The sequence below is a fragment of the Prosthecobacter fluviatilis genome (genome assembly GCF_042655725.1).
In the GTDB taxonomy this organism is placed as follows: Bacteria; Verrucomicrobiota; Verrucomicrobiia; order Verrucomicrobiales; family Verrucomicrobiaceae; genus Prosthecobacter; species Prosthecobacter fluviatilis.
The window spans coordinates 287,294-675,737 of sequence record NZ_JBHSMQ010000003.1 but is presented as its reverse complement, the minus strand read 5'-3'; the positions used below and the strand labels follow the sequence as shown (position 1 = coordinate 675,737).

At 61.7% G+C, this 388,444-nt stretch carries 282 protein-coding genes, 2 tRNA genes and 1 pseudogene (1 of these 285 only partly in view); 160 read left to right on the top strand and 125 right to left on the bottom strand.

Annotated features, from left to right (window positions below):
* Positions 1–951 precede the first annotated feature (951 nt).
* The 4 genes from ACFQDI_RS11410 to ACFQDI_RS11395 all read right to left on the bottom strand — a co-directional run bounded on the left by ACFQDI_RS11410 (position 952) and on the right by ACFQDI_RS11395 (position 5,050).
* Positions 952–1,524 (bottom strand): hypothetical protein, encoded by a 573-nt coding sequence (locus tag ACFQDI_RS11410; protein WP_377166573.1) that lies wholly within the window; start codon positions 1,522–1,524, stop codon positions 952–954.
* An 89-nt stretch (positions 1,525–1,613) separates the two neighbouring features.
* Positions 1,614–1,688, bottom strand: a tRNA-Cys gene (locus ACFQDI_RS11405).
* A gap of 193 nt (positions 1,689–1,881) precedes the next feature.
* Positions 1,882–2,958, bottom strand: coding sequence for a tRNA epoxyqueuosine(34) reductase QueG (queG, locus tag ACFQDI_RS11400; RefSeq protein ID WP_377166581.1), 1,077 nt, complete (start codon positions 2,956–2,958; stop codon positions 1,882–1,884).
* A 328-nt stretch (positions 2,959–3,286) separates the two neighbouring features.
* The gene (locus ACFQDI_RS11395) at positions 3,287–5,050 is read right to left on the bottom strand and encodes a dynamin family protein (protein ID WP_377166571.1); all 1,764 of its coding nucleotides are present in this window, start codon (positions 5,048–5,050) and stop codon (positions 3,287–3,289) included.
* A 161-nt stretch (positions 5,051–5,211) separates the two neighbouring features.
* Between ACFQDI_RS11395 and ACFQDI_RS11390 the strand changes: the two genes are divergently transcribed.
* The 6 genes from ACFQDI_RS11390 (at position 5,212) to mdoH (ending at position 16,793) form a co-directional block, all read left to right on the top strand.
* Positions 5,212–6,210: a hypothetical protein gene (locus ACFQDI_RS11390; RefSeq protein ID WP_377166569.1), complete on the top strand. Its 999-nt coding sequence runs from the start codon at positions 5,212–5,214 to the stop codon at positions 6,208–6,210.
* Between the two features lie 158 nt (positions 6,211–6,368).
* Complete coding sequence (locus tag ACFQDI_RS11385) at positions 6,369–11,762, top strand: beta strand repeat-containing protein (protein WP_377166567.1); 5,394 nt, start codon at positions 6,369–6,371, stop codon at positions 11,760–11,762.
* A gap of 80 nt (positions 11,763–11,842) precedes the next feature.
* Positions 11,843–12,469 (top strand): tetratricopeptide repeat protein, encoded by a 627-nt coding sequence (locus tag ACFQDI_RS11380; protein ID WP_377166565.1) that lies wholly within the window; start codon positions 11,843–11,845, stop codon positions 12,467–12,469.
* Between the two features lie 129 nt (positions 12,470–12,598).
* Positions 12,599–13,936, top strand: a complete 1,338-nt coding sequence (locus ACFQDI_RS11375) for a DUF1501 domain-containing protein (protein ID WP_377166563.1) — start codon at positions 12,599–12,601, stop codon at positions 13,934–13,936.
* Between the two features lie 137 nt (positions 13,937–14,073).
* Positions 14,074–14,652 carry a hypothetical protein gene (locus tag ACFQDI_RS11370; protein ID WP_377166561.1) on the top strand — a complete coding sequence of 193 codons (579 nt, stop codon included), beginning with the start codon at positions 14,074–14,076 and terminating at the stop codon, positions 14,650–14,652.
* Positions 14,649–16,793: a glucans biosynthesis glucosyltransferase MdoH gene (gene mdoH / locus ACFQDI_RS11365; protein ID WP_377166559.1), complete on the top strand. Its 2,145-nt coding sequence runs from the start codon at positions 14,649–14,651 to the stop codon at positions 16,791–16,793. Before ACFQDI_RS11370 ends, mdoH begins: the two co-directional genes overlap by 4 nt.
* Before the next feature lie 340 nt (positions 16,794–17,133).
* On the opposite strand, the gene ACFQDI_RS11360 is transcribed toward mdoH, so the two are convergent.
* Positions 17,134–17,445 carry a hypothetical protein gene (locus ACFQDI_RS11360; RefSeq protein WP_377166557.1) on the bottom strand — a complete coding sequence of 104 codons (312 nt, stop codon included), beginning with the start codon at positions 17,443–17,445 and terminating at the stop codon, positions 17,134–17,136.
* 132 nt (positions 17,446–17,577) lie between these two features.
* On the opposite strand from ACFQDI_RS11360, the gene ACFQDI_RS11355 reads away from it, so the two are divergent.
* From ACFQDI_RS11355 to ACFQDI_RS11335, 5 genes are all read left to right on the top strand, one after another.
* Complete coding sequence (locus ACFQDI_RS11355) at positions 17,578–18,675, top strand: alpha/beta hydrolase-fold protein (RefSeq protein ID WP_377166555.1); 1,098 nt, start codon at positions 17,578–17,580, stop codon at positions 18,673–18,675.
* A gap of 213 nt (positions 18,676–18,888) precedes the next feature.
* The gene (locus ACFQDI_RS11350; RefSeq protein ID WP_377166553.1) at positions 18,889–19,644 is read left to right on the top strand and encodes a DUF899 domain-containing protein; all 756 of its coding nucleotides are present in this window, start codon (positions 18,889–18,891) and stop codon (positions 19,642–19,644) included.
* A gap of 41 nt (positions 19,645–19,685) precedes the next feature.
* Positions 19,686–19,937 carry a hypothetical protein gene (locus ACFQDI_RS11345; RefSeq protein WP_377166551.1) on the top strand — a complete coding sequence of 84 codons (252 nt, stop codon included), beginning with the start codon at positions 19,686–19,688 and terminating at the stop codon, positions 19,935–19,937.
* Positions 19,934–20,293 (top strand): YciI family protein, encoded by a 360-nt coding sequence (locus ACFQDI_RS11340; protein ID WP_377166549.1) that lies wholly within the window; start codon positions 19,934–19,936, stop codon positions 20,291–20,293. Before ACFQDI_RS11345 ends, ACFQDI_RS11340 begins: the two co-directional genes overlap by 4 nt.
* Before the next feature lie 3 nt (positions 20,294–20,296).
* Positions 20,297–21,568 carry an RNA polymerase sigma factor gene (locus tag ACFQDI_RS11335; RefSeq protein ID WP_377166547.1) on the top strand — a complete coding sequence of 424 codons (1,272 nt, stop codon included), beginning with the start codon at positions 20,297–20,299 and terminating at the stop codon, positions 21,566–21,568.
* Between the two features lie 5 nt (positions 21,569–21,573).
* On the opposite strand, the gene ACFQDI_RS11330 is transcribed toward ACFQDI_RS11335, so the two are convergent.
* From ACFQDI_RS11330 to ccsA, 4 genes are all read right to left on the bottom strand, one after another.
* Complete coding sequence (locus ACFQDI_RS11330) at positions 21,574–21,816, bottom strand: hypothetical protein (protein ID WP_377166545.1); 243 nt, start codon at positions 21,814–21,816, stop codon at positions 21,574–21,576.
* A gap of 115 nt (positions 21,817–21,931) precedes the next feature.
* Complete coding sequence (hemC, locus tag ACFQDI_RS11325; protein WP_377166543.1) at positions 21,932–22,879, bottom strand: hydroxymethylbilane synthase; 948 nt, start codon at positions 22,877–22,879, stop codon at positions 21,932–21,934.
* Entirely contained in the window at positions 22,876–23,952 is a 1,077-nt protein-coding gene (gene hemA, locus ACFQDI_RS11320) for a glutamyl-tRNA reductase (RefSeq protein ID WP_377166541.1), read from the bottom strand. The genes hemC and hemA overlap by 4 nt, the downstream gene beginning before the upstream one ends.
* The gene (ccsA, locus tag ACFQDI_RS11315; RefSeq protein ID WP_377166539.1) at positions 23,945–24,724 is read right to left on the bottom strand and encodes a cytochrome c biogenesis protein CcsA; all 780 of its coding nucleotides are present in this window, start codon (positions 24,722–24,724) and stop codon (positions 23,945–23,947) included. The genes hemA and ccsA overlap by 8 nt, the downstream gene beginning before the upstream one ends.
* A 116-nt stretch (positions 24,725–24,840) precedes the next feature.
* On the opposite strand from ccsA, the gene ACFQDI_RS11310 reads away from it, so the two are divergent.
* From ACFQDI_RS11310 to ACFQDI_RS11290, 5 genes are all read left to right on the top strand, one after another.
* A complete protein-coding gene (locus ACFQDI_RS11310; RefSeq protein ID WP_377166537.1) occupies positions 24,841–25,374 on the top strand; it encodes an adenine phosphoribosyltransferase in 534 nt (177 codons plus the stop codon).
* Positions 25,375–25,385: 11 nt separating this feature from the next.
* The gene (gene glnD / locus ACFQDI_RS11305) at positions 25,386–28,181 is read left to right on the top strand and encodes a [protein-PII] uridylyltransferase (protein ID WP_377166535.1); all 2,796 of its coding nucleotides are present in this window, start codon (positions 25,386–25,388) and stop codon (positions 28,179–28,181) included.
* Between the two features lie 45 nt (positions 28,182–28,226).
* On the top strand, positions 28,227–29,570 hold the full coding sequence (locus ACFQDI_RS11300; protein WP_377166533.1) for a sulfatase-like hydrolase/transferase: 1,344 nt from the start codon (positions 28,227–28,229) through the stop codon (positions 29,568–29,570).
* Positions 29,571–29,722: 152 nt separating this feature from the next.
* A complete protein-coding gene (locus ACFQDI_RS11295; protein WP_377166531.1) occupies positions 29,723–30,109 on the top strand; it encodes a BlaI/MecI/CopY family transcriptional regulator in 387 nt (128 codons plus the stop codon).
* Positions 30,110–30,116: 7 nt separating this feature from the next.
* A complete protein-coding gene (locus ACFQDI_RS11290; protein WP_377166529.1) occupies positions 30,117–33,731 on the top strand; it encodes a penicillin-binding transpeptidase domain-containing protein in 3,615 nt (1,204 codons plus the stop codon).
* An 11-nt stretch (positions 33,732–33,742) separates the two neighbouring features.
* Here ACFQDI_RS11290 and ACFQDI_RS11285 read toward each other — a convergent pair whose 3' ends face one another.
* Together ACFQDI_RS11285 and ACFQDI_RS11280 are read right to left on the bottom strand one after the other, a co-directional pair.
* On the bottom strand, positions 33,743–34,756 hold the full coding sequence (locus ACFQDI_RS11285; RefSeq protein WP_377166527.1) for an NHL repeat-containing protein: 1,014 nt from the start codon (positions 34,754–34,756) through the stop codon (positions 33,743–33,745).
* A 127-nt stretch (positions 34,757–34,883) separates the two neighbouring features.
* Entirely contained in the window at positions 34,884–35,732 is an 849-nt protein-coding gene (locus ACFQDI_RS11280) for an alpha/beta hydrolase (RefSeq protein ID WP_377166525.1), read from the bottom strand.
* Positions 35,733–35,892: 160 nt separating this feature from the next.
* Between ACFQDI_RS11280 and rpmH the strand changes: the two are divergent.
* The 6 genes and pseudogenes from rpmH to ACFQDI_RS11250 all read left to right on the top strand — a co-directional run.
* A pseudogene (gene rpmH / locus ACFQDI_RS11275) lies at positions 35,893–36,027 on the top strand (50S ribosomal protein L34); the annotation flags it as partial.
* A 78-nt stretch (positions 36,028–36,105) separates the two neighbouring features.
* Positions 36,106–36,477: a ribonuclease P protein component gene (rnpA, locus tag ACFQDI_RS11270; RefSeq protein ID WP_377166523.1), complete on the top strand. Its 372-nt coding sequence runs from the start codon at positions 36,106–36,108 to the stop codon at positions 36,475–36,477.
* A complete protein-coding gene (gene yidD, locus ACFQDI_RS11265) occupies positions 36,474–36,710 on the top strand; it encodes a membrane protein insertion efficiency factor YidD (RefSeq protein WP_377166521.1) in 237 nt (78 codons plus the stop codon). Before rnpA ends, yidD begins: the two co-directional genes overlap by 4 nt.
* A 148-nt stretch (positions 36,711–36,858) precedes the next feature.
* Entirely contained in the window at positions 36,859–38,661 is a 1,803-nt protein-coding gene (yidC, locus tag ACFQDI_RS11260; protein ID WP_377166519.1) for a membrane protein insertase YidC, read from the top strand.
* A gap of 202 nt (positions 38,662–38,863) precedes the next feature.
* Entirely contained in the window at positions 38,864–39,319 is a 456-nt protein-coding gene (locus tag ACFQDI_RS11255; protein ID WP_377166517.1) for a Jag family protein, read from the top strand.
* Positions 39,320–39,458: 139 nt separating this feature from the next.
* Positions 39,459–41,063, top strand: a complete 1,605-nt coding sequence (locus ACFQDI_RS11250; RefSeq protein WP_377166515.1) for a PTPDL family protein — start codon at positions 39,459–39,461, stop codon at positions 41,061–41,063.
* Between the two features lie 208 nt (positions 41,064–41,271).
* Here the strand turns inward: ACFQDI_RS11250 and rplS are convergent, their stop codons facing one another.
* Positions 41,272–41,631: a 50S ribosomal protein L19 gene (rplS, locus tag ACFQDI_RS11245; protein ID WP_377166513.1), complete on the bottom strand. Its 360-nt coding sequence runs from the start codon at positions 41,629–41,631 to the stop codon at positions 41,272–41,274.
* Between the two features lie 148 nt (positions 41,632–41,779).
* Here rplS and nadC point away from each other — a divergent pair, with 148 nt between their 5' ends.
* Positions 41,780–42,616 (top strand): carboxylating nicotinate-nucleotide diphosphorylase, encoded by an 837-nt coding sequence (gene nadC, locus ACFQDI_RS11240; protein WP_377166511.1) that lies wholly within the window; start codon positions 41,780–41,782, stop codon positions 42,614–42,616.
* 177 nt (positions 42,617–42,793) lie between these two features.
* Here nadC and ACFQDI_RS11235 read toward each other — a convergent pair whose 3' ends face one another.
* The 3 genes from ACFQDI_RS11235 to ACFQDI_RS11225 are packed head-to-tail and all read right to left on the bottom strand — an operon-like array spanning position 42,794 to position 45,195.
* Positions 42,794–44,347: a BTB/POZ domain-containing protein gene (locus ACFQDI_RS11235; RefSeq protein ID WP_377166509.1), complete on the bottom strand. Its 1,554-nt coding sequence runs from the start codon at positions 44,345–44,347 to the stop codon at positions 42,794–42,796.
* A 48-nt stretch (positions 44,348–44,395) separates the two neighbouring features.
* A complete protein-coding gene (locus tag ACFQDI_RS11230) occupies positions 44,396–44,692 on the bottom strand; it encodes a hypothetical protein (protein ID WP_377166507.1) in 297 nt (98 codons plus the stop codon).
* Positions 44,689–45,195: an RNA polymerase sigma factor gene (locus ACFQDI_RS11225; protein WP_377166505.1), complete on the bottom strand. Its 507-nt coding sequence runs from the start codon at positions 45,193–45,195 to the stop codon at positions 44,689–44,691. Before ACFQDI_RS11225 ends, ACFQDI_RS11230 begins: the two co-directional genes overlap by 4 nt.
* 148 nt (positions 45,196–45,343) lie before the next feature.
* Between ACFQDI_RS11225 and infA the strand changes: the two genes are divergently transcribed.
* The 3 genes from infA to ACFQDI_RS11210 are packed head-to-tail and all read left to right on the top strand — an operon-like array spanning position 45,344 to position 46,688.
* The gene (infA, locus tag ACFQDI_RS11220) at positions 45,344–45,715 is read left to right on the top strand and encodes a translation initiation factor IF-1 (protein ID WP_377166503.1); all 372 of its coding nucleotides are present in this window, start codon (positions 45,344–45,346) and stop codon (positions 45,713–45,715) included.
* 23 nt (positions 45,716–45,738) lie between these two features.
* Entirely contained in the window at positions 45,739–46,290 is a 552-nt protein-coding gene (locus tag ACFQDI_RS11215) for a ribonuclease H-like domain-containing protein (protein WP_377166501.1), read from the top strand.
* Complete coding sequence (locus ACFQDI_RS11210) at positions 46,287–46,688, top strand: DUF2238 domain-containing protein (protein ID WP_377166499.1); 402 nt, start codon at positions 46,287–46,289, stop codon at positions 46,686–46,688. The genes ACFQDI_RS11215 and ACFQDI_RS11210 overlap by 4 nt, the downstream gene beginning before the upstream one ends.
* Before the next feature lie 108 nt (positions 46,689–46,796).
* On the opposite strand, the gene ACFQDI_RS11205 is transcribed toward ACFQDI_RS11210, so the two are convergent.
* Positions 46,797–47,027, bottom strand: a complete 231-nt coding sequence (locus tag ACFQDI_RS11205) for a hypothetical protein (protein WP_377166497.1) — start codon at positions 47,025–47,027, stop codon at positions 46,797–46,799.
* Between the two features lie 164 nt (positions 47,028–47,191).
* On the bottom strand, positions 47,192–50,116 hold the full coding sequence (gene alaS, locus ACFQDI_RS11200; RefSeq protein ID WP_377166495.1) for an alanine--tRNA ligase: 2,925 nt from the start codon (positions 50,114–50,116) through the stop codon (positions 47,192–47,194).
* A 248-nt stretch (positions 50,117–50,364) separates the two neighbouring features.
* On the opposite strand from alaS, the gene ACFQDI_RS11195 reads away from it, so the two are divergent.
* From ACFQDI_RS11195 to ACFQDI_RS11180, 4 genes are all read left to right on the top strand, one after another.
* Complete coding sequence (locus tag ACFQDI_RS11195; RefSeq protein WP_377166493.1) at positions 50,365–50,727, top strand: hypothetical protein; 363 nt, start codon at positions 50,365–50,367, stop codon at positions 50,725–50,727.
* An 88-nt stretch (positions 50,728–50,815) separates the two neighbouring features.
* A complete protein-coding gene (locus ACFQDI_RS11190) occupies positions 50,816–54,217 on the top strand; it encodes a DUF1553 domain-containing protein (RefSeq protein ID WP_377166491.1) in 3,402 nt (1,133 codons plus the stop codon).
* Between the two features lie 101 nt (positions 54,218–54,318).
* The gene (locus tag ACFQDI_RS11185) at positions 54,319–55,977 is read left to right on the top strand and encodes an autotransporter domain-containing protein (RefSeq protein WP_377166489.1); all 1,659 of its coding nucleotides are present in this window, start codon (positions 54,319–54,321) and stop codon (positions 55,975–55,977) included.
* 65 nt (positions 55,978–56,042) lie between these two features.
* Entirely contained in the window at positions 56,043–57,494 is a 1,452-nt protein-coding gene (locus tag ACFQDI_RS11180; protein WP_184339516.1) for a DUF1501 domain-containing protein, read from the top strand.
* Between the two features lie 200 nt (positions 57,495–57,694).
* On the opposite strand, the gene moaD is transcribed toward ACFQDI_RS11180, so the two are convergent.
* Both moaD and hpt read right to left on the bottom strand, forming a co-directional pair.
* On the bottom strand, positions 57,695–57,940 hold the full coding sequence (moaD, locus tag ACFQDI_RS11175) for a molybdopterin converting factor subunit 1 (protein ID WP_184339517.1): 246 nt from the start codon (positions 57,938–57,940) through the stop codon (positions 57,695–57,697).
* Positions 57,937–58,494, bottom strand: coding sequence for a hypoxanthine phosphoribosyltransferase (gene hpt, locus ACFQDI_RS11170; protein WP_377166486.1), 558 nt, complete (start codon positions 58,492–58,494; stop codon positions 57,937–57,939). Before hpt ends, moaD begins: the two co-directional genes overlap by 4 nt.
* A gap of 73 nt (positions 58,495–58,567) precedes the next feature.
* Here hpt and pdxH point away from each other — a divergent pair, with 73 nt between their 5' ends.
* The 7 genes from pdxH (at position 58,568) to ACFQDI_RS11135 (ending at position 65,701) form a co-directional block, all read left to right on the top strand.
* On the top strand, positions 58,568–59,221 hold the full coding sequence (pdxH, locus tag ACFQDI_RS11165) for a pyridoxamine 5'-phosphate oxidase (protein ID WP_377166484.1): 654 nt from the start codon (positions 58,568–58,570) through the stop codon (positions 59,219–59,221).
* A 213-nt stretch (positions 59,222–59,434) separates the two neighbouring features.
* Positions 59,435–59,956, top strand: coding sequence for a GbsR/MarR family transcriptional regulator (locus ACFQDI_RS11160; protein WP_377166482.1), 522 nt, complete (start codon positions 59,435–59,437; stop codon positions 59,954–59,956).
* A 72-nt stretch (positions 59,957–60,028) separates the two neighbouring features.
* On the top strand, positions 60,029–60,445 hold the full coding sequence (locus ACFQDI_RS11155) for a hypothetical protein (protein WP_377166480.1): 417 nt from the start codon (positions 60,029–60,031) through the stop codon (positions 60,443–60,445).
* Complete coding sequence (locus ACFQDI_RS11150; RefSeq protein WP_377166478.1) at positions 60,442–60,909, top strand: hypothetical protein; 468 nt, start codon at positions 60,442–60,444, stop codon at positions 60,907–60,909. The genes ACFQDI_RS11155 and ACFQDI_RS11150 overlap by 4 nt, the downstream gene beginning before the upstream one ends.
* Positions 60,906–61,340: a thiol-disulfide oxidoreductase DCC family protein gene (locus tag ACFQDI_RS11145; RefSeq protein WP_377166476.1), complete on the top strand. Its 435-nt coding sequence runs from the start codon at positions 60,906–60,908 to the stop codon at positions 61,338–61,340. Before ACFQDI_RS11150 ends, ACFQDI_RS11145 begins: the two co-directional genes overlap by 4 nt.
* 281 nt (positions 61,341–61,621) lie before the next feature.
* Positions 61,622–64,837, top strand: coding sequence for a PVC-type heme-binding CxxCH protein (locus tag ACFQDI_RS11140; protein ID WP_377166474.1), 3,216 nt, complete (start codon positions 61,622–61,624; stop codon positions 64,835–64,837).
* Positions 64,838–65,137: 300 nt separating this feature from the next.
* Positions 65,138–65,701, top strand: coding sequence for a golvesin C-terminal-like domain-containing protein (locus ACFQDI_RS11135; RefSeq protein WP_377166472.1), 564 nt, complete (start codon positions 65,138–65,140; stop codon positions 65,699–65,701).
* Positions 65,702–65,944: 243 nt separating this feature from the next.
* On the opposite strand, the gene ACFQDI_RS11130 is transcribed toward ACFQDI_RS11135, so the two are convergent.
* A complete protein-coding gene (locus ACFQDI_RS11130) occupies positions 65,945–66,841 on the bottom strand; it encodes a sigma-70 family RNA polymerase sigma factor (RefSeq protein ID WP_184339525.1) in 897 nt (298 codons plus the stop codon).
* Positions 66,842–67,243: 402 nt separating this feature from the next.
* Here ACFQDI_RS11130 and ACFQDI_RS11125 point away from each other — a divergent pair, with 402 nt between their 5' ends.
* Complete coding sequence (locus tag ACFQDI_RS11125) at positions 67,244–68,239, top strand: alpha-ketoacid dehydrogenase subunit beta (RefSeq protein ID WP_377166469.1); 996 nt, start codon at positions 67,244–67,246, stop codon at positions 68,237–68,239.
* A gap of 54 nt (positions 68,240–68,293) precedes the next feature.
* Complete coding sequence (locus tag ACFQDI_RS11120; protein ID WP_377166467.1) at positions 68,294–69,586, top strand: pyruvate dehydrogenase complex dihydrolipoamide acetyltransferase; 1,293 nt, start codon at positions 68,294–68,296, stop codon at positions 69,584–69,586.
* A gap of 232 nt (positions 69,587–69,818) precedes the next feature.
* Here the strand turns inward: ACFQDI_RS11120 and ACFQDI_RS11115 are convergent, their stop codons facing one another.
* Both ACFQDI_RS11115 and ACFQDI_RS11110 read right to left on the bottom strand, forming a co-directional pair.
* The gene (locus ACFQDI_RS11115; RefSeq protein ID WP_377166465.1) at positions 69,819–70,718 is read right to left on the bottom strand and encodes an HTTM domain-containing protein; all 900 of its coding nucleotides are present in this window, start codon (positions 70,716–70,718) and stop codon (positions 69,819–69,821) included.
* Positions 70,715–71,287, bottom strand: a complete 573-nt coding sequence (locus ACFQDI_RS11110) for a hypothetical protein (protein WP_377166463.1) — start codon at positions 71,285–71,287, stop codon at positions 70,715–70,717. Before ACFQDI_RS11110 ends, ACFQDI_RS11115 begins: the two co-directional genes overlap by 4 nt.
* 107 nt (positions 71,288–71,394) lie before the next feature.
* Between ACFQDI_RS11110 and ACFQDI_RS11105 the strand changes: the two genes are divergently transcribed.
* On the top strand, positions 71,395–71,748 hold the full coding sequence (locus tag ACFQDI_RS11105; protein WP_377166461.1) for an MmcQ/YjbR family DNA-binding protein: 354 nt from the start codon (positions 71,395–71,397) through the stop codon (positions 71,746–71,748).
* 108 nt (positions 71,749–71,856) lie between these two features.
* Here ACFQDI_RS11105 and ACFQDI_RS11100 read toward each other — a convergent pair whose 3' ends face one another.
* The 3 genes from ACFQDI_RS11100 to ACFQDI_RS11090 are packed head-to-tail and all read right to left on the bottom strand — an operon-like array spanning position 71,857 to position 73,837.
* Positions 71,857–72,102 carry a type II toxin-antitoxin system Phd/YefM family antitoxin gene (locus ACFQDI_RS11100; protein ID WP_377166459.1) on the bottom strand — a complete coding sequence of 82 codons (246 nt, stop codon included), beginning with the start codon at positions 72,100–72,102 and terminating at the stop codon, positions 71,857–71,859.
* Positions 72,103–72,132: 30 nt separating this feature from the next.
* On the bottom strand, positions 72,133–73,023 hold the full coding sequence (locus ACFQDI_RS11095) for a DUF2971 domain-containing protein (protein ID WP_377166457.1): 891 nt from the start codon (positions 73,021–73,023) through the stop codon (positions 72,133–72,135).
* A gap of 58 nt (positions 73,024–73,081) precedes the next feature.
* Entirely contained in the window at positions 73,082–73,837 is a 756-nt protein-coding gene (locus ACFQDI_RS11090; protein WP_377166455.1) for an exodeoxyribonuclease III, read from the bottom strand.
* 501 nt (positions 73,838–74,338) lie between these two features.
* On the opposite strand from ACFQDI_RS11090, the gene ACFQDI_RS11085 reads away from it, so the two are divergent.
* The 4 genes from ACFQDI_RS11085 (at position 74,339) to ACFQDI_RS11070 (ending at position 77,876) form a co-directional block, all read left to right on the top strand.
* Entirely contained in the window at positions 74,339–74,974 is a 636-nt protein-coding gene (locus tag ACFQDI_RS11085) for a class I SAM-dependent methyltransferase (RefSeq protein WP_377166453.1), read from the top strand.
* A 147-nt stretch (positions 74,975–75,121) separates the two neighbouring features.
* Positions 75,122–75,979: a transporter gene (locus ACFQDI_RS11080; protein ID WP_377166451.1), complete on the top strand. Its 858-nt coding sequence runs from the start codon at positions 75,122–75,124 to the stop codon at positions 75,977–75,979.
* 259 nt (positions 75,980–76,238) lie between these two features.
* Positions 76,239–77,258: a DUF5077 domain-containing protein gene (locus ACFQDI_RS11075; RefSeq protein WP_377166449.1), complete on the top strand. Its 1,020-nt coding sequence runs from the start codon at positions 76,239–76,241 to the stop codon at positions 77,256–77,258.
* A gap of 6 nt (positions 77,259–77,264) precedes the next feature.
* Complete coding sequence (locus tag ACFQDI_RS11070) at positions 77,265–77,876, top strand: YdeI/OmpD-associated family protein (protein WP_377166447.1); 612 nt, start codon at positions 77,265–77,267, stop codon at positions 77,874–77,876.
* A gap of 145 nt (positions 77,877–78,021) precedes the next feature.
* Here the strand turns inward: ACFQDI_RS11070 and ACFQDI_RS11065 are convergent, their stop codons facing one another.
* The 3 genes from ACFQDI_RS11065 to ACFQDI_RS11055 all read right to left on the bottom strand — a co-directional run bounded on the left by ACFQDI_RS11065 (position 78,022) and on the right by ACFQDI_RS11055 (position 82,199).
* On the bottom strand, positions 78,022–80,274 hold the full coding sequence (locus ACFQDI_RS11065; protein ID WP_377166445.1) for an FAD-dependent oxidoreductase: 2,253 nt from the start codon (positions 80,272–80,274) through the stop codon (positions 78,022–78,024).
* A gap of 60 nt (positions 80,275–80,334) precedes the next feature.
* Positions 80,335–81,597, bottom strand: coding sequence for a tyrosine--tRNA ligase (gene tyrS / locus ACFQDI_RS11060; protein WP_377166443.1), 1,263 nt, complete (start codon positions 81,595–81,597; stop codon positions 80,335–80,337).
* Between the two features lie 89 nt (positions 81,598–81,686).
* Positions 81,687–82,199, bottom strand: a complete 513-nt coding sequence (locus ACFQDI_RS11055) for a hypothetical protein (protein ID WP_377166441.1) — start codon at positions 82,197–82,199, stop codon at positions 81,687–81,689.
* Positions 82,200–82,292: 93 nt separating this feature from the next.
* On the opposite strand from ACFQDI_RS11055, the gene ACFQDI_RS11050 reads away from it, so the two are divergent.
* Positions 82,293–84,374, top strand: a complete 2,082-nt coding sequence (locus ACFQDI_RS11050; protein ID WP_377166439.1) for a sulfatase-like hydrolase/transferase — start codon at positions 82,293–82,295, stop codon at positions 84,372–84,374.
* Here the strand turns inward: ACFQDI_RS11050 and ACFQDI_RS11045 are convergent.
* From ACFQDI_RS11045 to ACFQDI_RS11030, 4 genes are all read right to left on the bottom strand, one after another.
* Entirely contained in the window at positions 84,349–85,659 is a 1,311-nt protein-coding gene (locus ACFQDI_RS11045) for an O-antigen ligase family protein (RefSeq protein ID WP_377166437.1), read from the bottom strand. The genes ACFQDI_RS11050 and ACFQDI_RS11045 overlap by 26 nt on opposite strands.
* On the bottom strand, positions 85,656–86,096 hold the full coding sequence (locus tag ACFQDI_RS11040) for a DUF3592 domain-containing protein (RefSeq protein WP_377166435.1): 441 nt from the start codon (positions 86,094–86,096) through the stop codon (positions 85,656–85,658). The genes ACFQDI_RS11045 and ACFQDI_RS11040 overlap by 4 nt, the downstream gene beginning before the upstream one ends.
* A gap of 77 nt (positions 86,097–86,173) precedes the next feature.
* Entirely contained in the window at positions 86,174–86,818 is a 645-nt protein-coding gene (locus tag ACFQDI_RS11035) for a class I SAM-dependent methyltransferase (RefSeq protein WP_377166433.1), read from the bottom strand.
* Complete coding sequence (locus tag ACFQDI_RS11030; RefSeq protein ID WP_377166431.1) at positions 86,818–87,948, bottom strand: BtaA family protein; 1,131 nt, start codon at positions 87,946–87,948, stop codon at positions 86,818–86,820. Before ACFQDI_RS11030 ends, ACFQDI_RS11035 begins: the two co-directional genes overlap by 1 nt.
* Before the next feature lie 206 nt (positions 87,949–88,154).
* Between ACFQDI_RS11030 and ACFQDI_RS11025 the strand changes: the two genes are divergently transcribed.
* Positions 88,155–88,946: a phosphatase PAP2 family protein gene (locus ACFQDI_RS11025; protein WP_377166429.1), complete on the top strand. Its 792-nt coding sequence runs from the start codon at positions 88,155–88,157 to the stop codon at positions 88,944–88,946.
* Here ACFQDI_RS11025 and ACFQDI_RS11020 read toward each other — a convergent pair.
* From ACFQDI_RS11020 to nrdR, 5 genes are all read right to left on the bottom strand, one after another.
* Entirely contained in the window at positions 88,936–90,654 is a 1,719-nt protein-coding gene (locus ACFQDI_RS11020) for an ArnT family glycosyltransferase (protein ID WP_377166427.1), read from the bottom strand. The two genes, ACFQDI_RS11025 and ACFQDI_RS11020, sit on opposite strands and share 11 nt — an antisense overlap.
* 77 nt (positions 90,655–90,731) lie before the next feature.
* Complete coding sequence (locus ACFQDI_RS11015) at positions 90,732–91,160, bottom strand: hypothetical protein (RefSeq protein ID WP_377166425.1); 429 nt, start codon at positions 91,158–91,160, stop codon at positions 90,732–90,734.
* An 83-nt stretch (positions 91,161–91,243) separates the two neighbouring features.
* Positions 91,244–92,485 carry a porin gene (locus tag ACFQDI_RS11010; protein WP_377166423.1) on the bottom strand — a complete coding sequence of 414 codons (1,242 nt, stop codon included), beginning with the start codon at positions 92,483–92,485 and terminating at the stop codon, positions 91,244–91,246.
* A gap of 141 nt (positions 92,486–92,626) precedes the next feature.
* The gene (locus tag ACFQDI_RS11005; RefSeq protein WP_377166421.1) at positions 92,627–92,980 is read right to left on the bottom strand and encodes an HIT domain-containing protein; all 354 of its coding nucleotides are present in this window, start codon (positions 92,978–92,980) and stop codon (positions 92,627–92,629) included.
* Positions 92,981–92,989: 9 nt separating this feature from the next.
* On the bottom strand, positions 92,990–93,478 hold the full coding sequence (nrdR, locus tag ACFQDI_RS11000) for a transcriptional regulator NrdR (RefSeq protein ID WP_377166419.1): 489 nt from the start codon (positions 93,476–93,478) through the stop codon (positions 92,990–92,992).
* Positions 93,479–93,583: 105 nt separating this feature from the next.
* Here nrdR and ACFQDI_RS10995 point away from each other — a divergent pair, with 105 nt between their 5' ends.
* The 4 genes from ACFQDI_RS10995 (at position 93,584) to ACFQDI_RS10980 (ending at position 99,533) form a co-directional block, all read left to right on the top strand.
* Positions 93,584–94,126, top strand: coding sequence for a flavoprotein (locus ACFQDI_RS10995; RefSeq protein WP_377166417.1), 543 nt, complete (start codon positions 93,584–93,586; stop codon positions 94,124–94,126).
* Positions 94,127–94,218: 92 nt separating this feature from the next.
* The gene (locus tag ACFQDI_RS10990) at positions 94,219–95,943 is read left to right on the top strand and encodes a hypothetical protein (protein WP_377166415.1); all 1,725 of its coding nucleotides are present in this window, start codon (positions 94,219–94,221) and stop codon (positions 95,941–95,943) included.
* Positions 95,940–97,640 (top strand): metal-binding protein, encoded by a 1,701-nt coding sequence (locus tag ACFQDI_RS10985; RefSeq protein ID WP_377166413.1) that lies wholly within the window; start codon positions 95,940–95,942, stop codon positions 97,638–97,640. The genes ACFQDI_RS10990 and ACFQDI_RS10985 overlap by 4 nt, the downstream gene beginning before the upstream one ends.
* Positions 97,641–97,943: 303 nt before the next feature.
* Positions 97,944–99,533, top strand: a complete 1,590-nt coding sequence (locus tag ACFQDI_RS10980) for a reverse transcriptase domain-containing protein (RefSeq protein ID WP_377166411.1) — start codon at positions 97,944–97,946, stop codon at positions 99,531–99,533.
* Here the strand turns inward: ACFQDI_RS10980 and ACFQDI_RS10975 are convergent.
* The 4 genes from ACFQDI_RS10975 to ACFQDI_RS10960 form a co-directional block, all read right to left on the bottom strand.
* Complete coding sequence (locus ACFQDI_RS10975) at positions 99,499–100,395, bottom strand: hypothetical protein (RefSeq protein WP_377166409.1); 897 nt, start codon at positions 100,393–100,395, stop codon at positions 99,499–99,501. The genes ACFQDI_RS10980 and ACFQDI_RS10975 overlap by 35 nt on opposite strands.
* Before the next feature lie 13 nt (positions 100,396–100,408).
* Positions 100,409–101,737: a DUF1552 domain-containing protein gene (locus tag ACFQDI_RS10970; protein ID WP_377166407.1), complete on the bottom strand. Its 1,329-nt coding sequence runs from the start codon at positions 101,735–101,737 to the stop codon at positions 100,409–100,411.
* Positions 101,738–101,742: 5 nt separating this feature from the next.
* The gene (locus tag ACFQDI_RS10965) at positions 101,743–104,331 is read right to left on the bottom strand and encodes a DUF1588 domain-containing protein (protein WP_377166405.1); all 2,589 of its coding nucleotides are present in this window, start codon (positions 104,329–104,331) and stop codon (positions 101,743–101,745) included.
* Between the two features lie 82 nt (positions 104,332–104,413).
* Complete coding sequence (locus ACFQDI_RS10960) at positions 104,414–105,421, bottom strand: SMP-30/gluconolactonase/LRE family protein (protein WP_377166403.1); 1,008 nt, start codon at positions 105,419–105,421, stop codon at positions 104,414–104,416.
* An 89-nt stretch (positions 105,422–105,510) separates the two neighbouring features.
* On the opposite strand from ACFQDI_RS10960, the gene ACFQDI_RS10955 reads away from it, so the two are divergent.
* The 3 genes from ACFQDI_RS10955 (at position 105,511) to ACFQDI_RS10945 (ending at position 108,073) form a co-directional block, all read left to right on the top strand.
* Complete coding sequence (locus ACFQDI_RS10955; RefSeq protein WP_377166401.1) at positions 105,511–106,989, top strand: glycoside hydrolase family 10-like protein; 1,479 nt, start codon at positions 105,511–105,513, stop codon at positions 106,987–106,989.
* Positions 106,990–107,091: 102 nt separating this feature from the next.
* A complete protein-coding gene (locus ACFQDI_RS10950; protein ID WP_377166399.1) occupies positions 107,092–107,682 on the top strand; it encodes a PAS domain-containing protein in 591 nt (196 codons plus the stop codon).
* Between the two features lie 100 nt (positions 107,683–107,782).
* A complete protein-coding gene (locus tag ACFQDI_RS10945) occupies positions 107,783–108,073 on the top strand; it encodes a hypothetical protein (protein ID WP_377166397.1) in 291 nt (96 codons plus the stop codon).
* On the opposite strand, the gene ACFQDI_RS10940 is transcribed toward ACFQDI_RS10945, so the two are convergent.
* The 4 genes from ACFQDI_RS10940 to ACFQDI_RS10925 all read right to left on the bottom strand — a co-directional run bounded on the left by ACFQDI_RS10940 (position 108,074) and on the right by ACFQDI_RS10925 (position 112,894).
* The gene (locus ACFQDI_RS10940) at positions 108,074–108,916 is read right to left on the bottom strand and encodes a serine hydrolase (protein WP_377166395.1); all 843 of its coding nucleotides are present in this window, start codon (positions 108,914–108,916) and stop codon (positions 108,074–108,076) included.
* A gap of 109 nt (positions 108,917–109,025) precedes the next feature.
* Entirely contained in the window at positions 109,026–109,982 is a 957-nt protein-coding gene (locus ACFQDI_RS10935; RefSeq protein ID WP_377166393.1) for an SRPBCC family protein, read from the bottom strand.
* 109 nt (positions 109,983–110,091) lie between these two features.
* Positions 110,092–111,771, bottom strand: a complete 1,680-nt coding sequence (rpsA, locus tag ACFQDI_RS10930) for a 30S ribosomal protein S1 (protein ID WP_377166391.1) — start codon at positions 111,769–111,771, stop codon at positions 110,092–110,094.
* Positions 111,772–111,961: 190 nt separating this feature from the next.
* Entirely contained in the window at positions 111,962–112,894 is a 933-nt protein-coding gene (locus ACFQDI_RS10925; RefSeq protein ID WP_377166389.1) for a hypothetical protein, read from the bottom strand.
* A 3-nt stretch (positions 112,895–112,897) separates the two neighbouring features.
* Between ACFQDI_RS10925 and ACFQDI_RS10920 the strand changes: the two genes are divergently transcribed.
* Positions 112,898–113,113, top strand: coding sequence for a hypothetical protein (locus ACFQDI_RS10920; protein WP_377166387.1), 216 nt, complete (start codon positions 112,898–112,900; stop codon positions 113,111–113,113).
* Positions 113,114–113,167: 54 nt separating this feature from the next.
* Here the strand turns inward: ACFQDI_RS10920 and ACFQDI_RS10915 are convergent, their stop codons facing one another.
* Complete coding sequence (locus tag ACFQDI_RS10915; protein WP_377166385.1) at positions 113,168–114,766, bottom strand: sensor histidine kinase; 1,599 nt, start codon at positions 114,764–114,766, stop codon at positions 113,168–113,170.
* A 133-nt stretch (positions 114,767–114,899) separates the two neighbouring features.
* Between ACFQDI_RS10915 and ACFQDI_RS10910 the strand changes: the two genes are divergently transcribed.
* The gene (locus ACFQDI_RS10910; RefSeq protein ID WP_377166383.1) at positions 114,900–115,532 is read left to right on the top strand and encodes an RNA polymerase sigma factor; all 633 of its coding nucleotides are present in this window, start codon (positions 114,900–114,902) and stop codon (positions 115,530–115,532) included.
* 19 nt (positions 115,533–115,551) lie between these two features.
* Here ACFQDI_RS10910 and ACFQDI_RS10905 read toward each other — a convergent pair whose 3' ends face one another.
* From ACFQDI_RS10905 to ACFQDI_RS10890, 4 genes are all read right to left on the bottom strand, one after another.
* Positions 115,552–116,601 carry an MlaD family protein gene (locus tag ACFQDI_RS10905; protein WP_377166381.1) on the bottom strand — a complete coding sequence of 350 codons (1,050 nt, stop codon included), beginning with the start codon at positions 116,599–116,601 and terminating at the stop codon, positions 115,552–115,554.
* 36 nt (positions 116,602–116,637) lie between these two features.
* A complete protein-coding gene (locus ACFQDI_RS10900) occupies positions 116,638–117,444 on the bottom strand; it encodes an ABC transporter ATP-binding protein (RefSeq protein WP_377166379.1) in 807 nt (268 codons plus the stop codon).
* 3 nt (positions 117,445–117,447) lie between these two features.
* A complete protein-coding gene (locus ACFQDI_RS10895) occupies positions 117,448–118,251 on the bottom strand; it encodes an MlaE family ABC transporter permease (protein WP_377166377.1) in 804 nt (267 codons plus the stop codon).
* A gap of 133 nt (positions 118,252–118,384) precedes the next feature.
* Positions 118,385–119,134 (bottom strand): hypothetical protein, encoded by a 750-nt coding sequence (locus ACFQDI_RS10890; RefSeq protein ID WP_377166375.1) that lies wholly within the window; start codon positions 119,132–119,134, stop codon positions 118,385–118,387.
* Between the two features lie 170 nt (positions 119,135–119,304).
* On the opposite strand from ACFQDI_RS10890, the gene ACFQDI_RS10885 reads away from it, so the two are divergent.
* The 3 genes from ACFQDI_RS10885 (at position 119,305) to ACFQDI_RS10875 (ending at position 124,967) form a co-directional block, all read left to right on the top strand.
* Positions 119,305–119,745 carry a 23S rRNA (pseudouridine(1915)-N(3))-methyltransferase RlmH gene (locus ACFQDI_RS10885; RefSeq protein ID WP_377166373.1) on the top strand — a complete coding sequence of 147 codons (441 nt, stop codon included), beginning with the start codon at positions 119,305–119,307 and terminating at the stop codon, positions 119,743–119,745.
* Between the two features lie 131 nt (positions 119,746–119,876).
* Complete coding sequence (locus ACFQDI_RS10880; RefSeq protein WP_377166371.1) at positions 119,877–122,816, top strand: PAS domain S-box protein; 2,940 nt, start codon at positions 119,877–119,879, stop codon at positions 122,814–122,816.
* A 60-nt stretch (positions 122,817–122,876) separates the two neighbouring features.
* Complete coding sequence (locus ACFQDI_RS10875) at positions 122,877–124,967, top strand: hypothetical protein (RefSeq protein ID WP_377166369.1); 2,091 nt, start codon at positions 122,877–122,879, stop codon at positions 124,965–124,967.
* A gap of 134 nt (positions 124,968–125,101) precedes the next feature.
* Here the strand turns inward: ACFQDI_RS10875 and ACFQDI_RS10870 are convergent, their stop codons facing one another.
* Together ACFQDI_RS10870 and ACFQDI_RS10865 are read right to left on the bottom strand one after the other, a co-directional pair.
* Positions 125,102–127,264 carry a hypothetical protein gene (locus ACFQDI_RS10870; protein WP_377166367.1) on the bottom strand — a complete coding sequence of 721 codons (2,163 nt, stop codon included), beginning with the start codon at positions 127,262–127,264 and terminating at the stop codon, positions 125,102–125,104.
* Complete coding sequence (locus ACFQDI_RS10865; RefSeq protein WP_377166365.1) at positions 127,261–127,977, bottom strand: YebC/PmpR family DNA-binding transcriptional regulator; 717 nt, start codon at positions 127,975–127,977, stop codon at positions 127,261–127,263. The genes ACFQDI_RS10870 and ACFQDI_RS10865 overlap by 4 nt, the downstream gene beginning before the upstream one ends.
* Positions 127,978–128,100: 123 nt before the next feature.
* Here ACFQDI_RS10865 and ACFQDI_RS10860 point away from each other — a divergent pair, with 123 nt between their 5' ends.
* Positions 128,101–129,198 (top strand): hypothetical protein, encoded by a 1,098-nt coding sequence (locus ACFQDI_RS10860; protein WP_377166363.1) that lies wholly within the window; start codon positions 128,101–128,103, stop codon positions 129,196–129,198.
* A gap of 16 nt (positions 129,199–129,214) precedes the next feature.
* Here ACFQDI_RS10860 and ACFQDI_RS10855 read toward each other — a convergent pair whose 3' ends face one another.
* Positions 129,215–134,824 carry an excinuclease ABC subunit UvrA gene (locus tag ACFQDI_RS10855; RefSeq protein WP_377166361.1) on the bottom strand — a complete coding sequence of 1,870 codons (5,610 nt, stop codon included), beginning with the start codon at positions 134,822–134,824 and terminating at the stop codon, positions 129,215–129,217.
* A gap of 123 nt (positions 134,825–134,947) precedes the next feature.
* Between ACFQDI_RS10855 and ACFQDI_RS10850 the strand changes: the two genes are divergently transcribed.
* Together ACFQDI_RS10850 and ACFQDI_RS10845 are read left to right on the top strand one after the other, a co-directional pair.
* Complete coding sequence (locus ACFQDI_RS10850) at positions 134,948–135,454, top strand: hypothetical protein (protein ID WP_377166359.1); 507 nt, start codon at positions 134,948–134,950, stop codon at positions 135,452–135,454.
* Positions 135,451–135,759, top strand: a complete 309-nt coding sequence (locus ACFQDI_RS10845; protein WP_377166357.1) for a hypothetical protein — start codon at positions 135,451–135,453, stop codon at positions 135,757–135,759. Before ACFQDI_RS10850 ends, ACFQDI_RS10845 begins: the two co-directional genes overlap by 4 nt.
* A gap of 15 nt (positions 135,760–135,774) precedes the next feature.
* On the opposite strand, the gene ACFQDI_RS10840 is transcribed toward ACFQDI_RS10845, so the two are convergent.
* Positions 135,775–137,952, bottom strand: a complete 2,178-nt coding sequence (locus ACFQDI_RS10840; RefSeq protein ID WP_377166355.1) for a thioredoxin domain-containing protein — start codon at positions 137,950–137,952, stop codon at positions 135,775–135,777.
* A 75-nt stretch (positions 137,953–138,027) separates the two neighbouring features.
* The gene (locus ACFQDI_RS10835) at positions 138,028–138,942 is read right to left on the bottom strand and encodes a hypothetical protein (RefSeq protein ID WP_377166353.1); all 915 of its coding nucleotides are present in this window, start codon (positions 138,940–138,942) and stop codon (positions 138,028–138,030) included.
* 93 nt (positions 138,943–139,035) lie between these two features.
* On the opposite strand from ACFQDI_RS10835, the gene ACFQDI_RS10830 reads away from it, so the two are divergent.
* Positions 139,036–139,941, top strand: coding sequence for a LysR family transcriptional regulator (locus ACFQDI_RS10830; RefSeq protein ID WP_377166351.1), 906 nt, complete (start codon positions 139,036–139,038; stop codon positions 139,939–139,941).
* A gap of 94 nt (positions 139,942–140,035) precedes the next feature.
* Positions 140,036–140,698: a hypothetical protein gene (locus ACFQDI_RS10825; protein WP_377166349.1), complete on the top strand. Its 663-nt coding sequence runs from the start codon at positions 140,036–140,038 to the stop codon at positions 140,696–140,698.
* A 42-nt stretch (positions 140,699–140,740) separates the two neighbouring features.
* On the opposite strand, the gene ACFQDI_RS10820 is transcribed toward ACFQDI_RS10825, so the two are convergent.
* Positions 140,741–141,778, bottom strand: a complete 1,038-nt coding sequence (locus ACFQDI_RS10820; RefSeq protein WP_377166347.1) for a hypothetical protein — start codon at positions 141,776–141,778, stop codon at positions 140,741–140,743.
* 173 nt (positions 141,779–141,951) lie between these two features.
* On the opposite strand from ACFQDI_RS10820, the gene ACFQDI_RS10815 reads away from it, so the two are divergent.
* The gene (locus ACFQDI_RS10815; protein WP_377166345.1) at positions 141,952–142,377 is read left to right on the top strand and encodes a thioredoxin family protein; all 426 of its coding nucleotides are present in this window, start codon (positions 141,952–141,954) and stop codon (positions 142,375–142,377) included.
* A gap of 40 nt (positions 142,378–142,417) precedes the next feature.
* Here the strand turns inward: ACFQDI_RS10815 and ACFQDI_RS10810 are convergent, their stop codons facing one another.
* Both ACFQDI_RS10810 and ACFQDI_RS10805 read right to left on the bottom strand, forming a co-directional pair.
* Positions 142,418–143,203 carry an NIPSNAP family protein gene (locus ACFQDI_RS10810; RefSeq protein ID WP_377166343.1) on the bottom strand — a complete coding sequence of 262 codons (786 nt, stop codon included), beginning with the start codon at positions 143,201–143,203 and terminating at the stop codon, positions 142,418–142,420.
* A 65-nt stretch (positions 143,204–143,268) separates the two neighbouring features.
* On the bottom strand, positions 143,269–144,177 hold the full coding sequence (locus tag ACFQDI_RS10805; RefSeq protein WP_377166341.1) for a sugar phosphate isomerase/epimerase family protein: 909 nt from the start codon (positions 144,175–144,177) through the stop codon (positions 143,269–143,271).
* A gap of 176 nt (positions 144,178–144,353) precedes the next feature.
* Here ACFQDI_RS10805 and ACFQDI_RS10800 point away from each other — a divergent pair, with 176 nt between their 5' ends.
* From ACFQDI_RS10800 to ACFQDI_RS10790, 3 genes are all read left to right on the top strand, one after another.
* Positions 144,354–145,106 carry a hypothetical protein gene (locus ACFQDI_RS10800; protein ID WP_377166339.1) on the top strand — a complete coding sequence of 251 codons (753 nt, stop codon included), beginning with the start codon at positions 144,354–144,356 and terminating at the stop codon, positions 145,104–145,106.
* A 65-nt stretch (positions 145,107–145,171) separates the two neighbouring features.
* The gene (locus ACFQDI_RS10795) at positions 145,172–145,417 is read left to right on the top strand and encodes a ribbon-helix-helix domain-containing protein (RefSeq protein ID WP_377166337.1); all 246 of its coding nucleotides are present in this window, start codon (positions 145,172–145,174) and stop codon (positions 145,415–145,417) included.
* A gap of 45 nt (positions 145,418–145,462) precedes the next feature.
* A complete protein-coding gene (locus ACFQDI_RS10790) occupies positions 145,463–145,723 on the top strand; it encodes a type II toxin-antitoxin system RelE/ParE family toxin (RefSeq protein ID WP_377166335.1) in 261 nt (86 codons plus the stop codon).
* Positions 145,724–145,760: 37 nt separating this feature from the next.
* Here the strand turns inward: ACFQDI_RS10790 and ACFQDI_RS10785 are convergent, their stop codons facing one another.
* The 3 genes from ACFQDI_RS10785 to mutS all read right to left on the bottom strand — a co-directional run bounded on the left by ACFQDI_RS10785 (position 145,761) and on the right by mutS (position 150,604).
* The gene (locus tag ACFQDI_RS10785; protein ID WP_377166333.1) at positions 145,761–146,930 is read right to left on the bottom strand and encodes a serine hydrolase domain-containing protein; all 1,170 of its coding nucleotides are present in this window, start codon (positions 146,928–146,930) and stop codon (positions 145,761–145,763) included.
* 167 nt (positions 146,931–147,097) lie between these two features.
* Positions 147,098–148,075 carry a leucine-rich repeat domain-containing protein gene (locus ACFQDI_RS10780; RefSeq protein ID WP_377166331.1) on the bottom strand — a complete coding sequence of 326 codons (978 nt, stop codon included), beginning with the start codon at positions 148,073–148,075 and terminating at the stop codon, positions 147,098–147,100.
* 27 nt (positions 148,076–148,102) lie between these two features.
* Positions 148,103–150,604, bottom strand: coding sequence for a DNA mismatch repair protein MutS (gene mutS / locus ACFQDI_RS10775; RefSeq protein ID WP_377166329.1), 2,502 nt, complete (start codon positions 150,602–150,604; stop codon positions 148,103–148,105).
* A 103-nt stretch (positions 150,605–150,707) separates the two neighbouring features.
* On the opposite strand from mutS, the gene ACFQDI_RS10770 reads away from it, so the two are divergent.
* Together ACFQDI_RS10770 and ACFQDI_RS10765 are read left to right on the top strand one after the other, a co-directional pair.
* Positions 150,708–151,829 (top strand): metallophosphoesterase family protein, encoded by a 1,122-nt coding sequence (locus ACFQDI_RS10770; RefSeq protein WP_377166327.1) that lies wholly within the window; start codon positions 150,708–150,710, stop codon positions 151,827–151,829.
* Positions 151,830–151,879: 50 nt separating this feature from the next.
* Positions 151,880–152,242: a hypothetical protein gene (locus ACFQDI_RS10765; protein WP_377166325.1), complete on the top strand. Its 363-nt coding sequence runs from the start codon at positions 151,880–151,882 to the stop codon at positions 152,240–152,242.
* Between the two features lie 10 nt (positions 152,243–152,252).
* Here ACFQDI_RS10765 and ACFQDI_RS10760 read toward each other — a convergent pair whose 3' ends face one another.
* The 4 genes from ACFQDI_RS10760 to ACFQDI_RS10745 are packed head-to-tail and all read right to left on the bottom strand — an operon-like array spanning position 152,253 to position 157,423.
* Positions 152,253–153,188, bottom strand: a complete 936-nt coding sequence (locus tag ACFQDI_RS10760; protein ID WP_377166323.1) for an alpha/beta hydrolase fold domain-containing protein — start codon at positions 153,186–153,188, stop codon at positions 152,253–152,255.
* 38 nt (positions 153,189–153,226) lie between these two features.
* Positions 153,227–154,117 carry a hypothetical protein gene (locus tag ACFQDI_RS10755; RefSeq protein ID WP_377166321.1) on the bottom strand — a complete coding sequence of 297 codons (891 nt, stop codon included), beginning with the start codon at positions 154,115–154,117 and terminating at the stop codon, positions 153,227–153,229.
* A 5-nt stretch (positions 154,118–154,122) separates the two neighbouring features.
* On the bottom strand, positions 154,123–156,117 hold the full coding sequence (locus ACFQDI_RS10750; RefSeq protein WP_377166319.1) for an SUMF1/EgtB/PvdO family nonheme iron enzyme: 1,995 nt from the start codon (positions 156,115–156,117) through the stop codon (positions 154,123–154,125).
* Positions 156,118–156,136: 19 nt separating this feature from the next.
* Positions 156,137–157,423, bottom strand: coding sequence for a hypothetical protein (locus tag ACFQDI_RS10745; protein WP_377166317.1), 1,287 nt, complete (start codon positions 157,421–157,423; stop codon positions 156,137–156,139).
* 205 nt (positions 157,424–157,628) lie between these two features.
* On the opposite strand from ACFQDI_RS10745, the gene ACFQDI_RS10740 reads away from it, so the two are divergent.
* The 5 genes from ACFQDI_RS10740 to ACFQDI_RS10720 all read left to right on the top strand — a co-directional run bounded on the left by ACFQDI_RS10740 (position 157,629) and on the right by ACFQDI_RS10720 (position 163,341).
* Positions 157,629–158,744, top strand: a complete 1,116-nt coding sequence (locus tag ACFQDI_RS10740) for an anthranilate synthase component I family protein (RefSeq protein WP_377166315.1) — start codon at positions 157,629–157,631, stop codon at positions 158,742–158,744.
* 35 nt (positions 158,745–158,779) lie between these two features.
* Positions 158,780–159,562 (top strand): NIPSNAP family protein, encoded by a 783-nt coding sequence (locus ACFQDI_RS10735; protein WP_377166313.1) that lies wholly within the window; start codon positions 158,780–158,782, stop codon positions 159,560–159,562.
* Between the two features lie 41 nt (positions 159,563–159,603).
* On the top strand, positions 159,604–160,950 hold the full coding sequence (locus ACFQDI_RS10730) for an SBBP repeat-containing protein (protein WP_377166311.1): 1,347 nt from the start codon (positions 159,604–159,606) through the stop codon (positions 160,948–160,950).
* Between the two features lie 164 nt (positions 160,951–161,114).
* On the top strand, positions 161,115–161,624 hold the full coding sequence (locus ACFQDI_RS10725) for a 3D domain-containing protein (RefSeq protein ID WP_377166309.1): 510 nt from the start codon (positions 161,115–161,117) through the stop codon (positions 161,622–161,624).
* A 145-nt stretch (positions 161,625–161,769) separates the two neighbouring features.
* Positions 161,770–163,341, top strand: a complete 1,572-nt coding sequence (locus ACFQDI_RS10720; protein WP_377166307.1) for a long-chain-fatty-acid--CoA ligase — start codon at positions 161,770–161,772, stop codon at positions 163,339–163,341.
* A gap of 173 nt (positions 163,342–163,514) precedes the next feature.
* Here ACFQDI_RS10720 and ACFQDI_RS10715 read toward each other — a convergent pair whose 3' ends face one another.
* On the bottom strand, positions 163,515–164,303 hold the full coding sequence (locus ACFQDI_RS10715) for a ThuA domain-containing protein (RefSeq protein ID WP_377166305.1): 789 nt from the start codon (positions 164,301–164,303) through the stop codon (positions 163,515–163,517).
* Positions 164,304–164,585: 282 nt separating this feature from the next.
* Here ACFQDI_RS10715 and ACFQDI_RS10710 point away from each other — a divergent pair, with 282 nt between their 5' ends.
* Positions 164,586–165,626: a hypothetical protein gene (locus ACFQDI_RS10710; protein ID WP_377166303.1), complete on the top strand. Its 1,041-nt coding sequence runs from the start codon at positions 164,586–164,588 to the stop codon at positions 165,624–165,626.
* Between the two features lie 7 nt (positions 165,627–165,633).
* Here ACFQDI_RS10710 and ACFQDI_RS10705 read toward each other — a convergent pair whose 3' ends face one another.
* Positions 165,634–167,274, bottom strand: a complete 1,641-nt coding sequence (locus ACFQDI_RS10705) for a fumarate hydratase (protein WP_377166301.1) — start codon at positions 167,272–167,274, stop codon at positions 165,634–165,636.
* Between the two features lie 96 nt (positions 167,275–167,370).
* Between ACFQDI_RS10705 and ACFQDI_RS10700 the strand changes: the two genes are divergently transcribed.
* A complete protein-coding gene (locus ACFQDI_RS10700; RefSeq protein WP_377166299.1) occupies positions 167,371–167,598 on the top strand; it encodes an addiction module protein in 228 nt (75 codons plus the stop codon).
* Positions 167,599–167,603: 5 nt separating this feature from the next.
* Here ACFQDI_RS10700 and ACFQDI_RS10695 read toward each other — a convergent pair whose 3' ends face one another.
* The gene (locus tag ACFQDI_RS10695; RefSeq protein ID WP_377166297.1) at positions 167,604–167,993 is read right to left on the bottom strand and encodes a molybdopterin synthase catalytic subunit; all 390 of its coding nucleotides are present in this window, start codon (positions 167,991–167,993) and stop codon (positions 167,604–167,606) included.
* A 183-nt stretch (positions 167,994–168,176) separates the two neighbouring features.
* Here ACFQDI_RS10695 and ACFQDI_RS10690 point away from each other — a divergent pair, with 183 nt between their 5' ends.
* From ACFQDI_RS10690 to ACFQDI_RS10680, 3 genes are all read left to right on the top strand, one after another.
* The gene (locus ACFQDI_RS10690; protein WP_377166295.1) at positions 168,177–172,856 is read left to right on the top strand and encodes a PVC-type heme-binding CxxCH protein; all 4,680 of its coding nucleotides are present in this window, start codon (positions 168,177–168,179) and stop codon (positions 172,854–172,856) included.
* A gap of 70 nt (positions 172,857–172,926) precedes the next feature.
* Positions 172,927–173,280 (top strand): hypothetical protein, encoded by a 354-nt coding sequence (locus ACFQDI_RS10685; RefSeq protein WP_377166293.1) that lies wholly within the window; start codon positions 172,927–172,929, stop codon positions 173,278–173,280.
* Entirely contained in the window at positions 173,277–173,531 is a 255-nt protein-coding gene (locus tag ACFQDI_RS10680) for a hypothetical protein (protein ID WP_377166291.1), read from the top strand. Before ACFQDI_RS10685 ends, ACFQDI_RS10680 begins: the two co-directional genes overlap by 4 nt.
* Here ACFQDI_RS10680 and ACFQDI_RS10675 read toward each other — a convergent pair whose 3' ends face one another.
* A complete protein-coding gene (locus ACFQDI_RS10675) occupies positions 173,532–175,013 on the bottom strand; it encodes a PLP-dependent transferase (RefSeq protein ID WP_377166289.1) in 1,482 nt (493 codons plus the stop codon).
* Positions 175,014–175,118: 105 nt separating this feature from the next.
* Entirely contained in the window at positions 175,119–176,282 is a 1,164-nt protein-coding gene (locus tag ACFQDI_RS10670) for a trans-sulfuration enzyme family protein (protein WP_377166287.1), read from the bottom strand.
* 77 nt (positions 176,283–176,359) lie between these two features.
* On the opposite strand from ACFQDI_RS10670, the gene pyrH reads away from it, so the two are divergent.
* The 5 genes from pyrH (at position 176,360) to ACFQDI_RS10645 (ending at position 182,526) form a co-directional block, all read left to right on the top strand.
* Positions 176,360–177,097, top strand: a complete 738-nt coding sequence (pyrH, locus tag ACFQDI_RS10665) for a UMP kinase (protein ID WP_377166285.1) — start codon at positions 176,360–176,362, stop codon at positions 177,095–177,097.
* Positions 177,098–177,132: 35 nt separating this feature from the next.
* Positions 177,133–177,699, top strand: coding sequence for a ribosome recycling factor (gene frr / locus ACFQDI_RS10660; protein WP_377166283.1), 567 nt, complete (start codon positions 177,133–177,135; stop codon positions 177,697–177,699).
* A gap of 94 nt (positions 177,700–177,793) precedes the next feature.
* The gene (locus ACFQDI_RS10655; RefSeq protein ID WP_377166281.1) at positions 177,794–178,471 is read left to right on the top strand and encodes an acyltransferase; all 678 of its coding nucleotides are present in this window, start codon (positions 177,794–177,796) and stop codon (positions 178,469–178,471) included.
* Between the two features lie 55 nt (positions 178,472–178,526).
* On the top strand, positions 178,527–181,547 hold the full coding sequence (locus tag ACFQDI_RS10650) for a DUF6600 domain-containing protein (protein WP_377166279.1): 3,021 nt from the start codon (positions 178,527–178,529) through the stop codon (positions 181,545–181,547).
* Positions 181,548–181,653: 106 nt separating this feature from the next.
* Positions 181,654–182,526 (top strand): alpha/beta fold hydrolase, encoded by an 873-nt coding sequence (locus tag ACFQDI_RS10645; RefSeq protein ID WP_377166277.1) that lies wholly within the window; start codon positions 181,654–181,656, stop codon positions 182,524–182,526.
* A 2-nt stretch (positions 182,527–182,528) separates the two neighbouring features.
* Here ACFQDI_RS10645 and ACFQDI_RS10640 read toward each other — a convergent pair whose 3' ends face one another.
* Together ACFQDI_RS10640 and ACFQDI_RS10635 are read right to left on the bottom strand one after the other, a co-directional pair.
* Positions 182,529–183,353, bottom strand: a complete 825-nt coding sequence (locus ACFQDI_RS10640) for a hypothetical protein (protein ID WP_377166275.1) — start codon at positions 183,351–183,353, stop codon at positions 182,529–182,531.
* 147 nt (positions 183,354–183,500) lie between these two features.
* Positions 183,501–185,126 carry a porin gene (locus tag ACFQDI_RS10635; protein WP_377166273.1) on the bottom strand — a complete coding sequence of 542 codons (1,626 nt, stop codon included), beginning with the start codon at positions 185,124–185,126 and terminating at the stop codon, positions 183,501–183,503.
* 308 nt (positions 185,127–185,434) lie between these two features.
* On the opposite strand from ACFQDI_RS10635, the gene ACFQDI_RS10630 reads away from it, so the two are divergent.
* The 8 genes from ACFQDI_RS10630 (at position 185,435) to ACFQDI_RS10595 (ending at position 193,887) form a co-directional block, all read left to right on the top strand.
* Positions 185,435–186,250 (top strand): PstS family phosphate ABC transporter substrate-binding protein, encoded by an 816-nt coding sequence (locus ACFQDI_RS10630; protein ID WP_377166271.1) that lies wholly within the window; start codon positions 185,435–185,437, stop codon positions 186,248–186,250.
* 91 nt (positions 186,251–186,341) lie between these two features.
* Complete coding sequence (pstC, locus tag ACFQDI_RS10625; protein ID WP_377166269.1) at positions 186,342–188,276, top strand: phosphate ABC transporter permease subunit PstC; 1,935 nt, start codon at positions 186,342–186,344, stop codon at positions 188,274–188,276.
* On the top strand, positions 188,273–189,454 hold the full coding sequence (pstA, locus tag ACFQDI_RS10620; protein WP_377166267.1) for a phosphate ABC transporter permease PstA: 1,182 nt from the start codon (positions 188,273–188,275) through the stop codon (positions 189,452–189,454). Before pstC ends, pstA begins: the two co-directional genes overlap by 4 nt.
* 15 nt (positions 189,455–189,469) lie before the next feature.
* Positions 189,470–190,258 (top strand): phosphate ABC transporter ATP-binding protein PstB, encoded by a 789-nt coding sequence (gene pstB, locus ACFQDI_RS10615; protein WP_377166265.1) that lies wholly within the window; start codon positions 189,470–189,472, stop codon positions 190,256–190,258.
* Between the two features lie 2 nt (positions 190,259–190,260).
* Positions 190,261–191,049, top strand: coding sequence for a phosphate ABC transporter ATP-binding protein PstB (pstB, locus tag ACFQDI_RS10610; protein ID WP_377166263.1), 789 nt, complete (start codon positions 190,261–190,263; stop codon positions 191,047–191,049).
* 415 nt (positions 191,050–191,464) lie between these two features.
* Positions 191,465–192,199 carry a hypothetical protein gene (locus ACFQDI_RS10605; RefSeq protein WP_377166261.1) on the top strand — a complete coding sequence of 245 codons (735 nt, stop codon included), beginning with the start codon at positions 191,465–191,467 and terminating at the stop codon, positions 192,197–192,199.
* Positions 192,196–192,936 (top strand): type III pantothenate kinase, encoded by a 741-nt coding sequence (locus ACFQDI_RS10600; protein WP_377166259.1) that lies wholly within the window; start codon positions 192,196–192,198, stop codon positions 192,934–192,936. Before ACFQDI_RS10605 ends, ACFQDI_RS10600 begins: the two co-directional genes overlap by 4 nt.
* A 12-nt stretch (positions 192,937–192,948) precedes the next feature.
* A complete protein-coding gene (locus tag ACFQDI_RS10595; RefSeq protein WP_377166257.1) occupies positions 192,949–193,887 on the top strand; it encodes an ROK family protein in 939 nt (312 codons plus the stop codon).
* A 71-nt stretch (positions 193,888–193,958) separates the two neighbouring features.
* Here the strand turns inward: ACFQDI_RS10595 and ACFQDI_RS10590 are convergent, their stop codons facing one another.
* From ACFQDI_RS10590 to ACFQDI_RS10560, 7 genes are all read right to left on the bottom strand, one after another.
* Complete coding sequence (locus ACFQDI_RS10590; RefSeq protein WP_377166255.1) at positions 193,959–195,149, bottom strand: 3-keto-disaccharide hydrolase; 1,191 nt, start codon at positions 195,147–195,149, stop codon at positions 193,959–193,961.
* 260 nt (positions 195,150–195,409) lie between these two features.
* Positions 195,410–196,657 (bottom strand): response regulator, encoded by a 1,248-nt coding sequence (locus tag ACFQDI_RS10585; protein ID WP_377166253.1) that lies wholly within the window; start codon positions 196,655–196,657, stop codon positions 195,410–195,412.
* A gap of 14 nt (positions 196,658–196,671) precedes the next feature.
* Entirely contained in the window at positions 196,672–199,356 is a 2,685-nt protein-coding gene (locus tag ACFQDI_RS10580) for an ATP-binding protein (RefSeq protein WP_377166251.1), read from the bottom strand.
* The gene (locus tag ACFQDI_RS10575) at positions 199,349–200,797 is read right to left on the bottom strand and encodes a class I SAM-dependent methyltransferase (protein WP_377166249.1); all 1,449 of its coding nucleotides are present in this window, start codon (positions 200,795–200,797) and stop codon (positions 199,349–199,351) included. The genes ACFQDI_RS10580 and ACFQDI_RS10575 overlap by 8 nt, the downstream gene beginning before the upstream one ends.
* Before the next feature lie 139 nt (positions 200,798–200,936).
* Entirely contained in the window at positions 200,937–202,196 is a 1,260-nt protein-coding gene (locus tag ACFQDI_RS10570) for an OmpP1/FadL family transporter (RefSeq protein ID WP_377166247.1), read from the bottom strand.
* Positions 202,197–202,213: 17 nt separating this feature from the next.
* Positions 202,214–202,861 (bottom strand): response regulator, encoded by a 648-nt coding sequence (locus ACFQDI_RS10565; protein ID WP_377166245.1) that lies wholly within the window; start codon positions 202,859–202,861, stop codon positions 202,214–202,216.
* Positions 202,862–202,885: 24 nt separating this feature from the next.
* A complete protein-coding gene (locus ACFQDI_RS10560; RefSeq protein ID WP_377166243.1) occupies positions 202,886–203,596 on the bottom strand; it encodes a hypothetical protein in 711 nt (236 codons plus the stop codon).
* A gap of 348 nt (positions 203,597–203,944) precedes the next feature.
* Between ACFQDI_RS10560 and ACFQDI_RS10555 the strand changes: the two genes are divergently transcribed.
* Positions 203,945–205,615 carry a response regulator gene (locus ACFQDI_RS10555; RefSeq protein ID WP_377166241.1) on the top strand — a complete coding sequence of 557 codons (1,671 nt, stop codon included), beginning with the start codon at positions 203,945–203,947 and terminating at the stop codon, positions 205,613–205,615.
* Between the two features lie 442 nt (positions 205,616–206,057).
* Positions 206,058–209,753, top strand: a complete 3,696-nt coding sequence (locus tag ACFQDI_RS10550; protein ID WP_377166239.1) for a PAS domain S-box protein — start codon at positions 206,058–206,060, stop codon at positions 209,751–209,753.
* Between the two features lie 11 nt (positions 209,754–209,764).
* Here ACFQDI_RS10550 and ACFQDI_RS10545 read toward each other — a convergent pair whose 3' ends face one another.
* The 3 genes from ACFQDI_RS10545 to ACFQDI_RS10535 are packed head-to-tail and all read right to left on the bottom strand — an operon-like array spanning position 209,765 to position 214,378.
* A complete protein-coding gene (locus ACFQDI_RS10545; RefSeq protein WP_377166237.1) occupies positions 209,765–213,706 on the bottom strand; it encodes a PAS domain-containing protein in 3,942 nt (1,313 codons plus the stop codon).
* On the bottom strand, positions 213,681–213,905 hold the full coding sequence (locus tag ACFQDI_RS10540) for a PAS domain-containing protein (protein ID WP_377166235.1): 225 nt from the start codon (positions 213,903–213,905) through the stop codon (positions 213,681–213,683). Before ACFQDI_RS10540 ends, ACFQDI_RS10545 begins: the two co-directional genes overlap by 26 nt.
* Positions 213,906–213,916: 11 nt before the next feature.
* Positions 213,917–214,378, bottom strand: a complete 462-nt coding sequence (locus ACFQDI_RS10535) for a response regulator (RefSeq protein WP_377166233.1) — start codon at positions 214,376–214,378, stop codon at positions 213,917–213,919.
* An 82-nt stretch (positions 214,379–214,460) separates the two neighbouring features.
* On the opposite strand from ACFQDI_RS10535, the gene ACFQDI_RS10530 reads away from it, so the two are divergent.
* The 4 genes from ACFQDI_RS10530 to ACFQDI_RS10515 all read left to right on the top strand — a co-directional run bounded on the left by ACFQDI_RS10530 (position 214,461) and on the right by ACFQDI_RS10515 (position 219,267).
* The gene (locus tag ACFQDI_RS10530; RefSeq protein ID WP_377166231.1) at positions 214,461–215,657 is read left to right on the top strand and encodes a hybrid sensor histidine kinase/response regulator; all 1,197 of its coding nucleotides are present in this window, start codon (positions 214,461–214,463) and stop codon (positions 215,655–215,657) included.
* A 90-nt stretch (positions 215,658–215,747) separates the two neighbouring features.
* A complete protein-coding gene (locus ACFQDI_RS10525; protein WP_377166229.1) occupies positions 215,748–216,797 on the top strand; it encodes an ABC transporter substrate-binding protein in 1,050 nt (349 codons plus the stop codon).
* Complete coding sequence (locus ACFQDI_RS10520; RefSeq protein ID WP_377166227.1) at positions 216,794–218,545, top strand: PAS domain-containing sensor histidine kinase; 1,752 nt, start codon at positions 216,794–216,796, stop codon at positions 218,543–218,545. The genes ACFQDI_RS10525 and ACFQDI_RS10520 overlap by 4 nt, the downstream gene beginning before the upstream one ends.
* Positions 218,546–218,565: 20 nt before the next feature.
* The gene (locus ACFQDI_RS10515; protein ID WP_377166225.1) at positions 218,566–219,267 is read left to right on the top strand and encodes a response regulator; all 702 of its coding nucleotides are present in this window, start codon (positions 218,566–218,568) and stop codon (positions 219,265–219,267) included.
* A gap of 6 nt (positions 219,268–219,273) precedes the next feature.
* On the opposite strand, the gene ACFQDI_RS10510 is transcribed toward ACFQDI_RS10515, so the two are convergent.
* Entirely contained in the window at positions 219,274–220,434 is a 1,161-nt protein-coding gene (locus tag ACFQDI_RS10510; protein WP_377166223.1) for a hypothetical protein, read from the bottom strand.
* A 422-nt stretch (positions 220,435–220,856) separates the two neighbouring features.
* On the opposite strand from ACFQDI_RS10510, the gene ACFQDI_RS10505 reads away from it, so the two are divergent.
* The 5 genes from ACFQDI_RS10505 to vccD all read left to right on the top strand — a co-directional run bounded on the left by ACFQDI_RS10505 (position 220,857) and on the right by vccD (position 246,040).
* On the top strand, positions 220,857–238,697 hold the full coding sequence (locus ACFQDI_RS10505) for an autotransporter-associated beta strand repeat-containing protein (RefSeq protein WP_377166221.1): 17,841 nt from the start codon (positions 220,857–220,859) through the stop codon (positions 238,695–238,697).
* Between the two features lie 462 nt (positions 238,698–239,159).
* Complete coding sequence (gene vccA, locus ACFQDI_RS10500) at positions 239,160–243,725, top strand: Verru_Chthon cassette protein A (RefSeq protein ID WP_377166219.1); 4,566 nt, start codon at positions 239,160–239,162, stop codon at positions 243,723–243,725.
* Between the two features lie 21 nt (positions 243,726–243,746).
* The gene (vccB, locus tag ACFQDI_RS10495) at positions 243,747–244,286 is read left to right on the top strand and encodes a Verru_Chthon cassette protein B (RefSeq protein WP_377166217.1); all 540 of its coding nucleotides are present in this window, start codon (positions 243,747–243,749) and stop codon (positions 244,284–244,286) included.
* 36 nt (positions 244,287–244,322) lie between these two features.
* The gene (vccC, locus tag ACFQDI_RS10490; protein ID WP_377166215.1) at positions 244,323–245,390 is read left to right on the top strand and encodes a Verru_Chthon cassette protein C; all 1,068 of its coding nucleotides are present in this window, start codon (positions 244,323–244,325) and stop codon (positions 245,388–245,390) included.
* Positions 245,387–246,040, top strand: coding sequence for a Verru_Chthon cassette protein D (vccD, locus tag ACFQDI_RS10485; protein WP_377166213.1), 654 nt, complete (start codon positions 245,387–245,389; stop codon positions 246,038–246,040). Before vccC ends, vccD begins: the two co-directional genes overlap by 4 nt.
* 72 nt (positions 246,041–246,112) lie before the next feature.
* On the opposite strand, the gene ACFQDI_RS10480 is transcribed toward vccD, so the two are convergent.
* Positions 246,113–246,194, bottom strand: a tRNA-Leu gene (locus ACFQDI_RS10480).
* A 52-nt stretch (positions 246,195–246,246) separates the two neighbouring features.
* Entirely contained in the window at positions 246,247–247,185 is a 939-nt protein-coding gene (locus ACFQDI_RS10475) for a CPBP family glutamic-type intramembrane protease (protein ID WP_377166211.1), read from the bottom strand.
* A gap of 33 nt (positions 247,186–247,218) precedes the next feature.
* Between ACFQDI_RS10475 and ACFQDI_RS10470 the strand changes: the two genes are divergently transcribed.
* On the top strand, positions 247,219–247,515 hold the full coding sequence (locus tag ACFQDI_RS10470; RefSeq protein ID WP_377166209.1) for a hypothetical protein: 297 nt from the start codon (positions 247,219–247,221) through the stop codon (positions 247,513–247,515).
* Positions 247,516–247,524: 9 nt separating this feature from the next.
* On the opposite strand, the gene ACFQDI_RS10465 is transcribed toward ACFQDI_RS10470, so the two are convergent.
* A complete protein-coding gene (locus tag ACFQDI_RS10465; protein WP_377166207.1) occupies positions 247,525–248,262 on the bottom strand; it encodes a hypothetical protein in 738 nt (245 codons plus the stop codon).
* 218 nt (positions 248,263–248,480) lie between these two features.
* On the opposite strand from ACFQDI_RS10465, the gene nuoD reads away from it, so the two are divergent.
* Together nuoD and ACFQDI_RS10455 are read left to right on the top strand one after the other, a co-directional pair.
* Entirely contained in the window at positions 248,481–249,740 is a 1,260-nt protein-coding gene (gene nuoD / locus ACFQDI_RS10460) for an NADH dehydrogenase (quinone) subunit D (RefSeq protein WP_377166205.1), read from the top strand.
* 38 nt (positions 249,741–249,778) lie between these two features.
* Positions 249,779–250,279, top strand: coding sequence for an NADH-quinone oxidoreductase subunit NuoE family protein (locus ACFQDI_RS10455; RefSeq protein WP_377166203.1), 501 nt, complete (start codon positions 249,779–249,781; stop codon positions 250,277–250,279).
* A gap of 71 nt (positions 250,280–250,350) precedes the next feature.
* Here ACFQDI_RS10455 and ACFQDI_RS10450 read toward each other — a convergent pair whose 3' ends face one another.
* A complete protein-coding gene (locus ACFQDI_RS10450; RefSeq protein ID WP_377166201.1) occupies positions 250,351–251,025 on the bottom strand; it encodes a type II secretion system protein in 675 nt (224 codons plus the stop codon).
* Between the two features lie 314 nt (positions 251,026–251,339).
* On the opposite strand from ACFQDI_RS10450, the gene ppdK reads away from it, so the two are divergent.
* Positions 251,340–254,294: a pyruvate, phosphate dikinase gene (gene ppdK / locus ACFQDI_RS10445; protein ID WP_377166199.1), complete on the top strand. Its 2,955-nt coding sequence runs from the start codon at positions 251,340–251,342 to the stop codon at positions 254,292–254,294.
* 161 nt (positions 254,295–254,455) lie between these two features.
* On the opposite strand, the gene ACFQDI_RS10440 is transcribed toward ppdK, so the two are convergent.
* Positions 254,456–255,040, bottom strand: coding sequence for a hypothetical protein (locus tag ACFQDI_RS10440; RefSeq protein WP_377166197.1), 585 nt, complete (start codon positions 255,038–255,040; stop codon positions 254,456–254,458).
* 74 nt (positions 255,041–255,114) lie between these two features.
* Between ACFQDI_RS10440 and ACFQDI_RS10435 the strand changes: the two genes are divergently transcribed.
* Genes ACFQDI_RS10435 through ACFQDI_RS10410 form a run of 6 tightly spaced genes read left to right on the top strand, consistent with a single transcriptional unit; the run spans position 255,115 to position 260,615 of the window.
* Positions 255,115–255,567 carry a DUF2452 domain-containing protein gene (locus ACFQDI_RS10435; RefSeq protein WP_377166195.1) on the top strand — a complete coding sequence of 151 codons (453 nt, stop codon included), beginning with the start codon at positions 255,115–255,117 and terminating at the stop codon, positions 255,565–255,567.
* The gene (locus tag ACFQDI_RS10430) at positions 255,567–256,820 is read left to right on the top strand and encodes a valine--pyruvate transaminase (RefSeq protein ID WP_377166193.1); all 1,254 of its coding nucleotides are present in this window, start codon (positions 255,567–255,569) and stop codon (positions 256,818–256,820) included. Before ACFQDI_RS10435 ends, ACFQDI_RS10430 begins: the two co-directional genes overlap by 1 nt.
* The gene (locus ACFQDI_RS10425; RefSeq protein ID WP_377166191.1) at positions 256,798–257,763 is read left to right on the top strand and encodes an SAM-dependent methyltransferase; all 966 of its coding nucleotides are present in this window, start codon (positions 256,798–256,800) and stop codon (positions 257,761–257,763) included. Before ACFQDI_RS10430 ends, ACFQDI_RS10425 begins: the two co-directional genes overlap by 23 nt.
* A 9-nt stretch (positions 257,764–257,772) precedes the next feature.
* The gene (locus ACFQDI_RS10420) at positions 257,773–259,191 is read left to right on the top strand and encodes a TonB-dependent receptor (RefSeq protein ID WP_377166189.1); all 1,419 of its coding nucleotides are present in this window, start codon (positions 257,773–257,775) and stop codon (positions 259,189–259,191) included.
* 51 nt (positions 259,192–259,242) lie between these two features.
* Positions 259,243–259,548, top strand: a complete 306-nt coding sequence (locus tag ACFQDI_RS10415) for a hypothetical protein (protein WP_377166187.1) — start codon at positions 259,243–259,245, stop codon at positions 259,546–259,548.
* Complete coding sequence (locus ACFQDI_RS10410) at positions 259,545–260,615, top strand: HD domain-containing protein (protein ID WP_377166185.1); 1,071 nt, start codon at positions 259,545–259,547, stop codon at positions 260,613–260,615. The genes ACFQDI_RS10415 and ACFQDI_RS10410 overlap by 4 nt, the downstream gene beginning before the upstream one ends.
* Here ACFQDI_RS10410 and ACFQDI_RS10405 read toward each other — a convergent pair.
* Positions 260,612–261,712, bottom strand: a complete 1,101-nt coding sequence (locus ACFQDI_RS10405) for a site-2 protease family protein (RefSeq protein ID WP_377166183.1) — start codon at positions 261,710–261,712, stop codon at positions 260,612–260,614. The two genes, ACFQDI_RS10410 and ACFQDI_RS10405, sit on opposite strands and share 4 nt — an antisense overlap.
* The gene (locus ACFQDI_RS10400; RefSeq protein WP_377166181.1) at positions 261,709–263,574 is read right to left on the bottom strand and encodes a SulP family inorganic anion transporter; all 1,866 of its coding nucleotides are present in this window, start codon (positions 263,572–263,574) and stop codon (positions 261,709–261,711) included. The genes ACFQDI_RS10405 and ACFQDI_RS10400 overlap by 4 nt, the downstream gene beginning before the upstream one ends.
* Before the next feature lie 115 nt (positions 263,575–263,689).
* On the opposite strand from ACFQDI_RS10400, the gene ACFQDI_RS10395 reads away from it, so the two are divergent.
* On the top strand, positions 263,690–263,986 hold the full coding sequence (locus ACFQDI_RS10395; protein ID WP_377166179.1) for a Smr/MutS family protein: 297 nt from the start codon (positions 263,690–263,692) through the stop codon (positions 263,984–263,986).
* 6 nt (positions 263,987–263,992) lie between these two features.
* Here ACFQDI_RS10395 and ACFQDI_RS10390 read toward each other — a convergent pair whose 3' ends face one another.
* Entirely contained in the window at positions 263,993–264,403 is a 411-nt protein-coding gene (locus tag ACFQDI_RS10390; protein WP_377166177.1) for a hypothetical protein, read from the bottom strand.
* A gap of 227 nt (positions 264,404–264,630) precedes the next feature.
* Between ACFQDI_RS10390 and tig the strand changes: the two genes are divergently transcribed.
* The gene (gene tig, locus ACFQDI_RS10385) at positions 264,631–265,980 is read left to right on the top strand and encodes a trigger factor (RefSeq protein WP_377166175.1); all 1,350 of its coding nucleotides are present in this window, start codon (positions 264,631–264,633) and stop codon (positions 265,978–265,980) included.
* A 63-nt stretch (positions 265,981–266,043) separates the two neighbouring features.
* Here the strand turns inward: tig and pelA are convergent, their stop codons facing one another.
* Together pelA and ACFQDI_RS10375 are read right to left on the bottom strand one after the other, a co-directional pair.
* Positions 266,044–267,285, bottom strand: a complete 1,242-nt coding sequence (gene pelA, locus ACFQDI_RS10380; protein WP_377166173.1) for a pectate lyase — start codon at positions 267,283–267,285, stop codon at positions 266,044–266,046.
* 123 nt (positions 267,286–267,408) lie between these two features.
* Positions 267,409–267,585, bottom strand: a complete 177-nt coding sequence (locus ACFQDI_RS10375; protein WP_377166579.1) for an energy transducer TonB family protein — start codon at positions 267,583–267,585, stop codon at positions 267,409–267,411.
* A 201-nt stretch (positions 267,586–267,786) separates the two neighbouring features.
* Here ACFQDI_RS10375 and ACFQDI_RS10370 point away from each other — a divergent pair, with 201 nt between their 5' ends.
* Together ACFQDI_RS10370 and ACFQDI_RS10365 are read left to right on the top strand one after the other, a co-directional pair.
* Entirely contained in the window at positions 267,787–269,733 is a 1,947-nt protein-coding gene (locus tag ACFQDI_RS10370) for a RecQ family ATP-dependent DNA helicase (RefSeq protein WP_377166171.1), read from the top strand.
* Between the two features lie 58 nt (positions 269,734–269,791).
* Complete coding sequence (locus ACFQDI_RS10365; protein ID WP_377166169.1) at positions 269,792–271,042, top strand: SGNH/GDSL hydrolase family protein; 1,251 nt, start codon at positions 269,792–269,794, stop codon at positions 271,040–271,042.
* A gap of 9 nt (positions 271,043–271,051) precedes the next feature.
* Here ACFQDI_RS10365 and ACFQDI_RS10360 read toward each other — a convergent pair whose 3' ends face one another.
* Positions 271,052–272,611, bottom strand: coding sequence for a phospholipase D-like domain-containing protein (locus tag ACFQDI_RS10360; RefSeq protein WP_377166167.1), 1,560 nt, complete (start codon positions 272,609–272,611; stop codon positions 271,052–271,054).
* 72 nt (positions 272,612–272,683) lie between these two features.
* Here ACFQDI_RS10360 and ACFQDI_RS10355 point away from each other — a divergent pair, with 72 nt between their 5' ends.
* The 3 genes from ACFQDI_RS10355 to ACFQDI_RS10345 are packed head-to-tail and all read left to right on the top strand — an operon-like array spanning position 272,684 to position 275,883.
* The gene (locus ACFQDI_RS10355) at positions 272,684–273,442 is read left to right on the top strand and encodes a creatininase family protein (protein ID WP_377166165.1); all 759 of its coding nucleotides are present in this window, start codon (positions 272,684–272,686) and stop codon (positions 273,440–273,442) included.
* 5 nt (positions 273,443–273,447) lie between these two features.
* A complete protein-coding gene (locus tag ACFQDI_RS10350) occupies positions 273,448–274,692 on the top strand; it encodes an MFS transporter (protein WP_377166163.1) in 1,245 nt (414 codons plus the stop codon).
* Between the two features lie 6 nt (positions 274,693–274,698).
* Positions 274,699–275,883: a sialidase family protein gene (locus ACFQDI_RS10345; RefSeq protein WP_377166161.1), complete on the top strand. Its 1,185-nt coding sequence runs from the start codon at positions 274,699–274,701 to the stop codon at positions 275,881–275,883.
* On the opposite strand, the gene ACFQDI_RS10340 is transcribed toward ACFQDI_RS10345, so the two are convergent.
* Both ACFQDI_RS10340 and ACFQDI_RS10335 read right to left on the bottom strand, forming a co-directional pair.
* Complete coding sequence (locus tag ACFQDI_RS10340) at positions 275,884–276,324, bottom strand: hypothetical protein (RefSeq protein ID WP_377166159.1); 441 nt, start codon at positions 276,322–276,324, stop codon at positions 275,884–275,886.
* A gap of 49 nt (positions 276,325–276,373) precedes the next feature.
* Positions 276,374–278,686: a hybrid sensor histidine kinase/response regulator gene (locus ACFQDI_RS10335; RefSeq protein ID WP_377166157.1), complete on the bottom strand. Its 2,313-nt coding sequence runs from the start codon at positions 278,684–278,686 to the stop codon at positions 276,374–276,376.
* Between the two features lie 217 nt (positions 278,687–278,903).
* Between ACFQDI_RS10335 and ACFQDI_RS10330 the strand changes: the two genes are divergently transcribed.
* The 8 genes from ACFQDI_RS10330 (at position 278,904) to ACFQDI_RS10295 (ending at position 287,626) form a co-directional block, all read left to right on the top strand.
* On the top strand, positions 278,904–279,302 hold the full coding sequence (locus ACFQDI_RS10330) for a hypothetical protein (protein ID WP_377166155.1): 399 nt from the start codon (positions 278,904–278,906) through the stop codon (positions 279,300–279,302).
* A gap of 175 nt (positions 279,303–279,477) precedes the next feature.
* Positions 279,478–280,023, top strand: coding sequence for a NuoI/complex I 23 kDa subunit family protein (locus ACFQDI_RS10325; RefSeq protein WP_377166153.1), 546 nt, complete (start codon positions 279,478–279,480; stop codon positions 280,021–280,023).
* On the top strand, positions 280,023–280,601 hold the full coding sequence (locus tag ACFQDI_RS10320; protein ID WP_377166151.1) for an NADH-quinone oxidoreductase subunit J family protein: 579 nt from the start codon (positions 280,023–280,025) through the stop codon (positions 280,599–280,601). The genes ACFQDI_RS10325 and ACFQDI_RS10320 overlap by 1 nt, the downstream gene beginning before the upstream one ends.
* Complete coding sequence (gene nuoK / locus ACFQDI_RS10315) at positions 280,598–280,915, top strand: NADH-quinone oxidoreductase subunit NuoK (RefSeq protein WP_322279491.1); 318 nt, start codon at positions 280,598–280,600, stop codon at positions 280,913–280,915. The genes ACFQDI_RS10320 and nuoK overlap by 4 nt, the downstream gene beginning before the upstream one ends.
* 9 nt (positions 280,916–280,924) lie before the next feature.
* Positions 280,925–282,811 (top strand): NADH-quinone oxidoreductase subunit L, encoded by a 1,887-nt coding sequence (nuoL, locus tag ACFQDI_RS10310; protein ID WP_377166149.1) that lies wholly within the window; start codon positions 280,925–280,927, stop codon positions 282,809–282,811.
* A gap of 12 nt (positions 282,812–282,823) precedes the next feature.
* Positions 282,824–284,284 carry a complex I subunit 4 family protein gene (locus ACFQDI_RS10305; protein ID WP_377166147.1) on the top strand — a complete coding sequence of 487 codons (1,461 nt, stop codon included), beginning with the start codon at positions 282,824–282,826 and terminating at the stop codon, positions 284,282–284,284.
* Positions 284,285–284,291: 7 nt separating this feature from the next.
* Complete coding sequence (locus ACFQDI_RS10300) at positions 284,292–285,764, top strand: NADH-quinone oxidoreductase subunit N (protein WP_377166145.1); 1,473 nt, start codon at positions 284,292–284,294, stop codon at positions 285,762–285,764.
* Between the two features lie 692 nt (positions 285,765–286,456).
* Complete coding sequence (locus tag ACFQDI_RS10295) at positions 286,457–287,626, top strand: hypothetical protein (protein ID WP_377166143.1); 1,170 nt, start codon at positions 286,457–286,459, stop codon at positions 287,624–287,626.
* Positions 287,627–287,630: 4 nt separating this feature from the next.
* Here the strand turns inward: ACFQDI_RS10295 and ACFQDI_RS10290 are convergent, their stop codons facing one another.
* Positions 287,631–288,062, bottom strand: coding sequence for a DUF5069 domain-containing protein (locus ACFQDI_RS10290; protein ID WP_377166141.1), 432 nt, complete (start codon positions 288,060–288,062; stop codon positions 287,631–287,633).
* A gap of 49 nt (positions 288,063–288,111) precedes the next feature.
* Positions 288,112–288,834, bottom strand: a complete 723-nt coding sequence (locus ACFQDI_RS10285) for a LamG domain-containing protein (RefSeq protein WP_377166139.1) — start codon at positions 288,832–288,834, stop codon at positions 288,112–288,114.
* 67 nt (positions 288,835–288,901) lie between these two features.
* Here ACFQDI_RS10285 and ACFQDI_RS10280 point away from each other — a divergent pair, with 67 nt between their 5' ends.
* Together ACFQDI_RS10280 and ACFQDI_RS10275 are read left to right on the top strand one after the other, a co-directional pair.
* Positions 288,902–289,996 (top strand): dienelactone hydrolase family protein, encoded by a 1,095-nt coding sequence (locus ACFQDI_RS10280; protein WP_377166137.1) that lies wholly within the window; start codon positions 288,902–288,904, stop codon positions 289,994–289,996.
* Positions 289,997–290,012: 16 nt separating this feature from the next.
* Positions 290,013–290,399 (top strand): hypothetical protein, encoded by a 387-nt coding sequence (locus ACFQDI_RS10275; RefSeq protein ID WP_377166135.1) that lies wholly within the window; start codon positions 290,013–290,015, stop codon positions 290,397–290,399.
* Positions 290,400–290,479: 80 nt separating this feature from the next.
* Here ACFQDI_RS10275 and ACFQDI_RS10270 read toward each other — a convergent pair whose 3' ends face one another.
* Entirely contained in the window at positions 290,480–291,628 is a 1,149-nt protein-coding gene (locus ACFQDI_RS10270; RefSeq protein ID WP_377166133.1) for a 6-phosphofructokinase, read from the bottom strand.
* Positions 291,629–291,787: 159 nt separating this feature from the next.
* On the opposite strand from ACFQDI_RS10270, the gene ACFQDI_RS10265 reads away from it, so the two are divergent.
* Complete coding sequence (locus ACFQDI_RS10265) at positions 291,788–292,642, top strand: EamA family transporter (RefSeq protein ID WP_377166131.1); 855 nt, start codon at positions 291,788–291,790, stop codon at positions 292,640–292,642.
* Positions 292,643–292,676: 34 nt separating this feature from the next.
* Here the strand turns inward: ACFQDI_RS10265 and pbpC are convergent, their stop codons facing one another.
* The gene (pbpC, locus tag ACFQDI_RS10260; protein WP_377166129.1) at positions 292,677–294,932 is read right to left on the bottom strand and encodes a penicillin-binding protein 1C; all 2,256 of its coding nucleotides are present in this window, start codon (positions 294,930–294,932) and stop codon (positions 292,677–292,679) included.
* A 406-nt stretch (positions 294,933–295,338) separates the two neighbouring features.
* On the opposite strand from pbpC, the gene ACFQDI_RS10255 reads away from it, so the two are divergent.
* Genes ACFQDI_RS10255 through ACFQDI_RS10245 form a run of 3 tightly spaced genes read left to right on the top strand, consistent with a single transcriptional unit; the run spans position 295,339 to position 298,252 of the window.
* The gene (locus ACFQDI_RS10255) at positions 295,339–296,172 is read left to right on the top strand and encodes a prephenate dehydratase (RefSeq protein WP_377166127.1); all 834 of its coding nucleotides are present in this window, start codon (positions 295,339–295,341) and stop codon (positions 296,170–296,172) included.
* Positions 296,173–296,217: 45 nt separating this feature from the next.
* Positions 296,218–297,237, top strand: coding sequence for a BPSS1187 family protein (locus tag ACFQDI_RS10250; RefSeq protein WP_377166125.1), 1,020 nt, complete (start codon positions 296,218–296,220; stop codon positions 297,235–297,237).
* Between the two features lie 40 nt (positions 297,238–297,277).
* Positions 297,278–298,252, top strand: coding sequence for a 3-keto-disaccharide hydrolase (locus tag ACFQDI_RS10245; RefSeq protein ID WP_377166123.1), 975 nt, complete (start codon positions 297,278–297,280; stop codon positions 298,250–298,252).
* Between the two features lie 51 nt (positions 298,253–298,303).
* On the opposite strand, the gene ACFQDI_RS10240 is transcribed toward ACFQDI_RS10245, so the two are convergent.
* Positions 298,304–299,128: an FHA domain-containing protein gene (locus ACFQDI_RS10240; RefSeq protein ID WP_377166121.1), complete on the bottom strand. Its 825-nt coding sequence runs from the start codon at positions 299,126–299,128 to the stop codon at positions 298,304–298,306.
* Positions 299,129–299,607: 479 nt separating this feature from the next.
* Here ACFQDI_RS10240 and ACFQDI_RS10235 point away from each other — a divergent pair, with 479 nt between their 5' ends.
* Positions 299,608–300,048, top strand: a complete 441-nt coding sequence (locus ACFQDI_RS10235; RefSeq protein ID WP_377166119.1) for a hypothetical protein — start codon at positions 299,608–299,610, stop codon at positions 300,046–300,048.
* 15 nt (positions 300,049–300,063) lie between these two features.
* Here the strand turns inward: ACFQDI_RS10235 and ACFQDI_RS10230 are convergent, their stop codons facing one another.
* The 5 genes from ACFQDI_RS10230 to ACFQDI_RS10210 all read right to left on the bottom strand — a co-directional run bounded on the left by ACFQDI_RS10230 (position 300,064) and on the right by ACFQDI_RS10210 (position 306,960).
* Entirely contained in the window at positions 300,064–300,810 is a 747-nt protein-coding gene (locus tag ACFQDI_RS10230; RefSeq protein WP_377166117.1) for a TVP38/TMEM64 family protein, read from the bottom strand.
* Positions 300,807–301,976, bottom strand: a complete 1,170-nt coding sequence (locus tag ACFQDI_RS10225) for an outer membrane protein assembly factor BamB family protein (RefSeq protein ID WP_377166115.1) — start codon at positions 301,974–301,976, stop codon at positions 300,807–300,809. The genes ACFQDI_RS10230 and ACFQDI_RS10225 overlap by 4 nt, the downstream gene beginning before the upstream one ends.
* Before the next feature lie 38 nt (positions 301,977–302,014).
* The gene (locus ACFQDI_RS10220; RefSeq protein WP_377166113.1) at positions 302,015–303,124 is read right to left on the bottom strand and encodes a hypothetical protein; all 1,110 of its coding nucleotides are present in this window, start codon (positions 303,122–303,124) and stop codon (positions 302,015–302,017) included.
* A gap of 63 nt (positions 303,125–303,187) precedes the next feature.
* The gene (locus ACFQDI_RS10215; protein WP_377166111.1) at positions 303,188–305,605 is read right to left on the bottom strand and encodes a CapA family protein; all 2,418 of its coding nucleotides are present in this window, start codon (positions 305,603–305,605) and stop codon (positions 303,188–303,190) included.
* Between the two features lie 8 nt (positions 305,606–305,613).
* Entirely contained in the window at positions 305,614–306,960 is a 1,347-nt protein-coding gene (locus tag ACFQDI_RS10210) for an NADase-type glycan-binding domain-containing protein (protein ID WP_377166109.1), read from the bottom strand.
* A 125-nt stretch (positions 306,961–307,085) separates the two neighbouring features.
* Between ACFQDI_RS10210 and ACFQDI_RS10205 the strand changes: the two genes are divergently transcribed.
* Together ACFQDI_RS10205 and ACFQDI_RS10200 are read left to right on the top strand one after the other, a co-directional pair.
* Entirely contained in the window at positions 307,086–308,939 is a 1,854-nt protein-coding gene (locus ACFQDI_RS10205; protein WP_377166107.1) for an ABC-F family ATP-binding cassette domain-containing protein, read from the top strand.
* A gap of 78 nt (positions 308,940–309,017) precedes the next feature.
* The gene (locus tag ACFQDI_RS10200) at positions 309,018–309,695 is read left to right on the top strand and encodes a L,D-transpeptidase family protein (RefSeq protein ID WP_377166105.1); all 678 of its coding nucleotides are present in this window, start codon (positions 309,018–309,020) and stop codon (positions 309,693–309,695) included.
* Positions 309,696–309,710: 15 nt separating this feature from the next.
* On the opposite strand, the gene ACFQDI_RS10195 is transcribed toward ACFQDI_RS10200, so the two are convergent.
* A complete protein-coding gene (locus ACFQDI_RS10195) occupies positions 309,711–310,715 on the bottom strand; it encodes a phosphotransferase enzyme family protein (protein ID WP_377166103.1) in 1,005 nt (334 codons plus the stop codon).
* Positions 310,716–310,898: 183 nt separating this feature from the next.
* Here ACFQDI_RS10195 and ACFQDI_RS10190 point away from each other — a divergent pair, with 183 nt between their 5' ends.
* Positions 310,899–311,282, top strand: coding sequence for a hypothetical protein (locus tag ACFQDI_RS10190; protein ID WP_377166101.1), 384 nt, complete (start codon positions 310,899–310,901; stop codon positions 311,280–311,282).
* An 85-nt stretch (positions 311,283–311,367) separates the two neighbouring features.
* Here the strand turns inward: ACFQDI_RS10190 and ACFQDI_RS10185 are convergent, their stop codons facing one another.
* The 5 genes from ACFQDI_RS10185 to ACFQDI_RS10165 form a co-directional block, all read right to left on the bottom strand.
* Positions 311,368–312,039, bottom strand: a complete 672-nt coding sequence (locus ACFQDI_RS10185; RefSeq protein ID WP_377166099.1) for a DUF6348 family protein — start codon at positions 312,037–312,039, stop codon at positions 311,368–311,370.
* A gap of 62 nt (positions 312,040–312,101) precedes the next feature.
* On the bottom strand, positions 312,102–313,004 hold the full coding sequence (locus ACFQDI_RS10180) for a hydroxypyruvate isomerase family protein (protein ID WP_377166097.1): 903 nt from the start codon (positions 313,002–313,004) through the stop codon (positions 312,102–312,104).
* Positions 313,005–313,339: 335 nt separating this feature from the next.
* Complete coding sequence (hisF, locus tag ACFQDI_RS10175) at positions 313,340–314,098, bottom strand: imidazole glycerol phosphate synthase subunit HisF (protein ID WP_377166095.1); 759 nt, start codon at positions 314,096–314,098, stop codon at positions 313,340–313,342.
* 97 nt (positions 314,099–314,195) lie between these two features.
* The gene (gene tal, locus ACFQDI_RS10170) at positions 314,196–315,134 is read right to left on the bottom strand and encodes a transaldolase (protein WP_377166093.1); all 939 of its coding nucleotides are present in this window, start codon (positions 315,132–315,134) and stop codon (positions 314,196–314,198) included.
* Positions 315,135–315,176: 42 nt separating this feature from the next.
* A complete protein-coding gene (locus tag ACFQDI_RS10165) occupies positions 315,177–316,325 on the bottom strand; it encodes a lactonase family protein (RefSeq protein ID WP_377166091.1) in 1,149 nt (382 codons plus the stop codon).
* Positions 316,326–316,450: 125 nt separating this feature from the next.
* On the opposite strand from ACFQDI_RS10165, the gene ACFQDI_RS10160 reads away from it, so the two are divergent.
* The 3 genes from ACFQDI_RS10160 to ACFQDI_RS10150 all read left to right on the top strand — a co-directional run bounded on the left by ACFQDI_RS10160 (position 316,451) and on the right by ACFQDI_RS10150 (position 318,440).
* Positions 316,451–316,597 (top strand): hypothetical protein, encoded by a 147-nt coding sequence (locus ACFQDI_RS10160; protein WP_377166089.1) that lies wholly within the window; start codon positions 316,451–316,453, stop codon positions 316,595–316,597.
* A gap of 78 nt (positions 316,598–316,675) precedes the next feature.
* The gene (locus tag ACFQDI_RS10155) at positions 316,676–317,788 is read left to right on the top strand and encodes a D-TA family PLP-dependent enzyme (protein ID WP_377166087.1); all 1,113 of its coding nucleotides are present in this window, start codon (positions 316,676–316,678) and stop codon (positions 317,786–317,788) included.
* 187 nt (positions 317,789–317,975) lie between these two features.
* Complete coding sequence (locus ACFQDI_RS10150; RefSeq protein WP_377166085.1) at positions 317,976–318,440, top strand: EVE domain-containing protein; 465 nt, start codon at positions 317,976–317,978, stop codon at positions 318,438–318,440.
* A 193-nt stretch (positions 318,441–318,633) separates the two neighbouring features.
* Here ACFQDI_RS10150 and ACFQDI_RS10145 read toward each other — a convergent pair whose 3' ends face one another.
* From ACFQDI_RS10145 to ACFQDI_RS10135, 3 genes are all read right to left on the bottom strand, one after another.
* A complete protein-coding gene (locus tag ACFQDI_RS10145; protein ID WP_377166083.1) occupies positions 318,634–319,224 on the bottom strand; it encodes a hypothetical protein in 591 nt (196 codons plus the stop codon).
* Complete coding sequence (locus tag ACFQDI_RS10140; RefSeq protein ID WP_377166081.1) at positions 319,221–320,702, bottom strand: sulfatase family protein; 1,482 nt, start codon at positions 320,700–320,702, stop codon at positions 319,221–319,223. Before ACFQDI_RS10140 ends, ACFQDI_RS10145 begins: the two co-directional genes overlap by 4 nt.
* 78 nt (positions 320,703–320,780) lie before the next feature.
* Positions 320,781–322,328 carry a sulfatase gene (locus tag ACFQDI_RS10135; protein ID WP_377166080.1) on the bottom strand — a complete coding sequence of 516 codons (1,548 nt, stop codon included), beginning with the start codon at positions 322,326–322,328 and terminating at the stop codon, positions 320,781–320,783.
* Positions 322,329–322,604: 276 nt separating this feature from the next.
* Between ACFQDI_RS10135 and ACFQDI_RS10130 the strand changes: the two genes are divergently transcribed.
* Both ACFQDI_RS10130 and ACFQDI_RS10125 read left to right on the top strand, forming a co-directional pair.
* Positions 322,605–338,654 carry an autotransporter-associated beta strand repeat-containing protein gene (locus tag ACFQDI_RS10130; RefSeq protein WP_377166078.1) on the top strand — a complete coding sequence of 5,350 codons (16,050 nt, stop codon included), beginning with the start codon at positions 322,605–322,607 and terminating at the stop codon, positions 338,652–338,654.
* 941 nt (positions 338,655–339,595) lie between these two features.
* Entirely contained in the window at positions 339,596–353,884 is a 14,289-nt protein-coding gene (locus tag ACFQDI_RS10125; RefSeq protein ID WP_377166076.1) for a beta strand repeat-containing protein, read from the top strand.
* A gap of 296 nt (positions 353,885–354,180) precedes the next feature.
* On the opposite strand, the gene hflC is transcribed toward ACFQDI_RS10125, so the two are convergent.
* The 3 genes from hflC to ACFQDI_RS10110 are packed head-to-tail and all read right to left on the bottom strand — an operon-like array spanning position 354,181 to position 357,225.
* Complete coding sequence (hflC, locus tag ACFQDI_RS10120; protein ID WP_377166074.1) at positions 354,181–355,239, bottom strand: protease modulator HflC; 1,059 nt, start codon at positions 355,237–355,239, stop codon at positions 354,181–354,183.
* Entirely contained in the window at positions 355,239–356,219 is a 981-nt protein-coding gene (gene hflK, locus ACFQDI_RS10115; RefSeq protein WP_377166072.1) for an FtsH protease activity modulator HflK, read from the bottom strand. The genes hflC and hflK overlap by 1 nt, the downstream gene beginning before the upstream one ends.
* Positions 356,220–356,256: 37 nt before the next feature.
* On the bottom strand, positions 356,257–357,225 hold the full coding sequence (locus ACFQDI_RS10110; protein ID WP_377166070.1) for an NAD-dependent epimerase/dehydratase family protein: 969 nt from the start codon (positions 357,223–357,225) through the stop codon (positions 356,257–356,259).
* A 56-nt stretch (positions 357,226–357,281) separates the two neighbouring features.
* Between ACFQDI_RS10110 and ACFQDI_RS10105 the strand changes: the two genes are divergently transcribed.
* The gene (locus ACFQDI_RS10105; RefSeq protein ID WP_377166068.1) at positions 357,282–358,154 is read left to right on the top strand and encodes an NAD(P)-dependent oxidoreductase; all 873 of its coding nucleotides are present in this window, start codon (positions 357,282–357,284) and stop codon (positions 358,152–358,154) included.
* A complete protein-coding gene (locus tag ACFQDI_RS10100; protein ID WP_377166066.1) occupies positions 358,147–358,974 on the top strand; it encodes an ATP-grasp domain-containing protein in 828 nt (275 codons plus the stop codon). The genes ACFQDI_RS10105 and ACFQDI_RS10100 overlap by 8 nt, the downstream gene beginning before the upstream one ends.
* A 34-nt stretch (positions 358,975–359,008) precedes the next feature.
* Here ACFQDI_RS10100 and ACFQDI_RS10095 read toward each other — a convergent pair whose 3' ends face one another.
* The 3 genes from ACFQDI_RS10095 to ACFQDI_RS10085 form a co-directional block, all read right to left on the bottom strand.
* Complete coding sequence (locus ACFQDI_RS10095; protein ID WP_377166064.1) at positions 359,009–360,319, bottom strand: hypothetical protein; 1,311 nt, start codon at positions 360,317–360,319, stop codon at positions 359,009–359,011.
* A gap of 27 nt (positions 360,320–360,346) precedes the next feature.
* Positions 360,347–361,102: an SDR family NAD(P)-dependent oxidoreductase gene (locus ACFQDI_RS10090; protein WP_377166062.1), complete on the bottom strand. Its 756-nt coding sequence runs from the start codon at positions 361,100–361,102 to the stop codon at positions 360,347–360,349.
* Positions 361,103–361,350: 248 nt separating this feature from the next.
* Positions 361,351–361,629, bottom strand: a complete 279-nt coding sequence (locus tag ACFQDI_RS10085; RefSeq protein ID WP_377166060.1) for a hypothetical protein — start codon at positions 361,627–361,629, stop codon at positions 361,351–361,353.
* 207 nt (positions 361,630–361,836) lie between these two features.
* Between ACFQDI_RS10085 and ACFQDI_RS10080 the strand changes: the two genes are divergently transcribed.
* Complete coding sequence (locus ACFQDI_RS10080; protein WP_377166058.1) at positions 361,837–362,478, top strand: 3-keto-disaccharide hydrolase; 642 nt, start codon at positions 361,837–361,839, stop codon at positions 362,476–362,478.
* A gap of 35 nt (positions 362,479–362,513) precedes the next feature.
* Entirely contained in the window at positions 362,514–362,840 is a 327-nt protein-coding gene (locus ACFQDI_RS10075) for a hypothetical protein (protein WP_377166056.1), read from the top strand.
* Positions 362,841–362,971: 131 nt separating this feature from the next.
* Here the strand turns inward: ACFQDI_RS10075 and ACFQDI_RS10070 are convergent, their stop codons facing one another.
* Together ACFQDI_RS10070 and ACFQDI_RS10065 are read right to left on the bottom strand one after the other, a co-directional pair.
* On the bottom strand, positions 362,972–364,867 hold the full coding sequence (locus ACFQDI_RS10070) for an ABC-F family ATP-binding cassette domain-containing protein (RefSeq protein ID WP_377166054.1): 1,896 nt from the start codon (positions 364,865–364,867) through the stop codon (positions 362,972–362,974).
* 459 nt (positions 364,868–365,326) lie between these two features.
* Entirely contained in the window at positions 365,327–366,115 is a 789-nt protein-coding gene (locus ACFQDI_RS10065) for a glycerophosphodiester phosphodiesterase (RefSeq protein ID WP_377166052.1), read from the bottom strand.
* Between the two features lie 46 nt (positions 366,116–366,161).
* Here ACFQDI_RS10065 and ACFQDI_RS10060 point away from each other — a divergent pair, with 46 nt between their 5' ends.
* The 10 genes from ACFQDI_RS10060 (at position 366,162) to ACFQDI_RS10015 (ending at position 382,706) form a co-directional block, all read left to right on the top strand.
* Positions 366,162–367,547 carry an alkaline phosphatase family protein gene (locus tag ACFQDI_RS10060; RefSeq protein ID WP_377166050.1) on the top strand — a complete coding sequence of 462 codons (1,386 nt, stop codon included), beginning with the start codon at positions 366,162–366,164 and terminating at the stop codon, positions 367,545–367,547.
* An 842-nt stretch (positions 367,548–368,389) separates the two neighbouring features.
* Positions 368,390–369,226: an IclR family transcriptional regulator gene (locus ACFQDI_RS10055; protein ID WP_377166048.1), complete on the top strand. Its 837-nt coding sequence runs from the start codon at positions 368,390–368,392 to the stop codon at positions 369,224–369,226.
* Positions 369,223–371,751: a DUF1592 domain-containing protein gene (locus tag ACFQDI_RS10050; protein ID WP_377166046.1), complete on the top strand. Its 2,529-nt coding sequence runs from the start codon at positions 369,223–369,225 to the stop codon at positions 371,749–371,751. Before ACFQDI_RS10055 ends, ACFQDI_RS10050 begins: the two co-directional genes overlap by 4 nt.
* A gap of 95 nt (positions 371,752–371,846) precedes the next feature.
* Positions 371,847–373,046, top strand: a complete 1,200-nt coding sequence (locus tag ACFQDI_RS10045; RefSeq protein WP_377166044.1) for a DUF1552 domain-containing protein — start codon at positions 371,847–371,849, stop codon at positions 373,044–373,046.
* 92 nt (positions 373,047–373,138) lie between these two features.
* Positions 373,139–375,034 carry a discoidin domain-containing protein gene (locus ACFQDI_RS10040; RefSeq protein ID WP_377166042.1) on the top strand — a complete coding sequence of 632 codons (1,896 nt, stop codon included), beginning with the start codon at positions 373,139–373,141 and terminating at the stop codon, positions 375,032–375,034.
* Positions 375,031–375,663: a response regulator gene (locus ACFQDI_RS10035; protein WP_377166040.1), complete on the top strand. Its 633-nt coding sequence runs from the start codon at positions 375,031–375,033 to the stop codon at positions 375,661–375,663. The genes ACFQDI_RS10040 and ACFQDI_RS10035 overlap by 4 nt, the downstream gene beginning before the upstream one ends.
* A gap of 55 nt (positions 375,664–375,718) precedes the next feature.
* The gene (locus tag ACFQDI_RS10030) at positions 375,719–378,655 is read left to right on the top strand and encodes a DUF1553 domain-containing protein (protein WP_377166038.1); all 2,937 of its coding nucleotides are present in this window, start codon (positions 375,719–375,721) and stop codon (positions 378,653–378,655) included.
* 48 nt (positions 378,656–378,703) lie between these two features.
* Positions 378,704–379,675: an alpha/beta hydrolase gene (locus tag ACFQDI_RS10025; protein ID WP_377166035.1), complete on the top strand. Its 972-nt coding sequence runs from the start codon at positions 378,704–378,706 to the stop codon at positions 379,673–379,675.
* Positions 379,672–380,943 carry a PQQ-binding-like beta-propeller repeat protein gene (locus ACFQDI_RS10020; RefSeq protein WP_377166033.1) on the top strand — a complete coding sequence of 424 codons (1,272 nt, stop codon included), beginning with the start codon at positions 379,672–379,674 and terminating at the stop codon, positions 380,941–380,943. The genes ACFQDI_RS10025 and ACFQDI_RS10020 overlap by 4 nt, the downstream gene beginning before the upstream one ends.
* Positions 380,944–381,053: 110 nt before the next feature.
* Complete coding sequence (locus ACFQDI_RS10015; protein WP_377166030.1) at positions 381,054–382,706, top strand: L-lactate permease; 1,653 nt, start codon at positions 381,054–381,056, stop codon at positions 382,704–382,706.
* Between the two features lie 9 nt (positions 382,707–382,715).
* Here the strand turns inward: ACFQDI_RS10015 and ACFQDI_RS10010 are convergent, their stop codons facing one another.
* Positions 382,716–384,302 carry an MFS transporter gene (locus ACFQDI_RS10010; RefSeq protein WP_377166027.1) on the bottom strand — a complete coding sequence of 529 codons (1,587 nt, stop codon included), beginning with the start codon at positions 384,300–384,302 and terminating at the stop codon, positions 382,716–382,718.
* 122 nt (positions 384,303–384,424) lie between these two features.
* Here ACFQDI_RS10010 and ACFQDI_RS10005 point away from each other — a divergent pair, with 122 nt between their 5' ends.
* Entirely contained in the window at positions 384,425–385,858 is a 1,434-nt protein-coding gene (locus ACFQDI_RS10005) for a DUF1501 domain-containing protein (protein ID WP_377166025.1), read from the top strand.
* Here ACFQDI_RS10005 and ACFQDI_RS10000 read toward each other — a convergent pair.
* Entirely contained in the window at positions 385,855–386,766 is a 912-nt protein-coding gene (locus ACFQDI_RS10000; protein ID WP_377166023.1) for a LysR family transcriptional regulator, read from the bottom strand. The genes ACFQDI_RS10005 and ACFQDI_RS10000 overlap by 4 nt on opposite strands.
* Before the next feature lie 87 nt (positions 386,767–386,853).
* Here ACFQDI_RS10000 and ACFQDI_RS09995 point away from each other — a divergent pair, with 87 nt between their 5' ends.
* Entirely contained in the window at positions 386,854–387,093 is a 240-nt protein-coding gene (locus tag ACFQDI_RS09995) for a ferredoxin (protein ID WP_377166022.1), read from the top strand.
* A gap of 55 nt (positions 387,094–387,148) precedes the next feature.
* Positions 387,149–388,444: the 5' portion of a hypothetical protein gene (locus ACFQDI_RS09990; protein ID WP_377166019.1), read on the top strand. 48 nt of this gene lie beyond the right edge of the window; the window shows 1,296 of its 1,344 coding nt (coding positions 1–1,296); the start codon lies at positions 387,149–387,151; the stop codon falls past the right edge of the window.

Here is a 388,444-nt window from a genome sequence, read left to right as displayed (position 1 = left end):
AAGTGGAGTTCAAGCATCGTTGGAATGTTCAAATAATGTTACACAAAAATTTTAATACATATGCCTGTAAATGAACCTGCCAAAAAACGAATCCTGCCCTTAATCAAGTGCCATTCATGCCTGGCATCTTATTCACGCCGGTATTGAATTAGTTATATCCATCTTGGCCCTAATCAGGAGTCATTGCCTGCATTTTTTATGTACCGCAACATGCTTATCGAGGACGTATTCCCACGTATCGCAGTGGAATCTTCCAAGTCCTCGCTGCATACGCGAGTGAGTCAGAGTCAGGGTGCCAGTATATTTCTGTCACCGGTTCTGATTCAACGATAGGGGCAAGCAAAATAACCTTCGTCTCCCGCTGGGTAAGCTTACAATCGACCAAAAAGAAGTGTTCGAGGAAAGTATTAGCAACTCTGAAACAAGTCAGGGCATCCTGTATAGTCCAACCATCCATTGCTCGGGAAATTTTCAATCTGCTTGTCACATCCTTCTCTCCATGTTGCTCGGTGTCGGTGATGTCAGTCCATACAACCCGTGACCGCTTTGGGTGTACTGTGCAATCTCGAAGCACCTTCAAGTCCGCTGCGTCCTGTGCATATTTAGCCCTCCGATCGATGGCCCGTTTTCCACCGCTTCTGGTAAACAAGTAGAAGTCAAACTTCGACATTGTGGGGAGCTTGTCTAAATCGTTGTACAATGCGGAGGGCAACTTCAACGACATCAGGCAACAGTTGGCCGCCGCCTCGAGCAGTAGCGTCGAGAAGAGGACAACTGTCCGAGAAATACTCCGCTCTTTGAGAGTCTGCGACCAATGAAGCAAGGTTGCAGTGGTCTCGAGTAATTCTTCAAAGGCCTTATCGTATTCAGTTTCGGTCGCCATGGGTTAGACTCGGTTTCTTGGCTTCACTACTTTGCACCCTCACCCATTTCCCCTTTCTCTGTTCGGGGTCACGCCTGATACAGACTGGCAAAGTCCGCGGCGGAAGAGAAGGACAGGCGAAACAGGCCCTGGAGGCCGACGGTGGTGGTGAGGCGTCCGTCCGCCACGCCGCTGACGGGCCTTTCGACTTTGTTGAAACGGAGGGTCATGCGCGTGAGCATCTCGGAGGGGAGGACGGTTTCGAGGCTGAAGGGGGTGGAGCGCTCTGCGAGCAGGACGTGATCTGAACCGGTCCAGTTGAGGGCGCGCAGCCAGGGGTGGAGCTGGACGCCGAGGTCGAGGATCTCGAAAGCCCGCCGCCCCTGACGCTCCTCGGGAGGATAGAGATCGGGGTGCTCGGCGATGAAGTCATCGACCGTGAGGATGGCCCTGACGCGTATCTGGGAGAGGATGTGAAGGGCGCCGTCTCGAACCGCCACGGGATAGATGATCTCTCCGGCCTTGACCCCGGCGCGGATGAAACTGGGCTGGGTGGTGTGAGGGCCGCCAAAGAGAAAGTCGATGCTCCTGCCGATGAGGTCGTGCTTCCGGGCGATCCTGATGCGGTCGCTGTTCCAAAGCACGGTGTAGGCATTGCTCATATCACCAAGTGAGGCGAGAGAGTTAGATCATGGTGCGCACTTTTGCCAGAGCTTCGTGGGAGACTTGTGCAACCTTTTGAGAAGGTTGGTGGAGGCGAGGGCGGGAATTGAACCCGCGCATACCGGTTTTGCAGACCAGTGCATTACCACTTTGCTACCTCGCCGTTCTCGATGTCGAGAGCAGGCGATGGTAGCAGGGACGGGAGGGCTGTCAAGGATGGGGGCGCCTGTGGCGCGTTTGCGATGGTTGGCTGTGGTTGGCGATGGCTGCCAGAGAGCCTGAGACGGAGACGCCGGGGCGTTCGTTTCAGGGAGGGCGGCTACGGCACTGGTTAGGCTCTGGAGAACCACCGCCAACTACGGCAAACCATGGCCAACGGCTTGGCCGCTGGCTTCCGCGCGCGCCATGATCTCCGCGATGGCCCACGCCGCGTGTTCGGAGATCAGCGGGTTCTCATCCCCCGCTGCTTTCTCCAGCGCGGGCAGGTCCTCGGGCCCGCCGGTGTTGCCGAGGGCAACGCAGACGTTGCGGAGGAAGGCGGGGCGTTTGATGCGCTTGATGGGGGATTTGGCAAAGAGGGCGCGGAAGGTCTCGTCGGTGAGGGAGAGGAAGTCGCGCAGGGTGTGCGCAAAGATGCTGGCGCGGGCTTGGAAGGTGGCTTCGTGGGAGGCCTGGGCGTGGCGGTTCCAGGGGCAGGCATCGAGGCAGGAGTCGCAGCCATAGATGCGGTCTCCGATGGCGCGGCGGAATTCCAGCGGGATGGCGCCTTTGCTCTCGATGGTGAGGTAGGAGATGCAGCGGCGCGCGTCCAGGCTGCGTGGGGCGGTGATGGCCTGGGTGGGGCAGGCGACGATGCAGCGCGTGCAGGTGCCGCAGCGGTCGGGGCCGGGGCTGTCCGGCGGGAGCTCCAGCGTGGTGAGGATGTCCGCCAGGAAGAACCAGGTGCCCAGGTGGCGGTGGATCTGCATGGTGCTTTTCCCACCCCAGCCGAGGCCGGCGAGGCTGGCGAAGTCGCGCTCGAGGACGGGGCCGGTGTCCACATAGGGGCGCTGGGTGCCGCCGTGGGCGGTGAGGAAGTCACTCAAGGTGCGGAGTTTGTCCTGGATGAGGTCGTGGTAGTCGTTGTTCCAGGCGTAGCGGGCGATCCTATACGGAGTTTGCGGTTGTTGGCGGTTGTTGGCAGTGGTTTGCGGTTGTTTGCCGGAGGGGTACGCGGTGCCGCCTTGGTAGTAGTTGAGCGCGAGGACGATGACGCTCTTGGCGCCGGGGAGTACGAGCGTGGGGTCGGTGCGGCGCTCGGGGGTGCGGGCCAGCCAGGCCATGTCGCCGTGCTTGCCGGCGGCGATCCACTGCTCAAACAGCGCACGATGCGCCGCCGGCTGCGCAGGGGCGATGCGGCAGTCGTCAAAGCCCAAGGCGCGGGCCTCGGCGATGAGGGCGGCTTTGAGCTCCGAGGCGGAGAGTTGGCTGTGGTTGGCGATGGTTTGCTGTGGTTGGCGGTTGTTTGGAGGGCCGGAGACGCTGAGGAGGGGGAGGCGCGTTTGGGGAGATACGGGGGGCGTTGAGTGGGGCGGATAGGTCTGACAGGACCGCTACGGCACATCATAGGAGGTAGCCGACGGCACGGCCGAATTTACTTCAGCGCGGGCTCACTGGCTACTGATTCACCGATCCACGGACGCACCAGTCTTCCTGCTCTGCTGGGAAACCATTGCCAACAACCGCCAGCTATCGTCAACAACTGCCAGCTTCCCCTTTCCTCTACTTTCCGCCGGCGGGCATGAGGACGCGGATCTGCTCTTCGATCACGCTGAAGGAGTCCGAGAGCTGCTGCAGGCGCGCGACGTGCGCGGCCTGCTCGTGCTCCAGCTGCGCGGCGCTGGCCTGGGCGGGGTTGAGCGTGTCGAGAAATTTGGTGAAGCTGTTCGTCACGTCTTCGGTCACCTGCTTGGAGAGCATCTCGCGCAGCTTGGCGGAGGACTCCTCCAGCTTGTCCAGGATGGCGTTGCGGGCGGTGGCCAGCCTCACCTGGGTGAGGAGGTACACCACGGCCATGAGCAGCAGCCCGGCACCGAGGGCGATGCCCGCGCTGGTCAGGTCATCCAGCCAGCCGCACAGGGCGGTGCCGAGAATGACGGGGACGACCAGCCGGGGCAGCCAGCGCGCGGTCACGCGGGCGCTCTCCAGCCCGGGCTCGATGTCTTCATCCAGCTTCAGCCCGATGACAAAGCGGCGCAGCGAGGAGTCCACATGGGTGCCAAAGCGGCGGCGCAGCTCGCTCTCCTCCTCGCCGTAGTCGTGGGCGGGGAGGGAGACGTCTGGGGGAAAGAGGGTGCCGCGGCCCTGGGCGTAGAGGTAGCGCTCGAACTGGTGCACATCCTCCTCCAGCACCAGGGAGACCTGGCGCCAGCGGTCGCCGGTGCGGTGCTGCAGCTCCTGAAAGAGGCGGTGGTCCAGGCTTTGCGGCCGGGCGCTGTTTTCACTCTCGTCATCGGCGTCTTTGCGCTGAAAGGCCTTGCGTGTGGTCAGGGCGTCATTGGCCAGGCCGGCCACACGCAGCACGGACTCGTGGTAGTCGCGCTCGGTGGCATCCAGCGCAGGGAGGATTTTTTTCAGCGTGCGGTCCACCTGCATCTCGCGCTCGGTCTGCAGCTCCTGCAGCACCACGGTCCTGCGCTTCGCCTGGTGCATGCTGGCCACGTGGCGCTCGCGCATGTCGCTCAGGATCTGGCGCGCCAGGCGCATGGTGCTGGCCAGCTTGTTGAGGCGTGCGGCGTTGTGGCGCACGATGGAGGAGATGTGCGCCTCCAGGTCGTGAAAGCCGCTGTCCTGGAGCAGGCGCTCGCGCTCGATGCCGGCATCGCGTGCGAGGAAGGCCTTCTTCGCGGAGACCGCAAAGAGCGGGAAGTCGCGGCCAAAGCGCTGGCGTGTTAGCTGGCCCATGTAGTCCGTGATGACCTGGATCTCCTCCGGGCTGCGCAGGTCGCTCTGCTGGAGCACGAAGATGACGTGGCGCATCCAGTCCCGGTGGACTTTTTCCAGGAACTGCCACGCAGAGGCGCCCCAGGGGTTCATCGCCGAGAAGACGAAGATCACGAGGTCAGCGATGGGCACAAAACGCTCCGTGATGAGCTGGTGCTCGTTTTCCACGGAGTTGGTGCCCGGGGTGTCCACGATGTGGAAGTCGCGCAGGAAATCGACCGGGGCATACACCTCGTCGAGCGTGGGCGTCACGGGCTGGACGCTGTGCTCTTCGCCATGGCGGAAGAAGAGGATCTTGCCCGTCGTGGGCACGACGCCCGTGCTGGAGAAATCCTGGCCGAAGAGCGCATTGAGAAAGGTGGACTTGCCCACATTGACCTCGCCGACGACGACGAAAACGAACGGCTCCTTGAGGCTCGCGATGAGGTTGTCCAGGATCGCCGCAGATTCGGGGTCGCCACCGGATTCACGCAGGGCGGCCGTCAGAGCCAGGAGGTCTGTGCCGATGCGTGAGCGCAGTTCGAAGTAGTCGTCGCCTATCATGAAAGGGGGTGGGTGCAAAGTGCCGCGTGCCATCGGCACCGCAACTCCACTTCGGATGCAGCGCGAAGTTTAAGCTGCCAAGCATAAAGTTTGGCGCAGGTCCTGTGGGTGCGGTCGGTTTTCCCTTTTCACTTTGGCTGCTGCGCACTACAGGGGAGGCCTTGACTGCCGAAACTCCAGCCCGCGAACCCGCAGACGTCCGGCGCACGCCCTGGTGGCTGTGGCCGCATGTGCTGAGCCTGGAGGCGCCCGTCGTGGCGGTGCTGTGGCAGGCGGCGCTCGCGCATGCGCATGGCATCCGTCTCACGCCGCTGCTGGGCGCAGGCCTGGCGCTCGCCTGCTGGGTGGTTTACCTGCTGGACCGCACGCTGGACACCCTGGCGGTGAAAAATGTCGCCGAGCTGGATGTGCGGCATGCCTTTTACCACCGCCACCGCCGTGTGCTGCTGCTGGGTGTCATTCCGCCGGCGCTGCTGCTTTTGGGGTGGATGGCTCTCTGCGTCATTCCCCAGGGCGTGCTGTGGCAGGCGCTGGCGCTGGCGCTTCTTGTGGCGCTCTACCTGGCCTCGTGGTCCGCGCAGGGCAGCCGGGTCTCGCGGGATGTGTTTGTATCCTGTGCCGGGCTGGGCGGCGTCCTGCTCCTCTCCCGCATGCCGATCTCCAGCGGAACCAAGTTCACGCTGAGCCTCTTGGTGCTGGGGGTGATGGTCCTGTCTTTTCTGCGGCAGCTCGACATCCGCATGGGCAATGTGCTGCCCAAGGAGCTCACGGCCGCGCTGCTCTTTGCCATGGGCTGCACCACCAGCACGCGCTTTTTCGCCATGCCGGAGACCATCGCCGAGCCCGTGCTGGAGTGCCTGCTGCTGACGCTTCTCTTTGGGTGCAATCTGCATGGCATCACCTGCCGCGAGGCCGGGCTGCAGGACGAGCACAGGCATGCACGGCTGGTGCTGGGCACGCTGGGCTTTGTGCTGGCGGTGCTCTGGGGTGTTGAGCTGGGCCTGCTGCAGCACTCGTTGTTTGGCCCCGCACGCGCAGCCCTCGGCGCGGTGCTGCTGCACTCCGTGGTGCAGGCTGCGCGCCGACGCTATTCCGTGGAAGCCTACCGTGTGCTGGCAGACGTGGCGCTCATCCTCCCGCTGCCGCTGGCATGGTGGTGAAAAGGTCGGGATAAAGGAGTGGAGAAACGCCTCGTAGCGGAAGCCGCCACAGGGAATTTCCTGCGTTTTCAAACAAGGTTGAACACCCGGGTTGGAAGGACTATGGCGAAAGTCCCCTCCCCCACTGCGCGTCCCCCGCGCATTCCGAAAAAGCCCCCATGTCCGTCGTTTCGCGTCTTCGTCGCCTCGTCCTCGCATTCTCCGCCTCCAGCCTTCTGCTTGCCCAAACCGCCGCACCTGCGGCGGTGCTGGTATATGCAGACTTGGACGGCACAGCCAACTGGAACACCTCTGAGCAGGCCTGGACAGATTCCGGCACGCCCAGCGTGTGGATCTCCACCAGCAGCGCCGAGTTTTCCAATGGCAACGCCGCCAATCTGGTCACGCTGACCGAGGCCATCAATGCAGCATCCATCAGCCAGTCCGGAGCCGGGACGAAGACGACCATCGGCGGCAGCGGCCAGACGCTCACGCTTTCCGGTGGCGGTGCGAATCCGGTGGTGGCCAACAGCAGCGGGGCAGACCTCACCTTTGCCTCCGGCCTCACCATCCAGCAGAACCCGGCCACCGGAGGAGCGGCGCAAAGGTGGAATGCAGCGAGCGGCTCCAACATCATCGTCAATGCCACGCTCAGCGGCGCGCTGAGCGGCGGGCTGATCAAGGAAGGCGCAGGCGTGTTGCAGCTCAATGCAGCGAACAATTACTCCGGCGCCACCTATCTCAGCGCCGGCGTGCTGCAGGTGGGAAATGCCACCGCGCTGGGCACCAGCACGCTGACGTTTCAGGGCGGCACGCTGCGCTACGGCGCGGCCATCACCGGCGGCCTTTCCACCCAGTTTGCCGCGCTCTCTGGCAGCGCCGCTATTCTCGACACCAACGGCTTCAGCATCACCCTCGGCAGTGCGATCACCGGCACCGGCGGCCTGGTCAAGCAGGGCAGCGGCATCCTCACCACGACGGCAGGCAGCACCTACACCGGCGGCACCACAGTGGAGGCGGGCATCCTGAGCAGCGGTGCGGGCACGGGGGCCAATCCGTTTGGTGCCAATGGCAGCATGATCACCGTGAAAAACGGCGCCACGCTGGACCTCAACTGGACCAACGCCGCCAACTACGCCTCAACGTATCAGCTCACCATCGAGGGCAAGGGCGTGGCGGACACCTCTGGCACCGTCTTCGGCGGCTACGTCGGTGCGCTCACCTCCTCCGGCAGCTACAACAACACCTCCACAGCCTTCAGCAGCATGCTCCTCACCGGAGACACCACCATCTCCGGCCGACTTGGCACCACCGGCACGCGCTATGGTGTGCCGGCCAACATCGACGCCCGCGTGCGCGACTCCGGCGGCAATGTCATCGCCAACCAGTATTACACGCTCACGATTGTGAACGGCAACGCCGTAAGCTGGCGCGGAGCCGCCGCCAACAACGTGTATGTGGGAGACATCCGCCTGGAGCAGGGCCGCCTGTGGGCGGACCAGGACAACTTCGGCGACAACAATTTTTCCATTTACATCAATGCCAACACGCTGGGCTCGACCACCATCTGGGGCGAGCTGGGGAACTGGCTGGGCACCCGCACGGTGGCCAAGAAGACCGTCATCACCGGCGGCCTGGTGGCGCTGGAGGGTTATCAGGGTTCCAGCGGGGTGAAGATCGACTACGGTGCGGTTTCCACCTTCACGCTGAGCGGCCAGATGACGCTGAATGTCTCGGCGCTGGCTGACAACCGCATCTCCGCCACCTATTCCGTGCGTGATGCCAAGGTGACCGGCCAGATCACCGGCTCAGGCGGTTTCCGCTACATCGGTGCCACCGCTGCGCTCACGGACTGGGACCCCACCTACACCACCTCCGCCACCATCAATCGCTACAGCGTGCTGTACCTCACCAACAGCACCAACAACTTCACCGGCACCATCAAGCTGGACAGCGGCGTCATCCGCATGTCCGACGGCACCGCCAGCGGCAAGCTCGGCGGCGGCAGCAATGACTTCAGCTTCAACACCACCACCGCCCCGGCCATCCTCGACTTGTTTGGCACCAGCCAGAGCATCGGCGCGTTGAACGGTGCCAGCGCCACCTTCCATTTTGTCCAGAACAACCGGCAGAACACCACCTCCACCCTCACCGTGGGGAGTGGCGGCGCCAGCGGCAGCTTTGCCGGCGTGCTGCGTGACTACGCCGCACTGCCCGCAGACAACACGGCCATCACCAACGAAGGTGCCACGAACGCCAGACTCGCCCTCGTGAAGACCGGCGCGGGCCAGCAGGTGCTGACCAATGTGAGCACCTACACCGGTGGCACCACCATCAACGGCGGCTCCTTGCAGATCGGCACCGGTGCCACCGGGCAGAGCACCGCACGCTTGGGCTTTGGCTCCTTCACCGTGAACAATGGCGGCATGCTGCAGGGCAACGGCATCGTCGGCTTCGCCGGACTCACCAGCACCATCGCCTCGGGCGGCACCCTCAGCGTCGGCACCTCCACCCAGACCGGGCTGCAGTACCTCACCGTGGACGGCACGCTGAATGTGGCCGGCACGCTTTCCTTTGACCTCTGGGGCGCCAGCAGCGGCTCCGGCAGCCTGGCCAACAGCGACTTCCTCACCTTTCTCGCAGGTTCCTCTTTCAGCCTCGGCAGCACCGGCGTGCTCAACATCACCGTCAAGGCGGGCGCGGGAGACTCCACCACCTGGGCGGCGGGCACCTGGTTCCAGTTGTTTGATTTTGGCAATGTTGCTTTGGGCAACCGCAGCGTGGCACTGGACAACACCGCCAGCTGGGTGCTGCCCGCGTTGAACAGCGGACTCGTGCAGTGGGATTTCTCCCGCCTCGCCACTGAAGGCCGCATCTACGTCGTCGCCAAAGCCGCCACCCCGACTCTAGTGTTCGACCCCGCAGATTCCTTCACCGGAACCGCCGAGTGGAAGACGACCCCAGGTTACCTCGCCTGGGATGATGCTGGCGTCGCAGGTGTCTCGCTGCAGGAGTGGGTCACAGGTGCCAACGCTGTCTTCAGCAACGGTGCGTCGAACTCCCTCAGTGTGGTCGAAAACATCTCCGCCAGCAGTCTTTTCCAGTCCGCCACCGGCACCATCACCACGATTGACTCTGCCAACGGCAGCGTGCTCACCCTGAGCGGCACGAACCGCGTGGTGTCCAACACCAGCGGCACCACGTTCACCTTGGGCAGCGGCCTCACCGTGGACCTCACCGGCACCGAGAAGGAGTGGTATGCAGACGCCACCTCCCCCATCGTGGTGAACGGCATCATCATCGGCACCGTAGGCAGCTATGTGACCGGCACTGTCACCGGTGGCCTGATCAAGACTGGCGACGGCGTGCTGGAGCTGCGCGGTGCCAACACCTATAGCGGTGTCACCCGCCTGCAGGGGGGCACGGTGCTCGCGACGACGACTGCCGCCTTTGGCACCAGCAAGGTGGTGTTTGAAGGTGGCACCCTCAGGTACGGTGCGGCCATCACCGGCGGCTATTCCAGCCTGTTTGCCCCGCTTAACTACGGGTACATGGCGAGGCTGGACACGAACGGCTTCAATGTGACGCTGGACACCGCGCTGAGCGGCAGCAGCGGCCTGACCAAGCTGGGTACCGGCATCCTCACCGTGGCCGCAGGCAGCAGCTACACCGGCGGCACCGTGGTAGAGGCTGGTATTCTGAAAAGCGGTGCCACCGCTGTGAACGCCACCAATCCTTTTGGAGCCAACGGCTCGCAGATCACCGTCAAGAACGGTGCCACGCTGGATGTGAACTGGGCGGACGCCAGCAACTACAGCTCCGTGAAGTACAACCTGCTGGTGGAAGGGAAGGGCGTTGCAGATTCCTCCGGCACCATCGCAGGCGGCTACGTCGGCGCGGTGGTCTCCTCGGGCGCTGCCAGCATGACATCGTCCCCCTTCAGCCTCATCACCATGACGGGAGACACCACCTTTGCCGGCCGCTACCTGAGCACCGGAGCGCGCTGGGGCATCACGGCCATCAATGCCAACGGCTACAACATCACCTTCGTCAACGCCAACGGCCTGAGCTGGGCGGTCAGCACCGCAGGAAACGCGCAGAACGTGCGGGACATCTACATCGAGCAGGCCCACGTCTATGCGGACAGCACCTACTTCGGCGACGACAACTACAGCATCATCGTCGAGGCCAGCAAGCCTGGCGCCACGCTGTTCCGTGGTGAGCTGCGGCGCTACAGCAGCTCCGGCACCATCACCAAGAAGATCACGCTCAATGGCGGCATCGTGCAGTATGAAGGCGAGCCCACCAACGGCCTCGTGCCACGCACCTTCACCCTCGCCGGGCAGGTGACGCTGATGGACAACAACGCCATCGCCGCCAACCGCTTCAACAGCAGCGGCGTCAGCCGCGACATCAAGATCACCGGCAAGCTCACGGGTGCGGGCGGCTTTGAATACCAGGGCAGCACCGGCACTTACAACTACAACAACACCACGCCCACCGACCGCTACAGCGTGCTCACGCTGACCAACTCCGCCAACGACTTCACCGGCGCGGTGAACCTCATCCGCGGCATCATTCGCATGTCAGACGGTTCCGCCAGCGGCACCCTGGGCGCAGGCAGCAATGACTTCAACTTCACCACGGCAGCAAACATTGGCATCCTCGATCTCTTTGGCACCAGCCAAAGCATCGGCGCGCTCAACGGCAGCAGCGCCACCAACCACTTTGTGCAGAACAACCGCGCCGGCACCACCGCCACCCTGACGGTGGGGAATGGTGGTGCGAATGGGAACTTCGCCGGCGTGCTGCGCGACTACGGCGCACTGCCAGCGGGCAACGCCTCCATGAACGAGTCCACCTACACCGGAGACGGTGCCACAGGCGCAAAACTCGCGCTGGTCAAGACCGGCACCGGCACGCAGGTGCTCACCGGCGTCAGCACTTTCACCGGTGGCACTGTGGTGAATGGCGGCGTGCTGCAGGTTGGCTCCGGCAACACCGGCCAGAGCACCGCCACTCTCGGCAGTGGCGGCTTTACTGTGAACAGCGGCGGCACCCTGGCAGGCAATGGCATCGTCGGCGTGGCCGGCACCCTGAATCTGGTCAATGTCGGTGGCACCCTCGCTCCCGGCACCAGCACGCAGACCGCCGCCCAGCGCCTGGACATCTACGGCGGCCTCACCAGCAGCGGCACGCTGAGCTTCAATCTCTTCAGCGTGACCCTCGGCTCCGGCAGTGCGAGCAACAGCGACACCCTCAAGTTCCTCTCCAATGAGCAGATCACCCTCGGCGGCACGCTCACCCTCAGCAACAACACCGGCACCCTTTCCACCACCTGGACCGAAGGCACCTGGTTCCAGCTGGTGGACTGGAATGTCGTCACCACCGGAAACCGCAGCGTGAACTTCACCGACATCAGCCTTCTCCCCGCCCTGGCCGGCGGCCTGCAGTGGGATGTCAGCCAGTTCGCCACCGACGGCCGCATCTACGTCGTCGTGCCGGAGCCCGGCCGCGCGGTGCTGGTGCTGATGGGGCTGGCGCTTTGTGCGGTGAGGCGCCGCCGCCCCTGATGTGGCACGGATGACATCTTGCGTCCGTCTGCATGGTTGCATGAGTTCATGACGTCTTGTGTCATGTTCTGTAAATCCCCATGAAGCCTCTGCTAGCCCTCATCACCGCCCTTGTTCTTCCATCGCTGCTCCGCGCCGAAGACACGCCCAACGAGCTCTTCCGCCAGGGCGTGGACTTCTTCTTTGCCGCAAAGCCAAAGGAATCCGTGGCGGCGTTCGACAAGCTCATCGCGCTGGTGCCGGATTCCAAGCCGCAGCTCTGGCAGCGCGGGCTCTCGCTCTACTATGCGGGCGATTTCAAAGGCGGACGCGAGCAGTTTGAAGTGCACCAGACGGTGAACGGCAACGACGTGGAAAACGCCGCGTGGCACTTCCTCTGCATCGCCAAAGGAGAGGGCGTGGAGGCGGCACGCAAGGTCTTCATCCCCATCGAAGGCGACAGCCGCATCCCCATGAAGCAGGTGCACGAACTTTTCGCCGGCAAAGGCAGCGAGGAGGCCGTGCTGAAAGCCGCCGAGGAGGGTGAAGGCGAACGCCTGCGCAATCACCGCTGCTACGCCCACCTCTACCTCGGCCTCTACTATGAAGCCACGGGGGACAACGAGAAGGCAAAGGCGCACATGCTCAAAGCCGCGAAGGATTTCTCCATGGACCACTACATGGGCCGCGTGGCCCAGGTGCATGTGAAGCTGCGCGGGTGGGAGTGAGCGGGGGTTTCCCCACCCCTTGCGCCTCCCTTGCGCATCATTGCGCCTGTCTTGGCAGAGTGGCCTGCGGGCGCAACATGCCCCTCTCTCCCGTGGTAGGTTCGGGTGTTAACTCACCTCATCCGTCCCATGAAAATGCACCGTCTCTGCTCCGGCAATCACAGCAACCTTTTCACCACCCCTCAGGGTCGGCGTGACTTCTTGCAGGTGGGTGCCATGGCCGGGCTGGGCCTCACCCTGCCCAATCTGCTCAAGCTGCAGGCGGCGGATCTGGCCATGCCGGCGGTGGAAAGCTACAAGCCCATCGCCACCTCCATCATCCATATCTATCTCCCCGGCGGCATGGCGCAGCATGAGTCCTGGGATCCCAAGCCCTTTGCCTCGCCCGATTACCGCGGGCCTTTCAGTCCGGTGAAAGGCTCCACCGGCGAGTACGTCGGCGGTCAGTTTGTCAACATCGCCAAGATCCTCGACAAGATCACGCTCATCCGCTCCGTCACGCATGGGGAGGCGGCCCACGAGCGCGGCACGCACAACATGTTCACCGGCTACCGTCCCAGCCCGGCCATCAAATTCCCCAGCTTCGGCTCCATCATCTCGCACGAGCAGGGGCCGCGCAACAACCTGCCGCCCTACGTCGCCGTCCCCAACATGATCGCGCCCGACCAGGGCAGCGGCTACATGAGCAGCGCCTACGGCCCCTTTGCCCTCGGCAGCGATCCGGCGGACAGAGGCTTCACTGTGCGCGATCTCGCCTCGCCAAAGGATGTTGATGCGAAGCGTTTTGACCGCCGCCGCAATCTCCTCTCCGCCGTGGACGAGCACTTCCGTACCACGGAGAAATCCGACGGCCTCAGCGCCATGGACAATTTCTACCAGGCCGCCTACAAGCTCATCAGCTCTGACAAGGCCCGCGAAGCCTTCAATCTCAACGCCGAGCCCGACAAGCTGCGCGACGAGTACGGCCGCAACGCCGCAGGCCAGCGCTTCCTGCTCTCCCGCCGTCTCGTCGAGGCAGGCGTGCGCATGGTCTCTGTCAACTTCGGCAGCTGGGACCACCACTCCAACATCAAGAGCGCCTTTGAAAGCCAGGCCCCGCAGTTTGACGTGGCCTTTGCACGCCTCATCAAAGACCTCGATGAGCGCGGCATGCTCGACACCACGCTCGTGCTCGTCAGCTCCGAGTTTGGCCGCACCCCGCGCATCAACAGCACCAACGGCCGCGACCACTACCCGCGCGTCTTCTCCGTGGCCATGGCCGGTGGCGGCGTGAAGAAAGGCTTCGTCTATGGCAAGTCCGACGCCCTCGGCGGCGAGCCCGATGAAAACCCCGTCGGCCCCGAAGACCTCGCCCGCACGATGTACCGCCTGCTCGGTATCAACGCCAGCAAGCGCATCGTCGTCGAAAACGTGCGTCCGGTGGACATCGTCAACGGCGGCCGCCTGATCCAGGAAGTCATCGCGTAGGGCGTTGCGGAGGCATTCATTCTGCCCGGTTGCCTGCCTCCTGGCGCTGACAAGATCAAAAATGCGGAAACCGCAATCCCGGGCTTTCCACGGCATCAAAACTGCGCATTCTCCATGCGGTTCGGATTTGAACCTCCATGGAAGCAGTCAACATTCAGTTTGCCCCCGCGACAGGCACCGAGGAAGAATGGAACGAGGCGTATGCACGCCTCGCGGATTATTTCCGCTCGTATCAGCTTCACAACCGCATCCGCCGCACGCAGCTCATTCTCGAAACCCTGCGCAACGCGGCCAAGGCCCATGCGAAGGATCCCACGCGCACGCCCACGGCTCACTCCATCGAGCAGGCCCGGGTGATGCTGCGCGAGTGGCTCGGCTCCATCTACAGCGACCTCAATCTCAACGAAGCTCAGCTCGAGGCCACGGGCCGCCTCGGCTTCCACCTCGCCGGCGGCCCTTCGCGCTGGCCGCAGTTCTTTCTGGACGAGAAGAACATGCCCGAAGACATGGCCGAGGCCATGCGCTCCGCCATCCGTACCTCCGGCCCCGGCATGCAGGTCAGCAAGATGACCCCGCGTGACATCGACCTCGGCATGTTCACCGACGTGGCCGACGACACCTTTGACCGCCTCGGCCGTCATCCCATCCTGCGCTACTCGGTGCTCGTCATCATTGTCGGCAGCGTCTTGGGCTACCTTTACTCCCTCTTCGGATGAGCACCCCCGTTGGCAGCCAGACCGCGAACATTGCGATGACCGCCGGCATGCCGCCCAAGCACGTATCACGCACACGCCGCGCCACCTTTTTCTCCCTCGTCGGCCTCGGCACCATCGTGGGCGCCTGGCTTTCCTACATCTTCCTCTCGGAAAACGGCATGCGCCTTTCCGAATGGGGCCTGCTGCTGGTCTTCATCCCCCTGTATTACCAGCTCAATGTCGGCTTCTGGACCGCGCTCTTTGGCGTGTGGCTGATGAACCGCCCCAAGCCGGACCCGCTCAATCTCTGGCTCTCCCTCAGCGCGGATGACTTCGAGCAGCCCATCACGGCCAGCACCGCCATCATCATGCCCGTCTTCAATGAGGATGTGACGCGCGTCTATGAGGGCCTGCGCTCCATCTACCTCTCCCTGGAGGCCACCGGGCAGTCCAAGCACTTTGACTTTTTCATCCTCAGCGACTCCGACAAGGCCAGCCAGTGGATCGAGGAGGAGACCGCCTGGCTGGAGCTCTGCCGCCAGCTCAAGGCCTTCGGCCGCATCTTCTACCGCCGCCGCCGCAAGCAGATCAACCGCAAGAGCGGCAACGTCTCCGACTTCTGCCGCCGCTGGGGCAAACGCTACCGCTACATGGTCGTGCTCGACGCGGACAGCCTCATGTCCGGCGCACTGCTCACCAACATGGTGCGCATCATGGAAAAGAATCCCGGCATCGGCATCGTGCAGACGTTTCCGAAGCAGATCGCCGCAGACACGCTGCTCGGGCGCGTCATGCAGTTTGCCCAGGCCCTCTATGGCCCGCCCTTCATGGCCGGGCTCGACTACTGGCAGTGTGGCGAGGCCAATTTCTGGGGGCACAACGCCATCCTGCGCCTCGCACCCTTCATCGAGCACTGCGCGCTGCCGCCCCTGCCTGCAAACGCCCCCTTCGGCGGCCACATCCTCAGCCATGACTTCGTCGAGGCCGCGCTCATGCGCAAAGCCGGCTACGCCGTGCGCCTGCTGCCCACCACGCGCGGCAGCTATGAGGAAGGCCCCCCCACGCTGGTGGACATGCTCAAGCGCGACCGCCGCTGGTGCCAGGGCAACATGCAGCACCTGTGGCTGCTCTTTGCCAAAGGCTGGCACCCGATGAGCCGCATCAATTTCCTCCACGGCATCCTCAGCTACGTCAGCTCGCTGCTGTGGTTCTTCTTCCTGGTGCTGGCCACCTTCCTGGCCGCCACCCGCACGCCGCACGTGCAGCCGCAGGCCATCCTGGCCGAGCACATTCTTCTGGCCGTCACCGCCATGCTCATCTTCCTGCCCAAGACCGTCATCCTGCTGGATGAAGTCATCACCGGCCGCATGTTCAAGCCGCTCCGGCTGCGCTTCCTCACCTTCTTCAGCAGCCTCCTCGACACCGTGGTCTTCACCCTCATGGCTCCGGTGCTCATGATTTTCCATTCGCGCTTCGTGGTGTACACGCTCATCGGCAAAAGCGTCAGCTGGGTCACCCAGCGCCGCAAAATTGATGGCGGCCTGAACTGGAGCGAGATCCTCTTCACCTTCCTCAGCGTCACGCTGCTCGGCCTCGCCTGGGCGGTGGTCGGCTGGTTTGTCTCCAAGGCCTTCCTCATCTGGATCAGCCCCATCCTCTTCTCCCTGGTCATCTCCATCCTCGTGGCCGCCCTCGTTTCCAGCGGTCGCAGCGGGCGGCGCCTCGGCCTCTTCCTCACACCGGAGGAGCACGAGCCGCCCACCGTGCTGAAGACCATGCAGCAAAATCTGGAGGAGATCAAAGACCGCAGCCAGCTCCCCCCGGAGCTGGAGCGCCACTACGGCCTCATGCAGGTCTGCCTGGACCCCTACGTGAACGGCCTCCACGTCAGCCTGCTGCGCCGCCGCCGCACCATCGAGGTGTCATCCGCCTACCTCAAGGAGATCAGCCACAGGCTCATCACCCAGGGGCCTCAGACGCTCAATGCCCAGGAGCTCAAGGCGCTCATGCACGACACCGACACCGTCACCAATCTGCACTACAGCATCTGGAGCGCCGCCGACCATGAGCTGGCCCCCTTCTGGGCCACCGCCATCCGTCAGTACAACCTCGCCTCCACCAGCCCCTTTGCGCACACTCTCGCAAAGCAGGAGCTGGAATAGCTGCACGGCGGCCCGGAGATCATTCTCCGGAGAGCCATCTCAGACATCACGTTCTAGAAGCCGCCGAAGTTCCCGCCAAAGCCTCCCCCCTGGCCGCCTCCACGATAACCACCCAAGCTGCGGCGAACACGAGGACCATCATCATCGTTCCTGCTCGGGGTAGTCATGCACGCACTGAAGGTGCTGAGAGAAAGAACGACCGTCAGGAGAGCAAGCAGTTTGGTTTTCATGGGGGCAGTGGTTCGCATGAGATCCATCCGGATCTCTTCAGGCACAGCAAGCAATGACAGGTGAGTCAGAAAATACAACTTTGGCGCCCTAGGTCGTCCGCCGATTTTGGTTAGTGGTGGTGACCGCCAAAGCCGCCCCCGTGAAAGCCTCCCATGTGGCCGCCAAAACTGCCGTAATGGCCGCTGATGCCGCCGCCATGGAAGCCGCCAAAGCCGGGGTGGGCGTGGCTGTACAGAGGCCCGCGGTATCCGCCATAGGCGTAGCCCGGCCTGCCGTAGTAGTTGTTGTAAATGCCGTACCCGCCGCCGTAGTACCACGGCCGGTAGTAGTTGTAGCCGTACCCGTAGCCGCCGTAATAGCACGAACTGAGCGACCCCAGCGAGAGGATCGCTATGAGGAGGAAAAGGAGTTTTGTTTTCATAATCGCATTGGGTTCACCTGAATTCGACGCCACCCCGTCGGCAGCATTCAAAAATAATGCCTCCTCCCGGCCCACCCCGGCGCTGCATTCACGCTTCCCATCCGCCGCCCTTCATGCCAGCATCGCCTCACCATGAAGCTCCTTCCCGGTCTCGCCTTTGTCTTTGTCACTGCCAGCACCGCCCTCGCACAGCAGAAAAACGGGCCGGTCATTTCGCCCGAAGTGCTGGAAAATCACAGCGTCACCTTCCGCCTGCGCGCGCCGAAAGTCCAAAGTGTGGCCCTGCGTGGCCAGTGGAACAAGGAACCCGCCGAACTGACCAAAGACGCCGAAGGACTCTGGACCCTCACCCTGCCGGCTGTCCCCGCAGGTGTCTGGGAGTACAGCTTCATGGTTGACGGCCTTACGATGATCGACCCCGCCAATCCCGCGCAAAAGCCGCAGCGCAGCCCCACCTCCAGCATCCTGCACATTCCCGGCACACCGCCCAATCCCTGGGACTTTCAGGACGTGCCCCACGGCACCGTGCACCAGCACACCTACCTTTCCAAAGCCCTCAACAAGCAGCGCAGCGCCTGGGTGTACACCCCGCCCGGCTATGAAGCAGGCACACAGAAGGAGTACCCGCTCTTCGTCCTGCAGCACGGCTCCGGCGACCGCCACGAGACCTGGGTGCAGCACGGCAAGGCGCACTGGATCCTCGACAACCTCATCGCCGCCGGCAAAGCCAGGCCCATGATCATCCTCATGATCGACGGCCACCCCCTCGGCCAGGTGCCGCGTGACATGGCCGACCGCCGCGCCCTCTCGCTCGCTGCGTTTAAAAACGAACTCTTCACCGATGCCGTCCCCCTCGTGGAAAGTCACTACCGTGTCTCCAAAGACCCCTCGCAGCGCGCCCTCGCCGGCCTCAGCATGGGCGGCTGGCAGGCCCTCAGCATCGGCATGACCAGCCTCGACCGCTTCGCCTGGATCGGCTCCTTCAGCGGCGCGGTGGATGAAAATGAGATCAAACCCGCCCTCGATGACGCCACCGGCACCAACGCCAGACTCAAGCTTCTCTGGATCGCCTGCGGAGAGAAAGATTTCCTGCTCGAGCGCAACCACCAGCTCATCGAAAAACTCAAGACCACCGGCGTGAATCACGAATGGCATGAAACACCGGGAGATCACTCGTGGCCCGTGTGGCGCAATTATCTCACGGAGTTTGCGCCCAGGCTGTTTCGGTGAGGCAGTGTCTTCTGGAGCTGTCAGCGCTTCCAGGCGTGGCCGTCTTTGATCACATGGTCGCCATCCGCCACGGCCTCAGGAAAACATTTTCATAAATCTTGTCCTCCCCTGTCCTCGGCGGGCGGGTTCGTTGGTCGTGTCATTGAACGGAACGCTGCAGCAGACCGGGACAAACCAAAAACGAACACGCACACTCCCCCACCACCAACGACCATGAAAACGAAACACACCATCGCATCGCGGGCCGAATGGCTTGAAGCCCGGAAGGCGCTCCTCGCGGAGGAAAAGCAGCTCACCCGGCAGATGGACGCCATCAGCGCCAAGCGTCGCGCCCTCCCCTGGGTGAAGATCGACAAGGACTATCGGTTCGAAAGCAGCGGTGGCCGCGTTTCGCTGGCGGATCTCTTCTGCGGAAAGAGCCAGCTCGTCATCCAGCACTTCATGCTCGGGCCCGGCTGGGAGGAGGGCTGCCCCAGCTGCTCCTACATGGCCGACCACACCGACGGCATGCTGCCGCACCTGGCCGCGCGAGATGTCACGATGCTGGCCGTCTCCCGTGCGCCGCTGGCGGAGATCGAGTCCTTCAAGAAACGCATGGGCTGGAGCTTCGGCTGGGTGTCCTCCCACGGCAGCGACTTCAACCACGACTTCCACGTCTCGTTCACGGAGCAGGAGGTGGAGAGCGGCAAGGTGGACTACAACTACACCGCGCAGCCCTTTGGCAGCACGGAGGCGCCTGGCATCAGCGTTTTCCAAAAGGAGACCGATGGCACCATCTACCACACCTACTCGGTGTATGGCCGTGGCGTGGAGCTCATGATGGGCACCTACCGCATTCTCGATCTGGTGCCGAAAGGCCGTGACGAGGACAGCCTCGAATGGACCATGCAGTGGGTGCGCCACCACGACCGCTATGACTCTGGCACAACCTCCAAATGCGGCTGCCGCTCTGAGGAGGCCAGAGCATGAGCTTCCGGCGCTGCTGTCAGAGCACGAGACCTGCTGGGCGCATGAGAAAAGTTGCCGGCTGGCTGCTCCCGGGCACGGTGCTCGCTCTGATGCCCAAGTGCCCCATGTGCCTCGCGGCGTATGTGGCGCTCGGCACCGGCTTCACGATGTCCTACGCTTCAGCACACATCCTCATGCGCTCCCTCACCGTGCTTTGCATCAGCGCATGGATCATTTGCGCAGCGAAGCTGCTGCTGAAACACCTGCGCCACAAATCCTCGCTCAAACTTCGCCCCATCTGCTCAGACCCATGAAAACCGAACCCACCCATCAGTACATGTTTCTCGTCCGCGGCTGCTCATGCAGCGCCGGACACTCCGCCGAAGAAATGCAGGCCCACATGAAGACGGTCTATGACTGGATCGATGACCTCACCCAAAAAGGCATCTTCAGCGCCGCACAGCCGCTGACCCCGGAGGGAAAAATCGTCTCCGGTCCCGGCCTCGTGTCAGACGGCATCGCCGCTGAATCCAAGGAGTCCGTGGGCGGCTTCTTCATCCTCAATGTGGCATCGATGGACGAAGCCGTGCGCATTGCCGAGTCATCTCCCATGTTTGGCAACGGTGGCAGCCTGGAGGTCCGCCGCATCGCCGCGCTCACCTGTGACTGAGCCATGAGCCGGCAGGGCACCAGTGCAGGTGAGGTGGCCGCCCACTTCTTTCGCCACGAAGGCGCGAAGGTGGTCGCCACGCTCACCGCGCGCCTCGGTACACACCGGCTGCAGCTGGCGGAGGATGTGGTGCAGGAGGCCCTGCTGCGCGCGCTGCAGACCTGGTCATACCGTGGCGTGCCTGAAAATCCCGCCGCATGGCTCACGCAGGTGGCGAAGAACCTCGCGCTCAATGCCCTGCAGCGTGAGCAGCTCTGGAACGAAAAGCAGGACGGCATCGCCGCGGAGCAGGCGCGCTGGCTTGCCTCACCGGCCCAAGACATGAAGCACGAAACCTTTGCCGACGACACACTCCGCATGATGTTCGTCTGCTTTCATCCTGAGCTCGCAGCAGAGGCGCAGACGGCGCTGGCGTTGCGCACGCTCTGCGGCTTCAGCCCTGCCGAGATCGCCGCCGCCTTCCTCACCAGCGAGGCCGCAGTGGCCAAGCGCCTGGTGCGCGCACGGCAGCGCATCCGCGAGCTCGCGCTCCCCTTTGCCGTGCCGGAGCCGGCGGAGCTCTCCGCACGCCTAGGCGGTGTGCTGCACACCCTCTACCTGCTTTTCAATGAAGGCTACAAAGCCTCCACCGGCGACCGCCTCGTGCGCGATGACCTCTGCCACGAGGCCATCCGGCTTCTCACGCTGGTTACCGAGCATCCCTCCACCCAGGAGCCACGCGCCCTCGCCCTTCTTTCGCTCCTGCTGCTCAATGCCGCACGCCTGCACACGCGCACCGATGATGCGGGGCACCTCCTGCGCCTGCATGAGCAGGACCGCTCGGCCTGGGATCAGGCCATGATCCGGCGCGGCATTGCCTGCCTGCACCAGGCCTCGCAGGGTGGCGTGCTCAGCGTGTATCACATCGAGGCCAGCATCGCCGCCACGCATTGCCTGGCGGCCACGGCTTCCTCCACCGACTGGCCGCGCATCTTGCATCTCTACGATCAGCTCCTCGCCATCACCGGCTCTCCAGTCACCGCCATGAACCGCGCCGTGGCCGTGGCGCGTGTGCATGGCCCGCAGGCCGGGCTAGATGCCCTTCAGAGCATCAGGCAGCGCAGCCTGCTGGAGATCTCCCATCTCTACCACGCCATCCGTGGCACCTTCGCAGCCGAGCTCGGCCAGACCGAGACTGCGCTCGCCGATTTCAGGCAGGCCCACAAGCTCGCCACCCTTCCCGTGGAGCGCGCCTTCATCTCCCGGCGGATCGCGGAGTGCGGAGGTTCTGGCTAGGGGGCTCAGTGGTGATGCCCGCCTCCATAGCCGCCGTGGTGGCTCCCGTGACCGTAACCGTGGCCGTAAGAATGTGGGCGATAGCCATGGCTGTACCGCGAGTAGCCGTAGCCGCTGTGGTATGACGGGCGGTAGTAGGAGCGGCCGTAGCCGTAACCATAGCCGCCTCCACAGTAGGGATCGACACAGGAGCTCAGCGAGCCCAGGGCAAGCACGGCGGTGCAGAAAAGCAGCAATTTCGTTTTCATAGTCACTGAGTCCGACGCAGGTCCTCAGGATCTATTCAGCCATCACGGCGGATTACAAAACGGGCCGCGAATCGCACGCTGCGGCTGCGCCTTCTTCACAGCATGGGGTGGCGCTTTACGGCAGCATCCCCGCCAGGTCCTTCGCGAGCTGCGCAGCCTCAGCCACGGGGCGCTTGGCCTCGCGCTCCACAGGCGGCAGGGAAAGATCGGCTTCGTTGAAGACGCGCACGCTCATGTGCAGCTCCCCTTCGGCGATCCACGTATGCGCACCCACGGGGGTCTGGCAGCCGGCGCCGAGGATCTTCAAAAACTCGCGCTCAGCGGTGATACGGGCTTCCGTTTCGGCATCGTTCAGCGCACGGATCGCGGCGATGGCGGCCTCATCTCCCGCGCGGCATTCGATGGCGATGGCGCCCTGCCCGGCGGCGGGGAGAAATTTCACGGGGTCGAGCACCAGACCGTAGAGCGTGTGCGTGTCGATGTGGATGCGGCTCAGGTTCGCATTCAGCAGGCCCAGGCGCAGCAGGCCGGCGGCGGCCAGCAGCACGGCATCCAGCGCGTTTTCTCCCAGCACCTTCTTCACACGCGTGGGCACGTTGCCACGGATCTCCACGATCTCCACATCCGGGCGCAGAAACTTGAGCTGCGCGGCACGGCGCACGCTGCTGGTGCCCACACGCGCACCCTGGGGCAGCGTTTCGAGCGTGTAGGGATGCGCGCTAACGAGCACGTCCTCAATGGCCGCACGCGGGAGCACGGCGGCGATGGTGAATCCGGCGGCGAGGTCGCTGGGCACGTCCTTGAGGCTGTGCACGGCGGCGTCGATCTGCTTGTCTGCCAGCGCGATTTCCAGCTCCTTGATGAAGATGCCCTTGTCCACCTGCGCCACATCGCTGAACTCGGAAAAACGCAGATCCTGACGCTTGTCACCGCTGGTTTGGATGATCTGGCGCTCGATCTGCAGGTGCGGGTGCGCGGACTGCAGCGCGGCGGTGACCATGGTGGTCTGTGTCAGGGCCAGTTCGCTGCCACGGGTGCCGAGGATGATTTTGGAGATGCTCATGAAACGAGAAAGCTTTGCTGGGAGTGCCCAGGAGGGGTGAGAAAGCCGTATTTTTCCAGCTGCTCTTCAATGATTCGTTCGCAGGAGGCCAGCTGCCGCTCGCGCTCGCGGCGGCCTTCGTCAGCGATGGCCTGCAGGGCGTCGATGTCGTAGAGATACACGCCCTCGATGTTGTTCACCGCCGGGTCCACATCTCGCGGCACGGCGATGTCGATGATCAGCAGCGGCTCCCAGCGGCGCTTGCGCATCACCTGCTCGATCTGCTCGGGCTTGATGACGAAATGCGGCGCGCTGGTGCTCGAAATGATCACGTCCACCTCATGCAGGGCGTTCTCCCATTCGTCGAATTTCATCGCGGTGCCCTTCATCTCCGTGGCCAGCTCCACGGCCTTGTCGTAGCTGCGGTTGGAGACGATGATGCTCTTGGCGCCACGCGAGAGCAGGCTCTGCGCGCAGGTGCGGCTCATTTCCCCGGCGCCCACCAGCATGACACGGCATTCCTTGAGGTCGTGCACCTTTTCCGCCAGGTCCACCGCCACGCTGCCCACGCTTGTGGAGCCGCGCTGGATGGTGGTCTCGTTGCGCACCTTTTTGCCCACGGTGAAGGCCTGCTGAAAGAGCTTGTTCAGCGCGCGGCTGGTCGTGCCGGTGTCCAGCGCCAGCTTGTACGCCGCCTTCACCTGGCCAAAGATTTCCGTCTCTCCCAGCACCATGGAGTCCAGGCCGCTCACCACGCGGAAGAGATGCCGCGCCGCCTCGGCGGAGTCGAGGTTGTACAGCACCAGCGCCTCGGCATGCTCGGGCTGCAGCTCAAAGCGGCGCACCAGGTAGTCGCGCAGCGCAGCGTGGCCGTCCTTGCCGCTGGCCAGCCCATGGGTGGCATAGAGCTCCACACGGTTGCAGGTGCTCAGCACCACGCATTCCTCAAATCCCGGCAGCCCGCTCACCTGCTGCACGGCGTCCGGCACCTGCGTCTCGGGAAAGGCCAGGCGCTCACGCACCTCCACCGGGGTGGTTTTGTAGTTCAGGCCCACACAGACGAGGCCGCTGCGCTTGTCCGTCGGCTCAGGCATGTGTCACGATCCACAGGGAAATGAACGGCAGGATGAAGCCGACGACCGCCAGCCAGGCCGTCCGGCGGGGCGAGGTGAAGTGTTTCCACATCAGAAAGGAGATCACCGCATACAGCCCCCACACCGTCCACGCGAAGACCACGTGCCCGGTCTTCGTCATCGGCAGGTGCAGCGCAAAGGAGATGCCCAGCGCGATGCTCAGCAGCAGCAGTCCCAGCCGCACCAGGCGCTGGATGGCCTGCGCCAGCCCCTGAATGGGCGGCAGTTGGTAAAACAGTCCGCCGATCTGATGGCGCTTCAGCAGCCGCTCCTGGATCAGGTACATCACCCCGGTGATGCACGCCAGGGCAAAGGCCGCGTAAGAGATCAGCGCCAGCGCGATGTGCAGCTCCACCAGCGCATTGATGGGCCCCTTCGGCGGGTAGGGCGCGAAGCCGTTCCCAAACGCCATCCCCTGCATCAGGGTGACCAGCGGCGCCGTGAAGACCCCCAGCAGCGAAAGCCGGAAAGCCGGCCCCACGAGAAAATAGAGCAGCACGATGCTCCATGCGATGAAGACCAGGATGTCCGGCAGGCTGCGGATGGGGCACTGCCGCACCTCCTCCCCGCGCAGGTAGATGAAGCCCGTCTGCAGCGCAAATCCCAGCGCCATCAGCACAAACTGCGCCCGCCCCTGCCTCCAGGCTCCCGCCTTCAGCGCCAGCAATGCCTGCACGACCGCGCTCACAAACAGGAGCGTGGCGGCTAGAAGCAGTTGCTGGGAGGACGGCATCGGATCGGGGGGCGGATACTCGCGGGCTTACGGCGTTTCTGCAAGGGTGAAGGCAATTCCGGGCGCAATGTTCCCATCGCTTGCGCATCCGCGCATCTCCTCCATGATCGCAGGGCATGGCCCCAGACACCCTCGACAGCATCCGTCGCACGATCCGCGACGTGCCGGATTTCCCCAAACCTGGCATTCTCTTCAAGGACATCACCCCCGTGCTGGCCAATCCCGCCCTCCTCGCACAGACGATTGATGGCATGATCGAGGCCACCGGCATCACCAAGGTGGACAAGGTGGTCGGCATCGACGCGCGCGGCTTCATCTTTGGCGCGCTCATCGCCGCACGCCTCGGCGCGGGCTTCATTCCGGTGCGCAAGAAGGGCAAGCTCCCCTGGCAGACACGGGGCGTTGATTACGCTCTTGAATACGGCACGAATTCCGTCGAGATGCACCTCGACGCCATCACCCCCGGGGAAACGGTCCTGCTCGCGGACGATCTGCTCGCCACCGGCGGCACCGCCGCAGCCGCCCTGCATCTCATCGGCCAGGCGGGCGGCAGGGTGCTTGGCAGCACCTTCTTCATTGAGCTGGCCTTCCTCGGCGGGCGGGAAAAGGTCAGCGGCCCCGGTCCGGTTCACTCTTTGATCACCTACTGACCTCCGCTGCGATGACCGAACGCGACTACCTGCGCCACCTGAACAAGAGCGCGCAGAAATTTTTCCCGCCTGAGGACAAACTGCCGCGTGGGCGCGCCGAGACCCTGCGCCAGGCCAGGCGCTTCCTCAAGATCAAGGAGCAGCGCATCAAGCAGCGCCACCGCACCGGCAGCTTCAGCGGCGCGGAGATCTGCCGCATGCGCTCGGACATGATCGACCTCCTGGTGCGCATCCTCTGGGATGAAAGCGTGGCCGCCCTCCCGGCCGCAGCCCGTGCCAAGCTCAACGTCAGCGTGATCGCCCATGGCGGTTATGGCCGCCGCGTCATGAGCCCCGGCAGCGATGTGGACCTCACCTTCATGTTTCCCGGAAACAGCGGCAAGGTCTCCACTGACGTGGTCCAGCTCATCCGCGACTACCTCCTCTACTTCTACGATCTCAAGTTCAAGGTGGGCCACGGCTCCCGCTCCGTGGGCGAATGCATCAAGCTCGCCAACGACAACATGGAGACCAAGACCGCCCTCATGGAGGCCCGCTTCATCACCGGCCAGAAGCAGGCCTATGAGGAATTCCGCGCGCGTTTTGACAAGGAGTGCATGGACGGCCAGGAGGCGGACTTCCTCAGGCTGCGGCAGATCGACCTGAACACACGCCACACCCGCTACGAAAACACCCCCTTCGTGCAGGAGCCGCATGTGAAAAACGGCTGCGGCGGCCTCCGCGACTACCAGAACCTCATCTGGATGACCTACGCCCGCCACCGCACGCTGAACCCGAAGGATCTCGTGAATCTCGGCCTCATCTCCAAGGCTGGCTGGAAGGAGGTCGAGCAGGGCTACGACTTCATCCTCCGGGTGCGCAATGAGATGCACTACACCGAAAAGCGCGCCGAGGACCTGCTCACGCTCCGCCTCCAGGGCCCCGTGGCCACCAATCTCGGCTACCGCCACAAGCGCATCCTCCGCCGCATCGAGGCGCTGATGCACGAGTATTACACCGCCACCCGCGACATCCTCCAGCGCAGCAACGAGGTCATGGACCGCTTCCACCTCCAGGCGCTGGAGACCAGCAGCAAGGGCAAGCTCATGAACTTCATGGCACGCCGCAAGGCGGAAAAGCAGCAGGAGAGCTTTGACGGCTTCCAGCGCAAGCACGAGCGCGTTTACGCCGACGGCCCCTCCATTTTCAAGGATGACCCGGAGCGCCTCATGCGCCTCTTCCTCCACACTCAGCAGCGCCACCTCCGCCTCAGCCCGGACCTCTTCCAGCTCATCCAGGACAACTTCCGCCTCGTGGACACCAGCTTCCGCTACAGCAAGGCCAACCGCGAGACCTTCGAGACCATCCTTTCCAACAAGGGAGATGCCGCCCGCACCCTCCGGCAGATGCACCGCGTGGGCTTCCTCGGCCGCTACATGCCCGAGTTTGGCGCGCTCACCACCCTGGTGCAGCATGAGTTCTTCCACCTCTACACCGCAGACGAGCACACCCTCCGCACCCTCGACAAGCTCGACGAGCTCAGCGACCCCAGCCTCAAGGGCGTGGAGCTCTTCCAGCAGCTCTTTCACGATCTCCAGCAGCCCTACGTGCTCTACCTCGCCCTCCTCCTGCACGACGCCGGACGCGCCGCCAACAAAAAGACGCACAGCGACGAAAGCACCACCCTCGCCGCCGCCGTGGCCCGCCGCCTCCAGGTCAAAGGGGAGCGCCGCCGCCTGCTCCTCTTCCTGGTGGACAACCACCTCCTGATGTACCGCACCGCCACCACGAAAAGCCTCGATGATCCTCAGGTCATCGAGGACTTCGTCAACATCGTCCGCACCAAGGAAAATCTGGACACCCTGCTCCTCATGACCTACGCGGACTCCAAAGGCACCAGCGACAAGAGCTGGTCCGGCTACAAGGAGGCCTCCATCCGCCAGCTCTACCACAGCGCCCTGCGCTTCATGAATGCACCGGCGGACTTCATGCGCCAGGTGCAGGTCCCTCTGGAGGACCTCCAAAAGCAGGTCCAGCGCCTGCTCGGCTCCGGCTACGAGGCGGAGGTGGACGCCCACTTCCGCCACATGCCGCCCTCCTACTTCAATTTCCGCGAGGCCGACCTCATCGCCACCCACCTCCGCCAGTTCCGCCAGTTCTTTGAGCAGCTCATCCGCGAGGAGGCCGCCGCCGGTCTCCTCCCCGTCATGGCCTGGGTGGACCACGTGGACCAGGGCTACAGCGAGCTCACCGTCGTCTGCTGGGACCGCCACCTGCTCCTCGCGCGCATCTCCGGCGCCCTCGCCGCCGAAAGCATCAACATCCTCAGCGCAGACCTCTACCAGCGCGCCGACCACCTCGTGCTCGACACCTTCCGCGTCTGCAACACCAACTTCGCCGCCGTCACCACCAAAAGCGCCCGCAACCGCATCGAGGAGTCCGTCCGCAAGGCCTTCAGCGGGCAGATGTTCGACTTCAGCGAAGCCATCACCCAGAAGCTCGGCAAGTCCATCACCATGCTCGATGAGATCGGCGCCGAAATCCCGCAGCGCATCTACGTCAACAACAACCTCTCCCCCGACCAGACCGTGCTGGAGCTCCAGCTCGTGGACCGTCTGGGGCTTTTGTATGACATCTTCATGGCCATCGGCTGCCTCGGGCACAACGTCACCCACGCACGCATCAGCACCGAAAAAGGCGTCGCCATTGACGCCATCTACGTCCAGGACGCCCACAACCAGAAACTCACCGACCGCGAGCAGCTCGATGAGCTGGCCGCCGCCGTGACTCAGGCCGCTCACCTCCGCCTCCGCTCCGCCAAAGCGTGATCCGCTGATACATTCTGCCCGCCTCGTCGTTCGGAGAGCGCTCACATGAAGTTCTCCGCACTCCTGCCGCTGTTTCTCCTCTCCATCCTCGCCCCTCTCTCCGCCACGGCGGCGGAGGCCAGCCGGCCCAACATCCTCATCTTTTATCTCGATGACATGGGCTGGGCGCAGCCAGGCGCCTACGGCGGAAAGATGGCCCCCACGCCCCACATGGATGCGCTCGCCGCAGGCGGCGTGCGCTTCACCCAGGGCTACTCCTCAGGCTGCGTATGCTCTCCCGGCCGCGTCGGCCTCATCACCGGCCGCTATCAGGCCCGCACCGGTCATGACGCCAACCCCACCAGGGCAGGCCGCGAACTCCTCCTCAGCGAGACCACCATCGCCCAGCATCTCAAATCCGCCGGCTACACCACCGGCATCATCGGCAAATGGCACCTCGGAGACACCAGCGCCGAGTTCATGCCGGCCGCACGCGGCTTTGACTACGCCATGGGCACGGTGGGAAATCTCGGCGAAGGCAAAGGCCCCTCCTTTTACCGTGGCAAAGACCTCGTCCAGGAGATGCCTGGAGAACCCGTCACCTCCCCCGTGTATGCGCGGGAGTCGGCGGCCTTCATCGAGTCAAACCGCGACAGGCCCTGGTTCCTCCTCATGTCCTTCAACGCCGTGCATTCCCCGCACGTCGCCTCGGAAAAGTGGCTGGAGAAGTTCAAGCACCTCTCCAAGCACGACGCCCCCTACGCCGCGCTCGCCGCCGAGGCGGACGAAGCCGTCGGCACCGTCATGGCCAGGCTGCGTGAGCTCAAGCTGGAGGAAAACACCCTCATCTTCCTCCTCAGCGACAACGGCGGCGCCTATCAAAACGCCGAGATGGGCGGCCTGCGCGGGCACAAGTGGTTCGTGTGGGAGGGCGGCATCCGCGTCTCCTGGCTCGCTGCCTGGAAGGGCCGCATCCCCGCAGCTCGTGTGAGCGACGAGCCCGTGATCCAGCTCGATGTGCTGCCCACCGCCCTCGCCGCTGCAGGCGCCAGCACCAGCATCCCGCTCGACGGTGTGAACCTCCTCCCCCTGCTGGAGGGCAAGACCGACCACCTCGCCCCGCGCGAGCTCTACTTCCGCTTTGGCGTCCAGCAGGCCGTGCGTCAGGGAGACTGGAAGCTCGTCAAAGCCGGCAAGGACATGCAGCCCATGCTCGTCAATCTGCGCACCGACCCCGGCGAGCAGACCGACCTCACCGCCACGGAGCCCGCGAAAGCTCAGGCCCTGCAAAAGCTCTTCGACCAGTGGAACGCCACCATGCAGCCCCCACGCTGGGAGGACCAGCGTTGGAACGGCGAGGAAAAACGCAAGGAAGGCAGGAAGGAGAAGCGGAAGAAGCAGGGGAAGTAGCTCGGGCAATCTTGCCCGAAACGAGCGTTGGCTTCGTGGGCTGGATTGCCCGCGCTAACCCGGGTGGTCTCCGTCACGGCATCACATCATTCGCTAAAAATTTCACGTTTCATCTTGCATTGCCGGACCTCATTCGTTAAAAATATAACGAAATGTCCGACTCATCCCAGCTTTCACGCCGCGAGCGCCAGATCATGAACGTCCTGCACGCCGAGGGCAGCGCCACGGTGGCCACGGTGCAGGCCCGTCTCCCTGAACCGCCCACAGACATGGCCGTGCGCCGCCTCATGCACATCCTGGAGGAGAAAGGGCACGTCAAGCGCCTGCGCAAGGAAGGCCGCGAGGTCATCTACGCCCCCGCACAGTCCAAAGCCCGCGCGGGACTCAGCGCCCTCAGGCAGGTGCTGGACACCTTCTTTGGCGGTGCCGTTGACGAGGCCCTGGCCGCCCACCTCACCCGCAAGGACGCCGCCCTCACAGACGAGCAGGCGCAGCGCATCCAGAAACTCATCGACGAAGCCAAACGCGAAGGCCGCTGATCCTGCCATGAACACAAGTCCTCTTCTCGATTTCCTCTCCCACACCGCCATGAAAAGCGCGGCGGTTCTGCTCGTGGCGCTGCTGCTCGGCCTCATGCTGCGCAGGCTGGCCGCCGCGCAGCGCTATGCCCTGTGGATGACCACCGTCGCCACGCTGGCCCTGCTGCCGCTGGCCATGGGACTCCTCCCCGCATGGCGCGTGCTGCCCCAGGCTTCGGGAGAAATGGAGTGGCCGGTGATGGAGCCGCCACAGTTCAGCATCAATGCCGAGGCCGCCATGCCGGCAGAAGGCAGCCCAGCCACCACGCCTGCCGCCGGTCCCGCCCTGCCTGTGCAGGCACCGGCCCCACACGCCATTTCTTGGAATATTTCATGGCAGGATGTGGTAGAGGTGTTGCCCATGGCCTGGATGCTTGTCGCAGGCCTGCTGCTGCTGCGCCTCGCGCTCAGTGCGTGGCGGCTGCGGCGTCTGGAGTCTTCTCTGCACCCAGGTGCATGCTCCATGCTGGAGCAGTCAGCGCGTGAGCTGGGGCTGCGGCGCAGTCCGCGCCTGCTCATCGGCCCCGCCGATTCCGTGCCCATGGTCTGGGGCGTCTTCAGGCCCCGCCTGCTCCTGCCACAGGGCTTTGACACATGGCCTCATGAAAAGCAGCGCGGCGTCCTGCTCCACGAGCTGGCCCATTTGCAGCGTGGCGATCCCTTCGCTCTCTGGCTCGCCCAATGGGTCAAGGCCCTGCACTGGTTCAATCCTCTGGCCTGGCTGACCCTGCGCCAGCTCCGCGCCGACCAGGAACGCGCGTGCGATGATGCCGTGCTGCGCCAGGGCGTACGTGCCAGCGACTACGCGCAGGCCTTGCTGGACCTCAGCCGCCACAACCGCATCGCCCCGGGCCTTTCGCTCTGCGCATTGACGATCACCCGCTGCGCTCCCGTGGAGACACGCGTCAAAGCCATCCTCGACCCCGCTTGCCGGCGTGAGGGACTCACCCTGCGCTGGCTGGTCGTGCTGATCAGTGGCGCCCTGCTCTTCACCCTGCCTGTGGCCATGCTTCACGCCATTGAAGGCTCCCTCCAGCGCGGACGCATTTTGGACCGCAACGGCGTGGTGCTGGCGGAAAGCTCAAAGGAGAAAGTGCGTGTGTATCCGTTCAAGGCGCAGGCGGCGCACATGATCGGCTATGTCCGCAGCTCCGGTGAAAAGCACGCGCTGCTTGAGGGAGGCGCGGGCTTGGAAAAGCAGCAGGATGCCGCGCTCACGGCGGGCAGGGACGTGGCTCTCACGCTCGACATGCGCATTCAGTCTCTTGCGCACCGGGCCATGAAAGAAGCGGGTGTCACACGTGGCGCCGCAGTCGTGCTGGACCCCCGCACCGGAGAAATCCTGGCCGCCGTCTCGCTGCCCTCGTTTGATCCAAATCTTTTTGTTCCAGCGATCACCCAGGAGAATTGGGACAGATATTTGAGCGATCTGGATGTCCCTCTGCTCAACCGCAGCCTCAGAGGCTTCGCTCCGGGCTCCACCTTCAAATTGCTCACCGGCCTTGCAGGCTGCGCAGCGGGCATGGGCGGGCAAAAATACAGCTGCACCGGCTCCGTGACCTATGGAAACAGTGTCATGAAGTGCTGGATCCACGAGCAGAACGGCGGCGGGCATGGAATGCTGGGCATGAGCGACTCGCTGGCCGTGAGCTGCAACTGCTACTGGTACCGGCTTGGCAATGCCGTGGGCATAGAGCAGATCGAGAGCATGGGCCGCAAGGTCGGTTTCGACAGCGCCTATGGAATCGTGGATGAAGAAGATGAGGGCATCTTGTATGGCCCTTCCTGGATGAAACAGCATCATCCGCAGGAAAAGTGGACCGCCAGACATACGGCGAATGCGTCCATCGGCCAGGGCTACATGCTGTCCACGCCGCTGCAGATGGCGGTGCTGGCGGCCACGGTGGGGAATGGCGGCAGGGTGCCGCAGCCCGGCATCATCAAACAGAAGGAAGCGGGCCCATGGCGTGAGGACCTGACCCAGGGCGTGATGAGCGCCGCTGATGTGGAGCCGCTGCGCGAAGGCATGCGCCTCGCCGTGAACGGCGGCTCCGGCACCGGCCGCCTGGCCCGGAGCGACAAGGTCATCATCGCCGGAAAAACCGGCACCTCGCAGAACTGGCGCATCAACGCGGACAAGCAGCGCGTGGAGGACAATCTGGGCTGGTTTATCGGCTTTGCGCCGTTTGAAAACCCGCAGCTTGCCTTTGCCATCGTCAAAAACGGGGCCAAGACCGGCGGCGGTGACTGCGGCCCCATCGCCAAACGCATCGTGGAGGAGGCGCTGGCACTGCCAGCGGATGGTTCTGGGCAGGTGCTGCCAGCAGGAGCTGAAGTCGGCGGCCTCCATGAAAAATCGAAACAGGGCCAGTTTGATTCCATGGCCGGTGCATTGCGCGTTGCGATCGAGCGCATCAGGCCAAGCGCTGAGACAGGCTTTCACCTGGATCAAATGTTTGTAAAAAGCGGCCAGGTGATGCTGAGTGGCACCGCCTCGGGAGTCACCCAGGCTCTTGAATTTCGTGACAAGGTGCTGGCTGTTTCCTTTGAGGACCCTCTCGAATGGACATGCCCCGTGCCATCCATGCTGGCTGACGGGAAGCGCGTGAAATTCGAGATGCTGGGCCTTCTGGTTTGGAAGGATAAAAACATGACGACTCAGGAAGCGGTGAAGGCTGCCCGTTCGAGACTGAGAGATCCCCGCTCAAATGTGTGGGATGCCGTGCGCACGAGTGCGGGCCTGGCCGAGGTTCCTGGCGGCAGAGTCGCTTTCCTGGACGGTTCGGGCGACACCACTGTGTACTTCTATTTGCTGCGCCAGGAAGTTGCAGACTGGCTGCGCAAATCTTTTGGAGAAAACGGAGATCTCAGCTGGCTGGGCGGCGATGCGCAAAAGACCAGGAGGCACACGGCGAAGGACGGCTGCGAGATCGAGATAACGCCCCTGGAGTCCTCAGCCGTCTTCAAGGTGAAGGTGAAATCCTCGCGAAAAAATACTGCTGCCGCACCTTCCACCCAGGCTCAAAGCCGGCAGCTGGCCGATGCCGAGATCCGGATGAACCCCGCGCTGGCAAAGCAGTGGTCTGCGTTGAAGAGGGTCGGCCTCCTTGCAGACCTGCCCGCCGGAGCGCAGCCCTTTGGCCTTGGTGACATGCACCCGGAGCGGCAGTTGAAAAGCGTGCTGACGTTTCGTTTTCGGGCTTCGCGGGAGGAGGTGCGCCGTTGGTTGCTGGAGTCACACTGTCTGCCCACGAAGGAGAATTTCCTTTCGACGCGATCAGGAAGCCTGGCTTCCGCACTCTCGCAGCCCGCAGTCGAAGACATTGCGGCAGACTGGCCGGCCTCTCCACAGTCATTTCAGCGCACCTTCATGGCGGCCAGCCATTGCCAGATCGGCATCCATGTTTCGGAGGGTGAGCATGTGACTGTGACCGTCTCCCGAAGCTCTCCCTCCATCCTCATCGCGCCGGAGGAGTCACGGGAGCCACGGCCTGCTGGCAGGCTCTCACCCGATCACAGAAAGGATCGATTCACCTCGGCTGTGCCCTCAGTCCCTGCGCTGGCTGCGACCGCCCCTGGCTGAGGCCCGGGCTTTCATTCCCAAACACCCATCCATCCCTGGCTGGTTTTGCCAGCAAGGTCGATCTTCACGAGTGTTTCTCCCCTGGCGTTCAGTTTGCGGATGTCCGTCTTGGTCATGGCCCACACATCTCCGGAACGAACGGTCTGCACCGACACCGCGTGCACAGCGCATTTCATGAGAGGCTTCCCCTCGGAGGAGTATTGCTTCAGCTCATCTTGGAAGCAGGCCACCCAGACGCTGCCATCCTGCGGGGCCACTGACACCTTCGTGGGGTCTTTTTCACCCAGCGCTGTCTCGGCAATCTTGTTGCCGGCACGGTCAAACTTCAGCAGCTGGTTGCTGCTGCCCTCCACGTTGGGGTGCTCCCGGGTCGCGACCCAGACGGCTCCGGTTTGCGGATCCACATCCACGCTGACACCGCACCAGGGCGTGATACGCTGGGAAAAATCCACAAAGCCGTCGGTGGCATAGATCTTCTGCAGCTGGTTTCCCACGACCCAAAATGCGTTGTCTCTGCCGCTATGGACGATGTCAACGCCGCTGGCGTCGTAGGACATCCGTTCCGTTCCCTTTTCGTCAAACACCACCGTCCTGCTCCGGGTGAAGTCGCCGGTCTCGGACACAAGGGCCCACACATGGCCGGTCTCAGGATGCACCGCGATGGCCCCGCAGCCCTTCGCAGCTATGGTGGCGGTCACCTTGCCATGCAGGTCATACCGCTTGATGCAGCCGCCCACGTTCTCAGACACCCAGACGCACTGGCGCTGCACATCGGCCGCGATCACATGCTGGCTGCCCACCGATTCGCACATGTTGATGCCGGTCACCTGAAAGCCCGGCTTTCCGGCGGCAGTGACAAAGGTCAGATGGTCCTCGTATTTTTCTTTGCCCTGGTATGCCTCGTCGCAGTCATCGAGAACCAAAATGCCCCTGGGCACGCTGGCCTCAGGCTCTGCGGCCGGCGTGCTCAGCCACCCAAGCCATGGCGCCATGAGCAGGAGAACCGAGCGAATGCCGTGGCGCATGAAAGGTGTGAGGTGGGGAGCCGCTGAGACTGAAGAAAGCCTTGGGAAGCCTTCCGCTTTGACGCACACCTAACGAACCGAATGCCAGGGGCATTAGCCTCTTCCGCCTGGCATGCCCGCCTGGCCCTTACTTTTCCTTCAGCAGCCCGCTGTCCGTGAGCCACTCCGTAAACCGCGTGGGCCAGCGGGAGGCGGCGGTGGGTTTGGCATCGTGTTTGTAGCCAAAGCCGTGGCCGGCGTTGGCAAAGAGGTGCAGCTCCGCCTTCACGCCCGCTGTCTTGTATTTCAGATACAGCGTGGCCATGCCCTCGGAGATGTCCTGACGGTCGCTGTAACCGGCGGCGATGAAGAGCGGCGGCATGCCCTTTTTCGCATCAAACAGTCCCGACGTGCCGGGATAAATAAGCGCCTGAAAGTCCGGACGGCTGCTCTGCTGCTCGATGGCGTCGGCAGACTCCTTGTTCCCGGGGTCGTTCGTCATGGCGGCAAACGCCGCCAGCTCTCCACCTGCGGAAAAGCCCAGAATGCCGATGCGGTCCGGCTGGATGTGCCACTCCGCCGCACGGGCGCGCACCGTACGGATGGCGCGGCGGGCATCCGCCATCGCATGTTCTTGGATCGTGTAGGTGCTGCCTTTCTCCCGCGCCAGACGGTACTTCAGCACAAAGGCAGCGATGCCGTGGTCCCGGAACCACTCTCCCAGCGCGTATCCTTCATGGCCCAGGCAGAGCTTGGAGTGGCCTCCGCCGGGGCAGATGATCACAGCCGTGCCCGTGGCCTTGTCTGCCGCCGGCACAAAGGGGGTGATCGAGGGGTTGTGCACGTTGCACACATTGCTGCCCTCGACCGTCTCCGGCTCGGCGGTGCGTGCCTCCGAGCCCGGGGCGCCCTTGGGCCACAGCGGGAGGGCTGCGGGGGTGTCGGCGGCGCTGAGAGCGAGGGGCAGAAAGAGGCTGGCGAGGAGGTGGCGGTTCATGAGGTAAAATGTAACGCTGAGAAAACCGAAGTTTACTGGAAATCATCGCATGATTGACAAATCGAAGACTCCCGCTAGTTTCGCGCCCCCTTTTCAAGGGGAGGCCGTGATTTGTCCGGTCTGAATCCACTGCTTCCCACTTTCACCACCCCACAAGCCCATGCCAAAGACATTCAGGACCTACCAGCCTTCCAAGCGCACGCGCAAGCAGCAGTTTGGATTCCGCGCCCGCACGAAGACCGCGAATGGCCGCGACATCCTGCGCCGCCGTCGCCGCGCCGGACGCAAGCGCCTCCTGCCCAAGGGCGTTGAGGTCCACTTCAAGCGTCACACCCAGCAGCACTCCTAGTCCCGCTGCGGCGCGCTCCTGCCCATGCGCCTTCCCTCAAACCTGCGGATGAAGCTCGCGCGTGATTTCGCGCGCGTGAAGTCCCAGGGAGTCAGCCAGGCTGGAAAGTATCTGGTGCTCGGGGCATTGCCTGTGGAGGAGCTCGAAGGGTTCCAGTTTGGCCTCATCACCGGGGGCAGGCTGGGCAATGCTGTGACAAGGAACCGCATCCGTCGGCTGCTGCGCGAGATCGTGCGCGCCCATCAGGCGGAGATCTCCCCGGGCTGGCAGATGGTGATCATCGCCCGCTGGCGTGCCCCTCAGGCCACGCTGGCTGAACTGGAAAACGACTGGCTGCGGCTGGCGCGGCGCATGAACCTGATCTCTCGGAAGCCTCCTGCCCCACCCGCGCCATGAAATGGATCATCCGAATTTTCATCCGCGGCTATCAAGTGTTTATCTCCCCCGTCATTCACGCCATTGGCGGTCCCGGCTCCGGATGCCGCTACACTCCGACCTGCTCGCGCTATTTCCTCGAAGCCGTGGAAACCCACGGCGTGCTTCGCGGCTCCTGGCTGGGCCTCTGCCGCATCGGCCGCTGCCACCCCTGGGGTGGTCATGGGCATGATCCGGTGCCCGCCAAGAAATGACGCCCCCACGAAATCCCGAATGACGAATATTTTCAGACACTGTAATCGCAAACCCGGGATTGCTCGTCATTGATCCCCGCCCCGCGTCTTCGGCCTGACCCAGAAGCGCGCTTCCAAACCCCCTCTCTCACCCAAAGCTCAATTTTTCATGGACCGTAAAAGCTGGATCATCGTGACACTCTGCGTCATTCTCGCGGGTGTAAACCTGTACTACGTGCAGGAAAACCAGAAGCTGGCGCAGGCCGAGGCGGCGCGCAAAAAGCAGGAAGAGGCCGCCAAAAAGGCCGTCGCAGCACCCGCCGCAGCCACGCCTGCGGCAGCGCCCGCCACCGGTGCCGCCCCTGCGGCTCCCGCACCTGTCGAAACCCCGGAGGAGACCCACTCCCTCAAAGTCGGCACCGTCACCTATGAGCTCACCTCCAAAGGCGGCGGCATCGCCCGTGCAGCCCTGGCTGGCACGGACCGCGTCCTCCTCAACAAGAATGGCCTCGAACCCGTCGGCGCCCTTCGGCGCGAGGCCGCAGGCATGGACTCCATCGCTTACAAGCTCACCGCAAAGAGCGACAAAAGCGCCACCTTTGAAGGCACCACCTCCGAGGGCATCGTCGTCACCAAGACCTACACCCTGACCGAAGGCGCCGAGGGGGACGAGCACCTCGTTGACCTCAAGATCACCCTCAAAAACACCGGCACCGCCCAGCATCGCTCCGAGGAGTACTACCTCTACGCTGGCGCCGCCACCGCCCTCAAGCATGACGACGGCCGCTACGACGGCTTCTTCTGGAACAACGCCGGAGACGCCGCCTATGAGCTTTCCAAATACTTCGGCAAAGGCTTCTTCAGCGAGGCCCCCACCGAGTACCGCCACTCCTACAATGCGCTGCGCTACGGAGGCGTGATGACCCGCTTCTACACCCACATCCTCTCCCGCATGGCCGAGAAGGATGCCCCGGCCAAGTTCTGGTCCTCCCGCCGCAAGCTCGCCCAGCCCATCGACGCCGCCAACATCGGCAAGGCGGACATCGAAGACTTCGCCTATGACGCCGCCATGAGCCTGCCGGTGGTGGATCTCGCGCCCGGCGCCTCCGTCACCGAGCATTATCAGATCTACCTTGGTCCCAAGGAATACGACCGCCTCAGCCGCATCGGTCACCAGCGCAGCTACGCGATGTTCTACGGCTACTTCAAGATCGTCAGCATCGCCCTCTCCAAGGTCATGCGCTGGATGCACGACATCAGCGGCAGTTGGGGTCTCGCCGTCATCCTCCTCACCATCTTCGTCCGTCTCTGCCTCTGGCCCATCCATGCCAAGTCCACCATGACCATGAAGCGCATGGGCCTCCTCGGCCCGCTCATGAAGGAGCTGCAGGAAAAGTACAAGGACAATCCGCAGCAGCAGCAGCTCGAGACCATGAAGCTGTACAAGGACTACGGCGTCAATCCCCTCGGCGGCTGTCTCCCGCTCTTCCTCCAGTTCCCCATCTTCATCGGTCTCTACAGCGTGCTGGAGGTGGCGGCGGAGCTCCGCGGCCAGTCCTTCTGGTGGGTGCAGGACCTCGCCGCCGCAGACACCCAGGGCCATTTCCTTGGCATTAGCATCAATCCTCTGCCCCTCATCATGGGCCTCACCATGGTCGCGCAGATGAAGCTCACCCCCCAGCCCGCCACCGTGGACAAGACCCAGCAGCGCATCTTCATGCTCATGCCCCTGTTCTTCCTGTGGATCAGCTACGACTTTGCCGCCGCCCTCGCCCTCTACTGGTCCACGCAGAACATCTTCAGCATCTTCCAGACCCGCATCATGAAGCTCTACATGCCCGAGCCCAAGCTGGAGAAAGTGGCGCACAAGCCTGCAGCAGCCGCCGCCACAGCGCAAAACCCCTTCTTCAACACCGGCGCCCCCGCCAAGGACAAGAAAAAAGGCCCCAAGCCGCCACGCCTCGGGGGCTAGGAAATAACTGGCGGCGGCTGCCATCCCGCCCCGTCCTGCTCAGCGCGGCAAGACCGGTCTCTCAAGCTGTTGCAAAAGGCTGGCACACTCGCGCAGTGTTCCAGCCTCTGCCTCCGTCATTTGTCATTCTTCCCTCATTCGGATTTATTCATTCGTCATTTCCCCCGCATGACGCTTAAATCAGAACCCGCGTAGCAGTGCCATGACTCCCCTCGAACACGCCCACCACATTCTCGACACCATGCTCGGTTACCTCGGGTTTGTGGTGCAGATCGAGGAAGACAACGGCCCCGACGGCCCCACGCTCCAGGTGCTCACGGACGACTCCGACGCCCTCATCGGCCGTCGCGGGGAGACGCTCGAAGACATCCAGTACCTCGTCAACCGCGTGCTTCAGCGCCACATCAAGGACGCCCCGCGCGTCCGCGTGGACGTCGAGTTTTACCGCTCCATGCGCGAGGACAAGATGGTCGCCCGCGCGAAGGAGCTCGGCGACAAGGTGCGCGCCACCGGCCAGAGCGCCGACCTCCCGCCCATGAACAGCTACTACCGCCGCATCATCCACAATGTTTTTGTGAATGACCCCGAGGTCATGAGCGTCAGCCAGGACGGCGCCGCGCGCTTCAAGCGCATCCTGCTCAAACGCCGCGCCAGCTAGTCCCGCCTCACCCTGCGTACGGAGGAAAATCAGCTTCGTTCTTTACTCGTGGTGCCGTTTTGAGTTATTTCTCAAAACCCGCGAAAATTGCCGCGTGCCTGCCACCATCGCCCGTACCTTCATCCCACCCCGTATCCCCATGAAATTGAGCCGCTACCAGTGTGTCTTCCTAGCCCTTGCCAGCAGCGCCGGCTTTTTGCATGCCGACATCGTGACCCTTAAAGACGGCAAGAAGCTGGAAGGCAACATTCTCTCCGAGACGCCCACCTCCATCCGCATGCGTTATCACCTGACGCCCAAGATCATGGATGAAAAGGACATCCCTCGCAGCGACATCGCCGAAGGCGGTATCCTCAAGCAGAAGCCCGAAGAGGTCGAGATCCTCGAAATCCGCAAGTCCTTCCCCACACCGGACCTGATGACGGCGGAAAAGTACGAGCAGCTCATCCAGGACCAGCTGCGCCCCTTCGTGAACCGCTATCCCGGCACCAAGGAAGCCGCTGAGATCGAAGCCCGCATCAAGGAGGTTCAGGAGGAGAAGGAAAAAGTCGTCGCCGGCGGCGCCAAGCTCGAAGGCAAATGGCTCACCCGTGAAGAGGCCAAGGCCGAAAGCCTCAACATCAAGGCCTACACGATCCGTTCGGCCATGCTTGAGAAGATCCAGGCCAAGGACTACACCGGCGCCCTCAAGGAGTTCGACAAGCTCGTCGACCCCAAGAGCGGCAACACCGCCTCCGTTTACTACCCCAAGGCCGTCACGGAGATCCTCGACGTCCTCACCAAGTATGACAAGCAGCTCGGGCAGATGATCCAGGAGCAGCCCGCCCTGCAGAGAATTCGTGAGGAAGGGCTCAAAAAGCTCATCGAGCCCGATCTCACGCGCGTGAATGACGCCATCAAGCGCGAAAAGGAAAACTGGAGAACCACCTACGAGCAGGAGCGCAAGAACAGCAAATGGTACACCCCCTACAAGTATGATCTCGAGAGCCTGAAGACCCTCAGCAAAACCGTCGCTGAAGAAAAGGAATACCTCTCGGGCCTCGATGTGGGTGTCATCTCCAAGGTCAACGAGATCATTGCACGCATGATCCGTGCAGACGCCAAGGCCGGCAAGGACAAGGAGGCGCTCACCAAGATGGGAGAGGCCATCATGGAAGGCGAAGCCGCCGCCGGTGCCGCTGACGAAAAGACCAAGGAGTTCTACCGCGCCGTCTTCACCAACTACCGCGCCCGTCATGCCTACTTTGCCCAGCAGGTCAGCACGCCGCAGCAGACCCAGCCAGCCGCCGCCGGTGCCGCTGGCGGTTCCTCCGCCATCGGTGGCACAGGTCAGCCGGGTATGGATGACAAAGTGGCCGCCGCACTCGCCGCCGCCGCCGCAGGCACCACTCCGGGAGCCGTCGCTCCAGGAGCTGCCCCGGCACCAGGGGCCATGCCTCCCGCACAGCCCGGCTACCCAGCCCAGCAGCCCGGTGCCGTGCCGCAGCAGCCTGGCTATCCGCAGCAGCCCGGTCAGCCTGGTTATGGTCAGCCTCAGCAGCCTGGCTATCCACAGCAGCCCGGCCAGCCTGGTTATGGCCAGCCCCAGCAGCCCGGCTACCCGCAGCCTCAGGCAGCAGCCCCGGCGGCTCCTGCTGAGGAAGAGGGCATGAGCATGATGAACATGATCCTCATCGGCGTCGGCGTGGTCGCCCTCGTGCTTCTGCTCACCCTCCTTGGCGGCGGCAAGAAGAAGAAAAAGTAACCGCAGTTCCCAGCATTCGAATCAGCCAGCCCCGGGTTCTTCAGAGCCCGGGGTTTTTTTCTCCCGATTGCCTGCCGAAAAGGCCCGGCGCAGGCGCACCTGCAGGCCGCTTGGAGGTACACTGGCAGCCCCCGCAGAGATGCACGCAGGCACAAAAAAGGGAGGGCTTTTTCAGCCCTCCCTCTTTGGAAAACACACACGGTTAAAATCAGCCTTCGTTCTGCGTCTGCTCCTTCACGGACATCGCTTCCTTGCCCTGGCGTTTGCGCAGGTAGTGCAGGCGGGCGCGGCGCACGCGGCCGGACTTTGTCACTTCCACCTTGGCCACCTTCGGGCTGTGCAGCGGGAACACACGCTCCACGCCTTCGCCGTAGGAGATCTTGCGGACGGTGAAAGCTTCGTTGATTCCGTGGCCTTTGCGGGCGATCACGATGCCAGCGAAGATCTGGATACGCTCTTTGTCACCTTCCACGACTCGGGTGTGGACCTTGACGCTGTCACCCACGGTGAAAGCGGCGACTTCCTTCTTCAACTGCTCTTGATTGATCTTTTCGATGATGTTGCTCATGACACACTCCTAAATCCGCGCTGCGCAAGGCCTTCAAACAGTCCGGCCGGGGGCGAGGGGCATGGAAGATGGAGAGTTCCTACAATTTGGCAACCTGTTTTTCCCCGTACTGGAAACCTCTCCGCTCCGGCCTATCCTCCGCACATCCATGGAACCCTCTGTTTTAGCCCTGATCCGCGCCGCCATCGCCGAAGATGTCGGCACCGGAGACGTCACCTCCCTCTACTTCATTCCTGCAGACTCCCGCTCCCGGGCCGAGATCGTCGCCCGCGAGCCCGGCATCGTCTCTGGTGCTGAAATCGCCGTCACCGTCTTCAAAGAAATCGACCCCGCCCTCGAAGTGGAGGTCTGCATCCCTGACGGCAGCCCCTTCGTGCGCGGCAGCGTCCTCATGAAAGTCGCCGGCAGCACCCGCTCCCTGCTCACCGCAGAGCGCACCGCGTTGAATTTCCTGCAGCGCCTCTGCGGCGTCGCCGCCCAGACGCAGCGCTACGTGCAGGCCGTGCAGCCCCACCCCGTGCAGGTGTGGGACACCCGCAAGACCACCCCCGGCTGGCGTCTGCTCGAAAAAGCCGCCGTAAAGCACGGCGGCGGCACCAACCACCGCATGGGCCTCTACGACCACGCCATGGTCAAGGACAACCACCTCGCCGCCTGCAGCGACCTTACCGCCCTCCAGGCCGCCATTCACAGGCTCCGCACCGATCGCCCCGGCGTCCGCATCCAGCTTGAGGCAGACACCTTGGACCAGGTCGCCGGCTTCCTCACCCTCGAAGGCGTGGACATGCTCCTGCTCGACAACATGGGCCCCGAAAAGCTGCGCCAGGCCGTGAAACTCGTGAACGGCAGGTTCTGGCTGGAGGCCAGCGGCGGCATCACCCTCGACACCATCAAGGACGTCGCCGCCACCGGCATCAACGCCATCTCCGTCGGCGCTCTCACCCACTCCAGCCGCGCGCTCGATCTCGGGCTGGATTTTGATTAAGCGCCTTCGGAGCGCGGAATTGATTCCGCAGCAGGTCGCCTGCGCTCAGCGGGCGGAACTTGCATGGAGAACTTTGCCAGTACGAAGACCTCGGCTGAGAGAAAGAAAGAGCGGCAGGAAAGTTTCGGAACTGTGTGCGATTGCGGAGTGCTGCGGAATCAATTCTGCGCTCCACAGCTACTTTTTGGCATCCGTCTTCACCGGTTCGTAGCTCCAGGTCCAGTCGCCCAGGTAGGCTTGGCTTCTCATGGCCACGCCGTTCTTGTTCACCTGGCCTTCGTCATCTTTGCCGTCGATGCCCACGCACCACAGCGTGTAGCGCCCTGCGGCCGTGGTGTGGTAGTTCATTTCCCTGCCATTCAGCGGGTCCGGCGGTACGGCCGGGATCCATTCCGGCACCAGCTCGCGCAGCGTGGCGGGGTACTTCCCATGCTTCAGAAAGAAGCGCTCCAGCGCGATGGCCGTCAGCACCTGGCGCTGGCGCGCCTGCACCATCGCGGCATTGGCGCATACCGTGGAGAAGGCCGGCAGCGCCATGCGGGGCAGGTAGTAGTCCGGCCTGCTTTCGTGGGCATCCAGTTCCGCCTTCATGGCGCCGCCCTCCTTGAGAGCCTCCCTGATTCCCCCGTCGCGCAGAGGGCGAACCGCGTACTTCCATTCCATTTCCGCGATGACGCTCATCCAGTGGTGGAACAATCCGTCCGGCACAATCTTGATCCGGCGCAATGAGAGACCGAAGATCTCATTGGCAAACTCAGGGAACTCCTTTGAGGGCATGGTTTTTCTGCTGCCCGAAGCGTTCTGCATCCAGCCCAGGGAGCTCACCGCGCAGGCACGCTCCCCGCGGAATGCCTGCAGCAGGACCTTGTCCAGATCATGGGAGCCGATCAGGCTTTGCAGCGTCTGCAGTTCCGCGTCCGTAAAGAGCCTCTGGCGCAGGCCTTCCCACAGGCTCTCATTCACCATCGTCTCCGCAGCGAAGCCCACAAGGCAGCCGATTAGCAGGGGCTCTGACTCGCAGGCGATGGCGATCTTCTCCGCGGCCAGCAGGCTGCGCATGGCCTCCGCCCCCAGCTTCGCATCCATGGCGGCGCGTGCGCGCAGGCAGAGAAGGCGTGCGAGATTTTGCGCACCGGCGTAGTGCCGCAGGGCCAGCGCGAAGAGCATTTCCGGCAGCTCACGCTCACGCATTCCCGGTGTGAACATGGCCTGGCTGCGCTGCGGGGCCAGAGCCGCAAGCTGCCTCAGCACGGGAAACCGGGCATCCAGCGCCTTCAGCACCGCCGCACCGGGCTCGGGGATGGTGGCGGGCTCCGCGGGGAGATCGAGAAACTTCGACTCGCGCAGGTAGGTGGCCCACCTCTGCATGTCCGTTCCGCTGCCGGTCTCCACGCCGCGCGAGTGCGGGGCCACGGAATTCAGCTTCATCTCTGCCAGGGCTTTGCGTTTCGCGCCCGGTGCCCCCTTGGCTTCATCGTGATCAACAGCTTCGGTGATGCCGTCCAGCGGCTCGATGGCCAGCAGGTTTTGCGCCGGCGGCGGGGTCTCGGGCAGCAGCTTGCGGAAGTCGAGGGTTTCGCCTTCGCGTTCGAGCATGGCCGTCGTCGCGGCCCAGCGGCGGCGGCCGCTCCAGTTTGTCCAGACATAGAGGAGGACGAGGACGGTGACGAGGGTGATGAACATCCAGAGGAGGATGCGGATAAAGCGGCTGGAAAGAAGACGGCGGATCATGGTAGGAGATGGTATGGGGTGGAAGGGAGGGGCAGATGAAGGAGAGAATCAGTTGGCGGCCAGCAGGGCCTCTATGGCGGCGGCACGCTCCTGCCAAAGCCTGGGGGGTGTGGCTTCACTCGGGCTGGACGCCTGCGCTGCCTCCTGCTCCCCGGGCATGGTGCAGTGCATCGCCAGCGTGGCCGTCCAGGCCAGCCCCCAGCAGGCCAGCAGCCAGCGCGGTGTGCGCATCCCCCGTGGTTTCTGCACGGCAGCCTGCAGCATTTCCTCCCGCCACTCCGCAGGCAGAGTGCGCCGCCGCAGGGCGCTCAGGTCGTTTTCAAAAGCATCGCGATTCGTTTTCATGACGGTTTCAGTTCATCGTACAGCGGTCGCAGTTCGCTGCGCAGCTTCTCCAGCGCATAGCGGTAGCGGCTGGCCGCCGTGTTCAGCGGGATGCCCTGCACCTCCGCGATTTCTTCAAAGGTCAGGCCGTCCCAGAGCTTGAGCTGGGCCACGCTGCGCTGCTCCAGAGGCAGCAGGGCCAGCGCACGTGTCAGCCTCCGTGCCAGCTCCGCCTGGTCCGGGTCCGCGTGCGTGGCAAAGACCTCCACCGGAGCGGCCTCCTCGGCGTCCCGCCGCACGCGGTGCCGCCGCAGCCAGTCGATGGCGTGGTGGTGCGCCAGCCGCAGCAGCCAGGCGCGCAGGTTGGCGATGCCCGCCGGGATGGTCTGACGTGCCAGTTTGATGAAAAACTCCTGCAGCAGGTCCTTCGCATCCGCCTCGTTGCCGGTGAAACTGGTGAAATAATGAAACAGGCCCGCCGCGTGGGCATCGTAGAGTTCGGGCAGTGTCGGGGCGGCGGGCATACGAGGGGAGTTTCACGGACAGGACGCAGGGCGGCGAGATTTTTGTCTGCCCGAAATCCGCCCGCTTTGCTTTCCTGCCGGTCACGGCACAAAATTACTCTTGTAATCCCGCCTGCTGGCAGCATCCTCACGCCCTACTTTTTTTTGCATGTCACGTCCCCCTAATCGCGGCCCATCACGCAGTGGCCCCTCCAATCGCGGCCCGTCACGCGGCGGCCCACCCAATCGCGGCCCGTCACGCGGCGGCCCGCCCCGCTACGCAGCACCACCTCCGCGCCCGCCTGAGCCGGAGGAAACCGGAAAGCAGAAGGAGGAGGCCATCGAGCTCGAAGGCACCATCGCCGCCGTTCTCGCCGGCACCATGTTCCGCGTCAAGCTTCGCAACGGTCACGAAGTGCTCGCCCACATCTCCGGCAAGATGCGCAAGAAATTCATCCGTCTCGTCATCGGCGACGCGGTGAAGATCGAGATGTCGCCTTACGACATGGACAAGGCGCGCATCGTCTATCGCATCGGCTAAGCCTCTGCTGCGCCCTCGCGATCATGGCTGGAGACATTGTTTATTTCGACCTCGAAACACGGCGCACGGCGAACGACGTCGGCGGCTGGGGCAACAAGCATAAGATGGGCATCTCCGTCGCCTGCACCTACAGCACAGGCCGCGGAGAGTACAGCATCTACACCCAGGACGAGACACCCCTCCTTGTCCGTCAGCTCAAGGAGGCCGACCTCGTCGTCGGCTTCAATCACATCGGCTTCGACTACGAGGTGCTCAAAGGCTACGACCTTCTCTTTGACCCCTCCGACCTCCCTCACAGCCTCGATCTCCTCATCGACCTCGAAAAAATCCTCGGCCACCGCATCAAGCTCGACGCCGTCGCCGCCGCCACCCTCGGCATGGGCAAGACCGCAGACGGCCTCGACGCCCTCAAGTGGTGGCAGCAGGGAGAGGTCGCCAAGATCGCCGAATACTGCTGCTATGACGTCAAGGTCACCAAGTGCGTCCACGAATACGGCATGGAGCACGGCCACGTGAAGTATCATGACCGCAACGGCCGCGAGCAGCTCGCCAAGGTGAACTGGAAGCCCGTATGAAGCCGCTGCCCAGCCTGCTCCTGCGCGCCGGCTGGGCACCTCTGGTGGTTCTCATCTTCCATCACGAAATCCAGCACACATCCTGGCGTCAGCGGCTCGACTTCCTCATGCATTACAGCGGCGGGGTTGCCATCGGCTTCTTTCTCTGGCATGCGCTCGACTGCTTCGCGCACTGGCTGGGCAGCCTCACCCCCTTCGCCCGCTACCTCTTCACCTTTGCGCTCGCCTGCACCGTCGGTCTCTTCTGGGAGTTCGCAGAGCTCTTCTCAGATGTCTTTTTCCACACGCGCATCCAGTTCAGCGTCCGCGAAACCATGCGCGACCTCATCGCAGACGCCACCGGTGCCGCCACCACGCTGACCCTGACGTGGCTGGTGCGCTGCTGCCGGAAAAAGTAGCCTTGTTGCTGTGCCACAAGGAAGAGCTCCGCAACGCCCAAGGTCATCGGCCACCGGAGAGGCCGGTTGCTGCAGAGCGGCTCCTTGTTCTGCGGGACAAGGCCGCTTTCAGCCCCCCGCCAGCCACGCCTGAAACGCCGCCTCCACGCGTTGCAGCATCTCCGCGCGGTTGCGCCTGACATCGCTGAACTGGTTCCACCGCGTCGAATCTTCATCCCGGCCTTCGATCTCCGCGATGAACTCCATCACCAGCCCCAGCTTGTCGCCATGCTGCTCACGCAGGTAGGCCGTGCAGGCCTGGGCCGTCTCCAGCAGCCGGTTCTTCGTTCCTTTTCCCATGGCGGCACTCATAAAAGCAGCCCCCTGCCTGCGCAACATCAGACCCGCATGGCATCAGCCGCTTCCGCACAGTACGCGCACCGTTCAGGCCGTGTGAAAACGTCTTCACACAGCCTTTCCGTCCACTCCCACCGGCTGCGAATGCCTCTCCGGCTTGGAAACCGCTACGCTCCCACCAGCTTCCGCGCCTCGGTCAGCGCCGCGTCCACCTTCGTCACATCCTTGCCGCCGCCGCGGGCAAAGTCCGGCTTGCCGCCGCCCTTGCCGCCCACGATCGGCGCGATGCTCTGGATGATCTTCCCGGCCTGCACCTTGCCCTGGTGCTCCTTCGCCACGCTCGCGATCAGCGCCACGCTGCCGCCACCCGTGGCTCCCAGCACCACGATGCCGTTGAACGAGGCCTTCAGCGCCTCGGCCACGCCCACCGCATAGTCCGCATCCACATCGCCCAGGTTCACCACGATCGCGTTGTTGATCACGGCTTTGGCCATCAGTTCCCGGGCCTTCGTGGAGGCTTCGCGCTGCTGCGCGGCTTTGAAGGCCTTTTCCAGTTCCTTCTGCTGGGTCAGGATCTGGTCCAGCTTCTTCTCCAGATCCGCAGCGCCCTGCGCGCTCACCTTGCCGGCCAGCAGCTTCAGCAGCTCCGCATCAGCGCGTGCGGCATTGTAGGCTTCCAGTCCGGCGATCGCTTCGATACGGCGCACCCCGGCGGCCACGGCGCTTTCGCCCACCAGGCGGAAGAGGCCGATCTCGCCCGTGCTCCGCGTGTGCGTGCCGCCGCACAGCTCCATGCTCCAGCCGTCCAGCTTGTTGCGCTGGCCGCCGATCTGCACCACGCGCACCAGGTCGCCATACTTCTCGCCGAAGAGGGCCATGATGCCGCTGTTCGCCTTCGCTTCCACGTACGGCACTTCGGTCCAGGACACCGGTTCGTTGGCCACGATGCGCTCATTCACCAGACGCTCGATGTCGCTGATCTGCTGTGCAGTCAGCGCACCGCTGTTAAAGTCAAACGTCAGCTTGTCCGGAGTGACGGAGGAGCCCTTCTGCGTGGCGTCCTTGCTCACCACTTCATGCAGCGCCCAATGAAGAATATGCGTCACCGTGTGGTGGCGCTCAATGGCATGACGACGCGGTGCATCCACGATGAGTTTCACCGTGGCATCGACGGCAGGTGCTTCATCGCCTTCCAGGAAGTGCAGCCAGGTGTTGCCCACCTTGGTCGTGGCACTGATGGGATAAGTGTTCGCACCGAGAATCAACTGACCCGCATCGCCAATCTGGCCGCCCATCTCCGCGTAGCAGGTGGAGACATCCAGCACCACGGCCGTCTTGTCCTTCATCTCAACGACTTCGAGCACGCGCACGTCGGCTTCGAGCTGGTCATAGCCAATAAACTTCGTCGGAGCCTTCGTCTCGATCTCAGACACGGAGACAACCTGCTTGTTCTTCTTGCCAGCTTCGCGGGCGCGCTCCTTCTGCTCTTCCATGAGCTTGTTGAAGCCTGCGGTGTCAACGGTCAAGCCGCGCTCGCGGGCGAGAAGTTCGGTGAGGTCGATTGGGAAACCAAAAGTATCATAAAGCTGGAAAGCGAAGTCTCCAGCAATTGGCGGAACCTCAGAGGCGGACCAATTAGGGGACATCGACACGATCCATTTGACGACAGCTTGCCAGTTTCGCACGTCCGCACCTTGCTCCAATGCAAGAACACGATTTAAACCACCTTCGAATGAGTCATCATCGGGAGCAATGCTCTGCACCGCAAGATTGCCGACATAGCCATCAAACTTCTCTATCCCACGATCCAGCGTCCGGTTAAAGCTCTCCTCCTCCAGTTTCAGCACGCTCTTGATCTGTTCCTTCTTCGCGCGCACTTCGGGGAACACATCACCCATCTGCGCCGCCAGCACATCCACCAGCTTGAAGAAGAACGGCTCTTTAAACTCCAGCGTGCGGCCATACTTCACCGCGCGGCGCAGGATGCGGCGCAGCGTGTAGTTGCGGTCGCTGTTGCCGGGCTGGATGCCATCGGCAATTGCAAAGGAAAGCGTGCGCAGATGGTCGGCGATGACGCGGAAGGCCACATCCGTCTTCTCCTGCTCCGTCACCGGCACCACGTGGCCCTGCTCATTGGCCTTTGGCAGCGTGCTCTGGTACACTTTGCCGCTCAGCTTCGTCAGCTCGTCAAAGATCGGCTTGAACACATCCGTGTCGTAGTTGCTGATCTTGGCGTTTTCAAAATCAGTAAAACCCTTCGTGCCCTGGATGATCGAGCACACGCGCTCAAAGCCCATGCCGGTGTCCACATGCTTCGCGGGCAGCGGCTCAAAGGTGCCTTCAGGCGTCGCGTTGTACTGAATGAACACGTTGTTCCAGATCTCGATGCAGCTCGCGTCGCTGCCGTTCACCAGCTTCGCACCGGCTTTCTGGCGTTCTTCGTCGAGATCGCGCGGTCCGGGGGTCAGGTCGATGTGGATCTCCGTGCACGGTCCGCAGGGGCCCGTGTCGCCCATCATCCAGAAGTTGTCCTTCTTGTTGCCGTTGACGATGTGGATCTCGGGATCGAGTCCGATGCTGCGGAACTTCTCCGCCCAGATGTCCCAGGCCTCCTGGTCGCGCTCGGCCGGGTCGCCCTTGGACTTGTCCGGCTGGTAGATCGTGGCATACACGCGGGTCGGCGGAAATTTCCAGCGCTCGATGACGAGCTCCCAGGCCCAGGAGATGGCCTCCTTTTTGAAGTAGTCACCAAAGCTCCAGTTCCCCAGCATCTCAAAGAGCGTGTGGTGGTAGGTGTCCAGGCCCACGTCCTCCAGGTCGTTGTGCTTGCCGCCGGCGCGGATGCATTTTTGAGTGTCCGCCGCACGGGTGGGCAGGCCTTTGTGCAGCACGCCCGGCCAGGTGTCCACGTCCGCGCTGCGCTCGCCGAGGAAGATCGGCACAAACTGGTTCATCCCCGCATTGGTAAAGATGCGCGCTCCGTCGCGGCTGGTGTAGCCCACGTTGTCACTGGGCACGATGGTGTGCTGCTTCTCCTTGAAGAAATCGAGGAAGCTCTGGCGGATCTGGGCGGCGGTGGGAACGGCGGACATGATTTGGCTGGGGAAAAGGGCGCGCATGGTAGCGGGCGCTGGCAGAAGGTAAAGCCGGGGTTTGCCCTCTTGGCGTTGAAGGGGCGGGCATCCCGCTGGAAATCAGCTTTCTGCAGACGGTGGTTAAGGCCGTTGGCAAGAAAAAGTTGTAAAAATACCATAAATAAAGTAATATTTAGAATAATTCAGGGCGAACAATGACAACCAAGGTCTCCAAATCCTGTAAATCATGCCCTTCCGCTCCCGGCATGAGCCTCATGGAGTTGCTGATCACCATCATCATTCTGTCCATCGTCATGAGCATCGCCATCATGTCCATGGGCAGTGCGCGGCAGGGCGCTGAAGACCAGAAGGACAAGCGCAACGCTCAGGAAATCGCCAGTGTCGCCGCCATGGCCAGCGCCGCCGGCGCCGATTTCATCGTGCCGGGAGATGAACACGCCACCATCGTCAACCTGTGCGATGGCACCACCCCCAGCAGCGGAGTCTTCAGCGGCCGCGTTTTCAAGATCCCCAGCATGCGCGACGCCGAAATCACCGGGGCCATGCGTTTTCTCGCCCTGAACGACTCCGATCTTCAGTACCGGATGGACGGCAGCAGCAGTCCGTAACCGGGGCTGCGCCTGAAAACCCTCCGCTCCCTGCATGGAGAATGCCGCTGTGCATCAAGAATGGCGCACCTGTGGCGTATCTCACAGCGTGACCCGCGTTCCCTTCATCGTTCTTCTCGCCGCCGCAGCCACCGCCTCTGCGCAGCAGACCCCGCGTCCCATCCACTTCTCCCGGGAGATCCGCCCCATCCTCAGCGAGAACTGCTTCTTCTGCCACGGCCCGGATGAAAAGAAGCGCGAGGCCGGACTCCGCCTCGACGACGAAGCCAGCGCCAAGAAAAACAACGACGGCACCACCGCCGTCGTCCCTGGCAAGCCCGAGCAGAGCGCCCTCCTGCAGCGCATCCTCAGCAAGGACCCGGACGAGGTCATGCCCCCGCCCAAGCAGCACAAGACCATCCCACCTCAGCAGATCGCACTGCTCACCGAGTGGATCAAACAGGGCGCGCCCTGGGGAAACCACTGGAGTTATGAAAAAGTGGTGAAACCTGCCGTGCCCGCCGGCCCCGCCAATCCGGTCGATGCCTTCCTGCAGCAGCGGCTCGCGCAGGAGGGCCTCAAATCCTCCCCGCAGGCAGACAAGGCCACGCTCATCCGCCGCACCGCGCTGGACCTCACCGGCCTGCCACCCACACCCGCAGAGCTGGAGGCGCTTTCCTCCCAGCCGCAGGACAAGATCGTTGACCACTACCTCTCCCGTCCCGCCTACGGCGAGCACTGGGCCCGCCAGTGGCTCGACCTCGCCCGCTACGCCGACAGCTCCGGTTACCCCAGCGACCAGCCACGCGAGATCTGGGCCTACCGCGACTGGGTCATCCGTGCGCTGAATGCCAACATGCCCTTCGATCAGTTCACCATCGAGCAGCTCGCCGGCGATCTCCTCCCCAAGCCCACCGACGATCAGCTCATCGCCACCGCCTTCCATCGCAACACCATGACGCAAAACGAAGGCGGCACGGACGACGAGGAGTTTCGCAATGCCGCCATCATCGACCGCGTCAACACCACCTTCGCCGTCTGGATGGGCACCACCATGGCCTGCGCCCAGTGCCACACCCACAAATACGACCCCATCACCATCAAGGAATACTTCCAGTTCTACGCCTTCCTCAATCAAAGCGCCGACAGCGACAAGAAAGACGAGGTGCCACTGCACAGCTTTGAGACCCCGGAACTCGCCCAGAAACGCGCCAGCCTGAAACACGAGATCGATTCGCTGGAAAAGCAGCTCTCCTCCCCAGCACCCGAATGGCTCGCCGGTCTCGACGTCTGGGACCAGGGCTTTGCCCGCGATCTCGGCTGGCAGACACCGCCGCCCGCGAAGGTGAGTACGCAGTCAAAACAGACCGCTGCCATCGCTGCCGACGGTACCGTCTCCATCCCCAAAAACACCGACACCGATACCTACACCGTCGAACTCCCCGCCACCGGCGACAAGCTCAGCGCCCTGCGCATCGAGACCCTGCCAGCCGCTGGTTTCGGCAACTTCGTCCTCACCGACGTGAAGGCGGAAATCGTCCGCGCCGATGCCGCTCCCCCTCCTCAGGCCCGCTATGTGCGCGTCGAACTGCCCGGGCAGAAAAAGATGCTCCAGCTCGCCGAGGTGCAGGTCTTCAGCGGCAGTCAAAACATCGCCCCCTCCGGCAAGGCTTCGCAGAGCAGCACCTACACCGATGCCGCCGCCCGCCGCGCCAACGACGGCGGCACCGAAGGTGATTACGCCAAAGGCAGCGTGGCCCACACCGCCGGCACCGACAACGACCCCTGGTGGGAGGTCGATCTCAAAGAATCCAAGCCCGTGGACCGCGTCGTCGTTTGGAACCGCACCGACGGCGGCACCGGCAAGCGCCTCGATGGCTTCCGCGTGCTCCTCCTTGATGACAAACGCCAGACCCTCTGGAAAAGCGACCCCACCCCTGCGCCGGACAAAGACAAGACCTTCGCCACCAGCGGCCCCGTGGCCGTCACCTTCACCACCGCGCTGGCGGACTATGAGCAGGCCGGCTTCACCGCCAGCTCCATCCTCAAGCCCAAGGACAAAAAGCAGCAGGGCTGGGCCGTCGCCGGAGCCACCGACAAGCCCCACACCCTCACCCTCCTCGCCGCCACTCCCGTCATGATTCCGCAGGGCGCGCGCCTGCGCATCACCCTCGCGCAGAAAAGCGAGTTCAAGCAGCACACCCTCGGCAGTTTCCGCCTCGGCTACACCGGAGACGCCCGCGTGCAGCAGGCCGCCAAGGTCCCGCAGGAGGTCGTCGCCGCCCTCGCCCAGCCCAAGGACAAGCGCACCCCCGCGCAGCAGCACACCGTGGTGGACTACTTTGTGCGCAACATCTCCAAAGCCTCCGCCACACCGCGCACCCGCCTTGCCGCGATCCAGAAAGAGCTCGCCGCCATCAAGCCCGTCACCGTGCCCATCATGCGCGATCTCGACCCCAAGCAGCGCCGCATCACCAAGATCCAGCTCCGTGGCAACTGGCAGGCGCTCGGAGATGAAGTCACCGAGGCCACCCCCGCTGTCTTCAATCCCCTGCCCAAAGACGCTCCGCGCAACCGCCTCACCATGGCCAAATGGATCGTCAGCCGCGACAATCCCCTCACCGCACGCGTCACGGTGAACCGCCTCTGGGAAAGCATCTTCGGCACCGGCATCGTCCGCAGCAGCGAGGAGTTCGGCAGCCAGGGAGACCTTCCCGTGCACCCCGAGCTGCTCGACTGGCTCGCCGCCGAGCTCATGGACAGCGGCTGGGACCTCAAGCACATGCTCAAGCTCCTCCTCACCACCGCCGCCTACCAGCAGACCTCCAAGAGCACGCCCGAGCTCAACGAGCGCGACCCCGACAACCGCTTCCTCGCACGCGGCCCGCGCTTCCGCCCCACCGGCGAGCTGCTGCGCGATCAGGCCCTCGCTGTCAGCGGCCTCCTCAGTCCCAAGATGTTCGGCCCGCCCGTGCGCCCCATGACGCCCAATCTCGGCCTCACCACCGCCTTTGGCCGCAGCAATGACTGGACCGTCAGCCCCGGCGAAGACGCTCACCGTCGCAGCCTCTACACCGAAGTCCGCCGCAACAGCCCCTACGCCAGCTTCACCACCTTTGATGCCGGCAACCGCGAAGTCTGCATGATCCGCCGCAGCCGCACCAACACCCCGCTTCAGGCCTTCGTCACGCTGAACGACCCCGTCTTCATCGAGACAAATCAGGCCATGGCCCGCCGCCTCGTCGCCGAGGCCAAAACCACCCCCGAGCGACTCGCCCTCCTCTTCAAGCTCTGCCTCTCCCGCGCCCCCGCCGCGCATGAATCCGCTGCACTCACCAGGCTCTACGAAGAATCCCTCACCACCTACCGCGCCGACCTCCCCGACGCCACCAAGATGGCCACCGAGCCTCTGGGTGCGGCACCGAAAGGTGCCGACATCCCTGAACTCGCCGCCTGGACCGCCGTGGCAAACGTGGTCATGAATCTGGATGAGTTTTTGATGAGGAGGTGAAAAAAGCGCCGCTTTGTGCAGGCCCCGTGAGTTGGACTTGAACAGTCACAACTCCCGGAATTATAGAATCGCTCCCCCCATCTTTTCTATACATCTCATCCATGCTGTTTGATCGCATCCCCGCCATCGTTGCCGCCACTGTCCTTGTCCTGGGCGGTTCCAGCCGAGCACAGGTCTTTGATACCTTGATCTCAAACTATGGTCAGCCCAACCAGCTGCCCAATGTGGATCTATACGACCAGTCGCAGCGGATTGCCTGGGACTTTACCACCGGCGCAGACGCTTACTCAGACCTCTTTCTCACCGTGCAGGCGAGCAACAATGACGGCGGCGGCCGCTACCTGACGGCAGAATTTTTCACCTCCGCCAGCTCCGCGCCGGACACACTCGTGGGCAGCCTGCAGATTCGGGTGGGCTTTACCGAGGGCACCTTTCAGGACTTCAGCAATGACCTTCCCGCCGCCGTCTCACTGGCTGCCAACACCACCTACTGGGTGGTCCTTTCCCTCACCGATCCTCTGAACAATGTAGGCCCGCCGGGCATCCTGTTCCGAAACATCGCAGACGGCACCACCGACGCCGGCGGCATCTACTCCAGCGTTAGCGGCACCTCTCTCCTCACCTCGTCAAACAACGGCAGCACCTGGGCGGCGCAGAGCGGCACCGACGCCGTGAAATACCTGCTCGAAGGCATCAAGGCGGTCTTGGTGGTGCCCGTGGTGCCGCCAGATGCGGTGCTCACCGCGCAGAGCCTGCAAAGCCTCGCCCTCCAGAGCACCAGCGCCTTGCTGGAAGACTTCGCCATGCGCCTCTTCCGTGCTCGCTCCGGCCAGGGCGGCAACGCCAGTCAAAACACCGTGCTGGTGGATCTCGCTGGGGAAGATGAGCAGGTGGTGCTTGGCGAAGGCGACGGCCCCGGCTCGCCGCCCCGCATCGTCGGTCTCACCACCGGTGCTCGCGCAGGTCAGCTCCGCATCTTTTCCTCCTTCGACTATGGCTACGCCGGCCTCAGCAGCGCTTCTTCCCTCCGCAGCAACACCTACGGCGGCACCCTGGGCATGGAGCTGACCCTCACCGATCATCTTTCCCTCGGCGCTGGCCTGGGCGCGCTTACTGCTCAGACCCGCGTGTCTGGCGGCATCGCCTCCATCAATACCGACGGCCTCACCCTCGCCAGCTATGCCACCTATCAGCGCGGCGGCACCTACCTGGACCTCCTCTACGCCGCCACCATGCTGGACAACAGGGTCATGCGCGCCGCCGCACTCTCCAGCCCGGACAGCACCGTGCACACCGTGCAGTTCAACACAGGCCACAACTTCACCTCCGGCCGCTTCACTCATGGCCCTTTTGTCGGTGTCAACTACGCCCACGCCAACACCAATCCCTACACCGAGAACGGCCCCGGTGCCGTGACCGTGGACCGCCAGCGCTCAGACACCATGCAGGGCCGGGTGGGCTGGCAGGGCAGCGCACAGTTTGATCGCGGCTGGGGCGTCATCATTCCTCAGGTACGCCTCTCCTGGGACAAACAATATCTCAATGACACCAGCGCCGCCAATGTGGCTCTCGCCGGCGTGCCGGGCGTCGTCACCCGCACCAGCACTGGCGGCGCGTCGCAGAACGGCCTCGGCCTCGGCGCAGGTGTCATGCTCAGCCTGAACCGCGGCTGGGCCTTCGGCCTGAACTATCAGGGGCACATGCTCGACGGAGCCGCCAACCTGCACAATGCCATGGCCTACGCCTCCTACCGCTGGTAGGCATGGTAAATCCTGCTCGGCTGGCAAAGGAGCTGCACCTCCGTGCGTATCTTTGACACGCACGCATGAACCCCATCCTCCACGACTCGCTCCAGCTCAAAACCCGCCGCCAGTTTCTCGGCCACGCGGGCCAGTTCAGCCTCGGGGCCATCGCCATGCATGCCATGCAGCAGAAGGCCGGGGCCGCCATGGTCGCGGACAATCCGCTCATCCCCAAAAAGACCCACTTCGCTCCCAAGGCCAAGCGCGTCATCTACCTCCACATGTCAGGTGCGCCACCCCACCTGGACCTCTTTGACTACAAGCCCGAGCTGGTGAAACGCAGCGGCCAGGACTGCCCCGACTCCATCCTCAAAGGCCGTCGCTTCGCCTTCACCACCGGCGTCCCCAAGCTCATGGGCACTCCGCGCACCTTTGCCCGCTACGGCAAGGCCGGCATGTGGATGAGCGACGCCTGCCCCAATTTTCACACCATCGCCGACGAGATCTGCATGGTCCGCTCCATGAACACGGACCAGTTCAATCACGCCCCCGCAGAGCTGCTCCTCTTCACCGGCCACGCACGCCAGGGCCGCCCCTCCATGGGCGCCTGGGCCACCTACGGCCTCGGCACAGAAAATCAGGACCTCCCCGGCTTCGTCGCCCTCATCTCCAGCGGTACGCAGCCCAGCGGCGGCCAGGGCTGCTGGGGCAGCGGCTTCATCCCCAGCGTCTACCAGGGCGTACAGTGCCGCAGCAAAGGAGATCCCGTCCTCTTCGTCAGCGACCCCGCCGGCATGAACCGCGCCATGCGCCGCAAGACCCTCGACGCCCTGCAGGACCTCAATCAGCAGCAGGTCGCCGAATTCGGCCATCCGGAAACCGTCACCCGCATCGCCCAGTACGAGCTCGCCTTCCGCATGCAGACCAGCGTGCCCGAGGTCATGGACATCTCCCAGGAGCCTCAGCACGTCATCGAGGCCTACGGCGCCAAGCCCGGCGAATCCAGCTTTGCCAACAACTGCCTCCTCGCCCGCCGCCTCGTCGAGAAAGGCGTGCGCTTTGTGAATCTCTTCGACTGGGGCTGGGACTTCCACGGCACCAGCGAGGGCAGCGGCATCACCACTGGCCTCACCGCCAAGATGGCTGCGACTGACAAGCCCGTCTCCGCCCTCATCAAAGACCTCAAGCAGCGCGGCCTGCTGGAGGACACCCTCGTCATCTGGGGCGGCGAATTCGGCCGCACCCCCTTCCGTGAAGGCCGCACCGCCGCCAGCGCCGTGCTCGGTCGCGACCACTACCCCGACTGCTACACCCTCTTCATGGCCGGCGGCGGCGTGAAGGCCGGATTCGACTACGGCAGCACCGACGAGCTCGGCTTCAGCGTCGCTGAAAACAAAGTCCACGTGCACGACTTCCAGGCCACCGTCATGCACCTCCTCGGCTTCGACCACGAGCGCCTCACCTACCGCTTCCAAGGCCGCGACTACCGCCTCACCGACATCCACGGCCATGTCGTCAAAGACCTGCTGGCGTGAAATCCCAACGCGTGAAAAAGCTAAGATAGCGCCCGCAATCGCAGCGCTTTAGGAGCGCGGAATTCATTCCGCAGCAGGTTGCCCGCATCCTCGCGTGAGACAGGGTTTGGCACGTCGCAAACACACTGGTTCCGGGACGCCGAGGAGACACAGATGATGCACAAAACGCGGTGATCTGCACAACTCACTTCCCCTCCTCCTTACCCCCCCTGCACCGGCGGCATGATCGCCACCTCACCCCCGTCATGCAGCGGCTCATCCCGCTTCACATACGTCTGGTCCAGCGCCAGCAGCAGGCTTCCCTGCCACTCAGCGATCTTCGGCCACCGCGCTTCCACCTGCGCCAGCAGTTCGCCCATCGTGGCGCCGGCAGGCACTTCCACAGAGATCTCATCCGTGCCGGTGATGTCCCGCAGGACGGAGAAAAACAGCACGCGCAGCTTCATGCGGCAGGGTCCAGGTTCAGGATTCCGATGCACGGCAGGTTCCGGAAGCGCCCCCGGAAGTCCATGCCGTAGCCCACCACAAATTCATCATCGATCTCAAAGCCCGCGTCTGCCACCACCACCTCGCGCAGGCGTGGGCGGCGCTTGCTCAGCAGCACGCAGGTGCGCAGGCTCGCAGGCTCCTGCTCCAGGATGCGCTCGGTGATCGCCCCCAGCGTCAGCCCTGTGTCCAGAATGTCATCCAGCAGCAGCACATCCTGCCCGTGCAAGTTCAGGCTCGCGGGCCAGTTCACCTTCACCTCGCCCGTCGTCGCCGTGCCGCCCTGGTAGCTGCTCGCGCTCAGCGTGTGCAGGCGCACCGGCATCTCCAGCTTGCGCAGCAGGTCTGCCACAAAAAACAAGCCGCCGTCCATCAGCGCCACCACCGTCACCACACGCCCCGCCAGGTCCACATTCAGCCGCGCCGCCATCTCAGCCACCCGCGCCCCGATCTGCTCCGGGCTGAGCAGCACGCGTTCGAGATCTTGGATGACGCCGGTGACGTTGGAGGGCATGGAGCAAAAGAGTGCGTAAAAGGCCAAAGCTGACGTAGCGCAGGCCGCTTGGTGTGCGTTTCTTTTAACCCGAATGAACCCGACTGACAAACCGAACCTGCCTGACCTCCGCGTCAGCTACAATCAGGGCGAGCTCGACGAGCACACCGCCCCCGCCGATCCCGTGGAGCTCTTCACCCTTTGGATCAAGGACGCCCTCGAGCACAAGCTCCCCGAGCCCAACGCCATGAGCCTCGCCACCAACGGCCTCGACGGCACCCCCACCGTCCGTACCGTCCTCCTCAAAGGCATCGACGAGCGCGGCTTCCACTTCTACACCAACTACGAAAGCCGCAAGGGGCACGAGATCGCCGCCGACTCCCGCGGCGCCGCCTGCTTCCTCTGGGCCAGCCGCCACCACCAGGTCTGCCTCAAGGGCCGCATCTCCAAGCTCGACCGCGCCGATGCCGAGCAGTACTTCGCCGTCCGCCCCTACGGCCACCAGATCGGCGCCTGGGCCTCCAGCCAGAGCCAGGTCATCCCCGGTCGCGAATGGCTGGAGCAGCGCGATGCCGAGATCAAAGCCCAGTACCCCGAGGGCTCGGTCCCATGCCCTCCCCACTGGGGCGGCTACACCCTCCTCGCCGATGAGATCGAATTCTGGCAGGGCCGCGTCAGCCGCCTCCACGACCGCATCCGCTACCGCATGGAAAACGGCCTCTGGGTCAAAGTGCGCCTCAGCCCGTGAGTCCCACGGGCCAGTGCAGCGCTGAGTAGACCAAAGGCTCTGGCGGAGAGGGATCGTCCCGATCCCTCACGCTCACGCACCGTCCAGCCCTCTCTCCCATGCTTCCACCCTCAGACGCAGCCCCAGTGCGCGGCTTCCCACAGGTGCATCCCCCCGCCCGTAAATAAACCAAAACCCTCTTGCCTTTCGGAATTTTCAGTTTTCATTGAAACCGTGAGCAAGGAACTGCCAGAATGGGAAAAAGCCCGCGAGGAATTCGTCATCCAGTGGGGCTCTCTCGGCACCCAGTGGGGCATCAACCGCACCATGGCCCAGATCCATGCCCTGCTCATGACCGCGCCGGAGCCCATGTGCACAGACGAGGTCATGGAGCGCCTGGAAATCAGCCGCGGCAATGCCCACACCAATCTGAAAGACCTCGTCAGTTGGAACCTCGTCCGCATCATCACCAAGAAGGGCGACCGCAAAGAGTACTTCGAGGCTGAAAAAGACGTCTGGAAAATCTTCATCACCATCTCAAAAGAGCGCAAGCGCCGCGAGATCGAGCCCGCCATTCAGCTCCTGCGCGACTGCGCCGCCCGCACCAAGGACGAAACCGCCGGCCCCGGCAAGGAGTTCAACCAGCAGATGAAGGACCTCGACGAGTTCCTCAGCTTCGGCGTCAAAGTGGCCGACACCGTCATCTCCATGAAGCACGCCTCCGCCCTGCAGTGGGCCATGCGCCTCCTTGGCTGATTTTTTCATACCTTTATGTTTCAGAAAATACTGAAACTACCGAACAAACAGAACACAAACCAACACACCGCCATGAACCACACCGTCATCACCTACAGCCTCTACCTCATCCTCGCCGTCAGCATGACGGTCTGGGTCGCGCGCACCCTCCACAAAAGCGGCCGCATCTTCCTCGTGGACTGCTTCCACGGAAACACCGACCTCGCAGACAGCGTCAATCACCTGCTCGTCGTCGGCTTCTACCTCATCAACATCGGCTTCGTCTCGCTCTACCTCAAGACCACCGAGGAGATCGAGGCCGCACGCGGCGTCTTTGAAGCGCTCAGCGGCAAGATGGGCGTCGTGCTCCTCATGCTCGGCGGCATGCACTTCTTCAATCTCTACGTCTTCACCCGCATGCGCCGCCGCGCCACCCTGGCGAATATGCCACCGCCCGTGCCTGCCATGAACCGCGTCAGCAAAGCCAACGACATTCTGGACACACTGTGAAAACATTCTTTCGAAAACTGAAGCTGTCGTTCCTCGCGATGTTGTGGGGCTTGAACGCGTGCAACATCGCCTGGTGGACATGCCATCTCCATCATTCGACTCAAGACTTGTCATTTCTGGGGCCTGTGCTGCTTCTGTGGCTCAACCTTTACACGAGTGCCGTGATTGCAGGCGCATGTTTCCTTGTCTTGATGACTCTGGACCTTTTGATTCCAGAAACCTCGCCTTTAAGGAAACCTGGCACAGCCGCTGCCTTCGGATTTTTGGTGTCCCTTGCTTTGGGCGTGGCATTCACTCTTGCGCGTCTGTCGGGACATAGCATCCAGGCTTATGGCCTCGTGGAGGCAGCCTGGAAGACTTTGGGCCGCACTCTTCCTTACACTCTGGGAGCCTGCGCTGCGGGAACAGTGGCGGCATGGAGTCGCGCTTTGATGGACACCCCCAGCCCACGCCAAACACCATGACTGCCCTCACCATATTCTACGACGCCCGCTGCGGCCTCTGCTCGCGCTTCCGGCGTTGGATGCTCGGGCAGCCCGCCTATGTGCTGCTGAACTTTGTGCCCTACGATTCGCCGCAGGCACTGCGTCTCTGCCCCGCTCTTCCCAGCCTGCGTGCCGATCAGGAAATCGTCGTCATGGGAGATGACGGCTCCCTCTGGCAGGGCGCAGGCGCCTGGGTCACCTGCCTGTGGGCGTTGTACGACTTCCGCGAATGGTCGCTACGCCTCGCCAGCCCCGCATTGCAGCCCATCGCCCGCAAGGTCGTGCATTGGATCTCGACCAATCGCATCACCCTCTCACGCCTCCTCCGCCTGCACAGCGACGACGACATCAAACGCCAGGTCACCGACGTCACCTGCGACACCGGCACATGCGCTCTCCAGCCCTTTTGAATGAACTCTATTTGCGCCTCTGCGCGGCATTAGCACACGGCACTCCGCGTCTGGCGCCAGCATAGTGGTCCGCACCCCGCGAAGCGAGCCGAAGGCAATCCTCTGTGCGGGCTCCGCCGCACCCATCAATCCGCAGATCCAAATCCCCTCGTTCCACCCACAGCCATTCTCATTAATTCGCGGATATTCGCGCGCATTCGCGTTGCCAGCCTCCCCTCATCCACACCCTCCCCCCGAATCCCTTCTTGAACGAACCCTCGCACCTGCGCTGTAATGCCTTCATGCCATTCCTCCGCAGCCTGCTCATCCTCGGCATCCTCACCACCAGCCTCCACGCCGCCGAGGACAAAATGCGCCTCGTTCGCGAAACCGACGCCCTCACCCCCGAGCAGGAGCGCGCAGGCCTCCACGTGCCCCCGGGCTTCACCGTGCAGCTCTTTGCCAGCGAGCCCATGATCAACAAGCCCATCAACATGGCCTTCGACGCACGCGGCCGCCTGTGGGTTTCCTCCACCGTCGAGTACCCCTACGCCGCAGACAAGGCCCGCTGGTCAGACCCGCAGGGCACCCGTGTCAAAGACAGCCGCGATGCCATCAAGATCCTCGAAGACACCGATGGCGATGGCCGCGCAGACAAAGTCACCGACTTCGCCGACGGCCTCAATATCCCTACCGGCGTCCTCCCCTGGCACAAGCCCGGGCACAAGGCCGGATGCATCGCCTGGAGCATCCCCAACATCTGGTATTTCGCCGACACCGATGGCGACGGCAAAGCCGACCACCGCGAAATCCTCTTCGGCCCCCTCGGTTATGAAAAAGACACGCACGGCATGTGCAGCAGCTTTCGCATGGGGCTGGACGGCTGGGTGTACGCCACCCACGGCTTCAACAACACCAGCCACATCAAGGCCAGGGACGGCAGCACGCTCGATCTCCACAGCGGCAACGTCTTCCGCTTCCGCCCCGATGGCTCACGGGTGGAAATCTGGACGCACGGCCAGGTCAATCCCTTCGGCCTCTGCTGGGATCGTTTTGGCAATCTCTACAGCGCCGACTGCCACAGCTCGCCCATCTACCAGCTCATCCGTGGCGCCTGCTACCCCAGCTTTGGCAAACCGCACGACGGCCTCGGCTTCGCCCCCGTCATGTGCCAGCACAGCCACGGCTCCACCGGCATCTGTGGCATCGTCTATATCGACGGCGGCGTCTGGGGCCCCGAGTGGGACGACCACATGCTCGTCGGCAACTGCGTCACCTCCCGCGTCAACCACGACACCGTCACCTTCACCGGCTCCACCCCCAAGGCCAACGAGCAGCCCGACTTCATCACCAGCGACGACCCCTGGTTCCGCCCCGTCGATCTCCAGCTCGGCCCCGACAACGCCCTCTACATCGCCGACTTCTACAACAAAATCATCGGCCATTATGAGGTGCCGCTGGATCATCCGGGACGGGACAAGGAGAGAGGGAGGATCTGGCGGGTGGTGAAGACGGACAAGGTTTCCAAGCCAGCAGATCTTGCCAGTGCCGGCCTGCCCGAATTGTTCAAGCATCTTGATTCCCCCAATCTGACGGTCAGACACAACACGGTCCCAGTTCTTGCAGAACGCTTGATGGAGATGCCTGAAGAACAAGCCGTTCAAGCGTCGTTGGAGGCAAACTGCCAGTCCGCATTCCAAAAGGCTTACTCAGTCTGGGTCACGCATCAGGTATGGCTGCGCAGCGGTCGCAATTTGTCGTTCATGGGGAATAACACAGACGACTTTGTGGATGTGCACTTGCTGCTTCGTGAAGCTGAAGGCCCGAGTCCTCAATGGAAGTTGGCCGTTTTCTACACAATGTCCTGCCTGGCTCCAGACAATAAACAGTTTGTTCCTAGGACACAGCTCGCCGCCACATGGGCACTTACCAATTGCCGTTCTGACGTCCGTTCTGATATGGCGGGCGTCATGGTAGCCATGCTTCAGCATGTACCTGCTGACGACTTGACACTCAGGCAGGCTTTAAAAATAGCTTCACACAAGATGCTGTCTGATCCGGCGGTGTTTACGAAGGAAGTTGAGGGGTGGGCAATCGAGCCCCCCACAGATCCCGAAGGAAAAGCGGAAAGGCAGGTCTATGAGCGCGACTTCCGAGAGATCGCCCTCGCACTCAAAACATCTGCGGCCAGTGAATGGTTTCTGAAGCAGCTCGAAGGTTTGAATGAGCCACCTTCAGACCTGAACAGGTGTCTCGCTCAGATCGCCAGATATGTGAATCCAAACAGTCTGCAAAAGGCGATTGGAACAGCCAGACGCCTGACCAAAAACAATTTCAAACAGCAGACGGATGCACTCTTTGAAATCCACAACGGCCTCAGCGAGCGCGGCGCTCCCGCCAATCCCGAGCTGCTGCAATGGGCGCAGCAGCTCGCCTCACAGCTCCTCGAATCCACAGACAAACAACCCACACTCGCCTGGACCTCCTCAGGCGATGCCCCATGGTCCCTCCAGCCCCGCAAATGCACCGACGGCACCGAGGCGCAGGTGCTCCAAAGCATGGCCAAAGGCGGCGGCGATGAAGAAAAGCGCACAGGCATTCTCAAATCCAAAGACTTCGCCGCACCCGCCAAACTCATCGTGTGGATCAATGGCCATCGCGGGCCACCCAACAGCAAACCTCACGACAAAAACCTCGTTCGCGTGGTGGATGCGCAGAGCGGCACCACACTCGCCAGCGTCTTCCCACCACGCAGCGATGTCTGCCAGCGCACCGAACTGGACCTCTCCGCACACACCGGCAAAACCGTGCACCTTGAGATCGTCGATGGCGATGACGGCAAAGCCTACGCTTGGCTCGGCATCACCCGTATCGAGCCCGCCGTCATCAGCGTGAACGATTTCCAGAGCGAGGACAGCACCCGCAGTGCCCTCAAAACCCTCGCCATGCTGCTCCAGCACACCGCACCCGCTGCGCTGCGCGAACAACTCTCTGCCTACCTGCCACCACGCCCCGCACCACCACCGCTGCCGGTATCACCACAGCAACGCCAGCAGCTCGATGCCCTCATCACCACCCGCTCCGCTGCCTACGCCAAAGCCAAGCCGGACATCGCCGCAGGAAAAACCGTCTTCATCGCGAACTGCGCCGTCTGCCATCAAATCCGCGGCGCCGGCGGCCTCATCGGCCCGCAGCTCGACGGCATCGGCGCACGCGGCCCAGAGCGCTTGTGCGAAGACATCCTCGACCCCAACCGCAACGTGGACGCCCACTTTCACCTCCACACTCTCACCCTCAAAGACGGACGCACCCTCAGCGGCTTCCTCAAAGGCGAAGCCGGCCAGGTCCTCATCCTCGCCGACGCCGCCGGCCAGGAGCACCGCGTGTCCAAGAATGATCTCGCCAAAGATGACACCACGCCCATGTCCCTCATGCCCCCCGTCTTCGGGCAGACGCTCGATGAGAAAAACTTCATCAACCTCCTCGGCTATCTCACGAGTGAAAAAGCTGGCAAATGATCCCCGCCATGATCGGCGCACCGCAAGGCAATGTTTTGTTGGCATGGCTGCTGCCTTCTCAGCACCAAAGGTGCGGCCTATCGCAGCCCAGGGCCAGCCGAGCCTCAGCGAGGCCGCCCTGGGTCCAGACCTAGCAAGCCGGGCAGCAAACCCAGCGGCCCCTTCATGCAACGTGGGCGCCAGCAGCGTATGCCTCGCCGCTTCGCAGTCGTCAGCATATCCCAGCGCGCGCATTCCACGATCCATGTCCTCCCTATGTTCCCCAGCCATGACAAACCATTTCACAACATGAGACATTTTATGCTCGCAGTGTTGCTCCTCAGCGCCGCATTGGCCTCGGAAGCCCTCAAGCCCCACCCCAAGGCTCTCCCCAACATCCATCCTCCCGGCGAGGTGGACCGCCCCGAGATGGTCAAATACATCGTGGTAGATCCGGCTACACTGCCGGGCATCGTCGTGGACGAAACCAGCGCCGAGCTCGTCGGCGACTGGCAGTACTCCACTCACACCCCGCCCTACGTCGGCCTCGGCTACCTTCACGACATGAAAGCCGGGAAGGGGACCAAGTCCGTCACCTTCACCCCCACGCTGCCCGCATCAGGCTGGTATGAAGTCCGCCTCGCCCATTGCTACAACATCCGCCGCTCCACTCAAACCCCCGTCACCATTCACCACGCCGATGGCGACACCAAAGTCGTCATCAATCAGCAGCAGGAGCCCGAGCACGCCCGCCTCTTCCGCACCCTCGGCACCTTTCGCTTTGACTCCGGCCGCACCGGCTGGGTCCGCATCTCCACCGAAGCCACCGAACCCGGCAAAGTCGTCATCGCCGACGCCGTTCAGTTTCTGCCCGTAAAAAAGTAGCCTTGTTGCTGTGCAACAAGGTCCCGCCCCGCCACACCTCGCTTCTCATCAGCCCCAAAGGGGCGGTGGATTCAGCCCAAGGCGCCGCGATGCACGAGCAAGCTCTGGGTCACCTTCTCAGCCTCAAGCCTCCTCGCACCCTCCGCTCCTTTGCCCCTCTGCGGCAAAACCGGGCAGCCCTGCCGCCATCCCACCCCACAAAAAAGCCGGGCATCTCTCGACACCCGGCTTCATCGTTAAATCTTAATCCTCCTCGGCTTCCGCAGCAGCAGCGGCCTTCTTCCGCTTCTTCTTGCCACCGGCATTGCGCAGCGCCTTCGGGATCGGGTCTTCCTTCTTCTGCAGCGCACGGCGCAGCTTGCGCAGTGCGATGTTCTGCAGCTGGCGGATACGCTCGCGCGTCACGCCAAATTCCTGGCCCACCTCTTCCAGCGTGCGCGGCTTCTGGCCGGCAAGGCCGAAACGGGCGTCGATGATCTTGCGCTCACGCTCGTCCAGCACCGTCAGCAGGCCGTCCAGCTGGCTGTGCATGTTCTTGTGGGAGAGCAGGTCAAAGGGCGTCTGGGCGTTTTCGTCGCCCACGATTTCGCCAAACTCCGTGCTGTCGTCGTCGCTGATCGGCGCATCCAGAGAGGCCGGGCGCATGCTGGCCACCTTCAGCTGGCTCAGCTTCGCGCGGTCGATGCCGATTTCCTCGGAAAGTTCGTCATCCGTCGGCTCGCGGCCCAGTTCCTCGGACATCGCCATCGCCACACGGCGCATCTTGCTGATCTTGTCCACCATGTGGACCGGCAGACGGATCGTCTTCGACTGATTCGCGAGCGCACGCTTGATGGACTGCTTGATCCACCACGCGGCGTAGGTTGAAAGTTTGCCACCCTTGTTCGGGTCAAATCGTTCCACCGCCTTCATCAGGCCGATGTTTCCTTCAGAAATGAGGTCGAGAAGCGGCAGACCGTAGTTGGCGTAATCCTGGGCGATCTTCACCACCAGCCTCAGGTTCGCACGGATCATGTGCGAACGGGCCTCCGGGTCGCCTCGTTTGATGCGTTCGGCAAGCTCAACCTCCTGGTCGGGAGTCAGCAAGTCTGTCTTGCCGATCTCACGCAGGTAAATCTTGATGCCTCCGTCGAGTTCCATATTGAGCGTTCTAGTTGGGTAATACGATACAAGGACCAACGTCCTTGCCCCCGGCTGAGACGCAGGGGGTGGTCAGTATAAAGGCGATTTCACACTTCGCTCGTCTTTTTTGAGCAAGTTTGCGGCCAGTAAGAAAGGATGGACCGGAGAAAAGTGGCACAATCGTTATTATATGACAGCCATCGTTGAACTAAACTTTCAGCGCCTCGTCAACATCATTTGTGAGAAAAGTTAAGATTTATTAATAAAAATCACCTGCAAACAGGCACTTTTTCAGCTTTGAGAGTTCCCGGGCCGAATTTTTCGCTTTTCTCGCCGTTGCCGCTTTGTCCCTTCCTGATGCAGCCGCCCGCTTGACACCGCCCCGCCCCGCCCCGACTTACTGCCCCCTCAAAACCTGCCATGCCCCGCCGAATCACCTACCGCGACGCCGTCCGTGAAGCCCTCGATGAAGAAATCGCCCGCGACCCCATGGTCGTCGTCATGGGTGAGGAAGTCGCCCAGTACAACGGCGCCTACAAAGTCACCCAGGGCCTCTGGGACAAATGGGGCGACAAGCGCCTCGTCGACACCCCCATCAGCGAGGCCGGTTTCATCGGCATGGGCATCGGCGCCAGCATGCTCGGCGTCCGCCCCGTCATGGAGCTCATGTTCTGGAGCTTCTACACCGTCGCCTGGGACCAGATCGTCAACAACGGCGCCATGGTCCGCTACATGAGCGGCGGCAAGATCAATTGCCCCATCGTCATCCGCGGCCCCGCCAATGGCGGCACCAGCGTGGGTGCCACCCACTCCCACACCCCGGAAAACATCATGGCCAACTTCCCCGGCATGAAGTGCGTCTGCCCCAGCAACGCCTACGATGCCAAAGGCCTCATGAAAGCCGCCATCCGCGACAATGACCCCGTCATGTTCATGGAGAGCACCAAGCTCTACGGCGAAGAGTGGGACGTCCCCTCCAACGACGAACTCCCCGGCGGCGAGCTCTTCATCCCCCTCGGCCTCGCCGATGTGAAACGCGAAGGCACCGACATCTCCCTCATCGCCCACGGCAAGGCCGTCATCACCTGCCTCGAAGCCGCCCGCATTCTTGAAGAAGAGCACGGCATCCATGCCGAAGTCGTCGATCTCCGCTCCATCCGCCCCCTCGACGAGGACACCATCCTCGAATCCGTCGCCAAGACCCACCGCGCCATCTACGTCGAGGAAAACAAGCCCTACTGCGGCATCGGCGCCCAGATCGCCTACATGATCCAGGAGCGCATCTTCGATGAGCTCGACGCCCCCGTGCAGCGCGTCTGCAGCCTCGACTCCCCCGCCATCTACAGCCCGCCCCTCGAGGCCATCCAGCTCCCCACCGCCGACGTCGTCGTCGCCAAGGCCCTCGGCATCTGCTGATCCTCCGCTCCCACCCGCCCCCTTTTTCAAAACCCGCTCATCCCGTTTTTCGCCATGCCCAAATTCATCGAAATGCCCAAGCTCAGTGACACCATGACCGAGGGCACCCTCGCCAAGTGGACCGTCAAGGAAGGGGACAAAGTCTCCGTTGGCAAAGCCATCGCCGACATCGAGACCGACAAGGCCACCATGGAGTACGCCAGCCCGTTTGAAGGCGTCCTGCACAAGTTCATCGCCACTCCCGGCGGCAAGGTCCCCCTCGGCGCTCCGCTCGCCGTCATCCTTGAGGAAGACGAAGCCCCCCCGGCGAATCTGGACGAGCTCATCGCCAAGGCCCAGGCCTCTGCTGCGCCCGCCCCTGCGGCCGAGAAAAAGCCCGCCGCCTCCGCTGCCAAGACCGCTGCTCCCGGTGCCCGTCTTCCCCTGGCCCCCCAGCATCGCAGCCGCGCCGCCTCCGCGGGTGCCGCCCTCCGCGTCAAAGCCTCCCCGCTCGCCAAAAAGATCGCCGCTGAGCGTGGCGTGGACCTCAATTCCCTCATCGGCACCGGCCCTGGCGGTCGCGTCGTCCGCGCCGATGTGGAAAACGCCCCCGTCGGCGGAGCCTCCGCAGGCCGCGTCGCCGCCACCCCCGCCATCCGTCCCGTCGTCGGTCCGGAAGACGAGCGCGTGCCCACCAGCAGCATGCGCAACATCATCGCCGAGCGCCTCCTCGCCTCCAAGACGCAGATCCCCCACTTCTACCTGCAGATGGAGATCGACGCCGGCCCCCTCATGGCCTTCCGCGCTCACCTGAACGCCTCCGCCGAAAAGACCAGCGGCAACAAATACACCGTCAACGACTTCATCCTCAAGGCCGTCATCCGCGCCGCCGAGGCCCAGCCCGCCATCAATGCCGCCTGGGATGGCGATGCCATCGTCAAGTTCAAGTCCGTCGGCCTCAGCGTCGCCATCGCCATCGATGACGGCCTCGTCACCCCCGTCATCAAGCAGGCCGAAAAGAAAACCCTGCTCGAGATCAGCCAGAGCGTCAAAGACCTCGCCGGCAAGGCCAAGAACAAGAAGCTCAGCCCCGACGACTTCGCAGGCGGCACCATCACCGTCTCCAATCTCGGCGCTTACGGCATCGACCAGTTCTCCGCCATCATCAATCCGCCCCAGGCCGCCATCATCGCCATCGGCAGCATCCGCTCTGCCCCCGTCGTCAATGACAAGGGCCAGATCGTCGTCGGCCAGCGCATGTGGGTCGGCCTCAGCGGCGACCACCGTGTCGTCGACGGCGCCGTCGCCGCCACCTTCCTCGCCGAGATGCGCAAGCTCCTCGAAAATCCCGCCCTCATGCTGGTGTAGTCATCGCATCAAAGGAACCCATCCCAAACGCGCCTGCGGCCTCAAGCCCAGGCGCGTTTTTGCGCACCAGCAGTCCACAGCTTGAGAATGCTTGCTGACGCAGCGCCACCACATGGGCCTGCTGCCCCAGCGTTTCATGTCCTGTCGTAGGATGGGTGTGGCGACAGCCCGCCCGTCCCACAGCGGATGGCAAACATCACGACGTACCAGCCCACCTGAGGCCTTCCTGTTCCTACCTTCTGCGTCCCAGCTTTCGCTCCAGCCAGTCCATGTCCTCCTTTTGCAGAAAGCTGAGGTACAGCGTCAGCATCGCGAGAAAGAACAGCATCAGGTTGTAGGACATGAGGCTGATCCCCGCGTGCAGCAGGATGCCCGTGGCAAAGCCGTACCACCGCCAGCGGCGCACCATCAGCAGAAACGGGATCGCCAGCTCAACCAGCAGCACCAGATACGTGACCACCTTCAGCAGAAAGCCAAAGTTCAGCACCCACAGGCCCGGCCAGCGCGCATTGTGGGAGAGCAGAAAGAAGCTCATGAAGTCCCCGCCCATCCAGTACTCGTTGTCCAGCCGCGCCAGCACCGCCTGCAGGTAGATCACCGCCAGCTGCACCCGCATCAGCGTCAGGCCATAGCACGGCGCTTCTTTTTCCGGTGCTGCCTGTCTGCGCGCTTTGCGGGACTTCCAGCACCAGCAGTCAGGCAGCGGCGAGATCATCACCAGAAACGCCGTGCAGCGCAGCACCTCATCCCAGCCCACTAGGATCAGCGGCGCACGCATCGCATAGCTCACATACCACACGTACACGATCACCGCCGCCAGCCGGGACCACACGCCAAAAAGCAGCAGCAGCATGGCCGCCCCGCTGAACATCAGGTACGTGCTCACAGACGACACATCACGGCACACGTCAAACACGGACACATAGGCCCCCACCGTGAACTTTCGCACCACCTCCTGGTCCACCATACCGGCATCGGTGAAAAAGATCGCCCTGTCAGGCCAGATCTGCATCAGGTTCAGCAGGGAAACGAATGCAAACGCGATTCGTACACACGCATAGATGCGCGCGTCCACCGGCGTCAGAAACAGGCCGCAGAGGCGGGATTGAAAACTCTCTTTGCCAGCCGTCATGGAGTTGTCTGGGCCGGGGTTGTTTGGGCGGCCAGAGTCCCGATTTCAAAGGGACCCAGCACGGATGGCCGCTCGACCGCGATCTCCTTCAGAGAGCGCACCCCCAGCAGGCTTCGGGTGTAGTACGGCACCACCTCCAGGCTCACCTGCGTTCTGGGTCCGTAACGTCCGGAGCGCAGCAGCGCCTCCGCCGCACTGCGCATGTAGGACTCCCGAAACACACCCCGCGTGGGGTTGAAGATCACATTCACCATCCAGTTGTTCAGCCGCACCTGGTCATGCTGGCGGAATTTTCGCAGTCCTGGCAGCACCATGCCCAGCTCACGCGGCCTTTGCCCCTTCTCCTGCACGATCAGCCGCGCCTCCAGCCGGTTCATGTTCGGGATGGTCTCAAACATGTTCCAGAGCTGGTGGCAGCGCGTCACACGCTCATACCTGTTGAACACCGGAGACACCAGAATCTGGTCCCGCCAGCGGGTGGGCAGCACGCCAAACAGCAGAAACACCAGGTGCACCGAGGCAAAAACCACGATCACTTTTCCACGGCGGGTTGGGGGAATGGCAGGCATGAGCTGTTCCCCCAAGAAAGAACCGTGATGCCCCATTCATCAAACGAATACCGCAGCATTCGCCGAACCGTTTGCAGGGCCCGTCCCGCTTCGCCTATCATCCCCGCATGGAGCTCCCAGACGTCATCGCCCAGTGCCTCAGCCTCCCCGGCGCCGAGGAGACCCAGCCCTTCGGCCCCGAGGCCCTCGTTTACAAGGTCTGCGGCAAGATGTTCGCCGTCACCTCCCCCGACGACTTCCCCGCCAGCATCAACCTCAAGTGCGACCCCCAGCGCGCCATCGAGCTGCGCGACGAGTACATAGGAATCAAACCCGGCTGGCACATGAACAAGAAGCACTGGAACACCGTCATGCTCGACGGCACCGTCCCCCCCTCCCTCATCCGCGATCTGGTCAAACACTCCTACCAGCTCGTGGTGGACGCCCTCCCCAAGAAAGCCCGCGAGTCCCTCAAAAAGTAGTCCAGTTGCGCCGCAACTGGAGCCCTCTGGAGGTACGACAGACACTCATGTCTGTCGGTCAGCGCTCACGCAAAGGCCCATCACTCATCACAATACCGCTGATGGACGCTAACCCACCAGCCCAAGTTCCTGCATGCCAGCTTCATTCAATGCCTCAAAAGATTTGGAGTCCCAACGAACAGGGGCCGAAGTGCGTTCACCAAATCGGGGGCGTGCCAGTGGATGCGATGAAATCACTGGCACAATACGAGCCACTGCCACGGTGCCCTGGCGCAGCAACACCTCTTCGCCCCGTGCTACCTGCTGCAGCAACTGGGAGAAGTGCGTCTCACCGTAGTCGAGAGTGGTTTCCATCAACGATTTTTATTGTCCGATATTTGGGCGTCAAGAAGACAGAGAAGAAAGACCCTCAAAGTCTCTAAGGTATGACGAAGATACTCCACATGCTCTTATTTCATCAGTATTTACTTCATAACGTTTCAAGCTGAAATCATCGTCGGACTCATACACACCGTAAAATTTAATCTGGCGATGATCGTTATCGAAAAGTTTCACCAAAGCAGTTTGGACGGCAGATGAACATCGTAGCCCAAAATAAACTCCGCTAATCGTAAATGGAGAAAAATCCAAGCCTGCTTTCTTGTTGATTGCACGCCACTCCTGCTCGTATTTCCAAGGGTTAGCTTTAGAAAAAAAGAAAGTGTCCCTAATAGCATTTTCAGCTATTACTGAAGCGTTGAATTTCCAATCAATAAGATCGCTGACCTTGATAGCTCTTGGTTTGTTGTAGCTGACGGCGTTGATCTCCACAGGAGTAGGATTTCTTGTGGAATATTCAATGCAGATGCCTTCATGCTGATTTGCGTAGTGACTCCACATCAGGGGGCAATTCCAGCGTTTCGCTAACGCCAAAACTCCAAATTTACTCATCAGGCGCGTGAACCCATCGAGGATTGCTGAGGCGAGAGTCCGATCATAAAATTCCCCCGCTTCAATATTCGTCCGGTAATCACCAAATTCCGAAGATAAATAACGGCATTCTTGCAGACGACGAAGAGCTTCTGTTTTGCCGCTTTCATCGGCTAACATTTTCACAAAAAGTCTTTCCAGTGAAGATCTGTCCACATCCACTTTGATGGTCGGCTTGCAGTCCAGTGGATCGTTGAAACTAACGGGGTTAGCAAAATAAACCTCTTCGCGACTCAGTATATGCAGCGTCTTCGCATTAAAGGAGCAATACTTATACAGTTTTGCAGGGAGTTTTGATTTTTGCATGAGAGGAAGTCGGGATAATTTTAAACCCGTGATTGTCGAAGCTGAAATTTGTCTGCCCTCACCCCACCACCAGCTCCACCGGGCAGTGATCGCTCCCATGCACATCATCACGGATCGTGCATGACTTCAACGCTGGCTTCAGCTTCTCAGACGCCAGCCAGTAGTCCAGACGCCACCCGATGTTTTTCGCCCGCGCATCCGGCGTGCGCTGCGTCCACCACGTGTAGCGGCCCGGGCTCGGGTCAAACTGCCGGAACACATCCAGGAAACCGGCGTCCAGATGCTTCGTAAAGCTCGCGCGCTCCTCATCGCTGAAGCCCGGATTCATCCGGTTGCTCTTCGGATTCGCCAGATCAATCTCCTGGTGCGCGCAGTTCAGATCCCCGCAGGCGATCACCGGCTTCTTCTTCTCCAGTTTCTTCAGGTGCGCACGGTACGCATCGTCCCACGACAGGCGGTAGTCCAGCCGCGCCAGCTCCGCCTGCGAGTTCGGCGTGTACACATTCACCAGATAAAAATCCGGAAACTCCACCGTGATCAGCCGCCCCTCGCGGTCATGCTCATCCACCCCCAGCCCCAGCGTGCTCGTTTGAAACGGCACACGGCTCAGCACCAGCGTGCCCGAGTATCCTTTTTTCACCGCGCTGTTCCACACCGCAGAGTACCCGGCAAACCACCCCAGGTCCACCTGCTCCTGCTGCGCCTTCGTCTCCTGCAGGCAGATCACATCGGCATCGCCGTTGAGCATGTATTCGCGGAGGCCTTTGCCCAGGGAGGCACGAATGCCGTTGACGTTCCAGGAGGTGAGTTTCATGGGGAAAAAAGAGGTGGCAGATAGAAGCCGGAAACCGCGCGCAGGAAAGGAAGGAATCAGACAACGTGACGAAGCTTCACGACCTTCGGCAAGCCGCCAAAAGTAGCCTTGTTCCTGCGGAACAAGGAACGCTCCGCCTAGCCCTGGACACTCAGAGCGTTTAAATAATCACGCAGCCGATCATCCCAACGCGGCAAACACGATTCGCCCTCTCCCCGCCTCTGGCGTACATGACAAAGGAGTGTGGGTTGCCTTCGGGGAACCGTAGCGAAGCGGAGATAGACTGCCGCAGGCAGCCCTAAGGGCGCTAGTAGTGAGCCAAAGGTCGGGGTGTGGTGGCCGATCAATAGCCTTCGCAGACATGACCCAGCCCGCCAAAACACCTCCTCGCTTTCGCCCTGCCAACCCACGGAAACCGCCACACACATCGTACTCTCATGTGTCACCGCGTAGCTGTGACACAAAACTTGATCCTCACACGCTTCACACCTTCACTCCCCCATGAGCTTCGACCTCCTCGCCCCGCACTACCGCTGGCTGGAGGCGCTCTGCGCAGGCGGCCAGTTGCAGCGCTGCCGCACCGCCCTGCTCCCGGTCATCCAGCCTCCACAAAAGGTGCTCATCTACGGCGAGGGAAACGGCCGCTTCCTCACCGGGCTCTGCCGCCGCTTTCCAGCCGCCGAGATCACCGTGGTCGAGGCCAGCTCCGTCATGATCTCCCTCGCCCGCACACGCCTCCGGCGCGCAGGGCTCGCAGCCGCGCGCGTGGACTTCGTGCATGCAGACGCCCTCACCTGGCAGCCCCCTGCGGCCGTACATGACCTCATCGTCACCTGCTTCTTTCTCGACTGCTTCCGCGCAGACCAGCTCCGGTCGCTCGTCCCGCTCATCGCCGCTGCTGCTGCACCGCATGCCCAATGGCTGCATGCCGACTTTCAAATCGCGGCCTCAGGCCTGCGCCGTTTTTGCAGCCGCATCATCATCGCTTTTTTGTACGCCTTCTTTCGTCGCGCCACAAAGCTCGCCGCGCATGAATTGGTGGACGTGTCACCGCATCTCACTGCCGCAGGCTTCTCCAGATTCGAGAGGCGCGAGTTCGTTTGGGGGCTTCTGTTTTGCGAGCGCTGGCAGCGCTGAGAGATTGCGTCTCAGGATCGACGCATAACTTGACCAAAGGATGCCAATCCACGCGGATCATTGCAGATCAGACTGTGCATTATTATACGCATGGACCCTACACCACACTCCCAAAATCGGTGGTTGCTTGCGCTGAGCTTCAGCGTCATGGCAGCCGTGTCACTTTCCACCGCCACCGCCGGCTCGCCCGTCTCAGGAAAAGCCCCCGTGGCAGATGCCTTTGACTGGAAGGAGAACACCATCTCCCCCGTCACAAACCCCATCTATTTTGAAGATCCGGTCATCCGCTCCGAAATCCGCCCCATCTTCATCTACCACAACTTCGACAACCAGTTTGTGACAGGTCGTGGCAGCGCCCGTGTTGGCGCCGTTCAGTTCCGCTACGCCATCACGGACCGCCTCGCCTTCATCGCCACGGAAGACGGCTACATGAACATCAACGGCACCGGCGTGAAGGGGAATGGCTGGCTCGACCTCGCCGCCGGCTTCAAATACGCCCTCATCAATGACGTGCAGAACCAGTTCATCCTCACCCCCGGCTTCACCTTTCAGCTCCCCACCGGAGACAACAAGGTCTTCAATGGCCGTGGCTCGGGTCAGTTCAATCCCTTCATCTCCTTTGCCAAAGGCTTTGGCGACCTGCACTTCACCGGCAACCTCGGCGTGCTCATCCCCATGCTGCGTGCTGAGCAGAACACCATGGCACACTACAGCCTGATGGTGGACTACCGCGTCAGCAATTGGTTCATCCCCTTCGCCACCGCGAACTTCTGGACCACGCTCAACAACGCCTCCAACATCCCGGGCCTCCGCAGCAACGGCTATGACGTCATCAACTTCGGTGCTGGCAATGCCAGCGGCGTCACCCAGGGCATGCTTGGCATCGGCTTCCGTTCCAACATCCAGAAAAATCTCTCCCTTGGTTTTGCGTATGAAATGGCCGTCGTGAAGCCCTACGGCCTCGCCAACACCCGCTTCACCATGGACATGTGCATCCGCTTCTGATCTGTTTCTGTTAGGTTGAGTCAGAGGTTAAGTTGAGTCGCGCACGGGGACGCCCAGTCCCCGTGCGTTTTATTTTCGCCCCTTGCTCACGGCTCGGGCGTTGGAGGATGGCCGTCCCGGCTGTCCACGGGAGACAGCGCCTCCGGCCTGTCCTTCCCGCCCACGACTCCGCTTCGCCCCCTCTCCCCAGCAACAGAATTCCAAGAACCGGTCTAAGTTGCCGTGGCTCCCCTCCGTTGCATCTTATCCCCATACAACCATGACCCGCCACCCTCTTTCCCACGCCGCCGGCGCGCTCGCGCTGCTCCTCGCTCTCAATTCCTGCGGCAAGCAAGAGCAGCCTCCCGCCGCCTCGGCACCCGCCGCAGCGGCCCCGGCACCCGTGGCTGCCAAGCCTGCCGCTCCAGCACCGCCCCCCGCACCTGCCAAACCCGCAGAGCCCGTCTTCTCCGCCACCCCCGTGGATCTGAACGGCTTCGGCAGCGACGACCCCGTTCTCCGCGCCGATGAGCCCAAACGCGGCGTCATTGTCATCAGCCCCCAGGACCTCAAGCACACCACCCAGCAGCACTGGGACCAGTATGACTGCACCAGCTTCAACCCCAAGCGCTGGGGCCGCTACGAAGTCCGCGTCACCTACACCCTCCGCAGCACCACCCTGGGCACCCAGTTCCGCTTCGCCCAGCAGCCGCTCAAAAAGACGCTCACCGCCACCAGCCAGCCCAAGTGCGCCATCTACGGCACGGTCTATGTGGAAAAGCCCATGACCTACCCCTTCTCCATCTTCACTGCCGCCACCGGCAGCGGCGAGCCCGGCTTTGAAGTGCACGAGATCGCCTTCGTCCCCGCCCCTGAAGGCCCCTCACCCGTGCAGGCCGCAGACGGCAGCATCGTCCTCGAAGCCGCCAGCGCCACCACCTGGGCCGAAAACATGCGCTACGAGCCCAAGTCCGAAAAAAACTGCCTCGGTTTCTGGACCAGCGAGGACGACTTCGCCGAATGGGACTTCGAAGTCACCAAGCCCGGCCGCTACAAAGTCACCGTCGTCCATGGCTGTGGCACCGGCAACGAAGGCAGCCAGGTCGCCGTCAAAGTCGGCGCGCAGGAGTTGAAATTCACCGTCAAAGACACCGGCGGCTTCCAGAAATGGGCCGAGGAATCCGTTGGCGAGGTGGACATCAAGGCCCCCGGCAAAATGCGCCTCGTCATCGACCCCGTCTCCAAGGCCAAGAGCGCCGTCCTCGATGTCAGCAAGGTCGTGCTCAAGCCCGTAAGCTGAGACCGCATGGACGTAGCGCGCACCTCCACCCGCGACCCCGAGACCTGGCTCGACCTCGCGCCGGACTTCTCCCAGCGCATGGCCCGGCAGGTGCGCACCTGGATCCAGCACTGGGAGCCCGACCTCGCCGAATCCATCAAGTGGAACATGCTCTGCTTCAGCGGCCGCAAAAACATCTGCGCCCTCAGCGCCTGCCAGAAACACCTCGGCATCACCTTCTTTCGCGGCACCGAGCTCCGGGACATCACAGATCTTTTCGAAGGCGGCGAGGCCAATACCAGCATACTGACCATCCGCGTCACCAGGCTGGAAAAGCTCAACGTGAAGGCCCTCCAGCGCCTCGTGCACGCCGCTGTCGCGCTCGACTCCGACGAATCCGCCAAACCTCCGCCGCCCAAAAAGCGCGCCGAGTGGCCCATGCCGCCCGCACTCGCCAAGGCGCTCAAGCAAAACAAAGCCGCCGCCGCAGGCTTCAATGCCATGAGCATCTCCTGCCAGCGCGAATACAAAGTCTGGATCAGCTCCGCCAAACAGGAGGAAACCCTCCAGCGCCGCCTCGCCGAAACCCTCCGCGCCCTCGCCTCCGGCAAAAAGTGGGCCCAGCGCAAAGAAGCCTGATCCACCGGCCTCTTTTAAACAATCACATAGCCAAACCGGTTCCAAGGGCTTCGCAAATGCGCCAGCATAGTGGTCCGCACAGTCCCTGTGCGGCACCCCGCCATCACACACCACTCTTATCTTCCCAGCTCCGCCTTCCCCCCGCTCACCTCACAAACTCCAGCCTGTCCGGCACCCCGTTGTTGTTGCTGTCAAAGGGCAGGGGATCATCCAGATCCTTCCTCCCGTCTTCATCGTGGTCATGCTCCTTTTGCAGCCACGCATCATCTTCGCACAGCCACTCGCCCTGCTGCTGCAGCGCATGCCAGAGCTGCACCACCGCATCCGCGCGCGTCAGCGCACGCTGCGCCACGTCCTTGCTGAAAAGCCCGCGATCCACCTTCAGCTTCAGCGCCGTGCACCAGCGGTACAGCGTGGCCCAGTCAGCCCGCTCTTCAGGATGAAAACTCCTGTCCGTCGTGGTGATCCCCCACGCGCACACAGACTCGATCGCCGCCCGGTCCGCGTCTTCCTGCCCCACATCGCCAAAGCGCGGCGTTGCAGCCACCTGCCACTCCGGCGCATTCGATCTCGCGCGGACGACCCGTGCCAGCACCCGCGCCAGCTCCCGGCGCGTCATCACATGCTCCGCATCAAACAGCACGCTGCCCGCATCCGCAGGCCACAGGCCACGCACCGCCAGCAGGTTGGCCGCTTCAAAATAGCCCGCCTCCAGCGGCAGATCCTGCCACGGCCAGAGCAGCATTCCTGGCCCGCCCGTGCCACGCACCAGCCTTAGCTGAATCTCCCGCCAGCTTTTCTGCGAGCCCGCCGCCGCTCGCGGCTGCACACCATCCCGCAGGCACAGCCACGCCAGCGTCGCGCTCGCCTGCCCCACATGCATCATCTGCCCGTGCAGCCGCAGCGCGCTCTGCACCACGCTGCTCACACCGATGTTCTTGGAGCACCCCAGCAGCCCGTCCATCTCCACCGGCACCAGACCCCGCAGCGGAAACATCGCACGGTCCGTGTCCGTGTGCCAGCCACGCGAGGGCGTCTGCACAAACTGCCACGCCCCATTGCGGTCATCCCCCAGAAACTTCCGCCGTGTCGGATGGAAGTCGATGTTGAACTGAAACCCAAACACACCATCCGGCACCATCACCTTCGCCCACTTCGGTTCCCGCGTTTCCGCGCGGATGTCCTGCTCCCGCAGCATGTATAGCGCTTCCAGCCGCAGCCCCTCGCGCACATACGGCTTCGGCGGCAGCTGGTCCGCCGTGCCAAACTCCTTGGTCAGCTCCATGTGCCGGAAGCTCTGCGGGAAGTCCCCCACGCGCTCATGCACCGCCGTCTGCAGATGATAAAGCATCCCCAGCGCATGCTGCTTCGCATCATTGAAAATGATCTGCCGTTGCGCCGGCGTCAGATCCACGATGTTCTTCTTCGACGCCCCCGCCTCCGTCTTCTCCAGCGCATCCACCACCCGCTGCGGCAGCTGGCACAGCGGATAGTCCTGCACCGGCCAGTTCAAAAACGTCGCCTCCGTCCCAACTGCCAGCCCGTTGTGCCAGCGGTCCACCAGCCTCCGGTGCGTGTACACACTCCAGCCCGACTGGCTGTAAGGCCCCGTGCTCATGTCGCTGTCCACCCACGGTGGCGTCTTGTCCAGTTGCGCAAACGACCTCGCATCATACGTCCCCGGTTTGGCCACCACGTTGTCCTTGGCCGCCTCCCTCAGCACCACACACCACGACAGCGGGTTCATCTCCTGCCGGCCCGCATCGTCATAGGCCTCAGGCGCGCTGGCCTCCCCAAACCGTGCTTTGAGGTCCGCGCCAGCGCCATATTTCGCCCCGCTCATCTTCACCACATCACCCCAGTCCGAGGAATCCAGCGTCAGCTTCGCCCGAATGTTAAGCGTGCTTGAGGAATTGCGGAAAAAGACACAACCCGCGACTCTTTTCTCCTCCACAATCACCCTCTGCAACTGCCACCCGCGCTCAATCCGTAGCACCCCCGAGTCCACATACGGCTTGAGCAATTCCTCAAAAATCCTCGCCGCCGCTGACGGCTCAATCGTCTCCGTGCCACAAAACGAGTTCCCCGGCGCTGGCATGCCATAAACCTGCGAATTATGCGCCCGGATGCGCTGAATCACCTCGCTGTAGATCCCGCTGCGCGGAAAATTCACCCTTCGTCCGTTCACCGCCGTCCACTCATCCGGACACCCCACCCCCTCCGCGCTGAACTGCCCGCCCAGCCACTCAATGTCATTCACCAGCACAATCTTCCTCACCCCCAGCCTAGCCGCCTGCACCGCCGCCGCACATCCCGACTCATTCCCACCCACGATAAGCAGTTCAGTTTCAATGTCTTCGGAAAACGCGGGCGCGAGAAAGCCTGCGAACAGGAGCATGATGATTCGCCTCATGGAAGTCGTGATGTTGCGTCGTTGCCGACTGGTTTTGCGCTGCTCTTACATTCCCGCTCTTACCGTCGCATAGCTCTTCTTACCTTTGCGCAGGATGCAGAGCTTGCCGTCGAGAAAGTGCTCGGCGGTGAGCACGGGGACTTCACCAGCAGGCACCTGTACATTGTTGATATAGAAGCCGCCGCCCTTCATGAGGCGTCCGGCATCACCCTTCGAAGTGGCGAGACCGAGGGTGACCAGCAGATCGGCAATTCCTGGGATAGCCGCAAGATCCACCGTGGTGCTCGGGGCGGAGGCGGTGGCCTCGATGAGCGTATCCACGTCAGCAGAGGCCAGATCGGCTCCGCCAAAAAGAGCCTGCGAAGCCAGGATGACCTTCTGCAGCTCTTCCTCGCCATGCACCATGCGGGTCACTTCTGCCGCCAGGCGCTTGTGGCCGCTGCGCTGCCCAGGGTTCGCATTGTGCTCAGCCTCAATGGCTTCGATCTCTTCATGCGAAAGCAGCGTGAACTGCCGCAGGAAGCGCGGCACGTCCGGGTCCTCGGAGTTCACCCAGAACTGGTAGAAGGCATACGGGCTGGTCTTCTTCGGGTCCATCCAGATCGCGCCCGCTTCCGACTTGCCAAACTTCTTGCCCGAACTGGTGGTAATGAGCGGGAAGGTGACCACATGGGTCTGCTGGCCACGCATTTTGCGAACCAAATCAATGCCAGCGGTCATATTGCCCCACTGGTCGCTGCCGCCGATCTGCACGGTGCAGCCGTGGCGCTCATTGAGCACCACGAAGTCGTAGGACTGCAGGATCATGTAGGTGAACTCGGTGTAGGAAATGCCAGTCTCCAGGCGGGAGCTGACGGAGTCCTTCGCCAGCATCCAGGCGATGGTGAAGTTTTTGCCCACGTCACGAAGCAATTCGATGGCGCTGAGCTTGCAGAGCCAGTCGGCGTTGTTTTCAATGATGGTCTGCTCGGGAACGAGGATGCTGCGGATCTGCACTTCGATGCGCTTCACGAACGCCGCCACGGTTTCGGGGGTGTTGAGCGTGCGCTCGTTGGCCTTGCCGCTGGGGTCGCCGATCAGGCCGGTGCCGCCGCCGACGATGGCGATGGCCTTGTGCCCATGCTCCTGCACGCGACGCAGTGCCATCAGAGGCAGCAGGTTGCCGATGTGGAGGCTGTCTGCCGTGGGGTCAAAGCCGCAATAAAAGGTCTGCTGGGTCTTGAGGGCTTCCTTGAGGGCTTCGAGGTCGCTGCACTGCTTCAGCAGGCCGCGCCATTCGAGATCGGCGATCAGGTCGGTCGTGGGCATGAGATAAAAGGATGAAAGTGGAGACGGCCGTTGGATATGACGAGGGGGGTGTGCTTCGTCATTTGCCGTTTGGTGGTGACGTTCCGCCTTTAGGGCGTGGTGCCGGGTTCGGCGCGCAGGAGCTGGCTGCCGTTGAATCTTTCGTTGGGCTTGAAAAGCCAGCCGGGGCTTTCGTTGCGGACTTCCCAGCGGCGCAGTTCAAATTCAGGCAGCACCAGGTTGCTGTTAGGGTCAAACACCTTCCGGCCGGTGAAGCGGCCATAGAGGGTGTACTCGGTGTTGTGGTCATCACCGTAGGCGTAGCCGCCGTCCGTCGGCGCCTCAGGCAGGCGGTAGGGAATCTTCTGGTAGCGCTCGTTCATGATCACGAGCTTGGAGCTCTCCCAGCCCTGTCCCGGGCTGCGCACATAGCCCCAGAGGTGGGTGTGATTGATGTAGAAACGACGGCCGATGAAGTAATCACCGCGCGGCTCCATGGCGATCTGGCGGCGGCGTGCCTCCACGGCCGCAGACTGCTGCTGGGTGAGGCCGGAGGTCTCGCAACCGGTCATGATGAGGCTGAGAGCGCAGAGCAGGATGGAGAAAAGGGCACGGCTAGGCATGGCAGCCTGCATTGTGAATGCGTGCCGGGGCCGTCGCAATGGGAAAGGCGTAACTTGATGAAAGTCCGCCCGCGTCGTCTTCGTCAACGCGGCATGCGTTTTCTGCTCCTCCTCGCTTTCTTCGTCTCCTCTGCGCTCGCCGCAGACACGCCCAATATCGTCATCATTCTCGCCGACGATTACGGCTATGGCAGCGCGGGGTGCTACGGGGCGGACGGCAGCCTGGTGCAGACGCCGAACATCGACCGCCTGGCGCGAGAGGGGCGGCGGTTTACGGATGCCAACACCACCTCCTCCGTGTGCTCTCCCACGCGCTATTCGGTCATGACGGGCCGCTACTGCTGGCGTACCTCGCTTACGCACGAGGTGCTGGGCACCTTTTCCCCGCTGCACATTGAGACGACGCGGCTGAACATGGCCTCGCTGCTGAAAAAGCACGGCTACCAGACTGCGGCGATTGGCAAATGGCACCTCGGCTACGGCACGGACGACGGCTCCTTAAAGTGGCGCACGGACTACACCGCCGAGCTTTCCCCCGGCCCGCTGGACATCGGCTTTGACTACCACTTCGGCGTGCCGAGCAATCACGGCGACCTCACAGGCGTGTTTGTGGAGAATCGTTTTGTCTATGGTCTGCGCAGCGGGAAAATCCCGACAGGCATGAAGTTGAAAGGGCCTGATTCCGACGATCCGAACTTCAAGGCCACCTACGGACCTGAAGATACGGAAAACGGCAAGGCGACGATTCTGGATCTGGATGCGCCGAGGCGCGTGAACCAGCGCGTGATGCCACTGCTGACCACCAAGGCCGCCGAATGGATTACGCAGCAGAAAAAGGGCACGCCGTTCTTCCTCTACTACACTCCGGTGGCCGTGCACAATCCGGTGACGCCGGACAAGGACATGGCCGGCAAGAGCAAGGCCGGGCTCTACGGCGACTGGATCCAGGAGCTGGACCGGAGCGTGGGCGGCGTGCTCAAGGCGCTGGATGAAAAAGGCGTGGCGCAGGACACGCTGGTCATTTTCAGCAGCGACAATGGCGGCGTCTTCACCCCCACGCGAGACACCGTGCAGACGCAGGCCTACAAGACCGGGTTGAAGGTGAATGCCGACCTGCGCGGCGGAAAGCACGACGTTTGGGAGGGCGGGTTCAAGGTGCCCTTCATCACCCGCTGGCCTGCGAAGATCCCTGCCGGCACGGTCTGCGATGACATGATCAGCGTGGCTGACATCCTGGCCACCACGGCGGCGATCGTGGGCGAGCCGCTGCCCGCCGCCGCCACGGCAGCTGAGGACAGCTTCAATGCCCTGCCCGCCTTCCTCGGCACCAAGGATGCGGCACCCACGCGCGACCACATGTTCATTCACAGCGCGGACGGTGTCTTCGCCATCCGCAAAGGACCGTGGAAGTGGATCGAGGGCGTGCCCGTCAGCGAGATCAAGCTTGGTGTCCGCAAGTCGCGCGCCAGCCAGTTCAAGGCGCAGCTTTACAACGTGAAGGAAGACCCTGCTGAAACGGTGGATGTCAGCACGCAGAATCCGGAGGTGGTGAAAGAGCTGAGCGCCCTGGTAAACCGCTACCGTGACGGCGGCTACAGCCGCGAGATGCCGCCCATCGTGGAGAAGAAGCTGCCGCCCGCCCTGCCACCGCTGGCAGGCAAAGAGGTGCTGGCTCAGGACTTCAAGGCGCTGCCGGCCAAGCCTTGGATCATGACACGCGGCACCTGGCAGGTGCGCGACGAGGCCATTTGGAACCCGACGCCTAAAACCGAGGAACAAGGCGCGACACTGACCGGACCACTGCCCATCACCGATGGCACCCTGCAGTTTGAAATGAAGCTGCACACCGCCGGGCGTGTCTCGCTGCGCATTCATACGGCAGGAAAGCACTCCTTCCGCATCGTCGTCAGCAGCACGCAGATCGAGATCACCAAGAACCCCGATGCCGGCCAGGACAAGAGCCAGACGGAGCCGCTGGCGCGGCAGAAGCTGAAACTGAACGCCGGGGAATGGCAGGCGGTGCGCATCACCTTCAAAGGCGATGAAGTCACCGCTCAAATCGCAGGCGTGACGGCGAAAGGCCGGCATGCCGTGATCGCGGAGGCGAAAGAGCAGCTCAACCTCATCGCCTTTGACGGCGAGGCAGGGTTCAAGAATCTGCGCGTGGTGCAGTAGCGGAACCACGCGCCAGCGCCACGGTGAGAGGCAGCCAGAAAAGCAGCCCCTCAAAGCGTGGTGCCGTGGCCAGCGAGGCCAGGGACTCGCCATCAAACAGCAGGCCGCCGCAGCCAAAGGCCAGCAGGGAGATCCAGGTGGCATCCCCTGCCATGGCCAGACGATGCGCGCAGCGGATACCACGACCTAGCACCCCCAGCAGCAAGGCTGCACCGATGATGCCGCCATGCACGAAGGTGGCAAAAAAGGCGCTGTGCAGGTGTGACATCATCATGATGCTCGTTTTTGACTGCAGCTCGCATTGCCAGAGCCCGCGCACGCCCCACTGGCCGGTGCCCAGCCAGACATGGTCCATGGCATGCCATCCGGCGCGGTAGATGTCCAGGCGGTTGTTGTCCGCACGCTCGACTATCTTTTGAAACGGGGGCGTGATGGCTTGAGTGACTGCAGGTTCAACGCGCCAGCGCTGGATGTGTGCAAACAACGGTGCGCTGGTAAAATAAAGCACGGTCGCAGTTAGAAACACACAGGCCGCAGCACCACCGCGCCGCCAGCCACGCGTCAGCAGCAGCACCAGATGACCACAGACCATGGCCAGCATGGCACCACGGCTGCCGGAAAGAAACGCCGCGAAATGCAGCAATCCCACAACGGCCCAGCCCAGCCAGCGCGGCAAGGGTATTGGCTTTGCCTCCATCAGAGCCGCGAGCCACAGCGCCGCGAAGCCAAAGATCAGCCCCGTGCACACCTGGTTGAGGCCGCCGTGCACGAGCAGGTTCATGAGCCTCTCTCCCGCCTGGTGGCCGGGCAGCACGAAATAGGAAAGCACGATGCTGATCAGCGCCGCAAGAGCGGACGTGAGCCCCATGAACCAGCCCATGGCATGAAAAAATTCGTCACTTTTCGCCTGCTGCCAGACCAGCATGCAAAACATCACCAGCAGCAGCATGCCGAAAATGCCGGAGATCACTTCATCCGACGCACGTTCGGCCATGAAGGGAATCTGCACAGAGGAGCGGATGAGCATCCACGAGAGAAAGCAGACGATGGAATGCACGCCTGCATCTGCCTGCCACTGTCTGAGCAGCGCGGGCCAGTCTGTCCAGGCCAGGGCCCAAGCGCCTGCGATGAATAGCCAGCCGAGATGCAGCCAGCGGTTGGGCAGAAAGGAATGACCGGCCACAAAACCCGCCACGGCGATCTGGGCCGCCCACATTCCACCCACCAAGCGGCGCAGCTCTGGTGCGGCGAACCCGTTTGCGAAAGCAGGCGTCAGGCTTTTCACGCGGCCCAGAGGAAGGCTGCCAGCACGACCAAGAGCAGTGCGCAGGAGAGCGCCGCCATGGCCGAGCCCTGCCACGCAGGCGGCTGCACCACGGCTTCGGCGGGATTGTGCGGATGATAGTACACGGGCACCTCGGAGCCCTGGGTGAGCCGGGCGATGAACTGCGTGAGGCGACCTGCGTCTTTGTCTGCAGTCTTGTGTGAGTAGCGGCTGCCTTCAAAGGTGCGGCCGCCCACGCTGTAGGAATAGCGCAGCACCGGGTCATAGAGCAGGCAGCCGTCGTGGGTTTTCTGTTTGCTGCGCCGCATCTCCGCCGTCGTTACCATGCCCTGGGTGCGCTGCCAGCGGCGCATGGCCCAGGCGGTGCTGAAGCGACGGAGGAAGTAAATGAATGCGGACAGCGCGAGCACCGCGCCGAAAAGCAGGAGGTGTGTCATGAGGAATGAAATGCCTGATGGCACCTCATGATGAAAGGGCTTCGCGGAACTGCACGAAACAGTATCGCCACACACTCTCAGGACTGTTTGCGTCCGAGAAAGATGCCATACTGCCACACGCCGCCGTAGGCGGAAAAGCGCTCGTCCAGCAGCGGTGCAAACTTCTGGCTGAGATACGGCCACAGATGGCCCTCCATGCGCACGTGGTTCACGCCCATCCAGTTGCGGAACCAGGAGAAGCGCGTGTGGGAAAAATCCACCACGGCAATGACGCCACCTTCTTCGAGATCATTCCATGCGGCATCGATGGCCTGCTCCCAGCCGGGATTAAACATGCTCAACGCGTATGAAAACAGCACGAGGTCGAAACGGCTGCCGCCTTCGTGCACAGGCGCGCTGTAGGAGCGCCTCAGCAGCGTGACGCGGTCGTCCTTCATCTTGGTGGCGGCGATGGACAGCATCTGCTCGGAGAGATCCACGCCGGTGATCCGTGCCTGAGGAAAGCGGCGGCGCAGGCCGGGCAGATTGCGCCCGGTGCCGCAGCCCACTTCCAGAATGCGCTGGGCTTTGCTCACGCACGCGGCGCGCATCAGCACCTCCTCGCGGCCAAAGAGAAAGCTCCAGCGCGTTGCGTCATAGATGCGCGAGTGAAACTGGTAGTAGCGCTCGAGCGCAGTGCCCGTGCCATGCGCGGCGGCTGTGGATGCGTGCGCCGTGCTCATCACAGCACCTCCGCAAAGTGAAGGCTGCCGTAGGTGCCCACGCGGTCCAGCTGGTGCAGGACCTCGGTGCGTTCGGGGAAGAAGCGCAGGCGGGCGCGCACGGACTCCGGCACAAAATCGAGATTCACACCCGCCGAGCGCATCAGCACTTTCGCGCCGGGGGCGCTGTTGGCCAGGATGAGCTCCCATTCATCCAGCAGCGCGGCGGTGTCGTGCGCGGCCAGCCAGTCCTGGTGATCCAGCAGCACGAAATGCGTGTATTTGCCGGGATATTCGCGCAGGAAGCCGGAGAGTGTGGTGGTGTAGCTTTTCAGACGATCCACACGCTGCTGCAGCGTGGGCAGGTTTTCCTGCTTCAGATAATTGGGGCAGCAGCCCAGCGTGTAGGAGCCGGTCATGTACACACGCCAGAAATAGTTGTCAGCGATGGGCAGCTCGGTGAACACATGGCGCAGCTTGTCCTTCACATAATCGGTGAGGCCGCCGGGGTAGGAGTCCTGGATGAGCTTGATCTGCGGACGCGGTACACCGAGCAGCGTCATGAGCGTGGGCTGGCGCAGCAGCCAGTTGCTGAAGGGGCCCCAGATCTCGCGCTCAAAGAGCTCATACGCGCTGCGCTGCTCCTCGAGCGAGCGCGCATCCAGCAGACAGGTGGCGAAGTTCTTCACATTCGGGCGCAGCTTGAAGAGCGCATTCCCCATCACATACGCGGCGATGCCGGAGGTGCCGTGAAAGTAGAAGGACTTTTTGAGGCTGGTGGGATTGAAGAAGCCGATGCGCTTGTCCCAGAACTTCCGTGCAGGGTCAGACAGCGTGCTGCGCACACGGGCATAGACGCGGGCGTAGTCGGCATGAGAGCCGAAGCCGAACATCTCAAAGAGCTCTTCAAAGTCGCCACGGCGGATGAGCGCCTGCTTGAACTCCAGCAGCGCATTCTGCCGGTAGTTCATGTCCACCGCATGAATGGCGGCCGGATTGTCGAGCAGGTAGTCGAGCGCGTTGCAGCCTGCGCTGGTGATCATGACCACGCGGCTGTCGGAGTTCAGCTGCATGAGCTGGCGGTCGAGCCGCGGATCCTCCCAGGCTGTGTTGTAGATGAGGTTTGAATTGTGAACATGGCGGAAAACCATGTCGTGGGCCGATTTCAACATCTGAACCGGACGGCGGGGTGGGGACTCTTTGAGCATGATCGCAGGAGGAGTGAGAGAGTCTTCCTTCCAATGTGACAGCGGGCCAGCAGGCGAGTGTGTTTGTTTCGTCACACAGTCACGAGGCGAAACAAATTCGTTTCAATGCACGCCGTGGCATTTTGATGATCTTGTTTTGATTGCCGCTGATGAATGACAAACACGGCCTGCTGCCGCCCTATGCGGCCTCCTGGGATGAGCTGGCAAGTGAGGACGCAGCCTCATGGCTCCCCGCAGGTCTGGATCATCGCACGCGGCCCATGCTGGCCTGCTGGTGGGCGGATGTATTGTGCCTCTGCCGCAGCGCTTGGGCCATGCTGGCGGCCAATCGGATCAAGCTGTGGACTTTCATGGTGGCGGGTGCGGTGCTGATCTGTCTGCTCATGCCGCAGGATCTTGTGCTGCTGGCACGGCTGCGATGGGCGGAGGACTCTCCGGACAATGCAGCCATTCATGGCGCGGCGAGGTGGCTGAGCTACTGGGGAGATCTGGCGGGGTTTAACATGTTTGTGTTCGTCACACTCACCTGCTTTGCGTTTGTGCGGCGCTCGCCGTTCTTCCGCAGGCTGACGCTCGCGGCTGTCGTGGGCACGGTGCTCACGGGAGGCGTGGCGAATGTGGTGCGCGTGAGCACCGGGCGTGCGCGGCCCGGCAGCAACGTGCCCGCTGGATTTTACGGCCCCACCTTGAGCGCGCGCAAACAGTCCTTTCCCAGTGCGCACACGGCCACGTCATTCGGTGCCTGCGTGCCGCTGGCGGTGGCGTTTCCACCGGCGGGTGTGCCGCTGCTGGCGGTGTCTGGAGGGGTGGCGTGGTCGCGCATGCAGAACAACTGCCACCATCCGAGCGATGTCATCACCTCGGTGATGCTGGCGTGTGTCTTTGGGGTGCCGCTCGGGCTGACAGTGCGGCGCATGCGGCGTGCGGCGGCTAGCGTCTGACGAAGAGCTGGACCTCCGCCCAGCTGAAGCGCGCCATGTTGAAGCCTTCGAGGGTCAGCGTCTGCGTGCTGCTGGACTCCGGCTTCAACTGATCCACGAGCGCCGTATTGTCTTTGGCGGTCTGGCCTTTGGGTGCAGTGCCGAGCAGTGATTTGAACCAGCGGTCGAGAGTCCACTCGCGCCGCAGCATCACGACGGCCTCCGGGCCGGACTTTTGCAGCAGAGCTTTGGCGGAGCTGAGGTCATCGGTGAAGAGCCATGGATGATCGGTGTAGAAGACGAGGCTGGGTTCGGTGTAGCCGCAGCCGTGGAATGTCATGTCGGGCTTGATGGTGCCGATTTCTGCCGCCACCTGCACGGGGATAGAAGTGGCGAGCAATTGGCGGCCGAGGAATGAAAGGCTGGCGCTGGTGAGCAGCAGTGTGAGGCCGACGAGCGCGGTGTTTCGGGCTGTCATGCCGTGCTTCCATAAAGCGCCTGCGACAAAGCCGCCCAGCAGGAGCACGCAGGTGAGCGCCAGCAGTGCGCTGCTGAGCAGGGTGCGGAGGCCAGCATTTGGAATCGGCACTGCTGCCACCAAGCCCCAGCCTGCGAGAACAAGCCCTGAAAGCGCAAGCGGCAGCCACTTGGCAGCACCGGGCAGTTCTGCCGCATGATCAGGAGTGCGCTGCCACCAAGCCCAAGCGAGCAGCACGATGAAGGCGGGATAGCCCGGCATGACGTAATGCGGCAGCTGCGTGGCGTAGAAAAAGAAGATGATCTGCGGCGCGAGAAACCATGCGGCGAGGAAGGAGGTCTGCGCCGACCAGTTTGCACGCAGACTGCGCCACACCGGCAGCGCAAAGCCCATCCAGGGAAAGAGGCTGAGCCAGGAAGTGAGGAGGTAGTAGCCGGGCACGAATTTGCGGCCGTTGAAGACAGCGGTGCCGCGCTTCACCACATGCTCGCCCATGCCGGTCTGCCAGAAGGCGCCGTTGGTTTCGATCAAAGCAGGCACACCCCATGCGGCCACCATGGTCAGTGCGATGCCCAGGCCTGGCAGCACCTGCAGACGCTGCCAGGGCAGGGGCTTCTTCCACAAAACCCAGCGCCACAGGAGCAAGGTCAGCGCAGGCACGAACCACGCGACGGGGCCCTTGGCCAGAAAACCGGCGCCAAGAGAGAGCCACAGGCACCAGAACCAGCCACCCCAGCGGCGGGAGGGAACCTTGGTGAGCAGCTCCAGCAAGGCGCGGCAGGCCAGCGCCACCAGCAGGATCATGGGCATGTCCGCCACGCACAGGCGACCGTGCACCAGCGACTGCAGGCTGGTGAGCCAGGCCGCACCCGCCAGCAGTCCTGCACGTGGTTCTTGCGTGAGTCTCCGCGCCATGCCAGCCACCACCAGCGCGGTGAGATAGACGGCCGCCACGCTGTGGAGACGTGCTGCCAGCTCATTCACGCCCAGCAGGGCGTAGTGCAGGCGCATCCACCAGTAAGTGAGGGGTGGCTTGTCAAAACGGTAGGCACCATTGAACCAGGGGATGGTCCAGGTGCCGCGCTGCATCATCTCCACTGTGGCGTGGGCAAAGCGCGGCTCGTCGCGGTCCATCAGTGGAATGGTGCCCGTGCCCGGCAGGTAGAGCAGGAGTGCGAGCACCAGCAGCAGCCACCAGCTGTGGCGCCGACAGCGCTGATGATTCCAGAAGGTCGAGGCGGGCAAAGCCATCCTGCCATTTGGCATGGCGGCTCAGTTCGTCCGGCGGCAAGTTCCGACGTTTTTGTCACACGGGTGTGACAGGGAGCTCAATAGAGCAGGAAGCCAATCTCACTGTCGGTGAGCTGGGAGGTGTCATCCACGGCCAGGAGAGCCTGGGTGTCGAAGGTGGCCTCCCAAGGAGTCTCGGCCGCAGCCGGGAGCAGGGGGAGGTCTGGCACAGACATCACAGGCACTGGCTTGCCGGCCATCTGGACTTGGGCGGTGGGCTGAGTCTGGAAGATCACCAGGGCGAGCACCATCACGGCAATGCTGACGGAGGCAAAGGCCCACTTGCCAGCCGGGGAGGCAAAGGAAACATCCTCCCACCAGGTGCGAAGAGATGCGAGCCAGCCGCGATCCTGGGGCGTCTGCCGGGCGGCGCGGACGACGTTCTGGGCAAAATTGGAACGAGCCTCGATCGCGCGGGCCTGAGCCAGCAGCTTGGCGACGGGGTCTTGAGGTGAGAGCGGTTCCATGGCGGACGGAGGGATTGACAATGATTCTAACACCTAACATACGCCAAAGTTGCACCTGGGCCGGTTTTTTTGCCTGCCGGAGGCTAGAAATACAGGCGCAGGGCACTGGACCAGCTCCAGCCGTTGTAGCTGCCACCGTGGCCGCCGCCGCTTAGAGTGACGAATTCCAGGCCGGTCATCAGCTTCAGCTTGTGGCCGTAGATGTAGTAATTCGCCCCCAGGTATAAAGCATGGTACTGGCCCCCATGTCCTTTGTCGGTGATGCCGGTGGCCAGGCGGTCGTAGCGGCTGGAGAGGCGCAGGCCGTCGTTTTCAGCCACCGCGTACTGGTAGCGCCCCACAAACTGCAGCTTCTGGGTGGCAAAAAAGGCGGGCATGAGGATGAGGCCGGAGACATCTCCCTGGGACTCCCGGCCATGGCCATGAAGAATGTCCGTATAAAACGCGCAGGGGCCTTTTTCCCAGCTGCTGTTCAGGGAGAGGGCGCTTTCAAACTCATAAGGAGCCGGCGCACCCTCAAAGGTGCTGCCCTTGACGGAGGTGTCCGCCGTGGCTTTCTGGTAGTCGAAATTGATGGAGGCGCGGTCCAGCCCTGTGGCCTCCTTGAGGTCGTAGCCGAGGCCGGCCTGAATGATCGCGCCACCGTTGAAGGTGGTGAACTCCCGTTCGTCATCGCCTGCATATGCGGCCAGTTCCCACAAAAAATGGCGCACCTTTCCGGTGGCCCAGATGCCGGTGTACCAGCCGGTCCACAGGACGTCTGTGAGCAGGGAGCGTTCGATGGTGAGGAACTCCCGCGAGGATGTGGTGCGCTCCAGTCCGAAATAGGCCTGATGTTTGCCAAAGCCCACTGTCAGCGCCTCGGAAAACGCGTACTCAAAGAAGAGGATGTTGATGCGGCCGTAGAACGGATTGAAGTCGGCGTTGATGTCGATCAGGCCGTCCAGGCGGCCTTTTCCGTCGAGCCACTTGGATTTGAAGCCCAAGCGCAGGCGGCGCACTTCGAAGTCGCCCCAGCGTGAATCCTGCGGGCGGTCGCGGCTGCCGAAGTCCCCACGGTCTGACCAGCCCTGGTCATCCTGAAGCTGCAGGATGCCCTGAAGAGCCAGGCTCGTGAGAAAGCCGCTGTGAGCTTTGTAGAGCACCGAGCTGCCCCAGATCTGATCATAGATCGAGGCCGGTTTCTTGGGGGTGATTGCGGCAGCGGGCGCTGCCAGAGCCCCGTAGCCAGACGCGGCCTGCAGCGCGCCTTTCACCATGACGGAGAGCAGCAGCGCTAACAGGAGCTTGGGAAGTGAAAACGAGGGGTGGGAGCGTTGGACCATTGAGGGCGGGGGGAGGGGTCCAACGAATGCAATTTATTCATTGTTACGATATTGTCACAATGTAGGGCGCAGCATGACAGAGACTCTCTGCCTTGGTTGCAGCAGGACTGTGAAGCCAGTCGGCTTGCCGCCTATTTGGGATCAGCCTGGTGGCCAATCGAGGCTGCGGCCCGCGAGCAGGTGCACGTGCATGTGGGGCACGGATTCACCGGCATCTTTGCCGTGATTGATCACGAGGCGGAAGCCCTTGCTGCGGTCTGAGATGCCGAGCTTTTCAGCGATCTTGCCTGCGGCCAGCAGCAGTGCGCCCAGTGTGGCCCGATCCTCCGCCACGGCCTCGCCCACACGGGGGATGAGCTTTTTGGGCACGATGAGCACGTGGATGGGGGCCTGGGGGCTGATGTCGTTGAAGGCGGCCACGAGGTCGTCTTCGTAAACGAGCGGGGCAGGGATTTCGCGGTCGATGATCTTCTGAAAAATGGTCTTTTCGCTCATGGGGAGAAATTAACGGAAAAGCTCCGGCTGCCGCCCGTCGCGCGGGCTGCGCTCTCCGAGGCTCTTGATCTCGTCGATGAACTCGCCCACGTCCTCAAACTGGCGGTACACCGAGGCGTAGCGGACGTAGGCCACGTGGTCGATGGTTTCGAGGCGGCGCATGACCTTGGCGCCGATGACGGTGCTGGGGATCTCGCGGTAGCCTTCCTCCTCCAGCTCGTTGGCGATGTCGTCCACGAGCTGCTCGAGCTGCTCCATTTTGACGGGTCGCTTTTCGCAGGACTTGCGGACGCCGCCGAGGAGCTTGTCGCGGTTGAAGTTTTCGCGGGCGCCGTTGCGCTTGACCACGCGCAGCTCCTCGCGCTCCACGATCTCGTAGGTGGTGAAGCGGAAGTCGCACTTCATGCACTCCCGGCGGCGGCGGATGGCGTGCCCCTCCCGCGCCTCGCGGGAGTCGATCACTTTATCCTGGGAGCTTCCACATTTGGGGCAGCGCATTCTGGCAGGGGGTTACGCCTGGGAATGTGCTTTCGTGCAGGCAGAATGGCAAGCAGCTTCGTAGTTCGGGCTTTTCGGGTGGATTTTCGCGCCTATGGTCCATTTATGTCCCGCATTATTCTCGGCGTCACCGGTTCCATTGCAGCCTACAAGGCGGCGGACCTCGCCAGCCAGCTCACCAAGGCCGGCCACAAGGTGACGTGCGTGCTGACCAAAGCGGCCCTGGAGTTTGTCACCCCGCTGACGCTGGGCACGCTGTCGAAGAATCCGGTGATCAGCGATCTGTTTGCCGAAAAGGAGGGCTGGCAGCCCGGGCACATCCAACTGGCGGATGAGGCGGATCTGCTCCTGATCGCTCCTGCCACGGCCAATGTGCTGGCGGCCATGGCCAATGGCTTCGCCCATGATGCGCTCACTGCCATCGCCCTGGCCACGCGGGCGCCCATCCTCATCGCCCCGGCCATGAACGGCAAGATGTGGCAGCACCCCGCCACGCAGAAGAATGTGGAGACCCTGCGCGGCTACGGGGCGCAGTTTGTCGAGCCCGCGTCCGGGATGCTGGCCTGCGGGTATGAGGGCGTGGGGCGTCTGGCGGAGGTGGAAACTATTCTGCAGGCGGTGGCGGCAATGCTTGCAAAGGGAGTGTGAATTTTTTGCATTGATGCTCCGGTTTTTATTGACGCTTTTTCGCTTCTTTTACAAACTCCGCGCACGTGGAAAAATCGAGCGATCAACGGGGCATGCATCTGCTGGCTGAGGAACAACTCAGCGCAGGTGCGGATGCGTTTCTGGAGACGATTCGAGGCATGAGGGAACCCAAGGCGCTCGCGGGTCTGGCGGACAGGTGGAAGAATGATCCGCGCCCCTGGGCACGCACGATGATGCAGCGCTATTTTGAGCTGCCGTTTGACCAGGCGGGGCATCAGGTGGTGGTAAAGCGCCTGTTCAAGGCGGCCGAAACCCGGGGAGACGACGCCGTGATGGCACGCTGCCTGATGGCATTTGACCGGCTGGTGCGGCGGGTCCGCGGCAGGAGTTTTGAATGGGACCGCGCCACACGGGTGATGATCCAGTCCGAGGTGCTTCAGACGCCGCGCAATGTGCTGGCAAAAACGATGTCGAAATACATCACTCCAAAGAAGCTGGAGAAGTTTCGGCTCTTCAAATACCGCACCCGCCACTACCTGCAGCGGCGGGTGTGGCGCTACTTCCGCAAACTGGGGTTCAACGACGGGTCGCGCTACCTCGCGGCTGTGGTGCCTGGACTGGCGGCGTTTCAGGATGCAGACCTCGCAGCGGGGGAAAACCTGCTGGACAGCTGGAGCCTGATGCATGCGCTGCATGGTGAGAGCCCGGCAGTGGAGTTCAGCAGCCTGAGGGCCGTGCTGAAGGAAGGTCGCACGCTGGCGGATCTGAAGCCGGAGCCGGCGTTTTCGCAGCACTGGCGCACGCCCGCCGGAGTGGTGGCGGCGCTGGAGCTCATCGTGATGGCGCAGTCGCGGCTGGTGCGCGTCTGGGCACTGGCTTGGCATCAGGAACTGGCCAGAACGATTTCAGCAGCGCCAGCAGCAGACATTTTGACACGCATGCTCGCGCATGACGATGAAGAGGTGCAAAGCTACGGCGCGCGTCTGCTGGCCGAGTGCGCGGATGCGGCCAGCTGGCCGCTGGAGACCTGGCTGAAACTGCTGAAGTGCGAAAACCCGCGCGTGGCGCAGCTGCTCTGTGATGCCATGCTCAAGCACGTTCGTGACGAGCGCATCACGCTGGCGCAGCGGGTGGAGATCGCACTGGCGAAGGCCACACCGATTGCACGGCTGGGGCTGCGTCTTCTGGAAAAGACAACTCCACGAGATGGCAAAGAGCGCGAGGTCATCACGGGTCTGTGGCGCGCCCAGTGTCTGGGGATTGGCGGTGACATCGCACGCTGGGCATTGGCTCAATTAGGGACGGCGGAGGTGTATCAGATGCCTGCCGTGTGCCGCTTTTTTGACAGTGCGAATGCAGGCATTCGCGAGGGTGCCTGGGCCTGGATGGAGCAGGAAAATTCTCCCGGCTGGCCGGACGCCGCGCTGTGGAGCCGGCTGGCGGAGACGCCGTATGCAGACCTGCGCACCCGCATGATTGATGCGCTGGCCCTGCGTGCCAGCAAGCCGCCGGTGGGGGCGGATGATCTGGCGCCCGTGTGGACCAGCGTGCTGCTGGATGTGAACCGCGGTGGCAGGCAGAAGCTGAAGGCGCTGCGGCAGATTGCGGCGACTCTGGCAGCCACGCCGAATGAAAAACTGCTGCCGGTGCTGGTGGCCACGGTGCGCTCCATCCGCGGCCCTGAGGCGCGTGCGGCGCTGGCGGCGGTGATGTCCCTTCTCGCCAGAAGGCCGGAGCTGGAAAGCGCGATCGCTGCGGCACTGCCAGAACTGGTGCTGCAGCCTGCGGCGGAAACTCTTCTCAAGACCGCCGCATGAACATCACCTTTGCATACCGGGGTCGAAGTCATGTCGCTGAAGCAGGCGGCGGGCAGATCGTGTCTCTGGCACCGAATTTGAAGCGGGACGTGGTGGCCTTTGATGCGGCGCTGAAAAACCCGCTGCACTTCCGCGAGGCGATCTCCGCACTGCATGATGTGGTGATCAACGATCTGCGCTTCAAGCCGCGTGACAAGACCGCCTATGAGGAGTGGAGAAAGGGAGAGCAGCAGCGGCTGACTGCCATCCGCACCGAAGCGGTGCGCGAGGCCCGGCAGGAAATGGAGACGAAGCAGCGGACGCCGCTGCCGCGTGATTTTGAGCGGCAGTTTGACAAGGCGCGCAAACGCTACTGGAACGCACGGCTGAAATACGCAGACCATCTGCGCCGCCATGATCAGGAGCTTTGGCGCCTGCTCATGCCGTGTGATCCGGTGATCACCGTGGCACCGGATGTGGTGTTCTTTGAATGCTTCAGCGCGGATGAGTCGAGCTACGGCTGCCTGAGCGTGGAGCGCGATGAATGCTTTAGCTCAGCGGCGGGCGTGCAGTGCGGCACCACGAACGTGGACTACTCCTGGGATCTGTTTCACCATTTCCAGACGCTGCGCACCTACCAGCCGGCGCGTTTCCACGTGGACCCCTCCGGCTTTGAGGTCAAAGTCCAGGGAGGTGAGGATTATCGTGAGGAGAAGATCGATCTGCCCACTGGCTGGCTGCGTGGTTTCATGCAGCTCCAGGGTGCGATGACGCTGCCGATGCGGCGCGTCACTCTTTCGCGTCAGGGGCTGTATTCTCTGCTGGCCTGGCTGCGTCGGCACAAGGCCCCGCGCAGCCCGCGCGCGCTGCGATTTGAGATTGTGGAAGGGCGCGCGCCGGAGCTGGTGCTGGAGCCGTGGGAGCAGCGCATCACCGACCGTGGCGCGCCACCGTGTGCGCAGTCGATGGAGCCCATCCGCGTGTGGGGCGTGCGCCGCCTGCTCACACTGGCGCGCCTGCTGCCGCTCATTGATCGCGTGGAGGTTTGCCTGCTTGGGACCGGGCTGCCGTCCATGTGGATCGCGCACATGGGGCCGATGAAGCTCACGCTGGGGCTCTCCGGCTGGACCACCAATGACTGGACGCGTGGCAGTGCGCTGGATCTGCTGCTGCCACCGCAGGAGCCAGGGAAAGATTTGATCGACAAAGCCGCCGCCGCGCTGAGGCAGCAGCAGTCGGCTTCTCTGGCCACACTCGCCAGTGCCTGCGGTGCCGCAGAGGCCATGACGACTGCGGCGCTGAAACATCTGGCGCATTCCGGGCAAGTGATCTACGACCTGCCGCATCAGGTGTACCGCTGGCGCCAGATCATGCCGCAGGTGCTGGGAGAGGAGCAGATGGGGCCGCCGAATGCCGAGGCCGAAGCTGCGCGTGACATCCCAGACCGTGATGTGCGTGTGCTGAGCAGCACTGACGCCCCCAATGACACCAGGCTGCACACCGGCACCGTGCAAAAGCGCGAGGTCGAGCTGCTGCTGGACCGCGATGGCATGATGCGGCGCGCGAAGTGCGACTGCTCCCACCATTTCAAAGGAGGGCTGAGGAAAGGGCCGTGCCGCCACCTCATCGCCTTCCGCCGCAAACTTTTGAACCCCGTTGACCCAGGCGCGCCGTCTCTGTATGAGAGGCTCTGGTCGGGGTTTCGCACGAACCCCTAACCACGGAGGCCGCCACCACCGAAACACGATCTTTCCACATTTCCCGAGAGGGGACGCATGCTCACTGAGACCATCCTTGCGGTGTTCCGCCGCGAATGAAGCTGCCCGTCCATGCATCCCCAAGCCCGTTGTTCGGATGGCCACTGTCGCTACCCGACGCTTGGCCACGGCAACCCGAACGTTCTCACGCGTCGGGTAGCGACAGTGGCCTGAGTGAACGGACTTGGTCCTGAGCAAGTAGTCAGTGACGCATGCGCCCCTCCCGGAAAATCTCGAAACATCAGCCGTCGGTCCGCGCACAGCATGGGACTCCTCAGCTTCATCAGACGACTCCTTGGGCGTGATCAGCCCGGCCAGCCGCCGGCTCATCCCCGGCCTTCCACCAGCCCCCGGCACAACACTGTGCCGCAGGTGAGCGCCACTCCGCAGCCGGTCAAAAAGAAGACTCTGGCGCAGCTCGACTCAGACGTCTTTGCTGGCATTTCCACCGCTGAGACGAAGAAGCAGGCGAAGGCGATGGGGAGGCCTCTCTGGAGCAATCTTTTTGCCTTTGGCCGTCAAAGCGTGATCCCGCCCGCCACCGATGAGCGCACGCTCATGATCGACCGCGCCATGGTGGGCGAGGGGCTCATCACGCCAGAGGAGCTGGCGGAGATCCACGAAATCGGGCTGAAGATGGAGGAGCTGCGGCCGAGTTATGATGGCGTGCGCCATCAGGGCCAGGCCGCCGTCAATGCGGACAAGGCCGCCAAGGCTGAGCTGAAACGCCAGAAGAAGGCCGAATCCGCCGCACGCAGGGCGGAACGTGAGGCCGCCATCGTACAGCGTAGGGCCACCGACATCATCTTTCTGGGGCGCGGTGTCTCGGGAGGTCTGGCAGACCGCAGATCTCATGTGGAAAAACTTCAGGAGGCAAAGCTGCCGGTGCTCGCGACTCCGGCGGAACTCGCCGCTGCCCTGGAGCTTCCCATCAAGCGCCTGCGCTGGCTGGCTTTCCATGCCGAGGTGGCTGTGGTCACGCATTACATCCGGTTTCAGATTCCCAAGAAGAGCGGTGGCATGCGTGAGATCTCCACACCGCATGCGGATCTCGCGCGTGCGCAGCGCTGGATTTTGCAGAATATTCTGGAGCGTGTGCCTGTGAGCGGTGTGGCGCACGGCTTTGTGCGTGAGCGCGGCACGCTGACGAATGCACGCTCGCACACTGGCAAAGACGTGGTCTTGAATGCGGACCTGAAGGACTTCTTTCCCAGCATCACCTTTCCGCGCGTGCGGGGCATCTTTCAGCAGCTCGGATATTCGCCCGCAGTCTCCACCGTCCTCGCCCTTCTGTGCACGGAGTGCCCGCGCCGCACCGTGTCCTACGACGGGCAGACATTTCACGTAGCCACTGGTCCGCGCGCACTGCCGCAGGGAGCCTGCACCAGCCCGGCGCTGAGCAACCTGTGCGCACGCAAGCTGGACCTGCGCTTTGCTGCGCTGGCGGCCAGGCATGGCTGGACCTACACGCGCTACGCAGACGACCTCACCTTCTCCGCCCGGGGTGAGTCTGCGAAGGCAACCGCGCTGATTCTCAGCCGCCTGCACAACATCGTGAAGGACGAGCACTTTGAGGTCAACGAAGCCAAGACCCGCATCCAGCGACGCAACGCACAGCAGAGTGTCACCGGTGTGGTGGTGAATGACCGCTGCAACGTGGACCGCAAAACCCGCCGCCGTCTGCGCGCCATCCTGCATCAGGCGCAGAAGACCGGCATTGCCGCGCAGAACCGCATCGGGCATGACAACTTTGCGGGCTGGGTCAGCGGCATGCTGGGCTACGTGAAGATGATCAACCCGCAGCAGGGCATGAAGCTCTTCAAGGCCTGGGATTTGCTGGGCGGCCAGAAATGACGCGGTTCAACCACTCACGCGCTTTCTCCCTCGCCGGGCTTGGCCGCAGCGTCCAGGCGTCGTTGTGATTGAGGAAGCCGGTGCTGAGGAAGGTGAGGTCGGCGTCTGGCAGGAGAGGGCGGAGGTAGGATTCGGTTTCCTGGGCGTTGGAGCCTTCGCCGCAGATGAACTGGGGCCGTTTGCCAAGTCGTTGGAGACGGGTCAGGGCGGAGTTGCGGTCTGAGTTTGGATAGGGCCATTTGCGGACGCCGTCGTAGTGGCTGTAGGCCAGGAAGCCGCACCAGAGGCTGGCGGTTTCGTCGTCGTGGAGGCCGAGGTAGTTGCAGGCGATGGCTCCGCGCGAGAAGCCGCAGAGGAGGACTTTGGATGAATCGCCGCCGAAGTCGTGGCACACGGATTTCACGGCCTCGCGCAGGTGCTTCAATGTGGGCTGCGGATCGTAGGTGGGAGGCGTGCCCCACCAGGTGATGGCGATTTCATCGCCCTTGCCGTTCAAATAGGGTGCGCAGAGCCAGATGAAGCCTTTGCCGGCGGAGAGGCCGTAGCCGAGGTTGCTGCCTTCGGGCACGCCGGTGCTCACGTCGCCCTGCTTGCTCTTGAAGTTGCCGTTGCCTGCGAGCTCGACGATCACAGGCATTTTGGCGTCGGGTTTCCAGTCGGTGGGAAGATAAAGCACGTTGTAAACGCCCGTGCCTTTTTGGGAATCCAGCGTGAGCTTCACGCGTTTGCCGGGAGCGGGCGGACCATCGCTCAAGGTGGGCGCTTCGAGATCTGGCGGCACGCTGCGGATGTCCGGAAGCTCCTGCGCCTGCAGGCAGGGGCTGCCAAGCAGCAGGAGGGCGAGAGCGTGCGTGGCATTCATGGCGTGTGAGGCATCACACCAGCTCCAGGCCGCGCATGGTGCCGGTGCTGCTGGCGAAGGGGTTTTCTTCGAGGCCGAGACGTTCCAGCATGGAGGCGAAGAGGTTGGGCAGGGGGTAGTTGCGCTCGGTGTCGAAGACGAGGTGCTGGCCGTGTTTGAAACCGCCGCCGGCGAAGAGCACGGGGAGGTTGGTGGTGACGTGGGTGCTGGCGTTGCCGAGGTTGCTGCCGTAGAGGATCATGGAGCGGTCCAGCACGGTGGCGCCGCCTTCCTTGGTGGACTTGAGGCCGGTGAAAAGCTGGCCCAGCAGGCGCATGTGCTCGCGGTCGATGCTTTCGAGCTGCGCGAGCTTCTTGGGCGACTTGCCATGATGTGACAGGCTGTGGTAGCCGTCGCTGATCTCGGCACCCTCCACCTCGATGGTGGGGGAGTTCACGCTGTCCAGCATGAGGGTGATCATGCGGGTGCGGTCGGTCTCAAAGGCCAGGCGCGCCATGTCGTACATGAGGCGCGTTTTCTCCATGTAGTCCACCGGGCTGGCGGGGTCGGCGGGCTGCTTGGTTTTCACGGCGGGCTTGGGCTTGTGCTCCCACTCGCGGGATTTGCCGAGGCGCTGCTCCAGATCGCGCACGCCGGTAAAATATTGATCCAGCCGCTCGCGGTCATGCGCGCCGAGATCGCGTTCCAGGCTTTTGGCCTGTCCGGCCACGGCGTCCATGATGCTCTGCCCCAGCGCGAGGCGGCGCTCCTGCTCGGCGATCTCCTTGGGCGAGCCCTGCAGGAAGAGACGGCGGAAGACCTCGGAGGGTTTTTCCTCGCAGGGAATCAGCGCGCCGCTGCCCGTCCACGAGAGACTGCGGCTGCCCTGCGAAACATTGACGCCGAGTGTGAGCGAGGGAAAGCGCGTGAGATGGCCTATGCGCTCTGCCGCGAACTGATCAAAGGAGATGGTGTTGCGAAAGCCGCCGCTGCCCGGATGCGGCGCGGCGGTGAGGAAGCAGTTGTCCGCCGGATGGCCGCCATCCACGTCCGGATGCGAGACGCCGCTGAAGACGGTGAAGTCATTGCGGTGCGCCTTGAGCACCTCCAGGTAAGGCGAGAGCTGGTAGTCGCGCCCGGTGGAGGTCAGAGCAGGAAAGAACTTTTCCGGCAGCAGGCCGAGATTGTTGCACACACCGAGGAAGCGGCGCGGTGGCTCCTGCTTGGCAGCAGCACGGGAAAACGCGGGCTGCATGGCCTCCAGAAACGGCAGTGCCATGCCGATGCCGGAGGCGCGCAGGAACTGCCGGCGTGAAACACCACGCTGCGTGGAGATGAAAACCGAGGGGGTGGGGCTGCTCATGGGGATTACTTGCTTTGAAACAACGTGCTTTGCACGATCTGATGTATCAGGGATTTCACGCCATGGCCTTCAGCCTTGGTGGCGGCGAGCATCTGCTCGATGGCCGGGCGGTCGCCAAACTGAACGGGTGCGCCGGTGGCGTAGGTGACGAGCTGGCGCAGCAGATTGCGGGCGATTTGATCTTCATCGGCAAGCAGCAGCTGTTTGAGCTCGCGGATGTCCTTGAAGTTGCGGCCATCCGGCAGCGTGCCGCTGGCATCGACCGGCTGCGCGGGGTGGAAGGTGAAGGGCTGGCCGTTCTTGCCGTAGCCGGGAGGAGGAGTGCCGCCTTCGCCGAGGGCGCGGTAGTTGTCGCGCCAGCCGCCCATGACGTCGAAACTTTCCAGTGCAAATCCGGCGGGGTCGATCTTGGCGTGGCAGGCGGCGCAGGTCTCCAGCTTGCGATGCGCGGCGAGCTGCTCGCGAATGGTGTGGGCACCGCGTGTATCAGGCTCGATGGCAGGCACGCTGGCCGGTGGTGGAGGCGGGGGCTTGCCCAGCAGGCGCTCCATGATCCACGCACCGCGCTGCACGGGGCTGGTGGTGGTGCCGTTGGCGGTCACTTTGAGCACACTGGCCTGCGTCATGAGTCCGCCGCGCGGGCTGTCTTTGGGCAGGGAGATCCGCTGCAGCTTCACACCATCCACCGCAGGCAGGCCGTAGTGTGCGGCCAGGCGCTCATTGAGCATGGCAAAGTCTGAGGCGACGAGATGGCGTGCAGGCAGATTGTTTTTCAGCAGCTCGGCAAAGAAGAGCTGGGTCTCCTGGGTGGCGGACTCCACCAGCAGATCGTCCAGGTAGTAGTCGGGGTAGAGCGTGGCGTCGGGAGAGGTGGCGTTGGCTTTGCGCAGGTCCAGCCAGTAATCGAGGAAGGCGTCCACAAAGCGGCGCGCACGCGCATCGGCCAGCAGGCGCTCGGTTTGCGCGCGCAGCACCTCGGGCTTGCTCAGGTCGGCGGCACGCAGCTCGTCATCGGGAGCTGAGTTCCAGAGGAAGCAGGAGAGACGGGTGGCGACGGCGGCATTGTCCAGACGGCCGGGTTTTTCTTCGAGGCAGACAAACTTGGGCGAGCACAGCACGGCGGTGTAGCCGGCGATCATGGAGTCGGCAAAGTCGCTGCCTGCTTTGCGCGCGGCTTCGATGACGCGAAGAAACCGCTGCACCTCCTCATCGGCGAAGGGTTCGCGATAGGCGCGCTGCATGAAGCGGCGCAGCAGGCGCTCGGTATCGGCGGCATCTTTGGGGGTGACCTCCACCTTGGCGTTCTTGTCCTTGCGGCGGATGGGCAGGTCATCAAACAGCACGTGATGCCCGGCCATGGGCCAGCTTTCGAGGATGGGGCCCTGGACTTCCATCCACTGCATGGCCAGTCCGGGCTGGCCTTCGTGAGTGGCGAGGGGATTGTGAAACGCAGGAGGGCGTGAGCGGAAAAGGCGCACCGCGTCGTAGCGGATCAGCTCGCCCTTGAGCAGGTAGGTGTCGATCTCCTGCACGGTGGGGTCCGTGCCAAAGTCAAAGCTGCCGAGCAAACGGAGCTGACGCGGTGGCAGCTCGGAGTAGATCGTGACAGGCTCGGGGCGGCGGCCTTTGGAGACCACGTCCAGATTGGGCCGCCACCAGCTCTTGGCAGGTCCCGGCCCCACCCACACGGAGTAGCCGCTGAAGCGCAGCTTGTAGTGCCCGGACATGGGGGCTTTGAACACGGTGAACTTCAGCTCGATGGGCTCGTAGCTGCTGGCCACGGTGCCGATGGCCTCCTGCTCGCGCACCTTGGGGTCCTTGGCTCCGACGGTGGGCGGTGCGGTGCCTGCGCGGACGTCTGGCTGCGCCTGCGTGCCCAGTACGGGGAAGGTGGCGCGCTCAGGGCTGCGGTTGAACTCGCTGAACTTCATGCGCCGCACCAGCGAGGAGTCAGAGCGTGTGTAGTAGCGCTTGGTCTTTGACTCCGGGCGCGAGAGCTGCGAGGCCATGACCTCGCGCAGCGCGTAATCAGCGGCGCCGAGATAGCGCGCCATCTGCACGTGGGAGACATCCAGCGCGTCGCCGATCTTGTTGAAGCGGCTGGCCTCGCCGTCCTCCGGCAGCTTGTCCTTGATCTGCAGCCACGGGGCGGAAAGGAGATCGCGCAGGGTGTTTTCATACTCCAGACGGTTCATGCGCCGCCAGGTGGTGCGGCCTTCCTTGGTGGTGCGCTCCTGATCGGCGGCGGTCATGGGCTGCGCGAGGTCTTTGAGAAAGGCCGTCACCTCCTGCGGTGCAGTCTGGGTCTTCTTTTTCTTGGGTGGCATCTCGCCATCGCGCACACGATCATGCACCTTCACCCATTCCGCGAAGGGCTTGGGGTTCTTGAGGTCAAACTTCAGCGCGGTGAGGTCGAGGTTGCCCTTCTTAGTATCCGCGTCGTGGCACTCCACGCAGTACTGGTCCAGAAAGGCCTCCCGGCCTTTGTCAGCAGCCGAGGCGGGTGGTGCAGAGACAAGCGCCAGACACAGGCCAGCGGCCCGTGGCAGCAGCGGAGAATGGCGACACGAAAACAGACGAGAAACAAAAGGCATTGGGGGAATGTAGGAAACGTCCTGGATCCGCCAAAGTACCGCAAATTTGACGCGGGATCATCTGGTTCCTGCCCCCTCGGCCTCAGCGCAGCGGCACGCTCCAGAGATGGCTGCCGGAGGTGATGAAGAGCGTCTTGCCATCCTTGCCACCAAAGGCGCAGTTGCAGCATTCGTCCGGAGCCACGGGGATGAAGTCAAGCAGGCGGCCGGAGGGAGAGAGGATGTAGCAGCCTGCCTTGAAGCTGGTGTTTTCGAATTCGGTGGCCTTGTTCGTGCCGGCGGCGACGTAGATGCGGCCTGCGCTGTCCATCTTCATGCCATCGGGGCCACGGCCGTCTTTCCAGTCGAAGAGGACTTTGCGGGAGCCGGGCTTGACGTCGCCGTTTTTATCCAGCGTGTAGCGCAGGAGTTTGCGAGAACCGCCGTGGGTGTTGTTGTTGTTGTCGGCGATGTAGAGGTAGCGGTCGTCAGGGGAGATGAGGATGCCGTTGGGGCGTTCAGCATGATCGCAACGGATGCGGGTGACATTCGGGATGTCATAAGCATAGGCACATAGGCCATCCGGCAAATGAGCTTCCCGATTGATACGATAGATACCCTCGACGGGCAGCGGAGGTCTGTTCAACAGCGCTGTAAAAATGGTCTCTTCCAGGATCTCCATTCCCTCGCGAGATCCATATCGCGGATCCGTGAAGTAGATCCGCCCCTTGGAGTCCATGCAGAGGTCGTTCGGTGAATTGAAGCGCTTCCCTTCAAACCGGTCCGCCAGCACGGTGATGCTGCCATCTTTCTCCGTGCGTGTGACGCGGCGGTTTTTGGTTTCGCAGGCGACGAGGCGGCCTTCTTTGTCGAAGAGGAGGCCGTTGGAGGAGTTGTGGCGGAAGACGGTGGTTTTGCCGTCGGGGCCGAGGCGGTTGATGTGCTGGCCATCGGTGAAGTAGAGGGAGCCGTCTTTCCAGGCGGGGCCTTCCGTCGCGCCTATGGCTCCGTGGTCCTTGGGCTTGGCCCCAGGAACGATGGGCGAGCGCATGGAGGTGCAGGAGGTCAGGGCTAAGCCGAGCGCGAGGATGGGGAGGACAGGGTGGGACATGCGTGGTGGCTGGAATGATGCCGCAGGAATACGGCGGGTGGTGGAAAATTTCAGCGACACATCGTCGTAGCAGCGTTTTCTAACAGCACATGCGTTCAACCCTCCTGCTCACCCTCTTCCTGCTCTCCGCCGCCATACTGCATGCTCAGAGCGGCGTGAGCGTGCCGCCGCCTGCGCGTGAGCTGCGGGGATCGTGGATCGCGACGGTGCGGAATATTAACTGGCCCTCCGAGCCGGGCCTGCCGGTGGCCAAGCAGAAGGCCCAGCTCCTCACCCTCATCGACTCCGCAGCGAAGGTGGGGCTGAATGCGCTCATCTTTCAGGTGCGCCCCGCTGGCGATGCCATGTACGAGTCGAAGCTGGAGCCGTGGTCGCCGTTTCTCACGGGAGAGATGGGCAAATCCCCCGGCTGGGATCCGCTGGAGTTTGCGGTGACGGAGGCGCACAAGCGCGGCATGGAGCTGCATGCGTGGTTCAATCCCTTCCGCGCTCTGGCGGGCGAAAAGCACGCGCCGAGCGCTGACCACATCCGCCGCAGGCACCCGGAGTGGACGATGAAGTACAACATCGACTGGTGGATGGACCCCGGCGTGCCGGAGGTGCGGAAGCAGGCGGTGGACGTGATGCTGGATGTGACGCGCCGCTACGATGTGGATGGCATCCACATCGACGACTACTTTTACCCGTACCCCATCATGGACGCGGCGAAGAAGAAGGTCCCGTTTCCCGATGACGCCTCCTATGCGCGCTACCGTGCCACCGGCGGCACGCTGGAGCTCACGGCCTGGCGGCGGCAGAATGTGGACGAGGTGGTGCGCGCGACGTACGAAGGGATCAAGGGCATCAAGAGGTACGTGAAATTTGGCATCAGCCCCTTTGGCCTTTGGCGGCCCAACTACCCAGAAGGCACCGGCGGCGGGCTGGACCCGTATGAGGATCTGGGTGCGGACTCGCTCAAGTGGCTGCAGCAGGGCTGGGTGGACTACTTCACGCCGCAGCTTTATTGGACGATCGACCGGCCGAAGCTGGGCTTCATCACCTACTACGACTGGTGGCTGGAGCAGAACACGCAGGGCCGCCACATCTGGCCGGGGATGAACACCTCTAAAATCGGCGACGACCGCAATGCGGGCGAGATCCTGCACCAGATGAGTGTGCTGCGGGAGCGCGGGCTGAAGATGACACCCGGCCACTTTCACTGGAACTTTGGAGCGCTGCACAAGGACATTGGAAAGATCGGCACGTATGTGAAGCAGCGGGCCTACACCCCGCATGCCATCCCGCCGTCATCGCCATGGCTCAGCCAGACGCAGCTGCCTGCGCCCATCGTCGGCAAAACGGTGCCAGGTGGCAGGCTGACGGTGGAGTGGAAACACAGCGATGTGCGCTGGATGAGCGCCACTCGCTGGTGGGTGATGCAGGCGCAGATCGGCGGCAAATGGCTCACCTGGGAAACCTTTTTCAAAGACCAGCTCAGCGCCCCCTGGCCGGAGAATGCCACCGCTGTGGCCATTCGTGCAGGCGGCCTTGGCTGGGAAGTGGGAGAGGCGGGAGTCGTGCTCAAATGACGGGGCAAAACGAGCGCCTGACATGGGCAATGAAAGAAGGCGAAGTTTGAACGATTACTCAATATGAAAGTGTCGGAGCGAGGACCGACACAGCTATCCTGAATGGACATCCAATCTGCAGACCCAGCCCAACTTGCCCTGAGAGCGGTCAATCAAATTTCAGCCATGGTGGCCTACTGGGATGCAGAGCAGCGTTGCCTGTTCTCCAATGAGGCCTATCGCGAGTGGTTTGGAAAAAGTCCGGCGGAAATGCTGGGCATGTCCATGGAGGATCTTCTGGGGCCTTTGTATGCATTGAATCTTCCCTACATCCAGGGTGCGCTCCGTGGTGAGCCCCAGCAGTTCGAACGGCATATACCCCTTCCACAAGGCGGGGCCAAAGACAGCATCGCCACCTACACGCCGGATGTGGAGGGCGGAGTGGTGCGGGGATTCTGGGTGCACGTGGCCGATGTGACGCCTCTGCGCATGCGTGAGGCCCAGCTGGAACGTGCCATCACAGAAAGAGACGAGGCGCTGGCAGAAGTGCGCACCCTGCGTGGTCTGCTGCCCATCTGTGCTGCCTGCAAAAACATCCGCGATGGCAGCGGGGATTGGCATGGGCTTGAGGCCTATGTCTCGGCACACACGGAAGTCAGCTTCACGCATTCCCTCTGTCCTTCGTGCCTGCCCATCTACTTTCCCGAAAGCTGAATGATCGTGGAGAAAGCAGACTACAAACTAGCCTGCGTTCTGGAACCGCCGGAGGCCACATGCGGGTTGTCATCCCGCGTGCAGGCCGCATCTTGTCATCATGAGACCGAGGACATTTGAAATCCGGGGACTGCCCGCCATGCTGCTCATGGGCCTGCTGGCCGTGGGTGCGGTGGCCTTTCTCGCGCTCCTGCTCATGGTGGGAGCCGCCGTGGCTGTGGCCGGGCTGGCCATCTCCGCCGGTGCGGCGCTGTTTTACACCCTGCGGCGCAAGCTTACGTCTGGCACGAAACGCTCTCCCTGGCTGGAGCCTGCTCCTGTTTCTGCGCCTGCAACGAGTGCCCTGGAAGTGCGGGAGATCGAGGTGGAGGTGCTGCCGGGCAGAGAGTAGTCACGCGCAGTATTCCCAGAACAGGCCGCCCATCATGCAGCCGAGTTCATTGCGCGGGGCGAAGCCGCCGCGTGTGTAGAGGACGATGGCGTAGGGGGTGTTGCGGTGATAGAAGAAAAGGGATTCGTGGTCCCACTCGCCGTAGTTGCCCGTCTTGCCGCCGATGTAGGTGATGCTGGCGGGCATGACCCAGCGGCCGAGGCCGTACTGGTCGCGGCGCATCGCCTCCAGCAGCAGCTCGCAGCCGTAGTCGAGGCGGTAGTTCACGCAGCGCTCGTAAAACTCGGCGTAAAAGCGCGGTGACTGCGAGTTGTTGAGGATCTGCACATCTGGCAGGTGGTACTTCCGCTCAAAGTAGCGCTCGTCCGCAGATGTGAGACGGGCCATGAGGTAGTACCACGACTCGTTCCTGCTGAGGTCGCAGGCATAGACGACGTTTTGGAATTCCTCGCGAGTCAGGTGGCCGCGTCGTTTTTCCAGCAGCACTGCGGCCACGGCGGGCTTGGGCATCGAGCCGCCGACAAAGAGTTTGTCGGCCTGAAACTCCGCGAGGTATCGCCCGGTGGCCAGATTTTTGACCGCGTAGCCGATGCGGGGATCGCGCTTGTGAGTGCGGTACACGTACTCCATGCCGGAGGTAAAGGGGCGGCCATGCGCGCTGTGGGAGCGGAAACGCAGGCGTGCGCCGGAGGCGAGAAAGCGATTGTGGTACTCCCACTGTGCACGGTTTTTGCGGGCTGAGAAACCGAGTGCCGAGCCTGCCGGAGCCACGCACCCTGCAAGCGCCGCTGGCAATGCCAGCAGGCCACGCTGCAGCCAGCGGCGGCGTGTCTCTTGAGGCATCCACGTGGGTGACGGGCTCTCGGGTGGCATTCCGCCCCATTTTACCCCCTCATTTGGGGGTGTCAGAGGGAAAGTGTCAGAAGATTGTTACAGCATGGCAGGCAGCCTGTCAGCTCGCACGGGCTTCGCAGCGTTTGCGGATGACTTCCAGGATGGAGCCTTGGATCTGGTTCATGACCCACTCGCTCCACCATCCGGCATAGCTGTTGAAGCGTGTGGAGAGCCGGTGGGTGCTGCTGAGATGCAGAATGCAGGTGCCGTCACTGTGTGGCTCGATTTCATAGGTGCCATCGAGCACGTCGTAGAAACGACCGCCGACGATGATGTGGCGATCAAACGCCGTATGCGGGATGAAGTCGGGGTCGGCCTTGATGGTGAAGGAGAGCTTGTGCCGGGGCTCCCAGGTGGTGACGACTTCAAAGAACGATACATCGCGCTCAAAGGTGGCATGCCGGCGTCCGCCCACACCCTGTCTGTCGATCACAGCTGCGAGAGGCCGTGGGAAGCCGATGACATAAATCCATTGGGCGGGAAGCTCGCTTTTCTGAATGGCCGGCACTTGGTAGATCTGATCCCAGACCGTCTGTGGCGAGGCCTTGATGGTGACTGCATTCCGCATGACGCGTGTTTCATGCGGTGCCTGCCACATCTGCTTGATCGGGGAGACTGCATAAGGCAGCAGGACAAAAAAGGTCATTGAAAGCCTGCCGCGATCCGCCCTTTTCAAGATCAGGCTCATGATCAATCCTCCGACGAAAGCCATGAACATTAAAACCGGCGTAGCCACCACGACGCAGAGCAGCGCCTCCATCCACAGCAGCCAGCTGCACAAGCCGGGAAGGAACATGCTGAGCGCAGGGGCGAAATAGGCCCAGAAGTGGCTTGGCCTGTCGAGCTTGCAGCCCAGAAAGCACACCAGCGCCCCCACGCTGCAGGGCAGGGTGTAGATGAAGGAGACCGAGACGATCTGCAGCCACTCCAGCCGCCGGGAGGAGAAAGCAAGCCATGAGGCCAGCGCATGCGCCGAGACGATCAGGGCGATGATGAGAAGCGGGCGGCGGTTCACAGGCATGGTTTAAACTGCCGAGCCTGCCATACGTTCACCGGCACAAAAAAGAGGGCACCTCGCGGTGCCCTCTTCGTGGTTGATTGGATGTTGAGTCTCAGATCGCGGATTACTGGCCGCCTGGACGCCACTCTTCGGTGGCGAACTTGAAGGCCTGCTCCAGACCGACGAGGTCGGTGCTTGGGCGCAGAGCTTCGAAGGCCTGGCTTTCCTTCTGGATGTCGGCTTCGCTGTAGTTCATGGCCTTGATGGAAAGGCCGATGCGGCGCTCCACCTTGTCCACCTTGATGACGCGTGCTTCCACTTCGTCGCCAACGTTCAGCTTGTCCTTCACCTTCTCGATGCGGTCTTCGCTGATCTGGGAGATGTGCACCAGGCCGTCGATGTCGTCTTCCAGTTCGACGAAGGCGCCGAAGGAGGCGATCTTGGCCACGCGGCCCTTCACGACGTCGCCCACCTTGAAGCGAGTGTCGATGATGGACCATGGGTCGGTGTCCAGCTGCTTCATGCCGAGGCTGATGCGCTGGTTGGCCTTGTCGATGCCGAGAACGACGGCGTCCACTTCCTGGCCCTTCTTGAGGAGCTCGGAAGGATGGTTGATCTTGCGGGTCCAGCTGAGGTCGGAAACGTGGATCATGCCATCGATGCCTTCTTCCAGCTCCACAAACGCACCGTAAGCGGTGAGGTTGCGGACCGGACGCTTAAGCTGCGTGCCGATCGGGTAGCGGCTGTCGATGTCGTCCCAAGGATTGGTGTCCAGCTGACGGACGCCAAGGCTGATCTTGCGCTCTTCCTTGTTGATGCCAAGGACGGAAGCCTCGATCTCCTGACCGACGGTAAGAACGTCGGAAGGACGGGCGATGCGCTTGGTCCAGGAGAGCTCGGAGACGTGCACGAGGCCTTCGACGCCTTCTTCCACTTCGACGAATGCGCCGTAAGCCACCAGCTTGGTGACCTTGCCGCGCACGCGCTGGCCCACGGGGTAGCGGGCTTCGATGTTTTCCCAGGGGTTGTTCTGGAGCTGCTTGAGGCCGAGGGAGACACGCTCCTTCTCGCGGTTGACTTCGAGGATCTGGACCTCGATTTTCTGCCCAATTCCGAGCATTTCGGAAGGATGGTTGAGGCGGCCCCAGGACATGTCCGTGATGTGAAGCAGGCCGTCCATGCCGTTGAGATCGACGAACGCACCGAAGTCGGTGATGTTCTTGACGATACCGATGACTTTGTCGCCAGGGGTGACGCCGTCGAGGAACTTCTGGCGCTGTTCGGCGCGCTCTGCCTCGATGACTTCGCGGCGGGAAAGGACGATGTTTTTGCGTTCGTCGTTGATCTTGACGATCTTGAATTCGAACACCTTGCCGACGTACTCGTTGAGATCCTTCGGCGGGATGATGTCGATCTGGCTGCCGGGGAGGAAGGCTTCGACGCCGACGTTGACCATGAGGCCGCCTTTGACGACGCTCTTGATCTTGCCTTTGACGAGACCGCCGTCCTTGAAGACGTTGTAGATCTTTTCCCAGTTCTGACGGTGGGCTGCCTTCTCCTTGGAGAGGACGACCATGCCTTCGTCGTTTTCGAGGCGTTCGAGGAGGACTTCCACCTCATCGCCGACCTGGATGTCTTCATCTTCAAACTCGTTCGCCGGGATGGCTCCTTCGGACTTGTAGCCGATATCGACGAGGATGACCTGGGGTTTGATTTCGAGGATCTTGCCTTTGACGATGGATCCTTCGGAAAGCTCGCGGAAAGAACCTGCGATCAGGTCTGCGAGTGTCGCTGTTGCGCTCATTATCTGTTGTTTACGGGTTGCGAGTGTTTGGGTGGGAACCGCACGTGCACCTCCACTCCTGAGGCACCCGGCGGGCTTTCGTCCTGCAAAGCCAAAAGGCCTCCGGACAAGAGGGGCGGGAGTCTCGGAGAAGTTACGTGTTTGGCAAGGGGGAAAGTGGGGGAAATCAAAGGCCAGGCAGCCCCAAGGCTCAACGGGTGGCCGAGGAGACGGGCGTGCGCGTCTTGATGGATTGCACCGTGACCTCGGAACCGTAGGCCAGGATGCTGACCGGGCGGTCGATGCCGGCATAGTCCCCCTGATGCTCAAACCGCTGTTTGCCATCCACCGAGATGGTCTGGCGGTCTTTCGTCACGCTCCACCGGATCACGGCAAACTTTTTCTGGGGAAACTCCCCCATCATGGGGGTGTAAATCCGGTCTGCCGGACCGCCGTCGATGCGCAGCTCATCGGGCCTTCTTTCCCAGTTGAAAATGAGCTGGTCGGCCGCATAGCCGAGGCGGAGGTCGAGCTTCTCGATTTTGGCCACCACCTCGATTTCGACCGGCGGTTTGAAACTCATCACGGTGCTGATGGAGTCGCCCTTCTTGAGTACGATAGGGAAGTTTTTGGGCTTGGGGGTGACTTTTTTGGTCTGATCCTGCCATTCCCCATCCAGGACCCCGGGCTGCTCCGCATAGTCTTTGGCCAGCTGTCTTGCCTCCAGAGCCGCATCGGTCTTGCCTGCACGCACCATTTTGACCGCCAGAGCTTCGAGCTGCCGCACCAGTTCCTTCTGCAGCGGTTCCAGTTTGCGCTGCATGCTGGTGCGTAGCGCCTGAACGGCGTCCTGGTATTTTTTTCTCAGTGCGGCCATTTCCCGAAGTTTCGGCGGAAGCGCAGGCAGATCGCCTCCGGTGTTTGCCGCCACGGCCGACTTTTCCGCACGCAAGGCTTCTGCCTCCTCCAGCTTTCCCTTCAATGTGGCGTCCTGCTGGGCGCGATCCAGCGCCTGGGCGTAGTTTTGGTCCAGCTCCATCTGGGCTTTGGACAGCGGTGTCTGCACATCCTCTGTCACTCTGGTTTTATAGGCGAGCAGCAGAGACGCCAGCTCAGGGTCTGCGGGTGGCTGCTGGGCTTGCAAGCCATGAGAGCAGAGGGCGAGGGCGCAGGAAAGAACCCCAAACTTTCGGAAACCAAGGATCATGATGAAGATGAGCAGGTGGGAACGGATGGCGGGCTGTTTCTTATCAACCTCTGCAAAAAGCCTGAAGACAGCATGTTAGAGGAAGGCGAGGTTTTAAGTCAACTCGGTAAAAACATAAAGATATTACGTATCAATCATAAGATTGTGTTCCTATGACTGGATTGACACCGAAGGTCTCAGCCAAGCCGTGGGTGCCGGTCTTGTGATGCCTCAGACACCTTCTTGCACCGCCATCCGCACCTCAAAAACGGTTTCATCTTCTTTCGAGCTGACCAGCCTCAGCTCCGCGCCGTTTGCGCGGGCCAGTTCCATGGCGATGTTGAGCCCCAGGCCAAAGCCGTCTTTTTGCCGAGTGTGGGCTTTGTCGCCGCGGAAGAAGCGTTCGAAAAGGCGCTGCTGGTTTTCCGGCGGGATGGCGGGGCCGGTGTTGGCGACGCTGAAGATGATGTGGCCGTCCTGCTGGGACAGCTGCAGTGAGACGCGCCCCTCTGGGCGGTTGTACTTCACCGCGTTGCTCAGCAGGTTTTGAAACACCTGCCGCAGCAGGGCGCGGTCCGCATGGGCGATGATGCCGGGTGTGATGTCGTGTGCGAGGGCGAGCCCGGCCTGCTCGCAGAGGATTTCCCCGTCTTCAATGAGGCGCTCAAGGTCGGCGCTGAGATCGTAGCTTTCCGGGTGGGTGGGCAGCCGTCCGGCATCTGCCTGTGAGAGCAGCAGGAGGCTTTGCGTGATCTGTTTGAGGCGGGAGGCTTCCGCAAAGAGCGAGACAAAGCGCTCGTGCTCCGTGCTGCCCGGGGTGGAGTGGCGGACGGCATCATCGAGATCCGCCAGCATGATGGCGAGCGGGGTTTTCAGCTCGTGGGAGGCATCTGCGGTGAAGCGCACGGCCTGCTGAAAGCTGCCCTCCAGCCGCTGCATCATGCCGTTGAGGACATCGATGAGCTGGGCAAACTCACGGTTGTCATCCTTCTGCAGGGGGATGCGTTCGGCCAGATCGCTTGCCGTCAGGTGCTGGGCGGTGCTGACCACGCGCTCCAGCGGTCGCATGGCCTGCCGGGAGGTCCACAGCGCGCCGAGTCCTGCCAGCGCAAGTCCCAAGGTGCCTGCGCCAAAGTACCACCAGGCCATGCGGTTGATCTCCGCATAAAAATCCGTGAGCGAGAGGCCGATGAAGATGGTGTAGGTGGGGCTGCTGAAGGCGCCAAAGCGCCAGTCAATGCCGCCTGAGCGTGCGGTGAACGTCGTCGGCTCACGAACCATGGGCATCTGCGGGCGGAAGGGCAGTTCGCGTTCCGGGGGTGGTGGCCTGTGGAAGCCGGGTGTGCCGAGGAGATCGCCCAATTCATTTTCCCTGCGCGGTGGCGGTGGTTCGCGCCGCCGCACACCTGGCGGCCCAGGGCCTCCACCGGGTGGCGCGACCGGCGGTGCACGGCCTATCTCATCCTGAGTGGGGAAGCAGCTGCGGAAGTAGGCGTTGAGGTCTTTGGGGGCGTTGGGGGTGGAGAAGAGGGTCTGTCCTCGCTCATGCTCCTGCACCACGAGCACGGCATGAGTGGCGCTGCGGTCTCCCGAGGTGCCAAACACGAGGTCGGCGATCATTTTGAACTGCTCGTCGGTCGTGTATGGGTCGATGCGGTTCCATACGCGCTGGGCTGGGGCGATGATGCGATCGTCCACGCTACGCTCCAGGGTCTGGCTGGCATACCACCATGCAGCGGCGCCGAAGCCCGCCACCAGAGTGCCTGCGACGATCATCGTCTGCAGAGCCAGGCGGATGCGGAAGCTGCGGGTGTTGGCCGGGGCGCTCATGCCGTGAGGTGCATGAGCAGACTCTCACGCCGAGTGAGGCGGGACGCACGAAGATAAATGCCAATTAATGTCCGCCCGCAGGCGGGTGTCATGCGCGACGGCTCCAATGCATTCATCACAACCCCACACCGTCATGCACCTTGGAGAAGACCACGCCGCCAGCCACACCACGGATTCATCCGCCTGCAACGCAACCTCAATGCTCTACCGCCGGCACTGGCCGGTGCTCTGCGCCTTCGCACGCTCACGCGGCTGCGAAGTGCACGATGCCGAGGACGCCGTGCAGGAACTGTTTGCCAAGCTCGTCGCGCAGGGGCAGCACGAGCGCGCCGCTGCCATCGCCGATCATGGTGAGCAGGCCGCCTTTCTTTTTGCGCGTCTGCGCACGCACCTCATCAAGCGCTGGCAGCACCGCACGCGCCAGCGCCGTGGCGGCGGTGCCCTCTGCTTTTCATTGACCGATGAAAATGGCGGCGAGATTGACGTCGTGGATGCACGACCCACGCCGGACGGGGAGATGGACCGTGACTGGGCGAGAGGGGTCATCGAGCGTGCGCTGCATGCCTGCAGCCTTGAGCTTCACGCGCAGGGACGGGCCCAAGTGTGGGACTGCCTTGAGGAAAGCCTCGTCAAAGGCTGCCGTGCGGCACACCCTCAGAGCGGCGCGCTGCGCACGGCCCTGCACCGTGCGAAGCGGCGGCTGCGGGCGCTGATCCTGGCTGAATGCCGGGAGGATGAAAATGCGCTGCACGCCGTGCTGGCATGAGTGTGTGTGGCGGGGCAGATCAGCGGAAAATGCCGCGTTTCGGCGGTGATTCTTCGAGCTGCTTTTTGGCCTCTTCAGCGCGCAGCTTTTCCGCCGTGTCCTTGTACCACAGCGGGCCGTTGACTTTGAAGTTGTAGATCAAGTCACGAAAGTCGTTCATCAGACGCTGGTCGTGCATGAGCGCGCCGAGCAGGCCTTTGCCTGTGGATATGTGGTCGGCCGCGAGGGCGAAGCCGTTGGCGGCCTTTTTGATCGACTGCAGGGACTCATCGGCAGCGGTCATGACTTTGTCAGCCTTGGCGATGGCGGGGTCGAGCTTGTCAAACATGGGGCCGATTTTTTTGCTCGACTCCTCGATGTTTTTGGCCGCGTTTTTGAAGCTGGTGGCGGCGTCTTTGAGTTCGCCGAGGGCGGTCTTGAGGGTCTGTGCATTTTCATCTCCCAGCACCTTCTCGTCCACCCGCTTCAGGGTGTTGTTGAGGTGGTCCATGCCCTCTTTGAAATTCTGGATTGTGGCGTCGGAAAGCGCGTCCTTGTTGACCTTGCCCATGGAATCTTTGACGTCCTTGAGCGCTTCACGCACGTCATCGAGCACGACATCGACCTTTTTGCCGACCTTCTCGGCCTGGCTTTGCAGGTCGTTGAGCCCGCCGCCTTTTTCACCTTCGATGATCTTGTTGTAATCATGAGGCAGGAAGACATCCGTCTGCTTGCCGGTGGGCTTGATTTCGACCAGGGCATCGCCCATGAGACCAGCAGAGCCGATGGCAAAGGAGGCGTCTGCGGGGATCATGACATCCTTGAAGAGCTCCAGGTCGAGAATGACGCCTGTGAAAGTGTCGTTGAGCTGCGGTTTTTTGTCCACCTTGCCCACGCGTGAGCCGCCGAGAAAGACGGGTGAGCCTTCCTTGATGCCGGAGGCGTTTGGAAAGGCCACCTGGAGGTGATAGGTGTCCTTGAAGACTTCACGCACGCGCCCGAACATGAGGATGAGACCACCGAGGAGCAGCAGCCCGACGAACAGAAAGAGCCCGACGAGCATTTCGGTTTTTTTATCGCTGTCGATCATGAGATGAGAAGAGTGGGGGTGGAAAGAATGACGGGGTTAGCCGGTGATGTCTGAATGGCCGTTGATGAAATCCTGGACGACCTGGTCCGGGGAGTCGCGCAGCTCCTGCGGTGTGCCGAGGAAACGGATCTCTCCACGATAGAGCATGGCCACGCGGTTGGCGATCTTGAAGACGCTGCGCATGTCGTGGGTGACGATGATGGAGGTGATGTTGTAGCGGCGCTGCATGCGCAGGATCATCTGGTCGATGATGTCTGAGCCGATGGGGTCGAGGCCTGAGTTGGGCTCATCGTACAGGATGCACTCGCTGTGGTCGATGATGGCACGCGCGATGCCTGTGCGCTTGCGCATGCCGCCCGAAAGAGCGGTCGGGAATTTATGCCGGTGCTCATCCAGATCCACGGCCTGAAGGGCTGCACGCACGCGGCTGTCGATTTCGGCCCGGTCACGCACACCGTGCTCCAGAAGCGGGAAAGCCACGTTTTGCTCGACCGTGAGATTGTCAAAGAGTGCAGCGCCCTGGAAGAGCATGCTCACCTTCTTGCGAATGGGGGCCATTTCACGTTCCTTGAGGCGGTTCACATGCACGCCGTCCACGTAGATCTCTCCGCTGTCCGGCTTGATCAGGCCGATGATGTGCTTGAGGGTGACGGTCTTGCCCTCGCCGCTGGGGCCGATGATGCACAGAGTCTCACCATGCTGGAGGGTGAGGTTGATGTTCAGCAGCACCTGCTGGCTGCCAAAGCGCTTGCACACGTTTTTCAGTTCAATGAAAGCATGCTGGCTGCCGTTGGCGGAGGCAGGCGAGGAGGCTGGAGTCGTGCCGGTGGTTGGTTCAGCCATGACTTAGACAGTGCCGATGGGGAAGACGTAGTTGAGCAGGATGGAGAGGAAGAAATTGACGATGAGCAGCACGAGCGAGGAGATGACCACCGCGCGTGTGGTGCCTGCGCCGACGCCCACGGCTCCGTTTTCGGCGGACAGGCCCTGGTGGCATGAGATCAAGGTGATGAGCATGCCAAACACGAAGCCCTTGATCATGCCGATGCTGAGATCCTCCATGTTGGTGTGGTCCAGCATGTGGGTGAGATACCACGCGGAGGGCATGTCGTAGCCGAAGCTCGTCACCAGGTAGGAGGCAAAAAGTCCGAAGGAGATGCTCTCCGCCACCAGGAAGGGCATGGAGACCATCATCGCCAGGAAGCGTGGCAGCACGAGAAAATCCACCGGATGCACACCCATGACGCGCAGGGCGTCCACCTGCTCAGTCACTTTCATGGTGCCGATGTCAGCGGCCATCGCAGCACCCACACGGCCTGCCACCATCAGCCCTGCCAGCACCGGACCCAGCTCCCGGCACAGAGCCACGGAAACCACCGCGCCCACGGTGGTCTCAAAGCCGAAGTCCTTGAATTTGGCGTAGCTTTGGAAGGTGAACACAGCGCCCGTGAAGGCACCCGTCACAATCACCACCGCCTGTGAGCCGTAGCCGATGGCTACGATCTGCTGTGCCACGAGCCTGAGGCGCCACACCCTTGAACGAACAGCAATAGACAGCTCGCGCATCAGGTCGGCGAGCTGTCCAAGATAGACCAGAAAATGTAGAAAGGTGCGGCCGGGGAGAGTCAGCAGGCCTGAGGGTAGATCCATTAAGCTTTTATCATCGCATGTTGTGGCGTGAAGGCAAATCAACGGAGCCGTTGAAGATGAAAATGAAAAGCCCCGTCATGGATTTCTCCACAACGGGGCAAAGAGGGGCTGACGTTGCTGGCTGCCGAAGTGCTTACTGTGGTGGCACGCGGAAGAGCTTGCCGGTGTAAGGGCATTTGACTTCCATGCCCACAGGCAGGCCGGTGACGTCCACCAGCTGATGCTTGGCGGCGAACGGGCTGTTCACGAAACCAGGGCGGCCGGGGATGGACGTTCCGTAAGGAAGGTCGGCAGCTGGGGCGGGAGCTGTGGGAGCCACCGTCGGAGCGCTCGGGGCGGGCGTGGTCATGGCAGCCACATTGCTGTTGGCGGTCACAGGAGGTGTGGTGCGGGGGCGTTCAGGGGCTGCGGGAGCCTTTGGACGGGTGGTGGCAACATTGGTGGGCGCCACCGTCACGCTGCCAGGAACCAGGAAAGGACGCTGTGTGTAAGGGCAGACCACCTTGGAGCCCGCAGACATGCCGCGGACGTCTACCAGACGAGGCGGATTGGTGAAAGGAGTGCGGACATAGCCAGGAAGATCCGGCACGGCCTGCGCGACAGGCATCGTGGATGCATTCAGCATCGCAGGAGGAGGCGTGGCGGGGCGGTCTGGCCCCACGACCGGAGCTGGAGTCTGAACGGGAGTCGTGCTCTGAGCCAAGGCTGGCGAGCCGGAGGAAGATCCCAGAGGACGGCTTTCCTTGCCCATGTAGTAGGTGATGAGCCCACGAGTCTGAATCGCCTGCCAAGCCTCACGCGGAGGAACGGCACAAGAAGCCAGCATGACCGTCACAAGACTGGTTGCGACGAGATGAACCGAAGTATGAGATGCTTGAGACATAGGCTTGGCTAACGGTTAATTTTTTGAAGTGACATTCTCATTTTAACGATCTTTTTAAATTATGCAACAACAAGGACGGCAAGGGTACGCAACAAAATCTATCTTTATTAAAATGACAATAATATCATGCTAGCCTTGTATATCTTAATGAGATGTGCGCATTTGGAGTCATGCAATGGCGCATCATCACGGTTGGAAAGCCTGGGCACTCCTGGGTGAAAGAGGCTGTCGATCTCTACTGGAAGAGGCTTCAGCACTACAGCCATTTCGAGCATGTGATCATCAAGGAAGCTCCTCAGGAGAAGGTGGAAAAACAGATCGAGGCCGCATGCGGGAGTGATCTTTGCATCCTGCTGGATGAGCGCGGGCGTCAGTTGCGAAGCCTGGAAATGGCAAAGTGGATTGAGAATGAAGAGGTTTCTGGCCGCAAACGTGTCTGTCTGGTGATCGGCGGTGCGGATGGGCACTCGCCCCAGTTCCGTGCCAGATCCAGAGTGTGCTGGTCGCTTTCCACGCTCACCATGCAGCATGACATCGCCTGGGTGATGCTGATGGAGCAGATCTACCGTGCATACACGATCATTCGGGGGGAGCCCTATCACCGGGAATGATTTCGCATGAGGGGTGTTGAAATTTACGTCTCGGGTCATTAATTGCTGAACTGAGACGCAAATCTCCGTATTTTCGCCTTGCTGATAACTTGAGAGAACCTAAATTTCAAATTTTCTCAACTATCCACGACATGTCCTCCTCGGTCCTCAGAAACGTCATTCATCCCAAGGCGCAGACAGCGCCTCTGGAGAAAGGGCGTGAGGAGGTGGGAGATCAGCGCACGAGTGCACCTGTGAACCCAGATGCTCCCAGGCATGAGTCAGAGGACATGGAGCTGGTGCTGGGCGTCTTGGTGGAAAATGCGCCGGTTGCGATGGCCATGTTTGACCGTGGAATGCGCTACATGCTCGCCAACCGTCAGTGGATCAGCGAGTTCGGGCTTCAGCAGGTGCAGCCGCTCGTCGGCAAGAGTCAGTATGAAATTTTTCCTGGCCTGCATCCGGGCTGGAGGCAGGTGTACGAGCGTGCGCTGCAGGGACACATCGTGCGCAGCGAGCATGATTCTCTCAACGGCCCAGACGGCCGTCATCTGGTCTATCGCTGGGAAGTGCGGCCCTGGCGCAAAAAGCGTGATGCTGCCGTGGGCGGCCTGATGGTGACGTGTGAGAAATTCACTTCTCCGCAGTCTTCGGACGCAGAGACTGCCAAACCAACGGCTTCAACTGAGGAGCAGGAAAACTCCGTGCTGCAGGCCAAGACGCCTGATCCGCTGGACTGCTCCATCCCGATGCTGGTGCTGAATGTGGAGGGGGTCATCATGCGTGCGAATGTCGCTGCGGCGCATCTGACCCTGGACAAAGGCATCCAGGAGGGCGTGACTTGCTTCTGGGAAGTCTTTGCCGAAGGCCGTGACTACAGCGCGCTGCGCCAGCAGACACTGGATGCGCTCACGCGTGTGAGCATGGCGCAGAATGTTTCGCCGGGCTGCATCGTCACCCACCCGGACGCCTCTCCCTATTCTGCGGCGCCCTCGAGGTGGCTGGTGTCCGCACTGGCACACAAAGGTGAAGATGAGTCTTCCCGGCAGTACATGCTTATGGGCTTCTCGCCCCAGACGGCGATGGAGGGCATGCCACCTCCGCCTCCGCCCGCAGTTCTGGCACCTGCAGCCGTTGCCCCGCCAGCTGTGGTGGCCACGCCCCCGGTGGACGACGGCGTGCGCCAGCGCCTGGAGAATGAGCTCTCACGCGCAAAGCAGGAGCTGCGCACTCTCGCCGAGGCGCAGCAGGCCTTTGGCAGGCGCGAAGCGAGGCTGCGCAGCTATCTCGAAGGCATCCCCTGCGGGGTCTTTGTTCTGGATGAGCGCGGTGTTCCGGTGTTTCAAAACGAAGGTCTGGCCAAGCTGCTGGGGCGACCGCTCGAAGCCGACCAAACCGTCGAGAGCTGGCTGGCGCATGCCTGCCCTACCGAGGAGCATCGTGCGCAGGTCGTGCTGGCCTGGCGTGAGAGCGTCTGGCGGCGTCAGCTGACACGCACGGTGTCGCTGGCCACGGCGGATGGTCTGCTCAAGGAGCTGGAGTTTCATCCCATCGCGCTGCCCGGCGGCGGGCTGCTGGTCAGCATTCAGGACGCGACTGAGCACACGAGGCATGAGGAGCAGCTGCGCAGCATGGAGGCCAAGCTCCGCACGCTCATGCAGGGCAGCCCCGTTGCCATTGTCATGACCGACAAGGCCGGAGTCATCTTTGAAGTCAACGAGCATGCCGAAGAGCTGCTGGGACAGGCGAAGTCGGAGCTCCGCCGCTACCCGCTGGATGCCTGGCTGGATCCTGAGAGCGCTGCCGCAAGGCGTGATGCGCTGCGCTCGCTGCAAAGCAGCGGCCGCCAGGCCGAGGCTCTCGGAGTCCGCATCAAGCGCGTGGATGGCAGTTTCTCGCGCGCGATCCTGCACCTGGCCTCTGTTCCTGATCTGCAGGGTGAAGCACACTGCACCATTCATTACCTCCAGGATGTCTCCGAGCCTGCGGCTGCAGCCCACCCAGCGCTGAGGGCTCCTGCGGCAGCTTTCACCCAGGCACCTGCCGCCAGCCGAAGGCCGGCGAGCGTCGTGCTGCTCACCACGGATGCCAATGGCCGTGTGCGCACCTGGTCGGAGCATGCGCAAAAGCTTTTCGGCCTTGAGTCTGCTGCTGCGATCGGCCGGCCGCTACATCAGTTTTTCCGGCCTTCGGACGCCACCGGTTTCTTTGCGGATCTTGCCGAGCAGGCCTCGCGTCCGCACAGCGTGATGCCGCGTCCGATATTCGGCGGCAACGGCCGGTGCGGTGAAGCAAAAATCGGCGCACGCATCCTTGCAGATGGTGGTTTTGAGCTCTCCTCGCATGAAGCGGAAGCCACTGAAACACCTGCGGTGCCCTCAGTGCCTGCGGCGATGCTCAAGGCGGCTGTCCCGCTGGCCTTCCAGGTGGTGTCTCCCGCGCGCCAGCGCTGGCCGGTGGTCGATCTTGAGCGCGAGAAGCTTCTGCTCACCGAGACCCATCATCGCATCAAAAACCATCTCCAGATCATCTCCAGCCTGCTGAACATGCAGATCAACGGGGTGAGTGATCAGGATGCCCGCAATGCCCTGCGCTCCAGCCAGAACCGCGTGCGTGCCATCGCGGCGCTGCATCAGCACCTGTATCAGGTCGCGCTGGGGAAGGGGGACACCTTCAGCGATTTCTCGCACGATCTCGTCGCCCACCTGCGTGAATGCTACGAGGTGAAGCCGGATCAGATTCAGGTGCACCTGGAGGTGCAGGAAGGGCCCATTCAGCAGGAGTGGCTGATGCCGCTGGCACTCACGCTCAATGAGGCGCTCTCAAACTGCTTTGAGCACGCCTATCCGCATGGCCGGCAGGGGCGGGTCACGGCGGTGCTGAGCTACAGCCAGGGCGCGGGGGAGCTTGTCATCGGTGACGACGGCGTGGGCCTGCCCGCCGGGTTTCACCCCGGAGAGGGCAGCGGTCTCGGGCTCAAGATCCTTGCTGTGTTCGCAGATCAAATGCGGGGGCAGCTCTTCGTCAGGGGCAACCCCGACCAGGGCACCGAAATCAAGCTGCGCTTCCCACTGGCGTCGGCCGAGGGTTAAACCCTGTGCGCCGGCGCATATTCTTTTTGCCAATGGCGGCTCAGCCATGAGTATAGCTGCGTGCTGACCCCACCCACGGCCTGCCTGAGCCTCCTGGCGTTTTTAACGCTTGGGCTGGCGGACGTCGCCGCACAGCCGGTGACCACGCGCACGGACAGTGTCGCCGTGCTGCTCAATGACTGGTTTGCGAACGGTACCGCAGCAGGTCTGCAGGCCATCATGTATGAAAACCGTGACGGCCAGCATTCGCCGCTGAACACGGCGGAGTACCCTCAGCTTCAGGTCTTCAAGGGAAACGAAAAAGGTGCCGCCACTCAGGTGCGGCCCCAGCCCACGCTGGGAAACTGCTCCATGGCATCTGCCGCCACGCAGCTCGGCTGCCTGCCGCGCATCTACATGATGGACCCTGGCGGCAACCGCTTCCTGGCCCAGCAGTACCTTTCCAACAACCTCTTCATCTACCCGGAGCATCAGGACTATGACATCGGGGGAAATGGTGCTGACGGTGGCGGCTATGGCGATCTCCTGCCGCTGAACAGCCCCTGTCTCCTCATCTCCCAGGGGTCTTCATTCACCGACCAGCCTTTCCTGAAGGCCCTGCTGTCCACCACCGCCGCCTTTCCTCCGGAAACGCAGAAGCTGCTCATCGAAAAACGTCTGCTCGCACCCACGCTGCAGGCCATCTTCCGCCGTTCAAACAGGATGGTGCAGACGGCCGAGGACTACTTCACCGGCAAAGCGCACCCGCCTGTCTTTGATGGTGCGCAGATCGATGAGGAAAAAATGGTGCGCACCGCCCATGACATGACGCCGGCCAAGATCCCGCCGCTGGTGCTGCTGCGTGTGATCGAAGAGTCCAAGATCGAACCCGGCAAAAATTTCTTCGAGCTTGCCAGCCCGCACCCGTGGCAGCTTTCGGACACCCCTGTCTCCATCGCGCGCATCCTGCGTGGGAATGAAGACGAGCACGTCATGCTCGTGGGCTTTGAGAAAACGATGAACCTCGTCAAAGCGCCGCTCCAAATGCGCGGCGCCGTGCTTCAGGGAGACACACGCTTTGTCCGCATCGAGTCCCAGCCCGGTGGTGATGTCATGCGTCTCCGCATCCGCTGGGCGCCGCCCGTCATGACCGCCACCGGCCTCCGCAGCCATCGGATCGACATCGGTGTTTTTGCAGACAACGGCTCCAGTGCCAGCACCCCGGCCATCATCAGCTTTTACATGCTGCCCAACGAAATGCATTTCTATGACGAGAAGGGCCGTGTCTCTGAGATCCACTACCAAACGCACAACCCGGACTATGGCCTTCCGGCTGCGGATACGGACCTGCGCTGGGTGAAGGTTCTGCTGGCCTTCAGCATGAAGGACACCAATCTCCGCAGTCGGCTGCTCGATCAAATCCTCACGCCTGAAGAGCGGGCCGGACTGCAGCAGCACTATCTTGTGCTCAAGCCCCTGCTGGAAGCCCACGCTGCAGTCGAAAACAATGCCCAGCGCAAAGAGCAGGCCGCCAAGCTGAGGTCCAAGCTGGGCGAGGCCATCAGCGGAGCCTTGAAAAAGAAGGTCACGGAAAAATCAGAGCTCAGCGTGCGTGACACCATTGAGAAAGTGCTCAACGCCATCGCCAGTTTTCATCTTCTCTACCTCGGCTCTCAGCGTGAGCTCGATGCCCTGGCCGCTGCTTCGCCCAAATCAACGGCCATTGCCGACGTCCGCGCCGAACTGCACCGCCTCATTCTGCAGGGGGTGCTTGTCGAGCAGGCTTCCGGCCAGATCGACACGATGTCCCCGCCGGAAAAGCTTTCGCTCGGAGAGCGCTACATGCTGCGGGGCCTGAACCTCACCCTCCTCAGCCAGGTGATCTTTCCGGATGTCCTCGAGCGTTCCACCGCTCCTGCCTATGTCAGTCCGCGTCTCACGACACCGAAGCAATGGCGTGATGTCTATCGCTACGATCCCGCTTCTGGTGCACTTCAGGGCTGGATTCGTTATGCTGATTCCCGGATTGCCAATTTTGACGCTGAGGGCCGTCTTCTGCCGGATGGCCCGCAGGGCAAGTCTGTTCCCGTCCTTTATCTGATGAATGAAAAAGGCCTGCTCACCTGGCGTGCTCAGGCCGAGCCCACGCCTGTGTCATCGTCCACCAAGTGACAAATGGCGGCACCCTTTCTTCACTGCGATCGCTCACGAGCATGAGCTTTGCCCTTTGCCAAACAGCAAGGGAAAAACCAAGGCAGACGGGCCGTGGCCTGCATGAGTGACTGGCGTGAGTCCGGGGGCCTGCATCAGTCATAGCTCAGCACATCGTGCATCTGCCATGAGAGGCGCCCTCGGCTCATCCCTTCCTCGCTCCAGAGACGCAGGTCCATCGTCTCCAGCGGTTCCAGCCATTTGAGCATTGCCTTCAGATCTCCTGCGCCACCGTTCTGGGCCCGCGCGTTCGCAAAGGCCTTGAGAAACTCACGCAGTTTGGAGATGCTTGCCTTGGCCCGCATCCCTGTGGCCGGGCCTGGGCCGGGTCGCCTGAGGACTTCCGCCAGATGGCTCTGCTGCACACGCGATGTGCCGAGCATGAAGACCTGGTCATTCAGCGAGGCACAGGGTGCCAGCTCTCTCGAATCAAACGGCAGTTCATAGCTGTAGCTCGTCAGGTCTCCGCTGCGCTTCACCACCACCCGCGGCAGCTCAACCGGCTGCGGTGAAGGCACGTTTTTCAGCAGCTTTTGCAGGGCTGCCTCCATGTTGGCCCATGACACACCGATCAGCGCCCGGTTTTTGATCTGATGCACGCTGGCAAAGCGTGGCAGAGGCACGGACTCCCCGCCTGGCGGCAGGCCTGGCAGCAGCGGCATTTTTCCTCCCACATCCACGATGAAGGCGCCGTCTCCGCTCAGCGCCTTCTGCCAGATGGTTTTTGTGCCGTCATAAAGCTCCACGATGCCCGGCAGCACGGCATGCTCTGCCAGCTTGTACAGTTCTGCTGACTTCTCGCCGCCCACCCCCGCTTTGATCAGCTCATGGGCCGTCGCATGCAGGGTGCGCATCCACGTTTCAAAGTAGGCTCTCCCTGTACCTGTGCCGGACCCCTGACCGCTCATGCCGAAGACCAGATCAGGCTCGTCCAGCAAAGCCGAGAACTGCGATGCCTTTGCCAGATCTGCGGCTCCGGCAGTGGAACACCCACCGGCCATTTCCAGCTGCAGCCCGCCCTGCCACCATGCCACCAGCGCACCGTTGGCATGCTCGCTCCGGTAGTACGCGCGCTCAGCAGCAGCCAGCTCGACCACCTGCGGCTCCAGGGCGCGCGCCACACCTGCGAATGTTTTTTCCGCCTGCAGGCCTGTCAGCACTCCACGCACAATCGGCTGGAACGGATGGTCTGACTGCAGTGCATCCCAGAACTTGCCATCCCAGCATGCGATCAATCCCAGACCTTTGCGCGCATGAGCGTCCAGCGGCCGCATTTCAGGCCGTGCCAGCAGTGACTCCTCCACAGAGCTGGCCAGCCGGATCTGATCCTTCGACCTGCCCACGGCCACATACGCACATTGACTGCCCATGCCCAGAGCCAGCACCCATTTTTTGCGTGCCAGGACTTCCAGGCCGCGAGAGATCCTGTCCTTGGTCTCCGGGGTGATCCCCGGCACAGCTTTGACCAGCAGGTCCACCCAGTCGCGCCGCCTGTCCGCCGTCAGCACCTGGTCCATGGCAACCTCGTTCACCGTGATCTTTTCCCCCTGGGCTGTCACGATGCGTGACTGCGGTGCATTGCCCAGCCATTCCGCCAGCCGCAGTGTCTCGCTCATTTTTCGCAGCACCAGCGCTGGCTCGGGCGATGCCACGCCGATCATGACCGGCGGCATTTCAAACCGTTCCAGCAGCAGGATGAGCGCCTCCAGCACCGCAGGGTCACGCAGCGCGGCCTCCATCAGCTTCTTCGCATCAAAGCTTGTGCCCAGTCCCGCCAGTGCGCCGCCGCTCATCATGCCGCGGTAGGCTGTCTCGTTGTAAAGATCATTGAGCTGTCTCAGCAGCACCAGGCTCTGCACACTGTCTTTCCCGAAAGCGAGAAAGGCCTCGTCCACCGTCACGACGTCTGTCTTGTCAGCCGCGGGCGCTTTGTCCTCCAGAAACGCCATTGCCTGGCCCCACCATCGCGAAGCCTGCAGTGCCTGCGCGTGCTTCTTGAACTGCACGCTGCTGATGCAAAACTCCACATCGCTGACCACCCGGCCCGCAAGTCCCAGATTTTCTGCCTCGGTGAGCAGCGTGGGCTGCACAACGACGGGGGTTTCTGCCTTGGGGACGAGCGAGGTTTTTTTCTTTCCGCAGCCGCAGAGCAGGAGTGCGGCGGGCAGAATGCAGAATGACGAAGCCCGAAAGGCGCGCTGGAGGAGACGGTGCCGCCCCCATGCCTCCCTCGGGCTCTGGCATTCGAGAGTTATCATTTCAGCGCGGCGTAAACCCGGTGCACATCATCATGCCCGTCCAGCGCCTGCAGGAAGTTTGTGATCTCCTCGCGCTGCGCGTCGGTCACTTCGGGGTACTCCTTGGGCACGTAGCTCATTTCGGAGGTGGTCACCTGCCAGCCAGCGGCTTTGAGGGCCTTCGTCACGGCATCCAGCGTCGTCGTCTGGGTGAAGAAACGTGCGCCGATGTGGCCTGCGGCTTCCTCGTCTTCGACTTCCATCGGCTCCACGTTTTCCGCTTCGGCCTCCAGCGCGGCCACCTCGATGTCCAGCGTCTTGTCTGCGTGATGCGCCTCGACCATGCCCACATGGTCAAACATCCACAGCACCTTGCCCATGCTGCCGGCACGGAAGAGCACGCGGATTTCCGAGGAGGTGCGGTTGTTGTTGTCCGTCAGGCATTCCACCACCACCGGCACGCGGTGCGGGGTGAATCCTTCATAAACCGTCGTCTCATACTGCACGGCATCCGGCCCGGTGCCCGAGCCTTTGGCGATGGCGCGCTCGATGGTGTCGCGCGTCACGCTCTGCTTCTTGGCATTCGCCACCGCAGCGGCCAGACGGGCGTTGTATTCCGGGTGCGGGCCACCGAGCTTGGCCGCCACCTGGATTTCACGCACCAGCTTGCCCGTGATCTTGCCCTTTTGGTCCGCGGCCATTTCCCGCCATTTCTGTTTCCATTGTGCGCCCATGATGATGTGTCGTTCAGTTCAAAGTTAGGCCGCATCAAAGGTGGGAGCGGGGGGAATGCAAGCTGCTGAAAGACTTAACCATCGCTCTTGCGAACAGGATACCCTGTCGGCAAGATCCGCGCCATGTGGCCCTTCAAAAAAGCAACGAATACCAACCCAACGCTCAAACAACGGGTCACAGAGTTTTGGAATTGGTATGCGGAAAACGCAGACCGCTTCTACAAAACGATCGAAAACAAAAGATGTTCAGACCTGCAGTCCGAGGTTTCCGCTGCCGTCGATCGCTGGCTTACCGGCATGGCATGGGTGTTTGGGCCTGGCGAAAACAATCAGGGGCATTCTTTCACGCTTTCAGGAGAGGGAATTATCTTCAAACAGTTCGTTGCAGAATACTGGCAGCAACAAGCGCCCCGGCTTGAGGGATGGACGTTTTATGCCTCTCGCCAAGCTTCGGATGAGCCCAAAGGATTCACTTTGCGGTTGGATGAAAAAGAAAATTTCCAGCCTGAAGAATTCTGGGTCTTTCCTTACGTCGATGTTCAAGACGAGGCAATAGACATCGCTGTCTGGCATCCAACCATGCATCGGCTTGAGGAACACACACGTTTGCAGGCTTTATTTCTGATGCTAGACGAGCTACTGGGAGAGCACGGAACTCAAAACTGGATAGGTGAGATTAAGTTCAGCGAAGATCAGCTCAAACAGTCGATCCCCATTGCGGAGCTCCCTGAAATGATTGACCAAGTCCAAAAGGAGCATGGGTGGAAAAAATGCCCTCCAACAGAAACCTATTCAAGCTATCACCTGAAAGAGCAGGAAACGGAATGGCTCCGCAGCGATACCGTAGCTGGATCGTCACGTTGCTTTCGACTTCTACGGGGCTACTTCGAGGCACATGGCCCGTGCGAACATCCGCTATCTGGCATCGGGGTGGACTATGTTTTTGTCGCGGTTCAAACCAGCTTCTTCCCCAAGGGGTCTGAAGTCGATGGTCGGGGCAAGATCGAAGATGAGATCATTGAAGCCTTCGAAACGGCGGCCAGCGGCATCTCAATTGGCGGCGCCACGGGGTTCGAAAACTGCTACATGGATTTCATGATTTTTGATGGCGAAAAGAGTCTCAAAATCGTGAAGGAAATCTTGAGAAAGCACAAGGTTCCCAAAAGCACAAAGATACACTTCTTTACCTCTGATCGAGCCAAAGATGTGATCTCAATTTAGAGTCAGCCAGCACAAATCACAAAAACCGCGCCGTCTGGCTCGCCTTGCACTTCTTCACCTGCTCCGGCGTGCCCGCTGCCACGAGCTTTCCGCCTTCGGGCCCGGCTTCGGGGCCGATGTCGATGAGGTAGTCGGCCTCGGCATAGACGTCGGGGTGGTGCTCGATGACGATGACGGTGTGGCCTTCATTCACGAGGCGATGCAGCACGTCGATGAGGCGTGCCACGTCCTGCATGTGCAGTCCGATGGTGGGCTCTTCGATGAGATACAGATTGCGTTTTCCGGCCACGGTGATGCCCTTCAGCCGCTCCTTGGCTGTGCGGCCGTCTCCGCTGCGCAGTTCGGTCACCAGCTTGATGCGCTGCGCCTCGCCGCCGCTGAGCGTGGGGCTGGGCTGGCCTAGCTGGAGGTAGCCCAGGCCGGTGTCCGCCAGCAGCTTGAGCGGGCGTGCGATCTTCTGCACGGAAGCGAAGAACTCCGCCGCTTCGGTGATGCTCATGCGCAGCACATCGCCGATGTTTTTGCCGTTGTACTCGATCTCCAGCGTGGAGGCGTTGAAACGCTGGCCGTTGCAGGTCTCGCAGTGCACGCGGGTGGTGGGCAGGAATGCCATCTCCACTTTGATCTCGCCATTGCCGCCGCAGGTCTCGCAGCGACCGCCTTCAGTATTGAAGGAGAAACGGCTGGCCGTGTAGCCACGCGTACGCGCCAGCGGCACCTGGGCGAAGAGCGCACGGATGTCATCCAGCACACCCACGTAGGTGGCGGGGCAGGAGCGGCTGGTCTTGCCGATGGGGGACTGATCCACCTCATGCACGGTCTGCAGGTTTTCGCAGCCAGTGAGGCTCTTCCAGGTCTTCGTGAACTTCTGCTTGGTCTTGCTGATCTTCTCACGCACCGCAGGTGAGAGAGCGCCATGCATCAGCGAGCTCTTGCCGCTGCCGCTGACGCCCGTGAGCACGGTCAGGCGGCCCAGCGGGAAGGACACATCCACGTCCTTCAGATTGTTCACCGTGGCGCCGGTCAGGTGCAGCCAGCCGTCCTTGGACTTGGCCGCAGGCAGGGGGCGGCGCTTGCCATGGACCGGATGCTGCATGGGGGTGCGCAGGCTGGCGCCGGTGACGCTGTGCTTGTTCTTCAAAATTTGCGGCAGTGTGCCCTGTGCCACGATCTGCCCGCCGAACTTGCCCGCGCCAGGCCCGAGATCGAGGATGGTGTCCGCACGCTTCATCGTCTCGTCGTCGTGCTCCACCACGAGCAGGGAGTTGCCCTTGTCCCGCAGCGCGCTCAGCGTGTCGAGCAGCCTCTCGTTGTCACGCGGATGCAGGCCGATGGTGGGCTCATCCAGCACGTACAAGACACCGCGCAGATTGCTGCCGAGCTGCGCGGAAAGGCGGATGCGCTGCGCCTCGCCGCCGCTGAGCGTGTCGGCGCTGCGGTTGAGCTGCAGATAGCCAAGACCGACCTCCTGCATGAACTGCAGGCGCTGCGCGATCTCCTTCACAATATCCCGCGCGATGATGGCCTCGGTGCCTTCAAATTTTAATTTGGCCAGCAGCCTGCCCGCGTCTCCCGCCGTGAGTCCGGCGAACTGCTGAATGCGCGTGCCCTGAAGCTGCACGGCGCGGCCGATCTCATTGATGCGGCTGCCCTGGCAGCTCGGGCAGATCTCGCGTGGTTTTTCCTGCTCGTCATCTGCGCTGGCAAAGCGGCGCTCCTCTTCCAGCTCCGCCTCCAGCACGGAGACATCTGGCGCACGGTCGCTGTGGTCGCTCCTGTGCCCGGTGACGCCAAAGCCGCGGCAGTCTTTGCACCAGCCGTGCGGGCTGTTGAAGCTGAAGAGGCGCGGGTCCAGCTCTTCAAAGGACAGGCCGCAGGAGGGGCAGCTCATCTCCGTGCTGAGCACGTGCGTGGTCTTGTCATTGATGCGCAGCTTGATGGTGCCCTTGCCCATTTTGAGCGCGGCCTCGATGTGGGTGCGGAGCTGGTCGGCATCGTCCTCTTTGGAAAAAAGGGAGATGACCGCGTCGATCGTGTGCTCTTTGAAGCGCTCGAGCTTCTTGAAGCCCATCGTGTCGCGGAACTCACCATCCACCAGCAGCGTCTCGATGCCGTGCTTGGCCGCGTTTTCGGCCACGTCAGTGTGGAAGCCTTTGCGCGCCTTGATCAGCGGCGCCATCAGGTGGCCGCCACCGCTGCGCAGGTGCTGCTGCACCGTTTTCAGAATGGCCTGCACGCTCTGCTTCTTCACCGGCACGCTGCAGGCGGGACAGTACTGCGTGCCCAGCTTGGAAAAGAGCAGGCGCAGGAAATGATACACCTCCGTGACGGTGGCCACGGTGGACTTGCCACCGCCGCGCGAGATGCGCTGCTCGATGGCCACCGTTGGCGGCACGCCCGTGATGAGGTCCACCTCCGGCTTTTCCATCTGCTCCACAAACGTGCGCGCATAGACGGACATGCTGTCCAGAAAGCGCCGCTGCCCCTCGGCAAAGATGAGGTCAAACGCCAGTGAGGACTTGCCCGACCCGCTCAGCCCCGTGACCACCACAAATTCATCACGCGGAATATCCACCGAGATGTTTTTCAGATTGTGCTCGCGGGCTCCGCGAATGCTGATGGTGTTCGTTGTCCGTGTTTGAGCCCGCTGTGGAATGCTCGCACGGGGTGTTTCCCGAACGACAGACCCGGAGCCAAGCACCTGCTTGAGATATGTGCCGGTATGTGACGCACTGCATTCCGCCACCTCTTCCGGCGTACCCGCGACGACGAGCGTGCCGCCCGCCTCGCCGCCATCCGGCCCGAGATCGATGACCCAGTCGGCGCATTTGATCACCTCCAGGTTGTGCTCGATGACGAGCAGGCTGTGGCCTTCGTCCACGAGGCGCTGCATCAGCTTCACCAGCAGCGCGATGTCGTCAAAGTGCAGGCCCGTGGTGGGCTCGTCCAGCAGCAGCAGACTGCCCGCAGAAGTACCTGCGGGGTTTTCAATGAGGTGCCCGATGAGCTTGAGGCGCTGCGCTTCACCACCAGAGAGCGTGTTCAATGGCTGGCCAAGCTTCAGATAACCGAGGCCGGCCTCATTGAGCAGGCGCAGCTGCGTGACGATCTGCGTTGCTTTCTTGGAAGACTCAAAGAGCGGGCTGCCAAACCACTCCACGGCGGCCTCTGCCGTCATGCCCAGCACGTCGTGAATGCTGCGGCCATGCAGCAGGATCTTGAGTGCATGCGGCTGGTAGCGCCGCCCCTCGCACTCGGGGCAGGTCACATACAGGTCGCTGAGGAACTGCATCTCGATCTTTTCAAAGCCATTGCCCGCGCAGCGCTCGCAGCGCCCCTCGCCGGAGTTGAAGCTGAAGAAGCCGGGCATGATGCCCTGCGCCTTGGCATCTTCCGTTTCGCTGAAAAGCGTTCGGATGTGATCAAACGCGCCCAAAAACACCGCAGGTGTGGAGCGCGGCGTGCGTGCCAGCGGCGACTGGTCCACCATCACCACCTGATGCAGCTTTTCGTGACCTGAGATCTTGCTGACCTGCCCCGGCTCCTCCTCGCATACCTCGCCACGCAGGCGCTGCAGGTTTCGGTACAGCACCTCATGCACCAGCGTGGATTTGCCTGATCCGCTCACACCCGTGATGCAGCAGAAAACTCCCAGCGGGATGTCCACATCCAGCTTCTTGAGATTGTTCTGCCGCGCGCCGTGGATGGAGAGAGTTCCAGGCTTTGGGTTTGCAGCCACTCCTTTGCGACCACCCTTGTTTTTGGCGGGAACTTCATCTGCTGGTTGCGCAGAGGGCTTTGAAATCGTGCGCCGCTTCTCCGGCACCGGCACGCTCTTTCTTCCAAACAAGTAATCCCCGGTGAGCGACTTCACCTTTGCACCCAGCTTCTCCAGCGGGCCGCTGTACACCAGCTCGCCGCCTTTTTCGCCACGGCCGGGGCCGATGTCGATGAGGTTGTCGGCGCTGCGCATCACTGCTTCTTCGTGCTCCACGACGAGCAGGGTGTTGCCCTTATCACGCAGGCCCTCCATCACGCCGATGAGGCGGCCGATGTCGCGCGGATGCAGGCCGATGCTGGGCTCGTCCAAAACGAAGAGCGTGTTTACCAGCGAGGCCCCCAGACAGGTCGTCAGGTTTACGCGCTGCAGTTCGCCGCCGCTCAATGTGCGCGTCTGGCGGTCCAGATTCAGGTAGCCCAGGCCCGCGCGGTCCATGTAGCTGAGACGGCTGACGATCTCTCCGCGCAACATGGTGGCCACGTGGTCGCTCTCCTTGATCGGCCAAGACAGCGCCAGTGGATGCAGCTCGCTTACCGGCAGGCGCGAGAGGTCGGCGATGGTGTGCGTGCCGATGCGGAAATTGTACGCCTCCTTTTTCAAGCGCCCGCCGCCGCAGTCGCCACACTCCGTGTAGGCGCGGTAGCGGCTGAGGAAGACGCGCACATGCATCTTGTAGCTGCGTGACTCCTGCCATTTGAAAAACCCGCGCACGCCGTACCACTCGCCACGGTTGTAGGCCTCCTCGGGATCATCCCGTGTGCCTTCGATGAGCCACTTGCGGTCTTCCGCTGAGTAATCCTCAAACGGCTTGTGGATGTCCACACCGCGCTTGCGTGCCGCACGCTCCAGATCGAGCTGGGATTCGCCATACGTGCTGCCCTGAAACGGGCGCACCAGCCCCTGATTGATGCTCAGCGACTCATCGGGAATGGCCTTGCGCATGTCCAGGCCCAGCGTGCGGCCAAAGCCACGGCAGGTGGGACACGCGCCGATGGGGCTGTTGAAGCTGAAGAGCCCCGGCGTCGGCGCAGGAAGCGTGATGCCGCAATCCGCGCAACTCCAGTCGGTGGAAAAGTGCAGCGTCTTATCGTCGATGCTCACCGCCACCTTTCCCTTGCCGTAGCGCAGCGCGGCCTCCAGCGCCTCGCTCACACGAGCGCGTTGCTTCGTTTCCAGCACGATGCGGTCCTGCACCACCAGCACCTGAGCGGGCAGCTTACGGCCTTTGAGAGCGTCCTCATCATCCAGACGAATCACATTCCCATACAGCCACACGCGCAGAAAACCCTGCGACTGTAGAAACGCGGCAAAGTCCGCCGTCACCGTGTTCTTCGGCACCGGCACAGGAAACAGAATCAGCGCCTGTTTGCCCGTATGCCCGCTCAGCAGCTCGTTGAGAATGCTCTCCGGCGACTCCGGCCTCACCGGCCGCTGGCAGGACGGGCACGTCGCCTCCGCCAGACGCGGGAAGAGCATCTTGAGGTAGTCATTGATCTCCGTGATCGTGCCGACCGTCGAGCGCGTGCTGCGCATGTTGTTCACCTGCTCGATGGCAATGGCCGGCGGGATGCCCTCGATGGCGTCCACCTTCGGCTTGTCCATGCGCTCAAAGAACTGCCTCGTGTAGGGAGAGAATGTCTCCACATAGCGCCGCTGCCCTTCCGCATAGATCGTGTCAAAAGCCAGCGATGACTTCCCCGAGCCGCTCGGCCCCGTGATCACATTCAGCTTCCCCAGCGGCAGATCGAGATCGATCCCCTTCAAATTGTTCTGCCGCGCCCCGCGAATGCGAATGACATCATCGAGAGACTTCCTGGCGGCGGATTTTGGAGCGGCACGAGACATGAGGGTGCGAGAGTAGCGATACGCCCCGTGGTGGCAAATAGGCGCTCGGGATGATGAAAAGAAAGCGCTACGAAGTGGAATTTGCCTCTAGCCAAGGATCCAAAGCTGTTTGTAGTCCATTTGATGAGTTCTGAGCCAAAACATCCTACAGCAGAACAGCTCAAACGAGCGGCTATCTGGGGAATTGTAATTATTGTTGCATTATGGGCCTTATCCGGATTTTTAATCACATGGGGGTCATCCAACCCCGGCACATTCGGAGACATGTTCGGTGCGGTGAATGCCCTTTTCTCGGGGTTGGCGTTTCTCGGCGTTATTTTCGCCATCGTTCTTCAATATCAGGAATTGAAAGAGCAACGCATGGAAATCGAGCTTTCTCGAATTGCGCAGCAGGAGTCTGCCAAGGCTTTGACTGCTCAGTTGAGAGCCGCAGAGACGAGAAGCCGGTTAGATTCATTAAACTTGCTCATCGAAGCTCAGCGACGAATCTTGGACCGAATAGGAGAGGGAGATACAATTGCTGAAGCAAAGCTACGGACCAAATTAGAACGAAGGATAGCGGGATATGAGACCAAGTTGGAACGGTTATTGGAAAACGAAATTGAGCATTACAAAAAAGAAGCCTCATGAATACTGATGGACTAGATGTACAACTGTTGATCTCTAAAACGCTAGGCTTTACCAAAGCAATTTCGAAGCTCTCTCCAGAAGAACGCAGCCAATTTCCATCGCAAACATTTGGAGACGACTATAATTCTTTACGCACCTTGGTTCTAACCCGTTTTCCAGAGCTTCAAAAATTCATGCCGCCAGTGGCCCTTAGTGACATGATTAATACTGGTTTTTTGGTTACTCTTCAGCGATATGGTGAAATCTTAACTTTCTGCGAGCAGATTTATCAAATGCTTGCAGTGGTTAATGAGGAAAAAGAGTGAGCAGATATTATTTTATCATCTCCCCAGCACCCTCTCCAGCCCCTCCGCCGTCGTCACCGGTGCCTGACACGTAAAATCCCGGCACACATACGCCGCAGCCTGTCCATCCACCGGCTTCATTCCCGCGAGCACCTCATTCTGCGTGCCGAGCCACTGCTGCCCGGCCCCGCCATCGGCGCAGAGAATCACCGCAGTCGGCAAAAACCGCCGCTGCACGTTCGCGGCCAGCTCTTTGAACGCCGCGCTTCCCGCATCTCCCGCCAGCACGATCTGCTGCTTGCCACGGTGGTGCAGATCAAAAGCAATCGCCATCACCGGCACCGATGACGGACTGCTTTGCAGCGTAGATCCAAACAGCGCAAAAATCCTCTCCGCCTCCTTCTTCCACTCATCCTTGGCCAGCAGCGCGCTCAGCCGTACCAGATTGAGCGCCGCCAGCGAGTTCGGCGAAGGCTCGGCACCGTCGTAATCTTCCTTGATGCGCAGCACGCTGTTTGGCATGTCAGTGTGCACGCTGTAGTAGCCGCCGTCTTTCGTGTCGAGGAAGTGGGTGTCCATCTCGGTCTGCAGCGCAGCGGCCCATTGCAGCCACTTCACATCAAAGGAGGCCTGGTAGAGATCAATGAGGCCGTGAATGAGACAGGCGTAGTCGATGGCAAAGGCGCGCGGACCGCGCACGCCTTCGCGCCAGGAGCGGTGCAGCTCCTTGCCGGGTGTGGTGCAGAGCTGGTCGTGCAGGAACTGCGCGGCACCGGCGGCCAGTTTGATCATTCCCGCATCGGCAAACGCGGCTCCGGCACGGGCGAGGCCGGAGATCATGAGCCCGTTCCAGGCGGCGATGACTTTGTCGTCCAGATGCGGGCGCGGACGTTTGGCGCGGACCTCATAGAGCTTGGCGATGCTCCGGTCGATGATGACTTTGACCTCCTCCGGGGACTTCTTGAAGTACTCCCCGGTCTTCTTGAAGGAGACGGCACGGTAGAGGGTGTTCAGGCCTTTGAGCTCGCCATGCGGATCGCTCTCTGGACGTGCATTCCCATCGCGGCGCGCGCCATAGGCATAGCGGAAGATGTTGCCGTCTTCCTTGCCGAGGACCTCGTCGATCTCGGCAGCCTTCCACACGTAGAAGGCGCCCTCGGTTTTGTGCTCGGCATCGGTGGTGGCCAGGCTGTCGGCGTCTTCGGCGGAGAAGAAGCCACCCTCCGGGTGCCGCAGGTCGCGCTTCACATAGTCCACGGTGCTGCGCACGATGTTTTCAAACAGCGCGTTCTGCGTGAGCTGCCAGGCCTCGGTGTAGGCGTTGAGCAGCTGCGCCTGGTCGTAGAGCATCTTTTCGTAATGCGGGATGTGCCAGTAACCGTCCACGCTGTAGCGATGGAAGCCGCCGCCGATGTGGTCGCGCATGCCGCCATTGGCCATGCCGCGCAGCGTTTTCACCGTCATCTCCATGGCCCATACGCTCTCGGACTGGCGGTCATTGTCTTTGCGCTCTGCCAGGATGCGGTGCACGCGCATGAGCAGGTTCAGCGTGGTGGGGCGCGGAAACTTGGGAGCGCTGCCAAAGCCGCCTTCATGATAATCGAAGGAGCCGGAGAGGTCATCGTAGGCCTTTTGCACCAGCGTCTCGTGATTGATGTCCGCCAGCGAGGTGTTCTCGTTGTCGAGATGCTCCTGCAGCTTGTCCACGGAGCGCGCGGCACGTTCGTCGATGCCCTTGCGGTCCTCCGTCCACACCTTGTGCAGCTCATTGAGCAGGTTTTTGAAGCCGATGCGGCCCGGCGAATTTTCCGGCGGGTAGTAGGTGCCGCCGTAAAAGGGCTTCAGCTCGGGCGTGAGGAAGACATTCATTGGCCAGCCGCCGTGCCCACTCGCCGCCTGCACATAGGTCATGTAGGTCAGGTCCACGTCCGGGCGCTCCTCGCGGTCCACTTTGATGGGGATGAAGTGATCGTTGATGATTTTGGCCGTCTCCTCGTTCTCAAACGACTCGCGCTCCATCACATGGCACCAGTGGCAGGTGGAGTAGCCGGATGAGAGAAAGATGGGCTTGTCCTCGGCCTTGGCTTTTTTAAAAGCCTCCTCGCCCCAGGGCAGCCAGTTCACCGGATTGTGGGCATGCTGCAGCAGGTAGGGAGAGCGCTCCTTGGCGAGGGCGTTGGTGTACTTGGGGGGCTGGGCAGACGTTTCGCTCATGGTTGGTGGTACAAGGATAACGTCCGCATGCAGGCGGGGGTTGCAAGGAGGGGCTTCAAGGGAAAGCCCCCGTTCTCATCCTCCTCCTGCCTTCCTTTTTGGCAGCTTCTTTGCCGCCAGCCAGAGCAGTGCGCCTGCGGCCAGTGCCAGCGCGGACCAGAGCCAGGGGCTGCTGCCTGATGCTAGGCGTGAGCCGACGGCAGAACCGGCCAGCCGCTCCTCGGTGCCGAGCGTCGCGGCGACCTGGGAGGCGGTCTCATATTCAAAACGCGAGAACTGGAGATCATGGCGCGTGTAGGGGGCGCCCTGGTTGCCATAGCAGAGATGCACTGGCGTGGTGTCCGGTACACGAAAAAGCAGCTGCACGACTGGATACACCACGCGGGCGGAGGTGATCTTCAGGCGCGGATTGCTGCCGTTGTCCGTGGCAATACGGATCGAGCCAGCACGTGGGGCCGAGAAAAGACCCAGATGAAAAGTGCCTGCGGGCTGGCCGCTTTGGCGCTGCCAGTTTGTCTGGCTCAGGATGCGTTCAAAACGCCCCTGCTCCGTCTCACGCTGCTCTGAGACCACGAGCGTGCGTGCAAATACAGCCGTGGGGGACTCCAGCAGCAGCTCGCTGGCGGGAAAGTTGGGATACGGCATCTGCAGCTCCCATGCGGACCATGTGGGTCCCTGTGCGCCGGACACTTCCGCGATGGGGACTTCCATCTCGCGTTCCACGCCAGGCTTGGTGGCAATGAAGGGAAGCTGATGGCCGTCGCGCACCACGCGCATGTCGTGCAGATCATTGGCCGCACGAGCCAGGACTTCCGGCGGGATCTCCACCATGATCACTCCGGCTTGCTTGAACTGCACCTGCCGCTGGAACGACCACGGTGAGACATCAATGGCCGGACCCACATCACCGATTTTGGGCTCGGCGCTGGTTTCGGCGCTCCCGGCAGCCGTGGACAGGCACAGGACGAGCAGCAGCAGATGCGGTTTCATAAATGAATGTGACGCCCGAGGGGCGAAGCCCAAAAAAGAGCATGGATGCGTAAGCCGCGCATCCGCGAGAAAGGAATATTTCCACGTGGCATCATGGGCAAACGGTATAGCCTTGTCGGCGGCATGAATGTCCATCACCTCGAACTTTTTTATTATGTGGCACACCATGGCGGTGTGAGTGCGGCGGCACGGGCCATGCCTTATGGCATCCAGCAGCCGGCCATCAGTGCGCAGATTCTGCAGCTTGAGGACGCGCTGGGAGTCACCCTGTACCAGCGGCGGCCCTTCCAGCTTTCACGGGAGGGGCAGACGCTCTATGATTTCATCGCACCCTTTTTCGACGGCCTCAGCGAAATGGCCGACCGCCTGCGCGGCGGCGGCGAAAACCGCCTGCGCATCGCCTCGGCGGAGGTCGTGCAGCGTGACTACCTGCCCGAGCTGTGCGTGCGCATGCGAAGGCGCGTGAAGGGCTTTCATTTCACGCTCACCCATGGGCGCCAGCAGGAGATCGAGACCCTGCTGGCCGCGCAGGAGGTGGACATTGGGTTTGGCACGCTCACGGAAAAAACCACCGCCAACATCGAGTCGCGCGAGCTGCTGCGGCTGCCAATGGCGCTGCTGGTGCCGGAGAAAAGCGGCATCACGAAGGCGGCGCAGATATTTGAAAAAGACCGCATCGACCTTCCGCTGGTGACCCTTGAGGCCAGAGATGTGGTGTCGCGGTCATTCCAGTCCGCTTTGCGCCAGCGTGGTCTTGAATGGCTGCCCAGCCTCGAAGTGGGAAGCTTCGATCTCGTGCTGCGCTACGTTGTGGAGGGTTTCGGTGCGGGATTGGTGCTGCGCCACCCGCGCATGGAGCTGCCGGCCAGCGTGAGGGTGCTCGCGTTGGATGATTTCCCCATGCTGTGCTTTGGCGCGCTCTGGACAGGGCGCCTCTCACCGCTGGCAGAGGCGTTTCTAGCCGAAGCAACTGCGCTGGCGGGCGAGCTGGTGCGGTGAAGTGTTTTTCGTGATGTTGCATCTGCGCAGTCATCTCACGGCATGCCACAATCGAATGAATAAGCCCGGGGCCTATGCGTCCGAAGTGGGGAACATGAAAACCACATCGCTTCTTTGGCTCGCCTCTCTGACTGCCGCTGCTTCGCTCTCCTCCTGTGTCGACGGCCCTTACGTTTCCGGTTATGGCTACGGTTCCGGTTATTCGTCCCCGTCCGGCTACTATGGCGGCGGCTACGGCTCGCGGCCGGTCATGACCTACAGCAGCTTTAACAGCTACACCTCACGGCCCTCCTCCGGCTATTCACACCGCTCTTACTCCTCGCCGAGCTTTGCTTCATTCTTTGGCGCTCCATCACAGCACTCCAGCCACGGCTACTCTTCACCTGGCTCCTCTGTCCATCACCAGCACCACTCCACCAGCCGCCCGGGCGGAGGTTTTTCCGGCTCTCCGTTTTCGTTGGGCGGCAGCTCCCATCATTCCGGTGGCGCTGCACATTCTTCAGGCGGCAGTGCCGGGAGCTTTGGTGGCGGATTTGGCGGCGGCACGACGCATCACTCCGGCGGTGGCTTTGGTGGTGGCTTTGGTGGTGGGCATGGCGGAGCTTCGGCGGGCGGTTTCGGCGGCAGCTCCCACCCCGGTGGCCACCCCTCAGGCGGTGTCTCACACGGTGGCTTTGGCGGTGCTTCATCAGGGGTGGCTGGGGGCGGCCACTCCGGCAGCGGACGTCACCACGGCGGTCGGCATGGCATGCACTGATAAGCGGGCCGCTCTGCAAAGGATCTGATCGCCTGCTGAAGGCTATTCCTGGGGCAGATGGCCGATCAGACGTGGCTTGCCTGCGCCTTCCCACAGCATCATGCCAAGGCCTTTGTCTTCATCCGCATCACCGTAATAAAACACCCGTGGCCTGCCACGCACCTCGGTGGCGCAAAAGCCCGCGGCAAATTCCATGTCCTCGGCGATCACTTCTGTCTGGTTCAGCGACCGGGACATGGCATCGATCTGATCTTTCAAACTGGGGGAATCCTCGGACGTCGGGGCATAGAGAGGCCTGGCAGGCATGGGCAGGCGCATGATCGCCGCCATGTGGCGTCCGCGCAGCTGGGCGTAGATCCACTTTCCTGCGGGGGCCACATGCTCCACCCACAGGCTGCCGCCATTCGCCTCGTCTGTGTTCAGGATGCCCAGCGGGGCGATGCGTGCCCCGACCAGCGTTCCCAGCCGCTCCATGCCTGCGTCATCATTCATCTCGATGCCGCCCTCCCACACATCTCCCTGGGTGATGAAAAACAAACGGCCGTCGCTCGAAAATGCACCGCCTGTGGCATCGCTCACGCGCCGGCAGAAGATGGGCAGAAAGGCGTGCTTGCCGCCTGGTTTTCGGCCGTAGAAAGTCCCCATGCTCGTCGCGTCAGCCGTTTCATTGCCGCAGACAAAAAGGCAGTCCTTCAGCGGCGTTCCGGGAGCGGTGGCCACAAAAAGGTCCGTGGCTCCCACCACGGGTGCGGTGGTGCAGACGCGCCTGACTGGCGTGGCGGCACCGGGCGTCCATACCCACACGCCCTCTTTGGCAAGAAACAGCGTTTCACCGTCGCTGCCCGCGGCGACGCTTTCGATGCTCTCATCCTTCAGCTCCGCCGGTAGCGGGGCCTGTGTGATCTTTCCGGTGGCAACGTCCACCTGCACCAGTCCGGTGCGACCTCTGCCTCCCAGCCCCATCGTCACCGTGCTGCCATCTTTCGAAAAAAACGCCTCATTGGCCGTGGCCGGGTGAGGCGAAAAAGCGAGTGACAGTGAGGCGCAGGCCAGAAGTGCCGGAAGTCGGAAGCTGCTCATGGCGCACCGCTTAGGTCGCTCTGATGGCAAGTCAATGCCCATCGGGTGTCCATGAAGGGTATGCGGGCTCCTGGAAACAACGGGCGATTTTTTCGCAGCACCCAGATTCTGGGAATAAAAATCGCTGCCGGCACATCTCAGAAATCGTACCTCTGTTACCCCCCCAAACACGCATGAAAAAAACCATCCTCCTAGTTCTCGCCGCCGTCACGAGCCTCGCCCTGGCCAGCGATTTTCCGAAAGGAAGCCCGCCCTTTCAAGACAGCAGCACCGGCGCCATGAGCGCCGCGAAAGCATCTGGCAAGCCGGTCGTGCTGATTTTTTCCGCCGCCTGGTGTCCGCCCTGCCAGGCCATGAAACATGACGTCTATCCCAGCGCCGAGGTGAAGGCCTTTCACGACAAATTCGTCTGGGCCTACCTCGACATCGACGATCCTCGCAATGAAGGCGTCGCCAGCAAATACGGCGTCAATGGCATTCCGCACATTGAGTTTCTCAATGCTGCCGGAAAAGAAATCGGCAAACAGGTCGGCGGCGTTTCCACCGAAGACTTTGCCAAAACGCTGGAAAGCGTGCTGGCAAAGGCGAAGAAATCCTAGCCGTGAAAACTCGAAGAGCCGGGAGCGGTCTTCCGGCTCTTCAGATCTGCGAATAGGGCGCAGGCACCAGCACGATGTTGGTGATGCGGGAGACGATCTCCTTGTCCGTAAAGCCCGGCGTGGTCTTGAGCTTGGTCCAGTCTGGGTCCACCCGGAAGGTGCCCCAGGCCTTGTCCTTGGCGGCGGCATCGCTGAAGCTCAGCATGTAGGTCAGGTTGGGCATGAGCGGGCCGATGATGGTCTCGCCAAAGAAGACGGCGTTCAGGCCGCTGCGCTTGAAGATCTCCAGCTCGCCGATGTTGAACATCTCGATCTTCTTCTTCGCCGTTTTCTCCGTCGGGCTCTCGTAGATGCGGAGTTGGTACACCTGACTGCCCTTGGCGGCCAGCTCCATGGCAGGCATGCCGGAGATGCCCTGCGTCAGCCAGCTTTCCACACGGTCAAAGACCACATCCGTGGCCGGAGCATTGAGGTGGGCCGCGCCCTGCTGCTGCAGCGCGGTGTCTGAAAGCAGCTCCACCGTTTTTGCCATCTGATCCAGCGAGCTGTAGCGCAGCACCACATACATCACGGGGGAGCCCTCCTGTTTTTCTGGCAGAAACACGCCCACGTTTTTCACACCCAGGCGGTTCAGCGCAGGGATGGCGGCGTCCTTCAGGTAGGCCTCCAGCACGGCCTGCTTCTCCGTGCTTTTCAGGGTGTATTTGCGGATTTCAAAATACTCGCGTGCGGCACCGGCTGGAGCATCGGCGGCGGCCAGGGTTTGAACAGCACTGGCAAGGCCGCTGGCGGCCACGGTGGATTTGAGGAAGGAGCTTCGGGTCATGGGGTCGAATTAAAAGTGGGCAGGTTGACAAAGGAAAGCGCGGATCCAAAAAGAAGGGGCAAGGATTACACCACCTTCGCCAGCGCACCTGCCAGCGCCACGTGGCATTTCTTCGCCGCGGCCACCGGATCATAGCCGGGCTTGCTGAAGATCTGCCCGCTAACCTCCACCACCACGGGGCCGTGGTAGCCGTGCTGCTTGAGGGCGGTGAAATACTTCACGTAGTCGGTTTTTCCTTCTCCGGGCAGGAGGAACTGAAACTTGGCAGCGTCTCCGCTCGCGTCTTTCACGTGGATGAACTGGGTGCGCGGCAGCAGCAGCTTCATGCTTTCCTCCATGTCGATGCCCTGCAGCTCAAAGTGGCTGTAGTCATACGTCACCTGGATGGCGGGGGACTTGACCTGCTCCAGCAGCCAGAGCAGGCGTTCGGGGGAGTTCACCGCGCTGCCCACATGCGCCTTGATGGCGATGGTGGCCTTCTCCTTTTCCGCCACTTCAGCCCAGGAGTGCAGCCGCTCCACCATGCCGGCCTTCTGCTGTTCCCACGTCGCCGGCTTGCCACCGCAGACAGTTTCGATGATGGGAGGCTTGGCGGCATTCATGTCGCGCGCGACCTGTGCGGCATCGCGGATGGTTTGCAGGGCCAGCGCGTGGGCCGTGTCATCGGCGGTGAGGCTGATGTTTACCATGAGGCAGGGCAGTTCCAGCTTGAGGGCGGAGAGCTGCTGCACGGCCTCCTTGCGCGCTTCAGGAGTGAAGACCTTGGGCTCGGTGGGAAAGCCGGCATTCAAGGCCAGTTCCACATTGGAGTAGCCGATCTCCGCACACGTTTTGAGCGCGTCTGCCAGCGTCAGCGTCTTCATGCCATACAGGCTGAAACCCAGGCTGACCCCGCCGGGAGAGGCCGCATGCGTGAGCTGTGGCAGAGCGGCAAAGCCGAGGGCGGTGTGCAGAAAGTGGCGGCGTGTAGGCATGGGGAGGTGTCGGTTGATGGCGTGTTTGCTAAACTAGCGGGCGCCGGATTCCTTGCATGAGAAGTTTCGCCTTTGGCAGGCATGCCACGCTGGCGGCGAAGCCCATGTCAGGGGGAGTGTCAGATTTTCGGCTACCTGGATGATCGTTCCTCCGCGTCCCCGCCGTACTTCCCCCCATGAGTCGTCTGCTCCAGGAGAAAAACGCGCATGCCCCCCGGCGGCTGTGTGCGGTACTCCCGCTCCTCATGCTGGGTTGCTGCCTCGCCGCCGCCAGGCTGCCCGCCGCAGAGGCCATGCCCCAGGCGCAGCAGGCGGAAGACGATGGCGCCATCCCGCGTGCGGTGCACATGGAGGACTTTGACGCCCTCGTGACCAATTCCCCCTTCACCCGCTCCCTGGGTGTTTCGGACTCGCTCATCCTCACCGGCGTCGCGCAGTTTCAGCAGGATGTCTATGCCACGCTGCTCGACACCAAGACCTTCGAGTCTCACGTCGTCTCCAAAACGCCCAACTATCAGGGCTGGCAGCTCGTCGGTGTGGGCGGTCGCAGCGAGGAGATGCAGACATGGTCCGCCAAAATCCAGATCCCCGGCGGCGAGGTCATCTCCGTGCGTTATCAGAAGCCTCCGCCTCGGCCCGCGAAGTCAAAGGCAGGCAGCAGTTCGGGTGGCGGCAGCGCTCCGGCCATCAGCTCCGCTCAGATGAACGAGGCCAAATCCGCCGCCGTAAACTACAAGGAGGGCTTCTCATCCGACGGCTACCCCAAAGCCCCGCCCCCTGAGATGGTCGCCAAGCTCTCCCGACTCAGCACCTCCCAGCGGGAAGACATCAACCGCCAGATGTTCAACTACCGCAACCAAGGGCTGGGGCTGGACGAGCGCCGCAAGATCTACGAGGGGCTGGTGGAGAAGTCGCTGCAGCGGCGGTAGCGGGGCATGTGCCGGGGGCTCTGGACCCGGTTGCATCTCGGAAGCCAGATGTTAACTTTGCCACCATGACCATCACCCTACCACCGGCTTTGGATGCTCTTCTAGCCAGGAAGCTGGCCACAGGGAAGTATGAGGATGCGGGAGATGTTGTACGCGAGGCACTGCGGCAGATGGATTCGCGTGAAACAGCGCTTGAGATCCTGCGCCAGGAGGCTGCGGTGGGCTTTGACCAACTGGATCAAGGAGACTCCCTTGAAATGGATCGTGAAGCCTTTATGAACCACTTTCGCAGCCGCAGGCAGGCTGCATGATCTTCCGTCTGGCCCACGCAGCCATCGGAGACCTTGAGGCCATCGATGACTATACCATTCGCGCTTGGGATGCTGAGCAGGCAGACCCGTTATCTGGCCATGCTATGGGAGACCTTTGAGAACATCGCCGCCGACCCGGCCCGCTGGCGTCGTCGTCCCGAGCTTCATCCAGACTGTCGTGTTTGCCTGGCTGGCAGGCATGCCATCCTGTTCCGCGTGAAGAACGACCAAGTGGAGATCGCCCGTGTGCTGCATGACGCGATGGATTTTAAACGTCATGCGCAAGGACTGTTTGAAGAGAGCTGACCATTGAACTCAGCATCTTAGAGGTGATGAGTCTTCTTCACTTTCCCAGCGCCTTCGCCGCCGCGTTTTGAAACGCCTCGCGCACGGGGCTGGCGTCGCTGTTGGGGAAGTTGGCGCGTTGCACGATCAGTACGTAGATCACCTCCTTCTTCGGGTCGATCCAGGCCTGCGTGCCCCAGGCGCCGCCGTGGCCGAAGGTGCCGGGAGAAAGCATGGTGGCCAGGCCTTCATGCGGTTCCTTCAGCACGCAGGTGCCGATGCCCCAGCCGTAGTTTTTGCCGTGGCTGCCAAACTCGGGCTTCTGGAAGAAGCCGCAGGGCAGATCGCCCGTGTGCACCGATGAGAGAATCTTCACCGCCTCGGGGCTCAGGATGCGTTTGCCCTCCAGCGTGCCGCCATTGAGAAGCATCCGGCAGAAGCGGGTGTAATCTTTCGCGCAGGAATACAGGCCGCCATTGCCCTGCGGCGGGCGGCCGCGTTTGCCGAAGTCGGCACGTGGCGGCACGGCCTCCAGCTTGCCGGTTTCCTTGTTCTTCGCGTAGCCGGTGGCAACGGTGCTCCACTGCGCATCCGTGGGATAAAAGGTGGTGTTCTTCATGCCGAGCGGATCAAACAGGCGCTTCTGCAAAAACTCGTCGAACGTCATCCCGCTGATCACCTCCACGATGCGTGATGCGGCATTGATGCCGGACTGGCAGTACTGCCATTTTTCGCCGGGCTCAAACTGCATCGGCGTCGCCAGCCAGATGGGCACCAGATCCGCCAGCGTGTGCGCTTCGTCTGCCTTCGGCCCCTTCGCCTCACCGAGGCCCGAGGTGTGCGTCAGAATTTGCGTGATGGTGAGATTCGCCGACTTGCCCGAAGGCGTCTTCAGCGCGGCAAATTCCGGCAGATACTTCGCCACCGGGTCCGCGATGTTCAGCTTCCCCTCATCCTGCAGCATCATGATCGCCGTGCCCGTGATCGGCTTGGTCATCGAGGCGATCCAGCCCATCGAGTCCACGCTCATGGCCTTCTGCTTTTCGATGTCCGCCATGCCGTTCGCTTCCAGGTGCAGCACCCCATCCTTCTTCGCCACCACCGTCACCGCCCCCGCCACCTCACCCTTGGCGATCATCTTCTGCATCGCCTCGCCAATGCCAGGAAGTTTGGGTGTATCCGCGAAGGCGAGTGACGAGAGGAGGAAAGGAAGGAGAAGCGTACGCATGGTGGTGGGGCAGTTAAACGGAGCGGCGGCAGCAATGTTGCTGGGGGTTTCCGCTCCATGCCCTGCCCAGACTCTCCCGCTTCAGCACTTGCCAATGTAAAGAGATCAAGTGCGAGATGTTCAACCACTTCTGGCAAGCAGTCTGGTGAATGCCTCATCCACGTAACTCAGAATTCTCTCAAATTTAGTTGCGGGTAGGTGACGTCTGGAAGTTCCGTCATCTCGGCAACGGCCAACTTCTTTTTCCTTGATTTGAATCCTGAAGTGAGACGCTGGAGCGCGGGATGGCCGACTAGACAGCGATAATCGTCCACAGTCAGCTGATCCATGGCCGAAAGATGCACTTCAGCCAGCCCGCTTGCCGCTGCCAGCCAAGAGAGCGATGTAAGCCCCTTCATCTGATCCATCCGAACCCGGCGAAGTTTGGTTTGTTTTTTGAGTGGTGGAATGTCCCTGACCTGAATCTGCCCTCCTATCTCCAATTGCTGAAGCGGCACCAGTTCCGCCAGCCAGTCGAGACTCGACAAACCGCGAATCCGCCACAAAAAGACATCTTCAAGCCTTGGCAGCCCTCCCAGCACGCTAAGGTCCGAGTTGCTTCCGTGGTAGACGCTGATTTTTTTCAGGCCTTTGAGGCTGCCAAGAATGGCGATATCTGGCAAGGTACTCGTGTTCAGCAGCAGGCTCTCCAGTTTGCCCAGCCCGGCCAGCACCTCCATATCGGCCAGCGTGCCCGTCACCTGAAGATCTTTGAGATTCTTCAGCCGTTTGACCAGGCCAAGGCTGAGCTTAGAGTTGTTCACGCTCAGGGTCAGCTTTTCCAGATCGTCTGGGAGGTGGTCCAGTTCTTCCAAGCCCGTTGCTTTCGCATACCAATGACTGTGTAGACATACTTCATGGATGTTGGAGAAAAATTTCAAGAAGCAGAGGTCCAGTCTTACGCCCTGCCTCACGCTGTAGACTATAGTTACATTTTTATACCTGGCTGCGCACTCGGCCAGTTTCTGCCAGTCGCAGTCCGTGACTTCTCCTTTGACTATTAAGCGCAGGAGCTCCCCGCCAGGAGCCTCCAATTTGCACGGTGGCAGCGGAGATGCGACGTCTGTGATGACATCGTAGAGATAGGTTATGGATTCTGTGCTCATGGTCAAAAAGCCAGAAATGGCATCCTACTACCCAAACAACACCATCTGCCCCTTGTCCTCATCACTCACTACCTTCTTCCTCGTCTTGGCAGGCACGCTGGTGGCGACGGGGACTTCCTTCACGCTCTCCGCAGGCTGATGCCCCGCCTCAAGCTGCTGCAGCACCTCCTTGGCGCGGTCGATGACATTCTCCGGCAGCCCCGCGAGTCTCGCCACCTGGATGCCGTAGCTTTTTTCGGCGGAGCCGGGGAGGATCTTGTGGAGGAAGATGATCTGGTGGTTCCACTCTTTGACGGCCACGTTGTAGTTCTTTACGGCGCTGCGGCTTTGGGCCAGGGCGGTGATCTCGTGGTAGTGGGTGGCAAAGAGGGTGCGGGCGCCCACTTTGTCGTGCAGATGCTCGGCCACGCTCCAGGCGATGCTGAGGCCGTCGAAGGTGGAGGTGCCGCGGCCGATCTCGTCGAGGATGACGAGGCTGCGCTCGGTGGCGTTGTTGAGGATGAGCGCGGTCTCGTTCATCTCCACCATGAAGGTGCTCTGCCCGCGTGCGATGTCGTCGCTGGCGCCGATGCGGGTGAAGATGCGGTCCACCAGGCCCACCTCGGCGCTGTGCACTGGCAGATAGCTGCCGATTTGCGCCATGAGCGTGAGCAGCGCCGTCATGCGCAGGTAGGTGCTCTTACCGGCCATGTTTGGCCCGGTGATGAGGATGAGGCGGCTCTCCTCGGGCTCAAGCGTGATGTCATTCGGCACGAAGCGCTCGCCGCTGGTGAGGTTCTGGTCCAGCACCGGGTGGCGGCCTTCGCGGATGAAGAGGTTGCGCGTCTCGTTGAGGACGGGGCGGGTGTAGTTGAAGAGGCGCGCGGTTTCAGCAAGCGAGCCCAGCGCATCGAGAATGGCGATGGTCTCGGCGGTTTCCTGAATGTGTGCCAGATGCTCCAGCACACGGCCGCGCAGCGCGAGGAACTCCTCGTACTCCAGCGCCTTGCTGCGCTCCTCGCTGCCGAGGATCTTGTCTTCCATGCGCTTGAGCTCATCGGTGATGTAGCGTTCGCCGTTCACCGTCGTCTGCTTGCGGTGGTAGTCCGGCGGCACGCTGCCCACGTTGGCCTTGGTGATCTCGATGAAGTAGCCGAAGACGGCGTTGTATTTGATCTTGAGGCTCTTGATGCCGGTGCGCTCGATCTCGCGGTTTTGCAGGTCGGCGATCCACTGGCGGCCGAGGGTGGAGGCATTGCGCAGTTCATCCAGTGCGGGCAGCCAGCCCTCGCGGAAGACACCGCCCTCCTTGATCTGCATCGGCGGCTCATCCGCAATGGCACGCTGGATTTCCTGGGAGATGGCGGTGAGGTCGTGCAGGCGCTCCAGCAGCAGGTTGAAACCGGGGCTGCCAAAGGTCTCCAGCGCGGTGCGCAGGGCGGGCACGACTTCGAGAGAAGAGGCCAGCATGAGGAGATCGCGGCCATTGCCGCTGCCCTGGCTGAGGCGGGAGCTGGTGCGCTCGAGGTCGCGCACTTCTTTGAGCAGGGTGCGGATCTGGCTGAAGATGACGGACTCATCCAGCAGCGCGGCGATCATGTCCTGCCGCTGCGTCAAGGTATCGAGATCCCGCAGCGGATGCAGCACCCAGTGGCGGAGCTTGCGAGCGCCCATGGGCGTGCAGGTGCGGTCCAGTGCGCTGAGCAGCGTGTGCGAGCTGCCACCGCGTGCCGTCACCAGTTCCAGATGGCTCTGGCTGGCGGCGTCGATCAGCACCACATCGCTCGTCTGCGCATGGCGCATGCGCTGGATGTGCTCCACACTGCGGCGTAGCTGAAACTGCAGGTATTGCAGGATGCAGCCTGCAGCGCAGATGGCGGCGCTGAGTCCCTGGCAGCCGAAGCCATCCAGAGACTGCACTTTGAAATGCTGCGTGAGGCTGTGCTGTGCCTGATCCAAGAGGAAAAGATAACCTTCCACGGATTGCGCGCAGGCCGGGCTGCCGAGAGCGTCGATGAGTTCACGCTGGTCCTCGCTGTAGAGAAGCTCGCTGGCCTGCAGGCGCTCCAGTTCATCGACAAGCTCCGTGGTGTCCTTGAACTCGGCCACTTCAAACTCACCCGTGGTGTGGTCCACATAGGCGAGGCCGAGTTTTTTCCCCTCGCGAAACACGGCGGCGAGGTAGTTCGCACGATTTGAGTCGAGCAGGTTCAGGTCGTTGATCGTGCCTGCGCTGAGGATCTGCGAGACGGCACGCTCCACGATCTTTCCGGGCACGGGATCGGTGGTCTGCTCGGCGATGGCCACGCGCTTGCCCGCCTTGATGAGCTTGGCGATGTAGCCTTGTGACGAATGATGCGGCACGCCGCACATCGGCACGCCGTTGCGCTTGGTCAGGGCGACGTTGAGGATGGGGGAGGCGGTCTTGGCGTCCTCAAAGAAGAGCTCGTAAAAGTCCCCCAGGCGGAAGAAGAGCAGCACATCCTCTGGCAGCTCGCGCCGGATGGCGAGGTACTGCTTCATCATGGGAGTGGTGCTGGCGTCAGACATGGGCGGTGGCAAGGAGTCGAGAGGTTGGACGGGAGGTCAAGATGGAGCAATGACGAATGACGATTTCAGCAGGACGAAAGGCCGTGGCCGCGTTTGATGGGGCATGACCATCCGCCGCCGATTTTTGCAGACCTGCAGCGCCGCTGCCCTGCCGGCCTCCCTTTTGCCCGCCGCGCAGGCTGCGAGCCCGTTTTCCTTCATCCTCCTGGGAGATCTGCACTACGACAGCCTTTCCCATCATGACCTGAAATGGCTGGACGAGCATCACGCAGGCGATCTGAGCCAGATCAAAAACTACTCCCGCCTCACCACCGAGACGATGCCGGGTCTGTTTGCTGCGGTGAAGCAACGCATCGCCGCGCTGAAGGACAGCGCCGCACCGCCTGCCTTTGTGCTGCAGGTGGGAGATCTGGTGGAGGGCCTGTGCGGAAGTACGGAGCTCTCCGTGCGGCAGAACCGCGAGGCGCTGGCCTTTGTGGCGCAGCAGCAGCTCGGCGTGCCGTTTGTTTTCACCAAAGGGAACCACGATGTGACCGGCGACGGCGCGGTGGAGGCCTTCGATGAAGTGCTGCGCCCTTTCATGGAGCAGGAGACGCACAAGGTGGATGCCGCCGCCGCACGCACCCAGGCCAGCCACACGATGACCTGCGGCGAGGCGCAGTTCGCCTTCTTTGACGCCTACGACAAAGCCAGCCTGGAGTGGCTGGAGGCCGTGGCAGCCCGGCGCACGGCACGGCATTTCTTTGTGATCATCCATCCGCCCGTGGTGCCCTATGGCGCGCGTGCTTCATGGCATCTCTATGCCGGGGAAAAGCTCAAGGCGCAGCGCGAGAAACTGCTGGAGGTGCTGGGCCGTCAGGAGGCCATGGTGCTGGGCGGGCACCTGCACAAATACAGCGCGCTCACCCGCATGGCCGGGGGCCATAGCTTCACGCAGCTCGCCGTCAGCAGCGTGGTGTCCGCCTTGAACCAAAAGCCGAAGGATGTGCTGCATGGCATGGACTCCTACACCGGAGATCAGGTGAACCTGGAGCCCAAGCACGCACCCGAGACCGCACAGGCACGCCGGGACATCTATGCCGCCGAGCGCAAGGTCGTCACCGCCTTTGATTACGCAGACACAGCGGGCTATGCCGTCGTGACCGTCAATGGCGCGCAGGTGGAGGCAGCCGTGCATGCAGGCACGCAGGCCGAGGCCTTTCAGACGATGAAGATTTCTGTGTGAAGAAGTGTGTGCTTGATCCGCTGCCGCATGCTTGCCAAAATTAAAACACCATGACCCAACCCCAACGCGAAGCCCTGTTTGATCTGCTGACCCTGTCCATCTACGCGGACGCCCACATCTCGCTGACCGAGGAGCGCCTGCTGGAGTCCGCCTTCATCGCCGAAGGCTGGGACTCCGAGTACCCCAAGAGCCTTTTCATCGACGAATCCTTCGCCCGTGCCCGTGAGATGGCCGAGAGCGACGACTCGATGTTTGACTACATCAATGAACGCGCCCAGGCCTTCACCACCAAGAGCGCGCAGAAAGAGGCTCTCGGTGTGGTGAAAAACATCCTCAAAGGTGACGGCGAGACGCCGGAGGAAAACGAGTTCTACAGCCTCCTGGTGCAGGCGCTGCCGAAGGTGGGGAAGTAAGCTCCAACGCTTACTTCAGCGCCGGCTCGCCCAGGTGCTTTTTGAAGAAGGCCGTGGCGATGTCCACCGTCTCTGCACACCACGGATCTTTCATCCAGAAGGGGTGAGGTGCATCCTTGAGCGTGTGCACGGCGGTCTCGATGCCCAAGGCCTTGAGCTTTTCCATCATCTCCGCGCGGCCCACTTTGAGCGTGTCCTTTTCACCTTCGATGTAGATCGTAGGTGGCACACCGGCGCGCACGTGATTGATGGGAGATGCCTCCTTGTACACCTCCGGTTTCTCCAGCGCATTACCGCCAAAGAAGAGGATCGCGCTCTCGTTCTTCTGGAAGTAGTTCGAGTCCACCAGGTTCTGCGTGGCCGCCATGACGATGCAGGCCTTCACCGCGCTGGACTGGTCCTTGAAGGGGCCTTCGCCTTCAAACTCCGCCAACCCGGTCGTCATCGCCGTCAGGCCGGAGAGATGCCCGCCAGCGGAGCCGCCCATGCAGCCGATGCGCTCGGGATCGATCTTCAGTTCTTTGGCGTGTGCCCGCAGGCAGCGCAGGGCTGCCTTGCAGTCATGCAGTGCGGCAGGGTACCTGGCCTGGGTGGAGAGGCGGTAGCTGACCAGTGCGGTGACAAAGCCCCGCTGTGCCAGGCGCTCCATCATCGGCTTGTCGGCCTCCACCTGGCGTGCCTTCCAGCCGCCGCCGTGGATGTCGAGGATGCAGGGCCAGGTGCCTTGGGCGTCCGGCACATAGACATACAGCTCCACGGTGTGCTCCGGGTACTTCGCCACCTCCAGCGTCTTCAGCGTAAAGCCCACAGGTGTCTCCGGTTTGAGGGCCTTCGACTTGGGGCCGCTGGCGACGGCGTTCGGCTTAGCCTCCTGCTTGGGGTCGGCGGCCCGCAGAAAGTTCAGCGAGAGGAAAAGAGCCAGGCAGAGCGGGAAGCGAAAATGCATGAACATGCATAACGCCCTTCCAGTGCATGACCCTAACGCTATTTTTTCGCTTTTGGCAGCGTGCCCATCACGCTCGGGCGTTCGGAGGCTTTGCGGATGGCTTTCTTTGCCGGAGGCGGTGCGCCGGGGTCAAAAGACTGTCCCCCGATCACGGCTGCCCCGCTGTTGGTCATGACCAGCGAGGGGCGGTTGCCTTCCGGGTCACGGTAATAGGTGCGCTGGTGGATCTTGCCGTCCGGATTGACGACCACGTGGCAGAACACATGCGGCATGGCCAGAAACAGGACATGCAGCTTGTTATGCACGTCGATGCTGATCTGCGGCTGCACCGCCATCATGGCAGGACCAAGCAGGAACGTGGCGATGTAGGCTCCGCTGCGGTCATCGGTGAGGCGGCAGTAAAGCTGCAGATCATCGAGCTCACGGAAGAGAATTACCTGGTAGCGGCGCTGGCGCCCTGCGTTGGGGAACCCCTGTGGCACACCGAACGGCTGGTCAAACATGTTTGGCTTGGAGTCTGTGATGGTCATGCGCACCTTGTTCGACATGAAGAACTGGCCGGAAAGCGGATGCAGCACGTTGGCAAGGATGGTGAAGGTGCCCAGGCTGGCGGTGGAGTAGCCCCCGGAGATTTCCACAGTGTGCTTTGTCGTGCCGCCCGCAGGCAGGGTGATGGCTTCCTCAGAACCAATCGTGACAGGGGCGAGCCGCTGCCCGGTGGACTGGGTGATCTCAAACTGCAGCCAGTCACGCGCACCATGACCGCCGACGATCACATCGCCCCCCGAACGGTTTGTGACGCTCACGACGGCCACGACCGGCTCGCCGGTGAGAAACTGGTTCTTCAAAAGGGTGAGATTCGTCACGTACTGGGCACGCGCATGGCTGCAGCACAGGCAGAGGAAGATCAGCAAAAAGATGCGGTTCATAGGCTTCAATGATTGTTTTTGGCTGGAGAAATGGTGCTGGAGGCAGGAGCTGTGCTGGTGGCGGTGCGGAAGCCACGTGCCAGTGTAGCCTCGTTTGCGGATTCAGGAAAGCGTCTGTCGGTGAGCAGCTGGTCGTTGCTCTTCAGGCCAAAGTGTCCGCCACGCACGACGGGCACCTTGATGTCGATATAGTCCGGGTGCGAGGGCCACTCGCCGGCCTGTGTCTCGCCAGCGGTCCATTCGCTGACGTTGCCAGCCATGTCGCACACGCCATAGGGGCTGACGTCCTGTGTTTCGCGGGTGATCGGTGCCCAGAGATTGTAGCCGTCGATCTTGCCGCCCTTTCCTTTGGGGGAGGCGTCGTAGTCGTCTCCCAGATTTGCGGCCTTGCTGTTGGGCTGGTTGCCCCAGGGGTAGATGAGGCCATGCTCACCCCGTGCCGCCTTTTCCCATTCCTGCTCGGTCGGCAGCCGCTGGCCGTTCCATTTGGCAAAGGCGTAGGCGTCCCACCAGTCCACCTGCGACACGGGAGTGTTCAGCGTGATGCTCTCACCGTTGAAGGTGGTGCCCGCTTTGGCTGCGGCGTAGTACTGGCCCCACTTCACCGGTTCATGGCTGGTTTTGGTCTTGGGCTGCAGCGAGTGGTCAAAGGCGTCTGCCTTCGTGGTTTTCAAGGCCTTCAGGAAATTGGCATACTGGCCGATGGTGACTTCATGCTTGCTGATCCAAAACTCCGGCAGCTTCACCTTTTCATTTTTTTGGTACACGAAGGTGCCTGCAGGGATGCGCACCATTTCGATGGGGAGTGCAGACGCATTGGCGGCCCGTGGTGCATGGCTGCCGTTCATCATCGCGCCCAGTGCCGCCACGACGACGAGAATGACCACTGTCACCGCCCAGACCCACCAGGGCTTCTGACCGTTGACGTTCACCGGCAGAGTCTCAGCCTCGATCTTGCGCACGATGCTGCGCTCGCGCATGTCATCACGCACATCATCCAGAGCGTTCAGCAGGCCGTTCCAGTCGTGGTTGGCGGCCGCCAGCGTCTGCAGCAGGCCGCGGGCCTTGCCCTCGGCTGCCACGGGGCGCATCAGGTCGAGAAACGACTTCACATCCGCCTGGGCATCCCTCTTTTTTGGCACGGCGGGACGGAAGAAATTCACAATGCTCGACTGGTGGTCTGCGTCGATGTAAATGTCCCGCGGCGAGATGCTGCGGTAGTGGTAGCCGCGCTCCGTGGCAAACTGCATGGCCTCCGCCACCCCGAACAAAACCTCCGCCAGCCGGCGCTCGCTGAGCATTTCATCCGTCAGCTCGATTTCCGACAGGCTCCGCCCGCGTGGCAGCTCGCGCGTGTAAAAGAGCCATCCGTTTGTTTCTCCCGCCTCATACAGCGGGGCGATGCGCGGATGCATCAGCGAGGCTTTCACACGCTCACGCTCTTTGAATTTGGCCACCACGTCCGGCTGCTTCAGGTACTCCGGTTTCAGCAGCACCAGCGCCACCGGGCGCTGTACCGTGATCTGCAGCGCACGGTAGGTTTCCGACTCGCGTTCGATGTAAAGCCGTTCCAGCACCTGGTAGTTTCCCAGCACCGTCCCGGGCACCATGACCGGCGGCGGCTCATTCGACTCCACCGGCAGCGATAGCAGCGCGCGCACACGCTCCAGCAGTTTCTCCGGCGTGTAGGGGGCGTCTTTGAGCACGAGCCCGTCGGCTATCTGGTCCTCAAACCCCGTCAGATCATAGCGCGTGCTGAAAAGCACACGCGTTTGCGGAAAGCGCGCACGCACCGTGTCGCGCAGCGCGAAGCCGGTCTCCTGCGTTTCAAAAATCGCCTCGGTCACCAGGATGTCCAGAGAGTCGGCTTTTGCGACCCATTCGGCTGCGAGTGCGGGGGTGGGAAAATCGACCACCGTGTAGCCGGGGAGGTTGTCCCTCAGCCAGGTGGCTCGTGTGCCGCGCAAGGCGGTACTGGAATCGACAAACAAAAGAGTCATGTGGGCATGTCAGTGGCGATCATCGTCCCATCGGTGGGAGCAGCGGATTGACACCTGCAGGAGCAGTGCCAGGGGTCGATCCGTACTCCAGGAGATCGCGGGGCTCGGCAGCCACATCCTGGAGTTTGTTGTTGTAGTAGAGCCGGAGCATGTAGCCGTAGTATGTGCGGCGTCCATGCTGCTGGATTTCGGCGGCAGAGAGTGCGGGCAGGTGGTAAACGACGTCCAGGATCTCTTCCCCCGTGCCGTTCCAGTCCACCGGAGCGGACTGCCAGGATTCGACGGGTTCAGGCGCCACCGTCAGGGCCACTTTCTCGTTGTTGACGCGGTCAAAGAAGAAAACCTCGAGGTTCAGCGCCTGAGAATTGATGGGTTGGTTTCCCACCCGGGAAATGGGCACGCGCAGCACATAGCGCTCCCCCGAGGGGACCCGGAAATCGCGTACAGCCTGGCAGGCCCCCAGGCGGAGGACCTTTTCGCTGTCAGCTCCGGATGCAGGCATGGCAGGCGTCGCCGCCCCTGCCGAACCCGCGCCAAGCCGCCTTGAGGCAAGCTCAAAATAGATGCCCGCTTTCGTGGCTCCGAGGAGCTGGATGCGGCGCCAGGCGTCCGTGGCCTTGGCCATGATCCCCATCTGTTCATACGTCTCCGCCATCTCGGCAATGATCGCCGGATGGTCAGGGGTCAGCTCGTCCGCTTTGCGCAGCAGCTCCAAGGTGCCCTGCATGTCGCTCAGGCCACGGAGGTCTTTCGCCGCAGTGACCACGTAGTTGACGTCGCGCAGCAGTGCCGTGGCGGCGTCCGGCTTTGAGTTGGGTCCGGGCGGGGCGGTGGTCTTGAATCCAGCACCAGCCGGGCCGGTGGCTGCGGGCGGTGCGGAAGTCTGAGCAGGGGGCTTTCCTGTCATGGGCTGCACAGGCGCAGCTGAGATCAGTGGCGGAGGGGGGGCCGGCGGAGTCTGGGGGGCATACGTGGGCGCGGGCATCGGCACCTCAGATCCCGGCCTGCTGAAAGAACCAATCGGTGGCGGAGCCGTGGATACGATGGGCGCAGATACAGGCGCAGGCATGAGCGAACCTGGCAGCGGCGGAGCAGTGGCAGTGGAGGGCAGGGCTATCTGGCCGATTTCCGGCACCATGCTGGGCACCGCCGTGATAGGCGGGTTTTCTACTGCTGGAGAAGAGCCGAAAGTCAGCAGCTTAAGCGCAATGACGGTCTGCACCGTCGCCAGCACACATAGCGTTCCCCAAGCGATCACTGAGGAACGGTCACGCTCTGAGGCTAGAATGGTGGAAGGAGGAGTCACGAGTTGCTGAAAAAGACGCTCATGGTACGATTTGGGCTTCCTAGTGTCAATGTTTCAGGGTTCTTCGTTCAAAATGCCGGAAGGGCACTCCCTCCCGTTGTTTTCTCATGCCCTTGAAACGTCACCACACTACCGCCCGTGTGCATTTTCCTTCTCCCCGCCTGAAATTGCGGCACAACTGTGCCAGCGCGAAGGCTTTGTGTGGATGGACTCCTCCCTCGTGGCTCCGGGGGCCATCTCCCTGCTCACAGCAGAGCCCGTGGCAGTGCTCCAGGGGCACATTGACCAGGACTGGGAGCTGGTGCGCAGCGCCCTGCGCACCCCCCGTGCCTCCGCCGGCGGGCTGTATGGCTGGGTAGGGTATGATGGCCGCTTCGTTTTCGGCATTTACCCGCATGGCCTTGTGTACCGGCACGACAGCGCCCGCTGGTATGAATTTGGCGATTTTAAATGGCAGCCCGTCGCCAGCAGGCCCGCACCTGCCGCAGCACCGCGCCTGCAGTTCCAGCCCGGGGTGCGCAGCGTGGACTTCATCCACATGGTGGAGCGGGCGCAGCGCTACATCGCCTCCGGAGACATCTACCAGGTGAATCTCTCCTACCCCTGGCGTGCGGAATGGCCCTGGGAGGCCGATGCCCTGGCGCTCTATTTGAAACTGCGCGCCATCTCCCCCGCGCCGCACGCCGCCTTCATGCGTCTGGCAGGCACCACCGTGCTCTCTGCCTCGCCGGAGCTCTTTCTCCGCATGCAGGGCTCGCGCATCGCCACGCGCCCCATCAAGGGGACTCGTCCGCGCTTTGTTGATGACCCCGAGCGCGACGCCGCCGCCGTGCGCGAGCTGACATCCTCGGTGAAGGAGCGCGCCGAGCTGCTCATGATCACCGACCTGGAGCGCAATGACCTCGGCCAGGTCTGCGAATTTGGCAGCGTCTCCGTCCCCGAGCTCTGGCGCGTGGAAAGCTACGCCCAGGTCTTTCACCTTGTCTCCACCGTCACCGGCACCCTGCGCCCGCATGTCGATCATGTGGATGCCTTCCGTGCCTGCTTTCCTGGCGGCAGCATCACCGGCGCTCCGAAAAAACGCGCCAGTGAGATCATCGCCGAGCTCGAGCACCACGCTCGCGGCCTCTACACCGGAGCCATCGGCTGGTTCGGCTTCGACGGTCGCAGCCAGTGGAACATTGCCATCCGCACCGCCGTGCAGCAGGGAGATCAAATTTCCTTCCACGTCGGCTCCGGTATCGTCGCCGACTCCGTACCCCGGTACGAATACGAAGAGACCCTGCACAAGGCGGCGGGGATTCTCGCAGCGGCTTCTTGATAAGCATTCCTTCCTGCGGCGTTTGTTCCACCCTCATGAAGCGCCTCACCTTTCTCGCCCTTGCTCTCGCCAGCCTCGTCGCTCCGCTGCTCCACGCTGCTGACTCACCGGTGTATGAACTCCGCATCTACACCTGCAACGAGGGAAAGCTGGATGCGCTGCTGGCGCGCTTCCGTGACCACACCTGCAAGCTGTTTGAAAAGCATGGCATGAAAAACATCGGCTACTGGGTGCCGGTGGACGAGGAGAACGGCTCCAAGACCACGCTCATCTATGTGCTGGAGCACAAGAGCCGCGAGGCCGCCAAGGAGAGCTTCAAAGCCTTCGGCGCAGATCCCGAATGGCAGGCGGCACGCAAGGCCAGCGAGGAAGGCGGCAAAATCCTGGCCAAAGCGCCGGAGTCCATCTTCATGACGCCCACGGACTACTCTCCTCCAGTGGCCATCGCCAAAAGCGGGAAGCCGCGTGTGTTTGAAATGCGCACCTACACCTGCAACGACGGCAAGCTGGACGCGCTCAACGCCCGCTTCCGCGACCACACCTGCAAGCTCTTTGAAAAGCATGGCATGACCAACCTCGCCTACTGGACGCCCACCGATGCCGACAAAGGCGCTGGCAAGAAGCTCATCTACATCCTGGCCCACGACAGCAAGGACGCCGGTCTGGCCTCCTTCACCGCCTTCCGCGCCGACCCCGACTGGGTCAAGGCCAAGGCCGCCAGCGAAGCTGCCAACGGCGGCTCCCTGACCATCATGCCGCAGTCCGAAGGCGTGAAGAGCGTCTATATGAAGGCCACGGATTTCTCGCCGATTCAGTAAGTGCGTAATAGCTGCGCCCGTGCGCCCGTATGCTGCGGGCCATGATCTCGCTCCGCACGCTCTGCCTCGCCCTGTTTGCCACCTCCCTCCATGCCGCCACGCCCACCTTTGAATGGGTGGCCGGAGGCGGCGGGGCCAAGAGCGACAAGACCCGCGCCGTCACCTTTGACCGCGAGGGCAATGTCTTCATGGCGGGCGAGACCACGGACGACGGCACCTTTGGCGACCAGAAGCGCACGGGCCTGGGGAGTACGGATTTCTTTCTCACCAAGCTGTCCAAGGACGGCAAGTTCCTCTGGGTGCGCAGCCTTGGCGGCAGCCTGGTGGACCGCGGCTACGGCGTGGCCACCGATGCGGCCGGAAACGCCTATGTCACCGGCCATTACCAAAGCACGGATGCGCAGGCGAATGGGCAGACCCTGCCCAATGCCGGCGACTACGACATCTTCATTGCCAAATACGACACAAAAGGAGCGCTTATTTGGATCAAAACCGCTGGCGGAAAAGGCTACGACTACGGCCACGGCATCGTCGTCGATTCCAAGGGAGACATCGTCGTCACTGGCGCAGTGGCCGGGGAGGCCAAATTTGGCGACGTCACCGTCAATGCGGGCAGCACCACCCGCCCCATCTTCTGCGCCAAGTATGACGCCGCAGGAAATCTGAAGTGGGTCAAGACCACCGGCGGCAAGTTCTCCGGCAGCGGTCATGGCCTTGGAGTGGATGGCACCGACTCTATTTATATAGGAGGCAGTGGTGGCGGTACGGGCACGATGGATGGCGTGGCCCTGGACTCCAAGGCGCAGGCCGGGGTGGTGCTGAAGCTCACGCCTGCGGGAGAGGCCGTGTGGGCGGCCTTTCTGCCGGGGGTGCCGAGCGCAGGCTTTCATGAGATCGCTGTGGACACCGCAGGCCGCACCTGGTGCGCAGGCATGTTCAAAGGCGTGCTCAATGGCGGTCCGGCGCACAGCACCGGTGACAAAGACAACGATGGCGTGCTCGCGCATTTCAGCCCCGAGGGCAAGCTGGTCTGGAGCCACGTCCTGCAAGGGCCTGCCACCGACTACTGCCTCGGCGTCGCCACGGATAACACTGGCCGCTGCTTTGTGACGGGCGAGTTTTCAGAGACCGCCACCTTTGCCGGGCAGACACTCAAGACCCAGGGCGCTACGGACATTTTCACAGCTGCATTTGACGAAAAAGGAGGCCTCGAATGGCTCCTGCCCACCGGGGGGGCCAAGGGAGACAACGCCTATTGCATGGCCTGGCACCCCTCTGGAAGGCTAATTTTTTCGGGGGCCTGTGTCGCACCTGCGACATTCGGCGGGCAGACCATGACATCACCCGGCGGGGCGGAGGCTTACGGGGCGGTTTTGCTTCCAAAGTGACAAAACGGCGCTGAAATTGCCTTTAGAGCGGTCTAAAGTCCAGTTTTCAGGCACAAATCGGCTACAAATCCCCGCGTTGACAGGGGTGTCGAACTCGACACCCTGCGCGCCCCCCAACCCGGACCCCCATTCGGGAGGGCGTGCCCAACAACCAACCCCACTGTTTGAATCCAACCATCCTTCTGTGCTTTGCTGCCTTGTGCGTTTCCGCTGCTGCGGAAGAAGTAGTCAAAAGCTCCTCCACGACCACAACCCCAGCTGGCACTCCAGGCCAGGTCATCTCAGGCGTCAAAACCACCGCCTACACCCACAACGAAGGCGACCACATCGAATACGGTGCGCGTACCGCCGCCGGCACCCCGCTCAGGCATGGGCAGATCCGCAGCGCTGCGGCTGACTGGTCCATCTACCCGGTGGGCACGGTGTTTCAGATCAAGGGAGATCCTTCCCTCTACGTTGTGGATGACTACGGCTCTGCATTGGTCGGCACGAAAACCATCGATCTCTACAAGCCGACCTTCGGCATGATGCACAGCTGGGGCACGCGCCACGTGACCATTCACGTGCTGAAGTGGGGCTCTTTCTCCCGCAGCCTCGCCATCTTGAAGCCTCGGGCTTACAAAGCCTGGCACGTGCGCGAGATGGTGGCTCGCATCCAGAGCCGCCAGGCGTAATCTCCCCCCAAAACCTGAATCCAGGCTGAGCCACGCAGGCCGTTTGTCGGTCGCGTGGCTTTTTGTTGCCCACAGGTGGTGGCGGCCGGGTTCTTTTCTCTCGCCTTTCTCAGCGGCCTTCGGCTAGGGTTTGCGTTTTCTTCTCATGGAAACGCCGCTCTCGCCCCTCGACTTTGCCCGCCGTGCCCGCCGCCTGTATGCTGACCGCGAGGCCGTGGTGGATGGGGGCCGCCGCTTCACCTACCGAGAGTTTTTTGAGCGCTGCGACCGTTGGTCGGCGGCCCTTCAGGGGCTGGGCGTGCAGCCGGGAGACCGGGTGGCCACCATCGCGCCCAACACGCATTCCCATCTGGAGGCATTTTATGCCGTGCCGCAGATCGGCGCGGTCATTGTACCGATCAATTTCCGCCTCACCGCCGCTGACTTTGCCTACATCCTGAACCACAGCGGCGCTCGCATCGCCTGCGTGCATGCGGACTACCTGGATGCCGTGGACTCCATCCGCGCCCAGGTGCCGGGGGTGGAGCACTTTGTGGCGCTTTCTGGGGAAAAGGCGGGCTGGACGAGCTACGAGGCGCTGCTGGCAGCCTCTACGCCCGAATTCACCGCCGCTGAAATCAGCGAGACCGACATGATCGCGCTGAACTACACCAGCGGGACCACGGCGAATCCGAAAGGAGTGATGGTTTCCCACCGCAACACCGCCTTCAACATCATGGGCCACCTCATGCACACGCACCTCACCAGCGCGGACCGCTATCTCTGGGTGCTGCCCATGTTCCATGCCAATGGCTGGACCTTCGTCTGGACCGTCACCGCCGTGGGCGGGCGGCATGTGTGCATTCCCAAGGCGGACCCGAGGCTCATCTTTGAGGCGATACGGAAGGAGGGCTGTACCCTGCTGTGCGCGGCCCCCACCGTGCTCATCGGCATGGCCAATGCACCGGAGGAAGTGCGCCGGGATGTGCCCCGTGGCGTCCGCGTCATCACTGCCGGCGCACCACCCGCCGCCGCTACCATCGAGCGCATGGAGGGCGAGCTGGGCTGGGAGATCACCCATGTCTATGGCCTCACGGAGGTCTCCCCCATCGTGACCATTAGCGAATCCCGCCCCGAGCATGCGCAGCTCAGCGCCCGCGAGCGTGCCGTCATCAAGGCTAGGCAGGGGGTGGAATACCTGGCCAATGCCGAGGTCCGCGTAGTCGATGACGACGGCAAAGAAGTTGCCAAAGACGGCGCCTCCATGGGCGAGATCATCATTCGCGGCAATGCCGTGATGAAAGGCTACTACAACGACCCTGCCGCCACCGCCAAGGCCATCCGCAATGGCTGGTTTTACAGCGGAGACGCCGCCGTGGTACATCCGGACGGCTACATCGAAATCCGCGACCGCTGGAAGGACATCATCATCAGCGGCGGCGAAAACATCTCCTCCGTGGAGGTGGAGGGCGTGCTGCTGCGCCATCCCGCCGTGCAGGAGTCCGCCGTCGTCGGCCTGCCTCACGAAAAATGGGGGGAGACGCCGCAGGCCTTCATCGTCCTGCGGCCTGGTGCCACCGCCACCCCCGAGGAATTGCGCCTCTTCTGCCGCGAACACCTGGCGCACTTCAAGGTGCCTCATGGTTTTGAGTTTATTGCGGAACTGCCCAAGACCGCGACAGGGAAGATCCAGAAGTATGTGCTGCGCGGCGGGCGAGCGAATATCGTGGCGCAGTAGCGGCGGAATCGCCGCTGTGGAGCGCGGAATTGATGACGCAGCACTCCGCTGCAGATCCAACTCCGCTTTTGCCTGCGCTCTTACAAGCCAAGAGTCAGCGTGTTTGCGCACTCTGAGATGAAAAAACACCCGCCAGGCGCGGCCGACCTGCTGCGGAATGAATTCCGCGCTCCTCAATGCCCGGCCAGCTTGCCGTCTTCCACATGCACCGTGCCGCCGCGCACCTCGATCTTCTCGCGCGCCTGCTCCACCGGCACGTGGCGCGGTGTGTTGGCGGCTTCGCCTTGTGGGCGGGCCCAGCGGATGCCATTGGCAATGACGCGCTGCACGTCCGGCAGGTGGTAGATGGGATACACTTCGTGGCCGGGGCTGAAGTAAAAGATGCGCCCGCTGCCACGCGTCCACGTCGCACCGCTGCGCAGCACCTCGCCGCCTTGGAACCAGGAGACAAAGACCAGCTCGTCCGGCGTCGGGATCCCGAATGGCTCGCCATACATTTCTGACTGCTCGATCTCGATGCAGTCGCCGATGCCTGCGGCGATGGGGTGGCCGGGATTGATTTTCCAAACGCGTTCGCGCTCGCCCGCTTCGCGCCAGCACAGCGCGCAGCTCGTGCCCATGAGACGCTTGAAGACTTTGGAGAAATGGCCGGAGTGCAAAACGATCAGCCCCATGCCGGCGAGCACCCGCTCTTGTACACGGGTGACGAGTTCATCACTCACTTGATCATGCGCCGCGTGGCCCCACCAGATGAGTACGTCGGTTTGATCCAGCACCACAGGCGGCAGTCCCTGCTCCGGCTCGTCCAGCGTCGCAGTGTGGACGACGAGGTCGCCATGTTTGGACAGCGACTCCGCCAGCGCCCCGTGGATGCCCTGAGGATAGATGGCGGCCACGGTGGGATTCTGCCGTTCGTGGACAAATTCGTTCCAGATGGTGACGCGGATGAGGGGATTGTGCATGGATGATGGGAACGCGGCTTGGGAAGAATTCAAACTCACTTTTTCGGACAACCAAACCATACGCACTCAAACCAACGTCGTCCTCGGAAAGGAAGCGAGAAGGTGTCTCTGCATTATGCGGCGCATGTCGTGGGGGGATGCGCACACTTCTCGCGCCCCTACCGGGCGCGTCCTTCAGGTGCGCGGGATGATGGGCGTAGATCCGGTGGTTCCCGGTCGCTGCGCTCCCTTCACCACCGGCTAATTTCCTGCGAGCCTCCGGCTCATAGTGTATAAATCGCCATGATTTCTGAAAGTGACCTGCTGGCAGCTTTGCATTATGGATACGAAGGGTACATCTCTAATGGGTATCTGAGGCGCGATGAACTGCCGGGTTACGCGAGCCAATTGAAAGAAGACTTGGATTGGATTGGTCTAGAGAGTTTTAAGCTCTTACCGCCAAAAAAAATTCGGGTTCGAATCGGAAGCGGTTTTTATAAGATTCCGATCGTCCGTTATCATTTTGGGGAAGACAGAAACTCTTTTGAGAAAGCGTTACCATTTTCCAGCAAGTTTGAGCTGCTTACAAAAGCAAACACAGAAGGGACGGGCTTTAATAGCGAGGACCTGCGGTGGGTTTGCGATGTGTTTAGGACAGCAAGAAATAAACTGCCACACTTGTGGCTTAAGGACAAAAGGTTGAAAAATGACCTGCAGCATCCTCGCAAACACATCAACGCGATAGCCGAATTGTTCTGGCTGGGTTTATGGAATGACGTTGTTCCGGAGACCATTGCCCATGAGCATAGTCTGCTTCCAAAACCGGATGATCTTGCAACATACTCCAAAACTGTCGACTGGAGCATGCTAACGATTCCAATTGACCAGTCGGGTAGACAACATCGCGTGAATTTGGAGGTAAAGAACTTAACTTCGAGTGTTGAGTATGCGTTGTTCAATCAACATCGAAGTGAAGCGGCAAACCAAATGGATCTTGATCGCTTTGTAACAGATGCATTGCGTGGAACAGCCAAATTTCCGAATGTGATTTCAGACGATATAAACTTGGTATGCTTTTCTACTTTTTTGAACGTTCCGTGCGCATTGCAAAGCCTGGCTAGCGCTGTTCTGAACAAATACCCATCTGTGGACGCGGTGCTATTCTGGATTGTATTTGGGGACACTCATCAAAACTGGCAGGTGTTTTCAAGGCAATTAGACGAATGGCAAAATCGGAAATCTTCGATCATTGACCGCTTGTTCGAACGGCCAAGTTATCGACAGGCAAAACCGCTTTTGTTCACTCATCCCTTGTGGGGCTTATTACCGTGGCAACAATATTAAATTAGTGTCAATGCTTCACCGAGCAGCCCGGACCCACGGTCTGGAAGAAGTCGTTGCCCTTGTCATCGATGAGGATGAAGGCGGGGAAGTCTTCGACTTCGATCTTCCAGATGGCCTCCATGCCGAGCTCGGGGAACTCGACGACTTCGACCTTCTTGATGTTTTCCTTGGCGAGGATGGCGGCGGGGCCGCCGATGCTGCCGAGGTAGAAGCCGCCGTGCTTTTTGCAGGCGTCGGTGACCTGCTGGCCGCGGTTGCCCTTGGCGATCATGACCATGCTGCCGCCGTGGCTCTGGAAGATGTCCACGTAGCTGTCCATGCGGCCGGCGGTGGTGGGGCCGAAGCTGCCGCTGGGCATGCCTGCGGGTGTCTTGGCCGGGCCGGCGTAGTACACAGGGTGGTTCTTGAAGTAGTCGGGCAGGGGCTTGCCGGCATCGATCATCTCCTTGAGCTTCGCGTGGGCGATGTCGCGGGCGACGATGATGGGGCCGTTGATGAGCAGGCGCGTGGTGGTGGGGTACTTGCTCAGCTCGGCACGGATCTCGGCCATCGGGCGGTTGGTGTCGATGCGCACGGCGTTGGTGTCCTTGCGGTGGCGCAGCTCCTCGGGGATGTACTGGAGCGGGTTGGTTTCGAGCTTCTCGATGAAGACGCCCTCCTTGGTGATCTTGCCCTTGGCCTGACGGTCGGCCGAGCAGGAGACGCCAATGCCGATGGGCAATGAAGCGCCGTGGCGTGGAAGGCGGATGACGCGTACGTCCAGCGCGAAGTATTTGCCGCCAAACTGCGCGCCGATGCCGCACTCGCGCGCGGCCTGCAGCATCTGGGCTTCGAGTTCGACATCGCGGAAGGCGCGGCCGTGCTCATTGCCGGTGGTGGGGAGGTTGTCGTAGTACTTGGTGGAGGCGAGCTTGACGTGCTTCATCGTCGATTCCGCCGAGGTGCCGCCAATGACGAAGGTCAGGTGGTAGGGCGGGCAGGCGGCGGTGCCGAGAGAGGTCATCTTGTCGCTGAGAAACTTGACGATGCTCTTCGGATTGAGCACGGCGCGGGTTTCCTGGTAGAGGAAGGCCTTGTTGGCCGAGCCGCCGCCTTTGGCGATGAAGAGGAACTTGTACACGTCGCCGTCGGTGGCGTAGAGATCGAGCTGAGCGGGCAGGTTGGTGCCGGTGTTCTTCTCGTCGAACATGTTCAGCGCGGCGTTCTGGGAGTAGCGCAGGTTGTTCTCCGTGTAGGCGAGATAGACGCCCTTGGACAGGGCAGCCTCATCACCGCCGCCAGTCCAGACCTGCTGGCCTTTTTTGCCCATGATGATGGCGGTGCCGGTGTCCTGGCAGAAGGGCAGCAGCCCTGCGGAGGCCACGTCGGCGTTCTTGAGCATGGTCAGCGCGACCATGCGGTCGTTTTCGCTCGCCTCAGGGTCGTCGAGGATGGCGGCCACCTGCTTCAGATGCTTCGGGCGCAGGAAGAAATTGATGTCATGAAAAGCCTGGTTGGCCAGCAGGGTGAGTGCTTCGGGATCGACGACGAGGACGTCCTTCTCGCCAAATTTCTGCACGGAGACGTGCTCCTTGGTCAGCAGACGGTATTCGGTGTCGTCGGTGCCGAGTTCGAGGAGTTCCTGGTAGTGAAAGGGGGGCGTTGGCATGGGGAGGGGAATGTGAAAGGGATACGAGTTCGGGCAACGAGGGAAAGGAGCATTTTGCACGTTGTCAGGAGATTCCGGGAGAGGTAAACTCCCTGCGTGATTTTGGAAACGTTGCCCGCTGTCCGGCAGCTCAGTTCCCGTGACAAACGGCGACTGGCCGAGGAACTGCTGAACTCAGCCGATGCCGAGGATGCTGAGGCATTCGACGAGGCTGCAGTATTGAAACTGCTGGACCGGCGCCTCGCAGACCATGAGGCCAGTCCGGAAGCCCTTGCCGCGTGGGAGGAGGTGAAGTCACGCGTCTTTGCGGGACGCGAAAAGTAGGGCGCTCACCCCACAAAAACCGCGCGCTTCCAGATCGGCACGCTGGTTTTGATCTCCTTCAAATACCAGCGGCACAGGTCAAAGGACTCCGCGCTGTGCTTGGTCTGCACGCGAATGACGATGCTCGGCTGCTCCGCAGCCACGAAGCCGAGGCGGTGCTGGATGAAGACACGGTGCGGGCCGTGCTCACGCTGGCCGCGGTCAACGAGCTCTTGCAATGTCTTTTCCGCCATGGGCAGGTAGGCGCTGTAGTCGATGCCGGAAATGGTCCGCCCGTCCTCCTGGCTGCGCACCACGCCGAGAAACTGCGCCTCGGCCCCCTCTCCAGGCTGAAACTCGGAGGGGGTGGTGGGAATGGGGGCTGGGCTGAGGACGAAGCTGGCGGGGGGCGTCATGGAGGGCCGAGAGAACTACCACAGAGTTCACAGAGAGGCACAGAGATATGAATCAGGAGCTTTGTGTTTCTTTGCGCTCTCGGTGGTGAATCCGGCATGGCTGGATTTTCACAAAGCATGGCCGATTCCTCATAAAACTTGTCCGCTCGCACCGGTTTCTGATAGCGTTTGGTTCTCACAACCATGAAACGCCTGCTCCTTCTCGCTTTCGCTGCGGCCACGACCGTTCACGCTGCCACCCAGATCACCTGGAAGCGCCAGCAGCTTCACGGCGACTTTTATTCCGAAGGCGCCACCATCGGCGACATCAATGGCGACGGCAAGGCGGACGTGGTCGCGGGGCCGTTCTGGTGGGAGGGGCCGTTGTTTGAAAAGAAGCACGCCTACTACGAGCCGAAGATTTTCAGCATCAACGGCTACTCGGACAATTTCTTCGCCTACGTCCACGACTTCAACGCCGACCAGAAGAACGACATTCTCATCCTGGGCTTTCCCGGCAAGGAGGCGAGGCTGTACCTGAACCCCGGCGTGCATGACGACAAGCCCTGGCCCATGCACATCGTGGCGGATGTGGTGGACAATGAGTCGCCCGTTTTCACCGACATCACGGGAGACGGCAAACCGGAGATCGTGTGCAGCACCGGGGGCAAGTTTGGCTGGTTCGCGCCGAACTGGGAGAAGCCCACGGAGAAGTGGCCTTTTGTGGCGGTGAGTGATGACATGAAGGTGGCGAAGTTCACCCACGGTCTCGGCATAGGTGATGTGAATGGTGATGGGAAGCTCGATCTTTTGGAAGCGCGCCGCTGGTGGGAAAACAAGCCCGGCAGTGCGACGTGGGAGCAGCACAACTTCGCCGCAGGCGTGGGCGGTGGCGCGCAGATGTTTGCGTATGACTTTGATGGCAATGGCACGAATGACGTTTTCACCAGCCTTGCGGCGCATCGCTATGGCGTGGCGGTGTTTTTGCAGAACAAGCCTGCACCTGACCAGCCGAACTGGCAGCGTGTGATGCTGGCCAGCGAGCAGCCGCAGGACAACGACTACGGCATCGTCTTCTCCCAGCCGCATGCGGCGTATCTGGCGGACATCGATGGCGATGGCATCAAGGACATCGTCACCGGCAAACGCTACTGGGCGCACAACGGGCATGATCCTGATGAGCACGGGCATCGTGTCATTTACTGGTATCAGACCAAGCGCGATGGGAAGGGCGGGGTGGATTTTGTGCCGCACCTCGTCGATGCCGAGAGCGGTGTGGGCGTGGACGTGCAGGTGGGCGATGTGAACGGCGACAAACTGCCGGACATCGTGGTGGGGAACAAGGCGGGGGTATTCGTCCTCACGCAGGAGCGCAAGGAGACGACGGCGGACCTGACGCCGAAGAAGATGTACGGACCGGGGCTGAAACCGCAGAAGGATTATGCGAAAGGCCAGTCTCCCCAGGATGCGCTCAAGGCGCTGCAGCTTCCCGGCGGCTTCAAGGCGGAGCTGATCGCCGCGGAGCCGGACCTCGTGCAGCCCATTGCGTTCACGTTTGATGAACGCGGACGCATCTGGGTGGTGGAGGGAAACAGCTACCCCAAACCGCGTGAGGTGGGTGCGGGGCAGGACCGCATCAAGATTCTTGAAGACAAGGACGGCGACGGTGTCTTTGAGACGAAGAAGATCTTTTGTGAAGGACTGAATCTAGTGAGCGGGATCGAGCTGGGCTTTGGCGGTGTGTGGGTGGGGGCGGCACCGTATTTGATGTTTATTCCTGATCGAGATCATGATGACAGACCCGACCCGATTGGCGGAAGCATGATAAGCCCGGTTCCTGGTTTGAGCTTCAATGCACAAATTCTCCTCGATGGCTGGGGCAGCCAGGACACGCATGAGACGCTGAACAGTTTCATCTGGGGACCGGACGGGTGGCTGTATGGCTGCCACGGGGTCTTCACTCACAGCCGGGTGGGCAAACCGGGGACGCCGGATGATCAGCGCAAGCCCATCAATGCAGGCATCTGGCGCTACCACCCGGTGAGGCATGAGTTTGAAATCTTTGCCGAAGGCACCAGCAATCCCTGGGGGCTGGACTACGACCAGTACGGCGAGTTCTTCGTCACCGCCTGCGTCATCCCGCATCTCTACCACATCGTGCCGGGCGGGCGCTACCAGCGGCAGGCCGGGCAGCACTTCAATCCCTACACGTATGAGGACATCAAGACCATCGCCGACCATGCGCACTATGCGGGCAGTGCGCGTCCTGATGTCGCTTTCGACAAAACCACGGGTGCCGGAATCGTGAATGATGACACCAACGCCCTCGGCGGCGGCCACGCGCACTGCGGACTGGCCATTTATCAGAGCAGCCTTTTTCCGCCGACGTATCGGAATCAGCTCATCTTCGGCAATCTTCATGGGCATCGCCTGGTGACGAACTACACGGACCCGCATGCGAGCACGTATGTGGGCAAGCACGGCAGTGACTTTATGCGTGCCAATGACATGCACTTCATCCCGGTGACGCAGAAGGTGGGGCCTGATGGTGCGCTGTATGTCAGTGACTGGAGCGATGAACAAATCTGCCACCGAGGGAGCAATGCGGTGGAGAATTGGGACCGGAGCAATGGGCGCATCTATCGCATCAGCTACGACGGCTGGAAACCGTGGAAAGGCGATCTGGCGAAGGAGAGTGATGAGGCGCTGGCGAAGCTCGCGGTGCAGACGGAGAACGAGTGGGAGTCGCGGATGGCGAGGAGGGTGCTGATGGAAAGGTTCCAATCGGATCCAGCGTCAGAAGAAAAAATAACATCCTTGCTGGTTAAGATCTTTTGGTCTGACGAAGAGCCCCCACAGATATTGACTCAAGAGGAAGCCATCCGTTATCAATGGCTTGGATTCATTTTAAAGCCCCAGGCATATCTTCAAAAGCCAATCATTGCTGTTCAGGATGCGTGGTTCGATGCGCAGCGCGTTCGACTGGCTGCATCACAGGTGGGTTTCGCGGGCACAGATCTTCGAATTTTGAATGACGCAGCTCAAAAACATCCTTCACCCCTCGTCCGCCGCGAAATTGCCTCCGCGCTCCAGCGACTGCCGCAAGACCAACGCAAATCCCTTGCCACTGCTCTCCTCAAGCATGGCGAAGACAAGGACGATCCCATGATCCCGCTGCTGATCTGGTATGGCATCGAGCCGCTTGTGGGTGCGGATCCGAAGGTGGGGCTGGAGCTGGCTGCGGTGTCGAAGCTGCCGAAGGTGACGGAGTTCATTTATCGCCGTCTGTCGTCAGATGATGCAGGGCGGGCTTCGATGCTTTCGGAGCTGACGAAGGAGCCGGATGCGGCCAAGCGTGAGGCGACGCTGGGGATGATCCTGAGCAGTGCACGTGGTGCGGGCAAGCTGGCGATGCCGCAGGATTGGGCGGCGACTGCGGCGAAGCTTAAGGCCGGCGTGCCGGCTAAAGCCGGGACTACGGAACAGCTGGTGACCGAGCTCAGCGCTTTGTTTGGCGATGCGGACGCACTGCAAACATTCCGCGAGCGGCTGGCACTAGCGAGTGCACCGGTGAATGAGCGCGAGAAGGCGCTTGGTGTCCTCATCCAGACTGGCGATGGGGGCACGGCTAAGCTCCTGCAGCAGATCCTCACGCAGGACGCTCCGGCTTCGCTGAGGCGCAAGGCGATTCAGGCGCTGGCCTCGCTCAAAGATGCGGGAACGCCGAAGGTGCTGGGGGCGCTGCTGCCGAAGCTCTCTGCGAATGAACTGCCGGATGCGGTCAACACGCTGGCTTCGACGAAAGAGGGCTCCAAAGAGCTGCTGAAAGCCGTGGAGGCCAAGGCGGTGCCTGCCACGGCGCTTTCTCCCTTCCTGGTGCGCCAGCTCACGGCTTTTGATGACAAGGAGATCAATGCGCTGATCAAATCGGCCTGGGGTGATGTGAACGCGCCGAAGGCGGACCTGGGCGAGCGGACGAAGAAGTATCGCGAGCTGCTGACGGCTGCGGCTTTGTCGAAGGGGGATCTGGCGAAGGGCAAGATGCTTTTCACCATGACCTGCGGCCAGTGCCACAAGCTCTTTGGCGAAGGCCAGAGCGTGGGACCGGACATCACGGGCAGCAATCGTGCGGATCTGAACTACCTGCTCGAAAACGTGCTCGATCCGAATGCGGTGATCGGCAAGGCCTACCAGCTCAACCTCTTCACCATGAAGGATGGCCGCGTGATGAGCGGCGTCATCAAGGAGGAAAGCCCCGCCGCGGTGAAGATCGCGATGATGGGCGGTGTGGAGTTCACCCTGCCGCAGCCGGACATCGCGAAGCGCGAGGTGTCCAAGCTCAGCACGATGCCCGAGGGGTTGTTTGATGCGCTCAAGCCGGAGCAGGTGATTGATCTGGTGAAGTATTTGCAGAGCGGGGCGTCCGGACCGGCTAAAGCCGGTATTACAATACCCGGAGCGATCGAAGGCGAGTCGCTGAAGGTCTTGAACAAAACGGGCGGCAATGCCAAGCCGCAGGGGATGGGTGGCTTTGGAGCCGAGTGGAGCGGGGCCTCACAGCTTTGGTGGACGGGGGCCAAGCCGGGGCAGAAACTGACGCTGGCACTGCCGGTGCCGGAGAAAGGGAAATACGCCCTGAAAGCCGCGCTTACCCTGGCGCGAGACTACGCCATCATCGATGTCTCACTCGATGACAAACCAATAGCCACCGCATGGGATGGGTACAACGGCTCCAAGGTCATCCACAGCGATGAGCTCGACTGGGGCACCCACGAACTCGGCGCCGGGGAGCATCAGCTCACCTTCACCATCACCGGCAAGCATGCGGATGCGGTGCCGGGATACATGGTGGGGCTGGATTACGTGAAGCTGGAGAAGAAGTGATCGTTCGACATCGCGGAGCATCGGCTTACGGTTCCGCACCATGGATGCGGTAGGCGACATTTTCTCTGCCTTGGCTCAAGCAGCGGTGGAGCTGGTGATCCGGCTTCTGCAGCTGCTGTACTATGTGGTGGAGAACATCGTTTACGGCGTGCTCTGGCTATGCCGCTGCACGAAGTTCGCCGGGCCACGACGACAGAGAAAGCTGCCGGAGGAGACACGGTATCTCATTCGCAGCTGCCTGCATACGACGCTGGCGCTGAGTCTGCTGTCCGTGGTTCTTTATTTTGCGTGGCCGAAAAAGCCTGCGGTGCCAGAGCCATCGACTTCGCCACCGCCCACGACAAAAATCGAAAAGGCGCAGAAGGTGATCGAAAAAGCCAAACGCATCAAAGAAGTGCTGCTGCCACCCAAGCCCCATCCATGAAAGACCTGCAATCCACCAAGGCCATGTGGCTGAAAGGCTGGCTCTTTCTCGTCATTGGCCTCATGTCTGCGTCCATCCTGCTCATTGAAAACTGGAGCTGGCGCACGGCGCTGCTGCTGGCGTTGTGCGTATGGGGCTTCTGCCGGGCCTACTACTTCGCCTTCTATGTCATCGAGCGCTGGGTCGATCCGCAGCACAAGTTCAGCGGGCTGGGGCACTTCCTCAGCTACTGGTGGCGGTCACGCAAATGATCAGACCTTGGCGAGCGCCTCATCAAACCGCGCGATCAGATCCGTCGTGTCCTCCAGTCCGGCGGACACGCGGATGAGCCAGCGGCTGACACCGCAGCTTGCGGCCCAGTCGAGTTCTTCGTAGTGGGCCAGCAGGGTGTAGGGACACACGAGGGTGAAGTTCGTGCCGAGGCTCGGCCCTTTGCACACACGCAGGGCGTCGTAGAAGGGCGCGCTGGTCTGCTCCGGATTCTTGAGCGTGAAGGAGAAGAGGCAGCCGTAGCCGCCATCCGCGCGGCGGATAAATTCATAGCCTTTGCCGCCCTCGCGGCTGGCGTGCCAGACGGCGTCCACCTTTGGATGCTGGCGCAGATGATCCGCCAGCGCCTGCGCGTTCTGGCTCATCTTGGCGGCGCGTTCGGTGAAATCCCGGCTGTTCAGCTCCAGCGCCACGGCATCACCACGCCAGAGTTCGTGGTCGGCATGCGCCGTCAGGAAAGCCGAGAAGGCGGCATGATGGGGCGAGTTGCGGTTCAGCACCACGCTTCCGGCCAGCACATCGCCCACGCCGGAGAAGCTCTTGGTGAGGCTGGTGGTCACGACATCGGCCACGCGGTGGGCATTCGCGTGGGCCACGGTGGAGATGGTGTCGTCCACGATGATCGGCACGCCCGGCTGCGCGGCGGCGCGGATGGAGAGCAGGCGCTCGAAGTCCACGCAGCGCAGCAGCGGATTGCTCGGCGCTTCGCAGAAGATGCCGGCCACCGCTTCTTTTTGCAGCAGGGCGCTGAGGTCCTCGTACTCGCTGTCTTTCACCAGCGGCAGGAAGTGCGCGCCGCTGCCGAAGAACTGCTGCAGCTTCAGCACATCCACGTAGGGGAAGTCGAGCTGCACGGTCTTGCGATTCGGGAAGCAGTGCGTCAGCATGCGGTGCACGGCGTAGTTGGCCGCCATGCCGGAGGGGAAGAGAAACACATCCTCAGGCTGCTGCCCGGCCAGTTTGGCGATGCGCTCGCGGATGGTGCGGTTCGCGGCCTTGCCTTCTTCGGCGGTTGCGGTGCTCTTGTGCTCGCCCAGGGCATCGCAGGCCTGGCGGGTGCTGACGCATTCGCCGCAGAAGCGCCAGAACTTGCGGGCCTGCACGTAGTTGTCTGCCGGAAAGATGGCGACGCCGAGGTTGTGCGCGGTCCATTCCACCGCGCGGCCGGTGCCGATGAACTTGATGCAGCGCTCCGCATGCACGGGGCGGGGGAAGACCAGGCAGCGTTCTCCAGATGCGGCAAATTTCTTTTCCGCTGCTGCAAAGAGTCGCGTGATGGCGGGCGGGCAGCAAAAGCGCGGGTAGCCGGATTTGAACTTGGAGACGATTTCCTGATCTCCCTCCTCATAGCCGATCACATGCTTCCACAGCGGCAGGCACACGGACACGCCGAGCTCGTGATCAGGGATCGCCTTGCCGAGGTCTTCGGCATTGCAGAGAGGATGGGTAAACAGATCGGTCATTGGGGGCGGCACTTTTCTTCACACCTGCGCAAGTGCAAGGGAATGCGGCTATTGCCGGGGGGGACAATCAAGGCTGTGCCGGCGTGGCACAAAACATGGTCGAGATCACTTCCCCTTCAGCGCCCGGTCGATGTCCTTCCACAGGTCCTCCACGTGCTCGATGCCGACGGAGAAGCGGACGAGGCCGTCGGTCACACCGGCGGCTTCGCGGGCGTCTTTGGGGATGGAGGCGTGGGTCATGCTGGCGGGGTGGGCGACGAGGCTTTCGATGCCGCCGAGGCTCTCGGCCTGGGTGAAGAGGCGCAGACGGCGGATGAAGGCCAGGGTGTCCGCGTAGCTGAGGCCGAAATCGGCCAGCAGCATGCCGCCACCAGCGGACATTTGCTTCTTGGCCAGCTTGTACTGCGGGTGGCTCTTAAGGAAGGGGTACTTCACGCTCTTCACACCCTTGCGGCCTTCCAGGCGTTGGGCGAGTTCGAGGGCGTTGGAGCAGTGGCGCTCCATGCGCACGGCCTCGGTTTTGGCACCGCGGGAGGTCAGCCAGGTGTCAAAGGGGCTGGGCTGCAGGCCGATGGCCTTCTGGGCGAAGATCATTTTCTCCTGCCACTCATCCAGATTGGTGCAGACGGCACCTCCGAGGGCGTCGCTATGGCCGTTGGTGTACTTGGTGGTGCTCAGCAGGGAGAGGTCGGCACCCAGATCGAGCGGCTGCTGCAGCAGGCTGGAGGCAAAGGTGTTGTCCACCGCCACCACGGCACCCGCCTTGTGCGCGGCCTCACTGATGGCCTTGATGTCGAGGATCTTCAGGAGGGGATTGGTGGGGGACTCCAGCCAGACCAGTGCGGGCTTGAGCCGGGCGATCAGATCGTAGTTTTCCGGGTTGGTGAGGTTGGCGTATTTGATTTTGACGCCGAAGCGCTTGAGCACCTTCTCAAAGATGCGGTAGGTGCAGCCGTAGATCTGCTGCTCGGAAAGGATGGTGTCGCCGGTCTTGAGGGAAAACAGGATGGCGGAGATGGCGCTGAGGCCGCTGGCGAAGACGGTGCTGTGCTTCGCGTTTTCCAGGCTGGCCAGGGTAGTCTGCAGGTTGCGGAAGTTCGGGTTGCCGGAGCGGGTGTAGTCAAAGCTCCCGGGATTTCCGCTCTCAAAGGTGGAGGTCATGTAGATCGGCGGTATCACCGCGCCGGTCTCGCTGCGGTAGTCCTGGCCCACATGAATGGCACGCGTTTCGAAGCGCGCGTCGGCGGGGATGGTTGGGTCTTCTTTCATGCCGTGATGAGTGCCATGCAGAATTAGCTTTGCAAGGCCCCTGCGCTCATGCTTTATGAGTTATACTCTGATCTTTCATGTCCGACTCCACCGCCCCTAGAAAATTCCGTCGCGTTCTGCTTAAACTCAGCGGTGAAGCGCTGAGAGAGCCGGGCAGCCAGGAAAACATCTCCCCCCCCATCGTCGAAGACATGGCGGCGCAGATCAAAGCAGCGCACCAGACCGGGCTCGAAATCGCCCTCGTCGTGGGCGGCGGAAACTTCTGGCGCGGCATCACCGCCAGCAACAAAGGCATGGAGCGTGCCACCGCCGACTACATGGGCATGCTGGCCACCGTCATGAACTCCCTGGCCGTGCAGAGCATGCTGGAGGCCATGGACGTGCCCACCCGCGTGCAGAGCGCCATCAAGATGGACAACGTGGCCGAGCCTTTCATCCGCCGCAAGGCCATGCGCCATCTGGAGCTGGGCCGCGTGGTCATCTTTGCCGCCGGCACGGGCAATCCCTTCTTCTCCACAGACACCACCGCCGCGCTGCGCGCCAGCGAGATCAATGCCGAGATCGTTCTCAAGGCCACCAAGGTGGACGGCATTTACGACTGCGATCCCGCCAAAAACCCCAACGCCGTCAAGTTTGACCGCGTGAGCTTCCACGAGTGTCTCACCCGCCAGCTCAAGGTCATGGACTCCACCGCCTTCTCCCTGTGCATGGAGAACAACATGCCCATTGGCGTCTTCAGCATGAACGAGCCCGACAACATCCGCCGTGCGCTTGTGGGCGAGCACATTGGCACCATGGTGGATGCCAAAGGCTGAGCTGTTCCCCACTCCAACCCTAGACTGATCTGCATATGGACCCCGAATTGACGATGATGGAGGCCGACGAGGCTATGACCAAGGCCGTGGAGCATGCCATCCACGAATTTGCCACCGTGCGCACCGGCAAGGCCTCCCCCACGCTGGTGGAAAACATGGATGTGCACGTGATGAGCTACGGCAGCCACATGAAGATGAAGCAGCTCGCCATGATCACCACGCCGGACGCGCGGCTGATCCGCATCGAGCCCTTTGACTCCTCCACACTCCAGGACATTGACCGCGCCATCCGCGAGTCGCGTCTAGGTTTGAATGGCAGCATCGAGGGCAAGGTCATCCGCCTGCCCATCCCCGCCCTGTCCCAGGAGCGCCGCGAACAGATGGTCAAGATGTGCAAGTCCCTGGGGGAAGAAGCCCGTGTGCGCGTGCGCTCCGCCCGCCGCGAGGCGCTTGAAACTCTCAAGAAGGGTGAGAAGGACGGCCACATCACCGAGGACGATCTGCACCGCATGGAAAAGGAAATCCAGACCCTGACAGACAAGAAGATCGCCGAAATCGACCAGCACGTTGTCTCGAAGGAAAAAGAAATCATGACCGTTTAGGCCGGTCTGCTTTCAAGCTCAAGGTTTCAAGTCCAGCCCGAAATGAAACCTTCTGAGACTTGAACCTTTCACTCTGACATTTGGAACTTTGCTGATGTTTTCTGCGCGCGACTACCTTGACCTCAGCCACACGAAGCATGGCATCCTTTTTCCGGATGGCTCGCCCGTTTGGACGGCACTGGCGCGGATCGAATCTTACCTCGACTTCCGGCTGCAGCGGGAAATCCGCGTTCAGGTGCCCCCGGGCGCTTTCATCGGCGAAGACGTCTTCATTGATGAGGGCACCACGATCGAGCCCGGTGCAGTCATCAAAGGGCCGGCCTGGATCGGTCGCAACTGCCAGATCCGCGCCGGCTGCTACATCCGGGAAAACGTGATCATCGGTGACGGCTGCGTGCTGGGAAACTCCTGCGAGTTCAAAAACTGCGTGGTCTTCGACGGCTGCGAAATCCCGCATTACAACTACGTCGGTGACTCCATCCTCGGCCACAAGGCGCATCTTGGGGCAGGGGTGGTTCTTTCGAATGTGCGCCTGGACCGGCTGGAGGTCACGGTCAAAACAGACACGGATGTCATTCCCACCAGCCTGAGAAAATTTGGGGCAGTCCTCGGAGATTACGCCGAGATCGGCTGCAACAGCGTGATCAGCCCCGGCAGCATCATCGGCCGGCGCTGCGTCGTTTATCCGCTGACACACTTCAGCGGCGTGCTGGAGGCAGATCTGATGCTGAAGACGCGGCAGACCCAGCAGGTGGTGAAGCGGCGGCGTTAAAAAGAGGGATTGAATACAATCTCAGTGGTGGGAGTCAGAGCAGCAACCCACATTTATGAAACCGTCTTTTCGCTGTCTTTGTGTCGCCTCGGCTGTCCTTGCGCTGGCAGGCTGTGACAAACCCACGCCGCCTGCGGCTGTCACGCCACCTGCGGCAGAAACAGACGGGCAGCTCGCCGAAGCCCGCGATGCCCTCCAGCGCCAGGCGTTGGAGATCGAGACCAAAACGGCCCTGATGGACAAGCAGCTGGCCGAGATGGCGCAGTCCCTCAAAGATCGTGAGAATGCGCAACTGCGGGATTCGCTGGACACCCTGAAGCGTCAGAATGACGATCTGCGTGCTCAGGCGGATGCTGCACGGCGTCAGAGTGACAGCATTGCGCAGCGCATGCATTCCACGCCACCGCTCAAGACGCCGCCGCCCGTGGCGCTGCCGGATTATTCGCTCTTCTACGAGCGCCTCTCGCCCTATGGCCGCTGGTTTGAAGTGAACGGCTACGGTTACTGCTGGCGGCCGACGATCACTGTGGCGGGCTGGAGGCCGTATGTGGATGGCTGCTGGGTCTGGTCGTCCCTTGGCTGGGCATGGCAGTCAAACGAGCCTTTTGGCTGGGCCACCTACCACTACGGCCGCTGGCTGAACCTGGCACGTTATGGCTGGGTCTGGGTGCCTGGCAGCGAGTGGGCTCCGGCGTGGGTGGCGTGGCGTCAAAGCCGCGATTGCGTGGGCTGGGCGCCTCTGCCGCCAGAGCCGGGAGCGTGCAGCGGCGTGTATCGCGACTGTGACTCACGCTATGGCCTGGGGCCCGCAAGCTATACATTCATCGAGACCACGCAGTTTGTGAGCCCGACCTACATCAACGTCTATGCACCGGTCACACGGCAGACCACCATTTTCCAGCACAGTGTGAATGTGACGCAGATTGTCCCCAGCCGGGGGCAGGGACATGCGTTCACCAGTCATGGCGGGCCTCCCCGTGTGCAAATGGAGCAGGCCTGCGGGCGCTCTGTGCCGCAGCGGCAGGTGGAGGCAGTGCGTGCCGACCAGGTGCCTCTGCAGCGGCATCCGCATGGAAGGATGGAGCCTGCGGCGCCTCTGGCCATGGTTCAGCTGCCAGCTGCACAGCCGGGAGCCCGCATCGTGCGTCCTGAAGTCAAAGACCGCATCCAACAACCGACCCGGATGAGCGGATTTGAGGGCGTGCCGCAGCGGGAAGTCACGGAGATCCGCGAGAGCCTTGCCAGGGAGAAAGAAGCCGCCGCAGTGCAGCAGCGGCCCTTCCATGGGCGTATGCCGAACCTGCCCTCACAACAGGCGGCCGATGTTCCGGCGGTCGTCAATGGCGCGCCAGCGCCGCGCAATGAACCGCCGCAGGAAACCAGAACAGCTGCTGTGCAGCCGACGGCAGCTGCACCCGTGACGCCAGAGAAGACCACGGAGGCAGAGCCGCGGCGCCCAGGGTATGGGAGCACGCAGCCGCATTTTTCGCGTCGTGCTGGCGGGCTTCAGGTCATCCCTGCGGTGCCTGCTGCACCGGCTCAGGAAGGGGTGCGCCCGGAGAGGGTTCCCGAGTCTGGCTCAGGCGCAAAGAGGGAGCCTGAGCGTCAGGCGCAGACAGCCATGGACGCTCCGCGCCAGCCGGAGGTTCGGGCTGAGAGCAAGAATGCGGACAGCAGCGTGCCTGCTGCCACGCCTTCAGTCCCACCTGTGGCAGCCGCGACCGCAGCTGTGCCTGCTGCCGAGCCTGGAACGGTCACACCTGCCGTCCCGCCACCGCCTGCAATGACAGAGACTAAGGCAGCTGAGCCAGCACCGGCCACTGCGGCTGCCGAAGCTGGCATCATCAGCACAGATGCTGCCCGGGAGAGGACCCGCGCCCATGAGCGGCGGCAGCGTGAAATCCCGGACCGTGCCATGACAGAACCCAGGACCGCTGAGCAGGCTGCCGCAAATGCCGAAGCAGAAAAAAGCCGTATGCAGGCCGCTGCCCAGCAGGAGGCACAGGCAGCCCAGCAGCAACGCATGGCTGCCGATCAGGCAGCTGCCGCCGAGGCAGAAAAAGTACGCCAGCAGGCCGAAGCTGCCGCCGCGCAGCAGCGAGCGGCCGCTGAGAGGATGTCTGCCGAGCAGGCCGCGACTGCCCAGGCTGCTGCCGTGCAACAGCGCCAGCAGGAGGAAATGCAGCGTGCTGCGCAGGAGCAGGCACGCCGTGCCGCTGAAGGGCAGCAGATGCGCGCCCAGCAGGAGACCGCGCAACGGGCGCAGGAGATGGCGCAGCGCCAGGCTGAAGAAACTGCCCGCCGCCAGCAGGAGGCCGAAATGCAGCGTGCACAGGAGCAGGCACGCCGCGCCGCTGAAGAGCAGCAGATGCGTGCCCAGCAGGAGACTGCGCAACGGGCGCAGGAGATGGCGCAGCGCCAGGCTGAAGAAACTGCCCGCCGCCAGCAGGAGGCCGAAATGCAGCGTGCACAGGAGCAGGCACGCCGCGCCGCTGAAGAGCAGCAGATGCGCGTCCAGCAGGAGGCCGCGCAACGGGTGCAGGAGATGGCGCAACGCCAAGCTGAAGAAACCGCCCGCCAAATGCAGCGTGCACAGGAGCAGGCACGCCGTGCTGCTGAAGAGCAGCAGATGCGCGCCCAGCAGGAAGCCGCGCAGCGAGCGCAGGAGATGGCACAGCGCCAGGCGGAGGAGCAGGCACGCCGCGCCGCTGAAGAGCAGCAGATGCGCGTCCAGCAGGAGGCCGCGCAACGGGTGCAGGAGATGGCGCAACGCCAAGCTGAAGAAACCGCCCGCCAAATGCAGCGTGCACAGGAGCAGGCACGCCGTGCTGCTGAAGAGCAGCAGATGCGCGCCCAGCAGGAAGCCGCGCAGCGAGCGCAGGAGATGGCACAGCGCCAGGCGGAGGAGCAGGCACGCCGCGCCGCCGCAGAGCAGCAGATGCGTGCCCAGCAGGAGGCTGTGCAACGGGCGCAGGAGATGGCACAGCGCCAGGCCGAAGAGCAGGCACGCCGTGCCCAGGAAGAAGCCCAGCGCGCAGCAGCAGAGGCGGCGCGCAACCGGCCGCCAGGAATGTGATGGGACTCCGTTGGTCGGAACCATTTCAGTCTTGTGGCCAGACAAGCCCGGTGGGAAGATGCTCTGCATGCGCTGGCTGCTTCCGATAGTCCTTCTCCATGGCGCCATGTCGTTGTGTGCAGATGAAGTCGTCCGCATCACCTGGAAGACGGCACATGCTGCACCACCACCTGAGTTCAGACCTCCGGCGTCAGATCTTCTGCCCATGTTTCGGCTGGCGCTGAACACGCTGCCAGAATCTGCCATCGTCGCCCTCGCTTTGTCACAGCCCTCGCTGCTCAGCCTCACGCCAGCGCAAGCTGCCAAGATGCGCCCCTTGGTGGCGGAGCGTTACACACAGATCTCCAGCTCGCCGGCATACTCCGGCGTGGAATCCGCCCTCCCGTATTGTTTTGCCGAAAAACATCCACTGGAAGGCCTCGCGCTGGTGCATGTCCCCGACGGTGCGGATGCCCGGACGCCCGTGCTGCTGTTTCTGCACGGCTACGGTGGCAGTTTTTTATGGTATCAGCATCTTCTGGCCGAGCATTTCGGCAATAGCATCATCATCTGTCCCGCCTATGGCATCAACACCTCCACCATCTCCGGCGAGTATGTGGAGGAGTGTGTCCAGGCAGTAGGCGCACGGTTGGGGCGGCCGATGCTCAAGCCGGTTTTAATGGGGCTCTCTGCAGGCGGCTTTGGTGCCTGTGACATCTACACGCGGCACCCGGAACGTTTTGACCGCCTCATCTGCATCGCGGCCTATCCGCCGGAAGACCTGCTTGAGAAGTTTCCCCGCGTTGCCAAGGCGGCGTTCATCGCAGGTGGTGAGGAGCACTTTGTGAAATCGGGAGATTTCGCCCGACGCATCGGAAAGCTGCGGCAGCTTGCCCCTCTCACACAGCAGTTCACCGTGCCGCAGGCAGATCATTTCTTCCTGCTCACCCACACGGCGCTCACGATGGCCAGGCTGCGCGAGTGGCTGCCCCGCCCCTGACATTACACCCGCAGCATGTCTTTCACCACCTGCCAGTAGAGAAAGATGCACCCGCGCCAGGAGTAGCGAAATTCACCGTTGCCCGTGGGCTCGATGACGCCGGCGGTGATGTTGTGGTCAATGAGCACGCTCATGTCACGCTCGATGTAGGCGTGCAGGTACTCGGTGTCCTGCAGTGCCAGATCTTCGAGGCGGATGCCTTCGTTTTGGAGAAATTGCTCGTGGCGCTCCAGCAGGTCGGCAAACGAACCTGCATGGGTGAAGCGGTTCAGCCGCTGCTTGGGCGAGTGCTTCATGGTGGCGGCAAACGGGTAGTTCGTCGTCGTGAAGGTGACTCCGCTTGTCGCACGTGAGGTCAGGCTGACGTAGGAAAAGCCAAACTCCCCCTGCTGTGCCAGCGCGATGGCGGCCTGCATGCGTTTTTCCGCATGGTAAAACAGGCGCATGAAGTAGTCCGTCTGGCTGAACTGCCAGCCGGTGTCCCCGACTTCGCTGAATCCGTCGTCCTCCGCCTCGCTGCTGAGTTCAGAGAGTTCCGGAAAGATTTCACGTGAAGGGGGGAAGCGGTGTTTGACCTCACTTTTGATGGGAAATCGCAGCCGCCGCACGCGGAAGACGATCTCCATCCACGGCAGCATGAACCAGGCGCCGACAAAGATGGCCCCCCCGACGTGTGTGTCAGTCAGGAAATAGCCGCTGAGGTAAGAGGCGCCGAGCAGGGAGAGCCACCCCAGCTTCTGAATGAAGCGGTTGTGGAAGGAACGGCAGGCGATGGCAAAAACGATGGCCGCCGCGACATACAAAATCTGCTGGAGAGTGGTTTCCATGAGGCCCTCGGGGGTGGAGCAAGGGGAAAGCTAAGGGAAGTCTCAGACAAAGCAACCTTGCATCCGTTCGGCCTAAGTGCCGGAAAATGAAGAGGCCGGACGCACTCCCGATGCGTCCGACCTCCGTCTCAACCTCAACCTAAAGGCTTAGAAATTGACCTGGGCCTGAATGCCGAGGTAGTCGTAGTTCACATTGTTGTAGGGAGCCACGTTGGTGTTGGTGCGCATGCCGTGCATGAACATGGCCGTGAGCTCAAGCTCCGGATAGGGGATGAAGCGCACGCCGACACCCACTTCGTTCACCTTGTCCTTGGGTGCGTTGACGGCGAATTTACGACCGCCGTTGTAGGTCTGCCAGCGGACGAAGGGGATGACTTCCTTCTGGCTGGCAAACACGTGGCGGTAGTTTGCCTGGACGTAACCCCCGCTCAGGCTCGCGGAGGTGATGGTGCGCATGTCGTTGGAAAGCTGAGGCCCCTTGCCCCAGTTCCATTCTGTTTCGATGCCGAAAGGCTGCGGATACAGCACGGCGGAAATGCCGACGCGTGCGTCAGTGATGCCGCGGTTGTTGCCATTGCCGTTGTTGGGCGTCACACCGTTGATGGGCGCCGTGGTGGTGTTGAACTTCCCGGCGTAGCCCTGGATGCCGATTTCGAGGAACTGGCCGTTGTCGAACTCAAAGGGATAGGTGGCACGGGCCACCCAGTGTGGCTGGCCGTTGGTGTCCGGCTTGTTGATGCCCTGACCTGAGTAGGCTCCGAAGGCGATCATTCCATAGTCACCCGAACCGCGGAGACCCATCTTGACGAGGTTTTTGAAACGTTCACGGATCTCATAAGGTGCATACATGTAGTAGATGCCAAAGTCACGCTCGCCTTCCACAGCCGTGCTGATGGCTTCAGGGCGCTCCAGAGCAAGACGGTTCTGGGAGGACTGCATCGTGGCATAGCCATAAGGCACTTTGGACAGACCCATGCGCACGCGATGCTCGCGGGCGGGGTCCAGGGAGACGTCGGCGTAGTAGTCGCGTGCCTGCACCCCGCCGTTGCCATTGACGCCGCCAAACAAGTCGGCCTGGAAGTAGAGATAGACGTGGTTGGTCAGGTCACCGCTGAAAGCCAGGCGCCCACGACGGATGCCGATGCTGGACTGGTCATTGGCGAAGGGGTCATTCTGAATGTGAAGCTGGCCGCCGTCCTCGTGCATGACGGAATCTGTGCGCACCTGGAGGTAGCCCTTCATTTTCAGACGTTCATACCACTTGTCGGCCAGCAGGCCGTCCAGCTCTGCGGCGGACATGGTCGAGGGGGAGGTGTTGTCAGTGATCTTGGAAATGTCCTCGATCTGCCCGCGGGTGGTGGTGAGGGCGTTTTCGAGGTTGCCCACCTTGCTTTCGGTCTGTGACAGGCGTTTTTCCAGCGTGGTGCCTCCGGCGCGATTGAGGGCGGTTTCGAGGTTGCCGAGCTTGCTCTCTGTCTGGGCCAGGCGCTTTTCCAAGGCGGCGGTGTTGGCAGGCTGGCCTGCGGCAGGCGCCGGGGTGGTGGTGGCCGGAGCGGCAGCCGCCGCAGCTTTGTCCCTTTGCTGGTCCTCTTCGCGGGAGGCGGCCACGAGCATGTCATATTCCTCCTGGCTCAGGGTGCCTTTGGCCTTCATGATGAGAAAGAGCTTCTCCATGGCCGGGCCCGCAGTGAGAGGCAAAGTTGGAGGCAAGGCGATGGAGACGGCTGCAAAAGCAGCCAGGACACGGGAGATGCGGGAATGTTTGAGGCGCATGTGTGAGGTGTTCAGGTGAGTTCAGGGAGCTCCCCATGGCGGGTCAGACACCCCTGAGAAGCAATGTCACATGCCTGTAACCTGATTCCCCCGCGAGGTTCTTAATGTGACGCTTTCGTCACGAATGCAGGTTATTCACAGTTCAAAAGCTGCTTGAGCCTCGGCAAGGCGCTGATTATCTGTTTTGTGACGCTTTCGTCACAGTGCGCATTTTGACCGCCCGTCCCCTTCCTTCAATATCCGCCCCGTCTCCCGCGATGAACCGGCGGCGGGACCAGCACAAAGCCCTCCTATCCTACAACCTCCACATGAAGATCGTCTTCCTTACCCTTGTCACCACTCTGGCCGCCGCGCTTTCGCTTCAGGCTCAGACCACCCTGCGCATCCGTGGATCCGACACGCTCGGCGCCAAGCTCGTGCCACAACTTGCCGAGTCCTTCAAAAAGCAAGGGGGCAAAGTCAGCTTTGACATTGCCGCGGAAGGCTCCTCCACCGCATTCACCAACCTTGCCTCCGGCACCGCTGAAATCGGCATGTCCAGCCGCAAGGTGAAGGCGGACGAGCGCACCCTCTGCCGCAGCAAGGGCGTCTCTCTCACGGAATATGAAGTGGCCTGGGACATGATCTCCGTCGTCGTGAACAAGAACAACCCCGTCGCCGACCTCTCCAAAAAGCAGCTTCTGCAGATCTTTGCCGGAGACATCAAGGACTGGAGCGAAGTCGGCGGCACTCCCGGCCCTATCTCCGTCTACACCCGCAACACCTCCTCAGGCACCTACAAGGACTTCATCGGCCTGGCCATGAAAGGCCGCGAATACGGCAAAAACAGCCAGAAGATGGCTGGCAACGAGCAGATCGCCGCAGAAGTGGGCTCCAACCCGAACGGCATCGGCTACGTTGGTTACGCCTACTCTGGTGCGAAAGGCATCAAGGTCGTCTCCATCGCGGGGGCTTTCCCCAGCCCTGCGGCAGTGAAATCCTACCCGCTGTCCCGCCCTACCTTCCTCTACACCAGTGGCGAGCCCACCGGCACCACCAAGGCCTTCATCGACTTTTGCCTCAGCCCGGCCGGGGACGCCATCGTGAGCAAAGCGGGCTTCGTTCCTTTGAGCATTGCAAAGTAACTGTTGATTGACCGGTTCAGCAGTCCGGCGGAAGAGACATGCTCTCGACCGCCGGATTTTTTTGCTCCGGCGCCCACAAGACTCCCACCCCATGAACAGCCTTTCGACGCCCAGCAGACCTCCGCTGCGCAGTGTCCTGCTCAGGAGTCGCAAACGCACCATTCTCGGGCTCGATCCGCAGAAGGTGATCAAATACTTCTTCGGCAGCAACGCCAGCGTGGCCATCATCGTCCTCGTGCTCATCATGGTGTTTCTGCTGCGTGAGGGCATCGATTTTCTGCCCACCTATCAGCGCGAGCTGCAGACCTACCGCCGTGCGGGGCTGGAGTTCTGTGACATCATTGACCAGCCGCTGCAGCGGAACCAGGCTCTCTCCAGCAGTCTCCGGCAGGCGGTGGGCGCTTCCTTGGAAACCATCAGCAAAACGGCGCGCGACCGGCGCGACGCGGCGTTTTTGCTCAAGCGGCAGCTGGAGGACAAAACGGCCCGGCCTCGTGAATCGCTCACGCAAGCGCTTGAAAAGACACCCCCTGCAACAGAGCAGGTCGAAATTTTGCGCCGTGAGCTGCAGGCGGCTTCCGCCAGCGCTGCAAAAGAGCTGGATTACCCCGCGCTGTTCAGCACGGCGGAACGCGAGCAGTTGCAGCAGGAGTTTGCTGCACTCACGCCGGAGGTCCCAGACCTGCCGCCGCTGCTGCAGGCACTCGTGGCGGAGTTTGCGGCCAAAGACCGTGAGGCGCGCGCCAAGTTTGCTGCGCTGGTGACCGCCCAGGAGGAGTTTGAAGAAGCCACGGAGCCGCTGCAGGAGGTGGTGGACGAACTCAAGGCCAAAGCGTTGGAAACGAAGGAAAAGGCCGTGGAGTTTGAGGTGCTCGAGACCAACCGCTTGCGCCTCCTGGAGGCCGCCGCCAAAGAAACCGACCCGAAAGAAAAAGCCAGCCTGACCAAGGAGGCAGAGGAGTCCGTGTCCGAAGCCGTCAATTTGGGGGACAGCATCAAGGAGATCACCGCACGCACGGCTGAACTGCGCGAGCAGGTGGAAAAATACGCCGTGGTCATTGAAAAAGCGGCCACTGCGCTGCCTCAAGAAGCCGGGACCAAGGCCGCTCTGAAGCTGGTGAATGAGGTGCGGGAAAAGATTCCGGCACATGCCCGTGAGATGAGGTCTGCGGCAGCAAGGCTGGAGGGGTGGCACTGGGACAAACCGGTCTCGATTTTCAGCGTTATCGGCGCTTTCTTCTTTGGCACCCAGTGGATCACGAACAGCTCCTGGCAGGACTTCTTTGGATTTGTCCCTCTGCTCACGGGATCTCTGGTCATTGCTGCGATTGCCATTCTCATCGCGACGCCCGTCAGTGTGGTGGCCGCCATCTACACGAATCAGTTTGCCAGCGACCGGGAGAAGGAAATCATCAAGCCCATCATCGAGTTCATCCAGGCCATCCCCTCCGTCGTGCTGGGTTTCATCGGCATCTCTCTTGTCGGCAATCTCATCAAGGACGTCAGTGAATGGGGCTGGCTGCAATGGGTGCCCGGCTTTCCCATCCAGGAACGCCTCAACATGTTCAATGCCGGCTGCCTGCTCGCCTTCATGGCGGTGCCCACCATGTTCAGCCTTTCCGAAGATGCGCTGAACAACGTGCCGCGTGCTTACATCGACGCCTCCGACGCCCTCGGCGCCACCAAGCTCCAGACCGTCTTCCGCGTCATTGTGCCCGCTGGCATCTCCGGCATCCTCTCCGCCATCCTGCTCGGTCTCGGCCGCGTTGTCGGTGAGACCATGGTCGTCCTGCTCGTCGCGGGAAATCGCATCGCCATTCCTGATTTCAGCGCCGGACCCGGCGTCATTTTCCATCCGGCACACACCCTGACCGGCATCATCGCCCAAGAGCTGGGAGAAGTCTCCCGTGGCAGCTCGCACTGGCAGGCGCTCTTCATGGTCGGGATTGTGCTTTTTGCCATCTCGCTGCTCGTCAACTGGTGCGCGCGCGCCGTGGCACGCCGCTTCGAACCCCACAAGGCATGAACCCTGCCCCCACCAACGAAAACCCTTTTGCCGGAGACAGCTCCGGCATCCAGCAGCGTGAGACCGCTGCGCGCTGGGGCCTGCGCATCGGCAGCTACGTCGTCGTCCTCATCACGCTGGCGATCATGCTGCACATCTTCATCAAAGGGGCGCCTGTGGCCTTCCAGTCGAAATGGCCGTTCGTGAACACGAAGTTTCTCACCGAACTGCCCGCCACGCTGCACGTCATCGAAGACCGGCAGGGCAACCACATTGAAACAGATGTGAACGGATCTGACGCGGTCAAAAAGAAGCTGGGCGACAACTTCCGCGCAGAGAAAACCATCTCGTACTCCGGCGGGGGAATTCTGGGGCCCATCGTTGGCACCGCCCTGCTGGTGATCGTCAGCGTGGGGGTGGCGCTGTTTCTTGGCGTCGCCTGCGCCATCTACCTGAGCGAGTATGCCCGGCACGGCAAGTTTCTCGAAACGGTGCGGCTTGCCATCCTGAACCTGGCTGGCGTGCCTTCCGTGGTCTTCGGCCTGTTTGGTCTGGGGGCCTTCGTCCTGACCGCGCCGACCTTTGTCGATGTGCCCGCAGAGCGCTCCGTGTTTTCCATCCCGCTGGGCTTCACCACCCTGAGCTTTGAAGGCTGGGACACCTGCGTGCTCTCCGGTGGCTTCACGCTCGCCTTTGTCATTCTGCCCGTCATCATCACCGCCAGCGAGCAGTGCCTGCAGGCGGTGCCGCAGGGTTTCCGTGAAACCAGCATGGCGCTCGGGGCCACGCGCTGGCAGACCATCCGCTACAGCGTGCTGCCTTTTGCCACACCCGGCATTCTGACCTCCAGCATCCTCGGCATCGCCCGTGCGGCCGGTGAAACGGCCCCCATCATGTTTACCGCCGCGCTGGCGTTCAAAGACAAGCTGCCCTGGCAGAAAGACCTGCCGCCGCTCCCTGCAGACGCCTCCATCTTTGCGCACTGGGAACAGAGCGTGGAGCGCTTCCTAGGCATCTTCACTGAGTCGGTGCAGGCGCTGCCTTATCACATCTACACCCTGGCCGCGAAGATCCCGCAGAACGAGTATGCGGAGCGTGCGCAGTATGGGTCCGTTTTCGTGTTCCTTGTCCTGGTTGCCTCACTGGCCGCCAGCTCCGTGATGCTGCGCAAACGCCTGCGCGCCAAGTATCGCTGGTAACTGCTTTCTCCTTTCATGTCCGCCGATCCCACCGCCCAGTCCGCACCGCCGCCTGTCGTCCAGGTGCGGGACATGGATTTTTCCTACGGTGCCAGCAAGGCGCTGCATGACATCAATCTGAAGGTCGAGTACCACCGCGTCACCGCGCTCATCGGCCCCTCCGGCTGCGGCAAGAGCACCCTGCTGCGCTGCATCAACCGCATGAACGACCGCGTCACAGGTGCGCGCGTGACCAAGGGGGAGGTGCTCGTCAAAGGCAAAAACATTCACGACGCGGACGTCGATCTCACCCAGCTCCGCAAGCAGGTCGGCATGGTGTTCCAGAAATCGAATCCCTTCCCCAAGAGCATCTACGAAAACGTCGCCTATGGTCTCCGCATCCACGGCGAGAAAAACAAAAGCGTGCTCGATGAAGCCGTCGAACGTTCGCTGACCCACGCCGCTCTCTGGGAGGAACTCAAAGACCGCCTGCATGCGAATGCCCTGGCGCTCTCAGGCGGCCAGCAGCAGCGCCTCTGCATCGCCCGTGCCATTGCCACGGTGCCCGATGTGCTGCTGATGGACGAGCCCTGTTCCGCGCTTGATCCCATCTCGACCCTCAAGATCGAGGAGCTCATGCACCAGCTCGCGAAGGAGTTCACCGTGGTCATCGTCACCCACAACATGCAGCAGGCCGTGCGCGTCTCCGACTACACGGCCTTCCTCCACCTCGGCAAGCTGGTTGAGTTTGCGCCCACGGAGGAGCTCTTCACCAATCCGCGCGAAAAGCTCACCGAGTCTTATTTGCGCGGCACTTTCAGTTAAAAATGGCCGCCGAAACCCCAGCTCCCACCGCCGCAGAGCCGCTCATTCAGGTGGAGAAGTTCAACTATGCCTATGGTGACAACCAGGTGCTCTTTGATGTCGATCTGAACATGCGCAGCGAGGACGTGACCGCCCTCATCGGCCCCTCCGGCTGTGGCAAAAGCACCCTGCTGCGCTCCATCAACCGCATCAACGACCTGGTGGAATCCGCCCGCGTCGTCAGCGGCAAAATCAAGATCGACGGCGTGGATCTCTACGCGCCTGAGGTCGATGTCATCAGCCTGCGCCGCAACGTGGGCATGGTCTTCCAAAAGTACAATCCCTTCCCGCGCTCCATCTTTGAAAATGCGGTTTACGGCCTCCGTGTCGCCGGCGTCAAAGACCGCCACGATCTCGAAGAAGCCGCAGAGCGCAGCCTGCGCTCCGCCGCTCTCTGGGACGAAGTGAAAGACCGGCTCCACGAAGTGGCCACCGGACTCTCCGGGGGGCAGCAGCAGCGTCTGTGCATCGCCCGCGCCATCGCCCTGCAGCCGCGCATCCTCCTTATGGACGAGCCCTGCGCCGCTCTGGACCCCATCGCCACCGCGCGTATCGAGGAGCTCATCCACCAGCTCCGCGGCCAGTACACCTTCATCATCGTCACGCACAACATGGAGCAGGCCAAGCGCATCGCCGACCGCACCGCCTTCTTCTACAAAGGCCGCCTTATCGAGGAAGACGAGACGATGAACATCTTCAATCATCCCCGTGATGCCCAGACCGAGGCTTACATCACCGGCCGGCTGACGTGACGGTCCGCTCTCGTCTTGCATCCTGGGTTTGAACACACGACCGGTAGCGGCTCGGGTGTGCCATGAATCGCTTTCTTATCATCATCTCCGCTCTCCTGTGTCTCACCACCGTCGGGAGTGTGGGGCTTCTATGGCGCACGACCTTGGGCTCCATCCATGAGACAAGAGCTCCTTTTAAGTTCATGGCCGAACACGACAGGCGTGACCCCCGTTACTTCCAGGAGTTGGAAAGGCTGACCGGGCGTCTGCTAAAGGACATGGACGCGCGCGCTGAGGAAAGAAACCGCTGCACTCTCATCATTGGCTGTGCCACGGTCCTGCAAGTTCTCGTGGCCATCGTGTTAGTCAGGCGGCCACGTCAGCCCGCCCCACCCCGAAGTTGAAAAAAACGTTTCTTGCAGCACTGTGCGGAGTCATGAATCTCCGCCCCCTTGCCCTGCTGCTTCTCATTGCCAGCGCCGCCCGCGCCGGCGTGGAGGTGGATGTTGAAAAATTTGGCGAGAGTCTCGGGGGCTGGAACAAAGAGAAGCACAAGGCAGCCGAGTACAAATTTTCCGAGGTCGACTACCGCACCTACAAGCCGGAAGTCACCACTGCGCCGGATGGCGGCGTCTTCATCTCTGTGCGTGTGGACCATCTGCGCGGCATGTTTTCGTCTGACGATCACGCCAGCCTGGAGATGAGCTTCGCGCCAGACGGCACCCTGCTGTCCTCCCAGGCCGCCATCTCCATTCAGTCACGACGCATCAGCAGCGACATGTTTCGCAGTGGCGGCAAACAGGTGGCCGGAGCCGCAGGGCAGGTGGTCGGCGGCACCGTGGCCCAGGCCGCCAAGATCGGCGGGGATGTCTTTGGCAGCCTTGCCAGCAAGCTGCTGCGTGAAAACGTCACAGAGCCCGGCCGCATCGCCTACCCGGCCGCGCTGCGCCACAATTACAATCTCCTTTATCAGTGCGTGAAATACGTGAAGGATCCGCCCAAGGCCCTCGTCGTGGAGGGAGATCCCCTTCGCCCCAAGCCTCCGGAACCCAAGACCGCGCCTGAAAACATGTTCAACCTGAACACCTTTGGCGAGGCTCCCAAGGAAAGGGACAAGGAGAAAAAGGAAGAGCCCAAAAAAGACGCCGCTGCGGAAACGCCCAAATCATGAGCCGGATGCAGCTGCTCATCGACGTCGGCAACGGGCGCACCAAATTTGGCCTCGCCACAGATCAGGAAATTCTGGAACGCCGCGAACACCCCACGCGCGAGCTTTCGCCCGCCGCCGTGCGTGAGGTGGTCAAAGGCTGGCAGTTTGAAAACGCCGTCATCTGCAGCGTCGTGCCTAAAGTCGTCCCCGCCTTCCGCGAAGTCTTTGGCAGCACCCTCATCGAGCTGCGCCATGACGCTCCTCTCGGCATTGGCATCCGCTACCCCAAGCCTGAGAGCATCGGTGCTGACCGCCTTGCCAACGCCGTTGCCCTTGCCCACATGCACGGTGCCCCCGGCATCGTCATCGACTTCGGTACCGCCGTGACCTTTGACATTCTCTCGGCCGACAAGTTTTACATCGGCGGCGTGATCGCGCCGGGGTTGCGGCTGATGACGGACTACCTGCACGAGCGCACCGCCCTTCTTCCCAGCGTGGATCTGCGCGAGCCCACCACCGCCATCGGCCAGTCCACGGAGGGGGCTATCCTCGCCGGTGCTGCCATTGGCTACCGCGGCATGGTGAAAGGCATCTTGGAGGCTCTCAAAAAGGAGCTCGGCGGCTCAGACATCCGCATCGTCGCCACGGGTGGCGATGCCGAATGGATCATTTCCGGCATGGGCGAAGACATCGCTACCGACCCGGATTTGACCTTGCACGGACTGCGTTTGGTGGGCAATCTCCGCGCCCCGCTCTGAAGGCGGGGCTTTATGGCTGAAACTGACAAAACTTCCATCGGCATCGACTTTGGCGGCACTTCCGTGAAACTCGGTGTGTGCCGTGGCGATGAACTTCTCATCACCGACGAGCCCATCCCCACCGCACAGTTCCACGGGCCTGCTGCGCTCATAGGAGAAATGGCGGCACGTGTGGCGAAACTCCAAAAGACCTATCCCGCCATCTGCGCCATCGGCGTGGGTGTTCCCGGCCTCGTGGATTTCGATCATGGCTTTGTGCATGAGCTGACGAACGTCCCCGGCTGGAAGCATGTGCCGCTCAAGGCCATCCTCGGTGAAAAGACCGGCCTGCCTGTGCTGGTGGAAAATGACGCCAATGCCATGACCTATGCGGAGTTTCGCCATGGTGCGGCGCGCGGCCTGAAAAACGTCATTGGCATGACCCTTGGCACCGGCATCGGCGGCGGGCTGGTGCTGGACGGCAAGATGTTCCGCGGCAGCGGCTTCGTGGCCGGAGAGATCGGTCAGATGAGCATCGACTACAACGGCAAGGCCGGCCACTACGGCAACCTGGGCGCGCTGGAAAAGTACACCGGCAACCAGCAGATCGCCGAGCATGCCGTGCTGCGCTACTCCGAGGCGGGCATCGAGAAAGACATCGCTGACTGCACGCCGAAGAAGATCGCAGACGCCGCGCAGGCCGGAGATGACATCGCGCGTCAGATTTGGGCCGAGGTGGCCGACTGGCTTGGCACCGCCATTTCCAGCATCGCCTGGCTGCTCAATCCGGACGCTTTCGTGATCGGCGGCGGCGTGGCCCAGGCCGGAGACCTGATTTTTAACCCGCTCAAGAACAAGGTGCAGAGCATGCTCAGCACCGTGGTCTGGGAGCGCCTGCAGATCCTGCCCGCACGGTTTAGCAACGAGGCCGGCATCATCGGCAACGCCGCCCTGGCAGCAGACGCGGTCTGATCCCAGCGGCGTCTGAACGAAAAAAGGCCCGGCTCTTTCGGAGCCGGGCCTTTTTTGTAATTCACTGAAGACTACTTTTTCTTTCCTTTGGGCTGCGGCTTGGGCTCCCAGTCTTCCACCTTGATGATGGCTTCCAGGTCCTTCTTTGCGTCGATGTCTTCCGGCAGGATTTTGAACTTGGTCAGGTAACGCAGCGCCTTGGTCACCTGAAGGATTTCGTTCTTCTTGGATTCGATCTTGCCGGGGGGCACCTCTTTCATGGCGCTGGCGAAATCGCGCACGGCTGCGGTGGCAAATTCACGCGCCTCGGCATTGTCCGCATAGCAGAGGGACTCAAAGAAGTGCAGCATCTTTTCGATGCCATCGAGCTTGGCCGCAGATTCGCGGATGCCTTTGGCGATTTCCTCGCGCTTGGCAGTTGTGGCAGCTTCGCTCATGTGGCTGGCTTCACCGCCGTCGATGGCGCGCTTGGGCAGCGGGCGGTACCAGATGTTGCGGTAGCGCACGGGGTTGCCGTGGTCCTGCAGCTTGAGGGGGCCCTTGTCCGGGAAGGCTTTCGGGGAGGAGCGCTTCATGTGGCCGCCGCCGCCTTCGAGGGGGGTGTGGTCCTGCGTGAGCACACCGTTCACGAAGACGGTGATGTAGCCGGGATCAACCTCCTTGCCGTCTTTGAAAATGGGGCGGCGGAAGACGATGTCGTAGGTCTGCCATTCCCCGGGAGCGCGCAGCGGATTCACCATGGGCGGATTGATGCCGTAGATGGATGACGCCATGCCATCGGGGTAGCTGGGGTTGTTGTAATTATCCAGAACCTGGACCTCCACCTGGCCCATGAGGAAGACGCCGCTGTTGCCCCGGCCCTGGCTGTTGCCTTCGACCTTGGAGGGGGCGCTCCACTCAATGTGGAGCTGGCAGTCGGAGAATTCCTGCTTGGTGCGCACATAGCCACTGCCCGGCACGCATTGCAGCACGCCGTCTTTGACTTCCCATTTGGTGGGTTCAGCCGGAGTCTTGTCAGCCTGCCATTTTTCGATTTCCTCGGGCTTCCCGCCGAAGAGGATGATGGCATCCGAGGGCGGGGTGCCCGGCTTGTCCTGGGTGCTGAAAGTGCCCGGCTCCACGCGAGTGGGCTGAGGCCGGTTCATGTCATGGATGGCCCAAGGGTGGGTGGCGTCAGGCGGATCGCCGTAGAACGCGCCGTCTGCAAATACGGCGGTGGTGAGCAGGGGCAGAGCGAGAATGTGAAGCGTGGTACGTTTCATGGTGGTGGAGAGAGGTAGATGGAAAGAGGAGGGGAGCAAATGAGGATTCGCAAAGGTCTCATCTCACCCAGATTTGGAGCTCGGAGGCATCCATCTCTGCCTCCCAGGCTTTGAGTTTGGCTTTTAAGTCGGCGTGGCGGTTGACGTTCGGAGTGGCGATGCCCGTGCTGGAGAGGAGGCAAAAAAGAAGGTGCGCATGGCCGTCATAAAACGACGGCAGCAGGCGCACCTTCCAAAGGACGGGCTGTTCAGAGGAACGATCAGCCGTTGGGGAGCAGGCGCTCCCAGAGGATGTCGTTCATCAAAACGTTGGTGATGAATTCGCGGCTGCCCTCCGCCGGGGCGAGCGGGGCGGGTGTCGCAGCGGGCACCACGATGTCGAGCACGAGGCCCTTGGCGCTGCGCTGCGAGGTGATGCGGCCACCCAGGTGATAAGCCAGGAAGAAGGCTCCCATGAGGGTGAGTCCGGGGCCTTCTGTGCTGGCGTCTGCGTGGGTGAAGAAGGGATCAAACACGGAGCGAAGCACGTCGCCTGCCAGGCCGGGTCCGGTGTCAGTCAGTGTCAGGTGCAGACCGCCGGCATCTGCGGCGCCGGTCGCAGCCTTGGCGGCGAGTGTGACGTGCGTGCCGGAGGCAAGCAGGGAGAGCTCCGTCTGCAGCAGCAGGTGCAGCATTTTTTCAAAGGCAGGGCGGCTGGCCTGGACTGCGGGAAGAGCGCCGTCAGCCTCAAATTTCAGCTCGATGCCCTTGGCGGTGAAGGCTGAGCGCTGCTGATCCAGCAAGGACTGGATGACATTGGCGGCATCCATTTTGTGCTCTGCGCCGGCGGCAGACTGGAGCTCTCCCAGCAGGTCCGCGATGCGTGAGGCCTGGCGCACCACATGGGCGTGGAAGTCACGCCAGAAGGTGGCCTGCCGCAGGCGGTCCAGGTCGAAGTTCTGCTGGCCCAGCCTTCCGGTCATGTCCAAGAAGGCATGCACGGCACGCAGTGGCTGGTTCAGGTGCTGGGTGAGCCCGGCGGCGACGACGCCCAGGCTCATCACCCGGTCAGTGATGAGGAGGTTCTGCAGCACGGAGAGTTTTTCCTGCAGCAGGCCGTCGCGCTCCTGCTGGAGGATGTAGAACTCCATGGCGCGGTGCAGGGTGTTGCGCACATCGTCCATCTGGATGGGCTTGGAGATGTAGCGGAAGATGCTGCCGAGGTTGACCGCATCGACGGTGACATCGTAGTCGGCATAGGCGGTGACCATCATGCGCACAAGGCGGGGGCGGAGCTGGCGTGCGCGCTCGAGGAGCTGAACGCCTTTTTCCCCGGGCATGCGCTGGTCGGAGAGCAGCACGCCAATGTCTTCACCGTGCTGCTCGATGAGCTTGAGGCCGTCAGCGGCGTTGTTGGCGGTGAGGATGCGGAATTCGTCCCCGAAGGTCTTTTCGAAATACTTCAACGCCTTCTCTTCATCATCAACATAGAGAACGGCATAGCGTTTGAGGTCGTATTGGTTTTGCATATGGTGAGGTCCTTCTAAGTATCGGCGTGGTTGTTGTTAGGGCTGTTGGTAGAGGGCATTTCCAGGATGAACTCAGTAAACTGGCCGGGCTGGCTGCGCACTTCAATGCGCCCGCCATGGTCGGCGATGATACGGTTGCAAATGGAAAGTCCGAGCCCCATGCCCTGGCCCACGTCCTTGGTGGTGAAGAACGGGTCAAAAATCTTGTCCCGGATCTCCTGAGGGATGCCCGGCCCGTTGTCCTTGATGGAGAAGAGGATCCTGTCCCCGCGTGCAAAGGCGGACAGCTTGATGCAGGCGGACTCTCCTTCTGGGTACTGCTTGGTGGACATGGCATCCAGAGCGTTCTGGATGAAGTTGATGAGCACCTGGACGAACTGGTTGCTGTCTCCCCGGATTTCGAGGTCGTCCGGGATGTCCACCTCACGCTGCATGCCGTCCTTCCAGACGTGGGAGAAAAAGCGCAGGCCGGTGGCGACCACGGTTTTCAAGTCAAAGGCGTGATTGAGCTGGTTGGTGGTGCGGGTGAAGCCACGCAGGTCGGAGATGATCTGGATGACGCGGTTGACCCCTTCTTCCACATCCTTGACGGTGTCGGCGAAGTCGGCGCGTTCTTCCTCGGGCAAGAATTTGGCGGAGCGGCTGATGATGCCAAGGCCCTGGCGGGCGTAGTTGAGGGGGTTGTTGATCTCGTGGATCAAACCAGCGCTCAGGCGTCCGAGCGAGGCGAGCTTTTCGTTCTGCACTAGCAGGGACTCGGTCTCCTTGATCTGCTCCAGGGCATTTTCGAGCTGCTGCTTCTGCGCGACGAGCTCTTTCTGAAAGAGGCGCGAGTCCACGAGATTTTTGAGGCGCACCATGATCTCCGTAAGCGAGAAGGGCTTTGGCAGGAAGTCGTTGGCGCCGGCGGCAAGGCATTCAAGCTTGGTTTTCTCATCCGCACGCGCAGTGAGCAGAACTACGGGGATGGAGCGTGTGATGCTTCGTTCGCGAAGCTCACGGCATACCTGGAGGCCGTCTTTTTCCGGCATCATCATGTCGGAGAGAATGATGTCGGGAAGGAACTGGGCGGCCTTTTCCACAGCCTGCTGGCCGTCAACAGCCTCGAGAACTTCAAACGTGTCGCTGAGCTGGCTTTTGAGGAAGCGCAGCATGTCGGGTTCGTCGTCGGCAATGAGCAGCTTGGGCTTGCGGCTGCGTCCGACCCCTGTTTCCACGGGGCGCAGGGTGGCCTGCAGCGAGGTCATTGCAGGGAAGAGTTCGGCGCGGCGGTAAAGGTCAGCGATCCAGTCCTTGTTCTGGGTGGACTCGGCTTCGATCTCTTCGGCCGGTTCGTCAGCAGAGTCTTCAGCGGGGGCCGAGTCTCCCTGAAGCAGAGGGAGCCTGATGGTCATGGTGGTGCCTTTGCCCACCACGCTGGCGGCGGACACGCTGCCACCCTGTGCCTCGGCGAGTTCCTTGACCAGGGCAAGGCCGATGCCCATGCCCTGGAATTTGCGCTGGGAGGAGGTGTCTGCCTGCCAGAAGCGGTTGAAGATATGAGGGAGCTGGTCCGGCGGGATGCCCATGCCGGAGTCACGCACTTCCACGACCAGCCACGTGTCATCCTTGAGCGCGCTGAAATTGACGGTGCCGTTGGCGGCGGTGAATTTGAGGGCGTTGAACAGCAGGTTGAAGCAGATGCGTTCGAGCTTTTCCGGGTCAGCCATCACGGTGCCGATGCCTTCGTCCACATGAGTCTGAAGGTGGATGCGCTTGTCCTTGGCCACGGCGCCGACTGCGGTGGCCATGCCATTGATGAAATCTCCCATGTCAACACGGCGGGCGCGAATCTGGGCGCGGCCGGACTCGAGGCGGACGAGATCGAGCAGATCATTGATGAGCTTGAGCAGGCGCATCGCGTTGCCGTGCATGGTGTCCATGAGCTCGCGCTCTTCCGGCGAGCGGGTGGAGGTGACGCGCTGGATCAGGCTTTCCAGCGGTGCGATGAGCAGGGTCAGCGGGGTGCGGAGCTCATGGCTGATGTTGGCGAAGAAGCGGCTTTTGGCTTCGTCGAGCTCCCGCAGCTTCTGGTTGCTGGCCTCCAGCTCGGCACGGTTGAGGTCGAGGTCATGACGCAGCTTGAACTCGGAGAAGCGGATGGTGTTGTAGAACCAGGTGCCTGCGGTGGTGAACACGCCCGTGACAAACAGGAAGTACAAGTTGTTGAAGAAGATGCTGCGGTTGGCGATCGGGCCATGGTAGTAGCAGGCCAGGAGGTAGGAGGCCATGGTCAGCACAACGACCAGGATGCTGTCCTCCAAAGTCCAGCGCATGAGGATTGCAGCGCCGAGCATCACGAGGTTCAACCCGGCATAGTAGGGCGACTCAGCGCCTCCTTTGGCATAAATCATCCATGCGATCCCGACAATGAGGGGCATGGCCATGAGCAGTCCGAGGAGGCGGTGCAGACGCTTGCCCCAGGCCGTGTTGAGAGCGAGCCATACCAGAATGCTGACAATGGCGGAAAGGACACGGGCCGGGAAAAAGCGCTTAACGCCTTCTTCCTGAAACACCACCCAGTCCAGCGTACTGCCCGCGAGCATGAACACGACGGCGAGAATGCCGCAGAGCTGATAGTTGCGGACTCGGATGTCCTGCTCGTAAGCCTGGAAGTTTCCCTTCAGGCCACCAGCTAAAACTGGAGAGGCATCAGGCATCGAGAGGTTTGCGCACTTCGAGGAAGATGTTCACGCCGGTGGGGTCTGGCTTGACGAGGAAGGAGCCAGGTGGGGCGCGATCGGGTGCGAGCTTGAGGAACTGCTCCTCGTCGCGGTAAACGAGGTGCCACTCCGCCAGGTATTCCATCCAGTTCCGCCAGGGGTTGCTGGGATGCACGTTGGTGGCGATGAGCAGGCCGCCAGGGGCGAGCAGGTCGTAGAAGATCTCCAGAAGGCGCCGGCAGATGCGGTCTGAAAGGTAGTCGAACAAGCCGGCGCAATAGACCATGTCGTAGGTGCCGGCCTGTGCGGCCGCCCGTCCGGACTCCTTCAGCACCTGATGCACGGATTTTTTCTCAAAGCGCAGGCCTGTGCGGCGGCGGTGCCTGTTGCGCAACTCTTCCAGAGAGCGCGTCGTGTGCATGATGGTTTCATCGTTGAAGTCCAGCAGCAGGAGGTCGGCCGAGTCGGAGATGGGCTCGTGAGTGAGGAAGTTCTGAATTTCCTGGGCCGGGCCGCAGCCCAGGTTGTAGATGCGGGCCACTTTGCCCTGGGCGGCCATGCGCTCTGTCTCTGCCTTCAGCTGCTGTACGAGGTAGACAATGCGGTTGCGGTGGGCGATCACCGGCGGGATGTCCAGGTAGAGCTTGTTGAGCAGCTTGGCAAAAATGGAGCTGCCTTCATAGGGGTCGCGCAGCATCATGCTGACCATCTCGTAGTCCCCTGCATAACCCAGAGGCTTGTGATAGGTGCGGTAAACAAACGGCGCGCAGAGCACCAGCGGGTGCAGCTGGCGCTTGATGTAGCTGCGGTGCACCGGCTGCTGATCCATGGGGATGACAGCGGCGGACTCCTCAAAGCGTTTCATCAGCGGATAAACCGTGGGGACGATGGGCTCCTCCATCTGCAGGAGGACTTCGCGCTCCGCCTGGATTCGGTCTCCTGTGGGGAGGGAGCGCACACCGAGCTCCACCTGCTCCATCCAGCGACGGAGGTCGGAAAGCATGGTGTGCATGTCCGCCACCACGATCTTGAACTCGGGCACGACGCGGTAGCTCTTTTCCGTCTCGCGGAGGAACTCGGCAAACTCTGTCAGCAGGCGGCCTTTGTTCTGAGCGGGGGAGAGGATGTCGATGTCGATCCAGCCGTCATCCGAGAGGGAGGCCTCGCAGATGAGCATGATGCCGGTGTTCACCAAATTGGCGATGGTGGCCCTGCCGGTGTAAACGACGCGGTCGTTCATCATGATCCTGAAGTCATTCAGGACTTCAGAGAGCTGTACAATGCTGTAGGGATTGTAAACCTCAAATACACCCAGGTAGCGCGTGAGCCGGTGCAGCGTACCGCGCACTTCAGCCCCTTGGCTGTTGCGGCAGATGATAAAACTTAGCCGCTCCCCAGAGGAAGCGAGGTTGGGCAGTGCGTTGTCGGTGTTCTCCATGTTACGAATCCTCTGCTAAAGCGGGTTGCAGCTTGATGACAACACAAGCCTTGTTGAAAAAGACCTCCTCACGGTCTGGCATGGTGCCACGAAGGCGCTGGAGACATGCGAGGGGAAAAAGCACGGTGTCATTTTTGAGTTAAAACCTCTGCGTGAAGCTCAGCGCCAGCACCTGCCACTGATGCTTGTAGGTGCCATCATACTGGTTGGGAGGGTTTGACGCCGCCCCGCTGATGACACGGGCGGGGTAGTAGACGCAGGAATACGTGAGGTCCACGCCGCGAGTTTTGCCCCGCCAGCCCACGCCCAGGCTGAAGACATGCCTGTCATTGCCGGGAACCAGGGGGGTGTAGCTGTTCGCCGGCTGGGAATTTTCCGAATAGAGATAACCGCCGCGCAGCGCCCAGTGTTCATTCAGCTGGTAGGACATCCCGGTGCCGAAATCGAGCGAGTTTCTCCACCCAAAGACGGTGCTGGTCGAGCCGCCGAGCAAAGCTTGGTTGTTGCCGATCAAGAGGGGTAGGACATCGTGGGAGGAATTCTGCGCCCATTTGAAGTCAAAGCCCACGGTGAAGCGGTCTGTCACGTCAAAACCATAGCCGACGGAGATGGAGGCAGGAAAGGTCATGTCGGATTTAAAGCTGCTGGACTCGCTGAAGGTGCCAATCAGCGCCGGCGGCATGTTGGAGGCTTTGAAATCGCCACTGAGATTGACCTTCACCGGCAGCCGCCCAATGATTGCAAGGCGATGTCTTTTGGCAAAGGTCCAGTTGATGCCTGCATAAGCGCCCAAGCCCCAGCCCTGGCCATGGATTTTGATGTCTCCTTCGGCCGCGCCCGGAATGATATTGTTCCAGGCGTAGAACTGCTTCATCGTCAGGTCGGCGTACAAGATGTCGAGGCCGATGGCAAAGCTGAGATCGTCTGTGATCTTCACTGCGAGAGCCGGGGTGATGTCCACCGTCATCAGGTTGGCCTCGTAGGGCAGCGCATAGCGCAGGCCGCCGCCCATGCCCTTGGGGTAGTAGGCGGCAAGGCCGTACGGGGTGCTGACACCGAGGCCAAAGGACAGCCTGCCGGGCAGCAAGGGCTGCACAAAGTACATGCTGGCGGGGAAGACCCAGGGCCGGTTGATCCGTACGTTCTGGCCACCGTTCTGCTCAAAGCGGATGTCTGAATGCCACATGGCCGTGTTGATCAGCAGCTCGCTTTTCTCCATTTTCAGGATGTTGGCCGGAGCGACACGCACGGCTGAGGCATCGCTCAGATTGGCATATCTGCCGCCCACGATGCTGAGCGCCTGGGCGGAGTCAGGTATCACAGAGAATGTTTCGGATGCCTGCGCTGCCGCTGTGGCCAGGCCCAGGGCGAAAATGACATAAGCGTAGCGTGTTTTCATGGTGGAGCGGGGCGGAGTTATGCCAGGCCGTTGGACTGGCAGTAGCGGAGAATTTCGACAGTTCCCTTGAGCCCGGTCTTGCGACACAGGTTGTGCTTGTGCACAGCGACGGTGCGCGGGCTGAGAGACAGATCCAGCGCGACCTGCTTGAGGCTTTTGCCCCGTGCGAGCTGCATGAGGACTTCGAGCTCGCGGTTGGAAAGCTTTTCGTGCACCTGGCCGGCGGAGCCTTTGCGGATGGAGCGGTCTGCAAATTTCTGCGCCAGTTCGCGGGAAATGTAGCTGCGCCCATCCAGGGTGCAGCGGATGGCATCAAAGAGCTCATGTGGAGGTGCGTCCTTGGTCACATAGGAGCGTGCGCCGAGCTGCATGGTGCGGGAGACGAAGGTTTCCTCCTGGTGCATCGAAACGGCGATGATTTTGGGCGGGGTGGGCAGGGTGCGCAGCTCCGTGGTGAGCTCCATGCCCGAGCGGTCGCCCAGCTCGATGTCCACCAGGGCGATTTCATAATTGTGGATGCGTGCTTCAACCATGGCCTCCGCACAGGTGCCTGTGGAAACCACGGTGGCCTGGGGGAATTCACTTTTCAGCATGCTGGTGAAGGCCTCGCGCACGAGAGCGTGATCATCGACAATCAAAATGCGGAATGGAGGTGGGGATTGCATATGAGTATTCAAAGTCGTGGAGGTTTATGCAGCAGACTGCAGAGGGGTTGGGAGCGCCGTGATAGAAATGCGTGAACTGCCGCCCGGGCCGGAACCGATGAGCTGCATGCGGGAGCCGAGCAGGAGGCATCTGGCTTCGACGAGGGCCATTTCTGAGCCGTCCACGTTTTCTGTCCAGACGCTGTCTCCGCCATCGTGGTCGATGGTGATTTCGAGCTTTTCGGCGGAGGCCCGGCAGCTGACCTCAACCCATGAGGTGTCTGCAAAGCGGACGCAGTGCTTCAGCAGCGACTGCATGATGCGAAAGAGATTGAGGCGGCTGGCGAGATCGAATGCGGGCTCGTCACCGCTGATGTGGAGGACGATAGAGCCGGCAAACGTTTCACCGATGTTGCGCACGAGCTGCTGCAGGGCGACGTGAAGTCCGAAGGCTTTCAAGACTGGCGGGAACTGCTTTTCGGTGAGGTCGCGCACCAGCTGGAGTGTCTGCCGCAGGGTGGAATCCAGGCTGCCGAGCAGCTTGGTGACGATGGCGGGATCTCCGCCGTTGGCGAGTTCATGGCGGACCATTTCACCCAGTGAGGCGCAGGCGACCAAGCCGCCGGCCATGTCTTTGTGCAGCACGTGGGCCAGATCCACTCGCTGAGCATCCTCCTCTTGCAGCAGGCAGCTTAGCGATTGCAGCAGCGTTGAGGCTGAATTTCTTTCTATTTCGTCGAGGGAAGGGGGATGCATTGGTCCTAAATAATTAAATCAATTATGTCGCTGCATTTAGGAGAACCACAGTTCGCTGAACTCGGCACCTAAATGTTGATTTAATATTTAGGCTAATCCTAAATGACTCTCACATATTCATGTTTGTGAAGCGGATCCAAACTATGATTTATCATAAAAATAAAGCTATTTTTATTAATTTTATAAAAATATGAAACTAACATTAGTCACATGTATCTAAATACCATTCAGCACAACTCTACTGCCTGCAGTCGGATTCTGATTGTGACCGAAGAGAGATCCTTGCAAGAGGACCTGCACATTTCGCACTCGCTGCAGAATACGGGTCAGGCTGGCAGTTCATCGGCCATGCTGGGTTTTGATCATGGCAGTGCCAAGGCCAAAGCGGCCGTGCCGCCCCCAGAAGTGGTCTGCACAGCGAATGAGAAGGAGGCACTGGCTCTGGTGGAAGCTGCCGCACAGGGGCACAAGCCGTTTTCTCTTGTGATTATGGACGGCCGTCTTTTTTACGGCAAGGATTACCGGTACGTGATCAACCGCCTGTGGCAGTCTCAGCGCGACTTGCACGTGGTGCTGCATGCTGTTTCTCAGCTGGAGGCATTTGAGCAAATTCCGATCGACCTTGGTTCCAATCCGCACCTGCTGGTCTTCAAGTTCAGGCTGGTCCCCTTTGAAATCACGCAGCTCATCCGCACGCTGACGTTCAGGCACAGTGCGGAAAACCAAACGTCGCACCGGAATCTGAGCCTGAATGCGCAGCTGCTGGAAGTCACCTCACGTTTTGAAGATGTCAGCAACCGGCTCCGGCTGGAGCAGGACCACCGCAAGCAGCTGGAGGATCAGCTCTGCCGTAATCAGCGTCTAGAAACGGTGGGGCGTTTTGCAGATGCGATGGCGCACTTTTTCAACAACTACCTGACGGTGATCCAGGGGCATCTGGAGGTGGCGCAGCACACCCAGGGGGCCGGTGGCACGAGCTCGCTACCATCTTCATCTTTGAAGGAACTGATCCTCGCCACGCAGCGTGCGGCTGGCTTTACCTCGCAGTTTGTTTCGTTTAACAGGCGCGACTATTTGGAGCCTCAGCCGATGAATCTCGGCCAGGTCATTGATGGGCAGGCGGCGATGCTGCAGAAGGCGCTGGGAGAGCAGATCTCCATCCAGATCAGCCACCAGCCGGATCTGCCCGGGGTGATGTCTGACCAGGCGGCGTTGGAGCAGATTATTTTCAACCTCCTGATCCACGCGCGTGACTCCATGCCGGGCGGTGGCAGGGTCATGATCCAGACCCGGCAGGTGTGCATCCCAGACGCAGACACGGCCAGCCAGATTCACGCGGAGGCAAAGCCTGGGGATTTTGTGGTGATGACGATTTCTGACACGGGCAAGGGACTGACCCCGGCCGAGATGGCTGCTTTGCTGGATGCGTCCAAACTCTCTCTGGAGAAGGAGGGGGGGGCGGACATCGCCATGATTCTCGTGCAGGGGCTGGTGCGCATGCAGGGCGGCTGGCTCGAAGGGCGCAGCGTGCTGGAGGTGGGGACGGAGTTCTCGGTGTATCTGCCGGTCGCCACTGGAACCGCGTCTGCGGCAGCAGTGCCAGAGAAAAAACTTCTCAACCGCGGCGCAGCGGAGGAGTCATCGACCATTTTGGTCGTGGATGACGAAGATTCGGTGAGGCAGGTGATGGAATATGTGCTGACAAGCCAGGGACACAAAGTGCTGACGGCCGCCGATGCGAATGAAGCGTGGGCCATCTGGCGCGAGAAGGCCGCGGTGATCAAACTCGCACTTATCGACGTGAAGCTGCCTGGCGGTGTCAGCGGCTTTGACCTTGAGAAGGCGCTGGCAGCCGAAGATCCGACGCTTCCTGTGATTTTCACCTGTGGCTACTCGCCTACCACGCTCAGCAACGCGAAGGAGCTGAAGGCGGGCGAAAATTTCCTGCCGAAGCCCTTTGGCATGGTGGAACTGCTCAACATCGTGGGGCAGGCGCTGCTGCAGCCAGCGAGGCTGTGAACAGGTGGGGTGGGTGGTTGCCTGCCAGCCTGTGCCCGGTACCTATAGACGAAGCTGCCAGCTCGTTTCGAGGTGGGGCAAGGGAGGCTGAGATTGCCACTCAAGGTGAGAGGCGATGGCGGAGGCAAAATTTCAGCCTGCATAGTGGGCGTGGAATTTATATCGCGAGGCTGCTGCCGGATAATTTGATGCGCAGAGTATCTTGACCACATCCGGCGATGACCGAAGGAACGGTATGGTCACCATCCTATTCTATTGCGCTTCTGCTGCTTACGGGGGCAAATCCGTTTCAAGGTTGCAGGTCTCGTGATCGTTGTTTTTCGATCATGCGTGCTCTTGTGGCTAGACTTGTCGAATGCAAAAAGGCGGGGTGCATTGTCCACGCTCTGATGGAAACGCCATGGCATCCTGAGGAGGCGGGAGATCTGGCTGTGCTGTTGTGATGAAGTCTGACCCTTCAGATGGTGTGCTGAGTCTGCAGCGGCAGACGATTGCCTGCAGCCTGGTCATTATGGTGGACTGCTGCGGTGTCATTCAATCGGTGGATGGCGGGCAGGATCGCTTTTTGGAGGTTTTTGGCCGGGATCTGATTTTGCCGAAACGAGGGAGCAGCTGTCTGGATTTTTTCACCGGGGCATGTGACCTGCGTTTTGAGGGGGCGGCGAGATGGGCGAGTGCCCTTCAGGAGGTGCTGGAGCGGCGGTCTGCGGGGGCGAGGATCGAAGCGTGCGAGGTGGGTGGCGGTGGCGGGGGCTGGCTGGAAATCACGATCATTCCTCTGCCTGTGGGGGGGGGCGCCGGGGCGCTGATCACCTGCATAGACGTCACTTTGCGGAAGCATGCGGAACTGGAGCTGCGCCACCGGGAGGCGCAGGGGCGGGCGATTGTGGAGCTTGAGTCAGAGAGGCGAGGGGCCGAGGAACGCCTCCGGCAAAGCGAGGCGACGATGGCGGACGCCCAGCGCATTTCACATTTTGGCAGCTGGGAGCTGGACCTTTCGCTGGCGGCCGGGCCAGGCAACCATCCGCTCCGATGGTCTGAAGAAGCTTTCCGCATCTTTGGCCATGAGCTGGGGGGCATTGAAACGACGCAAGAAAACTTTTTCCGTGCGGTGCATCCTGACGACCTCGAGATGATTCGCGGGGCAGTCAGCGAAGCGATCCGCACCTGCGGGCGTTACTCGACCGATTACAGGATCATCCTGCCGAACGGCGAAGTCAGGCATGTGCACGAGGACGCGCAGATATTTCTTGATGAACAAAGCGGGCAGCCGGTGCGCATGGTGGGGACGGCCCATGACATCACGGAGCGCAAGCTGGCGGAGGAGGCGTTTAAAAACAGCGAGCTGCGCTTCCGCCGTGCGTTCACGAATGCGAGCGTGGGCTTTGCGATCACGGACATGAGGGGCGTGGTTCTCCACATCAACAGGCACTACTGCAACATCACCGGCTACAGCGAAGAGGAAATGGTCGGGAGATCGTTTGCCACGATCACGCATCCGGAAGATGTGTCACGCAAGCTGAGGCTGAACCAGAGGCTGATCGAGGGGGAGATCAACGATTTCGTCGTCGAGAAACGGTACCTGTGCAAAAACGGGCAGGTGGCCTGGGTGGAAAACAGCGTGTCGGCCATCCGGGACGAAGGCGGGCGGGCTCTGAACATGGTGGTGCTGTGCAAAGACATCACGAAATCACGCCACAACCAGGAGCAGCTGCGTCTGCTGGAGGCTTGCGTTGCCCATCTCAATGACATCGTGCTGATCACAGAACCGTGGCCGCTGGATGAGCCCGGCCCGCGCATTGTGTTTGTCAACGATGCATTCACGCGAGTGACCGGCTACACCAAGGAAGAAACGCTGGGGCGAAGCCCGCGCTTCCTGCAAGGGCCGGGGACGGACCGCTTTGCCCTGGGGCGGATGCGGGCGGCTCTCGCGAAGGGGCTGCCAAGCAAGGAGGAGGTGATCAATTACAAAAAGGACGGCTCCGCCTTTTGTGTTGAGATAGACATTGTCCCGATCTCCGACCTGGCGGGCCGGGTGTCTTATTTTGTGGCTGTTCAGCGCGATGTCACCGCGCGCAAGGAGGCGGCAGACCGCCTGCGGAGAAGCAACCTGCGTTATGAGAGGCAGCACGTTGCGCTGGCCCGGATGATACGCAGTGGCGTGATGCAGGCCGTTCATCTGGAGTCTGCATTCCGTCTGATCACCGAAGAAATTGCCCATGCGATGGAAGTGGAGCGTGTGAGCATCTGGCGATATGACCAAAACCGCAGCAGCATCGTCTGCCAGATGCTGTTTGAGGCTGGCGCGCGGCGTCATTCCTCCGGCTTGGAGCTGCGTGGCGGGGACTACCCGGCCTACTTCCGTGCCATGGAGCAAAATGAAGCGATTGTGGCGGATGATGCGTGCGGTGATCCGCGGACCTGCGAGTTTGCCGAAAGCTATCTCATGCCGCAGGGCATCACCTCCATGCTGGATGCCCCGCTGCATGTGGGCGGGGTGCTGGCGGGGGTGCTTTGCCAGGAGCATGTGGGCCCGCGGCGCACCTGGCTGCCGGAAGAGAAAAGCTTTGCGACATCCATGGCCAACTTCATCTCCCTGGTGCTGGCGCAATGGGAGCGCAGACAGGTGGAGGACATGCTGCGCCAGCAGGCTTCACTGCTCGACAAGGCCAATGATGCGATCATAGTCCTAGATCTTGACCATAACATCACCTACTGGAACAAGAGTGCTGAAATCCTCTATGGATGGACCGCCGGGGAGGCAAAAGGGAGCAAGGTGACCGAGCTGCTCTACACCGACGATGCGCAGTTTGAGGAGAAGAACAGCCGGGTGCTGACCGAAGGCGAATGGGCTGGTGAAATCCAGCAGGTGACCAAGACGGGCGAAGAGGTGACGGTGCAGGGGCGCTGGACGCTGGTGCGGGATGCCGAAGGCCGGCCCAAATGCGTGCTGGCCATCAACACGGACATCACTGAGCAAAAGCGGCTGAAGGATCAGATTCTGCGCTCTCAGCGCATGGAGAGCATCGGAACGCTGGCGGGCGGCATCGCCCATGATCTCAACAACGTCCTCACGCCGATCATGATGTCGGTGGATCTGCTGAACCTGCGTGTCAAAGATGAAGCTAGCAGGGAGACGTTGGAAACGATCTCGGCGAGCGCGCGGCGAGGCGCTGACATGCTCAACCAGGTGCTGTCCTTTGCCAGGGGGCTGGAGGGGCAGAAGGCGCCGGTGAAGATCAGCCGTGTGCTGCGGGACATGGCGCGCATCGTCGGAGACACCTTCCCGAAGAACATCCATCTTCGGCTGAAGGACGAGCTTGCCGCCGGCGACGCTGTGTCAGGGGACCCGACGCAGATCCACCAGGTGCTGCTCAATCTCTGTGTGAATGCGCGGGATGCGATGCCTGCCGGAGGCACGCTCACCATCAGTGCGGCGCAGGTCATGATCGATGCGCAATACGCCGCGATGAACATTGAGGCGCGTGAAGGGCCGCACATCAGGATCAGCGTCGAGGACGACGGGCTGGGGATCGCGCCGGAGGTTTTACAAAAGATCTTCGACCCCTTTTTCACCACCAAGGATACGGGCAGGGGGACGGGGCTGGGACTGTCCACCGCGCTTGCCATCATGAAAAGCCACGGCGGTTTTTTCCGGGTTTACAGCGAGCTGGGGCATGGCTCGAGCTTTCATGTGTACCTGCCGGTGCAGGCGGAGCAGGCCGCGGAGGAGCCTGTGGCCGAGGATCTGGTGCTGCCACGCGGGAATGATGAACTCGTCCTCCTGGTCGATGACGAGGCTGCGGTGCGTGAAATCACGCGTCAGACTCTGGAGGCGTACGGCTACCGTGTGCTGCTGGCTGCAGACGGGGTGGAGGCGGTGACGCTCTACTCAAAGCATCAGCACGAAATCGCCCTGGTGCTGACCGACATGCGGATGCCGGTCATGGACGGCTCCACCACGATTCAGGTGCTGATGAAAATGAACCCCCAGGTCCGCATCATTGCTGCGAGCGGCATCAATTCCAACAGCAGCATTGCGAGGGCGGCAGGTGCAGGGGTTCGGCAGTTTCTGCCCAAACCCTACACGGCCGAAACCATTCTGCGGGCGCTGCATCACGTTTTGAACGAGCGCTGAGGCTTGCAGGGTCAGGCCGCTTTTCGTGACTGCTGCAGGACATCTCCCAGCGCTTCCAGCAAGGCGTCGGCGTTGTAGGGTTTGCGCAGGAAATGCTTCACCCCCAGGCTGTTGACCTGCGCCTGCATCTGATGGCTGAGGCCGCTGGCGCCGATGATCGGCAGTTCGGGATGGATTTTGAGCAGGGCCTGGATGAGCGTCGGTCCGTCCATGTTGGGCATCATCATGTCTGTGATGAGAGCGATGGGCTTTTCGGGGCTTTTCAGGAATGTCGCGATGGCGTCTGTGCCGTCACAGGCGGCGACGACACGGTAGCCGAAGGCCTCCAAGGTGTGCTTGGTGGCGGTCAGAATGGCGGCTTCATCATCCACGACCAGGATCAGCTCACCCTTTCCAAGGCTGCGCTTGGGCTCGGCCGCCTGGATTTCCCGGTGTTCGATGTCTGTCTTGGCGGGGAGATAAATGCGGAACACGGTGCCTTTGCCCATGCGGCTTGTGAGGTCGATGAAACCATGATGGGATTTGACGATGCCCAGGGTGGTGGCAAGGCCGAGGCCGGTGCCTTTGCCCATTTCCTTGGTGGTGAAGAAGGGGTCGAAAATGCGGTCCCGCACTTCGAGGGGGATGCCGGTACCGGTGTCCCGCACTTCAAAGACGACATGAGGCCCCATGTTGGCGTCCGGGTGCATGCTGGCGAACTGCTCATCGACGACCACGTTGCTCATGGTGATGTCCAGCTCACCTCCTCCGGGCATGGCGTCCCGGGCGTTGACGCAGAGATTGAGCAGCACCTGATGCAGCTGAGTGGGGTCTCCTTCGACGTTCCAGATCTCTTCAGGGCAGGAGATGCGGCATTTGATGAACTTGGGGAAGGTCTCGTGGATGAGCTGCTCGATTTCCTGCAGCACATCCTGAGGCCGCAGGCGCATGCTGCGGCTTTCGACGCCGCGCGCAAAGCTGAGGATCTGCTTCACCATTTCGGCGCCGCGGTTGGCGCTGTTTTCCATGGCATTGAGCAGCTCGATGTCCCGCGGCTGCTGCAGTTTCATGCGCAGAATTGTGAGGGACATCAAAATGGGCGTGAGCACGTTGTTCAAGTCATGCGCCACGCCGCCGGCGAGCGTGCCGATGCTTTCCAGGCGCTGATTGCGCAGCGACTGCGATTCCATGCGGCGCTTTTCCGTCACATCAGTCATGAAGCCTTCGATGTGGCGTATCACACCGTCCTCGGAGGGAATTCCCTGGCCGCGCTCCCAGATCCATTTGACCGCGCCCTCTGCCGTGCGGATGCGGTAGCTGACCTCGAAGCGTTTGCCGGCGGCCACAGCTTCGGAGACCGACTGCCGCACATACTCGCGGTCTTCGGGGTGGATCAGGTCGGCGAAGAAGACTTCGCCGTTGCTGGCGAAGACCTCGGCCTCATAGCCGGTGAGTTCCAGGCAGCCTTCGCTGATGAACTCCAGCGTCCATTTTTCGTCGATGAGAGCGCGGTAGGCGGCGCCAGGGAGGTTGCCCATCAGGGTTGAAATCATGCGCTCATTTTCACGCAGCGCCTCGATGGCCTGCTGGCGCTCCTTCTCCCGCTCAACGGTTTCCATGGCGAAGGAGAGGTCGTTGGCCAAGGCGCTGAGCACGCGTATTTCCTCTTCCTGGAAGCAGTCGCGTTCGTCGGCATAAATGAGCAGCACCCCGACAGGAACGTTGCCTGGCTTCAGGGGGAAGGCCGCGCAGGAGCGGAACCCGCGCTCGAGCGCCCGCTCCCGAAAGTAGAACGTTTCGTCGTGCTCGATGTCATTGGAAATTTGATGCGTGCCGCTGTTGAATGCGCGGCCCGCCGGGCCCTGGCCTGAGGGGTGGTCTCCGCGTATGATGAGCGTGAGGCCGTCCAGGTAGTTCTGATGGCTGCCGGCACAGGCGGCGGGCTTCAAGCTCTGAGAGGCTTCGTCGTAGAAGGCGATCCAGGCCATCTTCATGTTGCCCTTCTCCACGGCGATGCTGACTGCAGACTCGTAGAGCAGCTGGGGCTCGCGGATGCGGACGATGGCCTCGTTGATGCTGCTGGACATGGCATGCAGCCGGTTCAGGCGGAGCAGCCGCTGCTCGTCCAGCTTGCGTTCGTGAATGTCCAGCGCGGATCCTGCCATGCGGTAGGGCTCACCGTGCTTGTCCCACAAGGCCTGGCCGCGGGCTTCGAACCAGCGATACCCGCCGGATTTGACCAGGATGCGGTACTCGATGCAGAACTCGGTATGCTGCTCCAGATGGCTCTCCAAGGCCGCACGCACCAGGGGCAGGTCATCGGGGTGCATTTTTTGCTCCCAGGCGAAAAACAGGCTTGGAAACTCCTCGTGGTTGTAGCCGAGCAGTTCACGAAAGCGTGCGGAGTAGTAAACGCCTCCGGTACGGATGTCCCAGTCCCAGACACCGCCGGTGGAGCCGGTGGCTGCGAGTGCGTAGCGTTCTTCGCTTTGCCGCAGGGCGAGTTCAGCCTGGTGGCGTTCCATTTCTGCGGCGGCACGCACCGCAAAAAGCTGAAACATGGCCTGCAGACGCTCCCGATGGTCCAGCGCATTGTCACTGAAAACCGCGATCATGCCTATGACGCGTCCGTCGGTGGCGTGGAGGGGCATGCCCATGTAGCTGTTTGCGCCCAGTTCCTGCAGGATCTGGTCGTCCGGGAAATGCGCTCTGACATTGCTGCCATAGTAGCAGATCTCGCCGCTGGTCACATTGTAGCATGGGGTGCCGATCAGGGAGCAGGTCTTGTTTGGCAGCACTTTGCCGTCTGCGCAGAAGCCTAGAGTCCTGACCATCCGGTCGCGCTCTGGCAGGAGCATGGCCACCGTGGCATATTTGGCCTCAACGGTGCGGGCCATCTGCAGGCAGAGCGACTGGAAGAAGGTCTCGCCGCTGCGTGCGTCCACACCTTCGGCCATGGCCCGCAGGGCCTCCTCCGTTTTTTTCTCCACGGTGATGTCTGAAGCCAGGGAGAGGATGGACTGGAGCTCGCCTTCTTCGTTGAGGAGGGCGGAGTTGTGCCATTCACAGACGATCACGCGCCCGTCGCTGGTGAAATTGCGGTTGATGCAGGTGTTGCGGGATTCGGAGCGGTCCAGCAGCCGGCCGAGTGTGGCCTTTACCCGCGGCAAGTCCTCGGGGTGAACAAAGTTCGAGGCTGCGAGATCGTTTCCCATGACGGCTGTCTCGGTCCAGCCAAAGATTTTTTCAGCCTGGGGGGACCAGCGGCAGATGCGGCTGTTGGTGTCGCACTCCACGAGCGCGAGGGAAGTGTTTTCCAGGTGGTAGAGGAGTGTGGCATGGGCCTGCTGCTGCAGCGCCTCCTCCTGTTCGCGCCGCGTGGTGAAGTCACGCAGGTTGCCAATGATGGCCACCGGCCTGCCTTCGCTGTCTCTGACGATGGAGCGGTTGTCACTGATCCAGCGGTAGGTTTCATTTTTGTGCTTGAAGCGGTATTCCAGCACGGGCTGGAAATCACCGCTCAGGTCACGGGACATGACTTTTTCCAGCCGTTCGCGCTCTGACTCGTAGTCCTCCGGGTGGATGCGCGACAGCATGAAGCGAAGCCCGCCGGCGATGCATTCCTCGATGCTGAAGCCCAGCACCTGCTCCACCGCAGGACTGATGTAATCATACGTGAGCGTGGGCAGGCTGAGGCAGTAGACCGGGTCCTTTGAATTTCCGAGCACGGTCCGGAAACGTTCTTCGCTGCGCCTGAGCTCGCTTTCAGCATGCTTGCGTTTGGATATGTCCCGAACGGTGACGACCAGCTTTTCTTTGCCGACGATGTCGGCCTTTCGCATGCTCACCTCCACCCAGAACACCCGTCCAGAGCGGGCACGTGCCTGCCACTCGAAGAGCTGCGGGCCTTCTTCAACGGCCTTGCGCATCCAGTGGTGCGACTCTTCCTCAGTGTAGGGGGGGGGTGTTGGCACTGAGCGCTGCTGTGGAAAGCCGCCGCATTTCATCAGCGTCGAAGCCATACATTTCGCAGGCGCGCTGGTTGACTTCCAAGATGTCACCCGTGACGACGTCGTGAATGAAAACAGCATCATTGAGACAGTCAAAAACGCTGCGGAACCAGTCGCCCTGCCCTTTGATGCCCATATCATCGTTGGCCGCGCCGGTCTTCATGGATGGAATGATCATGCAGAAGTAGGATCAGTCATTAACAAAACCTTTTCCAATGCCATTTCATCCGATTCTGGGCGCAAGGCGGTGATTGTGTCTGCCAGTGTCTTCAAGCCCTGCTCCTTTGAGACGAAGCCATGCACGTCGCTACGGCTCAAGACTGGCAGCATATCGGCGCTGGAATGGCTGCTTAGCACGATGACTTTGATCCCCTGCTGGATGAAATATCCGCTTTTTTCAATGAGATCAATGGCGGATCCGTCCGGCAGGGTCATGTCGATGACCATAATGTCCACGTGGTGGGAATGGAGGACGGGGAGCGCTGCCGCCACACAGTCTGCCTCCAGAAGATCAAACTGGGGCAGATATCTGGCCAAGGCGGCGCGAACGACGTCACGGTAGAGATCATGGTCCTCCACAAGCAGGATCACCCCGGATTTTCCTGAACGATTGGAATGGCAATTTGCCTGCTGCATGAATGCTCGTTATTTTCTGGTTATGACTGAAATCAGCAATAGCATACAGCAAATCTGGCACCTGTGGCGGTGAAGCACGATAATGAATATTGATTTAGACTCGCCTAAAGCTCGGCAGGATGACCCGGTCAGACCGGGTCTCTCTTTTACTGAGGGCTCGGCTGCGGAGAAAAATGAATTTCTCGGCAGCATGGGGCATGAGCTACGCAATCCGCTCGCGAACATCACAGCGCAGGTGGAAACGTTGCTGGAGGGGATCTACGGGCCTTTGGAGAGTCCGCAGAAAAAAGCTGTCGCGGCCATTCAGGACAGTGCACGTCAGCTGCTCCAGCTCATCGCCGACGTGGTGGATCTGGGCAAAATTGAAGCGGGGGTGTCCGTGCTCTCTGAGACCCCATGTCTGGTGGCTGACAAGTGTGCCGGCAGTCTGGCCGTGGTTGCGGGGCTGGTGCAGTCGCGATCCATTCAGGTCAGTTCCGAGGTGGTGCCACCGGAGCTGACGGTGTTTGCCGATGTGAACCGGCTGCAGCAGATCATGACGGAGCTGCTTTCGGCGGCTGCTTTATCCATGCAGACAGGCGGCCGGCTCAGGTTTCGCGTGAGCTATGGTGAGGGCGTTTTGCAGCTTCAGACTTTGGGCGGCATCAGCCAGCCTGTGCCTGAACCGCATCACCTCCTGAAAAGGATGGGGAAGGTCAAGCCCATCGGCATGGCTTTGCTGCAGCGGCTGGTGAAACTGCACAGCGGCACTTTTGAGGTGGGAGAGGCAGCCGGGCAGGAAGTCCGCATGACGATCCGCCTGCCGATGGTTTTGGCTTCGGCGACGGTTCCGGTGCGGGAAGAGCGCCTTGGTGACGAGGCGACGTGCAGAGAAGCACCGCCGCCACCGCTTTCACGCCAGCCCACCATTTTGATCGCCGATGATCAGCCGGCGCTCATTTTCGTCACAAAGAACTATCTCGAGAGCGTCGGCTTCCAGGTGATTACGGCGCGGGATGGCAGTGAGGCCATTGAGCAGGCCTGCGCTCTGCTGCCGGATCTTATTCTGATGGATGTACGCATGCCGGTGGTGGACGGCCTGAGTGCCATCCGGCAGATCCGTGCTTCTGCAGATCCCAGGACGCGGAGCATCGCGATTGTCAGCCTTTCCGGTCATGCGAGTGCGGCGGACAAAGAGAAATGTCTGGCTGCGGGGGCCACTGCCTACCTGAACAAACCGTTTGGAGTCCGGGAGCTGGACCGCATCATTTCGGACCACATCCGTCTGGCGCGTGGTTAGCCCGGTGTCTTTAGGCAGGTCTTTAGCTGTGGGCGTTTGGAAGCATTAAGCTGGTCTGCGAGCAGAAAAGATAGGATACTGGGAGCTCTCATGAGCAAATCCATCCAGATCCGCATGATTCCCGCCGCATTTCTGGGTGTGCTGCTGTGTGCGGCAGGGCTGCTATGGCCGGAGTCTGAGCATAAAAGGCCGCTGACGGTGGCGGTCAACATCTGGCCGGGGTCTGAGCGTCTGGTCATGGCCTGCGATGCCAGCAAGGCAAACAACCTCCGGATCAATCTGGTCGAGATGTCATGGTCCACGGCGGTCCTGACGGCATTCCGCAAGCGCGTGGTGGATGCGGCGGTGGTGACTCTGGATGAGCTGATCCGCCTGGAGGCTGATGGCGCGATGCCACGTGCGGTGATGATCCTTGGCATTTCCAGGGGGTCCGACGCGATCATGGCCCATGCGGGGCACCGATGGCGCTGGGATGAACACCGCCAGCCTAAAGGGGCGGATGCAAGCAACAGGCAGGCTGCGCCGCCCACGATGCAGAGCCTCAGGGGCAAGCACATCGGTGTGGAGCTCAGGTCTTCGAGCGAGTACCTGCTGAGGCATGCGCTGGCGGCGAGCGGGATGTCGCTGGAGGATGTGGAGGTGGTCCCGCTCAATCTGGCGGAGACAGAGACTGCGTTTAAGGAAAGGGGGATAGATGCTGTGGTGACAGCAGACCCGTGGTACACGCGCCTGACGGGAAAAGGCGCCACGGTGGTCTATGACTCGGGCAAGATGGATCTGGAGTGCAGCCGCGTGCTGGTGGTGAGCGATGAGGTGCTGCGGGCTTACCCGCACGAACTGCGTGCGCTAGTGTCCGCCTGCCTGGGACTGAGCACGCAGGCAGGCTCGCTGGACGCCCAAAATGACCAGGACGCCACATTGCGGCGCGAAGGCCTGACGATGGAGCAGTGGCAGCGGGCTCTGCAAAAAATGCACCTGCCAGGCGCAGCGGAAAACAGGCGGCTGTTCAGCCAAAAAACTGGCGGGCTGGAGGAGTGCCTGAAAAAAATGAGCGCGGAGATGCTGCGAATGGGCATGCTGCAGCATGAGGTCGGGGTCAGCGGCCTGTTCACTTCTGAGTTTCTGGAGGAAGCCCCGTGAAGCGTTTTTTCAGCCTGCAGTTCCGGGTTTCCGCGATTGTGATGGTGTTTGGTCTTCTGATGATCATCCTGAACATCAGCAGGCAGTACCAGCATGATGTGAACGGGCGCTTTGAAGAGATGCGGCTGCAGGCTTATGAGGAGGGCACGCGGCTGTCGAGCTTTGCCCAGCACTTTCTGAGACGGCACCTTTCACAATCGGCCGACCTGGCGATCAGCTATGCCTCGGTGAATCCGGATCTCCGACTGGGGGTGATCTCTGACGGCAGCGACATCATCTGCAATGCCACGCGCAAGCAGTGGCGCGGTGTTTCGATCTGGAACTGCCCGCTGTCCATCAGCCCCAACCTGATGCGGCAGGCGCAGGAGTCCGGTGAGGGCATGCTGCACGAAGATCTCGAAAAAGGACGGCTGACTGCGGTCTTCCCCTTTGTGGATGTGAGCACGGCTTCGAAGACGGGGCTGGTGGTGCTGGAGTATGACCTTAACTGGTTCATCGCTGTCGCGGTCGGCCATGCGCTGCATGAGTCTCTGGCGCAGGCCTGTGTGCTGCTGGGGAGCTGCCTGCTGCTGTGGGCCCTGCTGCAAATGCTGATCACCGAACGTGTGGTGGCGATCGTGGAGCAGGTGAGGCACATCGGGCCGCATGAGGTGGTGCCAGAATCCATCGGGGGAGGGGATGAGCTGGAGACGATCTCCAAAAGCATCGCGGATGCAGCCCACCGGCTGCAGGAGTCCGAATGGCGCTTCAGCCAGATCGCCTCCAACATGCGGGACATATTCTGGGTGGCGCCTCCGGACCCCACGGAGCACATCTACGTGAACCAGGCGTATGAGGACATGTTTGGCCGGCCGGCTGAAACGCTTTCGGTGAGGCGCTGGGACTGGCTGCGAGCCGTGGTGCGCCAGGACCGTGCGGCCGCCTTGAAAATGCTGCGGACCCTGCGCGGTGCCCCATTGGAGGAGGAAGTCGAGATACGTGTCCGCACCCGGGGCAGGATCGAGTGGCTCCGCTGTCGCGGCTTTTCGACCCGGCGCATCCCCAATCAGGCCGGCCTGCTGCAGGTGGCGGGCATGGCCAGCATCATCACCGCAGAAAAGGAGATGGAGAAGATGCAGGTCGAGGCGGCGGAAAACGAGCGGAGGCGAATCGGCCAGGATTTGCATGATGATGTGTGTCAGCGCCTGGCGGCCGCGCAGCTGAAAAGCGGGGTGCTGGGAGGCAGCCTGAAACGGGAGGGGCACCCGCAGTGTGTGCTGGCGATGGATGTGGCGCGTGAGCTGGCCGAGGCCTCCGATCTCGCGAGGAGCTTTGCGCGTGGCCTGGCGTCTGTGGCAGTCGGGCCGCAGGAGCTGCCGGACGCGGTGGCCGACCTGTGCAAATTCATTGAGCGTGCGTTTGGCATCAGCTGCCGGGTGGAGTGTGAGGATTACTCCGGGGTGCTGAAAACCGAGGAGGCGGCTCTGCTTTTCCGCATCACCCAGGAGCTGGCGACGAATGCGGCCAAACATGGGCGGGCCACGTGGATAGACATCAGTTTCATCAGGGACCGTGACATGCTGCGTCTGGAAGTGGCGAACGACGGTGTCAGCTTTAACCCAACGCCGGGTGCACGGGGGAAAGGCATGGGATTGTTCATGCTGCGTCAACGTGCCGACGCCCTGGGTGCAGTGCTGTCCTTTCAGCCGCGGGATGTGGCGGGAGGCGGGACGCTGGCGGTCTGTGAAATGCCACTTGCATGCCGATGAGTTCTCGGGTTTCAAAACATATGAGCACAAACACCCATAAAGCCTCCAACGAAACACCGGCTGTGCGTAAGAGAGTCGCCTTGCTCGATGACCATACCATGATGCGCGGCGGTGTGAAGGTTTTCATCGACAGCCTGCCGGATTTTGAATGCTGCTGGGAGGCGGCAGACTGCAAGACGGCGCTCGAAAAAGTGGAGTCCGACATGCCGGACATCCTGCTGGTGGACATCACCCTGCCGGACCGCAACGGGCTGGAGTTCATCAAGGATGTGCATTCAGTGCATCCCGATCTGGTGATGATGGTCATTTCAATGCACGACGAGGCCTACTACGCGCACCGGGCGCTCAAGGCCGGTGCGAAGGGCTACATGATGAAAAACATGGGCTATGACCTTTACGAAGCCGCACTCCGCAAGGTGGCCTCCGGGGGCAGCTGGCTGAGCGACGCGGTCTCCGAGCAGATACTCAAGGCGTACACGAGCGGCAGCAAGCCGCGCATGGAAGGCGGGCTGGATGCCCTGACGGACCGCGAGTTTGAGATTTTCCAAATGATGGGTGATGGCCGGGGCACGCATGAAATTGCCGAGTCGCTGCGGATCAGCCCCAAAACGGTGGACGTGCACCGGATGAACATCCGCACCAAGATGAAGCTCGAAGACGGCGCCGCAGTCACGCGGTTTGCCATCCGCTGGGTGGAGTCACGCAAGCTGGGGCAGGGCTAGCGGCGGTTATTTCTTGTGCCGAAAGCCCACGATGCGCGCCTTGCCGGGCTCAACATCATAGAGCTTGGAAAGATCCTGAAGCCGCATCAGCAGCCAGGGGGTGAGGAGGTTGGAGCCGTTTTTGGTAAACAGGAGGTCGTCTGCCAGATAGGTGGCCGAATGTACGGCGCGCCCGTCTGGAGTGATGAACATGAGAACATCGCCATAACGATAAGGGGGCTCCACCTTGTCGAAATCCTGTTTGACCAGGCTGGTGGCTAGCCGTGTGTCCAGCAGGAAAGGCTGGGGGGTGAGGTTGTAAAAATTGAGGCTGGTCCAGTGGCAGTCTGGCAGGCGGCCTTCGGAAGTGTAGCTGATGTCGGGATAGGTGTAGAGGAGCTTCCGTGGCAGCGGGGGCACGAGGTGCAGGATGTCCAGGTGTGAGAGCCCCTTGGTATGAGTGATGGCGTGCATGAGAGGCTCGAGCTCTTTCTGGCGGAGGCCGAGACCGGTGGACCAGTAGTTCAGGAGATCGGGAATGGAGTCCTCCTTGGAAAGCTCCAGCTGGGCCATCAGAGTGCGCACGCGTGTGAGCTTGCGCATGATGAAGCGTGCCTCGGCTATGTTTTCAGCCTGACTGAGCAGCAGGGGGATGTCTGCAAAAACGAGGGCGTTGCCCGCCTTGTAAGAGAGGCTTGAGATTTTGCTGACGATGGAGGCCGGCAGCCCTGACTCACGGGCCCATTCCTCGACCGAATCTGTCAAAAAGAACACGGGTGAGTACTGAAACACATTGGCGGGAAGGCGCGCAAGGTCTGTGTAAATGAGCGCCCTGTTTTCCGGGGTCAGGTTTTCCAGGTCGGAGGCGGAGGGAAAGACATAAGCGTACTGAGCGTCTTTGACCACACGCCTTGGGGCCAGAATCTGGTCCAGGCGCTCCTGGGGCATGCCGGCTTTTCTGAGCAGGGGCTCGACGCGGTCCAGCTCGCCAAGATTAAAAACCCACTTCGTGGTCGTGTTGGGCAGAGGGAACTTTTCCACCACATAGTCAGGCGCCTCCAGGTAGAAGTAATAGTAGCTCACCCGCCCCCAGGGCCCAGGGGCGCAGGAATGGAGCTCGTTTTGCGGAGGAGAGGAGGACTCCTCCGCACCGGCCGGGATGAAGGCAGGACTGAGCAGCAGAGCCATGGCTGAAACCCTGATGGCAAGAACGAAGGGATGGGGGCGATGATTGCCCAGCCTCGAAGGAATGAGAGATCTCAACGATGAAGATAAATGCATGCTACTGCAGGTGCTAAGAATGTGTGCGGTGATTGAAGCCCGAGTGTCAGCGGGGCACCAACGTGAAAGCCCAATTCCTACGTCAGGAAAAGGTTAATTGTTCCCTGAATCACAACCACAAAGGGCCGTTGGCGTGTGGATGATGCCGGGCTGTTCCAATCTAAGCAGATCCTTCAGTTTCGTGTCTGGTGAAAGTGTAATGAGGGACACGGTCAAACCGCATTGATGTCCAAGCCGCGGCCCCAATAGGCAGAAATATTCGTTCAGTCAGAATGAGTGGCAAATCACGGAGCTGTGCCCGGCAGCGCCGCCCAACCTCGTCCCCACTCATGAAAGCCAAGCTACCACAAAATAACCGTCTCCACGGCATTTATTTCCGCTCCGGTGCCGGAGTGCTGAAAGCCAGGGCCGGGTGTTCTCTCATGGCGCTGCTGACCGGATTTTTGGTGCTATGTGTGATTCCGCATGTCAATGCGCAGACTCCCGGTTTCAATGGGCATTGGAAATTGAACGGCAACGGCAACTGGAGCACGGCTGCCAACTGGAACAATCTGGACGGTGGCACCGACTACCCAAGCGGCCAGGACGCTTTTGCCAACCTGAGCACCATCGACATTACGGCCAACCGCACGATCACGCTGGATGTGCCGGTGACTCTGGGTGAACTCAGCATTGGTGACACCACGGGCAACAACAGCTACACCATTCAGGGCGGCACGCTGACGTTTGATTCTTCCGGCGGCGTCTCGACACTGACCAAAACGGATGGTGGCAACAACGACACCATCTCCTCCGCCATCGTGCTCAACAACGAGCTCGACATCTACAATTACGACAGCTCCAACAGCCAGGGGCTGCTTCTCACCGGAGTGATATCTGGCGGCACTGCAGGCCAGGTCACCCTCAGGTTCAATGATTTCTCGCCGACCGGTGTGAATGGGTCTTTGAACTTCTTGTACCTCAGCAACGGGGGCAACACGTTTCAGGGGCAGCTGGTGGTGGAGTCCGGCCTGCTGCGCTATGAGTCGAACCCGCGTGCCGCCGGGGCACAGGGTGTGGGCAATGAGACCATCGCCACAGGGGGGGGGGGCATCGACCTGCGGGGCCTGGCCTTCAATTATCAGTCCGATGACACGGAAATTTTCATGATTGCCGGCCGGGGGCCCAATGGCCTCGGTGCTCTGCGGAACACGACGGGCACAGCTTTCCTTTCCCACCTTGTCGTCACGGATGATGCGGTGCTGGATTCTCAGGGGACGATGGTGCTGGAGCGGCGCCTCAACACGGCAGGCAATGCCGGCATAGCGTCCATCCTCGATTTTGGCGGCAAGAACCTCACCAAGATCGGTGCTGGTGATTTCATCGTCCGCGGTGCCGATGTGCTGAACGCAAACGGGGCGTCGCTCACCATCAATGAAGGGGAGATGCGCTTCGAGTCGCGCGGTTTGCTCAATGGGACAGGTGCTTCCACCGGCATCAATCTGGACGGCCTCACGGTGAACCTGGCCTACAACCGCAACCCCTATGACAACTTTGATCTGGCCAATGGCAGCCGCACCACCAATGACCTCTACGGCGTCAACATCTACCAGACGGCGCTTCAGGGCAATGCGGTGCTCGATGCGCGTTTTTCCGTGGGTTCCTACTGGGGTGCGAGTGTTGGGGGGACAGGCAGCCTGGCAGAGCAGACAAAGGAGACGCTGGTCTTTGACGGCATGACCTTCAATTTTAACAACGGTGTCTTCCAGCGTGAGGGAAACGGCGAGGTTGGCCGCACGTTTGACCACATCTTCACGAACGTCACCATCAACCTCGTGGGTGGCGGCATCGGCCCGGATGACCGTGGCAACGGCAACCTGTTTGACATCGGGGGTGGCTCCGCGAGCTACAACAGCACCACCGGTGTCTTCGACAATCCTGGAGTGGAGCAGTTTGACGGTGTCTTTGACAACACCAGCGCTGGCAATGCCGGCACCGGCTTCACTGTGCGCGGCTCTCGCGAGATGCGCGTCACCGGCAACAGTGTCAACTTCAACGGTGACATCCTCATCAAGCAGCCGACCGGCCGCTGGGTGAGCAACAGCTTTGACCGGAGCAACGGCGGCCAGGCTGCCTCTGTCATTTTCAACATGTCGCTCGCGGGCGCTGACGGCAGTTTCAGCCATGCGAACTCCATCACCATCACACGCTGGGGCTCGCTGGCGCTGCTGAACAATTCGGCCAGTCCGCTGTATGCCAGCGCGAACAATGACGACCGAATCAACGACTTCGGCTTCACCAACCTGCGCAACGGCAACCTCCTGCTGGAGACTGACGCCACCGTGACGAACCAGGAAAACTTTGGCAATGTGGTGGCTGACTTTGGCACCAACTTCCTTGTGCTGGACACCCGTGCCGGCGGCAGGTTTGACGGCGCGTTCCAGAGCTTCACCCGGAACAACGGCGGCGTGCTGAAAATCTACGATGCCAACCCGGCGCACACCTGGGGCACAGGGGCCGGGGACGACCGAATCGCTCTGGTAGATGCCACCGGCCTGAACACCGTGGGAGCTAATGCGCCTGGCACCACGTCCCAGCGCATCGTTGTGGGCCTCTTTGGTGGCGTCATGCCAAACCTCATCACCCCCGCCTTCGGTTCCAATACGCGTCCACTCTCATCCACCCAGGGCAGCTACATGTACAGCGGCATGGGCATGAACCTCATGACCTATGACAACGGCTACCTCCGCCCGCTGACGGCCGCCGAGTTTGACACCAGCATCAACCCGGTCTCCGGTACCAACTGGCTGGTGAACCGCTACATCGCCCCCGTCACCGGCGTGGAAAATTATGGCGACGCAAACAACTACGCCGGGCGCAATGTGACCGCGGACACCGCCATCAATTCCCTCACCATCAGCTTTGACGCAGTCGCCTCCTCCCAGGTCATCGGCACCTCCACCAAGGACTACATCATCATTGAGCAGGGGAAGACGCTGAAGATCAATTCCGGCGTCATCAACATCAACAGCTTCGTCCAGGCCGCCAATGCCAACATGGAGGGCGTCATCCGCGGCGGCTTTCTGGACATGAACGGCCAGTCCACGCTCATCAACTCCAACGCCGGATGGAACGACACCGACCGCGATTCGGGGAACTGGTACGAGTTCATTGTCGGAAACAGCTCCTACATCCGCTCCCACATCATCAACACCACCGACCTCGTCAAGACGGGGCGCAACACGCTCTACCTCGACACCTGGAACACCATCACCGGAAACATTTATCTCAGCGATCAGGGCGTGCTGGACGTGCGTCACGCCGGTGCTTTGGGCGCCGGGGGCGCAGGCCGTGAAGTCCTCGTCGGCGGAAACTCCGCGCTGCTTCTCGAGTACGGCACCAACATCACCGGCATCAATCTCCGGGCTACCAACACCTACCAGGGCTCCACCACCTTGCTGCGCGCGGAAGGGGCCACGCAGAGCACCTGGGGCGGGGACATCATACTGGACGTCGCGGATGCGGCAGGAAGCTCGGAATTCCAGTCCTATGCCGTGACTGCACGCAACAACGGCACGCTCTCGATCTACGGCAACATTTACACTGCCAACAATCAAAACTTCACCGACAGCGATCCTTACGCCGATCCGCCTGTGGTCACCTCAAACTTCGGTGAGGCTTACACGATCAACCTCTACGGGCAGTACCGGGACGTGGCCACTGGCAATCTTGGCACCGACCCCGCCAATGCCTCGATCACTTCCATTTTCCGCACGGGGGACTCTGAAACGCGGCTGGACGCCAATCACTCGCTGCGCTTTCAGATGACTGGGCATGACGAGGGCAATGTGAACGTCTTCCAGCAGTGGGACGCCACAGGCAGGCTTGATCTCAACCGTGGCTACTTCCGCATCCTGTATGATCCGAACGCCGCTGGCAACAACGGCACGGGTTTCCTCACGGATGGAGCGGACACCCTCATCCAGCTCAACGATTACTGGACACGCCTGGCCTTGGGCGCCGATGGCGCGGGGACCAACACCTATCACACCCATCTGATGCTCACGCGTGACGGACAGGTGATGAACTGGTCCAACCAGATTTATGTGTACAACAACAACCGCGACGGAACCATCAGCATAGGTGGTGAGAACCAGAGCGGCACTGTTTACATTGGCTCTTCAGACGGCGCGGCGAGCTACAGCATCTATTTTGAAAACCAGGGGGGGGACCGTGATCTGCGCTTTCTGCAGACACGGGGTGGCACGACGGTGGTCAACTCGCGCCTTTTTGACAACGGCACGAGTGTGAACTCCAGCGCTACGATCATCGGCCCAGGAACGGTGATCTTCAATGCCAACACTGCCGGTGCCTCCACCGTGGAACGCTGGAATTTCATGGGAGGGAGCGCCGTCTGGCAGGGGAATGCAGCGAGCGGCAGCCTGCTGGGCAATGACTACTTTGGCATTGCCGCAGCCCAGGCGATCTTCGGTGGCGGCTCGCTCACCTACATCGGCGACACTGTGGCCAGCCGCACGGAAAACCTCACTGGCAACTTCCGCATCCTCAACGGTGAGTCCGGCATCCATGTCATCTCCGGGGCCGGCTTCACAGCCACGCTCAATTTTGGTGCCGCTGCCGCCAGCTTCTCCAAGAGCCAGGGGGCCACGCTCAGCTTCATCGAAACCGGTGCCGGAACGGCGGCTGTCACGCTTCAGGCTTCAGGGCTCACGAATACGGGGCTCATGTCCTACGCCACCTATGGCAGCGCGCTGGGCGTCGTCACAGACTTTGCCAGCAATGGCGCTTCCGGAGCCATCAGCGCCTATGCCGGCTATGTCTCCGGTGCTGCGGAAAGTGACTTCACCGCAGGAAACACGGTGGATGTGAGCAGCGATGTTGCTTTCACTGGTGCCGCTGCTCCGGACAACCTGCGCTTCAATGCCCCTGCAAGCCTCACTCTGGACGGCCAAAGCATGACCTTGGGCGGCGGCGCCATCCTGATCTCCTCGCTTAACACAGGAGCGAACACCATCAGCGGTGGCACGCTCACGAGCGGCTTTGATGCGGACCTCAGTGGCAGCGGCACCAGCTACGACCTGATGATTCACAACTACGGCACCGGCACGCTGACCCTTGGTGCCACCATCACGGACAACGGAGGCACCCAGACAAACCTCGTCATGGGCGGCACCGGCACCACCATCCTGACGGCCGCCAACACCAACACCGGGGAAATCTACCTGAACAACGGTGTGCTGAGCATCTCCAGCGAGAGCAATCTGGGCGCGATCAATGGCAGCGTCGTCAAGCTTGTCCGTGTCAACAACGGCGGCAACGGCAATTCAGGCCTCACCTCGGCCTATTCCGCCAACACGAATGCCTCCATCATTTTCACCACGGCCAATGCGCCCATCACCGCTGCCGTCGGCACCTTCAATTCCAATACCACCGTCGTCACCGCCACGTCATTGATCAGCGGCGGTGTCGGCTACACCACCGGCATCTGGGCAAACTTGGATGACCCGAACAGAACAACGGAAAACCCGGCAGGTGTCTGGGCCATCCTCAACAGCGGCAATCTCCACTTTGACGGCGGTACCCTGGCAGTGACGCAGGATGTCACCCTGGACGGAGCGCGCACCTTGTTTCTGGGGGCCAACGGCGGCTTCCTGGATGTGGCGGCTGGAAAGACCCTCACCATCAACGGCTACATCACCAGCGAGTACAGTCAGATCAACTCCGCCAACGGCTACACCGCCAATCAGCTCGGCCTTGTGGATGATCCCGCCAGCAATGGCAATCCTGACATAGGCGACCTCACCATCAGGGGGGGCGGCACCGTTGTGCTGACAGGCGCACCGGACAACATCATCCGCTCCAACATGATGAACACCTATGGGGGGCTTACGTGGATCAGTGAGGGCACTTTGAAAATCGCAGGTGCTGGGACCTCCGCCACTTCTGCGCTGGGCACCAACCGTTCATGGATTGACGGTACCATCGTCGGTGCGAACGGCACACTGGAGTTTGCCACGACCTCCGACCCTTCCATTTATGAATGGATCACCTTTGGCGGGACCGGCTATGAAGGGCGCGGGGCGGTGCTGACCACGGGCACCGGCCGTGTGGTGCGTCTCAACGGCCAGATGCAGGTGGACAGCCCCACTCTCTTTAATCTTGCCTCCAACACCTATGGCTACGTCCGGCTTGGAGAGCAGGGCGGTGCACTCTATGGCAGCGGCGACATTCTGCGCACCGGAGCCAATGAGTTCTCCTTTTATGTCAACGCGCCTGACTGGACCGGGCGCTTTCTCAGCGGCAGCGGCACCAGCCGCGTCACCGGCGCCGGCAGCCTGCAGGGCATGCTGGGCATGGCGCTGGACCGCAACTCCTTCTTCCTCTACAGCGCCGGCAGCACTGGCATTGACGAGTTCCGCGACCGCCTGAACGACAACCTTGTGGTGACCAGCAATGGCTACACCCGCATGCGCATCGAAAACGGTGCCGGCGTGTTTTCAGGCCAGGAAAAAATCGGTGTCGTGAATGTGAACAGCGGTGTTTACGGCATTGAGTTTGCCCTGGGGGGAGACGTCATCAATGGCACCATCCGTCTGCAGGGAGACTATGCGGCCTGGCACTTCACGGACATCGTCCGCAGCCAGGGCTCCATCGTCATGGTCCGCAATTTTGACCCCGGCATGGACATCTCCTCAGGTGTCACCGATCTGACCAACCGCGCACTGGTGCTGGTGGACAATGCGCCCACTCTGAGCGGCACCGGAGACGGCACCAATGGCAACACCGCCATCATCGCCGGTTTCTTTGGCGGCACCCGTCCCGCCCTCCTGAACACGACCACGGGCATTGCGTGGGATGAAGACCGCACCTCGCGCTTTCTCATGACGTCGGTGCTCAGCACAGATCCCATCACCGGAGCTCCGGTGTACTACCTGCGCCCGCTGTCAGACGCACCCGGCTCCACCGACTACAAGATCATCAGTGACGCTGGTACCACGACGGCCTCCGCCGGACCTCTGGATCTCACGACGGCAGGCATCAGTGCCGATCAGAATGTGCGTTTTGTGGGCATCACCGACGATGCCATCGGCCACGGTTTCACCTCCCGCATCAATTCCATCCTTACGCTAGACACGGTGCTGGAGACCAACTCGGTGACCTTTGCCACAGACGCCACCGCCACCAATGTCAACGGGGCCGGCAACCAGGTGAATCTCCTCATGACCCAGGGGGGGACTTTGAAGATCAACTCCGGGGTTCTGATGTTTGCCAGCATGGGAACCATGGACCGTCTGGGGGCCGCTTTTAACGCGGACATCAACCTCGACATCAACAACTACATCATTGGTGGCAATCTCGATTTCAACGGCAAGGAGGCGATCATCTACGCCGGCAGCGAATGGGCGCATTACAACACCTCCGACCAGCTCAACGCCTACCGCAGCACGGACGGGGACAACACCACCGCCATCATCCGCAGCAGCATCTACAACACCGGAGGCAACGGGCTGACGAAAACCGGCGCCTCCAGCGTGACCCTGGAAGCGGCCAACTACTACACCGGCGACACCACCGTGACCTACGGGAACCTCTACGCCCGGCATGACCAGGCTCTGGGCCAGAGCACGCGGCTGAACATCACCGGCGGCGGCAATTTCATTCTGGGCTACAACTCCCGCATCACGGGGGTGGACGTCTATGTCGGCCAGATCTCTGGAAACAACCTCGTGATGTATGCGGAAGGTGACGGCGCGGAGTGGGGCGGCGACATCATCCTCGACAATGTGGACTCCACCGGCAGCGCAGGCGGCATCACCCGTAACTTTGTGGCACGCATTGAGGCGGCCAGCTCAAACACGGTCTTTCACATGAATGGCAACATCTATGGCGGAGACACCGCCGTGATGAGCGGTGCCCAGGCCACCTCACGGGTTTTCACCACCTACACAGGAGCCTCCCTTTCCACACTGGACTTCATGGGGCAGATCCGGGACAAGGCCAATGGCGCCATCAACCTCAGTGCCGGAGACACGCTGAATGACGCACTGCGCATGGAGGTGGCGGCCACGACGGACACGGCCAATGTGCACCTCTACCAGCAGTATGATGCCGCGGGCCGCATCAGCATCGTGCGCGGTGTGCTGCGCTACATGGGTGCCGGCAATTTTTACACCGACGCCGCCGCACTGGCCCAGGATCCGAACAGCGACCTCTCCGGCTTCCAGATGGGCGGACGCTCGCTGATTGACAGCAATGTCGGCATCGGAGCGGCTGATGTGTCCTTCTTTCTGCACAACAGCGGCACCACCTTCAACCTGTCCAGCTGGAATGTGGGGGTGGACACCAGCGATCCTGACAACAGTCTGGGGAACAGCAACTACGGTTTTGGCAACACCACTGGAAACACCAGCCTCGGCGGTGAAAACATCAGCGGCACCATCACCTTTGGCACGGGCACTGGCAGCATCCGATTTACCCAGGCGGACACGCTCTATGACCGCAATCTGAACCTCTATGCGGCACGCGGCGGCACCGTGGACATGAGGGTCAACTTCCTGGATGGCGGAGATCTGGTGAACTCCTCCATCACCAAAGTGGGCGCGGGCACCGTGCGGCTGCTCGGCTCCAGCGCCGGAGACAGCACGGTCGAGGCGCTCAAGATGCTCGGCGGAACACTCATGCTCACCGGGTATGAGGTGAACGCCGGCCGCCGTGTCGGCAATGGCGCTGCGCTCACCCTCAGCGGCGGCTATCTGATCGTGGACGCCACCCTGGGAGTGGCACAGGAAGATTTCAGCAACCTGACGCTCAACTCCGGAGGCTCGCGTCTGGCTGTGATTGGCAGCGCCACTGTGAACATCAATTCTGGCATCACGCTCAATCCCGCTTCAGGGGTCACGATGGCTTTCATCGAAAGCAGCGGCGGTGTCATCAATATCTCAGCCCCCGGGCTCACCACCACAGATGGTGCGCGCTTTGGCTACTGGGCTGTGTATGGCAATGCACTCGGCCAGGTCACGGACTGGGCGGCACGCGAGGGGACTTCCGGTGTGAAGGCTTTCACGGCATATGACGTCAATGATTTTACCAGTGGCAAAAACACGGAGGTCACTGTTTCAAACACCTTCTCCGGTCCCGCCGTCACCAATTCCGTCAAATTTGCCACGAACGCCTACCTGGACCTGGGCGGCAGCTCGCTCACCGTTGAAAATGGCGGCATTCTCGTCAGCTCCAGCGTCGGCGGAGCGGTGGACATTTTCAACGGCACCCTCACCCGCAATGGTGCCGGGGACATCCTGCTCTACAACTACGGCGCAGCCATCACCACCATCTCCGCGGCCATCACCAACAGCGGCGGCGGCATGGTGAACCTGGTGACCAGCGGCACCGGGACCACAGTGCTCAACGCTACCAACACGTACACGGGAGACACCTACATCAACGGTGGCACCCTGCAGATATCCAGTGAGTCGGCTCTGGGGAGCATCAGCGGCTCCGTTGTGCGGCTCGTGCGTGAGTATAACGGCACCAACACGGGAGTGAACCAGAGCAATGCCTCGCTCTATTTCCTCGGTGGCGGCTCCGGCTCCGGTGCTGCTGGGAAATACTCCTCCAACAGCGGCCAGAACGTGACAAGCACCACGCTGACCAGCGGCGGCTCCGGCTATACCAGCGGCATCTACGTCAGCACCAATGCCGCCGGCACCAACAATGCCGGCATCTGGGCCATCCTGGACAGTGGCAATCTCCACATCGACGGAGGCACGCTGGCGACCACGGACGACATCAACCTGAACGGGGCACGCACTGTTTTCATCGGGGCCAGCGGTGCCACATTCAATGTGGCCGCAGGCACGGCGCTCACGGTCAACGGCTACATCGTAAGCGACGTCACGGACCTCCCCGCCGGAGACGCCCCCATCGATCTCACCCGGCCCTTGATCGGTGGCCTGGCGGTCGAAGGTGGCGGCACTTTGGTGCTGAGCGGCGCGCCAGACAACACTCTGCGCGAAAACATGTACAATGGGTACAATTCGCTCACCCTGATCAACAACGGCACCATCAAGATCAACGGGCTCGCCTCGTCCGCCTCCAACGCTCTGGGGACCTATAGCGGCTGGGCGGACAGCACCTACATCGGCCCCAACGGGACTTTGCTGATGAACGTGACCAATGCGGACGTCGGCCTGTATGAATGGCTCACGCTGGATGGGCAGGGCTACCAGGGAGGCGGGACTTTCCAGACCGTCACTGGCAACACCGGCACCACCCGCGCCTATTATCTGCGCGGGCAGATCCATGTGCTCAGCGACGCGGTCTTCAACCTGCGCAACGGCAGCAACATCTACCTGAACAATGGCGGCGGCGAGACCTATGGCTCCGCCAACATCATCAAGATCGGCCAGGGTGATTTCCGGTTTTATTCCAACGAGTCCAACTTCACCGGCAGCTTTATCAACGCCTCCGGCAGCGCCCGTGTGTATGACGCCGGCCGCATCATGAGCATGGCCAGCATGGTTCTGGAGCGTAACAGCTTCTTTGGCCTGAACAACGACAGCACCTCCGCCGACGAAACCCGCAGCCGCCTGGGCGACGACATGCCGGTGTATACCAACGGCTATGTGCGCATGCGCTTTGAAGGCCCCGCTGGCGTTTTCTCAGGGATCGAAAAAGTGGGGACTGCCAATGTGCTGGGCGGGCAGCTCGGCATCGAGTTCGACATGGGGGCCACCCTCGCTGGCGGCGCACCCGTGCTCAAAGGCGAGTACCTCGGCTGGCACTTCACGGAGATCGTGCGCAATCCGGGAACCAGCGTGCACCTGCGGCTGCTGGACCCGGGCACCTCGTTTGCGGACAAAAACTTCAATCCCGCCGTGCCCTCGAATTCAAACGGAAACATCGCGGCGGTGCAGGTGGATGTGCTGCCCACCCTCATCGGCAGCGGAGACGGTACCAATGGCAATGCCGCAGTGGCCGTCGGCTTCTTTGGAGGGGTGCGTCCAAACTGGTACAACGTGGCGGGGACAGGCAGCCTCTTCAATGAGGACTACATCGCCAACCGGCTGGTGACGGTGGACACCAACAGTGCGGGCGACCACTTCCTGCGTCCGCTGCTGGATTCTGAATACAAGGTCGTGGGCAGCCCTGACGACGCGCAGACGACCTCCATCAGGCTGGAGGATCAGGGCATCAGTGCGGACCAAAACCTCAAGATTGTCGGCGTCACCAGCGACTCTCTCGGAGGCAGTGAATTTACCAGCCGTCAGAACTCGCTGCTCACGCTGGGATCAGTCGCAGCCGACTGTTCACTGCCCAGCGGCATTAACATGATCATCAACTCCCTGACGTTTGCTTCGGAGTCATTCGGGGCCGGAACCAACGGCAACGGGAACTGGACCGCCCTGATCATCGCAGACGGCGCCACTCTCCGGATCAATTCCGGCATGATCCAGATGTACAACACCGGTGTGCAGAACATGCAGGGAGCCGCCTACAATTCGGGCCTCAACATGGACATCCGCAGCTCCCTCAACGGCGGCTACACAGACTTCAACGGCATGGATGCGCAGTTCAACATCGGCAGCCTCTGGGTGCATTACAACACCACGGACGCCATCAACGCCTACAAGGCCACGGACTTCGACAACAACTACTTCTCCATGAACTCCAGCATCATCAATGCCACGGGACTGGTGAAGTCTGGAGGCTCCTCCCTGTTCCTGAACGCCGTCAACTACTACACAGGGCTCACCACGGTGAGCTACGGCAACCTGTATGCGCGGCATGACCGGGCGCTTGGGGCCAGCCCGCAGTTGCAGATCACCGGGTACGGGAATTTCGTGCTCGGGCTTGGCTCGCGCATCTCCGGTGTGAATCTCTACATCGGTGCCATCAGCGGTGTGAACAACGCGCTCCAAATCGAGAACAACTCCGTCTGGGCCGGCGATATCATCATCGACAATGTGGACTCCGGCGGTGCCACGGCCTATGCGCGCAGTTTCCTGCCACGCATTTTCAGCAACACCACCGGCCTTGCCAGCATTGACGGAAACATTTACGGCGGCTCCACGGCCATTGGTTCCGGAGCGCGCACGGACTCCCGCATCTTCAGCACCTACACCGGCGCCCTGGGCCTGCTCTACCTCAACGGCGTGGTGCAGGACAACGCGGCGGGCGCTTTCACCGGGCCGATCGACATCTACAGCCAGTCTCAGGTGCTGCGCATGGAAGTGACTGCCAACAACGACGAATCGGCGGTGCAGATCGGCCAGCAGTACAACGCGGCAGGCCGCATCAACATCAACCGTGGCACGCTCTACTACTCCGGGAACGGAGATTTCTACACTGCGGCAGCGGCCGCTACGGTGAACTCCGCTCCGTTGAATCCGATGATCGGCCTGCAGATGGGCGGCCGGTCGCTGACTTCCGACAATGGCCGCGGTGCCGCGAATCTGGCTTTCTTCCTGCTCAATGCGGGCTCAAACTTCAACCTCAGTTCCTGGCAGGTGGGTGTGGACACCAACGACCCGTACAACCTCGCGGGGAACTACGTGTACGGAGAAGGCAACACCACGGGCAACACGACTCTGGGCGGTGTGAACACCACGGGCACTGTCACCTTTGGCACAGGTGAGGGCAGCGTCATTTTCACGCAGGCCAACGCCGCCTACACCCGGGATCTGGGCCTCTTTGCGGCCAAGGGGGGCACGGTAGATCTCAAGGTGAACTTTGTGGACAGCGGCAATCTCGTGACCTCCTCCATCACCAAGCAGGGGGGCGGGCGGGTCAACCTGCTGGGGTCCACGGCCGGAGACAGCACCGTGGAAGGCGTGAACGTCATGGGCGGCATCCTTGCGCTGGCAGGGTATGACATGAACCTGAACCGTCGCGTGGGCAATGGGGCGCTGCTCACTCTGGCAGGGGGCACGCTGGTGATGGATGGCACAGGGGCTTCCTTCACAGAAAATTTTGGCAGCCTCAAGCTCAACCAGGGCGGCAACGGCATTGCTGCCGCAGGCGATGGCGTTGCAAATTTCGGCACCATCAGCATCGCGGGTACGTCCATCAACCGTGCTGCGGCATCCACCATCCACTTCCAGTCCATCGCCGGTGGCATTATCAACTTTTCCAATGCCGCCATGAAGGGCAAAGCGCGGATTGGCTCTTTCGCCACCTATGGGGCGAACGCAGCCGCCTCGGGCTACGCCACGGACTGGGCCGCCACGGACGCGGCGGGAAATGTCATCGCCTACACGGGCTACTCCACCGACAGCTTCGGTGCCGGTTTGCAGACGGATGTGCTGACCGCCGGCCTCACGGCTGCTGCCACAAATTCAATCCGCTTCAATGACGCTGCTGGCACGATCACTGGTGGCAACCTTATCCTCAATGACGGAGGGCTGCTTTTCACCAGCAACTACACCACGGGCACCCCCATCGCTGCGGGCGTGGGGGTTACCACGGGCGGTAGCGGTATTGATTTGCTGATCCACAACTATGCCTCCGGAGTGGTCCATTTTGACGGCAGCATCACAGGTGCGCAGAATGTTGTGTTCACCGGCACCGGAGAAATTGCGTTCACCTTGCCCAGCAGCGTCAGCAGCATCGTGGTCAGCAGCACGATGACCACGACCACCACCACCTCAGCTCCAATCACCAACCCATACACTGTCAAAGTGAGCAGCACGGCCGGACTCAGCGTGGGAATGGACGTGAGCGGGATGAACATCCCGGCCGGCACCAAGATTCGCAGCATTGTGGATGGCACGACCATCACACTTACCCGGCTGGTGACCGGCTCGGGCACCTTCGATCTGACCTATTCCTCGACGACTTACACACCTGCCAATACATACACCGGGGCCACGCACATCACAGGTTCGGCCGTCGTTTCATTCAATAATGTCGGAGCCTTTGGCGCCACCTCCGGATTCTTCCTCAACGGCGGCACGCTGAACTACTCCGAGATCGGCGCCACCAGCGCCGCGATCACGCAGAACATCACGCTCGGCGGCAACAACGGCATTCTGAGTGTTTCGGATGCGGGCAGTGTCCTTGTCATCCGCGGTGCGGTGAACCAGATCTCGTCTGAGGCAAGCAACATCATCGCCGCCTACGGCACGAACAATCCCAACGCCGGCGGTCTGCAGATCGTGGGTTCCGGCACGGTGCAGTTCGGTGACCGCAGCGGATTTACCAACAGCACCACGGAGGATCTTCTCGGCTTGGTCAACAACTACACCGGCCTGACCATTCTCGGGGACGGAGTCAACGCATTGCGCGTTGATATCCAGGGCAAGGGTAACAACAACGCGCAGTACGCTCCGTTCGGCACCACCCAGTCCTGGGCGGACGGCACCATCATCAAGAACAACGTGACGGTGGAGTTTTCCATGGTTCGGGATGCCAACCGCACCGGGCAGCTTCGCTTCCGGGAGTGGTTCCAGATCGGTGAAAAAGCGGGCGATCAAATTCTCTTTGATGGCAGCACCCAGCGCCAGCCGACATTCGACGGCATCCTCAACATCATCGGTGATCTGACCTTCCAGACCCAGGGCAACCGCTACGGTGACGCTGGCAGCACAGGCAACTCCGAATTTCTCATCAATCCCAATGAAGGCGGCATCATGGGCACAGGAAACATCATCAAGCTCGGCGATGGCAACCTGCGCTTCTACACGCCCATGCATGAGTGGACGGGAGACCTCGACATCCAGGACGGCTTTGTCGGCCTGCAGATGAACTCCGGCGCCATCTTCAACCCGAACGGCAAGATCTATTTTGGCGACCCGACATCCGGGCAGACATCTGCGATCCAGATGCGCATCGAAAACCGCTACTATGGCAACAACAACATCGGCATTGATGCGCCAAACATGGACCTGACCGTCAACCGCGACATCGTCGTGCGTGACAACATCCGGCAGCTGGTCAGCATTGCCGCAGGCTATCTGCCCACCAGCGGCACGATTCATTTCACTAATCAGATCAATGTGGGCAGCGGGTCGTCCAGCTATGTCCGCTTCTATTACGAAGATGGCACCAACACCCCCACCTCGCCCTACCGCACACAGCTGGACCCGGATCTGGTCGGCCACGTGCAGGAAACGGTTTTCGACATCTCCGGCAGCATCATTGGCAGCAACCGGGTCGTCATAGATGCAAACAACTACGGCGTATATCCCGCAGGCGCACCCATTGGCGACGGCGCTCTCTTCATCCTGCTGCTGAACGGCGACAATTCGGGCTACAGCGGCATCTTCAGCATCGGCAACGACAGCTCAGGCACACACACGCCAGGCCGCGACTCCATCCTGCGGATCGGCAGCTCCACGGCTCTGGGAACCGCCGGCCAGATTGACTTCCGCAACGGCGGCACCTTCCAGATCGGGGGCAACAGCATGACCTTCACGCAAAATTTCCTGTTCTACGGCGGTGCGGGCATGGTCACGACAGCAGGCATTGAAAACGCCTCCGGCACAGCGGCGGCGATCACCTTCGATTCAGGCACGCAAACGGGGACGAACTTTCAGGACATCGGCGTCGGACTGCGAGACGGCGTCGCACCCGGGCTCTTCGGCGGCGGTGCTTCGGCGCTCTCTGTGGTGAAAATCGGCGCGGGTGGAACCGTCTTTGGAGCCAGCACGGGAGGAGGCGACGTGATCGACTCCTTCAGCAGCTACACCGGCACCACGCAGATTTTGGAAGGCACCCTGTTCGCAGGGACGAACAACTCCTTCTCACCTTACTCACGCTTCATTGTCAGCAGCGGGGCGACTCTCAGTCCTTACTGGGATTATGCGGGCACCGGCTTTTTGGTGACCATCGGCTCGCTCTCAGGCGTGGATGGCTCCGTGACAAACATCGACCAGTCCACGCTCAACATCGGCTGGGACAATACCACGGATGCAGATTTTGCCGGTGCCATCATCGGGTATGGCAATCTGAACAAAGTCGGCAGCGGTGCCCAGACCCTCTCAGGGGTGAACACTTTTTCCGGCAATGTGGGGGTGATACAGGGAACCCTCATTGGCACCAATAACACCGCATTTGGAGACGCCTACAACGCCATCAACCTCGGGGGCCTTCCCATCATCGGCGGCACTCCGCTGCTGGATGCCAAGGTGGAGCTGCTGCTGGCCGGCAACGCCACGGACGTGGTGAACCCCGTCTCCATGAATTACTTCAGCGGCAATGACGAGGGCATCACGGTGATCGGCACCCGCGAAACCAGCGGCAGCTACGGCTTTGGCCTGGGAGGGACGGTGTCCCTGTATCAGGATCAGCGTACGGACGATTCGTATAATCTCATCCCGAACTCGGGAACCAATGTGTTCTTTGAAGCGCGCGGAGCATCTGTCTTCAAGTTCGGAGACCGTGTGCAGAACGGAGGTTCCGACCCAGTGACCAATCTGGTCAAGATCGGGACCGGCACGGTGGAGCTGCGCGCTTCAAACAGCTACGGCCGCATCGGCTCAGCTGGGGCTGCGATCAATGGCGGCACCGTGATCCGCCACGGCACCATCAGCATCTTTGACGGCTATGCGCTGTCTTCCACGGTCGTTGAAATGGGGGACACACGGCATGAACTGGCCGGAGCCTATCTGGCCACGACCTCCTCTCTCATCACGAGAACCAGCGGCAGCTACGATGCAGCAGGCAACGGTGCGGGCGGCCCTGGCAAAGGTGCCTTCCTCAATGTGAATGCCACCGTGGACGGGGTGGCGATCACGGCCGCTGACATTGGCAAACGCATTCTGGTCAAAGACGAAAGCGCGCATCCTGAATACAACGGTGTGTATCAGGTCGTCAGCGTGGACGCTTCCTGCGGTCAGATGAATCTCGTCCGCGTATCCGACTTTGATGAGGCCGGTGAAATGCTCTACGGCAGCAGCATCGCCGTCAGCCATGGCACGACGCAGGCGGGGCTTCAGTTCTTCCAGGCCTCCACGGATGTGGCCAGTGTGAACACCGCCAGGACAGATCCGGTGCACTGGCTGCAGGATGTTCCCAACGCCGACGTGTCCCTGGTGGCCGCCAACGGTGGGATGACGATCTACAATGACATTGACATCAATGACACCAACGGCAGCGGCAAGACCACCCTTGGCGGCACCTTCACCAGCGACACCACCTACTTCTACGGCAACGTGACGCTGCAGCATTCCAGCCTGCCCGGGGTGGACAATGTCCGCGAACTGATCCTCCTCTCTTCTTCGAACGATGACACGCTTGTGACAGGGGAAAAGGGCGTGGTGTTTTCCGGGGTCATCTCCGAGGCCCAGTCCGGAGACACGCTAAGCGTGAACAAGCAGGGTTCCGGCACGGTGACCTTCACCAATGACAACACCTACACGGGCAAGACCACTGTCAGCGAGGGCACCCTGGCGCTGGCCGGTGGTGGCGCGGTGTCCGGCACCCGCTGGATCGAGGTCAACAACGGCGGCACCTTTGATTTTTCCGCCAGCACCGCAGGCGACTTCACCTTTGACGGCACCTTCAACGGCTCCGGCACCGTGGAGACGGGTTCGGGAGACCTCATCATCGGCACCAGTGGTGGTGCCGGAGTCCTCCGCCCTGGCATGTCTTCAGACCCCTTCAGCATCGGCACCGCCGGCGACGGCATCGGCGCTTTGACTGTGAACGGCAATGTCGTGCTCACAGGAAGCGCGACGGGTGTGGATCGCCTGGTTCTTCAAATGGGCGGCTCAAATGGCGCCGACTACAACGACGCGGCCAACATAACCATGCAAATGGGGGCGGGGAATCTGACCGCTTATCTCAACTCACAGGGCAGCTTCTATGACACTCAGACCGGCGGCAATCATGACCGCCTTGTGGTCAACGGTTCGTTCACGCTGAACAGCGGCGGTCACATCACGTTCAGCCGGGGCAGCACCGACTACCAGCCCGTGGTGGGAGATGTGTTCAATTTGATCGACTGGTCCTCGGTCACGGCGAATGGGTTCAGTGCCGGAGGCACCACCCGTGGTGGCGGACTTCTGGGAGATCTGGCGCTCCCTGACCTGAGCCTTTCCGGGCTGTACTATGACACGACCCTTTTTGCGAGCTATGGCATTGTGGTGGTGGTGCCGGAGCCCGGGCGCATGGCTTTGCTGCTGTTCGGCCTGGCGGCTTTGCTCTGTGGCCGCCGGCGCAGCCGTCGTTGATCGTTGGGTGCATTGGGCAGACGGGTTGTTGAGTCTGCGGTTGATGATCCTGCGGGCGCATGAAAACCATGCGCCCGCAGGTGTGTCAGCCTCAGGTGGAGGCAGGAATTTTGCAGCGCCAGCGCATGCATGGTTGTTACTTGGTAAAATTAGGGCAGCCTCTCTGACAGCAGGACTTTTTTAAATCCTGATCTTTTTCGGTGGGTTTCCTCCGGAAGCTCCGGCTTGCAGATTTCACCGCGCGAAGCGCTGCGTCGGTGTAAAATCAGAGCCTGCCAAGGCTGGAAACGCGTGGGTAAGCAAAAGCTGTATTTCAATTTGAAATGAAGCTTTGAGGGGTTGCACGCGAGCGTCGCACACCTGCATCAACCACGGCCTCATAGGAAAAAATGCCGCTGCCCGGCAAAATGCAGCCAGCTCAAAAAATGCTGTGAAACAAGCGCAGCGCAATTCATCCAGATCATGAATACAACATCCATACAAGGCATATCATCGCAGCGTGGTCATGCGGTCTCAGGCCGCATGCTGCGCCGCCGGCGTGCGGTGGCGCTTATCACCGTGCTCAGTGTTCTGGCATTGGCCATGGTCCTGCTGACCGCGCTGCTCAGCGCAACGCGCATTGATTACAACTCCACCGTGGCGCAGGTCGAGATCGCAAAGGCGCAGCTGCATGCCGACTCCGTGATCAATCTGGCCATCAGCCAGATCCAGCAGGGCATCCACCAGGACACCAAAGCATCGGGGGTTGAAATATGGGCCTCCCAGCCGGGCATGATCCGCCAGTACAAGCAGGACGGCACGCTGCTGCGTGGGCTCAAGCTCTATTCTGACAGCAAAATGGTGGCTGCAACCGAGACGGAGATCGCCGCAGACACGCCGCCTGCGGACTGGGACAAGCAGCCGGCGCAATATGTGGATCTCAACGAACCTGTCGTGCGCAGCGACGTCACTAACCCCACCGGCCCGCCCCGGCTGTTTTTCCCCATCATTGATCCCAGGGCCTACTCGCAGACTCCGAGCCGCTCCGTCGAAGGCTTCAGCTACTCCACGTTTGCAAATGGCACTTCGGGACAGCCGCTGGACGGTGTGGTAGCTCCTACCAGCGGAGGCAACGAAAGCCAGCAGCGCCTGCCCATGCCGGTCGAGTGGCTCTACATGCTCAAGGATGGGACGCTGGGGTATTTGGACGCCAGCGGGAAATTTGTCAGCAGCAGCGGCAGCGGGCAGACCGCCACGAGGGACAATCCCATGATCGCCCGCGTGGCCTTCTGGACGGATGATGAGTCCGCCAAGATCAACATCAACACCGCCGGGGAAGGCACTCCCTGGGACACGCCGCGGCTGTTTCATGAGCGCGATGGCGAGTGGGCGAGGTACCAGCCCATGGCCTATGAATACCAGCGCTACCCAGGCCATCCGGCCACCGTTTGCATGAGCACCGTTCTGTTTCCCGGGCAGGACATGAATCCGCTCGTTTCAGACACATCCGCCTTTGCCAAAGCGCTAACCTACAAGGAGGCCATCTACGATCTGATGCCCAAAATCCTGCCGGGCGGCTCCAAGGCCGGCTCCGTGCTGGTGCCGGTCAATCACAACTTCTCCCCCACCAATTTCCAGGCGGTTCAGGACGCCCTGGCAGAGCGCCTGTTTCCCAGTGTGGACGAGTTTTTGCTGAGGGCCACCCCCCAGGGGGACGGCAAGCGCAGTGAGATCAATCTCGGCACAAGCCAGATCTGGTCAGGGCTGCAAAACTATGAGGTGGTGGAGCGCCTGCGCCCGTTTCTGACCACACGCAGCCGCTCTTCCGAAGCCAATCCATTTGGCTATCCCAAGATCAGCATGTGGCCGGTGCACCGCACCAATTCCACGCGCACCCGCACGGTTTTTGACAACTCCATCGTGAACTGCTCCCAGATCGCCGGGAAGGATTACTTCTTCACCCGGCAGGACCCCCGGAGCCAGTCGGAGCTGACCACCATCACGCGCAACCAGCAGCTCTTCACCTACCTCATGAACCTGACCGGGCAGCCGATCCCCGGCTTTGGAGCTTCCAATGCTTCCTTCCTCACTAAATATGGCGACAACCGCCAGCAGATCCTGGTCGAAATTTTTGACTACATCCGCTGCACCAATTTGTACGATGACAATATCGCGGAGCGCAATGTCGGCGCCAATCCCTCCATCACCGGGCTGCCTGATGCGCGGCTGACGGCGAGCTCTGCCGGCATGGCGGCAGGCACCTTCACCCCCATGCGTGACTCAAACGGCAACAGTTTCCCGGGGCATGGCCAGGTCATGCCCACCGTGCTGCCGAAAAGCAAAGACCAGGTGTACCGCGGCATGGGGCGCTTCCTCACCATCAGTGAGGCCGGCCTGCACTTCATTGCCTGTGCCCAGGGGACCAATCAGGCGGGAGGCATGAGCGCTGTCAAAATCCAGCCGAAGGGTGCGCCCGGCTACACCCCGCCGAACTGGAGGGGTGGCGGCAGCGACACCGTGCTGGGCTGGGACAACTCGGCGTACTGGTACTCCAACTTCCCGCCCCTGAGCGCCGCCAACCAGGATCCCAAAAAAGGCTTCTACAAGTCCAGGTACCCCACCGCTCACAAACTCGAAGGCGTTGATGGGGACAAGGTCGGCCATCCTGGCTACAACCCCATGAACTGGAACTGGACGCTGGACACGGACACACCGCTCGACAACGGCGTGAAGCGAGTGCAGGCGACCTTTCTGCTGGAATGGTTCTCACCTTCTGCCGGATGGGCGCTGATCAACCCAGACATCGCCATCGAGATTGACGCGAGCGCGCTGACGGCCGGAGGCAAGCGCATGTTCCCCGTCAACAACGGCAAGACCCTGGTCCGCCCGTTCAAGCACATGAGCAACGCCTGGGGCGTGTACCAGCGCGGGGGCACCATTTCTTACCGCGCCTTTCTGCAGGAGCGCAAGCTGCCAGCCGTCGGCAGAGGGATCAACGGCTACACGTCCGGCAGCATTTTGTACCCAGACACCAACATCCCCGGCAATGACAGCCAGGCCCCATACAGCGGCGGTGTTCACTACAGCTATTATTCCAACCGGCCAGGGGCGCTGGAAAACTGCAATCAGTACAATCTGGTCAGCGACTTCATCGATGTGCCCGGGGGCGACAATGGAACCATTCCATTCTCCGGCGGCACCGTCGTGGTGAGGATACTCAGCAACGATGCCAACCCGCAGGTGCTGCAGACTTTCAATTTCAACTTCCCCGCCGCCCGTTTCCCATCCCCTTTTCTGGCAACAAAAAGCGAGGACACGACCTACGGGTACAATTCTGACGGCTCCATCTGGATACACCAGCCCGTGCCTGCGCCCTACTGGTGGGCTTTTCATTCGGATGGAGCTCTCGGTCGTGACAAAACCGGCCACATCACCAAAATCGCGGCCATACCTGGCAGCCGCATGGGCGGCAGGTTCCGCTACATCGGCAACGAAATCGGGAATTACGGGGATGTCCCGTTTGGCGGCACCTATTACCGCGGCAATTTGGTGATTCCTGATGACACTCTGCAGTCTCTGGTGCTTCGCCACGGTGATCCGCGCCTGACCATGGGCCAGTATGTGGTTCCTTCCACCGAGTTTGAACAGCACCGCTATTACGGCAGGCAGCGCCTGGCGCACAACATCGTCCTCGCGAACTGGAGCCAGGGGCCGGGGCTGGACCGCGGCGAAGACAAGAAAGGCTGGCGCCTGGTCAAAGATGCCGCTTACAACGCGTCCTTCCTTCCGGATCATCCTTACACTGCCGCCACAGGGGCCGGGCTGCAGAAGTATGGAGACTTTGACCGCGGCATCGCCAACCAGACCGACGGCGCCTACATTAACAAACCCGACGAGGGCAACACCTACAGCGTCACTGCCACCAACGGCCAGCAGCTGGTGCCCTACTTCTCCAATTCATGGGTGTCCTGGCTCGGGGGCTCGACGTACTTTTCGCCCAACAGGCAGGTGGCATCGCCCGGCATGTTTGGGTCTTTGCCCACAGGGGTGCATGACGCCGGTGGCGCAGGCGGCATGCGCCGCGAGCCCTGGCGCACCCTGCTCTTCCGCCCGCAGACATGGAGTGCCAAGCAGGGGCAGCAGTATCACATCGGTGCGCCAAGGCTGCTCAAAGGCTATGCCAAAAACGGGCTTCCCGTGCAGGGCATCGATCCTCCCGACTATCTTTTCATGGACTTCTTCTGGATGCCCATGGTCGAGCCCTATGTCATCAGCCAGCCGGGCTCTTCCGCAGGCAAGATCAACCTCAACTACCAGATGGCACCCTTCCGCCACATCCGCCGTGCCACCGGGCTTGCGGCGGTCATGAAAAGCGAGCTCATCACGGCCGTCTCTGTCCGGGATGCCAATGACTACCTGCGCCGTCCGGCAGGTGCGCCGGCCACTCAGACGGAGTCGTGGTTCTGGAAAAACGACACCAGCGCCCAAGGAAACAAATACTGGCACCGCCAGATCGACATCGAGTCCACACTGAAGTTGTTCGATGAGCGCTTCAGCTCCGGGTTTGCCTTCATCTCACCCGCGCAGATCTGTGAGATGTACCTGCTGCCGAAACCGGTGAACAGCTCTGACACCCTCGTCCCGACCAGCTGGCCGACCACCATGAGCGCTCTCACCAGGCCCACCGGCAACAGCATCCTGGCCTTCTGGGAAAATCACGCTCTCACGGCCGACAACCTCAAGGAGCGGCCATACACCAACATGTATCCGCGGCTCACGACGCGCTCAAACACCTTCCAGATCCACATGCGCATTCAGACCATTCGGAAAGCGCGCTCCACAGATCCTACCCAGTTTGTCACCGGGGCGGACAGCATCGGATCTGAGTACCGCGGTTCGGCGATCATCGAGCGCTACCTTGACCTCAATGACCCTGCCTTGGATGCGTCTAAAAACCTCGATTACGCCACGGGCAATCCTCTTTCCAAGACGCCCCTGGATGAGCTGCACCGTTTCCGCATCATCTCGCAAAAACGCTTTGATCCCTGAACCACCAGCCCCGTCAAACTCATGAAAAACTTGGCCAGAACCCAGCCCCGTTTCCTTGGCACCAGCCGCCAGCCAGCCGGCTTCTCACTGGTGGAGGTGACCATTGCCGTCGCCATCTCAGCCCTGGGCTTCATCACCCTTCTGGGGCTGCTGCCACAGGGAATCAACATGGCCCGAAATTCGGCTGAAATGTCCGTCGGCTCCAAAATCATGCAGAAGCTCAGCGGCGAAATGCAGTCCATGTCATGGAATCGCATCACATGGACAGGTTACGGGCCGCTGCGCTACTTCACCAACGAAGGCAGGGAGATGACCACGGCAGACACCAGCCAGGATGACCTGGCCGCCTCACTTGCGTTTGTGGCCTCGGTGTATGTGCCGCAAAAGCCGCTGGACATGTACCTCCCCACAGGCACCAGCGGCGGCAGCACGCCTGAGACTTATCTCCGCCGCGTGAAAATCTGCGTCGCCACCTCTGCAGATCCTTCCTTCGATTTCAATGCGGCGTCCCCCATGCGCATCAGCTCCGTTTACGCCCTCATCGCCAGGATGGGGGACTGAGCATGCCACATCCAGCCACTCACCCCACTCTGTCCTATGAAAGCAAAGCATGACCAACAATGGCGGCATGGCTTCACCCTGATTGAAGTGTCCCTCTCCATGGTGATCCTCTCCATCATCCTGCTGATTTCCGTCCAGGTGCTCGGGCTCACGCAGCGCGCCTGGAAGCGCGGCGTGACCCGCGTGGAGCAGTTCCGCGAAGCACGCATGGCGTTTGACAGCATCACCGAAAATCTCAGGCAGGCCATCTTGAACACCTACCAGGCCTATCAGTACAACAATGGAAACAGGCCCACGATCCCCACGTCCCAGACTCAGTCCCCCACCAAATACATCCGCCAGTCGGAGCTCCAGTTCGTCACCGGCCAGGCTCAGACACTGCTGCCTGGAGCCCAGGCGTCACAGCTCGTCACCCAGGCGATGTTTTTTCAGGCGCGCCTCGGTCTGAGCGACCGGATCGGCTACGAGGGGCTCAACCGGCTGCTCTGCGGCCGGGGCTATTTCATCATGTACAGCGGCAATGATGCCTTCCGCCCCCAGCATGTGACCGCCCAGAGCCTGCGTTTCAGACTCTGGGAGTACCGCCCGCCGGCGGAGGAGAACACCGTGTACTCGGTCAAGCCCGGCCAATGGTTTCTCAAAGCACCGGCCAGCGTCGTCACGGCCAGTGAAACGATCACCACGCCAGCGGACACCAGACCCATCGCGGAAAACATCATCGCCCTGATCATTTCCCCCCAGGTGACGGCGGACGACGCCGCCCTGAAAAAGACGACCCCGTGGTGGATCGCGCCCAAGTATGCCTATGACTCCACGCAGCTGCTCAATGTGACGACCGACAGCCCGCAGGGCACCCAGCATATGCTGCCGCCCAGAGTGGTGGTCACCCTGGTCGCGATTGATGAAGCGTCCGCCCGCAAGCTGGCGCTGAAATATCCTGACACCATGCCTCAGCTGATCCCCAGCGGCGCCTTTACCCTGGCTGACAACAGGCAGAAAGACCTCAAGGACCTGGCGGACAAGCTGCGCGCCGAGCAGCTCAACTACCAGGTTTTTTCCACCACCATCAGCATGCGTAACTCGAAATGGGGCCTCCTCAGATGAACACACACATTCCCACCCAGCCTTCGCCCACTCACCCAGGCAGGAATGCCACTCCGGCCGGCTTCAGCCTGGTGGAGATGGTCATCGTCATCGCCATCGTGACCATGCTCATCGCTGTGGCCACGCCCTACACGCTGGCCGCACTGCAGTCTGCCAACCTCACTTCGGCAGGTGACACCCTGATGCAAAAGCTGGCCGCTGCCCAGCAGCGGGCATTGACGGAGAACCGCCCCATCGGGCTGGATTTCTACCACTACACCCATGATGACATCAAAGGCTGTCATGCCATCCAGATGATCACCTACAACCCAGCGACCAACCAGGCGACGCCGCTGGAGCCGCCGGTGTACTGGAGCAAGCAGAGCGTGGTACTTGTGGAGGGTGCGCTCTCGCCCATGTTCAGCACCAGTCAGACTGCCGCCAGCACCGGTCAGGCCACGCAGAATCCCTTTCAGTCACTCGGTGCCACATTCCACCGCGTCATCTTTTATCCCAACGGCTCCACCAGCCTGCGGGTCCCGCTCCGCACCGCCTACCTGACCCTGATCTCCACCAAGAGCTATCAGGCGGATCTCTCCACGGCGCCGCCCAATTACTACACGGTCCAGATCGATCCTGTCACCGGGCGTGGGCACTCCTACCGTCCGTGAAGCCGCTGCCAAGGGGAGCGCTGGCAGAGCACTTCGCCTTCATGCCGCATCGCGGCCTGTTCTTTGCGCAAGTGCCGGAGACAGGACTCGAACCTGCACTTGTTTCCAAACCAGATCCTAAGTCTGGCGCGTCTACCAATTCCGCCACTCCGGCATGGAGCTGCATGTCAGCATGATTCCGTGCGGATGTTCATGCTGCAAATGAATTATCGCGCACGCAGCAGGCGGGTGGCCGCCCAGCCGGTGAGCAGCACGGTGCACAGCGGCATGAGGCCGACTTTCAAATTGGCTCCGATCCAGGGCAGCCAGTGTCCGGAATAGGTGGTCAGGGCGCTGAAGTACTTCAGGCCGAAGACCCAGCCGCCATGAAGGCCCATGCCCGCCCAGAGCGCACCGGTTTGCATGCGCGCCTTGGCCAGCACCCAGCCGACGGCGAAGAGGGTGGCAAACTCGGCCAGGAGAAAATGCACATCGCCAAAACCTGCGGCGATCTGCTTCAGCACGAGGAATCCGCTGCTCCAGGTGACGGCGGCATCGCTGATCTGCCAGCCCTCCGGCGGCTTGAGAAAGTGCACCAGGGCAAAGACGAAGGTGAGCGCGAGGAGCGCACGGGGCTCCTTCATGCTCCGCAGCAGCAGGCCCAGCAGCAGGCCGCGGAAAAAAAACTCCTCCACGAGGCCGGCTCCCAGCGCCGCAGTGACCGGCTCCCCCAGCTTCCACCAGCGCGGGTCCGGGCGCAGCTGATACGCCCCCATCTTGAGAAAGATGAACCCCAGAGCGAGCAGCAGTCCGGCGGCCAGCAAAAAGCCGACACCCCACTGCCTGAAACCACGGCCAAAGGGACCCCAGGCTGGCAGCAGCGAACGCTCCAGCCGCACCCAGCGCATGAAGGGCCAGATGAAAAGGATCGCGCAGACGAGCACCGCCCGGTTGAAGTAGCGGGTGAACTGCGCCCGCTCGATCTCCGCCAGCAGCCACCTGACCGGTCCTGTGTCGTGCAGGGAAGAGGCCGAGAGCCAGCCGTGGGCTGCTTTCCCGAGGTGAAAGAGCGGCACAGACAGCAGCGCCCCGCCGAGCATCACGGCGAGGAGGTAGAGCAGAAGTTTGGGCAGGGCAGGGGAACTGCCGGGGCTGGCGGCTTGCATGGGGGCGATACTAGCGCATCCTGAGCGCTCTCAATGACCAAAAACCAAATCCACGAATGGCACGAACGTCTCGAAGATGGCCGCAAGCAGTACATCCGCGCCTATTGGAATTCGCGTGAATGGCAATTCCGCTACGCCCATCCCGACGGCGAGCAATGGACTCCGCTGGAAAATCCGCCGCCGCAGCGCTGGCTGGAGCTGCGCGATCTTCTGTTCCGCAAGTACCAGCGCAAAAAGCTGCCTTGGAAATACGTCGAGCAGCTTGACAAGAAGCTTGAGGACATGGGGATCAAGCCAGCGGGGGATGAGCCTCTGGCGGACGAAGAGTGACACCTGGTGTCAGTGGGCTCCGGCATTGGTTTTGATCTCAGACGTCACCCCTCCGCCGTAGGCCGCGCCGAAACGCATGCCCACCTGGACATCAGGGAACAGAAAGCGCCGGCCTTCGCGGGCGCTCCGCCTTCGTGACATGAATCCTAGCAGGGCTGCGATCACCGCGCCTCCTGCGAGCATGGCAGGAATCGTCACGGCAAATGTCTTTTCACCCCGTTGCAGCCACAGGGACTGCCTCAGCCGCACACTCTCCATGCTGCGTAGCCGGTCGACCCAGTAACGTGTGGCCAGGGCCAGCCGTTCATCCAGTGCGAGCTTGGTGTCTGTCTGGATGCGCCGTGTTTCCTGCATGATCTCGACAAGCTCGGCAGCCGGGTAGCGGTCCCAGAAATCGGGGGAGAAAGACATGGCGGTGCCGTTGCTGGCGCGGTCATAGGCCATCAAAACGGCAGATCGCGCCGCACTCCACGCATGCCTCGTGGCCTGGGCCTGCCTGCGGACAGTGGTTCCTGCGGGGGGAAAGCTGGACGCCATGAACCATGCGTCACACTTCAAATCCTGGGAAAACTCTCTGAGCTCCTCCGCCAGCTGCCGGTGAGTCTCGGGGGTGAGTGCCCGGGTGTCATCCAAGATGCCGTCTGCCGGGGGGGCGGGCTCGGCCAGCCCCAGCGCGGCGGCCGCCAGCCAAAGCACGGCACACGCCGGCAACAGCAGTCGGTGTTTGAGGCATGGGGCGTGGTTCATGTTTTGGGGCAATCTGCCTCACACCCGGCCGGAGGGCAACTTCCGCCGTGCCTGCCAGGGCGGCTGCGCCGCCCTGGCAGACGTACATTCGGGTTCCAAAAGGGCCGTTTTGTGCTGGAATTGGGATCGCTTGTGAAATTTTTCACAAAATCGCCTTGCCGCTCTTTGGGCAGCGTAGATAGATACTCCTCACGCACGCTACCAGCCCCCTGCTTTTCATGCCCACTGTTACCCGAGAATACGAGGCCCCGGATACCGCCGCCAAAGTGGCCCGGCAGCTCGAAGCCGTGGAAGAAGCCACGACGGACATCGTCGGAGAGAAACTGGTGCTCAACATGGGCCCCAGCCATCCTGCCACTCACGGGGTGCTGCGCCTGATCCTGGAACTGGACGGCGAAATCATCACCAAGGCGGATCCGGACGTGGGCTTCCTGCATCGCGGGGATGAAAAGATCGCCGAGAACATGCACTACAACCAGTTCGTGCCCTACACGGACCGGCTCGACTACCTTGCCCCTCTGGCGAACAACGTGGCCTACGCCCTTGCCGTGGAAAAGCTCATGGGCTGGGAGGTGCCTGAGCGCGGCCGGGCCATCCGCGTCATCTGCTGCGAGCTGGCGCGAATCTCCGCCCACATGCTCGGAGTCGGGGTGTTTGCCATGGACGTGGGAGCGATGACGGTCTTCCTCTACACCTTCACCGAGCGCGAAAAGATCTACAACCTCTGCGAGCAGCTCACGGGAGCGCGCTTCACCACCAGCTACACCCGCGTGGGTGGCCAGATCCGCGACTTGCCGGACGGTTTTGTTGGTGCCGTGAAAACCTTCCTGGATGAACTGGAGCCTGTGATCGACGAGATCGACAAGCTGCTTTCACGCAACCGCATCTTCATCGACCGCACGCAGGACATCGGTGTCATCACCAAAGCAGACGCCATCAGCTTCGGTCTCACCGGCCCCAACCTGCGTGGTTCCGGTGTGGAGCATGACCTGCGCAAAGCCCAGCCCTACCTCGACTACGAGAAGTACGAGTTTGACGTGCCCGTGGGCACCAAAGGCGACTGCTATGACCGCTACCTCGTGCGCATGGAAGAAATGCGCCAGAGCGTGCGCATCCTCAGGCAGGTGCTCGCTTCTCTGCCCGGAGGCCCCATCAATGTGGCTGACGCCAAGGGGCTTCTGCCCAAGAAGGAAAAAGTGCTGATGAAGATGGAGGAGCTCATCCACCACTTCATCATCGCCACCCAGGGCATTGACGCTCCTGCCGGCGAAGTCTATTTCGCTGCCGAAAATCCCAAGGGCGAGCTGGGTTTCTACATCAACAGCACTGGCGGCGGTGTGCCGCACCGTCTGAAGATTCGCAGTCCTTCGTTCCTCAATCTCAGCATCATCTCCAAGCTGATCCCCGGCCACATGCTCAGCGACATTCCCGCGGTGCTTGGCAGCCTGGACTTCGTCATGGGCGAGTGTGACCGCTGATTTTTCATCCTAACCTTTTCATCCGAGACACCCCACGCATGGCCTTTGAAGTTCCAGCCGAATTGGAAAAACGCATGGACGAGGCGATCTCGCATTATCCCGTTTCCAAACGCAGCGCCGTCCTGCCGCTGCTGCATCTCATGCAGGAGCATTTCCGCTTCATCAGCGACGAGGCTGTGAACTGGGTGGCCGCCAAGCTTTCTCTGGAGCCGATTCAGGTTCTCGAAGTGGTCACCTTCTACCCCGGCTTCCGCCAAAGCGCCCCCGGCAAGTTTCACATCCGCGTCTGCCGCACCCTTTCCTGTGCCATGGCGGGAAGCTATGAGCTGATGGATGCCTTCTGCAAGGCGGGAAACATTGACCGCTCTCACACAGACCATCATCACCCCATCGCGGTGAGCGCAGACGGCAAGTACAGCATTGAATTTGCCGAATGTCTCGCGAGCTGCGGCTTTGGCCCGGTCTGCATGATCGAGGACGACTTCTATGAGAAGGTCGATCCCGCCAAGGTGGGCGAGCTTCTCGCGCAGCGAGTCTGATCAAAGCACAAAAAAACGCAGCGGTTTCAGCCGCTGCGTTTTTTTGATTCAGGAGGGATCTCTCAAAGGTCTTATTTGGAGCGCCAGGACACCACGTCATCAGGCGTCTGCTGCTTCAAGTCCTGGCCCCAGCTGTAGATGGCGACTTCCAGAGGAAGCATCTTTGGTGGAGGGCTGATTGCATTTGCGGAGATTCTGGGGTCCGAGTTGTTCAAGTCTGGATTGGCCACCTGCAGGTCGCCGTTGGTGTCGAGCAGCACATAGTAAAGGGTGCCCCAGAGATCGACCAGACGATAGGGCGGTTGGGCGTTGACCAGGCCAAACTTGCCATTTTTGGCAATGGGGAGGTCGATGAACTTGATGTTCTTGGGGTTCAAATTGACGCTGCCGCTGCTGCCACCGCCGCCAGCTCCTCCGCTCGAGGAAGTCGTAATCGCAGTCAGAGCGCCGATGATGCCGGTGTTCTCATCCGTGGGCAAAGCCTGCACGTCCTGGCCGGAGGATGCTGCGCTGAGAAGGCTGGGGTTCACCGGCCAGCGGTTGTAGTCGACCTGGTAGCTTGTGATGGCCACGCGCAGGTCTTTGAGAACAGTCTGCACCTGCAGCTTTCTCCCATCCTCCATGAGCTTGTTGGCCTGAGAAATGACAAGGCTTGCCAGAACGCCAATGATGGTGATTACCACCAGCAGTTCGATGAGCGTAAAGCCCGGTCGTGCGTGAGAGTTGGGACGAGAGTTGATTTTCATGATCTACGGTTGGGTTTATGATTGGCAGGCGCCGGGGAACGAAAGGGGTTCAAAATACAGTCGTCGCTCCGCCGGATTATTTAATCGATTTTGCAATGCGGCGTCAATACTTGTGATGAACAAGCGCGAACTTACGCGCGTGGGACATGATTGAAACAGGGCCTTGGCGGACCGTGTGGCGCCGTCTGCAACACGAGCTTTTGATTGTCAACTAATGCTTGCATCATATACTTCAGCGATTTAAATCCGCGCTTCAATCCCCACAGAACCCACAAAACAACCACGGATCGCACAAGACGATCTGAAAAAACAATATGGCAAAGACAGCATCCAAGGGCAGCGCAGATAAAACAAAGTACGTGTATTCATTCGGAGCAGGCAAGGCAGACGGCGACGGCTCCATGAAAGCATTGCTGGGCGGCAAAGGCGCCAACCTGGCAGAGATGAGCCGCATCGGTCTGCCCGTTCCTCCCGGGTTCACCATCAGCACCGAAGTGTGCACCTACTTCTACCAGAACAAGAAGACTTATCCCGCCGCCCTGCAGTCCCAGATGGAAGCTGCAGTGAAGAGCATGGAAAAGATCATGGGCTACAAGTTCGGCGACGCCAAGGGCTTCCCGCTGCTGGTGGCCGTGCGCTCCGGCGCCCGTGACTCCATGCCTGGCATGATGGACACGATCCTCAACCTCGGTCTCAACGACGACACCGTGCTCTCCCTCGTGGCCGCCACGAACAACGAGCGCTTTGCCTGGGACTGCTACCGCCGCTTCATCCAGATGTACGGCGACGTGGTGCTCGGCGTGCAGAAGCGCGAAGGCGAAGACCATGAGCCCTTCGAAGTCGTGATCGAAGAGTACAAGCATGCGACTTACCACAAGGACATCCTGGACAGCGACCTGACCGCTGCTGACCAGCAGGAGCTGGTGAAGCGCTTCAAGCAGCTCGTCAAAGAGCGCACTGGCAAGGGCTTCCCGAGCGATCCGTGGGATCAGCTTCGCGGCGCCGCCGGTGCTGTGTTCGGCTCCTGGATGAATGACCGCGCGATCGTGTATCGCCGCAAGTACAACATCCCCGCCGAGTGGGGCACTGCCGTCAACGTGCAGGCCATGGTGTTCGGCAACACGGGCCCGACCTCCGGCTCTGGAGTGGCCTTCACCCGCAACCCTGCCAACGGCGTCAACGAATTCTATGGTGAGTTTCTCATCAATGCCCAGGGCGAAGACGTCGTCGCCGGCGTGCGCACTCCTGAGCCGGTGATCCAGCTCAAGAAGGAAATGCCGAAGTCCTATGCGGAACTGCTTCAGGTCCGTCAGAAGCTTGAAAAGCATTTCAAGGATGTGCAGGACGTCGAGTTCACCATCCAGGAAGGCAAGCTGTTCATGCTGCAGACCCGCAACGGCAAGCGCACCGCCGCCGCCGCTCTGAAGTTCTCCATCGACATGGTGAAGGAAAAGCTCATCGACTGGGAAACCGCCGTGCTGCGCAACCCTGCCGACCAGCTCGAGCAGCTCCTCGCTCCGATCTTCGACGCCGCTGACGTCAAGAAGGCCAAGGCTATCGCCACCGGTCTTCCCGCCGGCCCGGGCGCTGCCTCCGGCAAGATCTACCTCAACGCCGACCGCGCCGTCGTGGCCGAGCAGAAGGGTGAGAAAGTTCTCCTCGTCCGCAACGAAACCAGCCCGGAAGACCTTCGCGGCATGATCGCAGCGGAAGGCATCCTCACCGCCCGCGGTGGTGTGTCCTCCCACGCGGCCCTCGTTGCCCGCCAGATGGGCAAGGTGTGCATCTGCGGTGCCGCTGCTCTGGAAATCGACTACGACAAGAAGACCGTCAGCGTGGCAGGCCAGACCTTCAATGAAGGCGACTACCTCTCCATCGACGGCACCAGCGGTGTCGTTTACGGCGGCCAGCTGAAGACCGCTCCTTCTGAGATCATCACCGGCATGATCCATGGTGACAAGGCCGCCCAGTCCACCGAGAAGTTCAAGAGCTTCCAGCAGCTCATGAACTGGTGCGCCAAGTCCACTCGCCTGCAGGTCCGCACCAATGCCGACAACCCGGAGCAGACGCAGAACGCGATCGCCTTCGGTGCGCAGGGCATCGGCCTCACCCGCACAGAGCACATGTTCTTTGAAGGTGACCGCATCGACGCCGTGCGTGAAATGATCCTGGCTGACAACGTGGCCGACCGCAAAAAAGCGCTCGCCAAGCTGCTGCCTTATCAGCGCGAAGACTTCACCGGCATCTTCACCGAGCTCAAGGGCCTTCCCGCCACCATCCGTCTGCTCGACCCTCCTCTCCACGAATTCGTGCCGCATGACGAGAAGGCCCAGGCCGAGCTCGCCAAGAAAATGGGCGTCTCCGTTGAGAAGGTCACCGCACGCGTGGCAGCTCTGCATGAGTTCAACCCGATGCTCGGACATCGCGGCTGCCGTCTTGGCATCGCGTATCCTGAGATCACCGAAATGCAGGCCCGCGCCATCTTTGAAGCCGCAGCTGATGTGGCCAAGAAGAAGATCAAGGTGAAGCCCGAAGTCATGATTCCGCTCGTCGGGTTCAAGAAAGAACTCGACCTGCAGGTGGAAATCGTGCATAAGGTAGCAAAAGAAGTGATGGCTGAGAAAAAAGTGAAGCTCGACTATCTCGTCGGCACCATGATTGAGGTGCCGCGTGGAGCACTCACCGCTGATGAGATCGCCGAAACGGCGCAGTTCTTCAGCTTCGGCACCAACGACCTGACGCAGACCGCGCTCGGCATCAGCCGCGACGACATGGGCAGCTTCCTGATGCCCTACACGGAGAACGAAATCTTCAAGAAGAACCCCTTTGCCACGCTGGATCAGACCGGTGTGGGTCAGCTTATCAAGATCGCCATCGAAAAAGGCCGCAAGACCAAGCCCGACATCAAGCTGGGCATCTGCGGTGAACACGGCGGTGATCCTGACAGCGTCAAATTCTGCCATCGCGTAGGCCTCACGTATGTGAGTTGCAGTCCTTTCCGTGTGCCCGTCGCCCGCCTTGCCGCTGCGCAGGCTGCGATCGAAGAAAAGCGCGCCGCTTCGGCCGCCGCAGGAAAAAATGTCCAGGGAGGCGCCAAAAGCGCAGCCGTGGCAAAACAAAACAACAAAGCAACCAACAACAAACAGAGGATAAACACTATGGCTAAGAAAGCTGCAAAGAAAGCCGCCAAGAAGGCTCCTGCCAAGAAGGCCGTCAAAGTCGCAAAGAAGGCTGCAAAGAAGGCCGCCAAGAAGGCTGCAAAGAAGTAACGCATTGACCTCCTAGGGAGGTCAATGTGGCGGAGAAATCCGCCGCCAAAAGCCCTGTGGGGATCACTCCTCACAGGGCTTTATCTTTTTTAACTTTCGTTCTTCCGGGCGCTCTCGGACGCGCGATCTCCCGCCGCCTCCCTAGACCGGTGTGCCCCGGCTCAGCGCTTCACATCCTGATCGTAAACGGAGCCGGGAGGCGGCGCGGAAAGATAGGTTCCCCCGGCGGACATGGCATCATTGCGGATGTTTTGCATCTTGCCAAGCTGGTCGCTGGCACCACGAATGCTGCCCATGCCTGCGGAGCCTCCCATGCCGGAAACGGCGCCGTAGTTTTGATATGAGGGAGTGTAAAAGGAACCCATGCCGCCGGACCCGACCGCACCGATCATGCTGCCACCCACCTGTCCAGCAGTCAGGACCACCGGCTGATCCGGAGTCGGCACACCGTCAGACTTCCGTTCCGACTCGGCAAGGTAGTGTTTGTTCCATGCCGCATTGTTGACGCTCTCGGCCACTTTGGAGTCGAGCCTGCGCTTTTCCTCCTCGTAGTCGGCTTTGCTGATCGCTCCGCTGGCACGCTTTTTGTCCAGCTCATCGTACATTCCCTGATATCTTGCGCGGACGACCTTTTCATAGGCATTCAGGTCAGCCAGCGTCGGAATGCTGTCCATGGTCCTGCTGGCGCATGAGGCGAGCAGTCCGCAGAGCAGTGCGGCCAGCAGTGGTTTGGAGACGTTCTTCATGCGGCATTCTAAGCCCCTGCGGTGGCTTTTCAAATCAAAGCACCGTTGCATCCCCCGTGCCCGCAGACCAAACTATGACAGAAAACGCCCCCGCTTTGGACCCCATTGACGCAGCTTTGCAAGCCCCGGAGCCCCGCGGCAACTACCTGCCTTACCCAGTTTCACGCCTGGCCGCCAAGATCATCCCGCAGGATCTCACCAACTTTAAAAGCCGGGGAGTCTCCCGGGTGGAGCGTGAACTGCAGCAGGAGATGCTGGAGATCCAGGAGCGCTACATGGAGGTGATCGACGCCTTCAACTGGAACAAGCTCATCTACGAGAGCCACTTCGGTTTTGAGCCCGTCTGCGGTGAGGTGTACCACCTCTATGAGGTGGAGGGGAAGCGGCAGCTCAGCATGATCTCGCCGGACCAGTGGTATCAGCGCTGGATCGGGAGTTTCAGGCTGAATGCAGACGGCCGCTGGCAGATTGAGAAATCCGCGCCAGATTTCAGCATACGCGACTGGGTGCGGACCTCGGTCGCCTGATGATGCAACCCACCTTTTCAGACATCGGCCAGCGGCTGGCCGGCCCCAGCGGCATCCAGGAACTCATGGATGACTGCGGAGCCGCGCTCACCACCCATCCGGACATGCGCATGCTCGGCGGCGGGCAGCCTGCGGCCATTCCCGCCGTGCAGCAGCTCTGGCGCCAGCGCATGCATGCCATGCTGGACGACGGCAGCATCGACCGCACGCTGCTGAACTACGATCCGCCCGGTGGCAATCCGCTCTTCCGTGAAGCCTTCGCCGCCTTTCTGAAGCGCGAGTGCGGCTGGGAGGTGACGCATGAAAACATCGCGGTCATGCCCAGCTCGCAGTCCGCGTGCTTTCTGCTTTTCAATCTCCTCGCCGGTCAGACCGGCACAACGAGGCGCCGTATCCTTTTCCCGCTTTTGCCGGAGTACATCGGCTATGCCAATCAGGCGCTCGCGGCCGGGCAGTTCACCGCGTGCCTGCCGCGCATCAGTGAAACCGCGCCGAATGAGATCAAATACCACGTGGATTTTGACCGGCTGCGCATCACGCCGGACATCGCGGCGATGTGCGTCTCCTGCCCGACCAACCCGACGGGGAACGTGCTCGCGCAAAATGAATTTGAGAGCCTGCGCGCGCTGGCAGACGCGCACGGCATCCCGCTCATCATCGACAATGCCTATGGTTATCCTTTCCCCGGCGTGATCCACAACGGCTTCCAGCCCAAGTGGCAGCCGGGCATGATCTTCAGCATCAGCATGAGCAAGGTGGGCCTGCCGGGCGTGCGCACCGCCATGATCGTGGCTGATCCTGCCATCGTGAAAGCGCTCTCCAACATGAACGCCATCGTCTCGTTGGCGAACGGCAACCTCGGCCAGGCGCTCCTCATGCCGCTGCTGAAGGACGACAGTCTCATCAGGCTGGGCCCCGAAGTCATCCGTCCATTCTACCGTGAGCGTTCGGACTTTGCCAAAGGCGTGCTGGCCGGTGCGCTGGGAGAGCGCGTGCCATGGGCGCTGCATGCGCAGGAGGGTGCCTTCTTCCTCTGGCTGTGGGTCAATGGGCTGCCCATCCCCGCCTCGGAGCTGTATCGCAGGCTCAAGGAGCGCAAGGTGCTCGTCATTCCCGGGCATTACTTCGCCTTTGGTCTGGAGCAGGAGTGGCGGCATCCGCATGAGTGCTTGCGCCTGACGTACTCGCAGCCGCAGCACATCGTGCAGGAGGGGCTGGAAATCATTGCCGATGAAATCATCCGCTGCTTCTGAGCCCTTTTCGGCCTTCATGCAGCGTGCGCTGTTTGATCCGGCGCGTGGTTACTACACGAGAAACATCCGCACTGTGGGGCGCGGAGGAGATTTCTCCACTTCCGCCACACTCTCGCCCAGCCTGGGGCGTGCGGTGGCGGCGTGGCTCAAGTCAGAGTCGAGTCTGCAGCCGCAGGTGCGGCATGTCATTGAGGTGGGTGCTGGCGATGGCTCGCTCATGCACACGGTGCGCCGAGCACTGGGCTGGTGGGCGCGCAGGAGCTTCACCTTTCACATCGTGGAGACTTCCCCCGTGCTGCGGCAGGAGCAGGAGAAGAAACTCGCAGGCCATGTGGTGTGGCACTCCACGCTGGAGTCCGCGCTCGCCGCCACCCAAGGACGCGCCTTCATCTACCACAACGAACTGCTCGACGCCTTTCCCGCCACGCTGGTGCAGTGGAGCACCGCCGAGCAGCGCTGGCTGGAGGTCTGGGTGCCGGAAGGGCTGCATCCGCATGCGCTGGATGCCGCGCATTTCAGCGCCCTGCGGCACAGCCGTTTTGCAGACGGGCAGCGCTGCGAGCTGCATGCCAGCGTGCGCGACTGGCTGCGGCAGTGGACACCGCACTGGAAGAGCGGCTCCATGCTGACCATCGACTACGGCGACTCCTTTCCGCAGCTTTATCATCGCCGCCCGCAGGGCACACTGCGCGCCTATCTGCTGCATCAGCGGCTTACCGGCGCTGAGATTTATGCCAATCCAGGCAGGCAGGACATCACTGCGGACATTAATTTTACCGATTACACGGACTGGTTGCAGGCGCTCGGCCTGTTTCAGGTCTCGCAGCAGACTCTGGCCCAGTTCCTGCATTCACACGCAGCGCCAGAGTGGCTTACCCATCCCGAGGGTGCCGGAACTGCCTTCAAATGCTTCGTGCATCGCAGGCAGGATGGCGCATCGTAAAATCATCACATGAATTCTGTTCACGACCGTCCAGGCACGCTTGAAAAAGCGCTCAAGATCAACCTTGCCCACACCATCTACGGTACCTTTGCGGAAATCGGCGCCGGTCAGGAAGTCGCCAACTGGTTCTTTCGCGCCGGCGGAGCTTCCGGCACCGTCGCCAAAACCATGTCAGCCTATGACATGACCATCAGCGACGAGATTTACGGCAAATGCTCCCGCTATGTCTCCCGGCAGCGCATGTGCGACATGCTGGAGCACGAGTACCCCATGCTCATCCAGCGTCTGAATTCGCAGCGCGGCACCACCACCACTTTCTTCACCCTGGCCGATACGGTGCGTGCGCGCTCCTACCGCGACACCACGGAGGAATGTCACGGCTGGATCGGCCTGCGTTTTCAGACGGAGCCGGGCGGTCCGGCCAATGAAATCCAGATGCATGTGCGTCTCTTGGACGACACCAATGCACGCCAGGCAGACGCCCTCGGAAAGCTGGGCGTCAATTTCATCTACGCCGCTTTTTACCTGCGGGGAGATCTCTCCGTGTTTCTGCAAAGCCTGCTTGATGATCTGGGGCGCAAGCGTGTTGAAATCGACATGATCGACTTTACCGGTCCGGCCTTTGCGGCGTCTGAGTTTCAGGACCGTCTTGTGGCACTGAAGCTCGTCCGCCTCGGACTGGCTGACGCTGCGCTCTTCGGTGCCGATGGCGAAATCTGGCAGGCTTCTGACGTGCTCTATAAAAAGCCCGTCTTTCTCAAGCGCGGCAGCTTTGATCCCATCACCAAGCTCAACCTCGACATGATCGAACGTGGTCAGGCGGCCTTTCAGGCAGACTTTGGCGATGCCGCCCGCAACAACATCGAGATCCTCGAAATCACCATGCACAACCTCCTGGCCAGCGGCGCTGAGGTGCCAGACAGCGAATTCCTGGCCCGTGCAGATGTGCTGCAGGCGCTTGGCAAAAACGTGCTCATCTCGAAGTACCCCGAGTTTCACCGCGTCAGCAGTTACCTCGCACGCCACACCCGGTGCCCCATCGGCATCGTGCTTGGGCTCCCGCTCTTCCAGGAGCTGTTCAACGAGCGCTGGTGCACCGACCTCGAAGGCGGTCTGCTTGAAGCCTTCGGGCGTCTTTTCAAAAACCAGGTGCGGGTTTATGTCTATCCCATGGGCGATCCCATGAACGGACAGGTTCTCGGCCTGAATGACGCACGCGTGACACCCGAGCAGAAGCATTTGCTCCGCTACCTGGTCGAAACCAAAAGCGTGCGCGCTCTTGAAGAGCCCAACCAGAACTTCCTCTTCCACACCAGCGCCGAGGTGCGCAACATGATCAACGCACGCGATCTCCAGTGGCAGTCGCTCGTGCCTGAAATCGTGCTTAAGCAAGGGCCTTGGCGCGAGATCGGGCAGCCGGTGATGTAGAGCAGCATAGTAATTGCTTTTCTTTGAGCCGTCGCTTGAGTTTGCGGTGCCATGCCAGAATTAAAATTCACCAGCACAGAGCCGCTTTGGATCGCTGCCTGGGCCGTTTACCTCCTGGTTTACTGCGCTACCCTCGCCTACCTGCTCAACCGCAGGCGCTTTGGGACTCCTGAGCGCATCCTTTGGTTTGTGGTCGTCACATTCGCGCCGGTGATCGGTATTCTGCTCTTCATGCTCATCAGCGAAGACGACAAAATTCCTGCCGCAGTCGCAGCGAAAAGCCGCGCTCCGCTTTCAGACACCGCTGGCACACCCTGGCAGCGCAACCCCGGCCATACCAAGGACGCCTCATCATGAGCGACCTGTTGCCAGACGACCTTGACCTGGTCTCCATCACCCAGCTCCGGCAGGTCGCCAATCAGTCGCCTCAGCCTTACCGGCTTCATCTGCAGGTCGAATCACGCATCGAAAAGACCACCAGCGCGGGCAGCCCGTTCTTCGAAGTGAAGCTGGTGGATGCGGCGGACTCTTTCATCTGGCGTGTTTTTGACAACAATCCGCTTTTTCAAGACGTGGCCAGGCTCGCGCGCAACACCTTCATCCAGCTCGCAGGACAGTGGGTGGAGGGCAAGTACGGCCTGGAGCCCCGGCAGGTGCAATGGCGCCCGCTTGCCGATGATGAGGCCAGTGCGCTGCTGCTGGGCGATCCCGAGCTCGCCTCTCGGCAGCATGCCGACTACGCAGACATCACCGCCTTTGTCAGCTCCATGCGGGACCCGCGTCTCTTGAAGCTCTGCCAGGTGTTCCTTGAGCGCCATGGCGAGCGCTTTCGCCGTACGGGCGCCGCGCGCAGAAATCATCATGCCCGCCGTGGCGGCCTCGTGGAGCATGTGGCGCAGATGATGCGCTGTGCGGCGGCCATCGCCGGCGTTTATCCTCAGCTGAACCGGGATCTGATGATCGCGGGCGTGCTGTTCCATGACTGCGGCAAGCTCTGGGAGAACGCCTATGTCGAGTCCGGCTTCGTCATGCCCTACAATCTCACGGCTGAGATGCTCGGCCACATCCCGCTGGGACTGGAGCTGGTGAACAAGCTCTGGCGGGATCTGCTGGAGGCTCCTGAGGCCGTGGGATGGACGGCTTTGGAGCCTGCCTCTGAGGTGGTGCGCCTGCACCTGCTGCATCTCATTGCGTCACATCATGGCACTCATGAGTTCGGCTCGCCCGTGCTGCCAAAGACACCGGAGGCCGTGGCGCTTCATCATGTGGACAACATTGACGCCAAGCTGGAAATGTTTCGGCGCGGGTATGCTGGCAGCAAGGAGCTTGCCCCCGGCATCTTCGAAAAGTTTGTCCCCTGGCCGGTGAACATTGTCGCGCCGCTGCCTGCGGTGCATCTGCCGCCGACGGAAAGCGTGCCTTAGGCGCGCAGTTTCATCAGCGCTGCACGCACCATGAGTGTCTCGCCCACGTTTTCGGTGGTGAGCAGGCCCACGAGCTTGTCGCTGATGGGATCCAGCACCGGTATGGCCGGGCCGTCGCTAGCATTCAAAGTTTCCAGCGCCTGGGCCAGTTCGCTCCCGGGCCGGGTGGACTCAGGGCAGGGGCGCATCACCTCCACCACCGGCTGGCCCGGTCCCTTTTCCGCCAGCGCAGAGATCAGATCATGCCGCGTCAGCATGCCCTGCATTCCGCCTTGGCCGTCGAGCACGGGAAAGTCCTGCTGCGTGCCGGCCAGCAGCAGCTCCACACCGTCTCTGAGCGTGGCATCCGGCGGCAGGCTGCGAAAATCCGTCAGCATGGCATCACGCACCCGCAGATTTCGGGTCGCCTCCTGCTGCGTGACCATCGCCGCCTCCTGGCCGGCAGCCATGAAAATGAAGAAGCAGATCAGCAGGATCATAGGATGAATGGAGTGGTTCAGCAGCATGTAGATGGCCACCATCATGGCGATGCCCTGTCCTATCGCCGCCGCACGCCGTGTCGCAGCGCTGTATTCCATAAACATGGCCATGGCAGCGCGCAGTACACGCCCTCCATCCATGGGAAAAGCGGGGATCAGGTTAAAGGCCACCATGAAGATGTTCCACATCATGAGCTTCTCGAAGAAATAGCCCGTCTTGAGAAAGTTGTAGTCCGGGTTGAATGCTGCGGTGATGCCCAGGCCCAGCCAGATGGCCGCCGCGATGATCACATTCACCAGCGGCCCGCTCACAGCTACCACCAGCTCCTGCGAGGGCTTGCGTGGCATGCGCTCCAGACGGGCCACGCCGCCGATGGGTAGCAGCGTGATGTCTGGCGTGCGAATCCCGTACCCCCTCGCGGCCAGCACATGGCCAAACTCATGCAGCACCACGCACGCAAACATGGTGGTGATGAACAGCGTCGACTCCAGGGCTGCGGCAGGCCCCTGGCCGGTGAAATAGCTCTGGCTCGCCACAAAAAGCAGCAGCAGCAGGAAGGTCACATGCACACGGACTTCCGTGCCGGCAAAAGTGAAGAGGCGGTAGGACCATTTCATGAGGATGCTGGGGATTGGGGGGATTTGGATGGGTCGTAGTAGATACGTACGTCGGCATCTTTGATGCCCAGAATCTCCTGGGCGCGGCGCAAGGCGTTGCGGGTGGAGAGATTCGGGTTGGACGGGCTGGCAGGGAAGAGATTGTCCTTGCCGATCACCTCCACCATACCCGCGCCTTTCAGCACACGGTACAGATCCTTCGACACACCGCTGACGATGAGATCACGCCCGTCCGCACGCAGGGCCCTCACCAGCTCCTCGATCGCCATGGCGCATGTGGCGTCGAGATGGCGGGCGTTTTTGAGCCGCAGGATGACAATTCTGAGGTTGGGATCCGTGCAGGAGCCCTGGATCTGCGTGCGGAACAAATCGGCCGAGGCAAAAAACAAATCCCCCTCCACATGCACGATCGAGATGGCCGGATGCTGCCTCCCCCCCTGGTTGGCTTCCGCCAGATTGCCTTCTGCATTAAAGACGTACTCCACCAGCGAGGGCTGGCTGGCCTTGTGCAGGTAGAGGATGATCGAGATGCCCACCCCGGTAAAGATCGCCACATGCAGCGGCACCAGCAGCGTGGCGATGAAGGTCGTGAGAAACACCACGGCATCTGCACCCGTGGCCCGCAGGGAGATGTGAATCTGCCGTTTGTTGATGAGCGCCACGGCCACGCAGATCACCATCGCGCCCAGTGCGGCTTTCGGGATGAAAGCCACCAGCGGGCCGATCGTCAGCGCCGCCACCAGGCACACCACGCCACTCACGATGGCAGACACCGGAGAGACCGCCCCGCTCTCATACGCTGCCAGCGAGCGTGTCAGTGAATGGGAGGCGGGCATGCCGCTGAGATAGGCGCAGGCCAGGTTTGCCGCGCCCAGGCTGAGCATGTCCTGGTTGGCGTCCACACTGTGCCCGGAGCGGCTGGCCAGCGTGCGGGCCATCGCCGAGTTCTCCAGCATGGCCACAAACGCCAGGGAAAGTGCCAGCCCGAAAAGCTGGCTGAACTGCGCCGAGGCCCTGCCGCTGGTGAAATCCGGAAACGGCGGCAGCAGCGTGCGCCAGGTAAAGGACAGGTCCGAATACGTGGCGATCTCCAGCCCTGCCTTGTTCATCATCAGCGCCAGCAGAGACATCAGGATCAGCGTCAGCGTCAGCGCCGGGAAGCGTTTGCCGAAGCGCTTCAGACCGTAGTAACAGCCGATGGCCAGCACGCAGATCAGCGCACTCGGCCAGTGGATGGCCTGCAGATTTCCCAGCACCTCGTGCAGATCGGAAACGAGCGTGCGCGCCGCGGGTTTGCCCGGTGGCGTGGCAATCTGCTGGCCCAGCACGACTGGCAGCTGGTGGGCAAACATCTGCAAGGCGGCGCCCGTCAGATAGGCCACCACCACCGCCCGGCTGATAAACCGCGCCATGTCCGCCACACGGAAATAGGCCCCAAAGATGAGCAGCGCGCCCACAAGAAACACCAGCATCGGCATCGAAGCCATCTGGTTCAGGTTGGGAAAAGAGGCGAAATAAGATGATACCATGAACGCCGTCGCATTCGTGGGCCCGTAAATGGAATGCCGCGAACTCATCAGCAGCGCGCCGACCACACACGCCACTGCCGAGCAGGTGATGCCATAGGCCAGCGGCAGCCCCGCCACCACGGCAAAGGCCATGCCCTGCGGGATGGCCAGCAGCGCACCGTCCAGCCCGCTCCGGCAGTCTGCCTTCAGCATTTCCCCGTCGTAACCCTTCAGCGTCTGCCTCAGCGGAAAAGGATCGAGATCACTGTCGGCTGCCACCGTTTGAATCCACGTCCGCCCCTGGCGTGCGAAGTCACGCAGCTGCTGAAACCATTCTCGTAGGTGGGAAAGCAAAAGAATCTCCTTGGAAGCGCTTGCCCCCAAGCTAGACCTCTCCGCAAAGATCACAAGCGCCGTGCACAGATACGATTGCTGCTGGACGCACGCCGCCGCCAAACCACCTTTCGGCATGCCTGCTGACGCTGATGAACCAATCCCCGAGGTGGTGGAGCACCCCATCGGTCCAGAGCTCGATTTGCATGCCTTTCTTCCTGCCGAAGTCGGCAGCCTGCTGCCTGAATACTTCGCCGAATGCCGCAAGCGTGGCATCCTCCGTGTACGCATCATCCATGGAAAAGGCAGCGGTTCCCTCAGAATGGGCGTGCATCAGCTGCTTCGGAAATCACCTGCGGTTCAGCAGTTTATCTGGCCTGCCGATGAAACGAGCGGCTCCTGGGGGGCGACGTGGGTGATTTTACAGCCCTGAAGAGACTCAAAGTTTCCAGTCCGCGCTTGTCCACACCCTGGGTTTGGCATTCTCCAGTTTTTCCAGATCCATAGGGGTGCTGTTTTTCACCTCCAGCCTCTGGCCACGGATTTCCAGGGTCAGCGTACCGGCCAGGTCGGCTTTTTCCAGCCAGAAGCGCAGGCGGATGTCTCCGGTGGTCTGTGCCTCGATGCTGGGTGGGCGCTCCACAGGGAGAATGAAAGGCGGCACTTCCTTGCCGGCGGCGTTGAGCAGGCGCACGTCTGGCGGCTGCATGGAAAGCGGCCGGGGGCTGGCATTCTTGTACCTCACTTCCAGATCCAGCCGGGCATTGCCAAAATCACGCTCCAGTGTGCAACGGCGCAGCCCCAGGGGCGCATCTGAGCTCATTTCGGCTTCGGCAGGGCCGGATTCCATCGGCTTTTGGGTCGGTTCAAACGACCACCAAATGGCGATTCCGCCTGCGATTAGCAGCAGCCAGACCTCAAATCTCTGAAAAATACGCATAAATGGTTGGATCGTGGACCTCGTTCTCTGTTTGTCAAAACCGTCAAACTGTCTATCATGCGCGCCCCTCCGGCCCGGACGCGGCTCCCACCGCCCGGCTTTTGGGATGGAAAACACCTCGCCCTAACCTCTTTCTCATGAACATCAACGTCGAACATCAGCCCAACTGCCGCGCCGTCGCCCACGTCCGCGTTCCTGCCGACCGTGTCGGTAAAGAACGTGACGAGATCATCACCTACTTCGCCAGCATGGTGCGCCTCCCCGGCTACCGCCCTGGCAAAACCCCCAAGACCATTGTCGCCAAGCGCTATGAAAACGAGGTGAAGGACGAACTCGAGAAAAAGCTCATCAGCGAAGGCCTGCGCCAGGCCGTCAAGAGCGAAGGCCTCGAGCTCCTCAACGTCCTCGCCGTGAATGACAAGATGTATCACGACACGGACAAGAGCTTCAGCTTCACCATTGAGATGAGCCTTGCTCCCAAGTTTGAGCTGCCCGAGTACACCGGCATTCCGGTCAAGCTCCCGCGTATCGAAGTCACCGACGCGGATGTGGACCACGATCTTCTTCACCTGCGCGAGCACCAGGCCACCTATGAAGACGTGGACCGTGTCGCCGCCGTGGGTGATGTCGTGGTGCTCAGCGTCACCGGCAGCCTGGACGGCCAGCCACTCGGCGAAGCCATGCCGGACGCCCCCGCTCATCTCAAGGAGATGAAGGAAAACTGGTTCCTCCTGGCTGAAGAGGACGATTTCCTCCCCGGCTTCTACGCAGGCCTTGTCGGCATCGCCAAGGATGATGAGCGCACGCTCAACATCACCCTTGCGGACGACTTCGGCTTTGAGGCTCTGCGCGGCAAGACCATCGCCCTCGCGGTGAAATGCCACGGCGTGAAGAACAAGGTCGTGCCTGAGCTGACAGAAGAGCTCATCAAGAAAGTCGGCGGTGATGAAATGACCCTCGAAACCCTGCGCGAAGAAGTGAAGAATGCCATCCGCCGCCGCCGTGAGCAGGCCCGCGATGCCGCCAAGTCCAACCAGGTCATCGCCCATCTGTTTGAGAAGGTGGAGTTTGAGCTTCCCCAGGAAGTCGTGAATCGCGAAGCCCAGCGCCGCACCAATGAAATCGCCCAGCGCGCCATGCAGCAGGGCATCGGTGAAGAGGAGCTGGTGAAGCAGCAGGACGAAATCCTCAACAGCGCCACCAATCAGGCCCGCCAGAATGTCAAAGTCAGCTTCATCCTGGAGCAGGTCGCCAAGAAGGAGGCCCTCGAAGTCCCAGGCCAGAAGATTGCCATGGCTCTGGCCCAGATCGCCGAGCGTCAGAAAATGCCCGCGAAGAAGTTCATGGCCGAGGCGCAGAAGAACGGTCTCATCGACAACGTCCGCGCAGATCTGCTCCTGCAGGAGGCCATGGAGTTCATCAAATCCAAGGCCGTCGTTGAAGAAACCGATCCCGAGCCGGAACACTGCGACGTGCACAGCAAGTAACCCTTAGCGACCCGTCAAAGGTCAATCCATGGCCAAGGTGGCTGCAAAGCTGCCTTGGCCATTTTATTTGGCTTTTTCGAGTCGCTGTTTCCAGCGTGCAGACTCTTTCTCCATCAGTTCCTTCGGGCGTGTGCTGAAGAAATCGTAGGCCACTTTGTTCTTGACGGCCATCTCGTGGAAGGTGGGATAGACGATGCCGTCCTCCGCACCGGCAAAGATGGGCTTGCCGGTTTTGAGATCGTAAAAGCGTGACCAGATCACGTCGGTGCAGGCCGGGTCGTCGATATAGTCGGTCTTGCCGTCGGCTGTTTTGCTTTTGCGCAGGCCGGTGAGCTTGTGGCTTTCAAACCACTTCATGGCGGAGTCGACTGCGGCGACGACTTCAGGCGTGGTGGGGCCGCTGCGCATGAGAAACTTCACCAGGTTGGCGGACTCTCCGCCGCTCAGGGAGGGCGGTTCTTTGGCCCGCGCTTTGACCGGTGCCAGTGTCAGCGGATGGTGCTGCGCACACCAAACGGTAGGCGTGCCGTCGATTTTGACCTGCATGGCGACGATGTTGGAGACGCCTTTGTCGAACGCTGCCCGCGCGCGCTGTTTCAGGGTATCGTCCGCGAAGGCGAAGAGCTTCTCACCCTTCGCCACTGCCAGCAGCAGCTCCAGCACGTGCACCATGGCGTCATCGTTTAGCGTGATGGCCTCGTGGTACCCGCGTTCAATGGGGTAGTTCTGCGGCCAGCCTCCGTTGGGATATTGAGCGGCAAACACATAGTCCAGCCCCTTGAGCAGCGCCGCTTTCACATCCTCGCGCTTGGTGGCGGTGAAGACGCCTGCCAGGAATTTCAGCTGCTCGGTGGTGGTGCGGTTGTCAAAGGTGCCGCAGTAGTGCCAGGCATCGCCTTTCTGCGCCGTCCAGTGCGTGCCGGGCTGGCGTGGCCCCTGGGAGTAATCGACCGCCTTTGACCAGCCTCCCGTGGGTGTCTGGTAGCTGATCACGATCTCCGCCAGCTTCTGGTTCTCGGTGCTGCCAAACCACTCGGCGGGCGTGTCGCTGTCGAACTCAAACTCCTTGCGGTTGCCCGGGGCAGGCACGAATTTTTCCATTCCGGCCTTCTGGCATTCCTCGGCGAGGATGCGTCGCTCGCTGGCGGCGGCTTCGCGGGATTTGGAGATGTGGGAGGTCCACTGCGCGCGCTTCGCCTCCGGCAGCTGGGCCAGCAGTTCGTCCGTGAGCATCGTAAACGGTTTTTCCTCGGCCACGACGGCGGTGACAAGCACAAGCTGCAGGAACAACGAGCGTAAGATCATGCAAAAAGCGTAACCGGTCCTTTCTGCGGCACGAATCGTATTTTCTGATGCCCGCCATTGCGTCGGCTTATCCTGGACTGGCGGGAGCGCAGCCCTGTGATGCAGCAGCGTTCGCTGACCGCATCACTTTAAGGTAAAGTTCATTGGAACTGTGTAGGCGCCGGCCTTGCCGGCTGGCCAGCGCCAGTTCTTCCGCACCGACTCCATTGCCTGGTGGTCCAGCGTGTCGGATCCCGAACTCCGCTCAATTTTAACGGCGGTCGGAGTCCCATCCTCTGCAACTTGGATGCGTAACCTCATCTGTCCCGGCGGGTGTGGCTCTGCAGGGAGTGCCGCTTTTGAAGCTGCGGAGTGTGCTCGCTTCTGCGGGGCGGTACACCCCATGCCGGAGACGGCCATCATTAGCAGAATTGAAATGGTAAAATGTTTGAGCATGGGAAGAAGTCGTGGTGGGCAAGGTTTGCATTGCAAGCTGAAGTCCGCACGTGCCATGTGTGCTGCATGCCCCACGATCTCCACGCCGCCCTCAAACAGCACTTTGGCCACAAGGCCTTTCGTGCTGGGCAGGAGCAGGTGATGGAGTCCCTGCTCGCAGGAAGAAGCGCGCTGGCGTTGTTCCCGACCAGCGCGGGCAAATCGCTCTGCTACCAGTTGCCCGCGCTGCTCATGGAGGGCGTCACCCTTGTCATCTCTCCCCTCATTGCCCTCATGAAGGACCAGGTGCAGGCCCTGCGTGCGCGTGGCATTGCAGCCGCACGTCTGGACTCCTCTCTCTCAGCCGATGAAGCAGCACAGGTCTTCGACGACATGCGCACCGGCACGCTGAAGCTGCTCTACATCGCCCCGGAGCGGCTCATGAACGAAAACTTCGTCGAGCGGCTCAAGCGCCTGCGCATCGCCATGATGGCGGTGGACGAGGCGCACTGCATCTCCGAGTGGGGCCACAACTTCCGTCCGGAATACCTGCGCCTCGCGCTCGTGGCAAAGGAGCTCGGCATCAAGCCCGTACTCGCCCTCACCGCTACCGCCACACCCTCGGTCGCTGCGGACATTCGCAAGGCCTTTGGCATCGAGCAGGAGGATCATGTGCAGACCTCCTTTCTGCGGCCCAACCTTCATTTTCGCATCACGCCCTGCGCCGCGCCGCAGCGCCTGCCCGTGCTTACCAAGCTCCTGCTCAAGCGCAAGGTGCCCTCCATCGTCTATGTCACCCTGCAAAACACCGCCGAGCACGTGGCCACGCATTTGCAGAAAAATGGCGTGAACGCCCTGGCCTATCACGCCGGGTTGCCTGATGAGCACCGTCACGCCGCGCAGGATGCTTTCATGACGGGGCAGACGGATGTCATCGTCGCCACCATCGCCTTTGGCATGGGCATCGACAAGGCGGACATCCGTGCGGTCTATCACTACAACCTGCCCAAGACCCTCGAAAACTACTCGCAGGAAACCGGCCGTGCCGGGCGCGATGGCAAGACCTCCGTCTGCGAGCTGCTCGCCTGCGCGGACGACTGCATCGTGCTGGAAAACTTCACCTTTGGCGACACCCCCACACCGCAGGCCATCCGCCAGCTTCTCGATCATCTGCTGCTGCAGGGCACGGAGTTTGATGTCTCCATGTACGATCTCGCCCATGCCACGGACATCCGCCCGCTGGTCATCGAGACGGTCATCACGAATCTTGAGCTCGATGGCATCCTGCGCCCGCTCGGCTCGTTTTACGCCAGCTATCAGTTCCGCTTCATCCAGCCGGAGCAGCGCGTCCTGTCCGGTCACAAGCCGGAGCGTCAGGCCTTCCTGCGCCGGCTGTTTCAGTGTGGCAAACGCGGCACCAAATGGACCACGCTCAATCCGGATGAAGCCGCCGCCGAGCTCAATGAACCACGTGACCGCGTGCTCAAGGCGCTGACCTGGCTGCAGGAGTCTGGCGATATCGAGCTCAAGCCCAGCGGCAGCCGCCAGAAGTATCGCCTCGCCGAAGACGCCAATCGTCGCGACCCCAGGGAGATCACCAAAAAAATGCAGCACCTCTTTGCCGAGCGCGAGCGCCGCGATGTCGAGCGCTTGAACGAGGTCCTGAACTTCGCCCGGCACCGTGGCTGCCTGACCCGCTGGCTTCTTCATTACTTCGGCGAAGAAATGGCTGCCGACTGCGGCACCTGCACCAGCTGCAAGGAGCGTGAAAAGGGCATCGCTGCCGACGCACCACGTGACATTCCGCAGTCCGCCCCGCCGCCGATCACCGTCCAGCATGTGGCGGCCATCCGTGAACTGGTGGATGAAGGTCACGCCGCGCTGCGCAGCTCCCGCCAGCTCGCCCGTTTCCTGTGCGGCCTCACCAGCCCGGCCACCACCCGCGCGCGCCTCGGCCGGCATGAATCCTTCGGCCTGCTGGAGCGCATCCCGTTTGGCGATGTGCTCGCGCAGACGGAAACCATGCTGGGATAAGATTTTCTTGCCAGATCACCCGTTTTTCGGAGGTATCACCTCTCTCCATTCAACCATCATGCGCATTCTCCCGCTTCTTTCCCTCTTCCTCGCCGCCGTCAGCCTTCGCGCCGAGTCCATCCTGCCGCCTAACGCCCGTGTCGCTGTCATTGGTGACAGCATCACCGAGCAGAAGATCTATTCCAAATACATCGAGACCTACCTGCTGGCCTGCACGGGTCGCAGCGACATCAAAGTGTTCCAGTTCGGCTGGAGCGGCGAGCGTGCCGGCGGTTTCGCCGCGCGTCTCGAAAACGACCTCGCCGTCTTCAATCCCAATGTCGCCACCACCTGCTACGGCATGAATGACGGCAGCTACCGGCCCTACGCCCCCGAAGTCGGTGCCGAGTATGAGAAGAACATGCGTCTGGTGATCGACGGTCTGAAAAAAGTCGGCGTGAAGGCCATGGCCATCGGCTCACCCGGCGGAGTGGACCCGGATTACTTCAAGAAAAACGTCACCGGCCAGGACTACAACGACAACCTCGCCCACCTGCGCGACATCGCCAAAAAGCTCGCCGAAGAAAACAAGCAGCCCTTCGCCAACGTGCACGACACCATGATGAGCGCCCTTAGCAAGTCGAAGGCCGCGCTTGGCAAGGAGTACGGCCCCTTTGGCGGCGACGGCTTCCACCCCGCACCTGCAGGCCAGCTCCTCATGGCGCAGGCCTTCCTGAAAGCACTCGGCTTTGACGGCGACATTGGCCGCATCACCATTGACATGAAAGGCCCCAACACCGCCAGCACCGGCCACACGGTCAAAGGCCTGCAGCTTGGCAGCGTGACGCTGGAGAGTACCAAGTGGCCCTTCGTGTTTGACGCAGACCCCAAATCCGCAGGCAGCAATCGCAGCATCCTTCCTTTCACCAGCTTCAACGAGGACCTCAACCGCTTCACGCTGCGGGTGGTGAATCTTGCCACCGACAAGGCGAAAGTCACCTGGGGCAGCCAGAGCAAGGAATTCACCCGCGACCAGCTCACGGCAGGGGTCAACCTCGCCGCCGAGTTCGCCAAGACGCCGTTTGATGACGCCTTCGCCGGCCTGACAGCCGCCATCACCCAGAAAGAGGCCTTTGAAACCGTCCTGGTCAAAAACCTCGTCACCCATATGCGCGTGATCGCCGCTGAAGCTGCCGAAGATCCCAAAGTGGCCGAGGCGCTCACAAAGTTGAAGAAAAAGCTCGCCGATGAGCACGCCAAGCAGGACGCCAACGTGCGCAAGTTCATCAAGCCCGTCACTCACACGATCAAGGTCGAGGAGATCCGCTGAGGCGGGCGCTTACAGAAAGTCTTCCCAGGGCAGGCAGCGGTAAAAGCAGTACACCAGCCGCCGGAGCAACGGTGCATCCGGCTCCATGCGGTGAACCGAGCGCCAGCCACTGGGAAGCTGCCCCGTCCAGAGAATGGAGCCGTTGGCCGCGCGTCTGACGCGCCAGCTGTTTTCCGGCTGCAAATCCTTCATCAGGTAAGCCTTCATGCGGGCCGCGAACGCCGCACTGCGGATGATCACCCCCGTCTCCGTGTTGATGTATTTGGAGCGGGGGTCCATGTTGTAAGAGCCGATGAAGGAGACGCTGTCGTCCACGACAAAGCCTTTCGTGTGCATGCCCAGGGGAGTGAGCCTGCGGGCGTGGATGTAGTCTTTGCGGCCGGCCGCATGCGCGTTGAGCTCATGCAGGCTGACACCGCAGTCCAGCACCCCTGCGCGCCGGTTGGCTATGCCCGCCATCGCAGCCACTCCGTCGATGGAAGCCAGGGAGTTCGTCAGCACCTGCACCTGCACTCCCCGTTGGGTGGCTGATCTCAGCAGCTCCAGCGTGTCGTTTTGAGGGATGAAGTAGGCGGCATGCATCACCACTTGAGACCTGGACTTTCTCACCGCAGTTTCGATGCTGCGCCACACCGGCGAGGTGGTTTGTCCCTGACGCATCATGCGCTCCGGCGGGTCCGCCACAAACTCGTATTCCGCCCAGATCATGCGGTTCACGAGTTGGTGCAGAATGTCCAGAGACTCTGTCCGGTTCAGCGCGAGCGGGTAGGGGCGTCCGCTTTTGGAGGCCAGTGCGCGCTTCTTGCGCATCACGTGCCTGCGCAGGTCGCGCAGCTTTTCACGTTCACGCTCCGTGATTTTGGCCTGGTCCCCCATGCGCGTCAGCGGGGACTTCCAGTACAGCTCAAACGATCTCGCTGCGGCGCCCACCACCGGTCCGGCGCCGATGAAGTCCAGATCACGCATGTTGTGCTGACGGTGGATGCCAAAATACGTGTCACCCAGGTTGCGGCCACCACCCATGACAAGGGTGCCGTCTGCGATCATGATCTTGTTGTGCATGCGGCTCTGCATGCGGTCGATCTCACCGATCACCGGGATGGGGTTTCCGGCAAAAATCCCCTTCAAATCTGTGAGCGGATTGAAAAAGGCTACCTGGATGTTCGGGTGCGCGGCCAGCGCCGCCGAGCTGACCTCCACCTGGGCGTCATAGGTGTTGTCCAGCAGCAGCCGTATCTTCACGCCACGGTCAGCCGCCGCCAGCAGGCGGTCGGCAAAGGTGGTGCCGGTTACATCGTCTCTCCAGATGTAGTACTGCAGATCCAGCGTGCGCTGCGCAGCCTCCACCATCGCCAGCCTTGCGGTAAAAGATTCGCGCCCGTCTGGCAGCATTTCAAATCCTGACGTGCCCCGTCGGCGGACCGTGTGCTGGCGGCAGGCATGCGCGATGGTTTCCTGGCTGACCAGTCCCACCGTGGGAAGGGCGGCGGCATGGGGATCGGCTGTCCCGCAGGATGCCAGGACCAGAATGAGTGTTCCACAAACCAGCAGACGGGGCCACGATGTCATTCGCTATGATTCCAGTTCGCCACAAAGACGCAAGTTCATCAAAAAATGAATCACCAGCGGCGTTTAAATCGCATGCTCTTGGCAGATCTCTCCTGGCCCGCAGTGGCCGCTCTCGACAAAAACACCCCCATCATCTTTCCCGTTGCCGCTCTGGAGCAGCACGGGCGGCACATGCCGGTCTTTACCGACAGCATGCTCACCAACGAACTCGTCCGCCGCACCGAGGCCGCGCTGGGAGAGCGTGTGCTCATCGCGCCGCTGACGTGGCTGGGAAACTCCCACCATCACATGGACTTCCCCGGCACGCTCTCGGCGGAGCCGCGCCTCTATCTCGATCTTCTCAACGGGCTCATGGAAAACTTCATCGCTCATGGCTTCAAGCGCCTCGTCTTCCTCAACGGCCACGGCGGCAACGACATCCCCGGCAAGCAGGCGGTGTTTGAGACTCGGCAGAAGTACCGCGACCGCAAAGATCTCCTCCTCCTCTTTGCCACCTACTGGAACCTCGGCGCCGAGCCCTGGACCCGCGACCCTTCCATCCAGCAGCGCGTCATGGGCCACGCCTGCGAATGGGAGACCAGCATGGTGCTGCGTCTGCGCCCCGAACTCGTCGGCGATCTGACCAAGACGAACGACGTGCCCTTTGGCAATCCCTTCGAGCCCGCCTCACGCGGCTGGATCATGACGGACCGCAGCGAGCCCGGCCATGTGGGAGATCCCCGCTCCGCCACAGCGGAAAAAGGCGAGGTGCTCTTCCAGTGCTTCAGCGAGACGGTGGTCAGCCTGTTGGAGCGTGTCATTGCCTGGGATGGAAGGAGCTGGGAAGGATAAACCGCATGAGTGCCGCCCCTCGCTCCTCCCTTTGGAAATGGTACCTCTGTGGCCTGCTGCTGCTGGCCACGACGATTAATTACATGGACCGGCAGACGCTGGCAAATGCGGCCACGCGTGTGACGAAGGAGTTTCATCTCTCGCAGGAGCAGTATGGCGATGTGGAGCTGGCCTTTGGCTGGGCGTTTGCCGTGGGCTCGCTGTTGTTTGGCTTTCTCGCGGACCGGGTCAAGGTCTACTGGCTCTACCCCGTGGTGCTCAGCGGCTGGTCGCTCATGGGCATCGCTTCGGCTCATACAAACGGCTACTGGCCTCTGCTGCTGTGCCGGGTGCTGCTGGGCTTTTTTGAGGCGGGTCACTGGCCCTGCGCACTGAAGACCACCTTTGCGCTGCTGGAGCCCAAGGACCGCACCATGGGCAACAGCGTGCTGCAGAGCGGCGCCTCCATCGGCGCGGTGGTCACTCCGCCTCTGATGATCTGGCTCATGACGGACGAGCTCTCCAGCTGGCGGCGAGCCTTTGAGGCCATCGGCTACATCGGGCTGGTATGGGTGGTGGTGTGGTTCCTGTCCATGCGCAAAAACGACCTGGATGTGAAGGTGGAGGACGACCCCTCCAAGCGCGAGAGCCTGTCGGATATCCTGCTCGGAGGCCGCTTCTGGGCGCTGGCGCTGCTGATCTTTGGTGCGCAGACCTGCTGGCACCTCTTCCGCGTGTGGCTGCCCAAGTTCATGCAGGAGGGGCGTGGCTACCCCGAGGTGGAGGCGCTGGCCTTCAATTCGGCCTACTACATCGGCACGGATGTCGGCTGCATCATGGCGGGGTTCATCTCCCTGTGGTTGGCGCGGCGCTTTGGCCTCTCGGCGCATGGTGCGCGGCGTTGGGTGTATGCGGGCGCGTGCGTGCTCACCTCCTTCAGTGTGCTGCTCTTCTGGCTGCCCAAAGGCTGGCCGCTGATCGGTGCGCTGCTGTGCGTCGGCGCCGGCGCGCTGGCGCTTTTCCCCTGCTACTACAGCTTTGTGCAGGAGCTTTCAGACCGGCACGTGGGCAGGCTCACCGGCCTGCTGAGCACCTGGGTGTGGGCGGTGTCCTCACCCATGCACAAGCTCTTTGGCAGGCTGGTGGACGAAACCAAATCCTTCGACCTCGGCATGGCGCTCGCAGGCCTCGCCCCATGGCTCGGCGTCATCGCCATGAAGCTGCTGTGGGACAGGCAAACGCCGAAGGACACAGCGGCGTCAGCACGTTGAGTGCACATGATCCGTCACCTCCTCCCTGCGCTCCTGGTCGCCTCAGCGCTTCACGCTGCCGACCCGTATGATCTGAAGCTCGAAACCATCACCCAGGGCTACGATGGCAAGACGTGCTGGGTGCACCCGCGCGCAGGCGCCATCCCCGGCAGCACGCCGCAGGTAGTGCTGACGATGCAGAAGCTGCTGCTCACCGGCAGCGATGTGTTCTACGCGCTGAACCACGTCAGCACAGCGGACATGGCCCGCACCTGGACGCAGCCTGTCGAAAACACGGACACCTTGGGCCGACGTGAAGAAGCGAGCGGCGTCATCGTGGCGGCATGTGACTTCACTCCCAAGTGGCACGCCAAATTCGGCAAGCTTCTCGGCATCGGCCACACAGTGCGCTATTCGGACGACAAGGTCATTCACGAGCGTCCGCGTGAGACCTGCTTCTCCGTCTATGATCCCCAGCGCAACACCTGGTCTCCCTGGGCCACGCTCGCCATGCCCGCAGATCCCAAGTTTTACAACGCAGGCGCGGGCTGCGTGCAGCGCGTGGACCTGGAAAATGGAGACATTCTGCTGCCCATCTACTTCAAGGGCCAGGGAGACAAATACTACCGTGTGACCGTGCTGCGCTGCAGCTTTGACGGCAGCACACTGCGCTTTCTGGAGCAGGGAAATGACATCGCTCTGGAATCCGGGCGCGGTGTGTATGAGCCTTCCCTGATCCGCAGCGGCGGGAAGTTCTACCTCACTCTGCGCAACGATACCGCCGGATACGTGTGCAGCAGCGGCGACGGCCTGCACTTCAGCACGCCGAAACGCTGGGACTGGAGCGACGGCGGCGATTTGGGAAACTACAACACCCAGCAGCACTGGGTGGCGCACAAGGACCGTCTCTATCTCGTTTACACCCGCAAAGGCGCCCATAACGACCACGTCTTCCGCCATCGCGCCCCGTTGTTCATGGCGGAGGTGGACAAAGACATGCTCACCGTGAAGCGCGAAACCGAACGCATTCTGGTGCCCGAGCGCGGCGCACGCCTCGGTAACTTCGGCATCTGTGAAGTCAGTGAAAACGAGACCTGGGTCACCGTGGCCGAGTGGATGCAGAAAAACGGCCCGGACTACGTCATCAAGCCCGGCAACAAGTACGGCGCGGACAACAGCGTCTATGCCGCCCGCATCCTTTGGCGGGACTGATCATTCCAGATACTCGCCCTCCACCACTTCCTCCTCCGCCTCGCCGTCCTGGGTTTCGTGAATGGCGCTGGAAATCACACGCTCGGTCACTTCATCGAGGTAGGTTTGCAGCACCTTGCTGAGCTCCAGAAACTCCGGCCACAGCGTCTCCTCCACAAAGCTGCGCGGCACGCGGACCATGACAGTGTTCCGGCGCTGGCGCGTGTAGCGGTACGGCCTGAGCTCGTAGCGGCGCAGCAGGGCGGTGAAGAGTTTTTTCGACCACCCGTCGGTCAGGGTGAATTTGTACTCGATGGGCCGTTCCACCCTGGCGGCTTCGCCGATGCGGCGCTTGATGCGTGCCAGGGCATCTGCCGCCGCCTCCTTTTCCCCCGGCGTGGCCGCGCCTGCATACAGGCGCTCGATCTTGGCAAGTTTGTCGAGGAGGTCCTGTTCGCGCATGCAGGTTCTTTCTCAAACCTGGTCCGGTTGTCAATCCGGGCCGTCTTTCCTACGATGAAGTGCGGCGGATGCCCCGCGTGGCCAGGATGTTGCGCACCAGCCGCAGCATGTCCGCTGGTTCGTAGGGCTTGGGCAGCACGGCGGCAAAGCCATAGGCGGCAGGATTGGCCATCACCGGGTCGTCCGAGTAGCCGCTGGAAACGATGGCAAAGACATCCGGGTCGATGGCTCGGAGCTTTTCCATCGCGCGCACACCGCCCATGCCATTGGGAATGCTGAGATCGAGGATGACGAGGTCAAACGCCCTTCCCTGGGTCACGCTTTCCTGATACATGCGCACCGTTTCACTGCCTTCGGAACTCTCGGCCACGTCAAATCCGTTGCCGGTGAGATTGCGCACGATGAGCGAGCGCACCAGCGGATCGTCCTCCAGCACCAGGATGCGCGGATTGACCGCGCTCAGCTCCGGCGGCGCATCAAACACCTTGCTCAGTCCAAATGCGTCAGCCTCTTCGCCGTCGGAGTCCAGCGGCATGTAAAAGCGCACGGTGGTCCCCTTGCCCTGCTCGGAGCTGACGGTCAGCGAGCCCCCGTGAGCTTTGGCGATGGATTCACAGACCGTCAGGCCCAGGCCCGTCGCGTTGTCAGCCTTGCGCGTGCTGAAGTAGGGCTCGAAAATATGCGGCAGGTGCTCTGTCGGAATGCCCTCGCCCTTGTCCTCCACTTCAATGGCAAGTCCGGACGGCTGAAAATTCGTGTCGGTGACCATTTCGCCTGGAAACATCTCGGCATGATCAGGCGCGAAGCAGCGCACGGTGATCTCACCACCATCCGGCTGCGCTTGTTCGGCGTTGCGGATGAGATTGCTCAGCATGCGGCGGATTTGGGCGCCATCGATCGCGATCTGCGGCAGGCCGGGCTGCACCTCCAGGCGGTACTCCACGCGGTTGGCACGCGTGTGATGCATGAAGAAGGTCTCGATCAGGTCGCCGAGGCGGAGCTGTGTTTTGATCGGCGCTCCGCCGCGTGCGAAGGTCAGCAGCTGCTGCACGAGATTCTGCGCCTGCAGCGTGGCCTGCTTGGCCGTGTGCAGTTCCGGCAGCGTGATGGCATTGCGCAGGCGCATCTCCGCGAGTGAGATGTTGCCCAGCAGCACGGTCAGCAGATTGTTGAAATCGTGTGCAAAGCCGCGCGCGAGCAGGCCCAGGGATTCCAGGCGGTCGATGCGGTTCCGGCGCTCGGCTTCTTCGCGCCGGGCCGTCACATCCTGCACCAGCAGCAGCAGCCCTTCCCCAAAGGGGTAGCCGCGCAGCTCCAGCCAGATTTGCTTTTCGTCTAGGTAAAGCTCACGGTTCACCGTCTCGCGGTGCAGCATGGCATGGGCAAAGGCCTCATGATGCAGCTCCCGGGTGGCGCTGGGCATGATGTCCCACAGCGAGAGGCCCAGCATGTTCTGCAGGTTGCGGTCAAACAGCCGCAGGGCGCTCGCATTGGCATACGTCACACGCCAGCGGGCATCCAGCGCAAACAAGGGGTCTGAAATGCTCTCCACCACGTCCACCAGCGGCGCCGTGCTGCGGTTAGGCATTCCCGTGGCTTCCACCGGTGCTGGCACCGCGCTGGCCCTGAAGAGAATGATCAGTCCCGTCAGGTGCCCCTGGGCATCACGCAGCGGAGCTGTGCGGTCTTGGATCGGGATGCGTTCGCCCGCCAGGGTGGTGAGATAGACCGTGCGCTCCGCACTGTGCGCTGCAGCTTCCGCGGAGAGGATCTCCGCCGGCTCGCCCGTGCTTTGATAGATGCGAAAAACTTCATTCAGGGAGCGGCCGACGGCTTCCTGGGCATTCCAGCCGGTGGCTCGCGCAGCGGAGGGGTTCATGAAAACCACACCTCCAGACAAATCCGCGGCGATCACGCCATCCGCCAGGCTTTGGAAAGCCTCAAAATAGCTCTGCTCACGGCGCAGACGCTCGTTTTCCTCAAAATGCCGCTGCGCAGCCACTTCCACGGCCAGGCGCAGTTCATCGTGATTGAAGGGTTTGAGCAGGTAGCCGTGCGGGTGCGTCTGGCGCGCACGGGCCACGGTGTCCAGGTCTGCACAGGCCGTGACATAGACGATGGCCACACGGCTGCGGCGCTGCAGCTCACGCGCGGTGTCGATGCCGTCCAGCTGCCCGGCCAGGTGCACATCCATCAGCACCAGATCCGGGCGAAACTCATCCAGCCGCTCCAAGGCTTCTTCCCCGGAGGAGCAGATCGCCACGACCACATACCCCAGTTTGCCAAGGGTTGTGGCCATGTCACAGCCCACAAGGCCCTCGTTTTCGACGATTAAGATTCGAATGCGGTCAGAATTGGTCATTTCCCCGTTAGTGAAACTATTCTAACCGATATGAATTAGAAACGCCATAGGAATTCTAACTCCTTTTATCTGAATGTTGAGAATGTGTCAAAATGGCGCTTGGTCGGGCGCTTCTGGCAAGGCCGTTCGATCAAAGAGAAGGCATCGGTAAAAATTGTTCTCGCCATCAATCCTGTTCTTTTAATAAACTTCCGGGGTTGTTTAATCATTCTATCTTATGAAGCGCCTTTTCACGCTCCTTGCCGTCCTGGCTTTCAGCCTCTCGCTCTCTGCTGCTGACACCATGCAGCCAAAGAAAAGTCCGCCCAAGCCTTCGGCCAAAGTGGAGGCTGTTGCCAAAACGCTGACACCAGAGCAGAGGGCCCAGCTTCTGACTTTGCTAAACCAGGGAGACGAAGCGGCGCTCATGGCCATCCCCGGCATTGGAGAGGTCCGCGCCAAGGCCATTCAGAAAGTTCGTCCTCTGGCAGATGTGGTCAACGTGGTGAGTGCAGACGGCGTCGGGGAGGGGACTTTTGCCCAAATGGTGGCCTATGCGAAGGCGGGATTTCAAAAAACGACCCCGCCCAAAAAGAAATCCGCCCCCAAAAAGGCAGACGCCCCGGGCTCAAAATAGCCTCCAGAGGGGAGTTTTCGGGCTTTCGCCTCCCATCCTAGCCCTTCCAGGCGTGTTTTTGAGCATTATTGACGCCTTCGGCCCGACCTTGTGAAATTTTTCACAAATAGCGGTTGCTGCGTTGCGGGACGTTCGGATAATCAAAACCGACTCTCCTGCGGTTCCCTGCTCATACATGGCCACTATCACTGTACAACGTCCAAAACTTGCCTGGCATGAACGCTGGTTCATATCCACGCTGCTTAAAGGGCTGAAAATCACGATTGGCCATGGCATCAAAACCTTCCTCCAGATCGCCGGCAGCAAGCCCAAGGTCACCATGGAGTACCCGGAGCAGAAGTGGGACGAGCATCTGCCCGCCCATTACCGCGGTGCCCCCGCTCTCGTCACGGACGAGCAGGACCGCGAGCGCTGTGTGAGCTGCCAGCTCTGCGAGTTCATCTGCCCACCCAAGGCCATCAAGATCATCCCCGGAGAGATCCCCAGTGACGATCCCTGGGCCAAGGTCGAGAAGCGGCCCAAGGAGTTCGACATCGACATGATTCGCTGCATCTACTGCGGCATGTGCGAGGAGGTCTGCCCAGAGCAGGCCATCTTCCTGCGCAAAGACTACGCCATCACCGGTCTCTCCCGCAAGGAGATGGTGCACAACAAAAAGCGCCTCTATGAAATCGGCGGCCAGCGCGTGGGGCTGGTGAACAAGTGGAACGAGCTCAAGTAATGCCCCCGCTCCTCTTCTATCTCTTCGCATTGATCACCCTGGGCTTCGGCTTCCTGGTCGTCACCGGACGCAACCCGGTCACATGCGCTCTTTCTCTCGCGGCCAGCTTTGTCGGTCTGGCAGCTCTCTTCCTCAGCCTGGATGCCTACTTTATCGGGGTCATTCAGATTCTCGTGTATGCCGGCGCGGTGATGGTGCTTTTCCTCTTCATCATCATGTTGCTGGACATCAAGACGGAGGAAGGAAAAAGCCTGAACCTGCCAGCCATCGTCTCCGGCGTGCTGCTCGCTGCGCTGCTCACTTTGCAGGTTGTTCTTGTGGCTGGCGGCACAGACCTCGCCAGGAAAAGCGCTCAGAGTGCCCCTCTTGAGCTGGCTGAAGCAGCTGGAAAGCTGGGCAAGGCGGCACTCCCCACCATCACGAACGATCTCAAGGCCGGCACTCTCCCGGACGCCAAGCTGATCGGTTTCACCCTCTTTGATCAGTATGGCTTCCACCTTCAGGTGGTCGGCCTGCTGCTGCTGGTCGGCACGATCGGTGTCGTCGTTCTCAGCAAACGCGAAAGGAGCGCCCCATGATCACTCTCGGCCACTATCTCGTCGTCAGCGGCATGCTCTTCGCGCTGGGGCTTGCTGGCGTCATTGCCCGCAGAAACATCATCATTGTCTACATGTGCCTGGAAATGATGCTCAGCGCCGCCAATCTCGCGCTGGTCGGCTTCTCCCGCTTCCATCTCGTCAACGGCCTGCCGGATTACACCGCGCAGTCGCTCGTGTTCTTCACCATCACCGTGGCTGCCGCTGAAGTGGCCGTCGGGCTGGCCATCATCGTGGCTCTCTTCCGCTCCAAGCAGAGCGTGGATGTGGAGTCCGTCACCAAACTTCAAGGATAACGCGCCCGCATGCACGCCAGCATCATCCTTCTGCTGCCATTCTTTTCGGCGCTCGTCATCCTCCTCGGTCATCGCCAGCTTAAAGGCGCGGCTGTTCTCATCTCGGTCGGCTCTTCGATCATCTCCTTCATTGCCTGCCTGTTCCTTCTGGCTGCGGCGGATGACAACAAGGTGCAGATGCTCCTGCCTTTCCTCGATATCGGTCATCTGCATGCCAATATCGACGTCCTCATCGACAAGCAGAGCCGTGGCATGATGTTCATCGTCAGCTTCATCGGCATGCTGGTGCACATTTTCTCGCTGGGCTACATGAAGGATGACGAGGCAAAGCCCCGCTTCTTTGGCGCTCTGTCCCTCTTCATGTTCTCCATGACCGGCATCGTGCTGGCAGGGAACCTGATCATGATGTTCATCTTCTGGGAGCTCGTCGGCCTGAGTTCCTACCTGCTCATCGGCCACTGGTATCAGAAAGCCAGCGCCGCCGAAGCCTGCAAAAAAGCCTTCCTCACCAACCGCATCGGCGACTTTGGTTTCATGATCGGCATCCTGCTGCTCTTTGGTGCCAATGGGGGGAGCGTGAATCTTGACGACTTGAAGACCGCTTTCGCCACCGGCGGCCCGCTGGGAGTTGGCGCTCCAGGCTATCATGCCGGTTTCACCACGGCTGCGGCCCTGTGCATCTTCCTCGGGGCGGTGGGCAAGTCCGCACAGTTCCCCCTTCATGTCTGGCTGCCGGACGCCATGGAAGGCCCCACGCCGGTGTCCGCTCTGATCCACGCCGCCACCATGGTCGCCGCGGGTGTTTACATGCTGGTCCGCGTGAGCTTCCTCATCGAGGCCTCTCCGCTCGCGGCGGAAATCATCGCTGGCATCGGTGCCTTCACCGCCTTGATGGCCGCCCTGATGGCCACGCAGCAGAACGACATCAAGCGCGTTCTTGCCTACTCCACGCTCTCCCAGCTCGGCTACATGGTCATGGCTGTGGGTGCCGTGGCCATGCACATTCAGCATGGGCATCAGTTGCATGGCCCCAACCCGGGTCACCCGGCCATGTTCCATCTTTACACGCACGCCTTTTTCAAGGCCATGCTCTTCCTGGGCTCCGGTGCTGTCATTTATGCCTGCCACCACGAGCAGGACATCTGGAAGATGGGCGGTCTGCGCAAGCACATGCCCGTCACCTTCTGGACCTTCCTCATTGGCACCCTGGCGCTGATGGGGCTTCCATACATCACCAGCGGTTTCTACAGCAAGGAAGCGATCCTCGGCGCCGCCTATGACAGCGGCTGCAGCATCCTCTTCCACTCGGCGTCGCTCACGGCTCTCCTGACCTCATTCTACATGATGAGGCTCGTCATCATCGCCTTCTTCGGCAAGCCTCGCACCGACTCTGCTCATCACGCCACCGAGGTGCCTCTCATCATGCTGCTCCCCTTGGTGCTTCTGGCGGTCTTCTCGGTTCTTTCGGCCTGGGATGGTTTTGCCACGCCCCTGCAGGCTTACAAGCCTGCGCATGAGCCTCCGCATACCACCGTGCTGGCTGCGTCCATCCTGGCCTTCCTCATCGGCACCGGCGGCGCGATCTACCTCTATCGCGGCAAGGACAAAGACCCGCTCAGCATCAAGCTCTTCGCCAACAAGTTCTACTTTGACGAGATCTACACCGTTATCGTCCGCATCTGCCAGGACCGCCTGGCGTGGATCGTCACCGCCTTGGAGCGTGTGCTTGTTGATGGCCTCATCGCCCGTCTGCCCACAGCCATCGTTGCCCGTCTCGGTGCCGCCACCCGCATGCTGCAGGGCGGTCACATGCAGGGCTACACCTTCCTCCTGGGCGGAGGAGTTATTGGAGTGATTTATCTGGTCGTATTTGTGCTGCCCCGTCTGGGCCATTGATGGAGAAACTGAATGAGCGTTCTTGAACTAATCATCGCACTGCCGCTGCTCGCCGCCCTGGCGGTCTGGCTCGGTGCGCCTGCCCGCGCCGCATCGCTTGGTGCCACCTTCGTCAATCTCGTGCTGGTGTTGTACACGGCCGGGCAATACTGGGGCAAAACAGGCCTGGCCTTCACCCACTCGCGCCAGATCCTTGAAAATCCTTCGCTCAGTTTCGCTGTCGGCGCAGATGGTGTTTCCATCATCCTCGCGCTGCTCACCTCGCTGGTCATGCTGGCCGCCATCTGGCAGATTGAAGATCGTCCGCCGATCTTTTTCATCTCCTCGCTTCTCATCGGTGGCGGCGCACTGGGCGCTTTCCTCACCACAGATGTTTTCTTCATCTACGCATTCCATGAGCTCGCGCTGATCCCCACCTTCCTCATGATCGCGCTTCATGGCCGTGCCGAGCCCGCCCAGCGCAAGGCCGTTGCCTGGAAGGCCACCATCTATCTCGGTGCTGGCAGCCTGGTTTTGCTCGCCGGTCTGGTCTGGTTGGTGCTCGAATTCAGCGGTGGTTCCAAGCTCACTTTTGACCTCGAAGCCCTCCGCAGCCAGGCCAGGCTCACGCCTCTGCCAGATGCGAAGCAGGCGCAGATCTTCTTTGTGCTGCTGCTCGGTTTTGGCTCCCTCGTCAGTCTCTTTCCCTTCCATAGCTGGGCTGCGCCTGCTTATGCCACCGCGCCCACTCCGGTCGCCATGCTTCACTCTGGCGTCCTCAAAAAGTTCGGCCTCTATGGCCTCATTCGCATTGCGCTGCCGCTGCTCCCTCAGGGTGCCCATGTGGAGTGGGTGCAGAATGCGCTGCTGGTGATGCTGCTCGGAAACATTCTCGTCATGGGCCTCGTCACCATCCACGCGGGCCGTCTCGACGCCACCCTGGCAAACTCCAGCGTCATGCACATGGGCTACATCTTCCTCGGCATCGCAGCTGGGACGGAGATCGCTCTGAAAGGCGCGGTCATCCTCATGTTTGCGCACGGCATATCCATCGCTCTGCTCTTCGGCCTTTGCGGCCGCATGCGCAATCAGCTGGGCACCCTGGAATACAACAAGCTGGGAGGCCTCGCCACGCATGCGCCTGCTTTCACAGTTCTCTTTGCCTTTGGTGCCTTTGCCTCCATCGGCCTGCCCGGCCTCACCAACTTCGCCGGAGAAGTCCTGATCTTCATCGGCAACTTCACTGAGTTCAAATCGGGCGCCCTCACCAGTCTCCAGTGGACGGTCATCCTGGCGCTCTGGGGCGTGGTGATGTCCGCTGTTTACATGCTGCGCGCCTACCGCAGCATCTTCCACGGCAGTCCTGCCACCGGCCTGTTCATGATTGATCCTGCGTTCTCACAGCGTGTGCCCTTCATCATTCTTGCCGCCACGCTGCTCGTCACCGGCTGCTGCCCATGGCTGCTGCTCAACCTCATGAAATCCGCGCTGTAGTCCTGCCATGAGCGTTTTCACCATCGAAGCCGGCCTCGCCACACTTGGACTCGCACTGCTGCTGCTCGAGGCCTTCAATCCCGCCATCTCCCGCCGCACACTCGGTCTCACGGCCATCGCAGGCACCGCGCTCGCGTTCATTCTGCTCCTCGTCGTGCCGCATGACACCGCCAGCCTCCCCGGCTTCATCCAGCCCTGGCATCAGCTCGACAGCCTCGCCCTGTTCTACAAGGGCTTCGCGCTGGTCATCACCATGCTTGTGCTCTGGCTCACGCTGGAATGTGCGCCGTATCTCACGCGCTTCACGCTGGACGGCAAGCTGGCCGAAATGTTCAGCCTGCCGCTCATCGTCTGCACCGGCATGATGTGGATGGCGTCCGCCCGTGACCTGGTAACTGTCTTCGTGGCGCTCGAGCTCGTCACCGTTTCTTTCTACGTGCTCGTCGCCTTTGCCCGCAAGAGCGCCTTCAGCCTCGAAGCAGGGGTCAAATACCTCATCCTCGGCGCTCTCTCCACCGGCGTGCTCGTCTATGGCATCGCCTGGATCTACGGCGCCACCGGCACGATGAGCTTTGATGGCATCGCCAAGGCGCTGGCCAATCCTGCCACCAGCAAGACGGCAGCACTCTTCGGTGCCGCTGTGTTGCTCTGCGGCCTCGGTTTCAAAGTCGCCGCCGCTCCCTTCCACATGTGGGTGCCGGACGTTTATCAGGGCGCTCCCACACCTGTCACGGCCTTCCTCTCGGTGGGTTCCAAGGCCGCCGGTTTCGTCGTCCTCACCCGTGCTCTCGAAGCCTTCATGGCCGAAGGCTCCATCATCGGCAGTGAGATCCAGGGACTCCTTCTCGTCATCGGATCGCTGACCGTTCTTCTCGGCAGCCTGCCGGCCATGTTCCAGACCAGCGTCAAGCGCCTGCTCGCTTACTCCAGTATCTCACACGCGGGCTATCTGCTCCTCGCGCTGGCCTGTTGTGAAAGCGCCCGCTTCAGTCTCTCCTCCGGAGGCGTCGTGGCCTTTTACCTTGCCACCTACCTGCCCATGACCGTCCTCGGCTTCCTCGGCCTAGGCCTCATGCGTGCCAACGGCCTTGGCGAGGACATCAAGGACTTCACCGGCCTCGCCAAGCGCAATCCGCTTCTCGCCTTGCTGATGACTCTCTCCTTTGCCTCCTTGGCTGGCTTGCCGCTCACCGCAGGCTTCCTCGGCAAGCTCTTCGTCTTCCTTGGCCTGGCTGACCACGGCTGCTGGGGCGCCCTCATCTGCGCCATCATCGCCGCCGCCGCCGGTTTCTACTACTACTTCAAGACCATCCTCGCGATGTACACCACCGAAGGCACCGACGTCCCCGCGCTGACCTTCTCCGGTCCCGCCAAAGCCGTCGCTGGTGCGCTGGCTCTCGGTATCCTGATCCTTGGTGTCTATCCCAAGCCGTTGCAGAAGGTGCTGATATCAGATCGGCCCGCTGTTGTGGCGAAGTGATGGGAAGGAAGATTTGTAGGTGGATTGACGGGGTGTCTTGCCAATAAGCATTGACAGAAGCAGGCCGGGTCAGATAAATGAGCTGCATGAAATCGCGGCTGCTTAACGGCATGGTGTTGCTCACATGGTTGGCCTTTCAGGATGCAGCCATCGCACAGGCCGCAAAGCCCTCGCCTGCATCCTTTGATGATTTGATCGACTGGTCTGATCCACTGGCTTTGACGCAGCAAAACTTGATCGACTTTTTGGACGCTCACAGGAAGGATCGGAGCAAGCCTCCCAACTATAGCGTAAGAACAGAAAAATCCGGAAGCCTTGTGTTTGTGCACGCTGCGAGTGGCGGGCTTTTGGAGAACACTGTTTTCGGAGGCCTTTTCGAGGTCCAACGCATGATGTTTTATTTCTCTGCTTTCAGACCTTCTGTAAGCCTGGTGCTCAGCACCAAGAACGTCACAAAGAAAAAGCTGGAGGCATTGGACATCTTTCTGGCACAAAAAACGGGAGACTCAAATCCCAACGAAGATCCCGGTGCCAGCATTGTTTGGAAGGGACCGCATTGGGTGCATCCTAAATACACGGTCAGTTACAATGTCGGTCCTTCCTCCATGAGTCTGTCAATTCAAAGCCCTTTTGGCAGCGGGCCTCCCCCGCCCCAGCCCACGGTGGAAAACCAGCCTGTTGAATTGCCGGTATTGTCAGCCGATTTGGATGCCCTGCTGAACTTTAACGCCCTATGGCTGTGGACCCCTGCCGAGCTGGAAAAGACCTATGTGCTGAAGACAAATGATCAGGGCGATCAGCCGAAGCCTCCCCAGTTCGAATGGATGAGCGCCGGCAAAGACCGCGCCCGTTTCTCCCGCCACATGTTCAGCAATGTGGAGACAAAGCTCACCATGTTTGGCGGCTCCATCAATGTCGAGGAGGCCATTCTGGAGTTTGTGAACGGCAAAGCCGCGCGTGCCACCATCTCCTTCTACAATCGCGGCGACTCGGGCGATATCACCACGACGGAATTCGACCGCATTTTCAAACTCATTGGTCAAAACCTCGGCCAGGTGATGAAGGTCTCTCCCAAGCGTCAGATCTTGTCCTCCAATGCCGCGCTGCCAGTCACAGGCTGGAACTGGACGTCCCCGGGCGGCATTGCGCTTCTCGAATACAACGAGTACAACACACCCGGCAAGGTCACGAAGCCCGAGTTCCTGCGTCTGAAACTTGCCGCACCCAACCAGGCGGACTGGAGCATGGGCAAGATGGCCACAGGCGTCCAGCGCATGGAGCTGCTCCAGCGAATCAAAAAGACCCCGGAGGGCGATGTGTACATTTCTGGCGTGCCGATGGTGGATCAGGGCCAGAAAGGCTACTGCGTCGCCGCGAGCTGCCAGCGCCTGTTTGAGTACATGCGCATCCCCTGTGACCAGCACGAGATGGCAAAGCTCGTCAGCGTCGATGCAGGAAGTGGCGCGGACATCACCACCATGCAGAAGAGCCTCGCCAAAATCGACGGCGCTTTCAACGTCACCTTCAAGCCCTTGATCAATCCCGAGCTGTATTACACAAACGGCCGCAAGCGCCGTGTCTCCGAGAAAGCCTTCCTTTCCATCGTCAAGGAATACACCGACAAAGGCGTCCCTCTGCTCTGGGGGCTTTTCCTGGGGCAGAAGCCCGAGGAGCCTCCGCTGCCCGCCGGCGGGCAGATCAGCGGCGGGCACATGCGCATGATCATCGGCTACAACCTCGCTAAAAATCAGATCCTCTTCACCGACTCCTGGGGCGCGGGCCACGAGCTCAAGCGCATGGCCATGCTGGATGCCTATGATGTGACCCTGGGCCTCTACTCCATGGCACCACGCGGATTCTGATGAATCACGGCGCGCGGCCTTCCTCGACATCCATCATGTCAAAGAAGGTCACCAGATCTTCGCGGTGCGCGAGGCCGGCCTCGGCACGCTGCTTGATCAGGCCTTCGCTGGCCGCATCGCGCCAGCCACGCTTCAGCATGAAGCCGTTCCAGATTTCGATCTGCTCGGCTGTGGGGCGGTTGCCGTTCTGGCAGCACCATTCCAGGATCTCTTCGTCGGTGCCACCGGCCAGCGTGCGCTGCGTCAGCTCATAAAAATCCACGCCGAGGAATTTGCACACGCGCTCGTCAAAGGTGCGGCTCCCGGACAGGTAGCCCAGGTGGTAGCCCTCAGGCAGGCTGCCCTCTTTGTCGAAGAGGCGGATCTTGTCCAGGATGCGGCCAAAGACCATGATGCCGCCGACCATGTCACGAGGGGAACGAATGGGAAATGCCATGCGCCTCATTAGCAATGGGCGCATGGCAAGTCAATGCAGGCTGGCAGGCTTACTCGGCCTTCTTCTTGGCCTTGGCAGCACCTTTGGCGGCAGGTCTGGCCACAGGGGCCACTTTCTCGCCAGGCTTGGGCAGGGTGCCCATCACGGCATCCCAGCCGGGATTGAGGGTGGCTTCCTTGAGGCTGAAATGGCGGAAGTCCACCGACTGGCCGCTGACGGTGAAGCCAGGAGAGGCCTTCTCCGTGAGGAAGAGGTCATTGGCACCCCAGGCTACGAGGTCGTCCACCTTGCCCAGCATCTTGTCCCCCACCATCTCCAGACGGACCTTGTGCCAGCCTTCTCCCAGCTCGGCGGGGAAGCGGGCAAAGACCACCGCCTTGTCCGGGCCTTCATGGTCGTTGTCGTCGCGCTGTACCGTCACCGACTTTGGCGTGATCATGATGCGCGCCATGTGGTCCTTGATGGCATTGATGGAAAGGCTGGTGGTCTTGGCACCGGAAAACTTGAACTCATACTCAATGACGAAATCCTTCAGCTTGTTGGGCAGCCGGATCACCGCGCCGTGCTTGTCGGCTTCCAGCTCAGAGCCATGCAGCACGCCGTCCACGGCCTCCCATTTGCCTTTGGCGGCCTTCCACGGCGCACCGGCTCCTGAGGCGAGATTGTTTTCATAGATGACCTTGCCAGGGATGGCGAGGAGCGGCTTGTCCTCGGCACGGATGCCGAAGGCGGCCAGGGCGAGGATCAGGGTGAGCAGGGAGGTGTGTTTCATGGAGCGGTGGAAACGAAACCGCAGCATCCATGTTGCGTGAAAATTCCCGGCCTGATAGAACCGGCGCATGCGCACCGCCGCCGTCTGTCTCATTCTCCTGCACACGCTCATGCACGCCGCTGAACCCGACCCCGCCGCCGATGCCTGGCTGGCAAAGACCCAGCTCGCCCCACCACTCCAGGTCCCTGCCACACTCCAGGCATGGCAGCAGCAGCGGGTGCAGATTCGGGCAAAGCTAAACGCACTCCTCGGCGACCTCCCCCCACGCCCGCCCATCTCTTCCTTCCAGGTGATCAGCCGTGAGGACAAAGGCGGCTACACGTTGGAGACCCTCCAGTTCGACAACGGCGCTGGCGAGATCGTGAAGGGCTATGTGTTTGTCCCCAAGACGGCCACACCACAAAACAAAGCCCCCGCCATCCTCTGCTGTCACTGGCATGGCGGCCAGTATGACATCGGCAAACAGGAGCTCCTGCAGACCAATGCCACCCCCGTGGCCGCTGGCCCCGCGCTCGCGGAGGCGGGTTACGTTGTCCTCGGCATCGACGCCCCATGCTTTGGCGAGCGCAACGGCCACGGCCCCGACGGCCCCCAGCAGAAAGGCGGCAATGGCGAGATGACCGCCGCCAAGTTCAACCTCTGGGTCGGCCGCACCCTCTGGGGCATGATGCTGCGCGATGACCTCACCGCGCTCGATTATCTCTGCACCCGTGCCGAGGTGGACGCGCAGCGCATCGGCGTTACCGGCATCAGCATGGGCTCCACCAGAAGCTGGTGGATCATGGCATTGGACGACCGCCCGCGCGCCGCCGTGTGCGTCGGCTGCATGACGCGCTACGAGGAGCTGATCCGCGCCGGCATGCTCAAGGCCCACGGCATTTATTACTTCGTCCCCGGCATGCTCAGGCACTTCGACACCGAGTCCGTCATCGCCCTAGGCGCCCCGCGCCCCATGCTCTTCATGACCGGGGATCAGGATGGCGGTTCACCCGCCGACGGCGTTCGCCACATCGGCGAGATCGTCAGCCAGGTGTACTCACTGCACGGCGGCGATGCCTCGACACATTTCGAAAACACCATCTACCCCGGCGTCGGCCACGTCTATCTCCCCGAAATGTGGGAGAAGACCGTGAAATGGATGGACCGCTGGGTGAAGAATTGATACAAGCAGTGCAGCCATGAACTACCCACCCAAGGCCATCAGCGTTCTGATTCTGGTGCAGTGCCTGTTTATCGGGATGGGCTATGCGCTCTCACGGAAAATGGTGAACGTGATGGAAAAAGTGGAGTCGCCACTTTTACTGCTCAATGCCCTGCCAAATAGCATGGAGTTCGTGCTCAAAACCGGCCTATGGGCATGGATGATTCCGTTGCTCTGGGCAGCATGCATCAGCCTGCGTTCTGAATCTCATCAAGGCATCCCAATGGCACAATCCACGGATGCCAAAATAACGGTTGGCCTGACTTTGCTGGTGGTTTGTGTATGGTCCTATGGTGCCATGCAGGCCGTAGATGCGGCATTCGGTTACAATGGGCCGCTGACTGTGGTGAATTTCACGAACTGAAGGGAGAAGTCGAGCTGGTCAGGTAGTAGCCAAGGTGAGCGTGACGCCCCCTTGACCATTCCTTGAGGCTTGCCCTCTCCTTACCACGAGCTCAGGTCATCGTGCAGCTGCTCCATCTCGCGGGAGAAGGCGGCGCGCTCGGGCATGTCCGGTTCGCCGTAGGGGACGATCTCGACCACGTTCTTGCGCAGGGCGGTGATGCCGCTGCCGCCATCGGGCTGCTGGATGGTCTTCCAGGCATGGTCGGCAAAGCGTGCCGCCAGGATGCAATCTCCCGGCGTGGTGTGGCCGCCGCGCTGCAGGTGGCCCAGCACCGAGGGGCGCACTTCCAGGTCCTGGAAGGGGGCTCCGGCGCGCTGGAAGTACTGCTGGAAGGCGTCCATCAGCACATAGGCGCGGTTGCGCTTCTGCGGCGGGTCAAACTCCACACCCTCCGCCACCAGTACGATGGCGTGGCCTCGGCCGCGGGTCATCGCTCCTTCGATCTTGGCGGCCAGTTTCTTCATCGCTTCCTCGTTCAGCGGTCCGGCCTCGGGGGTGATGATCATCTCCGCACCGGAGGCCAGGCCGGCCATGCGGGCCAGGTCGCCGCTCGCACGGCCCATGGTTTCCAGCACCATCACGCGGCGGTGGCTGCGTGCGGTGTCGATGAAGTGGTCCACCGCCCAGACGAGCGTGTTCACGGCGGTGTCCACGCCCAGCGCCATGTCGGTAAACTGCAGGTCATTGTCGATCGTGGCAGGCACGCCGATCACACGCAGGTCACTCTCCTGGGCCAGCAGGCGGGCACCGGTGAGCGAGCCGTCACCTCCCACCACCACCAGGGCGCGGACGTTCAGGCTCTTGAGCAGCTTGATCACGCTGTCGCGCACCTTCTTGTCATGAAACTCCAGGCAGCGTGCGGAGCCCAGAATGGTGCCGCCTTTGCCCATGATGCCGCTCACGCTGGCGTGGTCCATCTGGATGATATGGAGCTGCTCGGAGATCAGGCCGGCGCGCCCGGTGTGAGTGGCGATGTCGTTCTTCAGGCGCACCAGGGCTTCGGCGTCGTCATTCACGGCGCGGGCGGTGCGCACGAGACCACGGTAGCCGTCGCGGATGCCCAGCACGGCGATCTTCTCGCGGTTCAGGCCCAGGCGTACAACAGCGCGCAGAAAGGCGTTCATGCCGGGCGCGTCGCCTCCGCTGAAAAGTACGGCGACGGATTGTTCGGGGAAGGTAGCGGTCATGGGTTGGAAAAAGTGGGGTCATTTGCTTAGCAAGCGCCGTGCTCGTGGCAAGTGATGGCTGAAAGCCCGCCGCCGCATTCCTTGGGCTCGGGCTTGCCACCGGGTGTGGGCGTGATAATGGCACGGGTGCCCCCAGCCCTCGCCACCACGCTCTTCCCCTTGCTAGCAGCCCTCTTGTACGCCTTTGGCGCGCTCGTGCTGAAACGCTCCAGCGATCTTGGGGTAGGTCTCTGGCGCACCACTTTCGTGGCGAATCTGATCGTGGCAGGCCTGTTTTCTTTCCTATGGCTTCTCGGCGGCCCGCCTATTGAGCGCGACATGCTCTGGCAGCCCGGCATCATCGCCATGTGCCTTTTTCTCGGTCAGCTGGCCCAGTTTCTGGCGCTGGACAAGGGGGACGTCTCTGTGGCCGTGCCCGTGTTTGGGCTCAAGGTCATCCTGGTGGCCTTCCTGACGCCGCTGCTCATCGGCGAGGCCGTGGGCGTCAAGCTCTGGATCGCCGCCTTTCTCAGCGTGCTCGGCATCACCTTTCTCAATCGCAAAGATGCCGGGCAGCCGCCACGTCATCTGCTGCTCACGTTTGTCTCAGGCGGGTTTGGTGCGGTGGCCTTTGCGGTGTTTGATGTGCTGGTGCAAAAATGGGGTCCGTACTGGGGTGTCGGCCGTCTGCTCCCCTGCATTTTCTGGATCAATGCGCTGCTCTCCTTTGGGCTCATCTTCCGCTTCTCCGCCCCGCTCAGCGCCATCCGTCCGCAGGCCTGGCCGTGGCTCGCTGGCGGCTCCGTGCTGCTCGGTACTCAGAGCATCATCTTCGTCAGCACCCTCGCCGTCTTTGGCAAGGCCACCTCCGCCAACATCGTCTATGCTTCGCGCGGCCTGCTCAGCGTGGCGCTGGTGTGGATGATCGGCCACTGGTTCAAGAATGCTGAGCAGCACCTCGGCCCCCAGGTCATGCGCTGGCGTCTCGCCGGTGCGCTCCTGATGATGAGCGCGATCGTTCTTGTGGTGGTGTAAGGTGCCCAGGAAGCCCCTGCGCTCGCCGCATCTCCTACTCCTCTTTGACGATCACAAACGTTCGCACGCTCTGCCCGCCGCCTTCATCCCTCGCCTCGATCTCATGCCTGCCCGGTTTGAGAATCGCAAACACGTGAGCCCCCTCATTTCGCAGCTCCAGCGTTTCACATTTCCACCTCACCCGCTCTCCGCCCATCGCCTGCAGCAGCAGCCGGTTCCCACCATTCCGAATATCCGGATCTAGAATCACCACCGTTCCCGGAATCGGATTCGTGATCCTCAGCACCGGCCTCGCTTCTGACTCAGCCGTCGTCACCAGATCCCCCAGCCAGTTCCCGCTGCTGCCGATCCACGCCGCATACTCGCGCGGCAGTATCGCTCGCCCCCTCGCATCATAATCACCCGCCTGAGCCGGAGGCGGGAGCTTGCCCGCCACAAAAAACTCCTCGCGGCTCATCCGTGCCGGAGGCGTCTGCGGCGTGAGACGTTTTCCAGTTCGCGGATCAATGCGCGCATGCGTGATGCCTTGTGGCATGTCATACCACGTGGCAGCATGCTTTTCATGCAGGTGCAGCATCACATCGCGAAAGATCGGTCCTGCGCCCGTGACGCCGCTCACGTCCTGCATGGGGGTGTTGTCAAAATTGCCCGCCCACACGCCGACGGTGTGCTCCGGCGTGTAGCCCACGGTCCAGTTGTCGCGGAAGGTGGAGCTGGTGCCGGTCTTCACCGCGCAGCGGAAGGGCAGGCGGATCACCGACCAGCTGCCAAAGGCCATCTCGCGCGCCTGATTGTCGCTGAGGATGTCGGCGATGAGCCAGCTCTCGCTCTCGCCCAGCAGGCGGCGCTCCTCGGAGGCGGTGGTTTTTTGCAGAAGCGTCCACGGCTTGAACTTGCCCAGCCGCGCCAGACACGCATAGGCATTCGCCAGTTCGATCAGCCGCACGGAGGCATTGCCAATCGTGAGGCCCAGGCCGTAGTGTGCCGCATCTTCCGTGAGCGTGCTCAGCCCCAGCTCGCGCAGCTTCGGCAGCAGCGTCTCCGCACCGCCGATGGAGTCCAGCACGCGCACGGCCGAGATGTTCAGCGAATTTCCCAGAGCCTGACGGTACGTCATCGGGCCATAGCTGCGCAGGGAGTAGTTCTCCGGGCGGTAGGTGCCCGATGCCGTCGCAAACTCCACCGGCAGATCCGCCACGAGGCTCGCAGGCGTGGCCCCGCGCTCAAACGCCAGCAGGTACGTAAACGGCTTCATCGCCGAGCCAGGCGAATGCGGCGCCCACGCCCCATTCAGCTGCCCGCCATCCTTCGCAAAGAAATCCCGCGAGCCCGCCAGCGTCAGCACCGCTCCTGTCGCATTCTCGATCACCACCACCGCCGCATGCGTCACATGGCGGCCCTTCAGCACCTCCAGCCGCTGCGCGATGATCGTCTCAATATGCTGCTGCAGCATGGCATCCAGCGTGGTGCGCACGGTGCCATTCTGCGCGGCACCACGCAGCATCTCCACCGCATGCGGGGCCTCAAATCCTCCGCTGAAGCGCTGCAGCACGATCTTCTGGTCCAGCGCCACGCGGTGCTCCTCATCGCTCAGCCAGTGCAGCTCGTGCATCTTGTCCAGGATGTGCTGCTGCCGTGGCAGCACGCCCTCCAGATTCCGAAACGGGTTCAGCCGCGCCGGAGCCTGCGGCAGCGCGGCCAGCAGCGCGCACTCCGCAGGGGTGAGATCGCCCAGCGGCTTGTGGAAATAACCCGACGCAGCCGTGGCGGCGCCCGTCATCAGATTGCCAAAGGAGACACGGTTCGCATACGCCGCCAGCACCGACTCGCGGCTCCATGTCATGGCCAGCCTGCGCGCCCGCAGCGCCTCGGTCAGCTTGGCCCACAGAGTGCGCCTGCCGTGCTGCGGCGTGGTGTTTTTGATGAGCTGCTGATGGATCGTCGAGGCCCCGGACACGATGCGGTGGCTCCTCAGATTGCTCCATGCCGCGCGCGCGATGGCCAGCAGATCGACACCGCCGTGGGAGAAGAATCGCTTGTCCTCCGCCGCCAGCAGCGCATGCACCAGATGCGGCGGGATCTCCGCATAGCTCACCGCCGGTGCCGAGCGCGTGCCGTCTTCGTTTAAAAGATGCCGGAGCGGCGTGCCATCGCGTGCCAGGTACAGCGTGGAGGCCGGCGGCGGCCTCAGCAGCGCCTCCGGCAGCGGCAGCAGCCACGGCAGCCCCCACCACCCGCCTGCCGCCAGCAAGGGCAGTACGAAGAGGGTGATTTTCCAGCGGCGGATCATCCACCAATCAAGCCCCGAGTGGCGGTGAAATCCAGAGCGTGATGCTTGCCAATCAGCGGCTGGCACATACAAGCATCGCGCCACCGTCTTGGAGTGCGATGGGAGGCGCAGCGCCACACCGCCTTCGTAGGCCGGAAGGTACGCGAGAATCAATAGGCTGCCCGAAAGCACCCACCCGCGGGCCGGACGGCGGGCTGCGGCCGAAGTCCGTACGATACCTCGCGAAAGCGGTGTCGCCGATGCAGGCTTGCGCCGTGCATCTCTGCAACCGCATTGATTCGCTTTGCTCACCCTTCGGGCAGCCTGCGGTTGTCTATCTTCGCTGCGCTGCTCCTCTCATCCCTGCGCACTCTTTGAGAACGCGCCCGCTTGACCATCCGCCCCAGCGGCGGAGCATGCGCGGCGCATGAATCCACCGCCTACCATCGCCTGCCTCGGACCCGACGGGAGCTTTTCGCATCTCATCACCCAGATGCGGTTCCCCGGCGCGGCGGTGAGCCTGCGCGACAACGTAGGCGATGTCTTCGACTTCCTCGCCTCAACACCCGACGCCCTCGGCATCGTCCCCATCGAAAACTCCTCCGGCGGCTTCATCATCGACACCGTGGACCGCCTCGTGGATGCGCGCTGCGGGCTGCGCATCCTGGAGGAGCTGACACTGGATGTGAAGCTGGCCCTGCTCGGCAGGGCAGGGGAGCCCATCACATCCATTCACTCCCATGCCATGCCCTTTTATCATGGCGACGAATGGCTCAAGGCCCACTACCCCAACGTGAAGCGCGTGGTCGAGCCCAGCACCGCCAAGGCGGCGGAGAAAGCCGTGGCTGTGTCCGGCGCGGCGGCCATCGGCCCGCGCCAGAATGCGGAGCGCCACGGTCTGCAGATCCTCCATTTCCCCATCGCGGGAGAGGTGCCCAACATCACACAGTTCTACCTCATCGGCCACACGGCCAATGTGCCCTCTCTGGAGCACAACCGCACCGCGCTCGTCGTCGAGCTGCCAGACCGCTCCGGCAGCCTGTGCCGCTTCCTCACGCCACTGAGCGAGGGCGACATCAACATGAAGCGCCTTGAATCCCGTCCCATCCGCGGCCAGCCCAACAAGTACCGCTTCTACATCGAGATCGAAGGCTCCACCGCCGACCCGCGCGTGCAAAAGGCGCTGGATCAAACACGCGCCGATGGCGCGACGATCCGCAGCGTGGGCTCCTACTCCGCAGGGCTGCGCTTCGAATCATAACAGGGCCATTCCTGGCCCTTCCGGAAGCAGATCACCACCAACCTTATGAAACACATCCTCCCCTGCCTGTTGGCGCTCTGCGTCAGCGCTCATGTCAGCGCCGCTCCCACCATCTCCAAGCGCGCCAGCGAGATCGACCCGCGTGCCAAGGAGCATCCCGAGATCGACTTCGTCTTCACCGACAAAAAGGGCAAGCCCCAGGACATGCAAAACGCTAGCGTGGATACCAGCGTCAAGCTCCAGGGCAAGCTCGTCATCTGGCTCATGGGCCACAGCGCACCGTTGTTTGAGCGCCTCAACAGCTACGGCCTTCACGCCATCCAGCCGCATTACGCCAACAAGTGGTTCGGCATCATCCCAGCCGCACGCCGCGACGATGGCAAGACGCTCGGAGACATCCGCCTCGAAGCCTGCACTGGCGAGGATGTGAGCGATGTTGTGAGCATCCCGCAGCCGGACAGCATGATGGAGCGCTCCTTCCAGTTTGTGAAATGGCTTGCCAAAGAGCACCCCGAAGGCAAGTGGGAGCAGTTCATCGCCCAGGACGGCAAAGGCCTGCGCTGGGACAAGGTCATCGTCTCCGGTGCCTCCCACGGCGCCACCACCTCGGCCCGCTTTGCCAAGCATCAGAAAGTCGATCGCGTCGTCTGCTTCTGCGGTCCGCGGGACAACTACGACTCCTGGCAGGCCCTGCCCTCCGCCACGCCGGGAAATCGCATCTTCGGCTTCAGCCATGTCCTCGATGGCGGCTGGACAGCCGACCACTACTGCCGCTCCTGGGAGATGATGGGTCTGAACCAGTACGGCCCCATCGTCGATGTTGACATCAGCGCCCCTCCGTTTCAAAACACCCGCCGCCTCATCACCAATGCGGATGTGAAGGGCGATGACAAACGCGCCCACAGCAGCGTGACCCCCGGCGGCGCGGCGGTGAAAGACAAGGATGGCAAATTCATCCACGAGGCCGTCTGGCACTACCTCTTCAATCATCCTGTGGACCAGACCGGATCTCCCACGCCCGCCGATCCCGACTGCGTGAAGGATCAGCGCAAATCATCCCGTTAATTCCAGCTCGTTCAACATCCTACCCATACCACCCGCCATCATGCTCCCGCTTCGTTCCCTTTCCATCGCCGCCGTGTTCAGCCTCGGCACTCTTCTCCAGGCCGCAGACAGTCCCTTCGTCGGCCGCTGGGCGCTCACGATTCCCGGAGGCGGCGCAGGCTGGCTCGGCGTTGAGTCCAAGGACGGTGCCCTCAGCTCCAGCGTGCTCTGGGGCGGCGGCAGCGTGGTGCCCACCGCCGGCACCAAGATCGAAGGAGACACACTCTTCGTGACCCGCGAGCAGAAGAACAAGGAGGGCAAGCTGGCCGCCATCGAAACCATCACCGCCAAGATCGAAGGCGAAAACCTTAAGCTCACCACCTCCAAGAAAAACGCCGAGGGCAAGGACATCGGCAAGCCGCAGGACTTTGCCGGCAAGCGCATCCCCGACGTGCCGCCTGCACCTGACCTTTCCAAGGTGAAATTTGGCGCCCCCATCCAGCTCCTGAACGGCAAGGACCTCACCGGCTGGCGTCTGCTCAAGGAAGGCGTGGACAATGGCTGGAGCGTCGTGGACGGCGTGCTGCAAAACCGCGTCGTCAAGGCCAAGGACAAGCACTTCGGCAATCTGCGCACCGACGCCGAGTTTGAAGACTTCAATCTCAAGACCGAAGTCCGCACCCAGGAGGGCAGCAACAGCGGCATCTACCTGCGTGGCATCTATGAAGTTCAGGTCATGGAAAGCTTTGGCCAGCCGCTGGACTCCCACCACATGGGCGCGCTCTACAGCCGCATCACCCCCAGCGTCGCCGCTGAAAAGCCCATCGGCGAATGGCAGACCCTCGACATCACCCTCGTGGATCGCCACCTCACCGTCATCCTCAATGGCAAGACCATCATCGACAACGCCCCCGTGCTCGGCTGCACCGGCGGCGCCATGACCAGCGATGAGTTCAAGCCCGGCCCCATCTACCTCCAGGGCGACCACACCAACGTCGACTACCGCAACATGGTGCTCACCCCCGTGGTGAAGTAATCCTAAAACGTTTCTTTGCTGGTGCGAGGCGGAGGCCACCAGGCTTTCGTCTCACACCCCCAGGCGTTCCTTCACGGCCTTGATGGCCTTGTGCCGGTTGTCCACGGCCAGCTTTTTGAAAATGTGTTCGTTGTGCCGGTTCACCGTGTGCAGCGTCACATCCAGAATCTGTGCGATCTCAGGGTTGTTCTTCCCTTCGCACACCCAATGCATGACCTCGGCTTCACGCTCGGTCAGGCCAAGGCTCTGCAGACGTGCGATGGAAAACATGAGTGACTCCACACGGCCCAGAAGATAAAAGCGGTCTTCTTTGCACCGGGCCAGCGAGAGCACGATGCGCTGCCCCTCCTGCTCCATTTCCAGCGGCGGGAAAATGTTTTCGTTATTGTCCGCCAGCTGATGCAGCCACTGGCGCACGGCCGGTGGCAGAAAGTAATGCTGGGCTCCGGGCGCACGCTCAAGAGTTTTGCCAAAGAACCAGTGGGCCGCCTTGTCCCCTTCGAGAATCTCCCCATGCTCCGTCACGATGAGAAGTTCGCACGTGACTGCAGATAGCGGCCCGTCGCTTACGGTCTGATATGCGAGCTCCGTCGTCTTGCCCATGATGGAGCTGTGATGCGGGGCCGACTGTGCCGAGTTGCAGAAAGTCAGCCGCTGGTTGGCGATGCGTATTTCATCACCGTTGCGCAGTTTGCGCGCGCAGCTCAGGCGCATGCCGTTCACGATCACTCCGTTGCGGCTGCCCAGGTCATTGATCCACCAGTCATCGCCCAGCTGCATCAGCACCGCATGCCTTCGCGAAGCCTGTACATTGTTGATGGGGATGTCGTTGTCCGAACGACGGCCAATGAAACACGGGCCTGTGAGCGTGTGCACGCCTCCACTCCATTTTAAAAGGGCTGGTTGATCCTTCATCCCGGCATTCACTGGCATGGGGAATTCTGCGCAGGAGCATGCGATGTGCAACGTGAGCAAAAAAAAGTTCACGTATTGGCAGGTCTGCCAATAGCGCGTTTTTCAAAAGCGCCCGATGCGTTGGAGCACTCATCTACGCATTCATGAAAACTGATGTTTTGGAACTCAAACAGACGCGCTCTTCCAGGGCCTGTGCTGCTTCATCCGACAGTGCTGCCAAGAGGCAGCCCTGCACTCCCGGCGTAGCTGGCACACAGCGTCCGTTTTGCATGCTCTGCGTTCATTGTCCCAAGTGCCTTGAGAATCCCCACTCGGTCAGCTGCGACCTCTGTGCAGGCTGCCGGGCCTGCTCCATGCACGGCAGGGCTGGCTGAGATTTGCGGAGTGTTTGTGCCAGAAGCCAGGGGGATGGTTCGTATTATATCACAACCATCACGCCTATGAACACGATCCCTGCTCCTCTTCAAGGGCAGGCGGCCTCGTTTCAGGAAGCCGCCAGTGCCCGCAACGCCGAAGCGCGTTTTGTCATCCGCAATCTTCACCGCATCTGGCAGTTTCGCCGCATGCAGGCCACCTTCCTCAGGCCCTTCCGCCAGGCTCTGCGCCCCCTGCTCGTCTGGCTCCGGCAGGACCACGTCTGGGTCAGAAGCGGCCAGCAGGGCATGCCTCCTGTCGGACTCAAGCTGAAGCAGTTCGGCTGGGAGACCTTGGCTCTCAGCCTCGTGCTCGGCCCGCTGGCTTTCATCATGCTGCTGCCGCTGCTGATCCTCATCTTTCCGGCGGCGGTTCTCATTGCTCTGGCAGCCTTCGTCGTGGCTGCCGTGCGCAATGAAGCCGCAGATGCGGAAAATCATACGCTGGCATGGCATGCCATGCACTGAGCCGGGTCCGCTGCTTCAGCCGTTCGCCTTCTGTTTCTTCATCACCTTGTACACCAGCCATGCGGCGATGTTGATCACAGCCATGGCGCTCAGCAGCTGTGTCAGAGTGGTGGTCAGGCTGCCTTTGCCAAGGCCGCTTCCCACCAGGCTGAAGGCCACATTCAGCGGCAGGTAGCCCAGTGCGGTGCCGAGCAGAAAGCGCGTATGCTTCACCGGCGTCATGCCCAGCAGCACATTCAGCACCAGTCCCGGCACCATGAGCTGCCGCACCCAGAACACCCTGAGCACAGATGGCTTTTTCAGCAATTTTTTGAGCCACGGCCATTTCTCCGCCCGAGACTCAACAGCTCTCCGAAACCCATGACGTGATAAGATAAAGGCTCCATAAGATCCCAGCGTGGATGATACCAGCGACAGCACCAGACCTTCGCCAAATCCAAACACCAGCCCCGCAGCGGCACACAGCGGCAGGCGCGGCACGCCCAGCATCACACTGCCTGCGCAGGCGGCCATGAAGATCGCATGCGCGCCCCAGCCAAACTGGCGCACCATCTCCTTCCACGTCTGCACGTTGGTGACCCACGCTTTCAGCGGCGTGATGAACTGCGCCAGCACCATGAAGGCGGCCACCAGCAGCACGGCAAAGAGCACCTGGCGTGTCTCCTTGCCCAGCGCCCGGGAGGTCTCCTGCTCCACCGTTGTGGCGGTGGAGGCGTCCAGTTCTTCCAGCTCTTGAGGCGGCTCTTCAGGTGTCGCCATCATTGCAGCTTCCACAGTTTCGCGTCGCTGCGCACATAGATCGCACCTTTGGAAATCGCCGGCGTCGTCAGCACCGTCTCCTTCAGTTCCACCTCCTTCAGCACCTTGCCTTCAGGTGCCTCGGGGTCGATCACCTGGAAAATGCCGCGCTCATTCACGATGTAGATGCGCTTGCCCGCCGCCACCGGCGATCCGCTGAAGGGCCCCTTCAGGCGCAGCTTCCACGCTTCATCGCCGTTTTTCAGGCTCGCCTTGATCAGCACGCCCGCGCCGTTCACCACATAGATGGAGTCTCCCAGCACCAGCGGGCTGGCAGTGCCCGGGTTCAGCTTCTCATTGCGCCACAGCTGCGTCACCGCGCCCTTTTCCGGAGCCAGTGCCGTGATGCCATGAGACACCGCATACAGCGCCTCGCCCGTGCCCACGCTGGAGGGGATGGTGCTCGCGCCGTCGCTGTAATCCCACACCGTTTTGCCAGTCGCAGGCTCCACGGCCAGGATGCCCTTGCTCGACTGCAGGGCCACCACGTTTTTCCACACTGTGGCGCTGCTCCAGTTGGCTGCCTTGGGGCGCTCCAGCTTCCACTTGTTGCGGCCGGTGGCCACGTCCAGGCCTGCGGCAAAGGACTCGCTGTCATTCTCGCTCTGCACCACCAGCGTGCCATCCACCACCACCGGAGACTGGGACATGCCCAGGCTGTTGCTGGCATTGGCGTAGTCATACGTCAGACCGCGCAGCCAGAGCAGCTTGCCGTCGAGATCGAAGGCAAACAGGTCGTTGGAGGAAAACAGCGCAAACACATGGTCTCCGTCGCTGCACGGGGTGTTGGCCGCCACGCAGGTCTTGTTGTGCGTCATCGTGCGGCCGGTGGTGCGCATCACGCGTTCCCAGCGCTTGCTGCCATCCGCTGCATTGAAGCAGAACACATGCAGCGTCTCCTGTCCTGGGCCGCTGGAGCACGTCACAAACACACGGTCTCCCACCACGATCGGTGCCGAGAGCCCGCGCCCCGGCAGATCCGCCGACCACGCCACCTTGAGGTCATCCCCCGGTGTCTCGGCCTCGGTGGAAACCGCCGAGGCATTCGGTCCGCGAAATTGCAGCCAGTCGGCGTGGGCGAAGGAAGAAAGATAAAAGCTAAATGCTAAAAAAAGGGAGGTGGTCTTCATGACTCGGTCAGATTCTTGGATGTTTCAGATTTCATCTTTTAGTTTTTGGCCAGAATCGCCGTGCCCGTGGCATCGCACACGCGCAGCTGGAATTCCCACTCCACCGTCCACTGCTCCGTCTGCTCGTTCTGGCAGCACTTCACCAGGATGGTGTTCTTGCCCTTCTTGAGCTGGCAGGGCAGCTTGTACTGGTCCAGCTTGGCTCCGCGGTGGTACTCGTCACGGGCAAAGAGCAGCTCTCCGTTCAGCCACACCTTCCAGCCGTTTTTGCAGCCGATGCGGATCTCCGCCGGGCGGTCCTCGGTGCTGTAGAAATCGGTGGCCGCATAGCCCACCACGCTCTTCTCCATGCCAAAGGGCTTGTTGAAGTCGATCTTGCCGTACTCATCCGTGCTGGTGAAGTCCACCCACTTCGCCTCCTTGGTCTTGCCTTCGTAGGCCGCGTCAAACTTCAGCTCCTTCTCCGGCGGATACTCCGTGGCAAACCCACCGCGGTCAGCGTTGCTGAAAGGTGCGATCATCTTCCAGCTCATGAGAAAGCCGAAATGCTTGGGCAGGTCCACCTTCTGGCCCAGCTCCCGCAGCTTCTTGGCCAGCGTCTTGATCTGGTCCTCGTCGCGTGCCGCCGCCAGCCCTTTGCCAAAGGCCGAGACCGCCGCATCCTTGTCCTTCTTTTCCAGCGCCGCAGTGCCGGCGTCGATCAGCTTGGCCACCGGGTGGCGGCGCAGGTCAGAGCTGGGGTCTTCCAGCAGAGTCGGGGTCAGGTCCTCCGCAAGCTTTTCATCGGCTCTATGGATCAGGTCATACGCCACCACTCGAGCTCCGGGGCTGTTGTGCGTGTCTTTGAGAAACGTCACCAGCGCCTCCACCGGCAGCTTCTTGGCCTGCAGCGCCTCATCCGCCAGCACGCCCACGGCGGCACGCAGCCAGTTTTCCGCCAGCGGATTGGCCCCGTTCATGCCCTTCAGCACCTCCGGCAGCGCGGCGGGGTCCGCCTTCACGATCTCCTGCCACGCCTGTCCCGCCGCCTCATTGCCCTGACCCTCCCGCTGCACCGCGCGCAGCGTCTCGATGGGTTTCGACAAATCCTCCGCCGCCTGCAAAGACACGGCGGCAAGGGTGAAGAGACAGACGGATTTCAGTTTCATACAGTGGAACGGCAAGCTTTCACAAAGAACGCACCGAGCCAAGCTTGAGTTTCGTCACCTTTTTCACTCTTGCGGCTGCGCCCGCACCTCGATCATGCGCATCCTCACCGGGCGGCAGGTCCTGGCATCCAGTGTCACCTCCAGCACCGCGCCCCGGTCCCACTCCGCATCCGGCCCGGGGCCGTCAAAAACGGTGTTGCCCAGGGAGAAGGCCACACTCCCGGCATACAGATGCTCCAGCGGCTGCAGCGCATGCGGCCCGCTTCCGGCGATGAGCTGCACCCCGCTTTGCATCAGCCGCGCCGCCATCTCCCGCTGCCGCGCCGTAGGCACTGTCCGGTGCTCTCTGCCCCAGTGCGGCAGGGCGATGACGTAGTCCGCCTGGATGCCGGGCTCAGTCACCGTCGCATCTTCCCGCGAATCATCCAAGGCCAGCACCGCAATCCGTTTCCCCTTCACATCAAAGATGCGAGCCGCTGTACCGATGGGCACCAAGTGCTCCCTCCGCAGTGCTTCCTCAGTGGCTGCGCGGCCCTCAGGCCCGAGGTCCAGCGCATGGTTGTTCGCCACGCTCAGACCATGCAGCCCAGCCTCGCGCAAAAGGTTGGCGCATTTCGGCGGGGCGATGAGCTGCAGCCGGTCGCGCGGCTTGGTCGTGCCGATCACGCATTCGAGATTTCCCAGCGCCAGATCCGCGCGCTTCAAAATCGGGGCCACATTCTTGAGCGGGTCTGCCAGACTGGCGATGCTGCGCCCGAGCATCAGATCCCCGCAAACCGCGATGCGGATCACCTCTTCCGGCTCCCGTATCGTCATCAGAACGGGTTTGCGCCTGCGCTGGCGCAGCTTCGCATAAGGAAGAATTTCCGGCAGCCCTTCAAGCTGATGCACGCACAGGTCCGCATCGTCCAGCTGGCCCACAGGAGGCCTGTCCTCCCACACAGCCGCCAGATGCGAGCCAAAGTGCAGCAGCAGCGGTGTCTGCGCAGCATCGCAGCGGGTTAGGAATGGTCGCACATCCTCCGGGCTCCCCCACGGCAGCAGCCAGCCATCCGCGCGCAGAGCTGCCGTGATGAAGTTGGCGCAGTCCGCACCGTACCTTGCCTCAGCCCCAGTCTGAGTGCCACGCTGTAGCAGGCGCGAGTCAAACACATACGGCAGTCCAAACTGCCGGCTCCACCCCGCTCGCGCTCCCGTCGTCCCCGGCTTGCTCACCCGCACGATCTCCGCCGGCGTGCGTGTGCTCTCGCCATCACGAATGACCTCCGCATAAATCTCAAACGTGCCGCAGTCCGCACCACGCATCAGCTGCTCGAGCTTCAGGCGTCCCAGCGCCGGACCTTCCGCCAGAAGCCTTCGCTTCTGCCACATCCAGCGCGGGGCATGTGCCGCGAATCCCAGGTTCGCATCGCTGATCCGGTAGCTCGTCTCTGCCGCACTCAGTTGCCACCAGCGCACGCGCGCTCCGATGGGTGCGGGCTCGAGTTCCAAAATCGCCTCTGGATCAAACTCCAGTTCCCAGCTGCCATTGGGTGCCTTGAGTTTCCCAGGCACCTGGATGCGGTGCTGAAACGGCTCCCCGGCCCACTTCTCCAGCAGTTCCTCACCCTGCGGGTGCCGCCAGTGTTGCAGCAGCACACTCCGCAGCTCCGGCCCCGCCTTCGTCACATCAAACTCCGGCAGCCTCTTGCCCTGCCTCTCCAGCAGCCGCGCCATCAGCGAGCGGTCCGGCCCCGTTTTCGCAAAGGGATCAAAATGCACCTCCGCATTCGGAATCCGCCACGCTGCATCCAGCGCCAGTGTCACCAGCCTCTCCCCTTGCGCAGCATCTCGCAGATAGGGCGAGGAAATCGCAAAGCTCAGCCCCCTCAGCGCCCGCAGGTGCAGCAGCATCTCCATCATCCCTTCCAACTGCGCTTCCAGCTCTGCATCCGCCGTCTTCGCAAAATAGTCCAGATCCACGCTCGCCACCACCGGCTTCGCTTCCGGCCAGCTCTTCGCCTCATGCGCAAATCCCTCCAGACTCATCACCCGGTACCGCGGCCCCAGCGCCCCCGCCTCGCGTGGTAGCGCCTCCTCATGCGCATCCAGGTACTCGCGCGCATCCGTCTCCAGCGCCACCCGCTCCTCTTCACTCAGCCGCGCCCTCGGAATCCAGATCACCTCCGCGATGGGCGCCGGCATCAGCGGCTCGATCCAGTTGTAGCACTGGATCTTCCCCGTACTTCGCCACTCTGCCAGCATCTCCGCCCGCTGCTTCAGCGTCGGCCCACGCCGGATCGCCTTGCGGATCTCATCCGAATTTGCCATCCCATTCGCATCACAATGCGCATCGATCAGCACCAGCGTATGTGCCTCGCTCAGCGGCAGCGTTTCCACCAAATGGTAAAACACCCCTGCATGCGATTCCTCAATGTGGACCGGCAGCGTCTGCGCCAGCGCCTGACCGGCAAACAAGCAGGCGATCCACGCGGATTTCATGGCGTGAATCAGCGGATTGGCAGGATCTTCGGCGCTTTGTCGAGTGGTTGCACCAGCACGATGCGGCTGATCGCCGTGTCATGAAATTTCGACCCAGGATACACCCCCGCGATGGTGAGTTTGATCGTTTTCACCAGTTCTTTGGACGCTGGCAGGTCGATGTAAAACATGCGGGTGTTCAGGCATTCGTCAGGTATCAGCACACGAAACGGTTTGCCTCCGTTCACGCTGACATCCAGCGCGGACACCCGCCCGTTGGTTTCGTAGAGCTCATCGGATTTGACATACCCGTTCACTATGCCGAGCTGCCGGATGTGCGCGGGTTTGTCGGGTGTGATGACAAGAGACTCGCCCAGCCCCTCTCCGGCCACACCTTCGATCCATGCGTGCTTTGCATCTTCCTGTCGCAGGTTTTCCGCCTTGTAGCTGATGCCGTTCTCATCAGGCAGTTCGGAACTCGCGCTGACCTGAAAGCTGTTGTGGTGCAGGGCCCAGCTCTCGGCGCGGTAGCGGTCATTCACCCATTTGCCGTTCTTGGCCGCATAGACACTCTTCAGCCCGTTCATCGAGTCGGTTTCACTGGACTCATTGATGTCAAAGAGAACGATTCCTTTGCCTGAAGGCTCCTGGATTTCCAGATCGTCCTCCAGAGTCGGCTCGAAATCGTGGAAAACCCATTCCCAGTGGTCTTCTTTCCATTCGAACCGTTTCGGATGGTTGAATGCGATTTCCGCCTTCGGCCGTCCCATGGGACGCACCGTGACAATGCCGTCACGAATCGGCCCCTTCCACATTCCTGCCGCAGAAAAGAGGTAGGTGAACCTCCAGATGGAGCTCTGCTTGTACTTCACGACCAGCTTGCGTGCCTGGCCTGCGTCAAAATTGAACTTCACCTTGTACCAGCCGGTGACTTTCCGGTCCGCTCCTGCGGGACCAATCTTCTTGAGCTCCAGCTTGTCAGGGATCAGTTCAAACTCCAGCGGCTTGCCGTCGAGCGTGGCCTCAAAACCTTGCAGATGCTCGGTGAGGGCGGTCGCAAGCCGGGCCTTTGGATTCACGGCAGGCGCGGGTGCTCCCGGCATCACGTAGTTGGGGGGCGTCTCGGAAACGGGAAACCCCGCCTCGATCTTGACCTTCTTCCCAGGGTTGTGCAGCAGGTATTCCACCCGGATGGCCGCGTGTTCGATCTGCAGATCGATATTCAAACGCTCCGAAAGCATCTCCACCTGCTCGATGCCTATGGGTTGGAACGGTCCTGCTGTGGTGATGCTGCTTGCGTAACCTCCCCCGTTGGCCAGTGCTGTCGACGCAACAAGAGGCAGACTGAAAAGAAGGGGGAAAAAGAACCTCGTCATGGACATCGGATAATATCCATGAGTTTTCTTTTCCAAGGTCGGATTTTACTGCCTGCGCGCGCTCCGTCTTGCCTGCGTCCTCGACACCGCCCAAATCACCGCCACTATACGCGCCCTCTTCCCTCATGCTCTCCGTCTCCAATGTCAGCAAAACCTACGCCGGCCGTACCCTCTTCAGCCAGGTGTCGTTTCACATCAACCGTGGCGAAAAAATCGGCCTCATCGGCCCGAACGGAGCCGGCAAGTCCACCCTCTTTTCCCTCCTGCTGCAGGACACCGTCCCGGACGAGGGCAAGGTGGTGATGGAGCGCGGCATCAGCTTCGGCTTTCTGCCACAGGAGAGCGCACCCATTGACGACGTCACCGTGCTGGAGCTGGCCACCGGCCACATCGATGAGCATCAGCGTTGGGAGGTCGAGCCCAAGGCCAAGCGCATCCTCAGCGGCCTCGCCTTCCGCGAGTCCGACTTTGAGCGCAACGCCCGCACCCTCAGCGGCGGCTGGGTCATGCGCGCCCACCTCGCCCGCCTGCTGGTGCAGGAGCCCGACCTGCTCCTGCTCGATGAGCCGACCAACCACCTCGACCTCGAATCCCTCATCTGGTTCCAGACCTACCTCCAGAGCTACCCGGGCGCGATCCTCATGATCTCCCATGACCGCGAATTCCTCAATGCGCTGACAGACTGCATCCTCGAAATCGCCCACAGCAAGATCACCCGCTACACCGGCAACTACGACGACTACGTCCGCGAAAAAGCCGCCCGCATGGAGCAGCTCCAGGGTGCCTATGACAATCAGCAGCGCGAACTCGCCAAAATGCAGGCCTGGGTGGACAAGTTCAAGGCCAAGGCCAACTTCGCCTCCCGCGCCCAGGACAAGGCCAAGATGATCGATCGCATCGAGAAGATCGATGCCCCTGTGGCCGATGCCAAGACGGTGAAGTTCCGCTTTCCCCAGCCCCCGCGCAGCGGCCAGCGAGTCATCCGCATGAAAGAGGTCGACTTCGCCTACGGCCAGCAGCCCGTTTACACCGGCCTCGACCTCGAAATCGAGCGCGGCCAGCGCACCGTCCTCGTCGGCCCAAACGGCGCCGGCAAATCCACCTTGCTGAAGCTCCTTGCCGGAGCCCTGAATCCGCAGGCCGGCACACGGGAGCTCGGCCACAACGTCAAGCTCGGCTACTTCGCCCAGTATCGTGGTGATGTGCTCAACATGCGCCACACCGTCCTGCAGTCCGCCATGGACCTCCCCAGCCGTCCCGGTGAAAACATGTGCCGCACTCTCCTCGGCTCCTTCCTTTTCCATGGAGACGACGTCTTCAAGCCCGTCGGCGTTCTCAGCGGGGGTGAAAAATCCCGCCTCGTCCTCGTCCGCCTCCTGCTCGATCCGCCCAACTTCCTCCTCATGGACGAGCCCACCACCCATCTCGACATGGGCAGCATCGATGCCCTCATCGGCGCGCTCGAGCAATACGAAGGCACCCTCGTCTTCATCAGCCATGACGTGCACTTCATCCGTCAGATGGCCAGGAGCGTCCTCCACGTCAGTGCCGGCGTCATCACCCCCTACGCTGGCGACTACCAGTACTACCTCGACAAGTCCAAGGCCGGTTCCGCCCGCGAGGCCCTCACCGCCACCCTCCACAACGCCCAGCCTACCAGCTACAGCGCCGCCCCTGCGGCGAAAGAGCCGCCCAAGAGCAAGCAGCAGCGCCGCGCCGAAGCCGAGGCCCGCAACGCCTACAGCAAGGCCAAAAAGGAGCTCGATCTCCGCATATTCAAAATCGAGCAGGAGCTCGCCACACTCGACAAACGCAAAGTCGAAATCGTCGGCCTCCTGCAGGATGAAGCCACCTACGCCGACGCCGCCCAATTCCGCGCCCTGAGCCAGGAGCTGGAAGAGCTGGAACCCAAGCTCGCCCAAATCACCGCCGACTGGGAAAAAGCCACCGAGGAGATGGAAAAACTGAAGCCTGTCTGACACAAAGTCGCCCACCCCCCTCATTCCGGCCTTTGAAAACAGTTGCGTGCCCTTGGGGGCTGTGTTTTACCCCGCGGCGTGAACTTGTCATTCCATGAACTTGGTTTGCGGCTTGGTACAGTGCGCACCCTGCTGCTCCTGCTCTCCGTCAGCCTCCTCTCCTGCTCGGATCAGAGAGAGGTCCTCATCCGTCGCCCGCTTCCGGGCGGTGGCGGTTACTGGGTCCAGAAGATCGTGGTCAAAAAGCAGCAGCTCCCCCCCCGGGACCGGAAGTCCTCCCGCCTTCAGCCGTTTGTCCTGGACCAGGGCCAGTGGCATGGCGAAAACATGGCCGGCCCCCCTCGCATGGTGATCTCGCTCAGCGAGCAGAAAGTTTACTTCTACAAGGGCGGCCAGCTCGCCGGCACTTCGCCCATTTCGTCAGGGCGGGAAGGCATGGCCACCAGAGCCGGCAATTTCAGCGTCCTTGAGAAGGACATTGATCACAAATCTTCCCTCTTTGGCGAGTACGTCAGCAAGGACGGCACCGTCCTGAAGCGCGACGTGGACGTCCGCAAGCATGCCCGCCCCCCCGGCGCTTTGTTTGACGCTGCCAAGATGCCCTTCTTCATGCGCATCACCGGCGCGGTAGGCATGCACGAAGGCTATCTCCCCGGCTATCCCGCTTCCCACGGCTGCATCCGCCTTCCACATCGCATGGCGGAGATTTTCTACCACGAGTCCTCCGTCGGCACGCCTGTGAAGATCGTGCCCTGATCGCTGGCGGCATGCTCAGATGGCGGTGCAGCTCAGCGCGGCCAGTCTGTCAAAGTCCACCTGGTGGGTCTGCGCCTCCACATTCCTCCGCATCACCTCCAGCCCCGCCTGGAATGAATCCCCCACTGCGGCCATGTCCAGCGTCCGGTGGTAGTGAATGTAGATCACTGCTTCGCGCAGCAGGAAAAAGTGCTTGAGCTGCATTGCGTCCATGGCTGCCAGCGGGCCTCCCTGTGCGTAGCCCCTCCACAACGCTGCCCAGAGTGGCGCGATGCGGTCGTTCAGCCCATCATCGGCAAACTGGTTGAGCACCCTGCAGTAGATCGAGTCATACAGGATGGTCGCAAAATCCTGCGTCAGGTGCCCGTGCTCGCAGTTGTCGAAATCAAAAATCCACAGCTGGCCATCGTCCACAAAGCAGTTTCCCAGGCAGGCGTCGGCATGCACGAGCCCGTAGGTTTCCGGAGTCACCGGCAGCTCTCGCAGTTTCTCCATCAGATCCGCGAGGCTTTCCACAAAGGCAGGTGACAGCCGCCCCCGCAGCTCCGCCACATCCTCCCGCAGCAGCCGCGACTCATGCCAGTGTGGCCGGGCCCGCGCAGCATGGTCTGCGGGCAGACGCAGCGTGTGGCGGTGCAGCTCTGCCAGCACTCCGCCCAGCTTTTCATAGATCGGCGGCGCGATGTCCCCCTGCATGATTTTGCGCCCGGGCGCGTGCTCAAAGCACGTCACGATGCAGTCTGTGCCTGCGGTGTTCAGAGCCACGCAGATGTCCCCATTCAGTGCTGGAATAGGCCTGCACACGCGCACGCCCTCAGCTGCGAGAAATTCGATCCAGGCCAGCTCTGCCTGCACCTGCTCACCACTTCGGTGCCTCCCGGTGGAGACCCGAAGAATGCACTTTCTGTCCCCACGCCGGCCCAGGTACACATGGTTCTGATTGCTGCGCACAAACTCCAGGCCGTCAGGCCCCAGCCCATAGGGCCGGGCCAGCAGTGCCAGATGGTCGTGCGTGATCATGCTGCGGAATCATCGCACTAGGTGATGGCCCTTCATTGTCAAGCTCCGCAAAGGCAGGCCGGTCTGCCGGCAAACCTCGTGGGAAAACAACAAATCATTCATTCCATGAGCCATCGCCCGCTGCCAAACATCGGCTGGTTTTGCAATGGCCCGTCCCTTCCATCCGGGCTTTAATGGCGGTGAATGAAAACCATGGGCGGCGATGAACAAGCCTTTCGTAGATCCGAGGAGTTCGAAAGAAGCGTGCTTTCCTATGTCGCGGCAAAAATACGCTTCCTCGTTCGCGGCCTCCTGCTGTCCATCTCGGTCATGGTGCTCTCCATCCTGTTGCACTGGCTGTGGCCGGTCTCTGAGTGGAATGTTTCAGGAAACATGGCCGGTCTGGGGCTGGGTGGGTTCTTTTTCGTCGCCCTCTCGGCATTCCATGTGAAGCGCGTAAAATGCCCTTTATGCAGCAGGAAAACGGAACTCAGATCGCGGTTCACCGGGTTCGGCGGCGACGAGGAAACAATCATCATCTGCCGGTCCTGCAAAGTTCAGTGCCCTACAGGGATGGTATCGGATTGAGCTAGGCAGTGTGCGTGATCACCGTCTCGATTCGGTGGCCATCTGGGTTGATGACGAATGCCGCACAACAGCCCGGTCTTCAGGCTCACTTCACGATGATGAAAACCTTCGACATGAAAAACCCCTCCTTCTTGGGCCAGGCCAGTTTCGACAGCGCCTCTGTCAGCGCTTCGTGATCTGCATTGTCCATGGTCACAGATGCCACTGACGGCTTGCCGTCTTGCTGGCCAAACACCATCTTGATCCAATGAGTTCCTGCAGGCACCTCGGCGGAGGAAATCAGACGCCGCACCTCGGCTGCTGAGGCCGCCATCTCTTCTTGGGAAAGCTTCGCGTTCCCCAGAACCAGCATGTTCCCCAGAACAACTTCTCGCGGACCGGTCAAAAGATTCAGTTTCTCCACGCTCTGATGCGGATCTTCAGGATTGATAAACGCCCGGTAAATCGGATGAAACGTCGTCAGGATGAAGTTGGCCATCGCCTGCTTTTTGGCCTCATCCAGCGTTTTGCCCACTCCCGCCACGTACTCGATCACCACCTGGCCCGTGGGCAGCGAAATGCGGTACTCCACCTCGGCCGAGGTCCCGTTGGCCGTGGCGTTTGAACCATAGAGCTTCGCCTGCAGCCGGCATGCGTTCCCCTCAATGCCAATGCCTCGCTCATCCTCCTGGATACGCATCTCCCCATGCTGCTTCAGCCATTCCACCAGATGGGCGCGCCATTCCTCCTGGAGCTTCGGTTCTTGGCCGCAAAGCATCGTTCCGAAAAGAACGGTCGCACTTAGAAAGGAAAGAACTGCACGCATGGTAACCGCATGCTTCAGGCCACCGTGCAGATCTGCACCCCCTGCTTCAGCGAGGCCAGCTTGTCCGCACGCTTCGGGATGAACTCCTGCCCCAGATAGCCCGTGTATCCCGTCTCCTGGATCGCCTTGATGATCGCGGGATAGTTCAGCTCCTGCGTCTCGTCGATCTCCGCACGCCCCGGCACCCCGCCGGTGTGATAGTGCGCAAAGTACTCATGGTCACGCCGGATCGTCGCGATCACATCCCCCTCCATGATCTGCATGTGGTAGATGTCATAGAGCAGCTTGAAGTGCGGCGAGCCGATCTTCTTGCACAAAGCCACGCCCCAGGCGCTGTGGTCGCACATGTAGTCCGGGTGGTTCACCTTGCTGTTGAGGAGCTCCATCACCAGCGTCACGCCCAGCTTCTCGCACAGCGGCATCAGCCGTGTCAGCCCCTTCGCGCAGTTCTCCAGCCCCTGCTCGTCGTTCAGGCCATCGCGGTTCCCGCTGAAGCAGATCACCTGCTTGAATCCCGCTTCTGCGCTCGTCTGCAGCAGCGGCTCATACGCCTGCACCAGCAGGTCGTGGTGCTCCACCCGGTTCCAGCCCTTCGGGATCGGCCCCAGCTTCACACCACCCGGCGCTTCAATCGTCGGATAGCTCACCATCGCGCAGTGCAGCCCATGCTTCTTCACCGTCGCAAAATCCGCCGGATCCAGCAGCTCCACCGACTCCAGCCCGATCTCCTTCGCCGCCACGCAAAAATCCTCCAGCGGGATCTGCTTGTAGCACCACTTGCACACCGAGTGCTTCACCTTGCCCACGCCACCCGCAGCCTTGTCCGCCGCCTCCACCTCAGACCGCAGCATCGCCGCGATGGCACTGACACTGGCAAGAGTTCCGAACTGACGACGGGAAAGCGTGGATGGAGTCATGCCCACAACTTACATGGGCGCCCGGCAAGATTCCAAGCACAGAATAAGGGTTCGTATTTCGCCTCGTAGTTTCGCGGCAGCAGCATGACTCGCGGGTAAGCTTCTATGGGGCATCGCACAGGCGGCAGCAAAGTGGTCCGAACACTCCGTGTGCGGCTTCTGGCAGGTGTGCACGCCAACCATCTCCGCTCAGACTTTCAGCCCCTCACTGCGCCAGCCTGTGGCTCACAAAATCCACCAGTTCGGACCGGATTCAAATCCAGGCCAAGGAGCGCGGACTTCCAGTCCGCAGCACTCCGCAAGCCGTCTAGCTCCGCGCCTTTTCCTTCACTCCATTACAGCCTTACCGGCACCCCATGCCCGCCCAGGTACTTCTTCACATCCCCCACGGTGTACTCACCAAAGTGGAAAATGCTCGCCGCCAGCACGGCGTCCGCCTTCCCATTGCGCAGCACGTCCACCATGTGGTCCAGATTGCCCGCACCACCGCTCGCGATCACAGGAATGCTCACCGCCTCGCTCACGGCCTTGGTCAGCGCGATGTCGTAGCCAGCCTTGGTGCCATCCGAGTCCATGCTCGTCAGCAGGATTTCACCAGCGCCGCGTTTGCACACCTCCGCCGCCCATTCCACCGCATCCAGCTCCGTCGCGTTGCGGCCACCGTGCGTGTAAACCGTCCACGATCCCCGCTCATTGCGCTTCGCATCGATCGCCACCACCAGGCACTGGCAGCCAAACGCATTCGCCGCCTCGTCGATCACGTGCGGCGTCTTCACCGCTGCCGTATTGATCCCCACCTTGTCAGCGCCCGCCAGCAGCATCTCGCGCATGTCCGCCACGGTGCGGATGCCTCCGCCCACGGTCAGCGGCATGAAGCAGCTGGCCGCCGTGCGTGCCACCACGTCCACCATCGTCTTGCGCTCCTCGTGGCTAGCGGTGATGTCCAGAAACACCAGCTCGTCCGCGCCTTGGGCATTGTACACCTGGGCGCACTCCACGGGGTCTCCGGCATCGCGCAGCTGCAGGAACTTCGTGCCTTTCACGACACGGCCTTCCTTCACGTCGAGGCAGGGGATGATGCGTTTGGTCAGCATAGGGAAAAGGGGATACGTCGAAAAAGCCAAAAAAGGAAAAAATCAGAGGACGAATCCTCCGATTTTTTCACTTCGTAGCGCTCTTTTCGGCTCAGTCTCAGCCCAGGGCGGCCGCCACCATCGTTTCCAGCTTCACGATGTCCTTCGCAAAGTTGCGGATGCCTTCGGCGGTCTTCTCAGTCGCCATCGCATCTTCGTTGAACAGCCAGCGGAAGGTCTTCTCGTCACTGCCGATCTTCTCGATCTTCAGGGACTTCGCGTTCGCGGCGTTCAGCTTCGGCGTGATGACGTCTTCGCTGGCTGCCAGTTCGCCCAGCAGGCCGGGGCTGATCGTCAGCAGGTCGCAGCCGGTCAGCTCGGTGATCTCGCCCTTGTTGCGGAAGCTGGCGCCCATCACCTCGGTCTTGTAGCCAAAGTGCTTGTAGTAGTTGTAGATCTGCGTCACCGACTGCACGCCCGGATCTTCAGCGCCCACGAAATCCTTGCCGGTGCTCTTCTTGTACCAGTCCAGGATGCGGCCCACAAAGGGGGAGATCAGCTTGATGCCGCCTTCCGCACAGGCCACGGCCTGGGCCAGGCTGAAAAGCAGCGTCAGGTTGCAGTTGATGCCTTCCTTCTGCAGCACTTCCGCCGCCTTGATGCCTTCCCAAGTGGAGGCGATCTTGATCAGAATGCGCTCGCGGCTGATGCCGGCCTTCTCGTACATGCCGATCAGGTGGCGCGCCTTGTCGATGTTCGCCTGCGTGTCAAAGGACAGGCGGGCATCCACTTCGGTGGACACACGGCCGGGGACGATTTTGAGGATCTCCAGGCCAAAGGCCACCACGAGATTGTCCATCACGGCGTCCACGCCGCCGGACTTGCCATCAGCCACAGCCTTGTCGAACAGCGACTTGTACTCAGCCTTCTGCGAAGCCTGGAGGATGAGGGAGGGATTGGTGGTGGCGTCCTGGGGCTTGTAGGCCTTCATGGCTTCGAAGTCGCCGGTGTCGGCGACCACCACGGTGTGCTGCTTGAGCTGGTCGAGCTGGGTCATAGTCTGGTTTTTTGGGGGGGTGAGAGTAAGGGCTGTGGCAGGTTAATCAAGCGCCAGGAAACGCACGCAGATGCTGCCGGGCACATCCACTTTGGTGCCGGTAAAGGTCAGCTTGCCGCTGTCCTGGTCCACCTTGAAAAGGGCCGCCGTGGCACTGTCCTGATGCGCGGCCACCAGCCACTTGCCCGTCGGGTCCAGGCAGATGTTGCGGGGGATCTTGCCCTCCACGGGCACATTCTGTAGCAGCGTCAGCTTTCCGGTGGCCGGGTCGCAGGCAAACACGGCGACCGTGTCATGCGTGCGGTTGCTCACATACACCACGCGGCCGTTCGGGTGCACCACCGTCTCCGCCGTGCTCAGGCCCTTCATGCCGCGGTCTGCCTCCGGCAGCGTCGAGACGGTTTCGATCTCTGTCAGCCCGCCTGTGGCCGCGTCGTAGGCAAAGACGGTCTCCGTCATCGCCATTTCGTTGTTCACATACACATACTTGCCGCTCGGGTGAAAGGCCAGATGGCGCGGGCCGCCGCCGGCGGGCGTCTTGGCAAAGGGCGGCTCATTCGGCGTCAGCTTGCCGCTGGCCGTGTCCACCTTGTAGATCAGCACCTTGTCCAGGCCCAGATCGCAGGCGTAGGCATAGCGGTTATCCGGGCTGAAGTTCACCGAGTGCGCATGCGGTCCCGCCTGGCGCTTCGGGTCCGCGCCACTGCCCTCGTGCTGGAAAAAGCTCGCTTCAGGCGAGAGCGAGCCATCCGCCTGGATCGCGTACGAGCCGATGCTCCCGCTGCCGTAATTGGAAATCGTGGCCACACTCCCGGTCTTGTCCACGCTCACATGGCAGGGGCCCACCCCGGACGTGGCAGACTGGTTGATCAGCGTCAGCTTGCCTGTGTCCTTGTGGATGCCAAAGGAGCTCAGCCCCCCGCCTTTCTTGCCATCCGCCTTCACCACGTCACCGCAGGCGTACAGATATTTCTTCGTCGGATGGATCGCCAGAAAGCCCGGGTTCCCAGCCTCCGCCGCCAGCTGCGGCTGCGTCAGCTCTCCCGTCGCCGTGTTAAACCTCGCCACATAGATCCCCTTGCTGCCGTTTTTGGCCGTCGTGCTCGTGCCGAAGTACACGAGGAAGTTTTCCCCCGCGATCGCGGTGGTGGTCAGGGCGGCAAAGGCAAAGGCGATGGAGGATCGGGTCATGGCTGACCCGATGCTGACGGCGTGTGGCTCCCCGGTCAAGCCCTCACTGAGCCCCCTGCATGAAGCCTTTTCATCCCCCCGATTTGTTAGCTTGCTCCTTTCCGGGGGCCGCGCATCATTCCGGCATGAAACCTTCCCTGTTTCTTCTTGCCGCCCTTTTTTCAATGCTCGCTGGCTGCAGCGGATTCCAGCCCATCAAGCTGGAGCACGACATGGACAAAGAGAAGCCGCTCGACTACCGCGAAGGCGACTGGATCCCGAAGAACACCTAACCGGGTGCCTGTCGGTCTCCAAAATCCATTTGTTGCGCGCATTTGACCGCGCCCGTTGTGCTCGCCACGTTGCATCCCATGCAACCCGCCTGGTTCCACGTCGAAAACGAAGCTGACATCCCATCTCCCTCGCTGCTCTTCTACCGCAGCCGCATCGAGTACAATCTGGCCCTCATGCTCCAGATTGCGGGAGATCCCAAGCGCCTTCGGCCTCATGTGAAGACCCACAAGACTGCCGAGGTCATTGCCATGCAGATCCGCCTCGGCATCACCCGGTTCAAGGCTTCCACCATTGCCGAGGCCGAGATGTGCGCCGCCGTCGGCGCCACGGACGTCCTCGTCGCCATGCCCTGCGTCGGCATCAATGCCCACCGCCTCGCCGACCTCGCCGCCAAGTTCCCGGAAACCCAGTTCTCCAGCATCGCCGATGCCGAGGAGACCATCGCCTTCCTCGCCTCCGCCGCCCAGCAGCACAATGTCACCCTCGGTGTCTATCTCGAGCTCGACTGCGGCATGGGTCGCACCGGCATCGTCCCTGGCGATGAGGCCGCTCTCCTCGCCCACGTCCTCAAAGACACCCCCCGCCTCCAGTTCTGCGGCCTCCACGCCTACGACGGCCACATCCACGATGACAGCCTCGATGTGCGCCGCGAGCGCTGCGATGCCGCCTTCGCCTCCGTCCTCCAGTTCCGCTGCCGTCTTCAGGGAGAGGGCATCATCGTCAAAGAACTCGTCGCCGGCGGCTCCCCCACCTTCGGCATCCACGCCACCTATCCGGACCGCACCCTCAGCCCCGGCACCACCGTCCTCTGGGACTTTGGTTATGGCGACAAATACCCCGCCGACCTCCCCTTCCAGCCCGCCGCCGTGCTCCTCACCCGCGTCATCAGCAAGCCCGGCAAAAACCGCATCACCCTCGACCTCGGCCACAAATCCGTCGCCCCGGAAAACCCCCACCCCCGCGTCCGCTTTGAGGAACTGCCAGACGCCGTCGCCATCATGCAGAGCGAGGAGCACCTCGTCCTCGAGACCGAGCGCGCCCACGAGTTCACCATCGGCCAGGCCCTCCATGGCATCCCCCGCCACGTCTGCCCCACCGTCTCCATGCACGGAGAGGCCTACATCATCGACGGCTGCAAAACCACCGAACGCTGGCCCATCACCGCCCGCAATCGCCTCATCACCGTGTAGTAAGAATGCATTTCGAATCCTCGCTCATCCCATAAAGGGAATCGGGGATTCGGTTTTGTGTAGTCGTCCGAGCCAAACAAAGTAGCCTTGTTCCTGTGGAACAAGGAACATTCCGCCTAGCCCCAGACGCTTAACAAGATAAAACCAGTCCCATCAAACATACCCCTTAGGGACGCACGACCTCCCCATGCACCACTGGCTCCTCAAATCCGAACCCGACGTCTTCTCCTTCGACCACCTGAAGCAGCGTCCCAAGAAGACCGAGCCCTGGAACGGTGTCCGCAACTACCAAGTGCGCAACATGATGCGCGACGACATGGCCCTCGGAGACCTCGGCTTCTTCTACCACTCCAGCTGCGACGTCCCCGGCATCGCCGGCATCGTGAAGATCGTCAAGGAAGCCTACCCGGACCCCACGCAATTTGACCCCTCCTCCGAATACTTCGACAAAGGCAGCAAGCACGAGGAACCCCGCTGGCTCATGGTCGATGTCAAATGGGAGACCGACTTCAAAACCTTCGTCACCCTCGACATGCTCCGCGCCGACCCCAAGCTCGCCGACATGCTCATCCTCCGCCGCGGAAACCGCCTCTCCATCACCCCGGTCGAAACAAAACACTGGGACCGCATCTGCAAACTGGGCGGCCTTTGATGCGAGAGCATTTGGAGTGCGGTCGCGAAGATGCAAGGCGCAGGCCTGCATCGCAGCTACTGCTTTCACGGGGTTTTGGACGTGCTTCGGCCACAGCCTGCCGTCCGGCATGCGGTGAGTGCTTTCGGGCAGCATGATGGCTTCCGCACGCCGTCCAGCCTGCAGAAAGCGGTAGCTGCGCGCCAGCCCGCTCCTACTTGTCCACCACCAGCTCCGTCACACTCACCGTCCCATAGCTGAAGCCCACGCTCAGATTCGCCTTCGCGCGTGCGATGGACGCATGCTCATACGTCTTCACAAAATCGCCCACCGTCACTGTCGCCTTGCTGCCCCGCAGCTCCACGCGGATCTTCGTCCACGCATCCGCCTTCAGCACCACCGCCTTCTCATTCCCCAGCGAGATCGACTTGTGGTCCTTCTCCTCCGGCGGAAACGCCCGCACGCCCATGCCCGCTGCGGAGAAAACCAGCCGGAACACATGCCCCTTCTCGCCGTTCGCCGTGAAGACCACCGTCTTGTTCGCCGCATCCGGCTTCACCGCGAAATGGATGGCCGCGTCCGTATAAGCCAGATCATAAAACAGGATTGGCCCGTGATCCTTGTTCTTCTTGTACAGTTCGTCATCCTGCGTGCAGGTGGCGCACCCTTCCGCAAACTTCCACTCCCCACGCATGGCACGGCGGCCTTCAAAGCTCGTCGGCAAAAACTCATCCTTCAGCAGCGGCGCATCAGCAGCCAGGGCTGAGACGGCGATCAGGGCAAACAGGGCGGCTTTGAACTTCATGGCAGTGTCTTGGCGATCTTGTTGAAACCTTCGCGCACCGTTCCATCCGCGCTGATCAGCGGCTGCGGATTCTCCACCCGGCCCAGCTCACGCACGCCGGGCGCATCCTTCGTCTTGTCTCCCAGGTCCGCCCTCATCGTCTCCGCATGCTTCTCCAGTTGGGCCACGATGTCGGCATGCTCCGCCGCCACATTCTTCGCCTCGCCGATGTCCTTGTCCAGGTTGTAGAGCTCCTTCTTCCCCAGATGCAGCTTCCACGCACCGCTGCGCACCGCCTGCAGGTTGAAGCCCGCATAGTAATAAAACACATCATGCCCGCTCGCGCCCTTCTGCCCGAGCAGCACGGGCGAGATGTCCTTGCCGTCCAGCTTCAGCTCCCCCACGCTCTTGCAGTGTGCCAGCTCGCCAAAGGTCGGCAGCCAGTCCATATGCGCCGTGATGGCCTTGGTCTCCGTGCCAGCAGGGATCCGGCCCGGCCACCACGCGATCGTGCACACGCGGATGCCGCCCTCCAGCGTGCTGCCCTTGCTGCCCCGCAGCGGCGTGTTGTCCGCTCCCTGGTTCAGCGGCCCGCCGTTATCGCTCGTGAAAATGACCAGCGTGTTCGAGTCCAGCTTCAGCTCACGCAGCGTGTCCAGCACCTGCCCCACCGACCAGTCCACCTCCATCGCCCAGTCCTTCTGCAGGCTCATTCCTGATTTGCCCATGAAGTCCTGATGCGGGTAGTGCGGGAAATGCACCGCATTGTGCGGCAGGTAGAGGAAGAAAGGCTTCTTCTGATGCTCGCGGATGAACCTCATCGCCCTCTCAGTGTAGCGGCGGGTGAAGGTGTGCTGCTGCGCCGCCTTCACACGCTCCACCACATTGTGGTCCTCGATCAGAGGCAGCGGTGGCTGCGCCGGTCCCTTGATACCGGTCTCCGGCTCAGCGTCGGCCTTAGCCGCACCCGCCTTGCCTTTGCCCTTCGCACCTGCCTTCGGCAGCGGCTGGTCCGGGTTGCTCTTCGAGCCCTCCGCTCCCGGCCCCATGTCGTTGGAATAAGGGATGCCATAGTAGCTGTCGAAGCCCTGATTGGTCGGCAGAAACTCCGGCTGGTCGCCCAGGTGCCATTTGCCGATGCACGTCGTCGCATAGCCCGCACCCTTCAGCACCTCCGCCACCGTGGTCGCCTTCGGGCTCAGCCCCACCGCCGCCGCAGGGAAGAGCACATGCGGCACCGGCAGCACCCGCTTCGGGTAGCAGCCGGTCATCATCGCTGCGCGGGAAGGCGTGCACACCGGCGCGGCGTAGTGGTTCGTCAGCTTCATCCCCTCCTTCGCCATGCGGTCCAGGTTCGGTGTCGGCATCTTCGCCCCAAACGGCCCGATGTCCGCATAGCCCAGATCATCAATGTTGATCAGCACGATGTTCGGAGTCTCGGCGGCAAAAGACGCACTAAGAATGAGGAAGGAGCAGAGAAGGGGAAAAACAGGCTTCATGGAAGAGGGTAAAAAAAACGGGCGGTATGTCAGCAGAGGATCACGGTGGCTATGGGGCATCACTTTGACATCCCAGGGCTACTCTTGAGTCTTTTTCTTCGGCGCAGCACCAGGATCCACCAGCTCAGGATTGTACATCACATTGCCCTGAGGAATCGCAGGCGTCACGCCATCGGCAGGGAAGGTGGTCTTCACGATCTCACGGAGCTGTTCCGCCAGCTTTGCCTGCACCTCCGCCTGCTCAGGTTTGTCCGCCAGATTGGTCAGCTCCTTGGGGTCCTTCTCATGGTCATAGAGTTCTTTGCCAGCCTTGCCTTCATCCCACTCGATGTACCGCCAGCGGTCCGTGCGCAGTGCATAGCCAAAGATCCGTTTTCCATCATCACCCTTCGCGGCGCTCGCGCCCATGCGCTTGAATCCACCCCCGCGCACCACCTGGCTCAGCACCCAGCCGCGGCCTTTCACCTCGGGGTCTTTCAGCATCGGCACCAGGCTCTGCCCCTGAAGATTCTCGGGAGCTTTGACACCACACAGCTCGGTCAGCGTCGGATACAGGTCGATCAAGCCCACCGGTGAATTCGCAACCACGCCCTTCTTCGCGCCAGGTCCCGCGATGATCAACGGCACGCGTGCGCTTTCCTCAAAGATGCTCTGCTTCTGCCACAGCCCATGCTCGCCCAGATGGTAGCCATGGTCACTCGTAAAGACCACGATCGTATTTTCCGCCAGTCCCAGCCGGTCCAGCGCATCCAGCACCTTGCCCGCCTGTGCATCCATGAAACTGATGGCGGAAAAATACGCCTGCACTGCCTGCCTGCGCAGATCGTCCGTCAGCTTGTCCTGCTCCTTCTTGTAGCTCCCCAAAGCCGGTGCCGGCAGGTCCGCCTGATCCTCCTTCACACCTTGCACCACCGGCATCTCCGCCTCCGGGTAGCCCTTGAACCACTTCTCCGGAGACACATACGGCGTGTGTGGCCGGAAGAAACCGAGGGCGAGGAAAAACGGCCGGTCCTTCTCCTTCGCACAGCGTTCCAGCACCCACTCCGCATCCTTCGCCTGCAGGCCGTCCGTGTGCTTCTCATCAGGCCGTGGCGAGGCATGCCAGCTCAGCGTCCCGCCAAAGTTCCCGGGCAGCAGCGAAAAAATATCCGGATGCTCGATCAAGCGATCACAGCCCGCAGGGTTGAGTTCAAGCTCCCACGAAGTCGGGTCATCGTGGCCGTTCGTGCCGATTCCGTTCGGCACGCCATAATGGTAAAGCTTCCCGATGCGCGCCGCAAAGTATCCCTCCCTGCGGAAAGCCTGCGGCAGACTCACCGCATTCGGGATCGTCTGGCGGAAAAGCTGCGAGTTCGTCAGAATCCCCGTGCTGTTCGGGTACAGACCGGTCAGCATCGAGTTCCGGCTCGGGCCGCAGAGCGGAAACTGGCAGTTCGCATTCTGAAAGCGCACCCCCCGCGCCGCCAGCCTGTCCAGATTTGGCGTCTTCACCAGCGGGTGCCCGTAGCAGCCCAGGCTGTTGTTCAGGTCGTCCGCCATCATAAAGAGAACATTCAGTCTCTGCGCTGCGTGCAGCTGCGAAAGGGCGAGAAGTGCGAAGGTGGCCAGAAAGAAGGTAAATCTCATGCGGCGTGGGGAAACGCCGGCAAACAGGACATCTTGCCAAACACCTTCGCCCTCAGGGCAGGGCACCTGCGCAGCACCACCGCCCGACATTAACTCACTGTCTTTATGATAATGTAAAGAAATACCTTATGTGAAAGGTTGAACTGCTGAAACCTTTATTGTTACCCCTGAACATTTGCTTGCTCAAAACTAGCGCAATCACTTAGCCTGCCATTCCGCCAATCAAAATTCATCATGAGTTACTTACGCGCTTTTCGCCGTTTCTTGGGCACATGGATGTTTGTTCTCTTGCTGGTATGGCAGGTAGGCCAGCCGTTGCAGGCAGCCACCTTTTATTGGAACCAGTCCGCTGCTGGGACTTACAGCTGGAATGATGGCGGCAACTGGCTGCCTGCATCGGGCTACCCCGGCGCCCTCGATGACATCGCAAACTTGAACTCTGCCCTCGGCGGAGCGCAGACAGTCAGTTTGAGTCAACCCACCACTCTCGGCACGCTCAATATTGGCGACAGCAGCGGCTCCGGCTACGCCATCACCCTGGGCACCGGCACCCTGCTCTTTGACGTGAGTGCTGGCTCCGCCGGCATTGTCAAAACAGGCGCCGGTCTCGACGTCATTTCGGCCAGCACCATCTTCAGGGACACGCTGGCGATCACCAACAACGAAGCGGTCGGCACACTCACCATCACCGGCACGTTGCGCTCGGCGCTCTCTGACCTCACGCTCAACGGTACCGGCGCGGTCGCAACGGGCTCCATTGACATTTCCGGTGTCATCGGCACCGGCGGCAGCCTGATCAAGAACGACGCCGGCACGGCGCGCATTTCGGGGAGCAACACCTATGCAGGCGCCACCATCGTCAACGCCGGCAGGCTCATCCTCAATGGCACGGCCGCGCTGCCGGTGCGCAGCGCAGTGACCATCGCCAGCGGTGCCAGGCTCGACGTCCAGCAGGCATTGACCATGGGCTCGTTGAGCGGTGCCGGCATTTTGGACAACTCATCCGCCAGCAATCGCGTCATCACCATCGGCCGCGACGACACCAGCACCACTTTTTCAGGCACCATCTCGCCCGCCACCGCCTCTCGCATTGCCATCACCAAGATCGGTGCCGGCACGCTCACCTTCGCTCCCACGGCCAGCAGCACCTTCTCCGGAGCCACCATCATCAGCGGCGGCGGCATCGTGCTCGATTTTTCGAACATGGCTTCCACCAGCATGTGGGCTTCCACCGCCACCACGCTTTCAGGCGGAAATCTGACGGTCAAAGGCAAGAGTGGCCTGGCCGTGTCCCAGACTCTTGGAAATTTCACCCTCGGGGCCACGGGCGGTTCCATCATCGTCGATGCCAACGGCAGCACCTCAGGCACCACCCTGACCTTGGGCACCTTCACATCGACCGCCTCCGGCGGCACCTTGCTCGTCCAGGCTCCGGCCAACACCACCGTGAGAGTGACCACCACCACTCCCACCAACAGCATCTACGGTGCCGGGCGTGCGGTCTTCACGGACGGCGCAGGCAGCTACAACTGGCTCAGCAACACCGGCGGCTCTTCTCCATTCGTTTTGAGCGGGCTCGGCACCGCGGTGGGCAGCACCCCTGGCTACACCGGAGATTTGCCCACGACCGGCGGCACCACCACGGCAAACTACACACTCAGCGGCGGCCTCGTTTTGACAGGGGCATCCACACCCGGCACACTCAAAATCACGTCCACCGGTGCCGGTCAGATCCTCGACCTCAGCACCTTCGGCATGACGGTCAACCAGTCAGGCATTCTCGTCACCGGCTCGGATGCTTACGCCATCAATGGTTCCACCGGCACCCTGGCCAGTGCTGGCTCGGCGGATTTGATCATCCATCAGTATAACACCGGCGGTTTGACGCTCAATGCAGGCATTTCAGGTGCCGGTGCCCTCGTCAAGGCCGGCACAGGCGTTCTGACCCTCGGCACAACGGTCGCCAACACCTTTACCGGCGCTGTTTTCGTCAACGGTGGCACCCTGAGCTTCAGCAGTGTCACTGCAGGTGGTGCGGGCAGCCTCGGCAATGGCTCAACAACGGTCGTCACGCTTCGTGATGGTGCCACGCTTCAGTACACGGGTGCCACCGGCACCATCAGCGGCGCTGCCACGACAGCGGGTGCGCACACCTACACCCTCCAGGGCGGCAACGCCACGATCGATGTCTCTCAGACCGGCACCATTCTCACGCTCAACGGTGTTGTCTCTGGGGCAGGGGGCCTGGTCAAAACAGGCGCTGGCACACTCGCGCTTTCGGCTCTCCCCACTTACACGGGGCCCACCACCATCAACGGTGGCGTTTTCCAGATCGGCATCACCTCCTCCACGGGGGGCATTCCTGACCTGAGTCCGGTCATCCTCGGCGCCTCCGGCAGCCTCGACATCAACGCCACGGCCGCCAGCCAGACCGAGACCGTCGGTTCCATCTCCGGCTCCGGCACCATCTTCAATTCGTCCACCACCGTCAAAACCCTCGCCGTCGGCGGTGACAACACCTCGACAACTTTCTCCGGCACCTTTGCCACCTCGGGCTCGGTCGGTGGCGTGGCGTTCACCGGGGCGCTTGCCAACGTTCTGACCAAGCAGGGCACCGGCATTCTGACCCTTTCTGGCACCAACAGCTGGACGGGCGGCACAAACATCGCCGCAGGCACGCTGCGCTTTGGCGTCGCTCAGGCCTTGAATTCCACTGGCACGGTCACCCTGGCCATCGGTGCTGCTGCTCTGCCGGCTCTGCTGGATTTGAATGGCTACAATTTCACCTCCGCTGCCATCACCTTTGGCGGCACCAGCACCACCTCCGCTGCCCAGGGCACTGTCGATGTCACCACCGCCACCCTCACCCTCGGCGGGAATGTCACCTACACGAGCACCGGCAATCCCCAGGCCGCCGTCATCACGGGCACCGGCACGGGCAATATCACCCTCAGCGCCGCACGCACATTCTCCGTCGGAGACAGCACCAATGTGGCGGCCGTCGGTGGGTATGAGCTTTCGGTCTTTGTTCCCATCACCGGGGCCTTCGCACTCACCAAATCGGGAGCCGGTAATCTGCTGCTCGCCGATGACAACACCTTCTCCGGGCTCGTCGTGCAGAGCACCAGCGCGGGCGGAATGCTCACGCTCACCGGCGACAACTCGGGTCTCACAGGCACCACCACGCTCAACAGCGGCATCCTCCTCCTGGACTACACAGCTTCCAACACCGCCAAAATCAGCACTACCGGGGCGCTTTCACTCCTGGGCGGCAGCCTCGTCCTCAATGGCAATGCTTCTGCCGCCACCTCACAGGTGGTCGCCAGCACCACCTTTGCCGCAGGCGCGCAGTCCGGCATCACTCTCAATCCCGGTGCAGGCCAGAGCCTGGTGCTCAATCTCGGCGCTCTCACCCGTGCAGCCGGCGCGGGCCTGCTGCGCATCAATCTCGCCTCCGGTGTCCAGAGCTCCTCCAATGGAGTGCTCACCTCCACCACCAACGACGCCACCACCGGCCTGGTCGGCACCGGCGGCGGCTGGCTCACCGTGACAAGCGGCGGCGTCACTTCCTTTGGCACGGTGTCCGGCGGCAACATCATCGCTGCCACCTCCACCCTTCAGGACGTGGTCACCGGCTGGTCGGCCGGGCAGAACATTTCGGATTCGGCAGGTTTCACCGGCACACTCGACACAGAGACGGGCATCACGAGCCTGCGCTTCAATTCCTCCGGCGCCTCCAATGTCGTCATCACCGCAGGTGGTCTGCTGCGCATCGACAGCGGCGGCATTCTCCAGACTTCCGGCGCCGGCGTCACCACCATCAGCGGCGGCCGCCTTGCCGGCAACATCGGGAACGAGTTGATCTTCACCACGGACAGCCTCTCCCAGTCTCTCTCCGTTTCATCGGCCATCACCGGCGCCACTCTCATCACCAAGGGCGGTGCAGGCACCTTGGCTCTCAGTGGGTATAACAATGCCACCGGCGCTTTCAGCGTCCTGGGCGGCACCGTCATCGCCTCCGGCGGCTTTGCTGTCGGAGACAGCCAGGCTCTGACGCTTGGAGCCGTGGGCTCCGCTGTCGTCTTCAGCCTGGCAGGCGGCACCACTGAAATCGTCGGCAGCCTCACCGGTGGCAATACCGGCTCCCACGGCGGTTCCACGGTGGCGCTTGGCGCGGGCAGCACTCTGATCATCAATCAAACGACGGCCGCCACCTATGCGGGGCTATTTTCGGGCGATGCCACCACCACCCTCATAAAATCCGGTGCATCCACGCTGACCTACTCCGCCAACGGAGGCAGCGGCTTTGTCGGCACCCTCCAGATCAACCAGGGCATCTGGCTCATGAACGGCAACGTCACTCAGTTCGGGACCGCACTCAACGCCATCGTGATCAGTGGCACTGGCAGTTCGGTGCAGTTGAACAATGACCAGACTTCCGGCATCAACCGTATTCCCGACGCCACCCCTGTGACAATGAGCAACACCGCAGGCGGCCTCGGCCTTTATGCCTCGCGCAACGGCGGCACCTCGACCTCTCTCGAAACCGTGGGCGTTCTGACCCTCAACGCCGGGCAGAACACCATCACCGCAGACGGCACCGCCGCCTCCCGCATCGGAGGCCTGAGATTCAACGACGCCGCACCTCTGGTTCGCAACAATTTCTCCACCGCCCTCCTCCTTGCCCGCAGCTTCGACACCGTGGCCACCCAGGGCGGCAGGATCGTTTTCAGTGTGGATCCCGGCGGCTCCATCGGCGGAGGTCTCGCCGGTGCAGTCACGGGTCAGACCAACTTCAGCATCTACCCCTTCTTCATCGGTGAAAGCACCGCCGCCGCACCCGTGGCCGCCACCAATGTCGGCAACTCCTTCGTCACATTCGTCGATGGCACCCTCGGGCTGCGCACTCTCAACATCGCCACGGAGTACGTCCAGGAAGCCGCCGGCTTCAATGCGCTCGCCAGCGTCACCACAAACAATGTCCGTTTTACCACCGGCGCGACGCTCGCCGGCTCGGCCACCGTCATCAATTCTTTGCTCGTGGACGCAGCCTCGGGCATCACCCTCACCGGGCCTTCCCGTGGTCTGCAGATCACCAGCGGCGCCATCCTTTCCGCCAATGCGGTGGCCAACGTCATCGGCGGCTTCACCGCCCTCACCACCGGCGGCACGCCCTACTACGCCTACGTCACCAATGCCTCGGGGTCGCTCACATTGAACTCAGCCCTCACCACCACCGCAGCCCTCGTGAAGTCAGGCGCAGGCACGCTCGTGCTAGGCAGCGCCGGAAACACCTTCACCGATCTCTATGTCAATCTCGGCCTCGTCCAGGCGGACGCACTCGGCAAGCTCGGCACCGGCAGCTTGAACTTCTTCGGCGGCGGCCTCCAGTTCTCCGGAGTTTACGACCCCTCCTCAAAAACCATCACCGTGGGTTCCGGTGGGGTGACGTTTGACACCAATGGCAACAATATCTCTTTCGCCAGCGCCATCGGTAACAGCGGCGTCGGCGGCCTCACCAAGATCGGCGCCGGCTCCCTCACCCTCAACGCCGTCTCCACCTTCACAGGAGCCTCCACCATCAGCGCCGGCCGTTTGATCCTCGACGGCGGTGCCAACCGTCTGCCCACCACAGCCGGCCTCAGCTTGGGCAGCACCGGGGTCTTGCAGTTGGGAGGCACGACCGTGGCGGATCAGGCAATCACCGACTTGAGCGCCGTTGCCGGGGCTTCCCTCGTCGGCGGAAACAGCACGGTCTCGACTCTCACCATCAGTCAAAACACCAACACCACCTATGCAGGTTTGATCGGCGGGGCAGGGGCCAATGAAAACAACATCGCCATCGTCAAAGCTGGCCTCGGCACTTTGACCCTGGGAGCCACCGCCAGCACCTTCACCGGCGGCATCACCATCAAGGCCGGTTCCGTCATCGGCGGCAACAATTCCAATACCTTCGGTGCCAGCACCAACGTGATCACTCTCGGAGACACCTCCGGCAGTGCAGATGCCAGCGTCACCTTCTTCAATACCGCCTCCGGTTACGCCAACCCCATCGTGGTCGCGGCCGGCAGCACCGGCACCGCCACGATCTTCCTCGGCACCACCACGGGCGCTCCGGTTCTCAGCGGCGGCATCACTTTGAACAAAGATCTCATCATCGCCAAGGAAGGCACCTCGGGCGCATCCTCCATCACCGGCGGCATCACCGGTTCCGGAAATGTCATCATCAGCAACAATGCCACCACCGGCACCATCACCCTGTCCGGCACCACCATCAACAACACCGGCACCATCACCAACAGCGGCCTGGCCACCGGCACCACCACCATCAGTTCCGTCATCGGCTCCAACGTGACCGGCGTCATCCAGAACAGCCTCACTTCCAGCCTCACCCTGGGGGGCGTCGCCAATCTGTGGACCTCCGGCCTCGTCATCAAGGCGGGCACCGTCATCGGTGGCAGCAATGCCAGCACCTTTGGTGACAGCTCAAACACCATCACCATCGGTGATTCCTCAGGCGCCTCGAATGCCACCCTGCAGGTGACCGCTGCGCTCACCTACCTGCAGCCGGTCACCGTCGCCTCCGGCAACACCGGCATTGCCACCATGATCCTCGGCACCGGCACCGCCAGTGTGATCTGGAACGGCTCCGTCACCCTGAACAGCCATGACCTCGTCATCGGCAAGACTTCGACCACCGGCAGCGCCCAGCTCAATGGCGGCATCACGGGCACCGGCAGTGTGGTCATCAGCAACACCGGCACCACGGGCGGCATCACCCTGGGCACCAACACCCTCAACAACACCGGCACCATCACCAACTCGGGCACCGCTACCGCCACCACCACCATCAGCTCCGTCATCGGCGCCAATGTCACCGGCGTCATCCAAAACAGCCTCACCTCCAGCCTCACGCTCGGCGCAGTCGCCAATCTGTGGACCTCCGGCCTCCTCATCAAGGCGGGCACCGTCATCGGCGGCAACAATGCCAGCACCTTCGGCGGCAGCGCCAATGGGATCACCATCGGCGATTCCTCGGGTGCGTCCAATGCCACCCTGCAGGTGACCAATTCGCTCACCTACCTGCAGCCCGTCACCGTCGCCTCCGGCAACACCGGCATTGCCACCATGATCCTCGGCACCGGCACCGCCAGTGTGATCTGGAACGGCTCCGTCACCCTGAACAGCCATGACCTCGTCATCGGCAAGACTTCGACCACCGGCAGCGCCCAGCTCAATGGCGGCATCACCGGCACCGGCAATGTGGTCATCAGCAACACCGGCACCACGGGCGGCATCACCCTGGGCACCAACGCCCTCAACAACATCGGCACCATCACCAACTCGGGCACCGCTACCGCCGCCACCACCATCAGTGCGGACATCGGCGCCAACGTGGCTGCTGTGATCCAGAACAGCGCCACCTCCGCACTGACCCTGAGCTCGGCCAGTTTGAACTTCGGCTCCGCAACCGTCAGTGCCGGTACATTGAACATCACCGGCTCCGCCGCCACCGCTCCCGCTTTGGCCAGTCTCAGCGTCGCCGCCGGTGCCACATTCAACACCTTCAACACCGTGGGCCAGACACTGCACCTCACCAGCCTGAACCTCGGCGCTGGCACCGGAGCCGCCACTCTGGGCATGGATCTCGGCTCCACGAGCAACTACGACTCCCTCTCTCTCACCGGCGCTGCCACCGCCGCCAATGCGGTAAACTTCAGGCTCACCGGGCTCGGTGGTTTCGGCCCCGGTGTTTACACCTTGCTCTCAGCCACCAGCGGCCTGAGCGGCGCCACTTACGCCCTCAGCTCCGCTTCCTCCCAGATGGCGGGCTACACTTTCTCCCTCTCCAGCACAGACAGCCTCGTCCAGCTCACGGCCACGGCTTCCACCGGAGACTTCTACTGGAAAGGTGCCGTCAGCGGCAGCTGGACCGCATTCAGCGGCGCCTCCTCAAACTTCACCTCCGATCTTGCAGGCACGTCAAACGTCCTGGGCACTCCTGGGGTGAACAGCAGCGTGATCTTCAGCGCCAATGGCCTCAGCAGCACCTCCCTCAGCACCACGCTGGATGGAGCTTTCAATGTCAAAGACCTCACCTTCAGCAGCAATGTCGGCTCCGGGCCCTTGACTGCGATCACCATCGCCCCGGGCACCGGTGGCTCGCTCACATTGACACCCACGTCTTCCGCCAGTGGCATCACTCTTCAGGCCGGCGCTCCCGCCGCTGTCACCATCTCGGCTCCCGTCATTCTCGCCGCCTCCCAGAGCTGGACCGTCGCAGACGCGGCGACAGTCCTCAATGTCTCCGGCGGTGTCACCGGCAATGGTTTCAGTCTCACCAAGCTCGGTGACGGCACCCTGCAGCTCACCACCGCCAATGCCTCCACCTACAACGGCATCACCACCATCACAGGCGGCACCCTGCGCGCCGGTTCCGCCACCGCCTTCAGCGCAAACTCTGCTGTGGTCGTCGGAGCCGCAGGCAGGATCCAGCTCAATGGCTTCAGCAACACCGTTGCTTCCCTCTCGGGGGCTGCGGGTGCCATCGTTGAAAACGGCAGCCCGGCCACTGCCGCCACCCTCACCGTGGGCGGAGACAACTCCTCCACCACCTTCGCAGGCGTCCTGCAAAATGGAGGCGTTGCCAACCTGGCCCTTGTCAAAAACGGCACCGGCACCCTCACCCTCAGCGGCGCCAATACCTATGCCGGCAACACCACCGTCAACAACGGCGTCCTCAACATCACCGGCTCCCTCATCGGCAACACCACCACCCCCACGCTCGCTTACGGCGCCACGGCAAACAGCACCGTTGTGAATGTCAGCGGCGACATGACCCTCTTTGCCATCACCGGCGGCAACTTCGCCGGATGCGCCGCCGTTTACAATCAGACCGGTGGCACCGTCACCATCGCGCCCGGCATCGGCAATGCTCAGTATGTTGCCAGGGCGGCGGGCTCCTACGGTTACTTCAATCTCACCGGCGGCGTCTTCAGGGCAGGCAACCGCTTCGACGTCAACGGCGCCCCCAATCTCGGCAGCGCTTTGAACCCCGCCACCTCCTCCGCAGGCGTCGTCTTTGTCGGCGGCACCGGTTTTCTCGACCACACCAATGCCGAATGGTTCATCAATGGCTACAGCCTCGGACAGATCACCGTCGCCGACACCGGCGTCATCGACCACACCGGCTCCACCAACCCGTTCGCCTTGTTCATGGACAGCACCACCGTCGGCGGCACCTACGGCGTTCTAAATGTCGCGGGCGGCAGTGTCATCACCGGCGCGCAGCCTGTGCGCTTTGGCAACAGCACCACCAATGACAGTGGCAACTCCGGCTTCGTCAATCTGGCCGCCGGCACGCTCAGCGTCGGCGTGGCCATCTCCTCCAGCGTCAATCCCACAGGTGCCAACAATGCCTACCTCAATTTCGCCGGCGGCACCTTGAAAACCACCGCCGCGATCTCCAACTGGGTGCCGGTCTCAAATGCCGGCATCACCTACACCTCCACTCTCTTCGGTTCTGTTGACAACCACGCCATCTCCGGCGCTCCCTCCTTCAATGGCGGCCTGGTCTTTGACACCAACGGCTTCAACAGCTCCCTCAATCAGCCCCTCACCGCCGCCACCGGCGTCGGGGTCACTCAGGCAGACATGACCGTCGTCGGCGGCACCGGCTACATCGGCGCACCCGCAGTTGTCTTCAGCAGCGCAGGTCTGGTGGCCGGCGGCACTCCCGCCGCAGGCTACGCCCTCATCAGTGGCGGAGTCGTCACCGGCATCGTCATCACCTCGCCGGGCACCTATGTCAGCGGCACCACACCCACAGTCACGCTCACTGGCGGTGGCGGCACAGGCGCGTCCGTCACCCTCGGCGCGCTCGCCACGGCCAACACCTCCGGCGGCTTGACCAAGATCGGAGCCGGCACGCTCACGCTCTCCGGTGCCAACACCTATGCCGGCGGCACCACCGTCACTGCAGGCACACTCGCTCTGGGGGCCGGCAACACCCTCCTCGCCACAGGAAACGTGACGGTGAATGGCGGCACGTTCGACCTCTCGACTTTTTCCAACACCGTCGGCACCGTCTCCCTTCAGGGCGGCCTCATCACCGGCACCACCGGCGTGCTCACCTCCACCTCAAATTTTGATCTGCGCAATGGCACCGTCAGCGCCATCCTCTCCGGCAGCGTGGGCCTCACCAAGACCACGGCGGACACTGTCACGCTCAATTCCGCCAGCACCTTCAGCGGCGCCGTCAATGTCAATGGCGGCAGGCTCTCCTTCGCCACCAGCGCCAGTCTGGGAAATGCCTCCGCCACCAACACCATCGGCATCAATGGCGGCACCCTCAGCTATTCCGGGTCCGGTTCCACGGACCTCACCACCGCGCGTGTGCTCACCCTCGGCTCCTCCGGCGGCACCGTTGAGACCGCCAGCGCCACCGGAGTTCTCACCTTCTCCGGCGGCATCAGCAGCTCCAGCACCGGCAATCTCATCAAAACCGGCGCCGGCACCGTCATCATCTCCGGCACCAACGGCTGGAACAGCGGCGCCAGTGCCGTCTTCGTGAATGACGGCACCTTGCAGGCCGGTTTTGGCACCGGCGGCATCAGTGCGCTCTCCGTCGCTTCCACCGGCGTGATGAGCTTCCAAAACGGCAGCACCCAGGCCCTCGCCCTCACCTCCGGCGCCCTTCAGGCCGTTGGCGGCGCACGCCTTGGTTTCGAGCTGGGAGCCTCCGGCACCAGCGATCAGATCATCAGCTCAGTCGCCGCCGTGGTCAGCGGTACCATCACCCTCGACTTCTTCAGCCTCTCCGGCTTTGGAAGCGGCACCTACAGTCTCATCTCGGCCGCAGGCGGGCTCGATCAGGCCACCTTTGCCCTCGGCACCGCGCCGGTCGGGTTCAATTACACCCTCAACACCAGCGCGACCCTCGTCACTCTCGACGTCGTGTCCTACGTCCCCGTTTACTGGACAGGCAGCCAGCCCACCACTTCCTGGGCCACCATCAATGCCGGCCCCTTGACCAACTGGGCCACCAACGCCGCCGGCACCATCAACTACGCCACCGTCCCGACCACCACAGACACCGTTATCTTCAGCGCCACCAATGCCACCGGTCCCGCCATCACCACCACCCTGGACGGCAGCTACACCATCGATGGCCTGCAGTTCATCGCCTCCCCCTCGGGCGTCACTGCGGTCACGATCAATCAGGGAACCACAGGAACCCTCACCCTCGCTCCCAGCAGCACCTCCGGCGGCATTCTCGTCGCTGCCAATGCAGGCGCCATCACCATCAGTGCGCCTGTGGTTGCCTCCAGTTCCAATGTGACCTCTCAGACATGGAACGTGGATGGCACAGGTGCCTCCCTTCTCGTCAGCGGCACGGTGTCCATCGATGCCCTCATCAACAAGTCCGGCTCCGGAGTCCTCACCCTCAGCAGCACTGGCAACACCGGCGCCGGCGGCTTCACCCTCTCCGGCGGCACGCTCAACATCAATGCAAACAGCGCCCTCGGCACCGGCACCTTCACCATCGGTGCGCTCACCACTCTCAACAACACCTCAGGCTCCACGGTCAGCCTGGCGGCCGCCGCCAACGCCATGGTCTGGAATGGCAGCTTCACCTTTGCCGGAGCCAATGCCCTCAATCTCGGCTCCGGCGCTGTCACGCTTGCTGCCAACACCACCGTCACCACCAGCGCCAGCACGCTCACTGCCGGCGGTTCCATCAGCGATGCAGGAAACACTCGCTCGCTCACCAAGTCCGGCGCTGGGACGCTCGTTTTGAGCGGCGGCATCACCATCGGCGGCAGCCTTTCGGTCACAGCCGGCACCGCGACCTTTGGCGGAGCCACAAACACCATTGGCGGCGGCTTCAGCATCTCCTCCGGCACCGCCACCATCAGTGGCAGCAGCTCCATCACCGGCTCGGTGGACGTCACTGGCGGCACCCTGACCTTGGGCGGCGCAAACACCATCAGCAGCGGTGTCAGTCTCACCGCGGGCACGCTCAACATCGGCCAGTCCGGCGCCATTGGCAGCCAGGCCTTCACCCTCAGCGGCGGCTCGTTTGACAACACCTTCGGCGCAGCGCTGACCCTGAACAACAATCCGCTGAACTTGAACGGCAGCTTCACCTTCATCGGCTCCAACGACCTCAGCACCGGCACCGGAGCCGTCACCCTGCTCAGCTCTTCCACCATCGGAGTGACCTCAAAAACTCTCACCCTCGCAGGTGTCATCGATGACGGCGGTGCCGGCTTTGGCATCACCAAATCCGGTGCCGGCACCCTGCGTCTGTCCGGACTCAACACTTACAGCGGCAGCACCGTCATCAACCAGGGTACCTTGGTTTTTGACACGCAGCAAAACCTCGCTGCAGTCACCAACACCCTCGTGTTCGGCACCTCCAGCGCCATCACCACCGTCGGCACTTTGGACCTCACCGCCGTCAGCGCCAGCTTTGGCGGCGGCTTGATCGCACAGAGCAATTCCTCCTCCGCCAGCATCATCAGGATCGGCTCGGGCATGACCCTCTACACCGGCAACGACGTGTTCGTCGGCGCCTCCACCACCTCGGGCACCACCACCTCCATTCTGAACGTCACCGGTTCATCCGCGGGCGTCGGCACCTGGGACGCCTCCTCCTCGGGAGCCACGTTCCGCGTCGGCGGCGGCAGCACCGTCGCCAGCACCACCACCCTGGACATGACAGGTCTCGGCACTTTCCTCGCCAATCTCGGCGGTGGTGCCTTCCGTCTCGGCAGCGCGGACTCAGGCACCGTCTCGGACACCGTCAAAATCCTGCTCGCCCCCGCCAGCACCATCACCGCCTCCGTCGTGGATGTGGGCGCTTCCACCGCTCACGCCGGCACCTCCACCTTGACGCTCGGTACCGGCGTCACCACTCTCAACGCAGACGTCCTGAACATCGGCGGCGTCTCCACCAGCACCACCTCCGCCCGCGGCAGCGGGGTGGTCAATTTCGCCGTGGGCTCGGGCACTTTGAAGCTGCGTGCCGTCAATGGCACCGGCGCCACCACCATCAATTTGATCAACACCACCGGCAGCACCAACACCGCCCTCACCGCATCCGCCCTCTTTGCTGGCAACAGCGTGGACATCCTCGCCAGCACGCTCACCATCGCCTCGCGTGCGCCCACCGCCACCGCCACCACCCAGAGCGCCACCTCCACATTCACCTTCGACACCGGCACCCTCGCCGCCACCACGGTCACTCTCGCCAGCCGTGGCGGCTCCAGCCTCACCACTGGAAACGTCACCGGCTCTCTCACCATTGGCGGCACCACCGCCGGCACCACCGCCACGTTCACGACCGTGAACATGAGCACCAACTCCGCCTCCACCGCAAACTCCTCCGGCAGCGCCGTCTCCACCCTCGACATCAGCGGTCAGGGCACCGTCACAGTGACCACTCTGAGCATGGGCTCTCTCAGCGTCAGCGGTGCCACCGCCACCAGCGGCACACAGGCCACGCTCAACATTGCCGGCACCGGCACGGTGAACATCACCACCCTCAACATGGGCGTCAGCACCCTCAGCGGCACCTCCGCCCTGGGCGGCACCTCCGCCGTCATGAACATCAATGGTTCCACCACCACCATTGGCACTCTGAACATGGCCGTCAATTCGGCCACCGCCGCGGCCACCATCGCCACCTTGGGCATCGCCACCATCAATCTCAACAGCGGCACCCTCCGCATCACCGGCAACCTCACCATGGGCAACACCACCGCCAATGCGCTCAATGCCGTGAGCAATTCCATCATCATCAACGGCGGTACCCTCACCGTGGACGGCAACATCGCCGCCACCAACGGCACCGGCACGGAAACCTCCACCCTCACCCTCAATGGCGGTGTCCTCGACATGACCGGCGGCACCATCGGCGCCTCCGGCAATCTCGTGACCACCTTCAATCTCCAGCAGGGCACGCTCAAAAACCTCGCCGACTTCAATGCGGGCGGCGCCTTGGTCAAATCCACCGCCGGCATTCTCATCCTCGACGGCACCAACGCCTACGCCGGCGACACCACCTTCGCCGTGGGCGGCGGCACCATCCAGCTCGGCGCGAGCAACGTCCTCCCGGACGGTTCCGGCAAAGGCAGTTTCGTCACCACCAACGGCCTGCTGAACATGAACGGATTCAGCGACACCGTGAACGGCCTCAGTGGCACCGGCACCGTGGACAATCTCGCCGCCGGTACCACCAGCACACTCACCGTCGGTGCCAACAACGCCTCCAGCACCTTCGGCGGCGTGCTTCAAAACACCGGCGGCAGCGCGGTCCTCGCGCTCATCAAAACCGGCACCGGCACTCTCACCCTCAGCACCGCCAGCACTTTCACCGGCGGCACCACCATCAGCAATGGCATCATCCAGATCGACAACGCCGGCGCCCTCAGCAGCGGCGCTGTCACCTTCGCCACTTCCGGCGTGCGCCTCGTGGTTGGCACCGGCCTCACCTTCTCCAACGCCATCACCATCGGCGCCAACAACAGCGCCTCCGGCAGAGGCATCATTGAGGCGGGGACCGCCGCCGGAACGGCCACCGTTTCCGGCCCCATCACCATCAGCGCCGCCGCCGCGGCCGGCGGCCATTTCGCCGCGCCCACCGCCGGCACCGTGTTGAATGTGACGGGCGTCATCACCTCTTCGGTCGCCGTCACCGCTCGCCTCGGCACCGTGGTGTTCTCCGGAGGCGGTACGGGCTACACCAGTCTCGTCAACAACCAGGACACCACCGCCATCGGCGCCAATAACGGCATTGCCACCACCGCCACCCTCACCATCGGCTCCGTGTCCGCGGGCACGTTCGATCTCGCAGGCTTCAATCAGTCCCTGGTCGGCATCGTCAAAGGCGGATCAAGCACGGCCACCATTGGGAACAGCTCCACCACATCCGACTCCACCTTGACCATCACAGGCGCCGCCCAGCTTTATGCAGGCGTCATTCAGAACGCCGTTGGCAGCGGCACACGAAAGGTGAGCCTCGTCATCAGCGGCGGGTCCCTGACTCTGACGGGCGTCAACACCTACTCGGGATCGACCACCATCTCCTCCGGCACCCTGGCCCTCAGTGCCTCAGGCACCGCGGCTTCCACAGCCGTCACCGTGACCGGCTCCGGCTCCGTCTTCGACATCAGCGGCGTCACCCCCGCCTCCGCCACCATCGCATCTCTCTCAGGGGGGGCTGATTCCAGCGTCACCCTTGGGGCAAAGACTCTCAACACCGGTGCCGACAATGCCAGCACCACCTTCAGAGGGACCCTCAGCGGCGTCTCCGGCGGATTGACCAAGCAGGGCACCGGCACCATGACCCTCACGGGCAGCAACTCCTATTCAGGCACCACCACCATCAGCGCAGGCACCTTGCAGCTGGGAGACGGCACCAGCGGCAACGACGGCACGATCACCAGCAGCCTCAGCATCGTCAACAACGCTGCCCTGGTCTACAACCGCTTTGGCAGCCTCTCTTACGGCGGCATCATCAGCGGCAGCGGCACAGTCACCAAGACAGGTGCGGGCACACAGATCCTCAGCGGTGCCAGCACCTACTCCGGCGGCACCACAGTCTCCGGCGGCACACTCCAGATCGACAACACTTCCGGTTCCGGCACCGGCACTGGCAGCGTCACCGTCACCAACACCGGCAGCAGGCTCTCAGGCTCCGGCACCATTGCCGGCGCCACCGTGATCAGCAGCGGTGCCGTTCTTGCTCCTGGCATGGGCGACACAGCCACGAGCAATCAGACCCTCACCTTCACCGCCGTCACCAGCACTCTGACCGTCAGTGACGGCGCCAGGATCGAGCTCAGCATCTCCGCTCCCACCACGCAGGCCTCCGGCGTTTTCTATGACGGGGCTTTTCACGACGGCCTTGGCGGCACCGCGACCACCGCTCTTGCCTATCTTCAGGGCATCGGCAGTTCCAGCCTGGCCGTGTGGAACAGTGCCACTCCTGGCAATCATGATTTCATCAATCTGGGCGCAGGCTCCCTCTCTCTCGGCACAGGAGCCGGGACCATCACCATTCTCGACAATGGCTACACCGCACACGGACCTCAGCTTGGAGACGTGTTCAACCTCATCGACTGGACTTCCTACAGCGGCAGCTTCAATGCCAGCACCGACTTCAGCCTCCCGGACCTCTCGGCATCCGGCATGTCTTGGGACACCACAGCCTTCACCACCTATGGCCTCATCGTCGTCGTGCCAGAGCCCTCACGCGCACTCTTCCTCCTGCTCGGTCTTGTCGGCCTTATGCTTCGCCGTCGGCGCTCATCTCGCTGAAGCCGCACGCCCTTCCATCATCCAGCGTTCCCATCCTCCCAGACTGCGGATCAAGAAGATCCCACCTGTGAATCAGAGCATGAATAGTTGAAACCGGGTCTGAAGAGAATGGGGCAGTCAGGCTCGCCAAGGCCCAGCGCTGCGGGCCAAAGGTCCGCAGGAGTCAGCCCTGGGTGTTGGATCCGCAACATTCTCGCTCAAGGACGCGCTCTGAAGGAGCGCGGGAGAGGCTGCGAGATCATCTGCACCCTGCGGGCCTCCCTGAATCGATTTGCGCGACTGTTCAGACTCGTTTTCCGCTGATTTGGGTATCACACCACGATGCGTTGAAAAAGGGTCTGAAGGTGGAGGCACGAGCCGACGGAGGGGGATCATCTTGATCCCCCCACCTGCAGCGTGTTCGTGGATCTGCGAGGGCGCAGGGCGATGCGGAACGTGTGGGATCGGGACGATCCCACTCCTCCGGAGCGCTGGCTGGCCGCATGGAATGCTGGCTTTCACCCATGAGACCCGTTTTCAGCTGTGCGTGGTATCATACCACGAACTATTGAGAGCAGCTCCTTTCCCTGGCCGCCTCCAACGCACCGCCCAGCACCAGCCCAAAAGGGGCTGGGCCGACGCTTCAGAGCTGAGGCAGGGCCTCTGAAAAATGGCTCAAAAAAACACTCTCCGCATGCCGATGAGCGGACTTCAATTTCTTGAAAGAAGCCGCCTGCTGCTGACGCGAGCCATGTCAGATAAAGAAATGGGAAGTTTATGGATAAAGATAAAATTCCTGAGAGCTAAGAGATAGGCCAAGTCTCGGTCTAAGGCTCAAATTGGTCTTGTTCCAAAGAATGCAGTTCATTCAAACTGATCATTCTAGCTCAACCCATCTCATCCATTGGACGATGCATTCTGCCGCCCTCATGGCTCCGCACCCCAACTGTTTCCACACGTTCATGAAGGTCTCTCGTAAGCTGTTCAGTGTTCCCTCATGGAAGCGGTTCATCGTTTCCATTCTGCTCACCTGTCAGTTGGGGTCTGCGAGAGCGGCCACCTTCTACTGGGACGCAGATGCCAGCACTTCTGGCAACAATGTCGATGGTACCGGCCTCGGCGGCACCGGTTCATGGGATCTCACAACCTCAAACTGGTGGAATGGCTCGTCGCTCAGCCTTTGGCCCAATACCAGCTCGGACATCGCCATCTTCAGCGCGCCTTTTTCCGTGCTGCCCACCCTCAGCACCGTCACGCTCAGCCCTGGCATCACCGTAGGTCAGCTCTCCTTTCTTCGCAGCGGTTTCGCACTCACCGGCGGCTACTTCACTCTCGCCGGAGCCTCGCCCTCTCTGCGGGCAGCCTTGGGGGTTACCGCCACGATCGACAATCTGATTTTAGGATCCTCAGGCCTCACCATGCTTGGAGGAGGCACCATCCGCCTCATCAACACCTCCAGCTTCTACACAGGCACCACCACCATCGCCAATGGCTCCATCATCATCACCGACCAAGGGGCCCTCGGCAGCGACTCCTCGGCCATTGTGGTGACCGGCTTCAATCCCGTCATCGCCTCCACCAACCTGCGTGGCTTCGGTGGCGGTTCTTTGGTGCTCGACGGCTCCGGTGGTGGCATCACCATCTCCCGGGATCTGCTGCTCCAGGGGCAGGGACCCATTGCTGATCGCAGCGGCGCCTTGATCAGCACTGGCAACAACACCCTCTCCGGCACCGTCACCATGGGCGCACCGTATGTCGCCACCAATCTCAGCACCCGCATCATCTCGGCAGACGGCACGCTCTCCTTCACCGGCACGCTGAACGTGCTCGGCACGGCGGCCACGACCATCAGCACCCTGGGCGGCACCAATCAGGCAGGCGCAAGCTTTTACAGCGTCACCGGCGTGTTGACGGGCTCCGGAACGCTCGAGGGCAGCGGTGGCGGCACCTTGTTCCTCAATCCTTCGGACTCCTCCGGCTTTTCCGGCACCATCCGCGTCAGCGGCAGCGCCGCCAGCGGTCAGAGTGTGGTCCGCATCGACTCGCCCAATGTCCTCGGCAGCCGCACCGCAGGCACCACCAGCGCCGTGCTCGACTTGAACGGCGGCATCCTCGCTGTGCTCATGGACGCCCCGGAGGTCAAGGTCTCCAATGGGTCGAACGCCAATGTCTATTTCCGCGCCGCCAGCACCATCTACGCTGACCACACTCCAAACAGCTCCGTCAAAGATCAGACCGTCGCCTTCGGCAATCTGTCTTATGAAGACGGCATCACCCTGACCTTCAACAGCCGCAACGGCTACGGCATGAGCTTCACCACCTCTCCGGTCAACGGCGGCAACGGAGACACCACCATGGCGAACAATCTCCAGGGCGGCGCCCTGCTCACCTTCACCGGAAACTTCTGGAGCAACACCGAAAACACCGGCAACAGGACCATCACTCTCAGCGGCAACGGCAACACGCTCATCAATGGAAACATCATCGGTGCCTCCGCTGATTTTTCCCACAACCTCGTCAAATCCGGTTCCGGCACCCTCACCATCACCGGCACCGCCTCGACCCTCGACGGCACCGTCAGCATCAGCGGCGGCACGCTGGCCGTCAGCGACTGGCGCGCCATCAACAACAACACCGGCACCATCAACATCGGCAGCAGCGGCACTGCGGCGACTCTCAGCGTTGTCGGCAATAACGTCGCTCAGGCCAGTCTGACCACCAGCAAGGTCATCAATCTCGCGGGCACCACCGGCGGCGCCACCATCCTCGCCAGTCAGACCGGCACCAGTCCCGGCCTTGTTTTCAATGCCGACTTCACAGCCACCGGCGGCACCTCCTCAAATGCCAAGACACTCACCCTCGGTGGCTCCAGCATCGCTCAGAACACCATCAACGGCATCATCCCCAACAACGCCGCAGGCGGCCTCGTCAATCTCACCAAGGTGGACGCCGGCACCTGGGTTCTCGCAGGGGCCAATCTTTACACCGGCACCACCACCATCACCAATGGCATCTTGAAGCTCAAGGCCAACGCCGCAGCCTCCACCATCCTGGCCGACTCCTCGGCCATTGTCTTCAATCAGGTCAATCAGTATGCCGGCGGCACCCTGGAGTTCGTCGGCCAGGCCGGCACAAACAACGTCGAGACCCTCGGCGTGCTCACTCCCACCCTTGGCTCGGGCACCATCAGGCTCACCCCCGGCAGCGGTGGCACGGCCTCTCTCGTCTTTGACTCTCTCGGCACCGTGGGTGGTGGTGCCACGGTCAACATCGCCACACCCTCCGCCAGCAGCACCGTCTCATTCGCCACCACCGGCATCACCAACAACATCGCCAATGCCGGGCTCTTCTACAACGGTTCGGACTTCGCCTTCGTGCCCGGTGCCGGGCTCGCCTTGCGTGCGCCGGATTACACCAGCGACGCCGACTTCGCCACCAGCGCCACCGCTTTGACTTCGGCCAGGAGCAATGAAATCACCGGCAGCTTCAGCAATGCAGCCGTCACCATCGACTCCCTCAAGATCAATGGATCACGCATTCTCACCATGACCGGCCTCCTCACCATTCGCACCGCCGGCGCCACCAACGCCTCCGGTGGCATCATCCTCACGGGCGGCTCTGGCGCCATCTCCGGCACCGGCGTCACCACTGGCGGCACGGGCGTGCTCGTCATCAATGTGGACGGCGCGGCCAGCACGCTCACTCTCAATGCCCCCATCACCAGCACCTCCACCGGCGGCTTCACCAAAGTCGGTGCCGGCACGCTCATCATCGCAGGCCTCAACGCTCAGAAAGGGGTCAACTCGATCAACGAGGGCACGGTCCGTCTTGCCACAGGCGGTCGTCTGGGCATTGGCGACAACACCGCCACTCTCTCCATCCGTCAGGGCGCCGTCTTCGATCTCAACGGCGTGAACGTCATCACAGGCATCGATGACTTCAACAACAACGGCACCATTACCAACACCAGCGCCGCAGCCGTCACCCTCACCATTGGCGGCGGCAATGGCACAGGCGCCTCATTTGGCATCATCGACCAGACCAACGGCGTCATCAGCCTCACCAAGCTCGGCACCGGAGCCATGTCATGGAGCGGCCTCAGCACTTACACCGGCGTCACCACCATCGGCTCCACCGGGATCGTCACCGTGAACAATGTCGCGGACGGCGGCTTCGCCAGCGGCTTCGGCGCCGCCACCAGCGACGCCGCCAATCTCGTCTTCACCGGCACCAGCAGCACCCAGGCCTACGGCGGTCTCAGCTTCGCCGGTACCACCAATGATTTCACCGACCACCTCTTCACCTTCAACGGCGGCGCGGACGGCGGCGCCCGCATCCAGGCCAATGGCGTGAACAACGCAACGCTCAGCTTCACCAACACCGGCGCCCTGGCCTTCGGCTCAGCAGCCACAGGCAATGCCCAGGGCCTCGTTCTTGGCGGTGCCTCTTCCGGCGACAACCGCTTCTTCCCCATCATCAACGACAACGGTGCCGCCCGCACCTCCCTTTACAAGGCCGATGCCGGCGTCTGGTATCTCGAGGCCACCAACGGCTATTCCGGCGTCACCGAGCTCCGCGGCGGCGTTCTCTACGCGCAGGACGGCATCTCCCTCCCCACGGCTTCCAACCTCGTCTTCAACGGCGGCATCTTCGCCTCCACCGGCACGTTTTCCCGCACCATTGGCACGGCTGCAGGTCAGATGAGCTTCGCCGCCCCTGCCGCCAATACCGCAGCCTTCCGTGGCGGCTTCGCCGCAGGCGGCTCTCAGCTCATCATCGACTGGGGCTCCACCCCCGTCTGGGGCAGCACCCCGGGCTTCCTCGACAACCGGGACGGCCTCATCTTTGGCGCCGCCGTCGGCCAGACCCCGGTGGCCAAGTCCGACGTCCTCCTCGCCAGCGGCTTCTCCCTCGGCACCGCCTCGGGTGCCGGGTTCGGTCCCGGCTTGAGTTATACCCTCGCGCAAAACAGTTCCACCGTCACCGTGGCCTCCACCGCCGGCCTTGTCGTGGGCCAGTCCATCACTGGCACCAATGTTCCATCAGGCGCTTACATCGTCAGCATCAACAGCGCCACCACCTTCACCATCAGCGCCAACACCGCCAACACCAGCGGCATCGCTGGCTCCTACACCGACGGCCAGATCTACGCCTCCGCTCTCCGTGCCATCCGTGTGGATGACAACACCAGCATCGGCGCCGACTTCGCCACCATCAGTGGCGTCATCTCTGGCGACGCCGGCACCGGCATACGCAAGCTCGGCTCCGGCATCCTCGTGCTCAGCGGCGCCAACACCTACAGCGGCGAGACCAATGTAAACCAGGGAACCCTCGTCGTTGACTCTCTCGGCTCCAGCACCGGCACCGGCGCCACCAGTGTCGGCACCGAGGTCAACGCCAGCCTGAATTCCAACGCCATCACCATCGGCAACGGCGGCACCGGCGCTGCCATCCTCGAATATGTCGGCCTGGGCGAAACCTCGGACCGCAAAATCCGCCTCAACACCACCACCGGCAGCGCTCAGATCCACGCCGATGGCGTTGGCGCTCTCATCCTCACCAACGTCGCCAACGACATGGTCGCCGGCAACAAGGTCCTCCTCCTGCGTGGCGTCAACGCCTCCGGCAACATGATCACCAGTCAGTTGTCAGACTTCGGCGGCACCCTTGGCATTCAGGTGGACAGCTCTGCCATGTGGATCCTCACCAACTCCGCCAACAGCTACTCCGGCACCACCACCTTCACCGCCGGCTCCCTCGGCATCGGCGACGACCGCGCCCTCGGCACCAGCACCCTCGACTGGAGCAACGGCACCCTCTTTGCCTACGGTGCAGACCGCACCATCGCAAACGCCGTCCGTCTCATCAACAACACCACCACCGCCTTTGCTGGGGATTACAGCCTCACCACCACCAGCGCCTTTCAGCTGCTCAACTCCGCCAACAACTCCGGCCTCAACAACAACGTCGCCTCCGGCAAGGCGCTGACCTTTGCCGGTATTACCGCCAACGCCCTCAACGCCAACCGCGTCTGGACCGTCGACGGCTCCGGCACCACCATCATCAGCGGCGCCTTCACCACCACCACCGCGTTCGGCATCCAGCTCACCAAGACCGGAGATGGCGTCCTCCAGCTCGGCGGCACCGGTTCAAATTTCAGTCAAAACAACGCCACCGTCGATGTTGACCGCGGCACTCTCCGCATGGGGGCGGACAATGCCCTCCCATCCGGCGTAGGCTTCGGCAGCCTCGTGCTCAGCCCCGAGCTCGCCAATGGCGACACCGCCACCTTCGATCTCAACGGCACCTCCCAGACCGTCAACGGCCTCACCGCCAGCACCGACGGCACCACCGTCATCGACAACACCTCTGCCTCCTCCGCCTCCCTCACCTTCGGTGCCGCCGACTCGGCGGTCATCTACGGCGGGGGTGTCGGCACCTACGCCATCCAAAACAGCGGCGGCGGCGCCCTTTCCATCACCAAGACAGGTGCCGGCAGCGCCACCATTTCCAACGGCGTCTCCCTCACCTACACCGGTACCACCAGTGTAAATGGCGGATCCTTCACCATCGGCTCATCGCTCAATGGCACCACAGGCCTCAGCGTCACAAACGCATCCACCCTCGCCATCACCGGCGGCATCGCCGCTCCCGCAGCAGTCACCAGCGTGGTGGTGGACAGCGGTTCCACCCTCAACCTCCTCGACGGCGCTGGCAGCCAGCTCAATCACCTCACCCTTCTCTCCCTTGGGTCCGCCGGCGGCACCATGACCACCCTCCGGTTGAATGTGGGAGACGGCCTTGTCGCAGGAGACAACGCCAGCACCGACCTCCTCGGCCTCCTCTCAGGCGGCACTCTTCAGCTCTTCGCTGGCAGCAAGATCACCCTCAATCTCAGCGACACCGGTCTCAATCCCCTGCAGACCTACAATCTCATCTCCTCCGCAGACGGCGGCCTCATCACCGGACCCCTTGGCGCCAGCGACTGGATCCTCGGGCTCACCCCGGGTGGCTTCAGCTCCATCACCATCCATCAGACGGACACCCTCATCTCCATCACCACCGGCACCCTCATCACCGGCACCTCCTACTGGCGAGGGCTCTCAGACACCACCTGGAATGGCAGCGTCAGCAACTGGTCTCAGGACAAAGCCGGCACCATTGCCGCCCTTTCCACTCCGGGGCAGGGCACCGACGTCATCTTCCAATGGGACGCACCCACCAGCGCCGCCGTCTCCACCACCCTTGAGCAAAGCTTCAAGATCAACTCGCTCACCTTCGAAGCCGCCACAAACAGCGCAAACACACCCGTCTCCGTCACCATCGGCTCCGGCGCAGACACCTCCTACCGCCTCAGCATCGCCCCCCAGGTCGCGACAGATGGCATCAAAATCACCGCAGGCGGTCCTGCTTCGGTGAATATCACCGCTTCCGTTCGCATGGTCGCAAACCAGACCTGGACCGTCGCAGACGCCGCCTCCGTCCTCTCGCTCGGCTCTCTCACCGGCGAGGCCAATGTCACCAAAAACGGCGCTGGCAAAGTCACGCTCACCTCCGCCGCCGATCTCGCCTTCAACAGCACCGCCACTGCGGCGATCACCATCAACGCGGGCGCTTTGGAAATCCTCGATGCCACCGCCCTCGGCAGCAGGATCAACAGCAACCTCGCCACCATCACCATCGGCACCGGCGGTGCTTTCTATTACAACGGTGCCGCCAACAGCGCCGCCACCGGTGTGGCCAACAGTCTCACCCTCGCTGGCGGCACTCTCTCCGCAGGTGGCAATGCCGGAAACAACTACTACACCGGCACGGTGAATGTCAGCGCCGCATCCTTCATCAACATGCGCGGCTCCAATTCAGCCCTGCTCACCGCCACCCAGGGCAATGTGGTGCTCAGCGGTGCCGTCAGCGGCCCGGGCAGCCTCACCGTGGACAGCATCACCACCCTCTCCTCCGGCAATCAGCTCACCGGCACTCTCTACTTCCAGGCAGACAACAGCGCCTGGTCCGGCGGCATCAATCTCATCCGCGGAACCATTCAGACTCAGACCGTCACCGGCCTCGGCACCGGAAACATCACCGCCAGCATGGGCAGGATCCAGTTTGTCACCGCCGGCGGCACCACTTACAACCTCGGTCAAAACATCACCTTGGACGCTCCCGGCGGCATTCTCGAGCTCAGCGCAGACGCCTCCGGCACTCCCGTCAGCGACATGATCGTGAACCTCACCGGCACCATCACCATCGGCAGCGCCGCCAATGCAAACAATGCCCTCCGCATCACCCAGGCCTCCGACAACTTCAGCATCATCAGCATCAGCAACGCCATCGTCCTCGGCAACAACGCCAGCATCAGCTACCAGGGCTCCGCCGTCAGGCCTCTCATCATCTCCGCCGCCATCTCAGACGGCGGCATGGGCTACAGCCTCGCCATCAATGACGAGCTTGGTGTCTGGAATGTGACCAGCCAGACCGTCCGTCTCACAGGTCTCAGCACCTTCGGCGGCGGCATTTCCCTCAAGGAGGGCACTCTTGAATACAACACCGTCTCCGCCATCGGCGGCGGTCCCAGCAGCCTGGGGCAGGGGAGTTCCATCAGCTTCATCGGTGCCTCCACCCTCCGCTTCATCGGAGACACCAGCCAGTATACAGACCGCCTCATCTCCACCACCGCCAGCGTGACTCTGGACGCCAGCGGCACCTCGGGCGCTGTCATCACCTATGCCGGCGCCATCACACAAGGCACCGACAACAGCCTCAATCTCACCGGCACCGGAGAGGGCGTCATCAGCGGCGGCATCTCTCAGCCTGTCGGCACCTCAGTGGCGGACATCAATGTCAACTCCGGCATCTGGACCCTTCAGGGCAGCACCGCCACCATTGCCGATGACGTCATCGTCACCGGCGTCGGCACAGTCCTGAATCTGAGCACCACCGGCGTGCTCGCCGCCTCCAATCCGGCTGGCACCAGCAGCGGCCTCTATGCCCGCACCGGGGCGGTCATCAATCTCTATGCCAATGATGTCAACGGCATCGCCAACAGCGGCGGCCTCGACTTCATCATCCTCGGTGACACCGGCGGTCCTCAGGCTGCGGTCCTCAATACCAACACCTTCGGCATCTCCACGCCGCGTCTCGACGTCGGCCAGCGTGCTGACGGCCAGGTCGGCCAGATCGACGGCACCGGCACCGTCACCGTCCTTGGTGGCGACATCAACCTCTACAACGGCACCGTCAGCGCCAGCCTCGCCAGCACCGGCTCGACCGCGCTCGAAAAATTCGGCCTCGGCACCGTCACTCTCAAAGGCAACAACAGCGGACTCGCCTCCACGGGCAGCTCCATTCTCTATGAAGGCACCCTCGTTCTCGACTACACCGCCAGCAACACCACCAAGCTTCGCGCCGCCTCCACCCTCGAAATCCTCGGCGGCAATCTGGTTCTCGTCGGCAATGCCACTTCGGCCACCAGCCAGACCGTGGGCGGCACCACTCTCGACGGCAGCGCCACCAGCGACAACGCAGGTGCCGCCACCATCACGCTCAGTCCCGCCTCCGGGCAGGACATCCTGCTGAACCTCGGCGCCATCACCCGCACTTCCACCAACCGGGATGGCACCATCCGTTTCATCCTCCCCACCGGCGCACAGACCGCCACCAATGGGTTCATCACCTCCACGACCAATGGCACCCAGGGGCTCCTCGGCACCAGCGGCTTTGCCACCGTGGACGATGGCACCGGCGTCTGGTTCGCCACCAACGCCACCAACACCATCGGCGGCAACATCGTCGCCCTCATCTCCACCGTCAAAAACGACGTCACCACCTGGGCCGTTGGCGACCACGTCACCGATGACACCACCGGCTTCAGCGGCTCCGTCCAAGGGCTCTCCATCAACAGCCTCCGCTTCAACGCCGCGTCGGGTTCGGATCTTCAGATCACCTCCACCGGTGTCCTCAGTATCGCCAGCGGCGGCATCCTCGTCACCTCCAGCGTTGGCGGCACACCCAGCATTCAGGGCGGCATCCTCGCCTCGGGCGTCACCGAGCTCATCATCACCCAGGACAGCGCCCAGACATTCACCATCAGCTCGGACATCCGCACCAATCAGGCCGTGACCAAGTCCGGCACCGGCACCCTTCTCCTCACCGGTAACAACGTTTACACCGATGAAACCGAAATCCTCCAGGGCGTTCTTCAGGTGGCTGGCGGCAACGCCATTGGCGACAGCTCCCTCGTCTCCCTCAGCGCCTATCTCGACACCACCCTGCAGCTCCTCGATGACGAGACCATCGGCCGCCTTTCCGGCGGCCAGCGCGCCACCAATTCCGACAACGGCACCGTCGCCGTGGGCACCCACACGCTCACCATCAATGAAGTCTCCAGCACCACCTACGCGGGCTTCTTCACCGGCTCCGGTGGCATCGTCAGGCTCGGCGCGGGCAATCTCAATCTGACCAACATCAGCACCGGCTTCTCAGGCGTCTTCACCGTGGCTGGCGGCACCCTTCAGCTCAGCGGCATCGGTCAGGTCAATGCCTCCACCTTCCGTCTGGGCAAAGGCGGCGCTCTGCTGCTCGACAACAACGGCACCACCCGCTCCGGCACTCGCATTCTGGACACCACCGGCATCACGCTCGACTCCGCAGATGGCACCTTCAGCGGCCAGACCATCGTGCGCGGCCTCGCCATTCGCACCGACCAGGGCGCCACGACCAGCGAGACCATCGGCAATCTCAATTTCGCCTCTGGCGCAAACTACCTCAGCGGTGAAACCACCAACTCCACCGGCACGGGCATTGCCTCCATCACCGCTGAAGACTTCGTCCGTCTAAACAATGCCACCGTCAGCGTCCGTGGGCGTTCCTTGGGCCTCACCACCGGCAGCCGCAACCAGTTCCTGATCGGCAACGCCGCAAACCAGACCGCCTTCATCGGCACCCTCGTCGGGGGCGGAGGCCTCGCAGGCAGCACCAGCATCAGCATCGTGCCCTGGGCTGTCGGAGAGACCACCACCGGAGCCCTCACCGCCGCCAATATGGGCAACTCGCTCGTCACCTACGTCAGCGGCGCGGGTTTCCGTCCGCTCGATTTCGCCACCGAGTACACCACCTTCTCCTCCTCTGCTGCCACCAGCAATGTCCGCGAATCACTCTCCGCAGACCTCACCGGGCTCAGTGGCAGGGCCATCAATGCGCTCGTCTTGAACAACGCCGCCACAGCCGCTCTCAATGTCACCGGTTCCGGCTCCGGCCAGACGCTCGGCGTCACCAGCGGCGCGCTGCTCTTCACTGTCACGGGGGCCACCGCAAACACCGCCTACACCACCACCCTCGGCGGCTTCGACGGCGGCATCACCGTGGGCAGCACCAACGAGTATGTCTTCAGCGTCATCAATCCCAGCTCCTCCAACAGCCTGACCACCGGTTCCACCACCCTGGGCAGTTCGGTCGTCACCGTGGCCAGCACTGCCGGGCTGCAGCCAGGCATGCCGGTCTTCGGTGCCGGCATCGCCCCCGGTGCCGTTGTCCTCAGCGTCACGGATGCCACGCGTTTCGTCATGAGCATCCCCTCCACTTTGAGCACCAGCAGCCAGACCTATCAGTACGCCACTCTCGAAAACCTCACCGCAGTCATCAGCTCTCCGCTCGCTTCCGTCGCAGACATCACCAAGTCGGGTCGCGGCACCCTCATCCTCAGTGGCGCCAATACGGCAGGTGGCGGCGCCCGCAGGACCACCCTCAATGAGGGCGTCCTCCAGATCTCCTCCCTCAGCAGCATTGGGGGGTCTTCGGGCGCTCTGGTCTTTGCCGGCGGCACGCTGCGCCTCGCTGCCGGGTTCACAGACGACATTTCCCTCCGCACCATCACCTTCCTTCAGGGCGGTGCCATCATCGACACCAATGGCAACGACCTCTCGCTTTCTCAGTCGGTCGGTTCGGGCCTCGGTGGCCTGACCAAAGCAGGCGCTGGAAATCTCACGCTCAATGCGGCCGCCACTTACACCGGCGCCACCAATGTCTATGGCGGCACGCTCACCCTCGGTGCGGACAATGCCACCGGCCTCGGCGGGGATCTCAATATCTTCGGCGGTGCCACGCTCGACATGGTCGTTTACCGCATTTCCGCGGGCTTGGTCTCCTTTTATGGGGACAGTCCCCTGATTCTCGGCTCCGGCACGATCACCGCCAGCTCCGGCTTCTTCTTCGTCAACACCGGTGACATCAGCATTGACACCAGTCTGGCCGGGGCTGGTGGCCTCATCAAGACGCAGACCAACACCCTGACCCTCACCGGCCTCAGCACCTTCACCGGCTCGGTGGAAGTCCAGGCCGGCACTCTCAGCTTTGCTTCCATCACCAGCGTTGGCGGTGGTCCCAGCTCACTCGGCAGCGCCGCCACCGCAAAGGACGGCGTCATCCACATGGGCCTTTCCACCGCCGCCACCACGCTCATCTACAATGGCGGCGGCAGCATCAGTGATCGCACCATCGGCATGCAGGGCACCACCGGCGCTGTCACCTTGGACGCCTCCGGCACCGGTGCCCTCGTCCTTGGCGGCGTTCATTTTGAAACCGCCGGAAACAAGACTCTCACCCTCAGGGGCCTTTCGGACTCCTCGCTCGCCAACACCCTGGGAAGCATCAGCGAATACGGCCTTGGCGTGCTGACCTTGGTCAAGTCGGACACAAACACCTGGGTCCTCGGCGCTGCCAGTTCCTACTCCGGCGCCACCAGCATCAATGACGGCATCCTGCGCTTCACCGCAGACCAGAATCTCTCGGGCGCGCTCAACTTCGGCAGCACCAATTCCATCACTACCGCAGGCACCCTGGATCTCTCCACCGCCAGCGCCACCTTTGGCGGGAACATGCTCGTGCAGACGGACTCCCCCTCCGCCATCAGCCGTCTGCTGCTCGGAGCCTCCGAAGTCCTGACAGTCAATGGCAACGTCACCATCGGCACCGCCCGCGCCGCTTCGACCAACACGCTCTTCACCGCCAGCGGCGGCGGCTCCCTCGTCGTCAGCAATTCCCTCACCAACGGCGTTTTTGCCGTCGGCGGTGCCACATCCGTCGCCAGTGTCGGAAACAGGGCCGTCGCAGACCTCAGCGGCCTGGGCAGTCTGATCATCTCCCTGGACCCGCTCACCGGTGTCGTTCGCGTCAACCCCACCAATGGTAACAATGTCAGTGACAAATATTCCGTCCTGATCCTTCCCTCCACCGGCGCCGGTTCCACCACCATCACCGCCAGTCTCCTCAATGTCGGTGACAGCTCGCAGAACAACAATTCCGTCGGCCAGGTCAATCAGCTCGTTCTGGGGTCTGGCTCCAATGCCTTTAACGTCAACACCGTCAACGTCGGCACTGGCGGCCGTGACATCGGCTCCATCTCCTTCGGCGGCGTCACCGGCACGCTCGTCCTGCGTGCTGCGGACGGCACCGGCCGTGTGGCGTTCAATATGGGAACAGGCTCCGCCAACACCGGCGTCGCCGTTCAGACTGGAAACCGGGTGGATCTTTCCGGACACACTGCCGACCTCCTGGTTAGCACTCTGACCATCGGCGGACAGAATCGTAACACCGACCGCTCAGACACCTTCATCTTTGACACCGGCACACTGGATGCCACTGCGGTTGTCGTGGGTGACAACGGAGGCACGGCAAACGCGTCGGCCGCCAGCAACACCTGGACCAGCACCCTGAATATTGGCGGCGGCACCACCACCATCGGCAGCGGTGGTCTGGAGATCGCACGCGGAGACACCGCTGTCACCGGGACGGATGCCCTCGTGGGCGTCGTCAATATCAGCGGCGGCACCGTCACCATCGCAGACAGCGCCGGCCTCGGCGCGGCGGTGCGGATCGCCAGCAACTCCATTGCCACCGGCCTGACCACCACTGGCAGCCTGAACATCACCGGCGGCAGCGTGACCATTGCCGGCAAAGTGATCAAAGGGACCGGCGCCGGCGCGGGGTCTGCCACCGTCACTCTCGACGGCGGCACCCTTGACATGAGTGGCAGCACCATCGGCACCTCGGCTGCGGCAGTCTCGTTTGTCACCAGCTCCGGCACCCTCAAAAATCTCGCCGAGCTCAATGGTGGCGGAGCCTTCACCAAGACCACCTCCGGCACCCTCTACATGGGAGGTGCAAACTCCTACACCGGCAGCACCACCGTCAGCGCCGGCACCCTGCAGTTCCTTCTGGAAACCGCATTCTACAACAACACCCAGGCAAGCTGGACGGCCACCAACTTCACCGTCAGCAGCGGAGCCACCGCCGCCTTCAACGTCGGCGGCACCGGTGAGTTCACCGCCTCGGACGTCGATGTCATCAAATCCCTCGGCACCGGCACCGGCGGTTTCCTCAACGGCTCCGCCATCGGCCTCGACACCACCAACGCCACCGGCGGCAGCTTCACCTATGACGGCGTCATTGCAGACACCAACAGCGGCGCGAACAGCGTGGGTCTCAAAAAACTCGGTGCCAACACCCTCGTCCTCACCCAGACCAGCACCTACACCGGCGCCACCACCGTCGCCGCAGGCACCTTGCAGGTGGGAGATGGCTCCGGCGGCGCTCTCGCAGGCTCCGGCACCGTCACGGTCAGCTCCGCTGCCACACTCTCCGGCTCCGCCAGCATCGCCGGGGCCACCGTCATCACCAGCGGCGCCGTTCTTGCCCCCGGCGTTGGTGCCACAGACACCAGCAATCAAACCCTCACTTTCACAGCCGCCGGTACAGCCCTGGACGTGCAAAACGGCGGCCAGATTCAGCTCAGCATCACCTCCAGTTCGCAGGTCGATGCCGCCTTCGACTTCTCCACCACCGCCCTCACCTATCTGAATACCCACGGCGGTGCTTCCGGCACCGCTTACACCACCATCTGGAACCAGTCCGGAGACTACGACAGCATCAGGCTCACCAACGGCACCTTCAATCTCGGCGTCACCGCCTCAGGCACCGTCACCGTCATCGGCAACTCCGCCACCCTCACTGCAGGCAGCATCTTCAAGCTGCTCGACTGGTCCACCGTGGGCACCGCCGACTCCCTCGCCGGCAGCGGCGGCTTCACCCTCGCGGATCTCAACCTCATCGGCATCTCGCCCGGCTCCGGCCTCTCCTGGGACACCAGCGCCTTCACCACCTACGGCGTCATCGTCGTCGTCCCCGAGCCCTCCCGCATCCTCCTCCTCTTCCTCGGCCTCTCCACCCTCCTGCTCCGCCGCCGCAAATCCATCTGATTCCAGTGGCGGTTTGATAGCATGTCGCCCGCCCCATTTGGACTGCGGTTGCGCAGCGGGGAACGAGCGCAGCCACCGCTTTCCGCAGGCCGGTCAGCTTGATGATGCCACATGCAGTTGAAAAAGAGTCCAGGCTGCGTGCAGCCAATGAACGTGATGCTCCGCAGGTGTTTTGCGATCACATCAGGGCTCTGGAGGAGAGGGATCGTCCCGATCCCTCACGCTTTCACATCGTCCAGAGGGCGCGAACATCTCAGTCGCTCCAAACGGAGGGATCAAGATCATCCCCACACTCATCACCGCCCTACTTCCATCAGCGTCGGCAGCTTGTGCAGCGGCGTAAACTCATTCGCCGTGCCCCCCGCCGCCGCTTTCACCGCCTTCGGATCACTCGATTTCAAAAAGCGGAACAGCTCGCTCTCCGTCGTGAAAATCATCGTCGTGTCCGCCGTGATCAGCGTCTTGTACGTCTCCATCGTCTTCAGAAACTCAAACAGCTGCGCCGCCTCCGGCGTCTGGTTGTACGCCTTCGCATAGATCTCCGTCGCCTTCGCATCCGCCGCGCCTTCCAGCTCCTGCACCTTGCGGTACGCTTCAGACTCGATTGTCGCTAGGTCACGCTCCCGCTCCCCGTTGATCTTCGCCGCCTCGCCCTCGCCTTCCGCACGGTGCAGCTTTGCGATCTGCTCGCGCTCAGAAATCATCCGCTGATGAATCGACTGGCTCACCGAGGGGTCGTAGTCGATCCGCTTGAACCTCACATCCAGCAGCTTGATCCCATACCCTTCGATCTTCGGGATCGCATTCTTCAGCACCTCCGCCTCCAGCTCCACCCGCCCGTGCGTGATCGGTGGCAGCACCCCGATCCGCAGGTCCGCCGTGGACGGCACCGTCCCGCTTCCGCTGCTCGTGTTCGACACATCACGCACCGCCTTGCGGTCCTTCGTCGTCCTCACCGCCTCGATGAAATCATGCTTCGCGATCACGATGCGCGTCTCGCTCGCCAGGATGTCATCCAGCCTTGAAAGCGCCCGCCGCTCATCCGTCAGTTGCCGGAAAAACACCAGCGGATCACTGATCTCCCACCGCCCAAACACATCCACTACCACGATCACCTTGTCCTTCGTCGTCATGTTCGCCGAGGGGCCGTCCCACTCCAGCACCCGCTTGTCCAGCCGGTTCACCGTTTGGATAAAGGGCGTCTTCCAGTGCAGCCCGGCCTTCTTCACCGGCTCGCCCACTGGCATGCCAAACTGCGTGATCACCACCTGCTCCGTCTCGCTCACCGTGTAAAATCCGGAGCCCGCGACGATGCCCAGCGCTAGGACAACAATCAAAATCAGAGACGCTTTCATTATTTGGCAGGGGTTGTTTGGCGCAGATTCATCAGCGGCAGGAAAGACGAGGCCTTGTCATCTAGGATCACCTTGCCCGGCACCTGGGACAGCACATCGCTCATCGTCTCCAGGTACAGGCGCTTCTTCGTCACCTCCGGTGCCTTCAGGTATTCCGTCAGCACCGCCTTGAAGCGCGCCGCATCACCCTCGGCCTCGTTCACACGCTTCGCCGCATAGCCCTCTGCGCCCTTGATCTTCTGCTCCGCCTCGCCGCGCGCCTTCGGGATGATCTGGTTGTAGTTCCCGCTCGCCGTGTTGATCGCGGACTCCTTCTCCTGCTTCGCGCGGTTCACATCGCTGAAGCTCGCCTGCACATCCGCAGGCGGGTTGATGTTCCCCAGCTGGATCTGGTCGATGTGCACACCCATGTTCAGCGCCGCCACCAGCTCGCGCAGCCGTTCGGCACACTTCGCCTCCATCTCCTGCCGCCCGATCGTCAGCACCTCGTCCACCGTGCGGTCCCCCACCACCTCGCGCATCACCGCCTGGGAGAGGTCTCGCAGCGTCGGCAGCGGCTCGCGGAAGTTGAACACATACGCCACCGGATCGCTGATATGGTACTGCACCACCCACTCCACCAGCGCCGTGTTCAGGTCACCCGTTACCATTGTCTTCTCACCCTCCTGATCACCGTAGTCCGCATACTGGTACGGATTCGTCGCGCCTCTCGTGGAAAAGCCAAACTCCAGCTTCTGCTGCCGCAAAATCTCCACCAGCGTCATCGTGTCGATCCCCCACGGCAGCTTGAAATGCAGCCCCGGGTTCTCCGTCTTCAGGTAGCCCCCAAAACGCTGCACCACCGCCACCGACTCCGCCGGCACCTGGTACACCCCCGAGAAAATGCCGACAGCCACAAACAGCCCCACCAGCCCCGAGAGGATCAGGCGCGGATTGATGCGTATCTGCGGCGCATTGGGAAAAGGTCGTACCTCGCTCATGCCACGAGGCTACCGCATTCCCCCGTCACGGCAAAGCCTACTTCATTCCAAAGTCCGCCACATATTGTTCCACGATCACCTTCAGCTCCGGCGGCTTCGGCAGGCCAATCGCCTCCGCGCGCGCCCCATCCACCTGCTGCGGCCAGTTGTCCACGATCCCCTGAATCCGCGCATCAAACGCATCCACGATCGGTCCCAGCTTGATGCCTTTCTCCGCCGCCACTTCCTGGATCACCTTCTCCGCAATGTTCGGCGTCACCCGGTGCGCAGGCAGCACATACGCACGGTCCTTGCCCAGCTTCTCCTCAGGCACCTCGCTCAAAAAGATGAACGACTCGATCACCGTCCGGTACCCCGTCATCGGGTGCGGCTGGTCCCGCCGGATCGGCAGCATGCACGGCTCACCATTCAGCGGCTCACGAAACATCCCGCTCGCCCAGCTCGAAGCCGCCGCATTCGGCTTGCCCGGCCGCACGATCACCGTCGGCAGTCGCACACTGCGCCCGTCAAAGTGCCCTTTGCGCGTGTGGTCGTTCACCATCATCTCACACATCGCCTTCGTCATCCCGTAGGTCGTCTGCGGCAGTTGCTTCGTCAGGTCAGACATCAGCTGCGACATGTCCAGCCCGCCATACACCGCCACACTGCTCGCAAACACCACCCTCGGCCGCCCTTCCGCCACACGCGCCGCCTCAAACACATTGCGCCCGCCTTCCAGGTTCACTCGCATCGCATCATCAAAGCGCTCCTCGCACTCCCCGCTCACCATCGAGGCCAGGTGAAAGATCACGTCAAACTTCGCCCCCGTCGCCGCCAGCACCGTCGCACGGTCGCCAATGTCACCTGTGATGTGCTTCACCCGCGCATCCGTCGGCTCTCCACGAAAAAACGCATCCAGCAGCACCATCTCCGTGATCGCCTGCCCGCACCACGTGCCGCGTTCCAGGAGTTTCTGTGCCAGCTGAGATCCAAGGAAGCCGCCGCCGCCGGTGATGATGATTTTCATGGTTGAGTAGGGAAGGGTTTGCCATCAGGCACCGCCTGATGTGAGTTCGCCCCGACATGAGCAAGCCACTCGCAGGACACAAGATCGGATTCGTCGGACTCGGCAACATGGGCCGCGCCAATGCACGCCACCTCCATGAAGCCGGAGCCGACGTCGTCGTCTGGAATCGCAGCCCCGCCCCCGCAGAGGCCGCCGTCGCCCTCGGCATGCGCCGCGCCGCCTCCCTCCCCGAGCTCGCCCGCGAGGTCGGCCCCGGCATCATCTGCATCAATCTCACCATGACCGACGTCGTCGAGCAGGTCGTCTTCGGCCCCGGCGGCCTCATCGAAGGCCTGCACCCAGACGCCCTCATCATCGACTTCGGCACCACCGGCGTCCCCGAGACCAAAAAATTCGCCGAGCGTGTGAACTGGGTCGACTCCCCCGTCTCCGGCGGCCAGGTCGGCGCCGAGGCCGGCACCCTCACCATCATGGCCGGCGGCAGTGAGGCCAATTTCCAGCGCGCCCTCCCCATCTTCCAGGCCGTCGGCAAAAACATCACCCACCTCGGCCCCGTCGGCAGCGGTCAGGTGACAAAACTCGCCAATCAGCTCATCGTCGCCCAGACCATCGACGCCGTCGCCCAGGCCCTCCGCCTCGCCGAACTCTCCGGCGTCGATCCCGCCCTGGTAAGAAAAGCCCTCCTCGGCGGCTTCGCCGAAAGCCGCATCCTCGATCTCCACGGCGACCGCATGGTCCGCCGCGACTTCGCCCCCGGCGGCCGCGCCACCCTCCAGCTCAAGGACGTCCGCCTCATGTCCCAGCTCGCCGACTCCGTCGGCCTCGACTCCCCCACCCTCAAAAACTCTCTCGCCCAGTGGGAAAAATTCGTCCACGAAAAACACCTCGGCGACCTCGATCACTCCGGCCTCTTCAGGTTGTATGAGTGAGCTAGTCAAAGATGACCGTCCAATCACGGTCCTCCTCGGTCCCCGCGCCACGGATGACTCCGTAGCCATCTGGCGCGTCTGCGTTGCCAATCATTGGCCTGTCCACCGCATCCAGGCCTGGCGCGTTCCCGAAGAACTGCGCTCCTGTCCAAACAGCATCATCATCTACGGCGAGCCCCTTTTCGCAGAGGCCGTCGCCGATCAAATGGACCTCGCCCTCCTGGAACCTTCCATCGACTGGCTCACCACCGTCCCTCAGAAATACCTCTCTCGTCAGATCGAGTTCATGACACTCGGCAGCGCTCGCCTCTTGGACTCACCGGCCTTTGTCAAACCTGCCGACGGCAAGATCTTCGAGCCTCGCGTCTATGCTTCTGGCAGCGACCTACCCTCCGAAGAGCAGGTAGATCAAGACATCCCCGTCCTCCGTTCCGGCATCATGGACTTCCGGCTCGAAGTTCGTTGCTTCGTTTTGAATCGCAAGCTCATGACCATGAGCCCTTACTGGAGGGAAGGGGAGCTCGCCCGATCCGCAGACGACCAATGGCCGTGCCTCCTTCACGAAGAAACCGAGGCCCGCACGTTCGCTGAACGCATCTTGTCAGACCCAACCGTCCCACTCCCACCCGCCTGCACTCTGGATGTCGGTAAAACCAGCGACGGCACCTGGGCCATCATCGAGTCAAACCCATGCTGGGGTGCCGGCCTCTACGGCTGCGATCCCACACAAGTCCTCCAAACCATCCGCGCCGCCATCCTGCCCAGGTCAGAAGTCACCGCATCACATCATCCCTGGATTTCAAAGCGCAAAACCGTGTGAGCGAAATGCATCACCTGTCCCCATCGAGCAATGATCAGCGCATCCAGCCTTCAATCTTAAAGTTGCGCTCCAGCAGCTTGCGTTCACCGCTGTGATCATCGGGTTCAAACCAAACCTCGAATCGCGCGCCGTAATATTGCTCCCAGTCGCCTTCATAAATGGTGAAGTGAGTCTCTGACAAAAACTGCTCGGAAGGGTCGTCCGACCAGCCGATCCACTCGTTGGTGGCCGTCTTTAACCGATCTTCGGATAGACGGTAGTTTCGGGTGATCTCAAATGCTTTGAGATAGACTCTTCCTGGCGCTCCTGGATTGCAGCGAATTAGGGCATTGTAGATACCTCCTTGTCCTGACAGCTCGATGGAAGCAGCGCCTTTCAAGATAGATCCCACAGGCAAAATCTCGCGCCCATGACTCCAATCTGGAGCGTCGAGCAGCGTTTTGAATTCTCGATCGAGTTCTGCCGCCGCTGCCGTGCTTATCCGCCGCTCCCGCGCATCGCTTTGTTCAAACAACTCCACCAGCACATCTTCCACAGGAATGATCACATGACTTTGCCAGAGTTCGTTCCCGCGCTGAATCTCGACAGGCGTCAGTACATCGGGCGCAATGCGTTGGGCACCCCGTGCCCACGCTTCTCCTGAAAAGCCCATGGTGGTGCGTGACTGGAATCGCGAGGTATCTCTGTCAAAACGAGAATAGTAGCCGTGAAGTGTAATCTGCCATTTGTCTCCCTTCATCCAGCGCCTCGTGGCAAAACGATTGCCATGTTCTTCGTAAACCCTCCAGCCCGGATGCGCTGCAAGATAGCGATCTAGCAACACCGGATGATCCTTTCTCAATCGCGCCAGCGACGACAGGTGAAAAATCGCATCTGCCTTGTCATTGCCGGGTCGTTCCATGGACTTTCTGATCGCGGCTTGAAAAGTATCGGCCGAGTTTCCCTCTTCAATCTCGAAATCGGATGAGTTGTCAGGCTCTGAGAGAGCGACCCCTTCCGGCAGCTTCAAATTGTCCGCGAAGCCATCTTTCGAGTCACCAAACATTCCGGAGAAAAGGCTGACTCCAATGGCAATAAACAACGCAATCCCCAGCAGAAACAGCAGCCCGAGTGCGCCAAAGCCTCTGCGCGTGCGCTTTTGAAAAAAGCTGACGATGGAAAGGCCGAAAAACCAGAGCAGTCCCCCCAAATAAATGAATCCAAATGCTTCGCCAACCCATCGGAAGGACCGGCTTATGGGGTAGGGGTAGAATGCAACGCATAAACCTGCAAAGGCAACCACGAACGGCAGCCATAGAAGTTTAAAATTGGAAGACCGTATAGGCTGGGCGGCTTGGTCACTCATGGTGGGGAAAGCAGAAGTTTGAAAGCCTCACGCATGCATCACCTGCCCCCCATCAATATTGATGGTCTGCCCGGTGATGTTCTTCGCATGATCTGACGCCAGAAACGTCGCCATCGCCGCATACTCGTCCGGCATCTGCCAGCGGCCCAGGTGGGACACCTTCTGGATCTTCTCCGCCGCCCACGCGTCAAAGCTCTGCCGCTGGCTCTCCGGCAGCTTCTTCTGCCCCGCCGCCCAGATGCTCTGATTCAGCTCCGTCTTCACCATCCCCGGCGCCAGCGCATTCACCCGCACATTATGCGGCCCCAGATCCTTCGCCGCGCACTGCGTAAAATTGATCAGCCCCGCCTTCGACGCGCTGTACGGCGGATCCGTCTGCGACCCCATCTGTCCCGCCACGGAAACGAGAAACAGCATCGATCCCCCGCCGCTCTCGATCAGCCTCGGCGCAAATGCATGCGCCACATTCACCGCGCCAATGAGGTTCACCTCCAGCACCCGCGCCCAGTCCCCAGGCTCCAGATTCCAAAACGGAAACCCAAACTTCCCCGAGCCAATGCCCACGCAAAAAACAACGTGATCCACCGCCTCAAACTCACCCGCAAACCTCTTCACCCCTTCATAATCCGTCACATCCCCCACCGTCACAAACTCCGCCGTCTTCTCCCGGTCAAATCCACGCACCACGCACCCCTCCGCCACAAAACCATCCGCAATCGCCCGGCCAATGCCACGCGCCGCTCCAAACACCGCCACCGACTGTCCCGCAAGATTCAAATTCATCCCTCAATTATGAAGCGCCCGCTTCGCTTATGCAAAGCCCACCTCACGTTCACACACGTGCCCAGCTCGAGGCAGGGAGGCTGGTCCTCCAGCCTCCGCCCAGCGTCTCGACACAAGCGCTGCCGGAAATCAGTTGGGGGAAACGATATCGCCCACCCAGCACCCCACAAAAAAGCCTCCTGCGTTCTGCAGGAGGCCTCTCTTAAAGATTGGGTGTCAGACGCGCCTGCATCACAGGCAGGTCACTCTTAGTGTTCCCAGCTGTTGCCCACCAGCGTCGGGACATCTTCATACGTGAAGTTCTCGCCGTAGTTGATCGTGGGCTGCGGCCACACGCTGTAGCCGTTGCCATAGCCACCGCCATGACCGCCAAAGCTCGGAGCTCCGTTGAAGTTGCTGCCGTAATAGGTGCCGCCGAGCTTCACAGGCTTGTAGCCACCACCGCTCCAGCTCCAGTCATGACCACAGGAGGTGAGGGACAAAGCGGCAAGAACCGAAACGAGAACCAAGGAGTGAGCGGATTTCATGGAGCTGATAGGATTGAGACTGGCAATTATTGTTGAGAATTGGCCAACCCGGCGAAAAAAGCAATCCTATAAATCCACCTCCTCGCTTCCTCGGCCCCTTCGTCCCCTAAAAAATCACCGTTCCCTCTTCAGCGAAGGCTCAGGCCCCTCCGGGTTGGCCCAAATTTCTTGAATCTCCCCCTCTCATTCCACGTTACCCCTCACCCCATGAAACGCACGCTTCTCGCCCTCCTCGCCGCCGCTTCCGTCACCTTGGCCGCCGACCACCCCGACACCACCGGCTGGCAGGACCTCTTCCCCTCCGACTTCTCCAACGCAGTCGATCCCGCAGGCTGGGTCATCAAAGGCGGTGAACTCGTCGCCACCACCCACGACACCCTCTGGACCAAGGCCTCCTACGGCGACTTCATCCTCGACCTCGAGTTCAAGGTCGAAAAAGAATCCAACAGCGGCATCTTCCTCCGCTCAGGAAATATCAAAGACGTCCTCTCCGCCCTCGAGATCCAGGTCCACGACTCCGCAGACGGCAGCAAATACGGCATGGTCGCCGCCATCTACGATGCCATGCCCCCCAGCCAGAGCGCGGCCAAGCCCGTCGGCGAGTGGAATCACTACACCATCACCTGCAAAGGCCCCCTCGTCACCGTCCTCTTCAACGGCGTCGAAGTCATCAATGCCAACCTCGACAACTGGCCCGAAGTCGGCAAAAACCCCGACGGCACCCCCAACAAATTCAAAAAAGCCCTCAAAGACTTCGCCCGCTCCGGCCCCATCGGCCTCCAGGGCCTCCACGGCAAAGCCCAGGCCCCCGTCTACTACCGCAACATGAAAATCAAGGTGCTGGAGTAAAACCTAGCGCACTTCCCGACCACTCGGTCAAAGCCATGACAGCACTGCTTTCCGAGTGGTCTCCCAGCCGCCCCGACTGGTTTCGAAATGAGGATCAGCTGGACCATGTAAGAGCGGCCCTGCATTCGAGATTCGCAGACGTCCGCGATCAGGAAGAATGTCGCTATCTCATGCGACTTTGGTGGCATTTGGATACGACCACCTCAGAGGTCTCATATGATGAGCTTGCACAGGTAGTATCCCCACAAAAGCTTCGCAGGCTGGATCAGCTCTTCGACTTCATGGCTGCGAGGAACTATGACGCCATCGACGATTGGGCGACCAAGGCCACCCGGGAAATGGTCGAGACACTCGATCGATAATCCCGAAATCTGGCTGCTTCCGGCGCAGCAAAGTAGCCTTGTTCCTGCGGAACAAGGAAGCCCCCGTTTCCACCCTGACTCTTAACAAGCGTGAAACTAACAACCGCGAACCTAAAAAGACCTCAATCGGATTACCCGCACGCCGCCTTGATCTCCTCCAGCTCCGCCCACCTCGCAAACTTCCCCTCCAGCTCCGTCTTCTTCGCCTCCAGCTTCGCCAGGTAGTCATTCGTTCCCGCCCCCAGCTTCACAAACGTCTCCGGGTTGCTCAGCTCCGCCTCCATCGCCGCGATCTCTCCCTCCAGCGTCGCCATCGCCGCCTCCACCTCCGCCAGCTCACGCTGCTCCTTCTGCGACATCTTCTTCGGCTTCGCATTTCCCGCCGCCGCCGGCTTCTCCTTCTTCACCGGCGCCTGCACCATCGCCAGCTCCGCCGCAGCCTTCGCCGCCCGCTTCTCCTGGTAGTAGCTGTAGTTCCCCGCGCATTCATGGATGCGCCCCTGCCCCTCAAACGCGATCAGCCGGTCGCACACCCGGTCCAGGAAGTACCGGTCATGGCTCACCACCAGCACGCATCCTTTAAAAGAAAGAATCGCCTCCTCCAGCACCCGCATCGTCTGCAGGTCCAGATCATTCGTCGGCTCATCCAAAATCAAAAAATTGCCCCCGCGCCGCAGGATCTTCGCCAGCAGCACCCGGCTCTGCTCCCCACCGCTCAGCTCCTTCACCCGCATCGTCGCGCGCTCATCGGTGAAAAGGAAGCGCCGCAGGTACGTCCGCACATGCAGCTTCTCTGGGCCAAACTGCACAAAGTCAGAGTTCGGCCCCGCCACCTCCTCCATCACGCTCTTCTCCGGGTCCAGCAGCAGCCGCTGCTGGTCCACATAGTTAAACACCGTCCGCTTGCCGATCGTGACCTTGCCCTCGGTCGGCTCCTGCTCGCCCATCAGCATCCGCAGCAGCGTCGTCTTGCCCAGCCCGTTGCGGCCGATGATCCCCGTGCACGTCCCCGCCTCAAAACTCAGGTTCAGGTGGCTGAAAAGCCACCGGTCATTCACACACGCCCCGATGTCCGTCGCATCGATGATCGTGTTCGCCAGCGGCGCCGCCGGCGGAATAATCAAATCCATCACCAGCTCCTCCTCAGGCGCATCCATCGCCGCCACACGCGCATACTCATCCAGTCTCGAGCGTTGCTTCGTCCGCCGCGCGCTCACACCCGCCCGCACAAACTCCAGCTCATGCCGCAGAAAGCTCTGCCGCCGCCTCTCCGAGTTCGCCTCCACACTCTCGCGGATCGCCTTGCTCTCCAGAAAGTCACTGTAGTTCCCCGGATGACTGTAAATCCGGCTGTCATCGATCTCGATGATCCGCGTCGCCACCCGGTCCAGAAAGTACCGGTCATGCGTCACAAACAGCACCGCCCCGGTAAACTCGCGCAGGAAAATCTCCAGCCACTCGATCGACTCTGCATCCAGATGGTTCGTCGGCTCATCCAGCAGCAGCAGATCCGGCTGCGCCACCAGCGCACGCGCCAGTGCCACGCGCCTCTTCTCACCACCCGAGAGCCCCTTCACAGTCCGGTCCGCCGCAGGCACCCCCAGCTCATTCATCGCCGTGCTGATCCTCGTCTCCACACCCCAGCCATCATGCAGTTGGATCTGGTGCAGCAGCTCCGCCTCCTGGTCCCCCTTGTAATCCCCCGACTCATAGCGCGCCACCATCTCCAGCAGCGCCGCCGCTCCGGAGCGCACGTTGTCCAGCACGCTCGCCTCCTCATCCAGCGTAAACTCCTGCGCCAGGTGGCTCACAATGATCCCGTTCCTCCGCGAGATCGTCCCGCTGTCCGGCTTCTCCGTCCCCGCCAGGATGCGCATCAGGCTCGTCTTTCCCGACCCATTCCGCCCGACCAGCCCCAGCTTCTCCCCTTCATGGATGCTCATCGTCGCATCAATAAACACCTGCTGCAGCCCAAATTGCAGGCGCAGGTCTTTGGCAGAAATAACAGCAGGAGTGATCGGAGACATAAAGGGGGCCGTTGAGATAGCATCATCTCCCACTCACTGCGAAAGATTACACCTCAAATCCTCCAATTTCGCCTCACCAAGTTAGCGCCTTGTACAACAGACCGGCATCCTTGCCATGAAGGCCAACGGCCTTCCGTCTTTCAGCCCAGGGGTGCCGAGCTTTAGCGAGTGCTCCCCTGGGTTCAGCCAGCCAATCCGGGAAGCAACCCCAGCGCTTTCGCCGCACACCGCGACCACCAGCAGCGTATTTCACGCCACTCCGCCACCGCCTCTGTCACTACGCACACAAGCCCCCTCACCATCTCCACGCCGCCCGCCCAATTTACAATTCTCAGTTTTCAGTTCCCATTTTTCAACCTCCCGCTCACCCAACGCTCCCCAGCCACACCTCAAAATCATTCCTTGGCCAACTATTCCTCTGCCAAAAAACAGCATTTCCTTTCACTCCACCACAAACTCTCACTTCCCCAGCGTTTCCCTCACCATCACCGGATCATCCGTCGTGATCCCGTCCACCCCCAGCGCCGCAAACCGCTTCACATCCGCAGGCTTGTTCACCGTCCACACATAAAGCCCAAAGCCTGCATCGCGCACCTGCTTCACCATTGCTGCATCCCACGGAAAATCCGTCATCCCCAGGTCCAGCCCGTCCAGCTTGTCCGCCTTCGTATCCGCGATCAGCTGCGTCAGATCCGTCGGCTTCTTCTCCTTCGTCTTCCCTGAGGCCAGCCGGTACACCTTCATCCACGGCATCGCCTTCTTCGACTCCGCTGCCGCCCCACGGTTAAAGGCAATGATCGCCAGCTGCGCCGCACGGTCCTTCATCGGTTCCAAAATCCGCTTCAGCTCCGGCACGATCTCCGCCCCGCACTTCACCTCAATGAAGAAACGCTGCTTCCCCTTCGGCATCGTCGCCAGCGCCTGCTCCAGCGTCGGGATCTTCTCACTCGCCCACTCCTTGCCCTTCCACGTTCCCGCATCCAGCGCCGTCAGCTCCGCCTGTTTCGTCGTCGCCACATCCATCTTCACGCCTGTGGTGCGCTTCGTGTCCTTGTCATGAATCACCGCCGTCTTGCCGTCGGCGGTCAGGTACACATCCAGCTCGCACGCATCCGTCCCGTTCTTCCACGCCAGCTCAAACGCACCCAGCGTGTTCTCCGGGGCACGCGCGGAAAAACCGCGATGAGCGACGATTTCGACAGCGTTGGCAGACATGGCGGCGAGAAGGAAAAAGACGGCAGACTTCATGAGGGAGAAAGCAAACGGCACAAGCATCCGTAACCATTCGCCCCAAATGAAATTTTGTTTCCTGCTCGTCATCAGCATCATCATCGTCCGCACGCTGACTTCCTGCTCCAAGTCACCGTCCGCCGACCCCAAAGACCAGCACGTCATCCTCATCAGTCTCGATGGCTTCCCCGCCTGGCTCTGGAACGATGAATCCCTCCAGATCCCCAATCTCCGCAAGCTCGCCGCCGAAGGTGCCAGCACCAAGGCCATGACCGTCAGCAATCCCTCCATCACCTGGATCAATCACACCACCCTCGTCACCGGCGTCGAACCCCGCAAGCACGGCGTCCTCTTCAATGGCCTCCTCGTCCGCCAGGGCGACAACAAGCCCCCCAAGATTGAGCAGTGGGCAGACAAAACCAGGCTCGTCCATGCCCCCACTCTCTACGATGTCGCTCACGACGTCGGCCTCACCACCGCCGAGTCAGACTGGGTCGCCGTCACCAAAGCCAAAACCATCGACTGGAGCTTCGCCGAGCTCCCCGAAGCCGAAGGCAAGGTCGAAAAGGAAATGATCGCCGCCGGCGAGATCAAGCCCGAGCACATCACCTGGATGCAGCTCGGCCCCCAGCGCAAAAGCGTCACCTTCCTCGACAACATGTGGACCAAGGCCGCCATCCACATCTTCAAGACCCACAAGCCCAACCTCCTCCTCTATCACACTCTCAACACCGACTCCACCCACCACACCTACGGCCCCGGATCCACCGCCAGCCACACCGCCCTCGCCTACGCCGACCGCCTTGTGGGAGATCTCGTCAAAGCCGTCGAAGACAGCGGCCTGCGCGACAGCACCACCTTCATCATCGCCACCGATCACGGCTTCAAGAAAGTCACAAAGATCATCCTCCCCAATGTCGAGCTCAAGAAAGCAGGGCTCGCCCAGGGCCTCGGCCCCACCATTACCACCTGCGATGCCTACTCCATGACCCAGGGCGGCATGGCCTTCGTCTATGTCACCAATCCCGCCCGCAAAGCCGAGCTCCTCCCCAAGCTCAAAGAAATGTTCTCAAAGGTTGAAGGCGTCGATCGCGTCATCGACGGCAAAGACGGCCACACCCTCGGCATGCCCACCCCCGAGGAAAACCAGGGCATGGGAGATCTCATCCTCTACCCCAAAGCTGGCTACGCCTTCAAAAACGACGCCGGTGGAGACGCCACCGTCACCCCTTCCGTCAACTACGCCGGCACCCACGGCTACCCCAACACCGACCCCGAGCTCGACGGCATCTTCATCGCCAGCGGCCGCGGCATCAAAAAAGGCATCGTCCTCGACCGCATGGCCAATCTCGACGTCGCCCCCACCATCGCCAAACTCCTGGCCCTCAAGCTCCCCCAGCCCGACGGCCGCGTCCTCGAAGAGATCCTGATCTCCGCAGACAAGAAATAATTCACTGCTCAACGCAGCAGAGATTCCTCTCTGGCCTGAAGTGCACTCAGTTAATCGCATGCATTGCAGAACTTAGCCCGGAAGCAAAAGGCTTTAGGAGCGCGGACTTTAGTCCGCAGCAGGCCGCAATTTCGAGGCGCTTGAAGCTGTGCTTTAAGCATCGCAAGCAGGCCGGTTCTGGAACGTGAATGCGGCGCAAATGAAGGTATGAAGGGCATTTGCTCCCGGAGAGCCGTAGCGAAGCGAAGACAGCCGAAGGCAAAGCACGGAAGGTAGCCGGTGGTGAAGCGAGCCTTGGCGAGCGAGAACCACCGGACTAGGCCCACGACGTCATTCCCACCCAAGGCCGCATGCCGGAGGTATGCGAGAAGCGTTCTCATCCTCGAGGGGGGGCTCATTGCTGGGAGCGCCGATGTCCACATCGGCTCCGGACGCATGTCCCTGCCGCACCACTTCGCCACACACCCCGCCAAAAACCAGCACACATCCCCATCTCCGCCCCACCACACCTCAATCAAATCACCCACCGCCCATTCCTTTGCCAACACATTCCTCTGCCGAAACACAGCGCTCCCTTTTCGTCCGCCCACCCTCTCTCCAACTCTGCCCCTCCCCATTCACGTTGCTCTCCATTCCATTGCCAAAAACAAACACCCTTTCGCCCACAGCCCACTAACCCCTCTCCCACGCCCCCTGGGTGCATTTTGGATACATCATGGTGCGCGCTGAATCATCACGCGCGGACAGATTCAAAAGGCAGGCCTTGTACCCTCCTTTGTCACACGCAAGAAACCTCGCTTCCACCACGTTTCTACCCGTGCAACTACTTCAGCATATAGAAAATGCCCGCCACCAGTTCACCCCGCCGCCAGCCCAGGACAAAGCCAACCCCCAAGGCCCCCGTCCATGACTCCGGCTTCAGCACCCCCAGCCTCGACCGCGCCCTGGCCGTCCTCCACTGCCTCGGCGGCCACCCCCAGGGCCTCTCGCTTTCCGAGATCGCCGCCCAGCTCAAACTCTCCGTCAACTTCGTCTACCGCGTCACCCAGTCACTCGTCTCCCACGGCTACCTTGTGCGCGATGCCGAAAAACGCTTCAGCGTCGGCGCCGCCATGCTCAAACTCTGCCAGCCCGTCATCGATGACGTCCCCCTCACCGAGGCCGCTTTGCCCGCCATGCGCTGGCTCAGCGACCAGACCGGCGAAGCCGCCCACCTCGGCATCCTCAGCGGCTCCGAAGGCATCGTGCTCGAGCGCGTCATCGGTCGCGCCATGATCAAATTCTACGTCGAGCGCGGCACCCGCTTCCCCCTCCACACCAGCGGCCCCGGCAAAGTCATGCTCGCATTCACTCCCGAATCCGAGCGCGACGACATCATCTCCGGCATGAAGTTCGAACGCTTCCACCCCTGGACCATTTCAAACCGCAAAGACTTCCTCAAGTGCCTCGATGAAGTTCGCCAAACCGGCTTTGCCGTGGACGTCGGCGAACACCTCGAAGGCCACCACTGCCTCGCCGCTCCCATCTTCAACGCCGAAGGAAACGCCATCGCCTCCCTCTGGATCACCGGCCCCAGCCAGCGTCTGAGTGAAGAGCGCATGGCCAAACTAACTGCCGTGATAAAACAAGCCGGCACCATGGCCACCACAGCCCTGCGTGGAGGCGCCCTCGCAGCATGAACCACAAGCACCTCATCTCCATCCTGAGCCTCAGTGCTCTTCCCATGCTGGCGCAGACGCACGCGCAAACCGCCCCGCCCCAGATCCAGCAAAGCTGCCTCGAATGCCACGACAAGGACAACACCAAAGGCAGCCTCGATCTCACGGCTCTGCCCTTTGATCTCACCAATCCCGCCACCCGCGACCGCTGGATCCGCATCTACGACCGCGTCGAAAAAGGCGAGATGCCCCCCAAGCCCGAAGACCTCCCGCAGCCAGACCGCGCCGCCCTCGTCAAATCTCTGTCCACCTCCATCACCACCGCCGATCACGCCGACATCCTCGCCCACGGTCGCGGCCCCCTCCGCCGCCTCAACCGCGACGAGTACGAACAAAACTTGCGCGATCTCCTTCAACTCCCCGACCTCGACATTCGCGACATCCTGCCCGAAGACCGCGAAGGCCACCGCTTCAACAAAACCACCGACATGCTCGACATGTCCCGCGTGCAGCTCGTCGCCTACCTGGACGCCGCAGAGGCCGCATTGCACGCGGCCATGACCACCGAGCCAGCACCGCCGCCAATAACCAAATATCGCGCCGTCGGCACCGATCTCTTCCCCGGCACCGGCACCTTCGGCAATCGCGAGGCCATGTTCTTCGCCCGCGACAGCAAGGCCATGGAGTTCAAAGGCAAAAACGACAAAGGCAAAAACGAGCCCACCGAAAAGGACCTCGCCAAAGACGACACCATCGAGATGGCCCTCTTCCGCTCCGCCAGCTGGCCTTACCTCGGCACGCCCAAACACTTTACCGCAAAGCGCACCGGCAACTACAAAGTCCGCTTCTCCGCCCGCGCCGTCCTGCAGCAGCCCGGCTACGTGATCACCCCGGCCACAAAGCCCCTGCCCATGACCTTCCGCACCCGCAAACCTGCGGGCGTGGACATCATCAATGAAGTCCACGACTCCGGCGGCATCATCGACATCCAGCCCGAAAAGCGCGTTTACGAAACCACCGTCCGTCTGCGCGCAGGCGAGGCCATCGAGTACAGCCTTCTCGGTCTCCCCATGCCGCTGGCCATGAACCCCAACGGCTCCGCTCCTTCCTACCGCTATCCGCCGTTCCCAGAGGGCGGCCAGCCCGGCCTCGCCGTGCAGTGGCTGGAAATCGAAGGCCCCGTCGAATCCCAAACCTGGCCGCCAGCCTCCCATCGCGTCCTCTTTGATGACCTCGGCATCCAGCCCAAACCCCAGGACCCGCAGCAGGAGGCCAGACGCCTCCTCCGCCGCTTCGTCACACTCGCCGCACGCGAGCCCGTTCCCGAAGAAGACCTGAAACTCTTCGACTCCCTCATCCAGGCCCAGCTCGCCAAAAACGTGCCCTTCGCAGAGGCTATGCTCGCTGGCTACAAGGCCTTCCTCGCCTCCGGCGACTTCATCTACGTCCGCGAGCCCATCAAGGCAGACGACCACTTTGCCATCGCCTCCCGCCTCTCTCACTTCCTCACCAACTCCCGTCCTGACGCCAGGCTCATGGACCTCGCGCAAAACAAAAAGCTGCGCGATCCCCAGACTCTCCGCGCCGAAACCGAACGCCTCATCGCCAGCCCCGCCTTTGACCGCTTCGTCAAAAACTTCACCGACTGCTGGCTCAATCTCCGCCACATCCGCCGCGATGATCCCGACATCCGCCTCTTCCCTGAATACCGCTTCGACGAATACCTCGTCGAAAGCATGGAGCGCGAAACCCGCACCTTCTTCACCTCGATGATCCGCGACAACCTCCCCGCCAGCGTGCTGGTGCAGTCAGACTTCGTCTTCGCCAACGACCGCCTCTCCAAGCACTACCAGCTTCCACCACTCACCGGCTCCGCCATGCGCAAAGTTCCAGTGCCCAAAGGCAGCCCCCTCGGCGGCCTCCTCACTCAGGCCGCCGTTTTAAAAGTCAGCGCCAACGGCACCACCACCTCCCCCGTCGTTCGCGGCGCCTGGGTCATGGAGCGCCTCATCGGCCAGCCACCTCCACCACCACCCGCCAGCGTCCCCGCCGTCGAGCCCGACATCCGTGGTGCCAAAACCATCCGCGATCTCCTCGCCCTCCACACCAAATCCAAAACCTGCGCCGCCTGCCACGCCCGTTTCGATCCCGTCGGCCTCGCCCTCGAAAACTTCGACATCCTCGGCGGCTGGCGCACCCACTATCGCGGTCTTGAAGAAGGAGAACGCATCACCGGCATCGACCGCGCCGGCCACACCTTCAGTTACACCATCGCCTCCCCCGTGGACACCAATGGAAAACTCCTCGACGGCCGCACCTTCAAGAACATCAACGACCTCAAAACCCTCCTCGCCGCCAATCCCCGCCAGCTCGCCCGCAATCTCCTCCACCAGTTCACTCTCTACGCCACCGGCACCCCCGTCCGCTTCTCCGACCGCCCCCAAATCGAATCCCTCCTCAACACCTGCTCAAAGGACGGCTATCGTGTGCGCGATCTGATACTCGCGCTGGTTCAAAGCTCCATCTTCCTCGGACAATCGAAATGAACGCTCCTTACATCGCCAAACCCCTTTCTCGCCGTCGCTTCTTGCATAGCGCGGGGGTGAAGCTTGCTCTTCCGTTGCTGGAATGTCTGAAACCAGTGTTCGGCCGAGCCGCTCAGACAAAAGCCCCGCAACGGCTGCTGATCATCTCGAACAACCTCGGCTTTCTACCAAAGCCGTTCTTCCCCAAAAACACCGGACGCGACTACGAACTCTCACCAACCCTCGCGCCACTCGCCGAAGTCCGCAATGAGTTCACCCTCTTCAGCGGCATGTCCCACCCGGACGTCAACGGCGGCCACAGCGCCGAAAACTGCTTCCTCACCGCCGCACGCGGTCCCACCAAGAGCGGCTTCCGCAATCAAATCTCCCTCGATCAATACATCGCCGAAAAACTCGGCCAGCAGACCCGCTACCCAACGCTCAACCTCGGCGTTAACATCGACAAAGCCAATCGCAGCCTCTCCTGGACTCGCGATGGCGTCCTCCTTCCCGCCGAAGACAGCGCACCCGCCCTCTTTCGCCGCATGTTCGTTCAGGGCGATCCCGCCGCCGTCAAAAAACAGCTCCAGCAGCTCGATGAACGCGGCAGCATCCTCGACACCCTCCTCGACCAAACCAAACGCCTCAGCCGCGACCTCGGCAGCACCGACCGCGCCCGCCTCGATCAATACCTCACCTCAGTCCGCGAAGTCGAAGAGCGCCTTCTCACCGCCCGTGAATGGGAGCTCAAGCCCAAGCCCGTCGCCACCCAGCCCGAGCCCAAGAACATCCAGGACAAAAAACTCATCTTCGAAAAGCTCGACCTCATGCTCTCCATGGCGCAGCTCGCCTTCGAGTCCGACTCCACCCGCATCATCACCCTCATGGTCGATGCCTTCGCCACACCCGCTTTCCATCTTCCCGGTGCTGACAACACCACCGAAGGCTATCACGGCCTCAGCCATCACGGCCAGTCCGAAGAAAAAGTACGCCAGCTCGCCGAAGCCGACCTCGAGCAGATGCGCCTCTTCAAAAAGCTCATCCAAACCCTCGCCTTAAAAAAGGAGGACGACGCCCGCCTTCTCGACCGCACCATGGTCCTCTTCGGCAGCAACATGGGAGACGCCAACACCCACGACAACACCAACCTCCCCATCCTCCTCGCCGGCGGCGGCTTCAAACACGGCCAGCACCTTGCCTTCAAACGCGACAACAACCTCCCCCTCAGCAACCTCTTCGTCTCCCTCCTCCACCGCCTCGGCGTCGAGTCCGACAAATTCGGCTCCAGCACCGGCAGCCTCACCGGTCTGGCCTAGATCACCGCAATAGTCCTGCGCATAGCAAGCGGCCCTCCCTCTCCCAGTCCTGTCCCGCCTTCACGTGCCTTGCACTCATCTCATTGTCAGGAATGGTTCCCTCATTGAAACCAGCCCTGCTCATCCTCGCATCCTTCCTCGGGTGGCTGAACCCCCAGCTCACCACGCTGGACCACCGCCAGCACGAGCTCCAGACCGCGCTCTCAAAACTCCCCGCTCTTCCCGCCCCCCAGCCCCTGGAGCACGCAGGCTTCCACAGCGGCCTCGCTCCGCATGCCGACTCCGTCCGCTGGGTCCAGATCGACCTTGGTGCCGAGTACCCGCTCGACTCAGTCGTTGTCATTCCCGCCATGCTCGGTGTGGTCGAAGCCTACGGTTTTCCACGCCGCTTCCGCATCGACGCCTCAAACGACCCCCTTTTTGCCGAATCCGACACACTTCTGGACCATTTCTCCGACAATAACGCGCCCTCACCCGCGCCATGGTTTGTGGCAGGAAATGGAATCAAAGCACGACACATCCGCTTCACTGCCACCACCCTTGCCGCCCAGCCCCACGGCACCCGCCGCTACATCTTCTGCCTCGGCGAGCTCCTCGTCTTCAGCCAGGGCCGCAACGCTGCCCTCCACGCCCAGGTCCTTGCTCCCAACTCCGTCGAAACCCTCCCCACCTGGTCCCCTCGTCATCTTGTGGACGGCGCTTACTCTCTCGGCCTGCCAGTGCATCCAGATGAAACAAACGGCAACGGCTGGCACAGCGGCATCTCCACCAACGCGGAGACCACTAAATGGATTCAGGTGGATCTCGGCGCACCTCATGCCATCGACGAGATCCGCCTCATCCCCGCCCACCCCCGCGACTACCCCGAGCGCTCCGGCTTCGGCTTCCCCCGCCGCTTCAAAGTGGAAGCCGATGGCAAAACCATCTTCGACGCCACCACCACCGACTTCCCCAATCCCGCAGACACCCCGGTTGCTTTCTCGTGCCCCAATCTGCGTTGTCAGACCATCCGCGTCACCGCCACGCATCTCTGGGAACGCAGCGGCGACTTCGTCTTCGCCCTCGCAGAGCTGCAGGCCTTTGACCATGGTCGCAACATCGTGCTCAACTCCACAGTCACGAGTTCAGACGACACCATCACCGCATCATGGACCCGCTCTGGCCTCATTGACGCACGCAGTAGCACCGGCGCCCTTTTGGATGAATCCACCTGGCTCTCCGCTCTCTCCCTGCGCCGCCAGCTCACCGATGAACTCACCGCCTTGGAAACTCAGCGCAACCAGGCGCTTGCCATCGCATACCAGCGCACCACATGGCTTGGCGGCAGCGTCTTAGGCATCGCCATCCTCTCCGCCTGGCTCGCATGGTTGCGTTCTCGCCGCTCTCGTCAGCAGGAGATGGAATCTCTGCGCCATCGCATCTCCCGGGATCTCCATGACGAAATTGGCAGCCACCTCGGCAGCATCCGCCTCATGTCAGAGCTGGCGCTGCGAGACGGCCCCGCCTCCGACTCCATGCAGGAAATCCACCGCCTCGCGGGAGAGGCCGCCGAGTCCATGCGTGGCATCATCTGGCTTGTTCGTGAGGGCGATCTGCCACCGCTTTCAAGCCTCGTCGAGGCCATGCGCCAAAGCGCTGCATCCTTGCTCAAAGACATCGACTGGCAGCTTGATGCGCCAAACGGCAATGAACCCGCCACCGCTTCGCTCGAATTCCACCGCCAGGTCTTCCTCCTCTTCCGTGAAGCCGTGCACAACATCACCCGTCATGCCCATGCTGCAAAAGTGCGCATTTTGGTGAAATGGAAGGCAAAACACTTCCATCTCCGCATTGAAGACGACGGCTGCGGCTTCGATTCCGCCGCCATCACCGCAGGAAACGGCCTCGCCAATCTCCGCCACCGCGCCACCGTTCTCGGCGGCGCCCTGCACATCACTGGCAGTCCCGGCCACGGCACCTGCATTACCCTGGAGGCTGATTTCTCATGAGCACACTTTGGATCGTTGAAGACCATGCTTCTTTTCGGCGCACTCTCGTGCGTCTCCTTGCCACCGAAACGGACCTGCAATGCCCTTGTGACTTCGACTCCTGCGAAAAGCTCCTCGCCGCACTTTCTGAATCAAACGCCCCCGACCTGATCCTCCTCGATGTCGGCCTTCCCGGCATGAGCGGCCTTGATGCCATCCGTCTCATCAAAGAGCGCGCACCCAAGACCCTCGTCGTCATTCTCACCGTCTTTGAGGACGACGACAAAGTCTTCCAGGCCATCTGCGCCGGAGCAGCCGGCTATCTTCTCAAGACCAGCAGCGGAGCCGACATCACCCAGGCCGTGCGCGATGCCCTCGCAGGCGGCTCTCCCATGAATCCCCGCATCGCCCGCCGTGTGCTGGACATGTTTTCCAAACTCGCACCCAAACAGCGCGACTACGGCCTCAGCGACCGTGAAAAGGAGATCCTGCAACTCATGACCACAGGGCTCATCAAAAAGGAAATCGCCGACAGGTTGAGCCTCAGCGTGCACACCGTGGACACCTACCTCCGACGCATTTACGAGAAGCTGGAGGTCAACACACGCACCGGCGCCGTGGCCAAGGCGCTCAAAGAGGGGCTGGTCTGACTGTCCCGCGCTCGCGTGGCATGAAAATCTCCCTCGTGCATCGTATATCCTGCACATGCGTTTCCTTGCCCTCATCGTCATCTCCGCCGTCAGCTCTGCCAGCGCGGTCGATTTTGTTCGCGAGGTGCGGCCCATCTTCGAAAAGCACTGCTATGAATGTCATGGCAGCAAAAAGCAGAAGAGCGACTACCGGCTCGACATCAAAGCCATCGCCCTGACCGGCGGCGAGGAGCATGCCCCCAACATCATTCCCGGCAAAAGCGCGGACAGCCCTCTTTTCCATTTCGTCAGCGGCGCGGATGAAAAGACCAGCATGCCGCCGAAGGAGAAACTGAGCAGCGTTGAGATCGATCTGCTCAAGCGCTGGATCGACGAAGGCGCGGAGTGGCCCGATGGCGTGGACGTGGCCGAGGTGGAGAACCGTCTGGACTGGTGGAGTTTCAATCCCCTGGTGAAGAAGGATGGATCCGTTGATGATTTCATCCACACAAAGCTCAAGGAGCAGGGCTTCAAGCCTGCGCCTGAGGCCGATGCTCGCACGCTGATTCGCCGCCTGTTCTTTGATCTCACCGGCCTGCCTCCTTCACCCGAGGAGGTGAAGCGGTATGAAACACTGCCTTATGAAAAGCTGGTGGATGACCTTCTTGCCTCTCCACGCTACGGCGAGCGCTGGGCTCGTCATTGGCTCGATCTCGTGCACTACGGTGAAACTCATGGCTACGACAAGGACAAGCCGCGTCTGAATGCCTGGCCCTACCGCGACTACGTCATTCGTGCGCTGAACAGCGACAAGCCCTACGCTCGGTTCATCGAGGAGCAGATCGCCGGAGACGCGCTCTATCCCGGCACCACAGATGGCATCACCGCCTTGGGCTTCATCTCCGCCGGGCCGTGGGACCTTATCGGACATGCGGAGGTGCCGGAAACGAAACTGGATGGCAAAATCGCGCGCCATCTGGACCGGGATGACATGGTGCAGAATACTCTGGGCACCTTCTGCTCGCTCACTGTCGGCTGCGCGCAGTGCCACAACCACAAGTTCGACCCCATCACGCAGGAGGACTATTACTCCCTGCAGGCCGTCTTTGCCGCCATCGATCGCACGGAAGTGAATTATTATCCCGATGATGACTCCATGCGTCGTTTCATGGATCTGGATGGCAGGCGGCAGAAGATCGTGGCAGACATCAAGGCGCTGGAAGAGCCGCTCAAACAGAAAGCGGGTGAAGCCTACACCGCACTCTCCAAGCGCATTGATGGCGCTGCTGACAAAGCCTCCAGCACCAATCCGAATGCCAAGCCGGACTTTGGATATCACAGCGCCATCGTGAAGGATCAGAACGCCGTGAAGTGGGTGCAGGTGGACCTCGGCAACAGCATGGAAATTCAGCGCATTGTATTGAAGCCCTGCTACGACGACTTCGGCGGCATCGGTGCCGGTTTTGGCTTCCCTGTCCGCTTCAAGGTTGAGGCCAGCGATGACCCAACGTTCAAGACAGGTGTCACTCTCATCTGGCGCAAGCATGACGCCACCTTCATGAACGACTTTAAAAATCCCGGCCTCACACCCTTTGAAACGGGCACGGCGGAGGATGACGGTGCCAAAGGCAGGTATGTGCGAGTCACAGCCGTGAAGCTGGCCGAGCGCAAAGATGACTACATCTTCGCACTCTCGGAAATGGAGGTCTATGCCGCCAAAAACGGCCCCAATATCGCCGCAGGAAAGCAGGTGGCTGCATTGGACAGCATCGAGGCTCCGCCGCGCTGGCGGAAGGCCAATCTCACCGATGGCATCGCCCCGCAGGCCCGCACTCTGGAAGACAAACAACGGCTCATCCGCGAGCGCGATGCCCTCATGCTAGCGCAGGCAGATGCAGCCACACGCCGCCAGTTGCAGGATCTGCGCACAAAGCGCACGGCTGTGGATTCTGAGATCGCCCAACTCCCCAAGCCCGGCAAAGTCTATGCGGGTGCCATCCACACTGGTACTGGCGCATTCAAAGGGACGGGCGGCGAGGGTGGAAAGCCCCGCGTCATCCAGGTGCTCAAGCGCGGCGACATCAAGCAGCCTGCCAAGGAGGTTGGGCCGCAAAGCATCGCCGCGCTCAGCGGAGCTTTTCATGATGCGTATCAGATGGCAGGAGAAGGCGAAGCAGCGCGCCGTGCGGCACTGGCGCGCTGGGTCAGCAGCAAAGACAATGCTCTGACCTGGCGCAGCATCGTGAACCGCGTCTGGCAGCATCACTTTGGCCGTGGTCTGGTCGATACCGCGAATGACTTTGGCCGTATGGGCGGCAGGCCCAGCCATCCGGAACTGCTCGACTGGCTCGCCGTCACCTTCCGCGATGATCTCGGCGGCAGCTTGAAGCAACTGCACAAGCTCATCGTCATGAGCGCCACTTACCGGCAGACTTCCGACAAATCGGAGCCTGCGGACGCAAACAACGTATTCCTCTCCCGCCAAAACCGCCGCAAGCTCGATGCCGAATCCATTCGTGATTCGATCCTCTCCGTCAGCGGTAAACTGGATCTCACCATGGGCGGTCCCAGCTTTCAGGACTTCATCATCGAAAAGCCGCAGCACAGCCCGCATTACGAGTATCAGCTTCACGACCCCGAAGATCCGAAGTCCTGGCGGCGCAGCATCTACCGTTTCATCGTGCGTTCCCAGCAGCAGCCCTTCATGACTACGCTCGACTGTGCCGACCCCTCCATGCGGGTGGAAAAGCGCAATGAGTCGCTCAGTCCGCTGCAGGCACTGGCCATGATGAACAACGGGCTCGTCGTGGTCATGGCCAGGCATCTGGCTGAACGAGTGGCCAAGGAAAGGAATGAGATGGCAGCGCAGGTGGAGCGCGCATTTGCGCTGGCCCTCTCCCGCAGCCCCGCTGCGGATGAGCTCGCGCAGCTGCTCGAATACTCCCGACGCGAGGGTCTTGAAAACACCTGCCGCGTCATTTTGAACCTGAACGAATTTAGCTTTGCGGATTGAGTCGCTTGATAGGCTGGTGCGGCGCAGACGTTCCATGCACCCACCGCCATGAGACTGCACCTCCTTGCACTGATTGCCGCTTCCTTTGCCTGTTGTCTGCACGCGCAGCAGCCGGATGCCGAAATCCGCCACGTCACCATCTGGAGCGACGGCACCCGCATGGCGGGAGACCTGTATGTGCCGCGTGATCTCAAAGAAGGCGAAAAGCGCGCCACCGTGCTGTTTTGTGCAGGCACCGCCGGGGTGAAGAAGGGCAATGGCGGGCTCTACGCCAGGCGTTTTGTGAAGGAGGGCTTTGTCGTCCTCGCCTTTGACTATCGCGGCTGGGGGGAAAGCGACTGCAAGCTCACCCTGCCCGAGCCCATGCCCAAAGCGGACGCCGACGGCACCGTCACCGTCAAAGCACGGCCCGTGCGCTGGCAGATGGACATGGCGGACCAGACGCTCGACATTCGCTGCGCCATCAGCTTTCTCATGGGCGAGCCCTGCGTGGACAAGGAGCGCATCGGGCTGTTTGGCACGAGCTATGGCGGCGGTCTAGTGGTCTGGGTGGCAGGAAACGATCCGAGGGTGAAATGTGTCGTCTCCCAGGTGCCCGGGATGGGTGGCGGCCGCCCTCAGTCCGCACAGAAGTACGCCAACGAACTCGCCGTGAAGCAGGCACGCGGCGAGACAGAGCCCGTGCCGATCGAAACCGGGAAGCTCGGCGGCAAAATGGCCACCTATGCCCAGATGCGCGCCAATCCCGCCAAGGGGCTGGGCTACAACGCCGTTGAAGCCGCCGGGAAGATCACCGCTCCCACGATGATCATCGTGGCCGAAAAGGAGGAGCTCATGAGCAATGAGGAAAATGGCCGACGTGCCTTTCAGCTCCTGCAGAAAAACCTCGTGAAGAGCGAATACCACGTGCTGGAAGGCATCGGCCATTACGGCGTGTACAAGGAAAAGTTTGAAGAGGCCACGAAGCTCGCGGCGGACTGGTTTCATCTTCATTTGGACTCAAACCTCAAAGCCCCATGAAATGCCATGCGCTGGTCCTTCTGGCAGGTGCTGTGTTCACGGTCCATGCGGATGACTGGCCGCAGTTTCGAGGTATGAATCGCGATGCGGTCTGGAGTGAGACTGGCATCATGCAGACTTTTCCCCAGGAGGGGCTCAAAACCACATGGAAAATCAACGTGGGAAGCGGCCTCGCGAGTCCTGTGGTGGCAGGCGGCAGGGTGTACCTGCACGGTGCGGAGCTGCAGCAGCCCAAGGCGCATGAGTGCCTGCGCTGCCTGGACGAAAAGACCGGCCAAGAGATCTGGCGGCATGCCTATGATGTTACCTATCCCGACTGGGCCTTTGATTCGAAACAGAACAGCGGGCCCAATGCGACACCGATCGTGCATGGCGGCAAGATCTATGCCCTGGGGCAGATGGGAGATCTCTTCTGCCTGGATGCGGAAAAAGGCGGCATGCTGTGGCATCGGAACTTGATGCAGGACTTTGGCACCAAGGAATTCACCGGCACCACGCCCTCGCCGCTCATTGAGGGCGGCCTGCTCATCCTGCCCATTGGTGCTGGCAGTGGAGCCACGGTGGTGGCATTTGATTTGGAGACCGGCAAGGAAATCTGGCGTGCGCTGGATGATCCGTGGACCTACGCTTCACCGCTGGTGATCAGCGCGGGCGGTCAGCGGCAGCTCATTGTGTGGACACCGAAAGCCGTGACATCGCTGGATCCCGCCAGCGGCAAAGTCTGGTGGCGTGAGGACATCGACACCACCAACCAATATGGCTCTGCCACACCCATGCAGCGTGGTGACAGGCTGCTGATCAGCGGGCTGATGTTTCAGCTGGATGCCGCCAAACCCGCCGCCACGGTGCTCTGGCCGGAGGGCCGCTCTCCCACCAAGGTGGTGCTGAGCGCCTGCTCCATCTCCCTGCTGCAGGATGGCTGCGTTTTCTCCGGCAAAACGAACGGACATCTGGTGTGCCTGGACGCAAACGACGGCAAGATCTTGTGGGACAACGATCAGGTGACCGGCAAAGGGCAGGGGGGCACGATTCAACTCACGCCGAATGGTGACTCCACACTCATTTTTACCGATCAGGGGAATCTCATCCGCGCGCGGCTCAGTCGTGACGGTTACCAAGAGCTGAGCCGCGTGCATGTGGTCGATCCCGTGCAGCCCTTCGCCGGGCGCAAGCTCATCTGGCCGCCCCCTGCGTATGCCAATGGCCATATTTTGATCCATAACGGTGGTGAGCTGGTCCGGGCCTCGTTAACCAGCAATGAGCCGTGATAGCGTGCAAAAGGTGGAGCGAGATGTCCCGAACAGCTTAAAATGCTTGGTTCTGGCACTGAGGTGAAACATATGATGGGGATTTTCCGTGATGCACATTCCTTAACTCAATGACCTGGTCTCAAAACTACGATCCTCTCGGCAATCTGGTGTTTTCATCGCTGGTGGCTGCACTGCCTGTGGTGACGTTGCTCGGCCTGCTGGCCTTCTGGCATGTGCGGGCGCACATCGCGGCCTTTGCGGGGCTGGTCGTGGCATTGCTGGTGGCGGTCTTTGTCTTTCACATGCCGGCTCAGCTGGCGCTCACCGCCAGCGGCCTGGGGGCGGTTTTTGGCCTGTTTCCCATCGGCTGGATCGTGCTGAATGCCATCTTCATCTACCAGATCTCGGTGGAGACGGGACAGTTTGAGGTGTTGAAAAAGCAGATCGCCGGGCTGGCCGGAGACAAGCGCATCCAGGCGCTGCTGATCGCATTTGCCTTTGGCGCGTTTGTCGAGGGATGTGCAGGCTTTGGGGCTCCTGTGGCCATTACGGGCGCGATGCTGATCGGGCTGGGTTTCAAACCGCTGGAGGCGGCCAAGCTCGCACTTATTGGCAACACGGCTCCGGTGGCGTTTGGTTCTCTCGGCATCCCGCTCACAACCCTGGCAGACGTCACCGGTTTGGATCTGCATGTGCTCAGTGCCATCGTGGGTCTGCATTTGACGATTTTTTCTTTCATCGTGCCGTTTTGGCTGGTGGCGGCGCAGGCCGGATGGCGTGGCATGGTGGAGGTGTGGCCTGCATGCCTAGTGTGCGGCGGTACTTTTGGCACCGTGCAGCTCCTGGTTTCCAACTTTCACGGTCCGTGGCTGGTGGACATCGCCGCAGGGCTGCTCTCTATGGCTGCCATGGTGATCCTGCTGCGTTTCTGGAGGCCGCATTCTTCTGCTGTTGCCGAGAAACAGCAAGTGGTGAAAAGCGAGCGCCCTTTCCGTGCCTGGACGCCGTGGATCATGCTCTCCCTCTTTGTGGGCTTGTGGACGATGCCGTTTGCGAAAGAGGTGCTCAATGGCTACAGGCCCGGCACCAAGGCGCACAGCACATGGCAGGCACCCATCATGCCAGTGGCGCCACTGCATCTGGCGGTTCAGAAAATGCCGCCGGTTGTGCCCAAGCCCGAGCCTGAAAAAGCCGCGTTCACCTTCAACTACCTTTCAGCCACCGGCACCGCGCTGCTGCTGGCAGGCACGGTGTCCGGCCTGCTGCTCGGGGTCAGCCTTTCGTCCCTTGTGGGGATCTATCTCCGCTGCCTGTGGCGCGTGCGCACGTCGCTGCTCACCATCGCGCTCATGCTGGCGCTGGGATACACCACGCGCTACTCCGGCACGGATACCACGATGGGCCTCATGCTGGCAGGCACGGGCGTATTGTTCCCATTTTTCTCCCCGCTCATCGGCTGGCTGGGGGTGGCACTCACAGGCAGCGACACGTCCTCCAATGTGCTTTTTGGCAATCTGCAGCAGGTCACCGCACAGCAGCTGCACCTCTCGCCTTCGCTCATGGTGGCGGCGAACAGCTCCGGCGGTGTGATGGGGAAAATGATCGACGCCCAGAGCATCGTGGTGGCCAGCGTGGCCACTGGGGGGCATCCTGACAGTCCGGATGCAGGCACGGTGCTGCGTGCGGTCTTCTGGCACAGCATCGCACTGGCCATTCTCATGGGAGTGCTGGTGATGGTGCAGGCGTACTGGCTGCCGTGGACGGTGGCGGGCGCCCGATGAGGGGCGTGCTCAGGGCTTCACATCGCGCAGATTGACCATGAGCAGATGCCGCACGCGCGGCGCCTCAGGTCCCTTGTGAAAGCTCTGCACCGCCTGCTCGATGCGCTGATCCTCCATGGTGGCACGCTCATGCTGCCGCAGATGCTCCGCCCAGGAGCCGACGAGGAAAGTTTCGCGGAAGTGAGTGGGGTCTTCCAAGTCTGCAAAAAGAGAGCAGCGAAAGGCACCGTCGCGCAGCCTGACCTCGCGCAGGTGAAACATGGCGGCGCGGAAGGCGGGAGCATCCTTGGGGTCGATGTGGTACTCGATGGTGATGAGGACGGGGCCGTCGCTGGGTGCCGGCTCGGTGCTCAGCGTGCTGTGCGGCAGCATGTGGTTGGAGGGATTGAGGTCCAGCTTTTCCACATGGCTGATGGGCAGCAGGCGTGCGAGCAGCGCGCTGATGAGCAGGCAACCCGCGGCAATGCCGAGTGCGACCGGCGCATTGAGATGGCTGGTGAGCTGCCCCCAGGTGAGAGCACCGATGGCAAAGGCGCCCTGCATGACGACCAGATAAATCGCGGAACTGCGTGCACGCACCCAGTTGGGGAAGACGCTCTGGGATGCGACGCTGAAGGTGTTCATGCCGCTGATCCAGGCCGCGCCTGTGACGAAGAGCACGAGGCCCATGGCGATCTTTCCAGGCACGAGCGCAAGGATTCCGGTCATAGCCGCAGAGACCACGCTGGCACCGAGCAGCACGTGGTCGAACGAAAAGCGCTCGCGCAGCCGGGGCAGGAAGAGGAGTGCCATGAGGATGGCGCCGCCGCCATAGCAGCCCATGAGCACGCCGAAGTCCGAGGCCGACCACTGACGTGAATGAACGATGACGGGCAGCAGCACCACGGGCGCCACGGCGGCAAACATGTGAATGCCGCCCCGGCAGAGCACCGCCTGCATCGCGCGGGCGTGCCGCGCATAGCGGATCGCCGCCGCCATGGCACCGAGCATCTGCTCCTGCTGCGCGCTGCGCGGGGTGGCGATGTAGCTGCCGGTGCACATGACGCCGATCACCGCGATGAAGGAGAGCGCATTGAGCGCAAACACGGGTGCAGGCCCCAATGCGGCGAGCAGCAGGCCGCCCAGGATGGGACCGAGGGAACGGGCAATATTGAAGCCCACGCCGTTGAGCGCGATGGCATGCGGCAGCTGCTCGCGCCCCACCACTTCTGGGATCAGCGCCTGCCAGGCGGGCATGGTGAAAGCCGACGCTACGCCGAGCTGAAACGTGGCCAGCAGCAGCAGTGTCTGCGTCAGCGCGCCATGCCAGGCCAGCAGTGCCATGCCTGCTGCGGTGAGAAGCGCGCCTGCCTGCGCAAAGAGGATGAGCCTGCGCCGGTCCACCAGATCCGCCATGGCTCCGGCGGGCAGGGCCAGCAGGAAAAGCGGCAGGCTGGACATTGTCTGCATCAAGGAGACGAGGTACGGCGAGCTCGTCATGGTGGTCATGGTCCACACGGCGGCGGTGTCATTCATCGTGGTGCCGATGTTTGACCCCACGCTGCCCAGCCACATGGCACGAAAGACACGATTGCGGAGCGGGGACCAGGCGGACATGGGTAACTAGGTAACGTTTTGGCGCGGCTGCGCGACTGTGCAATCCGCTTCTTGCCACATCTCGCGCGATTGCGTGACAAAGCCATGCTCGTTGCCGCCGTATTCATGGCTACTTTTCCGCCATGCTCACCCGCCGCCAGCTTCTGCAGACTTCCGGACAAGGCTTTGGCGCACTCGCGTTTCACTCGCTGGCCGCTGCGGAGACTACGCACCGCTCGCAGGTGGTGCCGCCGAAGGCGAAGCGTGTGGTGCAGCTTTTCATGGCGGGTGCGGCCAGCCATATCGATCTCTTTGACTACAAGCCCGCCCTGATCAAGCACCACGGTGAAGATGCCGACTTTGGCGAGAAGGTGGAGGCCTTTCAGAACGGGCTCGGCCCCTGGAAAAAACCGGTGTGGGATTTCAAGCCCTACGGCCAATGCGGCAAGATGCTGAGCGATGCCGTGGCCCCGCTCGGTGCGTGTGCGGATGACATGGCCTTTGTGCACAGCATGGTGGGCAAGACGGGCGTGCACTCCCAGGGCACGCTGCTGCAGGCCACGGGATTTAACCTGCCGGGTTTTCCCGGGGTGGGCTGCTGGGTGAGCTATGCGCTCGGCTCTCTCAGCGACAACCTGCCGACGTTTGTGGTGCTGCCGGATCATCGCGGTTTTGCCTCGAACGGGCCGAAGAACTGGGACAGTGCGTTTTTGCCCTCGCAGCATGCGGGGACGATCATTTATCCCGGTGCGGAGACGCCGATTGCGGACCTGTTTCCGCACAAGGCGGGGCGGTACATCAGCGCGAAGTCTGACCGCGAGGGCTTTGATTTGCTGGAAAAGCTCAACCGCAGGCACCTGACGATGCACGAGACGGACTCGCGGCTGGAGAGCCGCATCCAGAGCTACGAGCTGGCCGCCAAGATGCAGCTGGCCGCGCCGGAGGCACTGGACATTTCGAAGGAGTCTGACGCGATGAAGGCGATGTATGGCATCCAGGAGCATCGCAAAGTCTGGCCCAGCGAGATCAACGCTGAAGAAGAAGCCGACTACATGGGGCGCAAGTGTCTGGCTGCGCGCCGCCTGCTGGAGCGTGGGGTGCGTTTTGTGCAGATCTGGAGCGGCAATGACAACGGCTTTCCGCGCCGAAACTGGGACAGCCACGAAGACGTGGAGCGCGATCACGGCCCGCTCGCCTGGGGCATGGCGAAGGCGGTTTCAGCGCTGATTCTGGATCTGAAACAGCGCGGGCTGCTGGAGGAAACGATCATTCTGTGGACCACCGAGTTTGGCCGCATGCCGAGCACGCAGGGAGGCAAAGGGCGGGATCATAACCCCTATGTCTTCACCAACTGGCTCTGCGGCGGCGGCATTCAGGGCGGTGTCACCGTGGGTGAAAGTGATCAGTGGGGGTATAAGCCACTGGATCGTGCGAATCCCACGACCTGTTACGACATTCATGCCACGATGATGCACCTGCTGGGGATTGACCACACGCAGCTTACGGTGAGGCACAACGGGATTGATCGCCGACTGACGGATGTGCATGGGCAGGTGGTGCGGGGATTGGTGGGTTAAAATAGAATGTTTCCCACAAACTGCTCCACATGCCGGGGCAGCTTGCGATGCCGTCTTGTCACAGCCACGACATCACGCTCGAATCGCTCAGGAAAAGGCAGCCTGGCAATCGATTCCTTCCTTCGATACAGGGCTAGTGCACGGCGTGGTACAAAGGCGAGGCCGAAGCCGGAGGCGACGAGGTTGATGATGAGGTCGAAGCTGTCCAATTCCATCGCGGGATGGAGGTCGAGCTGCTGGCGTTTCAGCCAGCGGCGGAGATTTTTGCCGGTGTTTGTTGCTGGGGCGATATGCAGCCAGGACTGCGCGGCCAGCCATAGCTTGAACGATGCGGCTCTCTTGACGGGGGCATTGGCCGCCAGCGCAGCAGGGGCTATCAATTCAAAAGCGTCTTTGAAGCGATGGGTGATTTTGACGGAGTCCGGCAGCGGTGAAGGATGGCACAGGACCCCGATGTCGATCTCTCCTGCCTCCAGGGCGGTGAGAATGGCGCTGCTGGCATTGTAGCTCACGCGGCATATCACTTCGGGATGGCGTTGATGGTTCGCGTGGAAAAGCCCCGGAATGTGCGCCATGGCCAGCGTGCGCGAGACACTGACGCGGACTTCAGGACGCACGGAGCCAAACTCAGCCTGAAGGCCGTCCAGCGCAGATGCCACGCCGCCGATCAGCCGAGTGGCTTCGGCCGTGAGATAACGGCCTGCTTCGGTAAGCTCGACAGACCGTGTGGTGCGGTTGATCAGTGTCAGGCCAAGGCGCTCCTCCAATGACTGCATCTGCCGGGTGAGCGCGCTCTGAGACAGCCCCGCTTCGCGTGCGGCCCGTGTGAAACTGCGGTGCTTGGCGACGAGATGAAACAGATGCAGTGCGTAGAGATCGAAGGGCTTTCTGGCGAGGTATTGTTGCATCAAGTGCAACAATACCTGATTTTAATGCATTTCACGCAAATACATGGGCGTGCGAGAACAGCGACGCGGACAACCCCGCGTTCACCCATGCCCAACATCGAAGACCGTCTCCATCAAAACGCCCCCGGCCGTTTCTACGTCGACAGCAGCTGCATCGACTGCGACCTCTGCCGAGACCATGCCCCCGAATTTTTCCGCCGCGATGACGACACCGGCCAGAGCTACGTTTTCCGCCAGCCGGTGACGGAGGAGGAAATCCAGCTCTGCCTGGAGGCTCTTGAGAGCTGCCCTTCGGAATCGATCGGGCAGACAGACGATGCGGGATGAAATTCGCAGTCTGTTTGTGAACTTGCCTTCCTCGCTGCGTAGGTAGGCAGCATCCATGCACAAGATCGTCATCCTCCTATCCTTGCTGACGCTCCCGGCGTTTGCTGCGCCGCTGAAGCTGGCGACCTTTCGTGCGGACGTTACGCCTCCGGTCGGCGCGCCGTTGTGCGGGGGGCTGGTGAAGCCGGTGGCGGGGGTGAGTGAGCCGTTGCTGGCGCTGGGGGTGGTGATTTTGAGCGATGACAAGCCGGTGGTGCTGTGTGCGGTGGACTGGTGTGAGATTCGCGCAGGGGATCATGTGCACTGGCGCGAGGTGCTTGCCAAGGCCGCTGGGACGACGCCGGAGCGTGTGGCGGTGCAGAGTCTGCACCAGCACAATGCGCCGATTGGCGATGCAGCGTCGCACCGGCTTCTGGCGGGTTTTACTTCGCCGCCCAGTGTGATGGATCTTGAGTGGGCGGAGCGTGCGCTGAAGGGCGTGGCGGCGAGCATTGAGGCGGGGCTGAAGAATGCGGAGCCGGTGACGCACGTGGCGCATGGAGAGGCGGCGGTGGAGAAGGTGGCGTCCAACCGCCGCATCATGGGTGACGATGGGAAGGTGGCGAAGATGCGGCTGAGCTCGACGAAGGATGCGGCGCTGCAGGCGCTGCCGGAAGGACTGGTGGATCCGCTGCTGAAGACGGTCAGCTTTTGGAACGGCGAGAAGAAGATCGCGGTGCTGCACTACTACGCGACACACCCCATGAGCTACTATGGCGATGGCATGGTGACGTATGACTTTGTGGGCACCGCACGTGAGCAGCGTACGCAGGATGATGGAGTGCCGCATCTTTACTTCACCGGCTGTGGAGGCAACATCGGGGCGGGCAAATACAATGATGCGAGCCAGGAGGCCCGGGTGAGGCTGGGTGAGAACATCCATGCGGCGATGGTGAAGTCCGAGCAGGAGATGAAACGAGTGCCGCTGACCCGGATGGAGTGGCGGGCGCGTCCGGTGGTGATGAAAGCGAACCCTGAGTTTCCCGAGGAGCGCATGCTGAAGGTGTGTGAGAATGCCACGGCTGCGGCCGCGACGCGCATCAGCGCGGCGTTTCGTGCGGGCTTCGCCCGGCAGAGCGCCGCAGGCGTGCCGGTCCAGTTTACCAGCCTGCATCTGGGAGATGATGTGTGCCTGCTTCATCTGCCGGGGGAGACTTTCATCGAGTATCAGCTCTTTGCGCAGCAGCAACGGCCTGGCGGATTTGTCGCCACGGCGAGCTATGGGGACGGCGGGCCGGGGTACATCCCGCTGGAAAAATCGTTTGCCGAAGGCGGCTATGAGCCGACGCAGGCCTTTGCGGCACCAGAGTCG

What these genes read in the sequence shown, in the direction of transcription:
- ACFQDI_RS11410 (WP_377166573.1), bottom strand. Translation starts at nt 1,524, where the DNA reads ATGAGCAATGCCTACACCGTGCTTTGGAACAGCGACCGCATCAGGATC.
- ACFQDI_RS11395 (WP_377166571.1), bottom strand. Translation starts at nt 5,050, where the DNA reads ATGATAGGCGACGACTACTTCGAACTGCGCTCACGCATCGGCACAGAC.
- ACFQDI_RS11385 (WP_377166567.1), top strand. Translation starts at nt 6,369, where the DNA reads ATGTCCGTCGTTTCGCGTCTTCGTCGCCTCGTCCTCGCATTCTCCGCC.
- ACFQDI_RS11380 (WP_377166565.1), top strand. Translation starts at nt 11,843, where the DNA reads ATGAAGCCTCTGCTAGCCCTCATCACCGCCCTTGTTCTTCCATCGCTG.
- ACFQDI_RS11375 (WP_377166563.1), top strand. Translation starts at nt 12,599, where the DNA reads ATGAAAATGCACCGTCTCTGCTCCGGCAATCACAGCAACCTTTTCACC.
- ACFQDI_RS11370 (WP_377166561.1), top strand. Translation starts at nt 14,074, where the DNA reads ATGGAAGCAGTCAACATTCAGTTTGCCCCCGCGACAGGCACCGAGGAA.
- mdoH (WP_377166559.1), top strand. Translation starts at nt 14,649, where the DNA reads ATGAGCACCCCCGTTGGCAGCCAGACCGCGAACATTGCGATGACCGCC.
- ACFQDI_RS11360 (WP_377166557.1), bottom strand. Translation starts at nt 17,445, where the DNA reads ATGAAAACAAAACTCCTTTTCCTCCTCATAGCGATCCTCTCGCTGGGG.
- ACFQDI_RS11355 (WP_377166555.1), top strand. Translation starts at nt 17,578, where the DNA reads ATGAAGCTCCTTCCCGGTCTCGCCTTTGTCTTTGTCACTGCCAGCACC.
- ACFQDI_RS11350 (WP_377166553.1), top strand. Translation starts at nt 18,889, where the DNA reads ATGAAAACGAAACACACCATCGCATCGCGGGCCGAATGGCTTGAAGCC.
- ACFQDI_RS11345 (WP_377166551.1), top strand. Translation starts at nt 19,686, where the DNA reads ATGAGAAAAGTTGCCGGCTGGCTGCTCCCGGGCACGGTGCTCGCTCTG.
- ACFQDI_RS11340 (WP_377166549.1), top strand. Translation starts at nt 19,934, where the DNA reads ATGAAAACCGAACCCACCCATCAGTACATGTTTCTCGTCCGCGGCTGC.
- ACFQDI_RS11335 (WP_377166547.1), top strand. Translation starts at nt 20,297, where the DNA reads ATGAGCCGGCAGGGCACCAGTGCAGGTGAGGTGGCCGCCCACTTCTTT.
- ACFQDI_RS11330 (WP_377166545.1), bottom strand. Translation starts at nt 21,816, where the DNA reads ATGAAAACGAAATTGCTGCTTTTCTGCACCGCCGTGCTTGCCCTGGGC.
- hemC (WP_377166543.1), bottom strand. Translation starts at nt 22,879, where the DNA reads ATGAGCATCTCCAAAATCATCCTCGGCACCCGTGGCAGCGAACTGGCC.
- hemA (WP_377166541.1), bottom strand. Translation starts at nt 23,952, where the DNA reads ATGCCTGAGCCGACGGACAAGCGCAGCGGCCTCGTCTGTGTGGGCCTG.
- ccsA (WP_377166539.1), bottom strand. Translation starts at nt 24,724, where the DNA reads ATGCCGTCCTCCCAGCAACTGCTTCTAGCCGCCACGCTCCTGTTTGTG.
- ACFQDI_RS11310 (WP_377166537.1), top strand. Translation starts at nt 24,841, where the DNA reads ATGGCCCCAGACACCCTCGACAGCATCCGTCGCACGATCCGCGACGTG.
- glnD (WP_377166535.1), top strand. Translation starts at nt 25,386, where the DNA reads ATGACCGAACGCGACTACCTGCGCCACCTGAACAAGAGCGCGCAGAAA.
- ACFQDI_RS11300 (WP_377166533.1), top strand. Translation starts at nt 28,227, where the DNA reads ATGAAGTTCTCCGCACTCCTGCCGCTGTTTCTCCTCTCCATCCTCGCC.
- ACFQDI_RS11295 (WP_377166531.1), top strand. Translation starts at nt 29,723, where the DNA reads ATGTCCGACTCATCCCAGCTTTCACGCCGCGAGCGCCAGATCATGAAC.
- ACFQDI_RS11290 (WP_377166529.1), top strand. Translation starts at nt 30,117, where the DNA reads ATGAACACAAGTCCTCTTCTCGATTTCCTCTCCCACACCGCCATGAAA.
- ACFQDI_RS11285 (WP_377166527.1), bottom strand. Translation starts at nt 34,756, where the DNA reads ATGCGCCACGGCATTCGCTCGGTTCTCCTGCTCATGGCGCCATGGCTT.
- ACFQDI_RS11280 (WP_377166525.1), bottom strand. Translation starts at nt 35,732, where the DNA reads ATGAACCGCCACCTCCTCGCCAGCCTCTTTCTGCCCCTCGCTCTCAGC.
- rnpA (WP_377166523.1), top strand. Translation starts at nt 36,106, where the DNA reads ATGCGCCTTCCCTCAAACCTGCGGATGAAGCTCGCGCGTGATTTCGCG.
- yidD (WP_377166521.1), top strand. Translation starts at nt 36,474, where the DNA reads ATGAAATGGATCATCCGAATTTTCATCCGCGGCTATCAAGTGTTTATC.
- yidC (WP_377166519.1), top strand. Translation starts at nt 36,859, where the DNA reads ATGGACCGTAAAAGCTGGATCATCGTGACACTCTGCGTCATTCTCGCG.
- ACFQDI_RS11255 (WP_377166517.1), top strand. Translation starts at nt 38,864, where the DNA reads ATGACTCCCCTCGAACACGCCCACCACATTCTCGACACCATGCTCGGT.
- ACFQDI_RS11250 (WP_377166515.1), top strand. Translation starts at nt 39,459, where the DNA reads ATGAAATTGAGCCGCTACCAGTGTGTCTTCCTAGCCCTTGCCAGCAGC.
- rplS (WP_377166513.1), bottom strand. Translation starts at nt 41,631, where the DNA reads ATGAGCAACATCATCGAAAAGATCAATCAAGAGCAGTTGAAGAAGGAA.
- nadC (WP_377166511.1), top strand. Translation starts at nt 41,780, where the DNA reads ATGGAACCCTCTGTTTTAGCCCTGATCCGCGCCGCCATCGCCGAAGAT.
- ACFQDI_RS11235 (WP_377166509.1), bottom strand. Translation starts at nt 44,347, where the DNA reads ATGATCCGCCGTCTTCTTTCCAGCCGCTTTATCCGCATCCTCCTCTGG.
- ACFQDI_RS11230 (WP_377166507.1), bottom strand. Translation starts at nt 44,692, where the DNA reads ATGAAAACGAATCGCGATGCTTTTGAAAACGACCTGAGCGCCCTGCGG.
- ACFQDI_RS11225 (WP_377166505.1), bottom strand. Translation starts at nt 45,195, where the DNA reads ATGCCCGCCGCCCCGACACTGCCCGAACTCTACGATGCCCACGCGGCG.
- infA (WP_377166503.1), top strand. Translation starts at nt 45,344, where the DNA reads ATGTCACGTCCCCCTAATCGCGGCCCATCACGCAGTGGCCCCTCCAAT.
- ACFQDI_RS11215 (WP_377166501.1), top strand. Translation starts at nt 45,739, where the DNA reads ATGGCTGGAGACATTGTTTATTTCGACCTCGAAACACGGCGCACGGCG.
- ACFQDI_RS11210 (WP_377166499.1), top strand. Translation starts at nt 46,287, where the DNA reads ATGAAGCCGCTGCCCAGCCTGCTCCTGCGCGCCGGCTGGGCACCTCTG.
- ACFQDI_RS11205 (WP_377166497.1), bottom strand. Translation starts at nt 47,027, where the DNA reads ATGGGAAAAGGAACGAAGAACCGGCTGCTGGAGACGGCCCAGGCCTGC.
- alaS (WP_377166495.1), bottom strand. Translation starts at nt 50,116, where the DNA reads ATGTCCGCCGTTCCCACCGCCGCCCAGATCCGCCAGAGCTTCCTCGAT.
- ACFQDI_RS11195 (WP_377166493.1), top strand. Translation starts at nt 50,365, where the DNA reads ATGAGCCTCATGGAGTTGCTGATCACCATCATCATTCTGTCCATCGTC.
- ACFQDI_RS11185 (WP_377166489.1), top strand. Translation starts at nt 54,319, where the DNA reads ATGCTGTTTGATCGCATCCCCGCCATCGTTGCCGCCACTGTCCTTGTC.
- ACFQDI_RS11180 (WP_184339516.1), top strand. Translation starts at nt 56,043, where the DNA reads ATGAACCCCATCCTCCACGACTCGCTCCAGCTCAAAACCCGCCGCCAG.
- moaD (WP_184339517.1), bottom strand. Translation starts at nt 57,940, where the DNA reads ATGAAGCTGCGCGTGCTGTTTTTCTCCGTCCTGCGGGACATCACCGGC.
- hpt (WP_377166486.1), bottom strand. Translation starts at nt 58,494, where the DNA reads ATGCCCTCCAACGTCACCGGCGTCATCCAAGATCTCGAACGCGTGCTG.
- pdxH (WP_377166484.1), top strand. Translation starts at nt 58,568, where the DNA reads ATGAACCCGACTGACAAACCGAACCTGCCTGACCTCCGCGTCAGCTAC.
- ACFQDI_RS11155 (WP_377166480.1), top strand. Translation starts at nt 60,029, where the DNA reads ATGAACCACACCGTCATCACCTACAGCCTCTACCTCATCCTCGCCGTC.
- ACFQDI_RS11145 (WP_377166476.1), top strand. Translation starts at nt 60,906, where the DNA reads ATGACTGCCCTCACCATATTCTACGACGCCCGCTGCGGCCTCTGCTCG.
- ACFQDI_RS11140 (WP_377166474.1), top strand. Translation starts at nt 61,622, where the DNA reads ATGCCATTCCTCCGCAGCCTGCTCATCCTCGGCATCCTCACCACCAGC.
- ACFQDI_RS11135 (WP_377166472.1), top strand. Translation starts at nt 65,138, where the DNA reads ATGCTCGCAGTGTTGCTCCTCAGCGCCGCATTGGCCTCGGAAGCCCTC.
- ACFQDI_RS11130 (WP_184339525.1), bottom strand. Translation starts at nt 66,841, where the DNA reads ATGGAACTCGACGGAGGCATCAAGATTTACCTGCGTGAGATCGGCAAG.
- ACFQDI_RS11125 (WP_377166469.1), top strand. Translation starts at nt 67,244, where the DNA reads ATGCCCCGCCGAATCACCTACCGCGACGCCGTCCGTGAAGCCCTCGAT.
- ACFQDI_RS11120 (WP_377166467.1), top strand. Translation starts at nt 68,294, where the DNA reads ATGCCCAAATTCATCGAAATGCCCAAGCTCAGTGACACCATGACCGAG.
- ACFQDI_RS11115 (WP_377166465.1), bottom strand. Translation starts at nt 70,718, where the DNA reads ATGACGGCTGGCAAAGAGAGTTTTCAATCCCGCCTCTGCGGCCTGTTT.
- ACFQDI_RS11110 (WP_377166463.1), bottom strand. Translation starts at nt 71,287, where the DNA reads ATGCCTGCCATTCCCCCAACCCGCCGTGGAAAAGTGATCGTGGTTTTT.
- ACFQDI_RS11105 (WP_377166461.1), top strand. Translation starts at nt 71,395, where the DNA reads ATGGAGCTCCCAGACGTCATCGCCCAGTGCCTCAGCCTCCCCGGCGCC.
- ACFQDI_RS11100 (WP_377166459.1), bottom strand. Translation starts at nt 72,102, where the DNA reads ATGGAAACCACTCTCGACTACGGTGAGACGCACTTCTCCCAGTTGCTG.
- ACFQDI_RS11095 (WP_377166457.1), bottom strand. Translation starts at nt 73,023, where the DNA reads ATGCAAAAATCAAAACTCCCTGCAAAACTGTATAAGTATTGCTCCTTT.
- ACFQDI_RS11090 (WP_377166455.1), bottom strand. Translation starts at nt 73,837, where the DNA reads ATGAAACTCACCTCCTGGAACGTCAACGGCATTCGTGCCTCCCTGGGC.
- ACFQDI_RS11085 (WP_377166453.1), top strand. Translation starts at nt 74,339, where the DNA reads ATGAGCTTCGACCTCCTCGCCCCGCACTACCGCTGGCTGGAGGCGCTC.
- ACFQDI_RS11080 (WP_377166451.1), top strand. Translation starts at nt 75,122, where the DNA reads ATGGCAGCCGTGTCACTTTCCACCGCCACCGCCGGCTCGCCCGTCTCA.
- ACFQDI_RS11075 (WP_377166449.1), top strand. Translation starts at nt 76,239, where the DNA reads ATGACCCGCCACCCTCTTTCCCACGCCGCCGGCGCGCTCGCGCTGCTC.
- ACFQDI_RS11070 (WP_377166447.1), top strand. Translation starts at nt 77,265, where the DNA reads ATGGACGTAGCGCGCACCTCCACCCGCGACCCCGAGACCTGGCTCGAC.
- ACFQDI_RS11065 (WP_377166445.1), bottom strand. Translation starts at nt 80,274, where the DNA reads ATGCTCCTGTTCGCAGGCTTTCTCGCGCCCGCGTTTTCCGAAGACATT.
- tyrS (WP_377166443.1), bottom strand. Translation starts at nt 81,597, where the DNA reads ATGCCCACGACCGACCTGATCGCCGATCTCGAATGGCGCGGCCTGCTG.
- ACFQDI_RS11055 (WP_377166441.1), bottom strand. Translation starts at nt 82,199, where the DNA reads ATGCCTAGCCGTGCCCTTTTCTCCATCCTGCTCTGCGCTCTCAGCCTC.
- ACFQDI_RS11050 (WP_377166439.1), top strand. Translation starts at nt 82,293, where the DNA reads ATGCGTTTTCTGCTCCTCCTCGCTTTCTTCGTCTCCTCTGCGCTCGCC.
- ACFQDI_RS11040 (WP_377166435.1), bottom strand. Translation starts at nt 86,096, where the DNA reads ATGACACACCTCCTGCTTTTCGGCGCGGTGCTCGCGCTGTCCGCATTC.
- ACFQDI_RS11035 (WP_377166433.1), bottom strand. Translation starts at nt 86,818, where the DNA reads ATGAGCACGGCGCACGCATCCACAGCCGCCGCGCATGGCACGGGCACT.
- ACFQDI_RS11030 (WP_377166431.1), bottom strand. Translation starts at nt 87,948, where the DNA reads ATGGTTTTCCGCCATGTTCACAATTCAAACCTCATCTACAACACAGCC.
- ACFQDI_RS11025 (WP_377166429.1), top strand. Translation starts at nt 88,155, where the DNA reads ATGAATGACAAACACGGCCTGCTGCCGCCCTATGCGGCCTCCTGGGAT.
- ACFQDI_RS11020 (WP_377166427.1), bottom strand. Translation starts at nt 90,654, where the DNA reads ATGGCTTTGCCCGCCTCGACCTTCTGGAATCATCAGCGCTGTCGGCGC.
- ACFQDI_RS11015 (WP_377166425.1), bottom strand. Translation starts at nt 91,160, where the DNA reads ATGGAACCGCTCTCACCTCAAGACCCCGTCGCCAAGCTGCTGGCTCAG.
- ACFQDI_RS11010 (WP_377166423.1), bottom strand. Translation starts at nt 92,485, where the DNA reads ATGGTCCAACGCTCCCACCCCTCGTTTTCACTTCCCAAGCTCCTGTTA.
- ACFQDI_RS11005 (WP_377166421.1), bottom strand. Translation starts at nt 92,980, where the DNA reads ATGAGCGAAAAGACCATTTTTCAGAAGATCATCGACCGCGAAATCCCT.
- nrdR (WP_377166419.1), bottom strand. Translation starts at nt 93,478, where the DNA reads ATGCGCTGCCCCAAATGTGGAAGCTCCCAGGATAAAGTGATCGACTCC.
- ACFQDI_RS10995 (WP_377166417.1), top strand. Translation starts at nt 93,584, where the DNA reads ATGTCCCGCATTATTCTCGGCGTCACCGGTTCCATTGCAGCCTACAAG.
- ACFQDI_RS10990 (WP_377166415.1), top strand. Translation starts at nt 94,219, where the DNA reads ATGCATCTGCTGGCTGAGGAACAACTCAGCGCAGGTGCGGATGCGTTT.
- ACFQDI_RS10985 (WP_377166413.1), top strand. Translation starts at nt 95,940, where the DNA reads ATGAACATCACCTTTGCATACCGGGGTCGAAGTCATGTCGCTGAAGCA.
- ACFQDI_RS10980 (WP_377166411.1), top strand. Translation starts at nt 97,944, where the DNA reads ATGGGACTCCTCAGCTTCATCAGACGACTCCTTGGGCGTGATCAGCCC.
- ACFQDI_RS10975 (WP_377166409.1), bottom strand. Translation starts at nt 100,395, where the DNA reads ATGAATGCCACGCACGCTCTCGCCCTCCTGCTGCTTGGCAGCCCCTGC.
- ACFQDI_RS10970 (WP_377166407.1), bottom strand. Translation starts at nt 101,737, where the DNA reads ATGAGCAGCCCCACCCCCTCGGTTTTCATCTCCACGCAGCGTGGTGTT.
- ACFQDI_RS10965 (WP_377166405.1), bottom strand. Translation starts at nt 104,331, where the DNA reads ATGCCTTTTGTTTCTCGTCTGTTTTCGTGTCGCCATTCTCCGCTGCTG.
- ACFQDI_RS10960 (WP_377166403.1), bottom strand. Translation starts at nt 105,421, where the DNA reads ATGTCCCACCCTGTCCTCCCCATCCTCGCGCTCGGCTTAGCCCTGACC.
- ACFQDI_RS10955 (WP_377166401.1), top strand. Translation starts at nt 105,511, where the DNA reads ATGCGTTCAACCCTCCTGCTCACCCTCTTCCTGCTCTCCGCCGCCATA.
- ACFQDI_RS10950 (WP_377166399.1), top strand. Translation starts at nt 107,092, where the DNA reads ATGGACATCCAATCTGCAGACCCAGCCCAACTTGCCCTGAGAGCGGTC.
- ACFQDI_RS10945 (WP_377166397.1), top strand. Translation starts at nt 107,783, where the DNA reads ATGAGACCGAGGACATTTGAAATCCGGGGACTGCCCGCCATGCTGCTC.
- ACFQDI_RS10940 (WP_377166395.1), bottom strand. Translation starts at nt 108,916, where the DNA reads ATGCCTCAAGAGACACGCCGCCGCTGGCTGCAGCGTGGCCTGCTGGCA.
- rpsA (WP_377166391.1), bottom strand. Translation starts at nt 111,771, where the DNA reads ATGAGCGCAACAGCGACACTCGCAGACCTGATCGCAGGTTCTTTCCGC.
- ACFQDI_RS10920 (WP_377166387.1), top strand. Translation starts at nt 112,898, where the DNA reads ATGAGAGCAGAGGGCGAGGGCGCAGGAAAGAACCCCAAACTTTCGGAA.
- ACFQDI_RS10915 (WP_377166385.1), bottom strand. Translation starts at nt 114,766, where the DNA reads ATGAGCGCCCCGGCCAACACCCGCAGCTTCCGCATCCGCCTGGCTCTG.
- ACFQDI_RS10910 (WP_377166383.1), top strand. Translation starts at nt 114,900, where the DNA reads ATGCACCTTGGAGAAGACCACGCCGCCAGCCACACCACGGATTCATCC.
- ACFQDI_RS10905 (WP_377166381.1), bottom strand. Translation starts at nt 116,601, where the DNA reads ATGATCGACAGCGATAAAAAAACCGAAATGCTCGTCGGGCTCTTTCTG.
- ACFQDI_RS10900 (WP_377166379.1), bottom strand. Translation starts at nt 117,444, where the DNA reads ATGGCTGAACCAACCACCGGCACGACTCCAGCCTCCTCGCCTGCCTCC.
- ACFQDI_RS10895 (WP_377166377.1), bottom strand. Translation starts at nt 118,251, where the DNA reads ATGGATCTACCCTCAGGCCTGCTGACTCTCCCCGGCCGCACCTTTCTA.
- ACFQDI_RS10890 (WP_377166375.1), bottom strand. Translation starts at nt 119,134, where the DNA reads ATGTCTCAAGCATCTCATACTTCGGTTCATCTCGTCGCAACCAGTCTT.
- ACFQDI_RS10885 (WP_377166373.1), top strand. Translation starts at nt 119,305, where the DNA reads ATGCAATGGCGCATCATCACGGTTGGAAAGCCTGGGCACTCCTGGGTG.
- ACFQDI_RS10880 (WP_377166371.1), top strand. Translation starts at nt 119,877, where the DNA reads ATGTCCTCCTCGGTCCTCAGAAACGTCATTCATCCCAAGGCGCAGACA.
- ACFQDI_RS10870 (WP_377166367.1), bottom strand. Translation starts at nt 127,264, where the DNA reads ATGATAACTCTCGAATGCCAGAGCCCGAGGGAGGCATGGGGGCGGCAC.
- ACFQDI_RS10865 (WP_377166365.1), bottom strand. Translation starts at nt 127,977, where the DNA reads ATGGGCGCACAATGGAAACAGAAATGGCGGGAAATGGCCGCGGACCAA.
- ACFQDI_RS10860 (WP_377166363.1), top strand. Translation starts at nt 128,101, where the DNA reads ATGTGGCCCTTCAAAAAAGCAACGAATACCAACCCAACGCTCAAACAA.
- ACFQDI_RS10855 (WP_377166361.1), bottom strand. Translation starts at nt 134,824, where the DNA reads ATGTCTCGTGCCGCTCCAAAATCCGCCGCCAGGAAGTCTCTCGATGAT.
- ACFQDI_RS10850 (WP_377166359.1), top strand. Translation starts at nt 134,948, where the DNA reads ATGAGTTCTGAGCCAAAACATCCTACAGCAGAACAGCTCAAACGAGCG.
- ACFQDI_RS10845 (WP_377166357.1), top strand. Translation starts at nt 135,451, where the DNA reads ATGAATACTGATGGACTAGATGTACAACTGTTGATCTCTAAAACGCTA.
- ACFQDI_RS10840 (WP_377166355.1), bottom strand. Translation starts at nt 137,952, where the DNA reads ATGAGCGAAACGTCTGCCCAGCCCCCCAAGTACACCAACGCCCTCGCC.
- ACFQDI_RS10835 (WP_377166353.1), bottom strand. Translation starts at nt 138,942, where the DNA reads ATGAAACCGCATCTGCTGCTGCTCGTCCTGTGCCTGTCCACGGCTGCC.
- ACFQDI_RS10830 (WP_377166351.1), top strand. Translation starts at nt 139,036, where the DNA reads ATGGGCAAACGGTATAGCCTTGTCGGCGGCATGAATGTCCATCACCTC.
- ACFQDI_RS10825 (WP_377166349.1), top strand. Translation starts at nt 140,036, where the DNA reads ATGAAAACCACATCGCTTCTTTGGCTCGCCTCTCTGACTGCCGCTGCT.
- ACFQDI_RS10820 (WP_377166347.1), bottom strand. Translation starts at nt 141,778, where the DNA reads ATGAGCAGCTTCCGACTTCCGGCACTTCTGGCCTGCGCCTCACTGTCA.
- ACFQDI_RS10815 (WP_377166345.1), top strand. Translation starts at nt 141,952, where the DNA reads ATGAAAAAAACCATCCTCCTAGTTCTCGCCGCCGTCACGAGCCTCGCC.
- ACFQDI_RS10810 (WP_377166343.1), bottom strand. Translation starts at nt 143,203, where the DNA reads ATGACCCGAAGCTCCTTCCTCAAATCCACCGTGGCCGCCAGCGGCCTT.
- ACFQDI_RS10805 (WP_377166341.1), bottom strand. Translation starts at nt 144,177, where the DNA reads ATGCCTACACGCCGCCACTTTCTGCACACCGCCCTCGGCTTTGCCGCT.
- ACFQDI_RS10800 (WP_377166339.1), top strand. Translation starts at nt 144,354, where the DNA reads ATGAGTCGTCTGCTCCAGGAGAAAAACGCGCATGCCCCCCGGCGGCTG.
- ACFQDI_RS10795 (WP_377166337.1), top strand. Translation starts at nt 145,172, where the DNA reads ATGACCATCACCCTACCACCGGCTTTGGATGCTCTTCTAGCCAGGAAG.
- ACFQDI_RS10790 (WP_377166335.1), top strand. Translation starts at nt 145,463, where the DNA reads ATGACTATACCATTCGCGCTTGGGATGCTGAGCAGGCAGACCCGTTAT.
- ACFQDI_RS10785 (WP_377166333.1), bottom strand. Translation starts at nt 146,930, where the DNA reads ATGCGTACGCTTCTCCTTCCTTTCCTCCTCTCGTCACTCGCCTTCGCG.
- ACFQDI_RS10780 (WP_377166331.1), bottom strand. Translation starts at nt 148,075, where the DNA reads ATGAGCACAGAATCCATAACCTATCTCTACGATGTCATCACAGACGTC.
- mutS (WP_377166329.1), bottom strand. Translation starts at nt 150,604, where the DNA reads ATGTCTGACGCCAGCACCACTCCCATGATGAAGCAGTACCTCGCCATC.
- ACFQDI_RS10770 (WP_377166327.1), top strand. Translation starts at nt 150,708, where the DNA reads ATGACCATCCGCCGCCGATTTTTGCAGACCTGCAGCGCCGCTGCCCTG.
- ACFQDI_RS10765 (WP_377166325.1), top strand. Translation starts at nt 151,880, where the DNA reads ATGACCCAACCCCAACGCGAAGCCCTGTTTGATCTGCTGACCCTGTCC.
- ACFQDI_RS10760 (WP_377166323.1), bottom strand. Translation starts at nt 153,188, where the DNA reads ATGCATTTTCGCTTCCCGCTCTGCCTGGCTCTTTTCCTCTCGCTGAAC.
- ACFQDI_RS10755 (WP_377166321.1), bottom strand. Translation starts at nt 154,117, where the DNA reads ATGAACCGCATCTTTTTGCTGATCTTCCTCTGCCTGTGCTGCAGCCAT.
- ACFQDI_RS10750 (WP_377166319.1), bottom strand. Translation starts at nt 156,117, where the DNA reads ATGACTCTTTTGTTTGTCGATTCCAGTACCGCCTTGCGCGGCACACGA.
- ACFQDI_RS10740 (WP_377166315.1), top strand. Translation starts at nt 157,629, where the DNA reads ATGGACTCCTCCCTCGTGGCTCCGGGGGCCATCTCCCTGCTCACAGCA.
- ACFQDI_RS10735 (WP_377166313.1), top strand. Translation starts at nt 158,780, where the DNA reads ATGAAGCGCCTCACCTTTCTCGCCCTTGCTCTCGCCAGCCTCGTCGCT.
- ACFQDI_RS10730 (WP_377166311.1), top strand. Translation starts at nt 159,604, where the DNA reads ATGATCTCGCTCCGCACGCTCTGCCTCGCCCTGTTTGCCACCTCCCTC.
- ACFQDI_RS10720 (WP_377166307.1), top strand. Translation starts at nt 161,770, where the DNA reads ATGGAAACGCCGCTCTCGCCCCTCGACTTTGCCCGCCGTGCCCGCCGC.
- ACFQDI_RS10715 (WP_377166305.1), bottom strand. Translation starts at nt 164,303, where the DNA reads ATGCACAATCCCCTCATCCGCGTCACCATCTGGAACGAATTTGTCCAC.
- ACFQDI_RS10710 (WP_377166303.1), top strand. Translation starts at nt 164,586, where the DNA reads ATGATTTCTGAAAGTGACCTGCTGGCAGCTTTGCATTATGGATACGAA.
- ACFQDI_RS10705 (WP_377166301.1), bottom strand. Translation starts at nt 167,274, where the DNA reads ATGCCAACGCCCCCCTTTCACTACCAGGAACTCCTCGAACTCGGCACC.
- ACFQDI_RS10695 (WP_377166297.1), bottom strand. Translation starts at nt 167,993, where the DNA reads ATGACGCCCCCCGCCAGCTTCGTCCTCAGCCCAGCCCCCATTCCCACC.
- ACFQDI_RS10690 (WP_377166295.1), top strand. Translation starts at nt 168,177, where the DNA reads ATGAAACGCCTGCTCCTTCTCGCTTTCGCTGCGGCCACGACCGTTCAC.
- ACFQDI_RS10680 (WP_377166291.1), top strand. Translation starts at nt 173,277, where the DNA reads ATGAAAGACCTGCAATCCACCAAGGCCATGTGGCTGAAAGGCTGGCTC.
- ACFQDI_RS10675 (WP_377166289.1), bottom strand. Translation starts at nt 175,013, where the DNA reads ATGACCGATCTGTTTACCCATCCTCTCTGCAATGCCGAAGACCTCGGC.
- ACFQDI_RS10670 (WP_377166287.1), bottom strand. Translation starts at nt 176,282, where the DNA reads ATGAAAGAAGACCCAACCATCCCCGCCGACGCGCGCTTCGAAACGCGT.
- pyrH (WP_377166285.1), top strand. Translation starts at nt 176,360, where the DNA reads ATGTCCGACTCCACCGCCCCTAGAAAATTCCGTCGCGTTCTGCTTAAA.
- frr (WP_377166283.1), top strand. Translation starts at nt 177,133, where the DNA reads ATGGACCCCGAATTGACGATGATGGAGGCCGACGAGGCTATGACCAAG.
- ACFQDI_RS10655 (WP_377166281.1), top strand. Translation starts at nt 177,794, where the DNA reads ATGTTTTCTGCGCGCGACTACCTTGACCTCAGCCACACGAAGCATGGC.
- ACFQDI_RS10650 (WP_377166279.1), top strand. Translation starts at nt 178,527, where the DNA reads ATGAAACCGTCTTTTCGCTGTCTTTGTGTCGCCTCGGCTGTCCTTGCG.
- ACFQDI_RS10645 (WP_377166277.1), top strand. Translation starts at nt 181,654, where the DNA reads ATGTCGTTGTGTGCAGATGAAGTCGTCCGCATCACCTGGAAGACGGCA.
- ACFQDI_RS10640 (WP_377166275.1), bottom strand. Translation starts at nt 183,353, where the DNA reads ATGGAAACCACTCTCCAGCAGATTTTGTATGTCGCGGCGGCCATCGTT.
- ACFQDI_RS10635 (WP_377166273.1), bottom strand. Translation starts at nt 185,126, where the DNA reads ATGCGCCTCAAACATTCCCGCATCTCCCGTGTCCTGGCTGCTTTTGCA.
- ACFQDI_RS10630 (WP_377166271.1), top strand. Translation starts at nt 185,435, where the DNA reads ATGAAGATCGTCTTCCTTACCCTTGTCACCACTCTGGCCGCCGCGCTT.
- pstC (WP_377166269.1), top strand. Translation starts at nt 186,342, where the DNA reads ATGAACAGCCTTTCGACGCCCAGCAGACCTCCGCTGCGCAGTGTCCTG.
- pstA (WP_377166267.1), top strand. Translation starts at nt 188,273, where the DNA reads ATGAACCCTGCCCCCACCAACGAAAACCCTTTTGCCGGAGACAGCTCC.
- pstB (WP_377166265.1), top strand. Translation starts at nt 189,470, where the DNA reads ATGTCCGCCGATCCCACCGCCCAGTCCGCACCGCCGCCTGTCGTCCAG.
- pstB (WP_377166263.1), top strand. Translation starts at nt 190,261, where the DNA reads ATGGCCGCCGAAACCCCAGCTCCCACCGCCGCAGAGCCGCTCATTCAG.
- ACFQDI_RS10605 (WP_377166261.1), top strand. Translation starts at nt 191,465, where the DNA reads ATGAATCTCCGCCCCCTTGCCCTGCTGCTTCTCATTGCCAGCGCCGCC.
- ACFQDI_RS10600 (WP_377166259.1), top strand. Translation starts at nt 192,196, where the DNA reads ATGAGCCGGATGCAGCTGCTCATCGACGTCGGCAACGGGCGCACCAAA.
- ACFQDI_RS10595 (WP_377166257.1), top strand. Translation starts at nt 192,949, where the DNA reads ATGGCTGAAACTGACAAAACTTCCATCGGCATCGACTTTGGCGGCACT.
- ACFQDI_RS10590 (WP_377166255.1), bottom strand. Translation starts at nt 195,149, where the DNA reads ATGAAACGTACCACGCTTCACATTCTCGCTCTGCCCCTGCTCACCACC.
- ACFQDI_RS10585 (WP_377166253.1), bottom strand. Translation starts at nt 196,657, where the DNA reads ATGCAAAACCAATACGACCTCAAACGCTATGCCGTTCTCTATGTTGAT.
- ACFQDI_RS10580 (WP_377166251.1), bottom strand. Translation starts at nt 199,356, where the DNA reads ATGCCTGATGCCTCTCCAGTTTTAGCTGGTGGCCTGAAGGGAAACTTC.
- ACFQDI_RS10575 (WP_377166249.1), bottom strand. Translation starts at nt 200,797, where the DNA reads ATGGAGAACACCGACAACGCACTGCCCAACCTCGCTTCCTCTGGGGAG.
- ACFQDI_RS10570 (WP_377166247.1), bottom strand. Translation starts at nt 202,196, where the DNA reads ATGAAAACACGCTACGCTTATGTCATTTTCGCCCTGGGCCTGGCCACA.
- ACFQDI_RS10565 (WP_377166245.1), bottom strand. Translation starts at nt 202,861, where the DNA reads ATGCAATCCCCACCTCCATTCCGCATTTTGATTGTCGATGATCACGCT.
- ACFQDI_RS10560 (WP_377166243.1), bottom strand. Translation starts at nt 203,596, where the DNA reads ATGCATCCCCCTTCCCTCGACGAAATAGAAAGAAATTCAGCCTCAACG.
- ACFQDI_RS10555 (WP_377166241.1), top strand. Translation starts at nt 203,945, where the DNA reads ATGCTGGGTTTTGATCATGGCAGTGCCAAGGCCAAAGCGGCCGTGCCG.
- ACFQDI_RS10550 (WP_377166239.1), top strand. Translation starts at nt 206,058, where the DNA reads ATGAAGTCTGACCCTTCAGATGGTGTGCTGAGTCTGCAGCGGCAGACG.
- ACFQDI_RS10540 (WP_377166235.1), bottom strand. Translation starts at nt 213,905, where the DNA reads ATGAAGACCGGCGCGGCCAACGATGATATGGGCATCAAAGGGCAGGGC.
- ACFQDI_RS10535 (WP_377166233.1), bottom strand. Translation starts at nt 214,378, where the DNA reads ATGCAGCAGGCAAATTGCCATTCCAATCGTTCAGGAAAATCCGGGGTG.
- ACFQDI_RS10530 (WP_377166231.1), top strand. Translation starts at nt 214,461, where the DNA reads ATGAATATTGATTTAGACTCGCCTAAAGCTCGGCAGGATGACCCGGTC.
- ACFQDI_RS10525 (WP_377166229.1), top strand. Translation starts at nt 215,748, where the DNA reads ATGAGCAAATCCATCCAGATCCGCATGATTCCCGCCGCATTTCTGGGT.
- ACFQDI_RS10515 (WP_377166225.1), top strand. Translation starts at nt 218,566, where the DNA reads ATGAGCACAAACACCCATAAAGCCTCCAACGAAACACCGGCTGTGCGT.
- ACFQDI_RS10510 (WP_377166223.1), bottom strand. Translation starts at nt 220,434, where the DNA reads ATGGCTCTGCTGCTCAGTCCTGCCTTCATCCCGGCCGGTGCGGAGGAG.
- ACFQDI_RS10505 (WP_377166221.1), top strand. Translation starts at nt 220,857, where the DNA reads ATGAAAGCCAAGCTACCACAAAATAACCGTCTCCACGGCATTTATTTC.
- vccA (WP_377166219.1), top strand. Translation starts at nt 239,160, where the DNA reads ATGAATACAACATCCATACAAGGCATATCATCGCAGCGTGGTCATGCG.
- vccB (WP_377166217.1), top strand. Translation starts at nt 243,747, where the DNA reads ATGAAAAACTTGGCCAGAACCCAGCCCCGTTTCCTTGGCACCAGCCGC.
- vccC (WP_377166215.1), top strand. Translation starts at nt 244,323, where the DNA reads ATGAAAGCAAAGCATGACCAACAATGGCGGCATGGCTTCACCCTGATT.
- vccD (WP_377166213.1), top strand. Translation starts at nt 245,387, where the DNA reads ATGAACACACACATTCCCACCCAGCCTTCGCCCACTCACCCAGGCAGG.
- ACFQDI_RS10475 (WP_377166211.1), bottom strand. Translation starts at nt 247,185, where the DNA reads ATGCAAGCCGCCAGCCCCGGCAGTTCCCCTGCCCTGCCCAAACTTCTG.
- ACFQDI_RS10470 (WP_377166209.1), top strand. Translation starts at nt 247,219, where the DNA reads ATGACCAAAAACCAAATCCACGAATGGCACGAACGTCTCGAAGATGGC.
- ACFQDI_RS10465 (WP_377166207.1), bottom strand. Translation starts at nt 248,262, where the DNA reads ATGAACCACGCCCCATGCCTCAAACACCGACTGCTGTTGCCGGCGTGT.
- nuoD (WP_377166205.1), top strand. Translation starts at nt 248,481, where the DNA reads ATGCCCACTGTTACCCGAGAATACGAGGCCCCGGATACCGCCGCCAAA.
- ACFQDI_RS10455 (WP_377166203.1), top strand. Translation starts at nt 249,779, where the DNA reads ATGGCCTTTGAAGTTCCAGCCGAATTGGAAAAACGCATGGACGAGGCG.
- ACFQDI_RS10450 (WP_377166201.1), bottom strand. Translation starts at nt 251,025, where the DNA reads ATGAAAATCAACTCTCGTCCCAACTCTCACGCACGACCGGGCTTTACG.
- ppdK (WP_377166199.1), top strand. Translation starts at nt 251,340, where the DNA reads ATGGCAAAGACAGCATCCAAGGGCAGCGCAGATAAAACAAAGTACGTG.
- ACFQDI_RS10440 (WP_377166197.1), bottom strand. Translation starts at nt 255,040, where the DNA reads ATGAAGAACGTCTCCAAACCACTGCTGGCCGCACTGCTCTGCGGACTG.
- ACFQDI_RS10435 (WP_377166195.1), top strand. Translation starts at nt 255,115, where the DNA reads ATGACAGAAAACGCCCCCGCTTTGGACCCCATTGACGCAGCTTTGCAA.
- ACFQDI_RS10430 (WP_377166193.1), top strand. Translation starts at nt 255,567, where the DNA reads ATGATGCAACCCACCTTTTCAGACATCGGCCAGCGGCTGGCCGGCCCC.
- ACFQDI_RS10425 (WP_377166191.1), top strand. Translation starts at nt 256,798, where the DNA reads ATGAAATCATCCGCTGCTTCTGAGCCCTTTTCGGCCTTCATGCAGCGT.
- ACFQDI_RS10420 (WP_377166189.1), top strand. Translation starts at nt 257,773, where the DNA reads ATGAATTCTGTTCACGACCGTCCAGGCACGCTTGAAAAAGCGCTCAAG.
- ACFQDI_RS10415 (WP_377166187.1), top strand. Translation starts at nt 259,243, where the DNA reads ATGCCAGAATTAAAATTCACCAGCACAGAGCCGCTTTGGATCGCTGCC.
- ACFQDI_RS10410 (WP_377166185.1), top strand. Translation starts at nt 259,545, where the DNA reads ATGAGCGACCTGTTGCCAGACGACCTTGACCTGGTCTCCATCACCCAG.
- ACFQDI_RS10405 (WP_377166183.1), bottom strand. Translation starts at nt 261,712, where the DNA reads ATGAAATGGTCCTACCGCCTCTTCACTTTTGCCGGCACGGAAGTCCGT.
- ACFQDI_RS10395 (WP_377166179.1), top strand. Translation starts at nt 263,690, where the DNA reads ATGCCTGCTGACGCTGATGAACCAATCCCCGAGGTGGTGGAGCACCCC.
- ACFQDI_RS10390 (WP_377166177.1), bottom strand. Translation starts at nt 264,403, where the DNA reads ATGGAATCCGGCCCTGCCGAAGCCGAAATGAGCTCAGATGCGCCCCTG.
- tig (WP_377166175.1), top strand. Translation starts at nt 264,631, where the DNA reads ATGAACATCAACGTCGAACATCAGCCCAACTGCCGCGCCGTCGCCCAC.
- pelA (WP_377166173.1), bottom strand. Translation starts at nt 267,285, where the DNA reads ATGATCTTACGCTCGTTGTTCCTGCAGCTTGTGCTTGTCACCGCCGTC.
- ACFQDI_RS10375 (WP_377166579.1), bottom strand. Translation starts at nt 267,585, where the DNA reads ATGAGGTTACGCATCCAAGTTGCAGAGGATGGGACTCCGACCGCCGTT.
- ACFQDI_RS10370 (WP_377166171.1), top strand. Translation starts at nt 267,787, where the DNA reads ATGCCCCACGATCTCCACGCCGCCCTCAAACAGCACTTTGGCCACAAG.
- ACFQDI_RS10365 (WP_377166169.1), top strand. Translation starts at nt 269,792, where the DNA reads ATGCGCATTCTCCCGCTTCTTTCCCTCTTCCTCGCCGCCGTCAGCCTT.
- ACFQDI_RS10360 (WP_377166167.1), bottom strand. Translation starts at nt 272,611, where the DNA reads ATGACATCGTGGCCCCGTCTGCTGGTTTGTGGAACACTCATTCTGGTC.
- ACFQDI_RS10355 (WP_377166165.1), top strand. Translation starts at nt 272,684, where the DNA reads ATGCTCTTGGCAGATCTCTCCTGGCCCGCAGTGGCCGCTCTCGACAAA.
- ACFQDI_RS10350 (WP_377166163.1), top strand. Translation starts at nt 273,448, where the DNA reads ATGAGTGCCGCCCCTCGCTCCTCCCTTTGGAAATGGTACCTCTGTGGC.
- ACFQDI_RS10345 (WP_377166161.1), top strand. Translation starts at nt 274,699, where the DNA reads ATGATCCGTCACCTCCTCCCTGCGCTCCTGGTCGCCTCAGCGCTTCAC.
- ACFQDI_RS10340 (WP_377166159.1), bottom strand. Translation starts at nt 276,324, where the DNA reads ATGCGCGAACAGGACCTCCTCGACAAACTTGCCAAGATCGAGCGCCTG.
- ACFQDI_RS10335 (WP_377166157.1), bottom strand. Translation starts at nt 278,686, where the DNA reads ATGACCAATTCTGACCGCATTCGAATCTTAATCGTCGAAAACGAGGGC.
- ACFQDI_RS10330 (WP_377166155.1), top strand. Translation starts at nt 278,904, where the DNA reads ATGAAGCGCCTTTTCACGCTCCTTGCCGTCCTGGCTTTCAGCCTCTCG.
- ACFQDI_RS10325 (WP_377166153.1), top strand. Translation starts at nt 279,478, where the DNA reads ATGGCCACTATCACTGTACAACGTCCAAAACTTGCCTGGCATGAACGC.
- ACFQDI_RS10320 (WP_377166151.1), top strand. Translation starts at nt 280,023, where the DNA reads ATGCCCCCGCTCCTCTTCTATCTCTTCGCATTGATCACCCTGGGCTTC.
- nuoK (WP_322279491.1), top strand. Translation starts at nt 280,598, where the DNA reads ATGATCACTCTCGGCCACTATCTCGTCGTCAGCGGCATGCTCTTCGCG.
- nuoL (WP_377166149.1), top strand. Translation starts at nt 280,925, where the DNA reads ATGCACGCCAGCATCATCCTTCTGCTGCCATTCTTTTCGGCGCTCGTC.
- ACFQDI_RS10305 (WP_377166147.1), top strand. Translation starts at nt 282,824, where the DNA reads ATGAGCGTTCTTGAACTAATCATCGCACTGCCGCTGCTCGCCGCCCTG.
- ACFQDI_RS10300 (WP_377166145.1), top strand. Translation starts at nt 284,292, where the DNA reads ATGAGCGTTTTCACCATCGAAGCCGGCCTCGCCACACTTGGACTCGCA.
- ACFQDI_RS10290 (WP_377166141.1), bottom strand. Translation starts at nt 288,062, where the DNA reads ATGGCATTTCCCATTCGTTCCCCTCGTGACATGGTCGGCGGCATCATG.
- ACFQDI_RS10285 (WP_377166139.1), bottom strand. Translation starts at nt 288,834, where the DNA reads ATGAAACACACCTCCCTGCTCACCCTGATCCTCGCCCTGGCCGCCTTC.
- ACFQDI_RS10280 (WP_377166137.1), top strand. Translation starts at nt 288,902, where the DNA reads ATGCGCACCGCCGCCGTCTGTCTCATTCTCCTGCACACGCTCATGCAC.
- ACFQDI_RS10275 (WP_377166135.1), top strand. Translation starts at nt 290,013, where the DNA reads ATGAACTACCCACCCAAGGCCATCAGCGTTCTGATTCTGGTGCAGTGC.
- ACFQDI_RS10270 (WP_377166133.1), bottom strand. Translation starts at nt 291,628, where the DNA reads ATGACCGCTACCTTCCCCGAACAATCCGTCGCCGTACTTTTCAGCGGA.
- pbpC (WP_377166129.1), bottom strand. Translation starts at nt 294,932, where the DNA reads ATGATCCGCCGCTGGAAAATCACCCTCTTCGTACTGCCCTTGCTGGCG.
- ACFQDI_RS10255 (WP_377166127.1), top strand. Translation starts at nt 295,339, where the DNA reads ATGAATCCACCGCCTACCATCGCCTGCCTCGGACCCGACGGGAGCTTT.
- ACFQDI_RS10250 (WP_377166125.1), top strand. Translation starts at nt 296,218, where the DNA reads ATGAAACACATCCTCCCCTGCCTGTTGGCGCTCTGCGTCAGCGCTCAT.
- ACFQDI_RS10245 (WP_377166123.1), top strand. Translation starts at nt 297,278, where the DNA reads ATGCTCCCGCTTCGTTCCCTTTCCATCGCCGCCGTGTTCAGCCTCGGC.
- ACFQDI_RS10235 (WP_377166119.1), top strand. Translation starts at nt 299,608, where the DNA reads ATGAACACGATCCCTGCTCCTCTTCAAGGGCAGGCGGCCTCGTTTCAG.
- ACFQDI_RS10230 (WP_377166117.1), bottom strand. Translation starts at nt 300,810, where the DNA reads ATGATGGCGACACCTGAAGAGCCGCCTCAAGAGCTGGAAGAACTGGAC.
- ACFQDI_RS10225 (WP_377166115.1), bottom strand. Translation starts at nt 301,976, where the DNA reads ATGAAGACCACCTCCCTTTTTTTAGCATTTAGCTTTTATCTTTCTTCC.
- ACFQDI_RS10220 (WP_377166113.1), bottom strand. Translation starts at nt 303,124, where the DNA reads ATGAAACTGAAATCCGTCTGTCTCTTCACCCTTGCCGCCGTGTCTTTG.
- ACFQDI_RS10215 (WP_377166111.1), bottom strand. Translation starts at nt 305,605, where the DNA reads ATGAAATCCGCGTGGATCGCCTGCTTGTTTGCCGGTCAGGCGCTGGCG.
- ACFQDI_RS10210 (WP_377166109.1), bottom strand. Translation starts at nt 306,960, where the DNA reads ATGACGAGGTTCTTTTTCCCCCTTCTTTTCAGTCTGCCTCTTGTTGCG.
- ACFQDI_RS10205 (WP_377166107.1), top strand. Translation starts at nt 307,086, where the DNA reads ATGCTCTCCGTCTCCAATGTCAGCAAAACCTACGCCGGCCGTACCCTC.
- ACFQDI_RS10195 (WP_377166103.1), bottom strand. Translation starts at nt 310,715, where the DNA reads ATGATCACGCACGACCATCTGGCACTGCTGGCCCGGCCCTATGGGCTG.
- ACFQDI_RS10190 (WP_377166101.1), top strand. Translation starts at nt 310,899, where the DNA reads ATGAAAACCATGGGCGGCGATGAACAAGCCTTTCGTAGATCCGAGGAG.
- ACFQDI_RS10185 (WP_377166099.1), bottom strand. Translation starts at nt 312,039, where the DNA reads ATGCTTTGCGGCCAAGAACCGAAGCTCCAGGAGGAATGGCGCGCCCAT.
- ACFQDI_RS10180 (WP_377166097.1), bottom strand. Translation starts at nt 313,004, where the DNA reads ATGACTCCATCCACGCTTTCCCGTCGTCAGTTCGGAACTCTTGCCAGT.
- hisF (WP_377166095.1), bottom strand. Translation starts at nt 314,098, where the DNA reads ATGCTGACCAAACGCATCATCCCCTGCCTCGACGTGAAGGAAGGCCGT.
- tal (WP_377166093.1), bottom strand. Translation starts at nt 315,134, where the DNA reads ATGACCCAGCTCGACCAGCTCAAGCAGCACACCGTGGTGGTCGCCGAC.
- ACFQDI_RS10165 (WP_377166091.1), bottom strand. Translation starts at nt 316,325, where the DNA reads ATGACCCGATCCTCCATCGCCTTTGCCTTTGCCGCCCTGACCACCACC.
- ACFQDI_RS10160 (WP_377166089.1), top strand. Translation starts at nt 316,451, where the DNA reads ATGAAACCTTCCCTGTTTCTTCTTGCCGCCCTTTTTTCAATGCTCGCT.
- ACFQDI_RS10155 (WP_377166087.1), top strand. Translation starts at nt 316,676, where the DNA reads ATGCAACCCGCCTGGTTCCACGTCGAAAACGAAGCTGACATCCCATCT.
- ACFQDI_RS10150 (WP_377166085.1), top strand. Translation starts at nt 317,976, where the DNA reads ATGCACCACTGGCTCCTCAAATCCGAACCCGACGTCTTCTCCTTCGAC.
- ACFQDI_RS10145 (WP_377166083.1), bottom strand. Translation starts at nt 319,224, where the DNA reads ATGAAGTTCAAAGCCGCCCTGTTTGCCCTGATCGCCGTCTCAGCCCTG.
- ACFQDI_RS10140 (WP_377166081.1), bottom strand. Translation starts at nt 320,702, where the DNA reads ATGAAGCCTGTTTTTCCCCTTCTCTGCTCCTTCCTCATTCTTAGTGCG.
- ACFQDI_RS10135 (WP_377166080.1), bottom strand. Translation starts at nt 322,328, where the DNA reads ATGAGATTTACCTTCTTTCTGGCCACCTTCGCACTTCTCGCCCTTTCG.
- ACFQDI_RS10130 (WP_377166078.1), top strand. Translation starts at nt 322,605, where the DNA reads ATGTTTGTTCTCTTGCTGGTATGGCAGGTAGGCCAGCCGTTGCAGGCA.
- ACFQDI_RS10125 (WP_377166076.1), top strand. Translation starts at nt 339,596, where the DNA reads ATGAAGGTCTCTCGTAAGCTGTTCAGTGTTCCCTCATGGAAGCGGTTC.
- hflC (WP_377166074.1), bottom strand. Translation starts at nt 355,239, where the DNA reads ATGAAAGCGTCTCTGATTTTGATTGTTGTCCTAGCGCTGGGCATCGTC.
- hflK (WP_377166072.1), bottom strand. Translation starts at nt 356,219, where the DNA reads ATGAGCGAGGTACGACCTTTTCCCAATGCGCCGCAGATACGCATCAAT.
- ACFQDI_RS10110 (WP_377166070.1), bottom strand. Translation starts at nt 357,225, where the DNA reads ATGAAAATCATCATCACCGGCGGCGGCGGCTTCCTTGGATCTCAGCTG.
- ACFQDI_RS10105 (WP_377166068.1), top strand. Translation starts at nt 357,282, where the DNA reads ATGAGCAAGCCACTCGCAGGACACAAGATCGGATTCGTCGGACTCGGC.
- ACFQDI_RS10100 (WP_377166066.1), top strand. Translation starts at nt 358,147, where the DNA reads ATGAGTGAGCTAGTCAAAGATGACCGTCCAATCACGGTCCTCCTCGGT.
- ACFQDI_RS10095 (WP_377166064.1), bottom strand. Translation starts at nt 360,319, where the DNA reads ATGAGTGACCAAGCCGCCCAGCCTATACGGTCTTCCAATTTTAAACTT.
- ACFQDI_RS10090 (WP_377166062.1), bottom strand. Translation starts at nt 361,102, where the DNA reads ATGAATTTGAATCTTGCGGGACAGTCGGTGGCGGTGTTTGGAGCGGCG.
- ACFQDI_RS10085 (WP_377166060.1), bottom strand. Translation starts at nt 361,629, where the DNA reads ATGAAATCCGCTCACTCCTTGGTTCTCGTTTCGGTTCTTGCCGCTTTG.
- ACFQDI_RS10080 (WP_377166058.1), top strand. Translation starts at nt 361,837, where the DNA reads ATGAAACGCACGCTTCTCGCCCTCCTCGCCGCCGCTTCCGTCACCTTG.
- ACFQDI_RS10075 (WP_377166056.1), top strand. Translation starts at nt 362,514, where the DNA reads ATGACAGCACTGCTTTCCGAGTGGTCTCCCAGCCGCCCCGACTGGTTT.
- ACFQDI_RS10070 (WP_377166054.1), bottom strand. Translation starts at nt 364,867, where the DNA reads ATGTCTCCGATCACTCCTGCTGTTATTTCTGCCAAAGACCTGCGCCTG.
- ACFQDI_RS10065 (WP_377166052.1), bottom strand. Translation starts at nt 366,115, where the DNA reads ATGAAGTCTGCCGTCTTTTTCCTTCTCGCCGCCATGTCTGCCAACGCT.
- ACFQDI_RS10060 (WP_377166050.1), top strand. Translation starts at nt 366,162, where the DNA reads ATGAAATTTTGTTTCCTGCTCGTCATCAGCATCATCATCGTCCGCACG.
- ACFQDI_RS10055 (WP_377166048.1), top strand. Translation starts at nt 368,390, where the DNA reads ATGCCCGCCACCAGTTCACCCCGCCGCCAGCCCAGGACAAAGCCAACC.
- ACFQDI_RS10050 (WP_377166046.1), top strand. Translation starts at nt 369,223, where the DNA reads ATGAACCACAAGCACCTCATCTCCATCCTGAGCCTCAGTGCTCTTCCC.
- ACFQDI_RS10040 (WP_377166042.1), top strand. Translation starts at nt 373,139, where the DNA reads ATGGTTCCCTCATTGAAACCAGCCCTGCTCATCCTCGCATCCTTCCTC.
- ACFQDI_RS10035 (WP_377166040.1), top strand. Translation starts at nt 375,031, where the DNA reads ATGAGCACACTTTGGATCGTTGAAGACCATGCTTCTTTTCGGCGCACT.
- ACFQDI_RS10030 (WP_377166038.1), top strand. Translation starts at nt 375,719, where the DNA reads ATGCGTTTCCTTGCCCTCATCGTCATCTCCGCCGTCAGCTCTGCCAGC.
- ACFQDI_RS10025 (WP_377166035.1), top strand. Translation starts at nt 378,704, where the DNA reads ATGAGACTGCACCTCCTTGCACTGATTGCCGCTTCCTTTGCCTGTTGT.
- ACFQDI_RS10020 (WP_377166033.1), top strand. Translation starts at nt 379,672, where the DNA reads ATGAAATGCCATGCGCTGGTCCTTCTGGCAGGTGCTGTGTTCACGGTC.
- ACFQDI_RS10015 (WP_377166030.1), top strand. Translation starts at nt 381,054, where the DNA reads ATGACCTGGTCTCAAAACTACGATCCTCTCGGCAATCTGGTGTTTTCA.
- ACFQDI_RS10010 (WP_377166027.1), bottom strand. Translation starts at nt 384,302, where the DNA reads ATGTCCGCCTGGTCCCCGCTCCGCAATCGTGTCTTTCGTGCCATGTGG.
- ACFQDI_RS10005 (WP_377166025.1), top strand. Translation starts at nt 384,425, where the DNA reads ATGCTCACCCGCCGCCAGCTTCTGCAGACTTCCGGACAAGGCTTTGGC.
- ACFQDI_RS10000 (WP_377166023.1), bottom strand. Translation starts at nt 386,766, where the DNA reads ATGCAACAATACCTCGCCAGAAAGCCCTTCGATCTCTACGCACTGCAT.
- ACFQDI_RS09995 (WP_377166022.1), top strand. Translation starts at nt 386,854, where the DNA reads ATGCCCAACATCGAAGACCGTCTCCATCAAAACGCCCCCGGCCGTTTC.